The sequence below is a fragment of the Flavobacterium sp. 270 genome (assembly GCF_004368785.1).
Classification (GTDB): Bacteria; Bacteroidota; Bacteroidia; order Flavobacteriales; family Flavobacteriaceae; genus Flavobacterium.
Genome location: NZ_SODM01000003.1, coordinates 57,672 through 519,044 on the forward strand (window position 1 = coordinate 57,672; position 461,373 = coordinate 519,044).

The following is a 461,373-nucleotide window of genomic DNA, read 5'->3' on the forward strand; positions in this document are numbered from 1 at the left end:
ATCACAACAGCTAAATCTTCAACAGAAAGAATACTTCTTTGATCCGCATCAAAAACAGGATTTTCTAAACCTAAACGGTATTTCCCTGTTCTGCCTGTTGTAATTCCCGGATGCATTTCAAAAGCAGGACTAAAAAATGCCCAATCCAATTCTTTTTCTTCTTTAAGAATATTTAAATAATCTCTCGCAGCAGTTGCGCCAGCGTGATATTCTTTTGGGAAATCTGGAGTGTCAACCGCTTGTAAACCTGGTGCAACAAACAAACTTCCGGCACCGCCAATTGTAATAAAACGTTTTACGCCAGATTTTTTTACCGCTTCCTGAATTGCTTTAGAACCAGCAATAAAATCATCGTAGATATTTGGGTTTGTCCATCCAGAGTTATAAGCAGAAATAACAACGTCGTTACCTTTTAAAGCATCTGCCAAAGCGTCAATATTTAAAATATCTGCAGCAATCCAATTTACATTAGCTGTATTTTTTGGATTTCTAACAATAGCTGTAATCTCTTGGTTTCTTGAAGATAATTCGTTTAAAATTGCGGAACCTACAAATCCTGTTGCTCCAATAATTGCGATTTTCATAATATATAAATTTAATTAGTAATAAAAAATGTTACAGTTTAATGTAAAAAAAAGCTTTAGAACTGATTAGAAAAATCTTCTAATGTAATGTCGTTCAGTTGTAAACTAATTTTTTCGTTCATTTCAGCATACAAGGCAGCTAAATTTTCATTGATTTTTTTTCCAACCGGACAATCGGGATTCGGCTGATTTTTTGCGTATCCCAAACCAATGTTTTCAAAAGTCATTTCGAATATTTCTTTCAGCGTAATATTCTGAGCTGCTTTAGACAATTTTGTACCTCCATTTTTGCCTTCTTTACTTTCTACAACATGATGTGCTTTTAGGTTTGCAATTTCTTTTCTAACCAAAACAGGATTTAGGTTCATACTTCCCGCAATAAATTCTGAAGACAAAAAGTCATTCGGAAATTTAGTAAGCAAAGTTAGAATGTGAATCGTTATGGCAAATTTACCTGAAATCATACTGTAATAAAATATGTTACAAATTTAAATAGTTTTATTCAATAAAAAAATAATTTTAACTAAAAATAATTTTTCCGTTTCAAAAATAGGAGACAAGCATTAAAATACAAACAGATTGGCTTTGTGCTTTTTTTTATCACTAGATTTGTAAATGCTAATGTTTTAGAAATAAATGCCAATAATTTATTAGAATGAAATACAAATTAGTTTTCTTGTTTTTCCTTAGTTTGTCAACTTTTATATACGGACAAAATCATGCTCAATATGCAGACTCCATCCGAAAAGTAAACGATATTCCAGAAATAAGTTATGCCGTAATTACAGCAGATAAAATTTTAGAAATTAATGCTTTAGGATTTCATTCAACTGCTTTAAAAGATCCTGCGAGTCTAACAGATCGTTTTCATATTGGTTCTAATACCAAAGCCATGACCGCTTTTGTGATCGCAAAATATGTTGAAAAAGGCAAGTTAAAATGGAATACAAAATTCTTTGATTTATTTCCAGACTTAAAAAAAGCGTCTAAACCAGAATATTACGCAATTACGCTTCAGGATTTATTATCTCATAGAGGCAGAATACAGGCTTTTCAGGGAGAAAATGATACTATTGTTCCCAATTTTAAAGGAAATAGTCAAGAAAAAAGAAATCAGTTTGGTGCTTTTGTTCTTACCTTAAAACCTGTTGCACTTACTGATAAAACTAAATACGTCTATTCTAATGCCGGCTATACTTTGGCCACAATGATGCTTGAAAAAGTAATTGGAAAAAGCTGGGAGCAATTAATAAATAAAGTTTTTAATGAAGATTTAAAAATGAATGTCAAATTTTCCTGGCCAGAAAATCAGCTTGCAAAAGATACTTGGGGACATTCTTTTGAGAATAATAAACTTGTTCCGGTTCCATCCAATACAGATTATCATTTAGATTTTACAGAACCGTCTGGAGATCTTAATCTAACACTTCAGGATTATATAAGATTTATTCAGCTTAATATTCAAGGACTTCAAGGGCATAATAATTATCTAAAAGCAAGTACTTATAAAATAATCCACAAAGGTGTAGAAGAGTATTCTTTAGGCTGGTTTAACAGTTATGAAAACGATCAGGATTTCTCTACACATGCCGGAACTGCGGGAACCTATTACACGTTAGTTTCTATTGATAGGAAAAAATATATTGGGTACATTATTTTTACAAATTCCTTTAGCGAAACCACAGTGAATGGTGTTCGTTTATTAATGAGAAAGTTAAAAAAAGATTATACCAATTAAATCTAAAATCTGGATAAAGTGAAATAACACTTTATTTGAAACACCATGAACAACTTTATTCTTATTTTCTTCTTTTTATTTTTAGGCTTGCTTTTGCAAAGAGTAAAGCAGTTTCCCACACATATTTACAAAACATTAAATAAAATTGTCATTTATTTTTGTTTACCTGCTATTACTTTATATCATATTCCGAAAATAAAATGGAGTAACGAATTGTTGTTTCCGATAGGATCGGGCTGGATAACTTTTATACTGGCTTTTGTATTTTTTCATTTTTTAGGAAAACGATTGGGCTGGTCCAAAAAACTAATTGGCTGTTTAATTCTTACTGCAGGCTTAAGTAATTCTTCTTTTCTTGGATATCCCATTATTGAAGCTTTGTTTGGGAAAAAAGGATTAGAAACGGCTGTTTTGGTCGATCAGCCGGGAACTTTTGTTGTCGTTTCTACATTGGGAGTTTTTGTTGCCGCTTTTTATTCTAAAGGAAGTCCTGATACTTTGGGGATCATCAAAAAAATAATCTTTTTTCCGCCGTTTATTACGTTTGTAACCGCTTGTTTAATGAATGTTTTTCAGTTTGATTTTCATGAAACTTTACAATCTGCATTCTTAAAAATCGGAAGTTTGGTTACACCTTTAGCTTTATTGTCGGTTGGCTTGCAGCTTACGTTTGACAGGAAAAGCCAGCACTGGAAATTTTTACGACTTGGACTTTTATACAAACTTATTATAGCGCCGTTTGTCATTTTGTTTTTGTATGTTTTTGTTTTTAAACAACATTCAGAAGCCATTCAAATAACGATTATGGAAATGGCTATGGCTCCCATGATTACAGGTGCAATTTTAGCTTCGACTTACGGATTAAAACCTAAATTAAGCAGTATGATGATTGGTTTCGGAATCCCGATTTCGTTTGTAACTCTTGCTGTTTGGTATTTTGTAGTACGCTTTATTTAGCTTTAAATACTAATTATATAGGCAATGTAGAATTTTAACTTTTTTTTAAAATTTTGATGGTTTTCGCAATACATTTTTAGTTAATTTTAGAGGAACTAAAAAAACATAATTATGTCAACATTAAGATTAGGTGATATAGCTCCCGATTTTCACGCAGAAACTACAGAGGGGCCAATAAATTTTCACGAATGGTTAGGTGATTCTTGGGGTGTTTTATTTTCGCATCCTTCAGATTTTACTCCGGTTTGTACGACTGAATTAGGAACGGTTGCCAATTATCTTCCTGAATTTACAAAAAGAAATACCAAAGTTATTGCACTAAGCGTAGATGGTTTAGAGTCTCATTTGGAGTGGATTAAAGATATTAACGAAACACAGAATACTACAGTAAATTTCCCGATTATTGCAGACGAAGACAAAAAAATAGCTACTTTGTACGATATGCTTCACCCAAATGCGAGTGATAAATTTACAGTACGTTCTGTTTTTGTAATTGGTGCTGATAAAAAAATCAAATTAACGCTGACTTATCCTGCATCTACAGGAAGAAATTTTGATGAATTACTTCGTGTTATCGACAGTTTACAGCTTACAGCAAATTATAGCGTAGCAACTCCGGCAAACTGGAAAGACGGTGAAGATGTAGTAATTACGCCTGCAGTTCCAGACAGCGATATTCCGGCAAAATTCCCAAAAGGACATACGCCAATAAAACCTTATTTGCGTATGACACCGCAGCCGAATAAGTAGTTTTAAGTTTCTAAGGCGCTGAGGTTCTGAGGTACTAAGGGAAAAACTTAGAATCTCAGAACGTTAGTTTCTTAGGATCTTTTAACAAGCAAAGTATTCATCTTCTTTTTATCTCCAACTACCCAGATAATATCATTTTTCTGAAGGACTAAACTAGATTCAGGGTTTAAAATACGATTTCCATTTCTTTCAATTCCAACAACCATTCCGTTAGTTTTAGATCTAAATTGACCAATGTTTTTCTCTATAAATTCTTCATCAGAAACTTCTAGTTGGCGCAATACAATTTCGGCATCCTCAACAGCTTTTGCGGCTTCGGTTTCATTTTGATTCAGGTATTTATTAAACTCAGTAATTTGAGCGTCAGTACCAATAACACAAATTTCATCGCCAGGAAAAATTCGCTCGCTTTTTGTTGGAATAGAAATCATGACATCGCCGCGTTTTATGTAAGCAATATTAATTCCCATCTGCTCACGTATGCGAAGTTCTTCCAGCGTTTTTCCAGCAAGATTAGATTCTTTTCCAATATCAAAAAACGACATGTGACCGTCCCACGGCATTAGATTAGCATATCGTCTGTCGATTTTTTTGTTTTCGCGGTCATTTAGATTTTTCAGGAAATGACTTTCAATTCTATGGTATTGCTCGTTCAGTTTTTTTGGGAAAATCTGGTATGCCCCAATGGCAATAATCAAGGCGATAAAGGCAATTAATGGCGAGAAGAAAATATTCAATAAAAACCCGACAAAGAAAAGTCCAAGGCTCATTCTAATTAAAATCAGCATTAAAAGTGCTCCTCTGTATTTACGTTCTTCCCACAGCGCTTCAACTTCTTCCACTTTTACACGACGAAGAGAAAGCGCCCATAAAAACGGTGCAATGATAACTAAAGTTATAAACGCAGCTAAAGTATTTCCAAATCGTGTATCGGCAACCAAAGGCGCTACAAATTTGGAAGAAAGTAAAATAATAGCGGTAATAATAATAGTGTGAAGTATAATTTGTGTCACCGCAGATCGCAGCACTAACTGCCAAGTACTGACCGATTTTATAGCCTGCGCATTTACACTGTAGCGATTGATATTTTTAACCCATTTTTTTGGCATTTTTTGCTCTAACAATTCAGAGAAAGGTTCTGCATATTTTATTAAAAATGGAGTTGTAAAAGTGGTAATGGCAGAGACGGCAACAATAATCGGATATAAAAATTCGCTCGTAACTTTTAAGGTCATTCCCAAAGTTGCGATAATAAATGAAAATTCCCCAATCTGTGCCAAACTCATTCCCGTTTGCACAGATTGTTTTAGCGGCTGACCCGAAAGTAAAGCTCCAACCGAAGAACTCAACGCTTTCCCGAAAATAGTAAGAAGTGTGATAATCGCCACCGGCAAAGCATACGTAACCAAAGTTTCAGGATTAATTAACATCCCGACGGATACAAAGAAAACTGCACCAAATAAATCTTTTACAGGCTGAATTAAGTGTTCAATTTTTTCGGCTTGTGTCGTTTCTGCAATAATAGAACCCATTATAAAAGCGCCCAATGCGGGAGAAAAACCAACATTTGCAGCAAACATAACCATCATTAAACAAAGTGCCAGCGAAATAATAAGCAGCATTTCATCCGTTAAAAGATGTTTGGCTTTCTTTAAAATTGTCGGAATAATAAAAATACCGCCCAAAAACCATATAATTAAAAAGAAAACTAACTTTAAAACCGACTGTAATAAAGCAGTTCCCGAAACCTGATCGCTCACTGCAATTGTCGAAAGTAAAACCAGCATTAAAATTGCCACAATATCTTCTACAATCAAAGCACCAAAAACAATCCCGACAAACTTTTTTCCTTTTACGCCCAATTCGTCAAACGCACGAATAATAATAGTGGTGGACGAAATGGAAAGTGTTGCGCCCAGAAAAATACTGTCCATTTTTCCCCAGCCCATCCATTGTCCGACGCAGTAACCAATGAGCGTCATAAACAATATCTGCGTAATGGCGGTAATCGAAGAAGTGCCGCCCACTTTCATTAATTTCTTAAAGCTAAATTCGAGACCCAAACTAAATAGTAAAAATATAACCCCAATTTCTGCCCAGACCTCCACACTTTTCATGTCGGTAATAGAAGGGAAAAAATCGAAGTGGTTTCCGGCAAGAAATCCGGCAATCAAATATCCCAAAACCAACGGCTGTTTCATTTTTTTAAATAAGAGCACAGCAATTCCCGCGGTCATAAGAATTAATCCTAAGTCGCTGATTAGAGGTTGTAAATGGTGTGTAGTTTCTGCAGCGGCGTTTAAGGCAATCATAAAGTGGTATTTTAGTTATCAGGAGCTTAATCCAGCTTTCCATTACAAGCTTTTACTCAAAAAACATATTTTTAACGCAGTTACAGGAGCTTCCGTTGGTCGCTCTGTCTCTGCAAAAAATATAGTTTTTTTTGCAAAAGGCTTTTCATTTTAATCTGGGCTAATTTCCAATAGGATTAAATAAAAAAAGCTATCTCGATAAAGATAGCTTTTTTTGACAAAATATTTTGCGTTTTATTTAGATTCCTACGTAATTACTAGGAGTTATTTGCATTAATTCTGCTCTAACAGCATCAGAAACCTCCAAAGTCGCAATAAAATTATGAATTGCATTTTTATCAATCGCTTCATTAGTTCTTGTTAAACCTTTTAAAGCTTCATAAGGATTTGGATACGCTTCACGGCGTAAAATAGTCTGAATTGCTTCTGCAACCACAGCCCAGTTTCTTTCTAAATCTTCAGCAAATTTAGATTCGTTAAGCAATAATTTATTCAAACCTTTAAGAGTAGCTTCAAAAGCAATAATAGTATGACCGATAGGAACTCCAACATTTCTTAAAACAGTACTATCTGTTAAATCACGCTGTAATCTAGAGATTGGTAATTTAGCAGACAAATGCTCAAAAATAGCATTTGCAATTCCTAAGTTTCCTTCAGAATTTTCAAAGTCAATAGGATTTACTTTATGTGGCATAGCAGAAGATCCGATTTCGCCCGCTTTGATTTTTTGCTTAAAATACTCCATCGAAACATACGTCCAGATATCACGATCCAAATCGATAATGATATTGTTGATTCTTTTTAAAGCATCAAAAAATGCAGCAAAATGATCGTAATGTTCAATTTGAGTTGTCGGGAAAGAATGTTGTAAACCAAGATCAGTTTCAACAAATTTATTTCCAAACTGTTTCCAGTCAATTTGCGGATAGGCAACATGATGTGCGTTGAAGTTTCCTGTTGCACCGCCAAATTTAGCTGCAAACGGAATATTGAATAACAAACGCATCTGCTCTTCAAGACGCTCTACAAAAACCAGAATTTCTTTTCCTAAACGAGTAGGAGAAGCCGGTTGTCCGTGCGTACGCGCCAACATCGGAATGTCCTTCCATTCTACGCTTAATTCTTTCAATTTAGAAATCAAAGAAATTAAAGTTGGCATATAAACCTGCTCAAAAGCTTCTTTTGTAGAAAGCGGAATTGCAGTATTATTAATATCCTGAGAAGTTAATCCGAAGTGAATGAACTCTTTGTGTTGAGATAAACCCAGTTTTTCAAAAGCATCTTTAATAAAATACTCAACCGCTTTTACATCGTGATTGGTTACTTTTTCAGTTTCCTTAATCCAAAGTGCATCTTCTGTAGAGAAATTTTTGTAGATGTCTCTTAAACTGTCAAATAAGTTTGGATTAATGTCTTGAAGCTGTGGTAACGGAATCTGGCATAAAGCGATAAAATATTCCACTTCAACCAAAACACGGTATTTAATCAAGGCTTCTTCTGAGAAAAAAGGTGCTAAATTTTGAGTTTTATTTCTATATCTTCCGTCAATTGGCGATATAGCATTCAATTCGTTTAGAGTAGTCATTGTTATGTTGTTTTTTCGAAAGATGCAAATATAAGCTATTGTTAAAACTTCTGAAAGTTAGTTGTGAGTTATTATCCTTAAAATATGGTTTTGAATATTTTATCCCAAATCGTAAAATAAAAACCATAATTATAAGATTCGTTTTTATGGTGATTAGAATGAAATTTTGTCGTAGAAATCCATTTTGTAAAATAGTTATTGTACCAAAAATCGGGGAATATATCTGTTTTTAAATGACCGAAAACACCGTATGATAAATTTAGAATCAGATAAATGATAATGCTTAAATAATTGAACTCGAGAATAGAAATTAAAAACAGCCAGATAAAACCAAAACCCAAAGTTTCTAAGGATGCAGTACATAAAGACTGTAAACATTGGTTTCAATATGGGTGTGATGATGTTTGTGAATCTCATAAAACCATTTTAATTGATGCACGAAATAATGAAAAGCAAACATGAAAAAATCCATCAACAGTACAAGCAAAAATATGTCCAGAAGAATTGAAAAGAAAGAGGACGAAAAGTCAATTTTCATAATTCCCCATTGATACAATTCAAAACCAAGAAAAGTGATAAAAGTATTGCAAACCAGAGTAGAGAATATCCATTTTCGATCTGTTTTCTTTAAAAATGTATTTTCAAGCTCTATTATTTTTCCAATTAAGACAGAAAGATAATAAAGCGTCACATTTTCAATCAGGAAAAATACAAACAAACTAAAGCCGTTGTATTGAGACAGGAATTCTAACCAGCTTTTAAAAATCATTTTATGTGCTCTAATTCAAATAATTTAGCTCTCAAATCGGCAACTCCAGTCGATGCAAACTGGGCAATAGTTTCTACTTTATTTCTAATATTCGGAATCGCAATAGGTTTTGGATCAATATAAAAAACAGGTGTTGTACTTGGTGTATAAGCAATAAGTCCGGCTGCGGGATAAACTTGAAGGGAAGTGCCAATTACAGCAAAATAATCTGCAGTTTCTGTTATGTCAATGGCTTCTTCTAGCGCAGGAACTTCTTCACCAAACCAAACAATATGCGGACGCAATTGATGTCCATTTTCGTCAAAATCTCCAGTAAATAAATCTTCCGTCCAATCTAAAATTAGGTTTTTATTTTGAATACTTCGCACTTTTAGCAATTCACCGTGAAGATGTAAAACATTTGTACTTCCGGCGCGTTCGTGTAAGTCGTCTACATTCTGCGTGATAATGTGTACCTCAAAATCTTTTTCTAACTCGGCTAAAATCTGATGGCCTAAATTTGGCTGTACTTCCTTTAGCTGTTGTCGTCTTTTGTTGTAGAAATCCAAAACCAATTCCTGGTTTTTATGCCAGCCTTCGGGAGTTGCAACTTCCATTACGTCATGTCCTTCCCATAAACCATCGCTGTCACGAAAAGTTTTAATACCGCTTTCTGCGCTGATTCCTGCTCCGGTTAATACGACTAGTTTCTTTTTCATTATTAAAATTTGAATTTCAAATATAATAAAAATAAGGATTTTATAATTTAATTTCTTTTGAAAACAAACTTTAATTTGAAAGTTTATTCTTATATATTTGAAACTTGTTTATTCAGCTAAAGTAAAATTTGGTTTGAGTAGATATCATACGTTACAGTAATAATAAAATTTTAAAGTTCGGTTTTTATCAGAACTTTTTGTTTACTTTGCAAAGTATATTTAGATGAGGATTATAGGTAAAAAAATAATTGTAAAAGTTAAAATCAAAAATTTAGGAAATAAGAAGTTATGTGATGCAATTGATAAATTAATTTCTGATTTAGAAAATTTCAATCCTGGTAAAGAGAAACTTATTGAGATCAGATCCGATGCAGATTGCGTTCATAGTGAAGGTTTTTATTTTTTTAATATTAATATTCACAGAACATTGATATTGCTTGAATTTGATGATGAAGGAGAAGCAACTATTGTTTGGGCAGGTACTCATCAAGAATACGAAACTATTTTTAAAAACAACAAAACGACCATTGAAAAATGGCTGCGAAAAAAAGGTTATATAGAATAAATGAAAACACATTTTGATATCGAAAAAATGGTTGAAAGTAATTTTATTTCTAATGAATTAGATTATGAAAGAGCGCTTATTGCAGATCGAAAGCTAAGAATTCTTGAAAAAGACAATATTCATTTTAAAAAATTACGTGTAAAGCTTCGGGATTTAATTGAAAAGTATGAAAATGCCGAATGGAAAGATGCTGATAAAATTGATGAATTTAAGATTGAAGAGAGTGAAAAATCTGAAAGAATTGCTGAATTGGAAAGGATTTTTATTGAAAATCGAAAGCAGTGTATCAAAAAGAAATTGAAAGAGTTTGATTTAACGCAGCAAAATTTAGCCTTAATTTTAGGCCATAAAAGTAAGAGTCACATGTCTGAACTTATGAACGGAATCAAACCTTTTACTTTAAAAGATTTGGTAATTATTAATCGAATACTAAAAATTGATATCACTTTATTAATTCCTGTTTTTCTTTCTAATGAAGAACAAATTAGGTTAAAAGATGTTGTAAAAGTATTAGATAAACCCAAAATGAAATTGACCGAAAAAGATTTAATTTCGGTCTAAACTTTTGCTGATAGAATTCAAAAAAGAATTTATTTTAGAACAGAATATTTCCAAATAATCTTAAAAAAGTATAATTGTCATGTATATTTTTTTAGTATTTTTACTATAAATAGTTTTTAAAGCATTGATTTGTATTGCTTTGTTAAATATTAAAAATACTTTAAATGATACTAATCCAATTTACAGGTTTGTCTGGTTCCGGTAAAACTACTTTAGCAAAAAACGTAAAGCTTTTGCTGACGAAAAACGGACATAAAGCTGAAATTGTTGATGGTGACGTTTATAGAACAACACTTTGCAAAGATCTAGGATTTTCTAAAAAAGACCGATGCGAAAATGTGAGACGCCTTTTTAATGTCAGTCAGGATTTTATTCAGTCAGAAATTATTGTTTTAATGTCTGTGATAAATCCTTACGAAGATTTAAGAAACGAACTAAGCCAACATGATTTTGTTCGCACAGTATTTCTAGACTGTTCTTTGGATAACTTGATAAAAAGAGATCCAAAAGGTTTGTACAAAAAAGCACTTCTGCCGGATAACGACCACAATAAAATCAAAAATTTTACGGGAATAAGTGATGTTTACGAAGTCCCGCTAAAAGCAGATTTAACTTTAAAAACTGATTCAGAATCAGAATCTATTTCCACCAATAAACTTTACACTTTTATACTAGACAACCTATCTAATACGACCTATAAACAATAATTTTATTCATAAGATAAATTTAAAACATGGAAAATATCGATCACCCTCTTTTACATTGGATTCCTTATAAATTAATTAATAAAGATGGCGAATTATATTTTGAATGGATTTATTTAGGAGAGCAAAGATATTTAGATCCTTTTTTTGAAGATTCGATAGTAAAATGCAAAAGTCATCCGTATAATTCAAAAATGCTTAAAGTAGTAAGCACTGTAGAAAATCTTATTGATTGGTCGGCACAATTGGCTTCAACAAATTTAAAGGCATTTGTATTTCATATATCGCGCTGCGGTTCTACAATGCTCGCGCAGTCTTTGGCGGTTTCTCCTCAAAATGTAGTCGTTGCAGAAGCTCCAATTATCGATGAAATTTTGAGAAGTCAGGCTTTTGATTTGGAAAAGAAACGAATACTTATAAAAGCAATAATAGCATTATTAGGTCAAAAAAGATTTCCAGAAGAAAAGGAGATGATTATAAAATTAGATTCTTGGCATATATTTGAAGCAGCCGAATTAAGGATTCTTTTTCCTAATCTGCCTTTTGTCCTGCTTTACAGAAATCCGGTTGAGGTACTGAAATCGCATTCTAAACTTAAAGGAATGCATATGGTATCTGGAATATTACCTGCATCAATTTTCGGAATTAAAGAAGAAGAAAACCAAAATAGTAATGTACACCAATATGGTGTGCTGGTTCTGGAAAAATATTTTGAAGCTTATTTGAAATTGGATGCAAAGGAGCAAAATATTTCGATATTTAATTATAACGAAGGAATGAAATCTATTTTGGAAAGATTTATTAACCTTGTTGACAGCGATTATTATATAGAGGAAATTGATCTAATGTATGAACGGTTAAAAACGCATTCTAAAAATGAAAAAAGTGCTTTTACAGGTGATTCTTTTACAAATTTAGATCAGGCAATTGATGTGACTAAGGTTGTTGATTTATATGAAAAATTAGATTTAAAGATTTTAGGTGAATTAGCAGGCAGAAATTAAGGACTTTATTAAAGATTCTTTTTTAGTATTTTTGCGTCAAATACCACCAAAATGATTGATTTAGATTACCTGGCTTTCCTTGAAAATATATTAACTGACAACCGCAAAGAGAAATTCCTAAAAGTCCTTGCCAATCGTACTAAACATTTTACGATTGTGGTAGAAGACGTTTTTCAGATGCACAATACAAGTGCTGTAATGCGCAGCTGTGAGGTTTTTGGAATTCAGGAGTTAAATATAATTGAGCAGCGTTACGGAAAACGTATCGATAAAGAAATTGCAATGGGCGCTCAAAAATGGGTAGATATCAATCAATTTGACTCGATTACCAATTGTGTTGCTACACTTAAAAATCAAGGATATCAAATCATTGCGACAACGCCGCACGAAAATGACTGTCTTCTCGAAGATTTTGATATTACCAAACCAAGTGCTTTATTCTTCGGAACAGAACGCGACGGACTTTCTCAGGAAATATTGGACAAAGCCGATGGCTTTCTAAAAATACCAATGGTAGGTTTTACAGAAAGTTTAAACATTTCTGTTTCTGCTGCAATCATCATTCAAAACATTACAAATCGTTTGCGAAATTCAGATATCAACTGGAAATTGTCGGAAGATGAAATTCTAGAGAAACGTCTCCTTTGGGCAAAAAGCTCGATCAAAGATATTAAGAGAATTGAAGCAAGATATTTTGAAGAAAATTCTTGAAATAAACTTCTAAGCTTCTAAGCTTCTAAGTTTTTCTCTTAATATCTCAAAAACTTAGTAACTTAGAAGCTTAGAAGCTTAGAACCTTTTATATTTATCTTCCAAAAGTATCGTAATTATCTGTAGCGTATTTTTCAAAACGTTTTAAAATTGCGATGTTTTGTTTTTCAGTAGTAGTTAATTCGTTATCAACATTGCTCGAAATCGGAATATACCAATCAACATAATCAAAAAACTGGCGAACTGTTTTTGTTTTAAAAGTAAGACCGTGTCTTGCAAAAATGGTATTTCGCAAAATTTGAAGATCTAGTTTTTTAAGATTTTTTAGTTGTTTTTCAGTCAGTTTTTCAGTTGATGAATTTATTTGATATACGCTTTCTGACGCTTGTCTGTATAAAGTCATACTATCACCTCCGTAATCCTCTTCTGAGATAGTGTCATTTTCAACTTCTGTATTTTCTTGTTTTTCTTCTTTAGGATTTTGAAAATCAACATACATATCTGCTTCCGGAAGCATCACTGCAGGATCATATTTAAACTGCTTTTTTGTCAGTTTGTATTTCCTTTTTGTAACTTCTTTTTTTGAATTGTACGCGGTCCATGTACCAACTAAAAGAGTATCATTTTTTATTTCGAATGTAAAAACACCGTCATTTTTGTCGTCGCCTGGTTCTTTAAGAGTAAATTGGAGTGTATTTCCCGTTTTTATCATTTCGCCTTTTAAGGGTCTGTTATTTCCGGCAACAATACTTTGGCCAATCACTTCTTTAGGCGTAATTCTTTTAATTAATAGATTGATTTTATTTATTCCTTCTTTTTCTTCTCGTGTTGTATCGCGTTCTTGAATTTCAAATTCGCCAACCCACGAACCGTACAAATCTGTTCTTATTTCCTCAATTTGAGCGGTTGGTTTTTTAGAATCTTTTTTTTCATCCTTACAGGAAAACAGGGAAAAAGCGAGCAATAAACAAAGTAGTTTTTTCATTTTTTTGATTGTTGATAGATGTAAAATTCAATGATTAATAAATTTGGAATCCAACCCAGCCAAGCTATAATCTGATACAGATCCATAGGTGAAGGGTGAAACAAATATACAAGAATAACCTTCCAAAAACGCAGTGTAATAGCAGAAAATGTTAAAGCAAAACTTCGCAGCATAAATTTTTTATGCAACTGGATATTTTTGTTTCTGATGGTTAAAAAACCTTTCAGCGTAAAATAAAACCAAAGTAATGAAAGTGTAACAAATGATATTTTTGAATAAAAACCGCCATTTGCAAAAACTCCAATAAAGAAACCAGAAGGCGCACTTAAAAACAGCACTATAAAAACATACAGTTTACCAATGTTTCTATGTATGACAGGTTGTTTTTGTAATAAACGGGAACTAAATTGAGTAAATCCGGCAAACAAAACAAAAATGGCCGAATAAACATGAATATAAAAGAAGAGAATGTAAAGCGGAATGTTTAAAACTTCTGTTTGCTTGATTTGTAGAAAAGCGGCATCATTTTTAAATGGAATATATTGACAAGTAATCCTGATCATCAATATAAAAAAATAGCTGAAACTGATTATCAGTAACAAAGGCAAGGAAAGCTTGAGATATTTTTTCAAGTTACATTTTTTAGCTTCTAAGCAGCTAAGATACTAATGTTCTGAGAAAAATCTTAACAACTTAGTACCTTAGCATCTTAGAACCTTAGGCTACTTTTTCAAAAAAAGAATAAACCCTAAAATACTAACAATCAAAATGCTCAACGCGGCCAAAACCGTCGCAAGATCCCGAATGTTTTTTCCTGCCCAATCCATAAATAAAAATTTATGCAGAATGGCAAATGAATATCCTTCAACTTTATCTGAATTTTTAATTACTGCAGCCAATCTTGACGTAGCAGTTTCTATAAAGTAAGTTGTTTTTTCCGGAGTATCGTAAGCCAATTTTATTACAGGAAGCCTTTTATTGACAAAACCATATTCTCTGCTTTCAAAATCGGTTAAAACTTTTGATTCTAACAATTTTACGTTTTCCAAATTAACCTCTGGTTCTTCTTCATGAGAACTCATGTCGATCTCACAACACGCCAGTTTTGGTGCGCCATCTGTAAAATAATAAGCTAGAAATTCGGCATATTCCAGATCTAGATTAGGAACAATTTTATTTGTTGAAGCATTGATATAAACGACTTCAGATTTTGAATCTTCTTTTTTATTCCATTTAGAATCTCCTTTTGGTTTCTTGAATTTTTTAGTTTCTTTTTCAACCAATTGACAGCGGTAAAAAGTAGTATCGTTTAGCGTAATAATACTCATATTTTGAAAACGATTCCAATCTAAATTTAGAGCAGTATTCGAAACAACAATTTCTTTAGTAGAAAAAGTAGGTTCGTAAACCATTTGCGACAAAGTGTACGGCGCCCATTTTGTGGTAGCGTGATATGCGCCGCTAAATGCGAAAGTTAAAGTAAAAAGAGAAACCCAAATTCCGATTTGGCGATGGTATTTTCTTAGTCCTTTTTTGGGTTGTACACTATCCGTTTTTTTGAATTGTTTCCACAATAAACCATAAATTAAAATCCCGCTTAAAGCAGAGAATCCGATAATAGACAATAAGAAAATCATTGTAATAATTCGGATACTGTTGTTGGTTATGGTATCAATAAACGACCAATTATGAAAAGTATCAAAAAACCAGATAAAAAACTGTCTTGAAGTTGGGTTGTAAGTTGCCAGTTTGCTTGATGAGGTTTCTACATAAACCTGCATTGCGTCATCACGGTCAAAACTTACTTTGTAAACCGGTAAATAACGGTTGACATATTTGTATTGCGAAGTAAATTCAGTAACAATTTCGCTCTTTTTTACGGCACTTTTTTGATCGTCAAGAAAATAACGCGAAAGCCATTCGGCGTATTTTTGATCTCCGTTTTCTAATTTTTTACCATTCGAAGCATCAAAATACAATAAATCTCCCGGAATCATTTTTACCTGATAATAAGTGATATTGTTGAAAGATACGATTCGGAAATTTTTGAAATCGTTGATGAAGTTTTGCTTTAGTACTTCCTGAATAGAAAGATGCAGCTGACTTTTGTCAATAATTTGCTGTTCTATTTTATCATGTGCAATTTCGGGTTTAAAAAAATGCGCCATAAACGGATGCATTAAACCAGATAATGTCCAGAAAATAACAGGAATTACAGTAATTAATCCAATAACACGATGCCACTTGTACATGTGCTGTTTGATTTTTTTGATGAATTTAGAATCTTTCTTTTTAGAAGTTTTTCTATTTGTTTCTTTACTCATAGTTCGGTTTTTAAGCTCCGAAGGAGCCGTTGTTCTTTTTTTTATCTCGTTATAAAATGAGACTGAAAGAGATATGGCAGACAGCGGGATTAGCTTCTAATGTTTATTAATTTTTTTAGCCACAGATTTAAAAGGTTAACACAGATTAAATAATGAAGTAAAATTTTAAAAAATCATTTTAATCCTTTAAATCTGTGGCTAAATTTTATATTACTTTTTTAATGAAAAATTATATTGAATTCCGAATACAAAAGTTCTTGGTGCCGCCGCAGTATAAGTGGGCTGAGAACCTGCTGTATTGGCTCTCGAAACATTATAAGCATACAATTTATCAGTAAGATTCATTACGTTTCCGTAGATTTCAATTTTTCTCCATTGATAACCAATTCTTGCATTAAACAAATTGTAACCGCTATATTTTACGCTGTTAATTTGATCTTGGTAATAACTGCCAACCAACTGCCATTCAGCAGAAGTTCTTAAATTCGGAAGCCAGTTTGGATAATAAGTTACTTCAGAATTTCCAGACCATTTTGGTGCAGCCGGCATTTCTTTTCCGTTTAAATCCTGAACAGGATCTGATGGTTTGTCTGAAAGTTTAAAATCAATATAAGTATGCTGTGCATAAGTACCGCCAAAACGAATATTGAATTGTTTAGAAGGTTTGTAAGAAGCGCCAAACTCAATTCCTTTATGGCGAGTTTCTCCAGCAGAACGATAATCGGTTGAATTATCTGGAAGCTTTATACTTAATAATTCATTCGTGCCTTCCATATAATAAAAAGCATAATCAAAATTTAATTTATTTTCCAACAAAGAAAACCATCCGCCAACTTCATAATTGTCGAAAGTTGCAGGATCCAGATTATAATAAAAATCAGCTGGAACGCCAGTTGTGCCGCCAGTTCCAGGTTTAGTTCTAAAAATCGAAGTAATTCCCGGAGGAGAAAAGCCTTGTGAATAATTGCCATAAAAACCTGCAAATTGCACCGGATTATAGTTTACACCAACTTTATAAGTAGCTTTGTCATAGACTTTGCTTCCTGAAGAAAGATCAAGCGCATTATCATAATTCACTTTCATATTGTCGTAACGACCGCCAACGGTAACAACTAATTTTTCGATTGGATTAAAACTGATTTGTGCATATCCGGCGGTATTAAAAATATCAGCAGTATAATCTGCTAATTTTGCATCTGGATGTTCGGCAACAATTTCATAAGAATCTACGGTTTGTTTTCCCGCTTCACCCGGATTTAGATTGGCTTTTAAATCAATTACATACGACCAATAAGTTACAGGAGAATAATCGTATAAAGCGCCTGCAACAATTTTTGTATTTAAGAAATCAAACTTTTGCGTGTGCTGCCCGATTGCTCCGTAACTTTTAAAGTTGTTTGAATTTATTTCGCCCGTCGCTTTTGTTGGGTTTACAGTTGGGCTCCATTTAATTCCGTAAGACGGATTTTGCCCTAATTTATTATCACGCAAATAACCGGTAATATAACTGCTTGATTTATCATTCCAATCGTGTTCTAAAGTCAGTCGAGTTCTTAAAGCGTCTGATTTTCTATACGTAAAATCAGTAGTGCTTTTATAAGTTCTGTTGTTAAAAGCCTCTTCGTTTACGCTTCCGCTCATGTCAGAATAATATTTTCCGTACATGGTATTACTGATTAATCGGGTAGAAGGCGAAATATTATAATCTATTCTGGCATTCAAGTTGTCTTTGTTATAATCAGAATAGGTCATCCAGCCGTTTTCCTGTAAACTTGAAATTCCGGCGATATGAAAACCAACTTTTCCGATTGTTGCGCCACCGGCAGCCTGAAATCTTCTGTAGCCGTAATTGTCTGCCTGAACTCCAAATTTAAATTCCGGATCTACAGGTGGTTTAAGCGAAATTAAATTAATTGTACCGCCAACAGCTTCTGGACCATATAAAGAAGAAACTGGCCCCTTTACAACTTCAATACTTTGAAGATTAAATTGATTGATTTCTAATAAAGCATTATGGTTGAAAATTCCCATTGGGCGAATTGGTAATCCGTCTTCCAGATATAAATAATAGGCATTTGTAGTCATTGGCTGACGAATAGACATCATATGCTGTTCGTTTCCTAAATTAACCATTAATACGCCTGGTGTTTTATTTATGATTTCGTAAACTGCTGTTGCTTTAGCTTCGTTGATCGTTTTAGCTGTCAATTTGCTAATTGCAACAGGAGTTTCTTTTCTTAAAGTTGCGGTACGATTGGCTGTAACAAAAACATTTTCTAGTTCTTGAGATTTGGTTGTGTCTTGCTCCACTTTATTTTGTGCAAAAACACATTGCCCTATTATCAATAGGGTAAAGTATATATTTTTCATTTTAAATTATATAAATTTTAAAAAGTAACCAGTATTCTTTGGCTTAAAGCCAAGAAAAAGCTTTTCAATTGTATTGAAAAACGGAACTAAAATTTATATAAAATAGGATGGAGGGTGAAAAGTAGCATTGGAAACCGAAATTGGTTTTCCGTCGTAAGAAGCAAAAAGCACAGTTTTTGATTCGATTGGAGTTACTAACTTGAAATTATTAAGAAATGAAGCCTGAATGTAAACAACTTCTGCTTTGTCTTTCAGATTGTTTTGCATTCTTTTCTCGTTATCAGTGTATTTTTTTAAACTTTTTTGAAGTTCACATCGACCGTTACACGTATTAAAAACCATTTTACGTTGTACACAGATCGTTTTTGAAATTTCTTCCTGATTGAGTTTGAAAGAGGTATAAACAAAGAAACTGCCAAAAGAGGGAACTAATAGCATGCAGGAAAGAAATATGATAAATAATCGTTTCAAGAAGAATGATTCGTTGTTTACGATCGCAAAAATACATTATTATTGTTTATCCGCAGAATGATTTTTATCATTTTCAAAAAAAATATCCGTAACTACTGAGTAATTACGGATATCTATGATAGAAAATCAGACGGATTCTTAAAACCTGTCTGATTTTAATTTTGTAATAAATTATTCTTTAACAATAACCCAAGCTCCTGAAGCTAAAAGAATTTCTGCTTTTTTGAATTTCATAGTTTCAGTTTTACCTGAAGCAACTTCCTGAATAGTAACATTGTCATTACGATTGATTTTTGGCATATCTCTCACAATGGTTTCTGTAACCTGACGTTCTTGTGTTTGTCCAGCTTCGCGGTTGATGTCTTCGCTGTTTACAATTTCGTCTTTGCTCAATTTGAAGTTTTCTTTTTGACGAACTTCTCTTGCTTCGTGAATTTCCGGAACGTTTTGAGCTGGTAAATCACCTTTGAACAAGAATGAAATAACTTCTTTATTTACATTATCCAACATTGCTCTAAACAAGTTAAAAGCTTCTAATTTGTAGATAAGCAATGGATCTTTTTGTTCGTGAACGGCTAATTGAACTGATTGTTTCAATTCGTCCATTTTACGTAAATGTTTTTTCCAAGCTTCATCAACAATAGATAGGGTGATGTTTTTCTCGAAATCAGCAATTAATTGAGAACCTTCACTATCGTAAGCTTTTTTCAAGTCTGTAACAACATTCAGAGTTTTGATTCCATCTGTAAACGGAACTACAATTCTTTCGAAATGATTGTTTGGTTCTTCAAAAACTCCTTTGATAATTGGGAAAGCTTCTCTTGCGCTTCTTTCTGTTTTTTCAGTGTAGAAAGCTAAAGTTTCTTTGTATACTTTTCCTGTAATTTCAATATCTGATAATTTTACAAAATCAGCTTCTGAAATTGGAGAAGTTATTCCGAAATAACGAATTAAATCAAATTCGAAATTTTTAAAATCATTTATTCCTTTATTTTGGCTTACGATTAATTCGCAAGTATCATAAAGCATGTTTGCGATATCCAGTTTTAAACGCTCACCAAATAAAGCATGACGACGACGTTTGTAAACTACTTCACGTTGAGAGTTCATAACGTCATCATATTCTAGTAAACGTTTACGAACACCAAAGTTGTTTTCTTCTACTTTTTTCTGCGCACGTTCGATAGATTTAGTCATCATAGAATGCTGAATTACTTCACCTTCCTGTAATCCCATTCTATCCATTACTTTGGCAACTCTTTCAGAACCAAATAAACGCATTAAGTTATCTTCCAGCGAAACGTAGAATTGAGAACTTCCCGGATCTCCCTGACGTCCTGCACGACCACGTAACTGTCTGTCTACACGACGAGAATCATGACGCTCTGTACCCACGATTGCTAAACCTCCGGCAGCTTTTACTTCTGGAGTTAATTTAATATCGGTACCACGACCAGCCATGTTTGTTGCAATAGTTACAACTCCGGCTTTACCAGCTTCTTCTACAATTTGTGCCTCTTGTTTGTGCATTTTAGCATTCAAAACGTTATGAGTAACGCCTCTCATTTTCAACATACGGCTTAATAATTCTGAAATCTCTACAGAAGTTGTTCCAATCAATACAGGTCTTCCTGCATTAGATAATTGTGTAACATCTTCGATTACAGCGTTGAATTTCTCACGTGTAGTTTTGTAGATATAATCTTCTTTGTCATGTCTTGCAATTCCTTTGTTGGTAGGGATTTCAACAACATCTAATTTGTAAATCTGCCATAACTCTCCAGCTTCTGTAACTGCTGTACCTGTCATACCACCCAATTTGCTGTACATTCTGAAATAATTCTGTAATGTTACAGTTGCAAATGTTTGTGTAGCAGCTTCGATTTTTACATTTTCTTTAGCTTCAATCGCTTGGTGTAAACCGTCAGAATAACGACGACCATCCATGATACGACCTGTTTGCTCATCGACAATCATAATTTTGTTGTCCATGATCACGTATTCTACATCTTTTTCGAATAAAGCATAAGCTTTTAAAAGTTGTGTTAAAGTATGAATACGCTCGCTTTTTACCCCAAAATCCTGGAATAATCTTTCTCTGGCTTCTGCTTCAGCGTCTTTATCTAATTTTTGTCTTTCGATAGCAGCTATTTCAGTTCCGATATCCGGAAGTACGAAAAAGTCAGAATCTGTATCTCCAGAAAGGTATTGAATACCGTTATCTGTCAATTCTACCTGATTGTTTTTTTCTTCAATTACAAAATACAAAGCTTCATCCACTTTATGCATTTCGCGATTGTTATCCTGCATGTATTGGTTTTCAGTTTTTTGAAGCAATTGTTTGATTCCTTCTTCACTCAAAAATTTAATTAATGCTTTATTTTTAGGTAAACTTCTGTAAGCTCTTAATAATAAGAATCCTCCTTCTTTAGTATTTCCTTCTTTGATTAATTTTTTAGCTTCTGCTAAGAAACCATTCGCTAACTGACGTTGTTGTGCAACTAGGTTTTCGATTTTTGGTTTCAATTCATTAAATTCATGACGATCTCCCTGAGGAACTGGTCCTGAAATAATAAGCGGTGTTCTTGCATCATCAATTAATACAGAATCGACCTCATCGACAATAGCATAATTGTGTTTTCTCTGCACTAAATCTGCAGGAGAATGAGCCATATTATCTCTTAAGTAGTCAAAACCAAATTCGTTATTAGTTCCGTAAGTGATATCTGCGTCGTATGCTTTTTTTCTTTGTTCTGTACTTGGCTGGTGATTATCAATACAATCAACACTTAAACCGTGGAATTCGAATAAAGGTGCTTTCCACGTACTATCACGTTTTGCCAAGTAATCATTCACCGTTACTAAGTGTACTCCGTTTCCAGTTAAAGCATTTAAATAAAGTGGTAATGTTGCAACCAAAGTTTTACCTTCACCTGTTTGCATTTCGGCAACTTTACCTTCATGCAAAACCATTCCACCAATTAACTGAACATCATAATGAATCATGTCCCAGGTAATTTCTTTACCTGCAGCATTCCATTTGTTTGCCCAAACAGATTTATCACCATCAATAGTGATATAAGGTTTTGTTGCAGAAAATTCACGGTCTTTTGGAGTTGCAGTAACTTCAATATGAGAATTGTCTTTAAAACGACGAGCCGTTTCTTTAACAACAGAAAAAGCTTCTGGAAGAATTTCTAATAAAGTTTTCTCTGAGATTTCATACGCTTCTTTTTCAAGAGCATCAATAGCATCATAAAGATCTTCTCTTTTGTCAATGTCTTCGATGTTTTCAACTTCCGCTTTAAGCGAAGCAATTTTAGCATCTTTGTCTGCTCTTGCTTCTTTTATTCTCTCTTTAAAAAATACGGTTCTAGCTCTTAGTTCGTCGTGAGACAAACCCATTAAGCTGGTTTCGAATGTTTTAATTTTGTTTAAGTAAGGTTGTAAAGCTTTGACATCTTTCTGTGACTTGTCACCTACAAAGACTTTAATAATACTGTTTATGAAACTCATGATCTATCGTATTTCTATTTTATGTAAATGTGTATTTTGAACCAAAAAAAAAGTCTCCTTAACGAGAGACTTTTTCTTTGGTTTATTTTTTAATATTCATCCTCATTCCAAAGATAATCTTCGTCCGTTGGATAATCAGGCCAAATTTCTTCCATTGATTCATATATCTCGCCTTCATCTTCGATAGACTGAAGGTTTTCTACTACTTCTAATGGAGCACCAGCTCTAATAGCGTAGTCTATAAGTTCGTCTTTGTTAGCAGGCCATGGCGCATCACTTAAATAAGATGCTAATTCTAATGTCCAATACATCTGTTATCTGTTTAGTTTGTGCAAAAATAAATTTTTTACTGAAAAAGACAAGTAAATTTTGATTTATTTTAATAAAATTTAAGAACGTCTCTTGTTAAATTCCAAAAATCAAATTCCAAATTCCAAAAATGGACTGTAAAATTTCAAATTTTATAATTTCAAAATCCCAAAAAGGGTTTTGTTTTTGTTAGAATTTTGGATTTCAAAAAATTGGAATTTAAAGAAAATTTATTTCCTCGGAATCCATTTTACTTCCTCCGCTTTTAGGTCAGACGACAACTTCCGTGCCAAGACAAAAAGGTAGTCAGAAAGTCGGTTTAAATACTGAATTGCGATTTCGGGAACATGTTCATTATGACTTAAATGTACTGCCAATCGTTCGGCGCGACGGCAAACACAGCGCGCAATGTGACAATATGACACAGTTTGATGTCCTCCTGGTAAAACAAAATGAGTCATTTGCGGAAGGCTATCTTCCATTGTGTCAATTTCATTTTCTAATAATTCGATATCAGAATCAATAATTCCAAGATTTTTTAACCGAAGTTTTCCATTTTTTAGAACTTCTTTTTCTTGTGGAGTTGCCAAAATGGCGCCAACGGTAAATAATCGGTCTTGAATTTCTATTAAAACAGCTTTATAATGATAATTAATTTCCTGATCGCGAATAAGGCCTATATAAGAGTTAAGTTCATCAACAGTTCCATAACTGTCGATTCTAATATGATCTTTAGGAACTCGGGTACCGCCAAAAAGAGCTGTTGTTCCTTTGTCTCCTGTTTTTGTATATACTTTCATTTTTTTTGAGGTGCTAAAGTTCTAAGTTGCAAAGGGATTAAGTTTTTTAGATTTTAATTAATAATTATTCCATTTCGATCTATCCTTTTTAGTTCCATTTCTGCACTAAAAAAATAATCCATAGTAATTGGCTTTTCTAAAAGCTGCCATTCCGAATTTTCTGGTAAATGTTCTAAAATAAAATCTTCAGGATTGTCTAACAAGTAACGTAAGCATAATTGTTTTTCAAAGATTAATTTTCCATTTGAATTCTCAAAACATTCTCCTGCGCCCCAGGTTGCATCTATAAATTCCCACTTGTCATAGATTTTAACAGCGTTCCATGCATGATTTGTCTTATCTAAATATTCTCCGTTGTATTTGTACCCTTTTGAATAACCATTTATGACTTCACATTTTATTCTTAAATTATCGCAGATCTCTTTAAATAAAATAGAGTAACCTGAGCAAACAGATTTTTTATTTAAAAAAGTTGTTTCTGCAGTGACATCGTTTATAGTATTGTTTTGAAATGCCTCAGTATCATATTCAATATTTAATGCTATCCAATAATATATTAATTGTACAAGTTCTTTTTTTGTTTTTGCTCCTTTTGCAAGATACTTGCTTAATGCAGGAATGTTTTTGGTTTGGGATTCTGGTGTTTTTTCTGCATATTGAATTAATCTGTAAAACGTTTTATTTTGAGCGTTAAATGAAATGGTAAAAAATAAAATAAAAAAGCAACTGATTTTTTTCATTTTTAATTAATGTTTTAAAGCAAAATAAATAATCTAAATCTCTACAATCACTTCGTTGTATCGCTTTCGATCAAACCGTCACGTAGACGGATTATACGGTGTGCATAAGCAGCAATATCTTCTTCGTGAGTTACTAGAATAACAGTGTTTCCTTGTGCATGAATGTCTCCGAAAAGTTTCATGATTTCTACAGAAGTTTTACTGTCTAAGTTTCCTGTAGGTTCATCGGCGAGAATAATAGAAGGTTTATTGACCAAAGCGCGGGCAATGGCAACACGCTGACGTTGTCCTCCAGAAAGCTGATTGGGCTGATGGTCCATCCTATCGGATAGATTTACCTGTTTCAAAACTTCTGTTGCACGTGCCACTCGTTCAGATTTAGAATGTCCGGCATAAATCATAGGTAAAGCCACATTATCTAAAGCTGTTGTTCTTGGCAAAAGATTAAATGTCTGAAAAACGAAACCAATTTCTTTATTTCTAATTTCGGCCAATTCATCATCACGCATTTGGCTGACATCTTTTCCGTTTAAAACATAACGTCCAGAAGTAGGAGTGTCGAGACAGCCAAGCAGATTCATTAAAGTAGATTTTCCAGATCCAGACGGTCCCATTAAAGCAACATATTCGCCTTTTTCTATTTTTAAATCAATTCCTTTTAAAACATATACAATCTCGTTGCCCAGAACAAAATCTCGTTTTATGTCTGTTATTTTAATTAATGGTTCTGCCATTTGCTTTTTACAATTTTGGATTTAAAAGTACGAAACACTTTTCAATAATTGGTAAGTAGTTTAGTTTTGAATTTTGTTACAAAAGGTCTACAAAATAAAAATTTAAAAGAATACGTTTTTAAAACAGAAAACTGTTATATCTTTTTTGATGTGTATTGTATAATTATCATTATTTTGTGTTTTTTACAGTTTTTAAATGTTTTTAATTTTAAAAACATGATAATAATGTAATTTATTTAGATGATTGATTAAGTAAATTTGAATATCTAATAATTAAAAATATCAGAATTATGAAAAACATACAAATTTTCGCAGGAATAGCATTAGTGGCTTTAGGTTTTACATCGTGTAAAGATGAAAAGCAGGAAAATGCAAAAAAGACAATCGACTCTTATGTAACCTACGTCGATTCGGTTAAGAATGTTAAAGCAGATGATCTAAAAGCAAATTGGAAAGACGTTGATGCTGAATATAACAGAAGAGCAGAAAATGCTCAGTTAGCATTAGCGGATCTTAAAGATAATACTGCTGAGACTGAAAAAATAAATACAAGTAAAACGAAATACGAAGAATTTAAGAATGAAATGACCACCGTTTTTGCCCCACCAGCACCAAGTCCTAAACAACAATTGCGTAATGCGTTATTTGGAGAAGGAAAAATTGGTGATGATATGAGTTTTGCATGGGTAAACGCTCAAAATATTCATAGTGTTTACCAACAATTTGTACATACAGTTGAAAATAACAAAGACAGTTATTCTCGTGAAGACTGGGATGAAATTAAATTGATGTACGAAGCACTTGACAGCCGTAAAAATACAGTTGAAAAAGAAGGTCTTACATCTGAAGATAATAGAAAAATTGCAGGTTTAAAAATCAAATTTGCTCCAATGTATACTGTAAACAGAATGGGAGCTAAGTCTGAAGAAAATAAAGAAGCTAAAAAATAATTTCAGCTTAAAAAATAAAAAAATTGTAGAAGAGATGGCAATCAGAAATGGTTGCCATTTTTTTATGCTCTAATAATAAAATGTTCTTTTTCCTGTTCGCGTCTAAAGAAAACAAATCCCCATTGAAAAGTATCAATCGTTACTTTTACTTTTGGATGAGTTTTAATGATTTGCCAGGCTTCTTCCATTTCTAAAGACCAATGAATATCATCAAAAATCCAAACAGAATCATTAGTAATTGTTGGCAATAAAAGTTCAAAATAAGCTAAAGTTGCTTTTTTAGAATGATTTCCATCGAAATAAATAAGATCAAAGTTTAAATTTTCAGGTTTTAGATCTGTCTTTAAATCTCTAAAATAAGTTTCAAATTCGGTTACAACTGTATTTACATTATTATATTCAAAATTCTCTAATTGATTTTGAGCAACTGAACTTGTGTTTGGACAACCTTCTAAAGTAATTACTTTTGCTTTTGGATTTCCTAAAGCCAGGGCAGAAGTTGCTAAACCTAAAGAAGTTCCGATTTCTAAAATACTTTCTGGTTCAAAATAACGTACTACACGAAATAATAATTCAGCACGTTTTGGAGAAATGCCGACAGTTTTAGCAATTTTAGATATTTGTCTGGTATTTGATTTGAAAACTCTTGAACCCGCTCCAAAATCTGTAACCTCAATAAAGTTTTTGTTTTCTAAAAGTGATTTTCGATATTTTTTTAAAATCGAATATTCTGGTTTTGACTTTTTATCGTAAAAACATTTTGTCAATAAATTAAATACAAATGGAGAATGAACGGCGTGTTCGTTCTTAGAATGCCAGAGGAATTTTAGATATGACGATATAATATGTAGCATTTTTTTATTTTTTCATTTTGTCATTGCGAGGAACGAAGCAATCTCACTAACACTTTCATGCAACTTTGATTTGCAAATGAGATTGCTTCGTTCCTCGCAATGACAAACTAAACTTTTGACTAATGTTTAAAATCTCAATTCTAAACTTGAAACCTGAAACCTGAAACAAAAAAACTGGAAACAAAAAATATTATCCTTCAATTTTAGCCGAAAGCTCAAACCAACGTTCTTCTTTCTGATCTATTTTATTGATGATGTTTTGTAATTCGTTTGCTTTTTTCTCTATATCAGCGTCTGCAACTTTTCCGTCAGAGAATAATTGTTCGATTTTAGTTTTATCGATTTCTAAATCTTTAATTTCTCTTTCCAGTTTTTGATATTCTTTTTGTTCGTTGAAAGTTAGATTTCCAGTCGGATTATTTTGTTTCCAATCTTTCTTTTCGGCTTTGTTTTCTTCCTTTTGGGCAACATCGGCACTGTCTTCATAAGCTCTGAAATCAGAATAATTTCCTGGGAAATTTTCGATTTCACCTTTTCCTCTAAAGATAAATAAATGATCGACAATTTTATCCATGAAATATCTGTCGTGAGAAACTACCAATAGGCATCCTGGATAATCTAAAAGAAAACTTTCCAAAACGTTTAATGTAACGATATCTAAATCGTTTGTTGGCTCATCGAGAATCAAAAAGTTAGGATTCTGAATCAAAACGGTACATAAATACAAACGTTTTAATTCTCCACCGCTCAATTTCTCTACATAATCATATTGTTTTTTAGCATCAAAAAGAAAACGTTCTAACAATTGTGAAGCCGAAATCATTCTACCTTTTGCAAGTGGAATAAATTCGCCGTATTCTTTGATAATATCAATAACACGCTGACCCGGTTTCGGATTGATTCCGCTTTGCGTATAATATCCAATTTTAATTGTATCACCTTTTACAACACGACCACTATCAAGGGGAAGTGTTCCGGTAAGAAGATTTAAGAAAGTTGATTTTCCAGTTCCGTTTTTACCAATAATTCCGATACGCTCACCACGCTGAAAATCAAAACTGAAATTATCAAGAATAACGTGATCTTTAAACTTTTTAGAAATTTTGTGAAGCTCAATAATCTTGCTTCCCATACGTTCCATATTGATTTCAAGCTCAACTTTATTTTCTTTTCTTCGGCTTTGCGCTTTTTCTTTAATTAGATAAAAATCATCCTGACGCGATTTAGATTTTGTCGTTCTCGCTTTTGGCTGACGGCGCATCCATTCCAATTCTTTTACAAATAAGTTTTTAGCTTTGTCAACGCTGGCATTTTCAGAAGTAATTCTTTCTTCTTTTTTCTCTAAGTAATAAGAATAATTTCCTTTGTATTGGTATAATTTTCCGTTGTCAAGTTCAATGATTTCGTTACAAACACGCTCCAAAAAGAAACGGTCGTGCGTTACCATAAACAACGTAATATTTTCTTTGGCAAAATAACTTTCAAGCCATTCGATCATTTCAAGATCTAAGTGGTTGGTTGGCTCATCCAAAATCAATAAATCAGGGCGGTTAATCAAAATGATAGCCAACGAAAGACGTTTCTTTTGCCCTCCCGAAAGATTTTTTACTTTAAGTTTAAAATCTTCCAGTTTTAATTTAAATAAAATCTGTTTGTATTGCGTTTCAAAATCCCACGCATTATGCTGATCCATTCCGTCAAAAGCTTTTTGATAGGCTTCTTCATCATCAGGATTTTCTAATGCTTTTTCGTAGGCTTCGATCACTTTAAGTGTTTCATTATCTGAAGCGAAAATACTTTCTTCAATCGTCAATTCATCCTGAAGATTATTGTCTTGCGAAAGAAAAGCCATTTTAATTCCTTTTCTCAAAACAACCTGACCTGTATCTGGTTCGTCCAATCCATTAATAATGCTCATAATGGTTGTTTTACCAGAACCATTTTTGGCAATAAAAGCAATTTTTTGGTCTTTATTGATTCCGAAAGAGATGTTGTCAAATAAGGTTCTTTCCCCAAACGACTTCGATATATTTTCTACAGATAAGTAATTCACTTTGTAATTATGAGTTATAAATTATAAGTTATGAATGTTTTAGAAAACATAACTTTTTTGCAAAAGTAAACTATTATCTCGCGATTTGCGAATTATTTATGGAGATAGGAATTTAATACAGAACTTAAATCTAAATAATGAATTTGCTGTGGAATATTTAAAATTGGTTTTCTAACTAAACTTTCATTTGTTAAATAATAATGCAATCCATCTTTAGTAGCAATGCCTTCAATTTGATGAAATGGAAGTTTGAGATTTATTTTTCGTTTATTTCCAGTCGAAAAATTATGATCTTTAAAATCATATAAAAGATATAAAAATGTTTTTCCAGTTTTAGAATAACCGCAAAGTACAATTAGCTTCTTTGTTTCTAAATAAGTTGCACCAGTTACTAGTCCTTCAGTATTAATGGTTTCTTTATATTGGGCAATATGTTTTCCGGGTATATTTGGTAAAACATAAATATTTGTTTTAGAAGAACTCCATTGTTTCGAAAATAAATAAATACTGTCTTTTGTAGTAATAAAAGCTTCACAATCAAAATTTGTCGTGTTTCCCTTTTGAGGATTAAAATTAGTTTGGTCAGAATATGAGAATGAAATGGTATTAATAATAGGATTTCCATTTAAGAAATCTCTTTTGTCAATTTTTAGAATATGTAAATCAGTCCGGTTTCCTTGATAATTATTTCCGAAATCTCCAATGTATAAATGTGTACTGTCTTGTGAAATTTCTTCCCAGTCATGATTGATTACTTTGTCTAGTTTGATTTTTTTTCGAATTTTTCCTAAAGAATCTAAGCCGTAAAGCGTTGTATCGTGATCGTCATTGTGTGTCCATAATAAATTATCGAAAGCAATTAGTCCCGAAGTTTCTTTAATAGAATCGCTTAATCTAATCGAATGTTGAGGTCTTACCTTTAGATTTTCGTATAAACAACTGCCGTTATTTTCTATACTTTCTGAATTGTAATTTTTTGCAAGTGAATCTGTGCAACCAGAAATTTGAGCATGAATAGTTATTGTGTATATAAAGAAAAAAAAGAGTAGTTTTTTCATTGTAATATATTACCTTTTCGCCCCCAAATCTAAGATTTTAAAATAGAATCAGTGTTAAATATTTAAAACTTAATATGCCTGTATATAAGTTTTAACGTTATCTAATGCAATATTTTTACAAGATACCGTTTTTAATGCTTTGTATTATTTTTAAAAGTTAATTTAAAGTTTTTAAAGTATTACAATAAGACATTTCTGTAATATTGATTTTTTAAATTAATTATGATATGCTACTTTTGCAAAAAAAACAGTAAAAATTCTTTTGATTTTTAATATATGTAGTTGATTTTCAGTAAAATAAATCAATTGTTATTATTCTGTAACATTTTGTTGTAAAACCAACATTTTAAAGTATGATAATTGTGAATATATTTGCAGCAATTGTAGTTTCCTGATTCATTAATGTGAGTTAGAATAGCGAAGCTGTGTCTTAATAATAAGATTTTAGCAGAAAAATGAAAATAGGAATTACTTTTAGTGCTTTTTATTTGTTGCATGCAGGTCACATAAAAATGTTAGAAGAAGCAAAAGGCAATTTGATTATTTAATTGTTGGTCTCCAAATAAATCTCACATTAGATGGTCCCGAAAAAAAACATCCATTCAAACAGTTGTAAAAATATAATATATTACAACTTATAAGGATGTAAATTTCTAGATGAAATTTTTCCTTAATGTAACAGAACAAGATCTAGATGATATTTTGCGTTCTTTTAAAATTTATGTTTCCGTTCTAGGAGACGAATATAAAGACACAAATTTTACAGGAGGTGTTTATTGTGAAGAAAAAAGAATAGAATTGTATTACAATATACGTGATCATCGTTTTTTTAGTAGAGGATTGAGAAAAGAGATACCTGTAAAAGAATTTAACAGAGTGAAATAATTAATTTGATTTGCTGGTATTTAGTAAATCAATGAAATATAAAAACAAATATGAAAATATTAGATTGTACATTAAGAGATGGAGGTTATTATACTAATTGGGATTTTGATAAACATTTAGTAGAGTCATATTTCACTGCAATGAATAATTTGCCATTAGACTACCTAGAAGTTGGTTATAGAAGTCCTAAACTTTCGGGATACTATGGTGAATATTTTTATTGTCCAGATTTTGTGCTAAAAAAAATATCGGAACTATCTAATAAAAAATTAGTTATTATTCTTGATGAAAAAAACATTCAGTTAGAAACCGTTGAAGAATTATTGAAACCATGTTTAGGGATCATTACAATGGTAAGAATAGCAATCGATCCTGAGCAGTTATTAAGAGCGATAGATTTAGCAAAAAAAGTTAAATCAATGGGATTTGAAGTTGGTTTCAATGTAATGTATATGTCTAAATGGAAAAATTTACCCGAATTTTTATCTAATTTAAAGCACGTAGATGGAGTAGCGGATTATTTTTATATGGTCGATTCTTATGGTGGAGTTTATCCAAATGATGTAAAAGAAATCTATACATTGGTACGTTCGCAGATGAAAACTAAAATTGGTTTTCATGGACATAATAATCTAGAATTAGCTCTTATAAATGCCTTAACAGCGATTGAATGTGGTGCAGATATGGTAGATGCAACCATTACAGGAATGGGAAGAGGTGCTGGAAATTTAAAAACGGAGCTTTTATTAACAGCTTTAAATCAAAAAGAAGATCTGGATGTTGATTTTAATGCTCTTTCTTCTGTTACAGATGCTTTTACTCAATTGCAAAAAGAATACGAATGGGGGACAAATCTGCCTTATATGGTTTCTGGAGCAAATTCATTACCACAAAAAGATGTAATGGAGTGGGTTTCTAAAAGATATTACTCTTTTAATAGTATAATAAGAGCTTTGAGCAATCAATCAAAAGGATTAAAAGATAATGAAAAATTAGCAGTATACCAGCCTAATGAAATATATGAGAAAGCTTTAATTGTTGGAGGAGGAAATAGTGTTGGGGAACATATTGATGCAATTAAGAGTTATTTATTATTAAACCCAGATACTGTAATTATCCATTCTAGTTCAAGAAATGTTAGTTTTTTTAATGAATGTGTTAATAGACAGTTTCATTGTTTGGCTGGAAATGAAGGACATAGATTAGAAAAGATATTTAACTCAATACCTAATAAAAGAATAGCAATATTGCCACCTTATCCTCGTACAATGGGAACATATATACCCAAAAACTTTAAATTAAATTCATATCAGCTTTCAGAAATTAACATTACGGATAAATTTAAAAGTTCAATTACATCACTACTATTGCAGCTTATTAAGGAGATGAAAGTTAAAGAAGCAATAGTTTGTGGATATGATGGATATAATGCTGAAATTGATCAAAATAAATTGGAATTATTTAATGAAAATGAATATTTGTTTGAAAATTTTTCAAAAAATGTGTTTAAGTTAAAGTCTTTTACTCCGACAAAATATAATGGTCTAATCCAAGAATCAGTTTATTCTGAATTATAAAGTATGGAAACAATAAGTGTTTTTTTACCAACCAGAAAAGGGAGCGAAAGAGTATTAAATAAAAATACCAGAAAATTTTGCGATGTTAATAATGGGTTATTAGAGATAAAATTAGATCAGCTTCTAAAAACAGAATTAGTGCACGAAATTGTTTTGTCATCTAATGATGATGCTTCTTTAGAGTATGGAACTAAATTAGCTTCTAGAGAAAATAGGTTAAAGGTTATTGAGCGTCCAGATGAACTAGCATCAAGCAGTACAAATCTAATTGATTTAGTTAAATATGTTCCTTCAATATGTAATATGTCGCATATTTTATGGACACATGTTACTTCACCTTTTGTAATGTCTGAAGATTATGATAATGCAATAAAAACATATTTTCAATCTTTAGATGAGGATTATGATTCTTTAATGAGTGTAAAAACAATTCAAAACTTTTTATGGTCAAAAGAGAAGAACGACTTAATTAATAGACTAACAGATATTAAGTGGCCAAGAACGCAGGACCTAATGCCTTTGTACGAAATTGATAGCGCTTTTTTTATTGCTTCTAAAAATGTGTATTTAAAGAATGAAGATAGAATCGGACTTAAACCTTTTTTGATGGAACAGAGTGGTTATAAATCATTTGATGTTGATTGGGAACATGATTTTGATTTGGCTGAATTAATTTACAAAAGTATAAATGGATAAAATTAAAACGATCTTATGGGATTTTGACGGTGTTATAATGGATTCCATGCCAGTTCGTGATAAGGGTTTTGAAATTGTTTTGAAAAATTATCCTCAAGAACAAGTATCTCTTTTAATGGAGTATCATAGAAGTAATGGAGGGCTTTCCCGTTATAATAAGTTTAGATATTTTTTTGAAGAATTAAGGAAAGAATTGATTACAGATTCTGAAATTAAGTTACTTGCAGAACAGTTTTCGGTGGTAATGTTACAAAACCTTTTAGATGAAAGTTTATTAATAGAAGATACTGTAAAATTCATAAAAGAAAATTACACGAAGTATAATATGCATATCGTTTCTGGCTCTGATGGAGATGAATTACGACATATTTGCAAAACATTAGGATTGTCAAAATATTTTATTTCAATTAATGGTTCGCCAACTCCAAAAATAGAGTTAGTAAAGAAACTATTAGCTGATAATAACTATATAAAAGAAGAAACATGTTTGATTGGTGATTCTTTTAATGATTTAGAAGCTGCGGAAATAAATGAAATCAGTTTTATTGGTTACAATAACAATTCCTTTAAAGATTCTTATAACTATATTGATAGTTTTAGCAAACTAAAGAAAATATAACCTGAAAGCAATATTTATATCATTATTCTTTTTCTTAAATAATTCTCAAATTTAATTGATTCCAAATCAAAAAAATAATATGTGTAGACAATCAATCGATAATTTACGCAAATTAACTCATGAAATTGATGATTGTTTTATAATAATAGTTTTGGAATTGTTTAATTTTTTAAAATAATTAAGTGAAAGTATTAAATCTAAATTATAATTTAAAGAGACATAACTTTTGGAATTCTCCTACTTTAATGACATGGATGAGTTATTCAACAAAAGCTATTACTCTTGTTGGTATTTTGCCTCTTATTTTAAAAAAATTTAGCCCTGAGGATATTGTATTATGGTACTTATTCTCTACAATTATTGGAATACAATCGTTAGCGGATTTTGGATTTCGTCAAACTTTTTCAAGGATTATATCGTTTGCTTATGGTGGTGCTAAAGATTTAGGAACGTTTACAATTAAACAAGAAATAACTGAAATTAATGAATGTAATGTTGATCTTTTATCTTCTATTATAAGTACTATGATGTTTCTATATAGGAGATTAACATTGATAGTTTTTTTATTAATGGCTACAATTGGAACTTGGTCAATGGTAAAACCGGTATCTAATGTTAGTTCGCCTAACCTAGCTTGGATTGCATGGGGAATAGTTATCATGGCATCTTGTATTAGTTTTTTTTCACGTTCTTACATGAACTTTCTCGAAGGTTTAAATAAAATTGCATTAGTAAGAAGGGTCGAAACGTTAACATCTTTAGGTGCTATCATTAGTAGTATAATAGTACTATTATGGGCGCCTTCTTTATTAAATTTAGTTATTGCTAATCAATTTTGGTTAATTGTATCTTCGATAAGAGATTGGATTCTATGTAAAAACATTGATAATGGATTTTTTTCAAGATTAAATTCAAATAAACCAATCGATAGGAAGATTCTCAAACAAATTTGGGATCCTGCTTGGCGTAGCGGAATAGGAGGGTTAATGTCTGCCGGGGTAACAAATATTACATCTATTATATATGCTCAATTTGGAAATTCAGCATCTGTAGCGTCATATTTATTAGCGATTAGATTGATAACTCAAATTAGAGAGATTTCAATGGCTCCATTTTATAGCAAATTACCAATATTAGCAATATTTCGAGTTAAAAATGATATGATTTCATTGAAGGCAACAATAAAAAGAGGAATGAGATTAAGTCATTTGGTTTTTATTGCAGGGTTCATTTTAACTTCAATTTTAATCAAACCTTTTTTATTGTTAATTAATTCTGAAGTTTCATTTGTTAGTATGGGAATTTGGGCTGCATTAGGATGGGCCTTCTTTACACATCGTTTTGGGGCAATGCATATCCAAGTCTATTTAACAACTAATAATGTAATATCTCATATTGCAGATGGCATATCTGGTTTAATATTCATTATATCCTCATTAATTTTAAGTAATTATGTTGGAATATATGCAATTCCTGTAGGAATGATTTTTGGACATTTATGCTTTTATTGCTGGTTTACGGCATTATATTCTTATAAATCTTTAGGTAATGAATCTTTCTGGAATTTTGAAAAGACGGTAAGTATACCGTCCTTAATTTTACTTATTATATTTTCTATTATTTCTTTATTTTTATATTAATTATATTCTATTTGAATGAAACATGTTTTTTTAGTACATACTCACATAACTTATATTGTAGCACAAAGTATAATAGAAAACCTTTCATTGAAAAAAGAGGAAATATTTTTTATTTCTACAAGAAATTATAAAATCGATGTTACTTCGCAGATAGATTTAAATACGGAATTCGAATTGTTAAATAACACAAGTTATTCAAATTTTTTCTTAAAGTGGTACTTAATAAAGAGAATTGACGAAAAATTGAATAATGCAAATATTGATTTATATCATATTTATTTACCTCACATTGCTCATCCTCTTTTTCAAATTCTGGGGAGTAATAAAAAATGCTATAAAATAAACATAATGGAAGAAGGTTCTAATTGTTTATCATATCGTTTATATAACCCCGAAATAAATATTAAAAAGAAATTAATCTCATTAATTTTTAACAAGACAGGTCTATGGGGGCAAAATAGATATTTCAGGGTTAGCTCTAATAGTGAATTAAAATATTTTACTAAAAAAACATTACCTGTATTTTATGGTATTTCTTCAAAAAGTTTCCAATATGTTACGGATTACGAAAAGCAAGTTATTGAAATATATCAAGATCAAGTAATAAGCTCAAGACCAATACCAGACCATGCGAGTATTGTTTTGTTAGAAAGTATAATAGAACAAGATAATTTAAATAGTTCTGTTTTTTTTGACAGCATAGAATTAATGGCTAATAAATTAAATGTCGAAGAGGTTTATCTTAAATTTCATCCATATCAAAATACAGAAAATAGAAAGCAAATAATTAAAATTCTAGAAAAATATACTATTGTCAATTTAATTGAAGATGATGTAATTATGGAAAAAATATTTTTGTATACAAAGAATCTAAAAGTTTATGGTTTTACAACTTCACTTTTATTTTATGCAAAATCATTTGGACATGAAGCTTTTTCATTTGCTTATCTATGGAAAGATGATTTAAAGTATAAAAATTATACTAGATTTAATGATTTCAATATAGAAGAATTTGTTCAATCTAGAAACAACAATTAATATTTCAATAAATTATAAATGTTAACATATTGTGATGCCCAACCACTAATTTCTGTATTAATACCAACATTTAATGTAGAAAATTTTGTTGAAGAAGCCATTAGAAGTATAATGGATCAGACGTATAAAAATCTTGAAATTATTATTGTTGACGATTGCTCTACAGACAATACATATGCAATTTTATTAAATCTTGCATCCATTGATAAAAGAATAAGGCTCTTTAGAAATATAGAAAATAAAAAAATTGTAGATACTCTTAACTTTGCTATTTCACAAGCAAAAGGTGAGTACTATGCAAGGATGGATGGTGATGATATTAGTTTACCTGAAAGAATTGAAAAGCAATATTTTTTTTTATTAAATAATCCAGAAATTGATTTAGTAGGTCTTAATGTTATTATGATCAATGAAAATGGAAAGGTTATACAAGAAGAAAAATATTTGGAAAAGCATAAAGATATAGTCAGAGCAAGTAAATATGTTTCCCCAATACTTCATATCTGGCTTGCTAGAAAAAATGTTTACGATAAATTAATTAAATATAGAGTTCCAACAGTAGAAGATTATGATTTTATTTTGAGATCCATTGATAATGGGTTTGTTTTAGCAAATTTACAATCATCATTATATTTACAAAGAATTAGAAATGGAAATACTATTACTTCGTCGGGTTTGATTCAATACAAATCGATTCATTATATTAAAAAATTATCACTCGAGAGGATTATCAATGGAAATATAGATAGTCATTCTGAAGAGAATTACAATAAATTAATAACCGTATCATCACTTTCTTTATTTTTCTATAAGTTATCATCTTTTTTTCATATGAAATATCTTGAAATTAAACAGAAATATATATACCTAGCTTTATTTTTTAGATTAATATCTATTTTATTATCTCCAAAGCTTCAATTTTCTCAAATAATTTTAAGGAAAAAATATAAACAATTATTCTTTAATCTTAGTTAAATAATGCGCCAATATAAACCGTTACTCAGGAATTCTGAATTATTAATCTTTATATTAATTATACCGATAATTCAATTCTTAGAGTTTTATTTATCGGGAGCAAAAGACGTTTTAGAATATACAGTAGGGAATAGCCTTATACCTTATGTAAACATTGTTGTCTTCATTATAATTATTTATAAAAGTAGATTTGAAAAAAAGCAGTTGTTTCTCTTACTGGTATTAGTTTTTTATTCGTTATTTTTTAAAAATTCGTTTGCTAATAATGCTAGTTACATGATTAATATCGTAATTACATGTAGCTTGTTGTTGTTTTTTACGGACTCTAAGATTGAAGAATTATCGAAAAATCAAGAAAAAATATTGATTTGTTTTTCGATTTCTCTAATATTTTTATATTATTATTTTTCGTCTGAAAAATTCTATGAAGATCGTTTCTATTTAGTTGGATTTATAATTCCACATCAGTTTTCGTATTATTGTGCATTTTTGCTTTATTATTTTATAAATAAAAAAAAATTTTTAGTTACTATATTTATTGGTTTAGCAGGAATATATGTTGGTGTTAGATCTGGATTTTTGGCAATTTTGATTTCATCATTATCGTATTTTCGTACTATTAATACAAATAAAAAAGCCACGATTGTCTTTAAAATTTTATTAGCTTCTTTATTTCTATATTTAGCCATTGGATCTATAAATAATAAATCTTTTGAAAAAATTGATACACTGATTTCAAATACGTTCAATACAAATAAACAAGGTCAAGATGAATATACTGCAAGTAGAAGCATAATTTGGTTTAATTTGTTTGAGCAGGTGAAGCAAGATGGGATTTCCTTTCAAAATATTATTGGAAGAGGACCAAGATCTTCATACGAGTTTAATAATAGAAAAATTGGAGTAGCAATTTGGATGCATAATGATATATTAGATATACTTTTTTCATTAGGTGCTTTTGGTGTATTTATATATGTGTTCTCTTTTTATAAATATTTAACCACATATAAAGACCTTATTTCGCTTTTTCTTTTTCTTGTCCTAGTTTTTACAAATGGTTTTTTTACATATTCTCCATTAACTTTAATTGTATTACATCGACTTGCCCAAAATAATATTATAAATAATGCTTAAAATACTTCAAATTAATAAATATCATTATGTTAGAGGTGGTTCTGACAGTGTTTATTTTAATACTACAAATTTGCTTAAAGAACATGGACATAAAGTCATTCATTTTGCAATGGATTTTGATGAAAATGAATTATCTTCTGAATCTAGTTATTTTGCATCAAATAATGATTTTACTAAACAATCGGTAATTCAAAAAATAACGAACATGCCATCTTTTTTTTACAATAAAGACGCTGAGCAAAGATTAAAGGAATTAATTGAAGTTGAAAGGCCAGATGTAGCTCATTTGCATATTTTTTATGGAAGCCTTACCTCTTCTATTTTAAAGGTATTAAAAGAATACAAAATACCTATTGTGGTATCTGTTCATGACTATAAGTTTGTTTGTTCTGCTTATCTGTTTTTAAATAATAAAAATGAGGTTTGTGAAAAATGTGAAGGGAAAAAACATTATGAGGCTATTATAAATAAATGTGTTAAGGGGAGTAGATTATTTAGTACTATATTTGCATTAGAAGCTTACTATCGGGACTCGTTTTATCCTATACATAAAATGTTTGACCGTTTAATATTTGTAAGCAAATTTTCTGCAGTTATCCATAATAAGTACAAGAAAGAATTAAAAGATATTACTTCACATCTCTATAATTTTGATCCTTTATTGGATACTAAAATCGCCAATAATAAAAAAGGAGATTATTTCTTATATTCCGGAAGATTATCAAAAGAGAAGGGATTGAAAACATTAATACGCACATTTGCTAAATTACCTGATATTCAATTAAAAATTGCAGGTACTGGTGAGGAAATGGAATCATTAAAATCGGAAGCTACGAGTAATATTGAATTTTTAGGGTTTTTAAAAGGTGCGGAGTTACAAACAGTAATTTTAAATTCATCTTTTGTAATAACTCCATCTGAATGGTATGAAAACAATCCTATGGCTATAATAGAGGCATTGACCTTGGGAAAACCAGTAATCGGTGCTAATATTGGTGGAATACCAGAAATAGTAATAGAAAATATTTCTGGATTTCTTTTTTCTGCAGGTTCAGAAGAAGAATTGAGATCGAAAATTGTAAAAGCAGATGCATTAAGTAAAAATGATTATTTAACGTTGTCAATGACATCTAGAAAATTTGCAGAAGACCAATTTTCTCCACAAAAACATTATGAACAATTGATGAAGATATATAATGATTTAATAAATAATTAATTTTGATAAGATATTGATTTTTTTAATGATTTGAATATGATAACTACTAAATTTTGCCCAAAAATATTTCTTTTACTATTTAATGTGTTAGTTTTTTTTTCATCATGCGATGATATATTTGTAACCAAAAAAGAGTATACAGAAACTTCTAGACCACCAGTCTCAGACTCAATTAGCGTACACGATGATTATACATCTCTAGAAAGTGATTATGAAGCTAGAGCTACATTTCAATATAATGAAATGAGTAATCCTAACGATAAAATAAGAGGATGGCAGGGTTGTCCAAGCATAGGAATTAAAAATAATAAAATATTTGTTGCTTGGTATGGGGGAGAAAAGGGAGAATTACCAGGAAACTATATTGTGCTGTCAATAAGTGAGAATATGGGACAAACATGGCTCCCAAATAAATTATTAATTTCTCCTTCTGAAAATTCCTTAAGAATGATAGATCCTTCATTTTGGAATGACAAATTTAATGATCTCAATTTAACATGGACAAAAACTGAAGGGGTTTGGGATTTTGGTGCAGGAGGTGTTTGGAAGGTAAAGATTAGAGAAGTTAACAATGAAATTCAAATCACTAAACCAATTAGACTTTTTAATGGTGTAATGAATGTTAAACCTACAATTTTAGGAACTGATAATTCTACAATTATTTTTCCTGTTTCTGCTTGGAATCTTGGAGTTTTTGATGAAAAAGGGAATTATATAGTTTCTAAGGACTATAATGGAGCATACATTTATAATGGTTACTACAATGGAAAAGGAGAGCTTATTGGTCCATCTTTTTTTTCTAAAATAAATCTTAATAATTCAATAAGATCTTATGATGAACACATGATAGTTGCCTTAGACGAAAATTATCTAATATGTATGTTAAGGACCACCGATGGAATTTATACTACAAAAAGTTTCGATGGAGGTAAATCGTGGGAAACTCCTATAAAGTATAATGATCTTGGACCAACTACATCTAGTAGATTTTTCTTTGGAAAATTAAAATCTGGAAATCTTTTGTTTGTTTTAAACAATAGTTTAACTAGGAATAAATTAACTGCTTTTTTATCGACAGATAATGGAAAAACATGGCCCTATAAATTATTATTAGATAGTAGAGAGGTTTCATATCCGGATGTGGCACAAAATGAAGAAGGAGAGATTTGTGTTGTTTATGATAGATCACGACCATATTTTGGTGAAATTTTATTTTTGAAATTTACTGAAGAAGATATTATAACTGGTAATATTAATAATCTGACTCCTAGAGTCATAAGTAAATTAAAATAGAGATATATTTTGAGCGCTTTTAATTAAAAAACAATGAAAATTGCAATAATAGGAACAAGAGGAATTCCTAACCATTATGGTGGTTTTGAACAATGTGCTGAATATTTAGCCCTAGGACTAGTAAAAAGAGGTTTTGAGGTTATTGTGTATAATTCTCATAATCACCCTTATCAGGAAAAAGTGTGGAATGGAGTGCAAATAATTCACTGTTACGACCCTGAACATACATTGGGTACGGCCGGACAGTTTATTTATGATTTAAACTGTATCTTGAATGTTAGGAAACAAAATTGTGCTATCGTTTTACAATTAGGTTATACGAGTAGTTCTGTTTGGGGTTGGTTAATGCCTAAAAAAGTGGTGGTGACTACTAATATGGATGGTTTAGAATGGAAGAGAACAAAATATTCTAATAAAGTAAAAAAGTTTTTGCGATATGCTGAATCTCTTGGGATTAAATACAGTGATCATCTTATTTCAGACTCTATCGGTATACAGAATTATTTAAAAGAAACATATAATAAAAGCTCTACTTATATTGCTTATGGGGCAACACTTTTTGAGAATAATGATAGCGAAATTCTTAAAAGCTACAATTTGGAGCCCAATAAATACGATATGCTAATAGCTAGATTAGAACCAGAAAATAGTATTGAAATTATTTTAGATGGTGTTGCAAAGGCTAATTTATCACGTCCGTTTTTAATTATTGGTAATCACGAGACCTCTTATGGAACCTATTTGAAAAATAAATTTTCTAAAAATTCACAGATTAAATTTATTGGAGGAATCTATAATATTGATATATTGAATAATTTACGGTATTATTCAAATATTTATTTTCATGGACATACAGTAGGTGGTACAAATCCATCTTTGTTAGAAGCTATGGCTTCAAATAGTTTAATTTGTGCAAATGACAATGATTTTAATCGTTATATTTTGTCTGATGATGCAATTTATTTTAAGGATGCAAATGATGTTACTCTTAATTTATTAGATACGATTTATACTGAAAATCGTTTTCAAGCAATGTTAATTGAAAACAAAAAGAAAATCATTAATATTTATGATTGGGAAATCATTGTTGATGAATATGCAAAACATTTTATAGATATAACAAAAACAAGGCAGCTTTCAAATTGATATGAAAATTTTAAATGAATTATCTCAATTTCACTTTTCCCGCTATTTCAAGCTTTTGTTTGTTATTTGGGATGTTATCTTATTAAATCTAGCAATTGTTTTATCCGCGCTTTTAAGATTCGGCAACTTAGAGAAGCTTTTTTTAAAAGAAGTGCAAACGGTTTCATTATTGGCAAATTTAATTTGGATCGGATTACTATTATATCGTGATTCATATAGAATAATAAGGATAGAGCCTATAGAATCAATACTAAGAAGAACAATTAAAAAAATAATCTTTCATGCAGCCTTAACTGCTGTTTTTGTTGTTTTTTTAAAATATTCAGATATATCAAGACTTAGATTGGTCTATTTTTATATTTTTTTCTTTACCTTATTAATGGTGTCTCGATACTTATCAATGAAACTTTTGAAATATATTAGATCTCAAGGGTATAATTTTAGAAATTTTATTATAATTGGCGCAAACGATACTGGTGAGCGAATGCGTAAAATTTTGGCAAAAGATTTAACATATGGTTATCGATTTTTAGGTTTTTTTGATGAAAGAACTGATAATTTTGCTTTTATTTCCTCACCAGTTTTAGGAGGATTTGGTGCTATTGAGGATTTTATTGTGAATAAAGAAGTTGATGAAATGTATGTTGCATTACATATTGATAATATTACTATCATTAACAAATTAATAGAAATTTGCGAGCATCATATGGTTCGAATTAAATTTATTCCAGATTTTCAATTGTATACAAAATCAAATAAGGTCGAAATGTCATTTTATGAAAATACGCCCGTACTTATGTTTCGTCCTGAACCTTTAGAGTTTACAGTAAATCGACTTTTGAAAAAAGTATTTGATATTTGCTTTTCTCTTGCAGTGATATTATTAGTATTTCCATGGTTGTTTCCGATTGTTATGTTGCTCATTAAATTGGAGTCTCAAGGACCAATTTTTTTTCAACAAGAGCGATCAGGAAGAGATAATAGAAGTTTTAAATGCTTGAAATTTAGAAGTATGCGTGTAAATAATTTATCTGATAAAAAACAAGCTAGAAAAGGAGATAGCAGGGTAACTCGTTTTGGATCATTTATTAGAAAGACTAGTATAGACGAACTTCCTCAGTTTTTTAATGTATTTTGGGGCGATATGTCGGTTGTCGGACCTAGACCACACATGGTAAATCATACTAAACAATATACCGAATTAATAAATAATTACTTAGTAAGGCAATATGCAAAGCCAGGAATTACTGGATGGGCTCAAGTGAATGGATATCGTGGTGAAACAAGAGAGCTTATTGACATGGAAAATAGAGTAGAATATGATATTTGGTATATCGAAAATTGGAGTTTATTATTAGATATAAAAATTATTATAAAAACTATCATAAATGTATTTAAAGGAGAAGAGAATGCATATTAGTTCTTCTTGGTAACTTAAAATAAAGATTCTTACAGATTTTAGCTGTTTAGTTTGTAAGTACAAAATGCTAATCCAGGTAAAAATAAAGTTTTTAAATTCCTATATTTGCCAGCTTAAATTAAATCTAATGACATTAAAACCTTCTTTTTTTATAAAAAACGTCAGTTTTTTATTATTTTTATTCTTATTGTTTTCGTGTGGCTCAAAAAAAAACATAGTGTATTATCAGAATATCGATGCTATGGCTTCAGTGAAGGATAATAATTATGAAGTTAAAATTCAGCCAGATGATTTGTTAATGATTATTGTTTCAGCTGACGATCCTGAAGTTGCTTTGCCTTTTAATTTAAAGACCTACAGTATTGCTTCTTCAAATAGATTAGATGTAACTAGAGGGCAGGAAACCGTTCAGTTATATTTGGTTGATCAAGGTGGCAATATTGAGTTTCCAGTAATAGGGAAATTAAATATTGCTGGACTAACAAGAACAGAAGTCCTTAAGCTGATGCAGAATAAGATTGGTGCGTATATTAAAAACCCAATTTTAAATCTTCGTATCATGAATTTTAAGATTTCGTTACAAGGAGAAGTTAATTTGCCAGGTACATATCCGATAAATTCTGAAAGAGTGACTTTAATTGAAGCCCTTAGTATGGCTAAAGATTTAACAATATATGGTAAAAGAGATAACATTTTGGTAATTAGAGAAACTAATGGAATAAAGTCATTTAATAGAGTAGATATAACAAAATCTGACTTTATCAATTCTCCTTTTTATTATTTATCTCAAAATGATGTCGTATATGTTGAGCCTAACAAAACAAAAGTAAATTCTTCCGTTGTTGGTCCTAATACATCTGTAATTATATCTGCAGTATCTATATTAGTATCACTATCAGTCTTAATCTTTAAATAAAATTAGAACAATAAAATGCAAAAAAAAGATTTTTATAAAAGCAATAAAGATGAAGACATCGAGGACATTAATCTTAGAGAGCAAATTGATAAATATTTAATACATTGGCGGTGGTTTTTGATTAGTATTATTATTTGTCTTATTGGAGCATTCTTATATTTGCGTTATACAACTCCTGCTTATGAAGCAAGTACTACCATATTAGTAAAAGATGAAAAAAAAGGAGGAATGCTCTCTGAATTATCTGCTTTTGCTGATTTAGGATTAGGAGGAAGTATGAAGAATAATGTAGATAATGAAATTGAAATTTTAAAATCACGAACATTAGTTGAAAGTACTATAAATGAATTAGATCTTAATGTTGCTTTATATGTAGAAGGAAAAGTGGTGGATCGTGATATTTATGCAGATACACCTATAAAAGCTTATTTTTTTAATAAAACAGATAAATTTAACGAAACGGATGTTATTTTAAACTGTAAACTTTTGAATTCAAATTCTTTTCAATTACAGGTTGAAGGAGAAAATGAAAAAAATGAAAATTTTATTATACCTAAAAAGAGTCAGTTTAAGTATGGCGAAAAAATAGCTACGAAGGTGGGAAATTTAGTTGTTACTAAAACTTCTTTTTTTGGAAAAAATCACACAGGAAGGTATAAAGCTATCAAAATTGTTGTTATTTCATTGGATGAATTAACAGAAGATTTTAGGAAAAAATTAAAGGTAGAGCCAATTAGTAAAACTAGTAGTGTTGTTAATATTTCAATTTCTGATCCGGTATCAAAAAAAGCAGAAGATTTTTTGGATAATATGATTCAGATTTATAATGAAGATGCTGCTGAAGATAAAAATTTTATTTCTGAAAACACTTCCAAATTTATTGCAAGTAGATTAGCTTTAATTGCTCAGGAATTAGATGGGGTTGAGCAAGATGTTGAGACTTTTAAAAAAGCAAATAAATTAACTGATATTGAATCAGACGCTAAGCTTTTTATAGAAGGTTCAAGCGAATATGATAAAAAAGGAGTAGAAACCGAAATTCAATTAAATGTAGTTTCCTCATTACTGGACTTTATTAAAAAAAGTACTAATTCAGATTTACTGCCATCCAATATGATAACGGAAACTGGAGATGCATCTGGATTAATCAGTTCCTATAATCAATTAGTTCTAGATCGTAATAGAATTCTAAAATCGGCTACAATAGAAAATCCTTCAGTTGTAAAATTAGATCAACAGATAAATTCTTTAAAATCAAATGTTGCAACAAGTTTAAGACGTATGCAGTCTAATTTGCAAATTCAAAATCGCGATATAAAAAGTCAAGAAGGAATTTTGAACAGCAAAATTGGTAAAATTCCTGTTCAAGAACGTCAGTTTAGAGTAATTGCTAGGCAGCAAAAAGTTAAAGAAGAGTTATATTTATATTTATTACAAAAACGAGAAGAGACAGCTATTTCGCTAGCGGCTACTGAGCCGAATGCACGTGTTATAGACGTTGCAAAAGCGGATAAAAAACCCTTAAGTCCCAAGAAAAAAATCATTTACTTTGCGGGTTTATTGCTAGGTTTACTGATTCCTTTCGGAGTTATTTATGCGGACGAGTTATTAGATACAAAAATTAAAAGTAAATTAGATTTAGAAGGGAAAACACAAATTCCGTTTATTGGAGATGTGCCTACTTCAGATGATATTGCAGAATTAATTAAATCAGAAAGTAGGACGAGTTCTGCAGAGGCAATACGAATCGTAAGGACCAACCTTGAGTTCATGCTTACAAAAGTTCCTGATGGAATTGCTAAAACTATTTTTGTTACCTCTACTTTCCCATCTGAAGGTAAAACTTTTATATCAGTAAACTTAGCTGCTACTTTTGCACTTTCCGGAAGAAAGGTTTTATTAATTGGAGCAGATATTAGAAATCCAAAATTCGGTGAATATATTGATGTTCCAAGTTTAGGGTTGACTAACTATTTGTCTTCTCATGATAAGGATGTCAATGATTTCATTTTCAAGCATAAAGGGTATGAAAATTTCTTTATTCTTCCTTCTGGAATAATTCCGCCAAATCCGGCTGAATTATTAATGGGGAAAAAGGTAGGTGAGCTTTTTGATCAACTTAAAAAAGTTTATGACTATATCATTGTAGATACAGCACCTGTAAGCTTAGTTACAGATACATTATTAATAGCTAAAAATGCAGATACATTTGTATATGTAATGCGTGCAAATGTATTAGAAAAACGAATGCTAAACATTGCTAATACTTTCTACAAAGAAAAGAAACTTCCAAATATGTGTATTGTTCTTAATGATACGGACTCTACAAAAGGTTATGGCTATGGTTATGGTTATGGTGTAAGAGAAGAGAAAAAACCTTGGTACAAAAAAATATTCTCCAAATAGAGAAGGAAACATAAAGTATAAAAAAAAGCGGTTCAAACATTTGAACCGCTTTTTTTTATACTTTATAAGTTAGTTGTAATATATTACTTTGATTTAAAATTTAAAAAACTGATTGTTTGCTATAATTTCTTTTAAAACTGGTAAACTGTCAATTTTTATTTTTTGATTGAAAGATGCAATGTGATTATTATGATGAACATCAGTTCCAACAAAATCATACATTCCTTTTTTTAGAAGTTGTTCAGCAACTTTGGTAATTTCACCACCATAGTATCCAACTACTGCAAGTAAATTTAATTGAAACAGACATCCAGCTTTTTTTAATTTATCATATTCATTAAGGTTTTTATGATAAAACAAATATCTTTCAGGATGTGCTAAAACTGGAATATATCCTGCTACCTGTAAATCAAAAAGTATTTTATACAATTGAACAGGAGCATTCATGTATGACATTTCTACCAATACATAATTATCTTTTAAAGTTAAAAGTTTTTCATTTTGGAAATGACTTTCAAACCAATCATCCATGAAATATTCTGCTGCAGCCTGAAATGGAATTTTGATATTCTCGCTTTCTAATAAAATTTTGGTTTCTGCATGTTTTGAAATAATAGCCTCAGGCGAATTATTCCAAATATAATGACTGATATGAGGTGTTGTGATAAATTGAGCTATTCCCATTTCCTGAAAAGATGTCGCCAGCTTAGTTGTATCAGCTATATTTTTTGCCCCATCGTCAATTCCTGGTAATAAGTGGGAATGAATATCAACAAAATCTCCAGACAGAAGATCTTTTAAGTACGGTTTGGATTTTAAGAATGATAACATGGGCGCAAAAGTAAATAAAATAGATAGTATTTTGTAAGATTAAGTGAATGATTTTTTTCTAAAGTAATTTGATGTCAGATTTATTATAGAAATCAAGTATGATATTATATCGATTATTTTATATTTGTCTTTACCACTAATCTTAATAATTTATGAAAATAAAAGAGAATTTATACAATCAAAGAATCATTTCTATAGATGCTTTGCGCGGAATTACCATTTTTGTAATGATTTTTGTAAATGAGCTTGCAAGTATTAAAAACGTTCCGCAATGGATGAAGCACATGCCGGCTGATGCTGATGCAATGACCTTTGTTGATGTTGTTTTTCCTGCATTTTTGTTTATTGTTGGAATGTCGATTCCATTTGCTTTTAATGCTAGATTGTTGAAGGGAGATAGTTGCAGAATAATTTGGACTCATACTTTAAAAAGAGCTTTGGCCTTAATTATCATTGGGGTATATATGGTAAATGCCGAATATGGTTATGATGCTTCTAAAATGGTTATCGCTCCTGCATTTTGGGGACTTTTTGCTTACGCAATGCCAATTCCGATTTGGAATAAATATGCTAAAGATTTTCCTGTCTGGATAAAAAACACACTGCAATATGGTGGAATGGCAGTTTTGATAGTACTTTATTTTTTATATGTTCAAGATAATGGTGAAATGGGAATGACGCCAAAATGGTGGGGAATTTTAGGTCTGATAGGCTGGGCATATCTTTTTACAGTAGTTTACTACTGGCTGGTTTCAGGAAAATTATGGGCAATGATTTTATTCTTGATTGTTTGTGTCGTTGCTAACTCAATAAATCTGACCGAAGGAATAGTAAAATTGCCTTGGTTCAGTTTCATTGCAGGGCATCTAACACATGCTTCGGTAGTAACAGCAGGCGTAGTTATTTCATTATTGTTTTTTGATCGAAAAATCGTTCCAAAAATTAATTGGGCGGTAATAGGTTTTGCAGTACTCTTTTTTGTTACAGCTTATTTCTTAAGGCCTTATTATGGAATTTCAAAAATAAAAGGAACACCATCTTGGACAATGTTTTCGGCTGCGATTTGTACCGTTTTATTTTATTTTCTTTATTGGTTAATGGAAATTAAAAAACAAACTAAATGGAGCGATTTCTTTATGCCAGCCGCGGCAAACCCATTGTTGATTTACATTTTACCGGGTGTTATTTATTATTTTAACCTGGCATTCCATATTCATATAATTCCAGATTATTTTCGCGAAGGAGTTCCGGGAATAATATGGTCATTGGTGTTTTCGACAATAATGTTATTTGTCATGAAAATTTGCAATAAATATAAAATTCAATTGCATTTATAGAAAAAATAATTTTTAAGGTTTCAGGTTTTGTTTCGCTTGAAACCTTTTTTTTATCTCAAACGTCTAAACGCAATTGGGCCAGTTCTTTTTTTGTTGTCTATAAAAGTTCCCTCAAGTGTGTTTCCGTCAGATGATAATGTCAAAGTATGAGTTCCTTGTGTTGCCCAGCCTTCAATCGGTAAGGTTACATCCACAGTGTAAATTATTGTATTACCAGTTCTTGTGCCGGTACCACTTTCTACAAATTTTTGTCCTTTCCATTCTAAATAATGTGAAAAAATAATCTTTCCGTCTTGTTCGGAAATAATAGCAACAGCATTCTGGACACCGGAATTTATGTCTTCCCAAACGCCATTTATATCTGTTTTTTGGACAACTGATTTTTCCTGACAAAAACTCAAATTTGATATTAATAATAAGAAGAATAAAAATATGTAAATTTTGTTTTTCATATAAATCTTAGTTTTGAATTATAACTGATTTTATTTCCAGTAAAGATCCAGAAATAGGATTGTAATTCACAAAATTAAATTTACAAAGATTATGGATATTCAAAAGTTTTCCGTTAGATAAACCATCTTGTCGAAAATCAGTCCACGAAATTTTTATCGTTGTAAATTTGTTGGGAGAAGCCGGCAAATCAACTCTTGGGTGAGAACCACCGTGTACACAGCCAGTTCCTTCTTCGTTTCCTTCACGAGCTTGCAATTTAATAAGTTGCGAAGATTTATAAGTAATGCTCACAAATTTTGAGCTGCTGGATAAATCAGTTGCGATTCCATCATTAGATTCAGATGCAGTAATCATAACATTCAATTCAATTTCTTTGATCGGATTATCATTTGCAGTTACGCGAACAATTCCTTCTTTTTGGCGAATCATATTGATTGTTTCCTGGCTTTCTTTTGAAGGTCCGGCAATGTACCAATAATTTGATTTTACTAGATTTGTAGCATCTTTCATTTCGGAAAAACCCGAAGTAAGAAAAAGAATTACAAAAACAGAAATTGATAGACGAATCATACTCAGAAATTTATATTCAATTTCAAATATACTCTTCTGAAAATTAATTCAATTTATTCTCTTGCAATTGTTTTAATTTTTAACTTTCCCAAAAATCAAGAAACCAAGCTTTCATGCAATTATCTGTTATTATTCTCAATTACAATGTGCGTTATTTTCTGGAACAATGCATTTTAAGTGTTCGGGAAGCGCTTTCTGATATTGAGGGCGAAATTATCGTAATTGACAATAATTCGACTGATGAAAGTTGTTTGATGATGAAAGAGCGATTTCCGCAAATAAAATTAATTCAGAATAAAGAAAATTTTGGTTTCCCAAAAGGGAATAATATCGGAGTTGAGCAAGCAAAAGGAAAATACATTTGCATACTTAATCCCGATACGATTGTCGCCGAAGACACCTTTGTCAAGATTTTGGCTTTCGCCGAAAGGCAGACTAATTTAGGAATTATTGGATGTAAATTAATTGACGGAACAGGTCATTTTCTGCCAGAAAGTAAACGCGGTGTACCAACTCCTTGGGTTTCTTTTACAAAGATTTTTGGTCTCTATAAAGTTTTTCCAAAATGGAATATTTTTAATCAATATTATGCGCAGCACATTTCTGAAAACGAAACTGGAAAAGTAGACATCTTAGTTGGTGCGTTTATGTTGATGCAGCGTAATTTATATCTCGAATTAAAAGGTTTCGACGAAAATTGTTTTATGTATGCAGATGATATTGATCTTTCGTATCGTGCACTCTTAAAACAAAAAGAAAATTATTATTTTCACGAAACAACTGTTTTGCATTATAAAGGCGAAAGTACCGTAAAAGACGAAAAATACATGCAGCGCTTTCAGGAAGCCATGACATTTTTTTATCAAAAACATTTTAAGAAATCATTGTTTTTTTCTGTCTTTATTAAAATAGGAATTGTCTTTTTTTCGTTTATCAAAATGTTTCAGGGGAAAATAAAAGGCAAACCAGATCCGGAAAGTTATGTTTTGTATTCTTTAGATGTTAAAATGTTTGAAAAATTGTCTTCAATTTTCAAAAATAAAGTAATCATTTCTGATTTCAAAAAAGAAAAAATGGTAAATTCGTCCCTGATTTTTAAGGGTAAAAGAGTAGAGATTATTTTGGATAATCAGTATGTTTCATTCAAAAAATGTATTAAAATCATAGAAACTCTTAGAGATAAGAGTATTACTTTTAAAGTTTTCCCCAAAAGCACGAATTTTATTATTGGAAGCAATTCAAGAAATGACAGGGGTCAAATTATAAAAATTGAGTAAAAAATTATATTAAATATAATTTATGTTTAAAATATTCAGTAATTTCGCAATCTGAAAATCAAAATCACCTTTGAGGTTAACAATATGGCAAGATTTGAATTGAAACTTCCTAAAATGGGAGAAAGTGTAGCTGAAGCAACCATTACAAACTGGTTGAAAGAAGTTGGAGATAAAATTGAAGCAGACGAAGCGGTACTAGAAATAGCAACTGATAAAGTTGACAGCGAAGTACCTAGTGAAGTATCTGGAATTTTGGTTGAGCAATTATTTGGTAAAGATGATTTAGTTCAGGTTGGACAGACTATTGCAATTATCGAAACTGAAGGAGGTGTTGAAATCTCTTCATCATTTTTGGTTGATAAAATAGTAGAAGAAACTCCGATTCCTGCTGAAGCTGTAGAAATCGAAAAAACGATTGAAGCAGTAAAAGAAACTACAGCTGCAACTCCAGAAGATTTTTCTGGATCAGATAAATTCTTTTCTCCATTAGTTAAAAATATTGCAAAAGAAGAAAATGTTTCAATCGCTGAGTTAGAAAGTATTCAGGGTTCAGGAAAAGATGCAAGAGTTACGAAAGAAGATATTTTAAAATATGTTGAAGATCGTAAATCTGGTGTAATAGCGACTCCTGAAGTGGTAGTTGAGGCTGTGAAAGAAACTACTAATGAAAGCAAACCAGAAACTATAAAAGAAACAGTAAAAGAAAACACACCGCAAAAAGCAATAGAGCCGGTAGCTCAAAAAAGTCATCAGGCAGTTCCGGTTTCTGTAAATGGAGGTGATGAAATCATCGAAATGGACAGAATGCGTAAATTGATTTCAGGATACATGGTGGCTTCTGTGCAGACTTCTGCTCACGTACAATCTTTTATTGAAGTTGATGTTACCAACATTGTAAAATGGAGAGAAAAAGTTAAAACGGCTTTTGAGAAAAGAGAAGGCGAGAAGCTTACTTTTACTCCAATTATGATGGAAGCTGTTGCAAAAGCATTAAAAGATTTTCCGGGTATGAATATTTCTGTTGATGGAGATTACATCATCAAAAAGAAAAATATCAATTTAGGAATGGCTGCAGCTTTACCAAACGGAAATTTAATTGTACCTGTTATTAAAAATGCAGATCAGTTAAATCTTGTTGGAATGGCAAAAGCGGTTAACGATCTGGGTAATCGTGCAAAAGCAGGAAAATTAAAACCAGACGATACACAAGGTGGTACTTACACAGTAACTAATGTGGGGACTTTTGGAAGTGTTTTTGGTACGCCAATTATTAATCAGCCTCAAGTTGGAATTTTAGCTCTTGGTGCAATTCGTAAAGTTCCGGCAGTTATCGAAACTCCAGAAGGCGATTTCATAGGAATTCGTCAAAAAATGTTCTTATCACATTCTTACGATCATAGAGTTGTAGATGGTGCATTAGGTGGAAGTTTCGTGAAAAGAGTAGCAGAATATTTAGAAGCTTTTGATATAGATAGAGACTTTTAAAACTGTCTTTTTTTATAAATAATGAACCCTTTTAGCTTTTTAAATGCTAAAAGGGTTTTCTTTTACTGTTATTATTGCTTTTACAATGATTATCCTCAACTTTCTGAAAAAAAAGGGCGAAATTCGGCTTTAAAATTTATATTTGTAAACTTATTAAAATACAAAAATGGAACTCAAACTCAACAAACCAATTTGCTTTTTCGATCTTGAAACCACTGGTATTGACATCGGAAAAGACAGGATAGTAGAAATTTCAATATTTAAAGTTTTTCCAAACGGAAATAAAGAAAGCAAAACTTGGTTAGTGAATCCAACGATTCCAATTCCTCCACAAACTACAGCCGTTCACGGTATTACTGATGAAAAAGTAGCAAATGAACCTACTTTTAATGAATTAGCCCCGCAAATTCATAATATGATAAAAGACAGTGATTTAGGAGGATTTAATTCAGATCGTTTTGATATTCCATTATTGGCAGAAGAATTGCTAAGAGCAGGAGTAGATTTTGATATGAAAAATAAAGTTTCTGTAGATGTTCAGACTATTTTTCATAAAATGGAAGAGCGTACCTTGAGTGCGGCTTTGAAATTCTACTGCGGAAAAAGTTTAGAAAACGCACATTCAGCAGAAGCAGATACAATGGCGACTTACGAAATCCTAAAAGCACAGTTAGATCGTTACCCGGAATTAGAAAATGATATGAAATCATTATCTGAATTTACAACCCGTAAAAAAATAGCTGATTTTGCAGGAATGATCGCTTTTGATAAAGACAATGAGGAGATTTTTACCTTCGGAAAACACAAAGGTGCGAAAGTGGATAAAGTATTAGAAACAGAACCGGGCTATTTTAGCTGGATTCAAAATGCTGATTTTCCTTTATACACCAAAAAGGTATTAACGGCAATTAAATTAAGAAAATTAAATACGAAATAAGGTTCTGAGTTTCTAAGCTTCTAAGGTACTAAGTTTTTTCTTTGTCTTAGAAGCTTAGAAACTTAGTGTCTTAGAAACTTTAAGAAGAAATGAAAATCATTTGTGTCGGCAGAAATTATGCCAATCATATAGCAGAATTACAAAACGAAAGACCAACTGAGCCTGTGGTTTTTATGAAGCCTGATTCGGCAATTTTGTTAAAACAGCATCCATTTGTGATTCCGGAATTTTCGGAAGATGTTCATCACGAAATAGAAGTAATTGTCAAGATTAGCAAAGTAGGAAAGTATATCGAGCCAAAATTTGCACATAAATATTATGACGAAATAAGTGTAGGAATAGATTTTACTGCCAGAGATCTGCAAAGCAAACTAAAAGAAAAAGGATTGCCTTGGGAAAAAGCAAAAGCATTTGATGGTTCTGCAGTAATTGGCGATTTTTTGCCAAAAAGTGATTTTGTTTCTCTTGAAAATCTTACTTTTGAATTAACAAACAATTCTGAAACAGTTCAAAAAGGTAACACAAGTCACATGTTGTGGAAAATAGATGAACTTGTGTCTTATGTATCGCAGTTTTTTACATTAAAAATAGGCGATATTATTTTTACAGGAACGCCAGAAGGTGTAGCTGCAGTAAAACCAAATGATGTTTTAGAAGGATTTTTAGAAGATAAAAAACTATTCAGAATACAAGTAAAATAATGGCTTTAAAATACAACCTTTCAAAAGTATACGCACTTTCAGACAATGACCCTGAATTTGTAAACGAAATTCTAAAACTATTTGTTACCGAAGTTCCAGAAGATTTAAAAGAAATCAAAGAAGGAATTAAGAAAAAAGATCATAAATATGCCTATTCTTATGCGCATAAAATAAAACCGACATTGGATTTAATGGGGTTGAATGTTGCCTTTGAAGAAATTCTACAAGTAGAAGCCTGGACAAAAGCAGAAGGAAAGAAAAAAGAAATTATCGAAACTTTTAAAAGTATAAAAGAACAGGTAAAAGAAGCCGTCAAAGAAATTAAAAAAGATTTTGATTTATAAAATTTGTGCATAATCCCATTTTTGTTCTTTTTAAATTAAATAAAAAAGGGATCGTGCCGAATTCTTTTATTCCAAAAAAAGTCAGCGAAGCATCTTTATATACCGCAAAAAGATGCTGTTTCTACCCCTTGCGAAAATCGCTTCGACAATAATACCTACTTTATAATAATGACTTACAGGCAGTAAGTGAAAAACAGCATTTTATATGAAGGCAACCATAATAACTATTGGGGATGAAATTTTAATTGGTCAAATCGTAGATACCAATTCAGGTTTTATTGCAAAATCATTGGATAGAATTGGCGTTGAAGTCACCGAAATGATTTCAATAAGCGATGACAAAAAACATATTTTAAACACTTTTGCGCAATTACAAAACAAAGTTGATGTTGTTATTGTAACCGGAGGTTTAGGGCCGACAAAAGATGATGTAACCAAGAAAACATTCTGTGAGTACTTTGACGATGAGTTAGTTGTAAATCCGGAAGTCTTAGCGCATGTAACACAATTAATAGAAGGTTTTTATAAACGTCCTATTTCGCAATTGAATAAAGATCAGGCTTTAGTTCCTTCAACTTGTACGGTTTTGCATAATAAAGTTGGAACCGCGCCCGGAATGTGGATGAAGAAGGAAAATACAGTTTTTATTTCGCTTCCCGGAGTTCCTTATGAAATGAAATATTTAGTTGAAGAAGAAATAATTCCGAAAATAGTCCGCGAATATAAACGTCCCTATATTATTCATAAAACGATTTTAACCTATGGTCAGGGCGAGAGTCTAGTCGCTGAGCGTATTGAAGATTGGGAAAATAATCTGCCGGAGTTTATCAAGCTGGCTTATCTGCCAAATCCCGGAAGAGTTCGTTTAAGACTTTCTGCCCGTGGTACCGATAAAGAACTTTTAGAAAATGCGCTTGAAGAAAATACAAAATCATTAGATGCTATAATTCATGATATTATAGTAGGTTACGAAGAAAACGAAACCATAGAATCTGTTGTTGGGAAACTTTTAACGAATAGAAATAAAACCATTTCTACAGCAGAAAGTTTTACAGGAGGTAAAATTGCATCCATTTTATCTTCAGTTCCGGGTGCTTCTAATTATTTTAAAGGAAGTGTCGTTTCTTATGCAACCGAAGCGAAGGTTAATGTTCTCGGGGTTTCGCAAGAATTAGTAGATCAATATTCAGTAGTAAGTGCACAAGTTGCATCGGCTATGGCTTTGAATGTGAAAGAGATACTTAAAACAGACTATGCAATTGCCACAACTGGGAACGCCGGACCATCAAAAGGAGACTCGGATGCAGAAATTGGGACTGTTTTTGTCGCTTTGGCAACACCAAACGAAGTAATTGTTGAAGAGTTTAACTTTGGGCAACCACGTGAAAAAGTGATAGATAGAGCAACGATTAAGAGTTTAGAAATATTACAGAAAGAAATTTTAAAAATTGTGCAATAAATTTTTGCTACAATGGTTTATTTTTCTTTTCTTTGCACCCTGATTTTGAATAACGATAAAAGATAAGTATAATGTCAAGAGTTTGTGACCTTACAGGTAAAAGAGCGATGGTAGGAAATAACGTTTCTCACGCTATGAACAAAACTAAGAGAAAGTTTTCTGTAAACTTAGTTAAAAAGCGTTTTTATCTTCCAGAAGAAGATAGATGGATTACTCTTAGAGTAGCAGCATCTACGATAAAAACAATTAATAAAAATGGAATCACTGCTGTTTTGAAAAAAGCACAGTCAGAAGGATTTATCAAATAATCTTTTCCTAAATAAATATATAGCAAGATGGCAAAGAAAGGTAATAGAATCCAAGTAATTTTAGAATGTACTGAGCACAAAACAACAGGTGTTGCAGGAACTTCTAGATATATTACAACTAAGAACAAAAAAAATACTCCAGATAGATTAGAGATTAAAAAATTTAATCCAATCTTGAAACGTGTAACTGTTCACAAAGAAATTAAGTAATAATTAGAGATTTTTATAAGTCTCAATGGTTTTGCCATTCGAGTTTTATAAAAGCTTCAATAACATTTGAATCATGGCAAAGAAAACCGTAGCATCGTTACAAACATCTTCTAAGAGATTATCAAAAGCCATCAAAATGGTAAAATCTCCTAAAACTGGTGCATATACATTCGTAGAATCTATTATGGCTCCTGAAGAAGTTGATGAATTCTTGAAAAAGAAATAATTACAATCACATTATATAGAAAAGCTACTTTCATTCGGAAGTAGCTTTTTTATTACCTATATTTGTCTAAAAATTTAAAGAAGCACAACAATTGGCTTTTTTTTAAACATGCATTCCCGCTTTTCGCTGTAATCTTTTATTTTTTCCGAAACTTCGGAACAAAATAAAGGGATTTTCGCTTCAAACGTAAGTTCACTGAACTCCGATTGAAATAAATTAAGTGAAGTAATCGGGGCTAGATTAAAACAATTGGCACTCTTTAAACACTGGACTTTTAATTCAGGAAAAGAATTAAGAAGTCTAAGAATCTAATAATCTACAAAAAAAATGAGTTTTTTTAAAAAATTATTCTCTACTGATAAAAAAGAGACTTTAGACAAAGGTCTTGAAAAATCAAAAACTACCTTTTTCTCAAAGTTAAGCAAAGCTGTTGCCGGAAAATCTAAAGTTGATGACGATGTTTTAGATAATCTGGAAGAAATTCTAGTAGCTTCTGATGTTGGTGTAAATACAACATTAAAAATAATTTCAAGAATTGAAAAACGTGTTGCTGACGATAAATATCTAGGAACTGACGAATTAAACCAAATTCTTCGAGAAGAAATTGGAGGCTTATTATCTGAAACAAATAGAGGAGAAGCTACAGAATTTGAAATTCCAAAAGATAAAAAACCATACGTTTTAATGGTGGTTGGAGTAAACGGAGTAGGAAAAACAACTACAATTGGTAAACTGGCTTATCAGTTTAAGAAAGCAGGTTATAAAGTAGTTTTAGGAGCTGCAGATACATTTCGTGCTGCTGCAATTGATCAATTACAAGTTTGGGCAGATAGAGTAGATGTGCCGATTGTGAGACAAAATATGGGAAGTGATCCTGCTTCTGTAGCTTTTGATACTTTGCAATCTGCTGTGGCTCAAAATGCCGATGTTGTTATTATTGATACAGCCGGACGTCTTCATAATAAAATCAATTTGATGAACGAACTTACCAAAGTAAAACGTGTAATGCAAAAGGTAGTTGCCGATGCGCCTCACGACGTACTTTTAGTTTTGGATGGTTCTACAGGTCAAAATGCTTTTGAACAGGCAAAACAATTTACTGCAGCTACAGAAGTAACTTCGCTGGCTGTAACTAAATTAGACGGAACTGCAAAAGGCGGTGTTGTAATCGGTATTTCAGATCAATTTCAGATTCCTGTAAAATATATCGGAATTGGTGAAGGTATTGAAGATTTACAAGTCTTTAATAAATACGAATTTGTAGACAGTTTCTTTAAATAATATCAGAATGAGTTTTTCTTCTTTAAAAAATATAACGCCTGTTACTTTTTATTTCGCAAGCGTTATAAGTTTTGTTTTAGCAAATGTTATAAAAGATAAAAGTTTATCTTTCTATTATATTTTATTGGTTTTAGGTATAGGATTCTTTTTTATGGGAATGCTAAAAAGAATCCGTACTAAAAGATAATTACTGATACAAAGCACTAATTTTCTGCCACAAAGTTTTATCAAAATCGGATAATGCTAAGTTGACATCGTCTGCTGCATCTCCCATTCTGATAATAACCATATTTTTGCTTGGAATAACGTAGATTTTTTGATCGTTTTTACCCAAGGCCATAAACATATCGTTTGGTGCAGTCGGGATTATACTTCCTTGAAAAGTAAGCTGTGATTGAGGTAAATGATAATTTGTTTTTCCGTTTAACCACCATAAATAACCATATCCTAAATTAATTGTCTGCGAAGTATTTGTTGCTTCGTTAAAGTAACTTTCGTTCAGGATAACATTATTGTCCCACTTTCCTTTATTGAGCATTAAAAGTCCAAAACGGGCCATACTTCTTGTTGTACTCGTATAAACGCTGTTTACACCAAGTTGTACCCAAGTACCATTCATACCGATTTTATCTCTTAATTTAGTGTTGAAATAATTCTCCCAAGTTTGTCCGCTTGCCTTTGCAACAACATCTTGCAATTTTACATAGACATTATGATATGCCCAGCGCGATCCTGCATTGGCTTTATAAACTAAACTCGCTGGATCTACATCGTCTGTAGTGTCATCAAGTCCAGATGTCATTGTTAGTAAATGTTTGCAGGTAATTAAATTTTCCTGCGCAAGTGTTTCGCTTGTCCAGCCTGTGCCAATATATTGCGAAACTTTATTATTAATGTTAAGCAGGTTTTCTTGCTGTGCAATTCCCGTCATTGTTGAAGTTAATGTTTTTCCGGCACTTGCCCAATACCAGTTTGTAGTTGCGGTGTGACCATTAAAATAATTTTCTAAAACTATTCGGCCATTAACTAAAATGATGAATGACTTAGAATTTTTTAACTCTAAATAATCTAAAAGCGGCTGTACTGCACTTTGATTCCATTTTAGATCTGAAATAGATTGCGTTTCCCAAGTTGTTCCGGTTAAAGGAGGAAAATACATGGTTTGTGCAGGAATAGTTTGTGCTTCGGAAGATTCTTTACTGCAGCTGATAAAACTTAAGATTACCAGAAGTTTAAAAATAGTTTTGGTCATGTTTTTTGGTTTAGGTTTGGAGTTTGACCAAAAATATAGAAAATAGTTTAATGGGTTTTATGAATATTTATTTCTTTTGAATTTATATAAGATTAACTTTGTAGTTCACAAAATTGTCTTGTGAATTCTGGTGTCCTAGCCCTGATGGAAGCGGCATCCTTTTTCTGGCTCCTTTAGCCAGGAAAGATACAGCGGACAGCAGGTATCAGCTCCTAATCCTTCAACTTTTTTTAGAGTGATGGCTAATAATTTAATAATTAAAATATGAAAAACACTTTTATAATTTTGGTTTTATCTCTTTTGTTTGTTAGTTGCAAACAAATTAAACCAACAGATATTTCAAAACTAAATGGCTACTGGGAAATTACGAAAGTAGTTTTTGATAAAGGTGAGGAGAAGGCTTATGGAATGAATGAGAATTTTGATTTCTTTAAAATGAAAGGGAATAAAGGAACACGAACTAAAGTTATGGCACAGCTTGATGGCACTTTTTTAACGACTAATACTTTTGAAAATGTTTCGGTGCGTTTTGCAGATGAAAAAGCATTTCTGGATTATAAAACGGATTATGCAAAATGGAGTGAGGAATTGATAACGTTATCTGACGAAGAATTGGTAGTTAAAAATGCAGAGAATAAAGAATATCACTATAAAAAAACTGGACCAGTAAATCTTTTGAACGATGGCAAAGAGACTAAATAACGATAGTACAATTGGAGCTGTTTTGCAGCAAATTATTCAGGTAAATAAATTACAGCCAGGAATGGATCAGATTGATGTTAAGGAAGCTTGGCGCCAGCTGATGGGAAATGGTGTGAATACGTATACCAAAAACGTTGTTTTAAAAGGAAGCACATTGTATGTAGAATTGGGTTCGTCTGTTTTGCGTGATGAATTAAGCCACGGAAAATCTAAAATTATTAAGATGATTAATGAGGAATTGAAACGTGATGTGGTTAAGGATGTAGTTTTAAGATAAGGTTCTGAGGTACTAAGTTTCTAAGCTGCTAAGTTTATATAAAAAAAAATCCATTTCAAGTGAAATGGATTTTTTTATTGTGATTGTTGAGTTCAGCAATCTAAAGTCTGAACTCTAAAATCTAAAATATTAGAATTGCTCTCTTCCAGCAAAGTGGAATGCACCTTCGATTGCAGCATTTTCGTCGCTGTCTGAACCGTGAACTGCATTTTCTCCTATAGAAGTTGCGTATGCTTTACGGATAGTTCCTTCAGCAGCTTCAGCTGGATTTGTAGCTCCAATTAAAGTTCTGAAATCTTCTACTGCGTTATCTTTTTCTAAAATAGCAGCAACAATTGGTCCGCGTGACATAAATTCAACTAATTCTCCGTAGAAAGGTCTTGCAGCGTGAACAGCGTAAAATGCTTGAGCATCAGCTACAGTTAATTGAGTTAATTTTAATGAAACGATTTTGAAACCGCCATTAGTAATCATTGCTAAGATATTCCCGATGTGTCCGTTTGCAACAGCATCTGGTTTAATCATTGTAAAAGTTCTATTTGTTGCCATTTTATTACTTATTTTTAATTTTGTGCAAAAGTATACTTTTTTTATCAATTGATTTTAATAAATTCATAATAAAAAGTTCTTTAACAGCTATAATGTTAGATTTTTATAAAAAACAAAATCATTGGCTGTTTTGTTAAACCATATAAGTGATATAAGTTCATTTAACTAGAAATCTGAAAAGACTAGCCTGTTTGAACTTATATTACTTATATGGTTTGAAATTAATTTTTAAACCTTGAAAATGAGTTTGTTTTTGTAGAATATCCACAAAATAAAAGTCCAAATTCCGACATAAACCAGTGCTCCAGCTAATGAAGCCATCATTGGATTACTGAAAAATGGGGCAATTCCGTATTCGTATAGATAATTTAGAAGATTGATTTGTTTCCCAGATTTATGTGGGTTTTCAAACTGAATCATTACTAAAGCCTGCGGAATAATTTGTGATGTAAAAAAGACAATCATAGGATTTACACCCCAGATTAAGAATAATTTGAACCCTTTTTTATATTCTGCAATATCAATTACATAATATAAAAGAGAAAGAAATGTTGTAGCTAAACCTGTTGTGTATAATACGTAACTGCTTGTCCAGAGTGATTTGTTTATCGGGAAAACAATATTCCAAAGTAAACCAGCAATAATTAATCCTACTCCGGTTGCAGCCATTTTTAGGGCTATTTCTTTTTTATTGGTTTTAAGCTGTAATAGCTGCCCAATTAATAAACCGATAATTCCGTTTACAATTGATGGAATTGTACTTAAAATTCCTTCGGGATCCCAAGTAATAGTTTCGCGATACATATGGCCATTAAGTAAAATGCTGTCAACCCAGGAAGCAAGATTTGTTCCTTTTTCCAGATTAGCGTCTCCAATTCCCGGAACAGGAATTAAAGTCATAATTGCCCAATAGCCTAATAATAAAACTACTCCGGTTATAATTTGCGTTTTTTGAGAAGTTTTTAAGTATAAGAGAGAAACAACAAAATACACAATTGCTATTCGTTGTAAAACTCCCGGAAGTCTTACATCGTGGTAAGCCTCGATACCGCTGTAAGCTAAAAAGAGATAAATAATTAGGATAGATAATGCGAAAATGTTTTTTAGTTTTGAACTAAAATTGCCCATAAGAGCATATCCAACTGCGATTGTAATAATTAATCTTCCGATAAGAAGCGGAATTCCTTCGAGACCAAAAAGCTGAATTTTCCCAAAATAATTAAAGAAGATTCCTAAACATAACATTCTTAAGGAACGAACCAGAATTTTGTTGAAAGTGGTGCCATCGTACATTTTATCTGGCATAGCAAGCGGAACCGCAACTCCCATGATAAAAATAAAAAACGGAAATACTAAATCGGTTGGTGTACAGCCGTGCCATTCTGAATGTAAAAGCGGCGGAAAAACATGGCCCCAATCTCCGGGATTGTTGACAATTGTCATTAATAAAATAGTGAGTCCACGAAAGACATCTAGCGAAATTAAGCGTTCTTTTACCATTGGTTTGGGTAAATTGGTTAGTTAATAATTTTAAAAGTCGCTATTTGGTTTAAGAAACAATAATTTCAGAATCAGGTGGTTATTTTATCCTGAAATTATTGCTGTATTATATGTAATTATATTGTTATAATTGAAAAATTCGTTTCTAAAGGTCTTAATTTTTGAGTTAATAATGGAATAAGCTGTTCGCCTTTTTCTAAATAAAATTCAGAAAAATTGGCTTGGCGTTCTTGTAAACTATTATTTGGGAACAATTCTGATTGTAAATCTACAACACGGTCTAATTGATCTTTTAGTTTTCTTTTTTGTGCTTTTAGCAAGCGCTTTTCAAGGTTTTCTAAACCTTTTTTCTGTTTAACTTCCTGCGCTTTTACAGCTCCTGTAAATGATTTGTCAGTTTTTTGAGCCAATTCAAATAAATATTGAAATTGCTTTTCTAGACTTTCTTTTTGTGGCGTTAAGTCAATCGGAAACTCTGAGATTGTATGTGTTATCGCGTTTACTAAATCGGCTGGTTTAGTAAATAAGTCTTTCCAGCTCAAACCTAACTGATCTGCTTTTTTAGCTTGCTTTTCTGTAGTTAGCAAGACAGAATTTCGAACTAAAATCATCGGAAATGTAATGTTTACAGCATCAAAAAAAGCTTTTAATTCTAACCAGTATGCAATTTCTCCGCCTCCGCCGATGTAGCATAAATTAGGTAAAATAATTTCCTGATATAACGGACGCATGATTACATTTGGACTGAATTTCTCTGGATTGCTTTCTAATAATTTTAGAATTTCTTCTTTAGAAAATGAAGTTTTAGTATTGTTTACGATAAATTTATCATTCTCAAAAACAATACGTTCGCGTAAATTATCTTCAATATAAAATAAATTAATCTCACGCGGATTTACCTGAACAGTATAATTTTTTAGTTTCGCAATAGTTTCTTCAACAGCTTTAAAAGAAGTTTGTTCTAATAATTCTTCTTTTGCGTATGGAATAAAAGCGCGTTTTAAGTCGGCGTGATCGGCATCAACAATTACCAGACCTTGAGAAGCAAATAAACCATTTGCTAAAAAACGAGTGGCATCGGCAAGATTATCATGTTTTAAATACGATTCTTCAAAAAGGTTTTTTAAAGTATTAGCATTTGTACTTGAACCTAATTCTAAAGCATAAATTTCGAAAAATTCAGCTAAACCTTCCGTCGAAAGTCTTCCAACAGGGCCATTACTTTCGGTATTCCAGCGAAATTTTTTTCCTTTAAAATTAAAATAGTTGATCTCTTCAAAATCATGATCTTCGGTTGCCATCCAATAAATTGGTACAAAATTATAAGTCGGATATTTCGATTTTAATTCTTTGGTTAGATTTATTGTAGATATGATTTTATACAAAAAATACAAAGGACCACTAAAAAGATTTAATTGATGTCCGGTTGTAATTGTAAAAGTATTTTCGTGCGCTAAAAGCTCAATGTTTTGTTTCGTTAAATCCGAAAGTTCAATACTTGCATATTGCTCTTTTAAAACAGAAACCAAAGGGATTCGGTTTTCATTATTGAAATTTTGTTTCTTTTCAATAATTTGTTTTTCAAAGTTTTCCAGCGTTGGGAAATTATTATATAGCGGTTTTAAGTCCGGTTTTTGGTCTAAATAATCATGTATCAAAGTCGAGAAATATCCAGAGTTTTGGTAGCTGATACAGTCGGTAGGCATAATTTTAGGTTTATTTTTGATAGCTGTAAATTTAATGAAAATATGCAGTTAAAAATGCTTTTAACGATTGCTTATGATTTGAATTTTGATTTTAATGGTAAATAGTTGATTTTTAAATAATTAAAATGTTTTTAGGAGGATGCGAAATTGTAATTGATAAAACAAGAAATTAGAAATATTAAACAATACGAACAATTTTGTGTTTCTGAATTTTTCACAATGATCTTTTATTTTTGCAGATAAATATTTGTTACTTTCAAAAAATAGGTTCACTTTTATAGCCTATTTTCTTAAAAAAAAAATTATATCAAGATTACATGAAAAATAACCCAAATCAGAAGAACTCATTAAAGCACGTTCTTTTCGGCAGTTTGATAGGTACTACTATCGAATTTTTTGATTTTTATATTTATGCCAATGCAGCAGTATTGGTTTTTCCCCAATTGTTTTTTCCCGGTTCAGATAAAACGATGGCGACTTTGGAATCGTTAGCAACCTTTTCGATTGCTTTTTTATCTCGTCCTCTGGGTTCTGCTTTTTTTGGACATTATGGTGATAAAATCGGACGTAAATTTACTTTGGTTGCTGCGTTGTTAACAATGGGTATTTCGACAGTTACCATTGGTTTTTTACCAAGTTATGCCAGCATTGGTGTTGCTGCTCCTTTATTATTAATGTTGTGCCGATTTGGGCAAGGCGTTGGTTTAGGAGGAGAATGGGGAGGAGCTGTTTTACTGGCAATCGAAAATGCACCGCCAAATAAACGTGCCTGGTACGGAATGTTTCCGCAGTTGGGCGCACCAATCGGATTGCTGCTTTCTGGAGGAACTTTTTTGTTACTAACGGATTCTATGAATAATGAAGATTTTATGAATTACGGCTGGAGAATTCCTTTTATTGCCAGTTCTCTTTTGGTAATAGTTGGGTTTTATATTAGAACTAAAATTACAGAAACACCTTCTTTTGAAAATTCTAAAAAAGAACACGAAGAAGTAAAAGTTCCATTTCTTACCATAATAAAATCGTATCAGAATCAATTAATTTTTGGAACATTTGCAGCGATTACAACGTTCTTGGTTTTTTATTTAATGACGGTATTTACATTAAGTTGGGCAACTTCTGATTTAGGTTTTGCAAAAAGAGACTTTTTATTGATTCAGATGTTTTCGGTTCTGTTTTTTGCTGCTTTTATTCCTATTTCGGCTTTGGTTGCTGATAAAATTGGACGTAGAAAAATATTAATTATAACGACTACAGTTATTGCTGTTTTTGGCTTTTTCTTTTCGTACTTTCTAAATTCTGGAAGCACTTTTATGGTAACTTTCTTTGTCTGTTTAGGAATGTCTTTAATGGGATTTACGTATGGACCCTTAGGAACTTTTTTATCCGAATTATTTCCTACTTCTGTTCGTTATTCTGGAGCTTCATTGACTTTCAATTTGGCTGGGATTCTTGGTGCCGCATTTGCTCCAATGATTGCAATCTGGCTGGCTACAAAATATAGTTTAACGTATGTTGGTTTTTATCTTACTATAGCCGCTTGTATTTCTTTGTTTTCTTTATTGGTAATTAGTAAAAAGGAACACAAGTTTTAAACTAAATATATCTAAAATAAAAAAGGCCGTCTATAATTTAGACAGCCTTTTTTATTTTATCGTTTCAAGCTAAAATGACTTTTAAATTCTACTCCATTTAAGCGAGTGACTACAAACCAATAATCTGACGAAGGCTCATCCGTACCGATATAAGTTCCGTCCCAAGCGGTATTTAGAGTTAATTCTTTAATGAATTTCCCATAGCGATCAAATATTCGGATTGAAGAATTTGGAGCTAAATATGCAAAATTAATTGTCCAGGTATCATTATAACCATCATTATTTGGCGTAAAGAATTTTGGGAAAGGGAGTTCTTCAACCAAATTAATGCAGTTTCCAGAGGTTGCTTCAAGAATGGTTATTTTTACAGGAATTTTGTCGCTTTCGCAGTTATTTATTGTTTCTTGCACATAATAAGTAACTCCATTTTCAAGCAAAGCTGATTCTGATAGACTTATATTTGATGTCTGGCTTTCAAACCACTTTATATTTTGTCCAGAAACTTTAATATCACTTATTTTTGGTTTTTGCTGAATGCAGAATATTTGTGGTGAAGTCACAATTGGATTTTGAGTGTTCTGAACTTTTACAGTAACAGCAAATCGCTCACTTTCGCAATTGTTTAAGGTTTGGGTTGCATAATAAACTTTATTTTGAAGTGGAATTGTTTCTGGTAAAACGTTCCCATTTACTTCCAAATCATACCATTTTATATTGTTTCCGGTAATGTTGATATTTGAAATAGTTGCATTTTCATCAATACAAAATTGCTGGGTGTTATTTACAATTGGCACAGGACTGTCCGATACTGTCACTAAGACAGCTAATCTCTCACTTTCACATCCTGAAAGCTGAGCAACATAATAGGTGGTGTTATTTTGCACTAATGTGTTATTGGCTAATGGAATTACAGCCGACGCAGATTCGTACCAAATCAAATTTTGCTCATTAATATGTATATTGGAAAGTGTTGCTTTTTCGCTTTTACAAAATTTCGGATTAACATCTCCGGTCGGTATTGCTGGAGAATTTTGAACAGAAACTGTGACGGCAAATCTTTCACTTTCGCATATATTAGGAGCTTGTGACGCATAATAAGTCTTTCCATTTTGAAGATTGGTCGTGCTTGGCAATACATTTCCATTTGTCAAAGCATCATACCATTGTAGGTTTGTTCCATTTAGAACAATATTATTTAAGGTTGGGTTGAATCCTGAACAAAAACGCTGATTTGCATTTCCGGTAGGTGGATATGTAGCTCGTATTCTTATTGTTATTGGAACTCTTGTACTCTCGCATCCATTACTGGTTCTGGAAACATAATAAGTAATTCCATCTTCAAGAAAGTCAGTATCTGATAAAGGTGATGTGCTGGTTGGTGAAATATACCATTTTAGATCTCCTGGGCCTTCGCCAGTATTATTTGTTGGAATAGGATGTGCTCTTTCGCAAAAAAATTGAGTGGAAGCGAAATTAGGTACGGACGGACTTGTAATAACAACTGTTTGATTTTGAGTGGCAATATTCCCGTTTCCGTCGTTATAATTCCAAATGAGCGTATAAGTTCCAGGTAAACTATAAGATAAAGCATTTGTGGTTGTCCCGATAATTGCTCCCGCGCACGCATCAGTTGCTGTTGGAATTATAGTTACTGTTGTGTGACAATCGCCTGTAATTGTTGGTAAAGTTGCTAAATCTGGAATTGGTTTTTCGATATCGCCCACTACAACATTAATTTTCGGAGAATTATCACAAACGTCAGCCCCAGTAATTATACAAGTATATTCGCCGCTGTTTAATGTTGTTGCATTGGTTATAATTGGGTTTTGATCTGTCGATATAAACCCATTTGGGCCGGACCAGGAATAAGCAGTTCCTCCAGAAGCTTTTAATTCTAAATTTTTACCGATACAGATTGGAGAATTGCTTGTTATAAATGCAGTTGATTCACAATCTTTAAATTTTACCAAAAAAGCATCTCCATGATTAGGAGTATAAGTATTAGTATCTGGATAAAGATTTGTCTGATAAGTACCAGGAGTAGCAATATTGGTTTTACTTACTGTTACACCAGCCAAATAAATATTATTATCTTGATCTATAGCTAATGTTAATGCGTCATCTGCAGCTTCACCACTAAAATAAGTTGCCCATTTTCTTTGTCCATCAGAATCAAATTTTGCGAAATAAGAGTCTGTGCCAGGAGTGCTGTTAAAAGGAAATTCTTGATATGCATTTGGAGTAGCGGAGAATCCCCCGGCAGCAACTCTTCCTGTAAAATAAAGAGAGCCATTTTTAGAAACTGAACCACCAAAAGTTTCGGGATAAAAATAAGTTCCCCAAATTTTAAAACCATTAGAATCTAACTTTAATATACATCCGCTATTTCCTAAATTGTTAGAATTTAAATTTTCTTCGAAAGCTCCAGAAGTACTGATTCCAGATGCACTGTAGGTTTGACCAAAACAATAAATATTACCAGAAGAATCGATTCCAAGATCAGCTAAGAAATCATTTTTTTCTCCTCCCAAATATGTCGACCATATACGATTTCCATTAACATCAAATTTTAACAGAAAGCTATCCATATCTGTCCCTGTTTTTGTTTCCTGATAGGAGTTTGGGGTAGAGATATTGTTATTACTAAAAGTGATACCTACAAAAATTATATTACCACTAGAATCAAGTTTTGAATTTGTAATCTCATCTGTTTCACTGCCACCATAATAAGTTCCCCATTCTCTTACTCCGTCTGCGTTGAATTTAGCTATAAAGGCATCGTCTGTATTGACAGTACTTCCATAAACAGGTTGGAAAGAACCATTAGTAGCGATGTTATCTTTGCTTCTTGTTTCACCAGCGATGTATATTTTTTCATTAGCATCAACCAGAAGACTTCTTATGTAGTCAACACTAGAACCACCATAATATGTTCCCCATTTTCTAATTCCGTCTTTATCGAATTTGGCTAAAAAACCATCGAAATAATTGCCTTTAGTTTGTTGGTGGCTGCCAAATGTTGAAATATTATCAGGACTCATAGAAGCACCTGCGATGTAAATATTATCATTATCTGAAACAACAACTTTTGTAACTTCATCTGTACTATTACCACCGTAATAAGTTCCCCAAACTCTTGTACCATCTGAATTAAACTTCGTCAGGAAACTATCAGAACTACTTAGAATTGCTGAGCCTAAGGTGTTTTGAGAAGCACCTGTTGATGCAATATTTAAAGAACTGTATGTTATCCCAGCCAAATAAATAAAGCCGTCCTTAACAAAAACGGAATTAAAATACTCGAAATCTTCTCCTCCATAATAAGTTCCCCATAATCGAATTGGCACCGGATCTATGATCAAAGTTTTATCTGAAACTAGATCAGAAGTAGCAAAACCATAAACATCGTTCTTCATTTTTCGATACTCAACAGCAATCTCTTTTTTAGTATTTCCTTCTTCCGTCCAGCTTGCAGGAAGTGTTTCTTCCATTTTTCCAAAACGAACATTCATCTGGATTTTATTATCAATTAGTTCCGTTTCAGCTCCTTTAAATTTTAATTTAATGTCTGAAATTTTTCCTTTCGGATGAACAATAAAATTATATTCAACTACTTTTTTAGGATCATTCGGTATGGTAAAAACAACATCAATATTAGGATAAATATTCTTGTACGTAATTTGTTTATATAAATGAACGCCAACAATTCCCTCTGGTTTATTCGGAAGATTATAATAATTGTCAAAGTCTTTAGATTCTTGTGCTGTAATTAATTCAACATTAGAATTTGAATTTACAAAGTCAATATCTATCCTATGAAAATTATATTCTAAATTATATTCAGGTTTTATTTCTTTATCATGAATTTGATAAGGAAGTATTTTTGAAGTTTGTGACTGAACGATAGGAGTTCTTTTTACGTCATAAATATCATAAGAAAAACCATTTTTCTTTAGTTGAACATTTAATCCTCCAGAAGTTAATAGATATTTTACAGCAGTATTTGGCTTGCCTTTTTGGTCAACAATCTGACCTTTGTTTTCTGTAAAACCAATAAATTGATTTTTGTTTTGAGAAAATGTTGATGTAAAATTTAAAAAGAATAAAAAAAGTAAAATTCGCTTCATAAGTGATATTTAGTGCCTCGCAAATGTAATTAAATATCTACTAAATAAAACTAAAAACAGAAACCTTAAACTTGAAACAAATCAATTCATCTTTTCCTAAAAAGTCACTAAATAACCCGTATTTTTGCAGAAAATAATTCCTTTTGAAAACCAAGCTTTTTGTCATCACGCCTGCATTTACCCAACTGAATACTCCGTATCCGGCAACCGCTTATATAAAAGGGTTTCTGAATACCAAGAATATAGAATCAGCTCAGGCAGACTTGGGAATTGATGTGATTTTAGAATTGTTTTCGAAGAAAGGTTTGATTGATTTGTTTCAGGTTTCAAGTTTTAAATTTGAAGTTTCAGGTTTTGAGATTTCAGATAATTCGAAACGTATTTTTGCTTTGCAGGACGAATACATCAAAACCATTGATGCTGTAATTCAGTTTTTGCAGGGAAAAAATCCAACATTGGCTTTGCAGATTTGTCAGGAAGATTTTCTGCCAGAAGCTTCTCGTTTTGCACAATTAGAAGAACTCGATTGGGCTTTCGGGACAATGGGAACGCAGGACAAGGCCAAACATTTAGCCACATTATATCTCGAAGATATTTCGGATTTTATTGTAGAATGTGTCGATGAAAATTTTGGCTTTAGCCGATATGCCGAACGTTTAGGGCGAAGCGCCAATTCTTTTGATGAATTATACCAAGTTTTACAGCAAGATTTAACCTATATCGATTCGATTTTAATTGCATTATTAAAAGCAAAAATCGAAGTAATAAATCCAACTTTATTTTTAATTTCTGTTCCTTTTCCGGGAAATTTATACAGTGCTTTTAGATGCGCGCAATGGGTAAAACAACATCATCCAGAAATAAAAATATCAATGGGTGGCGGTTTCCCAAATACCGAATTACGTTCACTTTCGGATAAACGTGTTTTTGAGTTTTTCGATTTTATAACTTTAGATGACGGCGAAGTTCCTATTGAAGAATTAATTTTCAATTTAGAAAACCCAGATTATCATTCCTATAAAAGAACTTTTCTACTCGAAAATGGTGAAGTAGTTTATAAAAACAATTCGCTAAAACACGATTACAAACAAGCGTATGTTGGAACACCGGATTATTCAGATCTGCCTTTAGATAAATACATTTCGGTAATCGAAATCGTAAATCCGATGCACCGAATGTGGAGCGACGGACGCTGGAACAAACTAACAATGGCGCACGGCTGTTATTGGGGGAAATGTACTTTCTGTGATATTTCATTAGATTACATAAAAGTTTACGAACCTGTTGCGGCTAATTTGCTTTGCGACCGAATGGAAGATTTAATGCAGCAAACCGGACAAAATGGTTTTCATTTTGTTGATGAAGCTGCACCGCCAGCTTTGATGCGCGCTTTGGCATTAGAAATTTTGCGTAGAAAACTCGCAGTAACCTGGTGGACAAATATTCGTTTTGAAAAAAGCTTTTCTGCCGATTTATGTCTGTTATTAAAAGCTTCCGGCTGTATTGCAGTTTCTGGAGGTTTAGAAGTAGCGTCTGACCGATTATTAAAATTAATTGATAAAGGAGTAACCGTAGAACAAGTGGCTAAAGTTACCCGCAATTTTACCGAAGCCGGAATTATGGTTCATGCGTATTTAATGTATGGATATCCAACACAAACCGTTCAGGAAACAGTTGACAGTCTTGAAATGGTACGTCAATTGTTTGAAGCGGGAATTCTGCAATCAGGATTTTGGCATCAATTTGCCATGACGGCGCATAGTCCGGTTGGATTATATCCGGAGAAATTTGGTGTTAGTAAAAAAACAGAAGCAATTGGAACTTTCGCCAATAATGATATTGATTACACAGATTCTACAGGAATCAATCACGATAAATTTAGTTTCGGATTAAAGAAATCACTCTTCAATTTCATGCACGGAATCTGTTTTGATTACGAATTGCAAGATTGGTTCGATTTTAAAATTCCGAAAACCAAAATAGATCCCGATTTTATTTTTAATGCTCTCGAAGAAGGAAATGATTTCAACACAAAACCAAATGCAAAAGTGGTTTGGTTAGGAGGAAAGCCTTCTGTAGAACATTTTACAAAATCCAAAAAAGGAAGAAGCTGGGAAATGATGAATTTTACTTTTCATGATAAAAAAGAAAGTTTCACCATTCAAACCAATAAAGAAGAAGGAGAATGGCTTGTAGAAATCCTGCAAAAAATATCAGTTTCAAACAATAAGAATTATACTTTTCAGGAAGTTAAAACAGATTTCGAAACCAACATGGAAGATTTCGAATTGTTTTGGTATTCAAAACCAATCAATACTTTGCGTGAATTCGGATTATTAGTTTTATAAATATTCGACACATTCACCATCATTGGGTACTGAAGTTTTAGACATAAGACCATTTTCACTCAAAGCCTTTTTTAGTTCTTCTCTGGTTGTCGGACAATGATTTAATGCTTCTAAATGATTGGCAAAAACTTTTCCAGGCGCCAGAACAGCAAATTTCAGAATATCATTCATTCGCATTAATAATGGCTGTCCAAAATCAAGTCGCGCCGTACCAGAAGCAACAGTGGCAATATCAGGTTTAAGTTCCGTTAAAACTCTTTCTACATCATTAGTTAAAATAGTATCAGAACTAATATAAACAGATTTTTCGTTAGCAAGTTCAATAAAAAATCCCATAACATTTCCCATCAGTTTTGCAATAAATCCGTAACCGTGAGTCGCAGGAATTCCAGTAATTTTTCCGTCTAAAAAATCCTGTGGTTGCCAATATTCAAGAGTCTGTTCAACAGTTAAACCTCTTTTTGTTAAAGCATTTTCGTCTTTAACACTGCAAATTACCGGAATCGATTTTCTTCTTAAAAATACTTCGCCGGCTTTGTCTAAATGATCTGGATGTAAATGTGTTATAAGGCAATGCGTAACTTTACTCAGAATTTCTCTGCTGTTTTTAGGAAGTGCAACAAGCGGATTTCTCTTTGGTTTATAACGAAAAATTGTAAAGGGCGGAATGGTTTTTCTTTTACCCAACATTGGATCAACCAAAATAACATGCTTTTCCGTTTCGATAACCAGAGTGGCGTTACGTAAATGATGTAATCTCATATCTCAAATATTTAATATTAAAAATACAAAATTTAAAATTAAGTAAAAAGTGTAAAAATCACATTGTAAACCTAAAACCAATTCCGTGTAGATTTTCTATCGAAATTCCTTTTTCATTAGCCAGAATTTTACGCAGGCGCGAAATAAAAACATCCAGGCTTCGTCCCATAAAATAATCATCCGTTCCCCAAAGCGAAGTCAGAATCTGTTCTCTTTTTAAAACCGAATTTTTATTATCGAGGAATAATTTCAAAAGTTCAGCTTCTCGTTGCGTAAGGCCGACTTTTTCATTTTCATTAAAAAGAATAAAATTTTTAGTGTCAAATTGATATTTTCCGATTTCGTAAACGACCTTTTCACCCAGATTATTTTTCTGAGAGCGTTTCAGGAAAATTTCAATTTTCAATAATAATTCTTCAATACTGAAAGGTTTTACCAAATAATCATCAGCTCCCAAACGAAGACCTTTAATTCGGTCTTCTTTTAAAGTTTTAGCAGAAAGAAAAATAATCGGAATATCAGTATTCATTTTTCTAATCGCTTCGGCCAATTCAAAACCATCCATTTTTGGCATCATAATATCAAGGATACAAATGTCAAAAACTTCCTTTTTAAAAGTTTCAAAACCCAATTTTCCGTCGCAGCAATGTATTACTTCATAGTTATGCTGTTCCAAATTATCTTTAGTCAAAAACGCTAAAGTTTCATCATCTTCGGTATAAAGTATTCTGAATTGTTTCATTTTTTATAAGGAATGGATAAGGTTATTGTAATACCGTTCTCTGAATTATTTTCGGCTTTTATTTTCCAGTTTTGCAATCCGCAGATTTCTTTTACATAAAAAAGTCCAAGACCAAAACCGTTTACTTCATTGCTTTTTTCATTTTGAATTCGGTAAAACTTATCAAATATAAACGATATTTTTTTAGGATTAATGCCAATTCCGTTATCAATAAATTCCAATTTCAGACAACTATTTTCTTCCCTAATCCTGACCGTAATTTCGGGTTGTTTATTACAATATTTAACTGCATTATCGAGTAAATTATAAATCAAATTCGCAAAATGAAAAGGGTCAGTTTCTATTTGATAAGTATCAGAATTAGTTTCAATTTTGATAACAGCTTCCGGATATTTCAATTGAATATTGGTAATCGCTTCCTCAATAATCGGAAAAACAATAACATTTTCCTTTTTTAATTCTAAAGGAGTATAATCGGACTTTGCAATGCTTAAAATCTTTTCAATATGACTGTTCAGTTTATTGCTTTGTTTGATAATAATATCTGTATAAGTATGCAGTTTTTTATCTTCCTTAATTGGATTTTGTTCAATCAAATATTTTGAAGCAATTAAAATAGAAGACAAAGGCGTTTTAAATTCATGCGTCATATTATTGATAAAATCACGCTGTAATTCAGAATATTTCTTTTGCTGTAAAAGCTTAAAAATCGAATATACATAAATAAGCAAAATAAGAATTAATGCCGTTGAAAGCACAAACCAAAAACGCATAGAACTAAACAAATAAGTAGTCTCGTTGGGAAAACGAACTGCAAAATAATAAACCAGATTTTTATGTTTAGGGAAATAAACGCTCTTCTTGCATTCTGCTTTTTTCTTTGAAAGCGAAATATAATCCCCATAAATCATCTCATCACTTTGACAATTATACATGGCATATTCAAAATCTGTAGTAATATTCATTTTTTTGAATTCCGTTTTCAGATAAAATTCTAAGATTTCGGGTTCAAATTCATTATCAATATTTACGATATAATAATCGTTGGCAATTTTCTGCACCGGATTTTGAGCAGGAAGTTCGTGATTAGTGCCTTCGTATAATTTTTTGGCAACTTCAAGTAAAGCAATATGTGCCTTCTGACTCAGCTTTTTCTGTTCTATCGTAAAAGCTTCTTTTGTCCAAAGCAATTGAGCCACCAAAATGCTGATAATGGCAATCAATCCTAAAATTATAATACTATTGAGTTTGTTGATTTTCAAGAAAACAGATATTTAAAGGTGTAATATTAATCAAATTTTAGCTGAAAATAAGCGATTAACAAGTCGTTAACAAAGATTTGAAACCGGTTAACAGCACCCAAAAACCTTCTGATCTACATTTGTAATATCAAATTCGAACTATAAACCATTTTAATATATACCATTATGAAAGTAATCAAAATTTCTATGTTGACATTAGCTTTAGCATTAATGTCTTTTTCAGCAATTGCTCCGGCAAAATCGTTAATTTCTAACGCAAAAACAGAAACTACAGCTTCTACAATTGTATGGCAGGCAGAAACAATTGATGTTGGACAAATTCCACAGGGAACTCCAAAAGCAATTGTTTATGAATTTAAAAATACAGGAAAAACAGCAGTAGTTATTACAAATGTGCAGGGATCTTGCGGTTGTACGGCAACAGATTATACAAAAGAACCTGTTCAGCCAGGAAAAACGGCAAAAGTAACAGCAACTTACAATGCAGCAAACAAAGGTGGTTTTACTAAAACAGTTACTGTAACTACAAGTGCAGAAACAACACCAAAAATCCTTACCTTAAAAGGTACAGTTATTTAAGAGTTTTAAATAGGTTGATTATTATACGGTAAAAACTCCAAACACATTATGTGTTTGGAGTTTTTTTTATTTTTAATTGAATGTAAGCCTATAAGTTAATAGATAAAAATATTGTCTTATAATGATATTTATTTCTTTTTAAAAACCTTGATATTCTAAAAACTTTTATAATTTTAATCAAAAAATTTTTATGAAAATTTGGTCTGCAATTGCTACAATTATTATTGTTTTTACTGCCGTTTCCTGTAATTCTAAAGGAGAAAAAAAAGAAGAAAATTCGAAAGATACTGCCAAAGAAGTTCCAGAACTTAAGCTGACAATTGACAGTTTAAAAATTGTAGATTTCTATACTGCCTATCCTAAATTGGCTAAGTTTCAAAATGATGTTTATGCATTGTACAAGAAAAATAAGGACAAACAATTATGGCTTGACAACAAAGGCGTTGTAGAATTTGGTAACAATTTATTCAACCAATATAAAGGAATGGAAGAGGAAGGGCTGAAAAGCAATTTTCCTTACAAAGACAAGATAAATCCTGTATTTGATAATATTGCCGAAAACAAATTATCAAAAGAAACTACAGATTTGATGATTACCAATCTGTATTTCTATTATGCCGAAAAAGTATACGCTGGTTTCGACGAAAAAACTTCAATTTCGCTCGAATGGCTTTTACCAAGAAAAAAATTAAACTACCAGGTACTGACAGATTCTATTTTTAAGAAATCAACTATAAGTGATGATAAAAAGAGTAAAATGTTTAGCCAGTATTATAAACTTCGCGATGCACTTCGCGAATACCGAGGAATTGAGAAAAAAGGCGGCTGGAAAACCATTGAAACAGCAGAAGATTTTAAAAGTTTTAAACTAGGGGATTCAACAAATACAATTGGTGAGATTAGAGAACGATTATTTATTTCTGGTGATATCAAAGAAAACAGCAAAAGCAATGTTTGTGATTCGACTTTAATTTCCGCTGTTAAAAACTTCGAATCACATCATGGTTTTACGCCAAAAAGCACCATTCTTAAAGAACATATAGCAGAAATGAATATTCCGGTTTCAGACCGAATAAAAACGATAATTGCTAATATGGAACGCTGTCGCTGGATTGATCCGGAATTAGAAAAAGGAAAAGAATTTATAGAAGTTAATATTCCGGAATTTAAATTGTATTTGGTTCGCAACGGCGAAATTACCTTCGTTTCTAATGTTGTAGTTGGAAAAGCCATGACAAAAACAGTAATTTTTAGCGGGATGATGAATAATATTGTTTTCAGTCCGTATTGGAATGTGCCTACAAGTATCATCAATAAAGAGATTAAACCAGGAATGGCTAAAAATAAAAATTATCTGGCACAGAAAAATTTAGAATGGAATAATGGTGCTGTTCGTCAGCTTCCGGGAAAAAATAATTCTTTGGGATTAGTGAAATTTTTATTCCCAAATTCAAATAATATTTATTTGCACGATACACCATCAAAAAGTCTTTTTGAAAGAGACAGCAGAGCCTTCAGCCACGGCTGCGTGCGTGTAGCAAAACCAAGAGAACTGGCAATAGAGTTATTAAAAGATGACGCAAGATGGACGCCGGAAAAAATAGATAAAGCCATGCATTCCGGAAAAGAAAGCTGGTGTACACTCAAGAAAAAAGTGCCAGTTTATATCGGTTATTTTACCGCTTGGGTTGATAGAAAAGGAAACCTAAATTTTTACAAAGATGTTTACCAAAGAGACGAAAGTTTAATTAAACTTCTTACGGAAGAATAGTTTTTTTGTTTGCCACGAATTACACGAATTGCACAAATTTTATTTTGCTGTGAACATTAAAAGGTTTGCCACAGATTAAAGGATTTACACAGATTAATCATTTTAATCCTTTAATCTGTGGCAAAAAAAATTTGTGCAATTCGTGTAATTCGTGGCAAAAAAACTATTTAGACAAAACATCAATACATTTATAGAAACGGTTTGTGTAATGTTCTGTATCTAAATCAGTAATCGTTACACTATTTACTTTTCCCGAAGAAGCATGTATAAACTTAGAATGCATGCCGTTTGCTTCGCAGATAATGCCAAGATGCCCCACAATAGTTCGGTCTTTATAACCATAAAAAACCAAAATATCTCCAACCTTAAAATCTTCGGGAGATAAAGCAGTACCTAAGTTTTTATAACCGCTGGAACTTCGCGGTAAGGTTACATCAAAATTCTTAAAAACATAACTCACAAATCCAGAACAGTCAAAACCTTTTTTCGGATCATTTCCTGCATATACATAAGGCGTACCTAAAAATTGTTTGGCGTATGCAATAATTAAATCACGATCAATTTCTGTGTATTTTTTATGAATGACCGTTTGTCTTTCCTCATATTTACAATTGAAAGAAGAAAGCAAAAGAATTGGAAAAAATAATATTAATAGACGTGATTTCATTTTTGTAAGTAAAGAAAATAATTAAAAACATAAAGATAGGCTCTTAATTTTGGATATCAAAAGAATACTATGTGCTGAATTGTAAGAATTAACAATTAGAATCTGAAAAGCGATGTGTTTATGTGGTGTTTTTTTATTACGTTTTGACATTTTAGTATCTTTCTCAGTAATTGATTTCAAATATATTTGTGAATCGTATTTATATTTAACAATTAAATTATGTTTCTCAAAAAAATATCGTTTTTAATTTCTTTTTTGCTGATTTCGGCTCTTTCGATTTCACAGAATAAAACCAATACATTTCTTTATCAAGGCCGAGTTGACAAGCTTCAGGATAATAATGTTCTTTTAATCGGAAGCGCTTCTTCAGTGTCTTTTAATTTTACAGGAAAAGAATGTTCAGTTGTATTGCAAAGCGTTGATGATGCTTGGGAACACCACAATTATGTTTCGTTAGTTTTAGACGGAAAATATATTAGCAAACTAAAAATTGAAAAAGGTGCTGCGCAATCCTTTCCGATAAAAGTAACTTCAAATAAAAAAGAACATAATCTTACTATTTATAAAACGACAGAAGCTCATAGTGGCAATGTTTTATTTGCAGGAACTACAGCAAAATTAACTTCTATAACTTCAAAAAAGAAAAAGAAAATCGAATTTATAGGAGATTCTATAACCTGTGGCGCAGCGAGCGACGCGTCAGATGTTCCGTGTGATAAAGGAGAATATTTTGATCACCATAACGGATATTACGCCTACGGGCCAACGCTTTCAAGAGCAATTGATGTGGACTATTTATTGAGTTCAGTTTCCGGTTATGGAATATACAGAAACTGGAACGATGAAAATAAAGATGAACCTAATTTACCTCAGGTTTATGAAAACTTATATTTAACAAAAGACAATTCTAAACCCAAATACGATTTTGCTTTTCACCCCGACATTATCAGTATTGCATTAGGAACCAATGATTTTTCTGGCGGAGACGGCAAAAAAGAACGTTTGCCTTTTAATCCAGAAAAATACGTTTCAAATTGCATCAATTTTATAAAAATGCTTTACACGCATAATCCAAACGCACAGATTGTAATTACAAACAGTCCGATGGTGGGCGGTGAAAAAGGAGTTGTATTTGAAGAATGTCTGAATAAAGTAAAAGACGCTTTCGCGAATGACAAACAGCACAAACCAATTCAGATTTTTAAGTTTCAACCCATGACACCAAAAGGTTGTATGTGGCATCCAAGTGTTGAAGATCATAAAGTTATGGCAGATCAATATGGTCCGTTTTTAAAAAAGCTGTTAAATGAAAAATAATATCTTTAAGTTTGCTTTCTTTCTGTTGATTTCCAGTACTATGATGGCAAACGTCTCACTTCCGAATATTTTTGGTGATAATATGGTTTTACAGCGTAATTCTCAAGTTAAGATTTGGGGTTGGGCAAATCCAAAAGAAGAAATCAAATTAATTTCAGGCTGGAACAATCAGGAATATAAAACCGTTGCCAATAATCAGGCAAAATGGGAATTAATCATTAAAACTCCCGAAGCTGGCGGTCCTTTTACAATTTCGATAAAAGGTTACAACGAAGTCATTCTTAAAAATATTTTAGTTGGCGAAGTCTGGCTTTGCACAGGACAATCAAACATGGAAATGTCGGCAAGCTGGGGAATTGATAACGGAGACGAAGAAGCAAAAAATGCCACAAATCCGAACATTCGATTTTTTACCGTTCCGAAATTAACTGCAGAAACGCCACAAAATAATCTGCTTGGAAACTGGACAGAATCGACTCCGGAAACCATGAAGTATTTCAGCGCGATTGGATATTTCTTCGCAAAACGTTTAAGAGAAGATTTAAAAAATGTTCCAATCGGATTAATTTCCTCTAATTGGGGCGGAACTCCGGCTGAAATCTGGATTCCGGAAGAAGTTGTAAACAACGATTCGCTTTTGTTAGAAAATGCCAAAAAACTAAACGAACAAGAATACGGACCAAGACAACCCGGACGTGCATACAACGCCATGATTTACCCAATTGTCGGATTTAAAATTGCAGGAACACTTTGGTATCAAGGCGAATCAAATGTTGGTTCTTTAGTTTACGATAAAACATTAGGTGCGTTAATCACTTCGTGGAGAAAGGAATGGAAAGACGAATTTCCTTTTTATTACGTACAAATTGCACCTTATAAAACCGGAAGCAATAATTTCTCAAACGTAACTGTAAGAGATTCTCAAAGAAAACTACTCAAAGAAGTCAATAATACCGGAATGGTCGTAATCAGTGACATTTCGGATACAATTGATATTCATCCAAAAAATAAAAAGTCAGTCGGAATTCGTCTGGCAGATTTAGCGCTGGCGAATATTTATCCCGAGGCTTCGGGACTAAATTCTAATTTGGTTAACAGTCCGCTTTATAAAGACTTTAAAATCGAGAAAAACAAAGCCATTGTTTCTTTTGATTATGCTGAAGGTTTGCACTTTAAAAACAAAACATCAAATCAATTTGAACTGGCCGGCGCTGATGGAATTTTCTATACAGCCGAAGCTTCTATAAAAAACAATCAGGTTATTTTGACCAGTAAAAAAGTCGCAGTTCCCGCAAAAGTGAGATTTGCTTGGGGAAATACAATACAATCAGATTTGTTTAATAAAGCGAATCTGCCCGCGTCTTGTTTTACGAGTGAGTTTTAGATTTTAGATTTTTTCGCATTTTGTGTCATTGCGAGGAACGAAGCAATCTCATTTGCTAAATCAAACTTTACTTTTATTAGTGAGATTGCTTCGTTCCTCGCAATGACAAAAGAGCCAAAATCTTGGTGTCTTAGCGTCTTCGTGGCAAAAACAAAAACCTTAGCATCTCAGAACCTCAGAACCTAAAAAAAATGAAAAACAAAAAAATATTAACTATTGGGGTTTTCGCCCTGTTTACCGTTGGAAATATGAATGCACAGAAAAAGCCGTATCTGGATAAAAATAAAACAATCGAACAACGTATTGATTTGCTTTTACCGTTGATGACGCTGGAGGAGAAAGTAGGGCAGATGAATCAATATAACGGTTTTTGGGATGTTACAGGACCTGCACCAAAAGGCGGAACAGCCGAATTAAAATACGAACATTTACGCAAAGGATTAGTCGGTTCGATGCTTACCGTTCGTGGTGTGAAAGAAGTGCGTGCCGTACAGAAAATTGCAGTTGAAGAAACCCGTTTGGGAATTCCGTTAATTATTGGTTTTGACGTAATACATGGCTATAAAACGTTAAGTCCTATTCCGCTGGCAGAAGCTGCGAGCTGGGATTTAGAAGCGATAAAAAAATCGGCAGCAATTGCGGCAGATGAAGCTTCGGCATCCGGGATAAACTGGACTTTTGGGCCAAACGTGGATGTAGCAGACGACGCGCGCTGGGGACGTGTGATGGAAGGCGCGGGAGAAGATCCGTATTTGGGAAGTAAAATTGGTTACGCAAGAGTTAAAGGTTTTCAGGGAGAAACAGTTGCCGATCTGGCAAAAGTAAATACGATTGCAGCCTGTGCGAAACACTTTGCAGCTTATGGATTTGTTGAAGCTGGATTGGAATATAATATTGTAGATATCAGTAATTCTAAATTGTATAATTTGGTTTTGCCACCGTTTGAAGCGACTGTAGAAGCAGGAGTTCGTACATTTATGAATTCTTTTAATACATTAAACGGAATTCCAGCAACTGGAAATGCTTTTCTGCAGAGAGATATTTTAAAAGGAAAATGGAAATTTGACGGATTTGTAATTTCTGATTATGCTTCGATCCGTGAAATGATTGCGCACGGTTACGCAAAAGATGAAGCAGATGCGACAGCAAAAGCAGTTATTGCAGGTTCTGATATGGATATGGAATCGTATCTGTATGTGGCAAAATTGGTTGATTTGGTAAAATCAGGAAAGGTAAAAGAAAGTTTGGTTGATGATGCCGTTCGCAGAATTCTTAGAGTGAAATTTGAATTAGGATTATTTGATGATCCGTACAGATATTGCGACGAAAAACGTGAGAAAGAAGTTGTTGGAAGCAAAGCCAATAATGAAGGCGTTTTGGATATGGCGAAAAAGTCAATTGTTCTTTTAAAGAACGATAAAAATCTGCTTCCGCTAAAGAAATCCGGACAAAAAATTGCTTTAATCGGAGCTTTGGCAAACGATAAAAACAGCCCGCTTGGAAGCTGGAGAATTGCTGCAGATGATAATACTGCCGTTTCGGTTTTAGAAGGAATGCAGCAATACAAAGACAATAAACTGACTTTTGAAAAAGGAGCAGATTTACTTTCGCAAAAAGCAAATTTCTTAACTGAAACTGTTTTCAATACAACTGATAGAACCGGATTTGAAGCAGCAAAAACAGCTGCAAAAAATGCCGATGTTGTGGTAATGGTTTTAGGAGAATACGGTTTTCAAAGCGGTGAAGCACGCAGTAGAACCGATTTAAATCTTCCAGGATTGCAACAGGAATTATTAGAAGAAATTTATAAAGTGAACCCAAATGTAGTTTTGGTTTTAAATAACGGTCGTCCGTTGTCAATTCCGTGGGCTGCAGAAAATATCCCTGCAATTGTAGAAGCGTGGCAATTAGGAACTCAGACCGGAAATGCCGTTGCTCAGGTTTTATACGGAGATTATAATCCGAGTGGGAAACTGCCAATGTCATTCCCGAGAAATGTCGGTCAGGTGCCAATTTATTATAACAAATACAGCACAGGAAGACCAATTGACAGTGATAAAAATGTTTTTTGGTCACATTACATGGATGTGGAGAAAACGCCACAGTTTCCGTTTGGTTTTGGATTGAGCTACACTAAATTCGATTATAAAAACCTGAAATTGAATAAAAAAGCTTTCTCTAAAGGAGAAAAAGTTGAAGTTTCGGTTGAAGTAACAAACTCCGGAAATTATGACGGAAAAGAAGTCGTGCAATTGTATATTCATGATGAATTTGCAAGCATCGTTCGTCCTATAAAAGAATTAAAAGGTTTTGAATTGGTAAACCTTAAAAAAGGAGAAACTAAAACGGTAACTTTTACTTTGACCGATAAGGAACTTGGTTTTTATGATAATGAAGGGAATTATTTAGTAGAACCAGGAACTTTTAAAATAATGGTTGGAGGAAGTTCTGATTCTGGTTTACTAAGTGGTTTTGAGATAAAGAAATAGTTTTTTGCCGCGAAGGCGCTAAGGCACAAAGTTTTTTTTGCATAGCCCCTAGCTTTAGCTAGGGGGAAAAGATTTAAATCATACAGGGCTTTAGCCAAACTATTCGCAGTTTGGCTAAAGCCTTTTTAATGTTTATATTTTCTACATCCAGCTAAAGCTGGACGCAATTCATCTTTTAAAAATTAATCTTTGTGTCTTCGTGTCTTTGTGGCAAAACTTAGCATTTTTTTTTACCTTTAAATCCTATTTAAAAAATCCAACCCTTAAATCAAAAAAATGAAATACAACAGATGCGGAAAAAGCGGGTTATTACTGCCTGAAATTTCCTTAGGATTATGGCATAATTTCGGATCGGTAGATAATTTTGAAAATGCCGAAAGCATTGCTAAAGAAGCTTTTGATAAAGGTATAACTCATTTTGATTTAGCTAACAATTACGGACCGGTTCCCGGTTCTGCCGAAGAAAATTTCGGTAAAATATTATGGCATAATTTTCAGGGAAACCTTCGTGATGAAATTGTAATTTCTACCAAAGCAGGCTACACGATGTGGAATGGGCCTTACGGCGATTGGGGTTCTAGAAAATATTTGTTATCAAGTTTAGACCAAAGTTTAAAACGAATGAATATTGATTACGTCGATATTTTTTATTCGCACCGTCCAGATCCCGAAACTCCGATTGAAGAAACCATGATGGCACTGGATCACGCGGTAAGAAGCGGAAAAGCGCTGTATGTCGGAATCAGTAATTATTCGGCAGAGCAGACCAGAGTTGCAGTTGACGTTTTAAAACAATTAGGAACGCCATGTTTGATTCATCAGGCAAAATATTCAATGTTGGAGCGTTGGGTAGAAAATGGACTTTTGGATGTTTTAGAAGAAAAAGGAGTGGGCTGTATCGCGTTTTCGCCTTTGGCACAAGGACTTTTGACAGATAAATATTTAAACGGAATTCCAGAAAATTCAAGAGCGCATAATCCAAACGGACATTTAAAAGAAGCTGAGGTTACGCAAGAACGCATTCAGAAATTAATTCAGTTAAACGAAATCGCTCAAAACAGAAATCAATCTTTAGCGCAAATGGCTTTAGCTTGGCTGCAAAAAGACAAACGAATTACTTCGGTTTTGATTGGTGCAAGTTCTGTAAAGCAATTGTGTAATAATATTGATTGTCTTGAAAATACTGATTTTACGCATGATGAATTGAATGCGATTGGAAATATTTTATTATAGACAAAAAAAGATATAGGTATGAAACGTGTTTATCTTGATAGTAATGTCTTTAGGTATTTAAAACAAAAACCTGATTTGTTAGAGTCGATATTTGATGTAATAAATAGTTTTATGTTTTATTATTCTTATGCACATTTAGCTGACTTATCAAGAGATAAAACCGATATGAAATTTGATGATCTAATTTTTATGGAAAATTTAGTTGATCAAAATTTTTTAAATCTTCAATCGGATAGAGAATATGTAAATGTTCAAATAGTTCCTCCTGCTTTGGCTTTCAGTAGTTTAACAAATTTGAAATTTTCAGATATAAATTTTGTTGATATTATTGATGATGCTTTTCCAAACGATATTTCTACTCTTGAAATTGATAAAGCAAAAGAATTATTAAAGATGTTCCTTACCTTTCCTATTAAATCTTTAGGTATGGAGGATCTAAATTTTCAAACTGAAGGTACTGCTGTTGATATCATTTCACCTAATGGAACGAACTCTATTCTTGAATATTTAGAAAAACTTGTAAATACATTTGATAATTTAAATACAGATCCAAAGTTATGGAGAGAGCTTAGAAACTATACAATTGAGAATCTAAATTTTTCAAATTTTGAAATAGATATTCAGAATATTGAATTTGATAAACAATTAAAAAATACAAAACTACAATCTACATTTATTAAGTTTGTTGAGAATGCTCTTAGTAGCTTTAGGAAAACTGACTTTAGAGATCAATACAATTTTTTCATTACGGCATATACTTGTCTAAATCTTTTGGGAATTGACAAAGAGAAAAGTAAAAAAGTAGTTTTCTCTAGTTTTCAGAATGATGCTCAACACGCATACTATGCTGCTCATTGTGAATATTTAGTTTCTGATGACGAACAACTCTTACTTAAAGCAAAAGCTCTTTACAATTTATTAAATATTAAAACGCAAGTTTTACATGCCGATGAATTTTTCAATAATTTAGATAAGATTGGTTGTGATGGCGAATTGGAATTTGATGATTTTATGGAAAAATTAAAAGATTTAAAAAACAATATTAATTTTTCTGAATCAATATCTTATGATGAAGGGACAGTTTATCGTTTATATAATTCTTACTTTGATTATTTTAATGAAATGCAAATCATTAAAACTGAAAATTTAAATCCAATTTGTGTGTTTTATAAAGAATACGAAAATTATTCTAATTTTTCATCATTTGAAGAAATGGAACTGATTACAAATAGAATAGTTAGAACACTTGGTAGAGATTTGTATAATAAAAAAAAGTATTCTGCAAATGATACTTTACAAATAAAAAATGAAGATTGGCAGGGAAGGGTTTGGGACTTTGAATATTCAAACTTTTATTTAAAAATAAATAACAAACGTTTTAGTCTTCATTATCAGCCAAAATAAAAAATAGAGAATAAAAGACAAACGAATTACTTCGGTTTTAATTGGTGCAAGTTCGGTTAGACAATTATGTAATAATATTGATTGTCTGCAAAATACCCAATTTTCGGAAGATGAATTAAATGCAATCGAATCCATTTTGAAATAATATAGCAACACTCCCATGTTTGATCATCTTAAAAATAAATTTCCAATCGAAGATCATTTATGGGAGAATTACATTCCATATTTTAATAAGCTTGAGATTCCCGCAAGAACAGTTCTTTTGAATGAAGGCGAAATTTCAGAACGAATTTTTTTTATCGAAAAAGGCTGCATCCGATGCTGGTTTAATAAAGACGGAAAAGATTTAACCTTGCAGTTTTTTTTAGAAGACGGTATGGTGGCTTCTATCGAAAGTTTTAGAAAGAAAATCCCAAGTCCGGTTACTATCGAAACAATTGAACCAAGCGTTTTATGGTATGTCGATAAAAAAGACATGGACGTCATTCTTAAAGAATTAATTGAAATTCCAGAGCTAAGAAATAAATTTATTGACATGATTTTTGAGCGTACTTTTGATTACATGAAGCATTTTGTTTCATTTATAAGAGATACGCCAGAACAACGATATCTTAATCTTCTCAAAGAAAATCCACAAATTATAAAACGTATTCCGCAGCATTATATCGCTTCTTTTCTCGGCATTACTTCCGTTCATTTAAGCCGGATAAAAAATAAACTACTCAAATAAACCTTATTCCCATTTGATAACAAATGTTATCGCACAACAATTTACTGCGGACTAATTTTGCTTCATAAAATTTAAAAATATGAAAGCAGCAGTAATTTATAAAAACGGAGAATTACCAAAATACACCGATTTTCCAGATCCAATTGTCGAAAATGAAAACCAGCTTTTAATGAATGTAAAAGCATCGGCGGTTAAAAACTTAGATAAAAATATAGCAAGTGGCAAACATTATTCGACAGATATCAAAGCAACGGCAAAAGTTGTGGGCGGTGACGGTGTGGGTTTTCTTGAAGACGGAACCAGAGTTTATGCTTTGGGCGTAACCGGAATGATTGCAGAAAAAGCAATTATTGATAAACACAAAATGGTAAAAGTTCCAGACGGGCTTGATGATAATACAGCTTCGGCATTACCAAATGCGGTTGCAGGTTCTGCGATGGCTTTGCGTTTTAGAGCAGATATTCAAAAAGGAGAAACGGTTTTAATAAATGGCGCAACCGGAGTTACCGGAAAAATTACCATTCAGCTTGCCAAACATTATGGAGCAGGAAGAATAATTGTAACGGGAAGAAAAGAAGAAACTTTAAAAGGATTATTAGATTTAGGTGCAGACGAATATTTAGTTTTGACACAATCAGACGAAGATTTTTTATCCCAAATAAAAGCCATTCATGTCAAAACACCTATTGATATTATTATTGATTATCTGTGGGGACATTCAGCCGAGCTGATTTTAAAATCTTTAAAAGGAAATGGTGGATTTACACATAAAACAAGATATGTTTCTGTTGGTTCTATGGCCGGAGATACGATTCAGTTATCGGCAGAAATTTTACGAAGCGTAGATCTTAAATTGTCAGGTTCAGGTTTTGGAAGCTGGACTAAAGAAGAAATGAAATTATTATTAGTAGAAATTTTACCTGAAATGTTTGATTTGGCAGTGTCTAAAAAGTTAATAATCGAAACCGTTTCTCTTCCTATCCAAGATATTGAAAAAGCTTGGGAAATAAATATTCCGGATGGAAAAAGGCTGGTAATTACAATTTAAAAACGATATTTCAGTATTAGGAAAAGTAAAGTTTTATATTTAAATAAGTTTTTAAACCATATAAGTGATATAAGTTCATTTTAGAATTAAACTTAAAACAAAGTTGATTCTATGGACTTATATTACTTATATGGTGAAATTAGCTTTACTTTTTCTTCAATTTTAAATTATACTTTTTCACAATTTCCAAAGTCGATTTATCTGTAGAAAAAACAGAATTTAAGCCTTGTGGTTCTTGCGGAGGATCTGTAGTTAACGGATCGCCTGGATTCCATTTTCCGTCAGCAGTAATTGCTTTTCCTTCACCGCCAAAACCCCAAAAGTTTGCGGCTTGCAAAGGACCTTTTTGAGCAACACTCTCGGCAACGCGGTTAAAAATATAATTGTAAAAAATATCTCTGTTGGCAACCGATGAAGTGTTTACTAAACTTTCGTTTTCTCTTGGTAATCCAAATTCTTCTATAATAATCGGACGTTTTAAATCGTCGGCCACTTTTACATGTTTGTCAATATAAATTCCGGCTTTTTCTAAAGTTGATGGTAAAGTATTTTCGGCAGTATCTGCTTTAAACCAACCCCAGTTTTTTGGCCAAATATGCATTGTTAGATAATCAATATTTGGATTTTGATGTGTTCTTTCAAAAATATTAATATCGTCATTTGAGCTGTTTAAGCCTTCAGAACCTGTAGAAACCAAATGATTTTTGTCTAAACTATCAATTAAATCAACAATATTGTTCAGCCATTTAGTGAATTTTGCTTCGTTTTCTGGCGTAAAAGTGCGCGGTTCATTTCCAACCTGCCACGCCATAATCGTATTGTCTTCAGTATATTTCTTTTTAGAATAAGCGTTTGTTCTTCCAATAATAAATTTTACATGATTATTCAAAGCTTCCATACAAGGCTCGCAACTATGAAATTGCTCTGTATACGACATAAATTGTGGCCAAGTATTTGGCGGAATTGCCGGAACCGGAATTGGGCCTTTTCCATTCCATTCCAAATATTGCGACATACCGCCAGACCATTCCCAGTTGTTTGTTAAGTACAAAACCGCATACATTTTGCGTTTGCTCATTTCATTGATTAGAAAATCCAATCCGTCCAATAAATCCTCATTGTATTTTCCTTGCGCGTATTGCAAAGCCGGACGAACCGTAAAATCATATTTTCCACCATCAGCACCAACCAAAATTCGAAGATTATCAATTCCGTTTTTCTGCATCAAATCCAGTTCACGAAGCAATCTTTTTCGATCGCCGATTTTTTTAGAAGCAAGTAAACTTCCATACCAATAATTGGTCCCAATATAGGAATACGGTTTATTGCCTTTATAAAATTGAGTTCCTTTTACCGTAATTCTTTCCTGTGCCTGACAGGCAATTGCAGAGAAAATTAATGAAAGAGAAAGTGTTTTTAGAAATCTGTTTTTCATAATACTATTTTTTAGGAGCTATTCCCGCTATGCGTTTTCATTAGTCATTGCGAGGAACGAAGTAATCTCATCATTTTTTTTCTAACGACTGCTTATTGCTAGTGTGATTGCTTCGTTCCTCGCAATGACAAACTAAGAGGAACTTGAAACTTGAAACCCCAAACAAAAAAACTTACTTAGGCATTTCATACATCCTTGGCAATCCATTTGCCAAAGCTGATTTTGTTTTAGAACTAAAAGTTTTAAAATCATTTGCATTCGAAACCGAACCAGTCGGAACATAATATCCGTCAGCATTATTGTTCCAAAATAGGACATAACTTATCTGGACATCATTTTTGGTTAATGCGCTGTATAATAAAGTAGAAAACCAATCTGTAATTGCCGGTGTTGTGCTTGTAACGCGATAGCCTGTTTCTGTCAAAGCAGCAATTTTTACTTTTGCTTTAGCGTAATCAGAAAGAATTTTTAGTTTGGTGTTTGCTTTATCTGAACCTGTCTGACCTTGATTGTTAAAATCGCCGTAATTGTCCATTCCAATAATATCAACATATTTATCGCCGGGATAGCGGCTTAAATAATTGGCCTCTGTTGTGTATGAATTGTCGGGAGAAAAGGCATATAAAATGTTGTGAACGCCTTTTGTGTTTTTAAGATAATCAACCGTAAACTGATAGGCTTTTTTATATTCATCGGCAGTCGCAAAGTCTGCTCCCCACCAAAACCAGCTTCCGTCAAATTCGTGAAAAGGCCTGAAAATTATCGGAATCAATTCGCCGTTTGCACCTTTTAAATTAGAAACAACGCTGGCGATTTTATCTAGTTTTTTCTTGTACCATTCGTTGTTGGCGCCACCGGGTAAAATACTTTTAAAAGCGTTATTTTTTTGCTCCGTAGTCATGTCGGAAGTATAGAAAGAATCTTCGCTGTAAGGTTCTCTCAAATGCCACGAAAAAGTATTGATCATGCCTTTCGCGTAAGCGGCCTTAACATCGGCTGTTATTTTTTGCTCCTGTTGATAAAACCAGTTATTAGCTTGATTGTTATTGTTTTTGTCTGTAATAAATGAAAAATCAGAACCTAGAATTGCAGGATCGTAACCTGTATTTTTTTTGATATCAGAATCTCCGCCTGCATCTTGATAAAAGCTGTTAAATGCATCTTGCTGTCCAATTGCAAATTTGGTTTTAGCAAGCCTTTTTAAATTATAAAATAAAGCGACGGTTTCTTTTGTAGCGCCTGCATCGACCATATACGTAGCTGTGTTTGCAATTGTAAGCGGATCATCCTGGGTTGGCGGATCGATAATAACTTCGCCGCTGGTGTCTTTATCTGAAGAACAGCTCATAAAAGCCAGAGCCGATAAAGCTATAAATAGGTTTTTTAAAATATATTTTTTCATGATTTTGGTTATTGGCCCGGATTCAGTTTTAGATAGTCTTCTTCCGTAAGAGTGGTTATTTTAACATCGTCAAAAAAGACAGTGCCATTTGTTTGTGCCAGAGCCAGCATAATTCTCATTTTTTTGGCTTCGGCTGGAGTTTTGATTGTTTTTTTGTAATTAATCCATTCTGTAGCACCTTTTGCCTGCGCTATGGTTTCAGAAACAATTTGTTTGTCGCCAGCATTGGTAAATTCTAAAATTACCGCGGCTGCTTTATAAGCTTCGCTTTGGGTTTCAACACCGTCTGTTTTCATCCAGACACTGCATTCAACTGCAAATGTATTTTTCGGAATCGAAACAATTTGATCAATAGCTTTCCATTCTGCACCTACAAACTGCGTAATATTGGCGCCGCTTTTTCCTGATTTTTTTTCGTAAGGAGAAATCATAGCGTTTTCTTCGCCTCGCCAATTGAGCAATTCGCTTTCAAATCCGCCGTTTTTGACCAAGTTGGTCTGAGCGTTTGTAATTGTAGTTAGAAATAGTAAGCTAAAAAATAGTAGTTGTTTCATAATCATTATTTTTAATACAATTAATTGATTTACTCGGCGAAACTTTAAATCTTTATTCGTTGAATAAGCTCTAAACAGGCGCGGCTGTTATGATAAGGGCATTTCCAGAAGCCGGCTTTGTCTTTTTCTATTAAAGAATTGTCTTTGTAAATTCCCCAAAACCATTCGCCATTTTCTTTGTCTAAAATGTGTTTTTTAATGAATTTCCAGTTTTTGTAAACGATTTTCAAATAAGCTTCATCGCCAGTTAATTGATAGGCATTATAAAAACCGATTAAAGCTTCGGCCTGAACCCACCAATGTTTTTCGGCAATGAGTTTATTGTTTTCAGGATCAAATTCATACCATAAACCGCCGTCGGTGTCTAAACCTTCTTTGGTAACTTCTGCCATCTGAATGGCATGTTTTTTATAATTTTTAATTAAAGTTTCATTTTCAGAAGTTTCGGCACATTGCAATAAAAGCCATGCCGCTTCTATGTCGTGTCCGTAAGAGATAACGTCTGGTTTTTCGATCCAGTTTTCATCAAAAAACAAACTTAAATGTCCTGTTTCAATATTAATGAAATGTTTTTCTATAGTTTCTAAAAGTTCAACAATATCATTTTGAAGCGTTTGATCTTTCCAAACTTTAAACAAATTCGCATACGCTTCTACAATGTGCAGGTGCGTGTTCATTGTTTTCTTTTCGTTGGCATCTTTGTCGCTCAAACGTAAATCTTCAATAGGCTGCCAATCTCTCGTAAAAGCTTCGAGATAGCCTTTGTTTACAGGATCGTAACTGTGTTTCTGAATTTGTTTGTAAAGATTTACAGCGATTTCTAATGCTTTTTCATCTTTAGAAATACTGTAATATTCAGATAATCCGTAAATCGCAAACGCCAGAGCGTAAATCTGATTTTTGGTGTCTTTTGGAGTTTTATCTGCTGTAATACTCCAAAAAAGACCTCCAAATTGTGTGTCGTAAAAATGTTTATAAAGAAAATTAAAAGCTCTTTCTGCCAGCGTTTTGTGGTTTTCGTTTTGTGTGGTTTTGTAACTGGCAGAGAACGTCCATAAAATGCGGGCATTCAAAACAGAACCTTTTTCTGCGTTGGCAATAAGATGATCGTTAAAATCAATCTGGCCAATAAATCCTCCATTTTGGTTGTCAACGGTATGTTTAGACCAGTATTTTAGAATCGCATCAAGTTCTGCTGTTAGTTCTAATTTAAGTTCCTTTAATTTTACTGACACGGTGTATTATATTGTGTTGTTTTTTTCGATTTGACTAATTATGGTTTCTACAGATCCTGCAGAAATAAAAGTATCTGCCGGAGTATTCGTTACATAATCAACTAATTTTGCAACAGAAGAAACGGCAACGTGCATTCTTGTATCTGATGATGCGTAGTACACATAAACAGTTCCGTCTGCATCTTCAATCCAGCCGTTTGAGAACAATACATTAGAAACGTCACCAACTCTTTCTATACCTTCCGGCCCCATAAAATGTCCGGCAGGAACGTGCGTTACTTTAGAAATATCATTTAGATCGGTCATAAACATGTATAAAGTATAGCGTAAACCTGCAGCGGTATTACGAACTCCATGCGCCAGGTGCAGCCAGCCTTTTTCTGTTTTGATAGGAGCGGGACCAAGACCATTTTTCAATTCATAAATAGTATGATATTGCTTGCCGAAGATGATTTTTTCTTCTTTTACAACCGGATTTTTCATGTCTTCTACATAACCTAAACCAATTCCACCACCAGCGCCAACATCTATAAAACCATCTTGCGGACGTGTGTATAAGGCGTATTTTCCGTTTACAAATTCCGGATGTAAAACTACATTTCGCTGTTGTCCTGTGTTTGAAATTAAATCAGGAAGTCTTTCCCAGTTTACTAAATCCTTAGAACGTACGATTCCGGCATTGGCTACAGCCGAACTTGTATCGCCTTTTGGTGCTTTTGGGTCTTTTCTTTCAGTGCAGAAAATACCGTAAACCCAACCGTCTTCGTGATTTATCAGACGCATATCGTAAACGTTTGTGTCTGGTTCTGCGGTTTGCGGAATCACGCATGGTTTTTCCCAAAACTTAAAATTATCAATTCCGTTTGGGCTTTCCGCGATAGCGAAAAATGATTTTCTGTCAATTCCTTCTACGCGCACCGCCAGCAGGTATTTTCCTTTCCATTTCATTGCGCCAGCATTAAAAGCGGCATTCATTCCGATTCTTTCCTGCAAAAATGGATTTGTATTTTCGTTCAAATCAAAGCGCCAGTTTAATGGTACGTGAGCGGCAGTTACGACAGGATTTATATAGCGATCGTATATACCGTTTCCGGCACTTTTCTCTGGTGTGTTTTTTTGCTCGATTAGTGTTTTATGTTCTTTTTCTAATGCTGCTTTTCTATCTTGAAACACAGCTGAAGAGGTTATTGTTGTCATATTGTTTGTTTTCGGGATCTGAAATGGTTTTTGTTTTAATTGGTCTGGTCTCTTTTTTCGTTTAAATCTTGTTCTATTATTTGAAGTTTTTCTTCGGATAATGGATAGAATAAAATAAAAGCGACTGATATTGCTGCTGCTATTGCAGGAAGTATGCTTAACATTAATTGTATTCCGTGTTGTGCTGTGGCTGTTTGTTCTACATTGGCCTGAAAACCGTAATAACCCAAAAGCCATCCGGCACCGGCACCGCCAATGGTCCAGCCAAATTTTTGTGACATTGATGATGCAGAGAAAACCAATCCGGTTGCTCTACGGCCTTGTTTCCATTCTGAATAATCTGCGCCGTCTGCGTACATGGACCAGATTAATGGGAAGATACAGCCTGCACAAATACTGATTAAAATTTGGAAAGTCATGATTAGGGTTACGTCTTCTTTTCCGAAGAAATAGAAAACTAAACTTAAGATTGCGGCTAATGCCATTGCGCCAAAAAAGGTTTTCTTTTTTCCGAATTTATTAGCCAGCGGTGTTGCAGCAATAACTCCGATAATATTTGCGGCTTGTCCCAATACTAAATAAATAGAAGTTGGCGTCATGTGAAAATCCGTTCCAAATAACGAAAAATCGAAATTTACAGCACTACTCACATAATATTTGAAATAATAAACAGCTGCGCCGTCTCGGATTGAATTAAATACTAAAGCACCAATTCCTGCGCCAAGTAAAATCCACCACGGTCTATTTTTTAGTAAATCTTTTAGATCTTCTTTTAAGTTATTTTGTTCGTCTCCAATTGGTTTTACTCTTTCTTTGGTAAAGAAAAAACAAGCCCAGAAAAAGACAGTTGTAATTAATCCAAAAACAACAATAGTTGCCAGCCACCCTGTTTTTGAGTTTAGGTTTCCACCGAAATAATTCACCAAAGGTTCAATCAGCCAAAGTGCCAAAAGACTTCCTCCAAAAGCAAAAACCATTCTGTATGACGAAAGTGTGTTTCTTTCTTTTCTGTCTGAGGACATTACGCCCAAAAGCGATGCGTAAGGCACATTGATTAAAGAATAAATCATCATCATGGCAGAATAAGTTACGTAGGCGTAAATTATTTTTCCTTTTTCGTCAAAATCTGGTGTGTAAAAAGTCAAAACTCCGATTACAGCAAAAGGAATGGCAACCCAAAGTAAATAAGGCCTGAATTTTCCCCATTTGCTTTTGGTTCTGTCGGCAAGAATTCCAACAATAGGATCAAAGCAGGAATCCCATATTCTGGTAATCAAAAACATAGTTCCTACAACAGCAGGCGCCAGTCCGAAAACATCGGTATAGAAAAATAAAAGGTACATACTAAAGATTTTCCAGAACATTGACGATGCGGCGTCTCCTAGACCGTAACCTATTTTTTCTTTTAAACTAATTTTGTCGTGCATTCGATTTTTTTTAAAGGTTGTAAGTTGAGTTTGGGGTAATTATTTTAATGTTTTTAAAATGTCTTTTTCAAATAAAGTCCTGTCAAGATTATAAAAATCGACAAAATCTTTTTCGCTCACTTGTCCGGTAAATGGAACGTAATAATGCATTTTTTGTTCTTTTTCCTGCCAGCCGTGGTTTCTCCATAATAATACATAAGAAATTTTATAATCTCCAATCGCTTTAGACAAAGTTCCAGTCCACCATTTTGGATCGGGAACAGCTTCGTATCCGGCTTCTGCCAGCGCTATCAATTTGTGTTTCTTTTCGGCAATTTCATTCAATATTTTAAATTGACTTTGTACTTCGGCAATAAATTTTTCACCGTTTTTGTCTCCATTATTTTGGTAACTGTCAAAACTTAAAATATCAGCATAATTATCGCTAGGATAATTGGATAGAAAATCAGTTTCTGAAGCGAAACTTCCTGTGTTGTATACATATATCAAATTATGAACACCTTTTTTCTGAAGATATTCAAAAGTAAATTTCCATGCTGTTTTAAACTCTTCAGAAGTACAATTTGGTTTTCCCCACCAAAACCAACCGCCGGTTAATTCATGAAATGGTCGAAAAAGAACTGGAATGTTTTTTCCTTTTTTATCTTTTAAGGATAAAAAGAAACTTGCCGCTTTGTCTAACCAAGAAGTAAATTTAGTATGGTTTTGTCCGCCAGGGAGTATGGTTTTTAATGAATTCGGAGTATTATCCCAAGCGCTTTTTCCGGTTGCAGGATTATCAAAATGCCAGCTTATTGTCGAGATGCCGCCTCTTTCGTTTGCGTCTTTTATGTATTGTTTCATTTTATCAAAAGGAACGCCGTCAATGTTTTTTGTATCGTCTTTTTCTAAACCTGCAATGTCCCAGCCATAAATTGCAGGATAATCTCCAACAACGTCTTTTATATCACTTCTTTTGTCTTCGTATTTCCATTTTACGCCATAAGCAAGATCGTCCTGATGACCAAAAAGGTATCCTTTTTGAGTTAGCAGGCTCAATTTTTTATAAAGCAAAACAGTTTCGGGTGTTGCTTTTTGATCTGAAAGTGACAAATTAGTATTACTCATGTTATTCTTTGCAGAGCAAGATGTTCCTATAAATAGGGCTATTATTAAGGTTAATATGTTTTTCTTCATTTTGAATTTGGTTGTTTTTCAATGCAGTGCATTAAAATCTATACTTAATATAGGAATAAAAAACGTCTTGTTTTTCTTATCGAAAATTCAATACCATTTTTCGGTTAAAATTATTAAAACTCTAAAAAGATATTATATTAAAAATGATTAATGTTTATTATTAATAGACTTTTTAAAAAATTGATAATTCTATTTTTCAAAGATAATCGGATGTTTATACTGTATTTAATATTATTTTATCAATTATATATCATATTATTGCAAATAAAAAAAACAATGTTACTTCCTAAAATAGTATTTAAAGATGAGTAGTGCTAAAAATTTTTACAGAGAAATTGCTCCGCTTTCTGCCGGAGACAGCTTTTTAGTTTTTGACAGAGTAAAAGACAGCTTTGATTTTCCGGTACATTATCATCCGGAATTTGAGATCAATTTTATATTAAACGGAAAAGGAGTGAAGCGTGTTGTGGGTGACAATATTGAAGAAATTGATAGTGTCGAACTTGTTTTAATTGGCCCAAATTTATATCACGGCTGGGAATTGAATAAATGTACAAGTAAAAAAATCCACGAAATTACGATTCAGTTTCATAATGATTTATTTCATGAATCTTTGCTTTCAAGACGAATTATGAATCCGATTCGGGACATGTTTAATCGTTCGATTCATGGAATTCTTTTTTCTAAAAAAGTGGCCGAAGAATTAACACCAAGATTGGTAAGGCTTTCTAAACTAGACGGTATGGATTACTTTCTGGAAATTACTTCTTTATTATATGACTTGGCAAATTCCAGAAACCAGCGTTTGCTTTCTACTTATACTGTAGATTATGATACGTTTGATGATTATGATAAAATGAAACTGGTTTATGAATATGTGCAGAAACATTTTGCTGAAAAAATTACTTTAGAAGATGTTGCTAATATTGCGAGCATGTCTATTATTTCTTTTAATCGATTTATTAAAAAACGTACAGGCAAAACTTTTGTCAATTATATTAATGATATCAGGATCGGATATGCGGCGCGCTGGCTTGTAGAAAAAGATATGAGCGTTTCTGAAGTTGCATTTAAATCCGGCTTTAATAATATTGCCAACTTCAACCGTAGTTTTAAAGCTACTAAAAATTGTACGCCTAGTCAATATAGGGAAGATTTTTCTGGTCTGAAGCGTATTTTGTAGTGATACTTTTTTTGCACAAACAAATATTATTTTTAACGAAATCGTTTGCTTTTTTAAGGTTTCGTTAACTTTTATCTACAATTTTGAGTTGTTTAGGGGAGGTGTATTGCGAATAATGTAATTTTTTTACTCTTTTATTTTAATATGTGTTTTTTTAAAGTGATATGGTAAAAATATTATCATTAAATGATATAATACTATCGATTTAATGTTTTCTTCTGTTATAGATTTGTTAAAATAATTTAAGAGAATAAATACACCTTTTTATGACTTAAGTTATTGACAAACATATTTAAACTAACCAAACACTTATTATGAAAAAACTAATGACTAACTTCATTCATTGGAACGCTAACCACAGAGCTGTTCCTTTGATGTTGATTTTATTACTGACGAGTAATTTTATTGCAGCTCAGGTAAAAATCACAGGAACAGTTTCTGATGAAAAGGGACTTTCTATTCCGGGTGCGAATATCTCTGTTGCAGGAACAAAAACCAATTCTTCTACAGATTTTGACGGAAAATATTCTATTGATGTTCCTGCAAACGCTACTTTGACATTTTCGTTTATCGGATTTGCTACTCAAAAGATTACTGTAAGTGGCAAAACAACTATTAATGTAATTCTTAAATCTAATGCAGAGGATCTAAAAGATGTTGTTGTAATTGGATACGGAACTCAAAAGAGAAAAGACGTAAACAGTGCGATTTCCAGCATTAGCTCAAAAGATATTGAGAACTTAAAAGTGGTTTCTTTTGATCAGATGATGCAGGGTAAAGCGGCCGGTGTTGTTGTAAATAGTAACTCTGGAGAGCCTGGAAGTAACGTTTCGGTAAAAATTAGAGGGGTTTCTTCTCTTACTGGTACAAACGAACCTTTGTATGTAATAGATGGTGTGCCAATTTCCGGAGATGCTAAAAACTCTTCTACGTCGGGAAGAAATGCGCAGGGAAATTCAAACTTTTCTAATGCAGGAAATATTACGCAAAGTCCGCTAGCACTTATTAATCCTAGTGATATTGAGTCTATAGATATTTTAAAAGATGCTTCTGCAACTGCAATTTACGGTTCTCGTGGTGCAAACGGTGTTATTATCGTAACTACAAAATCGGGTAAAAAAGGAACAGGAAAATTGTCTTTCGAAAACTCTTATTCTATCAGTAACCTGCCTAAAAAACTGCATTCTATGAATTTGCAGGAATATGCAACGCATCAAAATGCTTTAGGAAATGTTTACGATCCGCTGGGAAAACGTCCTGAATTTGCTCACCCTGAACTTTTAGGAAAAGGTACAGATTGGCAGGATGCTATTTATGAAACAGGAATTATGAAAAATAACCAGTTGTCTTTTTCTGGTGGTAAAGAAGGTGTAAATTATTATATCTCTGGAGGTGTATTAAATCAGGATGGTATTGTAATCGAATCTGGATTTAAAAGATATAATTTTAGAACCAATGTTGACGCTAAGGTTAACAAGTTTATTAAAGTTGGGATTAATGTAAGTGGTGCAATTACAGATGAAAAACTGACTTTAAACGGGCAGTTTAACGGAGTTGTTGCTACTTCTTTATTAGCAACTCCAGATGTAGCGGTTAGAGAATTATCTGGTGCATTTTCTGGTCCGCCGGCTGGAGGAGCAACATCATTTGTAAACCCTGTAGCGACTTCTTTATTAGGAGCAAATACATTGGTTAGAAAAAACTATTCTGGAAATTTCTATACTCAGATTGATTTATTAAAAGGTCTAGAATATCGTTTTGAAGCTGGAGGTTACATTTATGATAACTTAGGACAACGTTTTGATCCGATGTATTCTTTGGGTAATGCTGTAAAAAGTTTTGCCAACTTGTATTACAATCCATCTTCTGGGAATTCATGGAACTTAAAAAACATGCTTACTTACAGAAATACAATTGGTAAACATAATTTTACCGTATTGGCTGTACAAGAATCTAACAGAGCACACTGGGAAGGATATTCTATAACAGGTTATGGTTATAAAGATAATAATGACAAATCTTTAGCGGCTTCAGATTTGCCAAAAGCAATTACAAGCGGTGTATATTCTGGAACTCAGACATTAGCTTCTTATTTAGGAAGGGTTGTTTATGATTATGGAGATAAATACAGTGTTTCTGGTGCTGTAAGAACAGACGGATCTTCAAAATTCTTTGTTGGAAACAAATGGGGGGTTTTTAGTTCTGCTAGTGGTTCTTGGAAACTTTCTCACGAGGATTTTATGGAGGGTACAAGAAAGTATGTTGATAATATTAAAATTAGAGCAGGATGGGGACAAACAGGAAACAATCAGATTGGTAATAACTTATATGATTCTAACCTGCACTTAATCAACAGTTCTATGGGAACTTCTTATTTGCCATCTAATACGGCAAATAAAGATTTGAAATGGGAAACTCAGGAGCAAACTAACTTAGGTTTAGATTTTACAATGTTTGATTCTAAACTTTCTGCTACTGTAGATGTGTACAGAAAAGTAAATAGAAACTTCTTATATCAAGTTCCACTGCCAAACTTCCTTTCTGGAGGTGGTGATTACGAAGGTGGTGTAAATCCTCCTTACTTTAATCTTGGAACTATGGAAAATAAAGGTCTTGAGATAACACTTAGTTATACCAATCAATTTACAGAAAATTTCTCTTGGAATGCGAGCGCAAACTTTACAAGAAATGTGAATGAGGTTACCAATATGGCAGGATTAAATATTGTAAAAACAATGGGTACACTTGCTTACAATACCGTAACAGTATCAAGAACTCAGGAAGGTTCGCCAGTTGGATCGTTTTTAGGTTATGAAGCTAACGGTATTTATAGAACAGACGAAGATTTATTGACGTATGGCCACGAAACAACACCTGGAACTAAAGTTGTTTTGAAAAACGGAACAAACTCATTATTACCAAACTTTCAAAAAGGAGATGTTATTTATAAAGATCAAAATAATGATGGTGTAATTGATACCAAAGATTTAGTTAACATCGGAAATCCAAATCCAAAATTCACTTATGGATTTACCAATAACTTTAAATACAAAAATATCGATTTGTCTATTTTCCTTCAAGGAGTTGCCGGAAATAAACTGATGAATTTAACGCGTATGTCTGGTACATTAAACAGTAATTTGGGAACAAATTATCTAACAGAAGCGGCAGATTTTTACACAGCAGATAATACAGATGCTTCTCTGCCAAGACCATCTGCATACAATGATATTAATAATGCGGTTTCAACACGTATTATAGAAAACGGTTCTTATTTAAGAATTCAGAACTTAACTTTAGGTTATTCTCTGCCTGCAGATATGATCTCTCAGCTAAAATTATCAAGATTAAGACTTTATGCTTCTGGACAAAACCTGTACACTTTTACTAAATACAAAGGATACGATCCTGAAGTAGGTTCTTACAATCAGGATGCATTATTATCTGGTGTAGATAATGGTCGTTATCCTGTACCTAGAGTAATATCTTTTGGTTTTAATGTTGAATTTTAATACGTATTAATATGAAAAATATAATAAAAAGAAGCAGTGCGGTTGCCTTAACAATGATTTTGGTACTATCATCATCTTGTTCTCAGGACTTTTTAGATGTTCCTGCAGAAGGAGTACCAACAATTGGTAACTACTACGATTCTGATGTAAAACTAGATAATGCCAGCAACGGACTTTACGGTTTGGTTTGGTTTAATATGAATAAAGAAGGATTTTACGGTATTACCGATGTAATTTCTGGAAATATGTACGCTGGTCCTTACAACGAATTTGGAAAATTTACAGATTTAAGTTTTACAAACTCTCAATCTTTTATTGGAGATTCCTGGAGATCATGTTTTGGTGCAGTTGCAAACTGTAACTCTTACATTAATACATTGCCGCAAAGCGTTGGGCCAAATGTCACTAAAGAAGCACTAAACAATGCAATGGGCGAAATGCACTTTATCAGAGCTTTTTCTTATTTCTTTTTAGTAAGATTATGGGGAAATGTGCCAATTATAGAAAACAATGCAGATTATTCTAAAAACTTTGTAATTCCGAGTAATCCAACCGAAGACGTTTACAAGTTTATAGAAAACGATCTAAAATATGCAATTGCAAATTTAAAATCTAAAAACAGAGGTACAGATTATGCAGCAAATGCGCATGTATCAAGCGGTTCTGCAAAAGCACTTTTAGCAAAAGTTTATTTGTATGAAAAAAAGTATGACTTGGCAAGAGCAATGGCTCAGGAAGTTATTGACAGCGGTGAATTTAAATTATTAGGAGGCGAACAACTGCCTTCAAAATCTTTTGCAGATTTATGGCTTCAAAAAAATAATAATAACGAAGAATCTATCTTTTCATGGCAATGGACAGGAGCAGGAACTTATTTTGAAGGAAATTTTTCTAATACCTTATTTGCTCCAGAAAATAGATTGGTTGAAACAAGTTATTCTGGTCAGATTGCACCATCTCAGGATTTAATTAAAAATGTTTTCGAAAATGGAGACAAAAGAAGAATCGAAACCTTTATGCTTCCTGGAGATTATTATCCAAATTTAACCTATGCGGCAACACTTGCAGTAGATTCTCCTAAATTATTAGGATACACATTTGCAATAGAAAATCAATCTCAAAATTCTGGTGCAGGATTGAAAAAGTATGTAATCGGAAAAGAAAATTTACCAATTACAGGACCGTTTAATCCACCATTTAATGGAGAAAGCAGTATGAACAGCTATATGATGCGTTATGCAGAATTATTATTAATACATGCTGAAGCAATTTTAGGTTCTCAATCAGGAACAACTTCAGATGCAAATGCGCTTAAATCTTTCAATGCAGTTCGCAAAAGAGCAGGATTACCAATAAAAGCTTCAATTTCTTTTGATGATATCTTCAAAGAAAGACGTGCAGAATTAGCTTGCGAAGGAGATTACTATTTTGATTTAGGACGTTTGCCTTTTGCTAAAGCCAAAGCAATATTAGAAGCGCAAAACAGAGGAGACAGAGAAAATGAAAAACACATCTCAATTTCTGCAACAAACCTTTTACTGCCTTATCCTGCAGATGATTTAATTAAAAATCCAAAATTGACAGAAGTAGCACCGTATACTTTTAAATAATTTTAAAAATAAAAATATGAAAAATATAAAAATTGTTTCGTTAGCAGCATGTATGGCATGGATGTTATCCTTAATGCTTTTTAGTTCATGCTCCAATGATGAAAGTACGGCAGTTAGTTCTGGTCCGCCAACGATAGAATCAGTATCACCTTCCGGATATAATTTAGACGGAACCATGAAACCATTAACGCCGGTTACATTAGTAGATCCAAAAAACTATTATGTAATTCACGGAAAAGGATTTCTGAGTACAACCAAAGTTTACTTTAATGACTTTGATACTTACTTTAAGCCTGTTTTTGTAACAGATACCGATATTGTAATTTTAGTAGATGAAGATACACCGTACGCAAATGCATCAAACAAATTAAAAGTTGTAACAAAAAACGGTACAGCAGAGTTTGATTTAACAGTTGCGCCGCCAGTACCAACATTCAGCAGTTATAATCTTATCAATGCTGTAGAAGGCGATCAGGTAATTATAAAAGGTAAATACTTCTTAAACCCAATCGTTACTTTGGCAAAAACAGCAACACAACCAGCTGTTCCGGTTACAGTAATCTCTTCAACATTAGAGCAGATCGTAGTAAAAATACCTGCAAATGCAAACATGAGAAACCTTGCTGTAACCAATATATCAGGAACTGCAACTTCTCTGGAAGCTATCGGAACTGCATTGTACGACGATAAATTGTACGGCATGCAATGGGGTGGCCCGTGGGCAGGAAAAGGAGTTAATTTTGATTTTGGAGGAGATGCTTATCAAGGTGATAAATCATGGCAATGGGTTTTCAGCGCTTGGGACGGTGGAAACTGGGGCTTTGATTTTGATATGGCACCATATAAAGCACTTAGAGTTGCTGTAAAAGGAGCAAAAAATGGTCAGGTTAACTTTAGTGTAAACGGAGGAGCAAATTATGTTATTCCAGTTACTACAACATGGGTTTACATGGAAATTCCATTAAGCGCATTAGGAAATCCGGCAAGAGTTACAATGCTTACATTCCAGGAATCTAATAACGACGGCGGTAATACCGTATTGTTTGATGATTTAGGATTTGTATTAAAATAAAACACATGGTTAATTTGAGTTAGTTTTAGATATTCCCTAATTGAAAAATTAGGGAATATCTTTTTATAGTATATTTTAAAAGCAAATAAGAATGAAAAAAATAATTTTAGCGTTCGCATTAAGCATTTCAAGTTTAGGTTTCAGTCAGGGAAATACGCACACACAAGTTGCAGGAAAATTTGAAGGTCTAGCCATGACGCCGCCAATGGGCTGGAATTCTTGGAATACTTTCGGAACAAGTATCGACGAAAAATTAGTAAAAGAAACAGCAGACATAATGGTTTCGTCCGGATTAGAAGCTGCTGGCTATAATTATATAGTATTAGATGATGGATGGATGACCAAAGAACGTGATGTAAATGGAGATTTAGTGCCAGATCCGGTTAAATTTCCTAGCGGAATGAAAGCGCTAATAGATTATGTACACAGCAAAGGTTTAAAATTCGGATTATACAATTGTGCGGGAACTCAAACCTGTGCCGGATATCCGGGAACCCGCGGTTACGAATATCAAGATGCGCGTTTTTATGCCAAATTAGGAATTGATTTCTTAAAATACGATTGGTGTAATACACAAGGAATTACAGCCAAAGAAGCTTACACAACTATGAGCAATGCACTTAAAACTGCCGGAAGACCTATTGTTTTCAGCCTTTGCGAATGGGGTGATAATCAGCCGTGGGAGTGGGGAAAACCAGTTGGAAATTTGTGGAGAATTTCGGGAGATATCTATCCATGTTTTGACTGTGAATTTAAACATCCGGAAAACTGGTCGTCTTGGGGATTTATGAAAATCGTAGAAATGAGAAAAGACATTCGTAAATATTCTGGCCCGGATCATTGGAATGATTTTGATATGATGGAAGTGGGTAACGAAATGAACGATACCGAAGATAAATCACATTTCTCTATGTGGTGCATGATGGCGTCACCTTTATTTACAGGAAACGATTACAGAAAAATGTCTAAAGAAACATTGGCGATTTTAACCAATAAAGAATTAATTGCCGTAAACCAAGACAAATTGGGAGTTCAGGGTTTTAAACATTCCGCTGTAGACGGTCTTGAAGTTTGGGTAAAACCACTTTCAGACGGAAGCTGGGCAGTAACATTCTTAAATAGAAGTGATGTCGCAAAAAAGATTAACTTCGACTGGAAGAAAAATACAATTAAAGACGCTGATTTTGGCTACGAAGCCGATTTTAATAAAACAGTTTTTAAATTAAAAGACCTTTGGAAAAATAAGGATGCAGGAACAACCAAAAAGAATTTTGTTGCCGATCTTGCTTCTCACGATGTTATTACGTTAAAATTAAATCCTTAAAACTTAATTTATATGAAGTTAAAAACTAAAATTTTTACCATTTCATTAGTAATGTTGTTTTGTGTTTCAAAAGCGCAATTTGTCAAAGAACACGGTCAGCTTAGTGTAAAAGGAACACAGCTCGTTGATAAAAACGATAATCCAATTGTGCTTCGCGGAATGAGTTTTGGATGGCACAGCATGTGGCCTCGATTTTATAACGAAAAAGCCGTCAGCTGGTTAAAAAAAGATTTTAATTGCAATGTTGTTCGTGCCGCAATGGGAATCGAGCTTGGAGAAGACTCCTATATAAAGAACCCGCAATTTGCTAAAGAAAAAGTAGAAGCTGTAGTAAACGGGGCTATAAAATCAGATATTTATGTGATTATAGATTGGCACAGCCACAATGTAAACCTAAAAGAGGCCAAAGGTTTTTTTGAAGAAATGTCTAAAAAGTATGCCAAATACCCCAATATAATATATGAAGTATTTAATGAACCTGATTACGAAACCTGGTGGGAAGTTAAATCGTATGCCGAAGAAGTAATCCGCGTAATACGAGAAAATGACCCAAACAATATTATTTTAGTCGGTAGTCCGCATTGGGATCAGGATGTAGATCTTCCCGCAGCAGATCCTATTATAGACGATAATAATATAATGTACACCATGCACTTTTACGCCGCGACGCACGGAAAAGAATTACGAGACAAAACAGATGCAGCAATAAAAAGCGGTCTTCCGATTTTTGTTTCAGAATCTGCAGGCATGGAAGCGTCTGGCGATGGACCTTTAAACGTAAAAGCCTGGCAAGAATATATCGATTGGATGGAATCTCGAAAATTAAGCTGGATTACATGGTCCGTTTCAGATAAAGACGAAACTTGTTCCATATTAAAAAAGACGGCTAAATCTGAAGGAAAATGGAAAGACGAAGATTTAAAAGAATCAGGAATTAAAGTCCGTGAATTTTTAAGAAAGTACAATAAAGAATAATTAGACCGTTTTATTCTAAAGATAAAATCCTGTTCAATTTTTTGAACAGGATTTTTTTTGTCTTCATATCCATTACTAAAGATGAAAATTTCAAATCCTGATGAGGTATTTCATAATAAATTATAAATACATTTTTTGTAGGAATTATACTTGCGCCTTGGGTTTATGTTTTTTATGTAAAAATTAAATCTGTTTTTGTGTTTAATTTTTTAAAATAAAATACACCCCTAATTTTTTTAGGGGTGTATGTTTTTTAATGATGTTTTTAGTTTAAATTTTAATCTTTTTTGTTCTTATTTTTTCGTTAAACCCTATTTTAATCGTTTAAAATGGTAAAATACCATTATTAAATTTTTAAAAATGAAACCGTATAAATATCAAATAACGATTATTGGTAAATAAATTTTTGTAATCCATAATTCTCGCTATAAAACATCAAAAAAGTAGATTTCGATTGTTCTACTCATACAAAAGTTAATAAATTCGCTAATGAAAATGAAGAGGTAAAAGGGGTGAATTTGAGGTTTTAGAAAATGACTATACTATTAAATAGATATATAAACGATTAACTAACCAGAATCAATTAATAACTAAAAACCAATTAAAACATGAAAAAAGTATTACACGTATTAGCCGCGATGTTAACGAGTTCTTTTGCATTTGCTCAAGATGATACTGAAGCCACTACGCCGCCAGCAACCACCTTTTCTGGTTCTGCCGATGCATATTATAAATATGATTTTTCAAAACAACAAAATGGATTAACGAGCTTCACCAACTCACAAGATTCATTTGAATTAGGAATGGCATCTATTCAAGCAGGGCACTCGTTCGGAAAAGCAGCTGTGTTTGTAGATTTAGGTTTCGGAACCAGAGCAGAAGAATTTTCATATAATGAAGAAAATACAAAATTTTTAATTAAACAATTATACTTTACATACAATCTAACAGATAAATTTAAAGTAGTATTTGGTAGTTTCGGAACTCATATCGGGTACGAAGTACTAGATGCAATCGGAAACAAAAACTACAGTATGTCTTATGCATTCTCTTACGGACCGTTCTTTAATACGGGAGTAAAAGCGCAATATACATCTGGAAAATTTACAGCGATGTTTGGTATAACCAACCCAACAGACTTTAAATCAGCAATGGATGCAGGTTCTAAACAAAAAACATACATCGGTCAAGTAGGATATATAGGAGAAAAAGGAAGTGCTTATTTGAATTTCACATCAGGAAGTTCTAACTCAGCATCAACTGAAAACAAAACTCAAATTGATTTTGTTGCCTCTCAAGCTATTAGTGATAGTTTTTCATTAGGATTTAATGCAACTTATGCTAAAACCAAAGATGATTTTGACAGCGCTCTTGACGGAGATTGGTTTTCTGTAGTAGGATATGCAAACTATGCATTTACTCCAACAGTAAGCTTAGCCTACAGAATGGAATATTTTGATGGTAAAGATGCTCTAAATGTAGGTACATTAAGCGGTTCTAGCGTATTTGCTAACACAGCTTCGTTAAACTACAAAGTTGGGAAACTAACTATAATTCCTGAATTAAGATACGATGCAGCTTCAGAAGATATCTTTTTAGATAAAGATGTAATGCCAACTGGCGGAAGCTTCTACGCTCTACTTGCTACAACATACTCTTTCTAGAGATAAAGATTGATATTTTTTTTTTTTTTTTGGAGCTGTCGAAACACATTAATGTTTTGGCAGCTTTTTTATTTGTTTAAAAAGAATGAAAATATCGTGTTACGGTTTATTTATATTTTAAGTATATTTTTACTGTATTAAAAGTATATCGCATATTTCGTCTCCCACAATTAAACGTCCAGTTTGTCATTTCGACGGAGGAGAAATCACACTAGGGATTCCGCAAAAAAAGCGCCAAGCTTTATAGAGTTACGAGTGTGATTTCTCCTCCGTCGAAATGACAAACTTTGAGAAAAAACTTCGCGTAAACTTTGATAAAGATTGTAGATATAATAAGTGCAATATATCTACAATCTTGTCATCCTGAGGAACGAAGGATCTCCACAAGAAACTCCGTAAAGTAAATTTCCAATCTTTGTAGAATCACTTGCGGAGATCCTTCGTTCCTCAGGATGAAAGATTGTGGGAGTAGAGTGTTATGATCATGATTAATAACTCAAAACTCATAACTTATAACTTTCACAAAGGATAAAAAAAAATGGACATTTCTATATTTTAGAAATGTCCATTTTTTTTTATCCTTTGAAACACTATTGTACTTGTTTCTTATAAATAGAATAAATAGTATCTATTGTTTTTCTGTCTAAAGTTGCAGTTGCATCTGTTTGAATATAGTGCAATTTAAAAGCCTGAATGGCTGCAGAAAGATTCTTAGTATTATAACCAATAATTCTTAAAGCAGGCTCAATTTTAAAATCAAACGGAGCTTCTTCTAAAACAGCGTCAGGCCAGATGCCAAAACCTTTTTCAGCCAAAGTTTTCCACGGAAACAAAGCACTCGGATCTTGTTTTCTGCCAGGTGCAATATCAGCATGACCCAATATATTTTGGGTCGGAATATTATAGTCCTTTTTTAATTTTGTTAGAAGAGCAACCAAACTGCTAATTTGAGCTTCTGTAAAAGGTTTAAAACCGTTATTGTCAAGTTCAATACCAATTGAAGTCGAATTCAAATCAGTTGTTTTTCCCCAAGAAGAATTCCCGGCATGCCAAGCTCTTAGGTAATCATTCAGCATCTGAACTACTTTTCCATTTTCAGAAATAACATAATGAGCGCTAACCTGAGTTCTGGTTTTAGTAAAAGTATTAATAGTCTGCTGAATAGAATCCTGAGCAGTATGATGAATAATTATAAAACTAGGTTTTCTTAAATTAAAATTTACTGTCCCAATCCATTCCGTATTGATTCCATTTAATAGAGAAGTAGAGCCCGTTTTTGATAAAGAATCTTTTACAATACCCAATTGCAATGCGTAAGAAGTATCAATAATAACAGGACTTACAGCAGGAATTGTTTGAGCTTCTTTGTTTGTAATCTGGTTTTCTAAAGTTTTAAGCTGTTGATCGTAAGCTTTTTCAGTAGTTTTGTAAGGGTTGGTTGAGCAAGAAGTTATAATAATTGCTAAAATCAGATAACAAAAAAGTTTCTTTGCCATGGTTTCATTATAATTTAAGATGAAGTTACTAAACGTTATTCTTCAACTTTTGGTGTATTTGTTTCTTCTTTTTTATCTTCTTCTGAATCTTTTTTCTTTTTCTTATCTTTTTTAGGCTTTTTAATCTCTTTAAAATTAGCCATAAAAGCCGTGTATTTTTCTATTTGATCCGGATTCAAAAAAGCAGTAATTTTTTTTGTAGTACTTTCACGAAGCGCTTTCATTTGCTCCATTTTTTGATCTTGACTGCTGCTTTCGTTTTTCAAAAGAATACCTTGTTCTTTCATGCTGTCAGCAATTACATTAGTAATAGCAATAGCCTGTAGATCGTCAAGATTAACTTCTGGTTTCATTTGATCAACAATTTTTGCAGCTGTTTCTTCAGCAGGAATTTCTTTAGGTTTGCTGGGTGTTCCTTGATTTCCCTGCATCATGCTTCTATCCATACCCATTCCGCCGCCTCTTCCGTAACCTCCGCCACCGTAACCTCCACTGCCATAACCATTATTATATCCGCCGCCGTATTGAGCAGAAGCAGAATTAATACCTAATAAGGCGAAAACTAAAAGAAATAAAAATGAAATAGATTTCATAAAAGTATTTATTAAAAATTAGCAATTGTTTGCTGTAAATTTAAGCAGGTTCTCCGTATAAATCAAATTCTGTTGCCTCAATTATCTTGATATTAACAAATTCACCTGTTTTTACGTAATGTTTAGAAGCGTCAATTAAAACTTCGTTATCAACATCTGGACTATCAAACTCCGTTCTTCCCACAAAATGAGCTCCTTCTTTTCTGTCAATAATACATTTGAAAGTTTTTCCAACTTTTTCCTGATTCATGTCCCAGGAAATTTGCGACTGCAATTCCATGATTTCATTCGCTCTAGCTTGTTTTACATCGTCTGGAACATCATCTTCAAGCAAGTAAGCATGCGTGTTTTCTTCATGAGAATAAGCAAAACAACCCATTCTGTCAAACTTCATTTCCTGAACAAAATCTTTAAGAATTTCAAAATCTTCCTGCGTTTCACCAGGATAACCTACAATTAAAGTTGTTCTAATAGCCATTCCCGGAACGGCTGCACGGAAATCTTTTAATAATTGAGTCGTCTTAGCCTGAGTTGTACCACGACGCATAGATTTTAAAATAGAATCAGAAATATGTTGTAACGGAATATCAATATAATTACAAATTTTTGGTTCGCGTTTCATTAATTCCAAAACATCCATAGGGAAACCAGTAGGGTAAGCATAATGCAAACGAATCCATTCAATACCTTCTACTTTTGCCAATTCTTCAAGAAGTTCAGCAAGATTTCTCTTTTTATAAATGTCAAGTCCGTAGTAAGTTAAGTCTTGTGCAATTAAAATCAATTCTTTAACGCCATTTTTAGCGAGACCCTGAGCTTCTTTTACTAATTTTTCAATTGGCTGCGAAACGTGAGATCCACGCATTAAAGGAATTGCGCAAAAACTACAAGGTCTGTCGCAGCCTTCGGCAATTTTTAAGTAAGCATAATTTTTTGGAGTCGTAGTCAAACGTTCTCCTAATAATTCATGTTTATAGTCAGCTCCTAAAGCTTTCAATAATAAAGGCAATTCTGTTGTACCAAAATATTGATCTACATTCGGAATTTCTTTTTCTAAGTCTGGTCTGTAACGTTCCGATAAACATCCTGTTACAAAAACCTTGTCAACAAGTCCTTTGTCTTTTTTGTCAGCATATTCCAAAATCATGTTTACCGATTCTGCTTTTGCATTATCAATAAAACCACAAGTGTTAATTACAATAATGTTTCCTTCTCTTTCTGCAGGAGCCTCATGTTCAACTTCTTTTCCGTTTGCACGAAGTTGTCCCATCAGCACTTCACTATCATATACATTCTTTGAACACCCAAGAGTGATTACGTTAATTTTGTTCTTTTTTAAAGACTTGGTTCTCATACTTTTATAAATTGGAGTGCAAAATTACACTTTTTTATTCAAACAGCGCTTGTTTCCCTTTCTTTTAGATGTTTTTTATGAAGCTAATCCTGCTGTCCGCTATATCTTTTTCCTGCTAAAGGAGCAGGAAAAAGGATGCCGCTTCCATCAGGGCTAAAAAAAAATCCGCCAAGTAAAAAAACTTGACGGAAATTATTCAATCTATTTATTCCTTAATTACAATTCAAAAAGTAAAGTCAAAGAAACATTATTAAGTTTCGATGTAATGTTGGCTCCGTCTGTAAATCCGGTTGCAAAAAATCCTTGATTCGATTTTCTTTCCATATAAGAATAAGCCAAATCTAATTTTGTTCCTCCAAAGTTATATCCTAAACCTGCAGAATAACTGTTTAAATCTCCAATTGTAGTTCCGTTTTTGTACGGACTGTCTTCAAAACGGTAACCGCCGCGTAAACTCAATTGTTTTATTTTGTATTCAGCACCAATTCTTAATTCTCCAGCAGTAGTCAAAGTATTGCTGATAGCGCTGTTTAGTCCTCCGAAATTGGCATCATTCGTTGGTTTAAACTTGCTGTTGCTATAATCTTTAATAGAATAGTCAACACTAATTAAACCAGATTTCCCAAAAACGTAAGCACCACTAAAAGTCCATTTTCCAGGAGTTTGTAAAGTGTATGAGTCATAAACATTTACCAGATCAGGATTAACAGTTTTGTTGATCGGATCAGCACCATCTGCTTGTCTTGTAGTTGATAAACTTTGAGATACTTCATCATACAATTCATACCAAGTATTAGATTCGTAAGCTATACCAAGTCTAAAAGCCTCAGTAACTTTTCCGATAGCTCCAACTTGAAAAGAAAATCCATTTCCGTAAGTATATAAGTCATTGTTGAAACGTAAACTAGAAATTGTTTCGCCTGCTTCTAGTGGATGGTCATTATCTTCGTAGAAACTAGTAGATCTTCTGTAGTCGGTAACGTGTACATTTAAATTTGCTCCTATATATAAACGGTCTTTATATGAAGTTGCAAGGTTAAAACTTAATTTGCTATTATATCCAGTAGTATAAATTTCGTTTTCCTGATAATAATTGCCTCCAGCTGGTACATTAGAAGTATATTGTGTGTTTCCATCAGTATCGGCAACAGGGTTTATTACAAAACCATTATAACCAAAATAAGCTTGTTGCTCATCATAAAATTGATCTCTGTAAGCAATACCTGTAATGTCTCCCAAAGGAATTCCATTAGCATAAGCTAAAAAATAATTAGCAACAGAGTTTGTTGGATTTGTTCCTGAAGAAAAACTTCTGTTGTCGAAGTTGTTGGTGTTTTCGTAAGAAGCTCCAATGGCAATTTTCTTCCAGCTATTATTAGGATTTCGATCATTAAAAACAAAAATACCTCCGGCTTGATTTAAGATAAAAGAATTTTTGCTGTCACTTGATTGAGTTCCAAAATAATCAGAATTGTTTTTTGCGCTTTGATTGCTAAAAGTTACGCCAACCTGATTGTTGTTAAAAATTGCTGATCCAGCTGGATTCACGCTTATTGAAGATAAATCTCCCCCAACAGCCCCAAATGCACCGCTCATTGCTCTAAATCTTGCTGTTCCGGTTAAGTTGTCTTGTGAATATCGTACAGCGTCCGATACTTCTTGAGAATATGAGGCGCTAACAGTTAGTCCTGTTATTAGTAGGAATAATATTTTTTTCATTAGGATAGATTTTAAATTGAATTTTAGATTTGAAAAAGAAGGGAATTATCTTCTTCCTCCTCCGCCACCGCCAGATCTTCCACCTCCGCCGCCACCGCCAGATGATCTCATGCTTCCGCCACTGCTGTTTGAAGAACGTGATGGGCTAGGAGAGTAGCTTCTGCTTGAATTGCTGTTGCTGCTGTTGTTATAGTTGTAGCTTCTGGTTGTGTTACCGTTAGTATTACTGCTGGTTCTTCTATTACTGTAATTGTTATAGTTGCCACCATTATTATAGTAAGTAGCACTTCTTCTGTTTGTAAAAGTTGGACTGCTATTTCTGCTATTTACGCTTGAACTTCTTCTAAAATCAGAATATCCGTTAGATCTATTTGTGTAGCCTCTGTTTGATGTGTAGTTTCTGCTTGTAGCATAGCCTCCTCTGTTTGATGTGTAGTTTCTTCCTCCGTAATAAGCGGCAGAACCTCTTCTTCCGTAGCTGTAGTTGTAATTATTGTATCCGTAAGCAGGTCTTCCCCAGTATCCAGGGTAATAGCCTCCACCCCAGCCGTAACCGTATCCATATCCGCCTCCCCAGTAGTATCCAGGATAGCCCCAGCCATATCCTGGGTATCCCCAGTAACCGCCGCCGTAACCGTAACCCCATCCACCATAATAAGGATAGCCGAATCCAAAACCTACAGACCATGCAGGGTTAGAATAAACATTGATAGCTACATCGCTGTTACTGCTTCCCCAGGCTGGGTATGCTGCAGTTGCAGTTTCTGTACTGTCATTTTCGGCATAATTAGTATAATTATCAACATCAGTAAAGATTTCTGTTGGCTGATTATCGTCTTGCAATGATCTAAAGTAATCCTTATATTGATTGTTTGTGTTGGTGGTATTATTTTGAGCATACGTGTTTGCTCTATTACCATACACACCATCATTATCATTATAAGATGTGTTTTGGTAAGAACCACACGATGCTGCTAGAAAACTCAGAAATCCAATTAAGTAAAAATGAGTTGAATTTTGGCGAAGAGAAATATTAGTTTTCATATCTGTGGTGTTTTTTATTGTTGCACATTACAAAAATAGTTAGTTTTGTCAAACTATTTAGTTAAAATTATTAAAACAAAATTTGTGCCAAACTATTCAATATGAGTAAGAACCTCACTACAAGATCAGAAGATTATTCAAAGTGGTATAACGAGCTGGTTGTAAAAGCAGATCTAGCCGAAAATTCAGGAGTTAGAGGATGTATGGTAATTAAACCATACGGATATGCTATTTGGGAAAAAATGCAGGCTGAACTGGACAGAATGTTCAAAGAAACAGGACATCAAAACGCTTACTTTCCTTTATTCGTGCCGAAAAGCATGTTTGAAGCTGAAGAAAAAAATGCAGAAGGATTTGCAAAAGAATGTGCTATTGTAACGCATTACAGATTAAAAAATGATCCAGATAAACCGGGAAAATTAATGGTGGACCCGAATGCTAAACTAGAAGAAGAACTTATTGTTCGACCAACTAGTGAGGCTATCATTTGGTCTACATATAAAGGATGGGTACAATCTTATAGAGATTTACCTTTGCTAATCAATCAATGGGCAAATGTGGTACGTTGGGAAATGCGTACACGTTTGTTTTTAAGAACTGCTGAGTTTTTATGGCAGGAAGGACATACTGCGCATGCTACAAAGGTAGAAGCGGTAGAAGAATCAGAAAAGATGATGAATGTTTATGCTGATTTCGTTGAGAACTTTATGGCGATTCCGGTTGTAAAAGGTATAAAAACAGAAACAGAACGTTTTGCAGGGGCAGATGAAACCTATTGTATAGAAGCTTTGATGCAGGATGGAAAAGCACTGCAAGCCGGAACATCACATTTCTTAGGTCAGAACTTTGCAAAAGCTTTTGATGTAAAATTTGCTAATGCAGAAGGAAAACAAGAACATGTTTGGGGAACCTCTTGGGGAGTTTCTACTCGTTTGATGGGAGCTTTGGTTATGACGCACTCGGATGATCAGGGATTAGTACTGCCTCCAAATTTGGCTCCAATACAAGTTGTAATTGTTCCTATATATAAAACGGATGAACAATTGGCAGAAATTACTGCTGCGGTAAATGATTTAACGGCAAAACTTAGAAAACTTAGGATTTCGGTTAAATATGATGACAGAACGACACAAAAACCAGGATTTAAATTTGCTGAATGGGAATTAAAAGGAGTTCCTGTTAGAATTGCCGTTGGTCCAAAAGATTTAGAAAACGGAACTTTTGAAGTTGCAAGACGCGATACTTTGTCAAAAGAAGTAGTTTCTGCAGAAGGAATCGTAAATTATGTAAATGATCTTTTGGAGCAGATTCAAAAGGATTTATTTGATAAAGCATTGGATTATCGAAATACTCATATTACGGAAGTAAATAATTTTGAGGAGTTTAAAGAAATCTTAGATGGAAAAGGCGGTTTTGTATCGGCTCATTGGGACGGAACTGCAGCTACTGAAGAGAAAATAAAAGACTTAACAAAAGCGACAGTTAGATGTATTCCTTTGGACGCTGTTGAAGAGGCGGGAACCTGTGTATTTACTGGTAATCCGTCTACAAAAAGAGTGCTTTTTGCGAAGGCATATTAAAATTTTTTAATTTTTTTTACATCAGCTATTGTGCATCTTAAAAATAGATGTATCTTTGCATCCGCATTAGAGAAGCAGGCCCGTTCGTCTATCGGTTAGGACGCATGGTTTTCATCCATGTAAGAGCGGTTCGATTCCGCTACGGGCTACTACTTTTTACTGCGAAATGTTATTTAACTTGATGTTAAAAATGGCCCGTTCGTCTATCGGTTAGGACGCATGGTTTTCATCCATGTAAGAGCGGTTCGATTCCGCTACGGGCTACAATATTCAATTGATTAAAATTGAAAAAACTTAGAAGAATCGGTCTGTTCGTCTAGGGGTTAGGACTCCAGGCTTTCGTCCTGGTAACAGGGGTTCGATTCCCTTACAGACTACAAAAATTAGTTGTGAATAAGTTTTGTGAAATAAGGACTGGTGTCTCGGTTTTTATTTTATTAGTTAAAACCAAAGTGATTGTTTTTCAATTGTGGGAGGTTTTTCTTTTTTAACTAGTATTTATAAATTAATTATTACATCTAAAATTAAAAGAAAATGGCAAATCATAAGTCAGCATTAAAAAGAATCAGAAGTAACGAAAAAAGAAGAGTTCTTAACAGATATCAACATAAAACTACTCGTAATGCTATTAAAGCATTAAGAATAGCTACTGATAAATCTGATGCTACTGCAAAATTATCAACTGTAATTTCTATGATTGATAAATTAGCTAAAAAGAACATCATTCATGATAATAAAGCTTCTAACTTGAAGTCTAAATTAACTAAGCATGTTGCTAAATTGTAATTAATTACAATTTCCTAATATATAAAAGTCCTCTTTTAGAGGACTTTTTTTGTTTATATATTTTAGCATAAATTACAATTTTAAAAAAATCCAAATTCCAAAATAAGATTGGAATTTGGATTTTATGATTTCTAATACAGAGTTGGAATTTGGATTTTTTTAATTGGAATTTATTTAATCTAAAAGTCAATCTTCTTTTTAAGGTATTCCAACATTGGTTGTGTGATAGGTTTTGAGAGAAAATCGATTATAATAGGATATCTTTTTGCTTTGGCTAAATCTTCGGGATCAATTGTAGAGGACAATACAATTACTTTGGCAGTGTTGAATTCTGCGTAATCTGGTGAAGTAAAATGATCTAGAAATTCCCAGCCACCCATAACCGGCATATTTAGATCTAAAAAAATCAATTCGGGTTTTTTGTTTACTTTGTTTTTATTGTTAGTGTATTTTAAAGTATTAAAATGATGCAGTGCTTCTTCGCCATTTTGAGCTGTAATAACTTCTTTTGAAAATGCTGATTTTGCAATTACTTTTTTGCATAGCATCAATGTTATTGGGTCGTCATCAATGCATAAAATTTGCTCGAGCATGATATCTAATTTTTGAATGTTATTGTAAATGTCGTTCCCTTATTGACTTCACTGTCAATGCTAATTGTTCCTCCCATTGTTTCTACCTGCGATTTTACAAGGTATAAACCTAGTCCTTTGCTGTCTGGATAGTTATGAAATCTTTGGTATAGCCCGAAGACTTTATCTCGATTACGTTCTAAATCTATCCCGATTCCGTTGTCCTTAAAAGTTAGTATTGCTTTATGGTCTATTTGTTCTGCAATAATTGATATTTTTAATTTTCGGTTTTCTGATTTGTATTTTATAGAATTCGTTAATAAATTCAGTAAAATACTTTCTATGTATGCTTTGTTTGTGTTTAATAGTGGTACTCTTTCGAATTTCAGCTTAATAATGGGTTTGTGTAATTCAATTTGAAATGACAACTGGCTAAATACATTTTCGAATACTTCTTTTAAAGAAACTTCTTCTTTTTGCATCGAAGGGTTGTCTTTAATGATGATCACTTTAACCAAATCATTTATGGTTTCGTTTAGCAAATGCGTAGATTTGGTAAAACCAGCCAGAATTTCTTCTAGTTCTTCATTTTCAATTGGTATGTCTTCAATAAGATTTAAAAGTCCGATTAAATTAGATAAAGGTGCGCGTAGATTATGTGATGTGATGTAAGAAAACTGCTTTAAATCTTTGTTATTTTGTGTTAGTTCGCGAATAAGATGTTCTTTTTCGGTTTCTAATTTTTTCTCGTCAGTAATATCTCTTTGTATAGAAATCCAGTGTGAGATAATACCTTCGCTGTTAAAAATAGGAATCATCGAAAAACGAACCCAATATTCTTCTTTATTTTTAGTGTATGTAATAGTTTCTATTAAGCACTCTTCTTCGTTTTTTATAGCTCTCAAAAGTTTTTTTAATTCTTCTGAGTCAGATTTTGGACCTTTGAAAATGTTTGGCGATTTACCTATTATTTCATTAGATAAATATCCTGACATTTGTGAAAATGCTGGATTTACATACACTATTTTAGGGATTCTACGATTGACAGAATTTGCTTCTGTAATTAAAATCGAATCCTTAGATTGTGTGATTACGGTTTCTAAAAGCTTTAATCGTTGTTCTTCTTCTTTTTGTTTGGTAATATCCTGGATAGCACCTATCATTCTTATGGCTCTTCCGTTTTCATCTTTTAATAAAAAACCTCTGTCTAAAACATATTTATAAGTTCCATCGGCACATTTAAATCGGTATTGATCCTGCCATTTTTCGGTTTTTTGTTCAATAAATGAATATAATTTAATAGACATTCTAATGCTGTCTTCCGGGTGAATTTTGTCAAACCACCATTTAGATGTTTTTCCAACTTCAGATGGATTATAGCCAAAAACACCTTCGATTCCTTTGTTCCAGTTAATGCTGTCTTCTTGTATTTTCCAGTCCCAAATGGTATCACTTGTGGCTTTTGCTACAATATCATATTTTTCATTCGATTCTTTGAGTTCTTCATTTGTCTCCCTTAACTTTTCAAATACCGCAATATTTTTATTGTCGTTTTTAGAAAGTATTTGCTTGAAAATTAGGCCTGTAATTAAAATATACAGAATGTCTTTTATGAAAAATAGATAAAAATATTCTGTTTTAGAAAAGTAAGTAGTGAGAATTTTATGGCATATTATTGCCATAATTATAGATATGATAACGTAAATTAGAGTAATTTGGAGAGTTTTACTTTTCATTACTTCAAATATAGTTAAATTAACAATATGTATACAATAACTATAATTCAATTTGATATCAAAATTATATATTTACACACGTTAATTACTTGTCTTTACGCAAACTATCGTATAAACGTTTTTTATATCAAAATAAAGTGTACCTTTGCACCCATTAAAAATCTCAGATGGAATCTATTAGAAACATTGCAATTATTGCCCACGTCGATCACGGTAAAACCACTTTGGTTGATAAAATTATGTATCACTGTCAATTATTTCGTGACAACGAAAATACAGGTGATTTAATTCTTGATAATAACGATTTAGAGCGTGAGAGAGGTATTACTATTACTTCTAAAAACGTTTCTGTTCAATATAAAGGAACAAAAATCAATATTATTGACACTCCTGGCCACGCGGATTTTGGAGGTGAAGTTGAACGTGTATTAAACATGGCCGATGGTGTATGTTTGTTAGTCGATGCTTTTGAGGGGCCAATGCCACAAACTCGTTTCGTACTACAAAAAGCTATTGATTTAGGTTTAAAACCTTGTGTAGTTATCAATAAAGTTGATAAAGAAAACTGTACTCCTGAAGAAGTTCACGAAAAAGTTTTTGACTTAATGTTTGAATTAGGTGCTGAAGAATGGCAGTTGGATTTCCCAACAGTTTATGGTTCTGCTAAAAACAACTGGATGTCTGATCATTGGGAAAACGTAACTGATAATGTTGAAGCATTATTGGATATGGTTGTTGATAATGTACCTGCTCCTAAAGTATCAGAAGGAACTCCTCAAATGTTGATTACATCTTTAGATTTCTCAGCTTTTACAGGTCGTATCGCTATCGGTCGTCTTGAAAGAGGTGTGTTAAAAGAAGGAATGCCAATTTCTTTGGTAAAAAGAGATGGTACTGTAACAAAATCAAGAATTAAAGAATTACATACTTTTGAAGGTCTTGGACGTAAAAAAGTAATAGAAGTAATTGCTGGAGATATTTGTGCTATTGTTGGAGTTGAAGGTTTTGAAATTGGTGATACTATCGCTGATCATGAAAATCCTGAAGGTTTAGCATCTATTGCTATTGATGAGCCAACAATGAGTATGTTGTTTACTATCAATGACTCTCCATTCTTTGGTAAAGAAGGTAAATTTGTAACTTCTCGTCATATTAGAGAAAGATTGACAAAAGAATTAGAGAAAAACTTAGCTATGAAGTTAGGTGAAACTGATTCTGCTGATAAATTTATGGTTTTTGGTCGTGGTGTACTTCACTTATCTGTTCTTATTGAAACAATGAGAAGAGAAGGGTATGAGTTACAAATCGGTCAGCCACAAGTTATCATCAAAGAAATTGATGGTAAAAAATGTGAGCCAATCGAAGAGTTAACAATTGACTTACCAGAAAACCTTTCAGGTAGAGCAGTTGAATTCGTTACACTTCGTAAAGGTGAAATGCTTTCTATGGAAACTAAAGGAGAGCGTATGGTTGTTAAATTTAATATTCCATCTCGTGGAATTATTGGATTACGTAATCAATTGCTTACTGCAACAGCGGGTGAGGCTATTATGGCACACCGTTTTATAGGATATGAGCCTTACAAAGGAGAAATTGCCGGACGTAACAAAGGTTCATTGATTTCTATGGAAAAAGGAAAAGCTATTCCTTATTCTATCGATAAATTACAAGATCGTGGTAAATTCTTCATTGAGCCAAATTCTGAAATTTATGAAGGTCAGGTAATTGGAGAAAATTCTCGTGCAGATGATATGTCTGTTAACGTAACGAAAGAGAAAAAACAATCTAACGTTCGTTCATCTGGAAATGATGAAAAAGCAAGAATTATCCCTCCAATCATTTTCTCTCTTGAAGAAGCTTTAGAGTACATCCAAAAAGATGAATATGTTGAAGTTACTCCAAAATCTATTCGTATAAGAAAAATATATTTGACAGAAACTGATAGAAAAAGATTTAAAATCTAATCATTTTAAATTTCAATATAGAAATCCCAAATTCCAATTAGGAGTTTGGGATTTTTTTTTGGATTATAATTTTTGGTTTCAAGTTTGAAGTTTCAGGTTTCAAGTTTCAAGTTTTAGTTGGAATTTGGAATTTAAAAAATTGAAATTTAACCTTTCTTATCTTTTCAAACTAAAATGCCCTTTTGCTTCTCTTCCGTCTTCGAGTTTTATGGTAAACCAATAATCATCAGCAGGCATTTGTGCTTTGTTGTAAGTTCCGTCCCAGCCTGTGCTTAAAGGAGATAATTGTTTTAGAAGTTTTCCGTAACGGTCATAAATAAAGATTACAGCATTTTTGTAAATAGGATCATTTATCCCGCTAAAATTCCAATAATCATTATAGTTGTCATTGTTTGGTGTAAAGAATTTTGGAGCATTTAGAACCGCAAAGTTTTTTACAATTCTGCCACAGCCATCAATATTTTCGATAATTAATTGATGAAAACCTCCGGGAATATTTTGAAAGATTTCAGAATTCTGAAAACCAGTCGTGCCACCGTCCTGAAATTGAATCATATATTGATAATCTCCAGCATTATTTACATCTACAATAACTTCATTTAAAGTATTAAGATCATTAATTTCGAGATTATTGATTACTGCTAAATGAGATAATTTTACTGGAATTTCTAATGTTGCGCTACAATTAGATTTGTTTTTAACGCTGACGGTATAGTTTCCTTCCTGATGAATGTTGATTGTTGGAGTAGTTGCTCCGGTTGACCATTGATATTCATATTGATCGGTTTGAGCAGCTGGAATTCCGGATTGTAAAGTTAAAGATGGATTAGCCTGAGATTCGCAAATAACTTGTGGTTCTGGCGGCGTTAAGACAGGAACTGGATCTACAAATAAATCAAATTTTCCTGTTCCGTAACAGCCTTCACTATTTTCTGCTCTTATAAATACAGGTTTTGAGTTGGTTGTAATCGTATTTTTAATTTCATTTAATGATAATGAAGCATCATTTTCACTGTTATAAAAAAACAATTTAACATCGGCCGGTAAATTTAACTGTGTTTTAATTTGTTGTTTTTTCTGTTCTAAATCAAAATCAGCCTTTCCATTTTCTATTTCACATTTATGAAGATCTTCGGGCATAATTGAGATACTTGGATTTGCCTGTAAAATCACTGTTGTAATACTAAAGCAAGACGAATTGGGCTGTGTTACTTTTGCATAAAGCGTTTCTTTTTGAATAGTGTTTTGATAAATAATATTTAAAGATGCAGTATTATCAATATCATTTTCAGCCTCAGCTTTGGAATGATAATAGTATACTTCATAATCTTTATTGCCTAAAGAAATAGGTTCGTTAGCAGCAGAAAGATTAAAAGTGGCAAGCCCGTCTAAAGAATTATTATCCTGAGTATCACATTGAATTAATTTATAAGGCGTTGTCATTATAGTTGGCGTCTCATAAATAGTAATAACACGCTCTATTGGTTCTCTGTTTTCACCGTTTACGGTTTTAATCAAAGTCACTTTATAATCTCCAGCGCTGGCGTATGTATGATAAGCGTCTTTATTATTAGAAGTGCTTCCGTCACCAAAATCCCAATGTACATTATCAATTGTTTCTCCAGAATTGATAAAGAAATGAGTTGATTGTCCGAAACAATTAAACTCATAATCAAATGTGTAAAGGAATAAAGAGGTTATAAAAGGCGGAAGTCCAAGTTTAGAAATACCGCTTCTTAAATCAATTTTATTTTGAATGTAATTACAGCTCACGCCATCTGATTCCGGATTGTTTATTACTGATATATGAGTACTGTTGTCATCTGTAGTAGAATAACCGGCTCTGTAGATTTTTTCGTCTATAGCAAGTTGTAATGCTCCGGCAACATAATCGTTGGTATTAATGACTTGCATTGAACTTAAAACATTACTGTTTTTTAAGTCGTATTGAATTAAAGAGCTTCCTAAAGAAACGCCATTTGCAGGGTTATATCTGTTGAAGGTAACGTAAAGCTTTGCAGATTTTGGCGAAAACTCAACGCCATAAGGATTTGAATTGTCTAAAACTTTGAGTTCATTGCTTAATGTACCATTCGTGGCGTTAAAATCATACAGAATTACATTTCCGGTATTTCTGATGATCTGCCCGTTTATGGTGGTAACATTGGATTCTTTCACAGCCATGTTTGCCATAGCAATTTTTTTTCCGTTTGGAGAAGCTTTCAAATAACCAATAGCATTTGTATTATAACCTCCAAGCGGTATATTTTGAGAAAGTACTGTTGTAACCGGAGTTTTATTGATACCCGTTGTATTGATCTGAAAACTGTAAAAAGTGTTTTTGAAATGGGTTATTACCCAAAACGAAATTCCGTCACTGTGCTGTACAGCGGTAATTTTTTCAGAACATTTAAATTTTACATCTTCGCTGTTAGCAGGATCATACGTAATAAGAGGAACGTTTTTTTCTGTTGTGATATCGCCAGAATTGCCGTTTAACCGCATATCTACAACAGAATAATTTAAGCCGCTATTGGGAGGATCTTCATCATTAGCTGTATCTGGATCTACATTTTTAGGATTTGGTTCATCAACAGTAAAAATATAATAGATATTGGCGTCTTTGGGTTTTGGAACTATAATAGCAGATTGTGTACTAGAGCGATGGCCTAATAATCCACTTCCGTTTGGCATAACCTGATGGTTTCTGTCGTATACAATTGAACCATCAGTATAAAAAAGAAGATTTCCGTTTTTATCAGAAATACTCGTACAGCCTTCATTGGTAAATAGTTTTCCGTTGGTCAGGGGAACAGGATTTCCAGAATTGAAATCTAACCCCGCTCCATAACCAAAATACCAGATTGCCGCTTCTTTCTGGGCATAACTTGGCAGCGTAACTAATAACGTTAAAATAAGAAGTAAGAGTAATCGGATGGATTTCATATATTTTTGCATCACAATCAAATATACAAAACAAATAAATCAAAAAGTCATTTTATCTTTTTAGGCTAAAATGACCTTTTACCGTTTTTCCATCTACAAAAAGTAAAGTAAACCAATAATCATCAGCAGGCAATTGCTGTCCGTTAAAAATTCCGTTCCAACCAGAACCATTTTGATTCATTTGTTTTAAAAATTTACCATAACGATCAAAGATAGAAATGATATAATCAGGAAGTTGGTCTATATTTTTAACATACCATACATCATTATAACCGTCTCCGTTTGGAGTAAAAAATCTCGGATAATCCAAAACGTACAACAAAAACGAATTAGACAATCCGCAGCCGTTTTTATCTCTTGCAATTGCGCGATATATTCCCGGATTTACACCATCAAAATTAGGTTCATTCTGAAAAACAATTCCATCCAAAGAAAATTCATAATTTCCAACTCCGGTATACTGCAAAACAACAGAATTTTCAGGTCCAGCAAAATCTTTTATAACAGCATCAGTTATTACCGCAGGCTCAGACAATACAACTTTAAAATTTTTAGTTTTCTCACAGCCATTGGCATCCGTTACTTTTACCGAATAATTTCCAGGTACAGAAACGGTAATAGTGTTAGTGGTAGATTGCGCCGTGTCATTCCATAAATAACTGCTAAAAGTATTCGCTACAGCTAAATCAATTGCTTCGCCTTTACAAACATATTTTTCTTCGTCTTGAAAATTTGGCGGATTAAAAGTATTGACAACAAGAGTAATTGGTTTTATGTCATAACAATCTGCACCATTTGCCACTCTCGCATAAATTATTTGAGAATTGGGAGTTGTGTTTTTAAAAATATTTGGAAGTGCATTTGTTTCTGCAATAGCATCATTTTGAGTGAGATAATAATTAGCAGTTAAGCCAAGAGGCAGACCCAAAATAAGTTGCGGTGTAACTTGCGCGCTAAGATCAAATTGATATAAACCATCTTGAGTTTCGTCGCCGTCACAAGTTTTTACGGGAGCCTGATCTGCAATAGCTTTATTTGAAATTTGCAAAGTTACTTCTGCAATTTTATAACAGCCGTATTGGTTTTCCAATCTTGCAAAAACGATTTGATTCGCGCTTTTGTTTGTGTATTTTTCCGGTGTTGCAATTGCATTGGTTTTTGCCTGAGCATTTGCTAATGATTCATAATATCCCTTAACTGTAATAGCAGCAACGTTATTTTTGATAAGATTATCTGCTTTACTCAAATTAAAGGCTGAAAAACCATCTGAGTTGTCATCACATTGCACCAAAGTAGAATTTGTAGATAAAATTTCGGGTGTAAATTCAATTTTAATTTCTCCTACAGAAGTACACGATGTTGTTCCTTTTAAATCTGCTTCAACCTTAAAAGTTCCAGTTTCAGTAACGTTATAAGAAGCTTGATTTATACCTGAAATCTGTACTCCGTTTTTATACCATTTAAAATCATACTGCAACGGATCAAGTTGTGTATTTAAAGGTACAGTTTCGCCAAAACAAGGCGGATTATTATTTGCAGTAGTTCGGTCTTGTCCAAAATTTATTTTAGAAGAAAAACTTCCTGCTTCTAGAAAAACAGCAGAATTAAATTGACGAGTATTATCGTCTGCAATTACTAGTTTTAGATGATATTTTTTATTCGGAATTACATCAGTCTGAGCATTCATTACTTTCGTCTGCCCTGCATAATTAATGGGACTGCTTCCCGTATTATAACCATTAAAGTAATTTTCATTAATAGCATCACATCCGTTTTTTACAATTCCCTGAAAAGTAACGGGATCAATTTTTGGATGAATTTCTACAGCAGAAACAGCTGTCGTAGTGTTGGGTAAAACAGCTAAGTTTTTATAATTATCAGGAGAACCGACTTCTTTTATCAAAAAGGCAAAACCATCCGTAAATTCACATGGATAATAACTTTGATACTCATTTGAAGCAAAGATATAATTGAAGCTGATAAAATTTGTAGAAGCTACAAAGTCAAATTCTAACACTGTAGCTTGCGTGCTGTTGCTAATATTTAGTGCCTGATTGAGATCTTCATCGCCAAGCCAGCTTTCATTTTTTACCCCAACTGAAGTTGCTTTATTAAACGGACCTTCGACATTTTTACTGGGTGATGTACTTAAAACAACACCATTTGCAAAAGGAAAAGCACCGCCTCCTGAAGAAAACGAAGCATAACTCTGTCTGTTCATTTCCGGAGTTCCCGATGCATTTATATTATCGATAGTTAGACAAGAACTGTTTATTAAAACGTTTTGTACTAATTCGGCTGGTGTTTTAGTAGGATCTACGGTTATATTTTGCGCATTTACCGTGGCAAATGCGCAACTGATAAGTGTAAAGAATAGAAATGTTTTAAAATGACTCATAGTAGAGCAAATATACTATAAATCTCGATTTTTTAATATTTTGTAAGAAAAACAAACAAATAAGGAAGTCCAGATTAAAGCAATTAAAATTGAATACCAATGCACGCTGTAATCTTTGGAAGCTGCAATTCCAATCTGATTTCCAATAGTCTTGATTAGAGACAATCTTGTAAAAGGCTCAACAATTAAATTAGACATTGATTCTAATGGCAGAATTTGCGAAATGTAACTTCCTACAATATTACGGGGTAAAACCTGAAACATTATTATCCACTCTAAAATGCGCCAGACAAGTATAAAACCTAAAGCAAAAGCAGAACGTTTTATTAAAATCCCAACAAATAAACAAAAAGAGAAAAAGCCAACCAGTTCAATAAAATAAGCCAATAGATATTCTAAATCACTAAAAATTATACCAAATTCATTATAAGAAGAATAACATAACCCTAATATTAAGCTCATTATAAAAATAAAAATGGTAGAACATAATGCGAAAAAGACAACCGTTAAAAATTTAGATAAGATAAATTCGTCTTTTCTTAAACCATCTATTAAATTTTGTTTTAAAGTTCCGTAACTATATTCATTTGCCATCATCGAAACGATTACTACACCAAGAAAAAATTGAAACCAAGTGGCAAAATAAGTATTGAAATGCCAGATAAACGGAAAATTGAAAATTCCCATTTCTGCCGGATCAACATGAATAGGACCAATATCATATTTAATTGAAACAGATAAAGCGATAAATGAAAGTAAAATAAAATAGGTAAGTGTAAGAACACGACTGGCTTTATTCATCCAGATTTTTTGCAATTCTATAGATAATAATCTCTTCATGGTTTAGTTTTTTGAGGTCGTGTTTTTGGTTAATTCTAAAAATTGTGCTTCTAAACTATTTTTGCGTTTTACTAAATGACTTAGCGCAATATTTTTAGAAAACAAATACAAATTCAATTCTGATGCTGAAATATCTGATTTTAAATAAACCAAAACCTTTCCGTCTTCTTCTTTTACACGGTCAACTGCAACATGTTCGCTTAAAACAGTTTTCAGCACTTCATTATCATTTGCCTGAACTTCAAAGAAACCTTCATTAGAAGACATTCCGTCAACAGAACCTGAATATAAAATTTCACCTTTTCTTAAAACAATTACATGCGAACACACTTTTTCGACTTCGTCTAATAAATGTGAAGCCAATAAAATAGTTGTTCCCTGCGAAGCAATTTTTTTGATAATATCTCGAATCTGATGAATTCCCTGTGGATCTAGACCATTTGTAGGTTCGTCTAAAATTAAAATTTCAGGATCGTTTAAAAGTGCCGATGCAATTGCCAAACGCTGTTTCATCCCTAGAGAAAAAGTACTGAATTTGCTGTCCTTTCTTTCGAACAAACCCACTAAATCTAACTTTTCCTGAATTTTAGCGTAACTAATATTCTTTATTTTGCAGACCAATTTTAGGTTTTCTTCGGCCGTCATATACGGGTAAAAGTTCGGTCTTTCTATAATAGCGCCTACTTTTTTTAAAGCTTCGTATGTCTGTACTTTTCCATCAAACCAGCTGTAACTTCCGGAAGATTTATTTACAACATTTAAAACAATACCTAAAGTAGTTGATTTTCCACTTCCGTTAGGACCTAAAATGCCGTACACACGACCTTTTTGTATATCAAAAGATACATTTTTTAAGGCTTGAATACGCCCGTATCTTTTATGAAGATTCTCAATTTTTAATATGGTTTCCAAATTTTTTCGGTTTTAGTTATTAGTATGACGAATCAACTCTTTTTTTGTTACTTTAAATTCTGACTTTAAATGCTATTGATGTAAATTTGTACTAAAGATATTCAAAATGAGTGAGCCTTTAATGGTTTTAAAAAAACCTTCTTTTCCTTTAACGCAGCCACTTTTAAGTTATTTAGAGCGATTTGAACGTATTTCTAAAGTTTCTGTGTTCTATGATGATCTGCTAAGGTTTTCCGGATCCATAAATGTATACGATAAAAATGATACCGATACACTTTGGATCAGGGTTTATTATGGCGAATTTGAACGCAGTGAAATTGATTTAAATCTGAAAAAAATATACTCGCTCCTGCATTCTGATGGAAACAGTGAGATTATTCAATTCCTGAATGTAGATGCAATTGACTATTGTACTTTTGGAAATTCAAAACCTTTTAGAATCAAAGTGCGTAATATTCTCAATGATAATTATGTTCATTTTTATATTAAAAAAGCAGACGCTTCCAGAATTTACGGTTTGGAATTGGAAGATATTCTTTCGCCAGATAAAATCAACTTTTTGGTTTATAATGATACTTTGATTGAAGAACATATTATCGGAATTCCCGGTGATGTTTTTATGGATACTTTATTGGATTCCTGCACCGAAATGGAAAAAGCGCAGATTGCAAAAGAGTTCGTAAAGTTTAATGAGCGCTGTATGATTCGGCTTTTGGGCGACATGCGGGCTTATAATTATGTCATCGTTCCGATTCATGATTTTGATCAGGTAGTCTATAAAATTCGTCCGATAGATTTTGACCAGCAATGTTACGAAGGGAATTTTAAAGTCTATCGTCCGCAGTTTTTTAAGGAAAATTTCCCGATGATTCAACTGATAAAAGAAAAGCTAGAAGAACGTTCGATCATTCAATATAAAGATGAGGAAAGGGCAATTTTAGCCAAACGTATTCATTCGGCAGAAACCAGAATCAAAAAATTGTTGAGTATTATGTGTCACGATACGATTTCGACAGAAGAACATCTGAATCAACTAAAAATGGAATTGTACCGTTACACCAATGATATGAAATTTAAAAATGCCAGATCTATGGGACATATTATGTTTGCCGCTTTTGAATTTATTACCCGTAACTTTAAGAATACTAATCTAATTTGATTTTACCATATAAGTTATATAAGTTCATTTAATAAAAACTTAAATTGTCTTATATAATTTGCGTGGTTTAATAATTATATAAGTTCATTTAATAAAACTTAAATTATCTTATATAACTTACATGGTTTAATAATAAGTTATATAAGTTCATTTAATAAAAACTTAAATTGTCTTATATAACTTGGGTGGTTTAATAATTATATAAGTTCATTTAATAAAACTTAAATTATCTTATATAACTTATATGGTTTAATACTATTTTGCTTTTATTTTAATAAACTAGACTATGAAAAAGTTTTTTTTACTTGGAGTTTCCATTGCTTTATTGGCTTGTCAGCAACAATCAGATACTGATTTTAAGACGCTTTATTCACTTCCTAAAAAATTAAAAGAAGTTTCTGGCATTGCCTATTTTCCAGAAAATAAATTGCTTTATACTTTAGAAGACAGCGGAAATAAAAATGCAATTTATGCCATAAATACTGAAGGTAAATTAAATAAAACCATTACGATTACCAATGCCACAAATGTGGACTGGGAAGATATTACAAAAGATAAAAAAGGAAATATCTACATTGGCGATTTTGGAAACAATGCTAACGAACGCAGAGATTTATGTATTTATAAAGTTGCCAAGAGCGAATTGAATAAAGAAAATGCGGTTTCAGAATATAAAATTTCTTTTTCGTACCCAGAGCAAACCGAATTTCCTCCGAAGAAAAAAGAACTGTTTTATGATGTTGAAGGTTTTTTCGAATATCAAAATTACTTTTATCTCTTCACTAAAAACAGAAGCAAAAATTTTGACGGAACTGCTTTTATCTACAAAATCCTAAACGCACCCGGAAAACAAAAAGCGACAAAAATAGGAGAGTTTAAAACCTGCAACAATTACAATCATTGCGTTCTAACAAGCGCTACAATAAGCCCGGACGGCAAAAAAGTAGTTTTGCTAAGTCATGACAAAATTGTTTTGTTTAAAAATTTCAAAGGCGACGCATTCCACAAAGGCACACAAACCGAATTAATGCTGGGCAACTTCACACAAAAAGAAGCCATAGTTTTCAAAGACAACAACACCTTATTAATAGCCGACGAAAAAACAAATAAAGTAGGAGGGAAAGTCTATGAGTTTAGATTAAAGTAAAGGTTCAGAGGTGCAAAGGAACAAAGGAACAAAGGTTCAAAGCGACACAAAGCTGAAAAGCACAAAGTTCAAAGGGGCAAAGATTTTCAACTAAAATCTTTGCCCCTTTGCACCTCTGAACCTTAGAACCTTCGCTAGAAACTATATGCCGCTCCAAAAATAACCCTTCCAACTTCGTCAGGAGATTTAAAATAAGAGATTCGGGCTGTAATAGAATTTACAGCATTAACCCAAAGACCACCACCGTAATCCTGATGCCATTTTTTAGATTGTTCACCGTCAAGCCAGATTCTTCCGTAGTCGAAACCACCTAAAATTCCGTAAGTTAACGGAGCAACAGTACGCTGAATTTTACCAATTGTAAGTCTTAAATCACTGCTTTGAGAGAAGTAAGAATTACCAAGAAAACGTTCGTTTCTGTAACCACGTAAATCCTTATCGCCACCTAAAACAGCACCTTGATAAAATTCATAATTGTTATTAAGAATCGCTTTTCCTTTAAGATAAGTCGCCAGAATCAATTTTCCGTTTTTGTCAATTTTATGAGTAAAACCCAAAATACTTTCCAGTGTAGGGAAGTTTTGTTTTGTGTCGTCTAAATTTGCCGTCCAGCTGGCTTCAATTACAAAAGCCATTCCAAGCGTTGGTTTCGCTTTAAAATCAGAATTTTTAAAACTATATTTAATTTTTGCGCCTCCAAAGACTTTACTTTCAAAAACATCAGAATTAATAATACCCGGAGTATTTATAAATCTGCCATCAGTATCTTCCACTTTCATTTGTTCTAAAAAAGACTGAAAACTAAATTCGCTTCCATAACGACCAACATGTCTAACAGCACCAGAAACTTTAAACTGCTGAATTCGAACCCTGTTGTAATCCATGTCATATTTCTGATCCTCATTTATCGTTTCGTTTCCGTAACCAAAATAGTTTTTGGCAAAATTTGGAGTAGTGTACTGCGATTCAACATCAATAACCCATTTGCCCAATAACCCAGGGAAATGTGCCGCATAATTAAACTCAAGACCACCGGTAGCAAAATAATAAAAAGCGTTTAAAATGTGTTTTTGGGTGTAAGGATTCTGTTTGAAATTATTAACGGTATAATTTAAATTAACCCCAACTTTTACACCATCATCAGGATTAAAACCAATATTCGGAAGTCCCGAAATTACATTGTATTTCGGTCTTTGATAATTGTATTGATTTACATCGTAATCATCTGTCAACTGTGTTTGCGTTTTAGAATCTAGGTTATACGTGTTTTGTTTCGATTTAAAATCGTAAACAATAACCCTTTTTCCGTTTTCAATATTGTAAGTATCATTGTTTTGACCTCCAATTAAACGAATTTTAATATTCGATTTCTGATTTCCTGTTACCTGAAAAACGTCATCATCGTCTAAACCATAAACCCATAAATTTTTAGTTTTGTCATCAGTAAGGATTTTAGTGTAAACCAAATCATCGCCTTCTTTTTTAATTCTAAAAACCTGAACTTCTATACTTTTTCTGCCATTATGAGTAATAACAAATTTGTCTTTTTTATCCGTTCCGGCAATCATTACCGTTTTGCTTAAAACATCAAAATAAGTTGCTGCATATTGCTGCAATTCTTTCTTTCTGTTCTTTAATTTTCTTTTGATATCTTCAATCGTTTCATCCTGAACTTCTTTCGGAAGTTTCTTAAACGCATTATCAATATCAGCATCAGATAAATTTTCCTGAATATATTTTGCCTGCTCCAGCCAGTCTTTTTCAACCGAAGTTCTTAAGAAAGCCAAATCCAGCGGATAAGGTTCTCTGCTTAGCCATTTTACATTATCAATTTTATTTTTAAAACTACGCATGTGGCGTAAAGACGGAATATTCATTAAAAGAGAAAGTAAAGTTCCATCATATTTTACAAAAGCCTGATCGCGATCGCGCGCAATCGGAACGTAAACTACTTTATCCCCTTTTTTATGTTCTGCCCAGCGCCATTGATCGCTGTGTCTGTCCCAATCGCCAATAAGCATATCAAACAAACGTGCTTTTATATATTCCTTCTCATCAACAGAATATTTTTCATCTTTATGAAGATTCAGCATCAAATCATCGGTACTGATAATATTTGTCGGATTTCCGAAGTTTTTAGCGTCCAAATGATTATCGGCTGGTCTTTCTTCAATCATATACAAACCATCTCCAAAATTCGAATTAAATTCTTTCAATGCATTTTGTTTCGGAATGTAATATAAAACCGGATTGGTGTGCGGTAATTTTAATTTATCAGACATACTGCCAATCACAAACGGCGTATAAGGATGCGAAGTCGTGTAGAAATCCAAAAGGAAATTTTCTGCATACGTATCTTCAAAATCATTTACAATATATTGATCTTTAAAAGCAACCGACTGCAAAAATACCGTGGCACTTTTTTTAAGCGCTCTCATAACATATTCTCTGCCTTGCGGATCTGCAACACGCAGTGATACCGATTGATGTCCGCCGCCTTCGCGAATAGGTTTCAGTCCGCCCATAAGCGTATCCAAAGTTGCTGTTTTAGCCTCAATTGGCATGCTGTAATATTTTCTGTAATGATTTCCGAATAAAAATTTATGCACGATACTTTTATGCGTCATTTCCGGAGTATAAATAGAAGTTGTAAAAGTCGATGGGAATTTATTCTCATTGGCCGCCCAATTAAATTCTTTGGCTTTTATGATTTCATGCTCAAAAAGCATTTTTTCTTTATTATTTTCATTGCCAAAATAAGTCACTTTTGCATCACCGCTTTTAAACAAAGTCAGCATAGCATAACCATTTCCTCCGTACGAAAAATCATTTGGGTTTATTGCTCTCGCAGCTTCAGATTTAGAACCGGCACCGCTGATAATCTGTTTGATATTTTCTTTATTAATATACTGAAGATTATGATCGTGGCCCGAAACTACAATTACATTTTTTTGTTTCTGTAAAAGCGTTTTAATTCGCTTGGCATAAATGGTATATTGTTTATTCTGAATGTCCTGCGGACTTACTCCAGATGTTTTTCGTAACAAATTAATAAAAGATCCAATTATCGGAAGCGGGATTTTTTGCTCTAAAGGAAACAATTGTTTTTCTAAAGAAAACTGTCCGCCGTGGGTCCCGTTGCTCAACAAAGGATGGTGAATAGCAATGACAACTGTTTTCTCCTGATTTTTATTTAAAATACTTTCCAGTTCCTTAAAGAAATCTTCTCTCGTTTTTATGTCGCAATTATCATTTATCGTTGGGTGATTGTCCCAGTCTTCCAGAAACCATTCACTATCAATAGCTATCAACGTTGCCGTACTGTCAATTTTTACGTCTTCTATAGGACAGCCTTTTCTAGGCAGAAATGCTTTTTTATTATTAAGATGTTTTGTTACAAAATCAGCCTGACTTTCCAATCCTTTTATACCACTGTACCAATCGTGATTTCCGGGAATTACAATAGTTTTTCCTTTAAAACCATCGGCTAATTTTAATTGATTGGTTAGTTTTGTTTCTGCCAAAGCTTTTTCAGAAGGATTGTTATCACTCGGAAAACCTTTCGGATAAATATTATCGCCTAAGAAAAGCAAAGTGGCTTTTTTATTTGATTTTTTAAGTTTAGTATGCAGTAATTCAAGCGTCTGTTGTGCCTGTGGTTCATCTGCGTTTCCTGCATCTCCAACCAAATAAAAAGTATGTGCAATTTTTATCGTATCAGTTGCGTTTTCATTTTCGTTTGCGCTTACATTTTTTCCATACTGCGCTTTGTGCGTCGCACAGGAATTAAGTATAAATAGGGAAGCCGTAACAATAGTATAATTTTTAATTATCGTAATAAAATGATTATCCGAAAACAATTTCATAATTTAGTGGTATTAAAATATTCTTTATGAATCTAATAGAACAATCCGAAGATTTCGTCAGTAATTTACTCAAAGATAAACTTTCTAATTTATATTCTTACCATAATATTAACCATACTTTTAATGTAGTTAGTGCAGTTAATAAGCTTTGTACCAAGGAGAAGGTAGATGGCAAAGAAAAAGATATGCTTTTGGTCGCCGCCTGGTTTCACGATACAGGTTATGTAAATGGAGTAGAAGACCATGAAAATGAGAGCATAAAGATTGCCACAAAGTTTCTAAAAGAAAAAGGACAATCCGACGAATTTATTGCTCACGTAGCGAAACTTATTCTGGCTACAGCAAAATCTTATGTGCCGCAAACCCATCTTGAGAAGATAATAAAAGATGCAGATTATGTGCATCTGGCAAGTTTGGAGTACGAATCTACTTGCGAATTATTGCGATTTGAGTTGAAAAAAACCATGAATATTTCTTTTAACAGCATACAATGGGCAAGAGAAAATCTGGATTTTTTAATGAACAAGCATAAATTTTACACGGATTATGCTTTGAAAAAATGGCAGCCATTAAAAGAAAAAAACATTGCAACCGTTCAGAAAAGATTCAATAAAGAAGAATTAAAACAGGCAAAAGCTTTAGAAGCCGAAGAAAAAAAGAAAGACAAAGTAGAAAAACCAGACCGCGGTGTTGATACTTTATTTCGTGTTACTTTAGGAAATCATACCCGTTTAAGCGGTATTGCCGATAGTAAAGCGAATATTTTATTGTCTGTAAATGCCATTATTATTTCGATTGCACTTTCTTCTATTATTCCAAAACTAGACAGCCCGAAAAATGCTCACTTGGTAATTCCGACATTTATTATGCTAATGTCAAGCGTAATTACCATCATTTTCGCCATTCTTTCTACACGACCAAAAGTAACTTCGGGTTATTTTTCGCGTGATGATGTACAGAATAAAAAGGTTAATTTGATGTTCTTCGGAAATTTCTATAAAATGCCTCTTGAAGATTACGATTGGGCAATGAATGAAATGATGAAAGACCGTGATTATTTATATTCAACCATGATCAAAGATTTGTATTATCTAGGTTTGGTTTTACAACGAAAATATAATTTACTGCGAATAGCTTACAACTTTTTCATGTTCGGTCTTATTGTAACCGTGATTTCGTTTGTAATAGCTTTTAAAAGTATATAATTAAAGTAAGCGATTAAATCCCTATCAAATTTTGACGCGGATAAAAACGGATCCTTTTCTTATAATAGAATCCGTTTTTATCCGCGTCTTTAAGAAGTAAATCCGTCTTTTAACTTACACAAGCTGTTAATTAAGCTCGTCTAATAAATCCTGATAAGTAATTTTCTTTGCAGCGGCGTTTGTAATGTTGTTGATCACTTTTACTCGAATCGCTCTTAAACCAGAAACACCTTGTAAATCTTCAATTTCAAATTGTTCAATTGCAGGTTCTAAGACTTTCTTGTGCTGTAAGTATTTAATATATTTTAAATACTCGGCCTCTTCACTGTTTTGAGAATATACAATTGTAATTTTTTCTTTCTCCGTAATACGTTCCTTGCTGCCTTTTATGTGTGCTTTGTCAATACGTTTTTTAACGACTTCGTATCTTGCATTATAAGTACCGTCAACATCAAAACGTTTTTCATCCATTCTAAAACGAATAGAAAGCGCAGAGCTGAAAACCAAAATTAACGAAGTTACATCCAATTCATAAGGAAGAGATTCCTTAAGCTGATGATGTTCCAATTCCATTTCGCATAAAGTCTGCAGCTGCCATAAACGCAGATTGTGCAGGTACATAATATCAAAAGGTTTTGTTGGCGCAATCGACGCTCCTATATATAAGTTATGCTCAACACCATCTGTTTTAAAACGTTCGTAATAATGCGGATAAATTTGTTGCGCCTCAACTTGTTTTTTATCCAGAACCGAAGCCAGTTTTTTATTGATAATAGACATCGCATTATCAAACTTCTTTCTTTCCTGATAAAACATACCGGTTTTTTCGTCCAGACTTTCAAAATACAATTCCTCAAGTTTTTCGCTTTTGGCTGTATTTCTTGTATTTTTTAATAATGGATGTATTTCTTCCTCAATATAACGCTGAATATGTTGTTCTGTATCTGCTTTTAATGGCTCGTCAAGTTCATCACGAAGCGATTCAATTTCAAACTTACGCTGTTCCAAAAGCATTAAATTGCTGTTTGGTTTCTGATTTTCGAAAATTTCAAGAATCGTGGTAAGCTGGTTTTTTAAATCTCTTTTTACTGTTTCATTTCTATGCTCAGAAGAACCTTTAATATCAATTTGTCCGTATAAAGGAAAAACATTTTTAAAGACAATTTCCTTAAAAATATAATCTTTCGTTGGATTATTATTTTGAAAGTAATTTTGAGATTCTTTTTTAAATTTCCAATAAACACTTGGGTGAATCGTTGTGTATTCACGCTGAATAATCGCTTCAACCTGATGTTGCATATCCGTATTATAACGATCAATAGTATCCGTTAAATACGGTAAAACCAATTCTAGTTTAGTTGCATTAACCGTATTTAAAGCTCTTGGCTTTTCTGAAACTAATTCTACAACACCCAATAAATGCCCGTCTTTAATAACCGGCGCAAAAACACAGCTTTGAATATTTTGCTGTAATAAATGTTCGCCCAATCTTTTATTTGGTGCTTCTTCTATAAATTTATGAACATTAGAAATAACGAAAGGTTCGTTATGGTCTAATAATTTTTCAAAAGAACAGCCAAAAAGAGCGTTTTTACAATCGACCTCATGTTCTGATGAAAGTAAAAAACTTTGCAATTGATTGTCATATTTTACTGGTCGGATAAATTTTTCTTCCTCCGCATTATAAATTATAAAACCAACTTTAAGATCAGGAATTTTAAAAATAGATTTAAAAATATCTACAATAATATCATTTGAAGCAACCGTTTTTGAATCCGGTTTAAGCAAATTACTTTTTAGATTAGAAATCGCACTTTCTGTAGTAGCATCAAATAAAGAAACAATTCCGAAACCTTTTAAAGTCCAGCTTCCAACAGGAAATTTAGATTTCCAAAGCTCGATATCATTATAATTATCAAGCAGTAAATCAATATCGTCCTGAGTAAGTGTAACCGAATTTTCTGTTGGAGTAATTTCCATAAAATCCGCATTATACAAAATACGGTAATGTTTTTCAATTCCGTTTTCGTCTGGAATATCGTAGAAAAAGATTTTATTAAAGTCAATATTCTGTTTGTAATACGTACTTAAAATCAGGCAGCAATTGTTGATATAGAATTGGTGACTGTCAAAATCACGAATTTCCATATAGAATTCGTCGCCCGCATTGCGTAAAATCTTCTTGAAACGTTCTGTATAATTGAAAGATAAATTTTGAAACGGAATCGTAACCGCCTTTATCTCATTGTTTGTTAAAGCAGTAGGAAATAAATCTGCTAATATGTTTTTTATTAAAGCTTCATTCTTTTTAATAATGGAGTAGTCCTCAATCCCTGTTCTTAATTCTGGAATAGTTGCTATTTCTTTTAAAATAGCTTTGGCGTAATTAGAGCGGTAATCAACATTAGATAAGGCGATTTCCTCAAAAGATTCAATTAGTCTATGAAATGAGATTATGGTTTTGAAAGGACTTTCGTTGTGTAAAAGACTATTCATTGGATATTTGTTTTTTAGAGTACAAAATTAAGCATAAATTAAGAATGTTTATCATTTTGTTATCTCTTTCGCTTATGGTACGATAGATTTAGGCTTAGTAAAAATGGCGTATTTACTGGGGTCTTTTTTATTTAACAAAAATTTAACAATAATAATAACGGAACGATCGTTCCGTTATTATATCTTTGTACCATAATAATTGAATAATCAATAACTTAATAAACAATTAAAATGAAAAATTTAGAAAACAAAGTTGCTATAGTAACAGGTGGAAACAGTGGAATTGGATATGCAGCTGCAGCTGATTTAGTATCAAAAGGTGCAAAAGTAATTGTAACAGGAAGAAACAAAGAAGCTTTGGCTAAAGCCGAAACAGAATTGAATGTTACCGGAATTGTGGCAGATCAATCGGATTTAAAATCAATTGATAATTTGGTAGCTCAGGTAAAAGAGCAATTCGGAAAAGTTGATATTTTATTCTTAAATGCAGGAATTGCAGCATTTGCTCCAGTAGATTTAGCTTCAGAAGATCATTACGACAGTATTATGAATGTGAATGTAAAAGGGGTTTATTTTACAGTTCAAAAAGTATTACCAATTTTAAACGATGGTGGTTCTATTATTTTTAATACTTCAGTAAATGCTCAATTAGGTATGCCGGGTTCAAGTGTATACGGAGCAAGTAAAGCAGCCGTTTTATCATTAAACAGAATATTTGCTGCAGAATTAGCACCAAGAAAAATCAGAGTAAATGCTGTTTCTCCTGGTCCAATTGAAACTCCTTTATATGGTAAAGTTGGTCTAGAGAAAGAAGAAGTAGAAGGTTTAGGTGCTGCTTTGGGACAAAAGATTTTATTGAAACGTTTTGGACAAGCTGCTGAGGTTGCAAAAACAATTTCTTTCCTTGCTTCAGATGATGCATCATTCATTACAGGTACTGAGATTGTTGTAGACGGTGGACTTACTGTAAATACTGTATTATAATTTTTTGCTCTAATTCAGGAACGATTGTTCCGTATTTTTTGTATCTTTGTAATGAATTACAGAAGAGAATTAAAGAAAACAATTTAATTTTGAAGTCATGGCTAGAACAAAAGAATTTAATGAAGATCAGGCTTTAGACAAAGCAATAGAGATTTTTTGGCACAAAGGCTATAACGGTACATCGGCGCAGGATTTGGTAACTTATTTAGGATTAAGCCGTTCTAGTTTGTACGATACTTTTGGCGATAAACAGCAATTATTTGCAAAATCGTTAAAACGTTACCAACAGCAAGGACAAGATCATGTAATCGAGCTTCTGGAAAATTCTGAGAATGTAAAAAATACGTTTCAGGATATCTTTAAACAAGCTGTTGTAGAAAGTCTTGAAGACCGAATTACAAAAGGTTGTTTTATGGTCAATTCGGCAGTAGAACTTGCTATGCACGATACTGAAATTGCAAAAGTGGTTACCGATAACCAAAAAGTGATGGAAGAAGTTTTTTATAAAGCAGTCAAAAAAGGGCAGGAGCAAGGTCATATTTCCACTAAAATGGAAGCCAGATTATTAGCCAGATTTATATTTAATAATTATTCTGGAATAAGAGTTTTGGCCCGTGCCGGAGAAAAAGACAAACAAGTTTACGATGATATTCTCAAAGCCTTGTTTTCTTTATTCTAAAGATTTAGAAAACATTAAAATAAAAAACGGCAGTTACAAATTGTAACTGCCGTTTTTTATTTTTCAAATTTTTAATGTCAACTAAATTTAGTTAATGTACAATAATCGTGATTTCCGGAAAGCTGATATAAATGCTCGGTGCCAAATGAGTCTAATACCTTAATCTCGGTTTTAAAACTATCATTATTATAAAAACTAAAATCGTCTTTCTTTTTACTGCTCAAAAAGAAATTTACAGGATTAGATCTATTTCCTGATTTTATCTTTAAAGGAAGTGTGATATCCCACGGAATATGGTTTTCAGTATTTTGTATAGACATTATAGTAAATTCACTGCCGGTACTTGAAATCTCAATCTGAATAACTGCCGAGTCTTTAAAGATTAATGATGATTCTAAAACAATACTCCATCCTTCTTCAATTGACGTAATACGATAAGCTTTGCGTGATTTTAAAAGATCGCTTCCTGTAAAAGTATTACTTTGGGAAACATCAAAATCTCTGGCAAATGCATTCTTTAATTCTGATTTTAATACCGTAATCTTATCTAATTGTGCTTTGTTTTGATCATAGCATTCTTCTAGTTTTAACCCTGATGATTCAAGAAAAAAACCGGGAATGACTGTAAAATCAATTTTATCAGCATATACTTTTTCTACTTTTAAGTACATTTTTGATTGGTCATTGTTATCTTTTAGATCTTCTAAAACAAAAAATTGATTTCGTTTGGCTTTTTCAATTTTGGTGTCAAATTGGCCGACACTTTCTATAAAAGAAACACGATCTTGTTGATCTCGATTATAATTCTCTATTTTTTCTTGTGAAGAATAAATTAAAAATCCAAGCGCAATTAAAATCAGCCATGTATAAGTATACCAAGGACTTCTAATTTTTAGCTGTCTGTTTTGAATATGATAATGATACTCTAGCGGAAGTTCATATAATTCTCCGTTTCGTCTAATTGCCCATTCTTTTCCAGTTCCACAAAAAGGAATCCAATAAATATGAAAATAATTTTGTCTGACTTCTATATTGAAATCTATACTGGAATCGGATATAAATCCTAATTCCTGAGGGCTGAATTCTCTAATTTTGAAATTTCGCTGACCGAAAACTATTCTCATATTTGGGGAGTATTTTTGTTAGATAGGCTTTTGTTTTTTTATAATTTTAAAATAGGGCAAAAAAAATTTCCACGAATATATAAATTATTAGGTAAAAGATTATTAATCGAAAATAAACTTTTGATAATTTATATACTCGTGGAAAAGTAAGTAGTAAGTTGAAAACTAAAACAGTTTAGCTTTTCTCTTCTTTATTGAAATATACTAAGTAGTAATACATTTGTTTTTCTTCGTCCCAGCCTTTTTCAACAAATTTTTCTGCACTTTCTGGATTAATAAAATCCATTTTAATCTGAATGTGAGTATCAAGATTAATCACATTTTTGATTGATTTTCTAGCGTCAGAAACGGCTGCGTTGGCAATTGGGAAAGATGTTACATCTTCAATGCTGTATTTTTCTCCTTTGTCAACTTTATAATTTTTAAATTCAGGAATTAAATCTGGATTGTCTAATACTTCATTTAAGAAATTCTGCTCTTCAAACTGATCATTTTTAGCGAAATAATTCACAGATCGGTTCATAAACATTACCTCTTCTTTTTTGTCTTCTGCTGGTAAAACAACATCTTTTGCGAAGTTCTGGCAGAATTTCAAATATTTTTTAGTGATGAAGTTTTCATCTTCAAAAGCATCAACAGACAAAAAGTGCTCTAACCAGTAACGCGCATCATAACGGTTGCTGTCTACAGTCAGGATTTTGTACCCTTCTTCTTTTTTATAGTTAAAAATCAAACAACCTTTATCTAATTTGCTCAGGTTAATACCTTGCTGCAAGATCATTTCAAGATTGCTGTTTTTTTCTTCAAACTGTAAAAAGTCAGCTTGTAACTCGCTTTTAAAAATTCCGATAGCATCAACAACATTATTGTCGATACTCAAATTTGTTAAATACGTTATATAAACCTCTCCGTTTTTAATATGCGGGTGATTTGATTGTTCGAACAAATGTGTAGTGATTTTTTTAGAAATCTCCTGCACATTCCCCGGATTAGCAAAAATCTCCGTTGCATATTTATACATGTCGTTATAATCCAAATCGACTTCGTGCGCAAACTGATAATAGTTTTCTTCTTTTTCTCTAAATGGCTTAAAAAAGTACTCTTTAATAAGAGGTACAATTTCGTCATTCAAATTAAAAGGCTGTTCCGATAAAAAAATCGCTTCGTTTCTGCTTTTGTTTCCTACGCGGTGTATCGAAAGCGTCTCGATGTGGGTGTTGAATAAATTGATCATTCTTTTTAAGGTGCTGAGGTTGTAAGCTTCTGAGGTTCTAAGTTTTTTAGTTATCTTTTAATTTTTTAATTAATGATACTAACATTCTTTCGATCTCGCGACTATCCTCATATAAATTGTTAAATTCTTCTTCTGTGAGATATTCTATATTTTTAGCAATTTCCAGTTGTGTTTGCATTTCAAATAAAGAACATAGAGAAATATATAAAAATCGAATAAAATCTTTATTACTTTCTCTTCCTGATCCTTCTGCAATATTACTTGGAATAGAAATTGAACTTCTGCGAATTTGTGAAGTTAATCCAAAAATTTCTTCTTTGGAAATTTTCTGGTTGATGTGTAAATTTTTGTGACTAATGAAATTGACTTTTGCCAAATTAAAAGTTTTTTGTAATGGCTCATTTTTATTATTTTAAATTTGCGTAAAAATAATAAAAAACCTACAAAAAAACTTAGAATCTTAGCGTCTCAGATTCTTAGAAACTTAACGTCAGTTCCAATTTTCCTCAAATCCAAAATCTTCAAAGCTGTCGTCGCCTTCAAACATATCAAGATCGTCTTCGTCTAAGTCGTCTTCAAACTCTCCGTAGATATCATCGTGCATATCGGCTTCAAAGTTTTTTTCACCGGCTTCGTCTGGCATTTCACCGTGAGCAAATAAAGTTTCCGGATAAATTGCACCAACAGATTCTTCTTCGATCGCAGCTAATTCTACTAAGAAAGTCCACATACTGATGAAATCGTAAACATAGATAATTTTAGTATTTTCTTTGTCTAAGATACTAGATAATGGATAATCGTTCATTGTTCGTTGTTCGCCAGGAACATCTCCAGTATCAAAAAGCGGAATTTCATCTTCCTGATTCCAAGTTTCATCACAAGTATAAAACGAAGCTACTTCAGATCCGTCAAAACCAAAAGCATTGAAGATTGCATTGTGTAAATCTTCAAGAGTATCCTCTTCAAGAATAGCAATGTCTCTAAAAATATCTTCTTCGGCGTCTAGAATAACTCTAAATTTATAAACCATAATCTTTGTTTTTATTGAGAGGTCAAAGGTAAAATATAAAAAACGAAATACGAATCATGAATCGTGATTTGTTGAAAAAAAAATGGTTTTGACAATTTACTTTGCAGTTTCAATAAATTGCAAAGCACGATCTAAAATCTCGTCTCTTCCTTCTTGAATTCCTTTGATTGTTTGTTTAATTTCAATATCTGGAACAATTCCAATACGTTGGGTTTCTTTTATATTTGGATAAAAAACACCATAACAGGTAAATGATGTTTGAAATCCTTTCATAACATGAAAACGAGCATTTGCACCATCAGCTCCTGCAGTTTGACTACCAATTATTGTTACATTAGGAGCTGCTTGTAAACACATTGCTGTATATTCAGAATGACTAATCGATTTTTCATTTATTAAAAGAATTACTTTCCCTTTGTAATAATCCGGGTTAATTCTTCCACAAGTTTCAATGCCATTTCTCCAAATATACATGCCTGGAAAGTTTAAATCGGGGTCAATAAATTTGACAAATTCCTTAGGTTTTGGATTTAAGTACTCAGCTATTGTATAATTAGTGTTTTGGGGGTAATTTCTGATATCAAAAATAATAGCTTTTGTTGATTGTAAGCTTTCAATCATATCAGGAACATCTTTGACTTTTAAAATTCCCATATCAACATAACCTATATTATGGTCTAAAACTTTAAACTTTTCTTTTTTAATTTTGGCACCTTTTTTATATTCATTTCTGTGAGAATCGTGTTCATTATACCAATTTATAGTTTTTGTTATATACTTTCCGTCTTCAAGAAATTCTAACTTTACAGTATCTGAATAACCAGATAATGCTGATTCCGTTAGTTTGTCCAGATAAACAGCTTCATTTGATGCAGCAATTAAATCTCTATTTTCTGCAATAATTTCTTTTATCGTTTTGTTATTTACTTTAGTAATGACAGTACCTATTTTTATATTTTGAGCTTCTGCTAGACTATCTGCGCGTATTTCTGTGACAACTATTTTTTCATCAATGATTTTACATTTAGCTGGAAAATAATTTAGGATTTTATTAGAATCTTGGCCTGAGTATCTATAAAACGTAACATGAGAGTCGTTAAGTTTAACAGTTAGTCGTTGCATTGCGTCGTAAAAATCGTCTTCATTTTTGGCTTCCATAAAAAGAGGAATCATTTTTTCTAAAGTGATATCCCATTTTTGATCCATTTGATATTTATATGGAAAAAAATATTCTACGTAATTCCAATATCTAAAAAGCGTTAAAATGCGTAAATTTTTATCGGTCCATTTAAAATCTGGATATTTAATTTCATTGTTAAATTGTAAAATGTTATCAGATTCAGGATCATATTGCACATAATACTGTTTTCCTTGATATCTATTATCTTCAACAAAATTTAATTTCTTGGACAGTTTTTTAGAAAAAAATTTAGAATCGTCAATCCATTTTAGATTCAAATTTTTTGTAAAATACTCCACTTTTGGATCTAGAGTATTGATTTTATAATTTTTAACTTCTCCCAGTGAACCAATCCAGTTTTCTAGAACTAATGAAAATTCTTCTTGGGTCTGGGCTTTTTCAACTTGAGATAAAATTAAGAATAACTGCTCGTCCCAATTTTTACTTCCATCTGCAACATTGGGATGATAATATTTTAAAAACCCCCAAATTTTACAAGTAGCAGCTAATTTTTGAGTTTCGGTAATTTTAATGTTGGCAAATGTGGTTTGAGTACTAACTAAAAGAATGAGTAAGTAGATTTTTTTCATTTGGAGGCTTTTTGATAAAAGTGAACTTTTATCAAAAATAGAATTATAAATGTAGAATAAAAATTCACTCACAAAAAAGCACCAAATCTCAATAATTAATTAGTGACAATTGTATTATTTTCTGCTTAATCTTTTACGGATTTTATGATAATGCTTATGATACGTACTATGACTTGGATAACTTCTGCTAGAAGTCATATTATTAAAAATCAAAGCGGTCGCTAATAAAATCAGTACGCCGATCAAAACCGGAGAAAGCACATACATATACCCCAAAGATTTTACTTTTTCTGTACCGATAACCGCAATCAATGCCGTTGCGCCTCCCGGCGGGTGAAGTGTTTTGGTAATCTGCATTAAAATTATGGCAATAGAAACAGCTAATGGCGCCGCGATATACATAATATCTGGAACTAATTTGTGAACTGTTACGCCTACAAGAGCCGAAACCAAATGCCCGCCGACTAAATTTCTGGGCTGAGAAAACGGACTCTGAATAATTCCGTAAACCAATACGCTCGAAGCGCCAAAAGAACCAATTAGATAAACGGCATCTGGTCCCGAAAAATGTATTGATTGTACATAAGCCAGAATTCCAATTCCGACAAAAGAACCTAAAAACGACCAAAAATGCTCTTTATAATCAATTAAAGTTTCTTTATAAAGAATGTATCGTGTTTTGCGGTAACTTCTTTTTATTTTCTGAACAGGCATAATTTGTAGTATTGTTTTGCTTCTTGTTTTTTTGCCACAGATTAAAAAAATTTTTTAATCTGTGGCAAAAAAATTAATCGATATGTTTTTTAATATACTTTGCTAGATATAAAGACATATATAATCTGTGGAAATCTTTTTAATCTGTGGCAGAAAATATTATTTAATCAAACTTGGAGCATACGTATAAACAGTATGCGGATAAATCATTTTTGCCGTGTATTTAGAAATTAAACAAACCGCTAAAATTGGTAAAAATAAAGTGTAATCGTTTGTTAAACCGCAAACTAAAAAGATAGCTGTAAAAGGCGCATGAATACTGGCGCTTAAAACAGCTGCCATTCCGATAATCATAAAATTTAAAGGAATTACCTGTGTATTAAAAAAGGTATTTAATATTGATGAAAGTAATAACCCTAAAAAAGCACCAATAAAAAGACTTGGAGCAAAGACACCGCCGTCACCTCCAGAAGCCAAAGTAATAGAAGTTACAATTGGTTTTAGAATTAAAATTCCGATGAAAGTCAAAGCCAAAGTTATTGTTAACGGAAGTTGTGTAGAATTACCAAAAATCATTTTTAATGAATGATAACCTTCTCCATATAATTGTGGAAATATAAATAAGGAAACACTTAAAACGATAGAACCGATTACAATTTTATAATAATGTTTATTGATTTTACCAAATTGAGATTTGAAAAACAACACACAACGTGTTAGATAAACTGAATTTACTCCAGCCAAAATTCCTAAAAGAATAAAATACGGAATCGCTTTTAGATGCCAGGTTGTGATTGAAACTGTAAATAAAGGCTCTTCTTTTAATATAGAAAGCAAAGCAAAAGCGATAGAAACCGCAATAACATTAGAAATTATAAAAGCTCTTGTTACTTTTCTTGAAATAACTTCGACAGCAAATAAAATTCCGGCAATCGGACTGCTGAATAAAGCTGTAATTCCGGCAGCAACACCTGCACAAATTAATTCGGTTTTGTATTTACGAAAAACATTTTCTTTTTGCTGCGCTACAGAACCAATTGTTGCAGTGGCTACAACGGTAGAAACTTCGATTCCGGTTGAACCTCCAAAAATAACCGTTAATAATCCGTTTATAAAGTGTGACGGGATTTTATAAGAAGGCAGGTTTTTTGCTGATTTAGTGCTTTCAAAAACCTCTTTGATTCCTTTGTTTTCTTTTTTCTTAAAAAGATACTGTCTTAAAAAATAAATAACAGATAATCCGAAAACTGGGAAAATAACGTAGTAAATTGGATTTACGCTAACTTCATGGAAGAAGATTCCTTCGTAATATTCGGTAATTTTTTTAAGTGAAATTCCTAAAAAAGCAGATAAGAAACCAATTAAAATAGAAACTATAACTAATTTTCGGAAGACAATAAATTGATGATTTTTTTTGATTTGCGCCGTTTTGTTCATCAGAAGTAAATTTGTAAATCGCAAAACTTTTATGCGATTCCACAAAATTAAAGAATCAAAGTAGTATTATCCTAATTAAAGAGCATATAATTGTGTTAAAGTTAATTATGTAAGAATTATCTTTTTTCTTTTTTCGAAAAAAATTTTTGCCACGAATTGCACGAATTGCACTAATTTTTTTGCCACAGATTAAAAATATTCACACAGATTTTTAATCATTTTAAATCCTTTAATCTGTAGCAAAAACAATTATTTACCGCTCATAAAACTCAATAGGTAATAAATCAGGATCGGCGATAAAAGTAAAGCGTTTATTGGTAGTTTCATCAATTCGAATCGGTTCAGAAACTATATTTTTTGAGTTTAAAAAAGTAATTGTTTCTTCCAGATTTATCACTTCAAAAGCCAGATGACGCAAACCAACCGCTTCTGGTCTTGAAGGTCGCTGCGGCGGATTTGGAAACGAAAATAATTCGACAATATAAGTGCCATTCAAAGCGAGATCAAGTTTGTACGATTCACGTTCTTCGCGATAAATCTCGCGGATAATAGTAAGGCCTAAAATTTGTGTGTAGAAATATTTAGACTGCTCATAATCCGAACATAAAATGGCAATATGGTGAACTTTGTTTAAGGTAAGCATTATTTTTTTGATTCAGGTTCTTGATTTAATTTTCGGATAACTTTTGCCGGATTTCCAACCGCCAGCGAGTTGTCGGGAATGTTTTTTGTAACCACAGATCCGGCGCCAATAACACAGCCTTTTCCAATAGTTACTCCAGGACAGATAACAGAGTTTCCGCCAATCCAGCAGTCGTCTCCAATTGTAACGGGATATGCATTTTCTAATGTTTTTCTTAATTCAGCGTCAAGCGGATGCGAAGCCGTATAAATCTGAACATTTGGTGCAATAAAAACATTATTACCAATAGTTACCGGCGCGCAGTCCAAAACCACGCAGTTTACATTAAAATAAACATTGTCACCACAAAACATATTATATCCGTAATCACAATGAAATGGAGGTTCGATATAAAAACCAGCTCCCGTATTCGGAATCAATTCTGCTAAGATTTCTTTTGCCTTTTTGGTTACGCGATATTCGGTAACATTTAAACGGTGTAAGGCGTTTTTTGCACTTCTGCGGTCTTTTACAAGAGAAGGATCAAAGGCATTGTAATATTCTCCCGAGATCATTTTTTCTTTTTCAGTTTTCATAAAGGCTTATATTTTTTTCTTAGCAATTTTTTCGTGTATTTTCAAGGTTTCCTGCAAAGCGGCAGAAGAATACCAAGGCGTTAATTCAGCTTCTAATAATTTTGCTTTAATTGCCGGATCTGTAGCTACAAGAGCTTCGGCTTCGGCAATGGTTTCAACATTAAAAATATAAATGCCTCTATAACTTCGGTCATTTTTCATGAAAGGTCCAGCAACAACCAATTTTCCTTCTTTTGCCAGTTTATTGATATTGGCCATATGACCTTCAAATAACTTTTGAGTTTCTTCTTTTGATGCTGTTGTATTTGTTCCTGATTTTAAAAGACAAAATACATATTTCTTCATTCCGTATTCGTCTGCTTTTAAAGATTTTGCCAGGTTTTCATCAAATTTAGGTTCAGTTTCCTGAGAAAATCCAAAGTTGTAAAATAGCAAAACAACAAATATAAGTAGTGTTTTTTTTATCTTAATCCGTATTTGTTAGCATTTTGTTTTTTATCAGTTCGATACTCTTTATAGAACCTACAGGAGTAATTTTTACATTTTGATTGCCTTTTGACAGATAAAAATAATAAGCAGTATTAGAACCAATTATATAAACTGTTTCAGATTTTTGGTCAGAAAAAGTTAGTACATGGTCATACTCTAATTTGTTTTCTTTTATTTTTTCAGAAAGAAAATGACCGCCTCCAAGTCCGTATCCAAGAAAAAAAGACAATAAAAAGAAAGCGCATGTTTTTACAGTATTAATAGTATAATAATCTTTTCTTTCCTCTTCTGATAATTCTTCTTTAGTATTGTTTTTTATTGGAAAGTTTTTTTGAACCCACCATGTATGTTCATATTTGAAGAGCAGTGACGGCATATTTGCAAAAAGTATAAATAATAATACGATTGCTATAAAAACAATTGGATGTGAGGTTAGTACCGCTATCGGACTAATCAGGATATCCATTATAGAAGAATAAGTGATAATATTAATCCCGATTTGATAATAGAAGATACTTTCTTTCATGATTCCAAATAGAACAAGAAAAATATAACCTACCGGAAGTAAATTCTGTATTTTTTCTATATTTTTTAGATCCATATTTTACAGGAGTTTCTTCAAAATAACAATCTGCCCCAAATGATAAACATCATGTTGAATAATTCCGTGAATGTGCTCATAATAAGTATGATTATTATTGGCATATATTTTACTTAGATCATCATCATTAAAATCCTCAAAAAAAGTATTCCAGGATTCCTGCGATTTTGCCAGACTTTGAAGCGATTGTTCCCAGGCAGCTTCAGACGGATCTAAAACGGGTACAAAATAATTATGATCTGGAGCTGTAATAGTTTCGCCCTGTACACGTTTTAAAATACTTCTTCTCCATTGTATAAGATGATTAACAATTTCCCAAATCGTATTTAGATTCGGATTTATTTTCCTGTAAGCCTGCTCTGCGCTTACGTTTTTTAAGGTATTTGCCAAAGTGACTTCAAGCCACGGTTCTCCATTATAGATGGATTGATATAAATTCGAAATTCTTTTGCTTTCAGACATATTATTAAATTTTTAAAACAGAGAAGCTAAGATACAAATAAGTAATTTACAACTCATCCCTTAAATTCTACAATTGGGTTATTAAATATTTTTTAACTAAAACTGTTAAAATATATTTGCCTCATCAAAAACCAATAGTATGAAAACCAAGTTACTTTTTACCATAACATTTTTATTTACAACTGCTTTTATTTTTGCTCAAAATACCATTTCTGGAAAAGTGGTAGACCAAAAAGGAAAACCAGTTCCGGGAGCCAATATTTACATTGATGGAACTTACGATGGAGCGACAAGCTCTGAAACGGGAGAGTTTTCTTTTGAAACTACTACAACAGGAAATCAATCAATTGTCGTAAGTTTTTTATTGTATGAAACATTCAAACAAGAAATTGACGTTACCAATTATAAAGATCAAACGGTTAAATTAAGAGAGAATGTAAATGCTCTTGATGTGGTTGTAATTACGGCCGGGACATTAGAATCTGGAGACAAAGCCAGAGTTTCTGTTCTAAAACCACTTGATATTGTTACAACTGCAGGTTCTGCAGGAAATATTATTGCTGCATTGCAGACACTTCCGGGAACACAAACGGTTGGAGAAGACGGACGTTTATTTGTGCGTGGGGGAGAAGCAAGCGAAACTCAGACTTTTGTTGACGGACTTCGTGTTGCACAGCCATATGGCGCTACAACTAATAATTTACCAACAAGAAGCCGATTTTCACCTTTCTTGTTTAGCGGAATTGCTTTTTCTACAGGAGGATATTCTGCAGAATATGGTGAAGCTTTATCAAGTGTTTTGCTTTTGAATACGCAGGATGAACCAGACCAAAATAAAACGGATATTTCTTTAATGACGGTTGGTCTTGGAGTTGGAAATACTCAAAAATGGAAAAAAAGCTCTTTCAGCATCAATACCAATTATATTAATTTGGCGCCTTATCAAGCGGTAATTCCGCAAAATGTAGATTGGAATAATCCGTATCAATCTTTGGGCGGTGAAGCTGTCTACCGTTATCATTTTACAAACGGAATCTTTAAATTATATGCTGCTTTTGATTCTGAAAAATTCGATTTGAATCAGAAAAACATAAATTTTGTTGATCCGGTAAGAACAGATTTAAACAATAATAATTTTTATTTTAATGCTTCTTACAAAGGAGATTTTGGAACGGGCTGGCAGTTAACTTCAGGAATTAGTTACGGATACAGCAAAAATAAAATCAAATTTGATATTAGTGATGTGGACAGTAACGAGAATGCAGCACAGCTTAAATTAAAACTGAGAAAAAATATTTCGAATTATTTTAAATTGTCTTTTGGAGGAGATTATTTCATTACCAAATACAATGAAAATTTTGATGACAATGTTTCGATACAAGCAACAAATGGCTACGATTCTAATATTGCAGCATTTTATACAGAAGGAGATATTTTATTTTCTAAAAAACTGGCAATGAAAGTGGGTTTAAGACTCTCAAACAACAGTTTGTTAAGCGAAACCAATCTTGCACCAAGAGCTTCAATTGCCTATAAAGTTTCGAAAAACAGCCAGTTCTCTTTTGCTTATGGAGATTTCTCGCAAACACCAGTTGTTGATTATATCAAATATTCAAAATACCATCAGTTTGAAAGCGAAAAAGCACAGCATTATATTTTAAATTACCAGTTTACAAAACCAGGATCAACTTTTAGAGCAGAGGCTTATTACAAAGATTATAGTAATTTAGTTCAATACGATACAAAAGATATTCAATACAATTCAGTATTTAATAACAACGGTTCAGGGTATGCAAAAGGGTTAGATTTATTCTGGAGAGACAGTAATTTGCATAAAAATTTAGAATATTGGATTTCATATTCCTACATCGATTCTGAAAGACAATATAAAAATTTTCCAACTATGGCAACGCCAAGTTTTGTAGCCAATCATAGTTTGTCAATTGTAACCAAATATTTTGTAACCGATTGGAAATCACAAATTAGTTTAACCAATAGTTACAGTTCAGGACGTCCGTACAATGATCCAAATCAAACACAATTTATGAACGGAAAAACAAAATCCTATAATAGTTTGAGTTTAAGCTGGGCCTATTTATTAACAACACAAAAAATCCTTTACTTCTCTGTTTCAAATGTTTTAGGAACTCAAAATGTTTTCGGATATGATTACGCAAAAACTCCAGACGCAGGCGGAGTATACAACAGACAAGCGATAACGCCAACTGCAGACAGATTTTTCTTCATAGGTTTCTTCTGGACAATCAGCCAGAATAAAAATGAGAATCAGCTGAAGAATTTATAGGTGCTAAGGTGCTAAGGTTCTAAGATGCTAAGCTTCTAAGGTTCTGAGCTGCTAAGAGAAAAGCTTAGAACCTTAGCATCTCAGAACCTCAGAAGCTTAAAAAAAAACAATTCAGTCGCTAAATTCGACAACTCAGTATTATTTAATTTTTAAAGAATAAAATCTAACATACTTTTGAAGTATAAATTAATAACCAGAGTTTTAATCATCAATAAAAAACTTAGAAGCTTAGATATTCAGAACCTTAGAACCTTAAAAAAATGACAAAACTAATTACAATATTCACCTTATTCATCTGCAATTTATTGGCAGCGCAAAATTCAAATCTTACTGTAACTGTTTCAGGTTTAAAAAACAATACAGGAACTGTTAGAGTAGGATTGTACAACTCAGACGAAACTTTTCTTAAAACGACTTACAAAAGCACTGTTTCAGAAATCAAGAACAATCAGGCAACCGTAACTTTTGTTGGAATTCCCGCGGGAGAATATGGAGTTTCGGTTTATCATGATGAAAATAATAACGGAAAACTGGATAAAAATATGATGGGAATTCCTTCTGAAGATTATGCGAGTTCAAACAATGCAAAAGGCTTTATGGGACCGCCTTCTTATAAAGACGCTAAATTTACGCTTAACAAAGATTCAAAAATTGAAATATCATTAAAATAAAATCAACCAATAAATTAACCATTTAAAAAATAATAAATATGAAAAAGTTTATCACCGTAATTGCCTTATTTGTAGTAGTAATAAGTTCAGCTCAAACACAATTTGAACAAGGAATGGGAAAAGCATTCGGACTTTGGAAAGAAGGAAAAAATACAGAAGCTTCGGCAATGTTCGAAAGAATTGCTTCGGCAGAAAAAACACAATGGCTGCCTAATTATTATGTGGCACTTATAAATACTACAGCTTCTTTTTCAGAAAAAGATAAATCAAAAGTAGATTTGATGTTAACAAAAGCGCAAGATGCATTAGATGTAGAATTCATTAAAGATCAAAACAATGCAGAATTATATATTTTGCAGGCTTTAGTTTATACAGCTTGGGTTGTACAAGATCCTATGACAAATGCACAAAAATATTCTGGAAAAGTTATGGAGAGTTATGCAAAAGCAAAAGCAATAGATCCAAACAATCCGAGAGCGGTTTTTGGAGAAGCTGATTACCAATTGGGCGGCGCAAAATGGACAGGCGTTGATACAAAACCATTATGTGCTCAGGTTGATAAAGCTGTCGAACTTTTTGGTACTTTTAAACCAGCAACACCGTTTTCTCCAAAATGGGGATTAGACAGAGCATTAGAAGCTCAAAAAAATTGCAAGAAATAATATCAAAATAAGATTAAATGAAAGAATATAAAAATACATTTGGAAATTTGAAAAGCGGAACAATCATGTGCTTTAAGATTTCTATGCTTTTCACGATAATATTTTCAGCTTTTCTGGGTGCTGATTTAAATGTCAAAAATGTATTACTTACGTTCTTTTTAAGTTGCCTTTATTCTTTTGGACTTGGTTTCGGAAACGGATTTTTAAACGTTCTTTTGGATAGGAAATGGGATTGGCTGGAACAAACTAATTTAAGGGTTTATTACGGAATTTTAGTTACCATTTTATATACCGTTCCAGCGGTTTTAGGAATTAATTATATCGTTTTTGTAGTCGTTCAGGGAAGATCTTTTGATGATTTTTTTAGTGGACAAATGATCCTGGTTAATCTTTTCTATGTGATTTTGTCTTTAGGAGTTTCAACTTTTATGCAGGCTAGAAGTTTTATGATAAAGTGGAAGCAGGCATCAAAATTTGAAATAACACAACAAAAGATTATTGCAGGAACGGCAAATGCAAAATTCGAAAGTTTAAAGAATCAGATTGATCCGCATTTTCTTTTCAACAGTTTAAATGTTTTAAGTTCTTTGATTGAAGAAAATCCAGATAATGCACAGCGATTTACGACTTCTTTGTCTAAAATTTATCGCTACGTTTTAGAGCAGAAAGACAAAGAATTGGTTTCTGTAGAAGATGAATTGTCATTTGCAAAAACCTATATGAATTTATTGAAAATGCGTTTTGAAAACAGTCTGTTTTACGAAATGCCAACAACAGATATAAATCCAGATTCAAAAGTAGTGCCATTGTCTTTACAGCTTTTACTTGAAAACACTGTAAAACACAACGTTGTAAGCGAGCAAAAACCGCTGCATATTAGAATTTTTATTGATGGAGATTGTCTTGCGATTCAAAATGATTTTCAGAAAAAAGAAGTTTTGCAGGATCGTCAAGGTGTTGGTCTTCAAAATATTGTAAACCGATACGCCATTATAACCGACAGAAAGGTAGCGATTGAGCAAAACGAACAAACATTTACCGTTAAGATTCCAATTTTAACCAAACAAATTACAAGTATGGACACAAGTGCAGAATATAATGATGAAAACAGAGCTTATTTTAGAGCTAAGAAAAGAGTAGAAGAATTAAAAGGTTTTTATGCAAACGTAATTTCGTATTGCTGTATAATTCCGTTCTTAATTTTTATAAACTTAACATTTTCTCCTCAATTTCACTGGTTTTGGTTTTCGGCTTTAGGCTGGGGATTTGGAGTTGTAATGCATGCTTTTAAAGTTTTTGGTTATAGTTCTAACTGGGAAGAAAGAAAGATTAGAGAGATTTTACAAAGAGAGAATAATAAGCAGACCTGGAAATAGTATGGAAAAGAATTATACTGAAGCCGAGCGTTATTATCAGGCTCATAAAAGAGTAAAAGAAATAAGAGAATTCTACGAACATCTAACCGTTTATGCGCTTTGTAATCCTATTGTAATTGTTGTAAATCTTATGACGTCACCGGATTATTTATGGTGTTTGTATTCTGTATTTGGCTGGGCAATTCCACTAATTTTACATGGAATGAAAGTCTTTAATTATGGACCATTTTTTAACAAAGAATGGGAAGAAAGAAAGATTAATGAAATTATGGAAAAAGAGTATAAAATAAATGTAGAGAAACACAGCAGTGAATCTTAAATAAAAAACATTTTATATAATTAAAAAACAAAATAGGAGAAATCATGGAAATAAATTATGATGAAGAAGATAAATATCTCTTAGCAAAAAAGAAAGTTGAGGGTATAAAAGGATTTTACGGAAATCTTACTGTTTTTATAGCAGTAAATGTGGTTTTGATTTTCATTAATTTGTACACAACACCAAATCATTTGTGGTTTTACTGGCCCTTAATGTGGTGGGGATTAGGAGTTGTTTTTCACGGATTAAAGGTTTTTGAAGTATTTCCGTCTTTTGGAAAAGATTGGGAAGAAAGAAAAATCAAAGAATTGATGGAAAAAGAAAAAATGAATAAAAACAAATGGCAATAATTAACTCAAAATAAAATGGGACGATTTAGAAGAAATAGATACGAAGATTATGCACAAGAATTTAGTAATGATGAAAATTATAATAGAGCTTTCCATAAGGTTAAAAGGATGAAAAGCTTTTACACACATCTAAAAGTTTATCTTATTGTAAATGCAATAATTATTGTTTCCAGATCAAATAGTAATTTTATGATAAATTCAGATTTTTGGAATTGGCATACTTTTTCTACGGCTTTATTCTGGGGAATCGCTTTATTAGGACACGGATTATCTGTTTTTGGACAGGATCTTTTCTTTAGCGATGACTGGGAACAAAAGAAAATTCAAAAATATATGAACAAAAAAGAGGCTAATACAAATAAATGGGAGTAATTTTAAACTAATTTTTTTCAATTTTTGCATTCTATTAAATGACCACATTAATTATCGAAGACGAAAAGCCGGCTGCAAGATTGCTCCAGCGAAAGCTTGAAAAGCTAAACATTGCAGTACAAACCATGCTGCATTCTGTAGAAGAATCTATAGATTGGTTCTCTAATAATGAACATCCGGATTTAATTTTTTTGGATATTCAGCTTTCTGACGGTTTATCGTTTGAAATTTTTGAAAAAATAGACATCAAAAGCGCCATAATTTTTACGACAGCTTATGATGAATATGCATTAAAAGCGTTTAAACTTAACAGTATAGATTATCTCTTAAAACCTATCGACGAAGATGATCTGGATGTTGCGGTTACGAAATTCAAATCGCGTCTGCCAAAATTAGAATCAGAAAACAATAATAATCTGCAGCTTGATTTTGAGCAGATCAGAAAAATGCTCTCCAATCCGTTTGAGAAAAATTACAAAAAGCGATTTACCGTTAAAATCGGACAACACTTAAAAGTCATTACAACAGATGAAATCGAATGTTTTTTTAGTGAAAATAAAGGAACATACATTCATACTTTCGAAAACAGAAATTATTTAATCGACTCGACTTTAGAAATCTTGGAGCAGGAATTAGACATGAAAGAGTTCTTTCGCGTAAGCAGAAAATTTATTGTACCGCTTCAGGCTATAAAAGAAATTCAGGTTTATACCAATTCTCGACTCAAAGTAATTTTACCTTCGTATAAAGAAGATGAGGTAATTGTAAGCCGTGAAAAAGTTCAGGATTTTAAAGCCTGGCTGGGGTAAACTTTTACTTTAATATCAAATTGATTGCATAAAAAAAGAGCCTTAATAAGACTCTTTTTTTATTTATATAAGATTTTTATTTACTCAATCTGTGAAGCGTAAAAGTCATAGCACTCAAAAGGAAAAATGCCATAATCTGGTGAATTAATCCTAAAGCCAAAGGAACACTGTATAAAAGTGTAAAAACGCCTAATAGAAATTGTATAAAAACAAAAACTACCAAAGTTTTAACTCCGTTTTTCTGTGTATTAGTAAGCGAGAATTTTGTACTTCTGTAATATAAAAACAAAATTAAAGCAACCACAACATAAGCAAAAGTTCGGTGCACAAACTGCACGCCGCTTTTTCCTTCCGTAAGGTTTTTTGCCAAAGTAGGTTGTTCAATAAAAACAGAATCATGTATAAACTGTCCGTCGCTCATTAAAGGCCAGTGATTGTGGATTAATCCTGCATTTAAACCGGCAACAAAACCTCCGTAAATAATCTGAATTAATAAGGCAACTAAAGCAAATCTCGCAATATTACGAAGCGGAATCACTTTGTAAATGCTTCTTTCCGGATAAATTAAATCCAGCGCCACCCACAAAGTATAAGCAAAAGTGATAAAAGCAAAAGTAAGGTGTAATGAAAGTCTAAAATGACTTACATCTGGATTGTCAATTAAACCGCTGCGAACCATAAACCAGCCTAAAAATCCTTGAAAAGCACCCATTGCCAAAAGAACGATACATTTTCTGATGGTTTCTTTGTCCAGTTTTTTTCTAGCTAAAAAATAAACAAAAGGAACAAAAAATACCAAACCAATTATACGGCCGATAAAACGGTGAAACCATTCCCAGAAATAAATAAATTTATAATCTGAAAGTTGAAAATCGTTGTGAATATTAATTTTTTGATACTCAGGAAATTTCTTGTATTGTTCAAAAGCTTCGTTCCATTTTGCATCGGTTAGAGGCGGGAAAGTATCCGTTACCAAATGCCAGTCGGTCATAGATAAACCTGAATTTGTCAGACGTGTAATACCGCCCACAACAACCATTAAAAATAATAAAACACATCCTGATAGTAACCAGATGATTACTGATTTATTTCCTTTTTTCATTTTATAAAATAATACGTATTGCTATACTTTTTTTAAGCCCATTTTTTCGGCTCTTTTTATTACAAAATCATAAGCCGCCTGATATTCATTTGGAATAACACCTTCTAAAATCGCTTCTTTTACTGCTTCTTTTAAAACACCAATTTCGCGAGATGGTTTTAAATCGAAAATTTCCATAATTTCCTCTCCAGAAATTGGCGGTTGAAAATTACGAACGTGATCGCGTTCTTCAACTTCAACAATTTTCCTGCGGACAACTTCGAAGTTTTTATGATATTTTTTGAATTTAGCTGGATTTTTTGTCGTGATATCTGCTTCGCACAAAGTCATTAAGTTTTCTACATCTTCGCCAGCATCAAAAACCAAACGACGAACAGCGCTGTCGGTTACAATATCCTCAGCCAAAACAATTGGACGCGAACTCATAACAACCATTTTCTGAACGAATTTCATTTTATGATTTAAAGGCATATGAAGGCGTTCGAAGATTTTCTTCGCCATTTTTCCACCCAAAAATTCATGTCCGTGAAAAGTCCAGCCTTGTTTTTTATTGAAACGTTTTGTTGGCGCTTTCCCGATATCATGCAACAAAGCCGACCAACGAAGCCAGACATCATCTGTATTCGGGCAAATATTATCAACAACTTCCAACGTGTGATAAAAGTTATTTTTATGTGTATGGCCTTCAATTTCTTCCACCTGGTTCAACGCTGTTAATTCAGGTAAAATAAGATCAAGAAGTCCAGTTTTGTATAATAGTAAAAATCCAGTCGAAGGTTTATCTGTAGAAAGAATTTTGTTTAATTCGTCAACAATTCTTTCGCCAGAAATTATATTGATTCTTTCTGCATTTTTGGTAATGGCATTCAGTGAATTTTCTTCGATCTCAAAATTTAATTGATTGGCAAAACGAATCGCACGAAGCATTCGCAACGGATCATCAGAATAGGTAATGTCCGGATCCAAAGGCGTTTTGATGGTTTTATTTTCTAAATCAGTTAACCCGTCAAACGGATCTAAAAGATCTCCAAAATTATTTTCGTTTAAAGACAAAGCAAAAGCATTAATCGTAAAATCACGACGGTTTTGATCGTCTTGCAAAGTTCCGTTTTCCACAATCGGATTTCGACTGTCGCGGTTATAAGATTCTTTTCGGGCGCCGACAAATTCGATATCTGTATCTTCAAAACGAAGCATCGCTGTTCCGTAAGTTTTAAAAACCTGAACTTTTGGTTTTTTCGGAAGAAGCTCAGAAACTTTCAAAGCCAATTCGATTCCGCTTCCAACAGCCACAACATCAATATCTTTTTTTGAACCTCGGTTTAAAAGCAAATCACGAACAAAACCACCGATAACATAACTGTCAACGTTTAGTTCTTTTGATGCCTGCGAAATGATTTCGAAGATTTTATTTTGTAAAGCTGTTTTGTAGTTTGTTTGTATAGCCACGAATTCACGAATTTTAAATAGAACATTCATTCTTAACGAACGAACGACTGCAAATTTACAACATAGAAAATGCCTTTTATAATCTATCGCTCATTTTTTTGAAGAAATTCACAGTTTCTAGCATGAATTTTTATTGAAATAGAAGAATAGGAATAAGGTTTGCCACGAATTTCACGAATTTCTCGAATTTTTTTCCTTGCTAAAGGTTGAATAGTTTTTTGCCACAGATTAAAAGGATTAAAAGATTAAAAAATCTGTGGAAATTTTTAATCTGTGGCAAGAAAAAAAATCGAGAAATTCGTGCAATTGCTTCGCCTGTTCGCTATCGCTCGGGTCGTGGCAAAAAAACAAATCTATACTCCCATCAAACAAATCAATTGCAAAAGATTATTTTTAAAAATTCAATTTGTATTTTTGAATCAATTAAAAATGCACAAATGAAAATTGTTATATCGCCTGCGAAGTCATTAAATTTCGAAAAAGAATTACCAACTACACAATATACAGAATCCTCTTTTTTAAAAGAAGCACGTCAGGTTCATAAAGTTTTAAAACCAAAAAAGCCAAAAGATTTAGCCGAATTAATGTCAATTTCTGAAAAACTAGCCGATTTAAACTGGCAGCGTAATCAGGAATGGAAAACACCATTTACTCCAGAAAATGCGCGCCCGGCAGTTTATACTTTTGATGGCGATGTTTATACAGGATTGGATGCTTATACAATTCCGCTCGAAAAATTAGATGTCTTACAAGATAAACTGAGAATTTTATCCGGACTTTACGGAGTTTTAAAACCACTTGATTTAATGCAGGCATATCGTTTGGAAATGGGAACTAAACTTCCAATTGGCGATCATAAAAACTTACACGATTTCTGGAAAGCACCAGTAACTAAAGCTTTAAATAAAGAATTAGTAAAAGGGGAATTATTTGTAAACCTGGCAAGCAACGAATATTTTTCTGCTGTTGATGTAAAAGCGCTTAAAGTTCCTGTAATTACTCCTGATTTTAAAGATTACAAAGACGGAAAATTGAAAATAATAAGTTTCTTCGCAAAAAAAGCGAGAGGTATGATGGTACGATATATTATTGATACCAATGCTGAAACTATCGAAGATTTAAAAGGTTTTAATTACGAAGGATATCAGTTTGATGCGAATCTTTCAGAAGGAAATCATTTGGTTTTTACGAGATAAGTTTTTTTTTTAAAGGTTCAAAGGCTCAAAGGTGCTGAGGTACTAAGGTTTCTTCTCTTTGAGTTAATTTAGCCGCAAATAAAAAAGCGCAAAGTTTACAAAGATTTTTGAGCCACAGATTTTACAGATTTAAAAGATTTTTAATTCGGGAAATTCGTGGCAAAATAAAACACAAAGTTTCAAAAACTTGAAACCTGAAACCTGAAACCTGAAACAAAAAAACTAAAAATAAAAAAGCCGAGTCACAGGAAATTGACTCGGCTTTTTTGGTATTCGTATTATAAATTATTAAATATTAATGCATTGCATCAGCAGGATTAATTTTGTTTTTTCCTTTTTTGATGAAAAGAATAATTGGTATACAACATAAAAACATAATTCCTAAATACATGAAGATGTCCATGTATGATAAAACTGTACTTTGTTTAAGAACAGCGTAATCTAGTGCCTGATAGGCTTTTTTAAGCGCCACATCTGCACTGTATCCTTTTGCCATAAAGGCTCTTTGCATTCCGGCAATTCTTTGCTGAACATCAAATTTTGCAGGATCTAAATTGTTAATCAAATTTACTCGGTGTTCCTGACTGAAACGCGTAATAAAAGTGGTAATAATCGCAATACCAAAAGATCCTCCTAATTGTCGCATCATTCCGGTAAAAGCGGCTCCTTCACCAATTTGTTTTCCTTTAAGAGTTGAAAGCGATAGCGTTGTAATAGGTACAAAAAGTAATCCTAAACCAATTCCTCTCAAAATCAAAGGCCAATACATATGTTCTACGCCAGTATCTGGTGTCATACGCGTCTGCATCATAAAGGTAAAGAAGAAGAAAACTAAAAATCCTACTCCAACCATATATCCCTGCGGAACACCTTTCTGAATCATATTACCTACAAATGGCATCATAATCGCCGTTGTAATCGATCCCGGAATTAATAACAATCCGGCATCAGTAGCTGTCCATCCTAAAATCGACTGTGTATAAATCGGGATAATCAATGTTGATCCATAAAGACCAAAACCAAGAATAAAACACATTATGGTTCCAATTCTTAAATTTCCGTCTTTTAAAACACTTAAGTTTACAATTGGATGTTTATAAGTAAGTTCTCTCCATATAAATAATACCAATCCTAAAACAGTCACAACACTTAAAGTAACAATAAGCGAATCATTAAACCAGTCGTCTTGTTGTCCGTGCTCCAAAACAAATTGCAGCGATCCGATAAAAGCACTCAACAAAATAATTCCCCACCAGTCAACCTGATTGGCTTTAAGTTTCTCTCCGTATTTCGGACTTCTAACAAAAGTTAATGCCAAAATTGTAGCAATAATTCCCAACGGAATATTGATATAAAAGATGTAAGGCCAAGAATAATTGTCTACTAAATATCCTCCCAACGGCGGACCTAAAGTTGGACCAACAATTACTCCCATTCCGTAAATAGCCTGAGCCATACCACGTTTTGCTGCCGGGTAACTTTCGGTGATAATGGTTTGTGCTGTTACCAAGAGGGCGCCTCCACCCATACCTTGTACAAACCTAAAAGCAACCAGTTCCCAGATATTACTGGCATTTCCACACAAAAAAGAACAGACCGTAAATATTATAATCGAAGCTACAAAGTAATTACGTCTTCCAAATTGCTGCGAAAGCCAGCTCGTCATCGGGATTACAATAACATTCGCAATTGCGTATGCAGTAATCACCCAAGCCACATCAGTCAAAGTAGCACCAAGGCTACCTCGCATGTCTGTTAGCGCTACGTTTACAATCGTGGTATCAACAATTTCCAGCAAAGCACAAAGTACTGCTGTAATCGTGATAATAACACGTCTGTAACCGTATTCTACTAAATCGTCGTCTCCTTGTACTGCTGTTGCCATTTATTTTATTTCAAATGTACGTCTACATCAACATTCATCCCCGGACGTAATAATTTTACTTTCTCAGGATCGTTTGATTGATCTAAACTAATTTTTACTGGTAATCTTTGTATTGTTTTTACGAAGTTTCCTGTTGCATTGTCAGGAGGTAAAAGAGAAAAACGTGATCCTGTTGCAGGAGAAAAAGAAGTCAAAGTTCCTTTAAACTCATAATTTGGATAAGCATCTACTTTTAAGCTTACTTTTTGACCGACAATCATTTTATTTAATTGCGTTTCTTTAAAGTTTGCTACAACCCAAGCTTCAGTATTATTGATAATATAAAATAAAGATTGTCCTGGCTGAACCAATTGTCCTGGCTGAATATCAACTTTAGAAACCTGACCATCAATAGCAGCAGTTACAACTGTATAAGTAAGATTTAAATGTGCAACATCTAGCATAGTTTTCGCTTTTTTGATGTTTGCAGAAGCCACTTCAGTTTGTTTATCAGAAACTTTAGATTTAGACTGAATCACTGATTTTTGAAATGAACTTGCTCTTTGTTGTTGTTCTAAAACGCGTACTTGATTTTCAGCTTCATCTTTTGCAGATTGTGCCTGCTCAAATTGCTGCTTTGTAATAGTATGTGTTTTGTACAAATTGTTGTAACGGTTAAAATCGTTAGTTAACTGTCTTAATCTGATTTTTGCACTTTCGATAGAACCACCTGCAGATCTCATTTGAGCATCAGAAACAGAAATACTTGCATATGCAGAACCAATATCAGCTTTTGCAGCTTCGTATTGACCTTCTGCTCCTAATAAAGCAGCATTTGCTTCGTCAATTTTCAATTGATAATCTCTTTTATCGATAGTAAATAAAGTATCTCCTTTTTTTACAAAATCATTATCTTTTACATAAACCTTACTAATATATCCGGAAACTCTCGGGATAATCGGATTCATTTTTTTCTCAATCTGAGCATCATCCGTTTCTTCATGAGCAAGTGAGTGCATGTATTTTGTTATTCCGTAAGTTCCGCCCACTAAAACCAAAACGGTTAGTATAATGATGAATTTTTTATTTGTCTTTTTCTTTTCCATGAGAGCTATAGATTATATTTTAGAAAGATTGAATGATTGAGATAATTGTCCTGATACTGAAAGTAATTCGTAATATTTTTGAATGATAGCTGCTTTCGATAAAGCAGTATTTATTTTGGCGTTTAGATGTTCTACATCAGCTTCAACTAAATCATTAGTGTCAGATAAGCCATTATCAAACTTGTCTTTTACAAGTCTGTAATTTTCTGCTGCCTGCTGTAAAGCTTCATCATAAACTACACTTTGGTTGATTGCAAGATCATAATCTTCAATAGATTTCTGAACTTCAACCTTAATGCGGTCTGTCATAATAGCTTCTGTATTTTTTACTTCCAATGCTTTACTTTCAGCTTCACGTACATGAGCATTGTTTTTTAGAATTCCAGATAAATCATACGTTAGCCCAACACCAAAATTCATAGCATATTTTACCGTAATAATATCTTTAAGATCTAAAGCAGTATAACCGCCCAATAAAGCAAGAGAAGGATAATAACCAGATTTTGCTACCTTAATGTTAGCTTCGCTGGCTTTCTGCTGGAAACGAATAGCCTCTAAATCTTTTCTACTTTGAAGTGCCAAAGCATCAGATGTTGGAGCATTTGTTGTTTTTAAGCTGAAAAAATCATCTTCATTAACCTGTAATTTTACACTTGGCTCCATTTTTAATAAAGTAGTCAGGTAAAAATTAATGTTATTAATGTTGTTATTAGCTTCATCAATAGATAATTGTGTCTTCGAAACTAATAATTGAGCCTTCAATAAATCATTTCTCGGAATAATTCCGTTTTTCTCTAACTCCGTAAAATCAGTAACACGCTGTTTTGCTTGTTTTTGATTTTCGTTTAAAAGATCTAAAGTTTTTTGCGCTTTGTATAAAGCAGTATAATAAGTAATTACACGTAAAGCAACATCTTCTTTAGTTTTAGCCGCGTTTGCATTTTCAGCTTCGTAAAGATTATCGTAAGCATCAATACTGCTCTGAATCTTAAATCCAGAAAAAATAGGCAAGCTTAAATTAGCCATACCAAACATTGCGCGGTCTGGAGAAGTTGTTGGTTCTGCATTTGCTTCATCATTATGCATGTCGATAGAAGCTTTTCCTAAGCGTTGGTATTGTCCTTGAATTTTAAGATCAGGATATTGGTTATTCTTGACCGTTTGTAATTCGTATTTTTTTGTGTTTACCTTCGTATTGGCAAGAGTAACTTCGTTACTTTTTTCCCAAGCCAGCTTAACAGCTTCGTCTAAGGTTAAACTTGTTTTTTCTTGTGCTTCTATTGATGAAATTCCTATGAAGAAAACACCAAAGAGCATTAATTGACTAATTTTCATAAACAAGTAGTGCTTTTATAGTTTGTTGAATGTGCTTTGTAAGATTGTTTTTAATGTAATCGTTGTATAACGTATCTGTATTTAAATTTAAAAGTTCCTGAAAAAAAGGCTTATTCATGTGAAAATGAAAATAGGTACCCATAATCGTTGGCGTAATCAACGGAATAATAATGTCTTTTCTAAAGATCCCTTTAGATTGTCCTTCTTTAACTATAGTTTCCAGAGATTTTAAGTTTCCTTTTTTTAATTCAGTGAAAGCTGCAAGATTTTCTTCTCTTTTCTTAGAAGTAAATTCAAAATGCAAAATTCTGTAAATCCCTTTGTTACAGTCGATCCTGTTAATGTAAATTTCGACTAATTTATTGACTTTATCAAGAGGCTCAAGATTTTCGTGCAATAAAAGTTCAATTTGTAATTTTAAATCAGCTGTTTTGTAAAGAAGTAAAGACTCTAATAACCTTTCTTTAGAACCAAAATAATAGGAAACCATGGCAATATTAATTTTTGCCTCTTTAGAGATATCCCTTATGGATGTACCTTCAAACCCTTTCTCAGAAAAAAGCTTTTCTGCAACCTCAAGGATTTGAATTTTTTTATCGTTTAATTCGACTTTAGACATGGTATTTTTTCTAATCGAATACAAAATTAAACAAGTGTTTAATTTAAACGCTTGTTTAATTTTATTTTAACATAATATTAACATAAAACGGTTTCGGAATTTTTGAGTATAAAAAAAGCTGAAACGGTTAATGTTTCAGCTTTATTGTTTTTTTTGTCATTTCGACGAAAGGAGAAATCACACTCGTTGATCGACACAGTTTACGGATTTTCTTTGTAGAGTTTCTAGTGTGATTTCTCCTTTCGTCGAAATGACAAAATAGGTCTTTACTTATCGAATCTCTCCAACAAATTCTTCAATTTTTTTAGAACCGCTTTCAGATAAATGCTTAATAAAAGCACTTCCAATAATAGCGCCTTTAGCATATTTTGTAGCCTGATTAAAAGTTTCTTTGTTTGAAATTCCAAAACCAACGATTTGTGGATTTTTCAAATTCATACCGCCAATTCTTTCAAAATAACTTTCCTGCGTATCACCAAATCCTGATTGAGAACCTGTAACACTTGCCGAACTTACCATATAAATAAATCCGTTTGAAACGCTGTCGATAAAACGAATGCGCTCGTCTGAGGTTTGAGGCGTAATCAAAAACACATTAATTAAACCGTATTTTTCAAAAATTGCTTTGTATTGTTCAGCATAAACATCAACCGGAAGATCTGGAATAATTAATCCGTCGATACCAATTTCTGCACATTTTGCACAAAAAGCTTCAACGCCGTATTGTAACATCGGATTAAAATATCCCATAATAATCAACGGAATTTTTACGCTTTCGCGAATGTTTTTCAGCTGATCAAAAAGGATCTGCGTTGTCATTCCGTTATGAAGTGCAGTTGTTGAACTCGCCTGAATTGTTGGTCCATCGGCCAAAGGATCGCTGAAAGGAAGACCAATTTCGATTAAGTCAACACCGTTTTTTTCTAAATCCTGAATAATCTGAACCGTATCATTTAAGTTAGGAAATCCAGCCGAAAAATAAATAGAAAGTATCTTTTTATCCTCTTGTAATTTTTGCGTTATTCTGTTCATTTTTTTATTTTGTTATCCTAACAAGTTTCAAAAAACGGTTAGGTATTTTTAAGTTCTTTTCCTCCTGCAAGGTTTCCAAAACCTTGTAGGTTTAATTTGTTGTATTTGAATCTATACCTACAAGGTTTTGGAAACCTTGCAGGAGAAAATAATAAATATTCAATTATAAATTTTCAATATAAATCCAGGCAATAGTTCCTGATTTTAGTGTAATTTGTACTCTTTTGTAAGAGTTAGATTCAAACAAATCGGCTTTAGCTAAATCTGAACTGGAAATATCGAAAACAATACCTTTAATAGAATCAGATAAATCGTCGCTTGCAACTGCAACAAAATAATCTGCCATACCAAATTCTTCTTCTATTTGTAAATCCTTAAGTTTATAACCAGAAAGCTGATCTCGAGTACCAGTTAATACTTTATTAAAAACCTGCATTTGAATTTCTCTTGCTTGTAATGTTCCGTATGAGAATATCTTTTCCATCAATTAATATTTTTCTAGTTTTTTAAATCAGTTCTGCATATTTACTTTTAATACTTTCTAGTCTTTATTTTCAAAAGGAAAAGCAAAAAAGTATATCAAAAGTATGATTATTTTTACAATTTAAAATACTCAATATAATTATCTAAATCTTTGTCGCCACGACCAGAAAGACTGATTACTACAACATCTGTAGGTTTAAATTTTTTCTGATCTAAAACTGCAAATGCATGCGCGCTTTCTATTGCCGGAATAATTCCTTCTAGTTTTGTAAGTTCCAGACCGGCATTCATAGCCTCATCATCAGTTACAGAGAAGAATTCGCCACGTCCTGTTTGTGCCAAATGTGCGTGCATTGGACCAACACCAGGATAATCAAGGCCTGCAGAAATAGAATACGGTTCTGTAATTTGTCCGTCTGGAGTCTGCATCAAAAGGGTTTTACAGCCGTGAATAACGCCCACTTTTCCTAATTTGCTAGTTGCAGCGCTATGACCGCTGTTTACACCTTTTCCGGCAGCTTCAACCGCAATAATTCCAACTTCAGGCTCGTGCAAAAAGTGGTAATAAGTTCCTGCAGCATTACTGCCGCCACCGATACAAGCCACTACATAATCAGGATTTTCGCGTCCTTCTTTTTCTTTTAGCTGCCATTTTATTTCTTCTGAAATTATACTTTGAAAACGAGTTACCATATCCGGATAAGGATGCGGACCAATTGCAGAACCAATAATATAATGCGTATCTACAGGATTATTAATCCAATCGCGAATTGCTTCGTTTGTAGCATCTTTTAAAGTTCTTGAACCCGAAAGCGCCGGACGAACTTCTGCACCTAACATTTTCATTCTGGCAACGTTTGGAGCCTGGCGTGCAATATCAATTTCGCCCATATAAACGATACAGTCCATTCCCATTAAGGCACAGACAGTTGCTGTTGCAACACCGTGTTGTCCTGCTCCGGTTTCGGCAATAATTCTTTTTTTACCCAAACGTTTGGCAACTAAAATCTGCCCAATCGTATTGTTTACTTTATGTGCTCCGGTATGGTTTAAGTCTTCTCTTTTTAGATAAACTTTGGTATTGTATTTTTCTGATAAACGTTTAGCAAAATAAAGCGGACTAGGGCGTCCAACGTAATCTTTTAATAATTGATTAAACTCAGCTTTAAAATCAGGTTCGGCTATGATTTTTAGATATTGCTGACGTAATTCTTCTACATTTGGATAGAGCATTTCGGGAATATAAGCTCCTCCAAATTCTCCGTAATATCCTTTTTCGTCTACGTTAAAATTCATTTTTTGAAATTTAAAAGTTTGCAATTTCAAATTTTCGTTTGAAATTAGTTAATAGGTTTTTATTTTTCAGCCCTGGTTCGATTTCAAATTTACTATTTATATCGACAGCATAAATAGGTAAATTGCTTTTTGAAATTTCTTCGATGGCTTTTAATTCGTTTATTCCGATACCGCCACTTAAAAAGAACGGTTTATCTGAATTGTATTTTTTTAAAATCGTCCAGTCAAAAGTAGTTCCGTTACCGCCCGGAAGTTTTCCTTTTGTATCGAATAAAAAGAAATCACAAACAGGTTCAAAAGGTTTTATCACTTCGAAATCAAAATCTTCATCAGCAGAAAATACCTTTATAATTTCGATTTTTTTTGAAAGTTTGGTTTTTAATTCGGCACAAAATTCAACCGATTCGTTTCCGTGTAATTGTACGGCTTGTAAATTGTGTTTTTCTACTTTTTCTAAAATTTCTTCCTGACTTTGATTTACAAAAACGCCTACTTTTTTAATCGTTTTTATAAGTTCAGGAATTGTTCCGTTAAAATATCGAGCGGATTTTTCCCAGAAAATAAATCCCATATAATCGGGTAGGAGTGCACCTACTTCGATGATATTTTCGGGATATTTCATACCGCATATTTTGAGTTTCATTTTTTTTATTGTTTTTGCCGCGAAGGCGCTAATACACTATATATTTGTTTTTTGCCACGAATTACACGAATTTCACTAATTTTTTTGCCACAGATTAAAAGATTTTCACAGATTTTAATTCTTTTAATCCCTTGAATCTGTGGCAAAAATTCTACTCAATCAGCATCAAAAGAAAAATTCGTGTAATTCGTGAAATTCGTGGCAAACCTTTAGCGATTTAGCTTGTTTATAAATTCTATTGCAGCTTCGCCAGCGTTATCGGTTTTCATGAAGTTTTCTCCGATTAAGAAACCTTTGTAGCCGTATGGTTTTAGTTCCTGAATAGCTTCTACCGAAGAAATCCCGCTTTCTGAAACTTTTACAAATTCGTTTGGAATCTGCGATGCCAGTTCTTTACTGAAATCCAGACTTACTTCAAACGTTTTTAGATTTCTGTTGTTTACACCAATCATGTCTAAAGTTGGCATAATCGACTTTTCTAATTCTTCCTGATTATGAACTTCTAACAGAACTTCTAAACCTAATTTCTTTGCAAATTGAGATAAAGACTGAATTTCTTCGCGGGTTAAAACCGCTGCAATCAGCAAAATCAAATCGGCTCCGTGAGCTTTAGCTTCCAGAATCTGATATTCATCAACAATAAATTCTTTTCGCAAAAGCGGAATATTTACAGAAGCTCTTGCCAAAAGTAAATCGTCTAGAGAACCTCCAAAATATTTCCCATCAGTTAAAACCGAAATCCCGCAAGCACCAGCATTTTCATATCCTTTTACAACTTCTTCAACCGTAAAGTTTTGGTTTATTATTGATTTTGAAGGTGAACGACGTTTGTGTTCGGCAATAATTCCAGAATTACTTGCTCTTAATTTTTGACTTAATGAAATGGTTTGTCTTTCAAAAAAAACAGAACTTTCCAATTGTGAAACCGGAATGATCGATTTTTTAAGTTCGACTTCACGATGTTTATCAAATATTATTTTATCTAAAATATTCATGTTTAATGATTTGCCACAAAGTCACAAAGGCGCAAATTTAATTAGTGCTAATTCGTGAAATTTGTGTTTGTTTTTATTTGCTTAATGTCTGTAATGTTTGTAATGCTTTTAATCCTTTTCCAGAGAAAAGACTTTCTTTTGCCAGTTCAAAACCTTCTTGTGGAGAACATTTTGTAACGGTTGCAATCGCCATCGCAGCATTGGCACAAACTACATTATTTTGTGCTTCGTTTCCTTTTCCGGAAATGATATTGGTAAACATTTCTGCCGATTTTTCGATGGTTTTTCCGCCTTCAATTTCAGTTTGAGATAAAAGACGTACGCCGAAATCTTCTGGTTTTAGCATTCCTTCCATATGGCTGGTAATGATTTTTGTTGGACCAGTTAGAGAAATTTCGTCATAACCGTCAAGCGAATGCAGGATTGTAAAATTCACATTCGTATTTTGATATAGATAAGCATACATTCTCGCCAATTCCAGATTAAAAACTCCAACCAATTGATTGTTCGGAAATGACGGATTTACCATTGGTCCCAACATATTAAAGAAGGTTTTTACAGCCAGTTCTTTTCTAATTGGACCAACATTTTTCATTGCTGGGTGAAACAATGGTGCGTGTAAAACACAAATTCCAGCCTGATCAATACATTTTTCTAAAAATGATGGATCGTTGCTAAATTTAATTCCCATTTTTTCCATCACGTTGCTCGATCCAGAAATAGACGAAACGCCGTAATTTCCGTGTTTTGCTACTTTTATTCCCGCTCCGGCTGCAATAAAGGATGCTAAAGTCGAAATGTTAAACGTGTCTTTTCCGTCACCGCCCGTTCCGCACAAATCGATTGTGTTGTAAGCTGATAAATCTACACGAATACATAATTCTAGTAAAGCTTCGCGAAAGCCGGAAAGTTCATCAATTGTAATACTACGCATCATAAACACAGTCAAAAATGCTGAAATCTGACTTGGATTGTATTCGCCGCTTGAGATATTAATCAATACATTTTTGGCTTCTTCTTTAGAAAGCACTTCGTGATTGATTAATTTATTTAATATTGTTTTCATTTTTTTTAAGGTTCTAAGTTGCTAAGATTTTGAGATGCTAAGTTTTTTGTTTCAAGTTTCAGGTTTCAAGTTTGCTTCGCCAGTTCGGCTAAAGCCTCGTGTCACGTTCCAACAACCTGAAACTTGAAACAAATAAAAACTTGAAACATTTTTTTTCTCTAACTCTTAATCCAATTCTCTAAAATCCTTTTTCCTTTTGGGGTTAATACACTTTCTGGGTGAAACTGAACGCCTCTTACATCAAATGTTTTATGTCTAAGCGACATAATTTGTCCGTTTTCGTCTACTGAAGTTGCTTCTAAAACTTCTGGTAAATTGCTGTCTACAACCCATGAATGGTAACGGCCAACTTCAAATTCGTTTCCTAAACCTTCAAACAAAATTTCGTCAGAAACCAACGTTTTTACATTTGTGGCAACTCCGTGATATACTTTATCAAGGTTAGAAAGTGTTCCGCCAAAAACTTCACCGATTGCTTGTTGCCCTAAACAAACGCCTAAAATGCTTTTTGTTGGCGCGTATTTTTGGATTACCGCTTTTAATAATCCTGCTTCGTCCGGAACTCCTGGTCCTGGAGAAAGTAGAATTTTATCGAAAGAAGAAATTTCGTCAATATCAAACTCGTCGTTTCTGTAAACGGTTACTTCACAGTTTAAATCTTCCAGATAGTGTACTAAATTGTAAGTGAAACTATCGTAATTGTCTATAACTAATATTTTTTTCATTGTATTTTTTTGTTTCAGGTTTCAGGTTTCTTTTGTTTCACGTTCCAACAACTTGAAACCTGAAACTTTAAACTTGAAACTAATTTTTATTTATTTTTCTCTCACGTATTTCTCAACGATAATACGATCAACTCCTAATTTTTCTATTTTTTCAACACCTTTTTGAATCAGTGTATCGTTTTTGACTTTTACTACAAATTCAAATTTGTTGTTTTCCCATTGTCTGTTATTAAAAAACTCTAAATTTTCGGTGTAAACACTGTCTTTTAAAGTGTACTTTCCGCCTCCGCCAAAAAAGACAGCATTGGTTGAATCTTTTCCGTTTTTTAAATCATGATTGAAAAAAGCAAAATGCGAATCATTGATAATCTTAATCATTTTTGTTTTTGAATTGAAAGTAGAAAAAGTGGAATCTTTCTCTGTCGTTTCTGCCGATATAAGTCGCCAGGTTCCTTCAATTGAATTTTTCTTTTGTTCTGAATTACAAGAAGAAACGATAATGATTAAAACTAAAATGGATAATGCTTTCATATTTTTTGTTTCAGGTTTTTTAATTGTTTCAAGTTTCAGGTTTCAAGTTTGCTTTGCGTCTCAACCAACTTGAAACTTGAAACAAAGAAAACTTGAAACAAAAATTTAAATTTTCTCCGCCATTTCAAGCGCTGTATTCAAGGCTCTTAATTTATTATAAACCTCCTGCATTTCGCTTTCTTCGTCTGAACTTGCTACGATTCCGGCGCCGGCCTGACAATGAAGTTGATGATTTTTAGAAAGGAAAGTTCGAATCATAATCGCATGGTTAAAGTTTCCGTCAAAATCCATGAAACCAATTGCACCGCCATAAAAATTACGATTTGTTTTTTCGTAATCTTCAATCAATTGCATTGCTCTGTGTTTTGGCGCACCGCTCAAAGTTCCGGCTGGGAAAGTATCGGCAACAACCTGCATTGTAGTTGCTTTTTCGTGTAAATGTCCTGTAACTTTTGAAACCAAGTGAATTACATGTGAAAAAAACTGAACTTCTCTGTATTTCTCTACATTTACATCGTGTCCGTTACGGCTTAAATCGTTTCTCGCCAAATCAACTAACATTACATGTTCGCTGTTTTCTTTTTTATCTTCAGAAAGTTCTTTTGCTAAAAGTGCATCACGTTCGTCGTTTCCAGTTCTTTTAAAAGTTCCTGCAATTGGGTGAATTTCGGCTTTTCTGTTTTTTACGATAATTTGTGCTTCGGGCGAAGACCCAAATATTTTAAAATCTCCATAATCAAAAAAGAATAAATACGGAGAAGGGTTGATGCTTCTTAAAGCTCTGTAAACATTAAATTCGTCACCTTTAAAACCTTGTGTAAAACGACGAGAAAGAACCAATTGAAAAACGTCTCCACGGAAGCAATGTTTTTTAGCCAAAGCGACATTGTGTTTAAATTCCTCATCTGTAAGATTAGAGAATCCTTCACCTTCTTTTGTAAATTTATACGAAGCAATATTTCTGGATTGTAATAATTGTTCAATTTCTGCAATATTGTTTTTTCCATCAACACTGTGGCAAAAAATATAAGCTTCATTTTTGAAGTGATTGATGGCGATTATGTTTTGATAAACCGCATAAAATACATCTGGAATTGAAGTTGCATTGTCTTTTTTGGCAATCGAAACTTTCTCAAAATAACGAACGGCATCGTAAGAAATGTATCCGAATAATCCATTATTGATGAATTTAAAATCGTTTTTCTCTGATTGAAACTGTTTCGAAAATTCCTGAATTACTTCTGGAATATTTACAGAAGCATCAATGGCAATAGTTTCAGAAGTTGCGTCAGGAAAAGTTTTAGAGATAACTTCGTTTTCGATTTTGATCGTTGCAATCGGATTACAGCAAACGTACGAGAAACTGTTGTCATTTCCGTGATAGTCACTACTTTCCAGCAATAAACTATTTGGGAATTTATCTCTTATTTTAAAATAAATACTTACCGGCGTAATAGTATCTGCCAGAATTTGTTTGTAGTGTGTGTTGAGTATAAAAGGTTTCAAAGTATATAGTTTTTAATTTTTATTGTATTTGTTTTATTTGAATTTGTACCAAAAAAAAAGGCTTGTCGTGATGACAAGCCTTTTATATTTATAGTTTTACAATACCATAGGAAGCTTTGTTCACGACGTTTGACGTAAATTGTTCCACCACCAAGAATTGTTTAATAATGTTCTCATTTTCTTTTTTTGTTGAAGCAAAGATATAAATGTAATTTGAATTAGAATACAAAATATTTCAAAAAAAACTTTTCTAAATTTAGAATTTTGTTAAATTCTAAAATAATAATTGCTTTTTTAATGTTTAATTTCCAATTGCAATTGTGTTGTTTACATTTAGCCTAAAGTCTGGATTTCCTTTAATACTAGGCATTGTAAACAATTCGCTGTTCTTCATATTTGTGTATTGAATACCAAAGTTAGAGTTACTATACCAGTTTTTTAAACTTGCATCATTACTAGAAGATTCACTTGTTATTTCGCCCACACAATTGTTTGCGATGATGTTTTTAAAGGTAATTTTAGCAAGATTTGCATCTCCGCTTCCAATATTTCCTTCTAATAAAACAAAAGGTGTAAATCCTGAAACTACACTGTTGGATAAATTAAAAAATGTATTTTCTCTAACGTAAACAGATTCTCTTACCAAACCTTGATTGTTTTCTTCTAGATTAATAAGGGTAATGTTGCTGGCGTTTATTAAAGTCATTTTTTTAGTCATATCTGTAGTTGCAACTTTTTCATACGAATCAACTTCAAAACATCTTGAACCTGAAATATCTGATGAAAAAGGATGACGAATGGCAACACTATTGCTTATGTTACATTGAACTCCTTGTGTAAAATCGAAATCGTCATCTGTAGTTCTATAAGAAACAAGATTTGACATATTTAAGTCGCCTCCGTAAGATTCAAAAGAATCATCATTAGAAAAACTAATCTGAATATTAGTCAAAAGTGTTTTTCTTCCAACACCTGCTAAAGAAAGTCCGTTAAGTTCTTTTAGAGCGCTTAATTTTCTTCCTGCGTATTCAATACGTACATATTTTAGAATCCCAGAATTATCTTCGGCATCCTGACCTCCGTAATGATTTAATAAAGGATCTAGGTCAAAAGGCAAAGTGTGTACGCCTCCAAGACAGTTGATTGGCGCTTTTCCTAAAACGATTATGCCACCCCAGTCACCCGGTTTTCTTTCTGTTTTTTCTTTATTTGAAGTAAAAATAATCGGATCTGTTTCCAGGCCTTCTGCAAGAATTTTTGCCCCATTTGTAATTACAAGAGTACCGCAGGTTTTATCGTCGCCACGAATTACTGTTCCTGGTTCTATTGTTAAAACGGCATTGTTAGTAACATAAACTACACCAACTAACTGATAAGTATTGCGTTTCGTTAGTCTTGTATCTTTGTCTATGGTTCCGGCAATTATGTTAGTAGCTTCGTTATATTCATTTGCTGCAGGTTTAAAATTGGTCCAGTTGTTCATCCAGTTGTTGGTTCCAATAATTCCTTTAGATTGTTGTTGGGCGTGTAGAAAAAGACTGCTAAATAGTGTGATAATGGCAATTTGTATTTTTGTTTTCATAACTATGATGGATTTCTAGTTTCGGATTTTTTTTAATTTTCACAAAATTAGAAGCCATATGTTAATCAAAACTTCGATCATTATTACCAAAGTGTTATGTAAATATTAAGAACGTTATTTTTCTGAAAACTTCGCAAAAAAGAAACCCTAATAGCATAAACTATTAGGGTTTCTTTAACATTTGAACTAGTAAGTCTGAAATATTAGAATTTTAATGCTACAGTCAATTCAAATTCGTCATTGATAGTTTTGTCTCCTAAACCTTCGAAGAAACTTCCTGATCCGTATTTGATATCGTATTTAGTTCTGTCAACTTTAAATGCAGTTGTAGCAGTGTTTCCTTTTACAGTAATATCAAAAGTAACTGGTTTAGTAATTCCTTTGATAGTTAAATCAGCAGTAACAGTATAAACGTCAGTTGCTTTAGCACCAATAGTTTTGAAAACTAATTTTGCAGTTGGATATTTGTCAGTTCCGAAGAAATCGTCAGCTTTTAAGTGACCGTTTAATTTTCCTTGGTATTCTCCAGTTAAATCTGTAGAAGTTAAAGAAGTCATATCAACAGTAAAGCTACCTCCAGCTAATTTTTTTCCTTTGAAAACTACTGAACCTTCTTTGAAGTTTACAGTTCCAGTGTGTTCTCCAGTTACTTTTTTACCTACCCATTTGATAGTAGATGCTTTTGCGTCGATTTTTTTAGTTTGTGCGTTTACTGATAATCCAGCTGCTGCTACGAATAATGCTATTGCAATTGTTTTTAAATTTTTCATGTTGTAAAAATGATTTTGATTGTTATTAAATAATTAAAGTGTGATAAATAATTCTTCTTGTGATTTTCTTACTTTTTTGAAGTGCTGTGCATCGTCTTCATCATGTCTGTAACCTACAGCAGCAATAACTGCAGCATTTAGACCTAATTTGTCGAATCCTAAAATTTCATTGAATGAAGCAGCATTGAAACCTTCCATTGGGCTTGCATCAATTTTTAATTCTGCAGCAGCGCTTAATAAGTTCCCTAAAGCAATATAAGTTTGTTTAGCAGTCCAAGTGTTTTTTGCATCGTCTGAAAGACCGCCGATTACACCTTTCATCATATCGCTAAATCCAGCTAATGCCTCAGCAGGAACTCCTCTTGTTTCGCTGATATTAGTAATATATTTGTCTACAGATGCTTCACCAACATTTGCTTCATTTGCAAAAATAAATAGATGAGAAGCGTCTGTAATTTGTGGTTGTCCGTAACCAACCGCTTTTAATTTTTCTCTTATTTCCGGATTTTCAACAATAACAACTTTATAAGGTTGTAATCCGTATGAAGAAGCGCTTAATCTAACAGCTTCTTTTATGGTATTTAAATCTGCATCAGAGATTTTTCTTCCCGTATCATATTTTTTAGCTGCATATCTCCAGCTTAGGCTTTCTACGTATGTACTCATAGTATTAATTTTGTTGGGTTCGGTATTTTTCTAATAATTTATTTAATAATTCTAATTCTTCCGGGCTTATATTTTCGGCAAATGCTCGCTCGTGTGCATCTACCTTAGGATCTAATTCTTTTAATACGTCTAATCCTTTTTGAGTAATCAAAACTTCTATTTTTCGTCGGTTACCCGGACAGACATTTCGTGTTACAAAATCTTTAAGTAATAATTTATCCACCAATCGGGTTGTATTACTTGTTTTAGCCAGCATGCGTTCCTGTATCACACACATATTAGCAGGATTTCCTTTTTGTCCTCTTAATATACGAAGTACATTATATTGTTCTCCAGACAGATCATACGGTTTTATCAACTCGTTAAAATGATCCTGAATCACATTTTGTGTGTACATGATATTTAGAATAACTTTTTTCGCATTATCCATCTTAACTGTACTCTTAATAACCTCTTCAATTGTCATAGTCGTAAGTGTATAATTTGTATATACAAATGTATAACAATTCATAGTTGTATATACAAGTGTCATGTTAAATTTTTGTTAATTGAAAATTTGTAGGATTTATGTTTTTGATTCTTGTTTTATGAAGAATAAAATTAAACGTTTTTATTGAATTAAGTAATTGATTTATTGATATTTAACTAAAAATTAATGATGGAGGGATAACTTTATGAAAGTGTCGGGTTTTAAATAATTCGGATGTAATGAAAGAGGGAAAATCGAGTTGTGGTCAAAAACAAAACGACCTTTTTAACCGCAAAAGCGCGTGAGGGATAGGAGGAAGCTACCGAAGTAGCCCGGATAGCCCGACAGCATCCCGATAAAAGAGCGAATCGCCGTGAAGTGAATAGCCCTTTTATCGGGATGGTGGCACGCCCAGATTATGATTGTTTTTTGTTTCAAGTTTGAGGTTGTTGTGAACATTATAAGGTGTGTTCAACCTGAAACTTGAAACAAAAAAAATTAATGTGGAAGTTTGTCTTTTATCAAACCGTAAAACCAAGTTCCTGCAATGGCACTTAATAAGGTAACAACAATAACTGTCGCTCCGGTTCCAATTTGTGCAAAAAGCGGTCCTGGACAAGCTCCGGTTATTGCCCAGCCGAAACCGAATAATAATCCGCCGTAGATTTGCCCTTTATTGAATGTTTTGGGCTGAATTTCGATTTTTTCGCCCTGAAGGGTTTTGATATTGAATTTTTTAATGATGAAAACAGAGATTACACCAACAAAAACTGCGCTTCCAATTACGCCATACATAAAGAAAGATTGCAGATTGAACATTTCCTGTATGCGAAACCAGCTGACGATTTCTGCTTTTACAAATACAATTCCGAAAAAGATGCCGACAATTAAGTATTTAAGATTTCCTAAAGCTGTTTCTTTTTTTTCGCTTGCGTTGATTCCTTCGCCGTCTGTATTTTTAGTTTCTAAAGTATTCATTTTTGAAATTTTAAAGTGAAAGAATATGTGGTAAAATCAAAAGTGCCATTACAAAACCGCCAATCATAAAACAGATTGTAGCGACTAATGATGGCCATTGCAGATTTGATAATCCCATAATTGCGTGTCCGCTTGTGCATCCGCCAGCGTAACGTGTTCCGAAACCAACTAAAAAACCTCCAACAACAATCATTATAAACCCGCGAAGCGTAAATAAACTTTCCCAAGAAAATAATTGGGCAGGCAATAAACCAGAATGATCTGTTATGCCATAAGTTGCTAATTGATATTCTAATAATGGTGTGATTGTTACTGCATTTGGATTGGATAAAAAATAAGCTGCGATCATTCCGCCCAAAAATATTCCGAAAACGAAGAAAAGATTCCAGCTTTCTTTTTTCCAATCGTATTTAAAAAACGAAATATTTGCCGGAATACAAGCCGCACAAATATGACGCAGCGAAGAACTTATTCCGAAAGATTTATTTCCGATAATTAATAAAATTGGAACAGTAAGTCCAATTAGCGGGCCAGCAACATACCAAGGCCAAGGTTCTTTGATGATTTCTAACATATTTTAAAGGTTCTAAGGTTCTGAGATTCTAAGTTGCTAAGATTAAAATCTTTGTCTTTATATTTTTTTAGCTTTTAAAATTCTAAATTGTTAAGATTAAAAAGGTTAAAAAAAAACTTAGAACCTTAGTACCTTAGCAGCTCAGAACCTTATAAATTATTTTAATATTTTGCTCTGGCAGACGAAATCTGATTTTGGGATTTCAGTTTTTGAGATTGCTCCAAAACCGCCTTCGACTTCAGAGAAATTTCTGAAACCGCGTGCTTGTAAAATAGAAGCGGCAATCATACTTCTGTAACCTCCGGCGCAATGCAGATAAAAATGTTCATTTGGGTTAATGTCTTTTACCCAGTCATTAATATACGCAAGCGGTTTGCTGAAAGCTTCATCAATATGTTCTGCTTCGTATTCTGTTTCTTTACGAATGTCGATTACTTTATCTTCGCCAAATTTAAATTCATTTGCAAATTGCGCGGCCGAAATTCTATTTACGGTATCAACTTCAAAACCTGCATTTTTCCAAGCTTCAAAACCACCTTCAAGATGACCTATAATAGTATCAAAACCAACACGGCTTAGGCGAGTAACAGTTTCTTCTTCAAGACCAACTTCGGTCACTAATATAATAGGTTGTTTGACATTGGCAATTAAAGTGCCGACCCACGGCGCGAAATCGCCATTGATTCCGATGTTAATAGACTGCGGAATAAATCCTTTGCTAAAATCTGCTGCACTTCTTGTATCTAATATTAAAGCTCCGGTTTCTTCAGTAACAGCTTCAAATTCTTTTGCAGTTATTGATTTCATTCCGTTGTGCAAAACAGATTCAAAACTTTCGTAACCGTTTTTATTCATGGCAACATTCATACTGAAATAAGCTGGCGGAGGCAATAAACCGTCGGTAACTTCAGCAATAAATTCAGCTTCTGTCATATTCGCGCGCAAAGCGTAGTTTGTTGCTTTTTGATTTCCAATTGTCGAAACTGTTTCTTTACTCATGTTTTTACCGCAGGCGCTTCCGGCTCCGTGCGCAGGATAAACGATAACATCATCCGCCAAAGTCATGATTTTATTTCTTAGCGAATGAAATAAAATTCCAGCTAATTCATCCTGAGTCATTCCGGCCGCTTTTTGTGCTAAATCTGGTCGGCCGACATCTCCAATAAAAAGAGTATCTCCAGAAAAAATGGCGTGGTCTTTTCCGTTTTCGTCAATCAATAAAAAAGTAGAACTCTCCATAGTATGACCCGGAGTATGCAAAACTTTAATGGTAATTTTTCCGATTTTAAATTCCTGTCCGTCTTTTGCAGAAATGCAGTCAAACTCGCAAGAAGCGTTTGGTCCGTAAACAATTGGCGCTTGGGTTTCTTTGCTCAAATCAACGTGACCCGAAACGAAATCGGCGTGAAAATGGGTTTCAAAAATATATTTCAGTTTTACTCCGTCGCGTTCTAAACGGTCTAAGTAAGGTTGAATTTCTCTAAGTGGATCTATAATGGCAGCTTCACCGTTTGAAGTGATGTAATATGCACCTTGTGCTAAACATCCGGTGTAAATTTGTTCTATTTTCATGATTCAATCTAAAATAAGGGTTTACAAATGTAAGTTTGTTTTCTGGTAAAATAAGTGACTAATGTTACAGAAATTTGATTTTTGCGTAAAACAATAAAAAAATAAAACTTATTAAAGTTATAATCAAATCAAGTACAGTTTGATTAAGGATATATCATTTTGTAATTTTACAGTTCTTTGAAATTAATTACTATGAACACAGCAGATCTATTAAATCAAATCGCTTTTATAAAAGAAATTGATAAAGTAAAATACATTCAGCGCAAGACAAAATTGTTTAATAGCGACCGAAACGAAAACGACGCAGAACACAGCTGGCATCTGGCTCTTATGGCGATTGTTTTGGCAGAACATTCAAACGAACCCATTGATGTTCTGAAAGTCGTAAAAATGGTTTTGATACATGATATTGTAGAAATAGACGCCGGAGATGTTTTTATATACGATACACAAAAAAGTCATGACAATACTGATGAAGAAAGATTGGCAGCGAATCGGATTTTTGGTTTGCTTCCAGAAAAACAAGCTGATGAAATGATTGCCATTTGGGAAGAATTTGAAGCGGGAGAAACCAACGAAGCAAAATTTGCAAAATCGATGGACAGATTAGAACCTTTATTGCAAAACACTTCGAACAACGGCGGCACCTGGAAAGAATTTGGAGTTCCCTATAATAAGGTGTACGAAAAAAAGAGCGTTATAAAAGAAGGTTCAAAAACTATATGGAATTATGCTGAAGGTTTAATTAATGAAAGTGTAGAAAAAGGGATTTTGAAGAAATGATTTTTTTGAACCATATAAGTGATATAAGTTCATTTTAGTTTCTAGTTTGACTCTAGAGAACTTTGTCAACGTTTTAAACTTTGACAAAGTTGTTATGACTTAGCTAAGTATTTAAAAATAAAATCAACACAAAAACTAAAATGAACTTATATCACTTATATGGTTTAAAAATAACTTATATGGTTCAAAACTTTAAAAATAAACTCTTTTTTTAGGGCAGCATTTCGGGTTTTAATGGGTAAATTTGTGGAACTTCATAAAACAAATACCACCTTATGGAAGAAATGCTCTTTTATGACCGAATGCAATTCGCATTTACCATTACTTTTCATTATCTCTTTCCACAGCTTACAATGGGTCTTTCCCTAATAATTGTTTACTTCAAGTGGAAATATCTAAAAACTAAAGACGAACAATACAATCACGCTACGCATTTCTGGATGAAAATCTTCGCTCTGAATTTTGCGATGGGCGTTGTAACCGGAATTCCGATGGAATTTCAGTTCGGAACCAATTGGGCGAAATTCTCTGAGTTAACCGGAGGAATTATCGGGCAGACGCTGGCGATGGAAGGAATGTTTTCCTTTTTCTTAGAATCTTCATTTTTAGGAATATTTTTATTCGGAGAAAAACTCCTCGGACATAAATGGCACTTTGTCACCGGATTACTAATTTGTATTGGTTCCTGGGCGAGTGGTTTTCTGATTATTGCAACACATTCGTGGATGCAGAATCCTGTGGGTTACGAAATTCTTCAAAACGGAAAATTTGTATTGACCAATTTTCAGGCTTTGTTTTTAAATCCGTGGTTATGGCCTTCATTCTTACACAATCAGGCAGCTTCTTTAGTGACAAGTTCTTTTGTGGTTGCGGGAATTGGTGCTTACTATATTTTAAGCCAAAAGAATGTTTCTTACGGAAGATTGTTTCTTAAAACAGGTGTTATTTTCGGATTGATTTCGAGCATAATCGTTGCAGTTCCTACCGGAGATTTATTGGCTAAAAACGTCGTGAAATACCAACCTGTAACTTTTGCCGGAATGGAAGGGATTTTTCATACCGAGAAAAAAGGTTCTGAAATTGTTTTAATTGGTCAGCCCGATGTAAAAGACAAAAAACTGGATAACAAAATTGCGGTTCCAAACATTCTGAGTTTCCTAACTTACGGAAATTGGGATCAGGAAATTAAAGGTTTAGATCAGTTTAAAGAAGATATTCATCCGACCAATATTTCGGGATTGTATTATGCGTATCATATTATGGTGGGACTCGGGACTGTTTTTATTGGATTAATGGTTTTGGCTCTTTTTCAATTAATAAGAGGAAAACTATTCCAGACCAAATGGATTTTGTGGTCGCTAATGTTTATGATGCCGTTTCCGTATATCGCCAATACGACAGGCTGGTACACGGCAGAATTAGGAAGACAGCCGTGGCTGGTTTATAATCTTCTGCGAACCACAGCCGGCGCTTCGCCAACGGTTTCTTCTGGAAATACTTTGTTTACTTTATTAGGTTTCATCGGATTGTATCTTTTACTCGGAATGTTATTTTTATTATTGATTGGAAAAATCATCGGTAAAGGACCTCATCACGTTGAACTTTCATCAGAAAAAATATAATTATGGAATTTTTTTGGTACGTAGTTTTAATGGGAATTTTGGCCGTTTACATTGTATTAGACGGTTACGATTTTGGTGCAGGAATAATCCATTTATTTTTTGCGAAAGAAGAAAAAGACAAAAAAGCAATTACAAGCGCGATTGGTCCGTTTTGGGATGCCAATGAAGTTTGGATTATTGCAGCGGGCGGTGTTTTGTTTTTTGCGTTCCCAACTTTATATGCTTCTTCTTTCAGCGGGTTTTATCTGCCTTTGATTATGATTTTATGGCTTTTGATTTTCCGTGCGATTGGTTTAGAAATGCGCGGACAAATTCATAATCACATGTGGGAAGCGGTTTGGGATAAAGCTTTTGGGATTGCGAGTTTACTTTTAGCTTTATTTTTCGGAATTGCTTTGGGAAATATTGTTCGCGGTGTAAATCTGGGAATGGTAGAAAACGGAGTTTCAACACAGGAAGCGTATTATTTCTTTCTTCCTTTATGGAACCCAACTTTTAGTCCGCAAGCCGATCAATTGGGAATTATCGATTGGTTTACTTTGTTTCTTGGAATTGTAAGTGTTGTTGCTTTAATGATTCATGGCGCGAATTGGATTGTTTATAAAACCAATTCGGCATTAAACGAAAAGCTTAAAAATTTAGTTTTTAAGCTGAATTTTGTCTTACTGATTCTGGTTTTTATTTCCTTATATATCTGGCATTTTATTGAGCCAAAACCCTTTCATAATTTCGTAGAAAATCCGATTCTATGGTTTTTCCCGATTATGACTTTTGCCGGAATTTTAGGTTTATTTAAAGTGCGTTCATTCAAAAAAGACGGGCAGGCTTTTATTTTTTCAACTCTTTTTCTTGTTGGAGGATTTGCTTCCACAGCGGTTTCTATTTTTCCGAATGTTCTGCCTTCTACCAATAAAGTAAATCCGTCGTTGACAATTTATAATACTGCCGCAGGAGAATACGGTTTATCTGCCGGTATGAGCTGGTTTTTTGTGGCTTTGGCTTTGGTTGTTGTTTATTTTATTATTCAATATCGCGTTTTTAGCGGTAAAATGGATGAAATTGGGTATGGGGAGCATTGATTTTTTTATTTTAACAAAATTCAGATGAACATAAGTTTAACTGTCAATTTAGACGTAGAAGATAAAGTCTTTAACGATTTTTCGGATATATACAAAGCTAATCTTGAAAAGCTAATTAAGGAATACAAGTATGATATGTTTGTAGATGAATATCAAATTAAATTCAAATATTTAGTTCAGGAAATAAAGAAATTAAATAGAGATATTCTAGTCGGAAATGCGAGTTATAATTTAGATAACCTGAAGTTGATCATTGCTTTATTGAATGAAAACAATTTAGAAATTCAGAAAATTTTTATTCCATCTCTTTCAAGAAGAATTGCTTCCTTAATTGAAGGTCAGGAAATGTATAGAAACCACAGCCGATGGATTGATTTTTATCCTGGTCAGGTTGAAGAAATACATCAGGAAAGAGAAAATAATTATTTGGAAATAATAAAATATTTTGAAGATAAGAAAACGGTTGTTGTAGAAATTTAGGTATATAAATTTTTTTCAAAGTATTTAGGCTTTAGCCAAAACTGTTAAGTTTGGCTAAAGCCTTTTTTGAATATATTTGTTTATCTCCAACTCAACCTGAAGTCATTAAAAAAGTATTCTCTGAACTATGGAAAAAATAACGCTATTAATAATTTGTTTTTTAGTAATAAGCTGTCAAAAGCAGAGCAATAATGAAAGTTTACTTGAGAAAGAAAATACCTTTTTGAAGAAAAAAAATGATTCTTTAAAGACCCGGTTAAAAATTGCCAATGATTCATTGCATGTTTTAAAAGGGCAATTTTCGTGGTATGATTCAGAATATGATAACGTTGATTTTAAAAAGAAAGGAATTAAAGACCCGGAAAAATTTATAACGGATGGATTAAGAAGTAAGCCCGAATTAATTCCGATAAAAGGTGTTTTGGGAGGTACAATTTCTTTTGGTCAGATTCAGCTTTTAGGAAATAAATACTTGATTGCTTATTATGATGATGGTCATATTGAAGGAAAAAGTATTTATCAATATAAACTGAATGATTCAGGGAAATTAGAATTTAAGATTGTTGGATCTGAATAAAATTAATTTTTGATAATGATAAATATATTTAAGAGAAAAACGAATGTTAAAGACATAGAATCATTTGAATTAAGAGTTGCTGAATTAATAAATCCGGAGCTTCCGCAAATAAAAGAATCCTTGGAAAATTTTAAAATGAATATTTATTTTCAAAAACAAGGTATTCAGATAATTAGAAGTTATTATCCAAAAAAGATTAGTGAAATAAGGAGGAATTATGATTTTTTCGAATTGTCGGGAATTTATTTAACAGAAAAGAAAACTAAAAAAGAAACACAAGTTAAATTATATTATAGTGATAATCGGTTACACATAATCAAAATCGATAAACCTATAACATTTTATAGAGATTTCGATTTTAATTCAATAACTAAAAAAGAATTGGCTATTAGGAATATTAAAACTGAAAACCCTGATTTGAAAATTGTTTCTAAAATTTTATCCTCTTTAAATAAGCAACAATTGGATTTATTAGAAATAGAATCTACGTTTGAAATTGAAATTGGAGAAAAGTTCTATTATCTAATCTTAGATATGGAAGACGGGAATTATATTGCAATTGATAAAAAGGGAAAAGTTTATAGATTAATTCACGATCATACAGAAATTGTAAAAGAGATTTTTAAAAATACCAATGATTTTCTTGAGTTTTACAGTGGGAATAAATATAATCTAGAAATTTATTTTAAATAAGGCCTGGTTAAATAATCATCTATAATCTTAAAACCAAAAACGCCCAAAAAATACAAATCCGTTTATTCCCCAAAATAAACGGATTTTTTAGTTTCTTCTACAAGTAAAACTAAAATTAAAAAAAATCTGCTCCCGATAGCTATCGGGACTGCGAGAGCAAAAAATTTAAAACAAAACCTCTTTAGCAATAATATAAAATCCCATAACGAGAACAAACCAGCCAAAAAGCGGTTTTAGTTTTGCGCCGTCGATTTTTTTAGAAAGATGACTTCCAATAATCATTCCAATTAATGCCATTATGGAAACACTTAATAAAAAAGGATAATTTATTGGAGTTCCGATATATAAATCGCCTGCAAAACCTAACGAGGAATTTATGGTGATAATTAATAATGAAGTTCCAACGGCTTGTTTCATTGGTAAATTGGCGAAAAAAAGCAAAGCTGGAATAATCAGGAATCCACCGCCGGCGCCGAGAAATCCCGTTATGATTCCGACAATAAAACCTATTATAGATAATTGTGTATAATTGGTTTCGGCAGTTTTTATTTCCGGTTTGTTTTTTTTGATCATTGAGATCGCCGCGGTGATCATCAATACTGAAAAAATAATCATAATCAGAAAATCTTTTGAAACAGTATAAGAAGCAACAGAAAATAAGGTCTGGGCAATTTGAGGAAAAATAACTTCACGAATTATCAATATCGAAATCACAGAAGGAATTGCAAAATACAAAGCTGATTTCAGTTTCAGATTTCCCATTTTATAATGGCTGTAACTTCCAGACATTGCCGTTAAACCCACAATAAATAAAGAATAAGAAGTTGCCTGATCGGGATTTACTTTAAACAAATACACCAAAATCGGAATCGTAAGTATAGAGCCACCACCTCCAATTAAGCCAAGTGATATTCCGATAATTATTGAAGCAAAATATCCTGCGTATTCCATTGCATTTGTTTTTATGCAAAGATGATTTGTTCTGTAGAAACGTACAGTAACATTTATCACACTACGATTTTTTTGCTCGCAGATTTAGCGGATGAAGCGGATTGTCACAGATTGTTTGTCACATTGAGCGGAGTCGAAATGCTTTGCGGGTTCTCGACTCCGCTCGAACTGACAATCAGTTCGTGTTAATTTGTGAAATTCGTGTTTAATAATTCAATTTGGTTTCGATTAAGTTTGACCAAACCGCGTTGTTCCATTTTTTTGAGTAAACGGGAAATAACTTCGCGAGAAGTATTTAATTCAGTTGCGATTTCTTGATGCGATAATTTAACTTCAGAACAACCGCAGGCATCAGAATGTCTTTTTAGGTAAAATTCCAATCGTTCATCCATAGAACGGAATGCAATATTGTCGACAACTTCAAGAACTTCTTCAAAACGGCTTCTATAAGTTTCAATTACAAATTCGTACCAGGTTCGGTGTTCCATCATCCATTTGTCCATCATTTGCAGCGGAATCATCATTACTGTTACATCTTCGACAACTTTTGCCATGATTTGGCTTTTTTCGCTTTTGGCGGTACAAATCATAGAGATTGCGCAAGCTTGCCCGGGTTGTAAATAATACATTAGAAATTCTCCGCCGTCTTCGCCTTCACGGTAAATTTTGATTTTTCCTTTAGTAATTAGAACCGTGTTTTTAATGTATTGTCCGGTTCGCATTAAAATAGTTCCTGCTTCAAAATTTTGCAGACTTCCGTTTTCTTCAATTGTTGCAAGGAGTTCGCTTGAAAAGTTAGGAAAGATATTTTTTAATTGATTTTGCATTTGCTGATTTTTTTGACACAAATTAATTCGTGAAAATTAGTGCAATTCGTGGCGAATATTTTTGATAAATTACAAGCATTAATTGTAATTTATTGCAAAGATAGCAGATTGATGTGGTATAAATTGTCAGAAAACTATTTTAAGATGCATTTTGTGCAAATGAAAAAATCCTATTTTCTATCGATTTTATAGACTGATTTTTTGAAAATAGTAAGTAAATTTGTAATTCACTGATTATAATCTTTTCTCTAAAACGTTTTCTGAGAATAATAATCGAAATCGCATTTGGCACGTTTTTAATTAATAGAAACGTCGTAAATTTACAAAAACACATTTATTATGAATTTATCACAAGAAGACTGGGTTTCCCAATTAGCTGCTGACGAGAATGCAGTTATCCTTGACGTAAGAACTGAAGACGAATTTAATGATGGCTATATCGAAAATGCTGTTAATATCGACATCAATAAAGGACAAGGTTTTATTTACGAAATCGAAGAGCTAGACAAAAATAAAAATTATTACGTGTACTGCCGTTCTGGAGCAAGAAGTGCCAAAGCATGCCAGATTATGAATGAATTAGGTATAGAAAATGCCTATAATCTGCTTGGCGGAATTTTGGATTGGGAAGGCGAAACCGTACAATAATAAAAAGATAAAGAGGCGAGGAGAGCCTCTTTTTTCTTTTAGAATGCTATTATTAACCAAATTACAATAACCAAGATTATGAGTTTAATACCCGAAGAATTTGAGATTAAAACCCTCATCAATCAAGATACTTATCTTGTAAATGGAGAATTAAAAAAATGGGAAGGGCAGACTACGCCAGTATTTTCGACTATTTCATCTACAGAAAAATATACGCCTACATTATTAGGATCTATCCCTTTTATGGGAGAAAAAGAAGCTCAGGAAGTTGTTGAGTCTGCTACGGCGGCTTACGATATGGGGCAGGGTTTATGGCCGACGATGAAAGTGTCGGATCGTATTAAGTGCATGGAAAATTTCGTGCGACAAATGAAAGAAACCCGCGAAGAAGTAGTAAAACTTTTGATGTGGGAAATTGGAAAAAACCTTGGAGATTCTCAAAAAGAATTTGACAGAACGGTTGAATATATTTACGATACAATTGCCAGCTACAAAGAATTAAACGGACGCAGTGCGCATTTTGAAAAAGTACAAGGTGTAAACGCAATGATTCGCCGCGGACCTCTTGGAGTTGTTTTGTGTCTTGGACCATACAATTATCCTTTAAACGAAACTTTCTCTTTATTAATTCCGGCGTTGATTATGGGTAATCCAGTAATCTTTAAACCGGCTAAACATGGTGTATTGTGTATTTCGCCATTGTTAGAAGCTTTTAGAAGCAGTTTTCCAAAAGGAGTTATCAATATTGTTTACGGACGTGGAAGAGAAGTGGCTTCTCCGATTATGAAATCTGGAAAAATTGATGTTTTGGCATTAATAGGAAACAGTAAATCGGCAATTGCTTTACAAGATCAGCATCCGAATAAAAACAGACTTCGTTTGATTTTAGGATTAGAAGCAAAAAATCCAGCGATTATTTTACCAGATGCCGATTTAGATTTGGCTATTCAGGAATGTATTGCGGGATCTTTATCTTTTAACGGTCAGCGTTGTACAGCTTTAAAAGTATTGTATGTTCATGAATCTATCAGAGAAGAATTTAATAAACGTTTTTCTGAAAAAGTAGATGCTTTAGTTTTTGGAAATCCGTGGGAAAAAGGAGTTTCTTTAACACCGCTTCCAGAAACTGATAAGCCAGCCTACATTCAGGGATTAATTGACGATGCAACATCAAAAGGTGCTAAAATATTGAATGAAAAAGGTGGAAAACATACTGATAACTATATTTTTCCAGCAGTCCTTTATCCGGTAAACGACAAAATGCGCGTGTATCACGAAGAGCAGTTTGGACCAGTTGTGCCAATAATTTCTTTTACAGATATCAAAGAACCATTAAAAGATATGGCTGAGTCTAATTACGGACAACAAGTAAGTTTGTTTGGTAAAGACATTAAAACTTTAGCACCGCTTATAGATGCTTTGGTAAATTTAGTTTGCAGAGTAAACCTCAACAGTTCTTGCCAAAGAGGACCAGATGCATTCCCGTTTACAGGCCGTAAAGATTCTGCAGTTGGAACATTAAGTATTCCAGATGCATTACGTTCCTTTTCAATTCGTACGTTCGTAGCCTCAAAAGATATCGCTTATAACAATGAAATTTTGCAGGAATTGCTAAACAGCAAGGAATCAAACTTCATTAATACCGATTATATTTTGTAGTTATCAAGGTTATATATTAATTGTAGATACCGTCTTTTTCTTTTAGAATTAGACGGTTTTTCTTTTTAGTTTAGATTTTAGAATGTAGATTTTAGATTGGAATTTGGAATTTAATTTTTAGATTAGAATTTAGGATTTGATTTTTGGAATTTAACTTTGAGATTGAAATTTAAAATTGGAATTTAATTTCATAAATTTACGGCTGCGTGTAACATAATGCCAAGATGTTGTACTAAATTATTACAAGAAACAAGTAAATCAATAAACCTTACACCACTTATGGGAAGAAAAGCATATCAATTTGTATTTATTACTCTTATGTTTTTGGCTCAAAACAGTTTTGCACAAGAACTTTATATGCCTAGAAATATAAAAGAGGCTTACGCCAAAGGTACACGTTCTATGGACGGTAAACCGGGTAAAAATTATTGGCAGAACCACGGAAATTATACAATGGAAATTTCGGTAGATCCTAAAACAAAACTTGTAAGCGGTACAGAAACTATTGTATATCAAAATAACAGTAAAGATACATTAAGAACCTTAGCTGTTCGATTTGTAAATAATCTTCATAAGCCGTCTTCACCAAGAGGAAGCGAAGTAAGTGATGATTTTTTGAGCAATGGTTTAACGATTACTTCTATGAAAATAGAAAATGAAGTTTACAAAGAAGATGCAAGAAAGTGGGGAACAATAGGTACTGTAAAACTAAAGAAACCGATATTGCCGAATTCTAAAGCAACAATAAATATAGACTGGAATTATCCGTTGTCTAAAGAGAGCGGGAGAGAAGGACAAATAGACGAAACTACTTTTTTTGTAGCGTACAGTTATCCACGCGTCTCTGTTTTTGACGATTATAACGGCTGGGATATGCTGGCACATACAGATCGTCAGGAGTTTTACAATGATTTTAATGATTATAAATTTTCTGTAAAAGCACCAAAAAATTATGTCGTTTATGCAACAGGGGATTTATTAAATCCTGATGAAGTATTACTTCCGGAATTTGCTTCGAGATTAAAGAAATCTTACACTACAAACGAAGTCATGCACATTGCCAACGAGCAGGAAGTGAAAAGCGGCATTGTAACAAAACAATACGAATGGAATGTCTGGAAATTTGAAGCCAGAAATATTACAGATGTTTGTTTTGGTTTAAGCGATCATTATTTATGGGATGCAAGCAGTGTTGTGGTAGATAAAAAAACCAATCGCCGCGCGAGCGTTCAGGCGGCGTATGATGTAAAAGGAACGGATTTTGTAAATTCGATAAAAAACAACCAATACGCTTTAGATTATTTTTCTAACCAATGGCCGGGAGTACCGTATCCGTTTTCTAAAATGACAGCTTTTCAGGGTTTTGCAGATATGGAATATCCAATGATGTGCAACGATTCTGAAATGGGAAATCCTGTTTTTGCACAATTGGTACAAGATCATGAAGTAGCGCATACGTATTTTCCTTTTTATATGGGAATCAACGAAACGCGTTATGCTTTTATGGACGAAGGGTGGGCAACGACTTTTGAATATTTAATTGGAATTGAAGAACACGGAAAAGAAGCTGCGGATAAATTTTATAAAGACTTTAGAGTAAAAAGATACATCAACGATCGCTCTGCCGAAGAAGATCAGCCAATTATTACGATGTCAACACAAGTTTCTGGCGCCGGATATGGAAACAACTCTTACGGAAAAGCATCTCTTTCTTATTTGGCATTAAAAGATATGCTTGGCGATGAAATGTTCAAAAAAGCACTTCATTCTTATATGGATACATGGAATGGAAAACATCCAATTCCTTGGGATTACTTTAATTCAATTAACAGCGCAACAGGTAAAAACCTCAACTGGTTTTTTAATAACTGGTTTTTCACAAACAATTATATTGATATTGCTGTCAAAAGTGTTTCGCCAGATAATAAAAGTATTGTAGTAGAAAATGTGGGCGGATTTGCAATTCCGTTTGACGTAAATATTGTTTACGCTGATAATTCAAAAGAGACATTACATCAAACTCCGGAAGTTTGGGAAAAGAATAAAAAATCCGCTAAAATTGCTTTAAAAGGCGTTAAGAAAATTAAACAAATAAATCTTGACGGAGGTATTTTTATGGATGCAACACCAAAAAATAATTCATGGTCTAAATAAAGAAATAAGATGTCTGGAGAAAAAGATTTACAGCAATTACTCAAAAGTTTAAAACCCGAATGCAATCCGGGAGATTATGTTTTTTGTAAAGTCGATCAATTAGGAAATCTTAATTTGGATGAAATCGATATGGTTTTTAAAGAAAAAGAAGCCATTACGCTCATTCTTAAAAAAGAAAAGGCAGAAAAACTAAACTTAGAATATACTGTTGTAATGTCGTGGATAACACTTTGTATTCATTCGTCATTAGAAGCAGTGGGTTTAACAGCGGCATTTTCAAAAGCACTTTCAGATCGAGGCATAAGCTGTAATGTTGTTGCCGCTTATTATCACGATCACATTTTTGTAAATAAAAAAGATACAGAGAAAGCAATGGAAATTTTGAATAAATTTTCGTGCTAAACGACCTCTAATTTTCTTTAAGAAATTATAAAAGGGAATCTAAAATTATAGATTCCCTTTTTTGTTGAGTAAATTTGAAACATCAAAGTAAAACCTAAAATGAAAATTAAAACCATTACAGCATCAGACACCTGGCAGATTAGACACGAAGTAATGTGGCCCGATCAGCCTTTTGAATTTGTACAATTAGAAGAAGATGATTTAGGGATACATTTTGGAGTATTTGATGATGAGAAATTAGTTGCTATCGTTTCTTGTTTTATTACTGATGATGAAATGCAGTTTAGAAAACTAGCAACATTAGAAACTTATCAGGGAAAAGGAATCGCCTCAAAATTACTACAGCATATTTTAAATCTTGCCAAAGAAAAAGGTTTAAAGAAAGTTTGGTGTAATGCCAGAAACAATAAAAAAGCATTTTACGAAAAATTTGGAATGTTGGATAGTCATAAAAGTTTTACAAAAGCCGGACAAGAATTTACTGTTATGGAAATTTATTTTAGAAATTAATCAAAATAATGATTGATTTTTTTGAATATTTTATTTTTTAGAAGTTGAAAAATAAAGCAATCAACATTTATAATGTCTTTTTTTGAAAATTCCCTACCGTTTTTAACACGTTTGATGAAGTCTAAAACGCCGTATTTGAAGCGCTTAAGAAAGATTTTAATGATGAAAACGTTTTCGGTTATTTTGGAGTGTTAAGACTTTCTTATTTTATTTTTTTTGTTCGAATCTTTTATTACTTTCGCACCCAAATGAGAAAGTTACTAGTATTTTTAACATTTATGAATATGCTTCTGTTAGGCGGAGGTCAATATCTTAATGCAAATACGTTAACAGATTCTCAACACCATCACTTAGTTCATAAACACCGAGTAAAATTTACCAATCAGGATAGAGGATCTTCTGTAATAGAAGATGCTGATGTAGATCTTGAAGAAGATTTACTTGGAAATGATGATCTTAAAGGTGGACTTACCAATAAATTTTTTGCAGTACACTACAGTTTACTAAATGACTTGTATCTGGCACTTTCAGATCAAGCTGCAATAAATGACTACAATCGTTTTAAAATCTACGGGCCCGTTTACGGCCAGTCAAATCCTATCTATATTACTCTACGAGTATTAAGAATTTGATATACAAGTATACATCGGTTACCTAAAGTGTGATCCTGCATATCTTGTTGATGTATATTTTTACTTCTTCCTCATATGAAATTTAAGGTCCTACTTAATGGCTGGCTGATGCATTTTTTCATCTAAAGGAATCACTGAATTCCAAGCAATCCAATCGCTTAAATTTCTATTAAAAATCATGAAAAGAATTATCTTGTTCACGGGCTTATTTGCCCTTGTGTGCCTAACTAGCTGTACATCAAAAAAAGAAGAAAAAGAAGAAGTAGAAAAATTTACGGTAACCAATCCAGTAAGAATTGATACTTCGTTTACGAAACAATACGTTTCACAAATTAAATCGGTTCGTAATATCGAACTACGCGCCCAGGAAAAAGGGTTTTTACAAAACATATATGTTGATGAAGGACAGTTTGTAAAAGCAGGTCAGCTATTGTTCAGAATTATGCCAAATATGTATCAGGCTGAGTTACTTAAAGCTCAGGCAGAACAAAAATCAGTAGAAATAGAATTACAAAACTCTAAACTTCTTGCTGACAAAAATATCGTTTCTAAAAACGAATTAAGTGTTGCTCAAGCCAAACTTCAATCTGCAAAAGCAGAAGTTGCATTAGCCAAACTTCACTTATCATTTACAGAGATCAGAGCTCCGTTTGACGGAACAATTGACAGAATTCCATTAAAATTAGGAAGTCTTATTGACGAAGGCGAATTATTGACAAGCCTTTCAGACAACAGTCAAATGTTTGCTTATTTCAACGTATCAGAGCCAGAATATATCAGCTACCAAACAGATGTAAAAGACCGTGCGCAAACTAAAGTTAATTTGGTTTTAGCTAATGGTGATATTTTCAAAGAAAAAGGAAACGTAGAAGTTATCGAAAGTGAATTTAACAACGAAACAGGAAATATCGCTTTTAGAGCAAGATTCCCAAATTCAGGAAAATTACTTAGAAACGGAGAAACAGGATCAGTACAAATGCTTGTGCCGCTTAAAAATGCTGTCGTAATTCCGCAAAAAGCAACTTACGAAATTCAGGATAAAAAATATGTTTTCGTTGTAGACAAAAACAATAAAGTAAGCTCAAGAGAAATTACTATAACTGGCGAAATTCCTGATTTGTACGTGGTTAAAACAGGAGTAACAGAAAATGATAAAATTTTACTTGAAGGAGTTCAGAAAGTAAAAGAAAACGACAAAATTAAATACGAATTTCAATCTCCTAAAACGGTAATCAACAGTTTACGCGTAAAAGCGGAGTAAATTTTGTTTAAGTGGTTTCAGGTTTCAAATTTCGAACTGAACTTGAAACCTGAGACTTGAAACAATTGTAAAATTCCAATTTGTTTTAATCATTAAAAAAATATAAAAATGTTTAATAAATTTATTCAAAGACCTGTACTGTCGATAGTAATATCGCTGATCATTGTCTTTTTAGGGGTTTTGTCGGTACTAAGTTTACCTATTACGCAGTTCCCTTCTATTTCACCTCCAATGGTAAACGTTACGGCAGATTACCCTGGATCAAATGGTGAATTGATGATTAAGTCTGTTGTTATTCCGTTAGAAAGAGCCTTAAACGGTGTTCCCGGAATGAAATACATGACTTCTGATGCCGGAAATGATGGTGAAGCAAGTATACAAGTAGTATTTAATTTAGGAACAGATCCTAATCAGGCAGCAATTAACGTTCAGAACCGTGTAGCTTCGGTTACTAATAAACTACCTCCATTAGTAGTAAGAGAAGGTGTAAAGATTACTCGTGAAGTTCCGAGTATGTTAATGTACGTGAATCTTTATAGTACGGATCCAAATACCGACATGAAATTCTTGTACAACTATGCAGATATCAACGTATTATCTGAACTAAAAAGGGTAAATGGTATTGGTTCCGGAGATATCTTGGGAACACGTGAATATGCAATGCGTATCTGGTTGAAACCAGACCGTATGTTAGCATACAAAATTTCTGCAGACGAAGTAATGGAAGCATTATCAAGTCAGAGTTTAGAGGCTTCTCCTGGTAAAACTGGAGAAAGTTCTGGTAAACGTTCTCAAGCATTTGAATATGTATTGAAATATTCTGGACGTTTTACAACGAAAGAACAATACGGAAACATTGTAGTAAGATCTAATTCTAATGGTGAACTTTTACGTTTAAAAGATATCGCGAATGTAGAATTTGGAAGCTCGATGTATGATATCTATTCTAATTTGAATGGAAAACCATCTGCCGCTATTGTATTAAAACAATCTTTTGGTAGTAATGCGAATCAGGTTATTGAAGACGTAAAAGCTAAATTAGAAAAAATCAAGACTAAATTCCCTAAAGGAATGGATTATGAAATTTCTTATGACGTTTCTAAATTCCTTGATGCTTCTATCGAAAAAGTAATTCATACCTTAGTTGAAGCTTTTATCTTAGTAGGTTTAGTAGTTTTCCTTTTCTTAGGAGACTGGCGTTCTACAGTAATTCCTGCAATTGCGGTACCCGTATCTTTGGTAGGAACATTTATATTCATGACATTCTTTGATATTTCATTGAACTTAATCACATTGTTTGCTTTAGTATTGGCAATTGGGGTCGTCGTCGATGATGCGATTGTAGTAATCGAAGCCGTTCACGCTAAGATGGAAGAAGAACATCTTTCTGCACTTAAAGCAACCAAAAAAGCAATGCACGAGATTGCAGGAGCTATTATTGCGATTACATTCTTAATGGCGGCGGTATTTATTCCGGTTGCTTTCATGTCGGGTCCTGTTGGAGTTTTCTACAGACAATTCTCGATCACGATGGCAACAGCGATTATCCTTTCTGGTATTGTGGCTTTGACTTTGACACCAGCGCTTTGTGCGATGATGCTAAAAAACACTCATGGTAAACCTAAAAAGAAAACTCCTGTAAACAGATTTATAGATGGTTTTAATAATAAGTTTAACCTTGCGCAAGGTAAATACCAAAATGTATTAGCAAAAATTGTAAACAGACGAGTAATTACGTTTGCTGCGCTTATTGGTTTTTGTTTAGGAACTTGGCTAATAAGCAGTACAGTTCCTTCAGGATTTATTCCGAATGAGGATCAGGGAATGTTTTACGCTATTATTCAGACACCTCCGGGTTCATCATTAGAAAGAACAAACAATATTGCAGAGAAATTGCAAAAAATATCCGAAGGTGTAGAAGGAGTAAAATCTGTTTCTTCATTAGCAGGTTATGAAATCTTGACCGAAGGTACAGGATCTAATGCGGGAACTTGTTTGGTTAACTTAGAAGACTGGAACGATCGTAAACAATCTGTTCAGGAAATTATGACAGAACTGGAAGAAAAATCAAAAGATATTCCAGGTGCAAATATTGAATTCTTTCAACCACCAGCGGTACCAGGATATGGAGCAGCAGGAGGATTTGAGCTTCGTTTATTAGATAAAACAGGTTCTGGAGATTTCAAAAAAATGGAAGCTGTAAATAAAGAATTTGTAGAAGAATTAAACAAACGTCCAGAATTATCTAACGTATTTAGTTTCTTTAGTGCGAGTTTCCCTCAATACATGATGAAAGTTGACAATGATGCTGCACAGCAAAAAAGAGTTTCTATCGAAAACGCGATGAATACTTTGTCAACTCTTGTGGGTAGTAACTACGAAATCAGTTTCATTAAATACGGTATTAACTATAAAGTAATCGTACAGGCTTCTCCGGAATATCGCGCACAGCCAGACGACATTTTGAAACTTTATGTGAAAAATAACCGTGACGAAATGGTTCCTTTTTCTGCTTTTATGAAATTAGAAAAAGTATACGGTTTGTCTGAGATTACAAGACACAACATGTACAATTCTACAGAGATTAGTGGTGGAGCTGCACCGGGTTATAGTTCTGGTACAGCAATTAAAGTAATTCAGGAAGTTGCAGCAAAAAAATTACCTAGAGGTTATGATATTGACTGGGCAGGTATTTCTGCTGATGAGGTTGCACAAGGAAATCAGGCCATTTGGGTATTCCTAATCTGTTTAGGATTCGTTTACCTAGTATTGGCAGCACAATACGAAAGTTTTATTCTTCCATTATCAGTAATTCTTTCATTACCAGCTGGTATTTTTGGAGCTTTCCTTTTACTGAAATTTACAGGATTAGAGAACAACATTTATGCGCAGGTTGCAATGGTAATGCTTATTGGATTATTAGGTAAAAATGCGGTACTGATTGTAGAGTTCGCGATACAAAGACACGCCGCAGGAAAATCAGTTCTAGAAGCTGCTATGGAAGGTTCAAAAGCGCGTTTCCGTCCTATCTTAATGACATCATTTGCCTTTATTGCAGGTTTATTACCACTTGCGTTTGCTACTGGTCCAGGTAAAATTGGTAACAGAACAATTGGTACAGCAGCAGCGGGTGGAATGCTTATAGGAACTATTTGCGGAGTATTCTTAATTCCGGGTCTGTATTTTATTTTTGCTACCATTTCAGAGAAAGTCAAATTGGTTAAAAATGAAGAAGAGAATCCATTAACAGAAGAAATTGATGATAACCATGTATAAATTTAAACCATATCAATATAGTATTGCATTAGGATTATGTCTTGTTGCTGCGGGCTGTAAAGCCCCGGCACCAGAGACAGCTACTGCAAGCGCGCCAGTTCCGGAAGCATTTGGAGCTGTAAAAACTCAGGACACAACAAATACATCTAACCTTAAATGGAAAGATTTCTTTAAAGATCAAAATCTTGTTGATTTGATTGATATTGCCCTAAAAAATAATCAGGAGCTTAACATTACTTTGCAGGAAATAGAAATTGCAAAGAATGATATCCGAGTTAGAAAAGGATTGTTATTACCAACAGCTGGTATTCGTGCCGGTGCAGGAGTAGAAAAAGTAGGAAGATATACAAGCCAAGGTGCCGGTGATGCTACTACAGAAATTAAACCGGGAATTGAAACACCAGATCCGTTGGGAGATTTTACAATTGCAGCTTACGCAAACTGGGAAGTAGATATCTGGAAAAAACTTCGCAATTCTAAAAAAGCGGCAGTAAACAGATATTTAGCAACCGTAGAAGGTAAAAACTTTGTAATCACAAATTTAATTGCTGAAGTTGCCGATTCGTATTACGAATTAATGGCTCTTGATGCACAGCTTGATATTGTAAAACAAACGATTACTTTACAAAGCAATGCACTTGAAATTGTAAAAATTCAAAAACAAGCAGCAAGAGCAACAGAACTTGGCGTAAAGAAATTTGAAGCAGAAGTTTTGACTTCAAAAAGCATGGAGTTTGATATTCTACAACAAATAAAAGAAAACGAAAACAAAATCAATTTCTTATTAGGTAGATATCCACAGGAAGTAAAAAGAACAAATTCTAATTTCTTGACTTTATTGCCAGCTGCAGTAAATTCTGGACTTCCATCTCAATTGTTGATGAATCGTCCAGACGTAAAACAAGCAGAATTAGAATTGGTGGCTGCAAAACTAGATGTAAAAGTAGCACGTGCAGAGTTTTATCCTTCTTTGGATATTTCTGCAGCATTCGGGATACAAGCATTTAAGCCATCTTACTTGTTTACATTTCCAGAATCAATTTTGTATTCTTTAGCAGGAGATGTTGTAGCACCTTTAATCAATAGAAATGCTATTAAAGCAGAGTTTTCTAGTGCCAATGCAAGACAACTTCAGGCTTTATATAATTATGACAAAACCATATTAAATGCTTATTTAGAAGTTTCCAATCAGCTTTCTAAAATTGAGAATTTACAGAAAAGTTACGATTTAAAATCACAACAAGTTGATGCGTTAAATACATCTATCGATGTTTCTAATGATTTATTTAAATCGGCTAGAGTTGATTATTTCGAAGTTTTGATGACACAGCGTGATGCTTTGGAAGCAAAATTAGAATTAGTTGATACTAAAAAAGAACAGCTAAATGCAGCAGTTTATGTTTACAGAGATTTAGGCGGCGGTTGGAAATAAGTTTTTGCCTTTTTTATTTGTAGATAAAAGCCTTTCGGGAGAAATTCTGAAAGGCTTTTGAATTTTATAAAACGATCTGTTGCTTTATTTTGGAATGGATATTTTTGCCTTAAAGCCTTTTTCTGGTGCTGTTTCAAAATCAATTGTTCCTTTTACAGCTTCAATACGGCTTTCCATATTTTGCAGTCCATTTTTTATCATTTCACTTTGTTCAGAACCTTTTCCGTTATCCGTGTAGTTTATAAAAATTGATTTTGTGTCATTATCAAATTGTATAAGAACCAATTTTGCCTGACTGTGTTTCTTCATGTTCACCATTAATTCCTGCAAAATTCTGCTGATCGTGATCTTCTTAATATCATCAATAGTTTCCCAGTTTATTTGCTCAACATTATTTACAATAATATTTCGAGTATTACTATTATAAGTAGAAAGCATTTCTCTTATGTTTTTTATGAAGTTTTCGCCAGTATCAATATTATTGTTTTCTTTTGAAATTCCTCTTACACGAACATAAATATCATCCAATTTCTGAAGCAGGTTTTCCCGTGTATTTTCCTTAGATAACGGTTGTGTTTCAGCAAAAGCTATCGCATTAAAAACATCATTGGCCAGCTCATCGTGTATTTTTTTTGCAATACGGGTTTCAGTATCGTACGAAGTTTTGATTTTAGCAATTCTATTCCTGTTTCGATAATAACGAACTAAAATGAATATTAAAATGATTAAAAAAGCAAAAACTATCGCAAATACAATTCTCATATATTTTGCTTGTTGGAGTGATAATAAATTTTCTGCTTTTTCTAAACGAAGTTTTTGGTTTTCGTCTTTTTCTTTTTTAGAATCGTATTTAATTTTAGCAAACTTATTTTTAAAGTTATTTCTAATTCTAATAATGCTGTCATTTAATGCAATATATTTTTTTACATATTTGACGTTTTGAGCATTATAATCATTCGAAATTAAAACTTGCAATGCTTCTAAGCGTTCATCAACACTATGGAGTTTAGTAGCAATATTATAAGCGTCTAGAGCATGTCTGTCTGATTTTTGTGAATCAACTGAGCTATAATAATCAGCTAAATGCAGATTACTTTCTATACTTCCATAAATATCATCAATTTGGTTTCTTTTATCAAGACTTTTATTCATCAATAGCAAGCCTTTTTCAGTTATTTCATTTTTAAAATAAGCATAACCTAAGTTATCTTCAATTCTGGCTTGATGTTTTTCGTCCGGTATTTTGTTGTTTAAAATAGATTCCAGAATAATAATTGCTTTTTCATACTTTTTTTGTTGAATGTAAAGTGCAGCAATATTGCTTAAAGAAGATTGTTTTAATCTAGGATCAGTATAATCATTTATTGCTTTTTTATAATAATAAATAGCATCATTGTAAAGCGATAATTCTTTATCAGCAACACCAAAAATATTATTTATATAGCCATTATATATATGTTTTTTTTTGATATAAGGCAGTGCCTCTGTTACTGTTTCCTTACTTCCATAATAATCTCCATTGATTTGCTGAATTGTCGCCATCTGAATAAGGTTGTATACAATATTCAGGCTGTCATTTATGGTTTCAAATTTTATTTTAGCTTTATTAAAATTAGAAAAAGCAGTATTAAAATTTTTCTTTTCAAAGTCTGAAATCCCTTTGTTTCTTAATTTAAGGGCTTCTTTTTTAATAGGTTCTATATTAATAGTAACAGTCTTTTTCTCTTTACAGGAAAGAAATAATAGAAAGATAATAAAACAAAAAAAAGGGGACCGCACCATAAAAGTTACTTTCCCCGAAAGTAGTAATTATTTTAATTACTAAATTTTTTATTTATTGGTCAACTGGAAGTGGTGGTGGTGGTGGTGGTATATCATCACCAGGACCATCAGCAACAGGATCTGTAGTTTTTTTGATCTCATTTTTTGTAGGAGCTTCGTATTCATCAGCTGTACAAGAAAATAAAGTTGTTAGTAGGGCAAAAGCACCTAAAAGTAATAGTTTTTTCATTTTTATTTGTTTTAGAAATTAGACATGGGTATTGCTTTCCGGAATTTTTCCAGATGTTTTTTTGGGCAATACCAAATGATTTTGGGAAGTGAAGTGTGTAGAACTGCGAGACTTTATTTATACTTCCCGAGTAAACGCTGTCTTGCGGTTTTCCACACTTTTAATTGAACTAGTTTTGTATTTTTGTTTTTGATCTGCAGATAAAAACTTGAACTAATTTCTTTGGCAAAGTAATTGCATTTACGAGTTTTTGTTGACAAGGAATTCCCAGAATTCCCACGTCTTCCTGAGATTCCCAAGAATTCCTAAAAATACCCTGAGCCCATGCATAACAATACCTTAGAAGAATTTAAAAAAGCGATTAAAGCTAAATATGAAATAGAAAAAGAAGGGAAATACTTTGACTATTTAAATTACCCTTCCCGCGGAAAACTCCGCGATTTATGCTGGACTATTTTTGAAAATAATACCGCTCAGGATGATTTAAACGTTTACAAGAATTTATTCTGTATGGAGTTTGATCATACGAAGAAAAATAAGTTTAAGGAACAAAAAGATAAGTTTAGACCTATTGAAACCTTTTTTAAAGGTGAAACAGATCCATCAAATATTGACGCTATAAATATGAGCGCAATTTTGGTTGATTTTGAACCACGTCCATTTAAGAAGTTTAATGAAAAGTTTAGAACTTTAGAGCAAAAGAAGATTGAAGATTTTAATGAAAGTAAACCATTTGTAGAAGTAGAGAAAGAAACCATAGAAGTTAAAGATTTTGTTGAAAGTGAAAATAAAAGCACACAGGAGCCCGCAAAAAAGGGAAACCTATTTTGGGATTTTAAAGATAAAATTGTTGGAAAACTACCAATCGATCTAAGTCAAATAAAATTGACAGAAATAGCTGTAGGCGCTATCGAAAAAGGAATCGATGTATTGGTGTTGTGTAAAAAGAAATTGAAGTAAATCTGGAAAACAGAAAAGTGGTAAAAGATAAAAAAGAATAATTTTTTAAGGAATAATTTAGGTCTTGAAATTGGATCATTTTGGCTTATATTTAATGGTATTTACTACATAAAGATAAGAAATTTTTACCATTAAACCTAATGAAAGACAGTAAATTAAGTGTTTTTATGGATCTTTTTTGAATTTTTTTTAGAACATTTTTTGTGGGAAAAATGCAACGCTTTTTATTCTGATTTTATGAAATAAAAAAGGGCTGATAAAATTTTTTATCAGCCCTTTTTATTAATTTTTTATAATACTCAATCTTCCCATCCGCAGATAGTCAAACCTTTATTTTGTGCTTGTGATATCGTTGTTTTTACAACTTCATGCGAACACGAAGATAAACCACGGCAGGTTTCCTTAAGATGATATCTTTTCGCGCCGTTTGCACCGCAGATATAAACAGAAGTTTCCGCAGAAGAAAAGGACGTTAAGACTGTAAAGAGTAAAATTGCAGTATATTTCATTTGAAAATTTTGTGTTAATACAGTTAACGAACAATTAATTGAAATTCATTTCCTTGTTTGTCAACAGCTTTTATTTTTCCGTAGGCAATCCATTCCGTTTTTATTTCGACATCTTCAATACTGTCAAACATTAATATTCCCGCACCGTATTTCCCTTTTGTATTTATGTTTCCAAAAACAGAATCTCCCGTAATGTTTATTCCTTTTACATCATAATTGTATTCGTATTGTCCAGGATTTCCTGTGCGGTATTCGTATTTGCGTTTTGTATCTATATGATATGTTTTTGCTTCTTCGGGCGTAATAGTTTTACGATCGTCTGATGCAATTACTTCTTTATAAAAAGAATTTATTTTTGGCTGTGGTATTTGTTTTTTACAGCCAGTTAATCCTAACAGTAATGCTAGGAGTGGTATTTTATATTTGGAAAACATTTTCGGGTAGTTTTGTTTCTATAGATTGATTTTTAGTTTTGATAAATCTAATTACTATTCAGCTTTTTAAAAAGCGTACTTATACCTGAATTTGCTCCTGATAAAGAGCTGCAGTATCGAAAATTGTTTCAATAGATTGGACTTTTTTAACTTAAAATAAAAATCTTTCAGCTATTTCTTCGCTGTCGATAATTTGATTTGAGGATAACAAAATTTGCTTTTTTTTACTAATTGGGTTTTCAAAAATCTCAAAATTCCCACGGCAATTTTTATATCTATAATTAAAAGCTTTTAATCCTTTCAGAAAACCTTCTTTTTTGGTAATCTGATAAACGTAATTGGAACATGAAGTTTTAAAAATACATTTCTTTCTTTTGGATTTTGGAATCATGTTCCAATACGTTTGAATAATCAGTAGAATTAAATATTTCATTTTCTGAACACAACCATTTGTCTGGTTGTTGTATATCCAGCTCTTGTTGGTCCAAAACAGCCGCTTTCTGCATGTACATAAGTCGACACTCCTTCAAGGCGAACATATTCCCAGCCTTGATTATTATAGTTTTTGATCAAACTTTCTAATTGTTCGGCAACATGATCAGATGTTCCTTTCTTCGGATCGATTGAAGCTACAAATGGGATTACTTTATATTCCATTATTTTCTTTTTTTATAATGATTATTTGTACTCGCATTTTTGTATTTTCCACCTTTATGAGAACTTCCTTTCCCACTTTTGTAATGCCCTTTTTGTGCGTTGATACTACCTCCTAATACAAGGAAAAATAAGCTTAAGAAAATGACTAATTTTTTCATATTTTTTTGATTTTATAGTTATAATTCAAACTTAAGTTTATTTATAATCAGTGTTTTATGGAAATCCGTAAACTATATGAACTTTTTTCTATTAACCAAAAAAGAGGATTAAAAATCCTCTTGATAATCCTCATTAAAGCTTCTTTTGTAATATAAAATCTTTGATGATTTTTTCTATGTCCGAAGGTAAATCAGCATTTTTAATTTCAAAGCGCTTTATCTTCATTTCTGTAAACCATTTTGACCAATACGCTTTTATTACTTTTTCTTCGTACGGATTATTTCGATTGGGATTAATTCCTAAAACCAAAACTTCAAGATTAGATAAATCGCCGCTGGTCTTAATAAAACCAAAATCCTGAGTTTGCATTTTCTTTTCCCAGTCGCTGGTATTTAAGCCATTTTTTCGAATTAATTCTGGAGTAATAAATGTTGTTCGATTAGCTTCTTTCATTATTGTATTTTCGAAAAACATATAGCCGTCTGTTAATATAACAAGTATATTTCGGGAGTTTTTTTCAATACATTGATCTTTTATTTTACTATCAAAAAAACTCCAAATATCAGAACCTATAAAATTATTATCCTTTATGGCAGATTCATAAATTTTTGATGTTTGCGAAGCGTAACTTGCATTGATAGAATTTAATAAATCTTTAGATGCATTATTTTTATCAATAACAATTTTTAGCTTTTGTGAAATCGAATTTATTTCCGGATCTTTTGGTTCTGGATTAAAAAACAATTGCATTTTATCATCAATCTGTCTTATTCTTTTTGATTTTAGATGTTCTGTAAATGCTTCAGAAACCGATTTTATATATCCTAAATCTCTTTGATAATATTCCATAGTAGGATTTGGATTTTTTTCAAGACTAATTCTGTCTGATAAATCCAATAGAATGCTGATATTATAATTTTCTGATGCAGGACTTTTGGTTACAGCTTTTTTTTCTGGTTTATCAGCTTCTTGTTTACAAGAAAATGCAGAAACTACTAATACCAATATTGCAAATGTTTTAAGAATGGTTCTCATAAAGATTAATTTTTAATAGAATATACTAAGTGCTGAAAGTCAGGATCAATTAAGTTTAGTTTGCTTAAATGTTCTTCAGAATGTTGTTCGCAGCTTTCTAATAATTCTTCTTTTTCTCTATAAGGTAAAGCAATCTCAGTTCCAATTGCCTGAAACCATCCTTCTTTATATTGATGATGATAATGAAGATATTCTTTTACAGGAAATACAAATCCGTCTATTTTAGATTGAAGTTCTGAAATTTTTCCTGTAATGGTAACGATTTGCTGTTTAAAATCATTGATCTTATTAACGTACTCTGTTTTTAGTTTATCTAAATCAACCATTTTTTCTTTTTTGCCTCTAATAAAAGCCCTGATTTTATCAATGTTTTCAAACTCTTTCATTACAAAATCAAAAACAAGTCCCCAAATAATATACACCACGAATCCGGCGAATATGATCATCCAAAATTCAGCTTCGCCCAAAGCAATGTTTAAATTATAAGGAGCCGAATCGGTTGTTTTATTAAACTCGTATATCTTTTTCTCTATTTGATAAGCCAATAACGCATCAAACAAAAATGTGGTTAGAAATAAAGCAATCATTCTGAAAACATTTTTGATGCCTTTTCCTTTTTGCACCATATGAATTACATAACCCAACCCCATAAATACAAACGGAATCGTGATAACCAAAACACCTTCGAGCCAGCTTGCTTTAAAAGAATTGGAAAACGCATCTGCATCAAAAATTGCTGCGGTTAAACTGTCATTAGAGAATTCTTTGAAAAATGCAGAATAAGAAGCCGAAATATAAAAGACTAATACATAAAGTGTAATCGGAAGAAGAAGAAACAAACCGATATAAAATTGTGCTTTTAAGCCTTTGCCGTCTTCAATTCCGTATTTATCAGGATTGCGTTTTACTTCTATAATTTCATTTTTAATTTGATCTACAGCATCATCTACATCCTGTCCTTTTTTTTCGTAAATCCCGATTGCAGCTTCGCACTTTTTAAGTTCAGTTCTGTTTTTTTCCTGTTCTTCGCGATAAGGCTGTTTTAGTCTGTCTTGTTCTAATTTTTGTTTTCGACATTGATCTTCAAAACTCATATATAAATTTTGCAGACAAGCTTTTAGCACAATTGGTTTTCCAGTTGCTTTTATAGAAGCTGCAAAACCGCTCTGATAGTATGTTATTCTTATTTGTTCTCTGTCTTCTTCATTTTCATTATGAATATTAACAGAAGAATCTTCAGGTTTTTTTAAACTAAATATTTGTGTAAGTGATTTCATAACTTAAGAATTTAATTGACTAATAATTTCTTCTTTCTGAACATTTTTTTGAACACAATCAATAAGATAGCTTGATAACTCATTAATGTTTTCATCCAAAAAATCAAACTTTCTGCAATACTTTTTAAGCATATTCAGTTCATCGTCTGTGATTTTTCCATCTGCCCAAATAATTCGAGTAAAATCGTACAAATACTCAATTCGGGTATTTAGTTCTTCGGGAATAACAAGTTCTGTATTAATTGGATTTAAGAAAAGCTTATCAAGTTCCTCTCTCGGAATACCGCGTTCGTCTGCAAAATGATACAGCATCTGAAGTTCTAATACATCAAATTGATCATCGGATAATGCCATTTGATATAATCTTAAAAAGTGGCTTTTTAGTTCTATTGTTATCATGTTTTTTGGTTATTTGTTATTTTGAATTTTCACAAGCAATTCCATCTCCGTCAGCATCAAGATTTTTGTAACAGGTTTTATTGCTATTGTAAGCAGCTTGTGCCTGTGCTCGTGTTGCAAAATCACCGCAAGTTTTAGTCGGGCAATTATTATTTGATGAAGTATTTGAAGAAGAACCAGATGATACTATATCTGATGTTAATGAATCTGACCCATCTGAACATGAAATTGAGAATGCAAATAATATCGATATTAATACTATCAGAATGCATCCGTTATTTTTAGTTGAATAAGATCGTATTCTGCCACTTACATAATGTCCCTGCACGTACGTTCCGTCTTTTTTATAGTGTCCTTTTCTGTAATGTCCCATGATTATTGTTTTATTGTATAAATTAAAAATGTTATAAAGCCTGCAACAGCAAAAATCAGCATGCAGCCACTTTTTTGATATCCAATTCCAGATATGCCAGTTCGTACAGAATAGCCTTTGTTGCTAAAAGAACCCATTTTTGTTCTTAAACTCGGAGAGATTCCAGACTTACTAATGTTTAATCCAAATCCTCCTCCGAGTTTTATTCTTTTTTGAAATCTAAAGCCCATGATGTTTTAGCTTGTGTGGCAATCTGGACAGCAAGTTTTACAGCCGTTAGATTTTGAATAGGTTTTCTTTGCTTCCTCTACTGCAGGTTTGCAGCTTGAAAATTGACCAAGTTCTTTTCTATTTGACGAAGTTGGCAAATAACGACAATCGTCTGTATGAACTTCGTGATCGCCATTTGGTTGTGCATTCTGATTTACGTAATAAGTTTTCATGATTTCTGGTTTTAAATTAGTGTTTGAAAATTTAATTATTCAAATATAAATCCAATGTAAACCAGTATTTTACGGAAAACCATAATTGGTGAACTTTGCATTTTAGAAATAAAAAAAGCCCCCGAAGGAGCTTTGTAAAATTTTAATAATAGTAAAATGAGATTTAAATAATCCCCATATCTTTTGCAATAGAAACTAAATGCACAGTATTATTTGCTTTAAAAAAGTCTTTAAGTTTTGAAAGTCTTTTTTCGACAGCACTTTTACTGTTGGGTTTTGCATCAGAGTTTTTTAAGATGTCGATAATTTCATCTTGCGAAGTTCCAGAAGCTAAATGCTTTAATATTTTAATGTCTAAATCGTCGATTTCGAAATTGTTTTTTTCCTGTAATGCAGAAGATACTTCGGGCGAAATAAATATTTGATCTGAAGCCGAAAGAATAGTAATTGCTTTTTTTAGTTCTTCGATACTATTGAGGCCTTTTAAAACAAAAGCATCAATTCCTGCATTGTCAAAAAGTGACTTAATACGATATTGTTTATCTTCTACAGAATAGGCGATAATTTTAATGTTGGGCTGTAATTCGCGAACTTTCTGAACTAATTCGTCTCCATTAGCAATTTTTACTGCATGATGATCTGTTTTAAAGGAAAGATCACTAATTAATAAATCATACGGTTCATTTTGATGTATTGCAGCGCGTATTTTTAGAAATGCATCATCACAATATTTAGTATGATTTGAATTGTCAATATTTAAATCTTTTAAAACTTGTTGAATTCCTAAATTCATGGCATCAAGGTCTTCAGCAATCAGTACTTTTTTAAACATAAGGCTTTTATTTAGGCAGTGTTATTTTTACTTTAAAACCTCTATTAGGTTCAGTGTCAAAAGTAATAGATCCTTTTATGGCCAGAATACGGTTTTCCATATTTTGTAAACCATTTTTTATAATTTGTTTTTTCTCGCAGCCTTTTCCGTTATCGGTATAGTTTATAAACAAGCTGTTTGAGCCATTTTCAAACTTTATAACTACAATTGAAGCCTGACTATGTTTTTTCATATTCACCATCAATTCCTGTAAAACTCTCTGAATGATAACCTTTTTTTCTTCTTCAATAATATCCCAGCTTATTTTTTCGATATTAGTAATAATAACATTTGTACTCTCACTATTGTAAGTCGAAAGCATTTCTTTTAGGTTTGTCGAATAATTAGCTCCTGTATCAATATTACTATTCTCTCTCGAAATACCACGAACGCGAGTATAAATATGATCGAGTTTTTGCAATAAGGTTTCTTTAGTTTTCTCAATGCTTAACGGCTGAGTTTGTGTAAAAGTGATCGCGTTAAAAACATCATTGGCTAATTCGTCGTGTATATCTTTTGCAATTCTGGTTTCGGTATTATAAGCAGTTTTTATTTCTACAAGACGAGTTTTGGTCTTATGACGTTTTACTAAATAAGCTACAAAAAAGAAGAGCGAAACGATACCTATTATTAAAAAAATTCTCTGATATTCTGCTTTCTGAATTACTAGTAAATCTTCGGCTTTTTCTAAACGAAGTTTTTGGTTTTCGTCTTTCTCTTTTTTAGAATCGTATTTTATTTTGGCGAATTTGTTTTTGTAGTTGTTTCTAATCTTAATTATACTATCGTTTAAAGTAATATATTTTTGGGCGTAATTTATAACTTGATCACTGGAACCATTAGAAATTAAAAGTTGTAAAGCCCTTAATCGTTCATCAATACTATTAAGTTTTGTTGCAGTATTATAAGCATCCAAAGCGTGTTGATTTGATTTTTTTTTATCTGTTTTAGAATAATATTCTGCTAAACGCAAATTACTTCCAATACCACCATATATATCACCAATTTGATTTCTAATCGTAAGACTTTCATTCATTAATAATAAACCTTTTTTGTTAAGTCCTTTTTTAAAATAGGCATAACCTAAATTATTTTTAACTCTTGCTTTTTCTATTGCTTGAGGTTTATTGTCTAATATTTTTTTGTTTAGAATAGATTCTAAAATTACGATTGCATCGTTGTATTTTTTTTGATTAATATAAACGACAGCAATATTATTTAAAGGAGTTTGTTTCGAAACAGAATCTGTAGTTTCCTTTATTGCTTCTTTATAATAATAAACAGCATCTGCGTAAATTGAAAGTTCTTTATCTGCAATGCCGAAAAAGTTATTAATAGCGGCACTGTAAATGTCCTTTTTTTTGATGTATGGTAAAGCTTCTGTTAATGTTTCTTTACTGCCATAATAATCACCATTTATTTGCTGAATCGAGGCCATTTGAATTAGATTGTAAACAATATTGGCGCTGTCTTTCACTTTTTCATATCCTATTTTTGCTTTATTAAAACTGTAGAAAGCAACGTTAAAGTTTTTATTCTCAAAGTTTTTTATTCCTTTCTCGCGAAAACTATTAGCTTCTTTTACAAAAGGTTCTTCATTAGTACTCCTTATTGTTTTCTCTTTACATGAAATAAGAAAAAGGAAGGTAATTAAATAAAAAAACGGGGATCGTAGCATAATACTTACTTTCCCCGAATTTAAACATTAATTCTATACTAAAGTATTTTTATTTAGTCTTTTGTTGGCGGTGGCGGTACTACAATAGGACCATCGTCTGGACCATCCGCAACAGGATTCACAATTTTTTTAACTTGATTTTTTGCCGGAGTTTCATATTCATCAGCAGTACAAGAAAATAACGTTGTACAGAATAGTGCTACTGTACCCAAAAGGAATATCTTTTTCATCTTTATAATTTTTAAGAATTGAAATAGGTATTGCTGTCCGGAACTTTTCCAGATCTTGTTTTAAGGCAATACCAAATGATTTTGGGAAGTGAAGTGCGTAGAACTATAAAACATTATTTATACTTCCCGGATAAACTCCGTTTTACGGTTTTCCGCACTTTGAATAGAACTAGTTTTGTACTTTTGTTTTTAGACCTGCAGATCAAAGTATGACTTGATTCTGGAGCAAAGTAACAACCATTGTGAAGCTTGATTTATAGATGATTCCGATATTTCCGATGATTCCGATATTTCTAATAATTCCGTAGACGATTATGAATAACATTACTATTGAAGATTATAAAACTGCCATTAGAGCAAAATATGAAGTAGCAATTAAAGAAGATGTATCGGGTATTTTATCAGATCCAACTCCTGCACAATTACGAGATTTCTATCTGAGAATTTTTGAAAGAGGAGTGAGTACTATTGATGAAGAAATTATGAAAATATTTTTAGAAGCTAATGAAAATTTCTCTCTAAAAAAGACAATTGAGAACTGTAAGATTGGAAAATTTAAGCCTATTATTTCTTTTTTAGAGGGGGGAAATACAGATAATAAGTCTAGAATTGAAATGGCAGCTATTTTAGTTGATTTTGAGCTGAGACCTTATAAAAAGTTTCAAGTAAACAATTCAGATGAAGAAAAAGAATTGATTGAAGATCTTAAGAAATTTGAACCATTACCAATAAAAGAGAAGAAAGATTTAGAAGTTGAAGGAGAAGATGAAAATTTTAATGATATTGAAGATTCCAATGTAGATCAAAATAGTAATGAAGATGAAACTCAAGAAGAAAAGATAAGTTCTGTAGAAATTCTTAAACCAGTAGGTATTGTAGGAACAGTGAAGAGAAGTTTTTTTGAAAAATATAGAAGAACTGCAATAGCTACAGCAATTATTTTTGGTTTAATAGCTGTAGGTACAATAGGCACAGTAATCTATTTTGAATTTTTGAAAAAAGGATGCATACAATGGTCGGGCGATCATTATGATGAGGTAAGTTGTAATATGGAGATGGAAGGAATAGGAACGTTCAATTCTCCAGAAACTTATGATGATAGAATTATAAACCTTAGAAGAATTAAGGTTTGTGATACGACAGCATTTTTTAAAAACAATAAAGCAGTTGTCTGGTACGCTAAAGTAGGAGATAGTGTGGAGTTTTTTAACACGCACGGAATGCATCCCGAAAACGGAAAAGCACTAAGACCTGTAACGCAATATATCATAAATAAATATGTCAAGAAACATTAGGATTTTTAAGCGATACGGCCTAAGATAAAAACCCACTAAACCACAATCCAGATTGTTTAATCGTACGTTCCTGAGTTTCAAAATCAACATACACTAAACCAAAGCGGGCGTTGTAGCCTTCGGCCCATTCAAAATTGTCGGTAAGGCTCCAGACAAAATAACCATCGACTTTGTAACCCTCTTCTTTGAGTTTAAGGATTTGTTCCAAATGGTCCTGAATATAATGTGTACGTTTAATGTCATACACTTTTCCGTTGGTAAGAGTGTCAGGAAAAGCCGCGCCATTTTCGGTAATGATGATTTTTTTGATGTTGTAATCGTTGAACTTTTTCAGAACATGGTATAGAGCAGGAGGATAGACTTCCCAGCCCATTTCTGTAGCGATTACATTTCTTTTTTCGGCACTAACTAATTCTGCTCCAATATAAGGAATGAGAATAGATGATTTTACGACTTCGCGAGTGTAACATTGCAGACCTATAAAGTCAAAATCAAAAGCCATATTACTTAAATCATCTTCGAGAATGTAATTGTTTAATTTTTTTAGAACTGGAAGATCGTTCTGCGGATATCCTAAACCAAGAATCGGTTCTATAAAAGTTCTGTTCAGTAGTGTGTCAACACGTTTTGCCGCTTGAACATCGGCAGGTTTATCAGTAGCTGGCTCTATATGAGTACAAGAAAAAGTAGTACCAATATTAGCATTCTCTACTTTGTTTCTTAATATTTTTGCACCTGCAGCAGTAGATAATGTTACGTGATGCATGGCTTTTAAATAATTGGTAATGCCTTTTTTTCCCGGTGCGTGAATGCCCAGAAAATAACCGGCACCTGTAAAAACAGACGGTTCGTTTATAACCATCCAATTTTTTACGCGGTCTCCAAAATGTTGCGCACATACCGCTACATATTCAGAAAACCAAGACACAGAATCTCTGTTAGTCCAGCCTCCTTTTACTTCGAGCGCATGCGGCAAATCCCAATGGTAAATAGTTACCCAGGGTTCAATATTTTTTTCTAGTAAGCAATCAATGATTTTATTGTAGTAATCAATACCTGCCTGATTTACTGGGTTAGTTCCAGTTGGCATAATTCGAGACCAGCTGATAGAAAATCTAAAATTAGGAATGTTTAATTCCTTTATTAATTCAATATCACTTTGATACGAGTTATAGAAATCGCAGGCAGTAATGGCATGATGTCCATTTTTAATTTTTCCCTTTTGAGCGGTAAACACGTCCCAGATTGAACTTCCTTTTCCGTCGGCATCATGTGCACCTTCTATTTGAAAAGCGGCCGTAGATACACCCCACAAGAAATCTGCACCAAATTGGTCTTTATGTAAAAATGAGTTCTCAATTTTATTCATTCAAAAATACTTTCTTCTCAGATTAATGTAAAAAAGAAGACTGCATAGCTCTTAAGAAAAGCCATTCTTTGAATGATACCAGAAAATTTAGATTAAAGAATTTCATAACGATTAGTTTTACTCAAAATAATAAAATAGATATAAACTAGCTGTAATGTAAACGTTATGAAATAGTTAACTATAGTTTTAAATAAAAGACAATAAATTAACCTAATATTCTATTTATTGCTGAAAAGAATGAATTTTTCTCTTTTTGATGTTATTTATGTAAAATTTCCCAAAAATTATAAAACATTACTTACTTATTGATAAAGTAATTTAGCAATTATAATTTTAAACAAATCAAATCATAATTTTTTAAAACAAATCAAACATGAAAACTAAAAGCATATTTTTAAGCGCGTTATTTTTGAGTATAGGCCTATTCACTGTTTCTTGCAGTAACGATGATAACGATGGAGAAACAATAGTTCCGATACAAGGTACTTACAAGTTAAGTAAAACAGGAGGTATTGTTAATGGAAGTGAAGTATTAGTTGATGCTATACAAAATCAAAGTGGATGTAACCCAGATTATTTAGATTTAAGATTAAGTAATGCGGCAGTTATGGGTGATTATGGTCCTAATTGTGCTTTAACAGAAACAACTGGAACTTATGTAAGATCTCATAATGATTTAACGCTTACTTTTGGAAACAGCAGTACAACTAGCGACATTATGAATCTAACTAATAAAGAATTGAAAATAAAAGATAAAACTTCTGGTATAATTACAGTTTATACGAGATAAGACTTTATTTTATTTTTTTATATTTTTGGAATTAGTAATAAAAACGGAAATAACTTCGCAAGTTATTTCCGTTTTTTGTTTAATTTCTTTTGATTTTTTAATTAACCGGAATGTAAATATCAAAAGTGGCGCCTTTATTTTGTTCTCCAGAGGCAGTAATTGTACCATTATGATTGTCTACAATTTTCTTTACAATCGCCAGTCCAATTCCAGTTCCGTTGTATTGATCTCTTCCGTGAAGGCGTTGAAATACTTCGAATATTTTTTTATTGTATTGAGGTTCAAAACCAATTCCGTTATCAGAAATGCTAATGTGGCAATAGCTTGTTGCGCTTTTCAATTCGGCGTTTCTCAAAGCATCGCCTTTTTTGAGTTCACTATTAATCTTGACTATTGTTGGCCTGCCAGGAATAGAAAATTTAAGAGAATTACTTACCAAATTATAAAGCAATTGCCTGAATTGAAACGGAATAATATTGACTTCACAAGTTTGACCGCTTTCAATCACGGCATCTTTTTGTTCTAATTCTTCTTTAAGATCTTCTTTTACCTCATCAATAATTTTAGAAAGATCTATTTTTTCAAAAACTCTTTCCTGAATATTGGTTCTCGAATACGAAAGCAAATCATTAATCAAAGTCTGCATACGCTGTGCGGCATTTTGCATACGCTGAAATTTATCTTTTCCGTTATCTGATAAATTATCAAATTCCCGATCCATAATCTGCGATGCAAAAGTTTGGATTTTTCTTAACGGTTCTTGTAAATCATGACTAGAGATATAAGTAAAAGACTGAAGCTCTGTATTAATTTGTTCCAGCTCAATATTTTTTTGCTCCAGTTCCAGCGCATTTTGTTTCAATTTATCATCCGCTTGTTTTTTCTCTGTTAAGTCATGTGTAACTTTAGAAAATCCGATCACATCATTTTGTTTATTATGAACGGCAGTAATAACAACGCTTGCCCAAAAAAGACTTTTGTCTTTACGCACGCGCCAGCCTTCCTGCACTGCTTTGCCTTTTTCACGCGCCAATTGCAAAAGTTTTTGTGGCAGATTATTATCCCTGTCTTTTTCGGTATAAAAAACTTGAAAATGTTTGCCTATAATTTCTTCGGCTTTATAACCTTTAATCTTTTCGGCACCAACATTCCAGTTTTCAACGATACCATTATGATTTAAGTATAAAATAGCATAATCCTGAACTTCTTCAACCATCAAATGATAGCGTTCTTCGCTTTTTATAAGCGATTCATTCATCTGGATAAGTTCTTTGGTTCTTGCATTTACCTGTTGTTCAAGTTCATGTGTAAAAGCTTTTTCAGTATGAATATCCGTAAAAGCCCCAACCCATTTTATAATCTGATTGTCTTTGTTTAAAACAGGTTCACCAATAACAGTATGCCATCTGTAAACGCCGTCTTTTCTTCTAAGGCGCACATCAGCTTTATAAATTTCTCCTGTAGCTACAGCATGATTCCAGATATTGGTGTTTTCGTCAAAATCATCCGGATGTATTATGTTTTTCCAAGAGGCATTTCCGGGCTCAATTCCTGTATATTCAAACCATTTTCCAGAAGTAAATAATTCGTTTCCTTTTTCATCTGTTTCCCAAATCAACTGCGGAATACTTTCGGTTAAAGATCGAAATCGTAATTCGCTTTCTTCTATTTTTTTTCGGGCTTCCACTTTTTCAGAAACATCAATAAGAGTCATTTTTATACCCGAAATAGAATTATCGTTTTCTCGCAGCGGAGCAAATTCAAAATCAACATAAAAATTTTCAATTTTATTATTACCGCTAATAAAAAGCAAAGACTCAGATTCAGCATGTACATTTCCGGTTGTATAAACTTCCTGAAGCAGTTTTGCATATTTTTGTTCCTGAAGTTCTGGAAATACGGCGAGAATTTTTTTTCCCTGCACATCGATTTCCTTTTTTTTCCAGATATTTTTCAGCAAAACAAAATTGGCCATTTCTATCACCATATCAGGTCCACGCAAAATTGCTTTAGGCACTGGCGACTGCATGATAAGATTTCTAAATCCTTTGGCATTTTCTTCTATTTGCTGCTGGTAATTTTTCTCTTCGGTAATATCTCTGGCAGTTCCAATTAATTTTTCCGGTTCGTTGTTTTCATCATAAAAAACTTTTCCTTTTCCTTCTACCCAATGTATAGAGTTGTCTTTCCAGATCGTTCGGGTTTCATAATTTAAAACACCAGAAACCAAAGCCTCTTTTAATGCTTTATTTCTAATCTGCATATCATCAGGATAAATATGCTGTAATAATTGTTCGTGTGTTAATACTGTATGTTCGGTATAACCGCCAACAATTTCAAGATATTTTGACGAATATGTAAGTTCTCCTAATTTTAAATTCAATTCCCAAGTTCCCAGTTCGCTCGCCTCAACCACAATATTAAGACGTTGTTCGTTTTGCTCGGTTTTTTTTCGGGCTTCCACTTTTTCGCTTACCTCAGTAACCGTCACAATTATTCCCGAAATTTCTCCATTTTCTTCTTGTAAAGGATGATAAAGGAAATCAAAATAATAAATCTCAATTTTTCCGTATCGGTTTAACGGAATCGGAAGTTCATTTCCATGAAAGGGAATTCCGGTCTTTAAAACATTGGTAAGTAAATCGTTTACACTTTCTTTTACTTCCGGAAGCGAATCAAACAAAGGTCTGCCAACAAAAGTACTTTCTTCTCTGGCTACCAAATTTAGGTACGCTTCGTTTGCCATTTCGACCATAAATTCAGGTCCGCGCAAAATAGTAATGCCCACAGGAGCCTGCTTCACAGTATCACGGAAACGTTTGTTGCTTTCTTCTATTTTTTGTTTTGCCAGATTTAAATCTGTAATATTATTTAAGAATAGTTCATTACTTGATCGTAACGCATCCGAAACTCTTTTCTTTTCCGTAATTTCTATTACAGTAACCAAAACGCCGCCAACTTCACCATCGTCGTTTCTAATCGGACTATACGAAAAATCAAAATAACAGTTTTCTGTATATCCATTTCGGTTTAATGGAACCATAAAATCTGAATTGCTGATGCTTTTGCCTTTCATTACCGCATCAAACATACCGCTGATAGTTTCCCAGATTTCAGAGAAAGTTTCTTTCGGACTATTTCCTAAAGCATCAGGATGTTTGATTGAACCTAAAATTGGATGAAAGGAATTGTTATAGAGTTGCGTAAGTTCTTTTCCCCACGCAATATACATCCCAAACGGATTATTGAGCATAACCGAGACCATAGTACAAAGACTTTTTGGCCATTCTTCAGGATCACCTAAGGGTGTTTTGCTCCAATCTTTGGAACGCATTAATTCACCCATTTCTCCGCCATCGGCTAGAAAATAATGTTCCTTTTTTTTGTGGTTCATTCCAAAAAACTTGTTTAGGGTTGTAGTATAAAATCTGCTCTGGCAGGCTTTTTAAAGTTATTTTCGTAAGCAGTAATAAGTGTATTTTCGATTACTTTTTTTAATTTAGAATAATCGCCGGGCTTGCGAATGTAATAAGTCGCTCCTTTTTCGTACATTAAATCAACAATTTCGGTATCTAAAGACGTAGAAAAAATGGCAACAGGAAGATCTTTTAAAGCATCTATTGCTCTAATTTCTCTCAGACATTCATGTCCGTTTTTGCGAGGCATATTTAAATCAAGAAAAAGAATATCCGGTAAATTATCTGGATTAGAAGCCAAATAATTCATAAGTTCTACACCGTCATTAACAATTATAAGAGTGGCAGCAAGCGATAACTCATCGAGTGCATCTTTAAAAAAATCACAGTCATCTTCATCATCATCAGCCAGTAAAAGATTGTAAATCTGATTGTTCATTGTGAGTAAGGTAAAAATTTTAATAAATTATTAAACGAAAACAGCGTTTATTATACTACTAAAATCGAAAATTATATCGATAAATTTAACTCTTTTAAACAAGAATCGATAATTTTTCAAGCAAAGATTCTTTTTAAATAAAGTCTTAAAACAAACTCAAAAATAAAATTCCAATATTTAAATTCCAAATTCCAAAACTTAAAAGTAAATTCCAATCTTTAAATTCCAAATTCCAAGACTTGAAGTAATCCCAATCAAAGCAAGCAGAATAAATCTATTCCCGATTAAAAATCTAAAGTCTTCAATAAAATTCAAAGTCTAAAATCTGAAGTCTAAAATCAATAATTCTTGTATACTGCGGGTACAAAGTGTGTATAAATTATACACTTTTTTTGTGGCATATTAGGCTAATTCGCTCTATTTCAGTCAAAACTCATCTTGGCACAACGCTTGTAAATTGTGATAGTATCAAATTCTTTCTCGAATTAATCAATAGGAAAGAAATTTTTATAAAAGCCCAACAATAGAAATCAATAGACGAAAAGAACATGGAAAGCGAAACAATTTTATCAAAACAATTTTATTCTTCAAATAGCGATTCCGTTATTAACGAAAGTTCATTAAATAGTTCCTTATTCGGAACCAAAACCAAATCATCAAAAATAAGCGTAGAAAGGCCATCAAGTCCGTTTGGTATAGCAGTACTAATCGGCACATTTATACTAATGCTTGCCGGAGCTTTTTTTGTTTATCAATTACAACCCGATTTTGATCAGTTTCAGATCGAAAGAATAAATTCGGCTTGGGGATTACCATTCTTAGTTATTACAGGATTGTTGTTCTTTTTTCAGACCGGAGTTTTTCTTTATAATTCGTATTTGTTTTTGCGTTATAAACCAATCGAATCTGTTTCAGATGAATTATTGCCAACTGTAACCGTAATTGTTCCTGCATATAATGAAGGAAAATTAGTTTGGGATACTTTATTAAGTTTAGCAAACAGCGATTATCCAGAACACAAATTGCAGATTCTTGCAGTTGATGACGGAAGTAAAGACGATACCTGGTATTGGATGCAGGAAGCAAAAATAAAACTAGGAGATCGTTTAGCGATTTATCAGCAGGCAAAAAATCAAGGAAAACGTCACGCATTATACCGTGGGTTTAATCTGGGAACAGGCGAAATTTTTGTAACGGTAGACAGTGATTCTATTGTGAAAAAAGATACTTTAAGAAACTTAGTGAGTCCGTTTGTTGTAAACGATAAATGTGGAGCAGTTGCCGGAAATGTTCAGGTTTTGAACAGTAAAAAAGCCATTCTTCCAAAAATGTTGAATGTAAGTTTTGTAATGAGTTTTGAATTTCAGCGTTCTGCAGAAAGTATGTTAGGTTCTGTATTATGTACGCCGGGAGCTTTGGCTGCTTACAGAAGTGATGCAGTATTTGCTTGTCTTCCAGAATGGATCAATCAGACTTTTATGGGTGAACCTTCTGATATTGGCGAAGACCGCGCGATGACAAACATGATTTTAAAACAAGGTAAACATGTATTGTTTCAAAGAAATGCAATTGTACTGACAAATGTTCCTGAAGAATATACTGGTTTGTACAAAATGTTTATCAGATGGAGTAGAAGTAATGTGCGTGAAAACTTAGCAATGGCTAAATATGTTTTTACAGATTTTAGAAAAGAATCAAAATTTGGAGCAAGACTTTTGTTTGTAAATCAGTTCTTTAAAATCGTAATGACGTATCCGTTCTTATTATTTATGTTCTTTTTTATTGCCATACATCCGTTATTGTTTTTAAGTTCAACCTTTTTAGGAATATTGATATTGTCTAGTTTTTCAGCATTATTTTATGCTAAAAGATACAGTGTTTCAGAATCGTTTTGGGCTTACTCGTACAGCATTTTCTATACTTTTAGTTTATTCTGGATTGCGCCTTATGCAATTGCAACAGCAAACAAAAAAGGCTGGCTTACAAGAGGTTTAGTTGTAGCAAAATAATAAAACGCGAGATTTAGTTCTCAATCTATATATTCATTCAATTCTCAATAAAAAACTCCTGATCATTTATTTGAACAGGAGTTTTTTTATGGGTTTTTAGTTCTTAGTTTTTAGTCCTAAGTCCTAAGTCCCAGTCACTAAGTACTAAAAACTAAGGACTAATATATTCCAAATTACCAACCTTTAATAACGCCTTCTTTAAATTGCTCTTTTGCAACTTTTTCAACTTCTGGAGATTGAAAAGCTTTTACAAATTGTTTTACTTTTTCTTCGTTTTTGTTGTCTTCTCTGGAAACTACTAAATTTACATAAGGAGAATCTGTTCCTTCTACAAAAAGAGCATCGCGGGACGGAACTAAACCTGCCTGAGCAGAAAAGGTATTGTTGATAACAGCAATAGTTACTTTCTCATCGTCTAAAACTCTAGGAAGTTGAGGTGCTTCTAATTCTATGATATTTAATTTTTTAGGATTTCCAACAATATCAATAACTTTTGGCAATAAACCAGTTCCGGCTTTAAGTGTTATAAGTCCGTTTTTTTGTAATAATAACAAAGAACGTCCGCCATTTGTAGGATCGTTTGGAATTGCAATTGTGCTTCCGTCTTTTAAATCTTTAATTGATTTTATTTTTTTTGAATACGCTGCAATCGGATACAAAAATGTTTTGCCTACAACTGCTAATTTGTAACCTCTTTGTTTTGATTGTTCTTCTAAATAAGGAAGATGCTGAAAAGCATTTACATCAATATCGCCCTGACTTAAAGCTTCATTTGGAACTACATAATCATTAAACGGAATTAATTCTACTTCTAAACCGAATTTTTCTTTCGCCACTTTTTGTGCTGCCTGAGCAACTGTAAATTCTGGCCCAGAAGAAACGCCAACAGAAATATGATGTGGATCATTCTTTTTTGGTCCGCCACAACTTGTTAAAACAGCCAAAGCGATTAAGGAAACGGCAATTATATTATTTTTTAAATTCATTTTTTTAGTTTTAAAAATTATTATCTGTGATCGAAATATTTTGAAAGTTTGTCTCCGGCAAATTGTATAATAAAGACCAAAACAACAAGCAGAATAAGAACAGTATTCATAATCGTACTATCATAACCAATGTAGCCGTATTGATAACCAATTTGTCCTAATCCGCCTGCGCCAACTGCACCACCCATGGCAGAGTAACCAACAAGCGTGATAAAAGTTATAGCTGCCGCATTTATTAAAGAAGGTAAAGCCTCCGGAAGCAATACTTTAAAAATAATTTGTAACGGCGTTGCGCCCAAAGCTCTTGCAGCTTCTATTAAACCCTGCGGTAAAGCCAAAAGACTATTTTCAACTAAACGTGCAATAAATGGAGCTGCGCCAATACTTAGTGGCACTAAAGCAGCACTCACACCAATCGAAGTTCCGATAAGTGCTCTGGTAAAAGGAATCATCCAGACAATTAGAATAATGAAAGGAATAGAACGAAAAACATTTACTGTAATAGAAAGTAAACGATTAATAGTTTGATGCTGTAACAATTGCCCTTTTCTGGTCAGAAACAAAAAGATTCCGGCAGGCAAACCCAATACAAAACCGAAAAATCCTGAAACAAAAGTCATGACAATAGTTTCCCAGGTGCCTTGTATTAATAAATTTATAACAGATTCAGACATAGCCTAAGATTTGAGTTTTAATATGATTTTCTTTAAAATATTCGATAGTCAGTTTTTGGTTTTCTGTCGTTCCCGAAAGATCAACCAAAAGAATTCCTAAACGAGTTGTTCCTGCATATGTAGTTTGCGCGCTTACAATACTAGCGTTGATACCGAATTTTGTTGCAGCCTGAGTCAATAAAGGTTCATCGGTACTTTTGCCCGTAAATTCCAATTGCAATAAAGTGTTGCTGTCTGCAGACCCATCTGTTTTTAATTTATCGGCATAAAACTGAGGAAGATCAACATGAAGAGCAGAAGCAATAAATTGCTGCGTAATCGGATCTTGAGCATTGGTGAAAATTTCGCTCAAAGTTCCGTATTCAATAACTTCACCGTGGCTAATAACCGCAACCGTATCGCAAATGGCACGCACAACTTCCATTTGGTGCGTAATAAGCAAAATGGTAATATTAAGTTTGCTGTTAATGTCTTTAAGCAAATTGAGAATTGATCTTGTCGTTGCCGGATCTAATGCACTTGTAGCTTCATCGCAAAGTAAAACCTTCGGATTATTTGCCAGCGTACGCGCAATGGCAACACGTTGTTTTTGCCCGCCGGATAAACTTGCAGGATAATCATTTTTCTTTTCTGTAAGGCCAACCAATTCTAAAAGTTCTTCTACACGCTGGCGAATTTCAGTTTTAGAAATTCCGGCCAATTCCAAAGAAAAAGCAACATTGTCAAAAACTGTACGAGACGAAAGCAAGTTAAAATGCTGAAAAATCATTCCGATTTCTCTGCGTTTTAAGGTTAGTTCTTTTGATGATAATTGCAAAAGATTAACATCGTCTACAATTACTTCACCGGAATCTGGTCTTTCTAAAAGATTTACGCAACGAATAAGTGTACTTTTTCCGGCACCAGAAGTTCCGATAATGCCAAAAATAGACCCTTGCGGAATTTGAAGCGAGACATCTTTTAACGCATGAAATGTACCACGCTTTGTCGAAAAAGATTTGCTTATATTTTTTAATTCGATCATTTTATTTTTTGAGAATTCTATTCTAAGTTTTTATTAAAAATGAAATATTCGAGCAAAGATAAGTTGAAAACTTGCAATTTTATCTGATTTAAGTTGGCTTAACGTCAATATCTTGAGTAATTTGAGGTTTTAACGCTGCGGAATAAAGTGTTTAAAAGTGAGAAAATTACAGAGATCGTAATAAACTCTATAGATTTTATAGAATTAAAATAAGAAAGTGGTTGGAATGATGGCATTTTGATAAAAATACAGGACAGTAAAAAGCAATTATTTTAATGTAAACATTTTTGCTTATATTTGTAATATGAAATTGCCTATCGAAAAATATAAAGGAATTCATCCTGGAGCAATCATTGAGAGAGAATTAAAAAAAAGAAATCTTGCTCAAAGACCTTTTGCGCTTTCAATTTTAGAATATCCACAAACTTTTAATGCTGTCATTAAAGGAAAAAGAGGAATAAGTACTTCGTTAGCTCTTAAAGTAGAAAACGCGCTTGAATTAGAAGAAGGTACACTTTCTATTTTGCAAGTATACTACGATATTAAAATAGAAAAGAAAAAAACAATATTGATTAAACCCAATCTTTCATTACTTCGAAAAAGCTTATTTTGGGATACCAATATAGATACTATTGATTGGCAGACTCAGTCATTTGCCGTTATAAAAAGAGTTTTTGAGCGCGGTAATTTTAGTGAAAAAAAGGAAATAATTAATTTTTACGGACTTCAAAAAGTAAAAGCGGTTATTAGAAAAAGTACAGTTAAAAATAGGAGTTAGGAATTATGATGCATTGGGAAACTGTTAATGATCAACTTAAGAAATGTCTCTTGGAATTAATGAATGCTGTAGAATTTAAAAACTTCAGATTAGTAGGCGGAACAGCTTTAAGTCTTCAGCTAGGACACAGATTATCTGTCGATATTGATCTTTTTACAGATGATGATTATGGAACAGTAGATTTTGATGCTATTGAAAAATATCTTCATAACAATTTCAATTATGTCGATACTGGATTTGGAGGACTTCCAGGCATGGGAAAATCATATATCGTTGGAACAGATAATGAAAATACGGTTAAGCTGGATGTCTATTATAGCATGGATAAATTTATTGAGCCATATATAGAAGTAGAAGGAGTACGAATGGCAACTCTTGAAGAAATTATCGCAATGAAAGTAGATGTTGTTTTAAGAGGCGGACGCAAAAAAGATTTTTGGGATCTCCATGAACTTTTTTCAACATACGATATTCAAAAAATGCTTTCTCTTCATAAAATAAGATGCGAATATACTCATGATGAAAGTCAAATTATCAAGAACTTTACTGATTTTACTTATGCAGATAATGATTTTGATCCAATTTGTTTAAAAGGTAAATATTGGGAATTTATAAAGGAAGATATTCAGGAGCAAATTAAATAAAATGAAAGAGCCCAATTCTAAATAAATTGGACTTTTGTATTTAAATCACGAAGCTCTAATTCCTCAATAATCTGTTTTTTCATTTTAGTATGAATATAATCCAACGCCTCGGCATACGAGATTTTATATTTACGCTCAATCTGCTGTAAATGAATTGGAAAACCAACCAGAATTTTATCATAATAAAGATTGAGTTCTGATTCTGATGGCATTTCGAATTTTAATCGGATTTGAAATCTACGCAATAATGCAGTATCCAAAACCTCAAAATGATTCGTTGCACAAATCAGTAAACTTTCAGAAGGCAAATAATCAAAAAGCTGAATAATAGTGTTTACCAAACGACGCATTTCGCCCACATCTTTATCATCGCTTTCACGGCTTTTTCCGATTTGGTCAAATTCATCTAAAAATAAAACGGCTCTTTCGAGAATTGCTTTGTCAAAAATTGCTTTTACGTTTCTGGATGTTTCTCCAATTTTTGCATTAATCAAAGTGCTGAGGTTTATGATCACAATGTTTTTGTTTAATGCATTGGCAATCGCTTTAGCTGCCGATGTTTTGCCGCAACCAGAACTTCCGTGAAGCAGTATTTTATTATCAACCTTAAGATTGTACTTTTTTAATTCTTCCAGATATTGATGCTCTTTTATGGTCTGTAATAAAGCAGTTTTGTTTTCTTCGCTGAAAAGCAAATCGTCTAAAGCAATTTTTTCGGTATCAATTACGGTAAGTTCGTGCAGATTCATATGCGTTTTATTTGCTGCAAAATTAGGGTTTATTCTGCAATATTTTCATTCCATATTTCTTTACCCAAAAAGCGGTTTCCAAATATTGATGTTCCAATTCTCACCATATTAGAACCTTCGGCAATAGCCAATTCCAAATCCTGAGACATTCCCATAGAAAGTTTTAAAGTTTCTAAACCTTCAATTTTGGCATTGTAAATTTCGTCCCGAATTGTTTTTAATAATCGTAAAGAAGGCTGCATTTTTTCTTTATCAACATCCAATAAACCAATTGTCATTAAACCCTTAATATTTAAAGTTTTGTATTCTTTTATTTTTTTAATAAAAGCTAAAACCTCTTCTGGAGGAAGACCAAATTTGCTTTCTTCATACGACGTATTTACCTGTACAAAAACATCAAGTGTTCTTCCTTGATTTTGTAATTGTCTGTCGAGTTCTTCGGCAAGGCTGAGCCTGTCTAAAGACTGAATGCAGGTAACATATTTAAGAACATCTTTTATTTTATTGGTTTGTAAATGCCCTATAAAATGGCGTTCGACTCCTAAATCTTTTAAGTCCGAATCTTTATCACGAAGTTCCTGCATTTTGTTTTCGCCTATTAAAGTTTCTCCGGCTTCTATGGCAATACATATTTTTTCTGCCGAAACAGTTTTTGTGGCAAGCAAAAGCGAAACCTCATCCGGATTTCTGCCAGATAATCGACACGCGTTTTCTATACGATTATGCACTTCTTTTAAATTAATAAGAATATCGTTTTTCATACCGCAAAATTAAATCCTTTCCAGATGCTTTTTTTGATCCAGTTTTGCGCATTGTATATGGTCCAGTTTTATAAAATTCAATATCAATATCAATGTCAATTTCAATGTCAAATTCAAATTCAAATTCAAATTCAATATCAAAATTCAAATCAAATTCAATTTTGAAAAAGCTGGACCAGTTACGGGGAATTAATAGAAAAACTGGATTGTTTTAAAATTGAAGAGGCGTTGTAAATTTGTCTTATGAAAACGCAATGATTGGATCAATAGTTTTTTAAGGCAATAAATTTAATATAAGACATTATGAAAATAGCAGTATGGGATACGTATGTAACCCGAAAAGACGGCAAAATTATGCATTTTGATATTTTGGTTGATGAAGAGACAAAAGATGCAGAACAGGTTTTTGAATATGGTAAAAAATATCTAAAATCTGTTGCACAAGATGGGCAGGAATTATCTTCTAAAGAATGCAGGTTCTGCCATATTGATAAAGCACCTGTAGAAATTGAAAATCAGGTACGAGAAAATGGTTTTTCTATTATTGAAATGGAAAACTGTAATTAATTTTTTATCTTAGAATTGGTTGGTTTTAGACTGAAAGCAGTTATTCTTTCAGTCTTTTTTTGTTTTTAAAAGTTTAGAAAGTGCAATAATTCCTTCTTCCATTTGTTGTTCTGTTAAAGAAGCATATCCTAAACGAAAACCGGAAACAGTTTCGCCAAAACTAAAATTTTCCGGATTCATTATTTTAATTCCTTTGGCTAAAAGTAACTGATAAATTTCAGAAACATTGGCATCAGAATTTGGAATAATCCAAAATGCCAAACCGCCTTCGGGTTTTGTAAATGTAATTTTGTCTTTGAGATATTGATTGCAAAGAGTTTCAAAATGATCTCTTTTTGCTTTATAAATTAGATTTGTTTTTTTGAGATGACGTTTGATTTTGCCTTCGTTAATAAGGCTCAAAACTGCTTCTTCCATAATATTATCGCCTTGCACATCGATTATTTTTCTATGTTTTCCTATTTTCTGAATGTTTTCCAGCGAACTTACCAAATAACCAATACGCAATGCCGGTGCAACAATTTTGCTTAATGTGCCAATGTAAATATAGTTTTGCAGTGAACTATAACTGGAAATAGGCAATATTGGCCTTTGGCCAAAATGGAATTCATTGTCGTAATCGTCTTCGATAATGGTAAAACCATACTGATTGGACAATTCTATAAGGCGTAATCTCTTTTTTAATGATAAAGTTACCGTTGTTGGAAATTGGTGATGAGGCGTAACATAAATCGCTTTTATACGATTGTATTCTTTTAGATATTTTTCAACTTGGTCTATATCAAGACCGTCTTTATTAATCTTTACAGGAAGCAGATTAGCACCAGCATTTTCAAAAGCTTCCCAGGCCGGTTTATATCCGGGGTTTTCGATCATAACAAAATCGTCTTTTTCAAACAAACAATGCGATGCGAGATACATTGCCATTTGACTGCCTCGCGTAATACATATTTGATCGGGCAGAATACTCATTCCTCTTTTAAAGTTAAGCATCTGCACCATAGCTTTTCTAAATTCAGGATGCCCCAGTTCGCTGCTGTAACCCATAATCTGCCAGCGTGATTTCCTGCTGAAGATTTCCCGATACGCCCGCGCCAGATCGTTCATTGGTGCAAGACGGCTGTCAGGAAGACCGTCGTCAAAAATAAGACGCATTTTTTGTTCTTCTGCTTCCGCTTTAATCTTTAGATTTTGAGTTTCAGTATTGATAATTTCGGGCAGTATATCGGCAATAAAAGTTCCTTTACGGTCAATTGTAATAAGCCAGCCTTCTGCAATAAGTACATCCAAGGCTTCGATTACAGTATTTCGGTTAACACTTAATAAAGATGCCAATTGCCTGCTTCCCGGCAATGCATTACCGTTGGTTAATTTCCCTGTTTTAACGGCAAAGATTATGGCATCGGCAATTTGCAGATAAAGTGCTTTGTCTGATTTTTTATCTAATTGAATTTCAAATTGCCAAGGTCTTAACATCTGGACTGTTTAAAAGGGAAAAAATAATAAGAATCTAATAGTCCAAATTTAAGTTATTTTTTGATCTGAAATGATTTTATGATTTAAATGTAAAAGTAGAATCAAAAAAAATAAAAAGCATTTTGAAAATAATATGTATTTCAATATAAGTCTTATTCTTTTGTTTTTCAGTCTTTTAATAGCTAATTGAGTGCTTCGCTTCGTGGTAAATTTGCATGTTCTAAAAAAGAATTTTTTAGCGCTTTAAAATACCACACTCTATGAAACTATTTAATATACTATTATTTGTTACGGCAACTTTTTTTGGAAATCCAAATCCCAACAATAAAATAGAAACGCTTTCAGATACAGAAATCGAACGATTTAATAATCAGGTTACAGAAGTAAAAGCTTTAATAAACGCCAGTGGTGCCTACAATACCAAAATTGCTTTTTTGGTTGATATGAGAATTAAATCGGGCAAAAACCGTTTTTTTGTCTACGATCTTGTAAATGATAAAATTCTCGATCAGGGATTGGTTGCCAATGGTTCAGGTTCTGAAACTGCTGTACGCGGTGATCTAAAATTTAGCAACGAACCCAATTCCAACTGCACTTCACTCGGAAATTATACGATTGGAAAATCGTACAAAGGAATGTTTGGAAAATCCTATAAATTATCCGGACTCGACCCGACAAACAGCAACGCTTTAAAAAGAGCTATTGTTTTACATTCTTATTCCGCAGTGCCAGAAGAAGAGCAAGATCATTACATTGCTTTAAGTCACGGTTGCCCAATGGTAAACGAAATTTTCTTTAAAAAACTGGAAAAAATAATCGATGCTTCTAAATCAAATATTGTTTTGAATATTTATTATTAAAAAGGTTTTTGCTGCGAATTATTTTTTGCCACGAATTTCACGAATTGCACTAATTTTTATTTTTGCCACAGATTAAAGGATTAAAAAGATTAAAAAAATCTGTGCAAAACTGTCTAATCTGTGGCCAAAAAATAATTAGTGTCAAAAAAATAACCACAGATAAAAGAATCCTTTTATCTGTGGCTAAAAAATTAGTGCAATTCGTGCAATTAGTGGCTAAAAAAACAATTATTCCTTAATTAATTTCTCAACCTTACTTCCAGCATCAGTAGTAATTCTGATAAAGTATAGACCGTTTGATTTATTCGAAATATCCAATTGTGCCGAATTACTGTCTTCAATAACTGTTTGCAGAATTCTGCCTTGCACATCAAACAATTCGATAGTTTTTATCGCAGAATCACAATTGATATTTACATTTCCTTTTGTCGGATTTGGGTAAAGCGCCATACTTTTATCTTCTTGAGAATCTTTAATTCCTAAAGCTTTAAAAATCGTTTCTGCCGTATTGGTATCAATAGGAGCATTATAATCAAAAAAGATTTCCGCACCTTTTTCAACCTGATCGCCGGTAACCAGATTTGGCAATGTTTTTACTTTAAGTAAAATATTCCCGTGTCCGCCAATTGGTTTTTCTTTAGATGTACTCAAATTGATATTAGGAAATATAAACTGAACAACATTTCCCGTAATAATCGTTTTTGACGGATGTGAAGTAGCAATCAACTGAAGCGAATTCACATCATATTTTGTAGCATCAATAGTTACTTTTACTACTATATTTTCTGCATCGGCCGTTCCGGTATTTTCAAAATTGATAACATAATGCAAATAATCACCAATCGCGCTCGGAGAAACACTTTCGCCCTCAAGACAAGTAATATCATTTGGGTCAAATGATCCAACTACAGTTTCGTGGTAATTAAACACATTATCTGTCGGATAAAAATCGCCTGCAATTGGATTTACAGTCGCAGAAAAATTTAAAATATCACCCAAATTTGCCGGCGGGATTTGCGTTGGTGTATTTACATTTAAACCTACATAATAACTTTTGCTTTCAAAAGGAAGAAGGTTTGTGTAATTCCAACCCAAAACACCCGGATTTTGTACATCTGGCGCCAGCGTCGCAATTCCATAATGTAAAAGATTTTCATTATAAGTAAAATTCAAATTACCACTTACGGCTTGATTTCCTTTGTTTTTAATTACAATTTGATACCACGCCATAAATCCAGGTTTTGCAGGCGCAATAGGAGCGATTACAATTTCAACATCACTTTGAGAGCCATTCGCAGTAATGCAAAAATCACGTACAGCCACATTATTATTAATGTCCGGAAATGTTAGTAATGCATTTACAGGCGAAATAGAAAATAGCGTTGGATTTTCTAAATGCGGTACAATGTTAAAATTTCCTGTGCCGGTGTAATACGTATATTTTCCGTTAGCTTCTGTAAAAGCTTCACTTTGTACAGTACCGTCGTTTAGACCTACTTTTACATTGGGCTGTTTAGGATCAGACGCATCACAGCCATTATTATTTAAATCAAAAGCGATAGTTCCTGTAACAGTATTGTAGTTACCGCCGGGAGTAAAAGTACAGTACGAATTGACCACAGTACTTGATAATCCTAAACTGTTTAAATAATTTTTGGTTGAAGTAATATTAACCTCATCCTGACAAACAAATTTAAGAGCCGTCTTTGATGCAGTAAAAAATAACGTTTCGTTTTTTCCATTTTTGGCAAAAAGTGTTTCCAGAGTCGGAATATCGTTGGCAGACAAAGACTGGAAATTCTTCAAATTAGAAATGTCTATAGATTGTAATTTTGTGCCGGTAACATTTAAATTTTCGATATTTGGCGAATCAGAAAAATTTAGTGCTGTAATAGGCGAGTACAAGCAAAACAAATTTGTTAAAGCGCCACAGCCAGTAAGATTAATTCCCGTAAGACTAGTGTAGCCAATATTGACGCTTTTTAAATTCGTAAGTCCGCTGGTATTCAGTGTTGTTATTGGTGCAATCTGACCAGATAATCCAGACAAAGAAAGTGTAGAAAGTGCCGTACAACCCTGAACATTTACAGAATTTAATAAACCGCTCGTATTGTTTATAGAAGCCAAAGCCGAGCAGTTAGAGAAATCTCCGTTGGCAATTGTTGCAGTCTGCATATTTAAAGTCGTTAAAGCTGTACAACCAGAAAGATTTAAAGAAGTAGTTGGATTATCTTCTAATTCTAAAACTTTTAAATGCGTATTGCCAGAAAGATTTATCGATGGAATTTGATTTGAATTTAAATTCACGGTTTCTAAATTTACACAACCCGTTAGATTTAAATTTGAAATTAAATTATTATTTACTCTCAATTCTACCAAGTTAGGCGAAGTACTTAAATTTAAAGCGGTAAGCTTATTGTTGTAAATCGCCGCGTTTAATAATGCAGTACAACCCGAAACATTCAAAGTATTCAAATTATTATCGTTGGCATCAAGATTGGTTAAAGCGCTGCAACCCAAAAGATTTAAAGAAGTCAATTTATTATTGGCAAAAGAAATTCTTTGTAAACTGGAGCAATTAGAAAAATCTGCGGTTACAACTTCATGGTTTTGTCCAAATCTTGCAGGCGAGAAATTCAGCAGCGTACATCCGGCAGCATTTATTGACGTAATAGTGAGATTGTCTTCAATACTCATATCTGTCAATTTACTCAAACCAGCGACATTAATAGAAGTAATTTTATTATTGGTGGCATTAAAATATTCCAGATTCGGACAGCCTGTAAAATCTAAAGCTGTAAGTTGATTATCTGCAAAATAAGCAGTTTTTAATGCCACTAAATTACTAACATTCAGCGTTGAGAAAACTGCGTTTTGCTGTGCTACAATCGTAGTCAAGCTTGGACAATTCGAGATGTTTAATGTTGTTAATAACGGATTTTCCTGTAAAGTAATAGTTGTTGCAGCAGTAAAACCCGAAAGCGTCGCCGTAACCAATGTTGGACTTTTGCAGAAAAAGGTTTTTAAATTCGGCATACCGCTTAGATTAATGCTGGTTACACTAATTTCTCTAAAACCTAAATCAGTTAAGTTGGTAAAACCTTCAATTCCCTGAATGTTGGTTACTTGATTAGCATTAGCGCCTTCTATCCAAAGTCTGTCAATAACTGCAGCTTCTGCGGTCGAAATTTGATTGTCAAAATTAGTATCAATTCTGGTTACCGGAGAACCTCCGGAATAAGCTGTAATGTTGGCCGAACCGCCATTTACAAGCATAGCTTTAAAAGTAGGATCAGTAAAAGTAAGTATTTGTGCATTTACCATTCCGGTAAAAAGAAATACCAATAAGAGTAATTTTTTTCTCATAATGATTTGGTTTGGGTATTGTTAGAAAATAGCTGGGGTCTTTTTATTAAAGGGAATTAATCAATTCCTGTAATTTTTCTTTTTTACTCTGTGCAATCGGAATATTTACATTATCGGCCATAATTACATAACCGCCGTCTGTTTTGATATACGATTTTAGGTAAGATAAATTAATTAAATGTGACTGATGAATGCGTTCAAAACCATGTTCGCCCAATAATTCTTCATATTCTTTAAGCGTTTTAGAAATCAAAACAGGTTTGTGGTTTTTGATAAAAAACTGGGTATAATTGATTTTGGCTTCACAGCGAATGATATCCGAAACTTCAAACAAATGAATTCCGTCGCTCGTAGATAAAGCGATTCTTTTAAAATTATCGACTTTCTTTCGAATGTTTTCCAACAGCAAATCAATGTTTTCAAACGAATTATTTTTCCCGACAGCGTCTTTTATTTTGGCCATTGTCTGCTGTAATTCTTCGGGATCAACAGGTTTTAGAATAAAATCTAATGCGCTGAATTTAAAAGCTTTTAATGCATATTGTTCGTGAGCTGTAATAAAAACGATATGCGCTTTTATTTTTCCGCTTACCTGCGAAATTCTTTCTAAAATATCAAAACCAGTTCCGTCTGTTAAATGAATATCCAGAAAAATAACCTGCGGACGTAGTTTCTCAATTGCAGCAATTCCTGTCTTTACGCTTTCGGCTTCTCCAACAATAAAAATATCATTAGTGTAGCGCTCCAAAAGTGCTTTTAAGCCCGTTCGTAAATGTTTGTCATCGTCTATTAATAATGCTGTTATCATGGTCGTATTATTAGGGTATGTATTGTATAGGCAGGTACAAAGTAACTTTTGTACCCGATTTTTGATTTTCAGAATTCAGTTCAACAATCTCAATTTTTGCCGATTTAGAAGTTATCGATTCCATAATCTTCAATCGTTTTTTAGTAATATCGAGCGCCATAGATTGATGTGCCGTAACTGAATTTTCTTTTAAAAGTTTAGATTCAGACAAACCAATTCCGTCATCGGTAATCGTGCAGACAAGTTGTTCGTGCTGAACATCAAAATTGACTTTGATTTTTCCTTTTCCTTCTTTTGGAACCATGCCGTGCAAAATGGCATTTTCTACAAAAGGCTGAATCAATAAAGGCGGTAATCCCATATTAAATTCTACATTTTCTGAAGATTCAATTGTAAATTCGAATTTATCATGAAAACGAAGCTGTTCTAGTTCCAGGTAATTCTGTAAACTCTCGATCTCTTTATCAATCGGAATCAATGAACCTTTAGAATATTCGAGTGTAAGACGCATTAATTTGGAGAACTTTGATAAATATTTTAATGCCGAATCGGTTCCATTCTGAACAATAAAACTAGAAATCGAACTCAGACAATTAAAAACAAAATGCGGATTCATCTGCAAATGCAATGCTTTCTGCTCGTATTCTGCCACTTCTTTTTTGAGTGTAAGCTGTCTTTTTACCTGCATTTTGGTATAAAGTACAAAACCTAAAACCAAGACTAATAAACCGCCCAATATAGAAAAGACAACCAATTGAATTTCTCTTTTATGCGCTTCAGAAAGCAAAGTTTCTTTTTTCTGAAACTCATAATTCAATTCAGCTTCGGCAAATTTTTTCTTCGTTTCTTCATTGTTAATGCTGTCGCGAATTTTAATTGAATTTTTATAATGAGATAAAGCTTCGGCAGGATTGTGTAAAGCTTCTTGAATGTCGCTCAATAATTCTTCGGTATGAAAAGTCTGGTCTAAAGCGCCAATTTCCTGCGCATACGCCAATGATTTGGACGCGTATGGAAGTGCTTCATTGTATTTTTTCTGTTCCTGAAGCAACAATCCGATGTTATATAAAGCATAAGAAGCGCCAAATTTATTTTGAATTTCTTCGTATAAATCCAAAGATTGCTGATAATAAGAAAGCGCCAATTCCTGATTTTTTTGCTTCTTATAATAATCTCCAAAGTAATTGTTTAAAAGAGCAGCGCCACGGTTGTTTGGGAAAGTATTAAATCCCAGTTTTGCTTTTTCATAATAATTAAAAGCATTTTGATATTGGCCTAATTCAAAATAAATAACACCAATATTGGTCAAAGTTACCGGAGCATTTTCATCTTTAAGTTCTACTTGTATTTTATAAGCTTCTGTAAGATAGTACAATGCTTTAGGATAAATTTCCTGCGATTTGTACAAAATTCCCAGATTGTTCATCAACTTAGAAATACTTCTTTTTTCTTTAAGTTCCTGATATATTTTTAAAGACTGCTGATAATTTTTTAAAGCCGGCATATAATTGCCTTGTTCAGAATGTACAACACCAGAATTAGCATAAGCGCGCGCCAAACCTTTCTTTATTTCTCTTTGATTGGAATTTTTTTGAAGCGCAGTTGTAAATTCGGTTTGAGCCGTTTTTAGATATTGTAAAGCATTAGTATAATTTCCTAAAAGAATAGAAGCATTTGCTTTATTGAGACAAGCATTTGCGATACCAAAATTATAAGCTGTTTTTTTGCTGATAATGCTTGCCTTTTCGGCAAAAAACAAAGTAGAATCCGTATCAATTTCTTTGTATAAATCGGCTAGTTTATTGTATTGGTTTACTGTAACCGTATCTGTTTTAGCAGGATTAATTGCTTTTTTTAAATTTTCGATAGCGCCGTTTTGAGCATTAGAAATGCTGCAAAAAAGAGCAGACAAAAAGAAAACGGTTATACTAAATTTGGATCTCACTTGGTTTTGTTTTGGTTGTGGCGAGACAAATGTATAATATGTTTTTAAGTATTATACACCCAATTATTATTTATGCGTTTTCGATTATTATTTGATTCTTTTGAATTATTTATGATGTTGGAAGATTGAGAAAGCCTGAAATAAATCAGAATAAAGGGAACGCGGATACAACGGATTCGCTATCGCGAAGGCGCAGATAAAAACTGATTTTTAATCATCTACTTTAAAAAAAATCCGCGTCAATCCGCGTCTTCGCGATAGCGAATCCGTTTTATCCGTGTACCATCATGTTACATATTCAAAACCTTTAAACATTTTGCGATATTCCGTTGGGTTTACGCCTCTGTTCTTTTTAAACATATTATTAAAATGGCTTTTATCGGTAAAACCAAATTCGGCTGCGATTTCATTAATACGCATATCCGTATTTAGCAATCGGTTTTCAATTAATTTCAGTTTATAATTGGTCTGATATTGTTGTAGAGTTTCATTCGTATGTTTTCGGAAGAAACGCCCCAGATAGGTTTCAGAAATTCCGAATTTATTACTGATATGAAGTCCTTTTAGTTTTTCCGGATCATAAATATTCGCCTGTACATATTGTAAAATACGAACAACAGTCTGGTCACTTTGATCATTAATTTTTTCGGGAAGACTCATCATAATATTCCTTGCCACAATAACCAGCAAAGTATTAATGTATTGCGAAAGCAGTTCTTTATGATACAAACCTCTTTTGGTATGTTCTTTAATTATGGCATTCATTAAAGGATGAATCATAATTTTATCGTCTTCATTCTTTAAAACACAACCCGGTTCATGCGAAGCATTTTTTAGGATAATTTCGATTCGCTGTAATAATTCCTGCTGATAAGCACCATTTAAATAGTAATTATTAAATCGGATAAAAAACAATTGCGTTGGTTCTTCAAAATCTAAACTATGCAGATCGTCGGGAGTTAACAGAAACAAATGTCCGGCTTTATACGTAAATGTATTATTGTTGATGTGCTGTATGCCGCTGCCTTGCACAATATATACAAGTTCAAAAAAACTGTGCATGTGTTCGCCTCTAGGGCATTCGTCTAATAACTCTTTAAGAACCAATTGAAAAGGTTCGTACAGGACATCGTTTACCATAACAAGATTATACACTTTTATTACACGAATATACAACAAAATACAATCAGATATTGTAGAATTTTGTACTGTAGATTTCAAACAAAAAAAAACATTAGATATAAAAAAAATGAAAGCACTTGTCTTAGAAGAATTTGGATCAGATTTTAAAATCAAAAATATAAACAAACCAGTTCCTGCAGATGGCGAAGTTTTGGTTAGAATTAAAGCCAGTGGTGTAAATATGCTGGACACAAAAATTAAAGCTGGAAAAGCAGCACACGCACAAGTTTCGACTCCTGCTATTTTAGGAATTGATATGGCTGGTATTGTAGAAAGCGTTGGTAAAAATGTAACAGGTTTTACCGCAGGTGATGAAGTGTACGGAATGACTGGTGGTATTGCCGGAATTCAGGGTTCTTTGGCAGAATATGCTGCGGTTGATGCAAGATTATTGGCAATTAAACCTTCAACATTATCTTTTAAAGAAGCTGCAGCAATTCCGTTGGCGTTTATTACTGCTTGGGAAGGTTTAGTTGATAGAGCAAAAATTGCAAAAGGAATGACAGTTTTAATACATGGCGGTGCGGGAAGTGTTGGACACATCGCAATACAGCTTGCAAAATCTTTTGGTACCGAAATTTATGCGACAGGAAGCGCCGAAAATTTGGAAGCAATACAAGCTTACGGAGTTACAGCAATTGATTATAATACAGTTTTGCCAGAAGAATATGTTGAGCTTTACACAGAAGGAAAAGGTTTTGATGTCATTTTGGATACTGTTGGCGGCGCAGTTTTGGATAATTCTTTTAAAGCTGTAAAAAAATATACAGGCCATGTAGTGAGTATTTTGGGTTGGGGAGCACACAGTCTGGCACCGCTTTCTTTCCGCGGCGCAACGTATTCTGGTGTGTTTACTTTAATGCCGCTTCTTACAGGAGAAAACATAGAACATCATGCTGAAATTTTGACTGAAGCAACTAAATTGGCGAATGCAGGAAAATTAAAAGCTGTAGTAAATGATACAGATTATTCTTTTGAAACTATTGAAGAGGCTTATGAAGGACTAGAAAATCATTCAATAAAAAATAGAGCGATTGTTCTTATTTAAATTATAAATATACTTAAAGTATAAAACAATATACTCAAAGTATTGTCCTTTCGACGAAAGGAGAAATCGCATGCGGGATTCCACGCTAATTTACCATCCTTTTTGTCATCCTTTCTTTTTTGTCATCCTGAGGAAGGCAAGCAGCTCCGCAACAATAATCTAATATTTGTCGAGTTACTTTCGGAGATCCTTCCTTCGTCAGGATGACAAAGATTGTGGATTTTATTTAATTTTAATTATTATTTGTGTGTTAACTCGTTTTCTTATAATTGTAAATCGCCAGTCCATTCAATAAAAAGGCAAAACCAATTAAATAGAGTAATTCTGTTTTTACTGCAGCAAAACCGCTTCCTTTGAGGACAATGAGCCTGACTACAGTAATAAAATGCGTTACAGGAGTAAAATTCGACATTTGTCTCGCCCAGTCCGGCATACTGTCTGTACTGGTAAAAAATCCGCTCATGAGCATAAAAATCATCATAAAGAAAAAGGCAATAAACATAGCCTGAAGTTGCGTATCTGCAAAAGTCGAAATGAGCAGGCCAAGTCCCAATAAAGCAATAAGATAAACTGCTGCAAAGAGATATAAAACCAATAAACTTCCTTTTGGGAAAATGCCGTATATCACATACATTACGATTAATCCGACGGTAAAAACGATGATTCCGACAATCCAAAACGGAATAAGTTTCCCTAAAATAAATTGCCATTTTTTAATTGGCGTTACATTGATCTGTTCAATTGTACCAATTTCTTTTTCTTTTACAATATTAAGTGCCGTAATAAAACCGCCAATTAGAGTAAGAAGCAGTACCAAGATTCCCGGAACCATATAATATTTATATTCTGCGCGAGGGTTGTACCAATTTGAACTGTCGATTACAATTTTGGCATTTTCTTTTGAAAGAGTTCCTGTTGGCGATTTAATATTGACATCTAAACCACTGTTAAATGCTGCAATAACAGACATTAAATAACCGCCGCCGAGTGAAGATTTTGTTCCGTTAATGGCATCAACAGAAAGGTTTACTTTCTGACTGTGTTCGCGAACTAAATTACGTTCAAAACCAGCCGGAATTTCCAGAACCAAATCTGCATCTCCGTCTTCTATCATTTTTAAACCTTCTTTGTAAGAGCTGGGACTTCCGGCAATTATAAAATATCCTGAAGCTGCAATTTTATTGATTAATTGTTGTGAATAACTGCTGTGGTCATTATCTACATACGCTACATTCACGTTTTTGACTTCAAAATTGGCCGCCAAAGGCATGATAATCAACTGAATTGTCGGCATGATAAACATCATCGCCAATATTGTTTTATCCCTAAATATCTGGCGGAATTCTTTTTGTAAAATGAATCTCAATACTTTCATGATAGCCTGATTTTAAAGTTTTTTAATGCAAGTGTCAATAATACGGTCGACATACCAATCAATACCAGTGTCTCTTTCCAGATATAACTAAATCCGAGTCCTTTTAGCATCACAGCTTTTACAATAGCATAATAATATCGGGAAGGAATAATATGCGAGACTACACGAAATATCCAGGGCATATTTTCTATCGGAAACATAAAACCAGTCAATAACATCGTTGGCAGCATCATGCCCATCATAGATAAAAGCATGGCAGTTTGCTGGGAGTCGGTTATATTAGAAATCAGCAGTCCGAGCGACAAACAAGTGATAATAAAAAGAATACTTTCTGCAAAAAGCAATAGCAGACTTCCGCGGATTTCTACGTGTAGTAAGAATACAGAAAGCAGTAAAATAATAATGAAATCGAGAAGCGAAAGCACCAAATACGGAATTGCTTTTGCGACTAAAACCAAAATGGGTTTAAATGGCGATACCAATAATATTTCCATAGTTCCCAATTCTTTTTCGCGAACCACTGCAACAGAAGTAAGCGCCGTACTCACAATCATAAAAATGAGCGCAATAACGCCGGGAATAAAATTAAGCGAACCGTTTTGTTCTTCGTTATAAAGCTGTCGTAATTCGGGAATTATTTGATACGATATTTGTGTATTAGGATTGAGCTGCTGTTGATAATTATTAATAATCGAACTCAGGTAATTGGTCACAATTGTGGCTGTGTTTGGATCTGAAGCATCTGCGATTATCTGGATTTTGCCACCGCCGGTTTTATATAAATCGGAACCAAAATTGGCCGGAAAAATAATAGCACATTTGATGCTTCCGTCTTTAAATTTACGTTCAATATCGGCATAATTTAAAATAGGATCTTTTACATGAAAATAAGAGCTCGATTTTATTTTAGCGATAATCTGTTCAGAATCTGCATCTTTGGCATTATCCTGAATACTGATTCCGATATTTTTTACTTCACTGCTTAAAGCAAAACCAAATAGTACGATTTGCATAATAGGCAGGCCAAAAAGTATAAGCAAAGTTCTGCGATCCCTGAATACGTGATAAAATTCTTTTCTGATAAATACGAGTAACTGTTTCATTTTAGTCTCCAGATCTTTTGGCGCCTCTGGCCAGTTGATAAAAAACCTCATCCATAGAATGGGTATTGAACTGTTTTTTTAAATTCGTTGGCGTGTCTAATGCTTCTACACGGCCGTCTACCATTACAGTAATGCGATTGCAATACTCAGCTTCGTCCATATAATGTGTGGTAACAAAAACCGTAATGCCGTCTGCAGCGGCTTTGTAAATCATATCCCAAAACTGACGTCTGGTTAAAGGATCAACACCTCCAGTTGGTTCATCTAGAAACACGATTTTCGGTCTGTGAAAAATGGCTGCCGAAAAAGCTAATTTTTGTTTCCATCCCAACGGAAGTGCTCCAACGAGTTTTTTTGCTTCTTTTTCTAAACCTAAAGTCGCAACCAGTTCTGCACTTCGTACTTTTATTTCGTCGCGCGGAACCCCGTAAACACCGCCATAAAACTCAATATTCTCCAAAATGGTAAGATTGTCATAAAGAGAAAATTTCTGACTCATGTAACCAATGTTTTTTTTAATCTGTTCCTGCTGTTTATAGACATCAAAACCTGCAACAGTTGCCGAGCCAGAAGTCGGGTAGGACAGACCGCAGAGAATACGCATAGCTGTAGTTTTTCCTGCGCCGTTTGCACCAAGAAAACCGAAAATTTCGCCTTTTTCAACCTCAAAAGAAATTCCATCAACGGCTTTAAAATCGCCAAATTGTTTGGTTAAATCTTTACAGACTATTGCTTTATTTTCCATTAGATGTTTCTGTTATATTGTTTGTGGTTTGTTGTTCGCGCATCAGTCTAATAAAGCTGTCTTCGATTGTTGGAGTAATTTTTAGTACTTCCAATTCTTCGGGATTATATTTTATGGCTAAGTCTTTTACAGTCTGTTCTTTATCATCTTCTGCTTTTAATGTCAGATGTAAATATTCACCAAAAGCGTAACAGCTTTCTACAGCCGTATCAGAACGTAAGTTCTCCAGTAGTTTGTAAATATTTTTAGCTTTAACTGCAAAAAGCGGTTTAGGATAACGCTCTACAATAGTGTCTGGCTTGTCTACCGACATTATTTTTCCGTTCTGAATTAAGGCAATACGATCACAAAGTTTTGCTTCATCCATGTACGGAGTCGAAACCACAATGCTGATGTTTTGTTTTTTGAGTTTATCCAGCATTTCCCAAAATTCTTTTCGCGAAACAACATCAACTCCGGTTGTAGGTTCGTCTAAAAACAATACTTCGGGTTTATGAATCAAGGCGCAGCATAAAGCCAGTTTTTGTTTCATACCGCCGGATAATTTTCCGGCTCTACGATCGTTAAAAGGTTTTATCTGTTCGTAAATGTCTTTGATCAAATCGTAATTTTCTTCGATTGTAGTTCCAAAAATAGTAGCGAAAAAATTTAAATTTTCTGCAACGGTTAAATCCTGATATAAGGAAAATTTCCCAGGCATATAACCTACTTTATTTCGTATGTCCTGATACTCTTTTACAACATCATGATTTTCAACAGTTGCTGTTCCGCTGTCGGCAAGCAATAACGTAGTGAGAATACGAAAAATAGATGTTTTTCCTGCACCATCGGGGCCAATTAAGCCAAACAATTCTCCTCTTTTTACTTCAAAAGAAACATCATCAACCGCAGTTAAATCACCATATTTTTTCGTTATGTTTTTTACACTTACTGAAATCATGATTTTTCTATTTAGACCAGATTACTTCGCCGTACATTCCAATTTTAAGAAAACCGTCATTTTTGACTTTTACTTTAATCGCATAAACCAAATTGGCTCTTTCGTCTTTGGTTTGAATTGTTTTTGGAGAAAACTCAGATTTATCCGAAATCCATATTATTGTTCCCGTGTATTCTTTATATTCTTTTTCACCTTGATCAATGCGAACTTTTACCTGCTGATTTACTTTAATATTGGTAAGCTGCGTTCCAATAATATACGCTCTCAAATTAAGCGTGTCTGTATTTGCAATCTTATATAAAGGCTTGCCAATAACCTGCATTTCACCGCGAAGCGCATAATTTACCAATACAGTTCCGTTAATAGGATTTATAATTTGACCTTTATCAATTTGTTCCTGAAATTGTTCGGCTGTTTTTTCTAATGGCCCTTTTTCACTCAAAATACTTTTGTTCTGTGTATTGGTGTTGTAGGTATTTAGTTTTATTTGTTGTCTTGTTACGGCAATTTGTTTGCGCAATTGATCTATTCCGGCATTAATATCATCAAGTTGTTTTTGCGTTGCAGCATCTGCTTTTAATAAATTTTCGGTACGTCTGCGTTCTCTTTCCTGCTGGGCCAATTGCGATTCTTGTACTTGCAACTGACGTTTTACAAGTTCAGCCTGATCGTTTGGATTTGCTGTTTTATCCTGCAAAGCACTAATACTTGCCTTTATCTGCTCTTTTTGCAGTTCTGCCATTCGCACATCAATTTGTCCAACTTTTGCGCCTTGTTTTAGTAACATTCCTTCTTGAACAGAATAGGATGTTAATTCGCCGTTTTGCTGTGCAGCAACAATAACCTCATCTGCTTCAAAATTTCCAGAAGCGTCAAAATCATTTTTTTGAGAACAAGAAGTGAGTAACAATACTGTAATTGTTGTAAATAATATATTTTTCATCTTAGATTAATTTCCGGTTATTAATTTTTGTTTGTATTGTGCCAAAAGCAATTCGGTTGTATGAATGATTTTGTTTTGTTTGGCTTCGTTTTCGTCGTTTACATTTTTTAGATAATCATCTGTGCTGATCACACCATTTTCTAATTGTGCCAGAGAAGCTTTTTTAACATTGCCTCTTAAAGCAACAATTTCATCATCAGAATTAAGATATTCCTGCAGTTTTTCTATTTCGCCGTTTTGTTGTCTGATAGATTGTTTGGTATTAAAAAGAAAAGTTTCTTTTTCGGCTTCAACTTCTAATTTATTAATATCAATAATTTCTTTTTGTTTTTTTGAAGTATACAAACCCGTCAAAGACCAATTCAATCGAAGCCCGCCAATGTAATACCATTCAAAACCTTCTTTTAAGAAATTCAGCGCAGGATTGGCAATACCGCCTTGTACAAAGAAGTTTAATTTTGGTCGGTTTCCGGCATCAATAGTTTCTTTGTTGAGTTCAAAGCTTTCGTTTCTAAAATTATAAAGTGCTAATTCCGGACGGTTGATTTCCTGAACATTCAGCGTTGTTTGTGGCGTTTCTAATTTTGTATTTGCAGCTAATTCTTCATTAATAAAAAGACCCAGCATATCGAGATAGGCTTTTTTATAACTGCGAATGCTTATCGCCTGCTGATCGGCTTTTAGATATTCCGCTTTAAGCAAATCGAAACTGCTTCTGTAAGTTGTTCCGTTTTTAATTTGCGCTTCAACCGTTTTCATTCCGATAGAAATATCGTTTTTAAGTAATTCATTTTGACGAAGCTGTTCTTCATAAATCAAAATTCCGAAGTAAATATCAGTAACTCTTTGTTTTACCGAATACAAATCTACAGCCAGTTGTTGTTGCTGCACTTTGGTCTGAGATGTTGTTATATCTTTTTGCTGTTTGATGTTACCGCCATCATAAATTACCTGATTCAATTCGCCGTAAGCTTTATATTGATCTTTGTTTAGAATTGGCATTGTAGTTCCGGGAATGCTCACCGGAACTTTGGTAACATCCGATTGATACGTTGCCTGAGCATTAAAATCAAATTTTGGATAATATCCTTTTGCAATATTATCTATTGTAAACTCACCGCTTTTTGCAATAAGTTCTCGTTTTTTTGATAACGGATAATTTTCTTCTGCCATTTTATAGCAATCATCGAGTTTTAAGAGTTTTGCACTTTCCTGCGCATAACTTATTGTCGAAAAAAAGACAAATAGTATTAGTAACCTTTTCATATATAGAATTTTATATTTAATTTATTGTTTTAATCATTTGATTAAATTTACTCCAAAAAAATTTAGCTGTCTAACATTTCTTTAATCCATTTTACGATTAAAGTCTTTCTTTCTTCTATTAATTGGGTAAAAGAATTTTCATTAATTAATCCCGAAGCTTCAAAAACTGGTTTGGTGATAAAAGGAAAAATACACATTCCCATTAAGTTGATGATAAAATGAATCGGATTTATATTGGGTTGTTTTTCTAAAAGCTGCTTTACCAAATGCGACTGGCTTAATAATTTACCAGCTTGAACTCTGTTACTAAAATGTTCCGGGTTATTTCTTATTTCGCTTAAAACAAAAAGTGGCAGACCAGGATTTTGCAGTAAAACACTCAAATAAGCAGGAACAATAAGTTCGATCTTTTCGTCAAGAGAAGTTTTTTCGTTATTGACAATAGGGGCAATTACACCAAATAACTGAGCAACTTTTTCGGCCATTACCAATCCAAAAAGTTTTTCTTTACTTCTAAAATAATAATTCAGCAACGCCAGATTTAGACCCGCTTCTTCGGCAATATCACGCGTACGAGTTGCGGCATACCCTTTTTGTGTAAAAACTTTACGGGCAGCTTCAATTATTTTTTCTTCTGTACTTGCGTCTAAATTCTTTTTTGCCATGATTATTTATAATTCAAAGGCAAAGATAAGAACATTTTTTATTTAAACAACTTTTTTAATCATTTGATTAAAAATTAAGTTTTTAGGTTTTGTTTCAGGTTTCGGGTTTCAAGTTTCAAGTTTGAAATGAGGTTATCCTTCGACTACGCTCAGGATGACATTTATTATTAGTCTAGTTCTCGTTTGTCAGGCTGAGCGAAGTCGAAGCCCCGCACAGTGAAATCTAAAATCTAAAATCTAAAATCTAAAATCTAAAATCTAAAATCTAAAATCTAAAATCTAAAATCTAAAATCTAAAATCTAAAATCTAAAATCAAACCTGAAACCTAAAACAAAAAAAGGGACAAGTATTAAACCAGTCCCTTTTTTAAAAGTATGTTGTGTGTTATTTATTTCAATGTAGTTTTAATTACAACCGCAGCTTGTTCTATTGCAGTCTGTACAGCAGGAACATTAGCAATTGGGTTTAAAAGTCCGTAATCGTGAATCAAACCAGCGTATCTTGTTAAAGTTACACGAACTCCGGCTTCGTTTAGTTTTCTTGCGTAAGCTTCACCTTCATCTCTTAAAACATCATTTTCAGCAGTTTGTACTAGTGCAGGAGGTAAGTCTTTTAATTGATCTAAACTTGCTTGTAATGGAGAAGCGTATATTTCGTTTCTTTTTTTAGTGTCTGGCAAATAATTATCCCAAAACCATTTCATCATATTTTTAGTCAGGAATCTTCCGTTTGCAAAAGAGTTATAAGATTCAGTTTCAAAATTAGCATCGGTTACCGGCCATAATAAAACTTGTAATTTAATATGAGGACCTTTTTTGTCTTTTGCCATCAAAGTAATCGCAGCAGTCATATTTCCTCCAACACTATTTCCAACAACAGCAAGATTTTTACCGTTTACACCAATTTCTTTTCCGTTTTCGGCAACCCATTGAATAGCAGCATAAATTTCATTAATTGCAACCGGATATTGTGCTTCTGGAGACGGAGTATAATCTGGGAAAACTGCCACAGCACCACTTTCTACAACCAAATCTCTCACCAATCTTCTATGAGTAGGATAATCTCCTAAAACCCATCCGCCGCCGTGAATAAAGATAAATACCGGAGCATCTGCTTTAGCGCCTTTTGGTTTTGTAATGTGAATTTTTACTTTAAGTCCGTTTTGAGAAATCACTTTTTCAGACTCTTCAATTCCAGAATAATCTACTTCTACAGATTTTTGTGCTCCAACTAATACGCCGCGGGCATCTGCAACGCTTAATTGTTCCAATGGTTTTCCGTCACCAGAATTTAAAGCTTTCAAAAAGCTTCTAACTTCTGTAAAGATTTGTGGGTCTTGTTCTCCTTTGTATTGTCTTTCTTGTGCCATTACTATTGTATTAAGAGTTAATAATGCGATAATGAAAAAACCTTGTTGTATTGATTTTATAGTTTTCATGATAAATGTTTTTAAAGTTAAGAAAAAAGTTTTGCCAAAAGTGTTTTTTGTAAACTAAAATATCTGATTATCAGATTGTTTGGCTAGAAATGTAAATTGAATAATGTTTTTGATGTACGGAATTTTTCGGAAATTGGAGGTCCGTGTCCGTTTAGAATTTTGCCGTTTAAAATGGCTTTAGCTTTATCTTTCATATTTTAGAATGTGTATCAGTTAATTTGATAGGACAAAGATATGGCGGTAATAAAGCTCTAAAAATAGATAAAAGTCTATTCTAATTGTACATTTTTCCCTTGAAGGTATTTTTTCTTAAAATTTGAAGGAGTGTCACCGACTTTATTGGTAAAAAGTCGGTTAAAATAAGCGGGATCTTCATATCCGAGTTGATAAGCAATCTCTTTTACGCTTAACGAAGAATAACCCAAAAGCCTTTTTGCTTCCAGAATAATTCGGTCTTTAATAATATCGTTGGGTTGTGATAATTCTAATCGGTTGAATTTATTGGATAATGTTTTTGGGGCAACACCCAGAATATCAGCATAATCGGCAACGGTGTGTTTGGTTCTAAAATGAATTTCGACCAAACGGCTGAAATCCCTAAAGAAATCCATTTCTTTTGATGGTTCATCATTTAGAGCGCCCAATTGTTGTATTTTCCAGATTCGGGTTGCTTTTATAATAAGTTGTTTTAAATAGGTACGAATCATTTCTTCCTGTGAAGAATCCGGCGCATCAAATTCTTCCTGAATCTGATTGTAGATGCTTTCTATAAATAAAACTTCTTTTTCTGGCAATGCCGTCATTGGCATTTCAAAAATATTATTAAACAACAAACCATCGCAGGCAACTTCGGCATCATGAATCTGCACGCAATAAAAATCGCGGTTATAATACATAAAATAACCTTGCTGTTTACCGCCTTTTTCAATTTGCACATATTGATTGCTATTGATAAAAAAGAGGGAAGAACAAGTGGTTTTGTAATGTTTAAAATCGATGGTTATCGAATAATTTTCGGGTAAATAAAGGACTTTAATATAAGGTTTGTAATAATCGCCATTAACCTCATCTATAGCATCTGTATTGAGAACAAGAAATCCCAGTTTTTTATAATTAGATTCAAAAAAATTATGGCCGTTCATCAGAAATTATTCTTGTTCGATAATGTTCAGGATGTTTTTTGGAATTTCCTCAAAAGCTTCAAAAGAATACGGTTTTATTAAATATGCTTTTACGCCAAGCGAATCACACTTTTCTTTATAAACCGGATTGATGCTTGTAGAATATACAAAACAAGGAATAGTTTTTAAATCATTATTATTCAGGATAACCTGCAGTGCTTCTATGCCGTCGAGAATTGGCATATTGATATCGGTAAGAATAACATCAGGAACATGGTTAGAATCGTTTTTAAGATAATTTAATAATTCTTCACCATTATTTACGAGGCTTACTTTTGTAAAATTTGGATTTTTATTGAATGTTTCACACATTAATTCAGCATCATCACGGTCGTCTTCGGCAATAATAATATGTAAATTGTTTTGTTGCGGCATTTTTACAATATGGGGAAAAAGAGGTTAAATGTCGTCCCTTCGTTCAGTTCACTTTCTACAGTTATATTTCCCGAATGGTTTTCCATGATTTTTTTACAAATTGCCAGACCTATACCATTTCCCGAATATTCGGTTCTGGCGTGCAGGCGCTGAAAGATAGTGAAAATTTTCATGAGATGACCCTTTTCCATTCCAATACCGTTGTCTTTAATCTGTATCTTCACAAATTTACTAGATTCATTTGACATTTCGGACTTAAAGTTTTCAACTTGCGAAATTTCTATTACTGGCGCAATTTCCGGTTTGCTGTATTTTACGGCATTTGAAATAAGATTAGAAAAAAGCTGGCGCATTTGTACTCTTGAAGCGCGTATTAATGGTAAATTTCCAATTTCGATACGTGCTTTTTTATCAGAGATTATAATTTCTAAATCGTCTTTTACTTCAGCAATAATCTCGGCCAAATTTATAGCTGTGCGATCTTCTTGTGTGGTATGAGAAGAATATTTAACCAAATCATCAATAAGAGAATTTAATCGTAAAACCGAAGATTTCATTACGTTCAGCGATTTTGCATCCATTTCGGTAAGATTGCTTCCGTCGATTCTTCCGTTGTACATAACAATTTTTCGCAGCGGTTCTTTCAAATCGTGCGATATAACATGAATAAATTCCTCAAGGTTTTTGTTGATTCTATTCAGCTCATTGATTTTTTCCTCCAGTTCATCCTGATGATGCAATAAAGCTTCTTCGTGTTTTTTCTTTTCGGTAAGATCGGTAACAACAACACCAATTCCCTGTACGGCGGGCTCGAGATCTGTTAAAGCAATATAGGCAGGAAAAGTCTTTTTTTCCTGTTCTGTTTTAAATAAAATCTCGTGTGTATTAACCCCGTATTTTTGTGCTTCTATTATTGCGGTAAAATTTTCGGGATTATCAAAATATTCATAAATATAATTACCGATTATTTTTTCGGAAGGAATACCTACCAATTTTGCGAAGTAATCGTTGCAATACAAGATTAGTCCGTTTTTTGAAATACTTAAGGCACCCTGTCCAAATTTTTCGATTAAAAGCCTAAAAGTATAATCGGCAGTTTCCAGCGAGTAAAGCTGGGGCACACCGTCATTGTGCAATACCAAAGCATCAACATCTCCATGTTTAATAGCATCAATAATACTATTTGAGTCATAAAGTTGTTCTTTTAGTAAGGCAATTTCTTCTAATAAGGATTCTATATTTTTACTCTTATGCTCCAAATTATTTACTGATATTTAAAATCCTTAATACCTTTTCCTTGTCTGATAAATCTCCAAGAATCATTCTTAGCGGTATAGGATGTGTTTTTATTAAAGTTGGTATTGCCACAATTTGATGTAAGATAGTCTGTTCTTTGTCACGACTGATATCTATAATTTCAATTTCATAATCATCTGTCAGATATTCATCGCAGATTTTGCGCAGATTTTCTATAGCACGACCTGATTTTACAGACATACCTGAAACAAAAAGTTTAAATCTATGTTTGGCAGCGCGTCTACTATCAGAAGAATCATCCATTGTTACGATTTTAAGGGTTTTATGTTTAGACCAACAAGCACTCTTTCTTCGTTAGAAAGATCTCCAATTATTTTACGAATAGGCTCTGGAAATTTTCTAACCAAAGTAGGAACCGCTAAAATTTGATCGCCCTCCGCCAATTGTGGATTCTTAAGCAAATCGATGATTTCGATACTATATTTTCCTGCCAAATGTTCTTCGGCATATTTTTTTATATTTTCGAGAGCTTTTATTGACTTTGGCGTTTGTCCCGCTATATAAAGCAATAATTGCCATTCGGCTACTTCTTTTTTCATTTTAGAGCTGTTTTTTTTTCGGCGTCAGTTTCTCTTGCAATTCTTCATTTGCTTTTAGAATACTCAATTCTTCCTGAGCAGATTCAAAATCATTTTTAAGAGCCTCTATATTAGCTTCAAGCACTCTGCGTTTACGCGCAATTTCTCTGTCCTTTCGGTCTATTTCCTGCTGAAGTTTAAGACTAGACATCGTTTTGGTTAGCTGATTTGATTTTCTTGCAGAACCTGTAAGAATGCCTTGAGGGCCTAATTCGATATCTAATAATTCAATTCCATGATTTGTAATTACAAATTCACGTACTTGATTAGAATGGCCCATACCACGCGATTTTACAATAAATACACCGCGGTTTCGTTCTCCGATTCCTTCCATATCGCGTACCGTTATCCATGTATCCACTAATGAGGATACAGATTCTTCTGCAAGATCGGGTCTAAACTGATCCGTATGTTTATTTAATGAAGTAAAAAGCGCTGTAATATTGTTAACTTTAAGCATATCAATAAGTCTTACGAGCATAGATCGTACTTCGTGTTCACTACCTACAGAAATTAAATTACTAATAGGATCAATAATTATAGTAGTAGGTTTAAAATCCTTTATTAATTTTCGAAGCGTAAGCAAATGCAGTTCAAGACCATTTAGCGACGGACGTGAAGAATGAATCTGTAAAGTTCCTTTTTTAATGTATTTTTCAAGATCAAGTCCGATAGATTTCATGTTTCGAACCAATTGCTGTGGTGATTCTTCAAATGCAAAATAAATGGTTCTTTCATTTTTTTGGCATTGTTGTGCAGCAAAATAACAGGCAATTGTAGTTTTGGCAGTACCCGCTGTACCCGAAACCAATATATTGCTGCCACGATAAAAACCGCCTCCGTAAAACATTTCGTTTAATCCCGGAACACCAGTCTCAACAATTTCTGAAGAGACTTCATTATCCAGTTTTAAAGAAGTAATCGGAAGCACCGAAATTCCTTCCTCATCAATAAGAAACGGATATTCGTTTGTACCATGCGTAGAACCTCTGTATTTTACAATACGAAGTCTTCTGGTAGAAACCTGTTCAATAACACGATGATCGAGAACAATCACACAGTCAGAAACATATTCTTCCAGACCTTGTCTTGTTAACGTTGCTTCGCCGCGTTCTCCCGTTATAATTGCTGTTACGCCTTTTGTTTTAAGCCAGTGAAATAATCTTCGCAATTCGGCTCTCAGTATCGCCTGATTGTCCAGACCTGCAAACAAAGATTCTATAGTATCCAGCACAACGCGCTTTGCTTTTATAGAATCTATGGCATGACCTAACCTGATGAATAAACCATCAAGATCGTATTCGCCAGCTTCTTCAATTTCAGATCTTTCTACTCTTACATGATCTACTACAAGCTTCTTATCTGCTTTTAGCTTTTCCAAGTCAAAACCCAGTGATTTAACATTGAGTGTAAGGTCAAGTGAGGGCTCTTCAAAAGACATGAAGACTCCCGGTTCGTTATACTCTGTAATTCCTTTAATAAGGAATTGCATTGATAATAATGTTTTCCCGCAGCCGGCACCGCCACAGATTAAAGTAGGTCTTCCTTTAGGAAAACCTCCATCAGTAATCTCATCCAGACCGTCTATTCCTGTCGGAGTTTTGGGAAATATAAAACTATGTGATTTTTTCTCTTTTTGCACGATAATGTATATTCTGTTTACTCAAATATACGGCATTAAAAATATTTTTCATTAACATTTATAAAGATTTAACAGCTGTTTAGGCTCAATAGTGTTAAAAAAATAAATTAAACGGAAAAAATGAGAATTATATAAAATCAAATAAAAATGTAATAACAAGCATCCAAAAAAATAATATTATAGATTTTCGTTCAATTGCTCAATATTTCTAAAAATGACATTTTTGTCTGCTGCAGTTTTGGCTAAACCTAATGCAATTTCAAAATTTTGTAACGCTTTTTTAGGGTCAGAATCCAAATATAAATTTCCTAATAAAGAGTAATAGAAATGATTCTCTTTTAGATTCAATTTTTCGGCTTCAACAATAGCTTCTTTTTTGCCTTTTACTTTCGATAAAGCATACGTTCTGTTTAAAGCTACAATTGGTGAATATTCCAGAATAATCAAATTGTTAAACAATTCAAGGATATTTTCCCATTTCTGGGAAGTATCTTCCTTAATCGTGTGCCAATAGGCGATTCCGGCTTCAAGGTGATATTTAGAAAGTGTATTTCCCGTAGAAGATTTACTTAAAAAATAAGTCCCGCGATCAATTAATTCCTGATTCCAAAGCGATTGATCCTGATCTTCATATAAAATAATTTCGCCGTTTTCCGCCGTTCGGGCTTCAAATCTCGAAGAATGAAAACACATTAAAGCCATCAAAGCATTGGTTTCGGGCAGATTAGTGCTTTCGTTTTGAATTAATAAATAAGTAAGACGCATTGCCTCCGCACAAAGATCCTTGCGCAAAGTTGTGTTTTGAGAAATAGAGTAGTAGCCTTCAGAATAAAGCAGATAAATCGTTTTAAGAACCGTGTTTATTCTTTCTTTAACTTCAGTATTATTTGGGTTGTGAATTTTAATATTTTCTTCTTTCAGTTTTTCTTTTGCGCGATTAATTCTTTTATAAATCACTTCTTTGTTAGAAAGAAAAGCATCGGCGATTTCATTAATTCCGAAACCGCATAATAAATTCAGCGCAAGCGCAATCTGGGCTTCGTCTGAATTACACGGATTACAAACCGTAAAAATCATGGCTAATTGACTGTCTGCAATATTCTGATCAGACAAATCAATGTCAATTTCAGGATTATTGAGTGGTGAATTGTATTTTATTTCGGAAACAATTTTAGTTTCAAAAACATTATTTCGCTTAAAGTAATTTTTGGTTTTATTTTTGGCAACCGTATAAAGCCAGGCCGTTGGGTTTTCTGGAATTCCTTTTATCGCCCAGGTTTCAGTAGCCACAAGAAAAGTATCGCTCACAATATCTTCGGCAATTTCGATATGATGAATCCCAAAAAGACTGCAGAGAACAGAAACGATCTTTTGATATTCGGTTCGGAATAAATTTGGTATGAGTTCTTGATTGTTCATAGAATGAAAGTAAATTCCAAATTTAATGTAAATCCCAATATTGAAAATTCCAAATTCCAATTTTAATGAAAATCCCAATATAAAATCAAATTCCAATATAAAAAATTCCAAATTCCAATTTTCTGCATTTGTCATTCTGAGCGAAGTCGAAGAATCTGCCAGAAGCTCTACAAAGATTGGGATCTACTTTACGGAGCTGCTTACGATTCTTCGACTTCGCTCAGAATGACAAAACAGTTCGTAAAAGTTGGAATTTGGAATTTTAAAAATTTGGAAATTAATATTTAAAATGCCATTCTAATCTCAACATTCCCGCCCAAATTCAAAATAGGACATTCTTGTGCAATTGCTGCCGCTTCATCATAATCTTTGGCTTTTATAATAATTAAACCGCCAATAGATTCTTTGATTTCAACAAAAGGTCCGTCAGTAATACCTTTGTTAGAAGTTACCAGTTTACCTTGTCCGTCCCAGCGTTGCAGCGGTCTCGCCAGTTTGTCTTGTGCAGCCAAACCGCCAAACCAATTTTGCCATTGCTGTAAATGCTGTTGTAATTCTTCTGGAGAAGGCTGTACTTCTTTTGAAGTAAAATCTCTTCTAAAAATTAATAAAAATTCATTCATATCTTTATGTTTTATACGTTATCAATTTACATTTTAAGTATTAGAAATAAAAAAGGCTGTTTTTATTTAGCTATAAATTTAATCTTTTACCAAATAAAAACAGCCGATTTATTTATCCAAATTGTCCTACTCTGTAAGTTCCAGGAGTATTAGGGAAAGCCAGGTTAAAACGGTTCCAAGTATTAATTGTAGTAATCACAAGAGTAAGATCAATCAATTCATCGTCATTAAATTGTGCTTTTGCGATATTGTAAACCTCATCAGTAACATCACAAGCGTTTACAGCTTCTGCATAAGCAAGAGCGGCTCTTTCGCGTTCTGTAAAATAAGGCGTTTCTTTCCATGCGCTGATTCCAAGTAAACGTTGTGCAGTTTCGCCCGCAGCCAAAGCTTCTTTAGAGTGCATGTCTAAACAATACGCACAATTATTAATTTGAGATACTCTAAAATCTACCAATTCAACAAGAGATTTTTCAAGAGAAGATTTTTTCAAATAAGCAGAAATTCCAAATAAAGTTCCTAATGCTTTTTGACCTTTTTCGAATACATTAATTCTAGTTTCCATGTTGTATAATTTTTTATTGTTATACCCTAATGACAACTGAAGTTCTGGAATTGGACAAAAAATTTGAAAAAAAATACAATATTTTTTCAATAAAAATAAAAAGCCAATGTTTGCAAGGCTTTACAAAGAAAATAAAATTCTTAATTTAGAATTAAATCTATGTTATTAGAAAGTCGTTCTGCAATTTCAGGTACTTTTTTAAAGTCATCATAAACCCATTGAGTTAGTTTTCCTTCCTCAATAATGGCTTTTTTAGAATAAACCATATCAAAATGAGTGATTAAGAGATTTGGATCTTTCGGAACAGGTTTGTTTTTATTTGCTGCCGGAATGTCTTCAAAATAATATCTGGACTTTTTTAAATCAGGATATTTTTCCAGCAGATAATCATTTAATTCATACGGACTACCTTTGCCTTTATGCAAATCTTCAGAAAGAATTGGCGTGATTAAAAGTTGGTTTACATTTTCTTTTAATGCTTTATAATGCTCCGAAGTCGTAGAAAAATCATCCTGAGAAATAACGCCTTCGTCAGATAATTTTCGGATTACAGAAAGACGCACAAAATCGCCATTGATTTCTATTACTTTAAAAACAAAATAATAAGTGGTATAACTCTGGCTTCCGTTAGAACCGCGTTGTTTACTAAAAATAAAACTTCCCAATTGCAGTTTGTGTTCCTTGCTGTTGATTGCTTTTTTCCACATATACGGTTTGTAAACCAATTGTTTTACAATAAAAAAGACAACAATACTGATTAGGATTACAACTAAAATTCTTTTGTTCATTTGTTTTGAAAATAAAGCGTTTCTACACAAATATCAATAAAATTTAATGATTTGCCAGTAGTTTATTTCGATATAAATTAAAAAAGCCTCCATATTCTGAAGGCTCTCTTAACTTTATTTTTTGTTTGAAAATATAAAAAATGAAAATAAATTTGAAACTAATCCCGCAACAAACCAGGAACGCATCCAAAAAAATAAAAAATGAGATCGGTCTGCACAATTGATACTCGCTAAAGTAAAAGTGATAAAAAAGGTAGTTGTCAAATTTTGCAGGAATTGCGTGAGCGGTTTACTGCGGTACAATTTGGCAATCTTCACTTTAATTCAAATTAATTAACTGCGGGCCAAATTCTTCATAAAAAATATTTGCCTGATTTACATTCAGATTAAGCAGCGCTTCATATTGTGTTTTAATAAACATTTCCGGACCGCAGATATAAAATTTGGCTTCTTCTAATAAAATAGAATCTTTACATTTATGAAGATCAACACGGCCTTTTATAATTTGGTTCGAAGTTTCGTCATGACTTTCTACCGTATCATAAAAAGTAAACGTTTCCAGATGTGCAGCTTCCTTTTTAATGTCGATAATTTGATTTTTAAAAGCGTGAACAGATTCGTTTCTGCAGCCGTGAATCCAGATTGTTTTTTTGTTTTGAATAGAATTCAGATTCGTTTCCAACATACTCAACATTGGTGTAAGCCCAACACCGCCGCTTATTAATACCAACGGATTTTTTGAATCTTTTTCTAAATGGAATAATCCTGCCGGCGCTGAAATCGAAACAATATCGCCTTCTGATTTATTGTGTAAAGTATTCGAAACCAATCCAGACGGATTTGGCGCAATTCCGGTTTCTTTTTTCACCGAAATTCTATAATATTCAGAATTTGGTGCGCTTGACAAACTATATTGTCTAGGTTGTAAAAGATTTAATTCGGGTACAAAAACCTGAATACTGATAAACTGCCCTGCATGATAATCAGCGATTTCTTTTCCGTCTTCCGGATAAAGATAAAATGATTTAATTTCTGCCGATTCCTGTACAATTTTTTTAATTTCAAATTTTCTCCAGCCGTTCCAGCTTCCCGGTTTTAAGGCATTTTCCAGGTACATTTCTTTTTCAAGATTAATCATGATATCGGCAAGCTGATAAAAAGCAACCGTCCAGGCATCAAGAATTTCTTGAGTTGCCGCTTCTCCCACAACTTCGCCAATAGAAGCGATAAGATGTGTTCCTACGATTTTATATTGTTCTGGCTGAATGTTTAAACTTCTGTGTTTGGTGCCAATTCCTTTTAAAACGCTGATTAAAACACCCGGATTTTCGATATTTTCGGCGTAAGCCAAAACCGCATTTGCCAAAGCCGATTTTTGTCTTCCGTTCGCCTGATTTCCCATATTAAACATATTTCGCAATTCAGGATGGGCTTTAAACATTCGGGCATAAAAATAATTCGTCAGATCTTCACCGCTTTCTCTTAATATTGGAATAGTAGCTTTGATAAGCTCTTTTTGATAGGTATTCATTTTTGTGATATTTATGATAGGATTAAATATTTCTCGATTTAAAAAAATACTAAAGCGCTTTAGAATTTATATTCACAAAAATAGAACAGTACCAAAACTTCATTTTATGACTCAAATCATAAAGTCAAAAAAAGGAGATTAAAATTTGAATTAAATTAATCTGTAAATTTGCTCGAAAACTAAAATGCTGCAAAAGAGCGTCTATTAGTATTGAAGTCTAAATTGAAGTTTTATGAGTCAGAAATCTTATGTAAAGTGTCTGGAATGCAATACCGTAAATGTAAACAGTGATTATTGCAGTAACTGCGGTGCTATTATAAATGTAGTGCTAAAGCGAAAACTCGAAACTGAAAAAAAGATTCAAAAAAAAGTTGAGGAAAACAAAACCAAAGAACCCAATAAAATTGAAGTATTTTTAAGGAAAGCCTCAGAACATCCAAATGCTTTTATCCGATTATCTTCTCAAGCCATATTCGCAGTCTGGTTATTTATGGCAATGGTAGTGGGCGGACTTATAGCGGCTGTTGTAGCAATTGCAGCAGGTTAAACAAAAAGTTATGTACAGGATAATCTATCTTTTAATGTGTCTTATCGCACTGATTATCTATGGTATGCAAAAAATGATGCTGCCTTTACCATCATTTATTAATAATTATGTAAATGATTTTCTGTGTCTGCCTATTATACTTGGCGGAATTTCTTTTGCCATTCGGCGGTTAAAAAAAGATCCATTTTTTAGACTTCCTCTTGTTTTTATAATTTGTTTCGCGGCCTATTATTCTTTTTATTTTGAATATTATCTGCCACAAATCAATCCCCGATATACGTCAGATTGGATTGATGTCGCGCTCTACTTTTTAGGTGGATTTGTTTATTTTTTTGGTGAAAATAAGTTGCTACAATAACTTTTTGGTTTATGCTATGAAATTCAGCTAAGAAAATGTCCAATTCAGAACTTAGTTGGTCCAGTTCCCAATTTTAATGCTTTTGTACAGTAGAGTTTCGCAATATCTTTGGTATATCAAATTGAAAAACAACCAATTAATCTTTAATGATATTATGAAAAAGACACAAAACACACCGAAGAAAAATCTTTTATCTACTGTAATCGTAGTTTTTATTTTTGCATTATTTATTCTTCCAAATGCAATTAATGCTCAGAAATCTGAAATAAAAAGAACAGATTTGCAGCAACATGATCTTAGTATTCCGGGAAAAGAAGCTGTACAGGCGACCATAGATTTTGGACCGCATACCGCTTTTGGAAAACATTATCATCCGGGTGAAGAAATTATCTACGTCTTAAAAGGAGCTATAGAATACGAAGTAGAAGGCAGCGCACCCGTAATGCTAAAAGCAGGAGATGTATTGTTTATTCCGGCAGGAACAGTTCACGCTGCTAAAAATAACACCAACGAAAATGCTGTAGAATTAGCCACTTATGTTGTAGAAAAAGGAAAACAGCTTGTAGTAATGAAAAAATAATTTTCATCTAAAATTGATTCTTAATTTGGTTCTGTTTCTAAAAGAAGAAATAGAACCATTTTTGTTTTTATCGCTATGTGTTTTCTAATAAGTGAAACGTCTTTTTTAGCGTAATCAAATCTATGCTTTTATGTGTTTAAAATATAGAAGCCTGTTATTGCTACTATTGAAGTTTTGTAATAACCACGCATAATCGTGTAAAATTTTATAAGGTAATCTGAAGTAAATTTAAGCTTTTGTAAATGAGAGGATTATTTTCATTTTCAGTCTAAAATTTAAATCACATAAAAACTTCAGTTATGATCCATCCAATTATTTACGATGAAAATAAAAAATTTGTTACGAAAGCATACGGAGCTTCCGGAAATCTTATAGGCGGCAAAACTCTAAGCGAAATGCAGATTGAGCGCTTTAAACCCAAAGCAGATGAAGTTTTAATCGAAATATTGTATTGTGGCGTTTGCCATTCTGATATTCATCAGGTCAACAACGACTGGAAAAATACGATTTATCCCTGCGTTCCCGGACACGAAATCATCGGAAAAGTTATAGAAATTGGTAGCGAAGTTTCTGCATTTTCACTTGATGACATTGTAGGCGTTGGCTGTATGATCGATTCCTGCCAAAATTGCAAGCCCTGTATGCACGGAGAAGAGCAATTTTGTCTGGGTCCAGTTGCACAAACGATGACGTATAACGGATATTTTAAACCAGACGGATCAGAGTACAATACTTTTGGAGGCTTTTCTACCCACATCGTAGTCAAAGATTCCTTTGTTTTACATATTCCACACAACCTTAAATATGCAGCAGCTGCACCAATTTTGTGTGCTGGAGTTACTACTTATTCGCCTTTAAAACATTGGGGAATTCAGGAAGGACATTCTGTTGGTATTATTGGGATTGGAGGTTTAGGCCACATGGGAGTTATGATTGCAAAAGCAATGGGCGCGCACGTAACAGCTATTACAACAAAAGAAGAAAAAAGACAGGCAGCGCACGAACTTGGCGCCGACGAAATTTTGATTTCTGAAGATGAAGAAGCAATGAAAGCTAAAGAAACTACTTTTGACTTCTTGCTTTGCACTATTCCCGAAAATTTTGACATTAATCCATATATTTCACTTTTAGCACCACGAGGCACTATCGTTACGGTTGGTTTACTTGGCCCGTACAAATCGCCAACCAATAATATGGAAGTGGCAAAATACGGCAGATCTGTAGCCGGTTCTTTAATTGGCGGTATTGCAGAAACTCAGGAAACACTTCATTTTTGTGCTGAACATAATATTCTGCCACATGTAGAAATGATCGATATAAAAGACATCAATAAAGCTTTTGAACAGATTAAAAAGGAACAAGTACGTTTTCGATTTGTTATTGATATGAAATCATTGGAGTAATTTTTTAACCCTTAAATTCAAAAAATGAATCCTCCATTACTAGCGTTTAACGATAAGGGAATTTACTGCCAGCAAGCCGATGTATATCTGGATCCGTGGAAACCGGTTAAAAATGCTATTATTACCCACGGCCACGCAGACCACTCGCGCTGGGGACATCAAAATTACATTACACATCATACCAATGTGCCGATTATAAAACATCGTTTGGGCGATATTAACGTTACAGGTAAAGACTGGAACGAAACTTTTACCGTAAATGGTGTTACATTTTCACTTCATCCTGCAGGACATATTATTGGCTCTGCACAAATTCGGGTAGAATACAAAGGCGAGGTCTGGGTTTTTACCGGAGATTATAAAACGGAAGACGATGGAATTTCTGTTCCGTACGAAGTCGTAAAATGCAATTCTTTTATAACCGAATGTACTTTTGGTTTACCAGCTTTTAAATGGACACCGCAAGCCGAAGTTATGACCGACATCAACAATTGGTGGGCAGAAAATCGTGCCGAAGGAAAAACCTCTGTTCTCTTTGGATATTCACTTGGAAAAGCCCAAAGATTGTTGAAATATTTAGATACCGATATCGGCAAAATATATACGCACGGAGCTATCGAAAATATGACCAACGTATTGCGTCCGTTAGTAGATTTTCCTCCGACAACGCGAGTAACTTCAGAAATTAAAAAAGAAGATTTATTGGGAAATATTGTCCTCGCACCGCCAAGCGCGCACGGAAGTACGTGGATTAGAAAAATGACGCCATACGTAACGGGTTCTGCCAGCGGATGGATGGCTTTTCGCGGTGCAAGAAGACGTCGTGCCGTAGATCGCGGTTTTGTTTTAAGCGATCATTGCGACTGGACAGGATTATTGGAAAGCATACAAGCAACTGGCGCTGAAAAAGTGATTTGCACGCACGGTTACTCGGATATTTTTTCGAAGTATTTACAGGAATTGGGTTATGATGCACGAACAGCGCATACACAATACGAAGGCGAATTAGGAGAAATGGATGCTAAAAAAGAAGAAGAATAACTTCGTTTAAAATGATACTGAATTTTTACGCAGATGAAACGGATTCGCTATCGCGAAGACGCTGAAAAAAACTGATTTCTCATTTTAGAGAAGAAAAAATCCGTGCCAATCCGCGTTTTTGCGATAGCGAATCCGTTTCATCCGTGTTCAGATTTACGTCACCAAAAAATAATAAAGCATGAAGAATTTTGCCGAACTCATAAAAACCTTAGACAGTTCTAATAAAACTTCCGTTAAAGTAGATGCTTTGACGCAATATTTTATGAATGCAAGTGATGAAGACAAAGTCTGGACGATTGCAATACTTTCGCATCGTCGTCCGCCGAGACCTGTCAATACCACTTTGCTGCGTTTATGGGCAAATGAATTGGCGAATATTCCGCCTTGGCTGTTTGAAGAAAGTTATCATATTGTGGGCGATTTGGCAGAAACCATTGCATTGGTAATTCCAACTACAAAAGAACATTCGGATAGAAGTCTAACCGAATTTCTTCAGGAAATTTTAGCCTTAAAAAAGAAAACCGACGTTGAGAAAAAAGAATATTTACAGACCAATTGGCTGGCGCTGAATTATTATGAACGTTTTGTTTTTACCAAATTAATTACTGGAAGTTTCAGAATCGGTGTAAGCCAGAAATTAATGACCAGAGCACTTTCTAAAGCTGAAAACATTGATGAAGATGCTTTGGCGTATAAATTAATGGGAGACTGGAATCCGAATACCATTACGTTTCAGGAATTGATTCTGGACGAAAAAAGCAGTGATTATTTATCAAAACCATTTCCGTTTTATCTCGCGTATCCAATTGAAGGCGAACCTTCAAACTTAGGAAATGCCGAAGAATGGAGCGCCGAACATAAATGGGACGGAATCCGCTCGCAGACGATTATCCGTGAAAACGAAATTTATGTCTGGAGTCGCGGCGAAGAATTGGTTACAGATAAATATCCCGAATTTACTTCGTTTATTGGAGTTATTCCGGATGGAACGGTGATCGACGGAGAAATTCTTCCTTTCGTAGAAAATGAAATCGGAACTTTTAACGATCTGCAAACGAGAATTGGACGAAAAACAGTTTCGGCAGCCATCTTAAAAAAATCTCCTGTAATTATAAAAGCTTACGATTTATTAGAATGGAAAGGCGAAGACATTAGAAATCTTCCTTTTGAAGAACGCCGTATATTATTAGAACAATTGTATGAAGATGTAAAAGATAAAGATATTCCACTGCAGCTTTCAGAAAGAGTAAAATTTTCGACTTGGGAAGAATTGACGGAAGAAAGGTTGCGCTCCCGCGAAATGAGAAGCGAAGGTTTAATGATAAAACGAAAAGATTCTCCATATCTCGTAGGAAGAAAAAAAGGCGATTGGTGGAAATGGAAAATTGAACCTTTGGTAATCGACGCCGTTTTAACTTATGCAATGCGCGGCCATGGACGACGTTCCAATTTATTTACCGATTACACTTTTGCTTTATGGCATCAAAACGAAAACAACGAACGCGAACTCGTCACTTTCGCGAAAGCGTATTCCGGCCTAACCGACGCCGAATTTAGAATGGTCGACGACTGGATTAAAAAAAATACATTAGAACGATTTGGTCCCGTGAGAAGTGTAACACCTCAACTGGTTTTTGAAATTGGTTTTGAAGGAATCTCACTTTCTAAAAGACATAAAAGCGGAATTGCCACAAGATTCCCGAGAATTTTGAGATGGCGACATGATAAGAAAATTGATGAAGCAAATTCTATAGAAGATTTGAAGAGTATGATTGTTTAATGTTTTTTGTTTCAGGTTTCAGGTTTCAGGTTTGAAATGAGGTTATCCTTCGACTTCGCTCAGGATGACAATCGCTTATGTCTGGCTGAGCGAAGTCGAAGCCCACACACAGGAAAACCTGAAACCTGAAACCTGAAACCTGAAACCTGAAACCTGAAACCTGAAACCTGAAACCTGAAACAAAACAAATAAAAAAAATGAACAGAGAAGAACTTTTTGCCGTAGCAAATGAATGGTTTCAGCGACAAGGCTGGAAACCATTTCCGTTCCAGACACAAACCTGGACGGCTTTTCTGCAGGGTAAAAATGGCTTACTAAACGCACCAACCGGAAGCGGAAAAACATACGCACTCTGGTTACCAATAGTTTTAAATTACATTAAAAAACATCCCAATTATAAAACCAAACATACGTCCGGACTTAAAGCAATTTGGATTACGCCTTTGCGCTCACTTTCGGTAGAAATAAAACAAGCTGCAGAACGCGTTGTAAATGATTTAGATACCAAAATGACCGTCGGGATCCGATCTGGAGATACTTCTGCGGGTGAAAGAGCCAAACAAAAAGGAAAAATGCCCGATTTGCTGGTTACAACGCCGGAGAGTTTACAGCTTTTGCTGGCAAGCAAAGGTTATGATAAAGTTTTTGGCAATTGCGAAGCGATTGTTATTGACGAATGGCACGAATTATTGGGGACAAAACGCGGTGTACAAACCGAATTGGCCTTATCAAGATTAAAAACAATTGCACCCAATATGCGTATTTGGGGAATTTCGGCAACAATTGGCAATTTACAGCAAGCACAAGAAGTTTTGTTGGGAGTAAATTCTGAAGCCTATCGTAATTCGGTTTTGATAAAGGCAGTCATTCACAAAAAAATAAAAGTCATTTCTATTATTCCTGATAAAATGGAAACGTATCCGTGGCGCGGACACATGGGTTTGCATTTGATTGATGAAGTGGCAAAAATTGTAAAAGCCAGTAAAACAACGCTTATCTTTACGAATGTACGTTCGGCGTGTGAAATCTGGTTTCAAAGATTATTAGAAAAATATCCTGAATTTGCCGGAGAAATGGCGATGCATCACGGAAGTATCAGCAGAGAAACCCGACGTTGGGTAGAAGATGCGATTAGAAACGAAGAATTAAAAGTCGTTGTTTGTACCTCGAGTCTGGATTTAGGTGTCGATTTTGCGCCTGTAGAAACTATTATTCAGGTTGGTGGGCCAAAAGGGGTTGCGCGTTTTCTGCAAAGAGCCGGACGAAGTGGCCATCAGCCAGGAAAAGAAAGTGTGATTTATTTTCTGGCGACGCACGCGATTGAATTAATAGAAGCTTCGGCATTAAAAAAAGCGGTTGAAGAAAGTGTGATCGAAGACAGAGTTCCGTACCTAAACAGTTGGGACGTTTTGGTGCAATACTTAAATACGCTCGCGGTTTCAGATGGATTTCTTCCCGATGAAATTTATAAGGAAGTAAAAGGAACTTTTTGTTATCAGGCTATGACGGAAGATAATTGGAACTGGATTCTGAATTTTATTTCAAACGGAAGCCAGAGTTTACAAGCGTACGATGAATATAAAAAAGTAGATGTTGACGAAAATGGCTGTTTTAAAATCAACAGCCGATTGATTGCCATGCATCACAGAATGCAGATTGGAACTATTATTGGTGATTCGGTTTTGAATGTAAAATATATGACGGGCGGTTATATCGGAACTATTGAGGAATGGTTTATTACGAAATTAAAGCCCGGCGACACTTTTATTTTTGCCGGAAAACGTCTCGAATTATTCAAAATCAGAAATATGCAGGTTTTGGTTCGAAAAGCAGATCCAAAAAAAATATCAAAAATTGTAAGTTGGATGGGCGGTCGTATGGCGCTTTCGGCACAAATGAGCGAATTACTGCGTCAGGAATTATACAGAGCGAATACTGATAATTTATCGCCGGAACTAAAAGCGTTGAAGCCTTTGTTTGCCAGACAAAGAAAAGAATCTATTGTGCCAAGCGACGACCAATTTTTGATTGAAACTTTTAAAACCAGAGAAGGTTATCACGCCATTTTTTATCCGTTTGAAGGTCGTTTTGTACACGAAGCTTTGGCAAGTTTACTGGCTTATAGAATTAGTTTATTAGTACCGATAAGTTTTTCGCTGGCGTACAATGATTACGGTTTTGAACTGCTTTCGGATCAGGAAATCGATATGCAGAATGTTTTGGATAATAATTTATTTTCTACAGAATATGTACATCACGATTTACAAAAAAGTCTGAATGCTACCGAAATGGCAAGACGAAAATTTCGGGATATTGCGGTAATTGCCGGATTGGTTTTTACCGGATTTCCGGGAAAAATGGTCAAAACAAAACACCTGCAAAGCGGTTCGCAATTGTTGTTTGAAGTTTTTCGGGACTATGAAAATGATAATTTATTATTTCAGCAGGCGTATCGCGAAACCTTTGAACATCAATTAGAAGAAGGCCGTTTGATTATGGCTTTAGAGCGAATTCAGAATCAAGAAATTATATGGAAATCCTGCATGAAGCCAACGCCTTTTAGCTTTCCGTTAATCACCGACAGATTACGCGAAAAATTATCGAGCGAAACATTAGCAGAAAGAATTAAAAAAATGACAGCTTCTTATATGAAGTAAAAAAATATGGTAATAGAAATAAAAAATCAAGCATTCATTTTACATTCCAGCGGTGCATTATTTTGGGAAAACAAAAAACTGCTTCTCATTTCTGATGTGCATTTAGGAAAGGTTTCTCATTTTAGAAAACACGGTATTGCGATTCCAAACAATGCCATTGCAGAAAATTTTAATAAACTTACGGCTGTTGTGGCACTTTTTAATCCCGAAAAAGTGATTTTTCTGGGCGATTTATTTCACAGTTCCAAAAATCAGGAATGGGATTTATTCGAAGAATGGGTTTCGTGCTGTGTAAGCGAAATTATCCTTGTTGCAGGAAATCACGATGTTATAGACAAAAAACATTATACTGATATTAATATCAGCGTTTTGCAGTTTCTGCAGATCGATGAGTTTTTACTCACGCATCATCCGACAGAAAGAAAAGGCTGGTTCAATTTTTCAGGACATATTCATCCGGGAGTTATATTGCGCGGTTTGGGCGGACAATCTTTAAAACTGCCTTGTTTTTATCAGAAAGAAAACCAATTAATTTTGCCCGCTTTTGGCGAATTTACAGGAAAACACATTATGAAACCCGATCGCGAAGATATTATTTACGCGATTGCAGAAGAACATATTATTGTGATTAGGAAAGAGTAAATTTTTTTTGGAACACTGATTTTACGGGTTAAACGGGTTTGCACAGATTTTTTTATTTCAGATATATCTAAATTAGAAGCGATTTACACAGTTTTTTTTTAATTAATAATCCGCGTAAATCCGTTTAATCCGTAAAATCAGTGTTCTAAATCTTTAAAAAAGTTCCAGTTGATTATTCGGATTTATTGGTTTGTTTTTAGGAGGTTTTGCATCTCCAAAAACGGTTTTACCGCCATATTTGTACGATTCATCTCTTTCTCTTTGTACCAAAGCATCAAAATTGGTATTTGGCGTAAAGCTTTCTTCGGCTTTTCTGGAGATTTCAGATAATTTTCTAATCGCTTCAATTTTATCGCTGTTGCCAATTTTAGCACGGTTTATGGCTCTTTGCAAAGTATCAATGGTTTCGTCATAAATTTTTATCGGAACCGGAAACGGATGTCCGTCCTTACCACCGTGCGCAAAAGAAAAACGCGCAGGATCTTCAAATCGGGTAGGCGTGCCGTAAATAACTTCGCTAACCAAAGCCAGCGATTGCAAAGCTCTTGGTCCCATTCCTTTTAAAAGTAAAAGCTCCTCAAAATCTTCGGGTTTATTTTCGTGTGTTGCCCAAAGCATCGCACCCAATCTTTTCATATTTACATCTTCAATCCTAACATCATGATGCGCGGGCATAGAAAGATGCTGCATTTCTTTCATGATTTTAGTGGGCGATTCTTTAGCCAATTCCAAAATTCCCGTTCTTGATTTTTCGGCAGTCTGAGCCGTAAGATTTAGAATAGAGCCCTGGTTTTCACCATAAATAAAAGTATGCGGTTCATTGATAAAAGATTTTAAATCCTGCGAATGCCAATGGTATCTTCTTGCGGTTTTAGAATTCGGATTCATTCCCTGCTGAATCACAGCCCATTGTCCTTTATTATCTACAATAAAATTATGCTGATACAATTGAAAACCGTCCTGAATAGCCGTGTTATCAACTTTTGCCGTAAGTCGGCTGCAATTTGCCAGACCAATGCCGTCAAGACCTGTTTTTTCGCCTACAAACAAAAGTTCCTGAGGCGTCTGCATAGAATGTTTTCCTTTTCCGCCGCAAATGTAAATTCCGAGTTCTTTAGAATGCGGATTTACCGATTTTTTTAATGCGCCAAGAACAGAAGTTGTAATTCCAGACGAATGCCAGTCCATGCCCATAACAGCGCCAAAACTCTGAAACCAAAAAGGATTGCTGAGTTTAGCAATAACCTCAGCAGTCGAAAATTCCATAGCAATAGTTTCTACAATGGCAAAGCCCAATTTAGACATACGCTCGGCAAGCCACAAAGGAACATGGCCATAATGTAATGGTAAATCTGCAGAGCCGGAACGTTTCATGAGGGAATTTTTTAGCGTTTATAAAATTAAGGAATAATACAGCATGCTTGTGTTAATAAAATGGCAAACTGATATTTTATAACTTAATGTGAAAATTGTATAACAATTCTGATTTTTAACTATTTAATTTTGAATGAATTAATAATTACGTCTAATAAAAAATTAAACTCTATGAAAACTTCATTCAAAACCAAACTTGCTCTTGTAGTAGCAATCGCAGGACTTGCTGTTTCTTGTAAAAAAACAGAAACTGTTCCGGCAGAAACTACGTATGATGCAGATACTACAGCAGTAGCGACAGACACTATGCAGACAACAATGGATACAACAGCTACAACTATTGACACAACGGCAACACCAGCACCAGCAAAATAGTAATGCTTTTTTAAGAAAAACAAAAAACCTGCGCAAATGCAGGTTTTTTTTATGTCTTTTAGAAACTGGTTTTATTTATGACCAGATTCTAAATACGATTTTAAGTTTTGAACGTCGTCGTTTACCATTTTTTCAAAAAACGGATTTAAAAGTTTTGCAGCACCTTCGCCGGCAATGCCAAGAGGAGCGCGATACGAAATCGTAATGTCAAGTTCTGTTCCTTTTCCTTTTGGTTTAAAAACAACTTTCCCCACATTATTAACCGGCGCATCTGTGTGTGACATCCAGCTTATAAATTTATCTTTTTCATCTTTTATAATTTCAGCATTCCAGGTCAGCGTTCCAATTCCGGCTGGACCTTTTGCAGTCCATTCAGATTGCGTGTTGCTAAAAGTTCTAATCTCTTTTAAGTGATTCATAAATTTTGGCAGATTCTCCAGATTTCTCCAGAACGAATACACTTCGCCAACTGGTTTATCAATAACACTGCTTACTCTAATATTTACATTATAAGCTTTGTCATTTTTAAGATGATCTACAGCATCATAAACCGGACAATAACCGCTGATACCTCTTAAGAGCATACTGCCGCCGATACCGCTTTTGGTTAGATTTTTTTCTTTTTTTGCCAAACCATTATACAAAAGGTAAGCACCGCTGGTTACCATAATAATACGTTCTAATGTAGAAACGTTATTTTTTACTTTAGGTAAATGACTTTTTATCTGTTCAGAAATTTGTGTTCTAGCTTCCATACTATTTTCTATTAATAAGTTTATTTTAAAAAAAATCCATTGCAGATAAAGAGTCATTTGCAATGGATTTTTTATAGTTTTAAACGTTTATACAGTTTGATTTGATGTTCCAGTTTCTGAAGCATTTTTTCCTGTAAATTCGCTGATTTTATCTTTTAATGTATTCAAACAGTCAGATTTCATATCTGCTAATTTGTTTCTTAAATCTTCGCCTTTTTCTGGCGCAAATAATACTCCTATTGCTGCACCCACTGCTGCGCCTGTTACTAGTGCGCATAATACTTTACCTGCTCCCATGATATTTGTTTTTTTAAGTTAAAATTTTAATTTTTAATAATTATATTAATCGACAGCGTATTTCTCGCTTTCGTTCATTTCATCAATTTCTTCCTGATCCAAATCATCATCATTTTCCAGACTATATAATTTTTCTCTTAGCGCCAGAGTCAGTTCATTGGCTAATAAAGCAACATTATAACCTGTATTCGAATTGTTTTGATGATTAAGATAATCCGTTTCTTGATTGTTGTATTTATATGTATTCATCTTTATGCTATTAAAATAGATTTTAAAATTTATCTTCAGAATTCTTAAATGATTTTGAAAATATCTCTTTTACAAAGTTGCGATTCTATTGAATAAAATTCTTTACATAACTTTTGGAAATTTTTATAGTATTTTAATTATGAAGTTATTATGAGCATTAAGTGAGAAACTATTTTCAAAATTTTAAATAGTAATTTTAGAATTCTTTATTCTTCTTCGTCATCCTCATCCAAAAAAGCATCGTCCATATCGCTGTCTTCCTCAAAATCTTTGTCGGGATTGTAAAGCGGATTTGAATCGTCTTCATAATCCTCAGAACCGGCATTGTTATTTGCTCTGCGATCTGGTTCTAAATTATTTCTGTCGTCGTGCTGTAATAAATTTTCGTTCAGACCAAAATTTTCGTTTTCAGTATTTTTTGACGTGTTTTGATTATTGTCCATAATTTCTGTTTTTAAATTTTCAATACAGTTTTCTAAAACTGAATAATTATTTCTAAAGATTGATAGTGCTGTTTTAAAAAAAAATAAGCCCAGAACCTTTATAAATAGAGGTTGTGGGCTTACTTGTTTTACAAATCTCGATCTCTTCTTAAAGGATTTCTTCGAATCTCATCATAATTGGGTTCTAGATTTCCTTCTTGATTTTGATCTGTTCTTCTGTTTTCATCATCAGTTTCAGGAGAATTTATGCCGTTTTCGTTATCGCTATACCGATTTGGCTGTTCAGTGCTGAATTCTTCAGCTCGTCTGTCCATTCTGTCTTCCTCTGGATTTTGGTCTTGAAGTTCAGATCTTTCATAATTATCTGGGCTTTGTCCTTCTTTATAATAATTACGATCGTCCTGATCATAATTACGGTTTTTATCATTTTCCATAATAGAACATTTTAAAAATTAATAATTACTTTTTAGCAGGGCTTTTTTTTACTGCTTTTCCTGTTTCAGAATTTTTAGTATTACTTTTTCCGGTTGTTTTTTTGTCAGCCATTTTTTTGCTGTCATTTGCATTTGTGTTCATGATATAATTTTTTAAAGATTAATATTCCAAAATTAGAAGTTTGAATTTTCTTTATTTTATACAATTGAAATTTGTAATTATATAATTTTCAGTGTGATATGTTGTGGAGTTTGTAAAAAATGATTTTTTTTTAAATTGAATTTTTTAGACTAATGATTAGAAGAAAAAAGGTAAGTGTTAAAATTATATAAGCGCAAATGGATATTATATAATTCCATTTTAAAATTTTATACAAATATTTGCTTAGTATTTTAAACCTTTAAACTTAACTAAGATGAAACAATTTTACCCTTTTAAATTATCAATTTTTAAATCTGTAAATAGTTTGGATTAAGTGCTTTTAAGTTTATTTCCCCCAACTTTTAAAAACTTATATTATGAATAAAAAAGGACAAATAATAATTATTGATGATGACTTGCAAGATCTTGACTGGCTTGCGGAAGTTTTTAATGAATTAGAAATTACGAACGAAATTTTATATTTCTCAAGCGGGCATAAAGCTTTTGAATTTTTTAAAGACAATAATTCGAAAATTTTTTTGATTTTATCTGATATTGTGATGATGAATCTGGACGGATTGAAATTAAGAGAAATGTTGTACGAACATATGGATGTTAGTTTTAAAAACATTCCGTATATCTTTTTTACGACTTATGCAGAGAAAAAATTTCTGGAACTTGCGTCTGTAGATTCTAAACAAGGTTATTTTGTAAAACCGAGAAACTACGACACTTTAAAGGATATGATAAAAACAATTCTGAATTATTGGAATCATGCCGAATCATTAAGCAGTTATGATCATAAATAAGAAAAGCCAAAACACTAAGTTTTGGCTTTTTATTTTATAGAAAACAGCGTTGCAGCATGGTTTTTAAATTTTCGCTTGACGAATAATAAAATCTATTTTAATTGTTTGATGTTTAAATAATTAGTAGGTTTTAATGTTGTAATTTTACTACTTAATTATATAATTTCTTGTCTGCTAATCTTGGTAAATTTGATAGAATTAAAACAATTTAACTTATTGAACCTAAGATGAAATTTACTGGTTTTTAACTTCACCCTAAGCGTTAAAATCAACCATGATTATACACCTCTTTTTACTATTTAATTAAATCTGACTTTAGAATCAATATGAAAAAAATTATCTATCATAATAGTCTTTCTATTGTTTTTATACTATTGTTTGTAGGCGCTTTTGCCGGACAAATATTCTTTGGAATACAAGAATATAATAAAGATCTGGTAGAAAACGGAGGCCATATCGTGACGCTTTACGAATATTTTGCAAGCGGTCATTTTCTGGAAGGTACTTTTGAAAACTGGGAAAGTGAATTTTTGCAAATGGGCTTGTTTGTATGGTTTACAATTTTTTTGAGACAAAAAGGTTCATCTGAATCAAAAAGATGTGAAGGAGAAGAAGAAGTAGACCGCGAGCCGTCTCCGAACCGAAAAGATGCGCCATGGCCGGTAAAGAAAGGTGGTTTCTGGCTTCAATTGTACAAAAACTCATTGACGATTAGTTTGTTTTTGTTGTTTATAGCTTCCTTTATTCTTCATTTATATGGAAGTTTAAAAGACGAAAATACGATGAATCTTTTGAAAGGAAAAGCAACAATTTCTTTAGGAGAATATCTGCAGGAATCTCGTTTTTGGTTTGAATCTTTTCAGAATTGGCAGAGTGAATTTCTATCGGTTTTTACCATAATTGTCCTGTCGATTTTTTTACGCCAAAAAGGATCTTCGCAATCTAAACCTGTTGATGCACCGCATAGCGAAACGGGGGAATAAGTTTAGAGTTTAAAGTTTATTGTTTGATGCTTAGGCTTAAAGCGATTATTAATTCATTAAAATCAAAAATTATGTCACTTTTAAAATACAATAAAAAACGAAATTTTAAAGACACTGCCGAACCAAAAGGAAAGGTTGGAAGATCGGAGAATGAATTAATTTTTGTGATTCAGAAACATGCCGCGTCGCATTTGCATTATGATTTTCGTTTGGAAATGGATGGTGTTTTAAAAAGCTGGGCAGTGCCAAAAGGTCCGTCATTAGATCCAGAAGTAAAACGTCTGGCGATGATGGTAGAAGATCATCCGTACGATTATAAAGATTTTGAAGGCACAATTCCCGAAGGAAATTACGGTGCCGGAAATGTGATTGTATGGGACAACGGAACGTATCTTCCTGCTGATGAAAACTATAAAGGAACTGCCGGAAATAAACTGCTGGCAGATCTTAAGAAAGGACATTTGAGTTTTACGCTGAAAGGTAAAAAATTGAAAGGAAATTTTTCGCTCGTAAAATTAAAAGGAAAACAGGAAAATGCCTGGCTTTTAATTAAAAAAGAAGATAAATACGCGACTACAACTGATATTCTTAAAAAAGATAAATCGGTGATTTCTAAACTCGATTTGGATGTTTTAGAAAAGAAATCGGAGAAAGAAAAAACAGTTGCGAAAAAAAAAATAGCTGATACGAAAAAGCAAGCTGTCGCTGAAAATGAAGAAATAACACCTCAAGAAGAAGCCGTTGGTTTTAAGAAACCAATGCTGGCAAGTCTGGAAGAAAAACCTTTTGATGATCCTGAATGGATTTTCGAAAATAAATATGACGGTTATCGCGCGCTTGCTGTAATTAATGATGATGTTCAGCTTTTTAGCAGAAACGAGATTTCATTCACCAAAAACTTTCAGCCGATTACAGATGAATTGAAAAAAATAAAACATCAAACAATTTTGGATGGAGAAGTAGTGGTTGAAAATGAAACTGGACATTCTGATTTTCAGTTGCTTCAGAATTATTTAAAAACCGGAAAAGGGAAAATTAAATATTATGTGTTTGATATTCTAAATCTGGATGGAAACGATATTACCAATTTTCCTTTATTAAAACGAAAAGAACTTTTGAAGTTATTATTGGCGAAATATAAATTACCCAATATTATTTATTCGGATCATATTGAAGAAAAAGGAATTGCGTTTCTGGAAGTTGCGGCGAAAAAGAAAAGTGAAGGTATAATGGCTAAAAAAGCAGACAGTTTGTACGTTTCTGGAAGACGTACAAATGACTGGCTTAAAATAAAATTATCACAACAAGAAGAGGCAATTATTATTGGGATTACGGCACCGCAAAATTCCCGTACGCATTTTGGTGCTTTGTTGTTGGGACAATACGAGGATAATGTTTTAAAATTTATTGGCAAATGCGGAACAGGTTTTACGCAGGAAACCTTAAAAGAATTGTATGATAAATTTGAGCCTTATTTTTTAGAAAAATCTCCGCTTGAAGAAAAAGTACCGCTTCGGGATAAAATACAATGGATAAAACCAAAGTTTATCGCGCAGATAAAATTTGCCGAATGGACGGAGGATAATCATCTTCGTCAGCCGGTTTATTTAGGACTTAGAATTGATAAAAAAATTAAAGAGGTTCTCTTTAGTGGAAAAAATAAAGAAACAGTCACAGAAAATCAGGAAAAGATGGAAAATACAGCGACACTTAATGCAGCGCATGAAAATAATTTGGATTTGAAAGTAGGGAAGACGACACTGCATTTAACCAATCAGAACAAGGTTTATTTTCCGGATGACGGGATTACAAAAGGCGATATTGTAAATTATTATAATGACGTTTCAGATTTAATTCTGCCGTATTTAAAAGATCGTCCGCAATCTATGTACCGTTTTCCGAATGGTATTTCGGGGCCGGGATTTTACCAGAAAGATGTTGATGACGATAAAATTCCGAACTGGCTAAAAACCAAAGAAATATTTTCGGAATCTAATGATGCCAATATTGATTATTTGATTTGTAATGATAAAGCGACTTTGCTGTATATGGCCAATTTGGGTTGTATAGACATTAATCCGTGGAATTCGACAATTAAACACATTGATAATCCGGATTGGGTTGTGATTGATATTGATCCTGAAAAAGACGATTTTAAAGAAGTGGTAAATACAGCACTTGCGGTAAAAGAAGTTATGGATGGCTTTGAAACAGAATGTTACTGTAAAACTTCTGGTGCTTCTGGACTTCATGTTTATATTCCGCTAGGCGCGAAATACGATTACGATACAGTAAAAATATTTGCAGAACTTATTGCTCATGAAGTGAGTTTAAAATTACCGGAAACCACAACTTTGGAGCGTTCGATAAAAAAGAGAAACCATAAAATATATATTGATTATCTGCAAAACAGAAAAGGGCAGACACTTGCTGCGCCGTATTCGGTTAGACCAAAACCTGGTGCAACTGTTTCTACACCTTTAGAATGGAGTGAGGTAAATGCAAAATTATCGCCTTCTCAATTTACGATTAAAAATGTATTGAAACGTTTTGATAAAAAAGGGGATCTATGGAAACCAGTTTTAGGAAAAGGTGCAGATATTAAAGCAATATTAAAGAGCAGTCAATCAGTTTGATTTAAACCATAAAAAAAGCATAAATCATAATAGGTTAAGATTATGATTTATGCTTTTATTTTTGAAAATAGATTGAATTTCAATTCGAATTAAAACTATTTTATGATGACTTTTTCTTTTTAGTTTCAAGACTTGCTTTTAGCATTTCCATTAAATCGTCGCTTTGTTTATGAACGACTTTTAATTTAGGCGCTGCTTGTTTTTTGCCTTTGGCTTTATCTTTTATAATTTTGAGAAGTTTTGCTGTGTATTCATCTTTGTAACTAGAAATGTCAAATTTTTCGGTAAGCTGTTCTACCAATTTATTGGCCATATCCATTTCCTTCACTTTAGTTTTAGAAACTGGAGGAAGTTTTAATTCGTCAGTATCTCTAATTTCCTGCTCAAATCGGATTCGGTTTAATACAATGACATTTTTGTACGGTTTTAAGATGGCTAAACTTTCTTTGTTACGAAGTACAAAACTCGTAACGCCTACTTTTCCTGAGGCTTGTAATGCATCACGCAATAATGCATACGCTTTCATCGCGCCTTTATCAGGTTCCAGGTAATAAGGCTGTTCATAATAAATACTGTCTATTTCGCTCTCGAGCGAAAAACTTAAAATATCGATCGTTTTCGTTTTTTCTGCGTCTGCAGCCTCAAAGTCTTCATCATCCAGAATTACATATTTTTCATCGATTTTATATCCTTTTACAATATTAGAAAACGTAACTTCTTTCCCTGTAGTTTCGTTTACCCTTTTAAATTTAATATTAGAATGATCGTCTTTGTCGAGCATATCCATATCCAGTGTACTTTCCTGCACAGCAGAAAATATTTTGATGGGAATATTAATTAATCCAAAACTAATAGAACCTGTCCATATTGATCTCATAATAATGATTTTAAGATTAGTCGTTGTAGTTCTCAGTCCTTAGTTTTTAGATACTCAGAACCTATGTTCCTTTGTCGCTTTGAACCTTTGAACCTTTTTTAAAGAACTTCTTCAGAAACCCAGGTTATAGCTTGGTCAAATTCTTCTTTTTTAAAACCTTTAAATTCACCCGGAATCAAATAGCTAAAACCATTTGTAAAAGAAATTATGCCTGCAGAATCTGTAATAATTGCAGCTCTGTTCCATTTTGCAATATTTTTGAGTCCCAGCATCGCGTCCTGAAGCCAGGCGCCGGCAGTAAAATTTTCTAATTCAGTATCTAAAACCAGTAAAAAATTAATCTGATTCGTTCGCTCTATCAAGCGTTCTACTTCCGGCAGTACAACATTTTGATAATCTTCTTTGGTAACTTCTCCTATGGCGCGAAAAGCCACTATATTATTCGGAATATCTGCTATTGACTGTATCATGATCTGTGTTTTAAAGTTTGAATAAATTTACTTTATTGACAGATTTTTGGGTTACATGGTTTTGGGGATTTGTTGTAAGATGTTCATATATTGTTTGTTGGAGAAAGATTCAGTATGTCTTAGTGAAATTTTTAATCAAAACTTCACCGCTGCAACTTTCTCCGTCAAATTTTTCCAATAACGTTTCGGCATGTGTTTCAAATGAAGACGCGTATTTTTTCTGGATTCGATATTTACGCTCGTAAAATACTGCAGCCACAGATTCTGGAAAAACTCCTCGTCATTATCACAGATTTCAGCTAAAAATTTAGAAGAATTTAAATCACTGCTAAATTCCAGCTGAACAGTAGCAACAGTTTGAAGATCATAATAGATTCCGTATCTGCGTTTTGTATCGTAAATCAGCCAGCGCTGGTCTGCGTAGCGATTTTTAAAATGGCTTTCTATAAGAGGCAGAACATCGCATTCGGGTTCAATAACGGCGTAATATAACTCGTCTTTTGTGAGTTTAAAACGAACAAAAGCTTTCATTCTGTGGGTTTCTCTTCGGGTTATTTTGGCTGCTTTTCGAATATTCCAGACAATAATATTGCCCAGATCTTCTTCGATATTTTTTGTACTCGAAAAAACATAACTCACGAACTCAAACATCATTTCTTCTGACTTTTCTACCTCCGATAAAAAAGTTTTGTAAATGCTGTGATAACCTTCATCAGAAAGGCGTTGTTTTAATCCGTTAGAAACGCGTTTTGCTTTTTCAGGATCAGTTACTACAAAGTAAGTTGATGCAAAAAGTAAAGTTGCAGCAGGTTCTATTTTAGCAAAAACAATATCTTGTAGTTTAAACTCATAAATTTCAAATACTGCCGTCAGCCAGCCTTCATAAGTTCCGTCATAAATTACTTGTGTCATGTGCCGAATAAAGAAAGTTGATTAGAGAAATCATTCTGATATTTACTTTTCTGAATATCCAAAATATGATCTTTAATTTGTATCGCCGTATAATCTTTCTGCAATAAAAAAGGGGATGCAAATGCCAAAAAGAATTTCGCTCGCGTATAAGCAATTCCCATTCTTTTTAAATCTTCAGGAAGCAATTTTTTAAATTTTCTGGCTGCAACAATTTTCTGAGCGCTCAAAAAGCCAATACCGGGAATACGTTTAATAAGTTCCAGATCTGCAGTATTAATATCAACCGGAAATTGATTCAGATTACGCAATGCCCATCCCAATTTTGGATCAATATCCAGATCAAGATTGGGCTGATCGAAACCTACAATTTCATTTACATTAAATCCGTAATAACGAATCAGCCAGTCGGCCTGATACAAACGATTTTCGCGTATTATAGGAACCGGAGTGCCAATAGAAGGAAGGCGGTTGTCGTGGCTTATAGGCACATAGCCTGAATAATATACGCGGCGCATACTCATTTGCTGATAAAAATAATCCGCCATTCCTAAAATTTCCATATCACTTTCTTTTGTAGCTCCAATAACCATTTGTGTGCTTTGGCCGGCAGGAGCAAAAAGCGGTGCTTTATAATTTGATTTTCTTTCTTCTTTATGACCCGCAATTTCATTTTTAAGATATTGCATCGGTTTAATTACATCTTTATGATTTTTATCCGGAGCGAGTAATTTAAGACTTTGTTCGGTTGGCATTTCTACATTTACGCTCAAACGGTCGGCATAAATTCCGGCTTCTCTCAGCAGTTCGTTGCTTGCACCGGGAATTGCTTTTAGATGAATATAACCATTAAAATTATGTTCTAATCTTAATTTCTTAGCAATTCGAACCAAGCGTTCCATCGTAAAATCGGGATTGTCAAAAATGCCCGAACTCAAAAATAAACCTTCAATATAATTTCTTCTGTAAAAACCAATCGTAAGATCAACAACTTCCTGAACTGTAAATGCGGCACGTTTTACATCGTTGCTTTTTCGGCTTACGCAATACGCACAATCAAAAATACAATGGTTGGTCAATAAAATTTTTAGCAGCGCCACACAGCGTCCGTCTTCAGTGTACGAATGACAAATTCCAGAATTGCTGGCATTTCCCAATCCTTTGTCCTTATTTTTTCGATTGCTTTGACCTGACGAACAGGATACATCATATTTTGCAGCATCAGATAAAATCGACAGCTTTTCCATTACTCTTTCATGCACCATTTTAATTCTCTTTTTGGATTAATTTTTTTGCTGTTTAGAAGTTTGTTTCCAGAAAAACGAAACTTTATATAGCGATATAAATCAGTGGTTTCTCTATTTTTGGATAGGTCAAAATTAGTTCAAATTGTAACAATTTAAGGATTGAGTCGTGTTCTAAATTGTAACAAAAATTAAGAAGATTTCAATATTTTATTAAGAGTAATTCTTACTTATATGATGCATATAAAATTAAATTACTTTTCTTTGCATTTTAATTGCAGCTGTATCTTACTATATGCTGATCAATTTTAAAATTTCCAATTTAGCGCTGTAATATATTTCGAGTCACAACGTTTAAGAGTGTAGTTATCGTATTTTGTTTATGGACAATAGAAAGTTTATATTAAGTTTAAAAAAAGGTAACGAAGCTTCCTTCAAAGAAGTTTACCTCGCTTATTATGACAGATTGATCAGCATAGCCAAACGATTTAATTTCTCAGTCCTTACCCCGCAAGATTTTGTACAGGAAACTTTTATTAGACTTTACGATAAAAGGGAACTATTAAATGAAGATGTTTTGTTTGATAAACAATTATTTACTATCTGCAAGAACATTATCATCAATCACGTAAACAGAGAAAACAAAATAATTCAGCTGGAACCTATCAACATGCAGCTGGTTGAAGAAGACACAGAAACCGGAATTTTTGAAGAAAGACAACAAAAACTACAAAATTTCATAAATCAGCTTCCGGAGCAGCAACAAAAAATATTTACTTTACACAAACTGGAAAACCTTAGCTATAAGGAGATTGCGTCAATTACAGATCTTTCTGAAAAGACAATTGCCAATCATATTTATCTCGCCAGTAAATTTATTCGAAAAAAAATCGAAGACCATTAGGAACTTTTGTGTTCTCGTTTGTTATATATAAAAACGGAACATAAAAATGAATATTGAGGCTTATAAAACAGATGTTACCAAAAAGGAAGATGCAAGATTTATTGTAGCGCTTCTTCAGTTTGTTATTTCCGATTGTATAATGAATTTTGACTTAGATGATTCCAATCATATTCTAAGAATCGAAACCAATAGAGAGATTAAAGAAATGGTGTATGGTGTTTTTAATAAACAAGGATTTTATTGTCAGAAACTTTAACGCCCCAAAGTCATGGATGAGAAAAAAATAGAAGAAGAATTAAAAAAAGTATGGGACGAAACGCCTGTTTCACATTCTGATAGTGTGAAAGAAGCTTCGTGGGAAGCTTTTCAATCTAAAACTTTTGGTACTAAAAAGAAAAAATCAAAAGCATGGATTTATTATGCTGCAGCAGCTGCAGTTTTAATTTTTGCGTCTGTTGGAACTGGAATTTATTTGAATAGAAGTCCGTTGCAGGATCAGGTTTATCTGGCTTCAAATGTAATCGAAAATTCAACTTCAAAAATAAAAACAGTTTTTTTACCAGACAGTTCAAAAGTAGAATTAAGTCCAAATTCTAAAATCGAATACGCTAATAATTTTACTTCAAACCGAAAAATTGAAGTAGAAGGAGAGGCTTATTTTAAAGTAAAAAAAGATAAAAAACATCCTTTTCAGGTTTTTTGCAACGAAACAACGACAACAGTTTTAGGAACTTCTTTTACCGTAAAAGGATTTGAGAAAAAAGGAGTTATTGTCGCACTTTACGAAGGAAGTGTTCAGATGAATGTAAAAGGTCAGGATAAAAAATGGATACTCGTGCCGGGAGAAAAATTCACATACGGAAATAATCCTCCATTTGTAGGCGAATTTGAAAGATTTGTAGATTTTGATAATGAAAAAATAACCGCCGTAAGTACTTATATAGAAACGAATTATGGTTATAAAGTAATAATGCCGGAAGAATATAAAAACCAGCGAATTACGATACGAATCAACAAAAAAGAAGATTTAAAAACAATTGTTCAATTAATATCAGAAATGTATAACCTAAACTTTAAAATAAACGATGAAGTAAAACAAATTACTTTTCAATAGAAAAGAAAAAGGATGCAGTAGCCGCGAAACTAAAAACATCCTCCTCATAGTCAGGATAGTATAAACTATCCCATTTAATAATATTCAAAAATACAAAAATTCATGAAGCATATAATTTCAGCATGCTTTTTTTTAATCAGTTTCAGTATGTTTTCCCAAAACGTAACGGTAACTGTAGATAAAACGGTAACATTAAAAGAATTTTTTAAACAAATCGAAAGTCAGACCGATTTTAAATTTGCATTTACAGATCAAATAGATACGAGTCAAAAGTATTTTTCAAAAAAACATACTTATACGAATATCAAGATAGAACAACTTGTTTATGAGCTCAATAAAACGTCACCAATTCAGTTTTCTATTGTGGGCAATAATATTTTTGTAAAGCAGAAAGTTACCAAAACAGCTAAAAAAAAAAATAAGCTGACCGGTCAGATTCTAGATAACGCAAACCAGTTTGTTATTGGTGCAAATGTCTTTATTAAAGAACTGGGAACGGGCGCAACAACCGATAAAAACGGAATGTTTTCGCTTGATTTGGATAACGGAAATTATACTGTTGTGCTTAGTTATGTAGGCTTTAAAAATCAGGAAAAACAAATTACTGTAGATGGTGATTTGAAAATGACTTTAAGCATGGAAGCTGACAGCCAGCAATTGGAACAAGTTATTGTAACGGGCAATAAAGCGGTTGATGTAAAAAATACTCAAATGAGTGTTAACAGGCTTTCTATGGAAGACATCAAAAGAATTCCCGTTGCTATGGGCGAACCAGATCCTTTAAAATCATTATTAACATTACCCGGAGTTACCAATGCCGGAGAAGCTTCTTCGGGTTTTAATGTGCGCGGAGGTGCGGCCGATCAGAATTTAATTCTTTTAGACGGCGCTCCCGTTTATGGTGATTCTCATATGTTTGGATTTTTCTCTGTTTTTAATGCAGATGTTATCAGCAGTTTAGATTTGTACAAAGGAGGAATTCCGTCAAAATTTGGCGGACGCGTTTCTTCTGTTTTGGATGTAAGCCAGCAAACGGGAGATTTTGAAGATTATAAAGTAAACGGAGGAATTGGTTTAATATCGAGCAGATTGTTGGTACAAGGGCCAATTCAAAAAGACAAAGGCTCTTTTATTATTGCAGGAAGAGCTTCTTATGCGCATTTGTTTTTGAAATTGGCAGATAATAATAATTCGGCTATGTTTTATGATATTAATGCCAAATTAAATTATCGTTTGGGCGCTAATAACAGCATTGCATTTTCGGGATATTTAGGAAACGATGTATTTGATATCAATGATCGTTTTTCGAGTACATTCGGAAACAAAATGGCAATTGTAAACTGGAAACATAAATTTTCTGATAACCTAAATAATAGTTTATCTGCTTTTTACAGCGACTATAATTTTAATCTTGGCATTAGTACAGAAAATTTTGAATGGGACAATACCATCAAAAGTTACGGTTTGAAATACAATTGGAATCATACGGTATCAGAAAAATTAAAATTAAACTACGGAATTGACGGTCAATATTACAATTTCAATCCCGGAACCGTACAGCCTACAAGCCCTGATTCTCAGTTTAATTACAAACAATTGGACAAGAAATACGCGTTTGAATCTTCTGTTTATTTAGATTTTGAACATCAGATTACAGAGAAATTAAATCTTCGTTACGGACTTCGTTACAGTATGTTTTTGCGTTTAGGAAACGAAAATATCAATACGTATGAAGATGGAAAAGCAGTTGTTTACAACCCGTTATATAACATTTATGAAGAAGGAACGCCAACCGGAACTATTTCTTACGGAAAAAATAAAACCATAAGTAAATTTGATAATCTGGAACCGCGTGCTGCATTGTCTTATGCTTTTGATGAAAATAGTTCTGTAAAAGCAAGTTACAACAGAATGGCGCAATATATTCATATGTTGTCTAATACACAGTCGCCGTTGCCAATGAATATCTGGACGCCGAGCGGACCTTTTGCAAAACCACAATTATTGGATCAATATGCAATAGGCTATTTTAAAAACTTTAGAGACAAAGATTATTCTTTTGAAGGAGAATTGTTTTATAAGAAAATCCAAAACCGTATTGATTACATTGACGGAGCAGATATTTTGGCAAACAATGATATCGAACAGGTTATTTTGAGCGGAAAAGCCAGATCGTACGGAATGGAATTATTGTTTAGAAAAAACACAGGAAATTTTACAGGCTGGGTTTCTTATACCTTATCAAGAGCAGAACAAAAAACGCCGGGAAGAACGCCAGAAGAACCGGGTATTGCCAACGGAAATTGGTATTTATCAGGATATGACAAATTGCATAATTTGAGCGTTGTTGGAAATTATTTATACAGTCCAAAATGGTCTTTTAATGCTAATTTTTCTTTACAATCCGGTCAGCCTGTGACGTATGCAAACGGTTATTATGAATTTGGCGGTATCAAAATACCCAACTTTTCACTTCGAAATGAAAACAGACTTCCGGTATTTCATCACTTAGATCTTGCAGCGACTTATACGCCAAAACCAGACAAAAAGAAAGGATGGCAAAGCTACTGGGTATTTAGTATTTATAATATTTACAACAGAAAAAATGCTGCCTCAATGACCTTTGCAACAAATGAAGATACGGGCGCAAATGAAACCAGAAGACTTTCTATTTTTGGGATAGTTCCCGGGATTTCTTATAATTTTAAATTTTAATGAAAATGCAAATAGTAAATAAATATATTTTGAAAAGTAAAGCACTGGCTTTAATAAGTTTTCTTTTTGTGATGCTTTTCTCCTCTTGCGAAGATGTCGTAAATCTTGATTTAGAAACAGGCGAAGTTAAAATTGTAGTAGATGCCGAAATTATCTGGAAAAAAGGAACAACAGGAAATGAGCAAGTTATAAAGATTAGTAAAACCGCTCCTTATTATAATAATACTGTACCAAAAGTTTCGGGAGCTCAGGTAAGAATTGAAAATACTACTGGCGATGTTTTTACTTTTAATGAAACAGAACCCGGTACATATGTTTGCACGAATTTTGTTCCCGTTATTAATATGGATTATATGCTGTATGTGCAGGCAGAAGGACAGAGTTTTAAAGCTTCGGAAAAACTAACTTCTGTAACACCAATTGACAAAGTAGAACAGAAAATGGTTCCTGATTTTGGAGGAGAAGATGTAATCGAACTTACTTTTTATTATAAAGATCCAGCCGATCAGGTCAACTATTATCTTACCGATTATAAAAGTGAATTTTTATTATTTCCTGAATATGAATTAACAGATGATGATTTATTTAATGGAAATGTAGTCAGCACGCGTTTCTCTGACGAAGATAAAATGAAACCGGGAAATACAGTTGTTATTACGCACCGCGGTATTTCTAAAAACTTTTATAACTATATGAATTTAATTTTGGAGGTTTACGGCGGAAGTCCGTTTTCTATTCCTCCCGGAAATATTAGAGGTAATATTGTGAATACCAATAATCCAAATAATTTTGCTTTAGGATATTTCAGACTTTGCGAAGGAGATACAGTTTCTTATCTAGTAAAATAAAGATTTTTTTAAAATTGATTTGTACCGGCATCTGGCATATAACGTAATTTATGTCAGGTGTTTTTTTTTGAAATAAAAAATGAAAGTATTAAATTACATATTGATTGATTTCTTAGCTTTGTAATAAACACCACAAAACTTTTTATTATGCCAATAATTGAACAATCAGAATATGATTTCCCTTCTATTATGCACCGCAATAGGCACGTTTCTACTATTTACGCTGCCTTGTTTAAAAAGTTTGAAGTTCCGGGATATTCAAGAGAAAAAATAGAATTGAACGACGGAGATTTTATCAACATTGATTTTATCGAAAATAATTCTAAAAAAGCCGTCATTTTATGTCATGGTTTAGAAGGAGATTCGCGCAGAACTTACAATAATAGTTGTGCGGCTTATTTTCTACAGAAAGATTTTTCGGTTTTTGCATGGAATAACCGCACTTGTGGAGGCGAAATGAATCGCCTGCCGAGACTGTATCATCACGGTGCAGTTGATGATCTTGATGAAGTGGTGCAGTTTGTTCTAAAAAAAGGATTTGAAGAAGTATATTTAATTGGATATTCTATGGGTGGCGTGCAGCTTTTGAATTATTTAGGCTGGACAAAAATCGATGAACGCATAAAAGCTGCAGTTTCAATTTCGGTGCCAACGCATATTGCAACAAGTGCGGCCGAACTTAAAAAAGGTTTTAACAGAGTTTATTTGAAGAATTTTACAATTGATATTAAAAAGAAACTAAAATACAAAGCGGCACAGTTTCCTGATTTTATAAACCGTGATCAGATTGATAAAATTACTTCTTTTGATGAAGTAGATCAATATTTTACGGCTCCGCTGCATGGTTTTGCAAGCAAAGATGATTACTATCAGCGTGTTTCTCCCGAATTTTCACTTCAAAATATTACCACTCCGGTTTTAATTATAAATTCATTAGATGATCCGTTTTTGGGCGAAAGATGTTATCCAAGAGCTATAGCGGGAGACAGCGCTTATGTTTATCTGGAAACCCCAAAATATGGCGGACACTGCGCTTTTCCCCTGCGTAATTCAACCTATTCCTATGCAGAAACAAGGGCTTATGAGTTTTTTGAATCCAGCGATTGGGCAGTACATTAAAAGTTTTTTCGATTTTTCTTGAATAAAAAAATAATATGGAATCAGGTGTAGCCTATTTTTTAGAATCGGTTAAGAAATTTTGCCCAAATGTAAATGATGGCGAACTTTCTCAGTTTGCATCAAAACTTACTTTTGAAGAATTGAATAAAAAAGACTTTTTTCTTCAGTTTGGTAAAGTTCAAAAAGCAATTGGTTTTATTGCAAAAGGCTTGGTTCGTTCTTCTTTTACAGACAAAGACGGAAACGAAATCACAGTCGGTTTTTATGCTGAAGGCGATTATGCCACACATTATTCTTCTTTTCTAACACAACAACCCAGCAAATATTCCATTCAATGCCTTGAACCTACTACAATGGTTTGTCTTTCGTATCCTGATTTACAATGGATCTATGAAAACTTACCGGGCTTTGAAAAATACGGACGATTAATTGCCGAAGAAATTCTAAAACGCCAGCAAATTCGTATTGAGAGTTTTATATTTCAAACCGCCGAAGAGCGTTATCTGGATTTTATTAAATTTCATTCTGGCTTATTTAATAGAATATCCGTGTCGCAGCTTTGTAGTTTTTTAGGTATCGAAAGACAATCTTTAACCAGAATTCGCCAGAAACTAGCTCACAAATAGCATTTTGACACATTTGTGTCAGGAACAGCTTTCCTTTATTTAAAATCTTTGCAGTGTAAAATAAAACATACTGCAATGAAAACGAATATCTTATTAATACTTGGACACCCTTCTGAAAATTCTTTTTGTAATGCATTGTTAGACGCTTACAAAAAAGGAGCATCAACTACAGGAGCAAACTGCAAAACGCTTTATATCTCTCAATTAGATTTTAATGTAAATCTTGCCGACGGATATAAAACCGGAGAAACATTACCACTAGAAGAAGATTTAATCCGTTCTCAGGAATTGATCTCTTGGGCAGACCATATTGTTTTGGCGTATCCAAATTGGTGGGGATTTATGCCCGCCATTACCAAAGGATTTATCGACAGAATTTTTATGCCCGGCTTTGCATTCAAACATCATTCTGGAAAAATATTCCCAGAAAAACTTCTAAAAGGAAAAAGCTTAAGACTATTAATCACGATGGATACTCCAAAATGGTGGTTTTATTTAATCTATCGCGCCTCTCAATATCAAATACTTAAAGACATCGTATTCGGTTACGTAGGATTTGACCCAATTCGATTTTCAACTTTTGGTTTCATGAGAAAATCAACAGAAAACCAAAGAAATAAATGGCTTCAAAAAGTCGAAAAATTAGGAAAACAACTTAAATAATTTTCAATAATAAAATCAAACATCATGAGAAATTTAGCAATCGGGCAGACAGTTGCTCACAATCCAGTAAAAGGTTTTAGAATTCACTTATTAGTATTCGTATTAATAATTCCAATTATTTGGACAATCTGGTTTTTAACCGATACAACCTATCCGTGGCCGGCCTGGCAGACAGGAGCTTGGGCAATAGGTTTACTTTTTCACTATTTGGGAGTTTTTGTTTTTAAAAATAAAAAATAAGAATCATGAAAGTAAAAACACACGCCGTTTACGAAAAGACTTTATTAGGTTTTTCGGCTTTAATTCTTTTCACGGCTTCATTAGCAAAAGCTCAAAATTCAGATAAAACTGCGTTTGCTCAGATTACACGTTACGAAGTCAAAAAAGAAAATCAGGAAATTTTCAAAAAAGCGATAACAGATTACGTTTTAAACTCGCTTTCAACAGAAAATAATATCATGTCCGAAGCTTATTTTGAACAAGAAAATCAATCTGTGATGTGGTTATTTGAACGATGGGAAAATGAATCTGCATTCGAGAAATTTCAGAAGAATTCTAAAGCAAAAGCAATAAAAACTTTAGCAAAAACAGCATTAGCAAAGCCAGAGAAAATAATTGAGATCAAAGATTTAGAACCAATTTCTAAACAAGAATGGCGCAAAACCAGTAAAAAAGAAGATAAGCAGTTAACGATTATGCTTTTTGTTGATGCTAAAGCTGGAACTGAAGAAAATTTCAAAACGATTTATCATAAAGCAATGCCAGAATTTAGAAGTGAAGCTGGTGTAGTTACGTATCAATTATCACAGTTTAAAGAGGATAAAACTCAGTTTGTGACTTTTGAAAAATTTAGAAGTAATGATGCTTTTCAATATCATCTCAATTTTCCGCCCATTCAGCCCGTAATTGATTACTTAAATACGAGTATAAAAAAACCGCCTTTTCAGGACGGAATCCACAACTTAATTGAATTTGCACCACTTTTTCGCGAATAACTTGAATCAATTTCAATATCAAAAATCAATTTTAAATTAAAAAAACTAAAAAATGAAAACAATTAAAATCATCGCTGCAGGTCTTATCACAGTATTTACCACAGCAAACGCAGTAAGTCAAACAACTTTAAAAACAAAAGAAATGAATGTAAATTATGCCAATGAACTGGACATTGTAAATCAATTATCAACTCAGTCTGCAGTTGTTAATATGCCAGTAACAAAATTATTGAATGCTCCGGGAAACGAAGCATTACGATCTTTTTTCTTTACTCCGGTAAAAAACAAATCACTTTTAAAAGGGAAAAAAATCGCGGTTTTGGTAGCCGATGGTTTTGAAGAAATTGAACTAACGGGTCCGGTTTGGTATTTTAGAGAATTGGGCGCTGAGGTAGAAATCGTTTCTCCTAAATTTAATCCTGCGCCAGAACGATACGGACTTGTTTTTCCTGAATTGGCAAACACGCATGTTATGGCAATTCAATATTTACAACCAGTGGGCTGGCTAAAATTTGACCGTACTGCCGACCAAATAAAAGTAAGCAATTACGACGCCGTATTTATTCCCGGCGGCGCATGGAATCCGGATAATCTTCGTCAGGATAAAGATGTAATCAAATTTATTCAGGACTTTAATAAATCCGGAAAATTGATTGCCGCTATTTGTCACGCTCCCGTAGTATTGGCTTCTGCTGATATCTTGAAAGGAAGAAAATTAACAGGTTACTGGAACATTCAGGTGGATTTAAAAAATGCCGGCGGAACGGTTGTAGAAGCACCAGTTGTAACAGACGGAAATATTATTACCAGCAGACATCCAATTGATGTTGCCGATTTTTCAAGAGCTGTAGAAAACTGGTTGGTTAAAAAGTAATTAATTAGCTCTGAGAGTTTTGATAGTGGAAGAAAATGATTTTCCACTATCAAAATCATTCAAAAAATAATATTCTGTATATCTTTTGATTAGCTTTGAAGTTGATAAGCAATCTTAATTTATCGTTATATGGAATTGCCGAAGATACCTTTTTATAAAAAATACGATTTAATCTTCAAAGCTATTGTTGCCGGTGGCGTATTAGGTTTCTTTTACACTGCACTTACCAATGGAGGATCTTATTACGATCATTTTAAATTGCTTCCGGGAACGTTAGTCGGAATTTCGATTGGTTTTGTTGTCATTCTTTTTGAAAAGTCATTTATCAGCTTAAATAATTATTCTTTTATAAAATCTACATTGATAAAAGCGCTTATTTACAGTTTTTGCATTGTATTTTTTTTAGTCCTGTTTGTAATGTTTTTTGCAGAAGTACTCGAACATGTTTCGAGCTGGAAAGCCATAACGACATATTTCAAAAATCGTCTTTTAGGAGATTTTCTATTTTCGCTCTTAGCATCCATTTTTATCATTTTGTTTTTAGAAGTAAACAGTTTGTTGAGCAGTAGATTTTTCTTTAATTATTTTACAGGAAAATACCATCGCCCCGTTCAGGAAGAACGAATATTTATGTTTGTTGATGTAAAATCTTCGACCACAATAGCAGAAGAACTTGGAGATATTGAATACAGCAGATTATTACAGGATTTATTTAATGATTTTACCGATGCCATTTTGGCTTCAAGAGCAGAAGTGTATCAATATGCCGGAGATGAAATCATCCTTACCTGGAAAACTTCGACCGGTTTAAAAGCGCAGCGTTGCCTGTATTGTTTTTATCTGCTCAAAAAATGCATTAAAAAGAGAGAAGAATATTATCTCAAAAATTATAATAGAATTCCGAAGTTTAAAGCCGGAATGCACATCGGAAAAGCCGTTACGACTTGGGTTGGAAAAGTAAAAAAAGAAATTGTTTATCATGGCGATCTTCTCAATACAACATCCAGAATTCAATGCAAATGCAATGATTTTGAGCACGATTTTGTAATTTCCGAAGAAATGAAAAATGTATTTCCAAAAGATTTACCCGTAAAATATACGCATCAGGGAGAAATACTTTTGAGAGGAAAAGCACAAACAATGAAATTATATACGGTTGATTTTAATTTTTAAACAACAAAGAGTTTTTAAAAGTTGCCACGAATTACACGAATTGCACAAATTTATTTTATTACTATTTTTATTAGTGCAAATTCGTGCAATTCGTGGCAAAAACACACAAACCTAATTTAAATAACAATATGAAAGCAATAGTTATTGGGGCAACGGGTTCTACAGGAGAATTTCTGGTTGACGAACTTTTGGCAGATCAGGATTATACAGAAGTTACGATTTTTGTGAGAAGAGCAACCGGAAAACAAAATCCTAAATTGGTAGAACACATTATAGATTTTTCGAAGATTCAAAATTATAAAGAACTGATTATTGGCGATGTTATTTTTTCGTGTTTGGGAACAACGCTAAAAACTGCGGGCTCAAAAGAAAATCAAATTAAAATAGATTTTGATATACCTGTTGCCTTCGCCAGATTGGCCAAAGAAAATGGAGTTTCTTCCTTCGTTTTGTTATCTTCTTATAATGCATCGGCAGAAAGCAACGTTTTTTATTCGCAATTAAAAGGAAGATTAGAAGATACGATTGCAGCACTTCATTTTGAGCAATATATTATTTTTAAACCCGGATTGCTTTTAAGAGCAGGTTCAGATCGTTTGGGAGAAAAGATTATGGTAAAAGTTTTAAATGCATCCAATTCAATTGGATTATTTAAAAAATTTAAGCCATTGCCAACTTCACTTTTGGCAGAAAAATTAGCCAAAGCGCCAAAAATATTACCGAAAGAAATTTCGATAATTGAACTTGAAGAAGTATTTAGTTTTGGTAAATAAAAACTATTTTCTAAAATAATAAACAGCTTATTTCGGCTTTTTGTTACCACTAAAAATCTTCTATCTTTGGTAAGGAAAGCAAAAGCCGGATTATGGAAAAACTAAGGAAACATATTGAAGAAATTATCGCGATTAGTGATGAAGAGTTTGAAGCCGTAAAACCTTTTTTTACCATTAGAAAAGTTTTAAAAAATCAATATCTGATTCAGCAGGGCGACGATGCAAAATATGAATACATTATAATGAGCGGGATTTTCAGGGTTTTTTATCTGGATGAAGACGGAAAAGAGCACATTGTACAATTTGCCACAGAAAACTGGTGGATGTCGGATTACATATCCTACTTTAATGAAAAACAAGCCAACATGAATGTGGTGTGTATGGAGGCAGGAGAGGTGTTATGCCTAACGCTCGAAGGCAGAGAAAAACTTTCTGTTGCGCTTCATAAAATGGAACACTTTTTTAGGGTAAAACTAACCAAAGGATATATTGCGTTGCAGCAAAGAATAATCTCCTTACTTTCCAGCAATCCAGAACAGCGATACAAAGAATTTGCAATTCTGTATCCCAATTTAATGCAAAAGATTCCTAAAAAATACATAGCCGAATATCTGGGTGTAAGCCGTGAAACCCTTAGCAGGCTTTACTCCGGGAATAAATAACAGACTATATAATTTCTAAAGTGTGATTTTCGTCACACTTTTTTTGTGACTTTTCTCATCGTTCTGAAGAGGAGAGCCGGCATAAATTTGCCTTGTAAATAATTAATAACAACTAAAATTTATCCAAATGAAAAGAATTATGATTTTAACCCTGGCACTTGCTTTTTTTTCTTCTAATGCTCAAAACAAAAAAGAAAGCACAACAGTAAAAGAAAACACGACGTCTAAAAACGAAACAAAAATGAAAAAGAGAATTTTAATAATTGTGTCTAATGCAAATGCGATTGGACCAAACAACAGAAGAACAGGAATTTTTCTACCAGAAGTGGCACATCCTTATGCCGAATTTGACAAAGCAAACTACCAAATAGATTTTGCAAGTCTTACCGGAGATACGCCTTATCTGGACGCACTTAATTTGGCAAACGATCCTCAAAACCTTGAATTTTTGACCGGTAAAGGCTGGGCAGCAATGCAAAAAGCAATAAAACTGGCCGATGCTGATGTAAAAAGTTACGATGCGATTTTTGTTCCCGGCGGTTTGGCTCCAATGGTTGACATGCCGGAAAATGCACTTCTTAAAAAAGTAATTAAAGAAACATACGAAAGAAATGCCGTAGTTGGCGCTGTCTGTCACGGTCCGGTTTCTTTATTAAATGTAAAACTAAGCAACGGAACTTATCTTGTAAATGGTAAAAATATTACCTCTTTTACAGATGAAGAAGAAAAAGGATATGCCATTGCAGATGTTCCTTTCTTGTTAGAATCTGCATTGACAAAACAAGGCGCAAAATTTCACGCTGCCGCCGTATGGACAGCACACAGTATTGCCGACGGAAATTTAGTAACCGGTCAGAATCCCGCTTCTGCGAAAGGTGTAGCAGAGAAAATGATTGTTATTTTAGAAGCTTCAAAAAAATAATAAATATAATGTATTGACTTTCTGCAAGAGTTAGAAAGTCAATACAATTTTTAAAAACATAAATCAAAATGGAAAATCAAAAACCAATTCATGTATTTGCTACATGGAAAGTTAGAGAAGGCGAGATTGCAGCTGTTTTAAATATTTTGCAAACCGTACAAAAAGAAAGTATTAAAGAAAAAGGGAATTTGTTTTACAACATTCATCAAAATATAAGTGATCCCAATACTTTGGTATTATATGAAGGTTATATTAATGAAGAAGCGGTTACAGAACACCGAAATTCTTCTTATTTTCAAGAATTAGTTTTAGGAAAAATTGTTCCTTTATTAGAAACGAGAGAAATTATTTTGGCAACCATTTTTGAATAAAAAATAATTTCAGACTTATTTTAAAACACTTCATTGAGGTGTTTTATCTTTGTATAAAAGCACAGTATATGGATTACGAATTAATGCCTGATAAATTGTTGATTGATGGAAATTCAAAACCAAATGTAAGTTTTGTTCCTTACACTGCTGAAGTTCCAATTGTAAAAGGCAAAAGCCGTTTGACACAACATATGATAAGCCTGATTACAAAAGGAGAAAAGCTTATTTACACGAATGGACGCCCACTGCATATAACCCCAAAAACAATATTACTGCTTTCATCTGGAAATTATCTGTTTACCGAAAAACTCGATGGACCGGAAAGAGTGAAAAGTATTCTCATTTTTTTTGACCGCGAATATTTGCAAAATATAATAAAGGCAAGTGCTCATCCGTCAAAAAACAATTCAGAGAAAATTCCGTATTCTTTATTTGATAAAGATGAATACCTAAACAATTTTATTAGTTCTGTAGAGACTTTATTAAGTTCAAATATATTTTCAGAATCAATGCAGTCTGCTAAATTAAATGAGTTGTTAGTGTATCTTTTTAATAAATATCCGGAAACGCTTCATAATTTTCAAGATGTTTCTGAGGCTTTAACAATCGAAGAAAGAATTCAAAATGCAGCACAGCAAAACGTATTTAATAATTTATCAGTAAGTGAATTAGCTTTTTTGTGTCATGTAAGTCTTCCGACTTTCAAAAGAAAATTTCAGCAATTGTATAATCTGTCACCGGGAAAATGGATGCAATTGCAAAGAATAACCACAGCAGCAGCATTATTGCATAAAGGAGTAAAACCAAGCGAAGTATATTTACAAGTTGGATATGAAAACCATTCCAGTTTTTCTCAGGCTTTTAAAGAGCATTTTGAAGTTTTACCAAAAGACTACAAATAGATTGAACTTTTAGCGACAGGAATTCGAACCTTTTGCCTTACATCGCAGTATTGCCTTTAGAATAAATTTGTTTCATAAAACAATAACTTATGAAAACAGAAGAAAACAAAGCATTACTTGTAAAGTACAATAAAGAAGTAATCGAAAACGGCGACATGAATTTCTTTCGCGAAATAGCCACTTCAGACTTTTTAAATCATTCAGCGCCAGAAGGAATGCCTTCAAGCATTGACGGCGTAATTTATTTCTTTACGAATATACTTCATGCTGCATTTTCAGAAATTAAGGTTGAAGTGCTTGATATGATTGCAGAAGGAGATAAGGTTGTAACTAGAAAATTAATATCAGGAACGCACACGGGAGACCTTTTCGGAATTGCTCCAACAGGAAAAAATGTGGAGATAAAAGTCATAGACATTTTTACCGTTTATGATGGTAAATTAAAAGAACATTGGGGCGAAAATAACTTTGGTGAAGTTATACAATCATTAAAAGGATAATTTTTAAATTAAAGAATTCTAAAAAAGAGTTGTCTAAAAATGTTATTAAAAAAGAGTTTAAAGTATTGACTTTAAGCTCTTTTTTTTGCTTATAACTAACTTTTAAAATTACACTTCACTAATTAATTAGTTGAAATATTAACGAATTAGTTTTTCTACTAATTAATTAGTAGTTATATTTGTTTAAAATATTTCAACAATGATAAAACTAGCCAAACGAGAAGAACAGATCATGCAGGTCTTTTGGGATTTAAATAAAGCCTTTATTAGAGATGTAATTCCATTGCTTCCAGATCCAAAACCACATTACAACAGTGTTGCTACGATAGTTAAGATTTTGAAAGAAAAAGGATTTCTGGATCACGAAACAACAGGAAATATGCATTGCTTTTTTCCGATAATCAGCAGGGAAGAATATCAGCAATTTGCCTTAAAAGATGTCGTGAGCCAATATTTTGATAACTCGTATCCGCGAATGCTTGCTTTTTTTGCCAAAGAACAAAAGCTTACAGAAAATGAACTCGACGAAATTGTAAACATCATTAAAAAAGGAAAAATATGATACCATACATCTTATACACAGCCCTTATTCTTTCTGCTTGTCTGTTGTTTTATAAACTGCTTTTGCAAAAAGAAACGTTTTTCCGTCTCAACAGATTTGTTTTAATTGGCTGTATGGTTGTGGCTTTTACATTGCCATTGATTCCGGTACCGCAGCAATTATCTTTTAGAAAAGAAAATACAACAATTGCAGTTCCAGAAACTAAAATAACTGTTGAGAAAACGAAAGTAGCTGAGGTGAAATCAAAACCAGTTGCAAAAGTTTTTGTTGAAGAAGCCAATCAAAATTTTAATGTTGACATGGTATTAAAGGGTTTAGTGTATTTGTATTGGTTTGGTGTCATTATCTTCTTGCTTAACTTTTTAATGCAGGCCGTTATATTATTTTATAAAGCGCATTCTGCGTCTTCAATTCAGGACGGCAAATTTCGTATCGTTGAGATTACCGGAGACAAAGCGCCATGTTCTTTTGCAAATAATATTTTTATCAATCCCGAAAAATACGAGTGGGAAACGTACAATCAGATTTTACAGCACGAAAAAATTCATATTGAGCAAAAACATACTATCGATCTTTTGCTTGCAGAATTGGTTTTGGTTTTTCAATGGTTTAATCCTTTCGCTTGGCAATGGAGAAAAACATTAGAAATCAATCTCGAATTTTTGACTGATCACCAAATGCTACAACATGATACTGTTGAAAAAGAAAGTTACCAATTTAGCCTGCTAAAAGTAGCAGCGCCACATTTTCCGTTGAGTCTTACAACTAACTATAATCAATCATTAATCAAAAAACGAATCATTATGATGAATTCAAAAAAATCAAATGTACACACGACCTGGAAATATTTTTTCCTTGTGCCTGTGTTGGTTTTGTTTGCATGCCTTTTTAATCAACCGGCAGCGCAGGCAAAAGTTTTAAGTTCAATTGAAGAACCTAAAGCGCAGTCGCACATTCAAAACGGAATGGATACAGAAGGAAACTGGTTTGCTACAATTAAAGACAAAACAGTAAACATTCAATTTAAAAGTGGAGAGAATGATAATTCTTCATCAACTTTTCAATTGAGTGAATTGAGCAATCTTCCAAAAGATAAACAAGGTGAATTTAGCTTAACTCGCGAAGCTGGAACGATTAATTTTGTTGGAAAATTTGAAGGAAATTCAGGAATGGGAACTTATAAATTTACTGCCAATAAAGACTTTAATGCAGCACTGGCAAAAGAAGGAATCACAGTTGCAGATGATAGCGATCTTATGGTTTATTTTATGGTAAACTTAAAAACTTCGTATGTGAAAATGCTAAAGAAAAACGGTTACAAAGACATAGATAAAGATCAATTGATTCCGTTAGCAGCATTAGATGTAAATGAAGATTATATCAAATCTCTTAAACAAGCCGGAATTACAGATTTTGATTTAGAAGATTTAATCCCTTTAAAATCGCTAAATATTGATAAAGCTTTTATTGAAGAAATACGCAAAGCGGGTTATAAAAAAATAACAGCAGAAAATATCATCGCATTAAAATCTCAAAACATTGACGGAAAATATATCAGCGATTTTAATAATTCGGCAAAAGATAATAATGATGATTCAGACGAAGATAATATCGTTGCTTTTAAATCATTAAATATTGACAAACAATTTGTTGATTCTTTTAAAGCAATAGGATATAACAATCTTTCAAACAGTGATCTTATCGCTTTTAAATCTTTAGATGTTACGGCACAATATATAACGGAGTTTCAAAAAGCGGGTTATAAAAACGTTGATCCGGAAAATTTTATCGCGATGAAATCGCAAAATATAACTCCGGATTTAATTAATCAATACAAACAACTTGGCTTTAATGATTTAGATCTGGATGAAGTAGTGGGCGCAAAAGCAGTTGGCGCTACACCCGCTTTTATTAAATCAATGAGAGAAAAAGGACATGATTTTAAAAGTCTCGAAAAATATATTTCTTTAAAAGCAGTTGTCGGGAATTAAGACAATTTCAAAATATTCAAGTTGTAAGACTAAAACAAAGAAGCCCAAACCGAAAGGAATGGGCTTCTTTGTTTATATATCTTTTTTCTTCAGGATTCTTCCTCTTGGTTCATCACCTTCGTGAAGAACAATTTCAGAATGTAGAAATTGTGCGGCATCTGCAGAATCTTTCACTTTTTTTGCACTGCGTTCGAGCATTTCAGCTTCAAACTCCGTTAAGACACTTTTTCTAATTCCGGTTTTTCTCCATTCAGATGAAGGCCTGCATTCTTTATATATTATTCGAGCGAGTTTTAGTGCGTCTAATAAAGCCTGATTTGCTCCTTGTCCTTTAAACGGACTCATTGGGTGCGCGGCATCTCCAATTAAAGTAACTTGTTTTCCTTTTTCTAATAATTCAGGTTGAAGCAATTCCCGATCATAAACAGGATATCCAGAAATTTGTTCTTCCTGAGTTGCTGCTAAAATCTGCGGAATAGGATCGTGCCACTGCGTTCTACGGCAAGCTTCTTCTTTTAACGCTTTCTGTCCAAGAATACTTAACGCTTTAGCTTCTTCTTCCGGCATCGGAAAACTAAGTTGCCACATTACCGAATCGGATTTATAAGGCATAATGTAAATTCTCTCATTACCATTTGCCGTTTGAAATACTGTTGCCGAATCTAATAAAGAATTGTCAACACCTTCCAAAGCGCTCAAAGGACAAATTCCCAATATTACAATGCAATCTAAGTAGCGTAAAGGCGAAATCTCATCGCCAATTAATAGTTTACGTACAGCGCTTCGAATACCATCTGCACCAACTACAAGATCTGCTTTTACGTTTTTTAATTGACCGTTTACTTCAAAGTTTAAAGAAACGCTGTCACCTTCAGATTCTTTAAAATCTACTAATTGGTGTCCCCATTGTACTTTTTCATTGTCGCCAAGTTGTTCCAATAATGCCAAACGCAAAGATTGACGTGCGATATGCATATTGGTTCGTTTCTCCACTTTTTTTGCATCAGATGCGACCCATTTCCTGATTCCCCATTCTCCGATCACTTTTCCATCAGTAGTGTGAACCACATGTCTTGTAGAAACTACTTTGTCTTTTAATTCAAAAATTCCCAATCCTTCGATCGCTTTGCTGGCTTGTTGCAAAGTAAGTCCGTAGCCCTGAGATCGAGCCTCAAAGTTGTTATCACGTTCATAAAGTGTAAAGGGAATACCTCGGTGCAGACAAGCCACGGCAAGCGCAACACCGCCAATACCGCCACCAATAATGGCAACGTGCGGATAGTTTTTATCTGGGATAGGAGGAATAGCAGCACGAATTAATCCAGAACCAGAACATTTGAGGCAAGTATGTAAGTGCGCTTTAGGAAAAACTGGAGGTGTTCCTTCTTTTGTTTTTTCAAATTGTTCCAAAGCCTTTTGATAGTGAAGGCGTGCTTTTTTAGTGAGTCCACGGTTTTTTTTACCGCGTCCCTGACAATCTATACAAATAGTCCAGCTTACTTCTTCATTTTTCATTTTTTCATGTCTCTTTATTAAGCTTTGATTGTGGGCAGATTTTAAAACATAAAAAAAAACGAAAAATCAGTTTTTCGGGTTTTTTGTGGAGTCGCCGGGAATCAATTAATTTTCCGACGCTAAATCCTATTAATGTTAAATCATTTGTATTTCAGGTATTTATGTGTTTTTTTGTTCATCTAATTTAATTTAATTTAAAGCAATTAAATAAATTGTCGGCTAAATGTCGGCTTTTTTTTATCTTTATAAAAAAAGATAATGGCACGAATAAAATTTTTAATTCAGAGTAAAAATAATCCAGCAAATATATATGTTAGATTAATTGACGGAAGAAAAATCGACATTAAAGCTAAGACAAATTTAATAATAAATCCATCAGATTGGAGTGATACTAAAGAAAGACCTAAAAATTTAAAAAACATAGACTTGAAACATCTTGATTTTGAATTATAAGAGATAAAAACAAAACTGTTAAATTATTATAATAATTCCAATGGAGACATCAATCTTCTTCGGTTAAAGAACTTTTTTAATCCGGTTAATGAAACTAAAATACCTACTGATTTAATTAGTTATATTGATTTTTATATAAATGAAAAAGTCTATGAAATGTCTGAAGCTAGTAAGAAAAAATATAATTTGATTAAAGCTAAAATGATGCGATTTCAACAGTTCAGGAAAATATTATTTATATTAAAAATATTAATGAATCTTTTAAAAAAGAATTTGTTGCCTATTATCTTAAAAACAATTATTCTCAAAATACTATGCAAAGAGAGCTTGTTTTTATTAAAACGGTGTGTAAGTACAACTTTTAAATTACAAGCAAGCTGATGCATTGAAAGCACAGGAATTTTTAAATTATATTACAATCATTGTTATTCAGCTGAAACTAAAGAATAAGAAACCACCTTTATAAGGTGTTTTTTTTTGTTAAATTATGATGTTTGAATAATATTTTAATTCATTTGATAATTCTTTTATAAATTTTAGATATGAGAAAGTATTGATATTAATACAGGATTAATATATCTTATTTTATTATTTTAAAGTTTTTTGCGAGTATATATATAATCCATTATTATTTTTCGCCAAAAAAATAAGATGGAAAAAGAATATACATTACATAGATTTGTTTTGAACACAGAACAAGAAAGATTTAATATTAAAAGAGATAATAGGGTAACGAGATTGTTATGGTTTTCATTGGGAGCTGCTTTTGTGTTTTTTGTAAACCTATTTTTATTATAAACTGAAACTCAAATTATTAAATAGTTTGAGGAATTTCAGGAATTTCAGGAATTTCAGGAATTTCACGTTTAGCAATGAGGTTCTCTTCTTTTTTCTGGTTTTTTTCTAGTTATTTCCGGTTATTTCCGGTTTTGTTAACTTTTTGTTGATAAACTATCGTTAAAAACAATACTTGAATAGCTCTTTTTATATTATTTTTGTAAAAGGAAAACCCGCCTTCTAAGACGGGTTTTAAAAAAAATTGGTTATGTGACTATCTTTTTCTTGTACGGTATAATGCTTCAATTATACCAATAACATTAAAGATAATTCCTGTAATCGTAAACCAATCTTCTGGCGAGCTAAAATCCATAAGATTAAATTTAAACAAAGCCACAGCCTCGGAACTGTGGCTTTTATTATATTACAAAGATCAGGCATTAACGATCAAAATCAAACTCAAACTTATTCACAATCTGGCATAGTTTTTAACAACGCTAAAAAATGAAATAATTTTCATACAGTAAACTAATATCCTGTAAATGAGGTTTTTGTAGAGTGGTTTTTCTTTTAAAAGTCCGTAAAATATAGACTTTCTAAAATAAGAAACAAGGAAAATCTTATTTGTTTTTAATTGATTTTTATAGCTAAAAATTTACACTTTTGAGTTCTTTTGCGACTCTATATGGCCAAAAGACCACTCTTCTCCAAAACGTCGGATAAACGCATCTTTGACAGATTATCTATAGGAACTATTGATTGCCTTTCACAAAAAACAGGCATCATCACAAATAGCCCATATATTATAAATGACAGTTGCAAATAGAGAAGTATTTTTTGTTAGATATTTTCTAATGTTATTCCGTTTAATAAGTCACTTTTGTCAATATTTTCTTTGTTTTCATTGGTGAGTTCGTCACTCAAATGATATACTAAGTAAACACACTTCTTTTCATGTGTCGATATTGTTGAAGTAAATATTTCGATATACATATTTTTTTTTATTAACTCAAAATCATATTGATAAGTGAATTTTAAAATTGAGTTTATTTGAAGTATGAAAGATGTATCAAAGTTGAGCTCTTTTTTTAAAGATGCATATGTTAGTTTGCGATTATTCAAGTTTCGTAATACAGCAAACGTACCAAGTCTTTTGTTGTAGTGTTGAATAAAAGAACTAAATATATTTATGTCTCTTAATAAGTAAAATGTTGATTTCGTTTCATTGTAATTAGCTAATAATCTAAAAAATAAATTTTCAAAATGTTGGATTTGGCTCGCATTATTTTGTCTTTTTATTTCCTCTTCATTATTTAGATTTACAATTTGCTGATTTAGATTTTGTTGCTCTTGACCTAAAAATGCAACATAAACTAAAATCAATCCACCTAATGAAAATAATGAAGAAACTATTCCGCCGGAAATAGTACCGACATCAACTAGGTATTCGTAATTTTCTTTTTTGGCGAAATAAAAAAAAGCAAAAAAAACAAATACCAGAGCTATACCAGTCCCTATCAATATTGCTGCATAAAAATTAAATTTATTTATTTTGATTTTTATATTCTTGATATTTTGATTAATAATCCGAATTGCTTCAATGTTATTCATCTTTTTTAGTTATTTTTAATTGCTTAAAATTGTCCAATAATGTTGTAAGCATATAGACAAATATGAAGGAAGTAATAACTTGAAATAACTGAATAATTTGAGTAATTCTGCCTATTGGTTTTATATTACTAAAAACAAAAAGTGTAACAGAATCTAACCAAATATCTACGTATTGTATATTAAGTTCGGGATTTTTTAAAATCTTTTTAAGTTCTATTCTTTTATTATATTTTTTATGAATAGCTTCAATAATGCTTTCGCTTTCGGTTCTGACTTTAGCAATATTAATTGAATTTTTATTGTAAAATGCAATATCATAATATAGATAATCTCTTTCTCTGTCTTGGGGATGCATCCCGGCTAATCCAGGTTCAACTATCAAAGAACCATTTTTGTAATAATACCTTTTTCCTATAATTGAGTCAATAATTTTTAGATTCTGTATTTTAGGTGGTAATCTATTTGCAATTTTAATTAAAGTATCGACATCTTTGTATTCTTCAAGTTTTAAAGTGATTTCTTTTTTTGTATGAGTTAAATAATCTTCACTAGAGGTGTAATTGTTGCTTGTGTACTTAAATAGGGCTTCATGTGATATAGGAAACAATACAAACGTTAGACCGCAGACACAGAAGAAAGTCAAAATGTTATTGTATTTGCTTATATTTTGAATGCATAACACAATTAAAGTAAAAGATAATATCAAGTAAAAAGTTATATTAAAAAATGTGGATTCTTCTGTAAAAATTACTATGAAAACTCTGTAGATTAAAATAAATAAGATTGGAATTGAAGTTGAATAATCTTTTTCTTTTATGCTCATATTTTTAGGTTTTTACTTTTATAATGTCTTTTAAACTTGTTGAAAAGCATGGCGATAAACTATCTTGACGCATCTTCCATTTTCTTTTTAAATCCATTCCTCCAAATTTAACTTTGTCGCCAAGTTTTAAATTCATTTTGTCCAGAACATTCATTAAAATTTTATGCTTCGGATTTTCATATTCAAACATAGACAATTGTTGTGTAATATCCTGCGAAGTACCCATTAAAATAACACCTGCTTTTTTATAATGATAACCATTTTCATAAATGGCATCAAGTGCTTTTTGAGCATATTTATTAAGCTCAAAAGAAATGGTAGTTTTACTGTTTTAAAACCATTATATTGGGGCAAATCTTGCCGAAAACGATTAGTGTAAATAAAAACGTTTATAATTCGCAATTACTGTTTTGACTTCGCAATTTTTCTCCGGCTAATGTTGAAAAAGTTGAAATACGTTCACGTAATTCTTCTTTGGTTTTCATCATTATATCGAAACTCCTTGTTGTTGCAATTCCTTTTTTCGGTTTTATATCTTCAAAGCCAATGGTTGGTTCTCCTTCTAAATCTTTCAATTTACAACTCAAATTCTAAGCTCTAATGAGATAAAAGAGTTTTTACTAACTCAGATTTAAAAAATAAGCTTGCTAAAGAAGGTATTAAGTTAAATAGAATTGAGAGTATAGTTTCTCAGACTTTTAAGTTTCGAGATACAACAAAAAGAGAAACTGACTTATCAGGATTAATTCATGCTATTAAGATCGGAACTCCAAAAAGTCAAATTATTATTGATACTTTAAATTGTTGGACAACCAAAGGAATGATTTCATTTGAAAACGACACTTTGAAATGGCAGGTTTTAGATTGTCAATTTAAAAATAAATCTGACGCAGTTGCTTATTGGGAACGTAAACAATGGAAATTTCTAGGAATAAAATCAAGATTATTTGGTAAAATTGAACTCACTTCTAAGACTTTTGATAATTGTGGAGAAAGTAGAATATTAAGAATAGAGAAAAAGAAATAAAATATTTTGAAAGATTGTTGGCTAAATGTCGGCTAAAAATAAAAATTAAAAATCGCAATTATCATTTAATTAGATAATTGCGATTTTTTTTTGTGGAGTCGCCGGGAATCGAACCCGGGTCCAAACAAGCAACTAAAGAGCTTTCTACACGTTTATTTCCTGATTTAATTTTCGATGTTAAGCTAGGTCAGGAACAACCACTCAACACTTATCTTCTTAATTTCGAAATCCACCCGAAGCTCATAGAAATCTAGGTTTATTTTTACGGTTCCCCTAAACTGACCGCCACAAACCAAGGCTTTCAAGGAGAATCCAGCTTCCCTATCTTATAGGGACGTGGCTAATCTTACTATAATTCGGATTATGCAGCTAAAGCGTAGTTATTTTCGCCGTGTAAAATTGTAAGATCTTATATTTACGAGCAAGGTCTCAATGCTCGACGTGCTTACTTTTCAATTCGACTTGCTGTCAAAACCAGTCGACCCCAAAAATGAGTTTGCAAATTTATACTATTTGCAATTACTTTCTATTAAAAATTTCAGAAAAATTGGATTATTCTTCGTCCTTGAAATTAAACGGATAATCGCCAAAAATTGGAGCCAGTTTACGAACCGCATACGTATTTCTGGTCATTTTATTGGATAAAGCTATAATGGTCACATTCTCTTTCATAAGCGGAATGTAAGATGAGGTATTACCGTGCCACCAGCCATTATGAAAATAATAGTTTTGTCCAGAATCCCAATTGATCATTCTTATACCAAGACCATAATTTTTTTCGCCTTTTCTTTCATTACTATACCCAGTATAAACCTGTTTTAATAAATCAGGTTTTAAAAAATCCGGAGAATTTCTGGCTCTGTCAAATTTTAAAAGATCGCGTACCGTAGAAAAGATGTTTTTATCGCCATAAACATTGTCTAAATAGTCAAAACCAATTTCTGCACCATTTCCTTTATAAGAAGGAACAATTTTCTTTCTGTCTTTATCATCATCAAAAACATAAGTATGCGTCATTCCCAAAGGTTTAAAAATCATTTCAGACATTGCTTCCTTATACTTTAAGCCCGTTATTTTTTCGATAATAAGCGCCAGCATTGCATAATTAGTATTGCAATAGCCAAAACGTGTTCCGGTTAATGATTCTAAACCAACATTTTTAGTTGCCAAAATATCTAGTATATCCTGATTAGTAAGCTGGTTATGTCTGTCCCAAACGTTTTTGTCATGATCTGTAAAATAGGCATAATTACGCATACCGCTTCGGTGGCTTAAAAGCATTCTTACGGTACATGCCTCATATGGAAATGTTTTTAAAATAGTATTTACCTTTTGATCCAAATCAAGTTTGCCGGCATTTACCAATTTTAAAACTGCAGTTGCAGTCAAAACTTTACTTACAGAAGCAATTTGTACAGGTGTTTCTGCGGTTATTTTAGTGCCTTCGTTTTTGTTGGCGTATCCATTGTATCTTTCAAAAATAATCTGGCCGTTTTTTGCTACCAAAAAGCTGCCGTTCATACTATTGTTTTTCCAGTTTTTATTGTAAAAGTGATTTATTCTTCCTGCAACCGAATTAATATAAGCCTGGCTTATTTTTTTTTCTGGTCCTAATGGCTTCATTTTAGGTAAAGTATCTTCAACCGTTGCAACCTCTTTCTCTACTGCTTTTTTATCTTTCCCGCACGAACTTAAAACTAAAATTAGAAAAAGTATTTGTGGTATATTTGTTTTTTTAACGAAGCTCATTTTCATATTCTTTAAAAACAAATATATAGAATTCAATACTTTCGTTTTCTCTTTTTTCATCTATTGAAATAGTTGTTTTAACATATTTTTAACTCCTTTTTTTCGTAGCAGATTGTACGTCAGCTTTTAACGATTTATGATCATTTAAAATAAGAAAATTAAAACAAAAATTTAACTTTATTTGTTATATTTGAAACAAATTGAGTGTAAAAAGTTATATTAATATTTACGTTAATCTGATATAAATGAAATTTGGAATTATAAAAGAAAGAAAAAACCCACCAGACAGACGCGTGGTGTTTTCACCAAATGAACTTGCTAAATTAAAACAGCTTTATCACGACGCTTCGGTTGAGGTAGAAAGTTCAGATATCCGAGTTTTTTCGGACATTCAATATAAAAGTATGGGAATTACGGTTACAGATGATATTTCTGGATCTGATGTTTTGTTTGGGGTAAAAGAAGTTCCGATTGACAGCTTAATTCCAAACAAGTCTTATTTCTTTTTTTCTCACACCATAAAGAAACAGCCTTACAACCAGAAACTGCTAAAAGCTATTTTAGAAAAAAATATCACGTTATACGATCACGAAACGATTGTGGATTCACTTGACCGTCGTTTGATTGGTTTTGGAAGATATGCCGGAATGGTTGGTGTTTATAACGGAATTCGTGCTTTCGGAATTAAGTTTGAATTGTTTAAACTTCCAAAAGCAGAAACTCTTGACGGCCGTGATGCACTTATCAATCAGTTGAAGAGAATTACAATGCCTGCCCTAAAATTTGTGATTACGGGAACAGGTAAAGTAGGAAACGGTGCCAAAGAAATTCTGGACGCTATTAAAATAAAAGAGATTACGGTTGATAATTATTTAACCAAAAAATATGCTCAGGCTGTATATGTGCAGTTGGATGTTTTAGAATACAATAAACGCATTGACGGAAAGGTTCTGGATTTTAAAGATTTTGTAGAACATCCTAAAGAATATGTTTCTGACTTTGAAAAATTTACTAAAGTTACCGATATCTATTTTGCTGGTCATTTTTATGCCAGCGAAGCGCCAGTTATTTTAACTCAGGAAATGCTAAATGCAAGTGACTGTAAATTAAAAATTGTAGCCGATATTTCTTGTGACGTAAATGGTCCCATTGCCTGCACATTGCGTTCGTCAACAATTGCAGAACCTTTGTACGGATATTTTCCGTTAGAAAATAAAGAAGTTGATGTTTTTCATCCTGCAGCTGTAGTAGTTATGGCGGTTGATAATCTCCCATGCGAACTTCCAAAAGATGCAAGTGAGGGGTTTGGAGAGCAATTTATGGAACATGTTATTCCTGCCTTTTTTAATGGTGACAAAGACGGAATTTTAGCCCGCGCAAAAATGACTGAAAACGGTAAACTTACACCGAGATTTAGTTATTTGCAGGATTATGTTTCTTTGTAATGTTCAGAGGGGCAGAGGTTCAGAGGGACAAAGTTTTTTGTAGAAACTTATATTCTTTTTAAGATAGATATAGATAATTTTCTCGTTTTCTAGAAATGACAATTTTAGGGTTTTTAGCTTTGTCAAAGTTTTAAACTTTGACAAAGCTGGCTTTTGATTGTCGAGTTTCTTGCGGAGATTTCTCGTTCCTCGAAATGACAAATATTGGGGATTATTCCATTCGTATAAAAAAACCTCTGTCAAAGTTTTAAACTTTGACAGAGGTTTAATTGATGGAAAGTAGTTTTTAAAGTTTCTAAGCTATTTAAGGGCTTAGTTGCTTAGAAGCTTAGAGTCTCAGAACCTTAGCCTAAACCATCTCTTCAGGCTTCACCCAAGCATCAAAATCTTCTGGGGTTACATAACCTAAACGTACCGCTTCGTCTTTTAGAGTTGTTCCGTTTTTGTGGGCGGTTTGAGCAATTTCTGCTGCTTTGTAATACCCTATTTTAGTATTTAAAGCCGTAACCAACATTAATGAATTATCGACTAATTCTTTGATTCGTTTGTAATTTGGTTCAATTCCTTGAGCGCAATGTTCGTCGAAAGAAATACAGGCGTCGCCAAGTAAACGTGCCGATTGAAGGAAATTAGCAGCCATAACAGGTTTAAAAACATTCAATTCGTATTGTCCCTGCATACCGCCGACGGCAATTGCCATATCATTTCCTATTACTTGCGCGCAAACCATTGTAAGAGCTTCACATTGTGTTGGATTTACTTTTCCGGGCATGATAGAAGATCCTGGTTCGTTTTCCGGAATGTGGATTTCACCAATTCCAGAGCGTGGTCCAGAAGCGAGCATTCTAACATCGTTGGCAATTTTATTTAAGGAAACAGCCAATTGTTTTAGCGCGCCGTGAGATTCTACAATAGCGTCGTGCGCGGCCAAAGCTTCAAATTTATTTTCGGCAGTTACAAATGGATGATTCGTAAATTGTGCGATATATTCGGCAACTTTTACGTCGTAACCTTTAGGAGTGTTAAGTCCGGTTCCTACGGCAGTTCCGCCCAACGCGATTTCGGATAAATGCGCTAAAGTATTTTTTAAAGCTTTTAATCCGAAAGTTAATTGTGCAGCATAACCTGAAATTTCCTGACCAAGAGTTAAGGGAGTAGCGTCCATAAGATGTGTACGTCCGATTTTTACAACGTCTTTGAATTCTGTTGCTTTAGTTAGCAGTGTGTCGCGTAATTTTTCGACTCCGGGAATAGTAGTTTCTACCACCATTTTATACGCTGCGATGTGCATTCCGGTTGGGAAAGTGTCGTTTGAGGATTGTGATTTGTTTACATCATCATTGGCTTTTATAAATTGTTCGCCTTCGCCAATTTCAAAACCTTTAAGAACTTGTGCGCGATTGGCAATTACTTCGTTTACGTTCATGTTACTTTGCGTTCCCGAACCTGTCTGCCAGATTACTAGTGGAAATTCGTCGTTTAATTTTCCTGCTAGTATTTCATCGCAAACTGCTGCGATTGCGTCTCTTTTTTCGATTGGTAAGACACCTAAATCGTAGTTTGCGTATGCTGCTGCTTTTTTTAGATAGGCAAAACCTTCTATAATTTCCTGTGGCATTGATGCCGATGCTCCGATTTTGAAATTATTTCTTGAACGTTCTGTCTGTGCACCCCAATATTTATCGGCTGGGACTTGTACTTCGCCCATGGTGTCTTTTTCGATTCTGTATTTCATTTTTTTTAATTATGAATTATGAATTATGAATTATGAATTATGAATTATGAATTATGAATTATGAATTATGAATTATGTTTTTATTAATGGTCTGAAAATTGAAAACAATTGTTTTTTTTAAAGCCGATTGCCCTAGCCCTGATGGGAGCGGTATCCTTTTTTGTCTCGTTTTTTTCTAACGAGACAAAAAAGATATAGCGGACAGCAGGAAACAGCTCCTGAACACTATACTGCTTCTTAATTATTTATTGTTTTTGAAATTTTTTAGAACGCTTAAATAAAAGCTTATTTAAAATGAGTATAAATATACTCATAATTGCCATTTTAAAAAAATTGATTTGGTTTTTATTGGCAAGGAAAAATATAAAACATACATTTGTACTTACATTCAAAAATTCCGGAAAACATGTTTGAATTTTCACAGTACTTAGGCTTTTTACTTTTCTTAACCATCCTAACTATGGGATTTTGGTTGATGTTTTTCTTGGTTACTTTCGTATCTTACTGGGTTACGGGTGCTAGCTGGGAAATGTTCAAAGAAATGAGAGCAAAAAAGAAAGCAGAACAATCGATTTAAATATAAATTGATTTCATAAAAAAAGGACCCGTTTTGCGAGTCCTTTTTTTTATGCACATACGTGAAGAAATTCCAAAAGAAAAATTCCAAATTCCAATTGTAAAACTTATAAAGTTCTATAGATTGGAATTTGGAATTTTTTTATTTTGGAATTTAAGAAATATTATCCCGGAAATTCTCCACCACCATCATTTCCTCCTTCATTTTTAGGAGCACCTTTTTCTCTATCGCTTTTTGGTTTGTTGAAGCGGTAGGTAAACGATAAGTTGAACTGACGTTTACGGAACTGCATTTCGCTGTAAGAAGTTTGGTTCTCCAAATAAGTATATGATTTCATAATTCTTGAATTGAAAACGTCGCTAATATTGAATGCGATTGTTCCTTTGTCTTTTAGTACATCTTTACTCAAAGAAGTATTCATACCAAACTGTCCTAAGTTTTTACCTTGCGCGGTTTTTTGCTCACCGTTGTACATGCCTGTTAACTGCCAGTCGATTTTGTATGGCAAAGTTACTTTAGAGCTGATTCTTGCGAACCATGTATTGGCTTTATTGTCAAGATTTTGCACTACAAGATCGCCATTTGCATCTGTATAGCTATTTTCTCCAGTTGTTTTTACATTGTAAAGGTTGAAGTTACTGTTTAATCTCCACCATTTAAACGGCGTGTAATTAAGTGTAAACTCAAATCCGAATTTTTGCTCTTTTCCTAAGTTAATCGGACGGCTTAAAATAACCGGAATCCCGTTTACTTCGTCACCCGTAGGAGATCTTACAAAGCTGAAAACGTCTTTTGTATCTTCGTAATAAGCTGAAGTATTAAAAGTTACTTTATCCCAGCGTTTGATGTATCCGATGTCGTATTTGTCTGTAAGAGATGGATCTAAATCTGGATTTCCTTGAAAAATATTAATGTTACTTGAATAATTTACCGCAGGATTCATAAAACGTCCTCTTGGTCTAGATAAACGCTTGCTGTAACTTGCTGTAAAGTTACTTTGATCTGAAATTTCGTAACTAATAAAAGCACTTGGAAACAAGTTGTTGTATTTTTTAGTGTTGAAATTTTGAGTATCCAATAAGTTTACCTGAATGTTGGTGTCTTCCCAACGCAATCCGAATAAATAAGAGAATTTATTTATTTTGAAACCGTATTGTGTATAGATCGCATTGATGTTTTCTTTGTATTCTAAGGTATTAGAAATGTTGTCAATTTTTGCACCGTTACTGTCCAAAACGTAATATTCATTGTTTAAGTCGCCAAAACTTCCTTTGTATCCTGCTTCAAATTGACTTCCTTTACCAAGTGGCAATACGTAATCTGCTTGTAATAATACTTGTTTCTGAACCTGATCATTTAAGGTGTTGTTAAAATCACTTGCATTACTACCGGTAATAAGACTGTTGCTGTCGTCTGTGTTTCTAGAGATAGAAAGATCGGCAGTAAGTTTGTGTCCTTTATCGTTGAAATTTTTGATTAAGTTTGAAGTATATTCAAAATTTTCGCTGCCTGTGTCACCTTTATTTAAACGGTAAGTTGCACCTGTAAAAGCGTGAGCTGCATCATAATTACTGTAGTTGATTAGATCTTTGTCTTCTCCAGTATTATTTTGGTAGTTGATCGCATTTGTCCAGAATGTAGTTGGAGTAATAGACCATTCTACACCGCCTCTTGCGTTAAAACCATTTCTAATTCTTTTGGTATCACGATCTTCATCCAAAAAGTTTTTTGCAGTACCATCGTCATTAAAATATTGAGAATTGGTTTTTCCGCCTCCTTCATTAGTTCTGTAATTGTAACCAGCTGTTGTGAAGTAGTTTAATTTTTCTGTTTTATAATTTAAATTGGCACTTAAACCATACGTTTCTGGTAAACCGGTCGAAGCGATAAAAGTTCCGTTGAAACCTTGATTTTTACCTTTTTTAAGAATAATGTTGATCAATCCCGAACCTCCTTCTGCATCGTAACGCGCAGACGGGTTAGTAATAACTTCAACTTTATCAATTGCATCTGCAGGAAGTTGTCTTAATGCTTCGGCAACGTTTATAGCGTTAGAAGGTCTTCCATCAATTAAAATTCTGATGTTGTCACTTCCTCTTAAACTTACATTTCCTTCTGTATCAACAGAAACAGATGGTACATTGTCAAGAACGTCACTTACAGTTCCGCCTTTTACCATCATGTCCTGACCTACGTTGTACACTTTTTTGTCTAGTTTTATTTCAACTGTAGATTTTTCGGCACGAACAACAACTTCGTTCAATTGTGCTGCATCTTCAGACAGGTTTACAGAACCTAAATTGGTGTCGCCAGTAATCGCTTTTTGTTTGATTTCGGTTGGTTTAAACGAAATAAATTCAATTTTTATATCATAAGTTCCTGGAGCAACTGCTACTTCAAATTCTCCTTTAGGATTGGTAATTCCCCCGGCAATAACTTTAGTATCGTTGAGAGCCATAATCGAGATAGTCGCGTATTCAAGAGGTTGTTTGCTTACCTTCTCAAAAACTTTTCCTGTTACTTTTACTTTGTTTTTAGCAGGACCAGGTTGTTGTGCATAGTTGTAAAAACTTGTGAAAAAGAATACAAGCAATACAGCAAATTTCAATTTTTTCATTATTTTTTTGGTTTCATTTTCATTTTAGACAGCAAAAGTAGCGCATGGTTTAAAGAATGAAATCATAAAAATTTGTTAATTAAACATTTTATAATCAATCTAAAAAAGAAGCAACCAGATCTAAATCTCTTCCTATGATGGCTTTTCCGTCTTTTACAACAATCGGACGCTCGATCAAAATTGGGTTATCTGCCATTGCCTCAATGATTTGATCGTTGGTTAATGTTTTTCCTTTATAGTTATCGATCCAGATTTTTTCTTTGGTTCTTATCAATTGAATGGGTTCAATATTTAATTTTTCAAGCAAAGATTTTAAATCTTCAAAACTTGGAGTTTCTGTTAAATACGGAATAATTTCATATTCTTGGTTTGTGTCTTCAACAAAAGCCAGGCAGCTTCTTGATTTTCCGCAGCGTGGATTGTGATAAATCTGTATCATTTTATTATATTTAATCGGTTAAAAAAATTGCCAAATAAAAATTAGGTATTTTAGCAAGACCAAAAGTAAGATTTACTTATCGAATAGAATTCTCATTTTTTAAAATTTATACATATGTTTTTAGAACAAGGAATTAAACCTGAAAATGTTTTTTGGAAATATCTTTTAGGTTCTGTTTTTATTATTACAGCTTCTTTTATTGGTCAAATTCCTTTTTCTGTTGCGGTTCTTTATAAAAGTTATACATCCAAAGAAAGTTTTCCGACAGATAATGCCGCGGTGATGAATTTGTTTGAGCCCAATCTTACGCTGTTTTTGGTCATGATTTCTTTTGCTTTTGCTTTTGCAGGGATTTATTTTGTTGTAAAATATTTGCACCATCAAACACTTTTATCGATTACGACTTCCCGACAAAAAATAGATTGGAAACGGATTGGTTTTTCTTTTTTGTTGTGGTCTTTCTTTTCGGTTGTTTTATTTTTGATTGTTTATTTACAATCGCCTAAAAATTTTGTCTGGAATTTTAAATTGGTTCCTTTCTTAATTTTGGTTCTTTTAGGTTCGATTTTGATTCCGATTCAAACCAGTACAGAAGAATATATTTTTAGAGGTTATTTAATGCAGGGATTTGCCAATCTAGCCCAAAACAGATGGTTTCCGTTCCTGATGACTTCGCTGATTTTTGGTTCTATGCATATTTTTAATCCCGAAGTTGCCAAAATGGGATACATCATTATGATTTATTATATAGGAACAGGTGTTTTTTTAGGTCTTATTACACTTATGGACGAAGGAATAGAACTGGCGCTGGGTTTTCATGCAGCAAATAATCTTATCGGAGCTCTTTTAGTAACGTCAGATTGGTCTGTTTTTCAGACCCATTCTCTTTTTAAAGATATGTCTGAGCCATCTGCCGGTTTAGATGTTATATTACCAGTTGTGGTGGTTTACCCGATCTTGGTTTATATTTTTAGTAAAAAATACAACTGGACAAACTGGAAAGAAAAATTAACCGGTAAAATTAATACCGAAGCAATAGTAAATTAATACCATCATGTTAGAGTTAACACATAAAAATGTCCATAATTATTTTAAGCTAAACGGTTATCATTTTAACGGAAAAGCCTTAAGCCAAATAGGTTACAGTTATATCAAAGAGGGCGACAGTTATGAACGTTCTATTGGTAGTTTTTTATTGGATTGGTTTGATGATAAGGGATATATCGAAATGACTACTTCTGGAACAACAGGACTTCCAAAATTAGTGCGTTTAGAAAAACAGGCGATGATTCAATCTGCATTAGCAACGGGTGATTTTTTCGGATTAGAACCGGGAAATAAAGCGTTGCTTTGTCTTCCTGTTCAGTTTATTGCCGGAAAAATGATGTTGGTTCGCAGTTTTATTTTAGGATTAGAAATTGATATTGTTTCGCCGAGTACAGAGCCATTAGCATTAAATAAGAAATTTTATGATTTTGTTGCGATGGTGCCTTTGCAAGTTCAAAATTCTATCGAAGCACTAAAAAATGTAAAGAAATTAATTATTGGAGGTGCTAAAATAGACAGTGCTTTAGAAAAGCAACTTTTGCCATTAGAAACCGAAATTTATGAGACTTATGGTATGACCGAAACCATAACGCATATTGCGGCAAAAAGAGTAGGAGAGCGTGCTTTTTCGATTTTACCAAACGTAAAAATTGCAAAAGACGAACGTGATTGTTTAGTGATTTCTGTTGCGTCTATTTCTGATGAGCCAATTGTCACGAATGATTTAATTGAATTGATAAACGAAAAACAATTTGTGTTTTTAGGCCGAATTGATAATGTAATTAATAGTGGCGGTGTAAAACTAATTCCGGAACAAATAGAAGCTAAACTAATCGGAAAAATAAAGAATAGATTTTTTGTAACAGGCGTACACGATTCTATTTTAGGCGAAAAATTAATTTTGGTTATCGAAGGCGAAAAACAAGATTTTGCTCCAGACTTTTTTGATGTTTTAGGAAAATTCGAAAAACCAAAAGAAATTGTTTTTGTTCCGAAATTCAAAGAAAACGAAAATGGGAAGTTGTTACGTAAATCGAGCCTTCAGGGTTAAATTCCAATCTTCTTAAATTCCAAACAAAGGAAAATTTCAATAAAAAATCCCAAATTCCAAACTTACTGCTTGGAATTTGGGATTTTTAATATTGGAATTTATTTAAATATTGGAATTTATATTTAAGCTTTACGCTCTAATAACGCCATATAAAAGCCATCAAAACCAGATTCTGAAGCTAGCATTTTACGATCCTGGATGAAAGTAAATTGTTGCCCGATTTCTGTTTTAAGGAATTTCTCTACCTGCTCTTGATTTTCTGATGGTAAAACAGAACAAGTTGCGTAAACTAATTTTCCGCCTGGTTTTACAATTTTAGAATAGCTTTCTAAAACTTCTGCCTGTACTTTTCTGATGTTATCAATAAATTCAGGTTGTAATTTCCATTTAGCATCAGGATTTCTTTTTAGAACTCCTAAACCGCTACAAGGTGCATCGATTAGAACACGATCTGCTCGTTCGTGCAGTTTTTTGATCACTTTTGTAGAATCAATAATTCTGTATTCAATGTTAAAAGCACCATTTCTTTTCGCTCTTAATTTTAACTGTTTCAATTTGCTTTCGTACAAATCCATTGCAATCAACTGCCCTTTATTTTCCATTAAAGAAGCAATATGCAATGTTTTTCCGCCCGCACCAGCGCAAGTATCCACAATACGCATTCCTGGTTTTACGTCAAGAAAACCAGCAACCAATTGTGAGTTGGCATCCTGAACTTCAAATAAACCTTGTTTAAAAGCGTCTGTCAAAAACACATTCGCTCTTTCTTTTAAAACCAAAGCTTCTGGCTGATCTTTTAAATATTCAGTTTCAATATTCAAATCCATCAGCGTATTTCTCAAGTTTTCTTTAGTCCCTTTTAAAGTATTGGTTCTTAGAATAACTTTTGCCGGCTGGTTTTGAGCTGCAATTTCTTTAGCCCAAACTTTTTCGCCTAATTCTTTTACTCCAACTTCATCCATCCAATCCGGAATAGATTCTTTTAAAGCTCTAATTTTAGAAAGTTCGTCAAAACGTCCTTTGATTTTTCTTTCTGGAGTTCCTTCCAATTGTCTCCAATCTGGAATTGGATATCCTCTTAAAACTGCCCAAACAGCAAACATTCTCCATAAATTGTCTCTGTCAAAAGGTTCTTTAACTTCGGCAATTTCGGCGTATAATCTCTTCCAGCGAACAATTTCGTATATCGTTTCAGCAACAAATTTCCTGTCAGAACTTCCCCAACGTTTGTCTTTTTTTAATGCTCGTGCTACCACTTTATCTGCATATTCTCCTTCGTTGAAGATCGCATTTAAAGAATCGATGGTAGTATAAACTAAATTTCTGTGTAATCTCATTTTAATTATTTGATTTGCAAAGGTACTATTAATTGGTTGAAAGTGAAATTTTTAATTTTGATTGTGATTTGACTTTCAATAAAAAGAAAAAAAACACTCTAATAAAGTTTTAAAAGAGTGTTTTTGAATTTATTTTAGAATGCGTTTTATTTTAAGCCTCGTTTGTTTCGCCTTCTTTTTTGACGATAATTCGAGTTAATCCAATATTTTCAGGAGCGTGAAGCACCATTGGGAATTTCTCTATTTTTACAGAGCTGCTGTCTAAGCCAAAAGCTCTTTCTTCAGATAAACTTAGTTTTTTAATGAAGAAATAAGAGTTCATGATAATATTTTCGTGCCATCTTAAATCGTTATCATTTGATAAGAATTTCTCAGACAATACAAATTTAAAGTCACCAATAATATTGTTTTTGTTTAATGATTCGTAACGGCTGGTAATATCCACTTCGCCGCGTTTTACCATGTCACGTATAACTTCTCTAAACATCAAATTGATTTTGGTAGGTTCTCTAAATCCTAAATTAAAATCGATTCTGTAAATATCGTCTTTTGCGATTTCGGTAACTTTATATTGTGTTTTATACGGTTCAGTAAGAATGTTTACGTGTACAAACCAGTATATATCGGCTCTTTTTGGACGTTTTTGTAAAATCGAATAGATTACTTTTTCCTCCAATTCGTCTACACGGCTTGCATTGGTCATGTAAACCAAGTGTGTAGCATATTTCGGAATAGATAAATCTTCGCTCAACTCCATTAAGACTTTTTTATAATCATCAATCTTAACAACTTTCGTGTAGTTTTTGTTGATTTTCTTAGCCAAGTACCAAATCGTCATGATAGAAATCAACATCAAAGCGATGATCAAAGTTACATAACCACCTTCGGCAAATTTTGTAATGTTCGCAATTAAGAAACTAAACTCAATCAATAAATAAATCGTGATAAGCGGTACCATAAAGTACAATTTTACACGTTTCATAATTAAGTAATAGTTCAGCAAAATAGTCGTCATGATCATACATAAAATGATCGCAAGACCATAAGCATGCTCCATGTTTCCTGATTTTTGAAAGTGTAAAACAATACCCACACAACCAAAAAACAATAACCAGTTGATTGATGGAATATACAATTGTCCTTTTACTTCTGTAGGATATTTGATTTTTACTTTCGGCCAGAAATTCAGACGCATTGCTTCGTTGATCAAAGTAAACGAACCACTAATAAGAGCCTGAGAAGCAATAACGGCTGCTAAAGTCGCCACTACAATTCCGAATGGTAAAAACCAATGCGGCATAATTAAGTAAAACGGGTTATCGCCACCTAATTGGTGCAGTGTTTTTCCTTCGTGAGTAATTAAATACGCTGCCTGACCAAAATAGTTTAATACTAAAGTAGTTTTTACAAAAATCCAGCTGATTCTGATGTTTTTACGTCCGCAGTGACCCATGTCAGAATACAAAGCTTCGGCTCCGGTTGTACATAAAAATACAAACCCAAGAACAAAATAACCGTCGGGATGAATTGATAATAAATGGTAAGCGTAGTAAGGATTTATAGCTCTGATAACTTCAGGATGATCTAAGATTTGAACTGCTCCTAAAGTTCCTAACATTGCAAACCAGATCAGCATCATTGGAGCAAAAAACTTACCTACAAGCTTAGTTCCAAATTGTTGAATCGTGAATAAAATGAATAGAATCGCAATAACAATATATACAATGGTTTCGGTTTCCATTTTTGGATAAAAAGCCCGAATTCCTTCTACAGCAGACGATATAGAAATAGGAGGTGTTATGATTCCGTCGGCAAGCAAGGCACTACCACCAATAATGGCGGGCACAATGAGCCATTGAATTTTGGTTTTCTTGACTAAAGCATATAAAGCAAAAATTCCACCTTCACCATGGTTGTCCGCACTTAAAGTTATGAGAACGTATTTTATTGTAGTTTGTAAAGTCAAAGTCCAGAAAACGCAGGAAATTCCTCCTAAAACAATGTCCGAATTAATTGCGTAATCGCCAAGAATGGCTTTCATTACATACAATGGAGAAGTACCAATATCTCCATAAATAATTCCCAATGTGATCAATAAACCCCCAATAGACAACTTACTATGTAAGTTTTTATGCGATGCGCTCATGTTATTTTTATAAAAGACGGTTGCAAATTTACTGTTTTAAAACAAATTAGCGTCAATTAAATGGAATATAATTTAAAAGATAAAAAAAAGCACAATCCTCAAATTGTGCTTTTAATTTTATTATAAAATCTAAAATGGATTAACCTCTTCTTCCACCGCCATTACCACCTCTTGAACCTGACCCGCTTTCTCTTTGTGGCTGACTTTGTCTAGATTCCTGACTTGCACGCGGTGCCTCAGAACGTTGTGGTGCACTTTGCTGTGGTGCAGCGTTTCTTTGCGGTGCACTTTGTTGTGGTGCGCTTTGCTGTTGTCTCGCTGTATTTCCTGAGTATGATCTGTTTTCAGAATAACTTCTACTTGGTGCTTCTGTTCTTTGAACTGGAGCAGGTCTGTTTGTATTCATGCTGTTTTGTGAACTTGCTCTCGGAGCTTCAGCTCTTGGAGTTGAACTTGTTCTGTCAGTATTCATTCTGTTTTCAGAATATCCTCTAGAAGGATTCGTGTTGTTGTTTGTTCTTGGAGTATTGTCAACTCTTACCGGATTATTTCCTCTTACAGTGTTGTCATTGCTAGAACCTGGACGATTTGTGTTGTTAGTTCTATCAGAGTTTGTTCTGTTTTCAGCATAATTTCTGTTTGAATATCTGTTGTTGTCTCCTCCAGATGTTGACGTTCTTCCAGAATTTGGTCTACTGCCATTTGTGTTATAACTGTTTCTATTTGTTTCTCTGTTGGCAACACGTCTTTGGTCTAATTCGTATCTGTTGTTTACGTTAGCATGTCTTTGAGCAAAACTATTGTTAGGGCTCATTCTTTCGTATCCATAACTACGTCTTGATTGGTAAATCGCCGGAGCTCTGTAACTTCTACGAGTACTTACATAGTTATAATGATTGTTTACGTTGATATTGATGTTGATGTTACTTCTATATCTGTAAACAGGGTAAGGATGCCATGCTGTATAATAAGTTGGATAATAATTCCAGCCCCAGCTAGAAATGTAAGGTCTGTAATTGGTAACCCAAAAAGAAGTGTAAATTACTGGTACTACGCTGTAAACTGGTTCGTAAATATAATTGTCACCATACAAATAAGTGTTACCCACAACCTGTACATTTACTTTATTGTAATTGTCTCTTTCTACATCAATTGTAGCAACGTCTTGGTAAACATCACGATCTAAAACCGCCTGAATAATTACAACGTGAGTTCTGTCTTCTACAGATTCGATTACACGTAAATAATCGACTTGATTATCTCCGTTTAAATCAAGATTTGATATTTGATATTCTGGTTCGTTTAGACGTCTTTCAAAATCTTGAAGATTAGAAGATTCTCCAAAAATAGAGGCAACTGCTCTTAAATCTAAATTATCGCTTATATCTGAATTTTTTGCATATACAGTAGCACCAGCTTGTGCTTGGCAAGAAGTTATTGCTAGTGCGGCTACGGCTATTAAAAGTATTTTCGCTTTCATGGTAAATCATATTAAGATTAATATTCTGAGATATCCAATTACTGTGCCACAATTTAAAATCGTACTTTTTGGTTTTTAAAATATTCATTCTTAGAAGTTTAGTTTTTGTTTACTGTTCATACGTTTTGATTCGACAAAAAATGGCCTTAAAAATTATTATTTCTTAAAAAAAGGAAAACTTATTTGAGATGTTATAAATAATTGTATTTTAGCATTAACCAAATCAAATTTTTATGAAAAAACTTATACTATTTTGTGGTGCTTTTATATTATTGGTGTCTTTTACAACGCTTAATATTAGTCGAAAAGCAGTTGGAGGCGGTTTTACATCAATGAAAGTAGATACCTTATTTCAGGATAAAATTAGCATAAGAGCAATTTTAATCGATAAAAATAAAGTTTGGTACGGCGGCGATAACTCTCGTTTTGGCTACTTTGATTTGGATAAAAAAGAAAAATTTGAAGAGCATATTTATCGCGATACCCTTAAATTAGAATTTAGAAGTATTGCACAAACTTCTAAAGATATTTTTCTGTTAAGTGTTTCTAATCCAGCTTTACTTTATTCTGTTTCTAAAAAAACGATGAAAGTAAAGTTAGTTTACAAAGAAGTCAATCCAAAAGTGTTTTATGATAGTATGCAGTTTTGGAATGATAAAGAGGGTATTGCGATTGGCGACCCAACCGAAGATACTTTTTCTGTTGTTATAACCCGCGATGGGGGAGAAACCTGGACAAAATTACTTTCTGATAAATTACCGACAAATTCTACCGGCGAAACTGCCTTTGCTGCAAGTAATACCAATATTGTTGTAAACGGAGACGATACATGGCTGGTTTCTGGCGGTAAAAAAGCACGTGTTTTTTATTCACCGGATAAAGGAAAAACTTGGAAAGTTTCTGATACTCCAATTGTTCAGGGAAAAGCAATGACAGGAATTTTTACAGCAGATTTTTACGATTCTAAGCATGGATTTATTGCGGGTGGTGATTATGATCTTCCGAACAAAAAATCAGATAATAAAGCTTTTACCAAAGATGGTGGCAAAACCTGGGAATTAATTGGTCAGGATATGGGATTTGGATACGCGTCTTGTGTACAATATGTTCCGGGTGGAAATGGCAGAGAAATTATCTGCGTGGGTTCTGAAGGGATTCAGTATTCTCAGAACGGCGGCGAAAACTGGATGCAGTTGTCTACAGATTCTAAACTTTTCACCATTCGTTTTGTAAATAGAAATACTGCGATTGCTGCAGGACATAATAAAATAGTTCGACTTACTTTTAAGTAATAATAAATATACATTTAAACATAAAGTTCGCAAGGATTACACAAAGGTTACAAAGCTATTGATTATCTCATCAGCTTTGTAACCTTTGTGTTTTTACTAAGCCTTTAGAATTATCTTGCGTGTTTTACGGTTAATAGAATTGGAATTTGGAATTTCAAAAAATTGGAATTTCCCTTTTATAAATAACAAGACCCCTAAATAATAAAGTAAGTATTATTATAAAGGGGTCCTGCCGCTGTTGTTTTTTGGAGAAAAACGTTAATCTTTACCGGCTTTGTCGCGGTATTGCTGTAATAATTTTCGACTAAAATCGTCTTCTGATTTTTTAAGCTTCAATATTTTTTTTGCCGAAAGAATCTTTTTCAAATCCGTCATGTATTTTTCGCGCAAAACATATAATTGTTTGTCTGTGCATTCCATTTGAGAAAGAAGCGTTACGGCATCTTTTTCTGAAAGAGAATTGAGATTATCATCGTCAAGCTTGCGCATGTAAACTTTCATTTTAGAATGTCTTAATTCGAATTGTTTATCGTCATAAGCATTATAGATCGGCCAGAATTTTTCGGCTTCTGTAGAAGTTAATTCCAGCTCAGTAGTTAAAAAAGAAACTTTAAAAGCTTTAATTTTTTCACGCTTTTCATCAACTTTACCATTTTGCGCGTAAAATGAGAAACTTAACAGAAAGAGAATTAACGGAAGTATGTTTTTTATTTTCATCGTTTAAGTTTGTTTATTCAGAAATTAAGTGTTCTAAGTTTGGATTTGTAGATAAGATATCTTCGATGGTTTCGTTTTCCAGAGCGACGTCTTTATCTAATTTTTGAATGTCTTTTGTATCTAAGTTTTGAATTAAATCGTATTGATTTAAATTAGACTGATACGCTAAATACGTTTCTAAAGTAGCTTCGTCAAGATCATTTGAAGTTGCTCTGTAATTGTTTACTATCGGAATCATTAATGCAAAAACAATCATTGCAGCAGCAAGTATTGTTAAAACCTTTTTACGTTTGTAAAACGGAATTACTTTTACTTCTTTCTCCTCTTCATTTATTTTCTCTAAAACCTTTGCCGAAAAATTATCAAAATAATGCTCTGGAGTTTTAAACCCAGAATTTATTTTCGGTTCGTTTTCTAATTTAAATTCTTTCATAATATCTATAAGATTGTTTTTTTTACAAAAGGTTTAATTTGTTGTAACATATAATTCAATTTTTTTTACCGCATGATGGTAAGAAGCTTTTAAAGCACCAACCGACGTTCCTAAAATCTCGGCTATTTCTTCGTATTTTAATTCTTCAAAATATTTCATTTTAAAAACCAATTGCTGTTTTTCTGGCAGCATAACGATCGCTTTTTGGAGTTTAATCTGAATATCATCTCCGTCAAAATAAACATCGGCCTTTAGGTTGTCGATAGTTTTATTCTGCAGATCTTCAGATGTAATTCCGTTTAATTTTGCTTTTTGATTTAAAAAGGTCAAAGCCTCGTTAGTTGCAATTCTGTACATCCAGGAAAAAAGTTTACTTTCTCCTTTAAAGTTTTTTAGGTATTGAAATACTTTTACAAAAGTGTTTTGCAAAACATCATGTGCATCATCATGATTCAAAACAATGTTTCGAATATGAGAATACAATGGTTTTTGATAATCGGACAAGAGTTTCTGAAACGCTGTGTTCTGCGTTTTAGGGTCTAATAATTGTTGTATAAATTCCTTCTCGTCTGTCAAATTTTTTGATTTATCAAACCTTCTAAAGAGTTAGAATGCAATTTAAACAAAAGGTTTAATCAACCTTCAACTTTTTTTAGAATTCAGAATCTTCTTCCGGTTTTTTTGGTGCAGGTGCAACAGGTTTAGGTTTAGGTTTTACAGGCGCTGTGGTCTGTGGTGTAGTTTCTGCTGTGTTTTCTGTTGTCTGCGGTTTGTAAACTGGTGCAGCAACAACAGGAGCAACAACTTTTGGTTTCGTTGGGAAATAAATTTCGGTCATTAATTTAGATGGGCTTTTTACATCTAATTTACTAACAGTTAAAATTTCAAGATGTGACCAGCCTAAGTCCGGCATTATCTTTTGATTGTTGATGTAAGCAGTTGTTTTTGCAATTGCTTCCGGAGTATGAGAATAATCTCCTGTAAGCGTTGTTTTTACGCCTTCAAATTCATTTAATGTACCAGATAGGATATCACTTCCAGAACTAATAGAAATTTCTTTATTTATAGGTAAACAGATCGAAATTTTGGCTAATCCTTTTGCCGTGTCATAAGTATGGTAAATAATAAAAGGTTTTCCGTTTGTAGATAAACCATTTGTTTCACTAAAATGGATCAGTTTCGGAATTACAACTCTGGCATTTTTATTTACTTTTTGAATTTCGCTTGTAAAAGTTTGTTTAATATAAGGAGTTTCTGTTTTTCTTACCACTCCGTTTACTTTTATCGCATACGTTTTAGTTTCGTAATCCAGGTTTTTGTCAATATTTACAAGACTTTTTTCATAAATCGTTCCGATAACTTTATCAGAACCTCCGTGTAAAGCAGTATAAATTTTAAATAAAAAACTCATAGTACCCTTTGCTTTCCAGGTCAGTTTTGTTTTTCCTGCCAAAGTATCCTTAAGCGTCCAGTTTACATCGGCTTCAGTGCCGTCGTATTTCATTTTCTGGTTGATGCTTTCGCCGTCTTTAGTTTTAAGCGTAATTGAATTACCGCTTACTTCATCAGATCCAGTCCAATAAAAAGTAGCGCCGTTGCCAATTGTTTTATTTGGAAAAGTCATCTTTATCGAAGAATCCTCAAGAGCCCAAGATTCAAAATCTTCGTAATTTCTAAAATCATTAATATAATTGTACACCGTTGTCCTTGGCGAATTAATCACCTTGCTTCTTTCTACAGTAAAAACTCCTTTTTGGGTAGCAACAAAAACGGTAAGGGCAACTAAGCTTAATAACGCTAAAAGAAATAAATATTTTAAAATCTTCATTGGTGTAGGTTGTTTGGTGTCGTAAAGTTATAAATTTTATTGCGAGTCTCAGCTAATTGCAGAAAAATTAAAATGATACCTTGATAATAAACGCCTTCAATAAAACGATTCAAACTAATTTTAATTGTAGATTTTTAAGATTTCTTCAAAAAATATCAAATACAAATAACTGATTTACCTTTTAAAAAAGAACTTAATCACAAACAAAAGCGCAATAAAAAGTAAAAAGGCAAGTAATACTTTGTAGTTTCCTTTGTAAAAAATTTTATGAAGTGCCAGATCTTTACGATAAGCAAATATCATGATGATTATAAAAGCGATAAGAAAACAGACTGCGAATATTAATTGTCCCTGACTAAACATAGTTTAAATTTTTTTTGACAAATTTAGATAATTGTATACGAATTGTTGCTAATTTGCATTTCAATTCATCAAATAAAATCGGGAAATTGCAAGATTTGAAATAAACAGCGCAGATAAGGGTTGTGATGGGATATTTACATTCAGAAAAAAACAAAAATAAATATTATGAAAAAACAACTTGATGCAGTAACAGAATTTCATACTGCTTTTAAAATAGGTTACAGCCAGACACCAGTTGCAGATTTAGGAAGTACAAAAAAAATACTTCGTTATAATTTGATGAAAGAAGAAAACGAAGAATATCTTGAAGCAGTTGAAAATAATGATTTGGTTGAAATTGCCGATGCACTTGGAGATATGATGTACATTTTATGCGGTACAATTATTGAGCACGGTCTGCAAGATAAAATCGAAGCTGTTTTTGATGAAATTCAACGCAGTAATATGAGTAAATTAGGCGAAGACGGCCAGCCAATTTATCGCGAAGACGGAAAAGTAATGAAAGGTCCGAATTATTTTAAACCTGATTTTTCGAAATTATTATAAAAAAATAAACCCCGACAATTTTAAAACTGTCGGGGTTTTATATTTAAAAACCTTTTTGATTATTGAACTTTAACGGTCCATCCAAAAGTATCTTCAGAAAGTTTATTTTGAAGACTTGTTAGTTTTTCTTTTAAAAGAGAAGCATAAGAATTCTCGATCGGTGTCATTTCGTAATACTCGTCTTGGTAAGAGAAACCTTTAATTACACTGATAACTGCAGCAGTTCCAGCACCAAAAATTTCTTTTAAAGAACCGTTTTTAGCAGCTTCAACCAATTCTGAAACTATTACTGGGCGAACTTCTACTTTAAGACCTTCTTTTTCTGCCATTGCAATTAAACTTTTTCTGGTAATACCATCCAAAATTCTTTCGCTTACAGGCGCAGTCAATAAAGTATCGTTAATTCTAAAGAATACGTTCATAGTTCCCGCTTCTTCCAGTTTTGTATGCGTAGCATCATCTGTCCAGATAACTTGTTGGAAACCATCTTTGTTAGCCAGGTTTGTTGGGTAAAATTGCGCAGCATAATTTCCTGCAGCTTTTGCAGCACCAATTCCGCCGTTTGCAGCTCTACTATAATGTTCTGCAATAATTACTTTTACTTCACCTCCATAATATGCTTTTGCAGGAGAAAGTAAAATCATAAATTTATATTCGTCAGAAGGATTTGCGATTACGCCAGGACCTGTAGCAATCATAAATGGGCGAATGTACATACTTGCGCCATTTCCTCTCTGAATCCAGTCTTTGTCTAATTTCAATAATTCATTCAAACCATCTAAGAAAATAGATTCCGGAACTTCTGGCATCGCCATTCTTACCGCAGAATTATTAAAACGCTTGTGGTTTTCATCCGGTCTAAACAACCAGACGTCATTATTGTCATCTTTATAAGCTTTCATTCCTTCAAAAATAGCCTGCCCGTAATGGAAGACTTTTGAAGATGGATCCATTAAAATAGGAGCATAAGGTTTAATGACAGGATTTTGCCATTGCCCGTTTTTATAATCACATTCTAATAAATGGTCTGTAAAAACAGAACCAAAGCTTAAGTTTTCAAAGTCTACTTCATTTATTTTTGTAGAAGTTGCTTTTAAGATTTCAATTTTGCTTGTCTGAGTTGTAAGCATAGTAATATAAGTTTTTTATGAAATTCTCACCTTCAAAGAAATCTAAAGTGATGAATTGGTGTTAAATAGAATTTATTGAATGCAAAATTACGTAAAAATATATAATTTCCTTAGTAAAAATGCATTATTTGCAGGCTTTAACTGAGATTTATTTATCCTATAATAAACTTAAATATTTAGCTGGTTTTTATAAAGAATTTATGAAAAAACTATCGATTTTTAAGGCTTTACGCATTTGTTTTGATTAATTTTGACTGATAAAAGGGCTTGAAAACCAATAAAATTGCCTTATTAAATTCGGAAAAAGTGGAAAGAGAAATAATTAAAACGCTAGATGGTTCAACCACAATTCATTTGAAAGAATGGGATGAATGTTACCATTCTAAACACGGAGCAATCCAGGAAGCAAAACACGTATTTATTAAAAACGGATTGAATTTATTTGTGGATAAACCGGTAAGTATTCTTGAAATAGGATTTGGTACAGGTTTAAATGCTTTTATTACTTTTTTGGAATCAGAGCAAAAAAATCAAAAGATAGATTATGTTGGAGTAGAAGCATATCCTGTAAATGCGGAAGAAGTTTTGGCTATGAATTATGTGACGGAACTTGATGCATTGGAATTTGATAACATTTTTGAGAAAATGCATAAATGTGAATGGAATGTAAAGAACGAAATTTGCGCTCAGTTCTCGTTAACCAAAAGAAAACAATTTTTTGACGAAATAGACGATTTTGAAATTTTTGATTTGATTTACTTTGACGCCTTTGGATTTCGCGTTCAGCCAGAGCTTTGGAGTACTGAAATTTTTCGAAAAATGTACAATAGTTTGAAGCCAAACGGTGTTTTGGTGACATACGCAGCTCGCGGAGTTGTTAAAAGAAGTATGATTGAAGTTGGATTTACTGTAGAAAAATTGGCAGGACCTCCAGGGAAAAGAGAGATGTTTCGAGCCTTTAAAAACGTTTAAATGAGTTATTTAAAACGATTCTAGATTGAAGTATCTGTTTTAAGAAAACGTATTCGTTGATAAAGTTTTTAAAAAAATAAGTTAAAAATGATCGTTATATGAGTTATTTGTCTACATTTGGTGCGAGTTTAAAAATAGAGATAACCCCCGAAAATCTAATTTTATTATGTCAAAAATGATGTTTGATTACACGAAATCAATACTTGAGAGAGTAAGTTTCGACCCGATACTTTTCTGTAAAGAACTAGAAAAAGCTATCAGAACACTGTTACCATACGAAATGGAGCAATTGCAAGAATGGTTATTAAATTTTATTATTGAAAAACCAGAACTAAAACAAAGTTTACTGCTAATTAAAGTATAAAAAAAGGAGCCAAATTGGCTCCTTTTTTATTTTTATTTCTTTTGCTGCAGCGGACTTATGATCTGCACATTCTGAAAAACAATGGCTCCTTTTACAACGCCGGCGATTGTAGATCGGATGGCATCGATAATTTGCATTTTTAATTCGCTTTTAGGGTAAATCAAACTTACTTCACGAGCAGGTTTTGGTTCCTTAAAGTTTCGTAGTTTCAGTTTATCGGATTCTTTTAAGTCTAAAGTGTGCAAGTACGGAAGTAACGTTGTACCAAGACCTTCGTCTGCTAATTTTATAAGCGTTTCAAAACTACCACTCTGAATCTGGAAATTGTTTTGATCAATGTCAGAACCATTTTTACACAAATTCAAAATTCCGTCTCTAAAACAGTGACCGTCTTGTAAAAGTAAAATTTCATTAATATTTAAGTCAGCAACTTCAATCTCTTCTTTCTGATAACTAGCATGATGCTCTGGTATATAAGCTACAAAAGGCTCAAAATACAAAACAATCTCTTTTATTTTTTCGTCTTCCAAAGGTGTAGCGGCAATTGCAGCATCTAAATGTCCGTTTTTTAATTTCAGAATAATTTCATCTGTATTAAGTTCTTCAATTAAGAGTTTAACTTTTGGATACTTCTTAATAAAGTTATTTAAAAACATTGGCAGCAGCGTAGGCATAATTGTTGGAATAATTCCTAAACGAAATTCGCCGCCAATAAAACCTTTTTGTTGTTCAACAATATCTTTAATTCTATCCGCTTCGTTTACGATGTTTTTGGCTTGATTAACAATTTTCTGACCAATATCTGTAAGCTGAATAGGTTTTTTGCTTCTGTCGAAAATCAGAATGTTTAATTCTTCTTCGATTTTCTGAATCTGCATGCTTAAAGTAGGCTGAGTAACAAAACATTTTTCGGCAGCTAGAGTGAAATTTTTATGTTCGGCAACAGCTAACACATATTGTAATTGAGTTATCGTCATATTGATAGTAATTTTTGATGCAAAAATAAGAAAATATAATTTTTATTTATATAAATTTTTAGAAACTTACTTTAAATTTGTAGTAAATTAGTGTAAAAATCAAGATTATGAAAACAAATATTTTAGGATTACCTGTAAAAGAATCAGAATTATTAGTAAAAGAATTAAATGTATTATTAGCCAATTTTCAGGTATATTATCAAAATCTAAGAGGAATTCACTGGAACATTCGCGGAAAACGTTTCTTTGATCTGCATGTAAAATTTGAAGAATTATATACGGATGCACAGCTAAAAATTGATATGATAGCAGAAAGAGTTTTAACGATAGGAGGAACGCCGCTGCATACGTTTGAAGATTATATCAAAAACAATAAATTGACAGTTGGAAAAAATATCTCTAACGACGAAAAAGCGGTGCAGCTTATTGTAAATTCGTTGTCGGATTTATTAAAAATAGAACGCGAAATTTTGAATAAATCAGCAGAAATTAACGATGAAGGTACGAATTCTATGATGAGTGACTTCATTGCCGAGCAGGAAAAAACAATTTGGATGATGAATGCATGGCTGGAAGAGTCATTGTAAATATCTAATTATAAAATACTTAAATCAGAATGATGAAGCTTTGTCATTCTGATTTTCTATTTATGTTAAATTTCTATAAAATTTTTAGCCTCTAAGCTTTGATTTTATTTCTTTAACACTATTTTTGCCCCAATGAAATTAGTTGCACGCATATTATTATTCATCTTTATTGCTTTCTTATCGACCCCGACAATTGTTCAGGCGTTAAAGAAAAGCAACGGTGCAACTATGTCTGTAAGCCTTTCTGAAGAAGAAGTTCATAAAGAACTTAAATCTGTAATGCATCATGTAATTTTAGATCATGAAATTTTATTGCCGGTTTATATTCAGAAAAAAACAATCGTATCTGAAAATATTGTAAAACTTGACAATATTTCTCCGAGCATATTTGCTCCACCTCCCAACTTGGTATAATACTTCCGATTATTTTGAACTTAACCGCATTTTTATAAATGGGGAAAATCTTTAATGAATCATTTTTTTAGTATTGTATTATGACAAAAAAAATCAATCTTTTTGCCAACCTTAAGTCTGACTTTGCTTCAGGTTTAGTGGTTTTCCTGGTGGCTCTTCCGTTGTGTTTAGGTATTGCAATGGCTTCTGGAGCGCCTTTATTTTCTGGTATTATCGCAGGTGTAATTGGTGGTATAGTAGTAGGTTACTTAAGCCAGTCTCACATTAGCGTTTCTGGACCAGCAGCTGGTTTAACAGCGATTATTTTAACAGCTATCACTGATTTGGGAGCATTTGATGTCTTTTTAATGTCTGTATTTATTGCTGGATTAATTCAATTAGCATTAGGATTTTTAAAGGCCGGAAGTATCTCCAATTATTTTCCAACAAATGTTATCGAAGGAATGCTTGCAGGTATCGGAATCATTATCATCTTAAAACAATTGCCTCACGCTTTTGGTTATGATGCAGATTTTGAAGGCGATCAGGCTTTTATACAAAACGACGGAAGCAATACTTTCTCGTTCTTGTTTAATATCTTAAATCACATTCAGTTAGGAGCCGTTGTGATCTCCTTAATTTCATTGGTAATCTTAATTTCCTGGGATAAAATTTCATTCTTAAAAAACTTAAAACTAGTACCGGGCGCGCTTGTTGCCGTAATCTTAGGCGTAGTTTTAAACGAAATATTTATTTCAACCGGAAGTTCATTGGCAATTGCAAAAGAACATTTAGTTTCTTTACCAGTTCCAAAATCTTTCGATGAATTTAAATCGATTATCATAACACCAAATTTTGCTGCAGTTACAAATCCGAAAGTTTGGGTTGTAGGTATCACAATTGCGATTGTAGCTTCGATTGAAACTTTATTATGTATTGAAGCTTCTGATAGAATGGACGTTCAAAAACGATATACTAATACCAATGTAGAGCTTAGAGCTCAAGGAGTTGGTAATATTATCAGTTCACTTTTAGGAGGTTTGCCAATGACATCTGTTGTCGTAAGATCTTCTGCAAACAACAATGCAGGAGCAAAATCAAAAATGTCGGCAATCATTCACGGTGTACTTTTATTAATCAGTGTTTTATCTGTTCCTGCCATTTTAAATAAAATTCCGCTGGCAACATTAGCAACCGTTTTAATATTAGTTGGATATAAATTAGCAAAACCAGCAACGTTCTTTCATTTCTGGCACAAAGGAAAATATCAATTTATACCTTTCATTGCAACTTTAGTATTTGTAGTAGCTACAGATTTACTTAAAGGTGTTGCTTTAGGAATCATCATCAGTATTATTTTTGTTTTAAGAGGAAACTTAAAAAGAGCTTACAGCTTTAAAAAAGAAGAATACGAAGACGGAGATGTTATTCATATTGATTTGGCGCAGGAAGTTTCATTTTTGAATAAAGCAGCTATCAAATCCACCTTAAATGATATTCCAGAGAATTCTAAAGTAATTATCAATGCACACGATACAGAATATATTGCACACGATGTTTTAGATTTAATTCGTGAATTTAAAGAAACCAGAGCAATTGATGCGAATATCAAAGTGAAACTGAAAGGGTTTAAGAAAGCGTATGAATTAGAAAATTCTCCAGAAATCAACAATCATGTTACTATAGAGCATTATTATGATGTTGCAAAAAGAGCAATGGTTCAGAAAGAAGTAGCAAAAGAAGAGTTTAAATAAAAAATAAATTAACAAATTAAGGTATTTATGTAGTGATAGAAATGTCAAAATTTAGGTAACTTTACCGTTAAGTTCTTTTTGACAGGTTCACATATTAAAAACGCCGAAAAAAATATAAAGAAAATGAGAAAGTTTTATGAGCAGTTATTAGAAAACAATAAAAAGTGGGTAGAAAATTCATTAGCGTTAGATCCAAATTATTTTGCAGATTTAGCAAAAGGACAATCGCCACCTTTATTATGGATTGGATGCTCTGACAGCCGTGTTCCTGCAAATGAAATTGTTGGTGCAAAACCGGGAGAAGTATTTGTACACAGAAATATCGCTAATATGGTGGTACATTCTGATATGAATATGCTAAGTGTTTTAGATTATGCTGTAAATGTGCTAAAAATTAAACACGTTATTGTTTGCGGACATTACGGTTGTGGTGGTGTAAAAGCTGCAATGGGAAATCAGTCTGTTGGAATTATCGATAACTGGATTCGTCATATTAAAGATGAATACCGTCTTCACGATAAATACTTGAATTCTATTGAAGATGAAACTGAGCGTTTTAATGCTTTTGTTGAAATCAATGCAAAAGAACAAGTTTACAATTTAGCTAAAACGTCAATTGTTCAAAATGCTTGGAAAAACGGACAAGATTTAATGCTTCACGGATGGGTGTACGGTTTAAATTCAGGTTTTGTAACCGATTTAAATGTAAATATCGCTTCGAATGAAGAATTGGATGAAGTTTATCAATTGAAATTTTAATAAATAAAAGATATTTATAAATAAAAAATCGCCTCAAAAGGGCGATTTTTTTTATTCGTTTTCGTCAAGATTTTCATTGAATGCCGATGGCAACATGGTCGGTATAAATTTTATTAATATTGGTAATAACAAACTGCCGCCGGGAAGTAAAAAGATGGTAAGTGACGGAATGGTTTTACAAATATCTAAAAGTTGTTTTTTTACTTTCTTCTTTTCCTTTGCATCCAGATCTCTGGTAGTAGAATACGCAAGAAGAACCACTAATTCTTTGCTTTGCATAATTTCCTTTACCAATCTGTTTTTATTTCTAATAATCAGTTTTACAACGCTGTGTGTCATCTGATCGTAAAAATGTTTTACAGGATTAGAATAATTAAAATATGGAATCTTCTTTTTATGCGTAGTGATAAAAGTATGCGTTGTATCAATACTTGTAGTTACAAAATCATCAGAAATGCCCATCATAGAGCCTAACGAATATAAAAAGTAAGCTTCTTCATTTTCTACAACACCATCGCTCCATAAAGCCATTCCGGCCATATCGATAAGATAATATTGCTCTAATTTATTTTTGAAATGATCCAGATGTAAGCTTTCGAGCGTATCAACCGTAATTTTAGAAAACTTTGAATATCTAATCGAAGCTTCAAAAAGTTTAATTAGTAAATCGTCGTGCTGCGATTTTACAGGTTTGGTTTTTAATGCCAAAGCTACAATGCCCAAAACAGTTTCCTCAATTCGTTTTAAGTATTTTTCTGGAATTTGCCCGTGCTCTAAATATTGTCTAAAGGCTAAAACATCAATAAACAATAAAGCATTGGTAACTAAATGCGAGAAGTTTTTGCTGATGATACTGTCATTAGTTTGTACACGCTCATCAATTATGGTTTCTAAAGAAAAAGAAGGACTGTCTTTTGGAAGTAAAATTTTAAACAGATTAAATCCCTCCGGATTCATTTCTTTGTAAAACTTTAAAACCTCGGTAATAAAATTTTTAGGTTCAGACTCTCTTCTTTCTAAACAAAAAACATGGTATAAGGTATTTAAAAGTGCTACTTTAGAAATTTCGGTTTTAAACCAGCCTTTTATATGAATAGGAATCTGAGAATCAACAGCTATGATATGTCCATAGATAAAGCCAGTCTCTCTTACTTTATAGTAAAAAGAATCTGTAGTCTCAAAAGGAATCGCCTCTGAAAACTTCTGTTCACTAAAAAACTTATCTATCCAGCCTGCTGCTGATGGATTAATCATTGCGCTTAAATTTGCTGCAAAGCTATATCTTTTTCTTGTTCTAAAATTATTTTTAAATGAAATAACCACTAGATTTTGTGAAAAAATAGTGGTTATCAGATATTTTACTTAATAATTCCAGCACAAGCAACTCTTCCGCCGGCATTTCCTGTAGGCTGTGTTGTAAAATCATCAGTACCCTGATGTACAATTAAACCTTTACCAAGAACATCTTTGTTTGCATCTCCACATCCTACACACCATTCATCTGTAGTTAAAGTGATAGTTCCGTTACCTTTTGCATCTGCAGTAAAGTTCCCAATATCACCTTTATGATATTCTCCAACTCCCCATTTTCCGTGCTTTTTAAAAGTCGGATTCCAGTGTCCTCCGGCAGAACTTCCATCGGCAGAACTACAATCAGCTTTTTCGTGAATATGAATAGCATGCACTCCAGGTTGTAAACCCGTTATTTTTGCAACAAAAGTAACTTTACCATTTTTTTCAGTAAAAGTAGCAGTTCCCGCTACAGTACTATTGCTTTTTGGCTCAAGGGCAACAGTCAAAGTTTTGGCATCATTTGATTTTGTATTGGTCTTACAACCAATAATTAAGGCTGTAATTATAGCGAAAGAAACGATCAATTTTTTCATAAATGTGTGCTTTTAAATTAAAGATTAAGTAAATTTAACATAAATAATCCAAATATTTCGGGCGAGAAAGTTAAAAAAAAGTCAAACTATTCACATTAATTTAAGTATTCGCCCAGAAAAGAACTCAGAAATATTGCGTAAATTCGTAGGTAATTATTGAAAGAAAAAAGATCTAATTTATTAAAATACAATTCATAACGATATGATAAAAAATATTTTCACCCTTGTCATTTTTAGCTTTTTGGTACTCTCTTGCAAATGCACAAAAACAGATTCGGTTTCTAAACTCGACGGAAATTGGGAACTCAATTATATTACCGGACCAAGAATTACTTTTGATGGTTTATACCCGAATAAAAAACCAACAATAAATTTTGATACCAAAGAAAATAGGGTTTCTGGAAACAGCAGCTGTAATTCGTACAATGGAAAACTAAGTGTAACAGGAAACAAAATTGATTTTACGCAGCCCATGATGATGACCAAAATGATGTGCGGAGACGGGCAGGGCGAACAGGTTTATATGAGTACGCTTCAAAAGGTTACTTCGTACGACATTACAGATGATGGCAAAACCCTGAATTTTATGTCAGGAGATATCGCTATGATGCGATTTACTAAAAAATAAGATTTTCATTTTTTAACAATGCTAATATTTATTTTATGAAAACTAAATTATCCATATTATTAGTGTTATGTCTTTTAAATCTTTCTGTTTTTGCACAGCAGAAAACCAAGAAAGAACTAAAAGCAGAAAAAGAATTGCAACGACAGAAAGAAATCGAAGCCTTAATAGATTCGAAAGATTTTGTATTTGAAGCCCAGAAAGTCACGCCACAAGGAGGAAGGTTCATTATTTTGGATTATAATACTTATTTTTTAAAATTTAATACTGAAAAAACAACTTGCGATCTCCCTTTTTTCGGACGTGGTTTTAATGTTCCATACGGAGGAGGAGACGGCGGCATTAAATTTGAAGGTACGCCGGAAAATATAAGAGTCGAAAAAAAGAAAAACAGTTATATTTTTAGGGCTACTGTAAAAGGTAAAAATGATGTTTACGATTTGTTGTTTTCTATTTTTAATAATAAAACGGCATCACTTTCTATAAACAGTAATAATAGAGCATCAATATCTTACGATGGTTTGATAACCGCTCCTAAGAAGACCGATAAATAATTAAAGTTTTTCTAAATATAAAAACGCCCGTTATTCATTAAATAACGGGCGTTTCTTTATAAATATTTTTAAGGTTTTATTTGGCTGTTTTAACCTCATAAATAGCATTAACCATTCCGTTTTTTGGAGAATCCAGCGTAAGTTCCCAGAACATAATTCCTCCCAGTTTTTTAGCTTTTACGTATGCCGTTTTCTCTTTTATAGATTTAAGATCGTCAGAAGTAGCAAAAGTTTTTGTACCGGCATTATACCAATATGGTGCTTTTGCTTTATCATCCCAGAAATATTTCCAGCCATTTGCTTCGGTGTAAGTAGTCGCAAAATCTTTAAAACTAGTACCTTCAATATGTTCGCCAGCTTGGTAAAGACCATTATTTACATTCTCAACATTTTTCCATGTTCTAGAATAAAATGCACCGCCAATAACCAGTTTTTCAGCAGGAACTCCTTGTTTTAATAAAAATTCAACCGCTCTGTTTGTCGATTCTTCTTTTGGATTTGTACTATATAAAGGCGTGTGATGTCCAGTAACTTTGGAATATCCGTTTACCAAATCATAACTCATAATGTTTACGCGATTTACTAAAGGCGCTACTTTTTTCCATTCAATAGATTCATCCAAGTATTTCTGAAAACCTCCAGCAGCAAAACTCAATTCGTAGTTTTTCCCTAAAGTACTACGCAGAATTTTGATCAGTTCCGTAAAATTAGTTTTATCAACTGGTTGAAATAAATGCCCTGGAAGCCCTTCAATAGCAGGATATTCCCAATCAAGATCTAAACCGTCAACTTTAAAATAAGTACTTACTTCTTTTACAGACTGAGCAAATTTTAATCTTCCTTCGGCAGTAGAAAATGCGGCAGAACAAGGTTCGCAGCCACCCCAGCCGCCAAGTGATAAAACAATTCTTAACTGCGGGTTAGTCGCTTTTAGAGAAACCAAATGTTTGATTGTGATAGAATCTTTTGGAGAATCAACACTAAGTTTTCCTTCTTTTAAATGACAGAAACTAAAAATAATTTGATTTAGTTTACTGACTTCGTAATTGTCAATAATTTTATCATCGCCTGTGTAATAAGCAATAACGTCCATTTTTTTATTTTTTTGCGCAAAGATATTTGTAGTACAAATACAAAATAAAAATAATGCAATTAGGTTAATCTGTATCATTATCTGTTTTTTGAGTTTTAGAATGCTAAAAGTAAAACATTAGAATTGAAAAATAACTATTAAATATACCTTGAAAGCCTAATTTTAACGAAGTTTTTGCAAATCAATGCAAAAATATTGCGTGGCTGGATTTAAATCCTATAAGTGATATAAGTTCAATCAAGCAGAACACGCAAAGTAGTTTTACAAAAAAATAAATGAACTTATATCACTTATATGGTGAAAAAACAAAAATATAAACCCGCATTGTTTCGGACAAATGCGGGTTTAAACAAATTAAAAGCTAAAAACTATTTTTATATTAGAAGCAGTATGTATTTTCTGCAACTAATTTAGAAGCGATTGTTTCTCTCAATGCTACTACGTTTGGTAAGTTTGTGTATTTTGTAAAACGTTTTAATCCCATTAACATCATACGTTGTTCGTCACCTTCAGAGAAAGAAGCAATACCTTCTTTTCCTTTTTGGTTTACGATATCTACAGCTTTGTATAAGTATAATTTTGCCATAGCAATTTGCTCTTGTACTTTAGCTTCACCTTCTTTTTTCGCTAATTTCTCTGTTCTCAAGATTGTACTTTCAGCAACGTAGATTTCAATTAAGATATCAGAAGCAGCCATTAATAACTGTTGGTGAGCATCTAAATCTGCACCATATTTTTGAACAGCACTTCCTGCAACCATTAAGAAAACTTTCTTAAGATTAGCAACAATTCCTTTTTCTTCTGCAAATAATTCAGAGAAATCCGGAGTATCAAAAGATGGAATTCCCATTAATTCTTCCTGAACTTTCATGGCTGGTCCAAGTAAATCAACGTGACCTTTCATCGCTTTTTTGATCAACATACCAACAGAAAGCATTCTGTTGATTTCGTTTGTTCCTTCGTAAATTCTAGCGATACGAGCGTCTCTCCAGGCACTTTCCATTGGAGTATCTTCTGAGAATCCCATTCCACCAAAAATCTGAATTCCTTCGTCAGCACAGTTCTGAACATCTTCTGAAACAGCCACTTTCAAAATAGAACATTCGATAGCAAATTCTTCAACACCTTTCAATTCAGCTTCTTGATGAGAAGTTCCTTCCGCTTCACGAGCAGCAATTCTGTCTTCGATATTTTTTGCAGCACGGTAAGAAGCACTTTCTCCTGCATAAGCGCTAGTTGCCATTTCTGCTAATTTAGAACGAATAGCGCCAAAACTAGCAATAGGAGTGTTGAACTGAATTCTTTCGTTTGCATATTTTACCGCACCAGAAGTAACTCTACGTTGCGCATCTAAACAAGCAGCAGCCAATTTAATACGACCAACATTTAAAGCATTCATAGCGATTTTAAAACCGTTTCCTCTTTCAGATAACATGTTTTCAACAGGAACTTTTGTATCGTTGAAGAAAACCTGACGAGTAGAAGATGCACGAATTCCTAATTTATGCTCTTCTTCATTCATAGAAATTCCGTTTGACGGATCGTTTTCTACGATGAAACCTGTAATATTTTTATCATCACCAATACGGGCAAAAACGATGAAAACGCTGCAGAAACCTGCATTCGAAATCCACATTTTTTGACCTGTAATTAAATAATGAGTTCCGTCTTCAGATAAAACCGCTTTAGTTTTTCCTGAGTTTGCATCAGATCCTGCGCCTGGCTCAGTTAAACAATAAGAACCAAACCATTCGCCAGAAGCCAATTTCGGAACGTATTTTTTCTTTTGTTCTTCAGTTCCATAAAGTGTAATTGGCATTGTACCAATTCCTGTATGAGCACCAAAAGCAGTTGAGAAAGAACCAGTTGCCCCAGAAATGTAGTCACAAACTAACATTGTAGAAACAAATCCCATTCCTAATCCGCCGTATTCTTCCGGAACCGCAACTCCAAGAAGTCCAAGTTCACCAGCTTTACGCATAGAAGCTTCAGTGTATGCGTAATCTTTCTTTTCAAAACGATCTTTATGCGCCCATAATTCTTTGTCAACGAACTCTTTTACAGAGTCACGCATCATTACTTGCTCTTCTGAGAAATCTTCTGGTGTGAAGATATCCTCGCATTTTGTTTCTTTTACTAAAAACTGCCCCCCACGGGTTACGTTTTTTTCGATAGTTTCTGCCATTGCTTTTGTTTTTTATGAAAGAAAATAGAGTATAGAGAAGAGAAAATAGACTTTACTTTAGTCCATTTTGAAAACCCATTGTCATTCTTTGGAATTCTTCTATTTTAATTTCTAATTGGTTAAATTGTTTTTCGTTTATGTATTTTCTATGCGTTGCAATCAATAATTGTGTAACAAGTTCAAATGAAGAACCAAGAGAAATGTCTAAAAAATGACTGAAAGATTTATCAGTTCTCGACGAACCTTCTGCAATATTACTAGGCATCGAAACAGAGCATCGACTTATTTGAGAACTCAAATCATATCTTTCATGTTTTGGAAATTCGATTAATAAATCTGATATTTCATTTGCAATTGAAATTCCAATCTGCCAAATTTTCAAGTTCTTATAATTATGCCGCATTCTAAAATCTTTATTCTATTCTCTATATTCTATTTTCTCTTTTTAAAGAACTTCGTAAATCCCCGCAGAACCTTGTCCAGTTCCAACACACATACTCACAATTCCGTATTTATTTCCTCTACGTTTCATTTCGTCAAATAACTGAACAGAAAGTTTAGCTCCCGTACAACCTAGCGGATGTCCTAAAGCAATCGCACCACCGTTTACGTTTACGATATCTGGATTTAAACCTAACTCACGAATTACCGCTAAAGACTGAGAAGCAAAAGCCTCATTTAATTCCACCAAGTCAATATCTTTTAAATCTAAACCAGCTTGTTTCAACGCTTTTGGAATTGCTTTTACAGGACCAATACCCATAATTCTTGGTTCAACTCCAGAAGAAGCAAAATTTACTAATCTTGCAATTGGTTCAAGGTTTAATTCTTTTACCATTTCTTCGCTCATAATTAAAACAAAAGCAGCACCATCACTCATTTGAGAAGAGTTACCAGCGGTTACGCTTCCGTCAGCAGCAAAAACTGGTTTTAAACCTGCTAATGCAGCAACCGATGTTCCGGCTCTTGGACCTTCGTCTTGTTTTACTACGTATGATTTTGTTTCTTTTTTACCATTTTCATTAATGAAAGTCTGATCTACAGTAATTGGAACAATTTGTTTGTCAAATTTTCCTTCTGCCTGTGCTTTCAACGCTTTCATGTGAGAGTTGTAAGCAAACTCATCCTGATCTTCTCTAGAGATTTTATATTGGTTCGCAACCGCTTCGGCAGTAAGACCCATTCCCCAATAGTAATCTTCGTGACCTGCGGCTGCGACTTTATAATCCGGAGTTGGTTTGTAACCTCCCATCGGAATAAAACTCATACTTTCTGCACCACCAGCGATGATACAATCTGCCATTCCAGACTGGATTTTAGCTGTTGCCATTCCGATAGTTTCTAATCCAGATGCGCAGTAACGGTTTACAGTAACCCCAGGAACGTCTTCAACTTTTAATCCCATTAATGAAATTAAACGACCAACGTTCAATCCTTGTTCTGCTTCCGGCATGGCATTTCCTACCATAACGTCATCAATACGTTTTTTGTCAAAATCAGGCAGTTCATCCATCATAAACTGAATGGTTTCTGCAGCTAATTCATCAGGTCTTTTAAATCTAAAAACCCCTTTTGGTGCTTTTCCTACCGCAGTACGGTAAGCTTTAACTATATATGCTGTTTTCATTTGTTTTTGTTTTTTAAGATTATAGAAAATAGATCACAGAAAATAGACTTCAAAGTCCAATCTATATTCTATTCTCTTTATTCTATATTCTAATTACGAAGTGGTTTTCCTTTAGTTAACATGTATTGAATTCTCTCCAATGTTTTTCTCTCAGTACATAAACTTAAGAAAGCTTCACGTTCGATATCTAATAAATATTGCTCAGAAACTAAAGTCGCTTCAGATAAATCACCACCAGCCATTACATACGCCAGTTTGTTTGCGATTTTTTTATCGTGTTCAGAAATGTATTTACCAGCTTCCATTTGATCCGTTCCTACTAAGAACATTCCAAGAGCCTGTTTTCCTAAAACCTTAACATCAGTTCTTCTGATAGGTTGTGTATAACCTGCTTCTGCCATTAACAGTGCATGTTTTTTAGCTTCAGCAATCTGACGATCTTTGTTTACTACGATAATATCTTTTCCATGTTGAAGAAGTCCAGTGTCAAAAGCTTCGTAACCAGAAGTCGAAACTTTAGCCATAGCAATCGTTAAGAAATACTCTTGAAGAACATTCAACTCCACATCATTTTTGCGGAATAAATCCGAAGCTCTTAAAGCCATTTCTTTAGATCCACCACCACCAGGAAGTACACCAACACCAAATTCAACTAATCCCATATACGTTTCTGCAGCAGCAACAACTTTGTCAGCGTGTAAACTCATTTCACATCCACCGCCAAAAGTCATTCCGTGAGGCGCCACAACTACAGGGATTCCTGAGTAACGTACGCGCATCATAGTATCTTGGAACAATTTGATCGCCATGTTCAATTCGTCATATTCCTGCTCAACCGCCATCATGAAAATCATTCCGATATTAGCACCAACAGAGAAATTCGCTGCCTGGTTTCCAATAACTAAACCTTGGTATTCTTTTTCAGCTAAATCAATAGCTTTATTGATTGCCTGAAGTACATCGCCGCCAATTGTATTCATTTTAGATTGGAATTCTAAATTCAAAATTCCGTCTCCTAAATCTTCAATAATAGCACCGCTGTTGCTCCAAACTTTTTTGCTTTCGCGAATGTTGTTCAGAATAATAAATGAATCCTGTCCAGGAACTTTTACCTGAGATTTTGTTGGAATGTTGTAGAAGAAAGTTGCACCCTCTTTTACAGTATAGAAACTTTCGCTTCCAGAAGCAAGCATTTCAGTAACCCATGCAGCAGGCTCTAAACCTTCTGCTTTCATGATTTCAATTCCTTTGGCAACGCCGATAGCATCCCAGATTTCGAATGGACCATTTTCCCATCCAAAACCAGCTTTCATGGCATCGTCAATTTTGTATAATTCGTCTGAAATTTCAGGAATTCTGTTTGAAACATAAGCGAACATTCCAGCGAAACTTTTTCTGTAGAATTCTCCCGCTTTGTCTGTTCCTTTTACTAAAACTTTAAAACGATTAATTGGTTTATCGATAGTTTTAGTTAATTCAAGCGTTGCAAAATTTGCTTTTTTCGCAGCGCGGTATTCCAATGTATCTAAGTCTAAAGAAAGAATGTCTTTATCTACTTTTTTATAAAAACCTTGGCCAGTTTTAGAACCTAACCAATTATTTTCCATCATTTTGTTGATGAAATCAGGAAGTTTAAACAATTCGTGTTGTTCGTCGTTCGGACAGTTTTCGTAAATACCGTTAGCAACGTGTACCAAAGTATCCAATCCAACAACGTCAACGGTACGGAAAGTTGCTGATTTTGGACGACCAATAACTGGTCCAGTCAATTTATCAACTTCTTCAATCGTTAACCCCATTTCTTTTACTAAATGGAATAAACTCTGGATTCCGTAAATACCAATTCTGTTTCCGATAAATGCCGGAGTATCTTTAGCAACAACCGAAGTTTTTCCTAAAAATTTAGATCCGTATTCGTTTAAGAAATCCAATACTTCAGTTGAAGTTTTTGGGCCAGGAATGATTTCAAATAATTTTAAGTAACGCGCAGGGTTAAAAAAGTGTGTGCCGCAGAAGTGTTGTTGAAAATCTTCGCTTCTTCCTTCGCTCATAAAATGAATCGGAATACCAGAAGTATTAGAAGTAACCAAAGTTCCCGGTTTACGGAATTTCTCGATTTGCTCGAATACCAATTTCTTGATATCCAAACGTTCTACAACAACCTCAATAATCCAGTCTACATTGGCAATTTTTGCCATGTCGTCTGTCGTATTTCCAGTCGTAATTCTGTTTGCGAATTTCTGACTGTAAATAGGAGAGGGTTTTGATTTTAATGAATTTGCTAAATGCTCGTTTACAACACGGTTGCGAACAGCTTTACTTTCAAGTGTTAAACCTTTTTTAGCTTCAGCTTCTGTCAACTCGCGAGGCACGATGTCAAGCAGTAAAACTTCAACACCAATATTGGCAAAATGACAAGCTATACCTGAACCCATAATTCCGGATCCAATTACAGCAACTTTTTTAATTGTGCGTTTCATTTTCTGTATTTTCTGTTTGATTAAATATGTTTTTATCCTGAATTAATTCGTTTATGATTTCAGAAACTTCAATAAAATGTTGGAGTTTTTCGTCTGAAACATGTTTTCTTACGGTTTCATTAAATTTTAAAACCGTGTTTTTAGATAAATCTCTTTTTTCTTTTCCAAATTCAGTTAGGTATATCAAAACACCACGACCGTCACTTGGGTTTTTTTTGCGAACAATAAGACCTTTGTCTTCCATTGATTTTAATGTTCTTGTAAGGCTGGTTGCTTCCATGCCCATTCTCGGCCCTAAAGCTGTAGATGGAGTTCCTTCTTCTTTGTCCATACTCAAAAGTGCAAATCCCGTTGCCATTGTAGCATCGTATTTTGCAGCTTCTTCGTTGTACATTCTTGATACAGCCTGCCAAGTTGCTCTTAAAATATAATCTATCGTTTTATCTTTCATATGTAACTATATCGATTTCAAATATAATCAAAAAATACTATGCATGCATATAAATTTTGAATAAATTTTTGGTTAGTAATAAAATTTCTCTGAAATAGAGTGGTTTAGGTTAGTTTTTTTAATTTGAAATATAGTGAAACTTAAAAATAAATCCCAATATTTAAATCTAAATTCTAAATTCCAATTGTTGCATTTTCATTCAAGGTTAATCAATACAAGCTTTAGATTGGAATTTGGAATTTTATTATTGGAATTTTAATTTAAGTATTAGTTTTTAAATCATATTTAGCCAATGCTTTCTCCAGTGTTTTTCTCATCCGGTTTCGTAAATTCTCAGGATGTAAAACTTCAATTCCATCACCAAAACCAAAAAGAAGACGCTCCATCTCATAATTAGGAGAAAGAAACAAATGCACAATAATACTTTTATCATCATTCTCTTTGATTAACCTTTGCGTATGATGTAATGGTTTTGTAATAACATACGGCGCATTTGTAGCATCTATCCAAAGTTCAATTTTTCTGGGGTTTAAACCCGAATTTACGGTAACACCAATTACATTTTTATAAAATAAATCAGCATCAAAATCTTCTTCTATATAAGGAAGATTAAAATCGTAATCAATAGCAATAATTCTATCCAAAGCCAAATTGGTAATGGGCTGAGAAGCTTTCATTTTTCCAATTAAAAACCACCTGTTATTAAATTCCTTTAAAATAAAAGGATGAAAATGAAACGTACTTTCTTCTCGAGATTTAAAAGATTTATATGTTATCACCAAAACCATTTTCTTGATAATCGCCTGATAAATTTCATCCAGATAATGCAAGCCTTTTAGATTTTCGTTTTTATCCAGATAAATAACCGGTTTGGTATGCGATTTTTCCGCATAGATTTTATCTTCCAGACGCTGTAGAATATCCGATACATCACTAAAAAGAGAGAAATCTTTAAACTGTTTCAACATCGAAACCGTTTCCGTCAAAACATTAATATCGGTCTCCGTAAGTGGAATATCGGTAATCGTAAAATCTTCGTCTTCGTATTTATAATACTTTTTATCGTACACCACAATTGGTGCGTTATAACCGAGTTTCTCACTTCGCATCATCTGAATATCCATTTGAATGGTGCGTTTACTAATCGGAATCTGCCTTCCTTCATATTCTTCTAAAGCCTGAGAACAGCATTCGATTAAATCTTCCAATGTCCATTGTCTGTATTTATTCTGCAGACATTTGTCGATGGTTTTGTAACGGATTAAGGCGTTTTTATTTTGTGACATAGTTTTTTTTTAAAGTTGCAAAGACACAGAGGGACAAAGGCACAAAGTTTTATTAGCCAAAGTAACCATAATCTTTGTCATCCTGACGAAGGAAGGATCTCCACAAGGAACTCCATAACGAAAGTCTAATCTTTGTAGAGCTACTCGCGGAGATCCTTCCTTCGTCAGGATGACAAAAAAATGAAACAAAAACTTTGCGTTTTTGCGACTTCGCGAGATTATTATTTTTCCAAAATGCTTATTTCTTTTTCAATATTTCGTCTGGCTTTCTCTTCATATAAACTTCTAAATTCATCTGTCTGAAAAATAAATTCGTTTTCCAGAAAATGTTTCAAAGCTTTAGCGCGTCCGGGTTTGTAGAGAAAGTCAGGATAAATTTTATATTCTTTTCTAATTTGATTAAAATAGATTTGATAGTCTTCCCAATCTTTAGAAAGAATCTTTAAATCAAAATCAATAAGCCAATTAATATCTTCTCTGCTATTATGCTCATGCAATTGCGTAGCGCAGATCGCCTCAAAAATTAAATCTTTATTTACAGAAGTAGAATCAGCTAAAACTTTCAGCGCCAATTCTGCACTTTTGAGTTCATTATCTTTTCTTGAAGCCTTATAAATATAGTCGTGATAGAAAATACTAGACAGAACTTCATCAGGATTTTGGAGATTGGTTTTATAGATTTCAAATAATTCGATCATTTCTTCTAAATGTTTCAAATTATGATAATGTCGGGATTTACCAGAATATGCTTTTTCTAAATCAAACCATAAAGCCTTAATTTTATTGGTATTAAAGCCAATTTTAGACATTAAATCAGAGTACTTTTCTTGTAGATTCATAAAGGAAGTTTACTCAAAAATAAAAATTAAATTTTACTGCGCAAAATAATTGCGTAGTAGTTTTTCAATCTTTGTAACATCAAAACGGAACAACACAGATTGTTTAATTTTAAAAACCAGAAATTATGAAATTCAATTTTTTATCAAAAGAAAAAACTACTATAGTTAATCACGAAAATGCTGTTGCTTTTCCGTTAACATCAGAATACGAATTGTATGCAGCAGTGGTAATTACAAGCTTAAGTGCTTCATTTTACGAAAAAGATACAACACGTTTGGAAAGAATCAAAAACTTGATCCAAAAGAGTAATCCAGTATTTGTAGCAAAACTAGCAGTTTATGCACGTAACGAAATGCACATGCGTTCTGTACCATTGGTTTTGGTAGTAGAATTGGCTAAAATATATTCTGGTGATTCCTTAATCAGTAAAATGATCACAAACGTTATCCAGCGTGCAGACGAAATCACAGAACTTTTGGCATATTACCAAATGGCAAATGACCGAAACGGCGTTAAAAAATTAAACCGTTTGTCTAAACAAGTTCAAAAAGGTTTGGCGGTTTCATTCAATAAATTTGATGAATATCAATTTGCAAAATACAACCGCGACGGTGCAGTAAAACTAAAAGACGCTTTGTTTTTGGTTCATCCAAAAGCTAAAGATGAGGTGCAGCAAAATTTGTTCAACAAAATTGTAAACAACACTTTGCAAACGCCTTATACTTGGGAAACGGAGTTGTCGCAATTGGGTCAGATAAAATTCTATAACGAATTGGAGAAGCAAAAAGCGTTTACTCAAAAATGGGAAGAATTGATCGATAGCAATAAAATAGGTTATATGGCTTTGATGCGAAACTTGCGAAACATTGTTGAAGCTAATGTTTCTGGTACTCATATCATGAAAGTGTGCGGGTATTTGACAAACGAAAAAGCAGTTTTGAATTCAAAACAATTGCCTTTCCGATTTTTGGCTGCGTACCGAGAATTGAAAGACATGAATTCGAAATATATCTCGACAGTTTTAGATGCTTTAGAAACTGCGGTTATGATCAGTGCTCAAAACATAAAAGGTTTTGATGTAAACACTTCGGTTGTGGTGGCGTGCGACGTTTCGGGTTCTATGCAACAGCCAATTTCGCCAAAAAGTAAAGTGTTGCTTTATGATATTGGTTTGATGTTGGGTATGTTGATGCAAAGCCGTTGCCAAAACGTGGTGAGCGGTATGTTTGGTGATCGTTGGAAAATAATCAATATGCCAAAACGAAGCGTATTGTCTAATGTAAACGAATACTACAAACGCGAAGGTGAAGTAGGTTACGCTACAAACGGTTATTTAGTTTTGGAAGATTTAATAAGCCGAAACGAAATCGTTGATAAAGTAATGTTGTTTACCGATGTGCAAATGTGGAATAGCAACCAGACAAAAGATTCGTTTAGTAATTCCTGGAACCGTTATAAAAAAATGGCTCCAAATGCAAAATTGTATTTGTTTGACTTAGCAGGTTACGGTCAACAGCCAATAAACATTGAGAAAAACGATGTACATTTAATAGCCGGTTGGTCTGATAAAGTGTTTGATGTTTTGCACGCACTTGAAGAAACAAAAAGCGCATTGAATTACATTAATCGAATAGAATTGTAAAAATAAAATCTACTGCGCAAAATAATTGCGCAGTAGTATTTGAATCTTTGCAATAGAAAGTTCATAGAAATAAAAACATTGGTGTCGTAGATAAGAGTTACTTCGGGATTTTGTAATACAGGTTCGAATCCTGTTCAGTTTTGCTGATGGTGTAAGGGTAGCACGCAATCTAATAGTCTCTTGTCGATAATTTACCCAGTGTTATAAATAAAAAAGAATGTCGTAAATAAGAGTTACTTCGTCACCATTTTGGGGAGGAATAGCGAAGTTGTTAAAAACAGCAAGGTTATCCAGTTCGATTCTGGCAAGATAAGCCCCGTTTCTCTTATTGCTTTTTACTTCTTTTTAAAAATGAAAAATGTCGTGCGCACAGAGTTACTTCGTTTAAGGAATCAAAAGCTCTTGCCAATTGTTACTTTTTCAAATTTATAAGATGCCGTATACAAGTGTTACTTCGTTGGTTGATTAGTTAGGTTCGAGTCCTAAAGTCACTTGTAAGCTATTGCTCTTAAAAACAAAAAGAGTGTCGTCAGGAAATGGTTCCTTCGTTCCAAGAAAATCAAACCATTCCTAAGTGTTACCTCTTTATTATTAAAGTAATTAGTAATTAGTATATGTAGTAAACATCAAATATGGCAAAGTATGATTAAACGCATTTTTTGTCCTTCTGAGCGGAGTCGAAGAATTCGTAAGTAACTCCGTAACCAATGTCAATCTTTGTAGCGCTTCTCGCGAAGATTTCTTCTTACGTCGAAAAGACAAGTTTGGGGAAATAGGAAGCAAATACAGTAGAAATGACAAAAAATGAGAAAAATCTCCCTAATCTGTAATCCCGATAGCTATCGGGAGCGAGAAAAAAAAACTTTGCGCCCTAGCGACTTTGCGAGAAAATCACTCGCTAACAAATAAAAAAATAATTACGCAGAATAACTGCGCAGTACAAACCAACCTTTGTACTATCAAAAAAAAGAAAAAATGAATACACAAATAAACGGAACAGAAATACTAGAATTAGGATATCCAGAAGGAAAACTAATCGGGCTTGCCTTAAAAATAAACAGTAAAAGAAACGGATTTACAAGAGACGAAATGATCACTAATTTCAAAAACGTCTTAGCAACTCCCGAAAACTATATAGACGATAAAATCTTCAGCAAACTGGCGATTGCTTTGATTGAAAAATCAAATGAAAAACCAGAAGATTTTATTGCATTAAATCAAAATCCAAACGCATATTCGGCTTACGGATTAGAACATATTGAAGACAGTGCGAGAAAACAAATGGAAGTTGCCATGAAACTGCCAGTTACCGTTGCCGGAGCTTTAATGCCAGACGCGCACCAAGGTTACGGACTTCCGATTGGCGGAGTCCTGGCAACCAAAAACGCTATTATTCCGTATGGCGTTGGTGTCGATATAGGGTGTAGAATGGCTTTGTCGGTTTATGATATTCCGGAAGCTTTTTATTTCGAAAACGAAGAAAAATTCAAAAGAGAATTAATCGCGCATTCTATATTTGGAGCCGGTCACGGTTTCCACGGACAATACAAAGCCGATCACGCGGTTTTGAGCGACGATGCATTTAATATGAATCCGTTTGTGAAGAATCTAAAAGATAAAGCCTGGTCGCAATTGGGTTCGTCTGGTGGTGGAAATCACTTTGTGGAATTCGGAATCATGGAATTTGCAAAAGACGATACTGTCTTGAATATCCCAAAAGGGAAATATGTCGCTTTGTTAACGCATTCTGGTTCACGCGGCATGGGCGCAACCATTGCCGGACATTACACTAAAATCGCCAAAGACGTTTGTAAACTTCCGGAGGTGGCCAAAAACTTAGCGTATCTGGATATGAATTCGCAATTGGGACAAGAATACTGGATGGCGATGAACCTTGCGGGAGATTACGCTTCGGCTTGTCACGAAATTATTCATAACAAAATGAAAACCGCTTTGGGTGCTTCGGTTTTAGCGAAAGTTGAAAACCATCATAATTTTGCGTGGAAAGAAATCTGGAACGGCGAAGAAGTAATCGTACATAGAAAAGGAGCAACCCCAGCCGGAAAAGGCGTTATGGGAATCATTCCGGGATCTATGACCGCGCCGGGATTTTTGGTGAGAGGAAAAGGCGAAGAAAACGCCATCAATTCGGCTTCGCATGGAGCAGGAAGACAAATGAGCCGAACACAAGCCATCAAAAACATCACCCAAAATGATATGAAAGCTATCCTAAAAGATCATGGCGTAACGCTTATCGGTGCAGGACTTGACGAAGCGCCAATGGCGTATAAAGATATCAACCAAGTGATGGAAGCACAACAAGATTTAGTAGACGTAGTAGCCAAATTTACTCCAAAAATGGTGAGAATGGCAGATGACGGAAGCCGTGAGGATTAGTTTCTTTTGAGGTGCAAAGGTTCAAAGCAACAGAGGTTCAAAGGCTAAATGCAAAAACCTTTGTTGCTCTGAACCTCTGTTTATTTGTACCTTAAAAAAAGAATCTCGCAAAGTCGCAGAGTCGCAAAGTTTTTGTTTCACGCTCCCGATAGCTATCGGGATTACAGATTACAGCAGATTTAATAGATTTTTTTATAAATAATCTGCGTGCATCTGCTTAAATCTTTTTAAAATCTGCGTGAAACCTCTTCAACTTTCAGAAAAACTTTGCGTCTTCGCGACTTTGCGAGATTAATTCAACACAAAGAAAAAATAAATGCGCCTTAGTGGCAAAAAATAACAAACGTTCCAAAGAGCAAAAGCTTAGAAGCTCAGTCTCTCAGAACCTTAAAAACTTAAAAAAATGAAAACATATATAGATATCGGAATTAATTTGACCAACAAACAATTCCAAAACGATACAGACGATATCGTACAAGACGCGGTAGATGCCGACGTAACCAAAATGATCCTTACCGGAACAAGCGTAAGAAACAGCGAAGAATCGGCAAAGATTGCCAGGCAATATCCGGGCGTTTTATATTCGACAGCGGGAATACATCCGCATGATGCGAAGAGTTTTGACGGGCAGAGTATTGCCAAACTGAGGAAATTATTAGAACAAAAACAAGTCGTTTCGGTAGGCGAGTGCGGACTCGATTTTGATCGTGATTTTTCGCCCCGAAACAAACAGGAAGAATGTTACAAAGCGCATTTAGAATTGGCGATCGAAATTCAGAAACCTTTGTTTTTGCATGAAAGAGCCGCTTTTAGTCGTTTTATGAGTATTACAAACGAATATCTGCCGAAACTGCCCAAAGCCGTTGTGCATTGTTTTACGGGAACTTTGCAGGAAGCCAAAACCTATCTCGATAACGGATTGTATCTTGGTTTTACCGGAGCGATTTCAGACAGCAAACGTTTCGCACATTTAAAAGAAGTTGTGCAGTACGTACCGCTCGACAAAATGATGATCGAAACCGATGCGCCTTTTATGCTCCCAAAAAATGTTCCGAATAGCCTTTTGAAGAAATACCACGAACGCCGTTGCGAACCTGCTTTTCTGCCTTATGTGGCGGGAACTATTGCACAGTTTAAAAGAATTTCTTTGGATAATGTTGCGGAGGAAACGACTAGGAATTCTAAAGCGTTTTTTGGGATTTAAGAGTTGTGTTTCTAACAGGTTTTTTAAAACCTGTTAGTATCATATTAGAATATTTTATTTTTGCTTTTAAATCAGGTGTTTGTACTTGGTTTGGAGGCTTTTTGTTTTAGTTATATTTGAATGGAAGGATGTTTTTAAATAATTAAATCGAATTATGGAAAACCATAAAAAGCTTAATAAAATCTTATGCAATTTTGATCAATTATTTTACTAGAAATAGCAATGATGTAAAAAAGGAAAAAGGTAGATGTCAGCTAAAGAGATGAAGGAATAATGAATTTTAAACTAATTAACTAAATAACCATATAATTATGAGTAATAGAGGTTCAGAATGGAGAAAATGGGATTTGCATGTTCATACACCAGCAACTAAACTTGCAAATAATTTTAAATTATCAGAGGGTGAAGACCCTTGGGATAAATATTGTGAATTTATTGAAGATTGTGATGTCGAAGTATTTGGTATTACTGATTATTTTGTTATAGATAGTTATATTAAATTTATTGAAAAGTTCAAAGAAAAATTCCCTCAATCTACAAAAGTATTTTTTCCTAATGTTGAATTTAGATTGAGTGATAAAAATAAAGATGCTGAGCATATTCAATTTCATATAATTTTTTCTAATGCTAAGGCTACAATTGAAAAGATAACGCCTTTTTTATCAAGACTTCCCTTGATTTCTACAGATGATATAAAATTAACATCTAAGTTTTGTAGTGAAAATGATTTAACAGAAGTGACATATAAAAAAGCGATGGTAAATTTAGATATTACTATTGATAAATTAAAAGAGAGTTTTTCTAGTGATGAATATATTGTTATTAGTTTGGCAAGTGGTTACGGCTCTTTAAGACCTGGCAAAAGTGATACCAGAGGGGCAGAATATGCAAAAGAAATTGATAAAAGATGTAAAGCTTTTTTTGGATCTTCCAAGGACACAGATTTTTATTTAAATAAAAAAGATGGAAGAAGCGCTTATAATTTAAAACCTAAGCCAGTTTTTAATGGATCAGACGCTCATTCTTTTCAGAATTTAGAAGATAAACTCGGGAAAAGTTACATAAAAATTGATGGAGAAGGTCAAGTTTGTGATTATTCTGAAATAACTTGGATAAAAGCAGAAAAGACATTTGAAGGGTTACTACAAGTTTTAAATGAACCTGAAAATAGAATATTTATTGGGGATCATCCTGTAGTTCTGGATAGAATTGGTGAATTTCCAAATAAATATATTAATTCGATTGAGATTGATCAAATTGATAGTTATGATGATAAAGATGGTGTATGGTTTAAAAAACAGAAGGCTTATATTAATCCAGAATTGACTGTTGTAATTGGGAATAAAGGAAAAGGCAAAAGTGCAATTACAGATGTTATTGGATTATGTGGAAATTCTCACCGACAAAAAGATTTTTCTTTTTTAAATAATAAAAAATTTAAGAAAAAAGAACTAGCGAAAAATTTTAAATCGTTATTGTTGTGGTATGATGGAAATAAGAATGAAAAAAATTTAAATGATATAATAGATGAAAATTCTATCGAAAAAGTAAAATATATTCCTCAAAACTTTTTTGAAGATTTATGTAATAACATTGATGATGATAAAGCTTTTAAAAAAGAAATAAACGATGTTGTTTTTAGACATATTGATGAAACAGAAAGACTTAATAAAAATTCATTTGATGATTTTATCCAGGATAAACAAACTGCAATTTATAATCAAATAAAACTTATTAAAAATAAAATTTCGGAATTAAATACTGAAATTATTGATAAACAAAACAAAACGGCTAAAAACCATATTGAGAATTTAGTTAGCAACCTTAAAGAAAGAGAAACTGAATTAGAAAATTTAAAAAAGAATGCTCCTATAAAGAATTATGATGAAGGTTTAATAAGTAATTTAGATAATAATCCTAATTTTAAAAGAACAAGTGAAATTACTGCATCTATTTCTAATCTAAAAGAAGAAGAAAAAGCTTATGTGGAAAGATTAACGATTATTAATTCCGATATTTTAAAATTAAATCAGTTAGAAGAAAGAATTAAAAATGAAGAAGTATCTGTTAATCAGTTTATTGATAATGAAACGTTCATTTTAAAAGAATTCAATATAGATCCACAAAAAGTTTTTTCTCAAAAAATAAAATTTGATATTACTGTAATAACTAATACCAAAATGTCTCTTAGAAATGAGAAAATAAATATTGAACTTAATCTAGGAAAAGTAGTTTATGATGAAATTTTACATTCGAGTTTGAATGTAGATGTGAGTAATTTTATTTATAATAAAATAATTAAACTTACTAATGAACATAGTTCTTTATTAAGTGGTTTAGAAGGAAACACAAAAGCTTATCAAGAATTTGTTAAGCAAGACAAGGAATGGAAAGAGAAGCAGGAAAATTTGCTTGGTGATGAGACTGGTAAAAATCTAAATACAATCAATTACTTCAAAAAGGAGATTGAAAGATGTGAAAAAGATTATGTTATCGATTTAGCAAAATTCAAAGAAGAACGTATCTCTTTATCCCTAGATATTTATAATAAGAAAAAAGAAATCATTGATATTTATTTAGCATTGAAAAATAATGTTGAAAAAATTATTGATGATAATAGCGATAAAATAAAAGAATATAATATTAATATTGATGCAACTTTTGAAATAAATAGTTTTACATCTAATTTTCTTGATTATATTAATAAAAGTATTTCTGGGAAATTTTATGGAACAAATGAATCTGAAAAAGTTATCAAAGAGTTAATTAATTCAACCGATATCAACGATCAAGAATCATTTAAAGAATTTTTAGAAGATATTCAATCAAAATTTGAAGATAATGGGGATAAAAGTCAACCTCCATTTAATCAATTAAGACAAAATAAAGAACCCTTAGAATTTTATGATTTTATTTTCGGACTAGATTTTTTAAAAGAAAAATATGAATTAAAACTTGATAATAAAAGTATTGAACAACTTTCTCCAGGTGAGCGAGGGGCCGCTCTAATTGTATTTTACTTATTGTTAGACAGCAATGATATTCCTTTAATAATTGATCAACCAGAAGATAATTTAGATAATCATAGCGTTTATAAAATTTTAGTTCCATTTATTAAAGATGCAAAAAAAAGAAGACAAATTATTATTGTAACTCATAATCCTAACCTTGCAATTGTGTCAGATGCAGAATTAGTTATTCATGTTAATATAGATAAAGAACATAAAAATACATTCTCATTTAATTCAGGTGCAATAGAAAATAAAAAAATTAATAATTCAATTGTTGACATTTTGGAGGGGACAGAACCAGCTTTTATTAAAAGAAAAGATAAATATGGATTTTAATATCTCAAAAAAATCAACATTTAAATAATCATACCAATAACAATTTCTAACTTTACTATAAATTATCAAAAATTAAAAATATTAAATAAAGTAAGTTATTTCTTTCTTTTTAAAGTAAAATCATATCTTTGTAAAGTCAAAACATACCCAGGATTATATCCTGAAAACTTTAATAAGTTAACAATAAGCGAAGCCCTCATTCACGTTGCTGGAGCTAGTGATAGCCCTGAACGCATTCCTGGAATGTTTTGACACAACCGAAAATGAGGGTTTCGTGCGTTTAATATTTTCCGTTATGTCAAAAGAAAATCAAAAAACACAACAAGATGTAATGCCATCCGTGGCGAACTTCCTTTCAGACGTTTGGTTTGAAGGAAACTTTAAAGAACAACCTTTGTACCTGCAGGAAATCTTCGAGCTTCTACTCGAAACAGAAATGGGTGATAATCTCGATCTAAGGGTCAAAATGTTAGGCTGTATTAGAACAAGCAGAAATCTGGCAGAGACTTTGGCGCCGTTTTCAAATACGCAGATTGTAAATGCGTGCAACACTATGGCGGGTGCCAAAAATATTTAATAAAAAGAAAAACCCGCAAACATTAAATTTGCGGGTATTTTTTTGTTTGGAAAAACCATTTGCCCACACAACTTACTTTCGAGTGTTTGAATTATTTATATTTCTTGGATATTTTATAAATAGATATTGAGCAAATAATAATTAATACAATAGAAATAAATCCACTCAAAAATATTTGTTTAAATGGCATTATTCAATTTTCCAAGGATCATTAACTCTATTTTTTATTTGATAGTGTATCTCCTTTCTATCAAACCATCTAAATCTATTGTGTTCCAAACAGTTTATAGAAATGTTTACTAAAAAAATAAAGTGTTATTTGATCTGTTTTTTATCAACAATATTTAAATTTTGTTTTATTGAATACAAAGAAAACACAGATAGTAGTGTGCCAGCATATAAAAGAGCTACACCGACTAATAGTAGAATATTCTTCTTATTTATCATTTTTAAATTCAAGATAAAAATTAACTTTAATAGTAATAAGAAAGGAAATATTAAACAAATAAAAAAAAACAATCCAAAAAATAATGTAATGATTAAAGCAAAAATTCCATTAAGATTCAAAGGAAAATCTGTATTATTAAAATATTGGTGAGCGTTATTATCAAAATGAAATAGTATAGTTAATAAAATAAACATAAAGAATAAATAAAATTCAATCTTTAGTATGTTTATAAAATTATGTTTTAAAAAAAGTTTAAATTTATTCATAATTATTTACCAGCTATATATCCAAAAAAACCATCCTTAAAAACATCATAAGAAAGAGTCCAAATTCTGGTTCCTCCCCAAGTATATACATTAACATCTACTAATTCAGTAATATCGTTGCAATTTATATCGATTAATCCAACCCAATGAGTAGGAACTGTAAAAATTGATTTTTTATTTTTTGAAAAATTATCACTATCTATTAGTAATCCTATTCTATATCCTAGCTTTAGTTTATCTTGTAATTTATTTACCCAAACAGATGCGCCTCTTGATCTTGACATAACTAGATTGGTATCATTAATAACATCTTTATAATTAGCCATATCTTTCATTAATTGTGCAACTTCATGAGGCAACGTTAATCCTGTCCCTCCCTCAATAATTCCCCCAGCATTAGGTCCGTTAGGATCATAATCAAAAACTGAGTTCATGTTATCTTTTAAACAAATTAAAAATATAAAATCAGCTAACGCCATCTTTTTTGTTGATAGAGATTCTTCTGGATAAACAATATCAGTTTGCTTATATTCTATTAAATGTTGATCATTATCAATAACCAATTTGTAACCTGTTAAGGCGTTTTTTGCTTTTCCTTTTCGGTGTATATCTAAGATAAAATTTTTATAAGCTTGACCATTTTCTCGTGCAAAATTGAATCCCACGACAGCAATTCCGCACATGGAACTTCCGCCTTGATCAATTAGATAGGAATTTATAATTCGATCTTCAATTTCTTGTTTTAGCTGTTTTCTATCAAACCATCTAAACCTATTGTGTTTCCAAATTTTAAGTTCACTTTCCTTTTCTGGATATTTTAAATAAGCTCTAACATAAACAAAACGCCCGCAAAGATCTTCTTCGGCCATTACAATTTTTATATTATCTCCTTTTGCTGATAAAGGAATTTCTATCCATTTATTTTCTGATAAACTATGATATTTTATCATCCAATTTATGTTGTTTATATTGGACGGTACATTGTTTATATAGCTTTTTACTTTAAATTGATATGTATTTCCAAAAATCATCCCTTTTTGTAAATTTCCGCTTAAATCATTAGCAGAACCATCTTCTAAAGGAGTTATCAATTCTATTTCTTTTACGCCTTCTTTTAAAGGCGGATCTTGAGGATCGCCATACGTATATTTTGGAGCAAAATAATCTATATATCCATTAGAATTAATCTCAACACCTTCTTTAGCGTACCATCTTGTTGTGCCACCTACTTTTATATTTACATTTCCGCCCACTCTTATATTTTCTGACATAATTATTGCTCTTTACGGTTATAATAAAAGTTAATTTTTAGCTTTTCTATAAATTTAAAGCAAACAACAAACAGTGAGTTGCCTATAAAGGGTTTTTATATAATACAATAAGACTTTTGCTATCTGCATTTTTAAGATTGATTAAACTTTTTTTCTTTTTTCAGATTTAAAAATTTAAAATGCGTGCAACACTATCGCGGGTGCCAAAACAAACTAATAAAAACAAAACCCTGCAAACACCAATTTGCAGGGTATTTTTTTTCAAATGGTATTGAATCTAAGAATAATTAATTTTAAGTTTTAATGATTATTAGCATGTTTTATTTTTAACTTTTTTAGCATAAAATGTTAAATTAAGAAATAAATAGCTACATTTGTACTTCAAATAAAAGCAAAAAGAAATGCGTACTAGTTTAATTAAAACACTAAATAATGATCGTCTGGCAGGATTTGCCTCGGCGAGAAGTTATGGATGTAGTATGTATTTTTTCGAAGAGAAAGATAAATTGTAATATCGTATTCGAGATTAAAAAATATAGAAAGCGTCCTTTTATTTAGGGCGCTTTTTTTTTGCACTTCGACTTCGCTCAGTGTGACATAATGCGAGTTTAGGCATTGCTCAATTTGATAAAACGAAATAGGAATTAACTTATATAATAGAAATAATTAAAAAAAATGAATGAAAAATTTTTTATTGATTAACCCAAATAGAGTAAAAAAGACTTGGAGAGTAATTGGATGAATGACAATCATTTAATATAAAATGAAAATCTGCACTAGTATGCGGACAGGAATTTCTTTGCTTTTATTTTTGGTTTAAATAATTGAAAATCAATAAATTAGTTTTAAAATAAATTTGGAGAATTGATTTTTTCAATATTATATTTGTCGAAGAAATCACAATCAGGGTTTCAAATAAAAAAAATTAAAAATAATACATATATAAAAATGGATTTCAGTTTAGAATATAAAATAGAATTAGTAAAACCAGGCTCGGCCTTTGGAAATATTACAATGCAGGTGCATACACATGGACTATAAGATAAGTATATCTTATAATGATCATAAGCACCTTTAATCGGGTGCTTTTTTTATGCGTTTTTGCCACGATCCCGATAGCTATCGGGACTAAGACGCAAAGTTTAAAAGTTTAAAAAAATAGTAAAAAATGAATCAAAAAATAGCCATTAAGACAGATCATTATTTTGATCAAACAGATTTAAGTCGATTTAGGAAGTACTCCATTTCTTGTGATGAAGGCGGCGCCTCGAAACTTATGAAACTATGGAAGGCTGAGGTAAATTTTAGGGATAAAGCAATGTCAATAACATGATATTGCGCTGATAATGTAAAGGTGCATGTAAACCTTTGAGGTTATTGGTTTCCCTGAATTACGAAGTATTCCTGAGATTCTCAATAACCATTAAAATAAAATATCATGCACAACAATACATTAAAAGATTATAAAAAAGCGATTAGAAGAAAATATGAGATAGAAAAAGAAGGACAACACTTTGATTATTTGTACAGTCCGTCTCGTGGAAAACTACGTGATTTCTGCTGGATGATTTTCGAAGGTAATCCAACTCCCGACGATTTGAACGTCTTTAAAAACCTGTTCGCTATGGATTTTGAACACACCAAAAAGAATAAGTTTAAGGAGAAAAAAGACAAGTTCAGACCTATCGAAACATTCTTTAAAGGAGAAACAGATTTGACAAATATTGATGCTATAAATATGGCTGCGATTTTGGTTGATTTCGAATCACGTCCTTTTAAGAAATTTAGAACGGAAGAAATAAAAAAGGTTGAAACCAGAGACAACGCTAAAGTGAAAAGTAAAGCTAAAGCAGTTGTTGAAATGGAAAGTTTTGTAAAAGATAAAAAAGAAAAAACTCGAAAACATTCTGAGAAAAAAAGTCTTTTTGCAAACTTTAAAAATCTCTTTTCTAAGAAAACAGAACAGGATTTCTATCCGGGAAAGATAATCACGAATTTGAGTGGCTAACGTTGCGTTGACCAAACGAAAAGTAGTATCGTAAAAAGAAAACCGCCGGTAAAAAGACTGGCGGTTTTTAGTGATTAATTATTAAAAATGAAACAAAATGAAAACTACAGATAAAATTATTATCATAGATTTAGAAGCCACATGCTGGCAGGGCGAGGTCCCGAAGGGCCAGCAAAATGAAATTATTGAAATCGGATTAGCGGTCTTAGATGCACAAAGCGGAGAAATTACCCAAAACAAAGGTATTCTCATCAAACCGCAACGATCTACGGTGAGTTCGTTTTGTACGGAGCTTACCACTATTACACAGGATTTACTGGATAAAAACGGAGTGAGTTTTGAAGAAGCAATAGATCAATTAACAGAGGAATATCAACCCGATTTATATACTTGGGCAAGTTACGGTCAGTACGATCTGAATATGCTTCAAAAACAATGTAAATCCTTTGGAATTCCGTACCCGATGGGCGATCAACATATTAATGTGAAAACCTGGTTTGCCGAAAAGTTCGGCTTGCAAAAACCAACCGGAATGAACGGTGCTTTAGCATTGTTAAAACTTTCGCTGGAAGGAACGCATCACCGCGGTATTGACGATGCCAAAAACATTGCTAAAATTATGCATTGGTGTCTGCGTAATTAAATAGGTTGTATTAAAAAAGGGCTGTCTTATTGAGACAGCCCTTTTCCGTTGGTTACTTTATTTTGATTAATTATTGTTCCCGTAGATTTTTGCGTAAAGATCTTTATAGATTTCTTTAATGATTTTACGTTTTAGTTTTAGAGTAGGAGTAAGCTGTCCGCCTTCAATAGACCAAACATCCGGCGTAAGCTCAAAACGTTTGATTTGTTCCCAGTGTCCAAACTTTTTGTTTGCTTCTTCAATTTCGCCGTCAATACGCTTGATCACATCTGGATTTGAAGCAATTTCTGCATTCGTACTTCCTAAAGTAATTTTATGAATTTTTGCCCATTCTTTTACAAATTCAAAATTTGGCTGAATAAAAGCTGCCGGCATTTTTTCGCCTTCACCAATTACCATAATCTGCTCAATAAAACGAGATTGTTTCATGGCATTTTCGATCAATTGCGGTGCAACGTATTTTCCGCCAGAAGTTTTAAACATTTCTTTTTTACGATCGGTAATTTTCAAGAAACCTTCGCTGTCAATTTCTCCAATATCTCCGGTGTAAAAATAACCGTCTTTTAAGGCTTCTGCTGTTTTTTCAGGATCTTTATAGTAACCTAACATTACGTTTGGTCCTTTGCAAAGAATTTCGCCGTCTTCGGCAATTTTTACTTCAACATTGCGAATTACTTTTCCAACAGTTCCAATCTTAAAGCCTTTATTTCTTTGGTCGTTTACTGCAATTACAGGCGAAGTTTCAGATAATCCGTAACCTTCCATAACCGGAATTTCTGCCGCAGCAAAAACTCTTGTTAATCTTGGCTGTAAAGCTGCACTTCCAGAAACCATTAAATCAAGATTACCGCCCAAACCTTCTTTCCATTTACTGAAAATAAGTTTTCTGGCAATTTTTAACTGAAATTCGTACCAAGCACCATTGGCTCCGTAAGGTTCGTATTTTAAACCTAAATCGATCGCCCAGAAAAATAATTTTTTCTTGATACCGGTTAATTCTGCGCCTTTAGCATAAATTTTATCGTAAACTTTTTCTAAAAGTCTTGGTACCGCTGTAATAACGGTAGGTTTAACTTCTTTTAAGTTATCACTGATTTTATCAATAGATTCTCCAAAATAAACCGAAACACCATAATATTGATAGATGTACAAAATCATTCTTTCAAAAATATGGCAGATAGGCAGGAAGCTCAACGCTGTGCTTTTTCCTGCATCAAACGGAATTCTTGGTGCGCTGTCTAAAACATTAGAAACAATGTTTTTGTGCGACAACATAACCCCTTTTGGTCTTCCTGTTGTACCAGAAGTATATATTATAGTAGCCAGATCGTCTTCGTGAATACTTTCTTTTTTAGCCTCAACTTCAGACTGATTGCTTTCGTCTTGTCCTGTTGTTAATAATTCAGTCCAATGTTTGCAACCCGGAATTTCATCAAACGAATACACCTCTTTAAGAGTTGGTACATTTGCTTTTATAGCGTTTACTTTTTGCAGTACTTCTGTATCAGAAACAAAACAATAAACACTACCACTATGATTTAATATATATTCGTAATCTTCTTCGGCAATTGTTGGATAAATAGGAACGTTCTGCGCACCAGTCTGCAAAATACCAATATCCATGATATTCCATTCCGTACGGTTATTTGAAGTGATCAATGCAATTTTATCATCTTTCTGAACGCCCATACGCAATAATGCTCTCGAAACCGCATTAGCCTTTGCAATATATTCCTTGCTGGATGTCTTTTCCCAAGCTCCATTTTTTTTGGTCGCCAAAGCAACCGGAAGGTCGTAAGTTTCTTGTTGATAATAAGGAAAATCAAAAAGGCGTGTGATTGAAACCATGTTTAATATGTTGAATTTTACTGCAAATTAAATAAAAAATAGGTACGATTTTTAATTTTATAAAATAAAATGGGAAAAATTACAAGTACTATTAAAATTCAACGAAAACGTTTTCTTTTCTGCAGTAATTTTATTAAAATAGTATAAAAATTATTTAGAAGCAGTTCTTTGTGGTTCTGGTTCGTCTTCGTAATCTCTAACTCTTTCGCCCATAATAAACATTTTTTTCTTGTTGAAATGGATTGAGAATTGAGAATACAACCAATCTTCTGTATTGTCTAATTTGTACCAAAAAGTATAGGTAGCGCTATTAAAACCTTCTTTAAATTCAGGAACACCGGCATCATCGCATTCAATTCCCCATGTAATATTTTTTTTGCTCAAATCTTCGTTTTGCAGCATACCGGTTCCGTCGGCGTTTAAGATAATTATAGGTTCTTTTTTTCCAACAGAATAGTACGTTCCAATAATAGGATAACCAATTGTAGTTGCAATATAATGATCGTGAATTCTATACGTAATCTGCTGTACCTTAACTTGGGAATAAGATTGTGTCGAGATTAAGAATAATGTAAAAAGGATAACTTTTAGGGTTTTCATTCTATGTAGGATTTTAAATTTTTTGGATTATCAAAAACAATCCAGTGGCAGGATTTTTTTGGCTAATATAATTCAAAATTCAATAGAAAAAAGGAATCTGATTTATAAGAATGTGTTTTTATGCATTTTGTGCAAATTTTATTCCGTAGAAAACTGATTTTCCAAAAGTTTTTCTTTAAAATCAGATTTAAAAGTATAAGCAAACGTAAGCATAACCGCGCGCGTATCAGATTTAGAAGTTCGGCTGCTTCCAAAAAGTAAAGTATTGTTTTTATAACCGCTTTCTAATGTGTTAAACATATCGGTAACAACCAATCCTAAACGGGAATTTCCGTTTCCGAGTTTTTGCTGAAAACCCAAATCAACATTGTAAATCGGAATTCTTTTTCCCTGTGGCGTTGCGAGAGCCGAATTATAATTTCCAATGATTTGAAGTTTTCCGCCTTTCCAGGGAATAAAATTATTGATCATTTTTCCGTACCAGCTAAAAGCATTATTTACAACATCCTGCGCCAGATTAGAAGCATTTATGTTTTGCTGAAAAGCTGTTACACTAATATTTCCGTCATAAAAAGGAAGTGGTTTAAAGCTGAAAGTAGTTTCTAAACCATACGTTATTGTACTGCCTATATTTTCTGGTTTTAGCAAAATAACGCCATTATCCTGAAGTTGAGCGTATTGCTTAATAGTATTATTGGCATTTCGGTAAAAAGCATTTGTAGAAAACGAATATTTATCCCATTCTTTATTGTAACTCATTTCCAGAATATGAATAATTTCGGGCTTTAAATACGGATTTCCTCCATGTGGATTCAAAGCATCGGTAATATCCACAAATGGATTCAGTTCGTCTAAATCCGGGCGGTTGATGCGTTTGCTGTAACCAAATTTCACAAATTCATCCGATTTTATATTCAATTGTAGAGAAGCCGACGGAAAAAGTTTTAGATAATTGTTGTTAAAGCGATCACTATTGTTTTCTGTAGCACCGGTATTAGAAACATTTTCTGCGCGCAAACCCAAATTGTATTTCCATTTTGGATTTTCAGCATTTCCTATAAACGAATTCAACAAACCGTAAACCGCATTTATTTGTTCGTTAAAATTGAAAATAGTACTCGATAACGGATTAATTACATATTCGTTATTGATTTGATCTGCACTTTGAAAATCAGAATTAAAGAAACGGAATGTTCCCTTATAACCCGTTTCGATTACTGATTTTGATGCAACCGGAAAAGTGTAATTTAAAACGGCATTCGAAATATTTTCTTTTTCATAATTATGAGTTCGCTGCAAAAAAGGATTTCCAATCAGCATTTCATTTTCGTCATAATTATTGGTGTCAATATTCGTGTTTTCTCTATGAAAATTAAAAGAAGAAGTAATACTCGCACTCAGGCTTTTTCTGTCGTCAGAAAATTTTCTATCATAATTAAAAGCCAGTTCAGCCGCTTTTGAACGTTCTAATTCTAAAGAATGCCGGATATTATCGGAGAAAAAACTATTCGTATTTGTGTTTACTTTTGTTCGCAAAGTTTCGTCATTATCCTGACTTTCGAGATTTCCTAGTGCTTCAAATGAAAAAGTATTTCTTTCGTTTGGAGAAAAATCAATATTCAGTTTAAGGTTTTGCAAACCTTCTGTACGTTCGTCATGTCTATTTTGATTGATAAAATGTTCATCATCAATAAAATAATTCGTTCTGCTGCCTTCTATTCTTTTAGTTCTTCCTGCAAAACGATTGTCATATCCCAAACCAAAATTCCATTTCTCTGTTTTTTGATTCAAAAGAACCGAACTGTTCAATCTTCCTTTTGCACCAAAACCAGTTCCTAAAACCAAAGCGCCGTTAAGCCCGTTCTGATTATTCTTTTTCAGTTTAATATTAATAATCCCGCTTTCTGCATTGGCATCATATTTCGCCGTCGGACTACTTATGATTTCTATACTTTCAATACTGCTCGCCGCAATTTGATCCATGTTGGTAATGGCAGAGTTTTTACCATTAATTAAAATCATCGGCGATTTTCCTCGCAGCGTAATACCACCGTCTGCATCTACAGCCACAGTCGGAATACTTTTAAGCATATCTGTAGCCGTTCCGCCAGTTTGAGAAATGTTTGAAGCAGCATTAAAAACAAAACCTTCTTCTGTTTTCTGAATTTGTTTTTTCTGCGAATTCACCACAACCGTGTTCAATAAATTAGTGTCGTTTTCCAACAAAATGGTGCCTAAAGAAACCACCGAATTGGGAGATGAAATTTTTATTTTTTGAGATCTTGATTTGTATCCAATAAGTTTAAACTGTAATTCATAATCGCCAGAAAGAATCTGATCTAAAGCAAAATTTCCCGAAGCATCGGTTACCGTATAAGAAACCACTTTTGTAGAATCGGCAGTATTTTTTAAAATGACATCAACAAATTCAATAGCCAGTTTGCCATCAGAAACATTTCCTTTTATTTGTTCTTGTTTTTGTCCAAAAGAAAATTGACACATTAATGCGATAAAGAAAAAAGCCGATTTTTGAATAATTTTTATCATCTGACAAATGTATTTATCAATTGAAAAATACGCAGAAAAAGCAGCTTAAGATATTATTAAATTAGACTTAGTAAATATTAAGATATTGTCAAAAAAAAACGCTCGGGAAACCGAACGTTTTTTAATGAATTTTACCATTAGGAGATTAAGTTAATTAAGATAAAAACTTGATTTCTTAATGGTAAAAAATATTTCGAATTAAGATTGAAACTTAATCTCCTTAAAACTTAAGGCAAAAGCTTAATTAACTTAATCTCTTAATGGTAAAAAGAAAAAATTAGTTTTTCTCAATCCATTTTCTAGCGTTAACAAAAGCTTCATGCCAAGGAGAAACTTCATCATTTCTGTCTTTTGGATAATGCGCCCAGTTCCATTGGAAAGTTGAACGCTCAATGTGAGGCATCATCACCAAATGTCTTCCGGTTTTATCACACATCATTGCCGTGTTGTAATCAGAACCGTTCGGGTTTGCAGGATATCCTTCGTAAGCATATTTAGAAACAATATTGTAGTTTTCTTCTGCAAGAGGCAATTTGAATTTTCCTTCTCCGTGAGAAACCCAAACTCCTAAAGTACTTCCTGCCAAAGTAGAAAGCATTACAGAATTGTTTTCCTGAACTTTTACAGATGTAAAGATACTTTCGTGTTTCTGGCTTTCGTTATGAAGCATTTTTCCGTGAACTTCGTGTTCAGGATTAATTACTTCTAATTCCATAAACAACTGGCATCCGTTACAGATTCCAACAGATAAAGTATCTTCTCTTTTGAAGAAATTATCCAAAGCTGTTTTTGCTTTTTCATTGTATAAGAAAGCTCCGGCCCAACCTTTAGCAGAACCTAAAACATCTGAGTTAGAGAATCCTCCAACTGCTCCGATGAATTGAATATCTTCTAAAGTTTCACGACCAGAAATTAAATCCGTCATGTGAACGTCTTTTACATCAAATCCTGCCAAATACATTGCGTTTGCCATTTCACGCTCAGAATTACTTCCTTTTTCACGGATAATTGCTGCTTTTGGTCTCTCGACTCCGCTCGAGATGACAGGCGCTTTTCCTGTAAAATGTGCAGGGAAAGTATAATTTAAAACCTGATTTTTATAGTTTTCAAAACGTGCTTGAGCTCTTCCGTTTTTAGATTGTTTTTGATCTAATAAATAAGAGGTTTCGAACCAAATGTCTCTATACTTCGCAATATCCAAATTATAAATTCCAAATTCCAAACTTGCAGTTTGTTGAACTGAACCTAATTTGAAAAATTCGATATTATTTGATTTTAATTTAGTTTCAACTGCTTCGTTTGATTTTGCCTGGAATACGATTCCGATGTTTTCTGCGAAAAGGATTTTTAATAAGTCTTTTTCATTAAATACAGAAAAATCAATTTTTGCTCCAAGATTAACATCGGCAAAACACATTTCTAATAAAGTAGTGATCAAACCACCGCTTCCGATATCGTGTCCAGCCAAGATTTGGTTTTCACCGATTAATTCCTGAATCGTGTTAAATGCATTTTTAAAGAAAGCCGAATCTTTAATAGTTGATGTTTCGTTTCCAATTGTATTTCTAATTTGTGCAAAAGATGAACCTCCTAATTTGAAATCATCCTGAGACAAATTGATATAATAGATTGATTCTCCGTTTTTCTGTAAAACAGGCTCAACTACTTTTCTAATATCTGTACAATTTCCTCCCGCAGAAATAATAACCGTTCCCGGCGCAATTACTTCGTCGTTTGGATATTTTTGTTTCATAGAAAGTGAATCTTTTCCTGTCGGAATATTGATCCCCAATTCGATTGCAAATTCAGAACAAGCTTCAACCGCAGCATATAAACGAGCATCTTCACCTTCATTTTTACAAGCCCACATCCAGTTTGCAGAAAGAGAAACACCTTTTATTCCGTTGATAATCGGAGCCCAAACTAAATTTGATAATGATTCTGCAATTGCATTTCTAGAACCTGCAGCAGGATCAATCAAAGCCGCAATAGGAGCGTGCCCGATAGAAGTTGCAATTCCTTCTTTTCCTAAATAATCCAAAGCCATTACACCAACATTATTCAAAGGCAATTGTAACGGACCTGCATTTTGTTGTTTTGCTACTTTTCCTCCAACGCAACGGTCAACTTTGTTCGTTAACCAGTCTTTTGATGCAACCGCTTCTAAACGTAAAACGTCTTTTAAATAACTTTCGAAATCATTTGCCGAATAAGAAACGTCAGCATATTTTCTATCGATAGTTTTATCGGTCATAACCGTTTTTGGAGAACTTCCAAAGAAATCTTCCAAAGCATAATCCATCGGTTTTGAACCGTTTGAATGTGATTGGAAAGTAAAACGGTGATCGCCCGTAACATCTCCAACCTGATACATTGGTGAACGCTCTCTGTCAGCGATTCTTTGTAGAGTATCGATGTCTTTTTGACCAATAACCAATCCCATTCTTTCCTGAGATTCGTTACCGATAATTTCTTTTGCAGAAAGTGTTGGGTCACCAACAGGCAATTTATCCAAATCGATTAAACCTCCAGTTTCTTCAACCAACTCAGAAAGACAATTTAAGTGTCCGCCCGCACCATGATCGTGAATCGAAACAATTGGATTGTTGTCGCTTTCTACCAAACCACGAATTGCGTTTGCAGCACGTTTTTGCATTTCCGGATTCGAACGCTGAATTGCGTTTAACTCAATTCCTGAACCAAAAGCTCCTGTATCTGCAGAAGAAACCGCAGCACCACCCATTCCGATTCTATAATTTTCTCCTCCAAGAATTACGATTTTATCGCCTTCTTGTGGTTTTTTCTTAATTGACTGATCTAGTTTTCCGTAACCAATTCCACCTGCCTGCATGATTACTTTATCGTAACCTACTTTACGGTTGTTTTCTTCGTGTTCAAAAGTTAAAACAGAACCTGTAATAAGCGGCTGACCAAATTTATTTCCGAAATCTGAAGCTCCGTTTGAAGCTTTGATCAAAATATCCATTGGCGTTTGGTACAACCATTTTCTTTCTTCAACTGCATTTTCCCATTTTCTGTCATCCTGAGCGGACTCAGATTTCAAACGAGAATAAGAAGTCATATAAACAGCAGTTCCAGCCAATGGCAATGAACCTTGACCTCCAGCTAAACGGTCACGAATTTCTCCTCCAGAACCTGTTGCAGCTCCGTTAAAAGGCTCTACAGTTGTTGGGAAATTGTGTGTTTCTGCTTTTAATGAAATAACCGAATCAAATTCTTTTACTTCATAAAAATCTGGTTTGTCAGCAGATTTTGGTGCAAATTGCTGCACTTTTGGTCCTTTTACAAAAGCAACGTTGTCTTTGTAAGCAGACACTATATCGTTAGGATTTTCCTGTGATGTTTTTTTGATTAATTTAAAAAGAGAAGTCTCTTTTTCTTCACCGTCAATTACAAATGTTCCGTTGAAAATTTTGTGACGGCAGTGCTCTGAATTCGCTTGCGAGAAAGCAAAAATTTCAGAATCAGTAAGTTTTCTTCCAAGTTTTGTTGAAAGATTATTTAAGTATTCTACTTCTTCTTCGCTTAAAGCTAAACCTTCCACTTTGTTGTAAGTAGCAATATCATCAATTTCCAGAATTGGTTCCGGCTGAATGTTGATAGTAAAAATTTCCTGATCTAATTCGTTGAATTTTTGAGAAAGCATCGGATCAAAATCATTGAAATCTTCTGTTGCCGGATGAAATTCTTCAATTCTGATAATGCCCGGAATACCCATATTCTGAGTAATCTCTACAGCATTTGTACTCCAAGGTGTGATCATAGTGGCGCGTGGACCAACAAAAAAACCCGGCAGTGCGGATTTTTCGATCTTATTGGAGTTGGCAAAAAGCCAGTTTAATTTTGAAATGTCTTGAGCTGAAATTTCGTTTTGCGTTTGTACGGCAAAAACAGTTTTGCTTTGGTTTTCAAAGAAATGGATCATTTTGTGTAGTTTGTTGTATTGAGCTGCAAATTTAGTGTAAATAAATAGCAAGCGCAAATTTGAAAAGAATCTTTTTTTGAGGTACAAAGATACGGAGTTACAAAGGTTCAGAGGTTCAGAGGAACACAGGCTCAAAGGTTTTGTTTCACGCAGATTTGGCAGATTGAGCAGATTTAAGTGATGTAGATTTTAGAAATCTTAATGTAAGATACAAAGGTTCAGAGGTACAAAGACTCAAAGATTTTTTAAGCAGATTTAACAGCCTAAAAATTATTTGGGTTTTAGAAATAAATCTGTGAAAATAATATAGCAACCGTGTAAATCCGCTTAATCTGCCAAATCTGCGAGCAAAAAAACAACCCATAAAAAAAGCGGCAATCTGCCGCTTTTTAAATACATCAAAATCTAATTTTAGTTAGTTGATGATTATCTTTTTAATTACAGTTTGTTCTGCAGTTGTGATTTTAACAATGTAAATTCCTTTTGCAAGATGACTTACTGATACTGCATTGTCTGTAGTATTTTGTTTTTCAAATACTTTTTGTCCTGCAAAAGAAATAATTTCTATCGAATAAGAAATAGAATCTCCATAACCAACATTAAAGTTTCCATCAGAAGGGTTTGGGTAAATTGAAATTCCATCCACATAAACTGGGATTTCTTCTTCAGTTTCAGCAATTGGAGCTTTTTTGCTTGCTAAGTTGCTGCAAGTGTCTGTAGCATAAGAATCCCATTGTGAACTTAAATTAAATGTTGTCGTTGGAGCAGTTACAGTCGATTTTCTTCTTAAAGTTACATCGGCTGCAAAGTTAGCAGTTCCACCGCTAAAAGTTCCAATAATATCAATCAAAACGCCATTTTTAAATAAACCTACAGCGTCATTTCCATTAAAAGTCAACTCCGTTGCTGTTGTCGAAATATTGGCAGCGCTCGTTAAGAAACAAGTCGAAGAAATAGAACTGTTTACCACAACATATTTTCCGCCGCTGCTTAAAGTTCCTGTCAAAGCTAAACCTGTACTCCAAGCTCCAGCACCGTTTGTTTGTTTTTTAATTGTATAAACAGACATACTTACCGCGCTTCCTGTATTATTAGCGATTTCCAAAGCCTTATTATTTCCAGAACCTTCAATATATTCAGAGAAAAGAAGTTCTGTCGCTGTTCCTGTTCCGCCACTGCTGTTTGTTGTTACCGCGATTGTATTGCTCGATGCAGAAGCATTTCCTGCAGCATCTTTTGCTTTTACATAAATAGAATAACTTGTAGAAGCAGTTAAACCAGTTATCGTTGCAGTTGTTCCGGAAACTGTTGTTTTTAAAGCGCTGTTTGCATAAACATCATAACCCGTAACAGCTACATTATCTGTAGATGCGGTCCAGCTTAACGAAATAGAAGTAGCAGTTTTCGCTGTAGAAGCTAGACTTGTTGGAGTAGAAGGAGCCTGAGTATCTCCAGTTCCAGAAGTACCGCCCCAAATTTGACTCACATATTCCGGATGATCGATATATGGATTTCTATTTCCCTGACGTGCGTAAACTGCATTATTTCTGGCAATTTCTCTCGCACTTACAGGATCTTGCGTATTCCATGCCAAAAGCATATTTAGGAAAGCAGTTGTAAAAACCTGGTTGCTTGTACCATTGAACATCGCATAAGAATATCCGGCAACTGTATTTTCATAACGTGTTGCAAAATAAAAATACATTCTGGCAATATCACCTTTAAAAGCATTTATAGGTTCAAAAACAGTTCCCGAATATCCAGAAACACTGCTTGATCCTAATTTGCTTCCGTTTTGCGAAGTGTAAGTTGCAGAACTCACTGTTCCGTGTGGGTAATTAGAACGCATTCCGTTTACTTTTCCATCGGTTGGTGTAATAAAATGTGCGTCGGCAACCATTGGTGACTGCTCATTAAAAACAGACTGTGGAATTATATGTTCTCTGTTGTAACAATCTCCTTCTGCAGAATAATTGCCACATCTTTGCGTACTTCCAGTACTGTAATTGTAAGGATCTGTTCCTGATGGATTTTCAGAATACATGTCTAAAACTGTTCCGTCATTTTCGTAGAAATTGTCAACGTCGGAAGTTTGGTAGGTTGTGTACAAACCAGCATAACCATTATCGGTGTGGCCTTTTATAATGTTGTACAATTGTGTTTTTAAAGTATAACCTGTTCCAGTTGCTGTGTTGTAATAACCCGACGGAATCTGTGCAAAACTTGCGGTAAAAACCAATAAAAATAATAAAGAGTAGATTTTTTTCATAAAAAGCAGTTTAAGATTTGGTTTGAAATTGTGAAAATTAAGATTTCAATAAATTGATTATTAATATTTTAATTTTAGAATTGTATCAAATTTACTACTTTTTAGAATAGGCTGTATTAAGAGATGTTTAAATTTTAGATATATTTTCTTACTGTTATAAGGTTTGCCGCGAAGACACTAAGACACTAAGTTTTTTTATCGCAGATTTTGCAGATTTAGGAAGTTTTTTTAATCTCGCAAAGACGCAAAGTCGCAAAGTTTTTTATTTCCTTAGAAGACAACTTTGCGACTTTGCGTCTTTGCGAGAAATTCATTTACAAGAAAAAAATCCTCTAAATCTGCAAAATCTGCGAGAAAAAAATAAAAATTACTTCGGAAAATCAGCACTTTGATAAGCACCCAAATCAGGAGGAGAGGTTCTGGTTTTCCCGATAATATCCAACGGAATATTATAAAGTTGATTCCCTTTCGCGAAAGCGCCAGAACTTTTATCAATATTCAGTTTGTTTTCTGAGATATTAAAAAACTTCGGACTTTGATTTAGAATAATTTGATTGTAATGTACCGGATCTGAAGTGAATTGATAATCAGGATTAGTGCTTGAACTACTGAATTTAAGTAGACAGTTATTTAATTGATAAACAAAACTTGCACTAGCATTTTTACTCAGATTAAATTCGTTGGTATTAGAACCATAAATAATACAATTGTTAAAATTCGCCTGAGTCAAATTATTAGCTTCCGGGGCTGCGCCAGCCAAACTATTGCTCAAACTGACTGCAAAATGCGAACTGCTCTGCCAATTGTTATTAAAAGTACAATGTGTAAAGCTGTAATTGCCACCGTAAACACAAGATAAACCTGCTAAACCAGCATAATTAATAACGATATTTTCTCCGGTAATACGAGCATTTTGAGCCAAAATTCCGTATTGCGCACAATTGTAAATCTGAGTATTTTTTATTGAAGTATTTCCAGTGCTTTTAATATCAAGACCAATCGTACCATTTTTTAAAGTTAAATGATTGATGGAGCTATTTTTACTTCCATTAGAAAAAATCACCGAACCCCATTGTCCCGGAATATCAGCATATAAAGATTCAAGACGATCGCCTTTAAAAACAACTTCGTTTTCTAATTTTTCAGTTGCAGAAACAGTTCCATTAATCTGAAGTGAAGCATTAGAAGCAACATAAAGCCCAGAATTAGAATGAAAAAATACTTTAGAACCCGCTTCAAAAGTTACGGTTTTATTTTCCGGAACACCGGCATAACCATAAATAACATACGGTTTGTTTTTTGTAAAAGCCAGTTCATTTCCGTTTACAGCGTCATTTTCATCCAAGTAAAAACCATCGACATCTTTACCGTCAATTTTAATTTTTTCTTTACTTCCGTCAGGATTTTGTTTTGGATATAAAAATACAGCATCCTGAATTAAAGTAACCAGTGCTACTTCCTGAAGATTTGCGCCACTGTCAAATTGAATTTCATCTGTATATAAAAAATCAGCAGGATTTGCATCTGTAATATCGGCCGTAGTTTCAATAAAAATATACAAACTGTCTTTGGCTAAAAGCGTAACATCATTAAAAATTTTGCCATTGTTGCCACTCATTCCGTCAACCGTCATTCGATATTTAGAACTTAATCCTTTTTTTAGCTGAATGGTCGGAATCGAAATATCGTCTTTACTTTTATTGTAAACTTTAAGTTGATACGTGCTCGAACCGATGTTTTTAAAAACAGTATCCAGATAAACGGTATCTTTTGAAAACTTCAAATCTCCGGAACTTGCAACAGTGTCAAAATCAGTTCGGCATGAGCTGAAAGCAAAAATTATAGCAAGAATGAAGAGTGTAAAGTATTGACGCATTTTTTTGTTTTTTGTTTTTCTGCCACTCCCGATAGTAATCGGGATAAAAGGATTAAAAAGATTTTTTTTCAAGACTTTTAATTTGTGAGAATCTGTGCATCCCGATTACTATCGGGAGTGGCAGAAAAACTTTAAAATTTAATTGCCCCAAAATTATTGTTTCGGTAAAAATAGCAAAAATCTGACAGCTTCATAAATGATTTTTAATAATACAAATGGATTTTTTAATTTGTATCTTCTCTTTTGTTTAATTTTACGATTTTAAAGCTTATTTTAATGAATTATACAAAAGAACAGATTTTGGCTCACTGCAATGCGTTTTCTAAAAACACTTTGATGGAGACGCTAAAAATAGAATATATAGATGCTGGAGAAGATTTTTTGACAGCAAAAATGCCAGTAAATGCATCAGTTCATCAGCCAATGGGATTGCTACACGGAGGAGCATCGGTTGCTTTGGCCGAAAGCGTAGGAAGTGCAGCATCTTTTTTCTTTGTAAATCCGGAAGAGCAGGAAGTTCGAGGTATCGAAATTTCGGCAAATCACCTAAAAAGTATTCGTGAAGGTTTTGTTTTCGGAACGGCTCGAATCATTCATAAAGGAAGAAGTATTCATCTTTGGGAAATTAAAATTACCGACGAAGAAGGGAATTTGATTTCGCTTTGCAAATTGACAAATATGGTTTTAGACAGAAAGAAAAGTTAGTTGAATATGAATGATTTCTTTTCTAAAATTACATTGCATAAAGAACAAAATTTACCTTTTGTACTTTATTCTAAACCCAATTCGACTAAAATAATTGGGCTTTTACAACAAAATGATGTTTTGCATACGGTTTCTGATTTTACCGAAAAAGGTTTTGTTTTTGCTTCTTTTGATGAAAAACAATTAATTCTGATTCCGGAAAATGAAGCTGAAATCATTATTGCTGAACAAGAAAATTTTGAAATTAATCTAACCGAGATTAATGATTTAGGTTTTGATGAAAAAGCCAAAAATCAATACGAAGATTTAGTTGCAAAAGGAATTGAAGCGATTAAAAACGAGGAATTTAAAAAAGTCGTTTTATCGCGCAGCGAAAGCGTTGATCTTTCTGAATTTGATTTTGTAACTACTTTTCAGCAGCTAATTCAATTGTATCCAACGACTTTTAGTTATTGCTTTTTTCATCCGAAAATTGGTTTTTGGATGGGAGCAACGCCGGAACAATTACTAAAAGCCAACGGAAATGCGTTTGAAACTACGGCGCTGGCGGGAACGCAGAAAGCAACTTTAGAAACCGATATTTCGTGGGAACAAAAAGAAAAAGACGAACAGCAATATGTGACTGATTTTATTGTGAAAAGACTTCGAGAAGTAGCTTTTTCGGTAAAAGTTACAGAACCGTACAGCATAAAAGCAGGATCGATCTGGCATATTAAAACCGATATTTCGGGAGTTTTAAATGAAAATTCAACGCTGGAAGAAGTAATTGATACCCTGCATCCAACGCCTGCGGTTTGCGGACTTCCTAAAAAGAAAGCAAAAGCTTTTATTGTAGAAAACGAAAATTACGACCGGACTTTTTATACGGGTTTTCTGGGCGAATTAAACAGCAGTCTGGAATCGAGCTCCGTAAGTTCTGATTTATTTGTAAATTTACGAAGCATGCAGATTCAGCAAAATAAAGCCATTTTGTATATGGGATGCGGTATTACCAAAGAAAGTATTCCCGAAAAAGAATGGGAGGAAAGCGTCAATAAATCCATGACGATGAAAAGGGTTTTAAAGATAAAATAGTTTTTTAGTTTCAGGTTTCAAGTTGACACACAGGACGTAACTTGAAACCTGAAACTTGAAACCTGAAACAAAAAAATAAAAATTATGAAATTAGATATATTAGCCTTTGGCGCACATCCGGATGATGTAGAATTGGGTTGTGCGGGAACGATTTTAAAAGAAGTTTCGCTGGGTAAAAAAGTAGGCATTGTAGATTTAACACGCGGTGAACTTGGAACGCGCGGAACCGCAGAAACCAGAGATAAAGAAGCTGCCGATGCTGCAAAAATATTGGGCGTTGTAGTTCGTGAGAATCTCGAAATGCGTGATGGCTTTTTTGCAAATGATGAAAAGCATCAGCTTGAAGTTATAAAGATGATTCGAAAATACAGACCAGAAATTGTTTTATGCAACGCTGTAGACGATCGCCATATTGATCACGGAAAAGGTAGTAAATTGGTTTCTGACGCTTGTTTTTTATCTGGATTAATGAAAATTGAAACTTCTATTGACGGTGTAAATCAAGAAGCGTGGCGACCAAAAGTGGTGTACCATTATATTCAATGGAAAAATATCGTACCTGATTTTGTAGTTGATATTACTGGATTTGAACACAAGAAAATCGAAGCTGTAGCAGCTTATAAAACGCAGTTTTATGATCCAAATTCAAAAGAACCTGCTACACCTATTACAAGCAAAAACTTCTTTGATAGTTTAAATTATCGCGCGCAGGACTTAGGAAGGCTTGTTGGTAAAGATTTTGCTGAAGGATTTACGGTTGAAAGGTGTTTGGCAGTCAATAGCTTAGAAAATTTAATGTAATTTTTTCATTTTTTTCTTTGTAGAAGTAAACCTTTGTTATATATTTGCACTCGCTAAGCAAAAATGGTGGTTGTAGCTCAGCTGGTTAGAGTAGCGGTTTGTGGTGCCGCGGGTCGCCGGTTCGAACCCGGTCAGCCACCCAGAAATTTAAAGCCTTGAATTTTATTCAAGGCTTTTTTTGTGCCTAGAAATTAAATTCCAATTTTTTTTAAATTCCAAATTCCAATTTTAACGTAGAGTACGCAAGGCAAAAAAAGCAAAGGTTCGCAAAGTTTATAATTAATAAAACTTTGCGAACCTATGTGTAATCTTAACGCTCTTTGCAGTAAATTGGAATTTGGAATTTAAAAAAAATTGGAATTTAAATTCTTATCTGATTTCCTCAAAAGTAGTTCCCTGTTTAATATCTCCTGTACTAAAACCTTTTTTAAACCAATACATTCTTTGTTCAGAAGTTCCGTGCGTAAAAGAATCCGGAACTATTTGTCCCTGCATTTTACTTTGTATGGCATCGTCTCCAACTGCATTTGCTGCACTTAAAGCTTCATCAATATCACCAACATCTAAGTTTTCTTTATTATAATGTGCCCAAACTCCGGCATAAAAATCGGCTTGCAGTTCTAGTGCAACAGAAAGTTTATTAGCCTGTGCTTCACTTTTTCCTTCTTGAGCTTCACGCATTTTTGCTGAGGTTCCCATTAAGGTCTGAATGTGATGCCCAATTTCGTGTGCTATAACATACGCAATTGCAAAGTCACCGCCCTTAGCTCCAAATTTAGTTTTTAGTTCCTCAAAAAAGCCTAAATCCATATAAACCTTGCGGTCGCCAGGACAATAAAAAGGTCCGGAAGCTGATGAAGCACCACCGCAGGCAGTTTGTACAGAACCTCTAAAAAGCACCAATTTTGGTTTTTCGTAAGTCATACCATTTTCAGAGAATATTTTGCTCCAGATATCTTCGTTATCGGCTAAAACAACTCTAACAAAATTACCCATTTCTTCATCTTCTTTGCTTAACGGAGCGGCAGCTTCAGTTTGTTGTTGTCCGCCTTGTATTTGTTCCAGTGCATTTCCTACTGTTTTACCAGTTTCACCGCCAAAAACATTTAATAGCAAAATAACAATTCCGATAACACCACCTCCAACAACGGCTTTTCCACCAGAAAGTCCTCTTCTGTCTTCTACATTATCACTTTGTCTTCTTCCTAACCATTTCATAGTATATTGTAATTTAGTTTTTTATATTTTTAATGTACGAATTTATGTATTTTTAAATAATAAAAGGTTATCGAAATTAAATTACTTTTATCATTTAAGCCATTTTATCAAAGTCTCTTCTACGCTGCCTTTTATGATTGGTTTTGAGATATAATCATCCATTCCGGCCGATAAACATTTATTTCTTTCTTCTTTTTCGGCGCCTGCAGTTACGGCAATTATCGGAATATTTTTGCCTGTTACCGTATTTCTAATCGCTCTTGTAGTTTCGTAACCATTCATGATTGGCATCTGAATATCCATAAAAACAAGACTCGGATTTATGCTTTCAAATTGTTGTATGGCTTCATAACCATTCTCGCATTCATAAATAAAAGCATTGTTATAGAGGTTTTTAATAATAGTTTTAAGCAAAAGCATATTAACTTTATTGTCTTCTACGATTAAAAACGTGATATTTTTTTTGCTGTATTCTGTACTTTCTTCGTCAGAATTTAAGTTCATTCTTTTGAGTTCTGCATTGTATTTTTCGTTAATACTTTGATTGCTTGTTTTTAAATTCAAATCAAAATAAAAATTACTGCCAATGTCAATTTTACTTTCCAATTGCAGACGGCTTTCCATCAATGCCAGCAATTGATTGGAGATTGTTAATCCTAAACCAGTTCCGCCAAATTTTCTCGTTGTAGAACTATCTTCTTGCGAAAAAGCTTTAAAAATCTTCTTCTGATTTTTTTCCAAAATTCCAATTCCGGTATCAATTACAGAAAAACGTATTACACAATTGTTGTTTTTGTTTTTTTCTAAAACCGAAACATTAAGTTTGATAGAACCTTCGTTGGTAAATTTTACAGCGTTTGAAAGCAGGTTTATCAGAATTTGTTTGATACGCACAATATCGGTCCAGATGTATTTAGGAACATCAGGATCTACATTAAGTTCGAGCTGCAGGTTTTTTTGGTTGGATTCGTAAACAATTAAATCAAAAACCTGACCGAGTACTTTTTTGATGTCGTATAAATCTATAAAAAGCTCTAGTTTTCCGGCTTCAATTTTAGAAAAATCCAGAATATCATTTATAATCTCCAACAAAGAATGTGCAGATTGATTAATGGTTGTCATGTATTTTTCCTGAATTTCTTCTAGTTCAGTTTTCATCAATAAATGCGTGAAACCAATAATACCGTTTAAAGGCGTTCTAATTTCGTGCGACATATTGGCAAGGAAATCCGATTTTGATTTGTTTGCGGCTTCGGCCAATTGTTTGGCTTTTATGGCGTCTTCGGTTTCTTTTTTATTGGTAATATCAAAGTAAATACCGCCGACAAATTCAATTTCATCGTCTTTTTTGATAACATCACCAAATTCTTCTACCCAAATAAATTCTCCTGTTTTTCTTTTAATTCGGTAAATATTATGAAGCGGAATTCCGTTTTCTAAATTGCTGATTTGATTGTTAATGACGTCATCTTTATCATCAGGATGAATCAGCGACAAGAACGATAAATTATTCTCTATAAATTCTGATTTCGAATATCCTGTTAGATTCAGAATTTCATCGTTTAAGAATATTTTAGTCGAAAACGCATCAAATTTAGACAAGTAAACCGTTCCCGGAATATTATTGGCAATCAGTTTAAATTTCTCTTCACTTTCTACAATTTTGGTTTCATTTCGGTTTCTTTCTAATGCCGATGAAATGTTATTTGCTAAAACCTGAAAGATATAAATTTCCTCTTCAGACCATTTTCTTTCTTTTACACAATCATCAAAACCTATAAATCCGGTAAAAACATCATTGATATAAAGCGGTAAAATCAAAATCGATTTGATTTCGTTGTTGATAAGCAATTCCTTAAAAAAAGTATTTCCGAGTTTACGGGTAAGCGTATTTAGGATTTTCTTGTTTTGGGCAGCATCATAAATTTCTTTAAAATCTTCTTTGCTAAACGTTCTAAGTTTTGTTATCTGATGCTCAATACCTTCCCGCGACCATTTGTGTTTTTGGCTTACGGTATCGGTTGTAAAATCTTTTTCGTAATAAAACATATGATCTACGTTGGCTGCTTTTCCAATCAATTCATACGTTTCTGCAAACATTTCCTGTGTCGATTTGCTAAGTAGAAATTTCTCTGTACAAAGCGAAAGCGCATATAATAACTGGCTCTTAAATTCTAATCTTCGTTCTGCTTCTAAACGCATTTGCGAAGAAATCGCCAGCGAAATCACATCAGATATGGTTCGGGCATAATTGATGTCTTCATTGTCCCAATCTCTTTTATTTTCGGTACTTTCAAAACAAGCGACACCTGCCAATTGTCCGCTTAAAAAAATCGGAACATCAAGCATCGATTTAATATGGTTTTTGGTAAAATAAAGTTTTTGAAATTCTGATGTTTCTAATTTATTAAAAACATCTGGGGCATTAATGATGGCTTTGTTTTTTAAGGTTTCAAAATAGATCGGATAAGATTCTTTATCTAAAATATTTTTATCGTTTAAATTTTGATTATCAATGCTGTAAAGATTTTTACAGCTAATTAAATCTTTGTAATATTTCCAGAAACTTACGCGGTTTGCTTTGCTTACTGTGGCCGCTTCTTTAAGAATATAATCTATAACAGAATTTAAATTATCGAATTTGCTAAAGTCTGTAGTTGATAATTTTTTGGTAGAATTGTTGTACGCTTCAATTTTTTCGAGACGGCTTTTTTTCTCGTTTTCTATATTTCTAATTTCTGTAATATCTCTCGCAATACCTGCAAAACCAATAGTTTGCCCTAAATCATTTTTGCGGATTATAAGTTTTTGAGAAACCCATAATTCTTCTCCGTTTTTCTTTAAAATCGGAATTTCGATTAAAGGAAAATTATTCTCGTCAATTGCTAAATTTTCGTAGAAATCAACTGCATTTAGTAAATAATCTTCATGAATAAAATTAGAATAATGATGGTGCAGGATTTCATTGTCTGAATATCCTAAAATCGCATATGCAAACTCATTTACAAAAGTAAAACGACCATCAGCATCAATTTCAAAAATAATATCGGTTGCGGTCTGGATTAGGTTTTTGTATTGATCCTGAACAATAATCTGCTCGGTAACATCCTGCCCAATACTAATAATTAAATCTTCAGAGAATTTTTTATCTTTCCATTGAATGTATTTGTATTCTCCATTTTCAGCCTTTAATTTTCGCATGTAGAGCTTGTTTTCCTCATGGTGTATGTGGTAAACTTTCTCTAGAAAATCTTTATCCTTGGTCAATTCCCAGAATTTATGCCCCATAACTTCATCCGGTTGATAACCTAAAATAGAAGTTATGGTTTCGCTGCAAAATAATATTTCGCCTTTTTGGTTTGTTGCAATCGTAAGGGAATTTCCTTTGTGTACAATCTCGTTTGAAAACCTGAAATTATCTCGATTGTTGAGTAAAACGGCATATTTTACCTGATTGATAATGAAGATAAGAATGCAGAAATTAATTAATAAAATGGAAGATTTTATTGGGATTATAGTAAAAGCAACCGTAATAATCAAAAATGCAAAAACCAACGCCACAAAGAACCAGTAAATTTTTATTGGTTTTAGAATGTTGTAAGAGAAGAAAAATGAGATGAGGAATACAATAATCGGTACAACATCATTCGTAAGTAAAATAACATTGCTGAGAACATACGAGATATAGATGAAGAAAAAGAAGATAAATATTTGCTGAATTCTGTCTCTAAGCCATTTTACCTTGTCTGTTATCAAATAAATGAGCAGAACCAAAATCCCAATTGTAACATTTACAACTAATAAACTTTTGGGTCTGATTTTAAAGATTTCATTTATAATTTCGATTACAATAACTGCAATTCCAAAAAATAAAATGTAGAGTTGATATTCTTTGCTTGCGGTTTCGACCTCTTTCTTTTTTTCTATGAAATATCCAATTTTTGATTTGATTCTAAAAAATTGATACACCAGTAAGGCCAGAAAAGCAAAAAGTGATAATCCTAAAACAATGAGTTTAGGATTATTATAAAAAATTATATCTGAATTGTACACATACCAGTTTGCAATAATTGATTTCAGGGCATTGCCCAAATGAGCAATTCCTGAAATCAATAAATTTAAAAAACTACAGTCAGCTGCCATAGATTTTGGGGTATGTTGGTTTCGTAAATAGCGCTTTGATTGTTCTAAAAGAGTTGGTTAAGCTCTTTTTTATCAGAACTATCTTTTTATTCGAAATCCGATTGCCCGATTGAATCAATCGAATCTTCTTCTTCCTGATCCATGCTTATAATTGAAAAATAAGTTGCGTAGGTCATGCTGGTATTAAATACAACCGTAAACAAAACTCCGATACAACAACCTGCTAATCCTAAAAGAGAGCCAATAAAACCAGTTACAAACAAAATAAAAATCATCCCGGGATTCTTTGTTACAATGACTAAACTTGCCTTTATAGCTTCTAAAGATTTTAAATTTCCGAAAACAATAAACGGAATACTTAAATAAGTGAAAAAATTCACCATAATTGAAAGTGCCGTTCCTAAGAATCGAATTCCAAGTCCGTCTATCAAAGCCCCAATAGAGGTACTTATTAATGTAATAATTAAAGAAGCAACAAATATCTGTGCAAAATAAGCACCTTTGTAATAAGTGAAAATTGTTGAAAAATCAAACGATTCGTCCTTATCTGCAGCATCTGCCATTTTAAGAAATCCAGCTCCAAATGGTGCCAATAAAGCTGTTACTGCCGAAATCACAGCTGTTGAAATTACTAATTCCAGATAAGATGTTTTTTGAACAGCAAGATTTTGAAAAAATTGTTCTGTTAAACTTGCAGCGCCATAAAAAGCAACCATAATTCCCATAAAGGCAAAGGCGAAGATTATAGAGAATACTAAAATAATGAGCCCGGAATAAAGTGCTATTTTTTTGTAGTTTTCGAAAGCGTGAGTAAAAACAGTATTAAAATCTATTGTATAGCCATCTCTTTTGATGTCTTCAATTTGGTCAAGTGTAGATTTCATTTTTTAAGTAGAATTGTTTTATTTTCCTGTGATTTAATATATTTAGCGTGACGTAAATATAATATTTTTAATCAATTCCATATAAAAATCTACAAAACATTGCGAAATTGTTTCCGTATTTAAATCCAGTCTAATATACGCTTAATCGAAGCCAGTTTATCTTTATAAGGCGCGTAACGCATAGGCAGGTCGAGCCAGTTTCCTTTTTTGACTACGGCTTTGTGATGAGAAAAAGTATCAAAGCTCATTTGACCGTGATAAGCACCAATACCGCTGTGTCCGACACCGCCAAAAGGCAGTCTTTTATTAGAAAAATGAACTACTGTATCGTTGATGCAGCCGCCACCAAAAGAATAATTTTTAATTAGTTTTTTGGCAAATGAATTATTTTCGGTAAAAACATAAAAAGCAAGAGGTTTCTCATATCGGCTGATAACGTTGTGAATATCGTTTTCTGTTTCGTAAGTCAAAATAGGTAAAATGGGACCAAAAATTTCTTCTTTCATAACCAGACTGTCCAAATGAGGTTCATCTAGCAAAGTTGGAGCCATATAAAGTTTGTTTGCATCATTTTCTCCACCAAAAATAATCGTTTCAGATTCGATCATTGCCACTAAACGCAGCCAGTTTTTGGTATTTATAATTCGGGCAAAATCAGGGGATTTGTCTATTTTTTTACCGTAAGCTTTTATAATTTCTTCTATCATGTAAGTGATAAAATTAACTTTCATGTTTTTCTGAATCAAAATATAATCCGGAGCAATACAAGTTTGCCCGGCGTTGATAAATTTTCCCCAGACAATGCGTTTTGCAGCCAATTTTAAATCAGTAGTTTCGTCTACAATACACGGATTTTTACCACCTAATTCGAGTGTAACCGGTGTTAGGTTTTCGGCAGCAGCTTTTGCGACAACTTTACCGACAGCGACACTTCCTGTAAAGAAAATATAATCCCAGCGTTGTGCTAATAATTTATTAGAAACTTCGATGCCGCCTTCAAAAACTTCAACATGATTGATGTGAAATGTTTTTTCGATAATTTTAGCAATGATGGCAGAAGTATGAGGCGTAAGTTCTGAAGGTTTTAAAACGACTCTGTTTCCGGCAGCAACCGCAGCGATTAAAGGACATAAAGCCAATTGAAAAGGATAATTCCAGGGCGCAATGACCAGAACATTTCCGTAAGGTTCTTTATAAATATAATCGGTAGAAGGGAAGTTGAGAAGTGATGGAAAAACACGCTTGGGTTTTGCCCATTTCTGAATGTTTTTGATGGTATCTTTCAGATCCGAAATAACATAATTTGTTTCGGTTAAAACAGCTTCAAATTCAGGTTTTTTAAAATCATCGTATAAAGCTTTTACAATTAAATCTTCGCTTTTCTGAATGTTATACAATAATTTTTTGAGAGTTTCCTTTCTATATCCTATGTCGTTTTTGTAGTCCATTTTATGATCAGCTTGATTTTTTGCCTATGCAAGTTAATCGATAAAAATTTAAAAAATAAGAATTATATCATAAAATCATACCGCGTTCCAAATTGTTTCGTCGGGAGTTGGCGCTGTAATTATGATATTTTCTTTGGTAACGGGATGAATAAAAACCAATTTTCTGGCATGAAGATGAATACCGCCGTCAGGATTACTTCTGTCTGCGCCATATTTTAAATCTCCTTTTATCGGCGATCCAATCGCAGACAATTGCGCACGAATCTGATGATGACGACCCGTATGCAGATTGATTTCCAGCGCTGTATAGTTTTGAAGTTCTTTGATAATAGTATAATCCAAACTTGCCAGTTTGCTGTCTGGAACTTCTTTTAAATGTGCTTTTGAAGTATTATTTTTTTCATTTCTTTTTAGAAAATGAACCAATTTGGCAGTTGCTTCCACAGGTTTGTTTTTCACAATTGCCCAATATGTTTTTTTAGTTTCGCGGTTAGAGAACAATTCATTCATTCGCGTAAGCGCTTTACTAGTTCTAGCAAAAACAACAATTCCGGTTGTAGGTCTGTCCAAACGATGAATTACACCCAGAAAAACGTCGCCAGGTTTATTGTATTTGTCTTTTATGTATTCTTTCACAACATCAGATAACGGCTTGTCGCCCGTTTTATCGCCTTGTACAATATCGCCAACACGTTTATTAACCACAATAATGTGATTGTCTTCATGTAAGATTTGGAGATTTGTTTTGTTGGAAAGAACCTTCACTTTTGGATATTTTAGAATTTAAATTTTAGAATTTAGATTTGTATTGAGGGAATTTGGCTAAAGCCATTTTGATTCATAATAATGTTTCCTCCAGCTAAAGCAGGAGGCTATTCAAAATTTAGTTTTGCAAAACTCAGAAGCTTAGCAACTCAGAATCTTAGAACCTAAAAAAAAACTTTGAACCTCTGAGCCTATGAACCTTTGCCCCTCAAAAATTAATATTGTTCTTTTTCGTTCGGAAAATCACTCGCTTTTACATCAGTAACATATTGGCTGATTGCGCCAGTCATTGCTTCGTATAAATTTAAGTAACGACGCAAGAAACGCGGACTAAATTCATTATTCATTCCCAACATATCGTGGATTACTAAGACCTGACCGTCAACACCGCCTCCGGCACCAATACCAATAACTGGAATTGAAATACTTTCAGCAACTTTTTTGGCTAAATCTGCAGGTATTTTTTCTAAAACTACACCAAAACAGCCAATTTTTTCCAGCATTTTGGCATCTTCAATTAATTTTTCAGCTTCTTCATCTTCTTTCGCACGAACGCTGTAAGTTCCGAATTTATAGATAGACTGAGGTGTTAAACCCAAATGTCCCATTACTGGAATTCCTGCGTTTAATATTTTTTTGATCGATTCTTTAATTTCTTTTCCGCCTTCTAGTTTTACAGCATGTCCGCCGCTTTCCTTCATAATTCTGATAGCAGAACGTAAAGCTTCTTTGGGGTCAGATTGGTAACTTCCAAAAGGTAAATCAACTACAACTAATGCTCTTTCTGTCGCGCGAACAACAGACGAAGCGTGATATATCATTTGATCTAAAGTGATTGGTAAAGTCGTTTCGTGGCCAGCCATAACATTTGATGCTGAATCACCTACCAAAATCACATCGATTCCTGCAGTGTCAACAATTTTTGCCATCGTATAATCGTAAGCCGTCAGCATAGAGATTTTTTCTCCGTGACTTTTCATTTCGATTAGCGATTTTGTTGTTATTCTTTTGTAATCTTTTTTTGCTACTGACATTTTATTTTTTTTTGTGAATGTAAAAGTATTGAATAATTGTAGATTGGGAATCAGCAATCAAAGAATATTTCGATAGAAAATAGCTTTCCATCTTTAAATACGATTGTAAACTGACTGTCTTCCATGTGGATGTAATAATTATGAGGTGACTTTATCGAAGCCTCAATATAAGTACCATATTTTTCTATGAAAGCTTTTTCAGACACAGTATTGTCCAAAATTGAATTGGTGTTTATAACAAGCTTATTATTTTCGTTAATAAAAACTTTAATTATTTCTGCCTGATTTTTCTTTTCATCTACAGAAACTTCTAAATCGGGATAGTAATAAAATAAATCGCTTAAGTAAATCCCGCAGCCATCCTCTACATTGGCTTTTTTAGTTGGTTTTCCAAATAGTTTTACTAAATCTTTTTGAGATAAATACAATGATTTGGTTTTAGTTCCTTTCAAAACAAATTCTGCTTTTTTTATAAATGCAGTAATTTGTTCTGGTGTTTTTTGTTTTGCTAAACCCTGAGCCAAGAGAAAATTAAGTTCCGTATCCTCTATTAATTTCGGATCATTCAATTGTTTGGCAACCAGATTATAACGTTGATAAGCAGGAATTAATTTATCGTAACCGCTGTTCCAGGCCAACTCTACAATTCGCTCGCCAGCCGTTTTTCGCTCATTAATTTTTGTTTCGTCTAATTTGTCAAACTCTTTGAGTAAAGTATTAAAATCAGGTCTTTTGCCGATAAACTTTCTTAGTGTAAATTTCGCGTATTCACTGTCAAAATTACCACTTATATTAACCCATTCTTCTTGATTTTTAGGAAGATAATTTACGGCTACAGGATCACCGGTATTTAGAATTTCTTTAATTTTTGAATTTTTATCCGGCGCCGATCTTGCTTTTAAACCAGCTGCTAAAACAAAAAGATGATTTCCTCCATAATAATCATCACCGCCTTCCAATATAGGATTTTCGGGATCTTTTGTTTTGATATCTGCAGCGTTTAATGATTTGCCAACAAATTTTGCTTCAACAAAACCTTCCGAAAAATTATCTGCTTTTACCTTATACCAGCCATTTTCATTTTCTGATAATAATTGTATTTGGGCACTATATTTAAAATAGCCTAAAAAATCTCCGGTATTATTTTTTGAAGTAAATAGTTTGGTGTCTGATTTTATATAAGAATGATCTTGAGCCTGCGCTAAAATCGAACACAAAAAGAAAAGTAGAATGCGGTATTTTTTCATCTGAAATGTTTTGTTTTTTTCTGCCACGAATTACACGAATTACACGAATTTACACCAATTTTATGATGATGAAAAAAAATAATTCGAGAAAATTCGTGTAATTCGTGGCAAACCTTTCTCGTTAACAATCTGCCATATTTACTGCAATTGCAAGTCCGCCTTCAGAAGTTTCTTTGTATTTAGAATTCATGTCTTTTGCTGTCTGCCACATGGTATTAATTACTTTGTCTAACGGCACTTTAGCATTTTTAGAATCGGTTTCAAGAGCCAATTCAGCAGCATTTATCGCTTTTATCGCGCCCATTGTATTTCTTTCGATACACGGAATCTGAACTAAACCTCCAATTGGGTCGCAGGTTAAACCAAGATGATGTTCCATTGCGATTTCTGCGGCCATAAGAACCTGAGCCGGAGAACCGCCCATTAATTCGCAAAGTGCCGCCGCCGCCATAGATGAAGAAACGCCAATTTCGGCCTGACAACCGCCCATTGCTGCAGAAATTGTAGATCCTTTTTTAAAGATACTTCCAATTTCGCCCGCAACCATCAGGAATTGTTTGATTTCTTTTTCGCCGGCGTCGTGATTTTCGATTACCAGATAATACATTAATACAGCCGGAATTACACCAGCACTACCGTTAGTTGGTGCTGTAACCACTCGGCCTAAAGAAGCATTTACTTCATTCACGGCAAGTGCAAAACAACTTACCCATTTTAGGATCTGACGAAATTTTACTTCTGTTTTTCTGATTTCTTCGAGCCAGGTTTGTGGCGAATTATAATTGGATAATCCGATAAGGTTTTGATGCATATCAAATGCTCTTCTTCTCACGTGTAAACCGCCGGGAAGAATCCCTTCAGAATGACACCCAATGTACATGCATTCTAACATGGTATTCCAGATACGCATTAATTCCGAATGAATTTCTTCTTCGGGACGCATCGATTTTTCATTTTCATAAACAATTTCAGAAATCATCTTATTTTCTGAAACTGTATAATTTAAAAGCTCAACCGCATTTTGAATTGGAAACGGAAAAGCGCATTTTATTTCTTCTTTTATTTTGGCATTGATGCGTTCTTCTTTCACAACAAAACCACCGCCTATAGAATAAAAAGTAGATTCGTATTCAGAATCGTCTGCTTTGTAAGCTGTAAATTTTAAGCCGTTGGCATGAAACGGAAGAAACTCTTTATTAAAAACGATATCCTGCAGAAAATAGAACGGAACAGCATATTGATCTGCCAGTTTAATTTCATTCGTATCTTCAATTTTTTTAATAATTCCTGCAATATTCTCTACCGGAATATATTCAGGATCCTGACCGCTTAAACCCAGCATAACAGATAAATCTGTAGCGTGGCCTTTACCAGTTAAAGAAAGCGAACCATATAAGTCGACTTTTACGCGCTTAATCTGGTCTAAAATAGATTCATTTTTTAATTCTTCTAAAAAACGTTCGGCAGCTCTCCACGGGCCTAAAGTATGTGAACTCGAAGGACCAACCCCAATTTTAAGCATATCAAAAACAGAAATACATTCTTCCATTGTGCAATTTTTGTTACTACAAAGATAATTGAATAATGCAATGAACTTTAAAATTTGATTGTTAATGTTGCATATTTGTTAAAATAAATATTAAATATTAATAATTTGGCAACGAAATAAATTTAATTGCTTAATATGCGGTTTTCGTAAAAAGTTGGAGTTTTTTTTAGGTATTTTTGTAATGAAGCACATACTAAAGAATTTGGTTTTTTTATTTTCTAAAGAAATCAGTAAACTAAAACTTCTGACACCGCATTTTAATTGATGTTTTTACGAAAATTAAAATACCACAAGAAGATAAAATTACACTATGATAGAATTTTTCAAGCATTTTTTACAAGAATTCGAATTGCCATTAAACAATCCAGTATTAATTTTCTCGTTGATACTTTTCATTATTTTATTGTCCCCAATTTTATTAAAGAAAATTAATATACCAGGTATAATCGGATTAATCATTTCAGGCGTTATTATTGGGCCTCATGGTCTTAATATCCTGGCAAAAAGTTCTGCAGTAGATTTATTTTCGACCATCGGGCTTCTTTATATTATGTTTATTGCAGGTCTGGAACTTGACATGAATGAATTTAAGGCCAACAGAAACAAAAGTTTATTATTCGGATTATTTACCTTTATTTTTCCGCTTTCTATAGGTTTTCCGGTTTGTTTTTATTTATTGCACTACGATTTCAATGCCAGTTTCTTGACCGCAAGTATGTTTGCAACGCACACTTTGGTGGCGTACCCAATTGTAAGCAAATTAGGAATTGCAAAAAATCAGGCCGTTGCCATCACGGTTGGGGGAACAATCCTTACCGATACAGCCGTTTTGATTATTCTAGCCGTAATTATGGGAAGTAGTCAGGGAAATTTAAATCAGGCATTTTGGATAAAATTGACCGTTTCTTTAGCGATTTTCTCTGCCATTATGTTTTTGGTAATTCCGAGAATTGCAAAATGGTTCTTCAAGAAATTAGAAAGTGAAAAACACGCCCATTATATCTTTGTACTTTCTGTGGTTTTCTTTGCCGCGTTTTTGGCAGAAGTAGCAGGAGTAGAGCCTATTATTGGTGCTTTCGTTGCCGGTTTGGCATTAAACCCGTTAATTCCGCATTCGTCTGCTTTGATGAACAGAATCGAGTTTATCGGAAATTCATTGTTTATCCCGTTTTTCCTGATTTCTGTGGGAATGCTGGTTGATATCAGCGTAATTTTAAGCGGACCAACGGCACTTATTGTGGCCGGAACTTTGAGTGTTGTCGCTATTTTTGGAAAATGGATTGCAGCCTTTTTTACGCAGGTTGTTTTTAAATATACTAAAACCGAAAGACAGCTTATTTTCGGATTAAGCAGTGCGCATGCCGCTGCAACTCTGGCAGTTATTTTAGTAGGTTTTAAAGCTAAAATTTTAGATGAAAATATCTTAAACGGAACTATTATTCTAATTTTAATAACGTGTATTGTTGCGTCTTTTGCTACCGAAAAAGCAGCTAAAAAAATTGCCATCTGCGAAGAAGAAATTTCTCATGAAGATGCAGAAAAAGATCAAATTTTAGACGAGCATATTTTAATTCCGCTGGCAAAAACTTCTGCGACAGCAAGTTTGTTAGATTTTGCACTTTTAATAAAAGACAAAAAATCTTCTAATCCTGTTACGCTGCTTACCATTGTTCCCAATAACGATCAGGCCGAAATTAACATTTTGAAGTATAAAAAAGCCGTTGATAAATTTGTAATTCAAGGTTCTGCTTCAGAAGTAAAAATAAATACGATTGCCAGAATAGATCACAATCCTGCAAGCGGAATTGCGAGAACTTCTAAAGAAATTATGTCTGACATTGTAATTGTGGGATGGCCGAGAAAAACAGGTTTCTTAGATAAAATTTTTGGTGAAAATGTAGATTCTATAATCAACAATGTTGATAAGACTTTGTTTATCTGTCGTTTTGAGAAAACCTTTATCGAAGAAAAAAGATTGGTTTTTATCTGTCCGCCTTTTTCTGAAAGAGGAGTTGGATTTCAGCTTTTACTACAGAAAATCTGCCGTTTATCTCAGGAATTAAGCGTTCCGATTGTAATTTATGGCGAATACAAAACACATCAGACTATTTTACAAATTGCTAATAATCTAAAACTAAATGCAAAATTAGGTTTTAAAAGTATTTTGGACTGGGAAGATTTTGAAGCGATTTCTGATGAAATTAAAGGCACTGATTTGATTGTCTTTAATTTATCCCGAAAAGGTTCCGTTTCTTATCAGTCTATTTTTGACAAATTGCCTCAAAAATTCGAAAGATCATTCAACGATAATAACTTGATTTTGGTTTATCCGCACGACGGAAGAAAAGAAAGTGCGATGGATGCTTATGAAGATTTTACAGCAACACCGCTACAAAAAGGTATAGAAGCAATCGAGCAAATTGGACGTGGTTTGGGAAGTATTTTGAAGAAGAATTAGTTTGAACACAGCTGTTAAATATTCAAAACAAATAATTTTTATTGCATGTGCATTTCTTTTCATAGCGTGTAATAAAAATAAAAGCGAAGAAAATTCAACATTAGAAATTCAATCAAAAAAACTTGAAAATAAAGCTGTTGAAAGTTTTGATAAATTTAATGTACAATTTCATTCCGATTCGGTTTTTCAAATTTCAAGAGTTGATTTTCCAATTGATGGAACACACATTTCTGGTTTTGAACATTATAATTGGACAAAGAAAAATTGGCAATTTCTAAAGATTCCCGTTTCCGAAAAAAATCAATTTGAAGAATATCAGCATTCTTTGGTAAAAACAGATAGTTTGATAACAGAAAAATTTTGGATTCCAGACAGCGGATTTGAAGTTGAAAGAACATTTAAGTTAATCAACAATAAATGGTTTTTGATTTATTATAACGACATAAATTTATAAGCTATGAAACACAATATTAAATCTATACGTCCTTTTATCGGAGCAAAAGATTTCGAATTATCAAGAAGTTTTTACCGAGATTTAGGATTTGAGGAAACCGTTTTAGAATCTAATTTTTCGGTTTTTAAGGCTGGAGAATTTGCTTTTTATCTTCAGGATTATTACGCAAAAGAATGGATAGAAAATACCATGATTTTTTTAGAAGTAGATGATACTGATAGCTATTACGCAGCACTTTTAGATTTAAAACTCACAGAAAAATACAATGTAAAACTAACTCCGATAAAAAACTTAGATTGGGGAAAAGAATGTTTTCTGCACGATCCGTCAGGGATTTTATGGCATTTTGGTGAGTTTAAAAAATAAAAATATTTACAATTGAAATTCCCCCAGGACCTTTGTATTCTCTTTTCGCTGGTACCAGTCATTATAAACCAATTCTAAATTTTCGACTGTAAATTCTCCAAAATCATAATCGCGAAATTTAGAAACCACTTGCATCAGTTTTTCCGGATTTTGAAGCTTTTCCTGAAAACGCATTACCGTAGAATGTGCTGTAGCAATTGTGTAACGACTGTCTATACTTTGTTGTAAATCAGAATTTTTAAAATTCTCCCTCACTTTATTTCGCAGTTTATCCAAAGATTCATCTGTCGGAAAACCTTGAATCATTATCGCAGAAGGTGAAGCTGTTATACCTTTAAAATCAATTTTAATTTTGTTCAGATCAATAAGACTTCTGCAAATCGTCTGAATATAATCATTAGGCGAAATTTGATTTAAATTAAATCCGTCATAGCAGGAAATAATAGACATTACTGTAATATGAATATCAGAATCCGGGTAATAATACTGTGCAGGTTCTACTTCTCTCAACTCTTCTAAAAAGAGCTGTATATTGGCTTTTATTTGTTCGCTTGGACGAATGAGCAGCGTAATACCATATCTCGAATCAGAAGTATTATTTATTTCTGTATCCAAAGTATATTTTGATGTTAAAATTGCCTCAGAAGCTTTTTTATAAAGTTGATCGTAATGTTCGGTAAGATTCATTAATATTATTTCTTTTTGCTTTTTTCGAGGTTTTCTTTCACTCGAAATTTTACAATTTTGGTAATTAAGTCAAAAGGCATTTTATCTTTTAGCGGAAATTGTACAGAACCTTTCCCTGATTTGTATTTAGAAAGTTCTTCTTTAAAAGCTTCATGTCCGGTTGGAAGTGCATACAAACCAATATGATTTTTAAAAGCGGCAAAATAAACCACAATTCCGTTTTGCTCGAAAGCCGGCATTGAATAACTTATTTTTTCTTTAGCATCCGGCGCAGCTTTCTGAATCGTCATTCGTACTTGTTCCAGAATTTCCTGAACATCATTTGGAAATTCGCCAATGTATTCGTCTACGGTTGTTGGTTTTTTTAGTTCCATTTTTGTTTTGTTTCAGGTTTCAGGTTTCAAGTTGGTTTACTTTGCGGTTAAACTTGAAACCTGAAACTTGAAACAAAATTAATCTTTACGCCAATCCTTTCGGGAATCTGTCTAAAACTAAATTGAGTAAAATTTTATGCTCTAAATACGCTTTTGCACCAGCCAAAACCAATGTAAAACCTTCAGTTGAATTTCGAACCTGATCTATTATTTTATCAGGATCACCTTTAAAACCAGAATTGATAATGCTCACAAAAGTTTCATTTTCATTTAAAGAAGTAAAAATAAATTCGACTACAGTGATTTCTTCGGGAGATCCCCATTCAATTACAATTTTATGGTTTTCTTTTAAGACCTTCGTCAAAACCGTAAGCGAAAAACCATACATTTCCCAAGTCCATTCTGTAGATTTGTCTTCTTCTAAATTACCAGAGCCTTTGGTGAACCAAAACTTATTGGTAATCTCCGGGTTTATAAAAGCCTGAAAAACTTCTGAAACAGGTTTTCGAATCAGCATTTCGGCTTTTGCAAAATTGTTGCTTTGTGCTTTCATGTTTTGTTTAAGTTAGAAGTTGCTAGTAGAAGTTATGTGTTTAAGGGGAAATGTAAATATAACTCTAAATTTCTTAAAATCAACTTATAACTTACAACTCATAATTTAGGTTTCTCAATCCATTTACCAGTTGTTGGCGGCGTATAATTTTTCATTTTTTGTAATAAATCCTCAATAGTATCACTTACCAAAACCATATTTTTATTGGCTTCTTTCAATAATCCTTTGTTTGTCATGGTTTGCAACAATTCTAATAAAGAATCATAAAAACCATTAATGTTTAAAATTGCGATTGGTTTTTTATGAAGTCCTAATTGTGCCCAAGTCAGCATTTCGAAAAGTTCTTCGAGAGTTCCAAAACCACCCGGAAGGGCAATTACGCCATCGCACAAATCATTCATTTTGGTTTTTCTTTCGTGCATGCTTTCAACCAAAATTAATTCAGTAAGACCTTTATGTGCAATTTCTTTAGAACGCAGAAAATCAGGAAGAACGCCAATTACTTTTCCGCCTTCGTTTAAAGCGCCATCCGCAACAGCGCCCATCAAACCTACGTTTGCACCGCCGTAAACCAATTCGATATTTTGTTTTGCTAATGTCTTTCCAAGCAAAGAAGCTTGAACCGTATAAATTTCTTCGGTACCAAAACTTGATCCGCAGAAGACTGTTATTCTTTTCATTTTGTTATGTTTTTTTCGCCACGAATTTCACAAATTTCTTGAATTAAAAATCTGCTCAATCTGCAAAATCTGCATGAAATGTTTTTCTTTTTTTGCCACAGATTAAATGGATTAAATGGATTTTTTTTTGCCACGAATTTCACAAATTTCTCGAATTAAAAAATCTGCTCAAATCCGCAAAATCTGCGTGAAATATTAATCTGTTTTTTGCCACGACCCGAGCGATAGCGAACAGGCGAAGCAATTGCACAAATAAAAATCTGTGTAAATCCGTTCAATTCGTAAAATCAGTGTGCCAATAAGAAACTAAATTCTCTTAATCTGAACACAAGAAACACTTTCCATTTTAATTTCGTTTCCAACTTTTTTAAGTAATCCGGTTTTTGGATTTCTTTTAAAAACAACCACATTTCCGGTATTTACATTCGTTGCAATCAGGAATTTACCGCTTTCATCAATCGCAAAAACTCTCGGATGTTTTCCTAAAGTCGATTGATAACCAATGTTTTTTAAAAGCCCGTTTTTGTCAATAGAAAAAATGGCGATATTGTTTTCATTTCCTCTGTTTGAGGCATATAAAAATTTTCCGTCGGGCGAAATATGAATATCCGAGCTTTCAGAAAAATCATCGTATTGGTCTTCGTGTGTTTTAATTCTCTGAATCTTTTTTAAAGTTCCTGTTTCATAAGCATAAGCGCTGATCGTTCCCGACATTTCTTCAATACAATATCCGAATTTTTGATTGGGAGAAAAAGTCATATGTCGTGGCCCACTTTGCAAATCTGTTTTTGTAAACGGAATTTTGACTTCCACTAAAGGTTGCTTCTGAGTTGCATCAAATTGATAACAGCGTATTTTATCAGCTCCTAAATCAGGCAGAAACAAATAATCAAATTGAGGAGAAAAAATCGTCGAATGTACATGCGAGCGAGTTTGTCTTTCTTTATGAACACTTCCGTCTGAATATTGAAAATTCTGAGCAATCGAATCGATTTTCCCGTTTTCTAATAGCGGATGAACCGAAACACTTCCTTCTGTATAATTGCCGTTTACAAGCCATTTCCCGCTTTTATGCACCGAAAGATAAACCGGATTTTCGCCACCGCTGGATTGTTTGTTTAAAAACACAAGCGATTTAGCCTGCGGATTAAATTCAAAACTGCTCACACTTCCCGCATTTGACGTTTTGGTATCGGTACAAGCGTATACAAATTTTCCGTTTGGCGAAACTGTCAAAAACGAAGGATTTATAATGTTTTTTACAGCAGCTATTTTGCTTAAATTTCCATTTAAAGTATCCAATTGATACACCTGAATGGCTTCTGCCGTAACATCCCGATTATAAGATCCTAGAAATACATAGGTATTTTGAGCACTTAAAGAAATGCTTAAAAAGAAGGTAATAATTGATAAATAGAATATCTGTTTCAATTTAAAGTAGTTTTTATTTTAATGAAAATCTGAATCCGAAAACCGCTAATTCTCCTTGCATGAAATCTAAATCCTCAGATCGTTTAAATCCTAAATCTTCATACATTTTCCAAGCTGTTTTCATAGACAAAGTACTGTGAATAATAATTTGGTTTAAATTATTTTCTTTTGCTTTATTGATACATTCTTCAATCAATAGTTTTCCAATTCCTTTACCGCGAAAATTGGCATCAACTCCTAAAAGTCTAAAACCTGCCGCATTTTGTTCCTGCGTTGCAGTACCGCCAGAACCATAATATTTCATATTATTAAAATATACAACAGCTCCTGCAATTGTATTTTCATGATCTACAGCAACCAAAAGTTCTGTTTCCGGATGATTGGTAAAATCACCAATATTAGCCAGCATTTTATAATAATTAGGCTGTTCGTTTTCTTTAGGAAAACCGTCTAATTGCGAATAAACACCAATTAGCAGTTTTCCAATTTCTTCAAATTCTGAAGAATGCGCATTTCGAATAAAAAAAGTTGAAGTGTTCATTTTTTTTAAAGGTTCTAAGGTTCTAAGGCTCTAAGATTCTAAGATTTAAAGTTTCAGGTTTCAGGTTTCAAGTTTCAAGTTTCAGATTTCAAGTTTCAAGTTTCAAAACCTTAGAAGCTTAGAACCTCTGCACCTTTGTACTTCTTAAAAAAACCATCTTTTAAATTGTTGATTTTCATTTCTCAGTCCGACCAATTCTCCAATCATTGGTGTAATGATCGAAATTGGATTTTCTTCTTTTTCATTCAGTTCTGTGATTCTTTTCAAAGGCTCGTCCCACGGATGATTGGCCAATGCAAATTTTGAAGAGTGAACAGGAAATAATCTTTTTGTTTTTAATTCTTTCGCTTCTTGTATCACATCTTCGGGTAGATTATGAATGTATTTCCATTTTACATCATATTGTCCGTTATCAATCAGAGCAAGATCAAAAGGACCGTATTTTTGTCCAATTTCGGCAAAATGTGTGTCGTAACCGCTGTCTCCGCCTAAATACATTTTAAAAGTTGGTGTCTGCAAAATATAAGAAAGCCAAAGCGTATTGTTTCGGTTGAATCCACGGCCAGCAAAATGTCTTGTCGGAGCTGTAAACAGCGTAATATTTTGATCTAATTCTACTTTTTCATTCCAATCTTTTTCGATAATAATTTCAGGAGAAAATCCCCAAAATTCAAAGTGAGCGCCAACACCCAGACCACAAACAACTTGTTTTGTTTTCGGCTTTAGTTTCAGAATCGTTTTATAATCCAAATGATCGTAATGATCGTGTGTAATTAATAAATAATCAATCTCGGGAAGATCTTCAACATCATAAATATCCGAACCTTTAAACGATTTTGTAGTTCCGGCGATAGGTGAGGCGTTACCGCTAAAAACCGGATCAACCAAAAAGCGTTTTCCTTCTATTTGAAAATAATAAGAAGAATGTCCAAACCACACTAAAATATCTTGATCTACAGATAGATTTAGTAAATCTGTTTTGATGGAAGGAATCGGATTTACAGGAATTCTGTTTGGTTTCTTTTTGAATAAAAACTCATACAAAACGCCGGGCATAGAATAACCTTCTGTAAGCTGAGGCGTAAAATGTATATTTTCGAATTTTCCGTTTTTATAATTTGGAGATTTTTGAATTTTGGCAAGTCTTTCGCCAGCTGGCGCTTTTCCGAATCTTGGATCTTGCAAAAACAGATATACAACTAAAAAAATAAGTATTAAAAAAGTTAAGATCATGGTATTTATTGTGGTGGATATAATTTATTTAAATTTTCTACAGAAAGTACAGTCATTTTTTTGAGGATTTCGATATCTATGTCGGCCAATTTATTGATGTAAATACAGCCTTTACTGGCTTTATGTTTTCCTAGTTTAGCTAATAATTCTTCTCGGTTTTCTGGGGTAATATAACAATAAAGCGAAATCGCAGCTTTTCTTGGCGAAAATGCCACAAGCGGTGCGTCGCCTTCGTGGCCGCTTTCGTATTTATAATGATAACTTCCGAAACCAATAATACTTGGTCCCCACATTTTAGGTTCAAAACCAGTTTGTTCCTGCATGATTTTAGCAAGTTCAAAAGCATCAGTTTGCTTTTTTTGATCTTCGACAGCATTAATAAAATCAGTAACGCTGCTTTGGGTTTCGGTTGTTTTATTTTTTGCCATTTCGAATTATTTTTGGTTGAGCAGCCCACTTTTTAAAAGTAGTTTTTTGATTTTAATTTCATTAGCATAAAACAAATTAGAATCTTCATTCATCTGATTTTCTAAAATAATCAGACTTGTATCGCTTTCAGGATAATACAAATTTATAGAAGAAAATCCATCTCCTAAGCCTGTATGTCCAATATATTTTGGAGTTTCTTTATCTACAACTCTAATTCCGTAACCATAACCCACTTTTTCTTTTTCAAAAGCCATATGCTGTGCCAGAATCTTATATTGCAGCATTAATTTATAAGTTTCTGGTTTTAAAATTTTCCCTTTATGAAGATTATTATTCCAAATCGCCAAATCGTGTACCGTTGAAATAATGCCGTCAGAACCATAACTTCCAGGATTTATTTGTGAAGATGTTACTTTAGTAAAAACGTTGTTTTTATTATCATAACCACTTACCAAATAGGGCGGAATTATTTTAGCATAACACATTGTTCTTGTCATTTTAAGCTTTTGAAAAAGTGCATACGACAAAGCCGGATAACTTTTTTTAGTTACTTTTTCTAAAATCTGTCCTGCCAAACCAAGACCCCAGCCATTGTATTTAAAATCACTTCCGGGTTTAAAAAGCAGTGGTTTATCCAGCGCTTCAATTCCGTGTGTGTGATTTAATAACTGACTTACTGTTACAGAATGTGCCCAAGACTGTTTTAATTCGGGCATGTATTTTTTTATGGGATCGTTTAGTTTTATCGTTCCTTTTTCAACTTCTTTTAATACCAAAACAGCACAAATTTGTTTGCTGTTTGACATAATTTCAAATGCATTATCAATTTCTAAAGGCGTTTTTTTCTCTAAATCGGCAAAACCGTACGCTTTGCTATAAATTGTTTTTCCTTTTTGGGAGATTAAAATTGTTCCGTTAAACTTAGGAGAAGAAACCGCGAGCAGACTATCTATTTGAGCAGCTAAAGAATTTACATTTTGTGAATAGGAATAAGAAATGGAGCATAAAAAAAGAACTGCCGCTAAAGAAGAAATTTTAAAAATTGAATTCATTGAGAAATGTATGATTTTGAGTTTTGATTTAGATTTAAAACATTCCGTTTTCGTTCACCATTTTAGCAGGAACAGGCTGTCCTAAATCCCAAAGTTCGGCTATTTTATCTGCTTCAAATTTAAAAATGTGAACAACAGCAACGCCGGGATCTTTAGAATTCTGCTTGACATGCGAGTGCACGGCGACCATATCTTTGTCGGCAATGGCATGATGAATTTCAAAAATTTTATTTGGGTTTAGTCTCGATGATTCTTCCATGGCAAGCATCAATGTATTGGCATCGCCTTTAAAATAAACATTATGATGCTTAAAATTCGTACCTACATAAAGCCGAAATGCTTCGTGTGAATGCCCTTTGGCGGCCAATTTTAAAAAGTCCTTTGCAATATATTTCTTAGTCATGATTTTAAAATTTAAAAGCTAACTAAGTTATGAAAATTACAAGTATGTTTTTCAATAAAAAATCTCGAAAATAGAATGTCTAAAGTTCTTCTGGTTTTATCTGGCTAATATCTACACCAAGTTCCAGGAATTTTTTTTGCCCTAAATCTGTAATGTAAAAATGTTTGTCTGTAGGTTTTGCTTTGGTAATCCATCCTTTTTCAGAAAAAGTTTCTACGAGAAGTTTTCCAAGTTTTCCGCCAATATGCTCATAGCACATTTTGGCAGGTTTTCTATGGGCTGATTGATCGCTCATTTTAAAAATGATTTAATTTAAAGTCTATTTACTTTTTCCAAATAACCGAAGTGCTAAATAACTGGTTGGAATATAAGCAAACACAAGGTCTACCAAGGTATACCACATTGGCGACGGAAGCGTACATACATTTACGATGCCTCCTAATAAAAAGAATGCACCAATAATAAGGGCCAATTTTGTTTTATGGTTGATAGCAATAAATGCTGTTGTTGCCGCGCCGGCAAAAGTTCCGATCGCGTGCGCTAAAAAAGGAAATAGAAAATGTTTTGGCTCAAATAAATGCATGGTTTTCTGAAGACCTTCCATTGTTGTAACGTCTGCACCATTTGGAGGCGGAATAATAGAACCGCTCATTAAAATAATACTCATATTTACAACACTTCCAACAAAAAGACCGGCAATAACAGCCAAAGTATTTCTAAAAATAGGATTCATACTATTCGATTTTTATGGTAACGAATGTATGAAAAATATTATTTAGATTGAAATTTTAATTGAAAGACTGCCTAAATTCTAAAGGTGAAATATTGGTTTTGGTCTTAAATAATTTGCTGAAGGACTGCTGATGTTCAAAACCCAATTCAAAAGCAATTTCGCTTATAGATAAATTAGTTGTAGAAAGTTTTTCTTTTGCTTTTTCGATCAGTTTTTCATGAATGTGCTGTTGTGTGCTTTGTCCCGTTAATGATTTTAAAAGTCCGCTTAAATAGTTAGGTGAAAGATGTAAAGTTGCTGCAATATACTGCACCGAAGGCAGGCCTTTTTTTGCTAAAGAATCACTGCTGAAATAGTCTTCCAGCAGTTTTTCTAAGCGTGATAAAATTTCGTGATTGCTAATTTTTCGGGTAATAAACTGTCGGTTGTAAAAACGTTCAGAATAGGTGAGAAGCAATTCAATTTGCGCAATTATAACATCTTGACTGAATTTGTCAATATTAGACTCATATTCTTTCTGAATGTTTTTAATGATATCAATGATCATTTTTTCTTCTTTATCAGAAAGATGCAACGCCTCATAAACAGAATAGCCAAAATATTCGTATTGTTTTATTTTCTGTGCAAGAGGCGTATTCCACAAAAAATCCGGATGAATTAATAATGAATATCCGGTATGATGCAGCTCAGAATTTCCTTCGACAGAAAAAACCTGTCCGGGCGAAATAAATAATAATACGCCTTCTTTAAAATCATATTCCTGCTGGCCGTAACGCATTATGGCATTTGAATTTCTCTTAAGTGCAATCGAATAAAAATCGAGAATGAGACTTTGTGGTTCTTTTTCGTTCAGAAATTTGAGTTCTTCAAAATTATAAACGCTTACAAGCGGATGTTCCGGTTTTGGTAAACCTCGAAATTCATGAAATTCGCTGATACTTTTTATTCGATGTGGTTGAGAAACTGCCATAGCACAAGATACTTATTTCTGATTATAAATTACGGCAAAATCTTTGGCATAATCTGCCAGTTTTGTTTTTCCAAAAACAGCAGGTTTGTTGCGGACGAAATCTTCTGCTAAAACACCATTGTTAAGTCTAGCGTACATTTCGACTAAACCAGCAGCGATTTTTGGCTGTATACCAACGTTGATTAAACCATTTAAAGTTTCTTCGTCAGTTATTGAAGTCCATTTTAAATCTGGTTTTCCAATTGCATTTCCTAAAATAAGGGCTGTTTCTTCGCCTGTAAGTTCTTCGCTTACTACATAACGGATTTTTTTCTCGTCAAGCGGAGTTGTAAGTTCTTCGGCAATTGCAGACGCAATATCCAGCGGCGAAACCCACGGAATTGTTTTTCCGACGCCATAATTTACGGCAATAATCCCGTGATTTTTTATAACCGGAATATAAGCCAGTAAGTTATAGAAGAAAGAAGTCGGACGCATAAACGTAATCGAAACATCGGAGAGTTTATTCAAAACAGCTTCAATTTCGTTATAACGAAGAATTATTCCTGAATTTTTCTCTAAATGCGCGCCAATACTGCTTAAAAACACAACACGTTTTACACCAGATTTTTGAATTGCTTCGGCATAACTATTTCCTATATTTCTCGTAAAAGCATCCAAATCTAAATTCGGATCAAAATAATTGGCACGCGGAATCATACAATAAACGGCATCTGTGCCTCTAAATATATCTGTTAAAAATGCAACATCTTCTACAGAACCAATAGCAGCTTTTGCTCCTAATTCTTCAATTGCTTTTTGATTTTCAGGATTACTCGAAATCACGGTAATTTCATGTCCTTTTTGCACTAGCTCTTTCGCCAGCGGTTTGCTGATGTTCCCTAAAGAACCTGTAATTATAATTTTCATATCTCTATTAATTTGATGTTACAAAATTGCGCAACATCAAAAAAACAGTTGTAGCCAAATCTACTATTGTCGTAGTCTAAACTAGGAATTAAGGTTTTAGGAATTATTTTGTCGATAATTTCTTTTCGTTTTCGGTCTGTGGTTTATCTTTTCCGTTTGGTTCGCCTTTTCCGGTTTCAATAAGTTTTTTCAAACTATTTTGAATATAATTTGTCCAGGCATCTTGGCAGATTTCAAAACATTCGTAATCTGGAACTAAGCCAAAATGAGTGAATTTAAGTTCGGTTTTTCCGTCTTTTGCAGTGATTTCAAAAGTAGGTTTTGTACTTGTCCATTCTTTTTCGTCTTCTGTAAATTTAAAATAATTGTCTTCTACCAACCAGACGATTTTTTGATTCGGAATAACTTCTATCAATTTAATTTTAGAACGATGCACATCTTCATAATGATAATCAAATTCATCATTAAGTTTGGCTGTATTGCCTTCTATTTCTTCAGACCACCAGCCTCTGACATTGGTAACGGCGTTAAAAACTTCTTCTGGAGAATGATCTGTTATAAACGTTGTGGTAAAATCTTTTGCACTCATTTTATCTGATTTTAGAAAGTTATATAACAAATTTACAATCTAAATATCAATATGTTAGGGTTGATAGTGGACAAATTTGCGGGTGAAATCGGACAAGAGTGATTTTAGAGTTTTGATTTTAGATTTTAGATTTTTTCGCAATCTGCGTCATTGCGAGGAACGAAGCAATCTCACTAACAATTACGTAAAGATGATCTAGTAAATAAGATTTCTTCGTTTTTGGGCAAACACAATACTTTAATTGCATTTCGATATATTAAAAGTATATTTTTTTACTAATTGTCACATAATTTTTTGCATTCTTTGAAATGACAAAATTGAGGATACTTTGAGTTATTAATAGTGAGATTGCTTCGTTCCTCGCAATGAAGAAAAAAGAATTAGAATAACTGCGATTTATTAAAAGTTGAAGTCAAATTCTCAACAAATACTTTCGTGAAAGTTCCCGTTTCATCCAAATCCGGATCAAGAATAGTAATCTCAAGCCCAACCAGTTTTTTACTTTTAAACAATTCCAAAGTAAGCTCATTAAATTCATCATAACTTAAGCCATCGGGCGTTCTGCTGTCAACGCAAGGCATTATTAAATCGTCTAAAACATCAACATCAATATGAAGAAAAAATCCGTCTAGATTTTTATTTTCAATTTCCGAAAGAAAGGAATTTACGCATTCGCTGATTCCTTTTTTTCTTAATAATTCCAAGCTAATATAAGTCGCAGTAGATTGACGGATTTCATTTTCATATTCGTCATCATATTCCCGATTTCCCACACACCAAAGATTTTCTTCTTTTATGTAAGGACTTAAACCTAAAATGTCAGTTAGTTTTTTATGTCCATTTCCCGTAACAATTGATGCGGCCATTCCGCCGACACCGCCTGTTTCGGATAAAGAAACATCCATAAAATCGGTATGTCCGTCCAGATAAAATAATCCGTAATTGCCTTTTTGTTTTAAAGCAATCGCAGCGCCTAAAAGTATGCTGCAGTCGCCGCCAAGAATAAGCGGAAATTGATTTTTGGCAAATATTTCACTTAATAATTTTGCTTGTTGTTCTGCATAATCAATTAAGGAATTGGGGTTAAGAATACCTGTTTCAGGATCTTTGAGATTGTTGTATTGAGGAGCTTCAAGTCGTAAAACTTCTTCTGGATTTAAAGCTTTATGCAGATTGTGTTTTTGGAGCCAATTGGGCAGGTTTTTTACTCCGGGTTCTTTTCCCGGCTGAGGTTCTTTTAAACCAAGATTCGACGGAAATTCGACAATTACAACTTTTCTCATAGTTTTAATTTTTCTTGAAAATAAACAATTTACACTGTTTCTTTTAATTCAAATAAAATATAACCGCCGTGTCCGGAAAGTCCTCTTTCTTTCTGAGTAAATCCTTTTTTGATATAAAAGTTTACCGCTTTAGTATTATTTTCTAAGCATTTTAATGTAATCGGAAAACCAATTTTAGCAATTATTGCATGCAGCAATTTTGTGCCGACGCCCTGACCATGATATTTTTTATCAATATACAGATGATGAATAAAATTATTCCTTTCCCAAACCGAAATAAAACCAATCAGGATACCGTTTTCTATTGCAATAAGAATATATTCTCCTTCGGTTTCTCTTTCAAAATCTTTTAACCGAAACTCAGATTGATTTACCCAAACAAAAGTAGATTGTCTTTCTTGCAGAAACAATTTTCTTAAATCAGGTAAATGACTTTTGTTATGTTCTGTAATTTCTACCATTTGTTTTTTGAAAGTTAGAATTCAATTTTAATTCAATTCTTTAACATCATCTATTAAAAAGGATTTTCCAGATTCGATAACTTTTATATCTCTTGTGTAAGTGCCTTTATAAGTCAAATCTTTTATAATAACATGAAAAACATACACATTATTTTTAGAAGATAATAATTCACATTTTGCAACAATTACCTTTCCCGAATCCTGAGCAGAAATTAAAAAGCCATCGTAACCAGCGTATTTTACATCGTATTTTTTCTTCCATTTTTTATTGAACTGTTGCATAGTCAAACTTCCGTCTGTCCCCATATCAATGTTCATGGCATCGATTTTATAATCATTGTATACCTTTGTAGTGATAGTACTCATTTCCGGAAATTCTTCGTTTTGTTTAAAGAAATTTTCGATCGATTTTATCAGCCATTTTTTTGCCAATTCGCTTTTATCAAAAGTGATTTCTTTTGTGTTGTAATTGGTTTCAGATTTTTTCTCTTTTGGTGCTGCTGAAGAGAAAAAGAAAATAAAATTAAGGGCAAGTAGAATTTTTATTGTTTTCATTTATGGTTTTTATTTTATGCGGACATATTCAGATTGATAGCAATCGTTGCATTCTTCACTCAAATACAATTTGTTGTCTTTAATCTCAAAAGACTGTTTTGGCATATCATTGTCCAGAATAATCATTTTTCTTTCTCCTCCAAAAATAGATTGCTGAGGTTGTATAGAAAAAGAATTTTTAGACAACAATTTTCCGTCTTGGTATTTTTTTATAACCGAGTCAGAAATCTCAATTGTCATGGTTTTCTTTTCAGATTCTGGTGTAATCGTTTTGCCTGTAAAACCTCCCGAAGAGCTTACCCAATTCCATTTTCCGTTTAATGAAGTTTGATTATTGACAGTCGGATGATTTGTTTCACAGGAAAGTAATGCGAATAAAAATGTAAATAAAAGTGCGATTTTCTTCATGATTTTAATCTTAATTATTTAAAGGATTCGTTTACTAAAAAGACATCTTTTTAATGAAAAGGTTGCTTTAAAATTAGTAATAATTAAGATTTATATTAGAACTTTTTTTCCGGTTTCTGCAGCTTTATAAATAGCATTAATAATTTTAATGTCTTTTAGACCTTCTTCGCCTGTGATATGATTTGGCAGTTTTTTATTGTCTAGCAATACTTTACAAATTTCATCAAGTTGTGTCTGCTGTTGGTTTATTACCGGAAATTTTAATTCTTTCGCAGATGTTTTTCCTTCAAAAGGACCATAACTTAGTGCAGGGCTCAATTCAAAAAAACCTTCGTCTGCAGAGGCATAAAAACGATCGATATTAAAACCGCAGGAAGTATTGCAATTGGCAGTTGCTCCACTCGGAAACTCCATTTGCCAGGAAATGCTTTCCTCAGTTTCAGAAAATCTGTTCTTGTCGTTAATGTGCCCGAATTGAGCGGTAACAGCAGTTGGCTCTTCGCCCAAAACATAACGGCTCGCCTGAATACAATAAATTCCTAAATCCATTAAAGGACCTCCGCCGGATAATTTTTTATTCAGCCTCCATTCGTTACGGTCGTTTTTATCAACGATAGTTTTAGTATCAAGAGTATCATACGTTTTGTAGCCAAGAGAAGCTTCTATAAATCGTACTTTTCCGAAAACTTTTTCCTGTCCTAATCTTTTAATCTCCAAATGTGTAGGTTCGTAATGTAAACGGTAGCCAATGGCCAGTTGTACATTATTTGCATTGCAGGCATCGATCATTTCCTGACAGTCTTTTACAGAAATAGCCATTGGTTTTTCGGTAATGGCATGTTTTCCCGCTTTTGCAGAACGAATTACAAATTCTTTGTGTAAGCCATTTGGCATAACAACGTAAACCAAATCAATATTTGGGTTGTTTTTTATTTCGTCGAAGTTCTGATAATTGTAAATATTTTTTTCTGGAATATTATATTGTGCTTTCCATTTTTCAGCTTTTGCCGGAGTGCCGGTTACAATTCCTGCAAGATTGCAGTATTGAGAAGCTTTAATTCCTTCTGCGAGCATACCGGCATAATTTCCTAAACCGCAGAGCGCTATGTTTATTTTTTTTCCCGTATAAGGTTTTTGTGGATTTTCTGATGCAGTCAAAAAGGAGGGAAGCGTTGTCATAACAACAGATGCACCTAATCCAACTCCAAATTTATTTACAAACGAACGTCTTGAAATTTTCTTCATGAATTTACTTTTAAGTTATATATTAATGTATTAGTAGTTAATTTCTTAAAAAGTTACATACATGTTGCGTAAAGTTTGTGAAATATAGATTTACCACAAAAAGAAGAAAAAGGTTTTGCAAAGTTCTCAAAGTTCAATTAGTATAGCTTTGTGAACTTTGTGTTTTCTTTCTTTGAGATCTTTGTGGTAAAAAAAACATTGCGTTCGGAGATGAATTAGTATAGCCTTAAATCACTTATTTTAAGGAGCAGCAATTTCCCATTTTCCCTGAGCTTTGGCAATATCTATAAGCTTTTGACCGTGTTCAGTCATTAATTTTTCTTCAATAAGGCGTTCGGCTCTTTCAATATTGGGTTTACTCCATTTGCTGGTTTTCGGATTGCGACGAGAAAATGTAAGATAATAACTTTCGGCATCGCGTTTTTTGCATAAACTGTCAATCCAGCCAAAGCAAAGTGCTTCTTCTGTGGCTTCGATTAAATTTACGCTTACAATACTGCTTTTTTTATGGTATAAAATGAGCCAAACTGATTTTTCTGTCTCGCAGTTTTCTATCAGCCAATTGCGCCAGTCTTGTCGGGTTGGCGCGTAAACTGCTAATTTTCCATCTTTAGTTTCCATTTTATTGAAAGGTTTTAATTAGTTTCAGTAAAGGTAAAGTGGTATTGTGACAAGAGTATGTCAGTAGTAAAGATATTAATTTTAAGTAATTGATTTATAGTTAATTGTGTTGTTTTTGAGTAAAATAAAGTTAATGTCCGAGCTGCTTTCTTAAATCAATATTTAAACTATATTGTTCTTCAACCGGAATTACTTTTCTGGAAACTTTATTAATATCTGTTCCTTCAGCTGTCCACAAAAACGGATAGAAATTATAAACTTTATCGCCTTCTAAAACAGAAACTTCTTTTTTCCAGTCTTTCCAACGGCTTTCGGCATAAAACTTATCCAAATCATTATTAAAACAAAATTCTAAAAATTCAGAATAAGAAATGTCAAGAGCTTCATATTCTAAATTATCAGGAGAAAAATAATACACTTTGCCCACATCTTGTCCTAATCCACCGCCGTTTAAGAGATAAAAACCGCCAAGCGCATCATCTGCAATTAATAAGAAAGAGGGAGTTTCTCCAAATTCTTTAAAAGATTTCCCTTTGTTCCAATCTGGGAGCGTTCGGTTTAGTTTAGCACTTCCAGAACCCAAAATTCGGATCCAGCCGTTATCTACCAAAAGACCGCCCGTATTATAAACAATTGCACCCATTGGCGAACTTGTGGTAACTTGCGTTTTGTATAAAGCATCTTTTGCTTTCTGAGGATCGGCAGGAAGAATTTCAACTTTATTTTTTGCAGCGCCAATCCATTCTTTTACTAATTTCCAGCCTGAATCTTTTTCGATTATTAATTCGTTTATCGTTTTCATTTTATTTTGAGAAAATGCAGTCAGCGTTAAAAAAGTAAATAGAAATAAATAAGTTTTAGTCATCATTTTGAGTTGTAGCAATGGCTTTTAGGTTTGTATGTAATGTTTTATTTTAATCTTTCTAAAACTCCTTTTCGTTTCACAATGTTTTTATAATCCCACTGTATTTCTTTTCCTTTTTTAAGCCAGCGTTTTATGTCTTCTGTATTAATTTGATTTACGGCAGTGTAACGGGCTTCGGCGGCTTTAAAAGAACCTTCGTTTAAGAGTTTTTCTTCGTCAAAAGACTGGCCGCTCCAAAAAAGCAGCCGTATGTCTTTTTTTAATTTGCTATAACCCACAATCGGGTTTCCGTCTAGAAACCAAACCGGATGTGCGTGCCAGATTTTACTTTCGGCTTCTTGTAAATTTTCAATTATAATATGATAAAGTGCTGTACATATTTCTTTATCCAAATCAGACTGTAAATTATTGTACGCTTCAATTTCTTTGTTCATCATAATTTAGCATTAGGTTATAAAAAAATACGTTCTAAAATCATTTTATAATAATAATCACTTACTATTCAGTTCGTGCTAAATCAGTAATTAACAACGGATTGTTTTCTTTTAATTTATCTACAATTTCTTCTATCGTTTTACGATTTTCTAAAATGTCGTTATATTCAGCAGAAGTAATTCCAACAATTTGTAAAAACGAAACTTCTCCATGTGGCGTTTGTTTCTTTTCAATTTCAGGATCTGCAACAAAAACAATTGCCGTAATATCGGTATCAGATTCTAATTTTATTGGTCCGTTTGCCGGCATATAATGAAATTCTTCAAACCATTTTCCGGAGCTGAAGACATATTTTGCAATGTTTTGTAACAACGCAACTGCCCAAGTTGGATTTCCATTATCTTCTGCGAGAGGTTTTAATCTAAAAGTAAGTTCAAATCCCCATTTGCTAAATTCTCCTTCAATTTTTTGTTCGTCATAATACAATTCAGAAAAACCGTAAGTTATAAAATGAAAGTGCTCAGTTTGTTTCGTACTATCGTAAATGCTCACTCCATCAAGCGGACTTTCTCCACCAAGCATATAACTAATTGCTGGTGCATAATGTTTGGGTTCTTGGTTGGGATATAGACGTTCAAATTCTTTATCTATTGATAACCAGCCGACAGCATCGTCTTCTGAGAATTCTTTTTTATATTCTTCTAATGTCATTTTTTGCTTTTTTATGGATTAAAAACTGAAATACAATATATAGCTTTTGACTTTAAAAAGAGACTTTAGTTTTTAACTAAATTGTGAAATTTACAACAACTACAATAATAGTTAAGCATAGATTGAAGTGTTGGGTGTGTTTGGATTTTACTTTTGATGAAATTTTAAAGAAGAATGAAAAACGATACAATATTATTGTTCCTTTTTTTCTTGGCATTCTATCAGACAAATGCACAGAAAACGGGAACCATTTTTAATACCATTAAACCTGATAACATGGAAGTTTTAAAAACAAAAAGTCATATTAATAATTTAGAAATTGCTGTAAATTATATTCCAACAAAAAAACTTTCAAACGATTATCCTGTGCTTTTTCTTCATGGATCATCATTTCCAACAGCACTTTCTTTTGGTTTTAAAATGAATAACGAATCCTGGATGACCAATTTATCCGAAAATGGATATGATGTTTTTGCGCTCGATTTTTTAGGTTATGGAAATTCGGATCGATATCCAGAAATGGAAAATAATTTTACCGATGGCAAAGTTGTCGGACGAGGAGAAGAAGTTGTTTTAGATGTCGATAAAGCAATTGAATTCATTAGGAAGAAAACCGGTAAAAATAAAGTGTATTTAATTGGTCATTCGTGGGGCGGATCTGTCGCGGCGCTGTATGCATCAAAATTTCCTGAGAAAATAGAAAAGCTTGTTTTGTTTGCCGCTATAACAATTAGAAACGAAGATACTAAAGAAGAAAATATTAAAGGTTCTTTTGCAGAAATGACAGCAAAACAAAGGATTGACGCTATGGAAAGTCTTACGCCAAAAGATAAATCCTGTGAATTAGAAAAAGAAGTATTTACAAATTGGAGTGAAATTTGGGAAAACAGTGATCCATTATTTAAGAAACTAAAAACAGGAAACGTTCGTTTTCCTTCTGGTCCAAATCAGGATATTGAAGATTTAATGCATAATAAACCGTATTATAATCCAGAAAAAATAAAAGCACAAACATTAATAATAAGAGGCAGTTGGGATCAATATCCAAACAATTCTGATGCTGAAAATTTATTGATTTCCCTCAAAAATGCAAAATCAAAAAAATATATAATTTTGGATTCGGGAACTCATGTCGCACATTTAGAAACAAGCAGAAATCAATTGTATCAAGAAGTGTTGCTTTTTTTAAAAAGGGATTAAAATTTTAAAATAAAAAATCCGATTTGTGAAAACAAATCGGATTCGTATAATTTCTATTGAAGCAATGGCAGCAAATGATTCCATTTTAGGTCTCTGGCGAAATCAAAAGCTGTTTTTCCGCTATTGGTTTTTGCATTTTTCTCTGCACCATTTTCTAAAATAACTTCTACTGAAGTCTGGTTTCCTGCAATTGCTTCCCGATGTAAAAAAGTATAACCTAAATCGTCCTGAGCCTTTATTTCTTCAGGATTATTTTTAAGGAAATCGATTAGGCTTTCTTTCATATTTTTACTCATCGGATGTTCGATTAGATTTTCAGGTTTTTCTTTTTGTTCAAAAACAACCTGAATATCATTAAAATCTCCAAATTCTAATCCCCATGCTTCGTCGTGTGCATTTCTTTCCTCATCACTCATTTCAGAGCGCATGGCTTGTATAGTAAATGCGCCATACGTTTTTTCCTGACTTGCAAAAAGCCAGTCGCTAATTTGATTGATTGGAATTGCGATTTCGTCGCCATTATTTACATTCGTTAATTCATTCGGATCATTTACTAAAATGCCATAAATAGTTTCACCATCAAAGTTTACATCGTTAATCCACATATGTTCTACAATGGTTTCGTTGTCAACTTCCTGCATAAAAGCCACTTTTACACAAGAAACGTCAAGTGCAGGAATAATACGGCGTTGCTCCCAGGAAAGTTCTCTCCAGAAATATTTAAAGGTTTCCTGTGCTCTTTTGTAAGCTTCAATCATTTTTGGGTTTTCTCCGTCGGCGTAGAATACTTTTGTATCTGACATGATTCTTAATTTTATATTATTTGTATTTTAAAAGATTTCAATTGAATAAAAATCTGATCTGTTTAGCAAATCAGAGTAAGATGTAAGATTTGCTTTTATTGTTCGAATCTCAAATATAATAATTTGAGATTTAGCTTACAATTTGTGATTGATTTATATTTTTAAGAAATGGTTTTGAAATTTTTAAATAAAAAAATCCGACTTGCTTTCACAAATCGGATTTACTATTAAAATCAAAATAAATTATTTTTTAGGACCTTTTACATTTTTGTCGGTATCCATCATTTCCATTAGTTTTAAACCTAAAAGACCGCTTATCGATCCGTCAGAACCACCGTTTCCAGTAATTAAAACATCTGGAATTACTTTAATATTTCCTTTACCAATTTCTTCTGTAACTTTATATCTGGTAAAGTTATCGCCGCCCATTGCAGAAACCTGCAGTTGATACGCTTCGGCAGTAGATTTACCAACTGCCATAATTTTCTCTGCTTCGGCCAAACCGGTTTTAGAGATTCTTTCTGCTTCTGCGCTTGCCGTAAGTTTTGTTGCTTCGGCTTGTGCTCCGGCTCTTGCTTTTGTAGCTTCCGCTTCGGCATTGGCACGCATTTTTGTAGCTTCTGCTTCAGCGTTTACGTTTAGTTTTAAACTTGTTGCATCACCTTCTGCTTTTTTAACGGTTGCATCTGCAGTACGCTGCGCAATTTCAACACTTTGTGACGCACGAACGATCTCTTTTTGCATATCTGCAATTGCCGTTTCTTTTTCCATTCCCTGACGTTGTTCCTGCGCCATTTTTTGGGTTTGATAGGTTTTTTGCTCTTCTTCTGCTAACTTTCTGTCAGTCAATGTTTTCATTAACGAATCTGGCGGCACAATATCTCCAATCAAAGTATCTACCGCGTTTACGTTGTATTCGTCTAATACCAGCTTGATATGATTTTTAGCCGATTCCTGACGTTCTTTTCTGGTTGATAAGAATGAAATTACATCGCTGTCCTGAGCCGAGTTTCTAAAATAGTTACCAATTGTAGGTTCTAAAACCTGCGAAACCAAGTTGTTCATGCTTCCAAAACGCGCAATAACTTTTGGCGCTTCGGCAGCAGGCACGTGAATAATCTGCGCGACGTCCAGATTAAACGGGAAACCATCTTTAGAACGTACCGTAATTGTAGATAAGTTTTTATCTAAATCGTGCGATTCGCTTCGTGCATTTGCCCAGTTCAAAACCAGGTTTGTTGTTGGTACCGGTTCTAGTTTTGTTGTGTATTTATTAAGCGCATATTTTCCTGGTCCAAAAGGTTCCATCCAAACACCGCGTTGTCCTTTAGAAACGATATTTCCGTGTTTAAAAGTATCGCCGGTAACATCTTGACCATCTTCGCCAATGTACGAAATCACGACACCAACATATCCAATAGGCACATCTGTCATTGGGTTTTGCTCGATTAAAATTCCCCACGTATTAATGTAATACGATCCGGCAAGCATAACCTGAGGTTGTAAACCACGATTTCCGCCTTTGTCTAGAAATTGGTCAAAATCCTGAAAGTTATTGTGGCCTTCTACAAATTTTCCGGCAATTTGTCCTTGCGGAATCGGCTCGCCGTCGAGTGCGGTTACAATACCAATCATGTTTTCGTAAATCTTAATTTGCTCTGCAATTACGATTTCAAATAAGAACGTATTAATACGATACGATCCTGTGGTAATAAAAGCGGTCTGACGTCCTTTTTGTCCGCCATTGTTTAAGAATGCACTTGCGTCCTGAAAATTGTCGCTGTCTACTTTTCTGGCAAGAATTCGTCCCGTTGGGATTTCTTTACCGTCTTTACTTAAAACAAGTCCGATTTTACCTTCTGGGATAATGGTAAAACCCGTCATGTCTACAGTATACTGCCAAATCCACATTCCCCAATATAAACCTGGAGCCAAAGTTTGTGCCTGATAACCAGCTTCTCCTTTTGTGGCAATAATTCTACCATCGGGAAGCGATTTGTCTGTACCAAACAAAACGAATTTTTTGGTTATTAAACCAATTTTGTCTTCCGGAACAATCACCATTCCGAAGAAAACACGCAATACAAATTTGTAAAATAAGATGGAAAATGCAATTAAGAAAATCCACCAATAAGAAGTAATTTCGCTCATAGTTATTTTAGTTTATACTACAAACGTAACAGAAATATTTCCTATTAAAATGAAATATTTTCAAAATTAACATTTGACTCTTTTTTGGTTTAAAATGTTAAAATTCGCTCTATTTTCTATCGATGGAATTGTCAATTTCTGACACGATTTTTTGCTGTGTCAACTATGATTGGTATTTTGGGTTTTAACAATTTAAAAGGGCAAATGGTTTATTTTGGATGCCAATGGGGCAGATTGTTCAAGATGAGTTTTTAAGTTTGAGACCTTATTATTGAATTTACGGTTATTCTAATATTAAAGATTTCGGTTCTTTATGCTGGTTTTAATTTCTGTAATTCTTTTACGTGTTAGTTCTTCCAAACAGGTTGAGTATATAAGAGGTTGAATACTTCCTCCTTCATATTGTACTTTTTCAAATTCACAATGAGAATCGCGAAATTTCAGCCAGTCTTTTTCAGCTGTTATTAGCAGTTGCTTTTCTTTTTTGTCAAGTATTTTCATAAGCTGATTATAAACTTTATTGAGTTCATTATCAGCTTTTATAAAATTTTGAAGACCTGTTTGATTCATTTCTACTTGAGTTTGTGCAAATAATATATTTGAGAAACAGAAGATTAGAAAAATGAAGCAAATATGTTTTTTGTTCATGAAATATTTTTTTGTCTTATTCTAAAAAACATATCCAATTCTCAAATGTAAATAAGGAGTATATTGCAAATCTGTAGTATTAAAACCATCTACATTTTGAGCATTTCCGTTATAAGAATTGGCTTTTAAAAATACAAATCTTAAACCCAAACCAGCGCCGGCTTCGTAAGTAAAATGATTTCCAATTGAGCGTTTCATTCCCCAGGTTGGAATAATCGATAAATCGGCAGTTTTGGTGATATCGTCGTCAAGATTAATTACAAACCAATCTGGGTGATAACTTGTTCTAAGAGACAGATAATTACCACTGTTGTGAGCAGTCTTTTTTCCGTTAGCATTTCTTTTTTCTAAATTATAATAATATCGAGGTTCTACAGTGATTACAGGTTGTAAAATAAAACCAGCTTCATCGTAATGATCTCCAACAGCAAAATCATATTCGATACCAATTTCGCTTCTTAATGCTATAGAATTTGAAAGTCTCAATTCGTTGCTCAGCCAAAGTCCTGCAAAACCAGTTTGTACAGAGAACATTGATTTTTCGACACTGCCTTCTTGTGCTTTTGCAGTAATTGTTAATCCTAAAAGTATAAAAAATAAAATTTTCTTCATTGGTTTTATAATTTGGTTTCTTTGGTTTGGATAATTTTCTGTGACGAAAATAGCATTTTATTCTTATAAATTACAATCAAAATTTTAGGTTTGATTATAATGCAAATTGAATACAAAGTGAGCTCCCGATTTTATTGAATTAGATGCAAAAAAATAATCCGACTTGCTTTTCGCAAATCGGATTATAAATTCTGGATTTCTAATTTATTGAATTTTAATTTTCTGTTTCCAATAAAAATAAACGCTTAATAAGTTTAGGATTGCAAGCAGATACAACAAAGGATTGCTGAAAAAATCCTGATATGTATTTCCTTTCGGAATTTCGACGAGCGGAACAAAGAGCAATACATCTAGCAACACTGCTGTTGCAGACATGATTATACCTAGAGATAAGCCGCCAAATGCTCTATTTCCTTTTTTATAATAATACGATGCTCCAATCCGGGCATAAAAAACAACTAAAACGCATGCAATTGCGGTTTGTGCATTCAAAGAATATTTTATAATTGGAATATGTTCTAAAATTATAAATGTAATAACCATGCAAGTCCACACTATTACTCCAGCTGTTACTGCCTTTATAAAATTCATGACAATTGGTTTACTTCATTCCAAATTCCGGTTTTAGCAGTTTTTGCAACATAATCGGTAAAATCGGTTGCTTTTCGGCCTAATACTTTTTCGATATCATTGGTAATGCTGGAATTTCGTCCGTCTAAAACTTCAGAAAATAAATAGTTAACCAGCCAAATTACATCTTCCGAAACTTCATATTCGCGAAGCATAGCAATATATTCTTCTAAAGAAAGGGATTGAAATGCAATTTCTCTGCCCGTAACTTTTGCTATTTTGGCAACTGCTTCTTTAAAAGTAAGTAACCTCGGGCCGGTAAGTTCGTATGTTTTTCCGTCGTGTTTTTCATTTAAAAGTGCTTCGGCAACAACTTCGGCGATATCATCTGCATCTGTAAAAGGTTCTAAAATTGATGCTTTTGGCAACGCTACGAAACCGGTTAAAATTGGTTCTAAAAATATGCTTTCGCTAAAGTTCTGATTGAACCAGCTTGCTCTAACAATTGTCCATTTTCTAGCAGTCGCTTTTACAATTTCTTCACAGATTTGAGCTTCTTTTTCGCCTCTTCCAGAAAGAAGCACCATTTTTTTAATGCCGTTTTCTGTGGCAAGCGATGTAAATTTTTTGATGATTTCTGGTGCGTTTGGAACTGCTAAATCGGGTTGAAAAGTGATATATACCGTATCAATTCCTTTTAGGGCTTCTGTCCAAGTTTTTGGATTTTCCCAATCAAATGACGGATTTTGACTTCGTGAACCTAAACGAACTTCAACGTCATTTTTGTTGGCTAATAATTGTGCAACTCTGCGGCCGGTTTTTCCGTTACCGCCAAGTAATAAGATTTTTTTAGTTTCCATGATGAATGTTTTTTAATTAATGATGATACAAAGATGCGCAGGTCATCATTAAAACATTTGTCGGAAAAGAATTAAGATTTGTTTGAAAGGAATTGTTTTTTTACTTCGTTCGGTCTAGATCCAAATTTTTTCTGAAAAGCGTTAGAGAAAGAACTTAAACTTTCATAACCCACTTCCCATGCCGCTTCCTGCACCGTTTTTTCGTTTTGACAGAGCAATTCATAAGCTTTGTTAAGGCGTTCTTCCTGAATGTATTTGTAAACCGGAATTCCGAATAATTCTTTGAAATTCTTTTTTAATTTATTGCTGTTAAGGCCAATTAACTTTGATAATTCGGATAGAGTAGGAGGTTTAGAATAATGCGTTGTGACAATTTCTTTGGCCTGAAAAAGTTTCTCTTTGTCTTTTTCAGTCAGTTCATTTTTTTTATCACTCGACAAAAGGGCAAAGTAATGTGCTAATAACTCGTTGACCTGACTTTTTAAAAACAACAATCTTGTATTTCCTGAATAGGTTGTATTGAATATTTTTTGAACGGCAAGCTGCATATCCAGCGTCATAAAATGCGTTGGACCTTTTACAAAATTTTCGTTAGGGTTTAATAAATAAGGCAATTGCTTTTCGAAAATCTCTTTTTCTTCTTGTGGCAGCGAATGAAGATTTTTGAGTCTGGCAAAAATACTAATGGATTGCAAAGGTTTGTCGGGAGCAATTTTATGCGCAAATTCTACTTTTTGATTTCCGAAAAAAGAAATTGCCAGACCAGTAGTATTTGTTAAATATTTTGTTTGATTGTTGTGTTTAATTTCTAATTCGACATTACCAGAACCATAAAAAGCAAAACCAACCGCATCGCCATCGATCTCACATTTCTGTACAAATTCTTTGTCAGAATTTGACTGCTCGATCAGCACTATGAAGTTGTGTAGTTCTATAATGTCTGTGGTCATTTTTTTTTAATTAGATAATTTGGGAATTAGATAATTGGAAATGAAATCAAATATACAAAAGTAATTTTAGGACTAAGAATTATGTTTTTTAAATCTCCGTACTCTATTTTTGACAATGTTTTGTCATTCCGACTGAAAGGAGAAATCGCACTAGAAACACCACAAAGAAAATCGCCAATCTTTGTCGAAACCCGCGTGTGATTCTCCTTTCAGTCGAAATGACAAAAACTTAAGTTTTAGAAATTCAACATAAAAAAAATCTGACTTGCTTTCACAAATCGGATTTAATAAGAATTAAAAATGAATTAGAAATTTACATCGTCAGCAACATTTCCTCCTTGTTCAGCAGCAAATTTTGCGGCATATTCTTTTTGTTTTTCCTGTTGGTAGTTGGTAAATGCCATAATTTCTCCAGAACTCCAGTTTTGATTTTGATCATTCAGCCACTGCATCGCCACCGATTGAAAATCAGCAAGATTGATTCCAAAAGTATCTAAAATCCATTGTGCACCGTCAATTCCGTATTCGTAAGCTGCTTGTCTTGCTCCAGAAAGTTCTTCATAAAAATAACGATCTGTTTTAATTTTTTCCAAATTAGCTGCTCCTTCTTCTGAAATTACTGCTTTAAGATTTTCTAATTGTGGAACTGTAACGTTTTCAGCATAATATTGTCCGAATAGAGTTGTGACAGTAAACGTAGTATCTTCTCCCATACGCTGTGGCCAAATTGTATTTAATTCTTCCCAGATTGCAGGTTCAAATCCCATTGCTTTACAAACTTCAAGATGATCAATTCCTGCGCTAACTTTTAAACAAATTGCGGTATAAGTTCTTAAATCTATGCCATGCACGGGCTCAAGAAAAGGATTATTGTCGTCAACTTTTACAAATCCAGAAGTTTGAAACCCGCTGTATTTTAGAGAATTTGCATGCTCAAATTTTATCATTTGATCTGTGTCGCAGTTGTTCCATTCTTGATAAACGGATCTTCTGTAGTTAAAATAAATGTTTTGAATATCTTCTTCATTTAAATTATGACCTCTATCATATTCTTCCTCAATCCATGTTTCTGCTCTGGATGCTACTTCATCATCAAAATCTTCTTCTGTATAATGTGTTCCGTGCAGTGTTTCAGGATCATATTCTACTTCTTGATAATCATTGTTATTATCATTTAATGCCTGAGCCTGCTCTTGATTTTCTTGTTTGTCTTCTCCATTTAGAGATCCAAAAAGGTTTTTAAACATTTTTTCGATTTTTAAATATTAATATTTTGTTGTAATTGATTCTGATACATTTTTTCGTTGTGCTCTTTTAAATCAGGAGTAATTTTATTCCATTCGTCATACATGGCACGCAGATACACTTGATATAACTTTGGCGCATTTTGAATTGCAAATTGCCTTTGTTCTTCTAAATCATCCATTTTGATTTTAATTTCATCCAAAATGGTTTTGTTTGATTCGTGAATTTTAGACAGGCTTAATTCATGACGCTGATGATATAATTCTCGCTCTTTATTGTTTTCAATTTCAAAAGCTTCGTACAAGTGAGCTGTTCTTTGCTTGGCAAGATCATGGGCCATATGTTGTAAATTTCGGGCTTGTGAACTTGGAGCGAAAGTATTTTGTGACTGGCAATAAGGACAAGAAATATAAGTTTCAATTAAAAAAATCTTTTCAATTGTAATATTGCCTCCGCATTGGTTACAGTTGAATTTGTCTTTGATGGATTCAAATTCGGTTAGAATTTTTTCATATTCTGTTTCAAGATCATATTCTTGTGCTTTATCAATCTGTTTTCTCCAATAATTATATTTGTTTTCAAATTCCTTGTGATAACGATCTGAACAGGCATTTCTAAAATCAGAAATTAAATTGTGATGTTTACTCAGCGCAGAAATCTGCGAATTGAAGTACTGATAAGTATCAATAATTTTTACTTCGTAAGTATCTCTCGCTTTTTCTCTTATGTTATTTAACTGGCCATTTACACCCGAATAGACTTTATGAAACGTTCTTTTATAAAGATCGTCATCTTCTTGTAAAAGTTGTCTCAATTCCGGAATTGCAGCTGTGGCAAATTCTTCTATTTTTGCTTCTAATTTTTCTAAAAAAACAAACCATCTTTCTTGAGATTCCTGAAGTTCAGCGTACCATTCCGGCAGATTCTCTTCTTTCTCACTTTGTTTGAATAATCCGAACATTTCTATGATTTTTAAATTGAATTATCCTCTTTTTTAATGTAAAGACCATCTGTTAGTTTTACATTTAAAAACTCAAATTTGCAATAAGCGCAATGCGTTACGCCATCTTGTTTGGCTCTTCCGGCACCACAATTTGGGCAGTTTCTAAGATTCATTTCCGCTTCTTTTATTTCTGTTTCTCCACCGTAATTAGATTGTTTTTGGGCTTTTTCTTTGAGCTTATCCAAAAACGAACTCACCTTTTTTTCTTCCATTATAATTGGGTTAAAAGATCACTTTTTTTCATTTTGAATTCATCTTCATCAATTAAACCTGCGTCAAAAAGTGATTTTAATTTTTGAAGTTTAGAAGTGATATCTTCTGCTGGTTCCTGTTTTGGAGTTTCTTTGTCTTGTTTGATTTGATTTAAAAGAATTCCCATGCTCAATGCATTTTGTGTAGCATCATGAACTGCTGTTCCTTTATCTCCAATTGCTGTTGCTGTATTAAATTTGGTAAACTTATCCATATCGGTTACCATATTCATATTGGTGATTTTGTCGTAATGTGCGGTAACTTCATCCGGCAAGGTTACGCTTGTAATCACAAATTGTGTCAATTCAATTCCTAATTGAAGAAAATAAGGTTTTAAATAAGGCTCTATTTTTTGTCCTAATTGTGTAATATTTCCTGCAACATCAGTAACAGTGATATTTTCGTTTGCTAAAACTTCTCCAAATTTGGGCGCAATAAAATCTCTTAATTGGTTTTGCAATTCAAAAATGGTAAGCTGTTCGTACGTACCTGCATATTGACGAAAAAATTTAGCAACGTCCACAATTTTAATGTCAAAGCTTCCAAAGGCACGAATTCTAATTTGTCCAAATTGAGGATCATTCATCAAAATAGGAGCAGGAGTTCCCCATTTATTATTGATAAATTGGTGTGTATTGAAAAAGTAAACGTCAACTTTAAACGGACTTTCAAATCCGTATTTCCAACCTTTTAATTTGCTTAAAATTGGGATGTTTTCTGTAGATAAAGTATGAAGTCCGGCAGAATAAACATCGGCAAGCTGTCCTTCATTTAAAAGCATTACCTGCTGGCTTTCGCGTACTGTTAATTTTGCTCCGTTTTTAATTTCTTTATCTTCATCAAAAAACTTCCACATCAATAAATTAGGATTGCTTGTCGTGGCTTCGATTATTTCTATAAAAGGCAGTTTCATACTAGTATTGTTTATAAGACACAAAAAAATAAGAATTACAATGTGATAATTAATATTATTGGTCAAATACAAATATGTGTATAAAAGAAAAAACTTACAATACCGGATTTTAGTGATTTTTTTAGGATAACTGAAAATGGTTAGATAACTGTAATGGAGTTGATGGGGAATGAGCAAAAAAAATCCGACTTGCTTTCGCAAATCGGATTAAATTGAAAATTATATATAACCGTCGTCGAAACGCGGTATTTTTACAAGTGAATTACTTCGCCGTAAGCATCTGCTACAGCTTCCATAACTGCCTCGCTCATTGTAGGGTGAGGGTGAATAGATTTTAAGATTTCGTGACCTGTAGTTTCTAGTTTACGAGCTACAACTGCTTCTGCAATCATATCTGTAACTCCAGCACCAATCATATGGCATCCTAACCATTCTCCGTATTTAGCATCAAAAATTACTTTTACGAAACCGTCTGAATTTCCAGCTGCTTTAGCTTTTCCAGAAGCAGAGAATGGGAATTTACCAATTTTAAGATCGTAACCTTTTTCTCTTGCTTGTTTTTCTGTTAAACCAACAGAAGCGATTTCCGGAGTTGCGTAAGTACAACCAGGAACATTTCCATAATCGATTGGGTCTACGTGTAAACCTTTAATTTTTTCTACACAGTTAATTCCTTCAGCAGAAGCTACGTGAGCCAAAGCCTGCCCTGGAGTAATATCTCCAATTGCATAATATCCAGGAATATTAGTTTGGTTGTAAGCGTTTACCAGAATTTTATCACGGTCAACAGCAATACCAACTTCTTCTAAACCAATATTTTCGATGTTTGTTTTAATTCCAACTGCAGAAAGTACGATATCAGCTTCAAGGATTTCTTCTCCTTTTGCTGTTTTTACAGTTGCTTTTACTCCAGCTCCAGAAGTATCAAGAGATTCTACAGAAGAGCTAGTCATAACTTTAATACCTGCTTTTTTCAAAGATTTTTCAAATTGTTTTGAGATATCTTCGTCTTCAACTGGTACAACGTTTGGCATAAATTCTACAATAGTAACATCAGTTCCCATTGAGTTGTAGAAATGTGCAAACTCAACTCCAATTGCTCCAGAACCTACAATGATCATAGATTTTGGTTGTGTTGGCAACGTCATTGCCTGACGGTAACCAATTACTTTTACACCATCCTGAGGTAAGTTTGGCAACTCACGAGAACGTGCTCCAGTAGCAATGATAATGTGATCTGCGCTGTATTCTGTAACTTTATTATCTTTATCAGTAACGTCAAGTTTTTTTCCTGGTTTTAGTTTTCCAAAACCTTCAATAACGTCAATTTTGTTTTTTTTCATTAAGAACTGAACTCCTTTGCTCATTCCTTCAGCAACGTTACGACTGCGTTGTACAACTGCTGGGAAATCTTTATCGAATTCAGAAACTTTTAATCCGTAGTCAGAAGCGTGTTTTAAATAATCAAAAACCTGAGCAGATTTTAATAATGCTTTTGTTGGGATACATCCCCAGTTTAAACATACACCACCTAAGTTTTCTTTTTCAACTACAGCTACTTTAAAGCCTAATTGTGAAGCTCTAATAGCTGTTACATATCCGCCAGGACCACTTCCTAAAACAATAACGTCGTATTTCATTTTTTTGGTTTTTAGTATTTACTATCGAAAATGAAGTTTTTTAATTCCGAAACTCACTTTCAATCTCTATGTTATTTGTGCTTGCGAATTTAAGGATTTATTTTAAATTTTTAGGTTGTTTTTTATTTGTTTCAAGTTTCAGGTTTTAAGTTTTTGCTGTAAAAGTTTTTGCCACGAATTGCACGAATCAACACGAATTTTATATTAATTAGTGGAAATTGGTGTAATTCGTGGCAAACTATATTGATATGTCAGGCTGAGCGTAGTCGAAGCCCTCGTCGTGCTCTTCGACTACGCTCAGAGTGACAAAGTTAAACTTGAAACTTTAAACCTGAAACTAAAAGCTAAAAACTTTAAACTAAAAACAAATTAAACCTTAACATGCCCCCAGTTTTCACCGCTGGCAATTCTTCTAATTTGCATTTCGCTAACACCAAATTGTTTCGCGATCATTTTAAGACGTGTTTTTTGTTCTGGTCTGGCAAGGATTTTCTTGATCAGCATTACTTTTGTAGTAGTCAGTTTTCTTCCGTCGGCTTTAAGATTGTGCTCGATCAGATTCTTTTTGGCCTGAATCACGCGTGGACTCTTACGGCTGTGCGCCATCATTTCGGCTTTTGTTGCCCAGCGTAAATTATTGATGTCGTCGTTGCTTCGGTTATAATCTAAATGAAGTACATAAGTTTGTTCTTCTGATTTTTTTGGAATAAAATACTGTGCAACTAATTTGTATAGAAAGAGATATTTGTTAACGATTTTGTCCTCTACTTTAACCTTAAATCTAAAAGTAGGATAACCATCACTTAAACCTCCTTTTAAGAGGCGTCCGTTTTCAATTTCGTCTGTAAAACTAATTAATCTGCCTTTGTTTGAAATGGCATATCTAAGCTGTAATGAGGCGTTTATTTCTATTTCTTTGAATTCTTCGTTTGGATAAAATCTTGTATGTGGCATTTTCTTTTTCATTTAATTTCTATTCTCTCAAAGATAAATAATAAACGAAAAATTAATGCTATGTTATTGATTCAGAATCATCAATTTTATGATTTCTATAACGCTTATTTAACGTTTTGAAATGTTTTTGACAGTTTTTAATCGGATTTTAATTCACAAATTGTGAAATATGCAGTTTTTAATTTAGGAAAGAAGTGTGAATTTACAGCTAAATAATGATTAAGTTATTGATTTAGCCAATTTGCTGAATCTCAAAAACCACAATTAAGTGAAAAACATTTATAATAAAAGGGTTTGACTTTAATTAAAGTCAAACCCTTTTATTATAATAAGTGTATTAGAATCTATTTTAAAATGTATTCAAATACAATTTTATTTTTTTTTAAATTAATTAATTCGGACATGGATAAGTTATAACTGCATGTATGGTGCTTTCTTTTGGAATGTTATAATCTGATAATGTTCTGCCGTCTTCAAGTTGTTTTCCTGCAAATATAAATCTTATACACCTAGGATCAATTCCTTCTTTATCTTGTATTTTAGACTTAAGATTTTCAATAGTATCTGAACTTTCAACTTCTAGAGTTATAATTTTTCCAGTCAAAGTTTTTATAAAAATTTGCATTGAGAACGCATTAACCGAAAAGGCGAAAAACAAAACGATAATTAGTAATTTTTTTTTCATAGATTTTTTTTAAATGATTATTTATTTTTCAAACTTACTTATTTATTTGTAAGAATACAAGTGACATTGTTGAGTTTGTTTTAAATTCATTTTACCATAAATATAATGAATAAACAAAGTTTTGATAGCTAAATCGTTTGTAAGTATTTGAAAATAACTTCTATAAGAAATTTCGCATGGTCCATTAGATGCTGAAAATTGCATTAGATTCGGCTGGAGAAATATTTTAAATCAATTCTACGGTGATATGAAAAAGGGTTTAACTTTAATTAAAAAGTCAAACCCTTGATTATTTTGCTATCTTAAGAAATAATTACTTACAATTTTCTCTCAAAACCATCCATATTTCCGTTTCTTTTTGAATGTTATAATCACATAATATCCTATTGTCTTCAAGTTGTTTTCCTGCGAATATTAACCTTATGCAATCGGGATTATATCCTTCCTTATCTTGTATTTTAGACTTAATATTATCAATAGTATCTGAACATTCAACTTCAAGAGTTATAGTTTTTCCAGTCAAAGTTCTGATAAAAATTTGCATTGAGAACGTATTAAGCGAGAAGGCGAAAAACAAAACGATAATTAGTAATTTTTTTTTCATAGATTTTTTTTAAATGATTATTTATTTCTCAAACTTACTTATTTATTTGTAAGAATACAAGTGATATTATTGAGTTTATTTAAATTCATTTTACCATAAATATAATGAATAACCACATTTTTATATCTGAATAATTTGTAAGTATTTGAAAATAAGTTGTATGAGAATTTTCTTAAAGCAAATTAGCTGCTAAAAATTTGCATCAGCTCGAGAAACATTCAAAATCAATTCTACAATCATATGCTAAAAAGGGTTCAACTTTAATTAAAGTCAAACCCTTTATTTTTAATCTTATGCACTTTTAAAAGTGTCTTCTATTTTCCTAAATAAAAAAAATATTAATTACAAGGAGTTCTAATAACCAGATGTACAAAGGAATCTTTTTGAATGTTATAATCTGATAATGTTCTGCCGTCTTCAAGTTGTTTTCCTGCAAATATAAGCCTTTGGCAATCAATATGAATTCCTTCTTTATCTAGTATCTTAGCCTTAATATTATCAATAGTATCATAACTTTCGACCTCAAGAGTTATAGTATGTAAAGAACCGACAACTCTTATAATAATTTGCATTGAGAATGCATTAGCCGAAAAGGCTAAAAATAAAACGATAAAAAGTAATTTTTTTTTCATAGATTTTTTAAAAAATGATTATTTATCTTTCAAACTTACTTATTTATTTGTAAGAATACAAGTAAAATTATTGAGTTATGTTAAATTTATTTTGCCCTAAATCTAATGAATGATCGTAATTTTTAGCGTTTGATTTTTTGTAAGATTTTGATGATTAAGGATGTAGGTAATTTCTTAAAGCTAATTAGCCACCGCAAATTGCGAATCATACAAGTTTTTGTAGAAACCGTCAGCCTTATTTAGCAATTCCTGATGTGTGCCTTGTTCCACAATTAAACCTTTATCCATTACGATAATTTTATCCGCATTTACAATTGTCGCCAATCGGTGCGCAATAATAATCGAAGTTCTGCCTTTAGTAATCGTTTCGGTCGCACGCTGAATCAATTCTTCAGAATACGTATCTATAGACGACGTTGCTTCATCCAAAATCAAAATACTAGGATTACTTACATAAGAACGTAAAAAGGCGATTAATTGACGTTGTCCAGACGAAAGCATTACACCGCGTTCCTTTACATCAAAATCATAATTATCAGGAAGGCTCATAATAAAATCGTGAACACCGATTTTTTTAGCCGCATCCAGAACTTTATCTCTCGTTATAAGCGGATTGTGCAAAGTAATATTGTTATAAATCGTATCGGCAAACAAAAATACATCTTGCAGTACAACCGCAATTTGTTTACGTAACGAAGCCAAAGTATAATTTTCGATATTTTCTCCGTCAATATAAATAGTACCGCTGTTAATCTCGTAAAAACGATTCAGTAAGTTAATAATAGTCGATTTTCCTGCACCTGTAGAACCCACAATCGCAATCGTCTGACCCGAAGTCACAGAAAGATCAATGCCTTTTATCACTTCTTCTTCCGGAATATAACCAAAACGAACTTCCTTAAATTCAATCGCACCTTTAAAAATTGGCGCTTCAATCGTTCCAGTATCCTGAATATGATCCTGAGTGTCAATAATATCAAAAACGCGATTCGCTGCAATCATTCCCAATTGCATTTCATTAAATTTATCTGCAATCTGACGCAGCGGGTTAAAAAGCATTCCGATAAACATCGTATAAGAAAACAAATCTCCAAAAGTCGTAAAATGATCGCCGTTTAAAATTCTAAAACCGCCATAAACCACAACCAGACCTAAAGTAATCGAAGAAATAATATCGGCAATCGGAAAAAATATAGAGTTATACAAAATCGTCTTAATCCAGGCAACTCTGTGTTTATTATTAATATCCTTAAAGTTTTCGGCTTCAATTTTTTCACGATTAAAAAGCTGAACAATCTTCATTCCCGTAACGCGTTCCTGTACAAACGAGTTCATATTGGCAATCTGCGTACGAACTTCCTCAAAAGCCACTTGCATTTTACGCTGAAAAATTCTCGTAATATATACCAGAATCGGCATTGCAACTACTACAATCCAAGTCAGTTTCCAGTTCATGTAAAACATAAAAAGCAAGACAACAAGCATCTTCATCAAGTCAGAAATAATCATAAACAAACCTTGACTAAAAATACGTGCAATCGACTCAATATCAGAAACCGATCTCGTAACCAATTGACCAACCGGAACCAAATCAAAATACTTCATTCTAAAACTCAAAATATGCTTAAAGAGCTTCGTTCTAATATCCTTTACAATATCCTGTCCCAGCCAGTTTGCCCAATAAACAAAATAAAATTGAGAAAAAACCTCCATCAACAACACCACGCCCATCAAAACAATATACATCAGCAAACCATGTTGATCATGCCCTTTAATGTAGCCGTCAACTGTTTGTTTTAGTAAGTAAGGACGAAGAGCTGCAAAAATCGACAGCGAAATAGCAAAAATAATAACGCCGTAGTAGCGCCATTTATAAGGCTTTGTATATTTTAAAATTCTCTTGAATAAACCGGTATCAAATGCTTTTGCTTTCATTTATTTTTTAGGAGCTGTTTCCTGCTTTCCGTTTCAAGTTTTTCTCAAAAATATGTTTTTGTACTGTTTTTATAAGAGCTTCCTCCGGTCGCTTTATAAAAACACAAAAACAATATTTTTTTCAAAAAAGCTTTCCACTACAATCAGGGCTATTTTATGATGTAATCGTAATCTATTTTGGTCAGATATAAACCATGTGCCGGAACCGAGAATCCAGCTTTTTCTCTGCTTTTGCTTGCAATGATGTTTTCAAAATCAACAAGCGAAATTTTATGTAAACCAATATTTACAAGCGTTCCCACAATTGCGCGAACCATATTTCGCAAAAAACGATTCGCCGAAATTGTAAAAACCAGCTTATTATTTTCGTTTTTCCAATACGCCTCAAAAATCGTGCAATCAAAAGTATTAACATCCGTATTTACTTTTGAGAAACATTGAAAATCGGTATGTTTCAACAAAATCTTTGCCGCTTCATTCATCAAAGCTACGTCTAATTTCTGAAAATAATACCAACTCAATTCCTCCGAAAACGGATTTTTAACAGTATTGATATGGTATTCGTAGGTTCTTTTTCTAGCATCAAAACGGCAGTGCGCTTCATCATCAACCAAAATAATATCAAACACCGCAATGTCTTTTGGCAGGTAGGAGTTGAGTTTATGAATTAAAGCAGGAACATCAATTGCAGTTTCAAAATCAAAATGCGCAAACATTTCCTGTGCATGTACGCCAGTATCCGTTCGTCCGGCGCCCATTGCATTAATTTCAGAATTTAACAAAACCGACAACGCTTTATTTAAAGTTTCTTGAACAGAAGAAGCATTTGGCTGAAACTGCCAGCCGTGGTAATGAGTTCCGTTATATGCAAATTGAATAAAATATCTCATTTTAAGGGACAGAGGTTCTAAGTTGCAAAGGTACAAAGGTTTTTTTGAAGAAGCTAAGATTATAAGGGACTAAGGTTCTAAGATTTTTTTTGTAAAGGTTCAGAGTTGCAAAGGCGCAAAGGCACAAAGTTTTTTCTGTAGACGCACTGCTATGCGTCTCTACAGAAAAACTTTGTGCTTTAAGAGAAACTCAGTACCTTAGCAACTTAGAATCTTAGCCTCTCAGAATGACCAAAATCCTCCTCCTTTCCGACACTCACAGCCATATTGACGACACCATTTTAAAATATGTCAACCAAGCCGATGAGGTATGGCATGCCGGAGATATTGGAGATCTGCACGTTACCGATACCATCAAAAAACTGAAACCTTTACGTTGTGTTTACGGAAATATAGACGATGCCAAAGCAAGATTAGAATTTCCTTTGCACAATCGGTTTATGTGTGAGAATGTTTCGGTTTGGATCACGCATATTGGCGGTTATCCCGGAAAATACAATCCGAATATAAAAGAAGAAATAGCACTCAATCCGCCCAAATTATTCATCTGCGGACATTCTCATATTCTAAAAGTGATGTTTGATAAAAAGAATAATTTATTGCACATGAACCCTGGTGCGGCAGGAAAAAGTGGTTTTCATCAAGTACGCACGATGCTTCGTTTTGTAATTGACGATGATAAAATTAAGGATTTAGAAATTGTAGAAATCGGTAAGAAATAATTAATGCGGTAACGGAATCTGGATTTTAATTAAAGTTCCTTCGCTGGATTTCGATGTAATAGTAAAAGTGCCTTTAAGTTTTTTAATTCTGGCTCTGATTCTATTCAAACCAAAACCTTCTTCGTTTTTTAATTTTCCGGTTTTAAAACCTTTTCCGTCATCATGAATCGTTATTATAAGTCGATTATTATTTTCAGTCATTGAGATTGCAGCATTTTGTGCTTCACTGTGTTTTATAATATTGCTGCATAATTCAGAAACAATAAAATAAATCTTCATTTCAAACTTCTCAACATATCTTTTATTTGTTGAAATCGCGCTTGAAAAATCAAAATGAATATCCGAATTAGAATTCTTTTCGCATAAATCTTCCAAAGCATAAATCAAACCAAAACGCACCAAAAGCGCCGGAACTAAGTCGTGAGACATATCGCGTAAAAGATCATGCGCTTCTGCTAATATGGCTTTCGCTTTCTGGATTTCCTCTGATTGTATATTGTTTTGTGTCGTAAATACATTGAGATGCAATCCCGCAGACGATAATAGGGAATTGATGTTATCGTGTAAAAATGAAGCTACTTTTTTTCGTTCTATTTCCTGACTGTCAATCCCGGAATTAATAACGTTTAAAAGTATTTTTTGCTTAATATCCTTTCGTTTAATTTTCTGTTTTAATTTATTATTCTGATAAAAGAAATAGAACAGAAAAAACAATATAATGACAAGGATAATAGATAAACTAACGATTTTTCTGTTTCTTAAATTTTCGAATTTTTGAAATTCTGAAACATTGATTTTTTTAGAATCTTCTATAGATAAAGCTTTTTCTGATGCTGGAGTTTTTTGTTGGCCAAAAACAGGATTTCCATAAAAAGAAAGACAGAAAAAAAATGATATAAAGATTCTAAAAACAAACATATCACGGATTTATCAGATTGTTTTTTAAAGCATATTTTACAAGTCCGATAGTGTTTTTAGTATGCAGTTTTTTCATGATATTTTTACGGTGTGTTTCTACAGTATTTGTGCTGATAAAAAGCTGTTCGCTTATTTCTTTACCACTGTATTCAAGCGCAATCAGTGTTATAATTTCGATTTCTCGAGGACTTAAAAGTTGATTCTCATTATACTGATTGGCTGGTAATTTAGGATTGTTTTGTGTAAAAGAGTTGAAGATTTTTTCTCTCACATCATCGCAAAAATATTCTTGTCCCTGATAAACCGCGTCTATAGCTTCAATAATATTTTCTCCGGCACATTTTTTTGTCAAATATCCTTTTGCGCCTAATTTCATTACTTCTTTGATAATTTTTAAATCATCATAACTGGATAAAATAATGACCTTGCAGGGTGTTTTTTTTTCATGAAATTCTTTCAAAGTTTCAATACCATCCTTTTTGGGCATGCTGATATCTAATATTAGAATATCGGCATTGTTTTGCACAACCTCTTCATATACAGTTGTGCCATCAAGCGAATTTCCAACAACTTCAAAATTGCTGACAGTTTGAAGCAAATTGGTAAGACCATCAATCAAAACCTGATGATCGTCTGCAAGATGAATTTTTATTTTTGATATCATAATATTCTCGAAATCTGAGCGGTATCAAAATTATGAAAAAAATATCTTACAAACTGAGTTTTAGCGATATGTTTTTAGCCTTATTATTGAAATAAACCTTGATTTTAGGCACAAAAAAACCCAGATTAAAAAATCCGGGTTTCTTCGCACAAATAAATTAAGTTTATAGGTTTACCTCAAACGATCTACAGATTTTACAAGATCTTCGTCCTTTTTGATGGCCTTATTAGCTAACACTAATAACACGATAGCAACAATTGGAAGAAACATCCCAATACCTTTCTCAGAAACCGTAGCTTCTCCAGATAAATTTAGTGATCGATATACAAATAATCCTAATAAAATTAAGTTTAATATTATATTCAGTCTGTTTAATACAAACTGGTTTTGTCTTTTTTTGAATGAAATAATGCTGATAACGGTAAGCATTGTACTTAGACCTAATAATATGGTGTAATATTGGTCTTGCATAAAATAGAATGCTTTTCCAGTATTGCTTGTCCAAAGCGGAATAAAAAACATTAATACCCCTGTAATTACAAAGGCAAGAATTAAATATACGGTTTGAATTCTTTGTATCATGATCTAAAATTGTTTTACAAAAATATATTTTCTTTTTTTAAAATACTATTGTATGATTAAATTTTATTCGTATTATTGCATCACAATACCGTAAGCACTTCATACTGCGGTCAATTCAAATTTATTATCTACCTTATTCTTTTTACAGTATTTCCTTTTAAAATAATTAAATTCATAGAACATTCATGTTTGATATTTCTGCATTAAAAGAAATGAAGCTTTCTGAGCTTCAAGAAATAGCTAAATTAGCTAAAACAATAAAGATTACTGGTGTCAAAAAAGAGACTTTAATTAGTCAGATTTTAGCACATCAGGAAACTTCTAGTGCGCCCGCTGAAGCGCCAAAAACTGCTGCAGCATCTGAAGAAATTAAAGATGATAAAGCAAAAAGAACCAGAATTGCTCCAGTAAAAGTAGCTGCTGAAAAAAATACTCCTGCAAAAATTACCCCGGTAAAAAAAGCAGCAAATGCAAAAAATACTCCAGTTTTAGAATTTGATAAAGTAGAGGAAACCCCTGAAGTTATTAAAGAAGCTCCAGAAGTTGTAGAAAATAAAGAAGCAGAAAAGAAAGAGCCGAAAATTGTAAAATTTAGTAAAACGGCATACGAGAAAAAAGTTGCTCTTAAAAAGGAAAAAGAAGCTGTAAATGAGGTGACTACGCCAGAAGTTACAGCCGAAGAAAGTGCAGAGACAATTACTGCAGAACCAAAAGCAGATAAACCTGTAATTACGCCTTCTGCAAAGAAAATCAATCCGAATCAAAATAAAAACCAGAACCCAAATCAGAATCTGAATCAAAACCCGAATCAGAATCAAAACCCAAATCAGAATCCAAACCAAAATGGAAATGGGAATGGTAATGGAAACGGAAATACAAACAATAACCAAAATCCAAATCATAAAAACAAAAAGAATAATTTCAGGGATTCAGACTTTGAATTTGACGGAATTATTGAAAGCGAAGGTGTTCTTGAAATGATGCCTGACGGATACGGATTTTTACGTTCATCAGATTATAATTATTTAGCTTCTCCAGATGATATTTATTTATCAACTTCACAAATCAGATTATTTGGTCTTAAAACCGGAGATACTGTAAAAGGTGTGGTTCGCCCGCCAAAAGAAGGAGAGAAGTTTTTCCCTTTAGTTCGTGTATTAAAAATTAACGGACACGATCCGCAAGTAGTTCGCGACAGAGTTTCTTTTGAACACTTGACACCAGTTTTTCCTTCAGAAAAATTCAAATTAGCAGAAAAAGGCAGTTCAGTTTCAACTCGTATTATCGATTTATTTTCTCCAATCGGAAAAGGACAGCGTGGTATGATTGTAGCACAGCCAAAAACGGGTAAAACAATGTTGTTAAAAGACATTGCAAATGCAATCGCAGCCAATCATCCTGAAGTTTATTTAATTGTTCTTTTGATTGACGAACGTCCGGAAGAGGTTACTGATATGCAGCGCAGTGTAAGAGGAGAAGTTATCGCTTCGACTTTTGACAGAGAACCGCAAGAGCACGTAAAAATTGCAAACATCGTTCTTGAAAAAGCAAAAAGATTAGTAGAATGCGGCCATGATGTTGTAATCTTATTAGATTCTATAACACGTTTGGCAAGAGCTTATAATACAGTACAGCCAGCTTCTGGAAAAGTATTGAGTGGTGGTGTTGATGCTAATGCATTACAAAAACCAAAACGTTTCTTTGGAGCAGCAAGAAATGTAGAAAACGGAGGATCTTTAAGTATCATCGCAACTGCATTGACAGAAACGGGTTCTAAAATGGACGAGGTTATCTTTGAAGAATTTAAAGGAACTGGTAACATGGAACTTCAATTGGATCGTAAGATTGCCAACAAACGTATTTTCCCTGCAATCGATCTTACTTCATCAAGCACACGTCGCGATGATCTTTTATTAGATGAAAAAACATTACAAAGAATGTGGATTATGCGTAAATATCTATCCGATATGAACCCTGTAGAATCTATGGATTTTGTAAACGATCGCTTCAAGAAAACCAGAAACAACGAAGAGTTTTTGATTTCTATGAATGACTAAAGGAAGGGACTAAGGTTCTGAGGTACAAAGGTACAGAGATTTCTAATAGTTGAGATTATATAGAAATTAAGATATAAAAAAAGGATGAGCTAAAACTCATCCTTTTTTGTTTAATATTTGAAAAATATTGTGTTCCTCTGAGAGGCTTTGCCTCTTTGGACCTTAATTTGTAAAACCCTTTGAACCTCAGTCCCTCTGAGCCTTTGAACCTATTTCTTATCAACTACCGGTCTATTCTCTCTATTGGCTAAATCCCAGGCAATAACAAAAGCTAATTGTGCTCTTTTGGTTAAAGCGTCGTATTCGATTTTTTGAGGTTCGTCGCCTTTGCCGTGGTAGTCTTCGTGAACACCGTTGAAAAGGAAAACAGCCGGAATACCAAATTTTGCAAAGTTATAATGATCAGAACGCTCATAAAAATGGTTTGGATCTTTAGGATCATTAAATTTAAAATCTAAATCCAGTTTCGTGTATTTTTCATTTTGAGCCACAACAGCATTATGCAAATCTGTAGATAAACGGTCTGCACCAATTACATACACATAATTATTTGTTTTTGCATGTTCAACATCACGGCGTCCGATCATATCGATGTTGATATCGCTGATGGTATTTGCAATTGGGAATAACGGATTTTCTGAGTAAAAACGAGATCCGTGTAAACCGTGCTCTTCGCCCGTTACGTGAAGAAATAAGATAGAGCGTTTTGGTCCGTGTCCGTCTTTTTTAGCTTTCGCGAAAGCTTTTGCAATTTCCATAACCGCAACAGTTCCAGAACCGTCGTCATCGGCACCGTTGAAAACTTCACCATTTTTAATTCCCACGTGATCGTAGTGTGCTGAGATTACCAAAACTTCATCCGGTTTTTCAGAACCTTCTATATACGCCCAGATATTTTCAGAATCTGACAGGTTTTCATTGTATTTTTTGTTTAAATATGCTGCAGGAATGTGCTGGTAATAATCTGTTGCGCCTTTAGGAAACGAAATACCATTGTTTTTATACTGTTCAATCATATAAACACCTGCTTTTTTCTGTCCTTTTGAGCCCGTTTCACGGCCTTCCATTTCATCAGAAGCAACAACATATAACATTGTTTTTAGATCACTTTCAGTAATAAGATTCATGTATTTTGTTGGATCCGAATTGTCTTTCGATTTGGCCAACTGCGTATTTTTACATGAAAACGCGGAAGCAATTAATAATAGAACGATAATTTTTTTCATTTTCTATTTAGTGTAAATTAATGAATGTATAAAAGGCGTAAAGTATCAGTAAAAATAGAATAAAAAACGAGTTAATAAAGAACAAGATCACACTTTTAACAAATGATACAATTCGGGATTCTCCATAAAAACGATGATGTGCCGGATAAAAGTAATACGACATCCAGAGAAAACCAAAGAAATCGGTAATGCTGGAGATAAAACTAAGGGCACTGTCTTCGCCAAATAACCCGATTAAATTCCTTATGATAAACAAGAGTAGAAATATTAAGAGGAGGAAAGAGAAATAATGCAGTGTAAAAATGCCGTGGTCAAAATAATACCATTTCTTTTTATTGTGAAAAAGCCATAAAAAGAAAGCAAAAAACGGCATAATCAGGATTAATATTTTGGGAAGGTTGTGTACAAAAGATTCTGTAAATTTTTTAATGATTTCGCCTTTTGAATTATGATCCACAACGTATTTTAATTTTTGAACCATCCAATAGCTGAAATTGTCTAGTTTTTTCTCTTTTGGTGCATGTTTTTGTATTGAATCTACATCTTTAGTAAAATTACTAAAATCCTTGCCAACCTCAATGTCTTTTAAATCTCCGGTAAAGATGTTTTTCGGAATTTCTTTTTTATGATTTTTGGAGTCTTTACCATCAATTACAACTCCATCGCTGGATTCATTTGGAAAAAGCGCAATCAAAAGAAAAGTGATAAAACTGATAAAAATATACAAACGAACTGGCGCTAAATACGACAAACGTTTTCCCGAAAGATATTCTTTGGTTAAAGTTGAAGGTTTAAAAAGCAGGTTTCGAATCGTTTTCCAGAAAGCATTTTCATAATGCGTTAAATCTTCAAAAAAATGAACAAATAAGTGATGAAAAGTTTTCCTGCTCTCTGAATTTTCCTGTCCGCAGTTAGGGCAAAACTTTTGTTCTACAACGTGCCGGCAATTCAGGCACGTTTTATCTTCTCTAATTTTACTATGTGACATTGGTGGTTTTAGTTGATTTGGTTTTGGTTAGTTTGGTTTTATTTTTTAAGCACTTCGCTCAGAAAAAGCTGTAAATGCTCAAAAGATCTTTTGGCCGCTTTTTCGTTATATGCAGCACCTTTAGAATTGTCGTTTCCAGCTTCAGGATTTGTAAACGAGTGTACCGCATTAGCATAATAAATCATCTGCCAATCTGCTTTTGTATCGCGCATTTCCTGCTGAAATGCTGTGATTTCTTCTTTTGATTCAAACGGATCATCTGAGCCGTGGCAGATTAAAACTTTAGGCGTAATAGGTTCAACAGCTCGTGTTGCATCTTTGCCTAAACCGCCATGAAAAGAAGCTACTCCTTTTACATTCAAGTGACCGCGTGCCGCTTCAAGAACGCCAGTTCCGCCAAAACAATAGCCTATTGCCACAATATTATCGGCATTTGTGCCTGCTTTTACTAATTCCTGCAAAGCTGCATTAATACGTTTTTGGTACGCTTGATAATCTTTTTTATAGAATCCGGCAAGTTTTCCTGCTTCGGCAGTATTTTTTGGATAATTTCCTTCGCCGTAAATATCTGCGATGAAAACATTATAACCCAATTTAGATAAGTTTTCGGCAATTCCTTTAGAAGCATTGTCAATTCCCAGCCATGCCGGCAAAAGTAAAATACCAGGATTATTAGCGCTTTTTTTAGCAGATTTTATAAACAATCCGTTCAATTGCTGATTGCCGTCAGCATATTTTACAGTTTTTAATTGTGCACTTATAGTGTTAGAAAACAGTATAGTAGCAAAAAGTAATAGGGCAGAATTTTTCATAATGTTACAATTTTAAACAAATATCAGAAATAAAATGGTACAAAAAAACCTCAGAAGAAATTTCTTAAGAGGTTTATACTGTGTAAGTTTAGTTTTAAAAGTTATTCGCCGGGATGATATGTTTTTTCGGCATTTTTAATGACATCTTCTTTATAAAACAGCACCTCTTTAAATTGTCCTTTTTGATACATTTCGGCCTGATCCGTAAAATGCTTCGAATTCACATCGCCGCTATTGCCGCCAGCCAATAATGACTTTGCTTTTATTTTTGGGCCAAATTCAACGGCACAAATAAAACTGTTTCCATTATAACCGTAACGTTTTTTAGAATCGTTTTGATAACTGCTTTTAAAAGAAGGAAGACTTCCCCAGGAGCCCGGCCCAAAACCAATCGGAAGACTTGGTTTGCTGTCGTCGTATTTTAAATCGATATCACCACTCGAACGCTGAAAACGATTAATATCGCCCCAAGCAACCTGCCAGGTTCCCCATTTTGCCTGCAAGTCTTTTAAAACAGCCTGCAATTGTGGAATCATTTTTTCTGTTGTGGCATTTTTAGCAAAGTTTTTAGTGTTTTCAACCTGATCCAATTCACCTTCGTCAATATAAGCTTTTAGAATAATTGGGTCTAATTTATACGCCCATTCTACGGCAAGTGTGGTGGCTACGGAATTTTCTTTGGCATAATAATCCCAGTTTTTTAAAAGTGAAACCGCTTCCGCTAAAGTTGTATAATTGGTATCTTCTGTTTTTGTAATTTGATTAAAAACATTCACCAAACTCGGAATCAAAACTTCAAAAATCGAAAGCTTAGAATCGTAACCGTCTGCAATAACTTTATCTAAAGTGTATTTATCGCCTTTACTAAAAATTCTAACAGCATTTACACCTCTAAAATTTTCTCCATCTGGCGCCATATACGGTACATAATTTTCTTTTTTCGGACTGTTTTCGCCCGCCACGCTATACGGAGTAGAATTGCAATTTTGTAACCAGCCGTTTGCAGGATTGTACAAATGAACCGTTTCTTCAACTTCATGCAAACCTTTCCATTGTGTTGAAGAAATAGAACCATCGACAACTTTAGACCAATTTAAATTTTTATCTCTTTTCGGAATAAAATTGCCGTGCCAATACGCGATATTTCCTTTGCTGTCGGCATAAACGGTATTGTTTGAAGTATTGGCTTTTAAATCCATTGCTTTTTTGTACTCTTCAAAACTTTTGGATTTAGTTCTTTCCCAACTCTGAATTAAACTTGTCATCGAGCGATTCATCGATTTTAAACTAATCCATTTCCCGTCGCGTTTGGCCATAATTGGACCGTTATTCGTAAAATATGTTTTTATTTTTTTCGGAATCAATTTTCCATTTTCAAGATATTTTAGCGTGATTTCTTTTTCTATAACTGGTAAAAGTTTGCTGTCAAATTCGTAGAATAATTTTCCTTTTTTATTGATGATTTTCTCCGCGTACATATCGGCAACATCTACGTTTGATGAAGTGTGCATCCAGCCACAGTTTTCATTAAAACCTTGATAAATAAAAAATTGTCCCCAAGTTACGGCACCGTACGCGCTTAAACCTTCTTCGCTCGTAACCTGAACTTCGGGTCTAAAATAAAAAGTTGTATGCGGATTGATGTATAAAATCGCATTTCCGTCTGCAGTTTTTGATGGTGCAAAAGCAAAACCATTTGAACCCGTCTGGACATTTTTTTCTCTTTCTACATACGCCACTTTATCATTATTTCCAGAATAAAAAGCCTTTAATTCGCCCGTAGAAAGATCGGCAGTACTAATCGCACCAATACTTCCATCTGTCCATAAAAGCGGGAACCACGGTTCAAAATGCGTTAAAAGTACGGGTTTAACTTCTGGATGTTTGTACAAATAAAAGTTGATCGCGTCGGCATAGCTGTTTAATAATTTTTTGAGCCATAACGGTGCTTTTTTATAATCTGCTTTTGCTTCTTCAGTATCAATTAAAAGACGGATTTCTAAATCATTATACAAAACCGATTGTCCTTTTATTTCAGAAAGGCGTCCCAGTTTTTCGATATAATTCATTTCGATTCTTTTAAAATCGTCTTCACATTGCGCGTACAATAAACCAAAAACGGCATCGGCATCGGTTTTTCCATAAACGTGCGGAATTCCCCAATTGTCGCGAATTATAGTAACTTGTTTTGCGCTGTTTTCTAAACGCAATATTTCTTTTGAATTGATTTTCTGTGCCGTAAGCTGCAAACAAATACAAAAGAGTGCAACTGTTATTTTTGAAATTTTAGAATAACTAAACATTGTTATTTGATATTAAATTTTTGTCCGGCAGTATAAATACTCATTTCTAGTTTTTCAATAGAAATTAAATTGCCTTTTTTAGATTTCAGAATTCCTTTTGGTTTTCTAACGACAATAACTTCGCTTTCGCCGGCAACTTCAATTTGATTGTTTCTAACAATTATAGCAGTTGCTTCGTCAATTCCGATTCCGGTTAAATCTGGAAATTCTACTAAAGCCGAAAGTAATCGGTTATAACGGTTTCTTTTTAAAAAATGCTGATCAATTACGGCTGTTTTTAATAAGCCTAAACCTTCGCTGGTTTCCAGATTATCGTATCGAATATTATCAAAAGTACCCGAATATTCTTTTTGTAATTTTTGGTTTCCGGTAATCATTTTTTCAGACATAACGGCTGCGCCAGCGCTCGTTCCAGAAATCGTGCTTCCGTTTTCGTAGGCTTTTACAATCGCTGTTTTTATGGGAGTATTTTGTACCACATTCATAAAACGGGTTTGATCGCCTCCGCTGATAAAAATTAATTTTGCTTTTTGAAGAGAATCGGTTAAAACCTTATTTTGAGCCGTTTCTTTATTAAAATTCAGCATCACAATTGGGTTTGAAGTTAATTTTACCATTTGTGTTTTAAAGAAAATAAAAGAACTGTCCGGTTCTTCGCTCGACATGGGTAAAACCACGATATAATCTTTTGCAGTTAATTCGGCAACACTCAAAACTTGTTTCATTAAATCATCAGATCTGTCACCTCCGCCAATTATGAATAGTTTTCCTTTTGGATTTTGGGCTTGTAATATACTGCTGGATAGTAATAATATAAGTCCTAAGTGAGTGAAAGTTAAGCTGGAAAAAAGTGATTTGGTCATATTTTCTGGTTGATTTTTGGAATGTTTTTTTTAACACATAGAGACATAGGTTTTATTTTCTTTAAAAGGTTTTTAAAAGAAACTCGTTTCTTACACATAGCTATGTGTTTTTCAATAAGTGAAACGTCTTTTTAGACAAAGAAAAACTATGTCTCTATGTGTTGAAATATAAAACGTTACAAGATAATATTTCGCTTAAAAGCGCAACCTAATTCTATAATAGAATCGGTTTTGGAAATCCCGGGAATGCTGTCGATTTTTTCATAAAGAATGCTTCGCATATGTTCGTGATTTTTGGCAATAATTTTAATGTAAAGCGTAAACGAACCCGTAACATAATAACATTCTGTGATTTCTGGAATATCTTTTAAGGCCTGAATAATTCTATCTGAATCTGAATCTTTATTTAATGAAATTCCGGTAAAAGAAGCCCAGTCGTAACCAATTTTCTTTTCCTGTATTATTGGTTTTATTCCAGAAATTACACCTTGCTCAACCAGTCTGTTGATTCGCTGATGCACCATTGTATTGGATATTTTTAGATTCGAAGCAATGGCAGAATATGCCATACGTCCGTCTTTTTCTAGTTCCTTAATTATATTGATATCAAATTCGTCTAAAATATCCATTGTTTTAAATTGAGTTGGAAACGTGATTTTTTAACCTTCATAAAAGTAATTCTTTTTTTTAATAAATAGGCAGGCTTTTAATATTGGTTTTTGGTTAAATTTATTTTTTAAAGCTGTAAATAAATAAATTTGACTTATTTGTTTAATTTTAAAGTCAATATAAGTGTTTTATTGCCGATTAATAAATAATTTTCAATACTTTTGTTCAAAAGAAAAAGATTATGATTCATACAGAAAACAAACTTTCGTCAAAATCAGAAGTTTTGATTGAAAAAGAAAATAAATACGGAGCTCATAATTATCACCCGCTTCCTGTGGTTTTAGAAAGGGGAGAAGGAGTTTATGTGTGGGATGTTGACGGCAAAAAATACTATGATTTCTTGTCTGCTTATTCAGCCGTAAATCAAGGACATTGCCATCCGAAAATTGTTCAGGCAATGATTGATCAATCTCAAAAACTGACTTTGACTTCGCGTGCTTTTTATAATGACCAATTAGGAAATTACGAAGAATATGTAACGAAGTATTTTGGTTTTGATAAAGTTTTGCCAATGAATACGGGCGCTGAAGCGGTTGAAACGGCTTTGAAAGTTTGTAGAAAATGGGCGTATGAAGTAAAAGGAATTCCGGAAAATCAGGCGCAGGTTATTGTGTGCGAGAATAATTTCCACGGAAGAACGACTACCATTATTTCTTTTTCTAATGATGAATCGGCACGCAAGAATTTTGGCCCTTTTACAGAAGGTTTTATAAAAATTGAATATGATAATTTGGAAGCTCTTGAAAAAGCTTTGAATTCATCAAAAAATATAGCGGGTTTTTTGGTGGAACCAATTCAGGGTGAAGCCGGAGTTTATGTTCCGTCTGAAGGATATTTAGCGAAAGCGAAAGCCTTATGCGAGCAGCACAATGTTCTTTTTATTGCAGATGAGGTTCAAACCGGAATTGCAAGAACAGGGAAATTATTAGCGGTTCACCACGAAAATGTACAGCCGGATATTTTGATTTTAGGTAAAGCAATTTCTGGTGGTGTTTACCCAATTTCTGCAGTTTTGTGTAATGATGAAATTATGAATGTCATCAAACCGGGACAGCACGGTTCTACTTTTGGTGGAAATCCTGTTGCTGCAGCGGTTGCAATCGCAGCGCTTGAAGTGGTAAAAGATGAAAAACTTGCCGAAAATGCAGAACGTCTTGGTGCCATTTTGAGAAAGGGTTTAAATGAAATTGCAGAAAGAAATCATTTAATTGAATTGGTTCGCGGGAAAGGTTTACTAAATGCAATTGTTATTAATTGTGGTGAAGATTCTGATCTGGCTTGGGAAATCTGCCTAAAATTTAGAGACAACGGTTTATTAGCAAAACCAACGCACGGAAATAAAATAAGATTTGCACCCCCTTTGGTTATGACCGAAGAGCAGATTATGGAATGTCTGGAGATTATTGAGAAATCGCTTAATGAATTTAGGTAAATAATATTAGGGGCAAAGGCTCATAGGTTCAAAGGGACAAAGGTTTTGTAGAGGTGTATAGCAGTACTTTTACGCATGTCAAATCTACAATCTTGTCATTTGGAGGAACGAGAAATCGCACGCGGTATTCCAGCATTAGGGATCACGAGTGCGATTTTTTGTTTTTAGAAATGACAAGATTGTGGTTACTGGATTCGTTAAGCAAAAATAAGACGCACTGCTATGCGTCTCTACAGAAAACCTTTGTCCCTTTGTCCCTCAGAACCTCAGTACCTTAAACAAAAAATAGAAATTATATAACATCACTCCAAAATTGTATAACTCAAAAATCAAGTTCGTGAGTAGTTTTGACTTATAATTTAAGATCACAATTATTGTTGAACCTTTATAAAATTACATTCCGATGGCTTACGCAAATAATGATTTAACTCGCTTTTTAGATGCACAAAACAAACTTTATCTTACTGCTTATTCGGAGTTAAAAAAAGGGAAAAAAGAAACGCACTGGATGTGGTTTATTTTTCCTCAAATAAAAGGTTTAGGCAAAAGCGGCATTGCTCAATATTATGCCATTGCAGATCTTGAAGAAGCAAAAGCGTATTTAAACCATCCAATTTTATCGAAACATTTAATTGAAATCGCCCAGCTTTTATTGAATTATAAGAAAAAATCTATTGAGACTATTCTTGGTGATTTAGATGCACGTAAATTGCGTTCGTCTTTGAGTCTTTTTTGTCAGGTAGAAAATGCGAATCCGATATTTCAGGAGTTGTTAGATACTTTCTATTCTGGTCATTTAGATCCAATTACGCTTACTATTGCACAAGCTTCAATTAAAAAAGTGCCTGTTGAGGCCTAATACATTATTCCTTTAAAATTAATTTTCCTTTCAATTTTACTTATATTAGAATCAGTTCAATAAAAAAACCATTCGTTTTGCGAATGGTTTTTTTTGGTTTAAAATAGTTTGGTTTACGATCCGTATCCTGGATTTTGGGTTATTTTTTTGTTGGCGTCTGTTTCTTTTAACGGAATCGGAAATACCAATTTATCTGAATCATAAAGAAGTATATCAGAACCGTCTCCGTCTGTGCTGATATCTATAGAACGGTGCGTTCTTCTAATGTCGTGTATTAAGAAACCTTCCATTCCAAGTTCAAGTTCGCGTTCTAATAAAATATCATCTATAGTTACGGCTGATAAATCATCTGCATTGGCTCTTTCTCTGATAATATTAATATCATCAAGAGGTGTGTTTCCAATTACGGTTCCTGATCTTAAATTAGATTCGGCTCTAATTAGATACATTTCCGCCAGACGAATAAGGCCAACATTCGCAAATTGATCGGTGTATTTTGAAGTTAAGATTCTTCCATTTGCCTCATTTTCATAATTAAAATTGGCTCTGTCATCCGGATCGCTAAATTTTTCTAAGTAAGCATCTCTAATAGAAAAATCACCGCCACGACCTCCGTTATCTTCAGATTCATAAAAAGTATTGGCATCGTTTATACCGGTTTGTTTTGTAATCTGAATAGAAAAAACATCTTCTGCCTGATCGGTATCATGATTAAAAGCCGCTGCATAAGTGGTAGAAAGTTTGTGACCGCTGTTTTCGATTACGTCGTTTGCTGCATCTCGTGCTCCGGCATAATTTCCCTGCTGTAAATATACTCGTGCTAATAAAGCTTGTGCGGCATATTTGTCTGCATAAAAACTATTTTCTTCAGGAAGGTTGGTGTAAGCAAGATTTAAACCGTCTACAATTACTTTGTACACTTCTTCGACAGAACTTCTTTCTTTAGAAAGGTCGGTATTAAAATTATAAATGGCATTTGGACGTATTACAACTCCAAGCTGATTATTAACCTGACCGCTTACATACGGTTTTGCAAAAAAGCGCACCAAATCAAAATAAGCCAATGATCTTAAAAAGTTAGCTTCGCCAATCATTACAGCTTTTCTGTCTGGATCTTTTACTTTGTCTATGTTGTCAATTACGGTGTTTGCCGCATTGATTATTTCGTAACATCTTGCGTAAGTTCCTTCGATAATTACATTGTCAGCCAACATTTGTTTCAGGTACATTTGTCTTAATTCGCCAAAAGTTCCTCTCCATCTAAAGTCTGTTGTACTCAATGAACCGCTTACGCCCAATAAATCTGCATAAAGTAAAATTCTGCCACCGTATGCGTTTCCGTATGCTGTCAAAGCATAAGTTCCGACTAAAACGTTGGTTACTCCGGCTTCGGTGCTCAAAGTAATAGAAGTATCTTCTCTTTGTGTAGGATCTAATTTTAATTCGTCTTCACAGCTTGTAAAAAATACTGCAGAAATTATAAGTAAGATTAATTTATTTGCTTTCATCATTTTCTTTTTAAAAATTAATATTTACTCCTAAAGCTATTGTTCTCGCTGGTGGAGCAGAATAAAAATCCTCTCCGATACCACTATCATCTCGTCTTGCTTCCGGATCATTTCCTTTGTAGTTAGTAAAAGTTAGTAAGTTTACCGCTGTTGCATAAACTCTTAAACTGCTCATTCCCATGTCAGAAACTGTTTGTTTTGGTAAAGTAAAACCGAGGGTTAAGTTTCTTAAACGAACAAAATCTGATTTGTCTAAATAACGGGAAGAATCTTGTGTTCCGTTTGAACCTCCAAATCTTGCCTGGGGTACATTGGTAATGTCACCGGGTTTTTGCCAGCGGTCTAACTGATCTGCGGTTTGGTTATCAAAATAATCTGCGGCAGAAGATTGATATTGTCCTGCTGAGTTATAAATGCTGGCGCCCCATTCTCCCTGAAATGTAAAGGTAAAATCTAAACCTTTATACGTCATGGTGTTGGTTAATCCAGACATTAAAGTCGGGAAAGGATTTCCTGCGATAATTCTTTTTGCTTCGCTGTAATCATTTGTAGTTGATTTATCTAAACTTCCGTCTGCATTTACCGTGTTTTTTACAAAAAGAGCGTCTCCGTTTGTCGGATCAACGCCGCCATATTCAACTAAATAGAAAGAAGAAATATTTTGTCCAACTCTGTTTATTGTAAAACCTGTAATAATATCTCTGTTGTCGTTTGGCAGCGATTTTACTTTAGAGTCATTAGTTGTGATATTAAAACTGGTATTCCATGTAAAATTTTCTGTTTCAACATTTTTAGTATTCAAAGTAAATTCAAAACCATTACTTCTAATTTTTCCAATATTTTTATTGATAAATGCTGCTCCGGAACTTATAGGCAACGGCGCTTCAAATAATAAACCATCGGTATCTTTTTGGTAATAATCTGCTTCTAAAGTAATTTTATTTAAGAAGCCAATTTCTGCACCAAAATCGGTCTGACTTGATTTTTCCCAGGTAAGATCATCATTTCCTGCCTGATCAAAAGTAAGTCCTGATTTTAAGTTATAAGGATTTGGTCTGTACAATTGACGTGAAGCATAATTTCCGATTTCGGCATTTCCTAATTTGCCCCAGCTTCCTTTTAATTTTAAATACGTTAGAACGGAATTGTCTTTTAAGAAGTTTTCTTTAGAAATAACCCATCCGGCAGAAAATGCCGGGAAAACACCAAATCTTTGATTTTTTCCAAAACGGGAAGAACCGTCACGACGAATGCTGGCTTTAAAAAGATATTTGCCTGCAAAGTTGTAATTGAATCTTCCGAATTGTGAAACAAAAGCATATTCTATCTGTCTTCCGTGTCCTTCATTTACTTCTGCACCGCCGTCAACTGTTGGAAATGAATCATTTGGAAAATAAATACTATTTACATCCTGATATCTTCTGTTATATTTATTGAATTCCATACCCGCTACGACATTAAAATTATGGTTTTCTGCAAATGTCTGATCGTAGGTTAGGTAATTACTAAATACATAGCTTTCGCTGTTTTGCGAAGTAGCAAATACAGCTCCGTCTGTAGCCATAAACGGTGCATTTTTTCCCTGCCAGTAATCTTCTGTCTGCGTTAAAAAATCATAAGAGAAATCAGAATTGAATTTTAAAGGTTTTAATATTTTAAACTCTCCATATACTTTACCAATCATTCTTCTCATAATGGTTTTCCAGAATGTATTGTCTTTTGCCAAAAGATAATTAGAGTATTCTGTATTTGGGTTTGCAGTTCCGTCGGCTAATCTTGCCTGCGAAATTGGTGCTTGTGCTACAGATTGTAATGGAGTAGAAAAGGAGTTATCGTCCTGAACACGATCTATTGCAGATCTTGAAAAGCTAAAATTCATTCCGGCTGTAAATCGGTCTGAAACTTTGTGAGATATATTACTTCTTGCTGTAATTCTCTCCAAAGTATTGCTGTCTACAATTCCCTGAGTGTCGTTGTAAGCACCAGAAAAATAATATTTTGTTTTATCATCGCCTCCAGAAAGAGAAAAATCAGCATCGGTAGTATATCCGGTACGTAAGGCTTGTTTTTGCCAGTCTGTATTTACTTCAGCGTTTCTCCAGTCTGTTCCTTGAGATAAATATTCTAATTCGTCTTCTACAGATTCCAGATCGTTTGCATTTCTCCCCGCTTCCTGCAACAATGCTACATATTGCGTGGCATTAAGCCATTTCTTTTTGTGAGTGGCTTCGCTGACACCTTGTGAAATATTGATAGAAAATGTTCCTTTTCCTTCTTTTCCTTTTTTGGTTGTAATGATGACTACGCCATTTGCACCGCGCGCACCATAAATAGCGGCAGAAGAAGCATCTTTTAAAACGTCTATTGATTCGATTTCGTTTGTACTTAAAGTCAATAGTGGATTGGTTTGAGCCCCATTGCTCGAATCGTCGTCATCATTAATTAAAGGAATTCCGTCTAATACATACAATGGCTGTGTTCCCGCACTAATACTTGCAGCACCGCGCACTCTAATATTCATACCGCCTTCTACTTTACCATTGGTTTGTGTAACCTGCACTCCGGCCAATTTTCCAACTAAAGCATTTTGGAAGTTTGAAACAGGAGTCTGCTGAATATCTTTTGCCGTAACACGGGCAATATTGTCTGTTGAGTTCTTTTTTGTTTGTGTACCGTAACCAACAACCAAAACGGCTTCTAGTTCGTTTGAAGCATCTTCCAAAGTTATTTTAATTGATTTAGCGGCCGAAACTTCAACTGTTTTCATTCCTAAATACGAAATGACTAAAAGTTGTCCCTGCTTGGCATTGATAGAAAATTCTCCATCAAAGCTGGTTTGGGTACTTGTTTGAGTGCCTTTTAAGACTACGTTTGCTCCAGGAACAGGCATACCTGTTTTATCGGTAACTATTCCTGTTACCTTGATTTCTTGGGCAATTGTTATTTGTACAAATAATACAAATAACAATATCGCAAACCTTTTAAAATTAAAATCAATTTTCATCTTTTATATTTTATTAAGATTATTTATCTCAAATATCTTAATAAAACGTTAATAAAAGAAACGATTTTAACAATAAAAATAACTCAAGTAGTTATTATTGTTTGATTTATAACATTTGTATACGAAAAATGGGGTTTTAATAAAATAAGACATCATTCTTAACAATTATATAATTTGTAGATTATAGTTTTTATTTATAAAACTTTGCGCCTTTGCGTCTTTGCGAGATTTTTTAAGCTTATATAATTTGGATTAATTATCTCTCGCAAAGACGCAAAGGCGCAAAGATTTATTTGAATATTAATATTAAAATAAAAAAGCGATTGTTAATGAAACAATCGCTTTTTGGCTAATAATTACTAAAATATCAAAAAAAGTAATTACTACTTAAAATATTTATTTTTTGGCTGCAGCGCCGGGAATCAACTCATTTTTTTGTTTGAATTTGCTGTATTCTACAACTCCTGTTTTATCTGCCCAATCAAAATATTTAGCCGAAAGATCGTTTACAATTCCCGGGTTTTGCTGTGCAACATCAGTAGTTTCGCCTCTGTCTGCTTCTAAGTTGTAAAGTTCCCATTGGTACGACGGATAGGTAGAAACCAATTTCCATTTTCCTTCTCTCACCGCTCTGTTTCCGGCTCTTTCCCAGAATAATGGCGCGCCTCTGTTAACTTCAGAAGCATTATCAAACAATACAGGAAGTAAGCTTTTCCCCGCAAGCGGATTAGAATTTACACCGTTTAGATTTTTAGGATATTCGATTCCCGCCAATTCATAAAAAGTAGGAGCAAGGTCTATAATATGTCCGGTTCCTTTATCAATTCTTCCCGCTTTAATTTTTGACGGATACCACGCTATAAAAGGAGAACTAAAACCGCCTTCGTGCATATTATTTTTATAATCCTGTAAAGGTGTATTAGACAAATACGCCCAGTTTTGTTCCTGATAATCAAAAGAGCCCGAGCTTCCAACAGGACCGTCGTTTCGTACTAAACCTCTTTTTAATGGGTTGTAAGTATTAAATCCGCCTTGAGCACCATTGTCTGCAATAAAAATAATCAGCGTGTTTTTGTCCTTTTTTAATGCTTTTAGTTTTTCTAAAACCTTACCAACGTTTTGGTCCATATTGTCAACCATTGCCGCATAAACTTCCATTTTGGCTTTCCAGAATTGTTTTTCGTCATAAGTTAGTTTACTCCATTCCGGAACTTCGGGATCTCTTGGCGCAATAGTTTGGTTGGGTAAAAGAATACCGTTTTCTCTTAATTTCTTAATTCTTTTTTCTCTTAAAACATCCCAGCCTTCATCAAATTTACCTCTGTATTTGGCGATGTCAACCGCTTTTGCCTGCAACGGCCAGTGTGGCGCTGTAAAAGCTAAATACAAAAAGAAAGGTTTGTTTTCTTTATTTTGCTCGTCTAAGAAAGTAACCGCGTTATTTCCTATTTCATCTGTAAAATAATAAGAATCATCTTTTGGATGCAGTTCTTCGTTATTACGAATCATTTTTACTGGATAAGCTACTTTTCCAAATGGTAAAGGTTTGGTATCAAAATAATTAGCAGCACCTTTTAAGATTCCGTAAAACTTATCAAAACCTCTTTGGTTTGGCCATTGTGATTGATCTTCAGAACCTACGTGCCATTTTCCAGACATTAAAGTGCTGTAACCGCCAGAACGGAAAACTTCACCCAAAGTCAAAGATTCTTTGTTTAAATATCCCTGATAAGCCGGAAGTCCTAAATTAACATCAAAATAACCAACACCGGCTTTATGCTGATATTGTCCCGTTAATAATGAAGCTCTTGTTGGTGCACAAATAGAGTTGTTATAGAACTCGCGTAATCTTGTTCCTTCGGTTGCCAAACGATCCAGATTTGGCGTTTTAATTTCCGATCCGTAATTTCCTAAATCCGAATATCCCATATCATCAACCATGATCAAAATAACGTTTGGTTTTGATGATGCTGTTTGAGCATTTGCGTCGGGAATGCTTATTATTCCTGTCAACAGAACAGAAAATAAGATGTTTATTTTTTTATTCATTTTATATAATTATTTTTTAGTTGTATTTATTTCTCCCGCAGATTTTGCAGATTCGGCAGATTTCCTTTTAATCTTTTTAATCCTTTTAATCTGTGGCATTTTCTTTTTATTATTGCAACATAGCTATGTGTCTTTTAAATAAGTGAAACGTCTTTTTTAGCTTTCCAAAAAGCTATGTCTCTATGTGTTTAAAAAAAACATCGCATCAAAAAATTATCTCCAAGCCGGAACTTGTTTCAAATTTGGATTTAAGTCCAGTTCTCTTTGCGGAATCGGGAAGTGAACGTGTTTGGGCTGTGCATTTGTTTTTCCTGCTGCCTTAAGTCTGGCTACAAAATAATCTGGGCCTCTTCTCGCAAGATCAAACCAGCGCTGATATTCGTAAACCAATTCTTTTCTTCTTTCTTCAAAAACAGCTTCTCTAAAATCGTCTTTGCTTAAAGTTGGCGAAGTAACCGAAAGTAACGGAATTCCGGCTCTGTTTCTCACACGGTCTATTGCTGCATAAGCTTCGGCAGTTGGACCGCTTTGCTCGTTTACCGCTTCGGCATAAATCAATAGCACTTCGGCAAATCGTATAATTGGCGTGTTTTTAGAAGACTGTCCAGGAGAAGCCGGAGTTGCCGGATCAAAATATTTATTAAAGTGCGGTGTTACTTTGTATGTTTTTCCATCTGTCGGACTCACAAATTCTACAGCAAAAGTGATGTACTTTCGTTTGTCATTTTCGGCAAAAGCTTCAAAAAGGCCGCCTTCTTTGTGCAAAGCATCGGCTTGATCTCCGGCAATTCCGGGAACAGAAGTCGGCGCAGCGGTAGAAGCCAGCATATTTCCGTTCCAGTTGGTCAGACCTTTAAATTGTGCCGACCAAATATGTTCTTTTCCGTTTTTGGTTGCTACGTTAAAAACATCAGCAAAATTTTCGAATAAATCATAAACTTTAGTGTCTATAACTTCTTTACTTTTTTGTGCTGCTTGCGGCCATTTTTTCTCTGTTAAATATACTTTAGACAAAATGCTTTTTGCAGCGCCAGCCGTTATCCTTCCAACAGGCTGCACAACCGGAAGCGCTTCTGCATCAGTTAAATCTTTTTCTATTTGTGCATAAACTTCAGTTTCCGGCGTATTCGTTACATTCAGTGCAGCGGCAGAAAGTGTCGTTGTTTCGTGCAAAACCAAAGGCACATCACCAAACCATCTTACGATATTAAAATATAAAATAGCGCGTAAAAATTTAGCCTCGTTAATTAGATTTTTATCTTTTTGTGTGGTAAGATTTGGATTATTGCTAATGTTGTCAATCGCAATATTCGCTCTGTTTATTCCGTCGTAACTTTGTCTCCATAACTCAATCATACGATCGTTTGAGGCATCGTGCGTTAAATTAGACAAAGCTCTAACATGCGCATTTCTGGCTCTTGGTCCCGCTTCGTAATCGTCTGTTGCCATTTCTGTAGAAATTTGGATTAAACGATTGTAAAGTGTATGCGTTGAACTATTTATCGCGTTATGAATGCCGATTACAGCAGCATCTGCATCTTCTGTTGTTTTATAAAAATTATTGGATGCTATTAAACCTTTTGGATTTTCGTCTAAAGGATTACAAGAGCTAATCGTAAAGAGGATTAATAAACTATATAGGGTTGCTTTTTTCATGATATGTATTTTAGAATGTTATATTTAAACTGCCCGAAATAGTTTTTGATGCAGGATAAATTCCAGTATCTGTGCCTGGAGAAATTGTAGTTCCGTTTGTAACCTCTGGATCGTAACCTGAATATTTCGTAATTGTAACTAAGTTTTCGGCAATTACACGAAATTTTATATTGGTCAGATTTAATTTCTCAGACCATCTTTTTGGCAGATTATATGCTAATGCAATATTCTTTAATCGAACAAAAGAACCATCTTCTACAAATCGATTAGAAAAAACAGGAGCAGGATCTAATTTTGCTCGCGGCGTTGAAGTACTAGGATTTGTTGGTGTCCAGGCATCTAGAGCAGAAGTCGAAGCATTTTGTTGTCCGTTGTACAATTCTAAAGCCTGTAAATTTCCGTTAAGGATTTTATTTCCAACAGAACCGTTAATAAGAACCGCCAATTCAAAACCTCTGAAAGTGAAATTATTAGAGAAACCGAAAGTAAAATCAGGCTGTGCGTTACCAATACTTGTTCTGTCTGCAGCCGTAGTAAAAGCGCCGTCGCCATTGATATCTTTGTACAAACGATCTCCCGCTTTTGGGGTTGCATTTCCGGTATAAGCTCCTTTTGTTGCTACATCTGCAGTTTGTAAAATTCCGTCTGTAACCGCGCCATAAAAAGTACCTAAAGATTCGCCGACTTTTAAAATATAATTTCCGAAAGTGTAAAATTCAGCATCATTTCCTAAAGCGATAATTTTATTTTTGTTGAATGCAATATTGAAATTAGAAGTCCATGAAAAAGCTTTATTTCCAAGAGCCGTATTAATTCCAAATTCGATTCCCTGATTCTGTACCGAACCAAAATTCTGCAGCGATGAGGTAAACCCTGTCGTATAAGGAATTTGAACCGCCAGCAATAAATTCTTAGTTGTTTTGCGGTAGAAATCTACAGTAAGATTTAATTTATCATTAAAGAAACCAACATCAAGACCCGCATCAAACTGATTGGTTAATTCCCATCCTAAATCATCATTAGCAATGCTTGTTGGTGTAAATCCGGTGTAAATCTGATCTCCAAAAAGATATTTTACACTTGTAAGTGTAGACAAAGACTGGTATTCTCCAATTTCCTGATTTCCTGTTGCACCCCAGCTGCTTCTTATTTTTAAACTGTTTACAACGTCTTTTATCGGATCAAAAAAAGCTTCGTTACTAACTTGCCACGCTGCAGCAACCGAAGGGAAATAACCCCATTTATTGTTTTTTCCGAATCGGGAAGAACCATCGGCTCTTAAACTTCCGGTTAAGAAATATTTAGAATCGTAGTTGTAATTCACTCTTGATAAATAAGAATTTAAAGCCCACGTACTTTCTCCGGAAGAAGGCAATAAAGCTAAATTCCCGCTTTGAAGGCTGTAATAATACGTAACATCGTTTACAAATTGCTGTGCGCCAGAAGTAACAAATTCTCTAACCGAATTTTGCTGCGTATATCCGACTAATGCATTTAAGTGATGTTTTTCTCCAAACACAGTTGTATAAGTCAACGTGTTTTCGTTTAACCACGTTTTAGAATCTGCGTTTCCAATTTTTCCTTCGCCATTTGTAATAGAACCTTCGTAGATGGAAGCAGGCAGATAACTTTTTTCTTTGTTGAAAATAGCATCAGCACCAAAAGAAACTTTAAGAACCAGATTTTTCAAAAGGTCATATTCGCCGTAAACCGTTCCAAGAATACGATCTGTTATAGATTGATTTTTACGTTCGTTTAAAGTTGCAATTGGATTCGCAAAAATGTTCTCAAACGGGTTACGCAAAGTATAACTTCCGTCTGGCTCATAAATAGTTGCAGTAGGAGGCATGCTTAATAAAGCCGTAACCAAACCAGTCGGAGCCACTTTTGCTTTAGTTTCTGCAATCGTTAAGTTTAAACCAAATCTTGATCTGCTTGTTAATTTTGAAGTCAAATTTACACGGCCGCTCAATCTTTCAAAACCAGTATTTTTAATGATACCTTCCTGATTGTAATAATTTCCCGAAACCGAATATTTAGTCTGGTTATTACCGCCAGAAACACTCAATTGATGGTTTTGTGTAATGCCTTTCTGGAAAGCAGCATCCTGCCAATCAACACCTTTTCCTAATGCAGCAATCTGCGCATCACTTAAATATTGATTTGGTCCGCCTGCAGGATTAGAGTCGTAAAGCGCCGCATTTCTAAGTTTAGAAAAACCTGTTGCATCCAGTAAATCTATTTTTTTGCGGACTTCCTGCTGCCCTAAAGTAAATTCATAATTTACGGTCATGGCATTATTTGAACCTTTTTTGGTTGTAATAATAACAACACCATTTGCACCTCTGGAACCGTAAATTGCAGTTGAAGAAGCGTCTTTTAAAACCGTAATAGATTCTATATCGGACGGATTTATAGACGAAAGGGGATTTGTTGGCGTACCACTCAAAACTCCGGAAGTTACATCTGAATTGTAAAGTGGGAATCCGTCGATTACGTAAAGCGGTTCGTTGCCGCCCTGAATAGAACTGCCGCCACGAACACGAATACTCAATCCAGCGCCCGGCTGTCCCGAAGTCTGTGTTACATTTACACCCGCAACAGAACCTTGAAGTGCGCTTTCTAAAGTACGCTGCGAAGCTTTTAATGACGTTGTCGCAACGGTTTCTGCGGCGCCAGTGTAATCTTTTTTGGTGGTGCTACCGTATCCAATTATGACAATTTCATCGAGTTCTTTTACATCTTCTTTTAATGAAATTTGTACAAAATCTGTAGTAGCGTCTTGTGTTACAGTTATATAACCAATGTAACTAACAACGAGTGTATAAGGGAATTTTTGCCCCGTCTGGAAATAAAATTTTCCATCTAAATCGGTTACAGCGCTGTGTGTTGTTCCTTTTATCTGAACTGTAACTCCTGGTATCGGCTGGTTGGTGACCTGATCAATTACGGTACCGTTTAAGGTTGAATTTATTGTGGGCTGTGCGTTTTGCGCTTTAATTCCGATAGAAATTAAGAAAATGCAGAACGACACAAGAATGTTGAATTGCTTGTTCATTATGGGTTGGATTTTAATAATAAAAAGGCATAGAAAGTTGATTGCTCAATTTTCAATTTTCTTTTTTTAAGTGATAAATGTTCTTTAAGTCTTATTCATTTTCTGTTGCCGCAGAAAATGACTTTGCTATGAAGGAAGTTGTTGCATCTGAGTCATTTTGTTTTTATTTAGTTATTATTTTTTTTGATTTATAATGTTTACGCTATTTCCTTTTAGATGCAGCACCTACATCAGATTAATCAGGAAGCGTGACGATTTATGAGCGTTTCTTTTAGTTCGATTTTAAAAATAATAAACCGAGGAAAAGAAAAAAGTTTGTGAGGAATTAACAACAGAAATACATATAATAAAAAGTATTATAAGTATATTTTTTTGGAAGATTGTAATGTGTTTTGGTTTCGGTTGTTTTCAAAATGTAGTTGTTTAGGTTTTATACTCTACTAATCCTATAGACAAAGTTAAATTTATTATAATGAAAACCAAAAGATTCTTTAATTTTTTTGAAAAAGAGAGGAAATGAATACCTTTTTTAGAAAGTAAATTGTTTGTTTAAACTATTGAAATAGAGTAGTTTGTTGTCTATTATTACGTTTTCGTAAAAACGAAAAAAAACTATTATTAAAAAATAGCTTTTGTACGTTTTTTAATAATAGTTTTGAGTTATAAATTATGAGTTATGAGTTTTCCTGCAAGGTTTCCAAAACCTTGTAGGTATAATTTAAGCGTAATCAGCGAAACGTAAAAATACCTACAAGTTTTTGGAAACCTTGCAGGAGAGATAAAACGAAACGTAAAACACCTACAAGGTTTTGGAAACCTTGCAGGAGCGATACGGGACTCATAACTCATAACTTTTTACAAGTCCACAAAATATTTTTGTTTTCCAAAATCGAATTCATAATATGTTAAGTTGGGCCAAAGTGGTTTAATAAGTCCTTTTTCCCAAGTTTGTAAAGCCGTTTGTAATTCTTTTACTTTTTCTGGATTTTGCTGTGCAAGATCTGTAGTTTCAGATTGATCTTTGGCAATATTATAAAGCCATTTTTCGTGTGTTTTTCCGCTGATAATTAATTTCCAATCGCCACTTCGTATTGCTTTTGCATCGCCAGAACGCCAGTATAAATTTTTGTGCGCTTCGGTATTACTATTTACAACTTTTACAAGATCAACACCATCATAAGTTCTGTCTTTTGGGAGATCAGAATGTAGGGCAGATGCAACGGTGCTAAAAATATCCAAAGTACTTACCGGAGTTTTATAAACCGTATTTGGTTTGATTTTTCCCTTCCACGAAAGTGCAAACGGAACATTTATACCGCCTTCAAAATGAGAAAATTTACCGCCTTTTAAGGGTGCATTTGTTGTCGCAAAAGTATAATCGGCGCCACCGTTATCGCTGGCAAAAAAGATTAAAGTATTTTCTTCAAGGCCTTCTTTTTTAATTTTTGCTCTAATTCTTCCAATTGCATCGTCTAAGGCGCTGATCATAGCAAAATAAACGCGTTTGTTTTCGTCTTTTACATTCGGAAAACGATCGTAGTATTTTTTGCGAACCTGAAATGGCGTGTGTGGCGCATTAAACGGAACGTATAGCAAAAACGGTTTTGTTTTATTTTTATCGATAAAAGCTTCGGCTTCTTCAGCAAATTTTTCTGTTAAATAAGCTTTCTCTCTAATAATAGTAGTATCGCGTCGAATTTGTCCAATGCCGACACGGCCGTTACCCCAAATCGTTTTATCGGTAAAATCTTTATGATGATGGTTGATGATATCCGGATTTTCGTCTTCTGGAATATACAATGAGAATGCCTGATAAAATCCGTAGTGATAATCGAAACCACGGTCTAAAGGAAAAAATCCTTTGTTGTGACCCAAATGCCATTTTCCGATAATGGCGGTGCTGTATCCTTGTTTTTTGGCTAAATCTGCAAAAGTAATTTCAGATTTAGGTAAACCCTGAGTGGCAATCGATGCCTCATTTGGATATTCAATTTTAGGATTCAGTTTCCAGTTATTCGTATTTATAAGATACTTAAAAGCATAATATTCTAAGTTGTTTTTTGGATATCGGTCTCCCGGCTGGTATTCGTGTCCGAAACGTTCCTGATAACGACCTGTAATCAAACCCGCTCGCGATGGTGAACAAATAGAAGAAGAGGCGTAACCTTGTGTAAAAGTCGCGCCCGATGCTGCCAGCGAATCAATTTGGGGAGTTGGTGTAGATTTTCCGCCGTAGAGCGAAATATCATATTTGCCTAAATCATCTGCAAGAAGAATGATGATATTTGGTTTTTTTCCTTTAAAAGTATCCGAAACTTTCTCAGCCAAAAAAGCTTTTTTTCCTTCTGCCAGTTTTTTGTTTTCTTCTATTAATTTTCCGTTGGTATTTAGAGGCCAAAACAGAAATAAAGCGATAAGAAAAAGTACAGCAATTATAGGGAAAACAATTTTCTTTTTGAATTTGATTTTTGCCATAGTTTTTATTTTTGGTTTTTTAATATTTAGTTTGTGGCAGCTCTGTCAAAGTTTAAAACTTTGACAAAGTTCTTCATTCGTGCTACTTAGAAGCCAAAGCCACATCAACGTCGTTTTTTAAATCTCCCAAACCATCTTTCTTAAAAACAATTTTTCCGTTTTTGTATAAAATCAAAGTCGGGAAAACTTTTATCGTTTTTAAATCGGCAATAACTTGCGGGCTGTCTTCCAGATCAATTTCTATAATTTTCAGATTAGCTCCGTATTGCGCTTTAATAGTTTCTAAAACGGGTTTTACTTTTTTGCAGGCACCACAATATATAGAACCAATATCAACCAAAACATCTTTGTTTTCTGCAATGATTTTGTTGTATTCTACCAGAGTTAATTTGCTTTTACTATTAGAATAAAAAGGTTTTCCGGCGCCAATCCAGTTCGCGATGCCGCCTTCTAAACTGTACGCTTCTTTAAAGCCTTTTTTTAATAAATCATCAGCCAGCCAAACGCTTCTTCCTGCTCCGATCGAATAGGTAAAAACAGGTTTCGTTTTGTCTAAAGCTGCAATACGTGCAGCATAATCTTTAGATTCTAAATTAAAATTTAGAGCGCCTTTAATATGGTTCAACGCAAATTCTTCGGGACCGCGCGCATCAATAATCTGAGGGTTTTTCTCATTTTGAATTTTTAAATAATATTCCGCTAGTGAAATCGTATTTGCGCTTTTATTTTGCGAGAAAACAGCAATTGTAAATAGAAATACAATTGCTGTTAAACTTTGTTTAAGGATATTTTTCATATTATACTTGCTCTAAATAACCTTCGGTTGGAACTGTAACGAGAACAGGAGTTTCTACTTTTTGCTTAACCGGAACTGCTAAAACCCCGTCTGCTAATGCGCTTCCTTCTTTTTTAGATTTGAATATCGGCCACAGAAATTGTGCGTACCATTCTTCTTGTTTGTACGATTTCATTCCGTATGATTTTGGGAATTTTCTAGTAATTAAACCCGTTCCAAAAATGACATCCCAAAGGAAAAACATGTTTCCGAAGTTGCCTTTAAAATGTCCAACACCGTCTCCGCTTGTATCGGCGTGATGCGCGTGGTGCGTTGCCGGAGTAGAAATTAAACGTTCTAAAACCCATGCAATTGGATGTAAAACTCTGTATTTGTAAAATGGTTTGTCCCACGCAATGCTAGAATGTGCACCTAGTGTAATCACACTTTTTATAACCGTAACAAATAGGGCAGGAAGTCCAAGTCCTAAGTAGGTTAAAGTTGCCGTTAAATAAATTTGAGAAAACAAAACGGTATAAATAAAGTTTTGTCTTGACGCCATTGCCATTCCCATGTACGGAGCTGAATGATGTGTTCTGTGAAAACGCCATAAAAACGGTACTTGGTGGTGTAAACGGTGGTACCAATATTGCGTTAAATCATCGGCAACGGCAATCAGGAAAAATCCTCCCCAAAACGGAACCCATGAAAGTGTGTTTTCTAAATTCGGAATTAAATAAGGCAATGCTGTTAAGCTGAAAAATGCAATTACCGGCGGTAAAAGCAGTTTTGGAGCCAGAAAACAAATAATATCTATTTTGCGTTCTTCGCCTGTCCATTCATCATCGTATAAACCTGCGGCAAATTCTATTGCGCCCAAAACAAGCATAAAAACAATAAGTCCCCAAGAACGAATGTTTACAAATGCAGGTTTTGCGAATTCTAGAAATGACGGCAGTGTAAGATGCGATTCTGCGATTACGCCGTTACTTAATTTAAAATAAAGATAAATCGCCAATACTGGTAAAGTGTATATAAAAAGACTTATAGCTAAGTCTCTCGTTAAATTTTTCTGTGGATTTTGAGTAACTCCCATGATTTTCTATTTTAAAAATTGATTTATTAATGCTAAACCTCCGGCCAAAATAACCAGCGGTACTAAAAATACAATTGCCCCTACGACAACTTTTTTTCCGATAACTTGATAATCTGCTTTTCTCATGATTTTAATTTTTTAGTTAATAAATTCTATAGATTTTATAGAATTTAAAGACGCAGTTTTTTATTAATTCGATGTTTCCTGCAAGGTTTTCAAAACCTTGTAGATATAAATTCGATAGTAATAATCGAGATGTATAAAAAACCTACAAGGTTTATTAAACCTTGCAGGAATTTAAAATCTATTATTAATTACTGCTTCCGGCACTTCCCGGTTTAGTTACTTGTTTTACTAAATCTTGTAATGTTTTACCTTTATCTGCTCCGGTATTGTGTATTCTTCTGTTGTACACATCCTGCCAGTCAATTAATGGATAAACATTATTTTCTTTTGCCTGTTCGTCAAACAATTGTTTCAGCTCGGCTAATTTTTCTGGATATTTTTTTGCAAGGTTGTTTCGCTCGTTAAAGTCTTCGTTTAGATTATAAAGTTCCCAAACATCAGTATCAAAATTACTTGCAACAGGTTTTTCGTCTTTACCTAATGCTTTTTTCACTGCGAAAGAATCTGGTAAATGCGCTGCTCCGGCTTTCCATCCATCTTTGTAAATGGCTCTGTTTCCGAAAATGTAGTAATACTGCACTTTGTGTAAAGATTCTGCTTTTGGATCATTCAAAGAAGCATACAAAGTTGATCCCTGAATAATATCCTGTTTTACATTATTGATATATTCCGGCGCTTTGATTCCGGCAATATCCAATGTTGTTGGCAATAAATCGGTTACGTGGCTGTATTGATTTCTAATACCGCCTTTTTCTTTTATTCCTTTTGGATAAAAAACAATCAGCGGATTATGTGTTCCACCTTCAGATTGTGCATCTTGTTTCCAGTTTTTAAAAGGAACATTCGTTGCCTGCGCCCAACCAAGAGGATAGTTTGTATTTAAACCTTTTGCAGTTCCAATTTCGTCAATGTTGGCTAAGTTTTTCTTTAGGTTTTCATCGTCAGAAGTTCCTTGAGAAAACAAACTTTGGTTGATAGTTCCTTCCGTTGTTCCTTCTTTACTTGCTCCGTTATCTCCAATAGCAACAAAGATTACAGTATTTTCTAGCTGACCACTTTCTTTTAAATAATTAACCACGCGACCTACTTCGTAATCGGTATAGGTTAAGAATCCTGCATATACTTCCATAAATCTAGCATATACTTTCTTTTGGTCTGGAGTTAATTTTTTCCAATCTGTAATCAACGGATTGCGTTCTGGTAAAACAGCATTATTTGGAATTACACCTAATTTCTTTTGGTTAGCAATTACTTTTTCGCGGTAAGCATCCCAGCCGTCATCAAATTTTCCTTTATATGGATCGCTCCATTTTGTTGCTACCTGATGAGGTGCGTGCGCTGCTCCCGGCGCATAGTATAAAAAGAATGGTTTGCCCGGTGCTGCTTTTTGTTGTTTTTGGATATAACTAATCGCTTTATCTGTAATTAATTCGTTTAAGTGACGTCCGTCTGGTTTGATATGAACCTGATCTTCTACCAAATCCGGATTGTACTGATCGGTTTGCGAACCTAAAAATCCATAAAAATGATCAAAACCTTTTCCGGTTGGCCATCTGTCAAAAGGGCCTGCATCTGTTGCGTCTTCGTCTGGTGTTACACCATATTTACCAACAGCAAAAGTGTTGTATCCGTTTGCACGTAAAATCTCCGCGATCGTTCCCTTATCAGCCGGAATTCTTCCGTCCCAACCTGGGAAACCAGCCGATAAAATCGTATGAGAAAAACCGCTTACGTGTACTCTTCCAGAATTTCTTCCCGTTAATAATGCAGCACGAGTTGGGGCACAAATCGCAGTGGTGTGAAAGTTGGTGTATCGTAAACCGTTATTGGCCAATTCATCAAAAGTTGGCGTTTGGATTAAACCTCCAAAAGCACTTGAAGCTCCAAATCCAACATCATCAAGCAAAATCCAAACTACATTTGGAGCACCTTTTGGCGCAGTAACGGGCTCTGGCCAATATTCTTTAGAATCGGCAAGTGTTTTTCCGATTGTACCTTTAAATTCGGTTTCCGAGTTTGTTTGTGAAAATCCGAATTGTGCGACTAGTAAAGCCGCAATCAAAAGTCCTTTCTGCGGACTTTTGATTGTTGTTTTATTTTTAAAGTTTTTCATTTTAATAGTTTATTAGGGTTAATTAATATTACTTATAGAATTTCTGTAATTACTATTTTATTTTATTCCAATCTTCGACACCTACTTTTACTGACCATTGCTGATGTAAGTCAATTAGGGTTTGGAGCAGTTGTGGTTCTAATTTTGCAGCGTTTTTTGTTTCTGTTCGATCTGTTTCAAGATTGTACAATTCCCAAGGCTGATTGTTTTCAGCTACTGCTTTCCAATTTCCTTTTCTTACTGCTTTACTGCCTTCATGTTCCCAAAACAAGGCTTCATGTGCATCAGATTGTTGTCCTTCGAATTCCTTTTTTAAGCTGATGCCTTCTAAGGGTATAAGATTTTTTCCTTTAAAAGAATCAGGATATTGAAAACCAGCATATTCCAGACAAGTTGGAAAAATATCAATCAAATGACTTACTCTGTTGCTTACTGTGCCTGCCTTAATATGGTTTGGGTAATACGCAATAAAAGGAGAAGCAATGCCGCCTTCGTGGGTATTCTTTTTGAATAATTGAAAAGGTGTGTTGCTCACATTTCCCCACGGACTTTCGTAACTATCAATTGACGCAGTCGAACCTGCTGTTCCATTTTTTTGTATAACATAATTCCAGTTTTTTACATCATCGGCACTTCCGCCATTATCCGAAAGAAAAAGAACAAGAGTATCATCTTCTTCTCCCAAAGACTTGACTTTCTGCAATATTTCTCCAATTCCGGCATCCATTCTGTCGATCATGGCAGCGTAAATTGCCATTCGGGTATCCCATTTATTTTTTTCTTCGGCACTTAGCTTTTCCCAATCGGGTACTTTTTCAAAACGATTAGATAAGTCCCAATTTTTATCAATGATCGCTTGTTCTTTTAATTTTTTAAAACGATCTGCTCTCAATTTGTCCCAGCCTTTCATGTATTTACCTTTGTATTTTGCAATATCTTCCGGTAATGCCTGAATGGGCCAATGCGGCGCATTATAAGCCACATAAAGAAAGAAAGGACGTTCTTGATTTCGCTGTTTTTCTAAAGAATTAATGGCGAAATTGGTAATTTCCTGAGTTAAATAAGTAGAAGTATCTGTGCGGATAATTTCTTTATCTCCTTTCAAAAAAGTGATGCTTCTTCCGTCGTTGTACAAAGGCTGCGAGTTAAAATAACTGCTTCCATTATTTTGTAACGTAAATGAATCATCAAACCCCCGATTAACTGCCCAGGCTGATGGTACTAAACCAACGTGCCATTTTCCAGAAACTATAGTGTTGTATCCTGCCTGTTTGAGTGCCTGCCCAATCGTGATACAATGATCGTTTAAATAGCCCTGATAAGCAGGAAACCCCTTGTCCTGAACCATATCACCAACACCCGCCTGATGTGCATACAAGCCCGTAAGTAATGAAGCCCGAGAAGGACAGCAGCGTCCTGCATTATAAAACTGCTTTATAATAAGCCCGTTTTTAGCGAGCTTATTCAAGTTTGGAGTTTTAATTTCTGAGCCAAAAGCACCAATATCTGAGAAACCTAAATCATCTGCCAAAATGATGATGATGTTAGGCTGCTTTTTCTGTGCAAATAGCTGAAATTGCGCAACAACTAATAGGGCGAGGATGAACAGTTTTTTAATCATTTTGTTGTATTAATATCCAGGGTTTTGTGGTAATCCTACAGGATCTATATTTCTTTCGCTTTGCGGAATCGGGTATAAATTATTTCTTTCTGAAACAGAGTTTTTAGCCGTTACTTTTTTTACTTCGGTAACCAATGTTCCCCAGCGTACTAAGTCGAACCATCGTTGTCCTTCCTGAACAAATTCTTTTTTGCGTTCTTCCTGAATTGCTGCTCTAAAAGTTACCTGCGTTAATCCCGATTTATCTACTGTAACATCTGGGGTAGCAATGGCTTTTCCGTACGCTCTTCGTCTCACCTGATTTAGTAATTCGTAAGCTTGTGGGTTGGGGCCAGATTGCTCATTTATCGCTTCCGCTAAAGACAATAAGATGTCTGCATAACGAATAACCGGAAAGTTGATCGCCGTATTACCCGGAGTTGCCAAATTGGTAACGTCTAAGTATTTTTTGAAAATTGGTTTAGGAAAAGTATACAACGTTCCTGTAGCCGGATTAAGCAGTTGTTTGGCATAACTGATATCTCTTCTCGTATCTGCAGCATCGTAGATATCGTAAAATAAAGCGACGTCTGAGATAATATCTGCAGGTTCTGTCGCTGTAAATCCTGTAAAAGCTGTCGCTTGAAAAGTACTTCCGCTAGAACCGTTTCCTGCTTGGTTTGGTTCAAACTGCACAGAGAAAATATGTTCTTTTCCGTTCTTTTTGGTTTTAGTAAAAATGTCCTGAAAATTTTCAAAAAGCGCATATCCGTAACCGCCATTAATTACTTCATTTGATTTTAAAATTGCGTTTGGCCAATCTTTTCTAGTCAAATACACTTTAGCTAAAATTGCTTTTGCAGCACCAGAAGTAGCACGTCCGGCGTCTGCTGCGGTGTAAGTTGCCGGCAAAGCTTCCGCATCTTTTAAATCTGTAATAATTTGTGTGTAAACTTCGTCAACTGTTGCTCTTTTCGATTTTAAACTTTCGACCGCAATAGAAGTTGGTTCGTGCAAAACAATCGGAACGCCGCCCCAAAGACGCACAGCCTGAAAGTATAGTAAAGCTCTGATAAATTTAGCTTCATTAATTAATCTAGTTTTTACAACATCAGAACCCGTTACTTTCGGAATATTATCTATAGAAACATTTGCTCTGTTAATTCCCGCATAAATCTGGCGCCAAGCTACCTGCACACGATCTGAAGTTGCATCATGCGTTAAACTGCTCAAAGCCCTAACTTGCGGATTTGTAGCAGAAACTCCCGCCGCTGCATAATCTGTAGCCATGTCGGTAAGGAAATATAAATTTCTTCCGAATAAACTCTGCTCGCCCGGATCAAGGCTTAAAGAAGCATAAACTGCAGTTACGCTTGCTACGGCATCGTCTTGGGTATTAAAGAAATTATCTTCGGTTACAAAAGAGGTTGGAGTGACCTCTAATTCTGTGCACGATACAAGTAAAGTGGCACTAAGTATAAATGTTGTGAATATATTTTTCATCGTTGATTTTTATTTAGAAGGTTACGTTTATGCCTGAAATAAAGGTTCTTGAGTTCGGGTAAGAACCAAAGTCAATTCCAGGATATAAATTGTTTTGCTCGTAGGAACTTACTTCTGGATCGTAACCCGTGTATTTTGTCCATGTCACTAAGTTTTCTGCAGAAACATAAAATTTTACGCTTTTTGTTCCCAGTTTAGAAGAAATGCTTTTAGGTAAAGTGTAACCCAAAGTCACCAATTTTAATCTCACGAAAGAGGCATCTTCTACGTAACGCTCAGAAACAATTCCAAGTGGTGAACTTGACGCTCTCGGAATACTGTTGCTTGGGTTTGTTGGCGTCCAGCGATCTTCCAAAGTTGCTGCAGCATTGGTACCAAGCGTAGAGATTTCTAACTGCTGATTTAAAGCGTTAAAGATTTTTCCGCCGTAAGATCCTTGAAAATTGAATTGAAGATCAAAATCGTGATAAGAAACCGAGTTGCTGATACTTGCCGTAAATTTTGGCTGAGAAGTTCCCAAATCGCCTTTATCTGCAGCCGAAATAATTCCGTCGCCATTCGTGTCAACATATCTTCTGTCACCAATTTTAGTATTAGCCAAACTGTTTATTTTTGGCTGTGTATTGATTTCTTCCTGAGTCTGAAAAATTCCGTCTGTTTTGTATCCCCAGAAAGTTCCCAAAGGTTTTCCCACTTTTACAATTACAGGTTGCTGCTGTAATAATGAGCCATTTGGCACTACAGGGAAAAAAGAATCAACGCCATTTCCTATTGCAACAACTTCATTTTTATTGGTTGCAAACACGAAGTTAGAATTCCAAGAAAAATGTTCCGATTTCAGGTTTTCAGTAATCAAACCAATTTCAATTCCTTTGTTTGTAACACCTCCAATATTCTGAAGGACGGTAGAATAACCAGAAACAAGAGGCACAGGAACGTTAATCAATAAATCGTTTGTTTTCTTGTAATAAACATCAAAAACAAAATTGATTTTTCGGTCTAATAAAGACAAGTCTAAACCAATATTATACTGATTTGTTTTTTCCCATTTCAAATCCGGATTTGCCAATCGGGTAGGAGCAAGACCCGTTTGCAGCGTTCCGCCAAAAGAATAATTTACAGAACCGATAGAAGCTAAAGAAAGGTAATTTCCAATTTCCTGATTTCCGGTTGTTCCGGCGCTCAATCTAAGTTTAGCTTCAGTCACACCTTTAATGTTTTGCGCAAAACCTTCTTCAGTAATATTCCATGAAAATCCAGCTGATGGGAAATAACCCCAAAGCGACTCAGAACCAAATCGAGACGAACCATCGGCACGCGCAGAAACCGTAAAATTATAGCGGTTTTTATAGGAATAATTTATTCTAGTTAAGTATGATTTTAATACACTTTCAAAAGCATCGCTGTATGGTTTTACCGCCACACCGTCTTGCAGCGCGTTATATTCATTAGCATCATTTACAAATGTATTTGCGCCCGCATTTACCACTTCGCCTTTTGTATATTGAAGCGTATATCCTGCCAAAGCAGAGAATTTATGATTATCACCAAAAGTAGTATTGTAATTCAGCGTGTTTTCATTCAAAACAGAACTTACCAAACGATCACCAACAGAAGCCAGTCCTTTTGTTCCCGCACCATTGGTGGTATTTGCAGGAGCATAATAATTTTGCTTTGTATCAATTACGTCACCGCTCACGGCAACTTTTGCAACCAATTTTTTAGTGATTTTGTATTCACCAAATAAACTCGTAAGGATTCTATTAATTTTGGTTTCGTTGGTTGTGTTTTCCAAATCATTAATCGGATTTGGTACAAAACCATTCACGGAAGTGGCATAAGGATTATTCGTAACATTATAACTTCCGTCAGCGTTTTTAATAGGCACAACAGGAGCAGTCAAAACGGCACTTACAATTGGGTTTGGCTGTCTTCCTGAACTCGAACCTCCATTTGTTCCTAAACCATTAGAAGTAGAATTAGTATAATTTGCATTTACGCCAAATTTGAAGTTCTGTGAATAGTTTCTTTCCAGATTAGCACGAAGCGAAATTCTTTTAAAATCAGATCCAATTACAACACCTTCCTGATCAAAATAACCTGCCGAAACAGAATATCGGGAACGTTCGTCTCCGCCAGAAAAAGACAATTGATGGTTCTGAACTGGAGCAGCAGTTCTAAAAGCTGCCGACTGCCAGTCGTAACCGCCAGAAGTTTTTAGCGCTTCGATTTGCGCAGCTGTAAAAGAAGGAGCCTGACCAATACTTGCCTGAACATCGTTTCTTAAACTTGCCCATTCGCTTGCGCCCATTAATCTTAATTTTTTGGTAACATCCTGAAATCCAAAATAGCCTTGGTACGAAATATTATCTTGTCCTTTTGTACCCTTTTTTGTTGTAATAATAACCACACCATTTGCTCCTCTAGAACCATAAATAGCCGTTGCAGAAGCATCTTTTAAGACTTCAATCGACTCGATATCAGCTGGGTTAATGGTAGATAATACATTGACAGTTGCACCAGAAAACTGTACCCCTGCGGTACTATTATTATTGTCATTATAAATTAAAATTCCGTCAACTACATACAGCGGTTCATTTCCTGCTGTAATCGAATTTCCTCCTCTAATACGTACACTCGAAGAAGCACCCGGACGACCCGAACTTTGCGTAACTACAACTCCCGGAATGGCGCCTCTTAATAAATTGTCTGCCGATGCCGAAACCTGAGCCAGATTTGCTTTAGGAACCGACGCTACAGAACCTGTAATATCTTTTCTCTTTTGAGTTCCGTAGCCAACAACAACCAATTCGTCTAGTTCCTGACGTTCTTCTTTTAGATGAATCGTAACCGGATTTTTTTCAACAATTATCTCTAATTTTTTGTATCCAATGTAACTTACCAATAAAGTGTATGGTAATTTCTGACCTGTTTGAAAATAAAATTTTCCTTCTGCATCGGTCTGAACTCCGTGTGTAGTTCCTTTAATAGTTATTGAAGCGCCTATAATGGGCTGATTTGTAATATCATCTACAACAGTTCCGTCTAGTTTTGATTGTATCAGCGGTGTTGTATTTTGAGCATTAATTCCCGCCGATAAAAGCAAGAGAAATAGGAATGAGTATATTTTTAAATTTTTTTTCATTTCTTTGTACTGGTTTTAAGTAATTAACAAGGCGCCCTGAGAACTGAATTTTCAGTCCTCTAATTGTTTCCTTGATTTAGTGATAAATGTTCTTTAAGCCTCGCCATTTCTGTTGCCGCAGAAATGGCTTTTTTTATTTACAACAGCAGGTATGCATTATTTTCATCTTAGTTTTTTTAGTTTTTAGTTAATTAAATCTGGATTATAGGTATAGTTTCAACGATCCTGTTGAAGCAGATTTATGCATCCAATAGATTTTTGAAATTTCAGTAAATGTTTTTTGGTGGTGTTTTTAAAAAATTCGTTTTTTATATTTAGGTGAAAACGAATCATTCAAAAGAATAGAATCAACAACAGATGCACATATAACAAAACATGTTATATGTAAATTTTTTAGGAAGAATGTAAAACGATATGTTCTCTGTTGTTTTCAAAATATAGTTTTTTATGTTTTAAATCATTATTTAAACTCTACTAATTCTATAGACAAAGTTAATTTTAATATAATAAAATCCAAAAAATTATGTAATTATTTTTTTTGGAAGCACAATTTAGAAGAAAATTTACATCGATTTTGATATTTAAATATTTGATTTTCAATAATTTATATAAAATTTCAATAATGAAACAAAAGTTAAAAAATCTTTTTTAAACGCTTTAAAAATGTAGTATTTTATACTTAATTTTCTAATTTTTAAAGCCTTAGAGATTCCAATAAACGCACTCAAAACGTCTGAGAAAGACAAGATTAGAAAATTACTCAAATTTTATAAAATAAGAAGTGTCAATTTTAAACCATATAAATGATATAAGTTCATTTAACAATGGGACTTATATTTACTTATATAACTTATATGGTTTATAAAACGTTTGTAAGTATGTAAATAATTGATACAGAATTAATTATTTGTGAGAATTTTTGCTAATTTTAAGTCGTTTAAAAAAACAGCACTTTTTACTTCGCTGTTTTAAGTTGAAAATAGAATCAGTTTTTAAGTATAATTTATAACACTATTTTATATGGCAAATCTTTCTCAATCTCATCGCATTCTTTTCTTCAATACATTGGCCTTTATGGTTTGTTTTGCCTGCTGGACTATCAATGGCGTTTTGATTACTTTTCTAAATGATCGCGGCATTTTTGAATGGAACGTTGTCGAAATTGGCTGGCTCTTAGGAATTCCGATTTTAACGGGATCAATTATGCGATTGCCAATGGGAATTTTAACGGATAAATTTGGCGGAAAACCAGTGTATTGTACCTTACTTATTTTATCTTCAATCCCGATGTTTTTGCTTCCTTTTGCGACTAATTTCTGGATGTTTGCCATACTAAGTTTTCTCTTCGGAATGGTCGGAACCAGTTTTGCTGTTGGCGTTGGTTACACTTCACTTTGGTATCCAAAAGAATGGCAGGGAAGAGCACTTGGAATTTTCGGAATGGGAAGTTCCGGCGCGGCTTTAACGACATTTCTGGCGCCAACATTATTAACCAAATTTTCTGAAAGCGACCCGGAAAACGGTTGGAAATGGCTGCCAATAATTTACGGAATCGCCTTATTAGTAATGGGAGTTGCTTTTTTAATTTTCACCCAAAACAAAAAAATAGAAGCACAGTCAAAAACCGTTAAACAATTACTACAACCCTTAAACAGTAAACGTGTCTGGCGTTTTGGACTTTATTATTTTTTGGTTTTTGGTTCTTTTGTTGCCTTTTCGCAATGGTTGCTGCCTAATTTTATGAGCGTTTATCATACTACATTAGTAACCGGAGGATTATTTGCAGCCTTATTTAGTCTTCCATCTGGCGTAATTAGAGCGTACGGAGGTTTTTTATCCGATAGATTTGGTGCCAGAAAAGTAATGTATTGGGTTTTGAGTTCGTCTGTAGTTTTGAGTTTTTTACTGATGTTTCCCAAAATGGAAATAACCACTTCGGGAGCGGGACTTTTAGCTTCTAAAGCCGGAACTGTAACTTCAATTACCGACAATCAAATCGTTGTTGGCGAGAAAACTTATTCCATAACAAAAGAAGATAAAAACGCAGCACACAGCAGATTTTTACCTTCAAAAAAATCATGGCAGGAAATAGTTGTAGCACAAAATCAACAAATACAAAAGAAAGATTTATTGGCAGAAGGAATCACGCAAATACATTTTGAAGCCAATATGTGGGTTTATCTGGTATTGGTTATTTTAATTGGTGCCGCGTGGGGAATTGGCGCTGCAGCGGTTTACAAACATATTCCCGATTATTTCCCGAATGAAGTCGGCGTAATCGGCGGTATGGTCGGGTTACTCGGTGGATTGGGCGGTTTTGTAGGCCCGATTATTTTTGGATATCTCTTAAGCACAAC

The 461,373-nt window shown here is 33.3% G+C and carries 412 protein-coding genes, 4 tRNA genes, 1 other RNA gene and 1 pseudogene (2 of these 418 running past the window's edge); 165 read left to right on the plus strand and 253 right to left on the minus strand.

Annotated features, from left to right (window positions below; translation table 11 throughout):
* Together EV144_RS11710 and EV144_RS11715 are read right to left on the minus strand one after the other, a co-directional pair.
* Nucleotides 1-584, minus strand: the 5' portion of a protein-coding gene (locus EV144_RS11710) for an NAD(P)-dependent oxidoreductase (protein ID WP_134149025.1). 58 nt of this gene lie to the left of the window's left edge; only the first 584 of its 642 coding nucleotides appear in the window; it begins with the start codon at nucleotides 582-584; the stop codon falls past the left edge of the window.
* A 56-nt stretch (nucleotides 585-640) separates the two neighbouring features.
* Nucleotides 641-1,048 (minus strand): RrF2 family transcriptional regulator, encoded by a 408-nt coding sequence (locus EV144_RS11715; RefSeq protein WP_134149027.1) that lies wholly within the window; start codon nucleotides 1,046-1,048, stop codon nucleotides 641-643.
* Nucleotides 1,049-1,239: 191 nt separating this feature from the next.
* On the opposite strand from EV144_RS11715, the gene EV144_RS11720 reads away from it, so the two are divergent.
* From EV144_RS11720 to EV144_RS11730, 3 genes are all read left to right on the plus strand, one after another.
* A complete protein-coding gene (locus tag EV144_RS11720) occupies nucleotides 1,240-2,322 on the plus strand; it encodes a serine hydrolase domain-containing protein (protein ID WP_134149028.1) in 1,083 nt (360 codons plus the stop codon).
* Nucleotides 2,323-2,367: 45 nt separating this feature from the next.
* Nucleotides 2,368-3,279, plus strand: coding sequence for an AEC family transporter (locus tag EV144_RS11725; protein WP_134149030.1), 912 nt, complete (start codon nucleotides 2,368-2,370; stop codon nucleotides 3,277-3,279).
* A 111-nt stretch (nucleotides 3,280-3,390) separates the two neighbouring features.
* Entirely contained in the window at nucleotides 3,391-4,029 is a 639-nt protein-coding gene (locus tag EV144_RS11730; RefSeq protein ID WP_134149031.1) for a peroxiredoxin, read from the plus strand.
* Between the two features lie 71 nt (nucleotides 4,030-4,100).
* Here EV144_RS11730 and EV144_RS11735 read toward each other — a convergent pair whose 3' ends face one another.
* The 5 genes from EV144_RS11735 to EV144_RS11750 form a co-directional block, all read right to left on the minus strand.
* The gene (locus tag EV144_RS11735; protein ID WP_134149033.1) at nucleotides 4,101-6,341 is read right to left on the minus strand and encodes a cation:proton antiporter; all 2,241 of its coding nucleotides are present in this window, start codon (nucleotides 6,339-6,341) and stop codon (nucleotides 4,101-4,103) included.
* Nucleotides 6,342-6,579: 238 nt separating this feature from the next.
* Nucleotides 6,580-7,926: an adenylosuccinate lyase gene (gene purB, locus EV144_RS11740; RefSeq protein WP_134149035.1), complete on the minus strand. Its 1,347-nt coding sequence runs from the start codon at nucleotides 7,924-7,926 to the stop codon at nucleotides 6,580-6,582.
* Between the two features lie 77 nt (nucleotides 7,927-8,003).
* Nucleotides 8,004-8,267: a sterol desaturase family protein gene (locus EV144_RS24350; RefSeq protein ID WP_243854657.1), complete on the minus strand. Its 264-nt coding sequence runs from the start codon at nucleotides 8,265-8,267 to the stop codon at nucleotides 8,004-8,006.
* A gap of 5 nt (nucleotides 8,268-8,272) precedes the next feature.
* Complete coding sequence (locus EV144_RS24355) at nucleotides 8,273-8,695, minus strand: hypothetical protein (protein WP_243854658.1); 423 nt, start codon at nucleotides 8,693-8,695, stop codon at nucleotides 8,273-8,275.
* The gene (locus tag EV144_RS11750; protein ID WP_134149036.1) at nucleotides 8,692-9,393 is read right to left on the minus strand and encodes an SIR2 family NAD-dependent protein deacylase; all 702 of its coding nucleotides are present in this window, start codon (nucleotides 9,391-9,393) and stop codon (nucleotides 8,692-8,694) included. The genes EV144_RS24355 and EV144_RS11750 overlap by 4 nt, the downstream gene beginning before the upstream one ends.
* A gap of 223 nt (nucleotides 9,394-9,616) precedes the next feature.
* Here EV144_RS11750 and EV144_RS11755 point away from each other — a divergent pair, with 223 nt between their 5' ends.
* The 5 genes from EV144_RS11755 to EV144_RS11775 all read left to right on the plus strand — a co-directional run bounded on the left by EV144_RS11755 (nucleotide 9,617) and on the right by EV144_RS11775 (nucleotide 12,938).
* A complete protein-coding gene (locus EV144_RS11755; RefSeq protein WP_134149038.1) occupies nucleotides 9,617-9,958 on the plus strand; it encodes a type II toxin-antitoxin system HigB family toxin in 342 nt (113 codons plus the stop codon).
* The gene (locus tag EV144_RS11760) at nucleotides 9,959-10,519 is read left to right on the plus strand and encodes a helix-turn-helix domain-containing protein (protein ID WP_134149039.1); all 561 of its coding nucleotides are present in this window, start codon (nucleotides 9,959-9,961) and stop codon (nucleotides 10,517-10,519) included.
* A gap of 164 nt (nucleotides 10,520-10,683) precedes the next feature.
* Nucleotides 10,684-11,226: an adenylyl-sulfate kinase gene (gene cysC / locus EV144_RS11765; protein ID WP_134149040.1), complete on the plus strand. Its 543-nt coding sequence runs from the start codon at nucleotides 10,684-10,686 to the stop codon at nucleotides 11,224-11,226.
* A gap of 26 nt (nucleotides 11,227-11,252) precedes the next feature.
* Nucleotides 11,253-12,227: a sulfotransferase family protein gene (locus tag EV144_RS11770; protein WP_134149042.1), complete on the plus strand. Its 975-nt coding sequence runs from the start codon at nucleotides 11,253-11,255 to the stop codon at nucleotides 12,225-12,227.
* A 51-nt stretch (nucleotides 12,228-12,278) separates the two neighbouring features.
* On the plus strand, nucleotides 12,279-12,938 hold the full coding sequence (locus EV144_RS11775; RefSeq protein ID WP_134149043.1) for a TrmH family RNA methyltransferase: 660 nt from the start codon (nucleotides 12,279-12,281) through the stop codon (nucleotides 12,936-12,938).
* 94 nt (nucleotides 12,939-13,032) lie between these two features.
* Here EV144_RS11775 and EV144_RS11780 read toward each other — a convergent pair whose 3' ends face one another.
* The 10 genes from EV144_RS11780 to EV144_RS11825 form a co-directional block, all read right to left on the minus strand.
* Entirely contained in the window at nucleotides 13,033-13,923 is an 891-nt protein-coding gene (locus tag EV144_RS11780; protein ID WP_208326849.1) for a YARHG domain-containing protein, read from the minus strand.
* Nucleotides 13,920-14,486: a DUF2306 domain-containing protein gene (locus EV144_RS11785; protein WP_134149046.1), complete on the minus strand. Its 567-nt coding sequence runs from the start codon at nucleotides 14,484-14,486 to the stop codon at nucleotides 13,920-13,922. Before EV144_RS11785 ends, EV144_RS11780 begins: the two co-directional genes overlap by 4 nt.
* Nucleotides 14,487-14,645: 159 nt before the next feature.
* Complete coding sequence (locus EV144_RS11790) at nucleotides 14,646-16,247, minus strand: PepSY-associated TM helix domain-containing protein (RefSeq protein WP_134149048.1); 1,602 nt, start codon at nucleotides 16,245-16,247, stop codon at nucleotides 14,646-14,648.
* 210 nt (nucleotides 16,248-16,457) lie between these two features.
* Complete coding sequence (locus EV144_RS11795) at nucleotides 16,458-18,617, minus strand: TonB-dependent receptor (protein ID WP_134149050.1); 2,160 nt, start codon at nucleotides 18,615-18,617, stop codon at nucleotides 16,458-16,460.
* Nucleotides 18,618-18,710: 93 nt separating this feature from the next.
* Nucleotides 18,711-19,055: a hypothetical protein gene (locus EV144_RS11800; RefSeq protein WP_134149052.1), complete on the minus strand. Its 345-nt coding sequence runs from the start codon at nucleotides 19,053-19,055 to the stop codon at nucleotides 18,711-18,713.
* A gap of 204 nt (nucleotides 19,056-19,259) precedes the next feature.
* Complete coding sequence (gene secA / locus EV144_RS11805; RefSeq protein ID WP_134149054.1) at nucleotides 19,260-22,604, minus strand: preprotein translocase subunit SecA; 3,345 nt, start codon at nucleotides 22,602-22,604, stop codon at nucleotides 19,260-19,262.
* 89 nt (nucleotides 22,605-22,693) lie between these two features.
* Nucleotides 22,694-22,915 (minus strand): DUF2795 domain-containing protein, encoded by a 222-nt coding sequence (locus EV144_RS11810; protein ID WP_007138072.1) that lies wholly within the window; start codon nucleotides 22,913-22,915, stop codon nucleotides 22,694-22,696.
* A gap of 228 nt (nucleotides 22,916-23,143) precedes the next feature.
* The gene (locus EV144_RS11815) at nucleotides 23,144-23,713 is read right to left on the minus strand and encodes a cob(I)yrinic acid a,c-diamide adenosyltransferase (protein WP_134149056.1); all 570 of its coding nucleotides are present in this window, start codon (nucleotides 23,711-23,713) and stop codon (nucleotides 23,144-23,146) included.
* Between the two features lie 53 nt (nucleotides 23,714-23,766).
* A complete protein-coding gene (locus EV144_RS11820; protein WP_134149058.1) occupies nucleotides 23,767-24,453 on the minus strand; it encodes a transglutaminase domain-containing protein in 687 nt (228 codons plus the stop codon).
* Nucleotides 24,454-24,500: 47 nt separating this feature from the next.
* Nucleotides 24,501-25,187 (minus strand): ABC transporter ATP-binding protein, encoded by a 687-nt coding sequence (locus EV144_RS11825; protein ID WP_134149060.1) that lies wholly within the window; start codon nucleotides 25,185-25,187, stop codon nucleotides 24,501-24,503.
* A 290-nt stretch (nucleotides 25,188-25,477) separates the two neighbouring features.
* Here EV144_RS11825 and EV144_RS11830 point away from each other — a divergent pair, with 290 nt between their 5' ends.
* Nucleotides 25,478-26,137 (plus strand): DUF6565 domain-containing protein, encoded by a 660-nt coding sequence (locus EV144_RS11830; RefSeq protein ID WP_134149061.1) that lies wholly within the window; start codon nucleotides 25,478-25,480, stop codon nucleotides 26,135-26,137.
* A gap of 62 nt (nucleotides 26,138-26,199) precedes the next feature.
* Here EV144_RS11830 and EV144_RS11835 read toward each other — a convergent pair whose 3' ends face one another.
* From EV144_RS11835 to EV144_RS11845, 3 genes are all read right to left on the minus strand, one after another.
* A complete protein-coding gene (locus EV144_RS11835) occupies nucleotides 26,200-26,991 on the minus strand; it encodes an O-methyltransferase (RefSeq protein WP_134149063.1) in 792 nt (263 codons plus the stop codon).
* 190 nt (nucleotides 26,992-27,181) lie between these two features.
* Complete coding sequence (locus tag EV144_RS11840) at nucleotides 27,182-29,044, minus strand: ABC-F family ATP-binding cassette domain-containing protein (protein WP_134149064.1); 1,863 nt, start codon at nucleotides 29,042-29,044, stop codon at nucleotides 27,182-27,184.
* 92 nt (nucleotides 29,045-29,136) lie between these two features.
* Nucleotides 29,137-30,102 carry a T9SS C-terminal target domain-containing protein gene (locus tag EV144_RS11845; RefSeq protein ID WP_134149066.1) on the minus strand — a complete coding sequence of 322 codons (966 nt, stop codon included), beginning with the start codon at nucleotides 30,100-30,102 and terminating at the stop codon, nucleotides 29,137-29,139.
* 455 nt (nucleotides 30,103-30,557) lie between these two features.
* On the opposite strand from EV144_RS11845, the pseudogene EV144_RS11850 reads away from it, so the two are divergent.
* The 14 genes and pseudogenes from EV144_RS11850 (at nucleotide 30,558) to EV144_RS11915 (ending at nucleotide 47,063) form a co-directional block, all read left to right on the plus strand.
* Nucleotides 30,558-30,987 (plus strand): annotated as a pseudogene (locus tag EV144_RS11850) (adenylyltransferase/cytidyltransferase family protein).
* Between the two features lie 50 nt (nucleotides 30,988-31,037).
* The gene (locus tag EV144_RS11855) at nucleotides 31,038-32,564 is read left to right on the plus strand and encodes an aldolase catalytic domain-containing protein (RefSeq protein ID WP_134149068.1); all 1,527 of its coding nucleotides are present in this window, start codon (nucleotides 31,038-31,040) and stop codon (nucleotides 32,562-32,564) included.
* 3 nt (nucleotides 32,565-32,567) lie between these two features.
* Complete coding sequence (locus tag EV144_RS11860; RefSeq protein ID WP_134149070.1) at nucleotides 32,568-33,260, plus strand: cytidylyltransferase domain-containing protein; 693 nt, start codon at nucleotides 32,568-32,570, stop codon at nucleotides 33,258-33,260.
* Nucleotides 33,253-33,879, plus strand: coding sequence for an HAD family hydrolase (locus EV144_RS11865; protein ID WP_134149071.1), 627 nt, complete (start codon nucleotides 33,253-33,255; stop codon nucleotides 33,877-33,879). The genes EV144_RS11860 and EV144_RS11865 overlap by 8 nt, the downstream gene beginning before the upstream one ends.
* Nucleotides 33,880-34,061: 182 nt before the next feature.
* A complete protein-coding gene (locus EV144_RS11870) occupies nucleotides 34,062-35,519 on the plus strand; it encodes a hypothetical protein (protein WP_134149073.1) in 1,458 nt (485 codons plus the stop codon).
* 15 nt (nucleotides 35,520-35,534) lie between these two features.
* The gene (locus EV144_RS11875) at nucleotides 35,535-36,557 is read left to right on the plus strand and encodes an alpha-2,8-polysialyltransferase family protein (protein WP_243854659.1); all 1,023 of its coding nucleotides are present in this window, start codon (nucleotides 35,535-35,537) and stop codon (nucleotides 36,555-36,557) included.
* Nucleotides 36,558-36,575: 18 nt separating this feature from the next.
* Entirely contained in the window at nucleotides 36,576-37,532 is a 957-nt protein-coding gene (locus tag EV144_RS11880; protein ID WP_134149076.1) for a glycosyltransferase family 2 protein, read from the plus strand.
* 3 nt (nucleotides 37,533-37,535) lie between these two features.
* Nucleotides 37,536-38,666 (plus strand): O-antigen ligase family protein, encoded by a 1,131-nt coding sequence (locus EV144_RS11885; RefSeq protein WP_134149077.1) that lies wholly within the window; start codon nucleotides 37,536-37,538, stop codon nucleotides 38,664-38,666.
* A complete protein-coding gene (locus tag EV144_RS11890; RefSeq protein ID WP_134149079.1) occupies nucleotides 38,659-39,882 on the plus strand; it encodes a glycosyltransferase family 4 protein in 1,224 nt (407 codons plus the stop codon). Before EV144_RS11885 ends, EV144_RS11890 begins: the two co-directional genes overlap by 8 nt.
* A 36-nt stretch (nucleotides 39,883-39,918) precedes the next feature.
* A complete protein-coding gene (locus EV144_RS11895) occupies nucleotides 39,919-41,175 on the plus strand; it encodes a sialidase family protein (protein WP_134149080.1) in 1,257 nt (418 codons plus the stop codon).
* Nucleotides 41,176-41,208: 33 nt separating this feature from the next.
* A complete protein-coding gene (locus tag EV144_RS11900) occupies nucleotides 41,209-42,321 on the plus strand; it encodes a DUF1972 domain-containing protein (RefSeq protein WP_134149082.1) in 1,113 nt (370 codons plus the stop codon).
* Nucleotide 42,322: 1 nt separating this feature from the next.
* The gene (locus EV144_RS11905; protein WP_134149083.1) at nucleotides 42,323-43,741 is read left to right on the plus strand and encodes an undecaprenyl-phosphate glucose phosphotransferase; all 1,419 of its coding nucleotides are present in this window, start codon (nucleotides 42,323-42,325) and stop codon (nucleotides 43,739-43,741) included.
* A gap of 127 nt (nucleotides 43,742-43,868) precedes the next feature.
* Entirely contained in the window at nucleotides 43,869-44,657 is a 789-nt protein-coding gene (locus tag EV144_RS11910; RefSeq protein WP_134149085.1) for a polysaccharide biosynthesis/export family protein, read from the plus strand.
* 15 nt (nucleotides 44,658-44,672) lie between these two features.
* Complete coding sequence (locus tag EV144_RS11915) at nucleotides 44,673-47,063, plus strand: GumC family protein (RefSeq protein WP_134149086.1); 2,391 nt, start codon at nucleotides 44,673-44,675, stop codon at nucleotides 47,061-47,063.
* Nucleotides 47,064-47,156: 93 nt separating this feature from the next.
* On the opposite strand, the gene EV144_RS11920 is transcribed toward EV144_RS11915, so the two are convergent.
* Nucleotides 47,157-47,894, minus strand: coding sequence for a tyrosine-protein phosphatase (locus EV144_RS11920; RefSeq protein ID WP_134149088.1), 738 nt, complete (start codon nucleotides 47,892-47,894; stop codon nucleotides 47,157-47,159).
* A gap of 152 nt (nucleotides 47,895-48,046) precedes the next feature.
* Between EV144_RS11920 and EV144_RS11925 the strand changes: the two genes are divergently transcribed.
* Entirely contained in the window at nucleotides 48,047-49,231 is a 1,185-nt protein-coding gene (locus tag EV144_RS11925) for a DUF5009 domain-containing protein (RefSeq protein ID WP_134149090.1), read from the plus strand.
* A 50-nt stretch (nucleotides 49,232-49,281) separates the two neighbouring features.
* On the opposite strand, the gene EV144_RS11930 is transcribed toward EV144_RS11925, so the two are convergent.
* Together EV144_RS11930 and EV144_RS11935 are read right to left on the minus strand one after the other, a co-directional pair.
* Nucleotides 49,282-49,683: a hypothetical protein gene (locus tag EV144_RS11930; protein WP_134149091.1), complete on the minus strand. Its 402-nt coding sequence runs from the start codon at nucleotides 49,681-49,683 to the stop codon at nucleotides 49,282-49,284.
* A gap of 7 nt (nucleotides 49,684-49,690) precedes the next feature.
* On the minus strand, nucleotides 49,691-50,254 hold the full coding sequence (locus EV144_RS11935; RefSeq protein WP_134149093.1) for a hypothetical protein: 564 nt from the start codon (nucleotides 50,252-50,254) through the stop codon (nucleotides 49,691-49,693).
* Between the two features lie 113 nt (nucleotides 50,255-50,367).
* On the opposite strand from EV144_RS11935, the gene EV144_RS11940 reads away from it, so the two are divergent.
* The 10 genes from EV144_RS11940 (at nucleotide 50,368) to ftsY (ending at nucleotide 58,482) form a co-directional block, all read left to right on the plus strand.
* Entirely contained in the window at nucleotides 50,368-51,531 is a 1,164-nt protein-coding gene (locus tag EV144_RS11940) for a glycosyltransferase family 2 protein (protein ID WP_134149095.1), read from the plus strand.
* Between the two features lie 84 nt (nucleotides 51,532-51,615).
* The gene (locus EV144_RS11945) at nucleotides 51,616-53,016 is read left to right on the plus strand and encodes a dihydrolipoamide acetyltransferase family protein (protein ID WP_134149097.1); all 1,401 of its coding nucleotides are present in this window, start codon (nucleotides 51,616-51,618) and stop codon (nucleotides 53,014-53,016) included.
* A 166-nt stretch (nucleotides 53,017-53,182) separates the two neighbouring features.
* On the plus strand, nucleotides 53,183-53,953 hold the full coding sequence (locus EV144_RS11950; RefSeq protein ID WP_134149099.1) for a 3'-5' exonuclease: 771 nt from the start codon (nucleotides 53,183-53,185) through the stop codon (nucleotides 53,951-53,953).
* A gap of 89 nt (nucleotides 53,954-54,042) precedes the next feature.
* Nucleotides 54,043-54,654, plus strand: coding sequence for a fumarylacetoacetate hydrolase family protein (locus EV144_RS11955; protein WP_134149101.1), 612 nt, complete (start codon nucleotides 54,043-54,045; stop codon nucleotides 54,652-54,654).
* The gene (locus EV144_RS11960; protein WP_134149103.1) at nucleotides 54,654-54,998 is read left to right on the plus strand and encodes an Hpt domain-containing protein; all 345 of its coding nucleotides are present in this window, start codon (nucleotides 54,654-54,656) and stop codon (nucleotides 54,996-54,998) included. Before EV144_RS11955 ends, EV144_RS11960 begins: the two co-directional genes overlap by 1 nt.
* 205 nt (nucleotides 54,999-55,203) lie before the next feature.
* Nucleotides 55,204-56,457: a CinA family nicotinamide mononucleotide deamidase-related protein gene (locus EV144_RS11965; RefSeq protein ID WP_134149105.1), complete on the plus strand. Its 1,254-nt coding sequence runs from the start codon at nucleotides 55,204-55,206 to the stop codon at nucleotides 56,455-56,457.
* A gap of 71 nt (nucleotides 56,458-56,528) precedes the next feature.
* On the plus strand, nucleotides 56,529-56,765 hold the full coding sequence (rpmB, locus tag EV144_RS11970) for a 50S ribosomal protein L28 (protein ID WP_008468080.1): 237 nt from the start codon (nucleotides 56,529-56,531) through the stop codon (nucleotides 56,763-56,765).
* 27 nt (nucleotides 56,766-56,792) lie between these two features.
* On the plus strand, nucleotides 56,793-56,975 hold the full coding sequence (gene rpmG, locus EV144_RS11975) for a 50S ribosomal protein L33 (protein WP_007805817.1): 183 nt from the start codon (nucleotides 56,793-56,795) through the stop codon (nucleotides 56,973-56,975).
* Between the two features lie 73 nt (nucleotides 56,976-57,048).
* The gene (locus EV144_RS11980; protein ID WP_008468081.1) at nucleotides 57,049-57,201 is read left to right on the plus strand and encodes a DUF4295 domain-containing protein; all 153 of its coding nucleotides are present in this window, start codon (nucleotides 57,049-57,051) and stop codon (nucleotides 57,199-57,201) included.
* A 327-nt stretch (nucleotides 57,202-57,528) separates the two neighbouring features.
* Nucleotides 57,529-58,482, plus strand: coding sequence for a signal recognition particle-docking protein FtsY (gene ftsY, locus EV144_RS11985; RefSeq protein WP_134149107.1), 954 nt, complete (start codon nucleotides 57,529-57,531; stop codon nucleotides 58,480-58,482).
* A 187-nt stretch (nucleotides 58,483-58,669) separates the two neighbouring features.
* On the opposite strand, the gene EV144_RS11995 is transcribed toward ftsY, so the two are convergent.
* Complete coding sequence (locus tag EV144_RS11995) at nucleotides 58,670-59,734, minus strand: serine hydrolase domain-containing protein (RefSeq protein ID WP_134149111.1); 1,065 nt, start codon at nucleotides 59,732-59,734, stop codon at nucleotides 58,670-58,672.
* Nucleotides 59,735-59,998: 264 nt separating this feature from the next.
* Here EV144_RS11995 and EV144_RS12000 point away from each other — a divergent pair, with 264 nt between their 5' ends.
* On the plus strand, nucleotides 59,999-60,436 hold the full coding sequence (locus tag EV144_RS12000) for a lipocalin family protein (protein ID WP_134149112.1): 438 nt from the start codon (nucleotides 59,999-60,001) through the stop codon (nucleotides 60,434-60,436).
* Nucleotides 60,417-60,713 (plus strand): DUF721 domain-containing protein, encoded by a 297-nt coding sequence (locus EV144_RS12005; protein ID WP_134149113.1) that lies wholly within the window; start codon nucleotides 60,417-60,419, stop codon nucleotides 60,711-60,713. The genes EV144_RS12000 and EV144_RS12005 overlap by 20 nt, the downstream gene beginning before the upstream one ends.
* Before the next feature lie 129 nt (nucleotides 60,714-60,842).
* Here EV144_RS12005 and EV144_RS12010 read toward each other — a convergent pair whose 3' ends face one another.
* The 3 genes from EV144_RS12010 to bshC form a co-directional block, all read right to left on the minus strand.
* On the minus strand, nucleotides 60,843-61,262 hold the full coding sequence (locus EV144_RS12010) for a nucleoside-diphosphate kinase (RefSeq protein ID WP_026984871.1): 420 nt from the start codon (nucleotides 61,260-61,262) through the stop codon (nucleotides 60,843-60,845).
* A 228-nt stretch (nucleotides 61,263-61,490) separates the two neighbouring features.
* The gene (locus EV144_RS12015; RefSeq protein ID WP_134149115.1) at nucleotides 61,491-62,762 is read right to left on the minus strand and encodes an acyltransferase family protein; all 1,272 of its coding nucleotides are present in this window, start codon (nucleotides 62,760-62,762) and stop codon (nucleotides 61,491-61,493) included.
* A 116-nt stretch (nucleotides 62,763-62,878) separates the two neighbouring features.
* Complete coding sequence (bshC, locus tag EV144_RS12020) at nucleotides 62,879-64,468, minus strand: bacillithiol biosynthesis cysteine-adding enzyme BshC (protein ID WP_134149116.1); 1,590 nt, start codon at nucleotides 64,466-64,468, stop codon at nucleotides 62,879-62,881.
* A 317-nt stretch (nucleotides 64,469-64,785) separates the two neighbouring features.
* Here bshC and EV144_RS12025 point away from each other — a divergent pair, with 317 nt between their 5' ends.
* Nucleotides 64,786-66,063 (plus strand): MFS transporter, encoded by a 1,278-nt coding sequence (locus tag EV144_RS12025; protein ID WP_134149118.1) that lies wholly within the window; start codon nucleotides 64,786-64,788, stop codon nucleotides 66,061-66,063.
* A 56-nt stretch (nucleotides 66,064-66,119) separates the two neighbouring features.
* Here EV144_RS12025 and EV144_RS12030 read toward each other — a convergent pair whose 3' ends face one another.
* Nucleotides 66,120-70,190, minus strand: a complete 4,071-nt coding sequence (locus EV144_RS12030; RefSeq protein ID WP_134149119.1) for a T9SS type B sorting domain-containing protein — start codon at nucleotides 70,188-70,190, stop codon at nucleotides 66,120-66,122.
* A gap of 143 nt (nucleotides 70,191-70,333) precedes the next feature.
* Here EV144_RS12030 and EV144_RS12035 point away from each other — a divergent pair, with 143 nt between their 5' ends.
* Nucleotides 70,334-72,538: a B12-binding domain-containing radical SAM protein gene (locus EV144_RS12035; RefSeq protein WP_134149121.1), complete on the plus strand. Its 2,205-nt coding sequence runs from the start codon at nucleotides 70,334-70,336 to the stop codon at nucleotides 72,536-72,538.
* Here the strand turns inward: EV144_RS12035 and EV144_RS12040 are convergent.
* The 3 genes from EV144_RS12040 to EV144_RS12050 are packed head-to-tail and all read right to left on the minus strand — an operon-like array spanning nucleotide 72,533 to nucleotide 75,304.
* Nucleotides 72,533-73,300, minus strand: coding sequence for an MBL fold metallo-hydrolase (locus EV144_RS12040; protein WP_134149122.1), 768 nt, complete (start codon nucleotides 73,298-73,300; stop codon nucleotides 72,533-72,535). The genes EV144_RS12035 and EV144_RS12040 overlap by 6 nt on opposite strands.
* Before the next feature lie 58 nt (nucleotides 73,301-73,358).
* Entirely contained in the window at nucleotides 73,359-74,042 is a 684-nt protein-coding gene (locus tag EV144_RS12045) for a response regulator transcription factor (RefSeq protein WP_134149124.1), read from the minus strand.
* On the minus strand, nucleotides 74,039-75,304 hold the full coding sequence (locus tag EV144_RS12050; protein WP_134149125.1) for a sensor histidine kinase: 1,266 nt from the start codon (nucleotides 75,302-75,304) through the stop codon (nucleotides 74,039-74,041). Before EV144_RS12050 ends, EV144_RS12045 begins: the two co-directional genes overlap by 4 nt.
* A 165-nt stretch (nucleotides 75,305-75,469) precedes the next feature.
* Here EV144_RS12050 and EV144_RS12055 point away from each other — a divergent pair, with 165 nt between their 5' ends.
* Nucleotides 75,470-75,883 (plus strand): DUF1573 domain-containing protein, encoded by a 414-nt coding sequence (locus tag EV144_RS12055; RefSeq protein ID WP_134149126.1) that lies wholly within the window; start codon nucleotides 75,470-75,472, stop codon nucleotides 75,881-75,883.
* Nucleotides 75,884-76,073: 190 nt separating this feature from the next.
* Entirely contained in the window at nucleotides 76,074-77,654 is a 1,581-nt protein-coding gene (locus EV144_RS12060) for a murein L,D-transpeptidase (protein ID WP_134149128.1), read from the plus strand.
* 163 nt (nucleotides 77,655-77,817) lie between these two features.
* Here the strand turns inward: EV144_RS12060 and EV144_RS12065 are convergent, their stop codons facing one another.
* A complete protein-coding gene (locus EV144_RS12065) occupies nucleotides 77,818-78,321 on the minus strand; it encodes a C40 family peptidase (RefSeq protein ID WP_134149130.1) in 504 nt (167 codons plus the stop codon).
* 219 nt (nucleotides 78,322-78,540) lie between these two features.
* Between EV144_RS12065 and EV144_RS12070 the strand changes: the two genes are divergently transcribed.
* The 7 genes from EV144_RS12070 (at nucleotide 78,541) to EV144_RS12105 (ending at nucleotide 87,926) form a co-directional block, all read left to right on the plus strand.
* Entirely contained in the window at nucleotides 78,541-79,638 is a 1,098-nt protein-coding gene (locus EV144_RS12070; RefSeq protein ID WP_134149132.1) for an SGNH/GDSL hydrolase family protein, read from the plus strand.
* Nucleotides 79,628-81,022: a sialate O-acetylesterase gene (locus tag EV144_RS12075; RefSeq protein WP_134149133.1), complete on the plus strand. Its 1,395-nt coding sequence runs from the start codon at nucleotides 79,628-79,630 to the stop codon at nucleotides 81,020-81,022. Before EV144_RS12070 ends, EV144_RS12075 begins: the two co-directional genes overlap by 11 nt.
* A gap of 191 nt (nucleotides 81,023-81,213) precedes the next feature.
* Nucleotides 81,214-83,511 (plus strand): beta-glucosidase BglX, encoded by a 2,298-nt coding sequence (gene bglX / locus EV144_RS12080; protein WP_134149135.1) that lies wholly within the window; start codon nucleotides 81,214-81,216, stop codon nucleotides 83,509-83,511.
* A gap of 276 nt (nucleotides 83,512-83,787) precedes the next feature.
* Nucleotides 83,788-84,744, plus strand: coding sequence for an L-glyceraldehyde 3-phosphate reductase (mgrA, locus tag EV144_RS12085; protein ID WP_134149136.1), 957 nt, complete (start codon nucleotides 83,788-83,790; stop codon nucleotides 84,742-84,744).
* Nucleotides 84,745-84,762: 18 nt separating this feature from the next.
* A complete protein-coding gene (locus EV144_RS12090) occupies nucleotides 84,763-86,148 on the plus strand; it encodes a hypothetical protein (RefSeq protein WP_134149138.1) in 1,386 nt (461 codons plus the stop codon).
* Nucleotides 86,149-86,308: 160 nt separating this feature from the next.
* Nucleotides 86,309-86,878: a Crp/Fnr family transcriptional regulator gene (locus tag EV144_RS12100; RefSeq protein ID WP_134149139.1), complete on the plus strand. Its 570-nt coding sequence runs from the start codon at nucleotides 86,309-86,311 to the stop codon at nucleotides 86,876-86,878.
* 79 nt (nucleotides 86,879-86,957) lie between these two features.
* Complete coding sequence (locus tag EV144_RS12105) at nucleotides 86,958-87,926, plus strand: zinc-binding alcohol dehydrogenase family protein (RefSeq protein WP_134149140.1); 969 nt, start codon at nucleotides 86,958-86,960, stop codon at nucleotides 87,924-87,926.
* A 145-nt stretch (nucleotides 87,927-88,071) separates the two neighbouring features.
* Here EV144_RS12105 and EV144_RS12110 read toward each other — a convergent pair whose 3' ends face one another.
* The 7 genes from EV144_RS12110 to EV144_RS12140 all read right to left on the minus strand — a co-directional run bounded on the left by EV144_RS12110 (nucleotide 88,072) and on the right by EV144_RS12140 (nucleotide 96,352).
* On the minus strand, nucleotides 88,072-89,361 hold the full coding sequence (locus tag EV144_RS12110; RefSeq protein ID WP_134149142.1) for a glycoside hydrolase 5 family protein: 1,290 nt from the start codon (nucleotides 89,359-89,361) through the stop codon (nucleotides 88,072-88,074).
* 172 nt (nucleotides 89,362-89,533) lie between these two features.
* Nucleotides 89,534-90,763: a glycoside hydrolase family 26 protein gene (locus tag EV144_RS12115; protein ID WP_134149143.1), complete on the minus strand. Its 1,230-nt coding sequence runs from the start codon at nucleotides 90,761-90,763 to the stop codon at nucleotides 89,534-89,536.
* 8 nt (nucleotides 90,764-90,771) lie between these two features.
* Complete coding sequence (locus EV144_RS12120) at nucleotides 90,772-91,317, minus strand: hypothetical protein (protein ID WP_134149144.1); 546 nt, start codon at nucleotides 91,315-91,317, stop codon at nucleotides 90,772-90,774.
* 44 nt (nucleotides 91,318-91,361) lie between these two features.
* Nucleotides 91,362-92,552 (minus strand): AGE family epimerase/isomerase, encoded by a 1,191-nt coding sequence (locus EV144_RS12125; protein ID WP_134149146.1) that lies wholly within the window; start codon nucleotides 92,550-92,552, stop codon nucleotides 91,362-91,364.
* Between the two features lie 6 nt (nucleotides 92,553-92,558).
* Nucleotides 92,559-93,749, minus strand: a complete 1,191-nt coding sequence (locus EV144_RS12130; RefSeq protein ID WP_134149147.1) for a glycosidase — start codon at nucleotides 93,747-93,749, stop codon at nucleotides 92,559-92,561.
* A gap of 35 nt (nucleotides 93,750-93,784) precedes the next feature.
* Nucleotides 93,785-95,176: an MFS transporter gene (locus EV144_RS12135; RefSeq protein ID WP_134149149.1), complete on the minus strand. Its 1,392-nt coding sequence runs from the start codon at nucleotides 95,174-95,176 to the stop codon at nucleotides 93,785-93,787.
* Between the two features lie 39 nt (nucleotides 95,177-95,215).
* Nucleotides 95,216-96,352 carry a glycoside hydrolase family 26 protein gene (locus EV144_RS12140; RefSeq protein ID WP_134149150.1) on the minus strand — a complete coding sequence of 379 codons (1,137 nt, stop codon included), beginning with the start codon at nucleotides 96,350-96,352 and terminating at the stop codon, nucleotides 95,216-95,218.
* A gap of 304 nt (nucleotides 96,353-96,656) precedes the next feature.
* On the opposite strand from EV144_RS12140, the gene EV144_RS12145 reads away from it, so the two are divergent.
* From EV144_RS12145 to EV144_RS12175, 7 genes are all read left to right on the plus strand, one after another.
* Nucleotides 96,657-97,535 (plus strand): AraC family transcriptional regulator, encoded by an 879-nt coding sequence (locus EV144_RS12145; protein ID WP_134149152.1) that lies wholly within the window; start codon nucleotides 96,657-96,659, stop codon nucleotides 97,533-97,535.
* Between the two features lie 314 nt (nucleotides 97,536-97,849).
* A complete protein-coding gene (locus EV144_RS12150; RefSeq protein ID WP_134149153.1) occupies nucleotides 97,850-101,047 on the plus strand; it encodes a SusC/RagA family TonB-linked outer membrane protein in 3,198 nt (1,065 codons plus the stop codon).
* An 11-nt stretch (nucleotides 101,048-101,058) separates the two neighbouring features.
* On the plus strand, nucleotides 101,059-102,657 hold the full coding sequence (locus EV144_RS12155) for a RagB/SusD family nutrient uptake outer membrane protein (protein WP_134149155.1): 1,599 nt from the start codon (nucleotides 101,059-101,061) through the stop codon (nucleotides 102,655-102,657).
* A 16-nt stretch (nucleotides 102,658-102,673) separates the two neighbouring features.
* Complete coding sequence (locus EV144_RS12160; protein ID WP_134149156.1) at nucleotides 102,674-103,729, plus strand: hypothetical protein; 1,056 nt, start codon at nucleotides 102,674-102,676, stop codon at nucleotides 103,727-103,729.
* 91 nt (nucleotides 103,730-103,820) lie between these two features.
* Nucleotides 103,821-105,053: a glycoside hydrolase family 27 protein gene (locus EV144_RS12165; protein WP_134149157.1), complete on the plus strand. Its 1,233-nt coding sequence runs from the start codon at nucleotides 103,821-103,823 to the stop codon at nucleotides 105,051-105,053.
* A gap of 12 nt (nucleotides 105,054-105,065) precedes the next feature.
* Nucleotides 105,066-106,028 (plus strand): glycoside hydrolase family 5 protein, encoded by a 963-nt coding sequence (locus EV144_RS12170; RefSeq protein WP_134149159.1) that lies wholly within the window; start codon nucleotides 105,066-105,068, stop codon nucleotides 106,026-106,028.
* Nucleotides 106,029-106,636: 608 nt separating this feature from the next.
* Nucleotides 106,637-107,692 carry an outer membrane beta-barrel protein gene (locus EV144_RS12175; RefSeq protein WP_134149160.1) on the plus strand — a complete coding sequence of 352 codons (1,056 nt, stop codon included), beginning with the start codon at nucleotides 106,637-106,639 and terminating at the stop codon, nucleotides 107,690-107,692.
* A gap of 590 nt (nucleotides 107,693-108,282) precedes the next feature.
* On the opposite strand, the gene EV144_RS12180 is transcribed toward EV144_RS12175, so the two are convergent.
* From EV144_RS12180 to EV144_RS12200, 5 genes are all read right to left on the minus strand, one after another.
* Nucleotides 108,283-109,188: an N-acetylmuramoyl-L-alanine amidase gene (locus EV144_RS12180; protein ID WP_134149162.1), complete on the minus strand. Its 906-nt coding sequence runs from the start codon at nucleotides 109,186-109,188 to the stop codon at nucleotides 108,283-108,285.
* Between the two features lie 35 nt (nucleotides 109,189-109,223).
* A complete protein-coding gene (locus EV144_RS12185) occupies nucleotides 109,224-109,781 on the minus strand; it encodes a hypothetical protein (protein ID WP_134149163.1) in 558 nt (185 codons plus the stop codon).
* A gap of 40 nt (nucleotides 109,782-109,821) precedes the next feature.
* Nucleotides 109,822-111,135: a 30S ribosomal protein S12 methylthiotransferase RimO gene (rimO, locus tag EV144_RS12190; RefSeq protein ID WP_134149165.1), complete on the minus strand. Its 1,314-nt coding sequence runs from the start codon at nucleotides 111,133-111,135 to the stop codon at nucleotides 109,822-109,824.
* A gap of 216 nt (nucleotides 111,136-111,351) precedes the next feature.
* Nucleotides 111,352-112,854, minus strand: coding sequence for an OmpP1/FadL family transporter (locus EV144_RS12195; RefSeq protein WP_134149166.1), 1,503 nt, complete (start codon nucleotides 112,852-112,854; stop codon nucleotides 111,352-111,354).
* A gap of 45 nt (nucleotides 112,855-112,899) precedes the next feature.
* On the minus strand, nucleotides 112,900-113,898 hold the full coding sequence (locus EV144_RS12200) for a hypothetical protein (protein ID WP_134149167.1): 999 nt from the start codon (nucleotides 113,896-113,898) through the stop codon (nucleotides 112,900-112,902).
* A gap of 101 nt (nucleotides 113,899-113,999) precedes the next feature.
* On the opposite strand from EV144_RS12200, the gene proS reads away from it, so the two are divergent.
* The 5 genes from proS to rpsT all read left to right on the plus strand — a co-directional run bounded on the left by proS (nucleotide 114,000) and on the right by rpsT (nucleotide 116,264).
* A complete protein-coding gene (proS, locus tag EV144_RS12205; protein ID WP_134149169.1) occupies nucleotides 114,000-115,478 on the plus strand; it encodes a proline--tRNA ligase in 1,479 nt (492 codons plus the stop codon).
* A 77-nt stretch (nucleotides 115,479-115,555) separates the two neighbouring features.
* A tRNA-Glu gene (locus EV144_RS12210) sits at nucleotides 115,556-115,627 on the plus strand.
* A gap of 43 nt (nucleotides 115,628-115,670) precedes the next feature.
* Nucleotides 115,671-115,742 (plus strand) — tRNA-Glu (locus EV144_RS12215).
* A gap of 41 nt (nucleotides 115,743-115,783) precedes the next feature.
* A tRNA-Glu gene (locus EV144_RS12220) sits at nucleotides 115,784-115,855 on the plus strand.
* A gap of 157 nt (nucleotides 115,856-116,012) precedes the next feature.
* Nucleotides 116,013-116,264, plus strand: coding sequence for a 30S ribosomal protein S20 (gene rpsT / locus EV144_RS12225; RefSeq protein WP_089051601.1), 252 nt, complete (start codon nucleotides 116,013-116,015; stop codon nucleotides 116,262-116,264).
* Between the two features lie 179 nt (nucleotides 116,265-116,443).
* On the opposite strand, the gene EV144_RS12230 is transcribed toward rpsT, so the two are convergent.
* Both EV144_RS12230 and EV144_RS12235 read right to left on the minus strand, forming a co-directional pair.
* A complete protein-coding gene (locus EV144_RS12230) occupies nucleotides 116,444-116,857 on the minus strand; it encodes a response regulator (protein WP_134149170.1) in 414 nt (137 codons plus the stop codon).
* 5 nt (nucleotides 116,858-116,862) lie between these two features.
* Nucleotides 116,863-118,518, minus strand: a complete 1,656-nt coding sequence (locus EV144_RS12235) for a PAS domain-containing sensor histidine kinase (protein WP_243854660.1) — start codon at nucleotides 118,516-118,518, stop codon at nucleotides 116,863-116,865.
* A 221-nt stretch (nucleotides 118,519-118,739) separates the two neighbouring features.
* Here EV144_RS12235 and typA point away from each other — a divergent pair, with 221 nt between their 5' ends.
* Nucleotides 118,740-120,536, plus strand: coding sequence for a translational GTPase TypA (gene typA / locus EV144_RS12240; protein ID WP_134149173.1), 1,797 nt, complete (start codon nucleotides 118,740-118,742; stop codon nucleotides 120,534-120,536).
* A 156-nt stretch (nucleotides 120,537-120,692) separates the two neighbouring features.
* Here typA and EV144_RS12245 read toward each other — a convergent pair whose 3' ends face one another.
* From EV144_RS12245 to EV144_RS12260, 4 genes are read right to left on the minus strand one after another with little or no spacing between them, the layout of a single operon-like run.
* On the minus strand, nucleotides 120,693-123,482 hold the full coding sequence (locus tag EV144_RS12245; RefSeq protein ID WP_166670568.1) for a T9SS type B sorting domain-containing protein: 2,790 nt from the start codon (nucleotides 123,480-123,482) through the stop codon (nucleotides 120,693-120,695).
* 52 nt (nucleotides 123,483-123,534) lie between these two features.
* On the minus strand, nucleotides 123,535-125,880 hold the full coding sequence (locus tag EV144_RS12250; protein ID WP_134149176.1) for a T9SS type B sorting domain-containing protein: 2,346 nt from the start codon (nucleotides 125,878-125,880) through the stop codon (nucleotides 123,535-123,537).
* Nucleotides 125,881-125,895: 15 nt separating this feature from the next.
* Nucleotides 125,896-126,720 (minus strand): ABC transporter permease, encoded by an 825-nt coding sequence (locus EV144_RS12255; protein WP_134149177.1) that lies wholly within the window; start codon nucleotides 126,718-126,720, stop codon nucleotides 125,896-125,898.
* Nucleotides 126,721-126,723: 3 nt separating this feature from the next.
* Complete coding sequence (locus tag EV144_RS12260) at nucleotides 126,724-127,632, minus strand: ABC transporter ATP-binding protein (protein WP_134149178.1); 909 nt, start codon at nucleotides 127,630-127,632, stop codon at nucleotides 126,724-126,726.
* A gap of 106 nt (nucleotides 127,633-127,738) precedes the next feature.
* On the opposite strand from EV144_RS12260, the gene EV144_RS12265 reads away from it, so the two are divergent.
* Nucleotides 127,739-128,791, plus strand: coding sequence for a hypothetical protein (locus tag EV144_RS12265; RefSeq protein ID WP_134149180.1), 1,053 nt, complete (start codon nucleotides 127,739-127,741; stop codon nucleotides 128,789-128,791).
* 286 nt (nucleotides 128,792-129,077) lie between these two features.
* Entirely contained in the window at nucleotides 129,078-129,938 is an 861-nt protein-coding gene (locus tag EV144_RS12270) for a hypothetical protein (protein WP_134149181.1), read from the plus strand.
* Between the two features lie 134 nt (nucleotides 129,939-130,072).
* Here the strand turns inward: EV144_RS12270 and EV144_RS12275 are convergent, their stop codons facing one another.
* Nucleotides 130,073-133,804 (minus strand): metallophosphoesterase, encoded by a 3,732-nt coding sequence (locus EV144_RS12275; protein ID WP_134149183.1) that lies wholly within the window; start codon nucleotides 133,802-133,804, stop codon nucleotides 130,073-130,075.
* 26 nt (nucleotides 133,805-133,830) lie between these two features.
* Between EV144_RS12275 and EV144_RS12280 the strand changes: the two genes are divergently transcribed.
* On the plus strand, nucleotides 133,831-135,009 hold the full coding sequence (locus EV144_RS12280) for a Pycsar system effector family protein (protein ID WP_134149184.1): 1,179 nt from the start codon (nucleotides 133,831-133,833) through the stop codon (nucleotides 135,007-135,009).
* Between the two features lie 126 nt (nucleotides 135,010-135,135).
* On the opposite strand, the gene EV144_RS12285 is transcribed toward EV144_RS12280, so the two are convergent.
* Nucleotides 135,136-137,505 (minus strand): GAF domain-containing protein, encoded by a 2,370-nt coding sequence (locus tag EV144_RS12285; protein WP_134149186.1) that lies wholly within the window; start codon nucleotides 137,503-137,505, stop codon nucleotides 135,136-135,138.
* A gap of 231 nt (nucleotides 137,506-137,736) precedes the next feature.
* Between EV144_RS12285 and EV144_RS12290 the strand changes: the two genes are divergently transcribed.
* Together EV144_RS12290 and EV144_RS12295 are read left to right on the plus strand one after the other, a co-directional pair.
* Nucleotides 137,737-138,489 carry a glucose 1-dehydrogenase gene (locus EV144_RS12290; protein ID WP_134149187.1) on the plus strand — a complete coding sequence of 251 codons (753 nt, stop codon included), beginning with the start codon at nucleotides 137,737-137,739 and terminating at the stop codon, nucleotides 138,487-138,489.
* Nucleotides 138,490-138,586: 97 nt separating this feature from the next.
* Nucleotides 138,587-139,168 carry a TetR/AcrR family transcriptional regulator gene (locus EV144_RS12295; RefSeq protein ID WP_134149189.1) on the plus strand — a complete coding sequence of 194 codons (582 nt, stop codon included), beginning with the start codon at nucleotides 138,587-138,589 and terminating at the stop codon, nucleotides 139,166-139,168.
* Between the two features lie 77 nt (nucleotides 139,169-139,245).
* Here EV144_RS12295 and EV144_RS12300 read toward each other — a convergent pair whose 3' ends face one another.
* From EV144_RS12300 to EV144_RS12355, 12 genes are all read right to left on the minus strand, one after another.
* A complete protein-coding gene (locus EV144_RS12300) occupies nucleotides 139,246-140,292 on the minus strand; it encodes a hypothetical protein (RefSeq protein WP_134149190.1) in 1,047 nt (348 codons plus the stop codon).
* A 175-nt stretch (nucleotides 140,293-140,467) separates the two neighbouring features.
* On the minus strand, nucleotides 140,468-141,526 hold the full coding sequence (locus EV144_RS12305) for a nucleoid-associated protein (protein WP_134149191.1): 1,059 nt from the start codon (nucleotides 141,524-141,526) through the stop codon (nucleotides 140,468-140,470).
* Between the two features lie 46 nt (nucleotides 141,527-141,572).
* Complete coding sequence (locus tag EV144_RS12310) at nucleotides 141,573-141,902, minus strand: four helix bundle protein (RefSeq protein WP_317129082.1); 330 nt, start codon at nucleotides 141,900-141,902, stop codon at nucleotides 141,573-141,575.
* 114 nt (nucleotides 141,903-142,016) lie between these two features.
* On the minus strand, nucleotides 142,017-142,556 hold the full coding sequence (locus EV144_RS12315) for an IS1096 element passenger TnpR family protein (protein WP_134149193.1): 540 nt from the start codon (nucleotides 142,554-142,556) through the stop codon (nucleotides 142,017-142,019).
* Nucleotides 142,557-142,652: 96 nt separating this feature from the next.
* Entirely contained in the window at nucleotides 142,653-144,326 is a 1,674-nt protein-coding gene (locus EV144_RS12320; RefSeq protein ID WP_134149194.1) for a S41 family peptidase, read from the minus strand.
* A 114-nt stretch (nucleotides 144,327-144,440) separates the two neighbouring features.
* Nucleotides 144,441-145,040: an HPP family protein gene (locus EV144_RS12325; protein WP_134149196.1), complete on the minus strand. Its 600-nt coding sequence runs from the start codon at nucleotides 145,038-145,040 to the stop codon at nucleotides 144,441-144,443.
* 159 nt (nucleotides 145,041-145,199) lie between these two features.
* The gene (locus tag EV144_RS12330) at nucleotides 145,200-146,477 is read right to left on the minus strand and encodes a chloride channel protein (protein ID WP_134149197.1); all 1,278 of its coding nucleotides are present in this window, start codon (nucleotides 146,475-146,477) and stop codon (nucleotides 145,200-145,202) included.
* Nucleotides 146,478-146,730: 253 nt separating this feature from the next.
* Nucleotides 146,731-147,120: a VOC family protein gene (locus EV144_RS12335; RefSeq protein ID WP_134149199.1), complete on the minus strand. Its 390-nt coding sequence runs from the start codon at nucleotides 147,118-147,120 to the stop codon at nucleotides 146,731-146,733.
* Nucleotides 147,120-147,695 carry a sugar O-acetyltransferase gene (locus tag EV144_RS12340; RefSeq protein WP_134149200.1) on the minus strand — a complete coding sequence of 192 codons (576 nt, stop codon included), beginning with the start codon at nucleotides 147,693-147,695 and terminating at the stop codon, nucleotides 147,120-147,122. Before EV144_RS12340 ends, EV144_RS12335 begins: the two co-directional genes overlap by 1 nt.
* 6 nt (nucleotides 147,696-147,701) lie before the next feature.
* On the minus strand, nucleotides 147,702-148,130 hold the full coding sequence (locus tag EV144_RS12345) for a YciI family protein (protein WP_243854661.1): 429 nt from the start codon (nucleotides 148,128-148,130) through the stop codon (nucleotides 147,702-147,704).
* A 31-nt stretch (nucleotides 148,131-148,161) separates the two neighbouring features.
* Nucleotides 148,162-148,785: a hypothetical protein gene (locus EV144_RS12350; RefSeq protein WP_134149203.1), complete on the minus strand. Its 624-nt coding sequence runs from the start codon at nucleotides 148,783-148,785 to the stop codon at nucleotides 148,162-148,164.
* Between the two features lie 3 nt (nucleotides 148,786-148,788).
* Nucleotides 148,789-149,247: a DinB family protein gene (locus EV144_RS12355; RefSeq protein WP_134149205.1), complete on the minus strand. Its 459-nt coding sequence runs from the start codon at nucleotides 149,245-149,247 to the stop codon at nucleotides 148,789-148,791.
* A 139-nt stretch (nucleotides 149,248-149,386) separates the two neighbouring features.
* Between EV144_RS12355 and EV144_RS12360 the strand changes: the two genes are divergently transcribed.
* From EV144_RS12360 to EV144_RS12395, 8 genes are all read left to right on the plus strand, one after another.
* Nucleotides 149,387-151,552: a TonB-dependent receptor gene (locus EV144_RS12360; protein ID WP_134149207.1), complete on the plus strand. Its 2,166-nt coding sequence runs from the start codon at nucleotides 149,387-149,389 to the stop codon at nucleotides 151,550-151,552.
* Between the two features lie 260 nt (nucleotides 151,553-151,812).
* Nucleotides 151,813-152,223: a DUF2141 domain-containing protein gene (locus EV144_RS12365; RefSeq protein ID WP_134149209.1), complete on the plus strand. Its 411-nt coding sequence runs from the start codon at nucleotides 151,813-151,815 to the stop codon at nucleotides 152,221-152,223.
* A gap of 38 nt (nucleotides 152,224-152,261) precedes the next feature.
* On the plus strand, nucleotides 152,262-152,885 hold the full coding sequence (locus EV144_RS12370) for a hypothetical protein (RefSeq protein ID WP_134149211.1): 624 nt from the start codon (nucleotides 152,262-152,264) through the stop codon (nucleotides 152,883-152,885).
* Nucleotides 152,886-152,902: 17 nt separating this feature from the next.
* Nucleotides 152,903-154,261, plus strand: a complete 1,359-nt coding sequence (locus EV144_RS12375) for a histidine kinase (protein WP_134149213.1) — start codon at nucleotides 152,903-152,905, stop codon at nucleotides 154,259-154,261.
* Between the two features lies 1 nt (nucleotide 154,262).
* Nucleotides 154,263-154,580: a 2TM domain-containing protein gene (locus EV144_RS12380; protein ID WP_134149215.1), complete on the plus strand. Its 318-nt coding sequence runs from the start codon at nucleotides 154,263-154,265 to the stop codon at nucleotides 154,578-154,580.
* 44 nt (nucleotides 154,581-154,624) lie between these two features.
* Nucleotides 154,625-154,930 (plus strand): 2TM domain-containing protein, encoded by a 306-nt coding sequence (locus EV144_RS12385; RefSeq protein ID WP_166670569.1) that lies wholly within the window; start codon nucleotides 154,625-154,627, stop codon nucleotides 154,928-154,930.
* A gap of 15 nt (nucleotides 154,931-154,945) precedes the next feature.
* Nucleotides 154,946-155,302 (plus strand): 2TM domain-containing protein, encoded by a 357-nt coding sequence (locus tag EV144_RS12390; RefSeq protein WP_134149219.1) that lies wholly within the window; start codon nucleotides 154,946-154,948, stop codon nucleotides 155,300-155,302.
* A gap of 38 nt (nucleotides 155,303-155,340) precedes the next feature.
* Nucleotides 155,341-156,111, plus strand: a complete 771-nt coding sequence (locus EV144_RS12395) for a LytR/AlgR family response regulator transcription factor (protein ID WP_134149221.1) — start codon at nucleotides 155,341-155,343, stop codon at nucleotides 156,109-156,111.
* A gap of 76 nt (nucleotides 156,112-156,187) precedes the next feature.
* On the opposite strand, the gene EV144_RS12400 is transcribed toward EV144_RS12395, so the two are convergent.
* Both EV144_RS12400 and EV144_RS12405 read right to left on the minus strand, forming a co-directional pair.
* On the minus strand, nucleotides 156,188-157,213 hold the full coding sequence (locus EV144_RS12400) for a COX15/CtaA family protein (protein WP_134149223.1): 1,026 nt from the start codon (nucleotides 157,211-157,213) through the stop codon (nucleotides 156,188-156,190).
* Between the two features lie 21 nt (nucleotides 157,214-157,234).
* Complete coding sequence (locus EV144_RS12405; protein ID WP_134149225.1) at nucleotides 157,235-158,692, minus strand: CCA tRNA nucleotidyltransferase; 1,458 nt, start codon at nucleotides 158,690-158,692, stop codon at nucleotides 157,235-157,237.
* A 407-nt stretch (nucleotides 158,693-159,099) separates the two neighbouring features.
* Here EV144_RS12405 and yaaA point away from each other — a divergent pair, with 407 nt between their 5' ends.
* Entirely contained in the window at nucleotides 159,100-159,858 is a 759-nt protein-coding gene (gene yaaA / locus EV144_RS12410) for a peroxide stress protein YaaA (protein WP_134149227.1), read from the plus strand.
* A gap of 295 nt (nucleotides 159,859-160,153) precedes the next feature.
* Here yaaA and EV144_RS12415 read toward each other — a convergent pair whose 3' ends face one another.
* The 20 genes from EV144_RS12415 to EV144_RS12510 all read right to left on the minus strand — a co-directional run bounded on the left by EV144_RS12415 (nucleotide 160,154) and on the right by EV144_RS12510 (nucleotide 179,670).
* Entirely contained in the window at nucleotides 160,154-161,743 is a 1,590-nt protein-coding gene (locus tag EV144_RS12415; RefSeq protein ID WP_134149229.1) for an MDR family MFS transporter, read from the minus strand.
* Between the two features lie 5 nt (nucleotides 161,744-161,748).
* On the minus strand, nucleotides 161,749-162,828 hold the full coding sequence (locus tag EV144_RS12420) for an HlyD family secretion protein (protein ID WP_134149231.1): 1,080 nt from the start codon (nucleotides 162,826-162,828) through the stop codon (nucleotides 161,749-161,751).
* Nucleotides 162,829-162,840: 12 nt separating this feature from the next.
* Nucleotides 162,841-164,163 carry a TolC family protein gene (locus tag EV144_RS12425; RefSeq protein ID WP_134149233.1) on the minus strand — a complete coding sequence of 441 codons (1,323 nt, stop codon included), beginning with the start codon at nucleotides 164,161-164,163 and terminating at the stop codon, nucleotides 162,841-162,843.
* On the minus strand, nucleotides 164,153-164,782 hold the full coding sequence (locus tag EV144_RS12430) for a TetR/AcrR family transcriptional regulator (protein WP_134149234.1): 630 nt from the start codon (nucleotides 164,780-164,782) through the stop codon (nucleotides 164,153-164,155). Before EV144_RS12430 ends, EV144_RS12425 begins: the two co-directional genes overlap by 11 nt.
* 270 nt (nucleotides 164,783-165,052) lie before the next feature.
* Complete coding sequence (gene trpA, locus EV144_RS12435; protein ID WP_134149236.1) at nucleotides 165,053-165,814, minus strand: tryptophan synthase subunit alpha; 762 nt, start codon at nucleotides 165,812-165,814, stop codon at nucleotides 165,053-165,055.
* Between the two features lie 163 nt (nucleotides 165,815-165,977).
* The gene (locus tag EV144_RS12440) at nucleotides 165,978-166,298 is read right to left on the minus strand and encodes a gamma-glutamylcyclotransferase family protein (protein ID WP_134149238.1); all 321 of its coding nucleotides are present in this window, start codon (nucleotides 166,296-166,298) and stop codon (nucleotides 165,978-165,980) included.
* Nucleotides 166,299-166,411: 113 nt separating this feature from the next.
* On the minus strand, nucleotides 166,412-167,593 hold the full coding sequence (gene trpB, locus EV144_RS12445) for a tryptophan synthase subunit beta (RefSeq protein WP_134149239.1): 1,182 nt from the start codon (nucleotides 167,591-167,593) through the stop codon (nucleotides 166,412-166,414).
* A gap of 10 nt (nucleotides 167,594-167,603) precedes the next feature.
* The gene (locus EV144_RS12450) at nucleotides 167,604-168,236 is read right to left on the minus strand and encodes a phosphoribosylanthranilate isomerase (protein WP_134149241.1); all 633 of its coding nucleotides are present in this window, start codon (nucleotides 168,234-168,236) and stop codon (nucleotides 167,604-167,606) included.
* A 209-nt stretch (nucleotides 168,237-168,445) separates the two neighbouring features.
* The gene (gene trpC / locus EV144_RS12455) at nucleotides 168,446-169,231 is read right to left on the minus strand and encodes an indole-3-glycerol phosphate synthase TrpC (protein ID WP_134149242.1); all 786 of its coding nucleotides are present in this window, start codon (nucleotides 169,229-169,231) and stop codon (nucleotides 168,446-168,448) included.
* Between the two features lie 73 nt (nucleotides 169,232-169,304).
* Nucleotides 169,305-170,297, minus strand: a complete 993-nt coding sequence (gene trpD / locus EV144_RS12460) for an anthranilate phosphoribosyltransferase (protein ID WP_134149243.1) — start codon at nucleotides 170,295-170,297, stop codon at nucleotides 169,305-169,307.
* Nucleotides 170,298-170,455: 158 nt separating this feature from the next.
* Nucleotides 170,456-171,022: an anthranilate synthase component II gene (locus tag EV144_RS12465; protein ID WP_134149245.1), complete on the minus strand. Its 567-nt coding sequence runs from the start codon at nucleotides 171,020-171,022 to the stop codon at nucleotides 170,456-170,458.
* Between the two features lie 90 nt (nucleotides 171,023-171,112).
* Nucleotides 171,113-171,553: a hypothetical protein gene (locus tag EV144_RS12470; protein WP_134149246.1), complete on the minus strand. Its 441-nt coding sequence runs from the start codon at nucleotides 171,551-171,553 to the stop codon at nucleotides 171,113-171,115.
* A 105-nt stretch (nucleotides 171,554-171,658) separates the two neighbouring features.
* The gene (locus EV144_RS12475) at nucleotides 171,659-173,059 is read right to left on the minus strand and encodes an anthranilate synthase component I family protein (RefSeq protein ID WP_134149248.1); all 1,401 of its coding nucleotides are present in this window, start codon (nucleotides 173,057-173,059) and stop codon (nucleotides 171,659-171,661) included.
* A gap of 301 nt (nucleotides 173,060-173,360) precedes the next feature.
* Nucleotides 173,361-174,641: a hypothetical protein gene (locus EV144_RS12480; protein WP_134149249.1), complete on the minus strand. Its 1,281-nt coding sequence runs from the start codon at nucleotides 174,639-174,641 to the stop codon at nucleotides 173,361-173,363.
* Nucleotides 174,642-174,844: 203 nt separating this feature from the next.
* On the minus strand, nucleotides 174,845-175,411 hold the full coding sequence (locus EV144_RS12485) for a YceI family protein (protein ID WP_134149251.1): 567 nt from the start codon (nucleotides 175,409-175,411) through the stop codon (nucleotides 174,845-174,847).
* Between the two features lie 33 nt (nucleotides 175,412-175,444).
* Nucleotides 175,445-176,077, minus strand: coding sequence for an NAD(P)H-dependent oxidoreductase (locus EV144_RS12490; RefSeq protein ID WP_134149252.1), 633 nt, complete (start codon nucleotides 176,075-176,077; stop codon nucleotides 175,445-175,447).
* A gap of 4 nt (nucleotides 176,078-176,081) precedes the next feature.
* Nucleotides 176,082-176,543, minus strand: coding sequence for a MarR family winged helix-turn-helix transcriptional regulator (locus tag EV144_RS12495; RefSeq protein WP_134149948.1), 462 nt, complete (start codon nucleotides 176,541-176,543; stop codon nucleotides 176,082-176,084).
* A 501-nt stretch (nucleotides 176,544-177,044) separates the two neighbouring features.
* A complete protein-coding gene (locus EV144_RS12500) occupies nucleotides 177,045-177,524 on the minus strand; it encodes a DUF6691 family protein (protein ID WP_134149254.1) in 480 nt (159 codons plus the stop codon).
* A gap of 10 nt (nucleotides 177,525-177,534) precedes the next feature.
* Nucleotides 177,535-178,098 (minus strand): YeeE/YedE family protein, encoded by a 564-nt coding sequence (locus EV144_RS12505; protein ID WP_134149256.1) that lies wholly within the window; start codon nucleotides 178,096-178,098, stop codon nucleotides 177,535-177,537.
* 156 nt (nucleotides 178,099-178,254) lie between these two features.
* Nucleotides 178,255-179,670 (minus strand): MBL fold metallo-hydrolase, encoded by a 1,416-nt coding sequence (locus EV144_RS12510; protein ID WP_134149258.1) that lies wholly within the window; start codon nucleotides 179,668-179,670, stop codon nucleotides 178,255-178,257.
* Nucleotides 179,671-179,862: 192 nt separating this feature from the next.
* Here EV144_RS12510 and EV144_RS12515 point away from each other — a divergent pair, with 192 nt between their 5' ends.
* From EV144_RS12515 to EV144_RS12540, 6 genes are all read left to right on the plus strand, one after another.
* Nucleotides 179,863-180,453, plus strand: coding sequence for an HD domain-containing protein (locus EV144_RS12515; RefSeq protein ID WP_134149259.1), 591 nt, complete (start codon nucleotides 179,863-179,865; stop codon nucleotides 180,451-180,453).
* Between the two features lie 275 nt (nucleotides 180,454-180,728).
* A complete protein-coding gene (locus tag EV144_RS12520; RefSeq protein ID WP_134149261.1) occupies nucleotides 180,729-182,075 on the plus strand; it encodes a cytochrome ubiquinol oxidase subunit I in 1,347 nt (448 codons plus the stop codon).
* Nucleotides 182,076-182,077: 2 nt separating this feature from the next.
* Nucleotides 182,078-183,154, plus strand: a complete 1,077-nt coding sequence (gene cydB, locus EV144_RS12525) for a cytochrome d ubiquinol oxidase subunit II (protein WP_134149263.1) — start codon at nucleotides 182,078-182,080, stop codon at nucleotides 183,152-183,154.
* 24 nt (nucleotides 183,155-183,178) lie between these two features.
* Nucleotides 183,179-183,634, plus strand: a complete 456-nt coding sequence (locus tag EV144_RS12530; RefSeq protein WP_134149265.1) for a hypothetical protein — start codon at nucleotides 183,179-183,181, stop codon at nucleotides 183,632-183,634.
* Nucleotides 183,635-183,857: 223 nt separating this feature from the next.
* Nucleotides 183,858-184,211: a hypothetical protein gene (locus tag EV144_RS12535; RefSeq protein WP_134149266.1), complete on the plus strand. Its 354-nt coding sequence runs from the start codon at nucleotides 183,858-183,860 to the stop codon at nucleotides 184,209-184,211.
* Between the two features lie 15 nt (nucleotides 184,212-184,226).
* The gene (locus EV144_RS12540) at nucleotides 184,227-184,904 is read left to right on the plus strand and encodes a hypothetical protein (RefSeq protein ID WP_134149268.1); all 678 of its coding nucleotides are present in this window, start codon (nucleotides 184,227-184,229) and stop codon (nucleotides 184,902-184,904) included.
* 165 nt (nucleotides 184,905-185,069) lie between these two features.
* On the opposite strand, the gene EV144_RS12545 is transcribed toward EV144_RS12540, so the two are convergent.
* Together EV144_RS12545 and EV144_RS12550 are read right to left on the minus strand one after the other, a co-directional pair.
* On the minus strand, nucleotides 185,070-185,855 hold the full coding sequence (locus tag EV144_RS12545; protein WP_134149270.1) for a sulfite exporter TauE/SafE family protein: 786 nt from the start codon (nucleotides 185,853-185,855) through the stop codon (nucleotides 185,070-185,072).
* A 185-nt stretch (nucleotides 185,856-186,040) separates the two neighbouring features.
* Nucleotides 186,041-186,682, minus strand: a complete 642-nt coding sequence (locus EV144_RS12550; protein WP_134149272.1) for a Crp/Fnr family transcriptional regulator — start codon at nucleotides 186,680-186,682, stop codon at nucleotides 186,041-186,043.
* A gap of 339 nt (nucleotides 186,683-187,021) precedes the next feature.
* Between EV144_RS12550 and EV144_RS12555 the strand changes: the two genes are divergently transcribed.
* The 9 genes from EV144_RS12555 to EV144_RS12595 all read left to right on the plus strand — a co-directional run bounded on the left by EV144_RS12555 (nucleotide 187,022) and on the right by EV144_RS12595 (nucleotide 198,656).
* Nucleotides 187,022-187,330 (plus strand): rhodanese-like domain-containing protein, encoded by a 309-nt coding sequence (locus EV144_RS12555; protein WP_134149274.1) that lies wholly within the window; start codon nucleotides 187,022-187,024, stop codon nucleotides 187,328-187,330.
* A gap of 78 nt (nucleotides 187,331-187,408) precedes the next feature.
* On the plus strand, nucleotides 187,409-188,989 hold the full coding sequence (locus EV144_RS12560) for an NADP-dependent glyceraldehyde-3-phosphate dehydrogenase (protein ID WP_134149276.1): 1,581 nt from the start codon (nucleotides 187,409-187,411) through the stop codon (nucleotides 188,987-188,989).
* 279 nt (nucleotides 188,990-189,268) lie between these two features.
* A complete protein-coding gene (locus EV144_RS12565) occupies nucleotides 189,269-191,143 on the plus strand; it encodes a M1 family metallopeptidase (RefSeq protein ID WP_134149278.1) in 1,875 nt (624 codons plus the stop codon).
* 9 nt (nucleotides 191,144-191,152) lie between these two features.
* A complete protein-coding gene (locus tag EV144_RS12570; protein ID WP_134149280.1) occupies nucleotides 191,153-191,545 on the plus strand; it encodes an ACT domain-containing protein in 393 nt (130 codons plus the stop codon).
* Between the two features lie 99 nt (nucleotides 191,546-191,644).
* The gene (locus EV144_RS12575) at nucleotides 191,645-192,055 is read left to right on the plus strand and encodes a GNAT family N-acetyltransferase (RefSeq protein ID WP_134149282.1); all 411 of its coding nucleotides are present in this window, start codon (nucleotides 191,645-191,647) and stop codon (nucleotides 192,053-192,055) included.
* Nucleotides 192,056-192,333: 278 nt separating this feature from the next.
* Complete coding sequence (locus EV144_RS12580) at nucleotides 192,334-192,687, plus strand: hypothetical protein (RefSeq protein ID WP_134149284.1); 354 nt, start codon at nucleotides 192,334-192,336, stop codon at nucleotides 192,685-192,687.
* A gap of 178 nt (nucleotides 192,688-192,865) precedes the next feature.
* Complete coding sequence (locus EV144_RS12585; RefSeq protein WP_134149286.1) at nucleotides 192,866-193,948, plus strand: efflux RND transporter periplasmic adaptor subunit; 1,083 nt, start codon at nucleotides 192,866-192,868, stop codon at nucleotides 193,946-193,948.
* Nucleotides 193,949-194,056: 108 nt separating this feature from the next.
* Entirely contained in the window at nucleotides 194,057-197,224 is a 3,168-nt protein-coding gene (locus tag EV144_RS12590) for an efflux RND transporter permease subunit (RefSeq protein ID WP_134149288.1), read from the plus strand.
* Nucleotides 197,217-198,656: a TolC family protein gene (locus EV144_RS12595; RefSeq protein WP_134149289.1), complete on the plus strand. Its 1,440-nt coding sequence runs from the start codon at nucleotides 197,217-197,219 to the stop codon at nucleotides 198,654-198,656. Before EV144_RS12590 ends, EV144_RS12595 begins: the two co-directional genes overlap by 8 nt.
* 84 nt (nucleotides 198,657-198,740) lie before the next feature.
* Here EV144_RS12595 and EV144_RS12600 read toward each other — a convergent pair whose 3' ends face one another.
* Both EV144_RS12600 and EV144_RS24155 read right to left on the minus strand, forming a co-directional pair.
* Nucleotides 198,741-200,198 (minus strand): ATP-binding protein, encoded by a 1,458-nt coding sequence (locus EV144_RS12600; RefSeq protein ID WP_317129083.1) that lies wholly within the window; start codon nucleotides 200,196-200,198, stop codon nucleotides 198,741-198,743.
* Nucleotides 200,199-200,490: 292 nt separating this feature from the next.
* Nucleotides 200,491-200,667 carry a hypothetical protein gene (locus tag EV144_RS24155; protein ID WP_166670570.1) on the minus strand — a complete coding sequence of 59 codons (177 nt, stop codon included), beginning with the start codon at nucleotides 200,665-200,667 and terminating at the stop codon, nucleotides 200,491-200,493.
* 324 nt (nucleotides 200,668-200,991) lie between these two features.
* On the opposite strand from EV144_RS24155, the gene EV144_RS12605 reads away from it, so the two are divergent.
* Nucleotides 200,992-201,627 (plus strand): hypothetical protein, encoded by a 636-nt coding sequence (locus EV144_RS12605; RefSeq protein WP_243854662.1) that lies wholly within the window; start codon nucleotides 200,992-200,994, stop codon nucleotides 201,625-201,627.
* A gap of 299 nt (nucleotides 201,628-201,926) precedes the next feature.
* Here the strand turns inward: EV144_RS12605 and EV144_RS12610 are convergent, their stop codons facing one another.
* From EV144_RS12610 to EV144_RS24165, 14 genes are all read right to left on the minus strand, one after another.
* Nucleotides 201,927-202,136, minus strand: a complete 210-nt coding sequence (locus tag EV144_RS12610; RefSeq protein ID WP_134149293.1) for a hypothetical protein — start codon at nucleotides 202,134-202,136, stop codon at nucleotides 201,927-201,929.
* A 23-nt stretch (nucleotides 202,137-202,159) separates the two neighbouring features.
* Entirely contained in the window at nucleotides 202,160-202,570 is a 411-nt protein-coding gene (locus EV144_RS12615; RefSeq protein WP_134149294.1) for a hypothetical protein, read from the minus strand.
* A gap of 151 nt (nucleotides 202,571-202,721) precedes the next feature.
* Nucleotides 202,722-203,003, minus strand: a complete 282-nt coding sequence (gene yidD, locus EV144_RS12620) for a membrane protein insertion efficiency factor YidD (protein ID WP_134149297.1) — start codon at nucleotides 203,001-203,003, stop codon at nucleotides 202,722-202,724.
* A complete protein-coding gene (locus EV144_RS12625; RefSeq protein ID WP_134149299.1) occupies nucleotides 203,000-203,227 on the minus strand; it encodes a hypothetical protein in 228 nt (75 codons plus the stop codon). Before EV144_RS12625 ends, yidD begins: the two co-directional genes overlap by 4 nt.
* Entirely contained in the window at nucleotides 203,227-203,385 is a 159-nt protein-coding gene (locus EV144_RS24160) for a hypothetical protein (RefSeq protein WP_166670571.1), read from the minus strand. Before EV144_RS24160 ends, EV144_RS12625 begins: the two co-directional genes overlap by 1 nt.
* Before the next feature lie 133 nt (nucleotides 203,386-203,518).
* Complete coding sequence (locus EV144_RS12630; protein WP_134149300.1) at nucleotides 203,519-204,421, minus strand: hypothetical protein; 903 nt, start codon at nucleotides 204,419-204,421, stop codon at nucleotides 203,519-203,521.
* 5 nt (nucleotides 204,422-204,426) lie between these two features.
* Nucleotides 204,427-205,698 carry an ABC transporter permease gene (locus EV144_RS12635; protein WP_134149302.1) on the minus strand — a complete coding sequence of 424 codons (1,272 nt, stop codon included), beginning with the start codon at nucleotides 205,696-205,698 and terminating at the stop codon, nucleotides 204,427-204,429.
* Nucleotides 205,699-205,701: 3 nt separating this feature from the next.
* Nucleotides 205,702-206,097: a hypothetical protein gene (locus tag EV144_RS12640; protein ID WP_134149304.1), complete on the minus strand. Its 396-nt coding sequence runs from the start codon at nucleotides 206,095-206,097 to the stop codon at nucleotides 205,702-205,704.
* A gap of 16 nt (nucleotides 206,098-206,113) precedes the next feature.
* The gene (locus tag EV144_RS12645) at nucleotides 206,114-206,470 is read right to left on the minus strand and encodes an excalibur calcium-binding domain-containing protein (RefSeq protein WP_134149306.1); all 357 of its coding nucleotides are present in this window, start codon (nucleotides 206,468-206,470) and stop codon (nucleotides 206,114-206,116) included.
* Nucleotides 206,471-206,472: 2 nt separating this feature from the next.
* Nucleotides 206,473-206,700: a DUF4236 domain-containing protein gene (locus EV144_RS12650; protein WP_134149308.1), complete on the minus strand. Its 228-nt coding sequence runs from the start codon at nucleotides 206,698-206,700 to the stop codon at nucleotides 206,473-206,475.
* Nucleotides 206,701-206,706: 6 nt separating this feature from the next.
* Entirely contained in the window at nucleotides 206,707-206,913 is a 207-nt protein-coding gene (locus tag EV144_RS12655) for a hypothetical protein (protein WP_134149310.1), read from the minus strand.
* Between the two features lie 163 nt (nucleotides 206,914-207,076).
* Nucleotides 207,077-207,745 carry a response regulator gene (locus tag EV144_RS12660; RefSeq protein ID WP_134149312.1) on the minus strand — a complete coding sequence of 223 codons (669 nt, stop codon included), beginning with the start codon at nucleotides 207,743-207,745 and terminating at the stop codon, nucleotides 207,077-207,079.
* Between the two features lie 7 nt (nucleotides 207,746-207,752).
* Nucleotides 207,753-209,462, minus strand: a complete 1,710-nt coding sequence (locus tag EV144_RS12665) for a tetratricopeptide repeat-containing sensor histidine kinase (RefSeq protein ID WP_134149313.1) — start codon at nucleotides 209,460-209,462, stop codon at nucleotides 207,753-207,755.
* Nucleotides 209,463-209,515: 53 nt separating this feature from the next.
* Nucleotides 209,516-209,692 (minus strand): hypothetical protein, encoded by a 177-nt coding sequence (locus EV144_RS24165; protein ID WP_166670572.1) that lies wholly within the window; start codon nucleotides 209,690-209,692, stop codon nucleotides 209,516-209,518.
* A gap of 314 nt (nucleotides 209,693-210,006) precedes the next feature.
* On the opposite strand from EV144_RS24165, the gene EV144_RS12670 reads away from it, so the two are divergent.
* A complete protein-coding gene (locus EV144_RS12670) occupies nucleotides 210,007-210,987 on the plus strand; it encodes a hypothetical protein (RefSeq protein ID WP_134149315.1) in 981 nt (326 codons plus the stop codon).
* Between the two features lie 19 nt (nucleotides 210,988-211,006).
* Here the strand turns inward: EV144_RS12670 and EV144_RS12675 are convergent, their stop codons facing one another.
* Entirely contained in the window at nucleotides 211,007-212,356 is a 1,350-nt protein-coding gene (locus EV144_RS12675) for a GH1 family beta-glucosidase (protein ID WP_134149316.1), read from the minus strand.
* A 409-nt stretch (nucleotides 212,357-212,765) separates the two neighbouring features.
* Between EV144_RS12675 and EV144_RS12680 the strand changes: the two genes are divergently transcribed.
* Nucleotides 212,766-213,146 carry a lipocalin family protein gene (locus EV144_RS12680; RefSeq protein WP_243854663.1) on the plus strand — a complete coding sequence of 127 codons (381 nt, stop codon included), beginning with the start codon at nucleotides 212,766-212,768 and terminating at the stop codon, nucleotides 213,144-213,146.
* A 97-nt stretch (nucleotides 213,147-213,243) separates the two neighbouring features.
* Here EV144_RS12680 and EV144_RS12685 read toward each other — a convergent pair whose 3' ends face one another.
* Nucleotides 213,244-216,540, minus strand: a complete 3,297-nt coding sequence (locus EV144_RS12685) for a PAS domain S-box protein (protein ID WP_134149318.1) — start codon at nucleotides 216,538-216,540, stop codon at nucleotides 213,244-213,246.
* Nucleotides 216,541-216,554: 14 nt separating this feature from the next.
* Nucleotides 216,555-217,001 carry a response regulator gene (locus tag EV144_RS12690; protein ID WP_134149319.1) on the minus strand — a complete coding sequence of 149 codons (447 nt, stop codon included), beginning with the start codon at nucleotides 216,999-217,001 and terminating at the stop codon, nucleotides 216,555-216,557.
* A gap of 548 nt (nucleotides 217,002-217,549) precedes the next feature.
* On the opposite strand from EV144_RS12690, the gene EV144_RS12695 reads away from it, so the two are divergent.
* Nucleotides 217,550-219,010, plus strand: a complete 1,461-nt coding sequence (locus tag EV144_RS12695) for a glycosyltransferase (RefSeq protein WP_134149321.1) — start codon at nucleotides 217,550-217,552, stop codon at nucleotides 219,008-219,010.
* Between the two features lie 173 nt (nucleotides 219,011-219,183).
* Here the strand turns inward: EV144_RS12695 and metQ are convergent, their stop codons facing one another.
* Genes metQ through metN form a run of 3 tightly spaced genes read right to left on the minus strand, consistent with a single transcriptional unit; the run spans nucleotide 219,184 to nucleotide 221,694 of the window.
* Nucleotides 219,184-219,996, minus strand: a complete 813-nt coding sequence (gene metQ, locus EV144_RS12700) for a methionine ABC transporter substrate-binding lipoprotein MetQ (protein WP_134149322.1) — start codon at nucleotides 219,994-219,996, stop codon at nucleotides 219,184-219,186.
* A gap of 20 nt (nucleotides 219,997-220,016) precedes the next feature.
* On the minus strand, nucleotides 220,017-220,670 hold the full coding sequence (gene metI, locus EV144_RS12705) for a methionine ABC transporter permease MetI (protein ID WP_134149323.1): 654 nt from the start codon (nucleotides 220,668-220,670) through the stop codon (nucleotides 220,017-220,019).
* On the minus strand, nucleotides 220,663-221,694 hold the full coding sequence (gene metN, locus EV144_RS12710) for a methionine ABC transporter ATP-binding protein MetN (protein WP_134149325.1): 1,032 nt from the start codon (nucleotides 221,692-221,694) through the stop codon (nucleotides 220,663-220,665). The genes metI and metN overlap by 8 nt, the downstream gene beginning before the upstream one ends.
* A 304-nt stretch (nucleotides 221,695-221,998) precedes the next feature.
* Here metN and EV144_RS12715 point away from each other — a divergent pair, with 304 nt between their 5' ends.
* Entirely contained in the window at nucleotides 221,999-222,472 is a 474-nt protein-coding gene (locus EV144_RS12715; RefSeq protein ID WP_134149327.1) for a transcriptional regulator, read from the plus strand.
* A 59-nt stretch (nucleotides 222,473-222,531) separates the two neighbouring features.
* Nucleotides 222,532-223,116, plus strand: a complete 585-nt coding sequence (locus EV144_RS12720) for a nucleotidyl transferase AbiEii/AbiGii toxin family protein (RefSeq protein ID WP_243854671.1) — start codon at nucleotides 222,532-222,534, stop codon at nucleotides 223,114-223,116.
* Nucleotides 223,117-223,133: 17 nt separating this feature from the next.
* On the opposite strand, the gene EV144_RS12725 is transcribed toward EV144_RS12720, so the two are convergent.
* Complete coding sequence (locus tag EV144_RS12725; protein WP_134149331.1) at nucleotides 223,134-223,865, minus strand: AAA family ATPase; 732 nt, start codon at nucleotides 223,863-223,865, stop codon at nucleotides 223,134-223,136.
* 29 nt (nucleotides 223,866-223,894) lie between these two features.
* Nucleotides 223,895-224,626, minus strand: coding sequence for a YggS family pyridoxal phosphate-dependent enzyme (locus EV144_RS12730; protein ID WP_134149333.1), 732 nt, complete (start codon nucleotides 224,624-224,626; stop codon nucleotides 223,895-223,897).
* Nucleotides 224,627-224,929: 303 nt separating this feature from the next.
* Between EV144_RS12730 and EV144_RS12735 the strand changes: the two genes are divergently transcribed.
* Entirely contained in the window at nucleotides 224,930-225,193 is a 264-nt protein-coding gene (locus tag EV144_RS12735) for a DUF2024 family protein (protein ID WP_134149334.1), read from the plus strand.
* 48 nt (nucleotides 225,194-225,241) lie between these two features.
* On the opposite strand, the gene EV144_RS12740 is transcribed toward EV144_RS12735, so the two are convergent.
* Nucleotides 225,242-226,669 (minus strand): PLP-dependent aminotransferase family protein, encoded by a 1,428-nt coding sequence (locus EV144_RS12740; protein WP_134149336.1) that lies wholly within the window; start codon nucleotides 226,667-226,669, stop codon nucleotides 225,242-225,244.
* 260 nt (nucleotides 226,670-226,929) lie between these two features.
* Between EV144_RS12740 and EV144_RS12745 the strand changes: the two genes are divergently transcribed.
* Nucleotides 226,930-227,529, plus strand: a complete 600-nt coding sequence (locus tag EV144_RS12745) for a murein L,D-transpeptidase catalytic domain-containing protein (protein WP_134149338.1) — start codon at nucleotides 226,930-226,932, stop codon at nucleotides 227,527-227,529.
* A 228-nt stretch (nucleotides 227,530-227,757) separates the two neighbouring features.
* On the opposite strand, the gene EV144_RS12750 is transcribed toward EV144_RS12745, so the two are convergent.
* The 4 genes from EV144_RS12750 to EV144_RS12765 all read right to left on the minus strand — a co-directional run bounded on the left by EV144_RS12750 (nucleotide 227,758) and on the right by EV144_RS12765 (nucleotide 234,869).
* Nucleotides 227,758-230,895: a T9SS type A sorting domain-containing protein gene (locus EV144_RS12750; protein ID WP_134149339.1), complete on the minus strand. Its 3,138-nt coding sequence runs from the start codon at nucleotides 230,893-230,895 to the stop codon at nucleotides 227,758-227,760.
* Nucleotides 230,896-230,941: 46 nt separating this feature from the next.
* Nucleotides 230,942-231,703 carry a LytR/AlgR family response regulator transcription factor gene (locus EV144_RS12755; RefSeq protein WP_134149340.1) on the minus strand — a complete coding sequence of 254 codons (762 nt, stop codon included), beginning with the start codon at nucleotides 231,701-231,703 and terminating at the stop codon, nucleotides 230,942-230,944.
* Between the two features lie 10 nt (nucleotides 231,704-231,713).
* A complete protein-coding gene (locus EV144_RS12760) occupies nucleotides 231,714-233,648 on the minus strand; it encodes a tetratricopeptide repeat protein (RefSeq protein WP_134149342.1) in 1,935 nt (644 codons plus the stop codon).
* Nucleotides 233,649-233,933: 285 nt separating this feature from the next.
* Complete coding sequence (locus tag EV144_RS12765) at nucleotides 233,934-234,869, minus strand: AraC family transcriptional regulator (RefSeq protein WP_243854664.1); 936 nt, start codon at nucleotides 234,867-234,869, stop codon at nucleotides 233,934-233,936.
* Nucleotides 234,870-234,897: 28 nt separating this feature from the next.
* Between EV144_RS12765 and EV144_RS12770 the strand changes: the two genes are divergently transcribed.
* Nucleotides 234,898-235,878 carry a zinc-dependent alcohol dehydrogenase family protein gene (locus EV144_RS12770; RefSeq protein ID WP_134149344.1) on the plus strand — a complete coding sequence of 327 codons (981 nt, stop codon included), beginning with the start codon at nucleotides 234,898-234,900 and terminating at the stop codon, nucleotides 235,876-235,878.
* 250 nt (nucleotides 235,879-236,128) lie between these two features.
* On the opposite strand, the gene EV144_RS12775 is transcribed toward EV144_RS12770, so the two are convergent.
* The 19 genes from EV144_RS12775 to hmpA form a co-directional block, all read right to left on the minus strand.
* A complete protein-coding gene (locus EV144_RS12775) occupies nucleotides 236,129-237,253 on the minus strand; it encodes an ABC transporter permease (RefSeq protein ID WP_134149345.1) in 1,125 nt (374 codons plus the stop codon).
* The gene (locus EV144_RS12780) at nucleotides 237,250-238,356 is read right to left on the minus strand and encodes an ABC transporter permease (RefSeq protein ID WP_134149347.1); all 1,107 of its coding nucleotides are present in this window, start codon (nucleotides 238,354-238,356) and stop codon (nucleotides 237,250-237,252) included. Before EV144_RS12780 ends, EV144_RS12775 begins: the two co-directional genes overlap by 4 nt.
* Before the next feature lies 1 nt (nucleotide 238,357).
* Nucleotides 238,358-239,101 carry an ABC transporter ATP-binding protein gene (locus tag EV144_RS12785; RefSeq protein WP_134149349.1) on the minus strand — a complete coding sequence of 248 codons (744 nt, stop codon included), beginning with the start codon at nucleotides 239,099-239,101 and terminating at the stop codon, nucleotides 238,358-238,360.
* A complete protein-coding gene (locus EV144_RS12790) occupies nucleotides 239,091-240,041 on the minus strand; it encodes an ABC transporter ATP-binding protein (protein WP_134149351.1) in 951 nt (316 codons plus the stop codon). The genes EV144_RS12785 and EV144_RS12790 overlap by 11 nt, the downstream gene beginning before the upstream one ends.
* Nucleotides 240,042-240,048: 7 nt before the next feature.
* The gene (locus tag EV144_RS12795; RefSeq protein ID WP_134149353.1) at nucleotides 240,049-240,984 is read right to left on the minus strand and encodes an HlyD family secretion protein; all 936 of its coding nucleotides are present in this window, start codon (nucleotides 240,982-240,984) and stop codon (nucleotides 240,049-240,051) included.
* 6 nt (nucleotides 240,985-240,990) lie between these two features.
* Nucleotides 240,991-242,250, minus strand: coding sequence for a TolC family protein (locus EV144_RS12800; protein WP_208326850.1), 1,260 nt, complete (start codon nucleotides 242,248-242,250; stop codon nucleotides 240,991-240,993).
* Between the two features lie 62 nt (nucleotides 242,251-242,312).
* Complete coding sequence (locus tag EV144_RS12805; protein ID WP_166670574.1) at nucleotides 242,313-242,915, minus strand: TetR/AcrR family transcriptional regulator; 603 nt, start codon at nucleotides 242,913-242,915, stop codon at nucleotides 242,313-242,315.
* A gap of 389 nt (nucleotides 242,916-243,304) precedes the next feature.
* Nucleotides 243,305-244,354 (minus strand): alpha/beta hydrolase, encoded by a 1,050-nt coding sequence (locus EV144_RS12810; protein WP_208326851.1) that lies wholly within the window; start codon nucleotides 244,352-244,354, stop codon nucleotides 243,305-243,307.
* A gap of 269 nt (nucleotides 244,355-244,623) precedes the next feature.
* Nucleotides 244,624-245,496 carry a helix-turn-helix domain-containing protein gene (locus EV144_RS12815; RefSeq protein WP_134149358.1) on the minus strand — a complete coding sequence of 291 codons (873 nt, stop codon included), beginning with the start codon at nucleotides 245,494-245,496 and terminating at the stop codon, nucleotides 244,624-244,626.
* Nucleotides 245,497-245,502: 6 nt separating this feature from the next.
* Complete coding sequence (locus tag EV144_RS12820) at nucleotides 245,503-245,910, minus strand: response regulator (RefSeq protein WP_134149359.1); 408 nt, start codon at nucleotides 245,908-245,910, stop codon at nucleotides 245,503-245,505.
* A gap of 2 nt (nucleotides 245,911-245,912) precedes the next feature.
* Nucleotides 245,913-247,169, minus strand: coding sequence for a sensor histidine kinase (locus tag EV144_RS12825; protein WP_134149361.1), 1,257 nt, complete (start codon nucleotides 247,167-247,169; stop codon nucleotides 245,913-245,915).
* A gap of 1 nt (nucleotide 247,170) precedes the next feature.
* Nucleotides 247,171-247,470 carry a circadian clock KaiB family protein gene (locus EV144_RS12830; protein WP_134149362.1) on the minus strand — a complete coding sequence of 100 codons (300 nt, stop codon included), beginning with the start codon at nucleotides 247,468-247,470 and terminating at the stop codon, nucleotides 247,171-247,173.
* Nucleotides 247,471-247,472: 2 nt separating this feature from the next.
* The gene (locus EV144_RS12835; RefSeq protein ID WP_134149364.1) at nucleotides 247,473-247,766 is read right to left on the minus strand and encodes a circadian clock KaiB family protein; all 294 of its coding nucleotides are present in this window, start codon (nucleotides 247,764-247,766) and stop codon (nucleotides 247,473-247,475) included.
* A 1-nt stretch (nucleotide 247,767) separates the two neighbouring features.
* Nucleotides 247,768-249,447 (minus strand): circadian clock protein KaiC, encoded by a 1,680-nt coding sequence (kaiC, locus tag EV144_RS12840; RefSeq protein WP_134149365.1) that lies wholly within the window; start codon nucleotides 249,445-249,447, stop codon nucleotides 247,768-247,770.
* 177 nt (nucleotides 249,448-249,624) lie between these two features.
* Complete coding sequence (locus EV144_RS12845; RefSeq protein ID WP_134149367.1) at nucleotides 249,625-250,866, minus strand: RNA polymerase sigma factor; 1,242 nt, start codon at nucleotides 250,864-250,866, stop codon at nucleotides 249,625-249,627.
* Nucleotides 250,867-251,150: 284 nt separating this feature from the next.
* Entirely contained in the window at nucleotides 251,151-251,489 is a 339-nt protein-coding gene (locus EV144_RS12850; protein WP_134149368.1) for a YciI family protein, read from the minus strand.
* A 112-nt stretch (nucleotides 251,490-251,601) separates the two neighbouring features.
* Nucleotides 251,602-252,054 (minus strand): carboxymuconolactone decarboxylase family protein, encoded by a 453-nt coding sequence (locus tag EV144_RS12855; RefSeq protein ID WP_134149370.1) that lies wholly within the window; start codon nucleotides 252,052-252,054, stop codon nucleotides 251,602-251,604.
* Nucleotides 252,055-252,194: 140 nt separating this feature from the next.
* The gene (locus EV144_RS12860; RefSeq protein ID WP_134149372.1) at nucleotides 252,195-252,842 is read right to left on the minus strand and encodes a hypothetical protein; all 648 of its coding nucleotides are present in this window, start codon (nucleotides 252,840-252,842) and stop codon (nucleotides 252,195-252,197) included.
* A gap of 319 nt (nucleotides 252,843-253,161) precedes the next feature.
* Nucleotides 253,162-254,373 (minus strand): NO-inducible flavohemoprotein, encoded by a 1,212-nt coding sequence (gene hmpA, locus EV144_RS12865; protein WP_134149374.1) that lies wholly within the window; start codon nucleotides 254,371-254,373, stop codon nucleotides 253,162-253,164.
* Between the two features lie 232 nt (nucleotides 254,374-254,605).
* Here hmpA and EV144_RS12870 point away from each other — a divergent pair, with 232 nt between their 5' ends.
* The 8 genes from EV144_RS12870 to pdeM all read left to right on the plus strand — a co-directional run bounded on the left by EV144_RS12870 (nucleotide 254,606) and on the right by pdeM (nucleotide 263,381).
* On the plus strand, nucleotides 254,606-254,920 hold the full coding sequence (locus EV144_RS12870; protein ID WP_134149376.1) for a hypothetical protein: 315 nt from the start codon (nucleotides 254,606-254,608) through the stop codon (nucleotides 254,918-254,920).
* A 10-nt stretch (nucleotides 254,921-254,930) separates the two neighbouring features.
* On the plus strand, nucleotides 254,931-255,278 hold the full coding sequence (locus tag EV144_RS12875) for a hypothetical protein (RefSeq protein ID WP_243854665.1): 348 nt from the start codon (nucleotides 254,931-254,933) through the stop codon (nucleotides 255,276-255,278).
* A gap of 154 nt (nucleotides 255,279-255,432) precedes the next feature.
* The gene (locus EV144_RS12880) at nucleotides 255,433-255,858 is read left to right on the plus strand and encodes a cupin domain-containing protein (protein ID WP_134149378.1); all 426 of its coding nucleotides are present in this window, start codon (nucleotides 255,433-255,435) and stop codon (nucleotides 255,856-255,858) included.
* A 299-nt stretch (nucleotides 255,859-256,157) separates the two neighbouring features.
* A complete protein-coding gene (locus EV144_RS12885; RefSeq protein WP_134149380.1) occupies nucleotides 256,158-257,261 on the plus strand; it encodes an NAD(P)-dependent alcohol dehydrogenase in 1,104 nt (367 codons plus the stop codon).
* Nucleotides 257,262-257,285: 24 nt separating this feature from the next.
* Nucleotides 257,286-258,302 (plus strand): ligase-associated DNA damage response exonuclease, encoded by a 1,017-nt coding sequence (locus EV144_RS12890; RefSeq protein ID WP_134149382.1) that lies wholly within the window; start codon nucleotides 257,286-257,288, stop codon nucleotides 258,300-258,302.
* 178 nt (nucleotides 258,303-258,480) lie between these two features.
* The gene (locus tag EV144_RS12895) at nucleotides 258,481-260,082 is read left to right on the plus strand and encodes an ATP-dependent DNA ligase (RefSeq protein WP_134149384.1); all 1,602 of its coding nucleotides are present in this window, start codon (nucleotides 258,481-258,483) and stop codon (nucleotides 260,080-260,082) included.
* Nucleotides 260,083-260,279: 197 nt separating this feature from the next.
* Nucleotides 260,280-262,739: a ligase-associated DNA damage response DEXH box helicase gene (locus tag EV144_RS12900; RefSeq protein ID WP_134149385.1), complete on the plus strand. Its 2,460-nt coding sequence runs from the start codon at nucleotides 260,280-260,282 to the stop codon at nucleotides 262,737-262,739.
* Between the two features lie 6 nt (nucleotides 262,740-262,745).
* The gene (gene pdeM, locus EV144_RS12905) at nucleotides 262,746-263,381 is read left to right on the plus strand and encodes a ligase-associated DNA damage response endonuclease PdeM (RefSeq protein ID WP_134149387.1); all 636 of its coding nucleotides are present in this window, start codon (nucleotides 262,746-262,748) and stop codon (nucleotides 263,379-263,381) included.
* Between the two features lie 153 nt (nucleotides 263,382-263,534).
* Here pdeM and EV144_RS12910 read toward each other — a convergent pair whose 3' ends face one another.
* On the minus strand, nucleotides 263,535-264,755 hold the full coding sequence (locus tag EV144_RS12910; protein WP_134149389.1) for a DUF763 domain-containing protein: 1,221 nt from the start codon (nucleotides 264,753-264,755) through the stop codon (nucleotides 263,535-263,537).
* 171 nt (nucleotides 264,756-264,926) lie between these two features.
* Between EV144_RS12910 and EV144_RS12915 the strand changes: the two genes are divergently transcribed.
* Nucleotides 264,927-265,130, plus strand: coding sequence for a hypothetical protein (locus EV144_RS12915; RefSeq protein WP_134149391.1), 204 nt, complete (start codon nucleotides 264,927-264,929; stop codon nucleotides 265,128-265,130).
* A 71-nt stretch (nucleotides 265,131-265,201) separates the two neighbouring features.
* Here the strand turns inward: EV144_RS12915 and EV144_RS12920 are convergent, their stop codons facing one another.
* The 5 genes from EV144_RS12920 to EV144_RS12940 all read right to left on the minus strand — a co-directional run bounded on the left by EV144_RS12920 (nucleotide 265,202) and on the right by EV144_RS12940 (nucleotide 267,308).
* The gene (locus EV144_RS12920; RefSeq protein ID WP_134149393.1) at nucleotides 265,202-265,885 is read right to left on the minus strand and encodes an SRPBCC family protein; all 684 of its coding nucleotides are present in this window, start codon (nucleotides 265,883-265,885) and stop codon (nucleotides 265,202-265,204) included.
* An 87-nt stretch (nucleotides 265,886-265,972) separates the two neighbouring features.
* Nucleotides 265,973-266,182 carry a YtxH domain-containing protein gene (locus EV144_RS12925; RefSeq protein WP_134149395.1) on the minus strand — a complete coding sequence of 70 codons (210 nt, stop codon included), beginning with the start codon at nucleotides 266,180-266,182 and terminating at the stop codon, nucleotides 265,973-265,975.
* Between the two features lie 45 nt (nucleotides 266,183-266,227).
* A complete protein-coding gene (locus EV144_RS12930; RefSeq protein ID WP_134149397.1) occupies nucleotides 266,228-266,431 on the minus strand; it encodes a hypothetical protein in 204 nt (67 codons plus the stop codon).
* A gap of 206 nt (nucleotides 266,432-266,637) precedes the next feature.
* Nucleotides 266,638-266,874 (minus strand): hypothetical protein, encoded by a 237-nt coding sequence (locus EV144_RS12935; protein WP_134149398.1) that lies wholly within the window; start codon nucleotides 266,872-266,874, stop codon nucleotides 266,638-266,640.
* A gap of 128 nt (nucleotides 266,875-267,002) precedes the next feature.
* Nucleotides 267,003-267,308, minus strand: coding sequence for a hypothetical protein (locus EV144_RS12940; protein ID WP_134149400.1), 306 nt, complete (start codon nucleotides 267,306-267,308; stop codon nucleotides 267,003-267,005).
* A gap of 519 nt (nucleotides 267,309-267,827) precedes the next feature.
* Between EV144_RS12940 and EV144_RS12945 the strand changes: the two genes are divergently transcribed.
* From EV144_RS12945 to ligD, 3 genes are all read left to right on the plus strand, one after another.
* Entirely contained in the window at nucleotides 267,828-268,259 is a 432-nt protein-coding gene (locus tag EV144_RS12945) for a response regulator (RefSeq protein WP_134149402.1), read from the plus strand.
* A 326-nt stretch (nucleotides 268,260-268,585) separates the two neighbouring features.
* Nucleotides 268,586-269,242, plus strand: a complete 657-nt coding sequence (locus tag EV144_RS12950; protein ID WP_134149403.1) for a DUF6766 family protein — start codon at nucleotides 268,586-268,588, stop codon at nucleotides 269,240-269,242.
* Nucleotides 269,243-269,313: 71 nt separating this feature from the next.
* Nucleotides 269,314-271,878: a DNA ligase D gene (gene ligD, locus EV144_RS12955; RefSeq protein WP_134149405.1), complete on the plus strand. Its 2,565-nt coding sequence runs from the start codon at nucleotides 269,314-269,316 to the stop codon at nucleotides 271,876-271,878.
* A gap of 100 nt (nucleotides 271,879-271,978) precedes the next feature.
* On the opposite strand, the gene EV144_RS12960 is transcribed toward ligD, so the two are convergent.
* The 4 genes from EV144_RS12960 to EV144_RS12975 all read right to left on the minus strand — a co-directional run bounded on the left by EV144_RS12960 (nucleotide 271,979) and on the right by EV144_RS12975 (nucleotide 275,399).
* Entirely contained in the window at nucleotides 271,979-272,755 is a 777-nt protein-coding gene (locus EV144_RS12960) for a Ku protein (protein WP_134149407.1), read from the minus strand.
* Nucleotides 272,756-272,853: 98 nt separating this feature from the next.
* Complete coding sequence (locus EV144_RS12965) at nucleotides 272,854-273,225, minus strand: STAS/SEC14 domain-containing protein (protein WP_134149408.1); 372 nt, start codon at nucleotides 273,223-273,225, stop codon at nucleotides 272,854-272,856.
* A 135-nt stretch (nucleotides 273,226-273,360) separates the two neighbouring features.
* On the minus strand, nucleotides 273,361-274,137 hold the full coding sequence (locus EV144_RS12970; RefSeq protein WP_134149409.1) for a TIGR03915 family putative DNA repair protein: 777 nt from the start codon (nucleotides 274,135-274,137) through the stop codon (nucleotides 273,361-273,363).
* Nucleotides 274,134-275,399 (minus strand): putative DNA modification/repair radical SAM protein, encoded by a 1,266-nt coding sequence (locus EV144_RS12975; RefSeq protein ID WP_134149411.1) that lies wholly within the window; start codon nucleotides 275,397-275,399, stop codon nucleotides 274,134-274,136. Before EV144_RS12975 ends, EV144_RS12970 begins: the two co-directional genes overlap by 4 nt.
* A 361-nt stretch (nucleotides 275,400-275,760) precedes the next feature.
* On the opposite strand from EV144_RS12975, the gene EV144_RS12980 reads away from it, so the two are divergent.
* From EV144_RS12980 to EV144_RS13075, 20 genes are all read left to right on the plus strand, one after another.
* The gene (locus tag EV144_RS12980) at nucleotides 275,761-276,282 is read left to right on the plus strand and encodes an RNA polymerase sigma factor (protein WP_134149413.1); all 522 of its coding nucleotides are present in this window, start codon (nucleotides 275,761-275,763) and stop codon (nucleotides 276,280-276,282) included.
* Between the two features lie 46 nt (nucleotides 276,283-276,328).
* Nucleotides 276,329-276,538, plus strand: coding sequence for a hypothetical protein (locus tag EV144_RS12985; protein ID WP_134149415.1), 210 nt, complete (start codon nucleotides 276,329-276,331; stop codon nucleotides 276,536-276,538).
* A 12-nt stretch (nucleotides 276,539-276,550) separates the two neighbouring features.
* Nucleotides 276,551-277,396, plus strand: a complete 846-nt coding sequence (locus EV144_RS12990) for a FecR family protein (RefSeq protein ID WP_134149416.1) — start codon at nucleotides 276,551-276,553, stop codon at nucleotides 277,394-277,396.
* A gap of 102 nt (nucleotides 277,397-277,498) precedes the next feature.
* On the plus strand, nucleotides 277,499-280,111 hold the full coding sequence (locus EV144_RS12995; RefSeq protein WP_134149418.1) for a TonB-dependent receptor: 2,613 nt from the start codon (nucleotides 277,499-277,501) through the stop codon (nucleotides 280,109-280,111).
* Between the two features lie 5 nt (nucleotides 280,112-280,116).
* Nucleotides 280,117-280,959 (plus strand): DUF4249 domain-containing protein, encoded by an 843-nt coding sequence (locus EV144_RS13000; protein ID WP_134149952.1) that lies wholly within the window; start codon nucleotides 280,117-280,119, stop codon nucleotides 280,957-280,959.
* Between the two features lie 147 nt (nucleotides 280,960-281,106).
* Nucleotides 281,107-282,078, plus strand: coding sequence for a YheT family hydrolase (locus EV144_RS13005; protein ID WP_134149420.1), 972 nt, complete (start codon nucleotides 281,107-281,109; stop codon nucleotides 282,076-282,078).
* Between the two features lie 35 nt (nucleotides 282,079-282,113).
* Nucleotides 282,114-282,704 carry a Crp/Fnr family transcriptional regulator gene (locus EV144_RS13010; RefSeq protein WP_134149422.1) on the plus strand — a complete coding sequence of 197 codons (591 nt, stop codon included), beginning with the start codon at nucleotides 282,114-282,116 and terminating at the stop codon, nucleotides 282,702-282,704.
* 75 nt (nucleotides 282,705-282,779) lie between these two features.
* Entirely contained in the window at nucleotides 282,780-283,367 is a 588-nt protein-coding gene (locus EV144_RS13015) for an NAD(P)H-dependent oxidoreductase (protein ID WP_134149423.1), read from the plus strand.
* Nucleotides 283,368-283,391: 24 nt separating this feature from the next.
* A complete protein-coding gene (locus tag EV144_RS13020; RefSeq protein WP_134149424.1) occupies nucleotides 283,392-283,607 on the plus strand; it encodes a 2TM domain-containing protein in 216 nt (71 codons plus the stop codon).
* A gap of 5 nt (nucleotides 283,608-283,612) precedes the next feature.
* The gene (locus tag EV144_RS13025) at nucleotides 283,613-284,362 is read left to right on the plus strand and encodes a putative quinol monooxygenase (protein ID WP_134149426.1); all 750 of its coding nucleotides are present in this window, start codon (nucleotides 283,613-283,615) and stop codon (nucleotides 284,360-284,362) included.
* A 52-nt stretch (nucleotides 284,363-284,414) separates the two neighbouring features.
* The gene (locus EV144_RS13030; RefSeq protein ID WP_134149427.1) at nucleotides 284,415-285,236 is read left to right on the plus strand and encodes a DJ-1/PfpI/YhbO family deglycase/protease; all 822 of its coding nucleotides are present in this window, start codon (nucleotides 284,415-284,417) and stop codon (nucleotides 285,234-285,236) included.
* Between the two features lie 129 nt (nucleotides 285,237-285,365).
* Complete coding sequence (locus EV144_RS13035) at nucleotides 285,366-286,409, plus strand: adenylate/guanylate cyclase domain-containing protein (RefSeq protein ID WP_134149429.1); 1,044 nt, start codon at nucleotides 285,366-285,368, stop codon at nucleotides 286,407-286,409.
* Nucleotides 286,410-286,537: 128 nt separating this feature from the next.
* On the plus strand, nucleotides 286,538-287,182 hold the full coding sequence (locus EV144_RS13040) for an NAD(P)H-binding protein (RefSeq protein ID WP_134149431.1): 645 nt from the start codon (nucleotides 286,538-286,540) through the stop codon (nucleotides 287,180-287,182).
* A gap of 92 nt (nucleotides 287,183-287,274) precedes the next feature.
* Nucleotides 287,275-287,844, plus strand: coding sequence for a Crp/Fnr family transcriptional regulator (locus tag EV144_RS13045; RefSeq protein WP_134149433.1), 570 nt, complete (start codon nucleotides 287,275-287,277; stop codon nucleotides 287,842-287,844).
* A 127-nt stretch (nucleotides 287,845-287,971) separates the two neighbouring features.
* Nucleotides 287,972-288,766: a type 1 glutamine amidotransferase domain-containing protein gene (locus tag EV144_RS13050; RefSeq protein ID WP_208326852.1), complete on the plus strand. Its 795-nt coding sequence runs from the start codon at nucleotides 287,972-287,974 to the stop codon at nucleotides 288,764-288,766.
* Nucleotides 288,767-288,834: 68 nt separating this feature from the next.
* Nucleotides 288,835-289,137, plus strand: coding sequence for a putative quinol monooxygenase (locus tag EV144_RS13055; RefSeq protein ID WP_134149435.1), 303 nt, complete (start codon nucleotides 288,835-288,837; stop codon nucleotides 289,135-289,137).
* A 68-nt stretch (nucleotides 289,138-289,205) separates the two neighbouring features.
* Nucleotides 289,206-290,039, plus strand: a complete 834-nt coding sequence (locus EV144_RS13060; protein ID WP_134149437.1) for a helix-turn-helix domain-containing protein — start codon at nucleotides 289,206-289,208, stop codon at nucleotides 290,037-290,039.
* Between the two features lie 89 nt (nucleotides 290,040-290,128).
* A complete protein-coding gene (locus EV144_RS13065) occupies nucleotides 290,129-290,539 on the plus strand; it encodes an ester cyclase (protein WP_134149439.1) in 411 nt (136 codons plus the stop codon).
* A gap of 199 nt (nucleotides 290,540-290,738) precedes the next feature.
* Entirely contained in the window at nucleotides 290,739-291,101 is a 363-nt protein-coding gene (locus EV144_RS13070; protein ID WP_134149441.1) for a BlaI/MecI/CopY family transcriptional regulator, read from the plus strand.
* Nucleotides 291,098-293,092 (plus strand): M56 family metallopeptidase, encoded by a 1,995-nt coding sequence (locus tag EV144_RS13075; protein ID WP_134149442.1) that lies wholly within the window; start codon nucleotides 291,098-291,100, stop codon nucleotides 293,090-293,092. Before EV144_RS13070 ends, EV144_RS13075 begins: the two co-directional genes overlap by 4 nt.
* Nucleotides 293,093-293,164: 72 nt before the next feature.
* Here the strand turns inward: EV144_RS13075 and EV144_RS13080 are convergent, their stop codons facing one another.
* Complete coding sequence (locus tag EV144_RS13080; protein WP_134149443.1) at nucleotides 293,165-294,607, minus strand: FAD-dependent oxidoreductase; 1,443 nt, start codon at nucleotides 294,605-294,607, stop codon at nucleotides 293,165-293,167.
* Between the two features lie 258 nt (nucleotides 294,608-294,865).
* Here EV144_RS13080 and EV144_RS13085 point away from each other — a divergent pair, with 258 nt between their 5' ends.
* Nucleotides 294,866-295,060, plus strand: coding sequence for a hypothetical protein (locus EV144_RS13085; protein ID WP_134149445.1), 195 nt, complete (start codon nucleotides 294,866-294,868; stop codon nucleotides 295,058-295,060).
* Nucleotides 295,061-296,677: 1,617 nt separating this feature from the next.
* Here the strand turns inward: EV144_RS13085 and EV144_RS13095 are convergent.
* The 4 genes from EV144_RS13095 to EV144_RS13110 form a co-directional block, all read right to left on the minus strand.
* Nucleotides 296,678-297,448: a hypothetical protein gene (locus tag EV144_RS13095; RefSeq protein ID WP_134149447.1), complete on the minus strand. Its 771-nt coding sequence runs from the start codon at nucleotides 297,446-297,448 to the stop codon at nucleotides 296,678-296,680.
* Nucleotides 297,441-298,271 carry a hypothetical protein gene (locus EV144_RS13100; RefSeq protein ID WP_134149448.1) on the minus strand — a complete coding sequence of 277 codons (831 nt, stop codon included), beginning with the start codon at nucleotides 298,269-298,271 and terminating at the stop codon, nucleotides 297,441-297,443. The genes EV144_RS13095 and EV144_RS13100 overlap by 8 nt, the downstream gene beginning before the upstream one ends.
* Before the next feature lie 4 nt (nucleotides 298,272-298,275).
* Nucleotides 298,276-298,497: a DUF4113 domain-containing protein gene (locus EV144_RS13105; protein WP_134149449.1), complete on the minus strand. Its 222-nt coding sequence runs from the start codon at nucleotides 298,495-298,497 to the stop codon at nucleotides 298,276-298,278.
* A 163-nt stretch (nucleotides 298,498-298,660) separates the two neighbouring features.
* On the minus strand, nucleotides 298,661-298,846 hold the full coding sequence (locus EV144_RS13110; protein WP_134149451.1) for a hypothetical protein: 186 nt from the start codon (nucleotides 298,844-298,846) through the stop codon (nucleotides 298,661-298,663).
* Nucleotides 298,847-299,091: 245 nt separating this feature from the next.
* Between EV144_RS13110 and EV144_RS13115 the strand changes: the two genes are divergently transcribed.
* Nucleotides 299,092-299,298: a hypothetical protein gene (locus EV144_RS13115; protein WP_134149453.1), complete on the plus strand. Its 207-nt coding sequence runs from the start codon at nucleotides 299,092-299,094 to the stop codon at nucleotides 299,296-299,298.
* A 90-nt stretch (nucleotides 299,299-299,388) separates the two neighbouring features.
* On the opposite strand, the gene ssrA is transcribed toward EV144_RS13115, so the two are convergent.
* Nucleotides 299,389-299,784, minus strand: a transfer-messenger RNA (tmRNA) gene (gene ssrA, locus EV144_RS13120).
* A gap of 66 nt (nucleotides 299,785-299,850) precedes the next feature.
* Entirely contained in the window at nucleotides 299,851-301,053 is a 1,203-nt protein-coding gene (locus EV144_RS13125) for a serine hydrolase domain-containing protein (protein WP_134149955.1), read from the minus strand.
* A 239-nt stretch (nucleotides 301,054-301,292) separates the two neighbouring features.
* Here EV144_RS13125 and EV144_RS13130 point away from each other — a divergent pair, with 239 nt between their 5' ends.
* Nucleotides 301,293-302,492, plus strand: coding sequence for an NAD(P)-dependent oxidoreductase (locus EV144_RS13130; protein ID WP_134149455.1), 1,200 nt, complete (start codon nucleotides 301,293-301,295; stop codon nucleotides 302,490-302,492).
* Nucleotides 302,493-302,841: 349 nt separating this feature from the next.
* Here EV144_RS13130 and fumC read toward each other — a convergent pair whose 3' ends face one another.
* The 3 genes from fumC to EV144_RS13145 all read right to left on the minus strand — a co-directional run bounded on the left by fumC (nucleotide 302,842) and on the right by EV144_RS13145 (nucleotide 307,860).
* Nucleotides 302,842-304,227: a class II fumarate hydratase gene (gene fumC, locus EV144_RS13135; protein WP_134149457.1), complete on the minus strand. Its 1,386-nt coding sequence runs from the start codon at nucleotides 304,225-304,227 to the stop codon at nucleotides 302,842-302,844.
* A gap of 740 nt (nucleotides 304,228-304,967) precedes the next feature.
* Nucleotides 304,968-307,421 carry an outer membrane beta-barrel family protein gene (locus tag EV144_RS13140; protein ID WP_134149459.1) on the minus strand — a complete coding sequence of 818 codons (2,454 nt, stop codon included), beginning with the start codon at nucleotides 307,419-307,421 and terminating at the stop codon, nucleotides 304,968-304,970.
* Between the two features lie 94 nt (nucleotides 307,422-307,515).
* The gene (locus EV144_RS13145; RefSeq protein WP_134149460.1) at nucleotides 307,516-307,860 is read right to left on the minus strand and encodes an arsenate reductase family protein; all 345 of its coding nucleotides are present in this window, start codon (nucleotides 307,858-307,860) and stop codon (nucleotides 307,516-307,518) included.
* A 114-nt stretch (nucleotides 307,861-307,974) separates the two neighbouring features.
* Here EV144_RS13145 and EV144_RS13150 point away from each other — a divergent pair, with 114 nt between their 5' ends.
* Nucleotides 307,975-308,907 carry a CPBP family intramembrane glutamic endopeptidase gene (locus tag EV144_RS13150; RefSeq protein WP_134149462.1) on the plus strand — a complete coding sequence of 311 codons (933 nt, stop codon included), beginning with the start codon at nucleotides 307,975-307,977 and terminating at the stop codon, nucleotides 308,905-308,907.
* A gap of 7 nt (nucleotides 308,908-308,914) precedes the next feature.
* Entirely contained in the window at nucleotides 308,915-309,958 is a 1,044-nt protein-coding gene (locus EV144_RS13155) for an AMP-binding protein (protein ID WP_134149464.1), read from the plus strand.
* A gap of 122 nt (nucleotides 309,959-310,080) precedes the next feature.
* On the opposite strand, the gene EV144_RS13160 is transcribed toward EV144_RS13155, so the two are convergent.
* From EV144_RS13160 to EV144_RS13170, 3 genes are all read right to left on the minus strand, one after another.
* Entirely contained in the window at nucleotides 310,081-311,295 is a 1,215-nt protein-coding gene (locus EV144_RS13160) for an RsmB/NOP family class I SAM-dependent RNA methyltransferase (protein WP_134149466.1), read from the minus strand.
* Between the two features lie 151 nt (nucleotides 311,296-311,446).
* On the minus strand, nucleotides 311,447-313,441 hold the full coding sequence (locus tag EV144_RS13165; protein WP_134149467.1) for a KUP/HAK/KT family potassium transporter: 1,995 nt from the start codon (nucleotides 313,439-313,441) through the stop codon (nucleotides 311,447-311,449).
* A 139-nt stretch (nucleotides 313,442-313,580) separates the two neighbouring features.
* Nucleotides 313,581-314,921, minus strand: coding sequence for a hypothetical protein (locus EV144_RS13170; RefSeq protein WP_134149469.1), 1,341 nt, complete (start codon nucleotides 314,919-314,921; stop codon nucleotides 313,581-313,583).
* Between the two features lie 233 nt (nucleotides 314,922-315,154).
* Between EV144_RS13170 and EV144_RS13175 the strand changes: the two genes are divergently transcribed.
* Nucleotides 315,155-316,213, plus strand: a complete 1,059-nt coding sequence (locus EV144_RS13175; RefSeq protein ID WP_134149471.1) for a WD40/YVTN/BNR-like repeat-containing protein — start codon at nucleotides 315,155-315,157, stop codon at nucleotides 316,211-316,213.
* A gap of 258 nt (nucleotides 316,214-316,471) precedes the next feature.
* Here EV144_RS13175 and EV144_RS13180 read toward each other — a convergent pair whose 3' ends face one another.
* The 4 genes from EV144_RS13180 to EV144_RS13195 all read right to left on the minus strand — a co-directional run bounded on the left by EV144_RS13180 (nucleotide 316,472) and on the right by EV144_RS13195 (nucleotide 319,191).
* Nucleotides 316,472-316,930 (minus strand): sensor of ECF-type sigma factor, encoded by a 459-nt coding sequence (locus EV144_RS13180; protein WP_134149473.1) that lies wholly within the window; start codon nucleotides 316,928-316,930, stop codon nucleotides 316,472-316,474.
* Nucleotides 316,931-316,943: 13 nt separating this feature from the next.
* The gene (locus tag EV144_RS13185; protein WP_134149475.1) at nucleotides 316,944-317,363 is read right to left on the minus strand and encodes a hypothetical protein; all 420 of its coding nucleotides are present in this window, start codon (nucleotides 317,361-317,363) and stop codon (nucleotides 316,944-316,946) included.
* A gap of 33 nt (nucleotides 317,364-317,396) precedes the next feature.
* On the minus strand, nucleotides 317,397-317,939 hold the full coding sequence (locus tag EV144_RS13190; protein WP_134149476.1) for an RNA polymerase sigma factor: 543 nt from the start codon (nucleotides 317,937-317,939) through the stop codon (nucleotides 317,397-317,399).
* Nucleotides 317,940-318,015: 76 nt separating this feature from the next.
* A complete protein-coding gene (locus tag EV144_RS13195) occupies nucleotides 318,016-319,191 on the minus strand; it encodes an SRPBCC family protein (protein WP_134149478.1) in 1,176 nt (391 codons plus the stop codon).
* A 528-nt stretch (nucleotides 319,192-319,719) separates the two neighbouring features.
* Between EV144_RS13195 and EV144_RS13205 the strand changes: the two genes are divergently transcribed.
* The gene (locus tag EV144_RS13205) at nucleotides 319,720-320,100 is read left to right on the plus strand and encodes a nucleoside triphosphate pyrophosphohydrolase family protein (RefSeq protein ID WP_134149482.1); all 381 of its coding nucleotides are present in this window, start codon (nucleotides 319,720-319,722) and stop codon (nucleotides 320,098-320,100) included.
* Between the two features lie 59 nt (nucleotides 320,101-320,159).
* Here EV144_RS13205 and EV144_RS13210 read toward each other — a convergent pair whose 3' ends face one another.
* Nucleotides 320,160-321,230: a branched-chain amino acid aminotransferase gene (locus tag EV144_RS13210; RefSeq protein WP_134149484.1), complete on the minus strand. Its 1,071-nt coding sequence runs from the start codon at nucleotides 321,228-321,230 to the stop codon at nucleotides 320,160-320,162.
* 306 nt (nucleotides 321,231-321,536) lie between these two features.
* Between EV144_RS13210 and mnmD the strand changes: the two genes are divergently transcribed.
* Together mnmD and EV144_RS13220 are read left to right on the plus strand one after the other, a co-directional pair.
* Complete coding sequence (mnmD, locus tag EV144_RS13215; RefSeq protein ID WP_134149486.1) at nucleotides 321,537-322,202, plus strand: tRNA (5-methylaminomethyl-2-thiouridine)(34)-methyltransferase MnmD; 666 nt, start codon at nucleotides 321,537-321,539, stop codon at nucleotides 322,200-322,202.
* A gap of 166 nt (nucleotides 322,203-322,368) precedes the next feature.
* The gene (locus EV144_RS13220) at nucleotides 322,369-322,566 is read left to right on the plus strand and encodes a hypothetical protein (protein ID WP_134149487.1); all 198 of its coding nucleotides are present in this window, start codon (nucleotides 322,369-322,371) and stop codon (nucleotides 322,564-322,566) included.
* A gap of 32 nt (nucleotides 322,567-322,598) precedes the next feature.
* On the opposite strand, the gene EV144_RS13225 is transcribed toward EV144_RS13220, so the two are convergent.
* On the minus strand, nucleotides 322,599-323,543 hold the full coding sequence (locus EV144_RS13225) for a LysR substrate-binding domain-containing protein (protein WP_134149489.1): 945 nt from the start codon (nucleotides 323,541-323,543) through the stop codon (nucleotides 322,599-322,601).
* Between the two features lie 107 nt (nucleotides 323,544-323,650).
* Here EV144_RS13225 and EV144_RS13230 point away from each other — a divergent pair, with 107 nt between their 5' ends.
* The 4 genes from EV144_RS13230 (at nucleotide 323,651) to can (ending at nucleotide 327,036) form a co-directional block, all read left to right on the plus strand.
* On the plus strand, nucleotides 323,651-324,130 hold the full coding sequence (locus tag EV144_RS13230; protein WP_134149490.1) for a Dps family protein: 480 nt from the start codon (nucleotides 323,651-323,653) through the stop codon (nucleotides 324,128-324,130).
* A gap of 132 nt (nucleotides 324,131-324,262) precedes the next feature.
* A complete protein-coding gene (locus EV144_RS13235; protein ID WP_134149491.1) occupies nucleotides 324,263-324,544 on the plus strand; it encodes a hypothetical protein in 282 nt (93 codons plus the stop codon).
* Nucleotides 324,545-324,624: 80 nt separating this feature from the next.
* Complete coding sequence (locus EV144_RS13240; RefSeq protein ID WP_134149493.1) at nucleotides 324,625-326,277, plus strand: SulP family inorganic anion transporter; 1,653 nt, start codon at nucleotides 324,625-324,627, stop codon at nucleotides 326,275-326,277.
* Nucleotides 326,278-326,400: 123 nt separating this feature from the next.
* Complete coding sequence (gene can, locus EV144_RS13245; protein WP_057120879.1) at nucleotides 326,401-327,036, plus strand: carbonate dehydratase; 636 nt, start codon at nucleotides 326,401-326,403, stop codon at nucleotides 327,034-327,036.
* A 51-nt stretch (nucleotides 327,037-327,087) separates the two neighbouring features.
* Here can and EV144_RS13250 read toward each other — a convergent pair whose 3' ends face one another.
* Nucleotides 327,088-328,290: an LETM1-related biofilm-associated protein gene (locus EV144_RS13250; RefSeq protein ID WP_134149494.1), complete on the minus strand. Its 1,203-nt coding sequence runs from the start codon at nucleotides 328,288-328,290 to the stop codon at nucleotides 327,088-327,090.
* 104 nt (nucleotides 328,291-328,394) lie between these two features.
* Complete coding sequence (locus tag EV144_RS13255; protein WP_134149496.1) at nucleotides 328,395-328,922, minus strand: superoxide dismutase family protein; 528 nt, start codon at nucleotides 328,920-328,922, stop codon at nucleotides 328,395-328,397.
* Nucleotides 328,923-329,124: 202 nt separating this feature from the next.
* Here EV144_RS13255 and EV144_RS13260 point away from each other — a divergent pair, with 202 nt between their 5' ends.
* Nucleotides 329,125-329,550, plus strand: a complete 426-nt coding sequence (locus EV144_RS13260; RefSeq protein ID WP_134149497.1) for an META domain-containing protein — start codon at nucleotides 329,125-329,127, stop codon at nucleotides 329,548-329,550.
* Between the two features lie 35 nt (nucleotides 329,551-329,585).
* Nucleotides 329,586-330,101: a DUF4251 domain-containing protein gene (locus tag EV144_RS13265; RefSeq protein WP_134149499.1), complete on the plus strand. Its 516-nt coding sequence runs from the start codon at nucleotides 329,586-329,588 to the stop codon at nucleotides 330,099-330,101.
* 76 nt (nucleotides 330,102-330,177) lie between these two features.
* Here EV144_RS13265 and EV144_RS13270 read toward each other — a convergent pair whose 3' ends face one another.
* The 8 genes from EV144_RS13270 to EV144_RS13305 all read right to left on the minus strand — a co-directional run bounded on the left by EV144_RS13270 (nucleotide 330,178) and on the right by EV144_RS13305 (nucleotide 340,062).
* Entirely contained in the window at nucleotides 330,178-331,194 is a 1,017-nt protein-coding gene (locus EV144_RS13270) for a glycoside hydrolase family 18 protein (protein ID WP_243854666.1), read from the minus strand.
* A gap of 379 nt (nucleotides 331,195-331,573) precedes the next feature.
* Nucleotides 331,574-333,379: an acyl-CoA dehydrogenase family protein gene (locus tag EV144_RS13275; protein ID WP_134149502.1), complete on the minus strand. Its 1,806-nt coding sequence runs from the start codon at nucleotides 333,377-333,379 to the stop codon at nucleotides 331,574-331,576.
* Nucleotides 333,380-333,431: 52 nt separating this feature from the next.
* Nucleotides 333,432-333,782: a four helix bundle protein gene (locus EV144_RS13280; RefSeq protein ID WP_134149503.1), complete on the minus strand. Its 351-nt coding sequence runs from the start codon at nucleotides 333,780-333,782 to the stop codon at nucleotides 333,432-333,434.
* A 42-nt stretch (nucleotides 333,783-333,824) separates the two neighbouring features.
* Entirely contained in the window at nucleotides 333,825-335,006 is a 1,182-nt protein-coding gene (locus EV144_RS13285) for a thiolase family protein (protein WP_134149505.1), read from the minus strand.
* Nucleotides 335,007-335,095: 89 nt separating this feature from the next.
* Nucleotides 335,096-337,486, minus strand: a complete 2,391-nt coding sequence (locus EV144_RS13290) for a 3-hydroxyacyl-CoA dehydrogenase/enoyl-CoA hydratase family protein (protein WP_134149506.1) — start codon at nucleotides 337,484-337,486, stop codon at nucleotides 335,096-335,098.
* Complete coding sequence (locus EV144_RS13295) at nucleotides 337,470-337,937, minus strand: MarR family winged helix-turn-helix transcriptional regulator (protein WP_134149507.1); 468 nt, start codon at nucleotides 337,935-337,937, stop codon at nucleotides 337,470-337,472. The genes EV144_RS13290 and EV144_RS13295 overlap by 17 nt, the downstream gene beginning before the upstream one ends.
* Before the next feature lie 260 nt (nucleotides 337,938-338,197).
* Nucleotides 338,198-339,223, minus strand: coding sequence for a helix-turn-helix transcriptional regulator (locus EV144_RS13300; RefSeq protein ID WP_134149509.1), 1,026 nt, complete (start codon nucleotides 339,221-339,223; stop codon nucleotides 338,198-338,200).
* Between the two features lie 221 nt (nucleotides 339,224-339,444).
* On the minus strand, nucleotides 339,445-340,062 hold the full coding sequence (locus EV144_RS13305) for a hypothetical protein (protein WP_134149510.1): 618 nt from the start codon (nucleotides 340,060-340,062) through the stop codon (nucleotides 339,445-339,447).
* 125 nt (nucleotides 340,063-340,187) lie between these two features.
* Here EV144_RS13305 and EV144_RS13310 point away from each other — a divergent pair, with 125 nt between their 5' ends.
* From EV144_RS13310 to EV144_RS13330, 5 genes are all read left to right on the plus strand, one after another.
* Nucleotides 340,188-341,705: a TROVE domain-containing protein gene (locus tag EV144_RS13310; protein ID WP_134149511.1), complete on the plus strand. Its 1,518-nt coding sequence runs from the start codon at nucleotides 340,188-340,190 to the stop codon at nucleotides 341,703-341,705.
* 975 nt (nucleotides 341,706-342,680) lie between these two features.
* Nucleotides 342,681-344,102 (plus strand): RtcB family protein, encoded by a 1,422-nt coding sequence (locus EV144_RS13315; RefSeq protein ID WP_134149513.1) that lies wholly within the window; start codon nucleotides 342,681-342,683, stop codon nucleotides 344,100-344,102.
* 403 nt (nucleotides 344,103-344,505) lie between these two features.
* Nucleotides 344,506-345,306: a TatD family hydrolase gene (locus EV144_RS13320; protein ID WP_134149515.1), complete on the plus strand. Its 801-nt coding sequence runs from the start codon at nucleotides 344,506-344,508 to the stop codon at nucleotides 345,304-345,306.
* Nucleotides 345,307-345,617: 311 nt separating this feature from the next.
* Nucleotides 345,618-348,653: a TrlF family AAA-like ATPase gene (locus EV144_RS13325; RefSeq protein ID WP_134149517.1), complete on the plus strand. Its 3,036-nt coding sequence runs from the start codon at nucleotides 345,618-345,620 to the stop codon at nucleotides 348,651-348,653.
* Between the two features lie 295 nt (nucleotides 348,654-348,948).
* Nucleotides 348,949-349,230, plus strand: a complete 282-nt coding sequence (locus EV144_RS13330; RefSeq protein ID WP_134149518.1) for a hypothetical protein — start codon at nucleotides 348,949-348,951, stop codon at nucleotides 349,228-349,230.
* A gap of 716 nt (nucleotides 349,231-349,946) precedes the next feature.
* Here EV144_RS13330 and EV144_RS13335 read toward each other — a convergent pair.
* A complete protein-coding gene (locus EV144_RS13335; protein ID WP_134149520.1) occupies nucleotides 349,947-351,215 on the minus strand; it encodes a hypothetical protein in 1,269 nt (422 codons plus the stop codon).
* Nucleotides 351,216-352,653: 1,438 nt separating this feature from the next.
* Here EV144_RS13335 and EV144_RS13340 point away from each other — a divergent pair.
* Both EV144_RS13340 and EV144_RS13345 read left to right on the plus strand, forming a co-directional pair.
* Nucleotides 352,654-353,223 carry a hypothetical protein gene (locus tag EV144_RS13340; protein WP_134149521.1) on the plus strand — a complete coding sequence of 190 codons (570 nt, stop codon included), beginning with the start codon at nucleotides 352,654-352,656 and terminating at the stop codon, nucleotides 353,221-353,223.
* Nucleotides 353,224-353,320: 97 nt separating this feature from the next.
* The gene (locus EV144_RS13345; protein ID WP_134149523.1) at nucleotides 353,321-353,866 is read left to right on the plus strand and encodes a 3'-5' exonuclease; all 546 of its coding nucleotides are present in this window, start codon (nucleotides 353,321-353,323) and stop codon (nucleotides 353,864-353,866) included.
* 66 nt (nucleotides 353,867-353,932) lie between these two features.
* Here the strand turns inward: EV144_RS13345 and EV144_RS13350 are convergent, their stop codons facing one another.
* The 6 genes from EV144_RS13350 to EV144_RS13375 form a co-directional block, all read right to left on the minus strand.
* Complete coding sequence (locus tag EV144_RS13350; RefSeq protein ID WP_134149524.1) at nucleotides 353,933-355,714, minus strand: AMP-dependent synthetase/ligase; 1,782 nt, start codon at nucleotides 355,712-355,714, stop codon at nucleotides 353,933-353,935.
* A gap of 150 nt (nucleotides 355,715-355,864) precedes the next feature.
* Nucleotides 355,865-356,314, minus strand: coding sequence for a hypothetical protein (locus EV144_RS13355; RefSeq protein ID WP_134149525.1), 450 nt, complete (start codon nucleotides 356,312-356,314; stop codon nucleotides 355,865-355,867).
* A gap of 138 nt (nucleotides 356,315-356,452) precedes the next feature.
* Nucleotides 356,453-358,861, minus strand: a complete 2,409-nt coding sequence (locus EV144_RS13360; protein ID WP_134149527.1) for a TonB-dependent receptor domain-containing protein — start codon at nucleotides 358,859-358,861, stop codon at nucleotides 356,453-356,455.
* Between the two features lie 277 nt (nucleotides 358,862-359,138).
* Nucleotides 359,139-362,807 (minus strand): phosphoribosylformylglycinamidine synthase, encoded by a 3,669-nt coding sequence (gene purL, locus EV144_RS13365; protein ID WP_134149528.1) that lies wholly within the window; start codon nucleotides 362,805-362,807, stop codon nucleotides 359,139-359,141.
* 415 nt (nucleotides 362,808-363,222) lie between these two features.
* The gene (locus EV144_RS13370; RefSeq protein ID WP_134149530.1) at nucleotides 363,223-365,076 is read right to left on the minus strand and encodes an endonuclease; all 1,854 of its coding nucleotides are present in this window, start codon (nucleotides 365,074-365,076) and stop codon (nucleotides 363,223-363,225) included.
* 367 nt (nucleotides 365,077-365,443) lie between these two features.
* Nucleotides 365,444-366,952: a right-handed parallel beta-helix repeat-containing protein gene (locus tag EV144_RS13375; RefSeq protein ID WP_134149956.1), complete on the minus strand. Its 1,509-nt coding sequence runs from the start codon at nucleotides 366,950-366,952 to the stop codon at nucleotides 365,444-365,446.
* Nucleotides 366,953-367,228: 276 nt separating this feature from the next.
* Between EV144_RS13375 and EV144_RS13380 the strand changes: the two genes are divergently transcribed.
* The 4 genes from EV144_RS13380 (at nucleotide 367,229) to EV144_RS13395 (ending at nucleotide 369,672) form a co-directional block, all read left to right on the plus strand.
* Entirely contained in the window at nucleotides 367,229-367,657 is a 429-nt protein-coding gene (locus EV144_RS13380) for a hotdog fold thioesterase (protein WP_134149531.1), read from the plus strand.
* A gap of 6 nt (nucleotides 367,658-367,663) precedes the next feature.
* Complete coding sequence (locus tag EV144_RS13385; RefSeq protein WP_134149533.1) at nucleotides 367,664-368,731, plus strand: chorismate-binding protein; 1,068 nt, start codon at nucleotides 367,664-367,666, stop codon at nucleotides 368,729-368,731.
* 84 nt (nucleotides 368,732-368,815) lie between these two features.
* A complete protein-coding gene (bshB1, locus tag EV144_RS13390; protein WP_134149534.1) occupies nucleotides 368,816-369,532 on the plus strand; it encodes a bacillithiol biosynthesis deacetylase BshB1 in 717 nt (238 codons plus the stop codon).
* Between the two features lie 66 nt (nucleotides 369,533-369,598).
* Nucleotides 369,599-369,672: transfer RNA gene (locus EV144_RS13395), tRNA-His, on the plus strand.
* Between the two features lie 229 nt (nucleotides 369,673-369,901).
* Here EV144_RS13395 and EV144_RS13400 read toward each other — a convergent pair.
* From EV144_RS13400 to EV144_RS13435, 8 genes are all read right to left on the minus strand, one after another.
* The gene (locus EV144_RS13400) at nucleotides 369,902-370,750 is read right to left on the minus strand and encodes a neutral zinc metallopeptidase (RefSeq protein ID WP_134149536.1); all 849 of its coding nucleotides are present in this window, start codon (nucleotides 370,748-370,750) and stop codon (nucleotides 369,902-369,904) included.
* Between the two features lie 90 nt (nucleotides 370,751-370,840).
* The gene (locus EV144_RS13405; protein WP_134149537.1) at nucleotides 370,841-374,893 is read right to left on the minus strand and encodes a PAS domain S-box protein; all 4,053 of its coding nucleotides are present in this window, start codon (nucleotides 374,891-374,893) and stop codon (nucleotides 370,841-370,843) included.
* An 86-nt stretch (nucleotides 374,894-374,979) separates the two neighbouring features.
* Complete coding sequence (locus EV144_RS13410; protein ID WP_134149539.1) at nucleotides 374,980-375,777, minus strand: hypothetical protein; 798 nt, start codon at nucleotides 375,775-375,777, stop codon at nucleotides 374,980-374,982.
* A 119-nt stretch (nucleotides 375,778-375,896) separates the two neighbouring features.
* Nucleotides 375,897-377,225: an aldehyde dehydrogenase gene (locus EV144_RS13415; protein ID WP_134149540.1), complete on the minus strand. Its 1,329-nt coding sequence runs from the start codon at nucleotides 377,223-377,225 to the stop codon at nucleotides 375,897-375,899.
* Between the two features lie 75 nt (nucleotides 377,226-377,300).
* On the minus strand, nucleotides 377,301-377,990 hold the full coding sequence (locus EV144_RS13420; RefSeq protein ID WP_134149542.1) for an RluA family pseudouridine synthase: 690 nt from the start codon (nucleotides 377,988-377,990) through the stop codon (nucleotides 377,301-377,303).
* A gap of 215 nt (nucleotides 377,991-378,205) precedes the next feature.
* A complete protein-coding gene (gene panB / locus EV144_RS13425) occupies nucleotides 378,206-379,024 on the minus strand; it encodes a 3-methyl-2-oxobutanoate hydroxymethyltransferase (RefSeq protein WP_134149544.1) in 819 nt (272 codons plus the stop codon).
* 50 nt (nucleotides 379,025-379,074) lie between these two features.
* On the minus strand, nucleotides 379,075-380,271 hold the full coding sequence (locus EV144_RS13430) for an SH3 domain-containing protein (protein WP_134149545.1): 1,197 nt from the start codon (nucleotides 380,269-380,271) through the stop codon (nucleotides 379,075-379,077).
* 121 nt (nucleotides 380,272-380,392) lie between these two features.
* Complete coding sequence (locus EV144_RS13435) at nucleotides 380,393-381,820, minus strand: L-serine ammonia-lyase (RefSeq protein WP_134149547.1); 1,428 nt, start codon at nucleotides 381,818-381,820, stop codon at nucleotides 380,393-380,395.
* Nucleotides 381,821-382,130: 310 nt separating this feature from the next.
* Between EV144_RS13435 and EV144_RS13440 the strand changes: the two genes are divergently transcribed.
* The 3 genes from EV144_RS13440 to EV144_RS13450 are packed head-to-tail and all read left to right on the plus strand — an operon-like array spanning nucleotide 382,131 to nucleotide 385,098.
* Entirely contained in the window at nucleotides 382,131-384,278 is a 2,148-nt protein-coding gene (locus EV144_RS13440; protein WP_134149548.1) for a cation:proton antiporter, read from the plus strand.
* Nucleotide 384,279: 1 nt separating this feature from the next.
* On the plus strand, nucleotides 384,280-384,732 hold the full coding sequence (locus tag EV144_RS13445; RefSeq protein WP_166670575.1) for a hypothetical protein: 453 nt from the start codon (nucleotides 384,280-384,282) through the stop codon (nucleotides 384,730-384,732).
* A gap of 3 nt (nucleotides 384,733-384,735) precedes the next feature.
* Nucleotides 384,736-385,098, plus strand: coding sequence for a VOC family protein (locus EV144_RS13450; RefSeq protein WP_134149552.1), 363 nt, complete (start codon nucleotides 384,736-384,738; stop codon nucleotides 385,096-385,098).
* Nucleotides 385,099-385,104: 6 nt separating this feature from the next.
* Here EV144_RS13450 and EV144_RS13455 read toward each other — a convergent pair whose 3' ends face one another.
* From EV144_RS13455 to EV144_RS13570, 24 genes are all read right to left on the minus strand, one after another.
* Nucleotides 385,105-385,785, minus strand: a complete 681-nt coding sequence (locus tag EV144_RS13455; RefSeq protein WP_134149553.1) for a 2'-5' RNA ligase family protein — start codon at nucleotides 385,783-385,785, stop codon at nucleotides 385,105-385,107.
* 5 nt (nucleotides 385,786-385,790) lie between these two features.
* Nucleotides 385,791-386,159, minus strand: coding sequence for an iron chaperone (locus EV144_RS13460; protein WP_134149555.1), 369 nt, complete (start codon nucleotides 386,157-386,159; stop codon nucleotides 385,791-385,793).
* 85 nt (nucleotides 386,160-386,244) lie between these two features.
* On the minus strand, nucleotides 386,245-386,712 hold the full coding sequence (locus EV144_RS13465) for an SRPBCC family protein (RefSeq protein WP_134149556.1): 468 nt from the start codon (nucleotides 386,710-386,712) through the stop codon (nucleotides 386,245-386,247).
* A gap of 98 nt (nucleotides 386,713-386,810) precedes the next feature.
* Nucleotides 386,811-387,392: a TIGR00730 family Rossman fold protein gene (locus EV144_RS13470; protein ID WP_134149558.1), complete on the minus strand. Its 582-nt coding sequence runs from the start codon at nucleotides 387,390-387,392 to the stop codon at nucleotides 386,811-386,813.
* Between the two features lie 306 nt (nucleotides 387,393-387,698).
* Nucleotides 387,699-388,823 (minus strand): lactonase family protein, encoded by a 1,125-nt coding sequence (locus tag EV144_RS13475; protein ID WP_134149560.1) that lies wholly within the window; start codon nucleotides 388,821-388,823, stop codon nucleotides 387,699-387,701.
* 13 nt (nucleotides 388,824-388,836) lie between these two features.
* Entirely contained in the window at nucleotides 388,837-389,364 is a 528-nt protein-coding gene (locus EV144_RS13480) for a GNAT family N-acetyltransferase (protein WP_134149561.1), read from the minus strand.
* Between the two features lie 144 nt (nucleotides 389,365-389,508).
* Entirely contained in the window at nucleotides 389,509-390,597 is a 1,089-nt protein-coding gene (locus EV144_RS13485) for an MBL fold metallo-hydrolase (RefSeq protein WP_134149563.1), read from the minus strand.
* A gap of 5 nt (nucleotides 390,598-390,602) precedes the next feature.
* The gene (locus tag EV144_RS13490) at nucleotides 390,603-391,025 is read right to left on the minus strand and encodes a DUF1801 domain-containing protein (protein WP_134149565.1); all 423 of its coding nucleotides are present in this window, start codon (nucleotides 391,023-391,025) and stop codon (nucleotides 390,603-390,605) included.
* 6 nt (nucleotides 391,026-391,031) lie between these two features.
* Nucleotides 391,032-392,078, minus strand: coding sequence for a serine hydrolase domain-containing protein (locus EV144_RS13495; RefSeq protein WP_134149566.1), 1,047 nt, complete (start codon nucleotides 392,076-392,078; stop codon nucleotides 391,032-391,034).
* A gap of 34 nt (nucleotides 392,079-392,112) precedes the next feature.
* Entirely contained in the window at nucleotides 392,113-392,481 is a 369-nt protein-coding gene (locus EV144_RS13500; RefSeq protein WP_134149567.1) for a nuclear transport factor 2 family protein, read from the minus strand.
* A 79-nt stretch (nucleotides 392,482-392,560) separates the two neighbouring features.
* Nucleotides 392,561-392,776, minus strand: coding sequence for an ArsR family transcriptional regulator (locus EV144_RS13505; RefSeq protein ID WP_134149569.1), 216 nt, complete (start codon nucleotides 392,774-392,776; stop codon nucleotides 392,561-392,563).
* Between the two features lie 24 nt (nucleotides 392,777-392,800).
* A complete protein-coding gene (locus EV144_RS13510; protein ID WP_134149570.1) occupies nucleotides 392,801-393,214 on the minus strand; it encodes a hypothetical protein in 414 nt (137 codons plus the stop codon).
* Between the two features lie 55 nt (nucleotides 393,215-393,269).
* Nucleotides 393,270-394,184, minus strand: coding sequence for a helix-turn-helix domain-containing protein (locus tag EV144_RS13515; RefSeq protein WP_134149571.1), 915 nt, complete (start codon nucleotides 394,182-394,184; stop codon nucleotides 393,270-393,272).
* 12 nt (nucleotides 394,185-394,196) lie between these two features.
* Nucleotides 394,197-395,093, minus strand: a complete 897-nt coding sequence (locus EV144_RS13520; protein WP_134149573.1) for an NAD(P)H-binding protein — start codon at nucleotides 395,091-395,093, stop codon at nucleotides 394,197-394,199.
* A 103-nt stretch (nucleotides 395,094-395,196) separates the two neighbouring features.
* Nucleotides 395,197-395,682, minus strand: a complete 486-nt coding sequence (locus tag EV144_RS13525) for an SRPBCC family protein (protein ID WP_134149574.1) — start codon at nucleotides 395,680-395,682, stop codon at nucleotides 395,197-395,199.
* A 380-nt stretch (nucleotides 395,683-396,062) separates the two neighbouring features.
* On the minus strand, nucleotides 396,063-396,965 hold the full coding sequence (locus EV144_RS13530; protein ID WP_134149575.1) for an arginase family protein: 903 nt from the start codon (nucleotides 396,963-396,965) through the stop codon (nucleotides 396,063-396,065).
* Between the two features lie 29 nt (nucleotides 396,966-396,994).
* Nucleotides 396,995-397,426, minus strand: coding sequence for a GNAT family N-acetyltransferase (locus EV144_RS13535; protein WP_134149577.1), 432 nt, complete (start codon nucleotides 397,424-397,426; stop codon nucleotides 396,995-396,997).
* A gap of 27 nt (nucleotides 397,427-397,453) precedes the next feature.
* Complete coding sequence (locus EV144_RS13540; RefSeq protein WP_134149578.1) at nucleotides 397,454-397,981, minus strand: hypothetical protein; 528 nt, start codon at nucleotides 397,979-397,981, stop codon at nucleotides 397,454-397,456.
* Between the two features lie 9 nt (nucleotides 397,982-397,990).
* On the minus strand, nucleotides 397,991-398,389 hold the full coding sequence (locus tag EV144_RS13545; protein WP_134149579.1) for a hypothetical protein: 399 nt from the start codon (nucleotides 398,387-398,389) through the stop codon (nucleotides 397,991-397,993).
* A gap of 90 nt (nucleotides 398,390-398,479) precedes the next feature.
* On the minus strand, nucleotides 398,480-399,634 hold the full coding sequence (locus EV144_RS13550) for a Gfo/Idh/MocA family protein (protein WP_134149581.1): 1,155 nt from the start codon (nucleotides 399,632-399,634) through the stop codon (nucleotides 398,480-398,482).
* Nucleotides 399,635-399,874: 240 nt separating this feature from the next.
* On the minus strand, nucleotides 399,875-400,255 hold the full coding sequence (locus EV144_RS13555) for a YdeI/OmpD-associated family protein (RefSeq protein ID WP_134149583.1): 381 nt from the start codon (nucleotides 400,253-400,255) through the stop codon (nucleotides 399,875-399,877).
* Nucleotides 400,256-400,385: 130 nt separating this feature from the next.
* The gene (locus EV144_RS13560; protein WP_134149585.1) at nucleotides 400,386-401,057 is read right to left on the minus strand and encodes a DUF2625 domain-containing protein; all 672 of its coding nucleotides are present in this window, start codon (nucleotides 401,055-401,057) and stop codon (nucleotides 400,386-400,388) included.
* A gap of 107 nt (nucleotides 401,058-401,164) precedes the next feature.
* The gene (locus EV144_RS13565) at nucleotides 401,165-401,557 is read right to left on the minus strand and encodes a DUF1801 domain-containing protein (RefSeq protein ID WP_317129084.1); all 393 of its coding nucleotides are present in this window, start codon (nucleotides 401,555-401,557) and stop codon (nucleotides 401,165-401,167) included.
* 61 nt (nucleotides 401,558-401,618) lie between these two features.
* A complete protein-coding gene (locus EV144_RS13570; RefSeq protein ID WP_134149587.1) occupies nucleotides 401,619-402,266 on the minus strand; it encodes a suppressor of fused domain protein in 648 nt (215 codons plus the stop codon).
* 174 nt (nucleotides 402,267-402,440) lie between these two features.
* Between EV144_RS13570 and EV144_RS13575 the strand changes: the two genes are divergently transcribed.
* Nucleotides 402,441-403,466 carry an alpha/beta hydrolase gene (locus EV144_RS13575; RefSeq protein WP_134149589.1) on the plus strand — a complete coding sequence of 342 codons (1,026 nt, stop codon included), beginning with the start codon at nucleotides 402,441-402,443 and terminating at the stop codon, nucleotides 403,464-403,466.
* A gap of 53 nt (nucleotides 403,467-403,519) precedes the next feature.
* On the opposite strand, the gene EV144_RS13580 is transcribed toward EV144_RS13575, so the two are convergent.
* The 18 genes from EV144_RS13580 to truA all read right to left on the minus strand — a co-directional run bounded on the left by EV144_RS13580 (nucleotide 403,520) and on the right by truA (nucleotide 420,813).
* Nucleotides 403,520-404,269, minus strand: a complete 750-nt coding sequence (locus EV144_RS13580) for a DUF2314 domain-containing protein (RefSeq protein WP_134149591.1) — start codon at nucleotides 404,267-404,269, stop codon at nucleotides 403,520-403,522.
* Nucleotides 404,270-404,512: 243 nt separating this feature from the next.
* Nucleotides 404,513-406,420 carry an SPFH domain-containing protein gene (locus EV144_RS13585; protein ID WP_134149593.1) on the minus strand — a complete coding sequence of 636 codons (1,908 nt, stop codon included), beginning with the start codon at nucleotides 406,418-406,420 and terminating at the stop codon, nucleotides 404,513-404,515.
* 294 nt (nucleotides 406,421-406,714) lie between these two features.
* The gene (locus EV144_RS13590) at nucleotides 406,715-407,068 is read right to left on the minus strand and encodes a lysozyme inhibitor LprI family protein (RefSeq protein WP_134149595.1); all 354 of its coding nucleotides are present in this window, start codon (nucleotides 407,066-407,068) and stop codon (nucleotides 406,715-406,717) included.
* A gap of 21 nt (nucleotides 407,069-407,089) precedes the next feature.
* Entirely contained in the window at nucleotides 407,090-407,680 is a 591-nt protein-coding gene (locus tag EV144_RS13595) for a hypothetical protein (protein ID WP_134149597.1), read from the minus strand.
* Nucleotides 407,681-407,884: 204 nt separating this feature from the next.
* Nucleotides 407,885-408,271: a DUF5367 family protein gene (locus EV144_RS13600; protein WP_134149599.1), complete on the minus strand. Its 387-nt coding sequence runs from the start codon at nucleotides 408,269-408,271 to the stop codon at nucleotides 407,885-407,887.
* A complete protein-coding gene (locus EV144_RS13605) occupies nucleotides 408,268-409,110 on the minus strand; it encodes an NAD(P)H-binding protein (RefSeq protein ID WP_134149600.1) in 843 nt (280 codons plus the stop codon). Before EV144_RS13605 ends, EV144_RS13600 begins: the two co-directional genes overlap by 4 nt.
* Nucleotides 409,111-409,181: 71 nt before the next feature.
* On the minus strand, nucleotides 409,182-410,060 hold the full coding sequence (locus EV144_RS13610; protein WP_134149602.1) for a helix-turn-helix domain-containing protein: 879 nt from the start codon (nucleotides 410,058-410,060) through the stop codon (nucleotides 409,182-409,184).
* Between the two features lie 305 nt (nucleotides 410,061-410,365).
* Nucleotides 410,366-411,307, minus strand: coding sequence for a DUF6620 family protein (locus EV144_RS13615; RefSeq protein WP_134149604.1), 942 nt, complete (start codon nucleotides 411,305-411,307; stop codon nucleotides 410,366-410,368).
* An 11-nt stretch (nucleotides 411,308-411,318) separates the two neighbouring features.
* Nucleotides 411,319-412,266 carry a hypothetical protein gene (locus tag EV144_RS13620; protein ID WP_134149606.1) on the minus strand — a complete coding sequence of 316 codons (948 nt, stop codon included), beginning with the start codon at nucleotides 412,264-412,266 and terminating at the stop codon, nucleotides 411,319-411,321.
* Nucleotides 412,267-412,277: 11 nt separating this feature from the next.
* Nucleotides 412,278-412,520, minus strand: coding sequence for a hypothetical protein (locus tag EV144_RS13625; protein WP_134149608.1), 243 nt, complete (start codon nucleotides 412,518-412,520; stop codon nucleotides 412,278-412,280).
* Entirely contained in the window at nucleotides 412,520-413,473 is a 954-nt protein-coding gene (locus EV144_RS13630; RefSeq protein WP_134149610.1) for an SPFH domain-containing protein, read from the minus strand. The genes EV144_RS13625 and EV144_RS13630 overlap by 1 nt, the downstream gene beginning before the upstream one ends.
* Before the next feature lie 251 nt (nucleotides 413,474-413,724).
* On the minus strand, nucleotides 413,725-415,113 hold the full coding sequence (gene lpdA / locus EV144_RS13635) for a dihydrolipoyl dehydrogenase (RefSeq protein WP_134149612.1): 1,389 nt from the start codon (nucleotides 415,111-415,113) through the stop codon (nucleotides 413,725-413,727).
* Between the two features lie 369 nt (nucleotides 415,114-415,482).
* Nucleotides 415,483-416,067, minus strand: a complete 585-nt coding sequence (locus EV144_RS13640; RefSeq protein WP_134149614.1) for an NUMOD4 domain-containing protein — start codon at nucleotides 416,065-416,067, stop codon at nucleotides 415,483-415,485.
* A 391-nt stretch (nucleotides 416,068-416,458) separates the two neighbouring features.
* A complete protein-coding gene (locus tag EV144_RS13645) occupies nucleotides 416,459-416,752 on the minus strand; it encodes a ubiquitin-like protein (protein WP_208326854.1) in 294 nt (97 codons plus the stop codon).
* 313 nt (nucleotides 416,753-417,065) lie between these two features.
* Nucleotides 417,066-417,356, minus strand: a complete 291-nt coding sequence (locus EV144_RS13650) for a ubiquitin-like protein (RefSeq protein ID WP_208326855.1) — start codon at nucleotides 417,354-417,356, stop codon at nucleotides 417,066-417,068.
* A 338-nt stretch (nucleotides 417,357-417,694) separates the two neighbouring features.
* Nucleotides 417,695-417,988, minus strand: coding sequence for a ubiquitin-like protein (locus EV144_RS13655; protein ID WP_208326856.1), 294 nt, complete (start codon nucleotides 417,986-417,988; stop codon nucleotides 417,695-417,697).
* 180 nt (nucleotides 417,989-418,168) lie between these two features.
* Complete coding sequence (locus EV144_RS13660; RefSeq protein ID WP_134149616.1) at nucleotides 418,169-419,923, minus strand: ABC transporter ATP-binding protein; 1,755 nt, start codon at nucleotides 419,921-419,923, stop codon at nucleotides 418,169-418,171.
* A gap of 149 nt (nucleotides 419,924-420,072) precedes the next feature.
* Nucleotides 420,073-420,813, minus strand: a complete 741-nt coding sequence (gene truA, locus EV144_RS13665; protein ID WP_134149618.1) for a tRNA pseudouridine(38-40) synthase TruA — start codon at nucleotides 420,811-420,813, stop codon at nucleotides 420,073-420,075.
* Nucleotides 420,814-421,040: 227 nt separating this feature from the next.
* Here truA and EV144_RS13670 point away from each other — a divergent pair, with 227 nt between their 5' ends.
* Complete coding sequence (locus tag EV144_RS13670) at nucleotides 421,041-421,535, plus strand: metallophosphoesterase family protein (protein WP_134149620.1); 495 nt, start codon at nucleotides 421,041-421,043, stop codon at nucleotides 421,533-421,535.
* Here the strand turns inward: EV144_RS13670 and EV144_RS13675 are convergent, their stop codons facing one another.
* The 3 genes from EV144_RS13675 to EV144_RS13685 all read right to left on the minus strand — a co-directional run bounded on the left by EV144_RS13675 (nucleotide 421,536) and on the right by EV144_RS13685 (nucleotide 423,699).
* On the minus strand, nucleotides 421,536-422,453 hold the full coding sequence (locus EV144_RS13675; RefSeq protein WP_134149622.1) for a sensor histidine kinase: 918 nt from the start codon (nucleotides 422,451-422,453) through the stop codon (nucleotides 421,536-421,538).
* 1 nt (nucleotide 422,454) lies between these two features.
* Entirely contained in the window at nucleotides 422,455-423,117 is a 663-nt protein-coding gene (locus EV144_RS13680) for a response regulator (RefSeq protein WP_134149624.1), read from the minus strand.
* Between the two features lie 171 nt (nucleotides 423,118-423,288).
* Nucleotides 423,289-423,699 (minus strand): DUF4293 domain-containing protein, encoded by a 411-nt coding sequence (locus EV144_RS13685; protein ID WP_134149626.1) that lies wholly within the window; start codon nucleotides 423,697-423,699, stop codon nucleotides 423,289-423,291.
* 185 nt (nucleotides 423,700-423,884) lie between these two features.
* On the opposite strand from EV144_RS13685, the gene rho reads away from it, so the two are divergent.
* Nucleotides 423,885-425,756 carry a transcription termination factor Rho gene (gene rho / locus EV144_RS13690; RefSeq protein WP_134149627.1) on the plus strand — a complete coding sequence of 624 codons (1,872 nt, stop codon included), beginning with the start codon at nucleotides 423,885-423,887 and terminating at the stop codon, nucleotides 425,754-425,756.
* 209 nt (nucleotides 425,757-425,965) lie between these two features.
* Here the strand turns inward: rho and EV144_RS13695 are convergent, their stop codons facing one another.
* The 6 genes from EV144_RS13695 to EV144_RS13720 all read right to left on the minus strand — a co-directional run bounded on the left by EV144_RS13695 (nucleotide 425,966) and on the right by EV144_RS13720 (nucleotide 432,577).
* A complete protein-coding gene (locus EV144_RS13695) occupies nucleotides 425,966-426,982 on the minus strand; it encodes a M28 family peptidase (protein WP_134149629.1) in 1,017 nt (338 codons plus the stop codon).
* Nucleotides 426,983-426,989: 7 nt separating this feature from the next.
* Nucleotides 426,990-427,970 (minus strand): DUF3667 domain-containing protein, encoded by a 981-nt coding sequence (locus EV144_RS13700; RefSeq protein ID WP_134149630.1) that lies wholly within the window; start codon nucleotides 427,968-427,970, stop codon nucleotides 426,990-426,992.
* A 38-nt stretch (nucleotides 427,971-428,008) separates the two neighbouring features.
* Nucleotides 428,009-428,782 carry a dienelactone hydrolase family protein gene (locus EV144_RS13705; RefSeq protein WP_134149632.1) on the minus strand — a complete coding sequence of 258 codons (774 nt, stop codon included), beginning with the start codon at nucleotides 428,780-428,782 and terminating at the stop codon, nucleotides 428,009-428,011.
* 101 nt (nucleotides 428,783-428,883) lie between these two features.
* On the minus strand, nucleotides 428,884-431,085 hold the full coding sequence (locus EV144_RS13710) for a penicillin acylase family protein (protein ID WP_134149634.1): 2,202 nt from the start codon (nucleotides 431,083-431,085) through the stop codon (nucleotides 428,884-428,886).
* A gap of 2 nt (nucleotides 431,086-431,087) precedes the next feature.
* Complete coding sequence (locus EV144_RS13715) at nucleotides 431,088-431,948, minus strand: cyanophycinase (RefSeq protein WP_134149636.1); 861 nt, start codon at nucleotides 431,946-431,948, stop codon at nucleotides 431,088-431,090.
* A 176-nt stretch (nucleotides 431,949-432,124) separates the two neighbouring features.
* Nucleotides 432,125-432,577, minus strand: a complete 453-nt coding sequence (locus EV144_RS13720) for an Lrp/AsnC family transcriptional regulator (protein ID WP_134149638.1) — start codon at nucleotides 432,575-432,577, stop codon at nucleotides 432,125-432,127.
* A gap of 221 nt (nucleotides 432,578-432,798) precedes the next feature.
* Here EV144_RS13720 and rocD point away from each other — a divergent pair, with 221 nt between their 5' ends.
* A complete protein-coding gene (rocD, locus tag EV144_RS13725) occupies nucleotides 432,799-434,049 on the plus strand; it encodes an ornithine--oxo-acid transaminase (RefSeq protein WP_134149640.1) in 1,251 nt (416 codons plus the stop codon).
* A 403-nt stretch (nucleotides 434,050-434,452) separates the two neighbouring features.
* A complete protein-coding gene (locus EV144_RS13730; protein ID WP_134149641.1) occupies nucleotides 434,453-434,908 on the plus strand; it encodes a DUF1810 domain-containing protein in 456 nt (151 codons plus the stop codon).
* A 113-nt stretch (nucleotides 434,909-435,021) separates the two neighbouring features.
* Here EV144_RS13730 and EV144_RS13735 read toward each other — a convergent pair whose 3' ends face one another.
* The 12 genes from EV144_RS13735 to EV144_RS13790 all read right to left on the minus strand — a co-directional run bounded on the left by EV144_RS13735 (nucleotide 435,022) and on the right by EV144_RS13790 (nucleotide 459,016).
* Nucleotides 435,022-436,419 carry a RagB/SusD family nutrient uptake outer membrane protein gene (locus EV144_RS13735; RefSeq protein WP_243854667.1) on the minus strand — a complete coding sequence of 466 codons (1,398 nt, stop codon included), beginning with the start codon at nucleotides 436,417-436,419 and terminating at the stop codon, nucleotides 435,022-435,024.
* A 7-nt stretch (nucleotides 436,420-436,426) separates the two neighbouring features.
* Entirely contained in the window at nucleotides 436,427-439,420 is a 2,994-nt protein-coding gene (locus EV144_RS13740; protein ID WP_134149643.1) for a SusC/RagA family TonB-linked outer membrane protein, read from the minus strand.
* 396 nt (nucleotides 439,421-439,816) lie between these two features.
* Nucleotides 439,817-441,469, minus strand: coding sequence for an arylsulfatase (locus tag EV144_RS13745; protein ID WP_134149645.1), 1,653 nt, complete (start codon nucleotides 441,467-441,469; stop codon nucleotides 439,817-439,819).
* 213 nt (nucleotides 441,470-441,682) lie between these two features.
* Complete coding sequence (locus EV144_RS13750; protein ID WP_134149647.1) at nucleotides 441,683-443,125, minus strand: RagB/SusD family nutrient uptake outer membrane protein; 1,443 nt, start codon at nucleotides 443,123-443,125, stop codon at nucleotides 441,683-441,685.
* A gap of 10 nt (nucleotides 443,126-443,135) precedes the next feature.
* Complete coding sequence (locus tag EV144_RS13755; protein ID WP_134149649.1) at nucleotides 443,136-446,183, minus strand: SusC/RagA family TonB-linked outer membrane protein; 3,048 nt, start codon at nucleotides 446,181-446,183, stop codon at nucleotides 443,136-443,138.
* 855 nt (nucleotides 446,184-447,038) lie between these two features.
* Nucleotides 447,039-448,658 carry a sulfatase-like hydrolase/transferase gene (locus tag EV144_RS13760; protein WP_134149651.1) on the minus strand — a complete coding sequence of 540 codons (1,620 nt, stop codon included), beginning with the start codon at nucleotides 448,656-448,658 and terminating at the stop codon, nucleotides 447,039-447,041.
* 82 nt (nucleotides 448,659-448,740) lie between these two features.
* Nucleotides 448,741-449,454 (minus strand): thioredoxin domain-containing protein, encoded by a 714-nt coding sequence (locus EV144_RS13765; protein ID WP_134149652.1) that lies wholly within the window; start codon nucleotides 449,452-449,454, stop codon nucleotides 448,741-448,743.
* A gap of 1 nt (nucleotide 449,455) precedes the next feature.
* Nucleotides 449,456-450,529, minus strand: coding sequence for a sterol desaturase family protein (locus EV144_RS13770; RefSeq protein ID WP_134149654.1), 1,074 nt, complete (start codon nucleotides 450,527-450,529; stop codon nucleotides 449,456-449,458).
* 310 nt (nucleotides 450,530-450,839) lie between these two features.
* Nucleotides 450,840-452,768: an arylsulfatase gene (locus EV144_RS13775; protein WP_134149656.1), complete on the minus strand. Its 1,929-nt coding sequence runs from the start codon at nucleotides 452,766-452,768 to the stop codon at nucleotides 450,840-450,842.
* A gap of 52 nt (nucleotides 452,769-452,820) precedes the next feature.
* The gene (locus EV144_RS13780; RefSeq protein WP_134149658.1) at nucleotides 452,821-454,389 is read right to left on the minus strand and encodes an arylsulfatase; all 1,569 of its coding nucleotides are present in this window, start codon (nucleotides 454,387-454,389) and stop codon (nucleotides 452,821-452,823) included.
* Nucleotides 454,390-454,398: 9 nt separating this feature from the next.
* Nucleotides 454,399-455,871, minus strand: a complete 1,473-nt coding sequence (locus EV144_RS13785; protein WP_134149660.1) for a RagB/SusD family nutrient uptake outer membrane protein — start codon at nucleotides 455,869-455,871, stop codon at nucleotides 454,399-454,401.
* A gap of 13 nt (nucleotides 455,872-455,884) precedes the next feature.
* Nucleotides 455,885-459,016 (minus strand): SusC/RagA family TonB-linked outer membrane protein, encoded by a 3,132-nt coding sequence (locus EV144_RS13790; RefSeq protein ID WP_134149661.1) that lies wholly within the window; start codon nucleotides 459,014-459,016, stop codon nucleotides 455,885-455,887.
* Between the two features lie 1,020 nt (nucleotides 459,017-460,036).
* Between EV144_RS13790 and EV144_RS13795 the strand changes: the two genes are divergently transcribed.
* On the plus strand, nucleotides 460,037-461,373 hold the 5' portion of the coding sequence (locus tag EV144_RS13795; RefSeq protein ID WP_134149663.1) for an MFS transporter. The gene runs 136 nt beyond the window's last position; the window shows 1,337 of its 1,473 coding nt (coding positions 1-1,337); it begins with the start codon at nucleotides 460,037-460,039; the stop codon falls past the right edge of the window.

Excerpts from the sequence above, each read along its gene's own strand:
- EV144_RS11715 (WP_134149027.1), bottom strand. The coding sequence starts at position 1,048 with ATGATTTCAGGTAAATTTGCCATAACGATTCACATTCTAACTTTGCTT.
- EV144_RS11720 (WP_134149028.1), top strand. The coding sequence starts at position 1,240 with ATGAAATACAAATTAGTTTTCTTGTTTTTCCTTAGTTTGTCAACTTTT.
- EV144_RS11725 (WP_134149030.1), top strand. The coding sequence starts at position 2,368 with ATGAACAACTTTATTCTTATTTTCTTCTTTTTATTTTTAGGCTTGCTT.
- EV144_RS11730 (WP_134149031.1), top strand. The coding sequence starts at position 3,391 with ATGTCAACATTAAGATTAGGTGATATAGCTCCCGATTTTCACGCAGAA.
- EV144_RS11735 (WP_134149033.1), bottom strand. The coding sequence starts at position 6,341 with ATGATTGCCTTAAACGCCGCTGCAGAAACTACACACCATTTACAACCT.
- purB (WP_134149035.1), bottom strand. The coding sequence starts at position 7,926 with ATGACTACTCTAAACGAATTGAATGCTATATCGCCAATTGACGGAAGA.
- EV144_RS24355 (WP_243854658.1), bottom strand. The coding sequence starts at position 8,695 with ATGATTTTTAAAAGCTGGTTAGAATTCCTGTCTCAATACAACGGCTTT.
- EV144_RS11750 (WP_134149036.1), bottom strand. The coding sequence starts at position 9,393 with ATGAAAAAGAAACTAGTCGTATTAACCGGAGCAGGAATCAGCGCAGAA.
- EV144_RS11755 (WP_134149038.1), top strand. The coding sequence starts at position 9,617 with ATGAGGATTATAGGTAAAAAAATAATTGTAAAAGTTAAAATCAAAAAT.
- EV144_RS11760 (WP_134149039.1), top strand. The coding sequence starts at position 9,959 with ATGAAAACACATTTTGATATCGAAAAAATGGTTGAAAGTAATTTTATT.
- cysC (WP_134149040.1), top strand. The coding sequence starts at position 10,684 with ATGATACTAATCCAATTTACAGGTTTGTCTGGTTCCGGTAAAACTACT.
- EV144_RS11770 (WP_134149042.1), top strand. The coding sequence starts at position 11,253 with ATGGAAAATATCGATCACCCTCTTTTACATTGGATTCCTTATAAATTA.
- EV144_RS11775 (WP_134149043.1), top strand. The coding sequence starts at position 12,279 with ATGATTGATTTAGATTACCTGGCTTTCCTTGAAAATATATTAACTGAC.
- EV144_RS11780 (WP_208326849.1), bottom strand. The coding sequence starts at position 13,923 with ATGAAAAAACTACTTTGTTTATTGCTCGCTTTTTCCCTGTTTTCCTGT.
- EV144_RS11785 (WP_134149046.1), bottom strand. The coding sequence starts at position 14,486 with ATGATCAGGATTACTTGTCAATATATTCCATTTAAAAATGATGCCGCT.
- EV144_RS11790 (WP_134149048.1), bottom strand. The coding sequence starts at position 16,247 with ATGAGTAAAGAAACAAATAGAAAAACTTCTAAAAAGAAAGATTCTAAA.
- EV144_RS11795 (WP_134149050.1), bottom strand. The coding sequence starts at position 18,617 with ATGAAAAATATATACTTTACCCTATTGATAATAGGGCAATGTGTTTTT.
- EV144_RS11800 (WP_134149052.1), bottom strand. The coding sequence starts at position 19,055 with ATGCTATTAGTTCCCTCTTTTGGCAGTTTCTTTGTTTATACCTCTTTC.
- secA (WP_134149054.1), bottom strand. The coding sequence starts at position 22,604 with ATGAGTTTCATAAACAGTATTATTAAAGTCTTTGTAGGTGACAAGTCA.
- EV144_RS11810 (WP_007138072.1), bottom strand. The coding sequence starts at position 22,915 with ATGTATTGGACATTAGAATTAGCATCTTATTTAAGTGATGCGCCATGG.
- EV144_RS11815 (WP_134149056.1), bottom strand. The coding sequence starts at position 23,713 with ATGAAAGTATATACAAAAACAGGAGACAAAGGAACAACAGCTCTTTTT.
- EV144_RS11820 (WP_134149058.1), bottom strand. The coding sequence starts at position 24,453 with ATGAAAAAAATCAGTTGCTTTTTTATTTTATTTTTTACCATTTCATTT.
- EV144_RS11825 (WP_134149060.1), bottom strand. The coding sequence starts at position 25,187 with ATGGCAGAACCATTAATTAAAATAACAGACATAAAACGAGATTTTGTT.
- EV144_RS11830 (WP_134149061.1), top strand. The coding sequence starts at position 25,478 with ATGAAAAACATACAAATTTTCGCAGGAATAGCATTAGTGGCTTTAGGT.
- EV144_RS11835 (WP_134149063.1), bottom strand. The coding sequence starts at position 26,991 with ATGCTACATATTATATCGTCATATCTAAAATTCCTCTGGCATTCTAAG.
- EV144_RS11845 (WP_134149066.1), bottom strand. The coding sequence starts at position 30,102 with ATGAAAAAACTACTCTTTTTTTTCTTTATATACACAATAACTATTCAT.
- EV144_RS11855 (WP_134149068.1), top strand. The coding sequence starts at position 31,038 with ATGAAAATATTAGATTGTACATTAAGAGATGGAGGTTATTATACTAAT.
- EV144_RS11860 (WP_134149070.1), top strand. The coding sequence starts at position 32,568 with ATGGAAACAATAAGTGTTTTTTTACCAACCAGAAAAGGGAGCGAAAGA.
- EV144_RS11865 (WP_134149071.1), top strand. The coding sequence starts at position 33,253 with ATGGATAAAATTAAAACGATCTTATGGGATTTTGACGGTGTTATAATG.
- EV144_RS11875 (WP_243854659.1), top strand. The coding sequence starts at position 35,535 with ATGAAACATGTTTTTTTAGTACATACTCACATAACTTATATTGTAGCA.
- EV144_RS11880 (WP_134149076.1), top strand. The coding sequence starts at position 36,576 with ATGTTAACATATTGTGATGCCCAACCACTAATTTCTGTATTAATACCA.
- EV144_RS11885 (WP_134149077.1), top strand. The coding sequence starts at position 37,536 with ATGCGCCAATATAAACCGTTACTCAGGAATTCTGAATTATTAATCTTT.
- EV144_RS11890 (WP_134149079.1), top strand. The coding sequence starts at position 38,659 with ATGCTTAAAATACTTCAAATTAATAAATATCATTATGTTAGAGGTGGT.
- EV144_RS11895 (WP_134149080.1), top strand. The coding sequence starts at position 39,919 with ATGATAACTACTAAATTTTGCCCAAAAATATTTCTTTTACTATTTAAT.
- EV144_RS11900 (WP_134149082.1), top strand. The coding sequence starts at position 41,209 with ATGAAAATTGCAATAATAGGAACAAGAGGAATTCCTAACCATTATGGT.
- EV144_RS11905 (WP_134149083.1), top strand. The coding sequence starts at position 42,323 with ATGAAAATTTTAAATGAATTATCTCAATTTCACTTTTCCCGCTATTTC.
- EV144_RS11910 (WP_134149085.1), top strand. The coding sequence starts at position 43,869 with ATGACATTAAAACCTTCTTTTTTTATAAAAAACGTCAGTTTTTTATTA.
- EV144_RS11915 (WP_134149086.1), top strand. The coding sequence starts at position 44,673 with ATGCAAAAAAAAGATTTTTATAAAAGCAATAAAGATGAAGACATCGAG.
- EV144_RS11920 (WP_134149088.1), bottom strand. The coding sequence starts at position 47,894 with ATGTTATCATTCTTAAAATCCAAACCGTACTTAAAAGATCTTCTGTCT.
- EV144_RS11925 (WP_134149090.1), top strand. The coding sequence starts at position 48,047 with ATGAAAATAAAAGAGAATTTATACAATCAAAGAATCATTTCTATAGAT.
- EV144_RS11930 (WP_134149091.1), bottom strand. The coding sequence starts at position 49,683 with ATGAAAAACAAAATTTACATATTTTTATTCTTCTTATTATTAATATCA.
- EV144_RS11935 (WP_134149093.1), bottom strand. The coding sequence starts at position 50,254 with ATGATTCGTCTATCAATTTCTGTTTTTGTAATTCTTTTTCTTACTTCG.
- EV144_RS11940 (WP_134149095.1), top strand. The coding sequence starts at position 50,368 with ATGCAATTATCTGTTATTATTCTCAATTACAATGTGCGTTATTTTCTG.
- EV144_RS11945 (WP_134149097.1), top strand. The coding sequence starts at position 51,616 with ATGGCAAGATTTGAATTGAAACTTCCTAAAATGGGAGAAAGTGTAGCT.
- EV144_RS11950 (WP_134149099.1), top strand. The coding sequence starts at position 53,183 with ATGGAACTCAAACTCAACAAACCAATTTGCTTTTTCGATCTTGAAACC.
- EV144_RS11955 (WP_134149101.1), top strand. The coding sequence starts at position 54,043 with ATGAAAATCATTTGTGTCGGCAGAAATTATGCCAATCATATAGCAGAA.
- EV144_RS11960 (WP_134149103.1), top strand. The coding sequence starts at position 54,654 with ATGGCTTTAAAATACAACCTTTCAAAAGTATACGCACTTTCAGACAAT.
- EV144_RS11965 (WP_134149105.1), top strand. The coding sequence starts at position 55,204 with ATGAAGGCAACCATAATAACTATTGGGGATGAAATTTTAATTGGTCAA.
- rpmB (WP_008468080.1), top strand. The coding sequence starts at position 56,529 with ATGTCAAGAGTTTGTGACCTTACAGGTAAAAGAGCGATGGTAGGAAAT.
- rpmG (WP_007805817.1), top strand. The coding sequence starts at position 56,793 with ATGGCAAAGAAAGGTAATAGAATCCAAGTAATTTTAGAATGTACTGAG.
- EV144_RS11980 (WP_008468081.1), top strand. The coding sequence starts at position 57,049 with ATGGCAAAGAAAACCGTAGCATCGTTACAAACATCTTCTAAGAGATTA.
- ftsY (WP_134149107.1), top strand. The coding sequence starts at position 57,529 with ATGAGTTTTTTTAAAAAATTATTCTCTACTGATAAAAAAGAGACTTTA.
- EV144_RS11995 (WP_134149111.1), bottom strand. The coding sequence starts at position 59,734 with ATGACCAAAACTATTTTTAAACTTCTGGTAATCTTAAGTTTTATCAGC.
- EV144_RS12000 (WP_134149112.1), top strand. The coding sequence starts at position 59,999 with ATGAAAAACACTTTTATAATTTTGGTTTTATCTCTTTTGTTTGTTAGT.
- EV144_RS12005 (WP_134149113.1), top strand. The coding sequence starts at position 60,417 with ATGGCAAAGAGACTAAATAACGATAGTACAATTGGAGCTGTTTTGCAG.
- EV144_RS12010 (WP_026984871.1), bottom strand. The coding sequence starts at position 61,262 with ATGGCAACAAATAGAACTTTTACAATGATTAAACCAGATGCTGTTGCA.
- EV144_RS12015 (WP_134149115.1), bottom strand. The coding sequence starts at position 62,762 with ATGGTAAAAGAACGCTTAATTTCGCTAGATGTCTTTCGTGGACTCACT.
- bshC (WP_134149116.1), bottom strand. The coding sequence starts at position 64,468 with ATGCCTACCGACTGTATCAGCTACCAAAACTCTGGATATTTCTCGACT.
- EV144_RS12025 (WP_134149118.1), top strand. The coding sequence starts at position 64,786 with ATGAAAAATAACCCAAATCAGAAGAACTCATTAAAGCACGTTCTTTTC.
- EV144_RS12030 (WP_134149119.1), bottom strand. The coding sequence starts at position 70,190 with ATGAAGCGAATTTTACTTTTTTTATTCTTTTTAAATTTTACATCAACA.
- EV144_RS12040 (WP_134149122.1), bottom strand. The coding sequence starts at position 73,300 with ATGAGATTACATCATTTACGTAACGCCACTCTGGTTATCGAAACGGAA.
- EV144_RS12045 (WP_134149124.1), bottom strand. The coding sequence starts at position 74,042 with ATGAAACAATTCAGAATACTTTATACCGAAGATGATGAAACTTTAGCG.
- EV144_RS12055 (WP_134149126.1), top strand. The coding sequence starts at position 75,470 with ATGAAAGTAATCAAAATTTCTATGTTGACATTAGCTTTAGCATTAATG.
- EV144_RS12060 (WP_134149128.1), top strand. The coding sequence starts at position 76,074 with ATGAAAATTTGGTCTGCAATTGCTACAATTATTATTGTTTTTACTGCC.
- EV144_RS12065 (WP_134149130.1), bottom strand. The coding sequence starts at position 78,321 with ATGAAATCACGTCTATTAATATTATTTTTTCCAATTCTTTTGCTTTCT.
- EV144_RS12070 (WP_134149132.1), top strand. The coding sequence starts at position 78,541 with ATGTTTCTCAAAAAAATATCGTTTTTAATTTCTTTTTTGCTGATTTCG.
- EV144_RS12075 (WP_134149133.1), top strand. The coding sequence starts at position 79,628 with ATGAAAAATAATATCTTTAAGTTTGCTTTCTTTCTGTTGATTTCCAGT.
- bglX (WP_134149135.1), top strand. The coding sequence starts at position 81,214 with ATGAAAAACAAAAAAATATTAACTATTGGGGTTTTCGCCCTGTTTACC.
- mgrA (WP_134149136.1), top strand. The coding sequence starts at position 83,788 with ATGAAATACAACAGATGCGGAAAAAGCGGGTTATTACTGCCTGAAATT.
- EV144_RS12090 (WP_134149138.1), top strand. The coding sequence starts at position 84,763 with ATGAAACGTGTTTATCTTGATAGTAATGTCTTTAGGTATTTAAAACAA.
- EV144_RS12100 (WP_134149139.1), top strand. The coding sequence starts at position 86,309 with ATGTTTGATCATCTTAAAAATAAATTTCCAATCGAAGATCATTTATGG.
- EV144_RS12105 (WP_134149140.1), top strand. The coding sequence starts at position 86,958 with ATGAAAGCAGCAGTAATTTATAAAAACGGAGAATTACCAAAATACACC.
- EV144_RS12110 (WP_134149142.1), bottom strand. The coding sequence starts at position 89,361 with ATGAAAAACAGATTTCTAAAAACACTTTCTCTTTCATTAATTTTCTCT.
- EV144_RS12115 (WP_134149143.1), bottom strand. The coding sequence starts at position 90,763 with ATGAAAAAATATATTTTAAAAAACCTATTTATAGCTTTATCGGCTCTG.
- EV144_RS12120 (WP_134149144.1), bottom strand. The coding sequence starts at position 91,317 with ATGAAACAACTACTATTTTTTAGCTTACTATTTCTAACTACAATTACA.
- EV144_RS12130 (WP_134149147.1), bottom strand. The coding sequence starts at position 93,749 with ATGACAACAATAACCTCTTCAGCTGTGTTTCAAGATAGAAAAGCAGCA.
- EV144_RS12135 (WP_134149149.1), bottom strand. The coding sequence starts at position 95,176 with ATGCACGACAAAATTAGTTTAAAAGAAAAAATAGGTTACGGTCTAGGA.
- EV144_RS12140 (WP_134149150.1), bottom strand. The coding sequence starts at position 96,352 with ATGAAGAAAAACATATTAACCTTAATAATAGCCCTATTTATAGGAACA.
- EV144_RS12145 (WP_134149152.1), top strand. The coding sequence starts at position 96,657 with ATGAGTAGTGCTAAAAATTTTTACAGAGAAATTGCTCCGCTTTCTGCC.
- EV144_RS12150 (WP_134149153.1), top strand. The coding sequence starts at position 97,850 with ATGAAAAAACTAATGACTAACTTCATTCATTGGAACGCTAACCACAGA.
- EV144_RS12155 (WP_134149155.1), top strand. The coding sequence starts at position 101,059 with ATGAAAAATATAATAAAAAGAAGCAGTGCGGTTGCCTTAACAATGATT.
- EV144_RS12160 (WP_134149156.1), top strand. The coding sequence starts at position 102,674 with ATGAAAAATATAAAAATTGTTTCGTTAGCAGCATGTATGGCATGGATG.
- EV144_RS12165 (WP_134149157.1), top strand. The coding sequence starts at position 103,821 with ATGAAAAAAATAATTTTAGCGTTCGCATTAAGCATTTCAAGTTTAGGT.
- EV144_RS12170 (WP_134149159.1), top strand. The coding sequence starts at position 105,066 with ATGAAGTTAAAAACTAAAATTTTTACCATTTCATTAGTAATGTTGTTT.
- EV144_RS12175 (WP_134149160.1), top strand. The coding sequence starts at position 106,637 with ATGAAAAAAGTATTACACGTATTAGCCGCGATGTTAACGAGTTCTTTT.
- EV144_RS12180 (WP_134149162.1), bottom strand. The coding sequence starts at position 109,188 with ATGGCAAAGAAACTTTTTTGTTATCTGATTTTAGCAATTATTATAACT.
- EV144_RS12185 (WP_134149163.1), bottom strand. The coding sequence starts at position 109,781 with ATGAAATCTATTTCATTTTTATTTCTTTTAGTTTTCGCCTTATTAGGT.
- rimO (WP_134149165.1), bottom strand. The coding sequence starts at position 111,135 with ATGAGAACCAAGTCTTTAAAAAAGAACAAAATTAACGTAATCACTCTT.
- EV144_RS12195 (WP_134149166.1), bottom strand. The coding sequence starts at position 112,854 with ATGAAAAAAATATTATTCCTACTAATAACAGGACTAACTGTTAGCGCC.
- EV144_RS12200 (WP_134149167.1), bottom strand. The coding sequence starts at position 113,898 with ATGAAAACTAATATTTCTCTTCGCCAAAATTCAACTCATTTTTACTTA.
- proS (WP_134149169.1), top strand. The coding sequence starts at position 114,000 with ATGAGTAAGAACCTCACTACAAGATCAGAAGATTATTCAAAGTGGTAT.
- rpsT (WP_089051601.1), top strand. The coding sequence starts at position 116,013 with ATGGCAAATCATAAGTCAGCATTAAAAAGAATCAGAAGTAACGAAAAA.
- EV144_RS12230 (WP_134149170.1), bottom strand. The coding sequence starts at position 116,857 with ATGCTCGAGCAAATTTTATGCATTGATGACGACCCAATAACATTGATG.
- EV144_RS12235 (WP_243854660.1), bottom strand. The coding sequence starts at position 118,518 with ATGGCAATAATATGCCATAAAATTCTCACTACTTACTTTTCTAAAACA.
- typA (WP_134149173.1), top strand. The coding sequence starts at position 118,740 with ATGGAATCTATTAGAAACATTGCAATTATTGCCCACGTCGATCACGGT.
- EV144_RS12245 (WP_166670568.1), bottom strand. The coding sequence starts at position 123,482 with ATGAAATCCATCCGATTACTCTTACTTCTTATTTTAACGTTATTAGTT.
- EV144_RS12250 (WP_134149176.1), bottom strand. The coding sequence starts at position 125,880 with ATGAGTCATTTTAAAACATTTCTATTCTTTACACTTATCAGTTGCGCA.
- EV144_RS12255 (WP_134149177.1), bottom strand. The coding sequence starts at position 126,720 with ATGAAGAGATTATTATCTATAGAATTGCAAAAAATCTGGATGAATAAA.
- EV144_RS12265 (WP_134149180.1), top strand. The coding sequence starts at position 127,739 with ATGAGTGAGCCTTTAATGGTTTTAAAAAAACCTTCTTTTCCTTTAACG.
- EV144_RS12270 (WP_134149181.1), top strand. The coding sequence starts at position 129,078 with ATGAAAAAGTTTTTTTTACTTGGAGTTTCCATTGCTTTATTGGCTTGT.
- EV144_RS12275 (WP_134149183.1), bottom strand. The coding sequence starts at position 133,804 with ATGAAATTGTTTTCGGATAATCATTTTATTACGATAATTAAAAATTAT.
- EV144_RS12280 (WP_134149184.1), top strand. The coding sequence starts at position 133,831 with ATGAATCTAATAGAACAATCCGAAGATTTCGTCAGTAATTTACTCAAA.
- EV144_RS12285 (WP_134149186.1), bottom strand. The coding sequence starts at position 137,505 with ATGAATAGTCTTTTACACAACGAAAGTCCTTTCAAAACCATAATCTCA.
- EV144_RS12290 (WP_134149187.1), top strand. The coding sequence starts at position 137,737 with ATGAAAAATTTAGAAAACAAAGTTGCTATAGTAACAGGTGGAAACAGT.
- EV144_RS12295 (WP_134149189.1), top strand. The coding sequence starts at position 138,587 with ATGGCTAGAACAAAAGAATTTAATGAAGATCAGGCTTTAGACAAAGCA.
- EV144_RS12300 (WP_134149190.1), bottom strand. The coding sequence starts at position 140,292 with ATGAGAATAGTTTTCGGTCAGCGAAATTTCAAAATTAGAGAATTCAGC.
- EV144_RS12305 (WP_134149191.1), bottom strand. The coding sequence starts at position 141,526 with ATGATCAATTTATTCAACACCCACATCGAGACGCTTTCGATACACCGC.
- EV144_RS12315 (WP_134149193.1), bottom strand. The coding sequence starts at position 142,556 with ATGGTTTATAAATTTAGAGTTATTCTAGACGCCGAAGAAGATATTTTT.
- EV144_RS12320 (WP_134149194.1), bottom strand. The coding sequence starts at position 144,326 with ATGAAAAAAATCTACTTACTCATTCTTTTAGTTAGTACTCAAACCACA.
- EV144_RS12325 (WP_134149196.1), bottom strand. The coding sequence starts at position 145,040 with ATGCCTGTTCAGAAAATAAAAAGAAGTTACCGCAAAACACGATACATT.
- EV144_RS12330 (WP_134149197.1), bottom strand. The coding sequence starts at position 146,477 with ATGAACAAAACGGCGCAAATCAAAAAAAATCATCAATTTATTGTCTTC.
- EV144_RS12335 (WP_134149199.1), bottom strand. The coding sequence starts at position 147,120 with ATGCTTACCTTAAACAAAGTTCACCATATTGCCATTTTATGTTCGGAT.
- EV144_RS12340 (WP_134149200.1), bottom strand. The coding sequence starts at position 147,695 with ATGAAAACTGAAAAAGAAAAAATGATCTCGGGAGAATATTACAATGCC.
- EV144_RS12350 (WP_134149203.1), bottom strand. The coding sequence starts at position 148,785 with ATGGATCTAAAAAATATAGAAAAAATACAGAATTTACTTCCGGTAGGT.
- EV144_RS12355 (WP_134149205.1), bottom strand. The coding sequence starts at position 149,247 with ATGTCTGAAAGCAAAAGAATTTCGAATTTATATCAATCCATCTATAAT.
- EV144_RS12360 (WP_134149207.1), top strand. The coding sequence starts at position 149,387 with ATGAAAACCAAGTTACTTTTTACCATAACATTTTTATTTACAACTGCT.
- EV144_RS12365 (WP_134149209.1), top strand. The coding sequence starts at position 151,813 with ATGACAAAACTAATTACAATATTCACCTTATTCATCTGCAATTTATTG.
- EV144_RS12370 (WP_134149211.1), top strand. The coding sequence starts at position 152,262 with ATGAAAAAGTTTATCACCGTAATTGCCTTATTTGTAGTAGTAATAAGT.
- EV144_RS12375 (WP_134149213.1), top strand. The coding sequence starts at position 152,903 with ATGAAAGAATATAAAAATACATTTGGAAATTTGAAAAGCGGAACAATC.
- EV144_RS12380 (WP_134149215.1), top strand. The coding sequence starts at position 154,263 with ATGGAAAAGAATTATACTGAAGCCGAGCGTTATTATCAGGCTCATAAA.
- EV144_RS12385 (WP_166670569.1), top strand. The coding sequence starts at position 154,625 with ATGGAAATAAATTATGATGAAGAAGATAAATATCTCTTAGCAAAAAAG.
- EV144_RS12390 (WP_134149219.1), top strand. The coding sequence starts at position 154,946 with ATGGGACGATTTAGAAGAAATAGATACGAAGATTATGCACAAGAATTT.
- EV144_RS12395 (WP_134149221.1), top strand. The coding sequence starts at position 155,341 with ATGACCACATTAATTATCGAAGACGAAAAGCCGGCTGCAAGATTGCTC.
- EV144_RS12400 (WP_134149223.1), bottom strand. The coding sequence starts at position 157,213 with ATGAAAAAAGGAAATAAATCAGTAATCATCTGGTTACTATCAGGATGT.
- EV144_RS12405 (WP_134149225.1), bottom strand. The coding sequence starts at position 158,692 with ATGAATGTTCTATTTAAAATTCGTGAATTCGTGGCTATACAAACAAAC.
- yaaA (WP_134149227.1), top strand. The coding sequence starts at position 159,100 with ATGAAAATTGTTATATCGCCTGCGAAGTCATTAAATTTCGAAAAAGAA.
- EV144_RS12415 (WP_134149229.1), bottom strand. The coding sequence starts at position 161,743 with ATGGCAACAGCAGTACAAGGAGACGACGATTTAGTAGAATACGGTTAC.
- EV144_RS12420 (WP_134149231.1), bottom strand. The coding sequence starts at position 162,828 with ATGGAAAAGAAAAAGACAAATAAAAAATTCATCATTATACTAACCGTT.
- EV144_RS12425 (WP_134149233.1), bottom strand. The coding sequence starts at position 164,163 with ATGAAAATTAGTCAATTAATGCTCTTTGGTGTTTTCTTCATAGGAATT.
- EV144_RS12430 (WP_134149234.1), bottom strand. The coding sequence starts at position 164,782 with ATGTCTAAAGTCGAATTAAACGATAAAAAAATTCAAATCCTTGAGGTT.
- trpA (WP_134149236.1), bottom strand. The coding sequence starts at position 165,814 with ATGAACAGAATAACGCAAAAATTACAAGAGGATAAAAAGATACTTTCT.
- EV144_RS12440 (WP_134149238.1), bottom strand. The coding sequence starts at position 166,298 with ATGGAAAAGATATTCTCATACGGAACATTACAAGCAAGAGAAATTCAA.
- trpB (WP_134149239.1), bottom strand. The coding sequence starts at position 167,593 with ATGAATTTTAACGTAGACGAAAAAGGATATTACGGAGAATTTGGAGGA.
- EV144_RS12450 (WP_134149241.1), bottom strand. The coding sequence starts at position 168,236 with ATGAAACTCAAAATATGCGGTATGAAATATCCCGAAAATATCATCGAA.
- trpC (WP_134149242.1), bottom strand. The coding sequence starts at position 169,231 with ATGAATATTTTAGATAAAATAATATTTGATAAACATCGTGAAGTCGAA.
- trpD (WP_134149243.1), bottom strand. The coding sequence starts at position 170,297 with ATGAAAACAATATTAAATAAATTAATCAATCACGAAGTGCTTTCTAAA.
- EV144_RS12465 (WP_134149245.1), bottom strand. The coding sequence starts at position 171,022 with ATGAAAAAAATATTAGTTATAGACAATTACGATAGTTTCACTTACAAT.
- EV144_RS12470 (WP_134149246.1), bottom strand. The coding sequence starts at position 171,553 with ATGAAAGCATTATCCATTTTAGTTTTAATCATTATCGTTTCTTCTTGT.
- EV144_RS12480 (WP_134149249.1), bottom strand. The coding sequence starts at position 174,641 with ATGAAAACAAAAATACAAATTGCCATTATCACACTATTTAGCAGTCTT.
- EV144_RS12485 (WP_134149251.1), bottom strand. The coding sequence starts at position 175,411 with ATGAAAAATTTAAAAACAATTGCAATAGCATTATTCGTAGCAGCAGCT.
- EV144_RS12490 (WP_134149252.1), bottom strand. The coding sequence starts at position 176,077 with ATGAGTACATACGTAGAAAGCCTAAGCTGGAGATATGCAGCTAAAAAA.
- EV144_RS12495 (WP_134149948.1), bottom strand. The coding sequence starts at position 176,543 with ATGACAATTGAAGAGGTTATTAAGAGTACAGTTAAGATGGATAATGCG.
- EV144_RS12500 (WP_134149254.1), bottom strand. The coding sequence starts at position 177,524 with ATGAATACTTTAGAAACTAAAAATACAGACGGCGAAGGAATCAACGCA.
- EV144_RS12505 (WP_134149256.1), bottom strand. The coding sequence starts at position 178,098 with ATGTTAGAAATCATCAAAGAACCTTGGCCTTGGTATGTTGCTGGCCCG.
- EV144_RS12510 (WP_134149258.1), bottom strand. The coding sequence starts at position 179,670 with ATGAAAATAGAACAAATTTACACCGGATGTTTAGCACAAGGTGCATAT.
- EV144_RS12515 (WP_134149259.1), top strand. The coding sequence starts at position 179,863 with ATGAACACAGCAGATCTATTAAATCAAATCGCTTTTATAAAAGAAATT.
- EV144_RS12520 (WP_134149261.1), top strand. The coding sequence starts at position 180,729 with ATGGAAGAAATGCTCTTTTATGACCGAATGCAATTCGCATTTACCATT.
- cydB (WP_134149263.1), top strand. The coding sequence starts at position 182,078 with ATGGAATTTTTTTGGTACGTAGTTTTAATGGGAATTTTGGCCGTTTAC.
- EV144_RS12530 (WP_134149265.1), top strand. The coding sequence starts at position 183,179 with ATGAACATAAGTTTAACTGTCAATTTAGACGTAGAAGATAAAGTCTTT.
- EV144_RS12540 (WP_134149268.1), top strand. The coding sequence starts at position 184,227 with ATGATAAATATATTTAAGAGAAAAACGAATGTTAAAGACATAGAATCA.
- EV144_RS12545 (WP_134149270.1), bottom strand. The coding sequence starts at position 185,855 with ATGGAATACGCAGGATATTTTGCTTCAATAATTATCGGAATATCACTT.
- EV144_RS12550 (WP_134149272.1), bottom strand. The coding sequence starts at position 186,682 with ATGCAAAATCAATTAAAAAATATCTTTCCTAACTTTTCAAGCGAACTC.
- EV144_RS12555 (WP_134149274.1), top strand. The coding sequence starts at position 187,022 with ATGAATTTATCACAAGAAGACTGGGTTTCCCAATTAGCTGCTGACGAG.
- EV144_RS12560 (WP_134149276.1), top strand. The coding sequence starts at position 187,409 with ATGAGTTTAATACCCGAAGAATTTGAGATTAAAACCCTCATCAATCAA.
- EV144_RS12565 (WP_134149278.1), top strand. The coding sequence starts at position 189,269 with ATGGGAAGAAAAGCATATCAATTTGTATTTATTACTCTTATGTTTTTG.
- EV144_RS12570 (WP_134149280.1), top strand. The coding sequence starts at position 191,153 with ATGTCTGGAGAAAAAGATTTACAGCAATTACTCAAAAGTTTAAAACCC.
- EV144_RS12575 (WP_134149282.1), top strand. The coding sequence starts at position 191,645 with ATGAAAATTAAAACCATTACAGCATCAGACACCTGGCAGATTAGACAC.
- EV144_RS12580 (WP_134149284.1), top strand. The coding sequence starts at position 192,334 with ATGAATATGCTTCTGTTAGGCGGAGGTCAATATCTTAATGCAAATACG.
- EV144_RS12585 (WP_134149286.1), top strand. The coding sequence starts at position 192,866 with ATGAAAAGAATTATCTTGTTCACGGGCTTATTTGCCCTTGTGTGCCTA.
- EV144_RS12590 (WP_134149288.1), top strand. The coding sequence starts at position 194,057 with ATGTTTAATAAATTTATTCAAAGACCTGTACTGTCGATAGTAATATCG.
- EV144_RS12595 (WP_134149289.1), top strand. The coding sequence starts at position 197,217 with ATGTATAAATTTAAACCATATCAATATAGTATTGCATTAGGATTATGT.
- EV144_RS12600 (WP_317129083.1), bottom strand. The coding sequence starts at position 200,198 with ATGGCGACAATTCAGCAAATCAATGGAGATTATTATGGAAGTAAGGAA.
- EV144_RS24155 (WP_166670570.1), bottom strand. The coding sequence starts at position 200,667 with ATGAAAAAACTATTACTTTTAGGTGCTTTTGCCCTACTAACAACTTTA.
- EV144_RS12605 (WP_243854662.1), top strand. The coding sequence starts at position 200,992 with ATGCATAACAATACCTTAGAAGAATTTAAAAAAGCGATTAAAGCTAAA.
- EV144_RS12610 (WP_134149293.1), bottom strand. The coding sequence starts at position 202,136 with ATGAAATATACTGCAATTTTACTCTTTACAGTCTTAACGTCCTTTTCT.
- EV144_RS12615 (WP_134149294.1), bottom strand. The coding sequence starts at position 202,570 with ATGTTTTCCAAATATAAAATACCACTCCTAGCATTACTGTTAGGATTA.
- yidD (WP_134149297.1), bottom strand. The coding sequence starts at position 203,003 with ATGAAATATTTAATTCTACTGATTATTCAAACGTATTGGAACATGATT.
- EV144_RS12625 (WP_134149299.1), bottom strand. The coding sequence starts at position 203,227 with ATGGAATATAAAGTAATCCCATTTGTAGCTTCAATCGATCCGAAGAAA.
- EV144_RS24160 (WP_166670571.1), bottom strand. The coding sequence starts at position 203,385 with ATGAAAAAATTAGTCATTTTCTTAAGCTTATTTTTCCTTGTATTAGGA.
- EV144_RS12630 (WP_134149300.1), bottom strand. The coding sequence starts at position 204,421 with ATGAGAACCATTCTTAAAACATTTGCAATATTGGTATTAGTAGTTTCT.
- EV144_RS12635 (WP_134149302.1), bottom strand. The coding sequence starts at position 205,698 with ATGAAATCACTTACACAAATATTTAGTTTAAAAAAACCTGAAGATTCT.
- EV144_RS12640 (WP_134149304.1), bottom strand. The coding sequence starts at position 206,097 with ATGATAACAATAGAACTAAAAAGCCACTTTTTAAGATTATATCAAATG.
- EV144_RS12645 (WP_134149306.1), bottom strand. The coding sequence starts at position 206,470 with ATGGGACATTACAGAAAAGGACACTATAAAAAAGACGGAACGTACGTG.
- EV144_RS12650 (WP_134149308.1), bottom strand. The coding sequence starts at position 206,700 with ATGGGCTTTAGATTTCAAAAAAGAATAAAACTCGGAGGAGGATTTGGA.
- EV144_RS12655 (WP_134149310.1), bottom strand. The coding sequence starts at position 206,913 with ATGAAAACTTATTACGTAAATCAGAATGCACAACCAAATGGCGATCAC.
- EV144_RS12660 (WP_134149312.1), bottom strand. The coding sequence starts at position 207,745 with ATGTTTAAAAAAGTACTGATTGCTGAAGACCTTGATGCCATGAATTTA.
- EV144_RS12665 (WP_134149313.1), bottom strand. The coding sequence starts at position 209,462 with ATGCTACGATCCCCGTTTTTTTATTTAATTACCTTCCTTTTTCTTATT.
- EV144_RS24165 (WP_166670572.1), bottom strand. The coding sequence starts at position 209,692 with ATGAAAAAGATATTCCTTTTGGGTACAGTAGCACTATTCTGTACAACG.
- EV144_RS12670 (WP_134149315.1), top strand. The coding sequence starts at position 210,007 with ATGAATAACATTACTATTGAAGATTATAAAACTGCCATTAGAGCAAAA.
- EV144_RS12675 (WP_134149316.1), bottom strand. The coding sequence starts at position 212,356 with ATGAATAAAATTGAGAACTCATTTTTACATAAAGACCAATTTGGTGCA.
- EV144_RS12685 (WP_134149318.1), bottom strand. The coding sequence starts at position 216,540 with ATGAACCACAAAAAAAAGGAACATTATTTTCTAGCCGATGGCGGAGAA.
- EV144_RS12690 (WP_134149319.1), bottom strand. The coding sequence starts at position 217,001 with ATGAACAATCAGATTTACAATCTTTTACTGGCTGATGATGATGAAGAT.
- EV144_RS12695 (WP_134149321.1), top strand. The coding sequence starts at position 217,550 with ATGGAAAGCGAAACAATTTTATCAAAACAATTTTATTCTTCAAATAGC.
- metQ (WP_134149322.1), bottom strand. The coding sequence starts at position 219,996 with ATGAATTTAAAAAATAATATAATTGCCGTTTCCTTAATCGCTTTGGCT.
- metI (WP_134149323.1), bottom strand. The coding sequence starts at position 220,670 with ATGTCTGAATCTGTTATAAATTTATTAATACAAGGCACCTGGGAAACT.
- metN (WP_134149325.1), bottom strand. The coding sequence starts at position 221,694 with ATGATCGAATTAAAAAATATAAGCAAATCTTTTTCGACAAAGCGTGGT.
- EV144_RS12715 (WP_134149327.1), top strand. The coding sequence starts at position 221,999 with ATGAAATTGCCTATCGAAAAATATAAAGGAATTCATCCTGGAGCAATC.
- EV144_RS12720 (WP_243854671.1), top strand. The coding sequence starts at position 222,532 with ATGAATGCTGTAGAATTTAAAAACTTCAGATTAGTAGGCGGAACAGCT.
- EV144_RS12725 (WP_134149331.1), bottom strand. The coding sequence starts at position 223,865 with ATGAATCTGCACGAACTTACCGTAATTGATACCGAAAAAATTGCTTTA.
- EV144_RS12730 (WP_134149333.1), bottom strand. The coding sequence starts at position 224,626 with ATGAAAAACGATATTCTTATTAATTTAAAAGAAGTGCATAATCGTATA.
- EV144_RS12735 (WP_134149334.1), top strand. The coding sequence starts at position 224,930 with ATGAAAATAGCAGTATGGGATACGTATGTAACCCGAAAAGACGGCAAA.
- EV144_RS12740 (WP_134149336.1), bottom strand. The coding sequence starts at position 226,669 with ATGTTAAGACCTTGGCAATTTGAAATTCAATTAGATAAAAAATCAGAC.
- EV144_RS12745 (WP_134149338.1), top strand. The coding sequence starts at position 226,930 with ATGAAACTATTTAATATACTATTATTTGTTACGGCAACTTTTTTTGGA.
- EV144_RS12750 (WP_134149339.1), bottom strand. The coding sequence starts at position 230,895 with ATGAGAAAAAAATTACTCTTATTGGTATTTCTTTTTACCGGAATGGTA.
- EV144_RS12755 (WP_134149340.1), bottom strand. The coding sequence starts at position 231,703 with ATGATAACAGCATTATTAATAGACGATGACAAACATTTACGAACGGGC.
- EV144_RS12770 (WP_134149344.1), top strand. The coding sequence starts at position 234,898 with ATGAAAGCACTTGTCTTAGAAGAATTTGGATCAGATTTTAAAATCAAA.
- EV144_RS12775 (WP_134149345.1), bottom strand. The coding sequence starts at position 237,253 with ATGAAAGTATTGAGATTCATTTTACAAAAAGAATTCCGCCAGATATTT.
- EV144_RS12780 (WP_134149347.1), bottom strand. The coding sequence starts at position 238,356 with ATGAAACAGTTACTCGTATTTATCAGAAAAGAATTTTATCACGTATTC.
- EV144_RS12785 (WP_134149349.1), bottom strand. The coding sequence starts at position 239,101 with ATGGAAAATAAAGCAATAGTCTGTAAAGATTTAACCAAACAATTTGGC.
- EV144_RS12790 (WP_134149351.1), bottom strand. The coding sequence starts at position 240,041 with ATGATTTCAGTAAGTGTAAAAAACATAACGAAAAAATATGGTGATTTA.
- EV144_RS12795 (WP_134149353.1), bottom strand. The coding sequence starts at position 240,984 with ATGAAAAATATATTATTTACAACAATTACAGTATTGTTACTCACTTCT.
- EV144_RS12800 (WP_208326850.1), bottom strand. The coding sequence starts at position 242,250 with ATGAAAAGGTTACTAATACTATTTGTCTTTTTTTCGACAATAAGTTAT.
- EV144_RS12805 (WP_166670574.1), bottom strand. The coding sequence starts at position 242,915 with ATGGCAAAAAAGAATTTAGACGCAAGTACAGAAGAAAAAATAATTGAA.
- EV144_RS12810 (WP_208326851.1), bottom strand. The coding sequence starts at position 244,354 with ATGAAAACTATAAAATCAATACAACAAGGTTTTTTCATTATCGCATTA.
- EV144_RS12815 (WP_134149358.1), bottom strand. The coding sequence starts at position 245,496 with ATGAACGGCCATAATTTTTTTGAATCTAATTATAAAAAACTGGGATTT.
- EV144_RS12820 (WP_134149359.1), bottom strand. The coding sequence starts at position 245,910 with ATGCCGCAACAAAACAATTTACATATTATTATTGCCGAAGACGACCGT.
- EV144_RS12830 (WP_134149362.1), bottom strand. The coding sequence starts at position 247,470 with ATGGATGATTCTTCTGATAGTAGACGCGCTGCCAAACATAGATTTAAA.
- EV144_RS12835 (WP_134149364.1), bottom strand. The coding sequence starts at position 247,766 with ATGAAAAAAGAAGTAGCCGAATGGCAATTATTGCTTTATATAGCGGGA.
- EV144_RS12845 (WP_134149367.1), bottom strand. The coding sequence starts at position 250,866 with ATGAACAATCAAGAACTCATACCAAATTTATTCCGAACCGAATATCAA.
- EV144_RS12850 (WP_134149368.1), bottom strand. The coding sequence starts at position 251,489 with ATGAATGAATTTTTATTAATTTTTAGAAGAGATTTTACTTCAAAAGAA.
- EV144_RS12855 (WP_134149370.1), bottom strand. The coding sequence starts at position 252,054 with ATGGAAACTAGAATTAATGTATTCGAAAAAGGTCAAAAAGCATTAGGA.
- EV144_RS12860 (WP_134149372.1), bottom strand. The coding sequence starts at position 252,842 with ATGAACAAAAGAATTTTAGTTGTAATCCTAATCAGTATTGTTGTCTTT.
- hmpA (WP_134149374.1), bottom strand. The coding sequence starts at position 254,373 with ATGAATACCTATCAAAAAGAGCTTATCAAAGCTACTATTCCAATATTA.
- EV144_RS12870 (WP_134149376.1), top strand. The coding sequence starts at position 254,606 with ATGAGTCAGAAATCTTATGTAAAGTGTCTGGAATGCAATACCGTAAAT.
- EV144_RS12875 (WP_243854665.1), top strand. The coding sequence starts at position 254,931 with ATGTACAGGATAATCTATCTTTTAATGTGTCTTATCGCACTGATTATC.
- EV144_RS12880 (WP_134149378.1), top strand. The coding sequence starts at position 255,433 with ATGAAAAAGACACAAAACACACCGAAGAAAAATCTTTTATCTACTGTA.
- EV144_RS12885 (WP_134149380.1), top strand. The coding sequence starts at position 256,158 with ATGATCCATCCAATTATTTACGATGAAAATAAAAAATTTGTTACGAAA.
- EV144_RS12890 (WP_134149382.1), top strand. The coding sequence starts at position 257,286 with ATGAATCCTCCATTACTAGCGTTTAACGATAAGGGAATTTACTGCCAG.
- EV144_RS12895 (WP_134149384.1), top strand. The coding sequence starts at position 258,481 with ATGAAGAATTTTGCCGAACTCATAAAAACCTTAGACAGTTCTAATAAA.
- EV144_RS12900 (WP_134149385.1), top strand. The coding sequence starts at position 260,280 with ATGAACAGAGAAGAACTTTTTGCCGTAGCAAATGAATGGTTTCAGCGA.
- pdeM (WP_134149387.1), top strand. The coding sequence starts at position 262,746 with ATGGTAATAGAAATAAAAAATCAAGCATTCATTTTACATTCCAGCGGT.
- EV144_RS12910 (WP_134149389.1), bottom strand. The coding sequence starts at position 264,755 with ATGAAACGTTCCGGCTCTGCAGATTTACCATTACATTATGGCCATGTT.
- EV144_RS12915 (WP_134149391.1), top strand. The coding sequence starts at position 264,927 with ATGAAAACTTCATTCAAAACCAAACTTGCTCTTGTAGTAGCAATCGCA.
- EV144_RS12920 (WP_134149393.1), bottom strand. The coding sequence starts at position 265,885 with ATGGAAGCTAGAACACAAATTTCTGAACAGATAAAAAGTCATTTACCT.
- EV144_RS12925 (WP_134149395.1), bottom strand. The coding sequence starts at position 266,182 with ATGGGAGCAGGTAAAGTATTATGCGCACTAGTAACAGGCGCAGCAGTG.
- EV144_RS12930 (WP_134149397.1), bottom strand. The coding sequence starts at position 266,431 with ATGAATACATATAAATACAACAATCAAGAAACGGATTATCTTAATCAT.
- EV144_RS12935 (WP_134149398.1), bottom strand. The coding sequence starts at position 266,874 with ATGGACAATAATCAAAACACGTCAAAAAATACTGAAAACGAAAATTTT.
- EV144_RS12940 (WP_134149400.1), bottom strand. The coding sequence starts at position 267,308 with ATGGAAAATGATAAAAACCGTAATTATGATCAGGACGATCGTAATTAT.
- EV144_RS12945 (WP_134149402.1), top strand. The coding sequence starts at position 267,828 with ATGAATAAAAAAGGACAAATAATAATTATTGATGATGACTTGCAAGAT.
- EV144_RS12950 (WP_134149403.1), top strand. The coding sequence starts at position 268,586 with ATGAAAAAAATTATCTATCATAATAGTCTTTCTATTGTTTTTATACTA.
- ligD (WP_134149405.1), top strand. The coding sequence starts at position 269,314 with ATGTCACTTTTAAAATACAATAAAAAACGAAATTTTAAAGACACTGCC.
- EV144_RS12960 (WP_134149407.1), bottom strand. The coding sequence starts at position 272,755 with ATGAGATCAATATGGACAGGTTCTATTAGTTTTGGATTAATTAATATT.
- EV144_RS12965 (WP_134149408.1), bottom strand. The coding sequence starts at position 273,225 with ATGATACAGTCAATAGCAGATATTCCGAATAATATAGTGGCTTTTCGC.
- EV144_RS12970 (WP_134149409.1), bottom strand. The coding sequence starts at position 274,137 with ATGACACAAGTAATTTATGACGGAACTTATGAAGGCTGGCTGACGGCA.
- EV144_RS12975 (WP_134149411.1), bottom strand. The coding sequence starts at position 275,399 with ATGGTGCATGAAAGAGTAATGGAAAAGCTGTCGATTTTATCTGATGCT.
- EV144_RS12980 (WP_134149413.1), top strand. The coding sequence starts at position 275,761 with ATGGACAATAGAAAGTTTATATTAAGTTTAAAAAAAGGTAACGAAGCT.
- EV144_RS12985 (WP_134149415.1), top strand. The coding sequence starts at position 276,329 with ATGAATATTGAGGCTTATAAAACAGATGTTACCAAAAAGGAAGATGCA.
- EV144_RS12990 (WP_134149416.1), top strand. The coding sequence starts at position 276,551 with ATGGATGAGAAAAAAATAGAAGAAGAATTAAAAAAAGTATGGGACGAA.
- EV144_RS12995 (WP_134149418.1), top strand. The coding sequence starts at position 277,499 with ATGAAGCATATAATTTCAGCATGCTTTTTTTTAATCAGTTTCAGTATG.
- EV144_RS13000 (WP_134149952.1), top strand. The coding sequence starts at position 280,117 with ATGCAAATAGTAAATAAATATATTTTGAAAAGTAAAGCACTGGCTTTA.
- EV144_RS13005 (WP_134149420.1), top strand. The coding sequence starts at position 281,107 with ATGCCAATAATTGAACAATCAGAATATGATTTCCCTTCTATTATGCAC.
- EV144_RS13010 (WP_134149422.1), top strand. The coding sequence starts at position 282,114 with ATGGAATCAGGTGTAGCCTATTTTTTAGAATCGGTTAAGAAATTTTGC.
- EV144_RS13015 (WP_134149423.1), top strand. The coding sequence starts at position 282,780 with ATGAAAACGAATATCTTATTAATACTTGGACACCCTTCTGAAAATTCT.
- EV144_RS13020 (WP_134149424.1), top strand. The coding sequence starts at position 283,392 with ATGAGAAATTTAGCAATCGGGCAGACAGTTGCTCACAATCCAGTAAAA.
- EV144_RS13025 (WP_134149426.1), top strand. The coding sequence starts at position 283,613 with ATGAAAGTAAAAACACACGCCGTTTACGAAAAGACTTTATTAGGTTTT.
- EV144_RS13030 (WP_134149427.1), top strand. The coding sequence starts at position 284,415 with ATGAAAACAATTAAAATCATCGCTGCAGGTCTTATCACAGTATTTACC.
- EV144_RS13035 (WP_134149429.1), top strand. The coding sequence starts at position 285,366 with ATGGAATTGCCGAAGATACCTTTTTATAAAAAATACGATTTAATCTTC.
- EV144_RS13040 (WP_134149431.1), top strand. The coding sequence starts at position 286,538 with ATGAAAGCAATAGTTATTGGGGCAACGGGTTCTACAGGAGAATTTCTG.
- EV144_RS13045 (WP_134149433.1), top strand. The coding sequence starts at position 287,275 with ATGGAAAAACTAAGGAAACATATTGAAGAAATTATCGCGATTAGTGAT.
- EV144_RS13050 (WP_208326852.1), top strand. The coding sequence starts at position 287,972 with ATGAAAAGAATTATGATTTTAACCCTGGCACTTGCTTTTTTTTCTTCT.
- EV144_RS13055 (WP_134149435.1), top strand. The coding sequence starts at position 288,835 with ATGGAAAATCAAAAACCAATTCATGTATTTGCTACATGGAAAGTTAGA.
- EV144_RS13060 (WP_134149437.1), top strand. The coding sequence starts at position 289,206 with ATGGATTACGAATTAATGCCTGATAAATTGTTGATTGATGGAAATTCA.
- EV144_RS13065 (WP_134149439.1), top strand. The coding sequence starts at position 290,129 with ATGAAAACAGAAGAAAACAAAGCATTACTTGTAAAGTACAATAAAGAA.
- EV144_RS13070 (WP_134149441.1), top strand. The coding sequence starts at position 290,739 with ATGATAAAACTAGCCAAACGAGAAGAACAGATCATGCAGGTCTTTTGG.
- EV144_RS13075 (WP_134149442.1), top strand. The coding sequence starts at position 291,098 with ATGATACCATACATCTTATACACAGCCCTTATTCTTTCTGCTTGTCTG.
- EV144_RS13080 (WP_134149443.1), bottom strand. The coding sequence starts at position 294,607 with ATGAAAAATGAAGAAGTAAGCTGGACTATTTGTATAGATTGTCAGGGA.
- EV144_RS13085 (WP_134149445.1), top strand. The coding sequence starts at position 294,866 with ATGGCACGAATAAAATTTTTAATTCAGAGTAAAAATAATCCAGCAAAT.
- EV144_RS13095 (WP_134149447.1), bottom strand. The coding sequence starts at position 297,448 with ATGAATAACATTGAAGCAATTCGGATTATTAATCAAAATATCAAGAAT.
- EV144_RS13100 (WP_134149448.1), bottom strand. The coding sequence starts at position 298,271 with ATGAGCATAAAAGAAAAAGATTATTCAACTTCAATTCCAATCTTATTT.
- EV144_RS13105 (WP_134149449.1), bottom strand. The coding sequence starts at position 298,497 with ATGGGTACTTCGCAGGATATTACACAACAATTGTCTATGTTTGAATAT.
- EV144_RS13115 (WP_134149453.1), top strand. The coding sequence starts at position 299,092 with ATGATTTCATTTGAAAACGACACTTTGAAATGGCAGGTTTTAGATTGT.
- EV144_RS13125 (WP_134149955.1), bottom strand. The coding sequence starts at position 301,053 with ATGAAAATGAGCTTCGTTAAAAAAACAAATATACCACAAATACTTTTT.
- EV144_RS13130 (WP_134149455.1), top strand. The coding sequence starts at position 301,293 with ATGAAATTTGGAATTATAAAAGAAAGAAAAAACCCACCAGACAGACGC.
- fumC (WP_134149457.1), bottom strand. The coding sequence starts at position 304,227 with ATGAAATACAGAATCGAAAAAGACACCATGGGCGAAGTACAAGTCCCA.
- EV144_RS13140 (WP_134149459.1), bottom strand. The coding sequence starts at position 307,421 with ATGAAAAAATTGAAATTTGCTGTATTGCTTGTATTCTTTTTCACAAGT.
- EV144_RS13145 (WP_134149460.1), bottom strand. The coding sequence starts at position 307,860 with ATGATACAGATTTATCACAATCCACGCTGCGGAAAATCAAGAAGCTGC.
- EV144_RS13150 (WP_134149462.1), top strand. The coding sequence starts at position 307,975 with ATGTTTTTAGAACAAGGAATTAAACCTGAAAATGTTTTTTGGAAATAT.
- EV144_RS13155 (WP_134149464.1), top strand. The coding sequence starts at position 308,915 with ATGTTAGAGTTAACACATAAAAATGTCCATAATTATTTTAAGCTAAAC.
- EV144_RS13160 (WP_134149466.1), bottom strand. The coding sequence starts at position 311,295 with ATGAGATTACACAGAAATTTAGTTTATACTACCATCGATTCTTTAAAT.
- EV144_RS13165 (WP_134149467.1), bottom strand. The coding sequence starts at position 313,441 with ATGAGCGCATCGCATAAAAACTTACATAGTAAGTTGTCTATTGGGGGT.
- EV144_RS13170 (WP_134149469.1), bottom strand. The coding sequence starts at position 314,921 with ATGAAAGCGAAAATACTTTTAATAGCCGTAGCCGCACTAGCAATAACT.
- EV144_RS13175 (WP_134149471.1), top strand. The coding sequence starts at position 315,155 with ATGAAAAAACTTATACTATTTTGTGGTGCTTTTATATTATTGGTGTCT.
- EV144_RS13180 (WP_134149473.1), bottom strand. The coding sequence starts at position 316,930 with ATGAAAATAAAAAACATACTTCCGTTAATTCTCTTTCTGTTAAGTTTC.
- EV144_RS13185 (WP_134149475.1), bottom strand. The coding sequence starts at position 317,363 with ATGAAAGAATTTAAATTAGAAAACGAACCGAAAATAAATTCTGGGTTT.
- EV144_RS13195 (WP_134149478.1), bottom strand. The coding sequence starts at position 319,191 with ATGAAGATTTTAAAATATTTATTTCTTTTAGCGTTATTAAGCTTAGTT.
- EV144_RS13205 (WP_134149482.1), top strand. The coding sequence starts at position 319,720 with ATGAAAAAACAACTTGATGCAGTAACAGAATTTCATACTGCTTTTAAA.
- EV144_RS13210 (WP_134149484.1), bottom strand. The coding sequence starts at position 321,230 with ATGCTTACAACTCAGACAAGCAAAATTGAAATCTTAAAAGCAACTTCT.
- EV144_RS13220 (WP_134149487.1), top strand. The coding sequence starts at position 322,369 with ATGTCAAAAATGATGTTTGATTACACGAAATCAATACTTGAGAGAGTA.
- EV144_RS13225 (WP_134149489.1), bottom strand. The coding sequence starts at position 323,543 with ATGACGATAACTCAATTACAATATGTGTTAGCTGTTGCCGAACATAAA.
- EV144_RS13230 (WP_134149490.1), top strand. The coding sequence starts at position 323,651 with ATGAAAACAAATATTTTAGGATTACCTGTAAAAGAATCAGAATTATTA.
- EV144_RS13235 (WP_134149491.1), top strand. The coding sequence starts at position 324,263 with ATGAAATTAGTTGCACGCATATTATTATTCATCTTTATTGCTTTCTTA.
- EV144_RS13240 (WP_134149493.1), top strand. The coding sequence starts at position 324,625 with ATGACAAAAAAAATCAATCTTTTTGCCAACCTTAAGTCTGACTTTGCT.
- can (WP_057120879.1), top strand. The coding sequence starts at position 326,401 with ATGAGAAAGTTTTATGAGCAGTTATTAGAAAACAATAAAAAGTGGGTA.
- EV144_RS13250 (WP_134149494.1), bottom strand. The coding sequence starts at position 328,290 with ATGATTAATCCATCAGCAGCAGGCTGGATAGATAAGTTTTTTAGTGAA.
- EV144_RS13255 (WP_134149496.1), bottom strand. The coding sequence starts at position 328,922 with ATGAAAAAATTGATCGTTTCTTTCGCTATAATTACAGCCTTAATTATT.
- EV144_RS13260 (WP_134149497.1), top strand. The coding sequence starts at position 329,125 with ATGATAAAAAATATTTTCACCCTTGTCATTTTTAGCTTTTTGGTACTC.
- EV144_RS13265 (WP_134149499.1), top strand. The coding sequence starts at position 329,586 with ATGAAAACTAAATTATCCATATTATTAGTGTTATGTCTTTTAAATCTT.
- EV144_RS13270 (WP_243854666.1), bottom strand. The coding sequence starts at position 331,194 with ATGGACGTTATTGCTTATTACACAGGCGATGATAAAATTATTGACAAT.
- EV144_RS13275 (WP_134149502.1), bottom strand. The coding sequence starts at position 333,379 with ATGGCAGAAACTATCGAAAAAAACGTAACCCGTGGGGGGCAGTTTTTA.
- EV144_RS13280 (WP_134149503.1), bottom strand. The coding sequence starts at position 333,782 with ATGCGGCATAATTATAAGAACTTGAAAATTTGGCAGATTGGAATTTCA.
- EV144_RS13285 (WP_134149505.1), bottom strand. The coding sequence starts at position 335,006 with ATGAAAACAGCATATATAGTTAAAGCTTACCGTACTGCGGTAGGAAAA.
- EV144_RS13290 (WP_134149506.1), bottom strand. The coding sequence starts at position 337,486 with ATGAAACGCACAATTAAAAAAGTTGCTGTAATTGGATCCGGAATTATG.
- EV144_RS13295 (WP_134149507.1), bottom strand. The coding sequence starts at position 337,937 with ATGAAAGATAAAACGATAGATTATATTTTAAGAGCAACTTGGCAGGCT.
- EV144_RS13300 (WP_134149509.1), bottom strand. The coding sequence starts at position 339,223 with ATGTCACAAAATAAAAACGCCTTAATCCGTTACAAAACCATCGACAAA.
- EV144_RS13305 (WP_134149510.1), bottom strand. The coding sequence starts at position 340,062 with ATGAATCTACAAGAAAAGTACTCTGATTTAATGTCTAAAATTGGCTTT.
- EV144_RS13310 (WP_134149511.1), top strand. The coding sequence starts at position 340,188 with ATGAAATTCAATTTTTTATCAAAAGAAAAAACTACTATAGTTAATCAC.
- EV144_RS13315 (WP_134149513.1), top strand. The coding sequence starts at position 342,681 with ATGAATACACAAATAAACGGAACAGAAATACTAGAATTAGGATATCCA.
- EV144_RS13320 (WP_134149515.1), top strand. The coding sequence starts at position 344,506 with ATGAAAACATATATAGATATCGGAATTAATTTGACCAACAAACAATTC.
- EV144_RS13325 (WP_134149517.1), top strand. The coding sequence starts at position 345,618 with ATGAGTAATAGAGGTTCAGAATGGAGAAAATGGGATTTGCATGTTCAT.
- EV144_RS13330 (WP_134149518.1), top strand. The coding sequence starts at position 348,949 with ATGTCAAAAGAAAATCAAAAAACACAACAAGATGTAATGCCATCCGTG.
- EV144_RS13335 (WP_134149520.1), bottom strand. The coding sequence starts at position 351,215 with ATGTCAGAAAATATAAGAGTGGGCGGAAATGTAAATATAAAAGTAGGT.
- EV144_RS13340 (WP_134149521.1), top strand. The coding sequence starts at position 352,654 with ATGCACAACAATACATTAAAAGATTATAAAAAAGCGATTAGAAGAAAA.
- EV144_RS13345 (WP_134149523.1), top strand. The coding sequence starts at position 353,321 with ATGAAAACTACAGATAAAATTATTATCATAGATTTAGAAGCCACATGC.
- EV144_RS13350 (WP_134149524.1), bottom strand. The coding sequence starts at position 355,714 with ATGGTTTCAATCACACGCCTTTTTGATTTTCCTTATTATCAACAAGAA.
- EV144_RS13355 (WP_134149525.1), bottom strand. The coding sequence starts at position 356,314 with ATGAAAACCCTAAAAGTTATCCTTTTTACATTATTCTTAATCTCGACA.
- EV144_RS13360 (WP_134149527.1), bottom strand. The coding sequence starts at position 358,861 with ATGATAAAAATTATTCAAAAATCGGCTTTTTTCTTTATCGCATTAATG.
- purL (WP_134149528.1), bottom strand. The coding sequence starts at position 362,807 with ATGATCCATTTCTTTGAAAACCAAAGCAAAACTGTTTTTGCCGTACAA.
- EV144_RS13370 (WP_134149530.1), bottom strand. The coding sequence starts at position 365,076 with ATGAAAAAAATCTACTCTTTATTATTTTTATTGGTTTTTACCGCAAGT.
- EV144_RS13375 (WP_134149956.1), bottom strand. The coding sequence starts at position 366,952 with ATGCGTCAATACTTTACACTCTTCATTCTTGCTATAATTTTTGCTTTC.
- EV144_RS13380 (WP_134149531.1), top strand. The coding sequence starts at position 367,229 with ATGAATTATACAAAAGAACAGATTTTGGCTCACTGCAATGCGTTTTCT.
- EV144_RS13385 (WP_134149533.1), top strand. The coding sequence starts at position 367,664 with ATGAATGATTTCTTTTCTAAAATTACATTGCATAAAGAACAAAATTTA.
- bshB1 (WP_134149534.1), top strand. The coding sequence starts at position 368,816 with ATGAAATTAGATATATTAGCCTTTGGCGCACATCCGGATGATGTAGAA.
- EV144_RS13400 (WP_134149536.1), bottom strand. The coding sequence starts at position 370,750 with ATGAAATGGTTAGGAAGAAGACAAAGTGATAATGTAGAAGACAGAAGA.
- EV144_RS13405 (WP_134149537.1), bottom strand. The coding sequence starts at position 374,893 with ATGGCAGCTGACTGTAGTTTTTTAAATTTATTGATTTCAGGAATTGCT.
- EV144_RS13410 (WP_134149539.1), bottom strand. The coding sequence starts at position 375,777 with ATGAAATCTACACTTGACCAAATTGAAGACATCAAAAGAGATGGCTAT.
- EV144_RS13415 (WP_134149540.1), bottom strand. The coding sequence starts at position 377,225 with ATGGACTACAAAAACGACATAGGATATAGAAAGGAAACTCTCAAAAAA.
- panB (WP_134149544.1), bottom strand. The coding sequence starts at position 379,024 with ATGTCAGTAGCAAAAAAAGATTACAAAAGAATAACAACAAAATCGCTA.
- EV144_RS13430 (WP_134149545.1), bottom strand. The coding sequence starts at position 380,271 with ATGAAAAAATACCGCATTCTACTTTTCTTTTTGTGTTCGATTTTAGCG.
- EV144_RS13435 (WP_134149547.1), bottom strand. The coding sequence starts at position 381,820 with ATGGAAGAATGTATTTCTGTTTTTGATATGCTTAAAATTGGGGTTGGT.
- EV144_RS13440 (WP_134149548.1), top strand. The coding sequence starts at position 382,131 with ATGATAGAATTTTTCAAGCATTTTTTACAAGAATTCGAATTGCCATTA.
- EV144_RS13450 (WP_134149552.1), top strand. The coding sequence starts at position 384,736 with ATGAAACACAATATTAAATCTATACGTCCTTTTATCGGAGCAAAAGAT.
- EV144_RS13455 (WP_134149553.1), bottom strand. The coding sequence starts at position 385,785 with ATGAATCTTACCGAACATTACGATCAACTTTATAAAAAAGCTTCTGAG.
- EV144_RS13460 (WP_134149555.1), bottom strand. The coding sequence starts at position 386,159 with ATGGAACTAAAAAAACCAACAACCGTAGACGAATACATTGGCGAATTT.
- EV144_RS13465 (WP_134149556.1), bottom strand. The coding sequence starts at position 386,712 with ATGAAAGCACAAAGCAACAATTTTGCAAAAGCCGAAATGCTGATTCGA.
- EV144_RS13470 (WP_134149558.1), bottom strand. The coding sequence starts at position 387,392 with ATGAAAAGAATAACAGTCTTCTGCGGATCAAGTTTTGGTACCGAAGAA.
- EV144_RS13480 (WP_134149561.1), bottom strand. The coding sequence starts at position 389,364 with ATGAACACTTCAACTTTTTTTATTCGAAATGCGCATTCTTCAGAATTT.
- EV144_RS13485 (WP_134149563.1), bottom strand. The coding sequence starts at position 390,597 with ATGATCTTAACTTTTTTAATACTTATTTTTTTAGTTGTATATCTGTTT.
- EV144_RS13490 (WP_134149565.1), bottom strand. The coding sequence starts at position 391,025 with ATGGCAAAAAATAAAACAACCGAAACCCAAAGCAGCGTTACTGATTTT.
- EV144_RS13495 (WP_134149566.1), bottom strand. The coding sequence starts at position 392,078 with ATGAATTCAATTTTTAAAATTTCTTCTTTAGCGGCAGTTCTTTTTTTA.
- EV144_RS13500 (WP_134149567.1), bottom strand. The coding sequence starts at position 392,481 with ATGACTAAGAAATATATTGCAAAGGACTTTTTAAAATTGGCCGCCAAA.
- EV144_RS13505 (WP_134149569.1), bottom strand. The coding sequence starts at position 392,776 with ATGAGCGATCAATCAGCCCATAGAAAACCTGCCAAAATGTGCTATGAG.
- EV144_RS13510 (WP_134149570.1), bottom strand. The coding sequence starts at position 393,214 with ATGAATCCTATTTTTAGAAATACTTTGGCTGTTATTGCCGGTCTTTTT.
- EV144_RS13515 (WP_134149571.1), bottom strand. The coding sequence starts at position 394,184 with ATGGCAGTTTCTCAACCACATCGAATAAAAAGTATCAGCGAATTTCAT.
- EV144_RS13520 (WP_134149573.1), bottom strand. The coding sequence starts at position 395,093 with ATGAAAATTATAATTACAGGTTCTTTAGGGAACATCAGCAAACCGCTG.
- EV144_RS13525 (WP_134149574.1), bottom strand. The coding sequence starts at position 395,682 with ATGAGTGCAAAAGATTTTACCACAACGTTTATAACAGATCATTCTCCA.
- EV144_RS13530 (WP_134149575.1), bottom strand. The coding sequence starts at position 396,965 with ATGAGAAAAGTTGTAATTGTCGAATTTCCGTCGAATCTTGGTTTAAAA.
- EV144_RS13535 (WP_134149577.1), bottom strand. The coding sequence starts at position 397,426 with ATGGTAGAAATTACAGAACATAACAAAAGTCATTTACCTGATTTAAGA.
- EV144_RS13540 (WP_134149578.1), bottom strand. The coding sequence starts at position 397,981 with ATGAAAACAATAAAAATTCTACTTGCCCTTAATTTTATTTTCTTTTTC.
- EV144_RS13545 (WP_134149579.1), bottom strand. The coding sequence starts at position 398,389 with ATGAAGAAAATCGCACTTTTATTTACATTTTTATTCGCATTACTTTCC.
- EV144_RS13550 (WP_134149581.1), bottom strand. The coding sequence starts at position 399,634 with ATGAAGAAAATTTCAAGACGTTCGTTTGTAAATAAATTTGGAGTTGGA.
- EV144_RS13555 (WP_134149583.1), bottom strand. The coding sequence starts at position 400,255 with ATGGAAACTAAAGATGGAAAATTAGCAGTTTACGCGCCAACCCGACAA.
- EV144_RS13560 (WP_134149585.1), bottom strand. The coding sequence starts at position 401,057 with ATGAAAACGATAAACGAATTAATAATCGAAAAAGATTCAGGCTGGAAA.
- EV144_RS13565 (WP_317129084.1), bottom strand. The coding sequence starts at position 401,557 with ATGATGAACAAAGAAATTGAAGCGTACAATAATTTACAGTCTGATTTG.
- EV144_RS13570 (WP_134149587.1), bottom strand. The coding sequence starts at position 402,266 with ATGACATTAGAAGAATATAAAAAAGAATTCTCAGAAGACGATGCTGTC.
- EV144_RS13575 (WP_134149589.1), top strand. The coding sequence starts at position 402,441 with ATGAAAAACGATACAATATTATTGTTCCTTTTTTTCTTGGCATTCTAT.
- EV144_RS13580 (WP_134149591.1), bottom strand. The coding sequence starts at position 404,269 with ATGTCAGATACAAAAGTATTCTACGCCGACGGAGAAAACCCAAAAATG.
- EV144_RS13585 (WP_134149593.1), bottom strand. The coding sequence starts at position 406,420 with ATGAGCGAAATTACTTCTTATTGGTGGATTTTCTTAATTGCATTTTCC.
- EV144_RS13590 (WP_134149595.1), bottom strand. The coding sequence starts at position 407,068 with ATGAACAAAAAACATATTTGCTTCATTTTTCTAATCTTCTGTTTCTCA.
- EV144_RS13595 (WP_134149597.1), bottom strand. The coding sequence starts at position 407,680 with ATGAAGAAAATTTTATTTTTTATACTTTTAGGATTAACAATTACTGCA.
- EV144_RS13600 (WP_134149599.1), bottom strand. The coding sequence starts at position 408,271 with ATGAATTTTATAAAGGCAGTAACAGCTGGAGTAATAGTGTGGACTTGC.
- EV144_RS13605 (WP_134149600.1), bottom strand. The coding sequence starts at position 409,110 with ATGGAAACTAAAAAAATCTTATTACTTGGCGGTAACGGAAAAACCGGC.
- EV144_RS13610 (WP_134149602.1), bottom strand. The coding sequence starts at position 410,060 with ATGACCACAGACATTATAGAACTACACAACTTCATAGTGCTGATCGAG.
- EV144_RS13615 (WP_134149604.1), bottom strand. The coding sequence starts at position 411,307 with ATGTTTAAAAACCTTTTTGGATCTCTAAATGGAGAAGACAAACAAGAA.
- EV144_RS13620 (WP_134149606.1), bottom strand. The coding sequence starts at position 412,266 with ATGTTCGGATTATTCAAACAAAGTGAGAAAGAAGAGAATCTGCCGGAA.
- EV144_RS13625 (WP_134149608.1), bottom strand. The coding sequence starts at position 412,520 with ATGGAAGAAAAAAAGGTGAGTTCGTTTTTGGATAAGCTCAAAGAAAAA.
- EV144_RS13630 (WP_134149610.1), bottom strand. The coding sequence starts at position 413,473 with ATGAAACTGCCTTTTATAGAAATAATCGAAGCCACGACAAGCAATCCT.
- lpdA (WP_134149612.1), bottom strand. The coding sequence starts at position 415,113 with ATGAAATACGACGTTATTGTTTTAGGAAGTGGTCCTGGCGGATATGTA.
- EV144_RS13640 (WP_134149614.1), bottom strand. The coding sequence starts at position 416,067 with ATGCCACATACAAGATTTTATCCAAACGAAGAATTCAAAGAAATAGAA.
- EV144_RS13645 (WP_208326854.1), bottom strand. The coding sequence starts at position 416,752 with ATGAAAAAAAAATTACTAATTATCGTTTTGTTTTTCGCCTTTTCGGTT.
- EV144_RS13650 (WP_208326855.1), bottom strand. The coding sequence starts at position 417,356 with ATGAAAAAAAAATTACTAATTATCGTTTTGTTTTTCGCCTTCTCGCTT.
- EV144_RS13655 (WP_208326856.1), bottom strand. The coding sequence starts at position 417,988 with ATGAAAAAAAAATTACTTTTTATCGTTTTATTTTTAGCCTTTTCGGCT.
- EV144_RS13660 (WP_134149616.1), bottom strand. The coding sequence starts at position 419,923 with ATGAAAGCAAAAGCATTTGATACCGGTTTATTCAAGAGAATTTTAAAA.
- truA (WP_134149618.1), bottom strand. The coding sequence starts at position 420,813 with ATGAGATATTTTATTCAATTTGCATATAACGGAACTCATTACCACGGC.
- EV144_RS13670 (WP_134149620.1), top strand. The coding sequence starts at position 421,041 with ATGACCAAAATCCTCCTCCTTTCCGACACTCACAGCCATATTGACGAC.
- EV144_RS13675 (WP_134149622.1), bottom strand. The coding sequence starts at position 422,453 with ATGTTTGTTTTTAGAATCTTTATATCATTTTTTTTCTGTCTTTCTTTT.
- EV144_RS13680 (WP_134149624.1), bottom strand. The coding sequence starts at position 423,117 with ATGATATCAAAAATAAAAATTCATCTTGCAGACGATCATCAGGTTTTG.
- EV144_RS13685 (WP_134149626.1), bottom strand. The coding sequence starts at position 423,699 with ATGATACAAAGAATTCAAACCGTATATTTAATTCTTGCCTTTGTAATT.
- rho (WP_134149627.1), top strand. The coding sequence starts at position 423,885 with ATGTTTGATATTTCTGCATTAAAAGAAATGAAGCTTTCTGAGCTTCAA.
- EV144_RS13695 (WP_134149629.1), bottom strand. The coding sequence starts at position 426,982 with ATGAAAAAAATTATCGTTCTATTATTAATTGCTTCCGCGTTTTCATGT.
- EV144_RS13700 (WP_134149630.1), bottom strand. The coding sequence starts at position 427,970 with ATGTCACATAGTAAAATTAGAGAAGATAAAACGTGCCTGAATTGCCGG.
- EV144_RS13705 (WP_134149632.1), bottom strand. The coding sequence starts at position 428,782 with ATGAAAAATTCTGCCCTATTACTTTTTGCTACTATACTGTTTTCTAAC.
- EV144_RS13710 (WP_134149634.1), bottom strand. The coding sequence starts at position 431,085 with ATGTTTAGTTATTCTAAAATTTCAAAAATAACAGTTGCACTCTTTTGT.
- EV144_RS13715 (WP_134149636.1), bottom strand. The coding sequence starts at position 431,948 with ATGACCAAATCACTTTTTTCCAGCTTAACTTTCACTCACTTAGGACTT.
- EV144_RS13720 (WP_134149638.1), bottom strand. The coding sequence starts at position 432,577 with ATGGATATTTTAGACGAATTTGATATCAATATAATTAAGGAACTAGAA.
- rocD (WP_134149640.1), top strand. The coding sequence starts at position 432,799 with ATGATTCATACAGAAAACAAACTTTCGTCAAAATCAGAAGTTTTGATT.
- EV144_RS13730 (WP_134149641.1), top strand. The coding sequence starts at position 434,453 with ATGGCTTACGCAAATAATGATTTAACTCGCTTTTTAGATGCACAAAAC.
- EV144_RS13735 (WP_243854667.1), bottom strand. The coding sequence starts at position 436,419 with ATGATGAAAGCAAATAAATTAATCTTACTTATAATTTCTGCAGTATTT.
- EV144_RS13740 (WP_134149643.1), bottom strand. The coding sequence starts at position 439,420 with ATGAAAATTGATTTTAATTTTAAAAGGTTTGCGATATTGTTATTTGTA.
- EV144_RS13745 (WP_134149645.1), bottom strand. The coding sequence starts at position 441,469 with ATGAATAAAAAAATAAACATCTTATTTTCTGTTCTGTTGACAGGAATA.
- EV144_RS13750 (WP_134149647.1), bottom strand. The coding sequence starts at position 443,125 with ATGAAAAAAGCAACCCTATATAGTTTATTAATCCTCTTTACGATTAGC.
- EV144_RS13755 (WP_134149649.1), bottom strand. The coding sequence starts at position 446,183 with ATGAACAAGCAATTCAACATTCTTGTGTCGTTCTGCATTTTCTTAATT.
- EV144_RS13760 (WP_134149651.1), bottom strand. The coding sequence starts at position 448,658 with ATGGCAAAAATCAAATTCAAAAAGAAAATTGTTTTCCCTATAATTGCT.
- EV144_RS13765 (WP_134149652.1), bottom strand. The coding sequence starts at position 449,454 with ATGAAAAATATCCTTAAACAAAGTTTAACAGCAATTGTATTTCTATTT.
- EV144_RS13770 (WP_134149654.1), bottom strand. The coding sequence starts at position 450,529 with ATGGGAGTTACTCAAAATCCACAGAAAAATTTAACGAGAGACTTAGCT.
- EV144_RS13775 (WP_134149656.1), bottom strand. The coding sequence starts at position 452,768 with ATGAAAAACTTTAAAAATAAAACAACAATCAAAAGTCCGCAGAAAGGA.
- EV144_RS13780 (WP_134149658.1), bottom strand. The coding sequence starts at position 454,389 with ATGATTAAAAAACTGTTCATCCTCGCCCTATTAGTTGTTGCGCAATTT.
- EV144_RS13785 (WP_134149660.1), bottom strand. The coding sequence starts at position 455,871 with ATGAAAAATATATTCACAACATTTATACTTAGTGCCACTTTACTTGTA.
- EV144_RS13790 (WP_134149661.1), bottom strand. The coding sequence starts at position 459,016 with ATGAAAAAAAATTTAAAAATATACTCATTCCTATTTCTCTTGCTTTTA.